At 63.6% G+C, this 457,792-nt stretch carries 417 protein-coding genes and 4 pseudogenes (1 of these 421 cut by a window edge); 225 read left to right on the forward strand and 196 right to left on the reverse strand.

The features are described from left to right. From HV753_RS00005 to HV753_RS00025, 5 genes are all read left to right on the forward strand, one after another. Window positions 1-4,289 (forward strand): hypothetical protein (locus tag HV753_RS00005; protein ID WP_343056423.1); only part of this gene is annotated, 4,289 nt, incomplete at its 5' end. Next, window positions 4,282-6,105: an HlyD family secretion protein gene (locus tag HV753_RS00010; protein WP_175172376.1), complete on the forward strand. Its 1,824-nt coding sequence runs from the start codon at window positions 4,282-4,284 to the stop codon at window positions 6,103-6,105. The genes HV753_RS00005 and HV753_RS00010, both read left to right, overlap by 8 nt. Before the next feature lie 10 nt (window positions 6,106-6,115). Beyond that, window positions 6,116-8,269, forward strand: a complete 2,154-nt coding sequence (locus HV753_RS00015; RefSeq protein ID WP_175172377.1) for an efflux RND transporter periplasmic adaptor subunit — start codon at window positions 6,116-6,118, stop codon at window positions 8,267-8,269. A 1-nt stretch (window position 8,270) separates the two neighbouring features. Further along, a complete protein-coding gene (locus HV753_RS00020; protein WP_175172378.1) occupies window positions 8,271-10,253 on the forward strand; it encodes a preprotein translocase subunit SecA in 1,983 nt (660 codons plus the stop codon). A 13-nt stretch (window positions 10,254-10,266) separates the two neighbouring features. Further along, window positions 10,267-11,067, forward strand: a complete 801-nt coding sequence (locus HV753_RS00025; protein ID WP_246288095.1) for an efflux RND transporter periplasmic adaptor subunit — start codon at window positions 10,267-10,269, stop codon at window positions 11,065-11,067. A gap of 36 nt (window positions 11,068-11,103) precedes the next feature. Here the strand turns inward: HV753_RS00025 and HV753_RS00030 are convergent, their stop codons facing one another. Continuing rightward, window positions 11,104-11,298, reverse strand: coding sequence for a hypothetical protein (locus tag HV753_RS00030; protein WP_175172379.1), 195 nt, complete (start codon window positions 11,296-11,298; stop codon window positions 11,104-11,106). A gap of 229 nt (window positions 11,299-11,527) precedes the next feature. Here HV753_RS00030 and HV753_RS00035 point away from each other — a divergent pair, with 229 nt between their 5' ends. Beyond that, window positions 11,528-11,929 carry an Imm1 family immunity protein gene (locus HV753_RS00035; RefSeq protein ID WP_175172380.1) on the forward strand — a complete coding sequence of 134 codons (402 nt, stop codon included), beginning with the start codon at window positions 11,528-11,530 and terminating at the stop codon, window positions 11,927-11,929. A 46-nt stretch (window positions 11,930-11,975) separates the two neighbouring features. Here HV753_RS00035 and HV753_RS00040 read toward each other — a convergent pair whose 3' ends face one another. The 4 genes from HV753_RS00040 to HV753_RS00055 all read right to left on the reverse strand — a co-directional run bounded on the left by HV753_RS00040 (window position 11,976) and on the right by HV753_RS00055 (window position 15,376). Then, a complete protein-coding gene (locus tag HV753_RS00040; RefSeq protein WP_175172381.1) occupies window positions 11,976-12,575 on the reverse strand; it encodes an OmpA family protein in 600 nt (199 codons plus the stop codon). 2 nt (window positions 12,576-12,577) lie between these two features. Next, on the reverse strand, window positions 12,578-13,075 hold the full coding sequence (locus HV753_RS00045; protein ID WP_246288096.1) for a hypothetical protein: 498 nt from the start codon (window positions 13,073-13,075) through the stop codon (window positions 12,578-12,580). A gap of 294 nt (window positions 13,076-13,369) precedes the next feature. Further along, window positions 13,370-14,335 carry a 2-hydroxyacid dehydrogenase gene (locus HV753_RS00050; protein WP_175172382.1) on the reverse strand — a complete coding sequence of 322 codons (966 nt, stop codon included), beginning with the start codon at window positions 14,333-14,335 and terminating at the stop codon, window positions 13,370-13,372. A gap of 45 nt (window positions 14,336-14,380) precedes the next feature. Next, the gene (locus HV753_RS00055; RefSeq protein ID WP_175172383.1) at window positions 14,381-15,376 is read right to left on the reverse strand and encodes a Bug family tripartite tricarboxylate transporter substrate binding protein; all 996 of its coding nucleotides are present in this window, start codon (window positions 15,374-15,376) and stop codon (window positions 14,381-14,383) included. A 176-nt stretch (window positions 15,377-15,552) separates the two neighbouring features. Between HV753_RS00055 and HV753_RS00060 the strand changes: the two genes are divergently transcribed. Beyond that, the gene (locus HV753_RS00060) at window positions 15,553-16,443 is read left to right on the forward strand and encodes a LysR family transcriptional regulator (protein WP_175172384.1); all 891 of its coding nucleotides are present in this window, start codon (window positions 15,553-15,555) and stop codon (window positions 16,441-16,443) included. Window positions 16,444-16,469: 26 nt separating this feature from the next. On the opposite strand, the gene HV753_RS00065 is transcribed toward HV753_RS00060, so the two are convergent. The 16 genes from HV753_RS00065 to HV753_RS00140 all read right to left on the reverse strand — a co-directional run bounded on the left by HV753_RS00065 (window position 16,470) and on the right by HV753_RS00140 (window position 28,802). After that, window positions 16,470-16,850 carry a DCC1-like thiol-disulfide oxidoreductase family protein gene (locus HV753_RS00065; protein WP_175172385.1) on the reverse strand — a complete coding sequence of 127 codons (381 nt, stop codon included), beginning with the start codon at window positions 16,848-16,850 and terminating at the stop codon, window positions 16,470-16,472. Between the two features lie 78 nt (window positions 16,851-16,928). Further along, window positions 16,929-18,308, reverse strand: a complete 1,380-nt coding sequence (locus HV753_RS00070) for an HdeD family acid-resistance protein (protein WP_175172386.1) — start codon at window positions 18,306-18,308, stop codon at window positions 16,929-16,931. A 96-nt stretch (window positions 18,309-18,404) separates the two neighbouring features. Next, window positions 18,405-19,028, reverse strand: a complete 624-nt coding sequence (locus tag HV753_RS00075) for a DUF2239 family protein (protein WP_175172387.1) — start codon at window positions 19,026-19,028, stop codon at window positions 18,405-18,407. Between the two features lie 267 nt (window positions 19,029-19,295). Continuing rightward, window positions 19,296-20,504: a tyrosine-type recombinase/integrase gene (locus tag HV753_RS00080; RefSeq protein WP_175172388.1), complete on the reverse strand. Its 1,209-nt coding sequence runs from the start codon at window positions 20,502-20,504 to the stop codon at window positions 19,296-19,298. 218 nt (window positions 20,505-20,722) lie between these two features. After that, entirely contained in the window at window positions 20,723-20,914 is a 192-nt protein-coding gene (locus tag HV753_RS00085) for a conjugal transfer protein TraR (protein WP_175172389.1), read from the reverse strand. A gap of 12 nt (window positions 20,915-20,926) precedes the next feature. Further along, complete coding sequence (locus tag HV753_RS00090) at window positions 20,927-21,106, reverse strand: hypothetical protein (protein ID WP_175172390.1); 180 nt, start codon at window positions 21,104-21,106, stop codon at window positions 20,927-20,929. After that, the gene (locus HV753_RS31170) at window positions 21,106-21,519 is read right to left on the reverse strand and encodes a DUF3310 domain-containing protein (protein WP_246288097.1); all 414 of its coding nucleotides are present in this window, start codon (window positions 21,517-21,519) and stop codon (window positions 21,106-21,108) included. Before HV753_RS31170 ends, HV753_RS00090 begins: the two co-directional genes overlap by 1 nt. 2 nt (window positions 21,520-21,521) lie before the next feature. Then, entirely contained in the window at window positions 21,522-22,919 is a 1,398-nt protein-coding gene (locus HV753_RS00100) for a DEAD/DEAH box helicase (protein ID WP_175172391.1), read from the reverse strand. After that, a complete protein-coding gene (locus tag HV753_RS00105; RefSeq protein ID WP_175172392.1) occupies window positions 22,916-23,833 on the reverse strand; it encodes a DNA cytosine methyltransferase in 918 nt (305 codons plus the stop codon). The genes HV753_RS00100 and HV753_RS00105 overlap by 4 nt, the downstream gene beginning before the upstream one ends. Next, the gene (locus HV753_RS00110) at window positions 23,833-24,594 is read right to left on the reverse strand and encodes a hypothetical protein (protein ID WP_175172393.1); all 762 of its coding nucleotides are present in this window, start codon (window positions 24,592-24,594) and stop codon (window positions 23,833-23,835) included. The genes HV753_RS00105 and HV753_RS00110 overlap by 1 nt, the downstream gene beginning before the upstream one ends. Next, complete coding sequence (locus HV753_RS00115) at window positions 24,591-24,902, reverse strand: VRR-NUC domain-containing protein (protein ID WP_175172394.1); 312 nt, start codon at window positions 24,900-24,902, stop codon at window positions 24,591-24,593. Before HV753_RS00115 ends, HV753_RS00110 begins: the two co-directional genes overlap by 4 nt. Continuing rightward, window positions 24,895-25,065: a hypothetical protein gene (locus HV753_RS00120; protein ID WP_175172395.1), complete on the reverse strand. Its 171-nt coding sequence runs from the start codon at window positions 25,063-25,065 to the stop codon at window positions 24,895-24,897. The genes HV753_RS00115 and HV753_RS00120 overlap by 8 nt, the downstream gene beginning before the upstream one ends. A 3-nt stretch (window positions 25,066-25,068) precedes the next feature. Beyond that, a complete protein-coding gene (locus tag HV753_RS00125; RefSeq protein WP_175172396.1) occupies window positions 25,069-25,479 on the reverse strand; it encodes an A1S_2505 family phage non-structural protein in 411 nt (136 codons plus the stop codon). 4 nt (window positions 25,480-25,483) lie between these two features. Continuing rightward, window positions 25,484-26,377: a DUF7666 domain-containing protein gene (locus tag HV753_RS00130; RefSeq protein ID WP_175172397.1), complete on the reverse strand. Its 894-nt coding sequence runs from the start codon at window positions 26,375-26,377 to the stop codon at window positions 25,484-25,486. Window positions 26,378-26,462: 85 nt separating this feature from the next. Beyond that, window positions 26,463-26,606 carry a hypothetical protein gene (locus tag HV753_RS00135; RefSeq protein ID WP_175172398.1) on the reverse strand — a complete coding sequence of 48 codons (144 nt, stop codon included), beginning with the start codon at window positions 26,604-26,606 and terminating at the stop codon, window positions 26,463-26,465. A gap of 78 nt (window positions 26,607-26,684) precedes the next feature. Then, a complete protein-coding gene (locus HV753_RS00140; protein ID WP_175172399.1) occupies window positions 26,685-28,802 on the reverse strand; it encodes a DNA polymerase in 2,118 nt (705 codons plus the stop codon). A gap of 35 nt (window positions 28,803-28,837) precedes the next feature. On the opposite strand from HV753_RS00140, the gene HV753_RS00145 reads away from it, so the two are divergent. Then, entirely contained in the window at window positions 28,838-29,101 is a 264-nt protein-coding gene (locus tag HV753_RS00145) for a hypothetical protein (RefSeq protein WP_175172400.1), read from the forward strand. Between the two features lie 2 nt (window positions 29,102-29,103). On the opposite strand, the gene HV753_RS00150 is transcribed toward HV753_RS00145, so the two are convergent. The 8 genes from HV753_RS00150 to HV753_RS00185 all read right to left on the reverse strand — a co-directional run bounded on the left by HV753_RS00150 (window position 29,104) and on the right by HV753_RS00185 (window position 33,502). After that, entirely contained in the window at window positions 29,104-29,451 is a 348-nt protein-coding gene (locus tag HV753_RS00150; protein ID WP_175172401.1) for an HNH endonuclease, read from the reverse strand. 23 nt (window positions 29,452-29,474) lie between these two features. Beyond that, window positions 29,475-29,852 (reverse strand): hypothetical protein, encoded by a 378-nt coding sequence (locus tag HV753_RS00155; RefSeq protein WP_175172402.1) that lies wholly within the window; start codon window positions 29,850-29,852, stop codon window positions 29,475-29,477. Between the two features lie 223 nt (window positions 29,853-30,075). Then, window positions 30,076-30,675: an ssDNA-binding protein gene (locus HV753_RS00160; protein ID WP_175172403.1), complete on the reverse strand. Its 600-nt coding sequence runs from the start codon at window positions 30,673-30,675 to the stop codon at window positions 30,076-30,078. 37 nt (window positions 30,676-30,712) lie between these two features. Continuing rightward, entirely contained in the window at window positions 30,713-30,919 is a 207-nt protein-coding gene (locus tag HV753_RS00165; RefSeq protein WP_175172404.1) for a hypothetical protein, read from the reverse strand. Beyond that, window positions 30,916-32,151, reverse strand: coding sequence for a DUF2800 domain-containing protein (locus HV753_RS00170; protein ID WP_175172405.1), 1,236 nt, complete (start codon window positions 32,149-32,151; stop codon window positions 30,916-30,918). Before HV753_RS00170 ends, HV753_RS00165 begins: the two co-directional genes overlap by 4 nt. Continuing rightward, a complete protein-coding gene (locus tag HV753_RS00175; protein WP_175172406.1) occupies window positions 32,148-32,402 on the reverse strand; it encodes a hypothetical protein in 255 nt (84 codons plus the stop codon). Before HV753_RS00175 ends, HV753_RS00170 begins: the two co-directional genes overlap by 4 nt. Further along, window positions 32,399-32,911, reverse strand: coding sequence for a hypothetical protein (locus HV753_RS00180; protein WP_175172407.1), 513 nt, complete (start codon window positions 32,909-32,911; stop codon window positions 32,399-32,401). The genes HV753_RS00175 and HV753_RS00180 overlap by 4 nt, the downstream gene beginning before the upstream one ends. Window positions 32,912-33,064: 153 nt before the next feature. Then, entirely contained in the window at window positions 33,065-33,502 is a 438-nt protein-coding gene (locus HV753_RS00185) for a hypothetical protein (protein ID WP_175172408.1), read from the reverse strand. 149 nt (window positions 33,503-33,651) lie between these two features. On the opposite strand from HV753_RS00185, the gene HV753_RS00190 reads away from it, so the two are divergent. The 26 genes from HV753_RS00190 to HV753_RS31340 all read left to right on the forward strand — a co-directional run bounded on the left by HV753_RS00190 (window position 33,652) and on the right by HV753_RS31340 (window position 60,242). After that, entirely contained in the window at window positions 33,652-33,891 is a 240-nt protein-coding gene (locus HV753_RS00190) for a hypothetical protein (protein WP_175172409.1), read from the forward strand. Between the two features lie 103 nt (window positions 33,892-33,994). Next, window positions 33,995-36,292 (forward strand): VapE domain-containing protein, encoded by a 2,298-nt coding sequence (locus HV753_RS00195; protein ID WP_175172410.1) that lies wholly within the window; start codon window positions 33,995-33,997, stop codon window positions 36,290-36,292. A gap of 283 nt (window positions 36,293-36,575) precedes the next feature. Continuing rightward, entirely contained in the window at window positions 36,576-36,809 is a 234-nt protein-coding gene (locus HV753_RS00200) for a hypothetical protein (protein ID WP_175172411.1), read from the forward strand. 40 nt (window positions 36,810-36,849) lie between these two features. After that, on the forward strand, window positions 36,850-37,368 hold the full coding sequence (locus HV753_RS00205) for a terminase small subunit-like protein (protein ID WP_175172412.1): 519 nt from the start codon (window positions 36,850-36,852) through the stop codon (window positions 37,366-37,368). Window positions 37,369-37,377: 9 nt separating this feature from the next. Beyond that, a complete protein-coding gene (locus HV753_RS00210) occupies window positions 37,378-38,898 on the forward strand; it encodes a terminase (RefSeq protein ID WP_175172413.1) in 1,521 nt (506 codons plus the stop codon). 13 nt (window positions 38,899-38,911) lie between these two features. Continuing rightward, window positions 38,912-39,202 carry a hypothetical protein gene (locus tag HV753_RS00215; protein WP_175172414.1) on the forward strand — a complete coding sequence of 97 codons (291 nt, stop codon included), beginning with the start codon at window positions 38,912-38,914 and terminating at the stop codon, window positions 39,200-39,202. Window positions 39,203-39,267: 65 nt separating this feature from the next. Further along, window positions 39,268-39,615: a hypothetical protein gene (locus HV753_RS00220; RefSeq protein WP_175172415.1), complete on the forward strand. Its 348-nt coding sequence runs from the start codon at window positions 39,268-39,270 to the stop codon at window positions 39,613-39,615. A gap of 2 nt (window positions 39,616-39,617) precedes the next feature. After that, a complete protein-coding gene (locus HV753_RS00225) occupies window positions 39,618-41,294 on the forward strand; it encodes a portal protein (RefSeq protein ID WP_175172416.1) in 1,677 nt (558 codons plus the stop codon). Window positions 41,295-41,302: 8 nt separating this feature from the next. Beyond that, window positions 41,303-41,617 carry a capsid staple protein gene (gene gp10, locus HV753_RS00230; protein WP_175172417.1) on the forward strand — a complete coding sequence of 105 codons (315 nt, stop codon included), beginning with the start codon at window positions 41,303-41,305 and terminating at the stop codon, window positions 41,615-41,617. 42 nt (window positions 41,618-41,659) lie between these two features. Continuing rightward, window positions 41,660-42,016 carry a Bbp19 family protein gene (locus tag HV753_RS00235; protein WP_175172418.1) on the forward strand — a complete coding sequence of 119 codons (357 nt, stop codon included), beginning with the start codon at window positions 41,660-41,662 and terminating at the stop codon, window positions 42,014-42,016. Beyond that, entirely contained in the window at window positions 41,973-42,689 is a 717-nt protein-coding gene (locus HV753_RS00240; protein WP_175172419.1) for a peptidase, read from the forward strand. Before HV753_RS00235 ends, HV753_RS00240 begins: the two co-directional genes overlap by 44 nt. A gap of 12 nt (window positions 42,690-42,701) precedes the next feature. Then, entirely contained in the window at window positions 42,702-43,751 is a 1,050-nt protein-coding gene (locus tag HV753_RS00245) for a major capsid protein (protein WP_175172420.1), read from the forward strand. Window positions 43,752-43,778: 27 nt separating this feature from the next. Then, on the forward strand, window positions 43,779-44,213 hold the full coding sequence (locus HV753_RS00250; protein WP_175172421.1) for a Bbp16 family capsid cement protein: 435 nt from the start codon (window positions 43,779-43,781) through the stop codon (window positions 44,211-44,213). An 11-nt stretch (window positions 44,214-44,224) separates the two neighbouring features. Next, window positions 44,225-44,425, forward strand: coding sequence for a hypothetical protein (locus HV753_RS00255; RefSeq protein WP_175172422.1), 201 nt, complete (start codon window positions 44,225-44,227; stop codon window positions 44,423-44,425). A 70-nt stretch (window positions 44,426-44,495) separates the two neighbouring features. Then, window positions 44,496-45,194, forward strand: coding sequence for a phage connector family protein (locus HV753_RS00260; protein ID WP_175172423.1), 699 nt, complete (start codon window positions 44,496-44,498; stop codon window positions 45,192-45,194). 3 nt (window positions 45,195-45,197) lie between these two features. Next, window positions 45,198-47,282, forward strand: coding sequence for a phage tail protein (locus HV753_RS00265; RefSeq protein WP_175172424.1), 2,085 nt, complete (start codon window positions 45,198-45,200; stop codon window positions 47,280-47,282). Beyond that, window positions 47,275-47,754, forward strand: coding sequence for a hypothetical protein (locus HV753_RS00270; protein ID WP_175172425.1), 480 nt, complete (start codon window positions 47,275-47,277; stop codon window positions 47,752-47,754). The genes HV753_RS00265 and HV753_RS00270 overlap by 8 nt, the downstream gene beginning before the upstream one ends. A 1-nt stretch (window position 47,755) precedes the next feature. After that, window positions 47,756-48,268 carry a virion core protein, T7 gp14 family gene (locus tag HV753_RS00275; protein WP_175172426.1) on the forward strand — a complete coding sequence of 171 codons (513 nt, stop codon included), beginning with the start codon at window positions 47,756-47,758 and terminating at the stop codon, window positions 48,266-48,268. A 10-nt stretch (window positions 48,269-48,278) separates the two neighbouring features. Beyond that, window positions 48,279-50,489: a transglycosylase SLT domain-containing protein gene (locus HV753_RS00280; RefSeq protein WP_217481420.1), complete on the forward strand. Its 2,211-nt coding sequence runs from the start codon at window positions 48,279-48,281 to the stop codon at window positions 50,487-50,489. Continuing rightward, on the forward strand, window positions 50,489-56,389 hold the full coding sequence (locus HV753_RS00285) for a GNAT family N-acetyltransferase (protein ID WP_175172427.1): 5,901 nt from the start codon (window positions 50,489-50,491) through the stop codon (window positions 56,387-56,389). The genes HV753_RS00280 and HV753_RS00285 overlap by 1 nt, the downstream gene beginning before the upstream one ends. Window positions 56,390-56,451: 62 nt before the next feature. Then, complete coding sequence (locus tag HV753_RS00290) at window positions 56,452-58,704, forward strand: glycosyl hydrolase family 28-related protein (RefSeq protein WP_175172428.1); 2,253 nt, start codon at window positions 56,452-56,454, stop codon at window positions 58,702-58,704. Next, window positions 58,701-59,042, forward strand: coding sequence for a hypothetical protein (locus tag HV753_RS00295; protein WP_175172429.1), 342 nt, complete (start codon window positions 58,701-58,703; stop codon window positions 59,040-59,042). Before HV753_RS00290 ends, HV753_RS00295 begins: the two co-directional genes overlap by 4 nt. Next, window positions 59,039-59,257 (forward strand): DUF7940 domain-containing protein, encoded by a 219-nt coding sequence (locus HV753_RS00300; protein ID WP_175172430.1) that lies wholly within the window; start codon window positions 59,039-59,041, stop codon window positions 59,255-59,257. The genes HV753_RS00295 and HV753_RS00300 overlap by 4 nt, the downstream gene beginning before the upstream one ends. Further along, on the forward strand, window positions 59,241-59,744 hold the full coding sequence (locus HV753_RS00305; RefSeq protein ID WP_175172431.1) for a lysozyme: 504 nt from the start codon (window positions 59,241-59,243) through the stop codon (window positions 59,742-59,744). Before HV753_RS00300 ends, HV753_RS00305 begins: the two co-directional genes overlap by 17 nt. Next, window positions 59,741-60,133, forward strand: coding sequence for a hypothetical protein (locus HV753_RS00310; protein WP_175172432.1), 393 nt, complete (start codon window positions 59,741-59,743; stop codon window positions 60,131-60,133). The genes HV753_RS00305 and HV753_RS00310 overlap by 4 nt, the downstream gene beginning before the upstream one ends. Beyond that, window positions 60,087-60,242: a hypothetical protein gene (locus tag HV753_RS31340; RefSeq protein WP_425485878.1), complete on the forward strand. Its 156-nt coding sequence runs from the start codon at window positions 60,087-60,089 to the stop codon at window positions 60,240-60,242. The genes HV753_RS00310 and HV753_RS31340 overlap by 47 nt, the downstream gene beginning before the upstream one ends. A 35-nt stretch (window positions 60,243-60,277) precedes the next feature. Here the strand turns inward: HV753_RS31340 and HV753_RS00315 are convergent, their stop codons facing one another. Together HV753_RS00315 and HV753_RS00320 are read right to left on the reverse strand one after the other, a co-directional pair. Then, window positions 60,278-60,544, reverse strand: a complete 267-nt coding sequence (locus HV753_RS00315) for a hypothetical protein (protein ID WP_175172433.1) — start codon at window positions 60,542-60,544, stop codon at window positions 60,278-60,280. 48 nt (window positions 60,545-60,592) lie between these two features. Continuing rightward, window positions 60,593-61,735 (reverse strand): glycosyltransferase family 61 protein, encoded by a 1,143-nt coding sequence (locus tag HV753_RS00320; protein WP_175172434.1) that lies wholly within the window; start codon window positions 61,733-61,735, stop codon window positions 60,593-60,595. Window positions 61,736-62,355: 620 nt separating this feature from the next. Here HV753_RS00320 and guaB point away from each other — a divergent pair. Both guaB and guaA read left to right on the forward strand, forming a co-directional pair. Continuing rightward, window positions 62,356-63,816, forward strand: a complete 1,461-nt coding sequence (gene guaB, locus HV753_RS00325; protein ID WP_175172435.1) for an IMP dehydrogenase — start codon at window positions 62,356-62,358, stop codon at window positions 63,814-63,816. Between the two features lie 186 nt (window positions 63,817-64,002). Further along, window positions 64,003-65,595, forward strand: a complete 1,593-nt coding sequence (gene guaA / locus HV753_RS00330; RefSeq protein WP_175172436.1) for a glutamine-hydrolyzing GMP synthase — start codon at window positions 64,003-64,005, stop codon at window positions 65,593-65,595. Between the two features lie 482 nt (window positions 65,596-66,077). Here guaA and HV753_RS00335 read toward each other — a convergent pair whose 3' ends face one another. After that, entirely contained in the window at window positions 66,078-70,430 is a 4,353-nt protein-coding gene (locus HV753_RS00335; protein WP_217481421.1) for an NACHT domain-containing protein, read from the reverse strand. 348 nt (window positions 70,431-70,778) lie between these two features. Here HV753_RS00335 and HV753_RS31175 point away from each other — a divergent pair. The 3 genes and pseudogenes from HV753_RS31175 to HV753_RS31180 all read left to right on the forward strand — a co-directional run. Next, window positions 70,779-71,515: pseudogene (locus HV753_RS31175) on the forward strand (transposase family protein); the annotation flags it as partial. Between the two features lie 180 nt (window positions 71,516-71,695). Continuing rightward, entirely contained in the window at window positions 71,696-73,843 is a 2,148-nt protein-coding gene (locus HV753_RS00340; RefSeq protein WP_175172437.1) for a hypothetical protein, read from the forward strand. 231 nt (window positions 73,844-74,074) lie between these two features. Continuing rightward, a pseudogene (locus HV753_RS31180) lies at window positions 74,075-74,158 on the forward strand (DUF3363 domain-containing protein); the annotation flags it as partial. Between the two features lie 28 nt (window positions 74,159-74,186). Here HV753_RS31180 and HV753_RS00345 read toward each other — a convergent pair. After that, window positions 74,187-75,086: a LysR family transcriptional regulator gene (locus HV753_RS00345; protein WP_175172438.1), complete on the reverse strand. Its 900-nt coding sequence runs from the start codon at window positions 75,084-75,086 to the stop codon at window positions 74,187-74,189. Between the two features lie 190 nt (window positions 75,087-75,276). Here HV753_RS00345 and HV753_RS00350 point away from each other — a divergent pair, with 190 nt between their 5' ends. Together HV753_RS00350 and HV753_RS00355 are read left to right on the forward strand one after the other, a co-directional pair. Further along, window positions 75,277-76,812 carry an MFS transporter gene (locus tag HV753_RS00350; RefSeq protein WP_175172439.1) on the forward strand — a complete coding sequence of 512 codons (1,536 nt, stop codon included), beginning with the start codon at window positions 75,277-75,279 and terminating at the stop codon, window positions 76,810-76,812. A gap of 342 nt (window positions 76,813-77,154) precedes the next feature. Then, the gene (locus tag HV753_RS00355) at window positions 77,155-78,138 is read left to right on the forward strand and encodes a Bug family tripartite tricarboxylate transporter substrate binding protein (RefSeq protein WP_175172440.1); all 984 of its coding nucleotides are present in this window, start codon (window positions 77,155-77,157) and stop codon (window positions 78,136-78,138) included. Window positions 78,139-78,359: 221 nt separating this feature from the next. On the opposite strand, the gene HV753_RS00360 is transcribed toward HV753_RS00355, so the two are convergent. The 3 genes from HV753_RS00360 to msuE all read right to left on the reverse strand — a co-directional run bounded on the left by HV753_RS00360 (window position 78,360) and on the right by msuE (window position 81,102). Then, window positions 78,360-79,388, reverse strand: a complete 1,029-nt coding sequence (locus tag HV753_RS00360) for a methionine synthase (protein ID WP_175172441.1) — start codon at window positions 79,386-79,388, stop codon at window positions 78,360-78,362. 28 nt (window positions 79,389-79,416) lie between these two features. After that, window positions 79,417-80,400, reverse strand: a complete 984-nt coding sequence (locus HV753_RS00365) for a DUF1852 domain-containing protein (protein WP_175172442.1) — start codon at window positions 80,398-80,400, stop codon at window positions 79,417-79,419. A gap of 120 nt (window positions 80,401-80,520) precedes the next feature. Continuing rightward, a complete protein-coding gene (gene msuE / locus HV753_RS00370; protein ID WP_175172443.1) occupies window positions 80,521-81,102 on the reverse strand; it encodes an FMN reductase in 582 nt (193 codons plus the stop codon). A gap of 143 nt (window positions 81,103-81,245) precedes the next feature. Here msuE and HV753_RS00375 point away from each other — a divergent pair, with 143 nt between their 5' ends. From HV753_RS00375 to HV753_RS31185, 4 genes and pseudogenes are all read left to right on the forward strand, one after another. Further along, the gene (locus tag HV753_RS00375; RefSeq protein WP_175172444.1) at window positions 81,246-82,169 is read left to right on the forward strand and encodes a LysR family transcriptional regulator; all 924 of its coding nucleotides are present in this window, start codon (window positions 81,246-81,248) and stop codon (window positions 82,167-82,169) included. Further along, a complete protein-coding gene (locus tag HV753_RS00380) occupies window positions 82,162-83,070 on the forward strand; it encodes a methylenetetrahydrofolate reductase (RefSeq protein ID WP_217481422.1) in 909 nt (302 codons plus the stop codon). The genes HV753_RS00375 and HV753_RS00380 overlap by 8 nt, the downstream gene beginning before the upstream one ends. A gap of 178 nt (window positions 83,071-83,248) precedes the next feature. Continuing rightward, window positions 83,249-84,385 (forward strand): hypothetical protein, encoded by a 1,137-nt coding sequence (locus HV753_RS00385; protein ID WP_175172445.1) that lies wholly within the window; start codon window positions 83,249-83,251, stop codon window positions 84,383-84,385. A 112-nt stretch (window positions 84,386-84,497) separates the two neighbouring features. Further along, window positions 84,498-84,641 (forward strand): annotated as a pseudogene (locus HV753_RS31185) (DUF1801 domain-containing protein); the annotation flags it as partial. A gap of 45 nt (window positions 84,642-84,686) precedes the next feature. On the opposite strand, the gene HV753_RS00390 reads toward HV753_RS31185, so the two are convergent. After that, window positions 84,687-85,604, reverse strand: coding sequence for a LysR family transcriptional regulator (locus HV753_RS00390; RefSeq protein ID WP_175172446.1), 918 nt, complete (start codon window positions 85,602-85,604; stop codon window positions 84,687-84,689). Between the two features lie 132 nt (window positions 85,605-85,736). On the opposite strand from HV753_RS00390, the gene HV753_RS00395 reads away from it, so the two are divergent. Both HV753_RS00395 and yghU read left to right on the forward strand, forming a co-directional pair. Next, window positions 85,737-87,155 (forward strand): aldehyde dehydrogenase family protein, encoded by a 1,419-nt coding sequence (locus tag HV753_RS00395; protein WP_175172447.1) that lies wholly within the window; start codon window positions 85,737-85,739, stop codon window positions 87,153-87,155. A gap of 99 nt (window positions 87,156-87,254) precedes the next feature. Then, window positions 87,255-88,133 carry a glutathione-dependent disulfide-bond oxidoreductase gene (gene yghU / locus HV753_RS00400; RefSeq protein ID WP_175172448.1) on the forward strand — a complete coding sequence of 293 codons (879 nt, stop codon included), beginning with the start codon at window positions 87,255-87,257 and terminating at the stop codon, window positions 88,131-88,133. Window positions 88,134-88,224: 91 nt separating this feature from the next. Here yghU and HV753_RS00405 read toward each other — a convergent pair whose 3' ends face one another. Next, window positions 88,225-89,838: an NAD(P)/FAD-dependent oxidoreductase gene (locus tag HV753_RS00405; RefSeq protein WP_175172449.1), complete on the reverse strand. Its 1,614-nt coding sequence runs from the start codon at window positions 89,836-89,838 to the stop codon at window positions 88,225-88,227. Window positions 89,839-90,105: 267 nt separating this feature from the next. On the opposite strand from HV753_RS00405, the gene HV753_RS00410 reads away from it, so the two are divergent. Next, complete coding sequence (locus HV753_RS00410; protein ID WP_175172450.1) at window positions 90,106-90,522, forward strand: YccF domain-containing protein; 417 nt, start codon at window positions 90,106-90,108, stop codon at window positions 90,520-90,522. An 86-nt stretch (window positions 90,523-90,608) separates the two neighbouring features. On the opposite strand, the gene HV753_RS00415 is transcribed toward HV753_RS00410, so the two are convergent. Beyond that, the gene (locus HV753_RS00415) at window positions 90,609-91,505 is read right to left on the reverse strand and encodes an AraC family transcriptional regulator (RefSeq protein WP_175172451.1); all 897 of its coding nucleotides are present in this window, start codon (window positions 91,503-91,505) and stop codon (window positions 90,609-90,611) included. Window positions 91,506-91,606: 101 nt separating this feature from the next. Here HV753_RS00415 and HV753_RS00420 point away from each other — a divergent pair, with 101 nt between their 5' ends. From HV753_RS00420 to HV753_RS00445, 6 genes are all read left to right on the forward strand, one after another. Further along, window positions 91,607-92,356 (forward strand): SDR family oxidoreductase, encoded by a 750-nt coding sequence (locus HV753_RS00420; RefSeq protein ID WP_175173612.1) that lies wholly within the window; start codon window positions 91,607-91,609, stop codon window positions 92,354-92,356. Window positions 92,357-92,658: 302 nt separating this feature from the next. Beyond that, window positions 92,659-93,237, forward strand: a complete 579-nt coding sequence (locus HV753_RS00425; protein WP_175172452.1) for a fimbrial protein — start codon at window positions 92,659-92,661, stop codon at window positions 93,235-93,237. A 30-nt stretch (window positions 93,238-93,267) separates the two neighbouring features. Next, complete coding sequence (locus HV753_RS00430; RefSeq protein ID WP_246288098.1) at window positions 93,268-94,008, forward strand: fimbria/pilus periplasmic chaperone; 741 nt, start codon at window positions 93,268-93,270, stop codon at window positions 94,006-94,008. A gap of 168 nt (window positions 94,009-94,176) precedes the next feature. After that, window positions 94,177-96,729 (forward strand): fimbria/pilus outer membrane usher protein, encoded by a 2,553-nt coding sequence (locus HV753_RS00435; protein WP_246288099.1) that lies wholly within the window; start codon window positions 94,177-94,179, stop codon window positions 96,727-96,729. Between the two features lie 68 nt (window positions 96,730-96,797). Then, complete coding sequence (locus HV753_RS00440) at window positions 96,798-97,493, forward strand: fimbrial biogenesis chaperone (protein ID WP_175172454.1); 696 nt, start codon at window positions 96,798-96,800, stop codon at window positions 97,491-97,493. Between the two features lie 57 nt (window positions 97,494-97,550). Next, the gene (locus HV753_RS00445; protein WP_175172455.1) at window positions 97,551-98,819 is read left to right on the forward strand and encodes a fimbrial protein; all 1,269 of its coding nucleotides are present in this window, start codon (window positions 97,551-97,553) and stop codon (window positions 98,817-98,819) included. A 129-nt stretch (window positions 98,820-98,948) separates the two neighbouring features. On the opposite strand, the gene HV753_RS00450 is transcribed toward HV753_RS00445, so the two are convergent. Together HV753_RS00450 and HV753_RS00455 are read right to left on the reverse strand one after the other, a co-directional pair. After that, the gene (locus HV753_RS00450) at window positions 98,949-102,164 is read right to left on the reverse strand and encodes a two-partner secretion domain-containing protein (RefSeq protein ID WP_175173614.1); all 3,216 of its coding nucleotides are present in this window, start codon (window positions 102,162-102,164) and stop codon (window positions 98,949-98,951) included. Between the two features lie 70 nt (window positions 102,165-102,234). Next, window positions 102,235-103,794, reverse strand: coding sequence for a ShlB/FhaC/HecB family hemolysin secretion/activation protein (locus tag HV753_RS00455; protein ID WP_246288100.1), 1,560 nt, complete (start codon window positions 103,792-103,794; stop codon window positions 102,235-102,237). A 636-nt stretch (window positions 103,795-104,430) separates the two neighbouring features. Here HV753_RS00455 and HV753_RS00460 point away from each other — a divergent pair. Further along, the gene (locus HV753_RS00460) at window positions 104,431-105,114 is read left to right on the forward strand and encodes a response regulator (protein ID WP_175172456.1); all 684 of its coding nucleotides are present in this window, start codon (window positions 104,431-104,433) and stop codon (window positions 105,112-105,114) included. 44 nt (window positions 105,115-105,158) lie between these two features. Here HV753_RS00460 and HV753_RS00465 read toward each other — a convergent pair whose 3' ends face one another. Genes HV753_RS00465 through HV753_RS00485 form a run of 5 tightly spaced genes read right to left on the reverse strand, consistent with a single transcriptional unit; the run spans window position 105,159 to window position 110,599 of the window. Next, on the reverse strand, window positions 105,159-106,007 hold the full coding sequence (locus tag HV753_RS00465; RefSeq protein ID WP_175172457.1) for a class I fructose-bisphosphate aldolase: 849 nt from the start codon (window positions 106,005-106,007) through the stop codon (window positions 105,159-105,161). A 17-nt stretch (window positions 106,008-106,024) separates the two neighbouring features. Next, entirely contained in the window at window positions 106,025-107,005 is a 981-nt protein-coding gene (locus HV753_RS00470) for an aldo/keto reductase (RefSeq protein WP_175172458.1), read from the reverse strand. Then, a complete protein-coding gene (locus tag HV753_RS00475; protein WP_175172459.1) occupies window positions 107,002-108,042 on the reverse strand; it encodes an ABC transporter permease in 1,041 nt (346 codons plus the stop codon). Before HV753_RS00475 ends, HV753_RS00470 begins: the two co-directional genes overlap by 4 nt. Then, entirely contained in the window at window positions 108,042-109,562 is a 1,521-nt protein-coding gene (locus HV753_RS00480; RefSeq protein WP_175172460.1) for a sugar ABC transporter ATP-binding protein, read from the reverse strand. The genes HV753_RS00475 and HV753_RS00480 overlap by 1 nt, the downstream gene beginning before the upstream one ends. Further along, complete coding sequence (locus HV753_RS00485) at window positions 109,559-110,599, reverse strand: substrate-binding domain-containing protein (RefSeq protein ID WP_175172461.1); 1,041 nt, start codon at window positions 110,597-110,599, stop codon at window positions 109,559-109,561. Before HV753_RS00485 ends, HV753_RS00480 begins: the two co-directional genes overlap by 4 nt. A 178-nt stretch (window positions 110,600-110,777) precedes the next feature. Here HV753_RS00485 and HV753_RS00490 point away from each other — a divergent pair, with 178 nt between their 5' ends. From HV753_RS00490 to HV753_RS00500, 3 genes are read left to right on the forward strand one after another with little or no spacing between them, the layout of a single operon-like run. After that, window positions 110,778-112,268, forward strand: a complete 1,491-nt coding sequence (locus tag HV753_RS00490; RefSeq protein WP_175172462.1) for an FGGY family carbohydrate kinase — start codon at window positions 110,778-110,780, stop codon at window positions 112,266-112,268. Then, window positions 112,265-113,983: a glycerol-3-phosphate dehydrogenase/oxidase gene (locus HV753_RS00495; RefSeq protein WP_175172463.1), complete on the forward strand. Its 1,719-nt coding sequence runs from the start codon at window positions 112,265-112,267 to the stop codon at window positions 113,981-113,983. Before HV753_RS00490 ends, HV753_RS00495 begins: the two co-directional genes overlap by 4 nt. After that, on the forward strand, window positions 113,980-114,735 hold the full coding sequence (locus HV753_RS00500; RefSeq protein WP_175172464.1) for a GntR family transcriptional regulator: 756 nt from the start codon (window positions 113,980-113,982) through the stop codon (window positions 114,733-114,735). Before HV753_RS00495 ends, HV753_RS00500 begins: the two co-directional genes overlap by 4 nt. A 28-nt stretch (window positions 114,736-114,763) precedes the next feature. Here the strand turns inward: HV753_RS00500 and HV753_RS00505 are convergent, their stop codons facing one another. Continuing rightward, window positions 114,764-115,324 (reverse strand): hypothetical protein, encoded by a 561-nt coding sequence (locus HV753_RS00505; protein ID WP_175172465.1) that lies wholly within the window; start codon window positions 115,322-115,324, stop codon window positions 114,764-114,766. A 326-nt stretch (window positions 115,325-115,650) separates the two neighbouring features. Between HV753_RS00505 and HV753_RS00510 the strand changes: the two genes are divergently transcribed. The 6 genes from HV753_RS00510 (at window position 115,651) to HV753_RS00535 (ending at window position 124,326) form a co-directional block, all read left to right on the forward strand. Then, complete coding sequence (locus HV753_RS00510) at window positions 115,651-116,364, forward strand: gluconate 2-dehydrogenase subunit 3 family protein (protein ID WP_175172466.1); 714 nt, start codon at window positions 115,651-115,653, stop codon at window positions 116,362-116,364. Window positions 116,365-116,366: 2 nt separating this feature from the next. Further along, the gene (locus tag HV753_RS00515; RefSeq protein ID WP_175172467.1) at window positions 116,367-118,142 is read left to right on the forward strand and encodes a GMC family oxidoreductase; all 1,776 of its coding nucleotides are present in this window, start codon (window positions 116,367-116,369) and stop codon (window positions 118,140-118,142) included. A 12-nt stretch (window positions 118,143-118,154) separates the two neighbouring features. Further along, window positions 118,155-119,477 carry a c-type cytochrome gene (locus tag HV753_RS00520; RefSeq protein ID WP_175172468.1) on the forward strand — a complete coding sequence of 441 codons (1,323 nt, stop codon included), beginning with the start codon at window positions 118,155-118,157 and terminating at the stop codon, window positions 119,475-119,477. A 350-nt stretch (window positions 119,478-119,827) separates the two neighbouring features. Beyond that, window positions 119,828-120,346, forward strand: a complete 519-nt coding sequence (locus HV753_RS00525) for a P-loop nucleotide/nucleoside kinase family protein (RefSeq protein WP_175172469.1) — start codon at window positions 119,828-119,830, stop codon at window positions 120,344-120,346. 69 nt (window positions 120,347-120,415) lie between these two features. Then, the gene (locus tag HV753_RS00530) at window positions 120,416-122,059 is read left to right on the forward strand and encodes a VRR-NUC domain-containing protein (protein WP_175172470.1); all 1,644 of its coding nucleotides are present in this window, start codon (window positions 120,416-120,418) and stop codon (window positions 122,057-122,059) included. Then, on the forward strand, window positions 122,056-124,326 hold the full coding sequence (locus tag HV753_RS00535) for an ATP-dependent DNA helicase (protein WP_175172471.1): 2,271 nt from the start codon (window positions 122,056-122,058) through the stop codon (window positions 124,324-124,326). The genes HV753_RS00530 and HV753_RS00535 overlap by 4 nt, the downstream gene beginning before the upstream one ends. A gap of 3 nt (window positions 124,327-124,329) precedes the next feature. On the opposite strand, the gene HV753_RS00540 is transcribed toward HV753_RS00535, so the two are convergent. Then, complete coding sequence (locus tag HV753_RS00540; protein WP_175172472.1) at window positions 124,330-125,844, reverse strand: MFS transporter; 1,515 nt, start codon at window positions 125,842-125,844, stop codon at window positions 124,330-124,332. Window positions 125,845-126,002: 158 nt separating this feature from the next. Between HV753_RS00540 and HV753_RS00545 the strand changes: the two genes are divergently transcribed. The 10 genes from HV753_RS00545 to HV753_RS00595 all read left to right on the forward strand — a co-directional run bounded on the left by HV753_RS00545 (window position 126,003) and on the right by HV753_RS00595 (window position 138,330). Continuing rightward, window positions 126,003-126,887 (forward strand): LysR family transcriptional regulator, encoded by an 885-nt coding sequence (locus HV753_RS00545; RefSeq protein WP_175172473.1) that lies wholly within the window; start codon window positions 126,003-126,005, stop codon window positions 126,885-126,887. A 120-nt stretch (window positions 126,888-127,007) separates the two neighbouring features. Further along, on the forward strand, window positions 127,008-127,553 hold the full coding sequence (locus HV753_RS00550; RefSeq protein WP_246288101.1) for a TetR/AcrR family transcriptional regulator: 546 nt from the start codon (window positions 127,008-127,010) through the stop codon (window positions 127,551-127,553). After that, window positions 127,553-128,032: a PaaI family thioesterase gene (locus HV753_RS00555; protein ID WP_246288102.1), complete on the forward strand. Its 480-nt coding sequence runs from the start codon at window positions 127,553-127,555 to the stop codon at window positions 128,030-128,032. Before HV753_RS00550 ends, HV753_RS00555 begins: the two co-directional genes overlap by 1 nt. Before the next feature lie 74 nt (window positions 128,033-128,106). Beyond that, the gene (locus HV753_RS00560; RefSeq protein ID WP_175172476.1) at window positions 128,107-129,579 is read left to right on the forward strand and encodes an amidase; all 1,473 of its coding nucleotides are present in this window, start codon (window positions 128,107-128,109) and stop codon (window positions 129,577-129,579) included. A 261-nt stretch (window positions 129,580-129,840) separates the two neighbouring features. Then, window positions 129,841-131,460, forward strand: a complete 1,620-nt coding sequence (locus tag HV753_RS00565) for a methyl-accepting chemotaxis protein (RefSeq protein WP_175172477.1) — start codon at window positions 129,841-129,843, stop codon at window positions 131,458-131,460. An 8-nt stretch (window positions 131,461-131,468) separates the two neighbouring features. Beyond that, on the forward strand, window positions 131,469-132,011 hold the full coding sequence (locus HV753_RS00570; protein ID WP_175172478.1) for a chemotaxis protein CheW: 543 nt from the start codon (window positions 131,469-131,471) through the stop codon (window positions 132,009-132,011). After that, window positions 132,008-133,954 carry a CheR family methyltransferase gene (locus tag HV753_RS00575; protein WP_425485863.1) on the forward strand — a complete coding sequence of 649 codons (1,947 nt, stop codon included), beginning with the start codon at window positions 132,008-132,010 and terminating at the stop codon, window positions 133,952-133,954. Before HV753_RS00570 ends, HV753_RS00575 begins: the two co-directional genes overlap by 4 nt. Beyond that, the gene (locus HV753_RS00585; RefSeq protein ID WP_175172479.1) at window positions 133,951-136,260 is read left to right on the forward strand and encodes a hybrid sensor histidine kinase/response regulator; all 2,310 of its coding nucleotides are present in this window, start codon (window positions 133,951-133,953) and stop codon (window positions 136,258-136,260) included. Before HV753_RS00575 ends, HV753_RS00585 begins: the two co-directional genes overlap by 4 nt. Further along, entirely contained in the window at window positions 136,257-137,267 is a 1,011-nt protein-coding gene (gene cheB / locus HV753_RS00590; RefSeq protein ID WP_175172480.1) for a chemotaxis response regulator protein-glutamate methylesterase, read from the forward strand. The genes HV753_RS00585 and cheB overlap by 4 nt, the downstream gene beginning before the upstream one ends. Window positions 137,268-137,301: 34 nt before the next feature. After that, on the forward strand, window positions 137,302-138,330 hold the full coding sequence (locus HV753_RS00595; protein WP_175172481.1) for a response regulator: 1,029 nt from the start codon (window positions 137,302-137,304) through the stop codon (window positions 138,328-138,330). Between the two features lie 65 nt (window positions 138,331-138,395). Here HV753_RS00595 and HV753_RS00600 read toward each other — a convergent pair whose 3' ends face one another. The 5 genes from HV753_RS00600 to HV753_RS00620 all read right to left on the reverse strand — a co-directional run bounded on the left by HV753_RS00600 (window position 138,396) and on the right by HV753_RS00620 (window position 143,463). Continuing rightward, on the reverse strand, window positions 138,396-140,051 hold the full coding sequence (locus tag HV753_RS00600; RefSeq protein WP_175172482.1) for an ABC transporter permease: 1,656 nt from the start codon (window positions 140,049-140,051) through the stop codon (window positions 138,396-138,398). 41 nt (window positions 140,052-140,092) lie between these two features. Next, window positions 140,093-141,028 (reverse strand): ABC transporter substrate-binding protein, encoded by a 936-nt coding sequence (locus HV753_RS00605; RefSeq protein ID WP_217481423.1) that lies wholly within the window; start codon window positions 141,026-141,028, stop codon window positions 140,093-140,095. Window positions 141,029-141,071: 43 nt separating this feature from the next. Further along, window positions 141,072-141,782 (reverse strand): ABC transporter ATP-binding protein, encoded by a 711-nt coding sequence (locus tag HV753_RS00610; protein ID WP_175172484.1) that lies wholly within the window; start codon window positions 141,780-141,782, stop codon window positions 141,072-141,074. Next, window positions 141,779-142,900 carry a porin gene (locus tag HV753_RS00615; protein WP_175172485.1) on the reverse strand — a complete coding sequence of 374 codons (1,122 nt, stop codon included), beginning with the start codon at window positions 142,898-142,900 and terminating at the stop codon, window positions 141,779-141,781. The genes HV753_RS00610 and HV753_RS00615 overlap by 4 nt, the downstream gene beginning before the upstream one ends. Before the next feature lie 83 nt (window positions 142,901-142,983). Then, the gene (locus HV753_RS00620; protein WP_175172486.1) at window positions 142,984-143,463 is read right to left on the reverse strand and encodes an Lrp/AsnC family transcriptional regulator; all 480 of its coding nucleotides are present in this window, start codon (window positions 143,461-143,463) and stop codon (window positions 142,984-142,986) included. Between the two features lie 178 nt (window positions 143,464-143,641). Here HV753_RS00620 and HV753_RS00625 point away from each other — a divergent pair, with 178 nt between their 5' ends. Then, a complete protein-coding gene (locus HV753_RS00625) occupies window positions 143,642-144,925 on the forward strand; it encodes a cystathionine gamma-synthase family protein (RefSeq protein ID WP_175172487.1) in 1,284 nt (427 codons plus the stop codon). Window positions 144,926-144,977: 52 nt separating this feature from the next. Here the strand turns inward: HV753_RS00625 and HV753_RS00630 are convergent, their stop codons facing one another. Next, window positions 144,978-146,489: an MFS transporter gene (locus tag HV753_RS00630; RefSeq protein WP_175172488.1), complete on the reverse strand. Its 1,512-nt coding sequence runs from the start codon at window positions 146,487-146,489 to the stop codon at window positions 144,978-144,980. Between the two features lie 144 nt (window positions 146,490-146,633). On the opposite strand from HV753_RS00630, the gene HV753_RS00635 reads away from it, so the two are divergent. Further along, window positions 146,634-147,509 carry a LysR family transcriptional regulator gene (locus HV753_RS00635; RefSeq protein WP_175172489.1) on the forward strand — a complete coding sequence of 292 codons (876 nt, stop codon included), beginning with the start codon at window positions 146,634-146,636 and terminating at the stop codon, window positions 147,507-147,509. 10 nt (window positions 147,510-147,519) lie between these two features. On the opposite strand, the gene HV753_RS00640 is transcribed toward HV753_RS00635, so the two are convergent. The 3 genes from HV753_RS00640 to HV753_RS00650 form a co-directional block, all read right to left on the reverse strand. Next, on the reverse strand, window positions 147,520-148,206 hold the full coding sequence (locus HV753_RS00640) for a GntR family transcriptional regulator (protein WP_175172490.1): 687 nt from the start codon (window positions 148,204-148,206) through the stop codon (window positions 147,520-147,522). Between the two features lie 151 nt (window positions 148,207-148,357). Next, window positions 148,358-149,761, reverse strand: coding sequence for a dipeptidase (locus HV753_RS00645; protein WP_175172491.1), 1,404 nt, complete (start codon window positions 149,759-149,761; stop codon window positions 148,358-148,360). 68 nt (window positions 149,762-149,829) lie between these two features. Then, window positions 149,830-150,810 carry a Bug family tripartite tricarboxylate transporter substrate binding protein gene (locus HV753_RS00650; RefSeq protein WP_175172492.1) on the reverse strand — a complete coding sequence of 327 codons (981 nt, stop codon included), beginning with the start codon at window positions 150,808-150,810 and terminating at the stop codon, window positions 149,830-149,832. A gap of 135 nt (window positions 150,811-150,945) precedes the next feature. Here HV753_RS00650 and HV753_RS00655 point away from each other — a divergent pair, with 135 nt between their 5' ends. Further along, window positions 150,946-151,899 carry a LysR family transcriptional regulator gene (locus HV753_RS00655; protein WP_175172493.1) on the forward strand — a complete coding sequence of 318 codons (954 nt, stop codon included), beginning with the start codon at window positions 150,946-150,948 and terminating at the stop codon, window positions 151,897-151,899. On the opposite strand, the gene HV753_RS00660 is transcribed toward HV753_RS00655, so the two are convergent. Genes HV753_RS00660 through HV753_RS00685 form a run of 6 tightly spaced genes read right to left on the reverse strand, consistent with a single transcriptional unit; the run spans window position 151,850 to window position 160,553 of the window. Beyond that, entirely contained in the window at window positions 151,850-152,836 is a 987-nt protein-coding gene (locus tag HV753_RS00660; protein ID WP_175172494.1) for a tripartite tricarboxylate transporter substrate binding protein, read from the reverse strand. The two genes, HV753_RS00655 and HV753_RS00660, sit on opposite strands and share 50 nt — an antisense overlap. Before the next feature lie 58 nt (window positions 152,837-152,894). Continuing rightward, window positions 152,895-154,826, reverse strand: coding sequence for an acyl-CoA synthetase (locus HV753_RS00665; RefSeq protein ID WP_175172495.1), 1,932 nt, complete (start codon window positions 154,824-154,826; stop codon window positions 152,895-152,897). Between the two features lie 17 nt (window positions 154,827-154,843). Beyond that, window positions 154,844-155,977: an acyl-CoA dehydrogenase family protein gene (locus tag HV753_RS00670; protein WP_175172496.1), complete on the reverse strand. Its 1,134-nt coding sequence runs from the start codon at window positions 155,975-155,977 to the stop codon at window positions 154,844-154,846. 9 nt (window positions 155,978-155,986) lie between these two features. Then, entirely contained in the window at window positions 155,987-157,183 is a 1,197-nt protein-coding gene (locus HV753_RS00675) for an acyl-CoA dehydrogenase family protein (protein WP_175172497.1), read from the reverse strand. Between the two features lie 8 nt (window positions 157,184-157,191). Further along, window positions 157,192-158,373 carry an acetyl-CoA C-acyltransferase gene (locus HV753_RS00680; protein WP_175172498.1) on the reverse strand — a complete coding sequence of 394 codons (1,182 nt, stop codon included), beginning with the start codon at window positions 158,371-158,373 and terminating at the stop codon, window positions 157,192-157,194. A 56-nt stretch (window positions 158,374-158,429) separates the two neighbouring features. Next, window positions 158,430-160,553 carry a 3-hydroxyacyl-CoA dehydrogenase NAD-binding domain-containing protein gene (locus HV753_RS00685; protein ID WP_175172499.1) on the reverse strand — a complete coding sequence of 708 codons (2,124 nt, stop codon included), beginning with the start codon at window positions 160,551-160,553 and terminating at the stop codon, window positions 158,430-158,432. A gap of 165 nt (window positions 160,554-160,718) precedes the next feature. Here HV753_RS00685 and HV753_RS00690 point away from each other — a divergent pair, with 165 nt between their 5' ends. Beyond that, window positions 160,719-161,648: a LysR family transcriptional regulator gene (locus HV753_RS00690; RefSeq protein WP_175172500.1), complete on the forward strand. Its 930-nt coding sequence runs from the start codon at window positions 160,719-160,721 to the stop codon at window positions 161,646-161,648. Between the two features lie 30 nt (window positions 161,649-161,678). Here the strand turns inward: HV753_RS00690 and eno are convergent, their stop codons facing one another. Next, window positions 161,679-162,959: a phosphopyruvate hydratase gene (gene eno / locus HV753_RS00695; RefSeq protein WP_175172501.1), complete on the reverse strand. Its 1,281-nt coding sequence runs from the start codon at window positions 162,957-162,959 to the stop codon at window positions 161,679-161,681. A 178-nt stretch (window positions 162,960-163,137) separates the two neighbouring features. Between eno and HV753_RS00700 the strand changes: the two genes are divergently transcribed. The 3 genes from HV753_RS00700 to sodC all read left to right on the forward strand — a co-directional run bounded on the left by HV753_RS00700 (window position 163,138) and on the right by sodC (window position 166,060). After that, complete coding sequence (locus HV753_RS00700; RefSeq protein ID WP_175172502.1) at window positions 163,138-164,007, forward strand: LysR substrate-binding domain-containing protein; 870 nt, start codon at window positions 163,138-163,140, stop codon at window positions 164,005-164,007. A 63-nt stretch (window positions 164,008-164,070) separates the two neighbouring features. Continuing rightward, window positions 164,071-165,387, forward strand: coding sequence for a DUF445 domain-containing protein (locus HV753_RS00705; RefSeq protein ID WP_175172503.1), 1,317 nt, complete (start codon window positions 164,071-164,073; stop codon window positions 165,385-165,387). A 148-nt stretch (window positions 165,388-165,535) separates the two neighbouring features. Further along, window positions 165,536-166,060, forward strand: coding sequence for a superoxide dismutase family protein (gene sodC, locus HV753_RS00710; RefSeq protein WP_175172504.1), 525 nt, complete (start codon window positions 165,536-165,538; stop codon window positions 166,058-166,060). Between the two features lie 36 nt (window positions 166,061-166,096). Here the strand turns inward: sodC and HV753_RS00715 are convergent, their stop codons facing one another. From HV753_RS00715 to HV753_RS00750, 8 genes are all read right to left on the reverse strand, one after another. Further along, entirely contained in the window at window positions 166,097-166,720 is a 624-nt protein-coding gene (locus HV753_RS00715; protein WP_175172505.1) for a glutathione S-transferase family protein, read from the reverse strand. A gap of 137 nt (window positions 166,721-166,857) precedes the next feature. Continuing rightward, window positions 166,858-168,078, reverse strand: coding sequence for an MFS transporter (locus HV753_RS00720; protein WP_175172506.1), 1,221 nt, complete (start codon window positions 168,076-168,078; stop codon window positions 166,858-166,860). Window positions 168,079-168,180: 102 nt separating this feature from the next. Then, window positions 168,181-168,972, reverse strand: a complete 792-nt coding sequence (gene map / locus HV753_RS00725) for a type I methionyl aminopeptidase (RefSeq protein ID WP_175172507.1) — start codon at window positions 168,970-168,972, stop codon at window positions 168,181-168,183. Beyond that, on the reverse strand, window positions 168,973-169,218 hold the full coding sequence (locus HV753_RS00730; RefSeq protein ID WP_175172508.1) for a ParD-like family protein: 246 nt from the start codon (window positions 169,216-169,218) through the stop codon (window positions 168,973-168,975). Between the two features lie 115 nt (window positions 169,219-169,333). Beyond that, a complete protein-coding gene (locus HV753_RS00735) occupies window positions 169,334-169,981 on the reverse strand; it encodes a DUF2894 domain-containing protein (protein WP_175172509.1) in 648 nt (215 codons plus the stop codon). Next, window positions 169,971-170,621, reverse strand: a complete 651-nt coding sequence (locus tag HV753_RS00740; protein ID WP_175172510.1) for an OmpA family protein — start codon at window positions 170,619-170,621, stop codon at window positions 169,971-169,973. The genes HV753_RS00735 and HV753_RS00740 overlap by 11 nt, the downstream gene beginning before the upstream one ends. Then, on the reverse strand, window positions 170,618-174,307 hold the full coding sequence (locus HV753_RS00745; protein ID WP_175172511.1) for a DUF802 domain-containing protein: 3,690 nt from the start codon (window positions 174,305-174,307) through the stop codon (window positions 170,618-170,620). Before HV753_RS00745 ends, HV753_RS00740 begins: the two co-directional genes overlap by 4 nt. 10 nt (window positions 174,308-174,317) lie before the next feature. After that, a complete protein-coding gene (locus HV753_RS00750) occupies window positions 174,318-175,127 on the reverse strand; it encodes a DUF3348 domain-containing protein (protein WP_175172512.1) in 810 nt (269 codons plus the stop codon). Between the two features lie 186 nt (window positions 175,128-175,313). On the opposite strand from HV753_RS00750, the gene HV753_RS00755 reads away from it, so the two are divergent. The 4 genes from HV753_RS00755 to HV753_RS00770 all read left to right on the forward strand — a co-directional run bounded on the left by HV753_RS00755 (window position 175,314) and on the right by HV753_RS00770 (window position 178,506). Next, complete coding sequence (locus HV753_RS00755) at window positions 175,314-176,543, forward strand: helix-turn-helix domain-containing protein (protein ID WP_175172513.1); 1,230 nt, start codon at window positions 175,314-175,316, stop codon at window positions 176,541-176,543. A gap of 31 nt (window positions 176,544-176,574) precedes the next feature. After that, window positions 176,575-177,207 carry a Vgb family protein gene (locus HV753_RS00760; protein WP_175172514.1) on the forward strand — a complete coding sequence of 211 codons (633 nt, stop codon included), beginning with the start codon at window positions 176,575-176,577 and terminating at the stop codon, window positions 177,205-177,207. Between the two features lie 45 nt (window positions 177,208-177,252). Further along, window positions 177,253-177,624, forward strand: coding sequence for a hypothetical protein (locus HV753_RS00765; RefSeq protein ID WP_175172515.1), 372 nt, complete (start codon window positions 177,253-177,255; stop codon window positions 177,622-177,624). A 195-nt stretch (window positions 177,625-177,819) separates the two neighbouring features. Next, window positions 177,820-178,506: a dienelactone hydrolase family protein gene (locus tag HV753_RS00770; RefSeq protein ID WP_175172516.1), complete on the forward strand. Its 687-nt coding sequence runs from the start codon at window positions 177,820-177,822 to the stop codon at window positions 178,504-178,506. Here the strand turns inward: HV753_RS00770 and HV753_RS00775 are convergent. Continuing rightward, window positions 178,496-180,205 (reverse strand): NAD(P)H dependent flavin oxidoreductase family protein, encoded by a 1,710-nt coding sequence (locus tag HV753_RS00775; protein WP_175172517.1) that lies wholly within the window; start codon window positions 180,203-180,205, stop codon window positions 178,496-178,498. The two genes, HV753_RS00770 and HV753_RS00775, sit on opposite strands and share 11 nt — an antisense overlap. A gap of 89 nt (window positions 180,206-180,294) precedes the next feature. Between HV753_RS00775 and pdxR the strand changes: the two genes are divergently transcribed. The 5 genes from pdxR (at window position 180,295) to HV753_RS00800 (ending at window position 186,444) form a co-directional block, all read left to right on the forward strand. Continuing rightward, window positions 180,295-181,791 (forward strand): MocR-like pyridoxine biosynthesis transcription factor PdxR, encoded by a 1,497-nt coding sequence (pdxR, locus tag HV753_RS00780; protein ID WP_175172518.1) that lies wholly within the window; start codon window positions 180,295-180,297, stop codon window positions 181,789-181,791. 192 nt (window positions 181,792-181,983) lie between these two features. Next, the gene (locus HV753_RS00785) at window positions 181,984-183,108 is read left to right on the forward strand and encodes a TRAP transporter substrate-binding protein (RefSeq protein WP_175172519.1); all 1,125 of its coding nucleotides are present in this window, start codon (window positions 181,984-181,986) and stop codon (window positions 183,106-183,108) included. 103 nt (window positions 183,109-183,211) lie between these two features. Continuing rightward, window positions 183,212-183,835, forward strand: coding sequence for a TRAP transporter small permease subunit (locus HV753_RS00790; protein WP_175172520.1), 624 nt, complete (start codon window positions 183,212-183,214; stop codon window positions 183,833-183,835). Beyond that, window positions 183,835-185,793 (forward strand): TRAP transporter large permease, encoded by a 1,959-nt coding sequence (locus HV753_RS00795; protein WP_175172521.1) that lies wholly within the window; start codon window positions 183,835-183,837, stop codon window positions 185,791-185,793. Before HV753_RS00790 ends, HV753_RS00795 begins: the two co-directional genes overlap by 1 nt. A 156-nt stretch (window positions 185,794-185,949) precedes the next feature. After that, window positions 185,950-186,444: a hypothetical protein gene (locus HV753_RS00800; RefSeq protein WP_175172522.1), complete on the forward strand. Its 495-nt coding sequence runs from the start codon at window positions 185,950-185,952 to the stop codon at window positions 186,442-186,444. A 24-nt stretch (window positions 186,445-186,468) separates the two neighbouring features. Here the strand turns inward: HV753_RS00800 and HV753_RS00805 are convergent, their stop codons facing one another. The 3 genes from HV753_RS00805 to HV753_RS00815 are packed head-to-tail and all read right to left on the reverse strand — an operon-like array spanning window position 186,469 to window position 188,839. Then, window positions 186,469-187,743, reverse strand: coding sequence for a hypothetical protein (locus HV753_RS00805; protein WP_175172523.1), 1,275 nt, complete (start codon window positions 187,741-187,743; stop codon window positions 186,469-186,471). Between the two features lie 58 nt (window positions 187,744-187,801). Beyond that, window positions 187,802-188,299, reverse strand: coding sequence for a DUF6882 domain-containing protein (locus HV753_RS00810; protein WP_175172524.1), 498 nt, complete (start codon window positions 188,297-188,299; stop codon window positions 187,802-187,804). Between the two features lie 27 nt (window positions 188,300-188,326). Beyond that, window positions 188,327-188,839, reverse strand: a complete 513-nt coding sequence (locus HV753_RS00815) for a GNAT family N-acetyltransferase (RefSeq protein WP_175172525.1) — start codon at window positions 188,837-188,839, stop codon at window positions 188,327-188,329. 120 nt (window positions 188,840-188,959) lie between these two features. Between HV753_RS00815 and HV753_RS00820 the strand changes: the two genes are divergently transcribed. Together HV753_RS00820 and HV753_RS00825 are read left to right on the forward strand one after the other, a co-directional pair. Continuing rightward, window positions 188,960-189,490: a MarR family winged helix-turn-helix transcriptional regulator gene (locus tag HV753_RS00820; RefSeq protein WP_246288105.1), complete on the forward strand. Its 531-nt coding sequence runs from the start codon at window positions 188,960-188,962 to the stop codon at window positions 189,488-189,490. Beyond that, window positions 189,487-190,275, forward strand: a complete 789-nt coding sequence (locus HV753_RS00825) for a HEAT repeat domain-containing protein (protein ID WP_175172526.1) — start codon at window positions 189,487-189,489, stop codon at window positions 190,273-190,275. The genes HV753_RS00820 and HV753_RS00825 overlap by 4 nt, the downstream gene beginning before the upstream one ends. Before the next feature lie 22 nt (window positions 190,276-190,297). Here HV753_RS00825 and HV753_RS00830 read toward each other — a convergent pair whose 3' ends face one another. Continuing rightward, window positions 190,298-191,047, reverse strand: coding sequence for an SDR family oxidoreductase (locus tag HV753_RS00830; RefSeq protein WP_175172527.1), 750 nt, complete (start codon window positions 191,045-191,047; stop codon window positions 190,298-190,300). Window positions 191,048-191,150: 103 nt separating this feature from the next. Between HV753_RS00830 and HV753_RS00835 the strand changes: the two genes are divergently transcribed. Then, complete coding sequence (locus HV753_RS00835) at window positions 191,151-192,068, forward strand: LysR substrate-binding domain-containing protein (RefSeq protein WP_175172528.1); 918 nt, start codon at window positions 191,151-191,153, stop codon at window positions 192,066-192,068. Window positions 192,069-192,141: 73 nt separating this feature from the next. On the opposite strand, the gene gstA is transcribed toward HV753_RS00835, so the two are convergent. Then, entirely contained in the window at window positions 192,142-192,747 is a 606-nt protein-coding gene (gstA, locus tag HV753_RS00840) for a glutathione transferase GstA (RefSeq protein ID WP_175172529.1), read from the reverse strand. 97 nt (window positions 192,748-192,844) lie between these two features. Here gstA and HV753_RS00845 point away from each other — a divergent pair, with 97 nt between their 5' ends. The 3 genes from HV753_RS00845 to HV753_RS00855 all read left to right on the forward strand — a co-directional run bounded on the left by HV753_RS00845 (window position 192,845) and on the right by HV753_RS00855 (window position 195,139). Next, window positions 192,845-193,723: a LysR family transcriptional regulator gene (locus HV753_RS00845; protein WP_175172530.1), complete on the forward strand. Its 879-nt coding sequence runs from the start codon at window positions 192,845-192,847 to the stop codon at window positions 193,721-193,723. A 94-nt stretch (window positions 193,724-193,817) separates the two neighbouring features. Beyond that, entirely contained in the window at window positions 193,818-194,255 is a 438-nt protein-coding gene (locus tag HV753_RS00850) for a GNAT family N-acetyltransferase (RefSeq protein ID WP_175172531.1), read from the forward strand. Between the two features lie 89 nt (window positions 194,256-194,344). Then, the gene (locus HV753_RS00855) at window positions 194,345-195,139 is read left to right on the forward strand and encodes a DUF169 domain-containing protein (RefSeq protein WP_175172532.1); all 795 of its coding nucleotides are present in this window, start codon (window positions 194,345-194,347) and stop codon (window positions 195,137-195,139) included. Here HV753_RS00855 and HV753_RS00860 read toward each other — a convergent pair. Then, the gene (locus tag HV753_RS00860; RefSeq protein ID WP_175172533.1) at window positions 195,136-196,041 is read right to left on the reverse strand and encodes a LysR family transcriptional regulator; all 906 of its coding nucleotides are present in this window, start codon (window positions 196,039-196,041) and stop codon (window positions 195,136-195,138) included. The two genes, HV753_RS00855 and HV753_RS00860, sit on opposite strands and share 4 nt — an antisense overlap. A gap of 116 nt (window positions 196,042-196,157) precedes the next feature. Here HV753_RS00860 and HV753_RS00865 point away from each other — a divergent pair, with 116 nt between their 5' ends. Then, window positions 196,158-197,336, forward strand: coding sequence for an MFS transporter (locus HV753_RS00865; RefSeq protein WP_175172534.1), 1,179 nt, complete (start codon window positions 196,158-196,160; stop codon window positions 197,334-197,336). An 86-nt stretch (window positions 197,337-197,422) separates the two neighbouring features. Next, entirely contained in the window at window positions 197,423-198,091 is a 669-nt protein-coding gene (locus tag HV753_RS00870; RefSeq protein WP_175172535.1) for an HAD family hydrolase, read from the forward strand. Here HV753_RS00870 and HV753_RS00875 read toward each other — a convergent pair whose 3' ends face one another. The 10 genes from HV753_RS00875 to HV753_RS00920 form a co-directional block, all read right to left on the reverse strand. Continuing rightward, window positions 198,092-199,051 carry a DMT family transporter gene (locus tag HV753_RS00875; protein ID WP_175172536.1) on the reverse strand — a complete coding sequence of 320 codons (960 nt, stop codon included), beginning with the start codon at window positions 199,049-199,051 and terminating at the stop codon, window positions 198,092-198,094. It abuts the gene before it with no gap. Window positions 199,052-199,133: 82 nt separating this feature from the next. Further along, complete coding sequence (locus tag HV753_RS00880) at window positions 199,134-200,003, reverse strand: AraC family transcriptional regulator (RefSeq protein ID WP_175172537.1); 870 nt, start codon at window positions 200,001-200,003, stop codon at window positions 199,134-199,136. A 9-nt stretch (window positions 200,004-200,012) separates the two neighbouring features. Next, window positions 200,013-201,308, reverse strand: a complete 1,296-nt coding sequence (locus tag HV753_RS00885; protein ID WP_175172538.1) for an RNA polymerase sigma factor — start codon at window positions 201,306-201,308, stop codon at window positions 200,013-200,015. Beyond that, window positions 201,305-201,712, reverse strand: coding sequence for a VOC family protein (locus tag HV753_RS00890; RefSeq protein ID WP_175172539.1), 408 nt, complete (start codon window positions 201,710-201,712; stop codon window positions 201,305-201,307). Before HV753_RS00890 ends, HV753_RS00885 begins: the two co-directional genes overlap by 4 nt. A gap of 21 nt (window positions 201,713-201,733) precedes the next feature. After that, window positions 201,734-202,261: an SRPBCC family protein gene (locus tag HV753_RS00895; RefSeq protein WP_175172540.1), complete on the reverse strand. Its 528-nt coding sequence runs from the start codon at window positions 202,259-202,261 to the stop codon at window positions 201,734-201,736. 21 nt (window positions 202,262-202,282) lie between these two features. After that, entirely contained in the window at window positions 202,283-202,693 is a 411-nt protein-coding gene (locus HV753_RS00900) for a YciI family protein (protein WP_175172541.1), read from the reverse strand. Window positions 202,694-202,837: 144 nt separating this feature from the next. Beyond that, window positions 202,838-203,191: a YciI family protein gene (locus tag HV753_RS00905; protein ID WP_175172542.1), complete on the reverse strand. Its 354-nt coding sequence runs from the start codon at window positions 203,189-203,191 to the stop codon at window positions 202,838-202,840. A gap of 156 nt (window positions 203,192-203,347) precedes the next feature. Next, window positions 203,348-204,352, reverse strand: coding sequence for an OmpA/MotB family protein (locus HV753_RS00910; RefSeq protein WP_175172543.1), 1,005 nt, complete (start codon window positions 204,350-204,352; stop codon window positions 203,348-203,350). After that, complete coding sequence (locus HV753_RS00915) at window positions 204,349-205,227, reverse strand: motility protein A (RefSeq protein ID WP_175172544.1); 879 nt, start codon at window positions 205,225-205,227, stop codon at window positions 204,349-204,351. The genes HV753_RS00910 and HV753_RS00915 overlap by 4 nt, the downstream gene beginning before the upstream one ends. A gap of 180 nt (window positions 205,228-205,407) precedes the next feature. Beyond that, window positions 205,408-205,977: a GNAT family N-acetyltransferase gene (locus HV753_RS00920; protein WP_175172545.1), complete on the reverse strand. Its 570-nt coding sequence runs from the start codon at window positions 205,975-205,977 to the stop codon at window positions 205,408-205,410. Between the two features lie 102 nt (window positions 205,978-206,079). Here HV753_RS00920 and HV753_RS00925 point away from each other — a divergent pair, with 102 nt between their 5' ends. After that, window positions 206,080-207,843, forward strand: coding sequence for an NYN domain-containing protein (locus HV753_RS00925; protein WP_175172546.1), 1,764 nt, complete (start codon window positions 206,080-206,082; stop codon window positions 207,841-207,843). 12 nt (window positions 207,844-207,855) lie between these two features. On the opposite strand, the gene HV753_RS00930 is transcribed toward HV753_RS00925, so the two are convergent. Then, a complete protein-coding gene (locus HV753_RS00930) occupies window positions 207,856-208,650 on the reverse strand; it encodes an AraC family transcriptional regulator (protein WP_175172547.1) in 795 nt (264 codons plus the stop codon). A gap of 96 nt (window positions 208,651-208,746) precedes the next feature. Between HV753_RS00930 and HV753_RS00935 the strand changes: the two genes are divergently transcribed. The 3 genes from HV753_RS00935 (at window position 208,747) to HV753_RS00945 (ending at window position 209,912) form a co-directional block, all read left to right on the forward strand. Then, window positions 208,747-209,022: a hypothetical protein gene (locus HV753_RS00935; protein WP_175172548.1), complete on the forward strand. Its 276-nt coding sequence runs from the start codon at window positions 208,747-208,749 to the stop codon at window positions 209,020-209,022. 67 nt (window positions 209,023-209,089) lie between these two features. After that, window positions 209,090-209,596, forward strand: coding sequence for a 2-thiouracil desulfurase family protein (locus HV753_RS00940; protein WP_175172549.1), 507 nt, complete (start codon window positions 209,090-209,092; stop codon window positions 209,594-209,596). Further along, a complete protein-coding gene (locus HV753_RS00945) occupies window positions 209,586-209,912 on the forward strand; it encodes a hypothetical protein (RefSeq protein ID WP_175172550.1) in 327 nt (108 codons plus the stop codon). Before HV753_RS00940 ends, HV753_RS00945 begins: the two co-directional genes overlap by 11 nt. A 21-nt stretch (window positions 209,913-209,933) precedes the next feature. On the opposite strand, the gene HV753_RS00950 is transcribed toward HV753_RS00945, so the two are convergent. From HV753_RS00950 to HV753_RS00960, 3 genes are all read right to left on the reverse strand, one after another. Then, the gene (locus tag HV753_RS00950; RefSeq protein ID WP_175172551.1) at window positions 209,934-210,911 is read right to left on the reverse strand and encodes a Bug family tripartite tricarboxylate transporter substrate binding protein; all 978 of its coding nucleotides are present in this window, start codon (window positions 210,909-210,911) and stop codon (window positions 209,934-209,936) included. 127 nt (window positions 210,912-211,038) lie between these two features. Beyond that, window positions 211,039-211,623, reverse strand: coding sequence for a hypothetical protein (locus tag HV753_RS00955; RefSeq protein WP_175172552.1), 585 nt, complete (start codon window positions 211,621-211,623; stop codon window positions 211,039-211,041). A gap of 119 nt (window positions 211,624-211,742) precedes the next feature. Continuing rightward, a complete protein-coding gene (locus tag HV753_RS00960) occupies window positions 211,743-212,174 on the reverse strand; it encodes a carboxypeptidase regulatory-like domain-containing protein (protein WP_175172553.1) in 432 nt (143 codons plus the stop codon). Between the two features lie 64 nt (window positions 212,175-212,238). Between HV753_RS00960 and HV753_RS00965 the strand changes: the two genes are divergently transcribed. Further along, a complete protein-coding gene (locus tag HV753_RS00965; RefSeq protein WP_175172554.1) occupies window positions 212,239-212,880 on the forward strand; it encodes a TetR/AcrR family transcriptional regulator in 642 nt (213 codons plus the stop codon). Between the two features lie 46 nt (window positions 212,881-212,926). Here the strand turns inward: HV753_RS00965 and HV753_RS00970 are convergent, their stop codons facing one another. Together HV753_RS00970 and HV753_RS00975 are read right to left on the reverse strand one after the other, a co-directional pair. Next, a complete protein-coding gene (locus HV753_RS00970) occupies window positions 212,927-213,904 on the reverse strand; it encodes a Bug family tripartite tricarboxylate transporter substrate binding protein (protein ID WP_175172555.1) in 978 nt (325 codons plus the stop codon). A 149-nt stretch (window positions 213,905-214,053) separates the two neighbouring features. Continuing rightward, complete coding sequence (locus tag HV753_RS00975; protein ID WP_246288106.1) at window positions 214,054-214,479, reverse strand: hypothetical protein; 426 nt, start codon at window positions 214,477-214,479, stop codon at window positions 214,054-214,056. Between the two features lie 80 nt (window positions 214,480-214,559). On the opposite strand from HV753_RS00975, the gene HV753_RS00980 reads away from it, so the two are divergent. Then, complete coding sequence (locus HV753_RS00980; RefSeq protein WP_175172556.1) at window positions 214,560-215,432, forward strand: LysR family transcriptional regulator; 873 nt, start codon at window positions 214,560-214,562, stop codon at window positions 215,430-215,432. Here the strand turns inward: HV753_RS00980 and HV753_RS00985 are convergent. From HV753_RS00985 to HV753_RS01015, 7 genes are all read right to left on the reverse strand, one after another. Then, window positions 215,429-216,823 (reverse strand): M20 family metallopeptidase, encoded by a 1,395-nt coding sequence (locus tag HV753_RS00985; protein WP_175172557.1) that lies wholly within the window; start codon window positions 216,821-216,823, stop codon window positions 215,429-215,431. The genes HV753_RS00980 and HV753_RS00985 overlap by 4 nt on opposite strands. Next, entirely contained in the window at window positions 216,820-217,800 is a 981-nt protein-coding gene (locus tag HV753_RS00990) for an ABC transporter ATP-binding protein (protein WP_175172558.1), read from the reverse strand. Before HV753_RS00990 ends, HV753_RS00985 begins: the two co-directional genes overlap by 4 nt. Continuing rightward, the gene (locus HV753_RS00995; protein ID WP_175172559.1) at window positions 217,797-218,786 is read right to left on the reverse strand and encodes an ABC transporter ATP-binding protein; all 990 of its coding nucleotides are present in this window, start codon (window positions 218,784-218,786) and stop codon (window positions 217,797-217,799) included. The genes HV753_RS00990 and HV753_RS00995 overlap by 4 nt, the downstream gene beginning before the upstream one ends. Before the next feature lie 2 nt (window positions 218,787-218,788). Then, window positions 218,789-219,706: an ABC transporter permease gene (locus HV753_RS01000; RefSeq protein WP_175172560.1), complete on the reverse strand. Its 918-nt coding sequence runs from the start codon at window positions 219,704-219,706 to the stop codon at window positions 218,789-218,791. A gap of 1 nt (window position 219,707) precedes the next feature. Beyond that, window positions 219,708-220,625, reverse strand: a complete 918-nt coding sequence (locus HV753_RS01005) for an ABC transporter permease (RefSeq protein WP_175172561.1) — start codon at window positions 220,623-220,625, stop codon at window positions 219,708-219,710. A 66-nt stretch (window positions 220,626-220,691) separates the two neighbouring features. Next, complete coding sequence (locus HV753_RS01010; protein WP_175172562.1) at window positions 220,692-222,263, reverse strand: ABC transporter substrate-binding protein; 1,572 nt, start codon at window positions 222,261-222,263, stop codon at window positions 220,692-220,694. 107 nt (window positions 222,264-222,370) lie between these two features. Beyond that, complete coding sequence (locus HV753_RS01015) at window positions 222,371-223,150, reverse strand: GntR family transcriptional regulator (protein WP_175172563.1); 780 nt, start codon at window positions 223,148-223,150, stop codon at window positions 222,371-222,373. Window positions 223,151-223,352: 202 nt separating this feature from the next. Here HV753_RS01015 and HV753_RS01020 point away from each other — a divergent pair, with 202 nt between their 5' ends. The 3 genes from HV753_RS01020 to HV753_RS01030 all read left to right on the forward strand — a co-directional run bounded on the left by HV753_RS01020 (window position 223,353) and on the right by HV753_RS01030 (window position 227,028). Beyond that, window positions 223,353-224,549, forward strand: coding sequence for a pyridoxal-phosphate-dependent aminotransferase family protein (locus HV753_RS01020; protein WP_175172564.1), 1,197 nt, complete (start codon window positions 223,353-223,355; stop codon window positions 224,547-224,549). A gap of 24 nt (window positions 224,550-224,573) precedes the next feature. Continuing rightward, window positions 224,574-225,620 carry a serine hydrolase domain-containing protein gene (locus HV753_RS01025; RefSeq protein WP_175172565.1) on the forward strand — a complete coding sequence of 349 codons (1,047 nt, stop codon included), beginning with the start codon at window positions 224,574-224,576 and terminating at the stop codon, window positions 225,618-225,620. Window positions 225,621-226,017: 397 nt separating this feature from the next. After that, window positions 226,018-227,028: an aldo/keto reductase gene (locus tag HV753_RS01030; protein WP_175172566.1), complete on the forward strand. Its 1,011-nt coding sequence runs from the start codon at window positions 226,018-226,020 to the stop codon at window positions 227,026-227,028. Window positions 227,029-227,049: 21 nt separating this feature from the next. Here HV753_RS01030 and HV753_RS01035 read toward each other — a convergent pair whose 3' ends face one another. Next, on the reverse strand, window positions 227,050-227,619 hold the full coding sequence (locus tag HV753_RS01035) for a TetR/AcrR family transcriptional regulator (protein ID WP_175172567.1): 570 nt from the start codon (window positions 227,617-227,619) through the stop codon (window positions 227,050-227,052). Between the two features lie 215 nt (window positions 227,620-227,834). Between HV753_RS01035 and HV753_RS01040 the strand changes: the two genes are divergently transcribed. From HV753_RS01040 to HV753_RS01050, 3 genes are read left to right on the forward strand one after another with little or no spacing between them, the layout of a single operon-like run. Continuing rightward, a complete protein-coding gene (locus tag HV753_RS01040; RefSeq protein WP_425485864.1) occupies window positions 227,835-229,016 on the forward strand; it encodes an efflux RND transporter periplasmic adaptor subunit in 1,182 nt (393 codons plus the stop codon). A 40-nt stretch (window positions 229,017-229,056) separates the two neighbouring features. Further along, window positions 229,057-232,206, forward strand: coding sequence for an efflux RND transporter permease subunit (locus tag HV753_RS01045; RefSeq protein ID WP_175172569.1), 3,150 nt, complete (start codon window positions 229,057-229,059; stop codon window positions 232,204-232,206). A gap of 5 nt (window positions 232,207-232,211) precedes the next feature. Then, window positions 232,212-233,660 carry an efflux transporter outer membrane subunit gene (locus tag HV753_RS01050; protein WP_175172570.1) on the forward strand — a complete coding sequence of 483 codons (1,449 nt, stop codon included), beginning with the start codon at window positions 232,212-232,214 and terminating at the stop codon, window positions 233,658-233,660. Here the strand turns inward: HV753_RS01050 and HV753_RS01055 are convergent. Together HV753_RS01055 and HV753_RS01060 are read right to left on the reverse strand one after the other, a co-directional pair. Continuing rightward, window positions 233,657-234,997 carry an MFS transporter gene (locus tag HV753_RS01055; RefSeq protein ID WP_175172571.1) on the reverse strand — a complete coding sequence of 447 codons (1,341 nt, stop codon included), beginning with the start codon at window positions 234,995-234,997 and terminating at the stop codon, window positions 233,657-233,659. The genes HV753_RS01050 and HV753_RS01055 overlap by 4 nt on opposite strands. Before the next feature lie 76 nt (window positions 234,998-235,073). Further along, entirely contained in the window at window positions 235,074-236,711 is a 1,638-nt protein-coding gene (locus tag HV753_RS01060) for a GMC family oxidoreductase (RefSeq protein ID WP_175172572.1), read from the reverse strand. 199 nt (window positions 236,712-236,910) lie between these two features. Between HV753_RS01060 and HV753_RS01065 the strand changes: the two genes are divergently transcribed. Beyond that, window positions 236,911-237,756, forward strand: coding sequence for an IclR family transcriptional regulator (locus tag HV753_RS01065; RefSeq protein WP_175172573.1), 846 nt, complete (start codon window positions 236,911-236,913; stop codon window positions 237,754-237,756). Window positions 237,757-237,823: 67 nt separating this feature from the next. Here the strand turns inward: HV753_RS01065 and HV753_RS01070 are convergent, their stop codons facing one another. Further along, complete coding sequence (locus HV753_RS01070; protein ID WP_175172574.1) at window positions 237,824-239,008, reverse strand: low temperature requirement protein A; 1,185 nt, start codon at window positions 239,006-239,008, stop codon at window positions 237,824-237,826. A 134-nt stretch (window positions 239,009-239,142) separates the two neighbouring features. Continuing rightward, entirely contained in the window at window positions 239,143-239,574 is a 432-nt protein-coding gene (locus HV753_RS01075; RefSeq protein ID WP_175172575.1) for a VOC family protein, read from the reverse strand. Between the two features lie 93 nt (window positions 239,575-239,667). Here HV753_RS01075 and HV753_RS01080 point away from each other — a divergent pair, with 93 nt between their 5' ends. The 11 genes from HV753_RS01080 (at window position 239,668) to HV753_RS01130 (ending at window position 248,194) form a co-directional block, all read left to right on the forward strand. Next, window positions 239,668-240,012 (forward strand): GFA family protein, encoded by a 345-nt coding sequence (locus HV753_RS01080; RefSeq protein WP_175172576.1) that lies wholly within the window; start codon window positions 239,668-239,670, stop codon window positions 240,010-240,012. 33 nt (window positions 240,013-240,045) lie between these two features. Then, window positions 240,046-240,453: a carboxymuconolactone decarboxylase family protein gene (locus tag HV753_RS01085; RefSeq protein ID WP_175172577.1), complete on the forward strand. Its 408-nt coding sequence runs from the start codon at window positions 240,046-240,048 to the stop codon at window positions 240,451-240,453. 9 nt (window positions 240,454-240,462) lie between these two features. Next, the gene (locus HV753_RS01090) at window positions 240,463-241,074 is read left to right on the forward strand and encodes an LON peptidase substrate-binding domain-containing protein (RefSeq protein ID WP_175172578.1); all 612 of its coding nucleotides are present in this window, start codon (window positions 240,463-240,465) and stop codon (window positions 241,072-241,074) included. A gap of 53 nt (window positions 241,075-241,127) precedes the next feature. Beyond that, on the forward strand, window positions 241,128-242,021 hold the full coding sequence (locus tag HV753_RS01095; RefSeq protein WP_175172579.1) for a hypothetical protein: 894 nt from the start codon (window positions 241,128-241,130) through the stop codon (window positions 242,019-242,021). Between the two features lie 156 nt (window positions 242,022-242,177). Next, window positions 242,178-242,858 (forward strand): RraA family protein, encoded by a 681-nt coding sequence (locus HV753_RS01100; protein ID WP_175172580.1) that lies wholly within the window; start codon window positions 242,178-242,180, stop codon window positions 242,856-242,858. Beyond that, window positions 242,855-244,057, forward strand: coding sequence for an aminotransferase class I/II-fold pyridoxal phosphate-dependent enzyme (locus HV753_RS01105; protein ID WP_175172581.1), 1,203 nt, complete (start codon window positions 242,855-242,857; stop codon window positions 244,055-244,057). The genes HV753_RS01100 and HV753_RS01105 overlap by 4 nt, the downstream gene beginning before the upstream one ends. A 61-nt stretch (window positions 244,058-244,118) precedes the next feature. Then, entirely contained in the window at window positions 244,119-244,940 is an 822-nt protein-coding gene (locus HV753_RS01110; RefSeq protein ID WP_175172582.1) for an ABC transporter substrate-binding protein, read from the forward strand. 124 nt (window positions 244,941-245,064) lie between these two features. Beyond that, the gene (locus tag HV753_RS01115; RefSeq protein ID WP_175172583.1) at window positions 245,065-245,754 is read left to right on the forward strand and encodes an amino acid ABC transporter permease; all 690 of its coding nucleotides are present in this window, start codon (window positions 245,065-245,067) and stop codon (window positions 245,752-245,754) included. Then, window positions 245,747-246,436 carry an amino acid ABC transporter permease gene (locus HV753_RS01120; protein WP_175172584.1) on the forward strand — a complete coding sequence of 230 codons (690 nt, stop codon included), beginning with the start codon at window positions 245,747-245,749 and terminating at the stop codon, window positions 246,434-246,436. Before HV753_RS01115 ends, HV753_RS01120 begins: the two co-directional genes overlap by 8 nt. A 12-nt stretch (window positions 246,437-246,448) precedes the next feature. Beyond that, complete coding sequence (locus HV753_RS01125; RefSeq protein ID WP_175172585.1) at window positions 246,449-247,183, forward strand: amino acid ABC transporter ATP-binding protein; 735 nt, start codon at window positions 246,449-246,451, stop codon at window positions 247,181-247,183. 45 nt (window positions 247,184-247,228) lie between these two features. After that, window positions 247,229-248,194: a LysR family transcriptional regulator gene (locus HV753_RS01130; RefSeq protein WP_246288107.1), complete on the forward strand. Its 966-nt coding sequence runs from the start codon at window positions 247,229-247,231 to the stop codon at window positions 248,192-248,194. Between the two features lie 49 nt (window positions 248,195-248,243). On the opposite strand, the gene HV753_RS01135 is transcribed toward HV753_RS01130, so the two are convergent. Then, window positions 248,244-248,630: an I78 family peptidase inhibitor gene (locus tag HV753_RS01135; RefSeq protein WP_175172586.1), complete on the reverse strand. Its 387-nt coding sequence runs from the start codon at window positions 248,628-248,630 to the stop codon at window positions 248,244-248,246. A 63-nt stretch (window positions 248,631-248,693) separates the two neighbouring features. Beyond that, entirely contained in the window at window positions 248,694-249,608 is a 915-nt protein-coding gene (locus tag HV753_RS01140) for a LysR family transcriptional regulator (RefSeq protein ID WP_175172587.1), read from the reverse strand. A gap of 132 nt (window positions 249,609-249,740) precedes the next feature. Between HV753_RS01140 and HV753_RS01145 the strand changes: the two genes are divergently transcribed. Next, a complete protein-coding gene (locus HV753_RS01145) occupies window positions 249,741-251,003 on the forward strand; it encodes an SGNH/GDSL hydrolase family protein (RefSeq protein WP_175172588.1) in 1,263 nt (420 codons plus the stop codon). A gap of 25 nt (window positions 251,004-251,028) precedes the next feature. Here the strand turns inward: HV753_RS01145 and HV753_RS01150 are convergent, their stop codons facing one another. The 4 genes from HV753_RS01150 to HV753_RS01165 form a co-directional block, all read right to left on the reverse strand. Further along, window positions 251,029-254,262: an error-prone DNA polymerase gene (locus HV753_RS01150; protein ID WP_175172589.1), complete on the reverse strand. Its 3,234-nt coding sequence runs from the start codon at window positions 254,260-254,262 to the stop codon at window positions 251,029-251,031. Between the two features lie 13 nt (window positions 254,263-254,275). Continuing rightward, a complete protein-coding gene (locus tag HV753_RS01155; protein WP_175172590.1) occupies window positions 254,276-255,745 on the reverse strand; it encodes a Y-family DNA polymerase in 1,470 nt (489 codons plus the stop codon). Then, window positions 255,675-256,379 carry a translesion DNA synthesis-associated protein ImuA gene (gene imuA / locus HV753_RS01160; RefSeq protein ID WP_175172591.1) on the reverse strand — a complete coding sequence of 235 codons (705 nt, stop codon included), beginning with the start codon at window positions 256,377-256,379 and terminating at the stop codon, window positions 255,675-255,677. The genes HV753_RS01155 and imuA overlap by 71 nt, the downstream gene beginning before the upstream one ends. 183 nt (window positions 256,380-256,562) lie before the next feature. Next, window positions 256,563-258,113, reverse strand: coding sequence for an amino acid permease (locus HV753_RS01165; RefSeq protein WP_217481424.1), 1,551 nt, complete (start codon window positions 258,111-258,113; stop codon window positions 256,563-256,565). Window positions 258,114-258,247: 134 nt separating this feature from the next. Here HV753_RS01165 and ypfH point away from each other — a divergent pair, with 134 nt between their 5' ends. Together ypfH and HV753_RS01175 are read left to right on the forward strand one after the other, a co-directional pair. Beyond that, window positions 258,248-258,952: an esterase gene (gene ypfH / locus HV753_RS01170; protein ID WP_175172592.1), complete on the forward strand. Its 705-nt coding sequence runs from the start codon at window positions 258,248-258,250 to the stop codon at window positions 258,950-258,952. A gap of 10 nt (window positions 258,953-258,962) precedes the next feature. Next, window positions 258,963-259,811, forward strand: a complete 849-nt coding sequence (locus HV753_RS01175; protein ID WP_246288108.1) for an IclR family transcriptional regulator — start codon at window positions 258,963-258,965, stop codon at window positions 259,809-259,811. A gap of 13 nt (window positions 259,812-259,824) precedes the next feature. Here HV753_RS01175 and HV753_RS01180 read toward each other — a convergent pair whose 3' ends face one another. From HV753_RS01180 to queE, 11 genes are all read right to left on the reverse strand, one after another. Then, entirely contained in the window at window positions 259,825-260,619 is a 795-nt protein-coding gene (locus HV753_RS01180; RefSeq protein ID WP_175172593.1) for an SDR family NAD(P)-dependent oxidoreductase, read from the reverse strand. A gap of 1 nt (window position 260,620) precedes the next feature. Further along, on the reverse strand, window positions 260,621-261,598 hold the full coding sequence (locus HV753_RS01185) for a Bug family tripartite tricarboxylate transporter substrate binding protein (RefSeq protein ID WP_175172594.1): 978 nt from the start codon (window positions 261,596-261,598) through the stop codon (window positions 260,621-260,623). 69 nt (window positions 261,599-261,667) lie between these two features. Beyond that, complete coding sequence (locus HV753_RS01190; protein WP_175172595.1) at window positions 261,668-263,401, reverse strand: thiamine pyrophosphate-binding protein; 1,734 nt, start codon at window positions 263,399-263,401, stop codon at window positions 261,668-261,670. A 13-nt stretch (window positions 263,402-263,414) separates the two neighbouring features. Further along, complete coding sequence (locus HV753_RS01195) at window positions 263,415-264,248, reverse strand: hypothetical protein (protein WP_175172596.1); 834 nt, start codon at window positions 264,246-264,248, stop codon at window positions 263,415-263,417. Window positions 264,249-264,579: 331 nt separating this feature from the next. After that, window positions 264,580-266,001 (reverse strand): efflux transporter outer membrane subunit, encoded by a 1,422-nt coding sequence (locus tag HV753_RS01200; RefSeq protein ID WP_175172597.1) that lies wholly within the window; start codon window positions 265,999-266,001, stop codon window positions 264,580-264,582. 76 nt (window positions 266,002-266,077) lie between these two features. Next, window positions 266,078-266,983 (reverse strand): efflux RND transporter periplasmic adaptor subunit, encoded by a 906-nt coding sequence (locus tag HV753_RS01205; protein ID WP_175172598.1) that lies wholly within the window; start codon window positions 266,981-266,983, stop codon window positions 266,078-266,080. A 2-nt stretch (window positions 266,984-266,985) separates the two neighbouring features. Then, window positions 266,986-267,198, reverse strand: a complete 213-nt coding sequence (locus HV753_RS01210) for a DUF1656 domain-containing protein (protein WP_175172599.1) — start codon at window positions 267,196-267,198, stop codon at window positions 266,986-266,988. Continuing rightward, complete coding sequence (locus HV753_RS01215; RefSeq protein WP_175172600.1) at window positions 267,195-269,258, reverse strand: FUSC family protein; 2,064 nt, start codon at window positions 269,256-269,258, stop codon at window positions 267,195-267,197. Before HV753_RS01215 ends, HV753_RS01210 begins: the two co-directional genes overlap by 4 nt. Beyond that, window positions 269,255-269,731, reverse strand: coding sequence for a MarR family winged helix-turn-helix transcriptional regulator (locus HV753_RS01220; RefSeq protein WP_175172601.1), 477 nt, complete (start codon window positions 269,729-269,731; stop codon window positions 269,255-269,257). The genes HV753_RS01215 and HV753_RS01220 overlap by 4 nt, the downstream gene beginning before the upstream one ends. Window positions 269,732-270,393: 662 nt before the next feature. Then, entirely contained in the window at window positions 270,394-270,837 is a 444-nt protein-coding gene (queD, locus tag HV753_RS01225) for a 6-carboxytetrahydropterin synthase QueD (RefSeq protein ID WP_057282957.1), read from the reverse strand. 28 nt (window positions 270,838-270,865) lie between these two features. Further along, entirely contained in the window at window positions 270,866-271,498 is a 633-nt protein-coding gene (queE, locus tag HV753_RS01230) for a 7-carboxy-7-deazaguanine synthase (protein WP_175172602.1), read from the reverse strand. A gap of 144 nt (window positions 271,499-271,642) precedes the next feature. Here queE and arfB point away from each other — a divergent pair, with 144 nt between their 5' ends. The 3 genes from arfB to HV753_RS01245 all read left to right on the forward strand — a co-directional run bounded on the left by arfB (window position 271,643) and on the right by HV753_RS01245 (window position 273,599). Next, on the forward strand, window positions 271,643-272,059 hold the full coding sequence (gene arfB / locus HV753_RS01235; protein WP_175172603.1) for an alternative ribosome rescue aminoacyl-tRNA hydrolase ArfB: 417 nt from the start codon (window positions 271,643-271,645) through the stop codon (window positions 272,057-272,059). A 92-nt stretch (window positions 272,060-272,151) separates the two neighbouring features. Continuing rightward, entirely contained in the window at window positions 272,152-272,499 is a 348-nt protein-coding gene (locus HV753_RS01240; RefSeq protein ID WP_175172604.1) for an ArsR/SmtB family transcription factor, read from the forward strand. A gap of 47 nt (window positions 272,500-272,546) precedes the next feature. After that, entirely contained in the window at window positions 272,547-273,599 is a 1,053-nt protein-coding gene (locus HV753_RS01245; RefSeq protein ID WP_175172605.1) for an alkene reductase, read from the forward strand. A gap of 51 nt (window positions 273,600-273,650) precedes the next feature. On the opposite strand, the gene HV753_RS01250 is transcribed toward HV753_RS01245, so the two are convergent. Then, the gene (locus HV753_RS01250; RefSeq protein ID WP_175172606.1) at window positions 273,651-274,499 is read right to left on the reverse strand and encodes a CPBP family intramembrane glutamic endopeptidase; all 849 of its coding nucleotides are present in this window, start codon (window positions 274,497-274,499) and stop codon (window positions 273,651-273,653) included. A gap of 147 nt (window positions 274,500-274,646) precedes the next feature. Here HV753_RS01250 and HV753_RS01255 point away from each other — a divergent pair, with 147 nt between their 5' ends. Further along, entirely contained in the window at window positions 274,647-275,021 is a 375-nt protein-coding gene (locus HV753_RS01255; RefSeq protein WP_175172607.1) for an MAPEG family protein, read from the forward strand. A gap of 76 nt (window positions 275,022-275,097) precedes the next feature. Here HV753_RS01255 and HV753_RS01260 read toward each other — a convergent pair whose 3' ends face one another. The 10 genes from HV753_RS01260 to HV753_RS01305 form a co-directional block, all read right to left on the reverse strand. Further along, window positions 275,098-275,532, reverse strand: a complete 435-nt coding sequence (locus tag HV753_RS01260) for a flagellar hook assembly protein FlgD (RefSeq protein WP_175172608.1) — start codon at window positions 275,530-275,532, stop codon at window positions 275,098-275,100. Beyond that, complete coding sequence (locus tag HV753_RS01265) at window positions 275,516-276,367, reverse strand: NRDE family protein (RefSeq protein ID WP_175172609.1); 852 nt, start codon at window positions 276,365-276,367, stop codon at window positions 275,516-275,518. Before HV753_RS01265 ends, HV753_RS01260 begins: the two co-directional genes overlap by 17 nt. Window positions 276,368-276,370: 3 nt before the next feature. Beyond that, complete coding sequence (locus HV753_RS01270; protein WP_246288109.1) at window positions 276,371-278,350, reverse strand: FUSC family protein; 1,980 nt, start codon at window positions 278,348-278,350, stop codon at window positions 276,371-276,373. Between the two features lie 24 nt (window positions 278,351-278,374). Next, complete coding sequence (locus HV753_RS01275; RefSeq protein WP_175172610.1) at window positions 278,375-278,857, reverse strand: YbaK/prolyl-tRNA synthetase associated domain-containing protein; 483 nt, start codon at window positions 278,855-278,857, stop codon at window positions 278,375-278,377. An 80-nt stretch (window positions 278,858-278,937) separates the two neighbouring features. Further along, the gene (locus HV753_RS01280) at window positions 278,938-279,669 is read right to left on the reverse strand and encodes a response regulator transcription factor (RefSeq protein ID WP_175172611.1); all 732 of its coding nucleotides are present in this window, start codon (window positions 279,667-279,669) and stop codon (window positions 278,938-278,940) included. A gap of 190 nt (window positions 279,670-279,859) precedes the next feature. Next, the gene (locus HV753_RS01285) at window positions 279,860-281,368 is read right to left on the reverse strand and encodes an efflux transporter outer membrane subunit (RefSeq protein ID WP_246288110.1); all 1,509 of its coding nucleotides are present in this window, start codon (window positions 281,366-281,368) and stop codon (window positions 279,860-279,862) included. Window positions 281,369-281,374: 6 nt separating this feature from the next. Then, window positions 281,375-282,520 (reverse strand): ABC transporter permease, encoded by a 1,146-nt coding sequence (locus HV753_RS01290; RefSeq protein WP_175172612.1) that lies wholly within the window; start codon window positions 282,518-282,520, stop codon window positions 281,375-281,377. Continuing rightward, window positions 282,517-283,500, reverse strand: a complete 984-nt coding sequence (locus HV753_RS01295) for an ABC transporter ATP-binding protein (protein WP_246288111.1) — start codon at window positions 283,498-283,500, stop codon at window positions 282,517-282,519. The genes HV753_RS01290 and HV753_RS01295 overlap by 4 nt, the downstream gene beginning before the upstream one ends. Beyond that, window positions 283,497-284,465, reverse strand: coding sequence for an HlyD family secretion protein (locus tag HV753_RS01300; RefSeq protein ID WP_175172613.1), 969 nt, complete (start codon window positions 284,463-284,465; stop codon window positions 283,497-283,499). Before HV753_RS01300 ends, HV753_RS01295 begins: the two co-directional genes overlap by 4 nt. 11 nt (window positions 284,466-284,476) lie before the next feature. Next, entirely contained in the window at window positions 284,477-285,142 is a 666-nt protein-coding gene (locus HV753_RS01305; RefSeq protein ID WP_246288112.1) for a TetR/AcrR family transcriptional regulator, read from the reverse strand. Between the two features lie 229 nt (window positions 285,143-285,371). Here HV753_RS01305 and HV753_RS01310 point away from each other — a divergent pair, with 229 nt between their 5' ends. From HV753_RS01310 to HV753_RS01320, 3 genes are all read left to right on the forward strand, one after another. After that, complete coding sequence (locus HV753_RS01310; RefSeq protein ID WP_175172615.1) at window positions 285,372-286,409, forward strand: NADP-dependent oxidoreductase; 1,038 nt, start codon at window positions 285,372-285,374, stop codon at window positions 286,407-286,409. A gap of 23 nt (window positions 286,410-286,432) precedes the next feature. Then, entirely contained in the window at window positions 286,433-287,113 is a 681-nt protein-coding gene (locus HV753_RS01315) for a type 1 glutamine amidotransferase domain-containing protein (protein ID WP_175172616.1), read from the forward strand. 95 nt (window positions 287,114-287,208) lie between these two features. After that, the gene (locus HV753_RS01320) at window positions 287,209-287,808 is read left to right on the forward strand and encodes an HD-GYP domain-containing protein (RefSeq protein ID WP_175172617.1); all 600 of its coding nucleotides are present in this window, start codon (window positions 287,209-287,211) and stop codon (window positions 287,806-287,808) included. Between the two features lie 24 nt (window positions 287,809-287,832). Here HV753_RS01320 and HV753_RS01325 read toward each other — a convergent pair whose 3' ends face one another. Next, window positions 287,833-289,434, reverse strand: coding sequence for a glycerol-3-phosphate dehydrogenase/oxidase (locus tag HV753_RS01325; RefSeq protein ID WP_175172618.1), 1,602 nt, complete (start codon window positions 289,432-289,434; stop codon window positions 287,833-287,835). Between the two features lie 91 nt (window positions 289,435-289,525). Next, complete coding sequence (locus tag HV753_RS01330; protein ID WP_217481425.1) at window positions 289,526-290,320, reverse strand: DeoR/GlpR family DNA-binding transcription regulator; 795 nt, start codon at window positions 290,318-290,320, stop codon at window positions 289,526-289,528. A gap of 211 nt (window positions 290,321-290,531) precedes the next feature. On the opposite strand from HV753_RS01330, the gene HV753_RS01335 reads away from it, so the two are divergent. The 7 genes from HV753_RS01335 to HV753_RS01365 all read left to right on the forward strand — a co-directional run bounded on the left by HV753_RS01335 (window position 290,532) and on the right by HV753_RS01365 (window position 297,664). Next, window positions 290,532-291,617 (forward strand): ABC transporter ATP-binding protein, encoded by a 1,086-nt coding sequence (locus HV753_RS01335; protein WP_175172620.1) that lies wholly within the window; start codon window positions 290,532-290,534, stop codon window positions 291,615-291,617. Next, window positions 291,617-292,705 (forward strand): ABC transporter ATP-binding protein, encoded by a 1,089-nt coding sequence (locus tag HV753_RS01340; protein WP_175172621.1) that lies wholly within the window; start codon window positions 291,617-291,619, stop codon window positions 292,703-292,705. Before HV753_RS01335 ends, HV753_RS01340 begins: the two co-directional genes overlap by 1 nt. Beyond that, on the forward strand, window positions 292,702-293,592 hold the full coding sequence (locus HV753_RS01345) for a carbohydrate ABC transporter permease (RefSeq protein ID WP_169269342.1): 891 nt from the start codon (window positions 292,702-292,704) through the stop codon (window positions 293,590-293,592). Before HV753_RS01340 ends, HV753_RS01345 begins: the two co-directional genes overlap by 4 nt. Further along, window positions 293,585-294,397, forward strand: coding sequence for a carbohydrate ABC transporter permease (locus HV753_RS01350; RefSeq protein ID WP_175172622.1), 813 nt, complete (start codon window positions 293,585-293,587; stop codon window positions 294,395-294,397). The genes HV753_RS01345 and HV753_RS01350 overlap by 8 nt, the downstream gene beginning before the upstream one ends. A 14-nt stretch (window positions 294,398-294,411) precedes the next feature. Next, complete coding sequence (locus tag HV753_RS01355; protein ID WP_175172623.1) at window positions 294,412-294,720, forward strand: DUF2160 domain-containing protein; 309 nt, start codon at window positions 294,412-294,414, stop codon at window positions 294,718-294,720. A 104-nt stretch (window positions 294,721-294,824) separates the two neighbouring features. Further along, complete coding sequence (locus tag HV753_RS01360) at window positions 294,825-296,555, forward strand: ABC transporter substrate-binding protein (protein ID WP_175172624.1); 1,731 nt, start codon at window positions 294,825-294,827, stop codon at window positions 296,553-296,555. 140 nt (window positions 296,556-296,695) lie between these two features. Then, a complete protein-coding gene (locus tag HV753_RS01365; RefSeq protein ID WP_246288113.1) occupies window positions 296,696-297,664 on the forward strand; it encodes an alpha/beta hydrolase family protein in 969 nt (322 codons plus the stop codon). Window positions 297,665-297,692: 28 nt separating this feature from the next. Here HV753_RS01365 and HV753_RS01370 read toward each other — a convergent pair whose 3' ends face one another. Beyond that, complete coding sequence (locus HV753_RS01370; RefSeq protein WP_175172625.1) at window positions 297,693-298,589, reverse strand: NAD(P)/FAD-dependent oxidoreductase; 897 nt, start codon at window positions 298,587-298,589, stop codon at window positions 297,693-297,695. Between the two features lie 240 nt (window positions 298,590-298,829). On the opposite strand from HV753_RS01370, the gene HV753_RS01375 reads away from it, so the two are divergent. Continuing rightward, on the forward strand, window positions 298,830-299,957 hold the full coding sequence (locus HV753_RS01375) for an acyl-CoA dehydrogenase family protein (RefSeq protein WP_175172626.1): 1,128 nt from the start codon (window positions 298,830-298,832) through the stop codon (window positions 299,955-299,957). On the opposite strand, the gene HV753_RS01380 is transcribed toward HV753_RS01375, so the two are convergent. Both HV753_RS01380 and HV753_RS01385 read right to left on the reverse strand, forming a co-directional pair. Beyond that, window positions 299,934-300,857, reverse strand: a complete 924-nt coding sequence (locus tag HV753_RS01380) for a tetratricopeptide repeat protein (RefSeq protein WP_175172627.1) — start codon at window positions 300,855-300,857, stop codon at window positions 299,934-299,936. The genes HV753_RS01375 and HV753_RS01380 overlap by 24 nt on opposite strands. 123 nt (window positions 300,858-300,980) lie before the next feature. Continuing rightward, window positions 300,981-301,361 carry a DUF2784 domain-containing protein gene (locus HV753_RS01385; RefSeq protein WP_175172628.1) on the reverse strand — a complete coding sequence of 127 codons (381 nt, stop codon included), beginning with the start codon at window positions 301,359-301,361 and terminating at the stop codon, window positions 300,981-300,983. Between the two features lie 158 nt (window positions 301,362-301,519). Here HV753_RS01385 and HV753_RS01390 point away from each other — a divergent pair, with 158 nt between their 5' ends. Further along, on the forward strand, window positions 301,520-301,900 hold the full coding sequence (locus HV753_RS01390) for a nuclear transport factor 2 family protein (protein WP_175172629.1): 381 nt from the start codon (window positions 301,520-301,522) through the stop codon (window positions 301,898-301,900). Between the two features lie 17 nt (window positions 301,901-301,917). Here HV753_RS01390 and HV753_RS01395 read toward each other — a convergent pair whose 3' ends face one another. The 4 genes from HV753_RS01395 to HV753_RS01410 form a co-directional block, all read right to left on the reverse strand. Further along, window positions 301,918-302,493: a restriction endonuclease gene (locus HV753_RS01395; protein WP_175172630.1), complete on the reverse strand. Its 576-nt coding sequence runs from the start codon at window positions 302,491-302,493 to the stop codon at window positions 301,918-301,920. 45 nt (window positions 302,494-302,538) lie between these two features. Further along, window positions 302,539-302,784 carry an RNA-binding S4 domain-containing protein gene (locus tag HV753_RS01400; protein WP_175172631.1) on the reverse strand — a complete coding sequence of 82 codons (246 nt, stop codon included), beginning with the start codon at window positions 302,782-302,784 and terminating at the stop codon, window positions 302,539-302,541. A 33-nt stretch (window positions 302,785-302,817) separates the two neighbouring features. Continuing rightward, the gene (locus HV753_RS01405) at window positions 302,818-303,483 is read right to left on the reverse strand and encodes a DUF502 domain-containing protein (RefSeq protein WP_175172632.1); all 666 of its coding nucleotides are present in this window, start codon (window positions 303,481-303,483) and stop codon (window positions 302,818-302,820) included. A 145-nt stretch (window positions 303,484-303,628) separates the two neighbouring features. Further along, complete coding sequence (locus tag HV753_RS01410; RefSeq protein WP_054422406.1) at window positions 303,629-304,096, reverse strand: winged helix-turn-helix transcriptional regulator; 468 nt, start codon at window positions 304,094-304,096, stop codon at window positions 303,629-303,631. A gap of 134 nt (window positions 304,097-304,230) precedes the next feature. Here HV753_RS01410 and HV753_RS01415 point away from each other — a divergent pair, with 134 nt between their 5' ends. The 5 genes from HV753_RS01415 (at window position 304,231) to HV753_RS01435 (ending at window position 310,767) form a co-directional block, all read left to right on the forward strand. Then, on the forward strand, window positions 304,231-305,532 hold the full coding sequence (locus tag HV753_RS01415) for a D-amino acid dehydrogenase (RefSeq protein WP_175172633.1): 1,302 nt from the start codon (window positions 304,231-304,233) through the stop codon (window positions 305,530-305,532). Window positions 305,533-305,667: 135 nt separating this feature from the next. Further along, the gene (locus HV753_RS01420) at window positions 305,668-306,795 is read left to right on the forward strand and encodes a metallophosphoesterase family protein (RefSeq protein WP_175172634.1); all 1,128 of its coding nucleotides are present in this window, start codon (window positions 305,668-305,670) and stop codon (window positions 306,793-306,795) included. Then, on the forward strand, window positions 306,792-309,434 hold the full coding sequence (locus HV753_RS01425) for an AAA family ATPase (protein ID WP_175172635.1): 2,643 nt from the start codon (window positions 306,792-306,794) through the stop codon (window positions 309,432-309,434). The genes HV753_RS01420 and HV753_RS01425 overlap by 4 nt, the downstream gene beginning before the upstream one ends. A 45-nt stretch (window positions 309,435-309,479) precedes the next feature. Continuing rightward, window positions 309,480-309,686, forward strand: coding sequence for a hypothetical protein (locus HV753_RS01430; RefSeq protein ID WP_175172636.1), 207 nt, complete (start codon window positions 309,480-309,482; stop codon window positions 309,684-309,686). Window positions 309,687-309,861: 175 nt separating this feature from the next. Further along, window positions 309,862-310,767, forward strand: a complete 906-nt coding sequence (locus HV753_RS01435) for a DMT family transporter (protein WP_175172637.1) — start codon at window positions 309,862-309,864, stop codon at window positions 310,765-310,767. On the opposite strand, the gene HV753_RS01440 is transcribed toward HV753_RS01435, so the two are convergent. Beyond that, the gene (locus tag HV753_RS01440) at window positions 310,721-311,662 is read right to left on the reverse strand and encodes a hypothetical protein (RefSeq protein WP_175172638.1); all 942 of its coding nucleotides are present in this window, start codon (window positions 311,660-311,662) and stop codon (window positions 310,721-310,723) included. The two genes, HV753_RS01435 and HV753_RS01440, sit on opposite strands and share 47 nt — an antisense overlap. 398 nt (window positions 311,663-312,060) lie before the next feature. Then, window positions 312,061-313,047 (reverse strand): tripartite tricarboxylate transporter substrate binding protein BugE, encoded by a 987-nt coding sequence (locus HV753_RS01445; protein WP_175172639.1) that lies wholly within the window; start codon window positions 313,045-313,047, stop codon window positions 312,061-312,063. A 558-nt stretch (window positions 313,048-313,605) separates the two neighbouring features. On the opposite strand from HV753_RS01445, the gene HV753_RS01450 reads away from it, so the two are divergent. The 11 genes from HV753_RS01450 (at window position 313,606) to HV753_RS01500 (ending at window position 324,688) form a co-directional block, all read left to right on the forward strand. Beyond that, a complete protein-coding gene (locus HV753_RS01450; protein ID WP_175172640.1) occupies window positions 313,606-316,521 on the forward strand; it encodes a monovalent cation/H+ antiporter subunit A in 2,916 nt (971 codons plus the stop codon). Then, the gene (locus HV753_RS01455) at window positions 316,521-316,865 is read left to right on the forward strand and encodes a Na+/H+ antiporter subunit C (RefSeq protein WP_006227452.1); all 345 of its coding nucleotides are present in this window, start codon (window positions 316,521-316,523) and stop codon (window positions 316,863-316,865) included. The genes HV753_RS01450 and HV753_RS01455 overlap by 1 nt, the downstream gene beginning before the upstream one ends. Then, a complete protein-coding gene (locus HV753_RS01460; protein WP_175172641.1) occupies window positions 316,862-318,493 on the forward strand; it encodes a monovalent cation/H+ antiporter subunit D in 1,632 nt (543 codons plus the stop codon). Before HV753_RS01455 ends, HV753_RS01460 begins: the two co-directional genes overlap by 4 nt. Continuing rightward, window positions 318,493-318,975: a Na+/H+ antiporter subunit E gene (locus HV753_RS01465; protein WP_175172642.1), complete on the forward strand. Its 483-nt coding sequence runs from the start codon at window positions 318,493-318,495 to the stop codon at window positions 318,973-318,975. Before HV753_RS01460 ends, HV753_RS01465 begins: the two co-directional genes overlap by 1 nt. Window positions 318,976-318,977: 2 nt before the next feature. Then, window positions 318,978-319,259: a K+/H+ antiporter subunit F gene (locus tag HV753_RS01470; protein ID WP_175173626.1), complete on the forward strand. Its 282-nt coding sequence runs from the start codon at window positions 318,978-318,980 to the stop codon at window positions 319,257-319,259. Beyond that, window positions 319,256-319,597 (forward strand): monovalent cation/H(+) antiporter subunit G, encoded by a 342-nt coding sequence (mnhG, locus tag HV753_RS01475; protein ID WP_175172643.1) that lies wholly within the window; start codon window positions 319,256-319,258, stop codon window positions 319,595-319,597. The genes HV753_RS01470 and mnhG overlap by 4 nt, the downstream gene beginning before the upstream one ends. Before the next feature lie 258 nt (window positions 319,598-319,855). Next, window positions 319,856-320,362: a hypothetical protein gene (locus HV753_RS01480; RefSeq protein ID WP_246288114.1), complete on the forward strand. Its 507-nt coding sequence runs from the start codon at window positions 319,856-319,858 to the stop codon at window positions 320,360-320,362. Window positions 320,363-320,478: 116 nt separating this feature from the next. After that, a complete protein-coding gene (locus tag HV753_RS01485; protein WP_175172644.1) occupies window positions 320,479-321,327 on the forward strand; it encodes an HAD family hydrolase in 849 nt (282 codons plus the stop codon). Between the two features lie 10 nt (window positions 321,328-321,337). Beyond that, the gene (gene tadA / locus HV753_RS01490; RefSeq protein WP_175173628.1) at window positions 321,338-321,829 is read left to right on the forward strand and encodes a tRNA adenosine(34) deaminase TadA; all 492 of its coding nucleotides are present in this window, start codon (window positions 321,338-321,340) and stop codon (window positions 321,827-321,829) included. After that, window positions 321,826-322,890, forward strand: coding sequence for an LD-carboxypeptidase (locus tag HV753_RS01495; protein ID WP_175172645.1), 1,065 nt, complete (start codon window positions 321,826-321,828; stop codon window positions 322,888-322,890). The genes tadA and HV753_RS01495 overlap by 4 nt, the downstream gene beginning before the upstream one ends. 193 nt (window positions 322,891-323,083) lie before the next feature. After that, on the forward strand, window positions 323,084-324,688 hold the full coding sequence (locus tag HV753_RS01500) for an ABC-F family ATPase (RefSeq protein WP_175172646.1): 1,605 nt from the start codon (window positions 323,084-323,086) through the stop codon (window positions 324,686-324,688). Between the two features lie 50 nt (window positions 324,689-324,738). Here HV753_RS01500 and HV753_RS01505 read toward each other — a convergent pair whose 3' ends face one another. From HV753_RS01505 to HV753_RS01520, 4 genes are read right to left on the reverse strand one after another with little or no spacing between them, the layout of a single operon-like run. Beyond that, window positions 324,739-325,521, reverse strand: a complete 783-nt coding sequence (locus HV753_RS01505) for an SDR family NAD(P)-dependent oxidoreductase (protein ID WP_175172647.1) — start codon at window positions 325,519-325,521, stop codon at window positions 324,739-324,741. A gap of 48 nt (window positions 325,522-325,569) precedes the next feature. Continuing rightward, complete coding sequence (locus tag HV753_RS01510; protein WP_175172648.1) at window positions 325,570-326,349, reverse strand: enoyl-CoA hydratase/isomerase family protein; 780 nt, start codon at window positions 326,347-326,349, stop codon at window positions 325,570-325,572. Between the two features lie 43 nt (window positions 326,350-326,392). Further along, the gene (locus HV753_RS01515; protein ID WP_175172649.1) at window positions 326,393-327,358 is read right to left on the reverse strand and encodes a Bug family tripartite tricarboxylate transporter substrate binding protein; all 966 of its coding nucleotides are present in this window, start codon (window positions 327,356-327,358) and stop codon (window positions 326,393-326,395) included. Window positions 327,359-327,385: 27 nt separating this feature from the next. Next, window positions 327,386-328,627: a CaiB/BaiF CoA transferase family protein gene (locus HV753_RS01520; RefSeq protein WP_175172650.1), complete on the reverse strand. Its 1,242-nt coding sequence runs from the start codon at window positions 328,625-328,627 to the stop codon at window positions 327,386-327,388. A 228-nt stretch (window positions 328,628-328,855) separates the two neighbouring features. On the opposite strand from HV753_RS01520, the gene HV753_RS01525 reads away from it, so the two are divergent. The 6 genes from HV753_RS01525 (at window position 328,856) to HV753_RS01550 (ending at window position 334,241) form a co-directional block, all read left to right on the forward strand. Beyond that, the gene (locus HV753_RS01525) at window positions 328,856-330,085 is read left to right on the forward strand and encodes an MFS transporter (RefSeq protein WP_175172651.1); all 1,230 of its coding nucleotides are present in this window, start codon (window positions 328,856-328,858) and stop codon (window positions 330,083-330,085) included. Window positions 330,086-330,195: 110 nt separating this feature from the next. After that, window positions 330,196-330,966, forward strand: coding sequence for an ABC transporter ATP-binding protein (locus tag HV753_RS01530; protein ID WP_175172652.1), 771 nt, complete (start codon window positions 330,196-330,198; stop codon window positions 330,964-330,966). 66 nt (window positions 330,967-331,032) lie between these two features. Further along, window positions 331,033-332,031, forward strand: coding sequence for an ABC transporter substrate-binding protein (locus HV753_RS01535; protein ID WP_175172653.1), 999 nt, complete (start codon window positions 331,033-331,035; stop codon window positions 332,029-332,031). Then, the gene (locus tag HV753_RS01540) at window positions 332,028-332,801 is read left to right on the forward strand and encodes an ABC transporter permease (RefSeq protein ID WP_175172654.1); all 774 of its coding nucleotides are present in this window, start codon (window positions 332,028-332,030) and stop codon (window positions 332,799-332,801) included. Before HV753_RS01535 ends, HV753_RS01540 begins: the two co-directional genes overlap by 4 nt. 14 nt (window positions 332,802-332,815) lie before the next feature. Further along, window positions 332,816-333,622 (forward strand): type 2 periplasmic-binding domain-containing protein, encoded by an 807-nt coding sequence (locus HV753_RS01545; RefSeq protein WP_175172655.1) that lies wholly within the window; start codon window positions 332,816-332,818, stop codon window positions 333,620-333,622. A 31-nt stretch (window positions 333,623-333,653) separates the two neighbouring features. Next, a complete protein-coding gene (locus HV753_RS01550) occupies window positions 333,654-334,241 on the forward strand; it encodes an IMPACT family protein (protein ID WP_175172656.1) in 588 nt (195 codons plus the stop codon). 61 nt (window positions 334,242-334,302) lie between these two features. Here HV753_RS01550 and HV753_RS01555 read toward each other — a convergent pair whose 3' ends face one another. From HV753_RS01555 to HV753_RS01565, 3 genes are all read right to left on the reverse strand, one after another. Next, the gene (locus tag HV753_RS01555; RefSeq protein ID WP_175172657.1) at window positions 334,303-334,677 is read right to left on the reverse strand and encodes a thioredoxin family protein; all 375 of its coding nucleotides are present in this window, start codon (window positions 334,675-334,677) and stop codon (window positions 334,303-334,305) included. A 174-nt stretch (window positions 334,678-334,851) separates the two neighbouring features. Next, complete coding sequence (locus HV753_RS01560; protein ID WP_175172658.1) at window positions 334,852-335,874, reverse strand: LLM class flavin-dependent oxidoreductase; 1,023 nt, start codon at window positions 335,872-335,874, stop codon at window positions 334,852-334,854. 246 nt (window positions 335,875-336,120) lie between these two features. Next, entirely contained in the window at window positions 336,121-337,413 is a 1,293-nt protein-coding gene (locus tag HV753_RS01565; RefSeq protein WP_175172659.1) for an NCS2 family permease, read from the reverse strand. A gap of 111 nt (window positions 337,414-337,524) precedes the next feature. On the opposite strand from HV753_RS01565, the gene tsaD reads away from it, so the two are divergent. Beyond that, entirely contained in the window at window positions 337,525-338,556 is a 1,032-nt protein-coding gene (tsaD, locus tag HV753_RS01570) for a tRNA (adenosine(37)-N6)-threonylcarbamoyltransferase complex transferase subunit TsaD (protein ID WP_175172660.1), read from the forward strand. Window positions 338,557-338,627: 71 nt separating this feature from the next. Here the strand turns inward: tsaD and plsY are convergent, their stop codons facing one another. Beyond that, complete coding sequence (gene plsY, locus HV753_RS01575) at window positions 338,628-339,269, reverse strand: glycerol-3-phosphate 1-O-acyltransferase PlsY (protein ID WP_175172661.1); 642 nt, start codon at window positions 339,267-339,269, stop codon at window positions 338,628-338,630. Window positions 339,270-339,468: 199 nt separating this feature from the next. On the opposite strand from plsY, the gene surE reads away from it, so the two are divergent. The 6 genes from surE (at window position 339,469) to HV753_RS01605 (ending at window position 344,620) form a co-directional block, all read left to right on the forward strand. Continuing rightward, the gene (gene surE / locus HV753_RS01580) at window positions 339,469-340,227 is read left to right on the forward strand and encodes a 5'/3'-nucleotidase SurE (RefSeq protein WP_175172662.1); all 759 of its coding nucleotides are present in this window, start codon (window positions 339,469-339,471) and stop codon (window positions 340,225-340,227) included. Next, a complete protein-coding gene (locus HV753_RS01585) occupies window positions 340,212-341,036 on the forward strand; it encodes a protein-L-isoaspartate(D-aspartate) O-methyltransferase (RefSeq protein ID WP_175172663.1) in 825 nt (274 codons plus the stop codon). Before surE ends, HV753_RS01585 begins: the two co-directional genes overlap by 16 nt. A 17-nt stretch (window positions 341,037-341,053) precedes the next feature. Next, window positions 341,054-341,914, forward strand: coding sequence for a peptidoglycan DD-metalloendopeptidase family protein (locus HV753_RS01590; protein ID WP_175172664.1), 861 nt, complete (start codon window positions 341,054-341,056; stop codon window positions 341,912-341,914). Further along, complete coding sequence (locus tag HV753_RS01595; protein WP_175172665.1) at window positions 341,911-342,690, forward strand: 3'-5' exonuclease; 780 nt, start codon at window positions 341,911-341,913, stop codon at window positions 342,688-342,690. Before HV753_RS01590 ends, HV753_RS01595 begins: the two co-directional genes overlap by 4 nt. Window positions 342,691-342,855: 165 nt before the next feature. Next, a complete protein-coding gene (locus tag HV753_RS01600; RefSeq protein ID WP_175172666.1) occupies window positions 342,856-343,479 on the forward strand; it encodes a hypothetical protein in 624 nt (207 codons plus the stop codon). A gap of 388 nt (window positions 343,480-343,867) precedes the next feature. Beyond that, window positions 343,868-344,620 (forward strand): TorF family putative porin, encoded by a 753-nt coding sequence (locus HV753_RS01605; protein WP_175172667.1) that lies wholly within the window; start codon window positions 343,868-343,870, stop codon window positions 344,618-344,620. Between the two features lie 129 nt (window positions 344,621-344,749). On the opposite strand, the gene HV753_RS01610 is transcribed toward HV753_RS01605, so the two are convergent. Then, window positions 344,750-345,625 carry a LysR family transcriptional regulator gene (locus tag HV753_RS01610; RefSeq protein ID WP_175172668.1) on the reverse strand — a complete coding sequence of 292 codons (876 nt, stop codon included), beginning with the start codon at window positions 345,623-345,625 and terminating at the stop codon, window positions 344,750-344,752. Window positions 345,626-345,755: 130 nt separating this feature from the next. Here HV753_RS01610 and HV753_RS01615 point away from each other — a divergent pair, with 130 nt between their 5' ends. The 5 genes from HV753_RS01615 (at window position 345,756) to rlmD (ending at window position 351,667) form a co-directional block, all read left to right on the forward strand. Next, window positions 345,756-347,321 carry an MFS transporter gene (locus tag HV753_RS01615; protein ID WP_175172669.1) on the forward strand — a complete coding sequence of 522 codons (1,566 nt, stop codon included), beginning with the start codon at window positions 345,756-345,758 and terminating at the stop codon, window positions 347,319-347,321. Between the two features lie 63 nt (window positions 347,322-347,384). Further along, a complete protein-coding gene (locus HV753_RS01620) occupies window positions 347,385-347,747 on the forward strand; it encodes an Imm51 family immunity protein (RefSeq protein ID WP_246288115.1) in 363 nt (120 codons plus the stop codon). An 87-nt stretch (window positions 347,748-347,834) separates the two neighbouring features. Further along, a complete protein-coding gene (locus HV753_RS01625; RefSeq protein ID WP_175172670.1) occupies window positions 347,835-348,731 on the forward strand; it encodes a LysR substrate-binding domain-containing protein in 897 nt (298 codons plus the stop codon). Window positions 348,732-348,874: 143 nt separating this feature from the next. After that, complete coding sequence (locus tag HV753_RS01630) at window positions 348,875-350,047, forward strand: MFS transporter (protein ID WP_175172671.1); 1,173 nt, start codon at window positions 348,875-348,877, stop codon at window positions 350,045-350,047. 105 nt (window positions 350,048-350,152) lie between these two features. Then, a complete protein-coding gene (gene rlmD / locus HV753_RS01635) occupies window positions 350,153-351,667 on the forward strand; it encodes a 23S rRNA (uracil(1939)-C(5))-methyltransferase RlmD (RefSeq protein ID WP_175172672.1) in 1,515 nt (504 codons plus the stop codon). Window positions 351,668-351,757: 90 nt separating this feature from the next. Here rlmD and cueR read toward each other — a convergent pair whose 3' ends face one another. Together cueR and HV753_RS01645 are read right to left on the reverse strand one after the other, a co-directional pair. Continuing rightward, window positions 351,758-352,150, reverse strand: coding sequence for a Cu(I)-responsive transcriptional regulator (gene cueR, locus HV753_RS01640; RefSeq protein WP_175172673.1), 393 nt, complete (start codon window positions 352,148-352,150; stop codon window positions 351,758-351,760). A 15-nt stretch (window positions 352,151-352,165) separates the two neighbouring features. Then, window positions 352,166-354,445: a heavy metal translocating P-type ATPase gene (locus HV753_RS01645; protein ID WP_175172674.1), complete on the reverse strand. Its 2,280-nt coding sequence runs from the start codon at window positions 354,443-354,445 to the stop codon at window positions 352,166-352,168. Window positions 354,446-354,607: 162 nt separating this feature from the next. Here HV753_RS01645 and HV753_RS01650 point away from each other — a divergent pair, with 162 nt between their 5' ends. The 3 genes from HV753_RS01650 to HV753_RS01660 all read left to right on the forward strand — a co-directional run bounded on the left by HV753_RS01650 (window position 354,608) and on the right by HV753_RS01660 (window position 357,391). Continuing rightward, window positions 354,608-354,808, forward strand: a complete 201-nt coding sequence (locus HV753_RS01650; RefSeq protein WP_175172675.1) for a heavy-metal-associated domain-containing protein — start codon at window positions 354,608-354,610, stop codon at window positions 354,806-354,808. A gap of 179 nt (window positions 354,809-354,987) precedes the next feature. Beyond that, window positions 354,988-355,716 carry a glutathione peroxidase gene (locus HV753_RS01655; RefSeq protein ID WP_175172676.1) on the forward strand — a complete coding sequence of 243 codons (729 nt, stop codon included), beginning with the start codon at window positions 354,988-354,990 and terminating at the stop codon, window positions 355,714-355,716. A gap of 238 nt (window positions 355,717-355,954) precedes the next feature. Further along, window positions 355,955-357,391 (forward strand): dihydrolipoyl dehydrogenase, encoded by a 1,437-nt coding sequence (locus tag HV753_RS01660; RefSeq protein ID WP_175172677.1) that lies wholly within the window; start codon window positions 355,955-355,957, stop codon window positions 357,389-357,391. A gap of 113 nt (window positions 357,392-357,504) precedes the next feature. Here the strand turns inward: HV753_RS01660 and HV753_RS01665 are convergent, their stop codons facing one another. The 3 genes from HV753_RS01665 to HV753_RS01675 form a co-directional block, all read right to left on the reverse strand. After that, a complete protein-coding gene (locus HV753_RS01665; RefSeq protein WP_175172678.1) occupies window positions 357,505-358,395 on the reverse strand; it encodes a 23S rRNA (adenine(2030)-N(6))-methyltransferase RlmJ in 891 nt (296 codons plus the stop codon). Between the two features lie 13 nt (window positions 358,396-358,408). Continuing rightward, window positions 358,409-359,158 (reverse strand): glycerophosphodiester phosphodiesterase, encoded by a 750-nt coding sequence (ugpQ, locus tag HV753_RS01670; RefSeq protein ID WP_175172679.1) that lies wholly within the window; start codon window positions 359,156-359,158, stop codon window positions 358,409-358,411. A 100-nt stretch (window positions 359,159-359,258) separates the two neighbouring features. Beyond that, window positions 359,259-360,548, reverse strand: coding sequence for a M20/M25/M40 family metallo-hydrolase (locus tag HV753_RS01675; protein WP_175172680.1), 1,290 nt, complete (start codon window positions 360,546-360,548; stop codon window positions 359,259-359,261). A gap of 352 nt (window positions 360,549-360,900) precedes the next feature. On the opposite strand from HV753_RS01675, the gene HV753_RS01680 reads away from it, so the two are divergent. Beyond that, window positions 360,901-362,865: a SurA N-terminal domain-containing protein gene (locus HV753_RS01680; protein WP_175172681.1), complete on the forward strand. Its 1,965-nt coding sequence runs from the start codon at window positions 360,901-360,903 to the stop codon at window positions 362,863-362,865. Between the two features lie 31 nt (window positions 362,866-362,896). On the opposite strand, the gene HV753_RS01685 is transcribed toward HV753_RS01680, so the two are convergent. Then, window positions 362,897-363,562, reverse strand: a complete 666-nt coding sequence (locus HV753_RS01685) for an arylesterase (protein ID WP_175172682.1) — start codon at window positions 363,560-363,562, stop codon at window positions 362,897-362,899. On the opposite strand from HV753_RS01685, the gene HV753_RS01690 reads away from it, so the two are divergent. Then, complete coding sequence (locus HV753_RS01690) at window positions 363,561-364,238, forward strand: ABC transporter ATP-binding protein (protein ID WP_175172683.1); 678 nt, start codon at window positions 363,561-363,563, stop codon at window positions 364,236-364,238. The two genes, HV753_RS01685 and HV753_RS01690, sit on opposite strands and share 2 nt — an antisense overlap. Before the next feature lie 25 nt (window positions 364,239-364,263). Here the strand turns inward: HV753_RS01690 and HV753_RS01695 are convergent, their stop codons facing one another. From HV753_RS01695 to HV753_RS01705, 3 genes are read right to left on the reverse strand one after another with little or no spacing between them, the layout of a single operon-like run. Continuing rightward, window positions 364,264-365,247, reverse strand: a complete 984-nt coding sequence (locus HV753_RS01695) for an ABC transporter substrate-binding protein (protein WP_175172684.1) — start codon at window positions 365,245-365,247, stop codon at window positions 364,264-364,266. A 23-nt stretch (window positions 365,248-365,270) separates the two neighbouring features. Continuing rightward, window positions 365,271-366,917, reverse strand: a complete 1,647-nt coding sequence (locus tag HV753_RS01700; protein WP_175172685.1) for an ABC transporter permease — start codon at window positions 366,915-366,917, stop codon at window positions 365,271-365,273. A gap of 13 nt (window positions 366,918-366,930) precedes the next feature. Next, complete coding sequence (locus tag HV753_RS01705) at window positions 366,931-368,007, reverse strand: ABC transporter ATP-binding protein (protein ID WP_175172686.1); 1,077 nt, start codon at window positions 368,005-368,007, stop codon at window positions 366,931-366,933. Between the two features lie 244 nt (window positions 368,008-368,251). Between HV753_RS01705 and HV753_RS01710 the strand changes: the two genes are divergently transcribed. The 3 genes from HV753_RS01710 (at window position 368,252) to HV753_RS01720 (ending at window position 370,426) form a co-directional block, all read left to right on the forward strand. Beyond that, on the forward strand, window positions 368,252-369,160 hold the full coding sequence (locus HV753_RS01710) for a LysR substrate-binding domain-containing protein (RefSeq protein ID WP_175172688.1): 909 nt from the start codon (window positions 368,252-368,254) through the stop codon (window positions 369,158-369,160). A gap of 12 nt (window positions 369,161-369,172) precedes the next feature. Next, the gene (gene serB / locus HV753_RS01715) at window positions 369,173-369,898 is read left to right on the forward strand and encodes a phosphoserine phosphatase SerB (protein ID WP_175172690.1); all 726 of its coding nucleotides are present in this window, start codon (window positions 369,173-369,175) and stop codon (window positions 369,896-369,898) included. 219 nt (window positions 369,899-370,117) lie between these two features. Further along, the gene (locus HV753_RS01720) at window positions 370,118-370,426 is read left to right on the forward strand and encodes a hypothetical protein (RefSeq protein WP_175172691.1); all 309 of its coding nucleotides are present in this window, start codon (window positions 370,118-370,120) and stop codon (window positions 370,424-370,426) included. A gap of 10 nt (window positions 370,427-370,436) precedes the next feature. Here HV753_RS01720 and fabV read toward each other — a convergent pair whose 3' ends face one another. Continuing rightward, window positions 370,437-371,627, reverse strand: a complete 1,191-nt coding sequence (gene fabV / locus HV753_RS01725) for an enoyl-ACP reductase FabV (protein WP_175172693.1) — start codon at window positions 371,625-371,627, stop codon at window positions 370,437-370,439. A 145-nt stretch (window positions 371,628-371,772) separates the two neighbouring features. After that, the gene (locus HV753_RS01730; protein ID WP_175172694.1) at window positions 371,773-372,732 is read right to left on the reverse strand and encodes a DMT family transporter; all 960 of its coding nucleotides are present in this window, start codon (window positions 372,730-372,732) and stop codon (window positions 371,773-371,775) included. Window positions 372,733-372,800: 68 nt separating this feature from the next. Here HV753_RS01730 and HV753_RS01735 point away from each other — a divergent pair, with 68 nt between their 5' ends. The 7 genes from HV753_RS01735 to HV753_RS01765 all read left to right on the forward strand — a co-directional run bounded on the left by HV753_RS01735 (window position 372,801) and on the right by HV753_RS01765 (window position 380,192). Further along, window positions 372,801-373,706: a LysR family transcriptional regulator gene (locus tag HV753_RS01735; protein ID WP_175172696.1), complete on the forward strand. Its 906-nt coding sequence runs from the start codon at window positions 372,801-372,803 to the stop codon at window positions 373,704-373,706. A gap of 411 nt (window positions 373,707-374,117) precedes the next feature. Beyond that, window positions 374,118-375,164, forward strand: coding sequence for a TRAP transporter substrate-binding protein (locus HV753_RS01740; RefSeq protein ID WP_175172698.1), 1,047 nt, complete (start codon window positions 374,118-374,120; stop codon window positions 375,162-375,164). Between the two features lie 83 nt (window positions 375,165-375,247). Further along, entirely contained in the window at window positions 375,248-375,868 is a 621-nt protein-coding gene (locus tag HV753_RS01745) for a TRAP transporter small permease subunit (protein WP_175172700.1), read from the forward strand. Beyond that, window positions 375,865-377,148, forward strand: a complete 1,284-nt coding sequence (locus HV753_RS01750; RefSeq protein ID WP_175172701.1) for a TRAP transporter large permease — start codon at window positions 375,865-375,867, stop codon at window positions 377,146-377,148. Before HV753_RS01745 ends, HV753_RS01750 begins: the two co-directional genes overlap by 4 nt. 72 nt (window positions 377,149-377,220) lie before the next feature. Further along, window positions 377,221-377,904, forward strand: a complete 684-nt coding sequence (locus HV753_RS01755; RefSeq protein WP_175172703.1) for a DUF2848 domain-containing protein — start codon at window positions 377,221-377,223, stop codon at window positions 377,902-377,904. A 91-nt stretch (window positions 377,905-377,995) separates the two neighbouring features. Next, window positions 377,996-379,345, forward strand: coding sequence for an amidase (locus HV753_RS01760; protein WP_175173630.1), 1,350 nt, complete (start codon window positions 377,996-377,998; stop codon window positions 379,343-379,345). A gap of 40 nt (window positions 379,346-379,385) precedes the next feature. Continuing rightward, window positions 379,386-380,192, forward strand: coding sequence for a putative hydro-lyase (locus tag HV753_RS01765; protein ID WP_175173631.1), 807 nt, complete (start codon window positions 379,386-379,388; stop codon window positions 380,190-380,192). Window positions 380,193-380,277: 85 nt separating this feature from the next. On the opposite strand, the gene HV753_RS01770 is transcribed toward HV753_RS01765, so the two are convergent. From HV753_RS01770 to HV753_RS01785, 4 genes are all read right to left on the reverse strand, one after another. Beyond that, window positions 380,278-381,348, reverse strand: coding sequence for a porin (locus tag HV753_RS01770; protein WP_175172705.1), 1,071 nt, complete (start codon window positions 381,346-381,348; stop codon window positions 380,278-380,280). A gap of 334 nt (window positions 381,349-381,682) precedes the next feature. Beyond that, window positions 381,683-382,984, reverse strand: a complete 1,302-nt coding sequence (locus HV753_RS01775; protein ID WP_175172706.1) for a TRAP transporter large permease — start codon at window positions 382,982-382,984, stop codon at window positions 381,683-381,685. Then, window positions 382,977-383,477: a TRAP transporter small permease gene (locus HV753_RS01780; RefSeq protein WP_175172707.1), complete on the reverse strand. Its 501-nt coding sequence runs from the start codon at window positions 383,475-383,477 to the stop codon at window positions 382,977-382,979. Before HV753_RS01780 ends, HV753_RS01775 begins: the two co-directional genes overlap by 8 nt. 7 nt (window positions 383,478-383,484) lie before the next feature. After that, a complete protein-coding gene (locus HV753_RS01785; RefSeq protein ID WP_175172709.1) occupies window positions 383,485-384,459 on the reverse strand; it encodes a TRAP transporter substrate-binding protein in 975 nt (324 codons plus the stop codon). Between the two features lie 279 nt (window positions 384,460-384,738). On the opposite strand from HV753_RS01785, the gene nudC reads away from it, so the two are divergent. The 3 genes from nudC to HV753_RS01800 all read left to right on the forward strand — a co-directional run bounded on the left by nudC (window position 384,739) and on the right by HV753_RS01800 (window position 389,864). Beyond that, window positions 384,739-385,509 (forward strand): NAD(+) diphosphatase, encoded by a 771-nt coding sequence (gene nudC / locus HV753_RS01790; protein WP_175172711.1) that lies wholly within the window; start codon window positions 384,739-384,741, stop codon window positions 385,507-385,509. A gap of 138 nt (window positions 385,510-385,647) precedes the next feature. Beyond that, window positions 385,648-386,157: a winged helix DNA-binding protein gene (locus HV753_RS01795; protein ID WP_175172713.1), complete on the forward strand. Its 510-nt coding sequence runs from the start codon at window positions 385,648-385,650 to the stop codon at window positions 386,155-386,157. Between the two features lie 80 nt (window positions 386,158-386,237). After that, a complete protein-coding gene (locus HV753_RS01800) occupies window positions 386,238-389,864 on the forward strand; it encodes a hydantoinase B/oxoprolinase family protein (RefSeq protein ID WP_175172714.1) in 3,627 nt (1,208 codons plus the stop codon). A gap of 24 nt (window positions 389,865-389,888) precedes the next feature. Here HV753_RS01800 and HV753_RS01805 read toward each other — a convergent pair whose 3' ends face one another. Next, complete coding sequence (locus HV753_RS01805; protein WP_175172715.1) at window positions 389,889-390,923, reverse strand: C45 family autoproteolytic acyltransferase/hydrolase; 1,035 nt, start codon at window positions 390,921-390,923, stop codon at window positions 389,889-389,891. 166 nt (window positions 390,924-391,089) lie between these two features. Between HV753_RS01805 and glnH the strand changes: the two genes are divergently transcribed. The 3 genes from glnH (at window position 391,090) to glnQ (ending at window position 393,383) form a co-directional block, all read left to right on the forward strand. Next, entirely contained in the window at window positions 391,090-391,842 is a 753-nt protein-coding gene (gene glnH, locus HV753_RS01810; RefSeq protein WP_175172716.1) for a glutamine ABC transporter substrate-binding protein GlnH, read from the forward strand. Window positions 391,843-392,001: 159 nt separating this feature from the next. After that, window positions 392,002-392,658, forward strand: a complete 657-nt coding sequence (gene glnP, locus HV753_RS01815) for a glutamine ABC transporter permease GlnP (RefSeq protein WP_175172717.1) — start codon at window positions 392,002-392,004, stop codon at window positions 392,656-392,658. Beyond that, window positions 392,655-393,383, forward strand: a complete 729-nt coding sequence (glnQ, locus tag HV753_RS01820; protein ID WP_175172718.1) for a glutamine ABC transporter ATP-binding protein GlnQ — start codon at window positions 392,655-392,657, stop codon at window positions 393,381-393,383. Before glnP ends, glnQ begins: the two co-directional genes overlap by 4 nt. Window positions 393,384-393,461: 78 nt before the next feature. On the opposite strand, the gene HV753_RS01825 is transcribed toward glnQ, so the two are convergent. From HV753_RS01825 to HV753_RS01845, 5 genes are all read right to left on the reverse strand, one after another. After that, a complete protein-coding gene (locus HV753_RS01825) occupies window positions 393,462-395,759 on the reverse strand; it encodes a RelA/SpoT family protein (protein ID WP_175172719.1) in 2,298 nt (765 codons plus the stop codon). 22 nt (window positions 395,760-395,781) lie between these two features. Then, the gene (gene rpoZ / locus HV753_RS01830) at window positions 395,782-395,985 is read right to left on the reverse strand and encodes a DNA-directed RNA polymerase subunit omega (protein WP_006219679.1); all 204 of its coding nucleotides are present in this window, start codon (window positions 395,983-395,985) and stop codon (window positions 395,782-395,784) included. A gap of 44 nt (window positions 395,986-396,029) precedes the next feature. Continuing rightward, window positions 396,030-396,662, reverse strand: coding sequence for a guanylate kinase (gene gmk / locus HV753_RS01835; protein ID WP_175172720.1), 633 nt, complete (start codon window positions 396,660-396,662; stop codon window positions 396,030-396,032). A gap of 97 nt (window positions 396,663-396,759) precedes the next feature. Then, a complete protein-coding gene (locus HV753_RS01840; RefSeq protein ID WP_175172721.1) occupies window positions 396,760-397,683 on the reverse strand; it encodes a c-type cytochrome in 924 nt (307 codons plus the stop codon). Next, window positions 397,680-398,384 (reverse strand): c-type cytochrome, encoded by a 705-nt coding sequence (locus HV753_RS01845; protein WP_175172722.1) that lies wholly within the window; start codon window positions 398,382-398,384, stop codon window positions 397,680-397,682. The genes HV753_RS01840 and HV753_RS01845 overlap by 4 nt, the downstream gene beginning before the upstream one ends. 231 nt (window positions 398,385-398,615) lie before the next feature. Between HV753_RS01845 and HV753_RS01850 the strand changes: the two genes are divergently transcribed. Next, window positions 398,616-399,386 (forward strand): SDR family oxidoreductase, encoded by a 771-nt coding sequence (locus HV753_RS01850; RefSeq protein ID WP_175172723.1) that lies wholly within the window; start codon window positions 398,616-398,618, stop codon window positions 399,384-399,386. Between the two features lie 107 nt (window positions 399,387-399,493). Here the strand turns inward: HV753_RS01850 and HV753_RS01855 are convergent, their stop codons facing one another. The 3 genes from HV753_RS01855 to HV753_RS01865 all read right to left on the reverse strand — a co-directional run bounded on the left by HV753_RS01855 (window position 399,494) and on the right by HV753_RS01865 (window position 402,824). Beyond that, a complete protein-coding gene (locus HV753_RS01855; RefSeq protein WP_175172724.1) occupies window positions 399,494-400,090 on the reverse strand; it encodes a C40 family peptidase in 597 nt (198 codons plus the stop codon). 213 nt (window positions 400,091-400,303) lie between these two features. Next, complete coding sequence (locus HV753_RS01860) at window positions 400,304-402,403, reverse strand: TonB-dependent receptor (protein WP_175172725.1); 2,100 nt, start codon at window positions 402,401-402,403, stop codon at window positions 400,304-400,306. Window positions 402,404-402,470: 67 nt separating this feature from the next. Further along, window positions 402,471-402,824, reverse strand: a complete 354-nt coding sequence (locus HV753_RS01865) for a hypothetical protein (RefSeq protein WP_175172726.1) — start codon at window positions 402,822-402,824, stop codon at window positions 402,471-402,473. A gap of 148 nt (window positions 402,825-402,972) precedes the next feature. Between HV753_RS01865 and HV753_RS01870 the strand changes: the two genes are divergently transcribed. Together HV753_RS01870 and HV753_RS01875 are read left to right on the forward strand one after the other, a co-directional pair. Continuing rightward, entirely contained in the window at window positions 402,973-404,472 is a 1,500-nt protein-coding gene (locus HV753_RS01870; protein WP_425485866.1) for an AMP nucleosidase, read from the forward strand. Between the two features lie 203 nt (window positions 404,473-404,675). Next, window positions 404,676-406,163, forward strand: a complete 1,488-nt coding sequence (locus HV753_RS01875; protein WP_175173633.1) for an amino acid permease — start codon at window positions 404,676-404,678, stop codon at window positions 406,161-406,163. 30 nt (window positions 406,164-406,193) lie between these two features. On the opposite strand, the gene HV753_RS01880 is transcribed toward HV753_RS01875, so the two are convergent. Next, window positions 406,194-407,360: an NAD(P)/FAD-dependent oxidoreductase gene (locus HV753_RS01880; RefSeq protein ID WP_175172727.1), complete on the reverse strand. Its 1,167-nt coding sequence runs from the start codon at window positions 407,358-407,360 to the stop codon at window positions 406,194-406,196. Between the two features lie 45 nt (window positions 407,361-407,405). After that, entirely contained in the window at window positions 407,406-408,338 is a 933-nt protein-coding gene (locus HV753_RS01885; protein ID WP_175172728.1) for a YicC/YloC family endoribonuclease, read from the reverse strand. A gap of 73 nt (window positions 408,339-408,411) precedes the next feature. On the opposite strand from HV753_RS01885, the gene rph reads away from it, so the two are divergent. After that, window positions 408,412-409,182 (forward strand): ribonuclease PH, encoded by a 771-nt coding sequence (gene rph / locus HV753_RS01890; RefSeq protein WP_246288116.1) that lies wholly within the window; start codon window positions 408,412-408,414, stop codon window positions 409,180-409,182. Window positions 409,183-409,483: 301 nt separating this feature from the next. Here rph and HV753_RS01895 read toward each other — a convergent pair whose 3' ends face one another. Continuing rightward, window positions 409,484-410,860, reverse strand: coding sequence for an MmgE/PrpD family protein (locus HV753_RS01895; RefSeq protein ID WP_175172729.1), 1,377 nt, complete (start codon window positions 410,858-410,860; stop codon window positions 409,484-409,486). Between the two features lie 13 nt (window positions 410,861-410,873). Then, complete coding sequence (locus HV753_RS01900) at window positions 410,874-412,034, reverse strand: acyl-CoA dehydrogenase family protein (protein ID WP_175172730.1); 1,161 nt, start codon at window positions 412,032-412,034, stop codon at window positions 410,874-410,876. A 227-nt stretch (window positions 412,035-412,261) separates the two neighbouring features. Between HV753_RS01900 and HV753_RS01905 the strand changes: the two are divergent. Next, a pseudogene (locus HV753_RS01905) lies at window positions 412,262-413,695 on the forward strand (methyl-accepting chemotaxis protein); the annotation flags it as partial. Window positions 413,696-413,848: 153 nt separating this feature from the next. On the opposite strand, the gene HV753_RS01910 reads toward HV753_RS01905, so the two are convergent. Then, window positions 413,849-415,645, reverse strand: coding sequence for an EAL domain-containing protein (locus tag HV753_RS01910; protein ID WP_175172731.1), 1,797 nt, complete (start codon window positions 415,643-415,645; stop codon window positions 413,849-413,851). A gap of 252 nt (window positions 415,646-415,897) precedes the next feature. On the opposite strand from HV753_RS01910, the gene rdgB reads away from it, so the two are divergent. The 5 genes from rdgB to ntrC all read left to right on the forward strand — a co-directional run bounded on the left by rdgB (window position 415,898) and on the right by ntrC (window position 422,131). Beyond that, window positions 415,898-416,521, forward strand: a complete 624-nt coding sequence (rdgB, locus tag HV753_RS01915; RefSeq protein ID WP_175172732.1) for an RdgB/HAM1 family non-canonical purine NTP pyrophosphatase — start codon at window positions 415,898-415,900, stop codon at window positions 416,519-416,521. A 41-nt stretch (window positions 416,522-416,562) separates the two neighbouring features. After that, complete coding sequence (hemW, locus tag HV753_RS01920) at window positions 416,563-417,783, forward strand: radical SAM family heme chaperone HemW (protein ID WP_175172733.1); 1,221 nt, start codon at window positions 416,563-416,565, stop codon at window positions 417,781-417,783. A gap of 184 nt (window positions 417,784-417,967) precedes the next feature. Next, window positions 417,968-419,380 carry a type I glutamate--ammonia ligase gene (glnA, locus tag HV753_RS01925; RefSeq protein ID WP_175172734.1) on the forward strand — a complete coding sequence of 471 codons (1,413 nt, stop codon included), beginning with the start codon at window positions 417,968-417,970 and terminating at the stop codon, window positions 419,378-419,380. 193 nt (window positions 419,381-419,573) lie between these two features. After that, entirely contained in the window at window positions 419,574-420,638 is a 1,065-nt protein-coding gene (glnL, locus tag HV753_RS01930; RefSeq protein WP_175172735.1) for a nitrogen regulation protein NR(II), read from the forward strand. Further along, on the forward strand, window positions 420,638-422,131 hold the full coding sequence (gene ntrC / locus HV753_RS01935; RefSeq protein WP_175172736.1) for a nitrogen regulation protein NR(I): 1,494 nt from the start codon (window positions 420,638-420,640) through the stop codon (window positions 422,129-422,131). The genes glnL and ntrC overlap by 1 nt, the downstream gene beginning before the upstream one ends. 347 nt (window positions 422,132-422,478) lie before the next feature. Here the strand turns inward: ntrC and HV753_RS01940 are convergent, their stop codons facing one another. Next, entirely contained in the window at window positions 422,479-423,393 is a 915-nt protein-coding gene (locus HV753_RS01940; RefSeq protein WP_175172737.1) for a LysR family transcriptional regulator, read from the reverse strand. A 183-nt stretch (window positions 423,394-423,576) separates the two neighbouring features. On the opposite strand from HV753_RS01940, the gene HV753_RS01945 reads away from it, so the two are divergent. The 3 genes from HV753_RS01945 to HV753_RS01955 all read left to right on the forward strand — a co-directional run bounded on the left by HV753_RS01945 (window position 423,577) and on the right by HV753_RS01955 (window position 426,350). Further along, on the forward strand, window positions 423,577-424,275 hold the full coding sequence (locus HV753_RS01945) for a pirin family protein (RefSeq protein ID WP_175172738.1): 699 nt from the start codon (window positions 423,577-423,579) through the stop codon (window positions 424,273-424,275). 100 nt (window positions 424,276-424,375) lie between these two features. Next, the gene (locus HV753_RS01950; RefSeq protein WP_175172739.1) at window positions 424,376-425,281 is read left to right on the forward strand and encodes a pirin family protein; all 906 of its coding nucleotides are present in this window, start codon (window positions 424,376-424,378) and stop codon (window positions 425,279-425,281) included. A 91-nt stretch (window positions 425,282-425,372) separates the two neighbouring features. Beyond that, on the forward strand, window positions 425,373-426,350 hold the full coding sequence (locus HV753_RS01955; protein WP_175172740.1) for a Bug family tripartite tricarboxylate transporter substrate binding protein: 978 nt from the start codon (window positions 425,373-425,375) through the stop codon (window positions 426,348-426,350). Window positions 426,351-426,369: 19 nt separating this feature from the next. Here HV753_RS01955 and HV753_RS01960 read toward each other — a convergent pair whose 3' ends face one another. The 3 genes from HV753_RS01960 to HV753_RS01970 form a co-directional block, all read right to left on the reverse strand. Further along, window positions 426,370-427,146, reverse strand: a complete 777-nt coding sequence (locus tag HV753_RS01960) for an ABC transporter ATP-binding protein (RefSeq protein WP_175172741.1) — start codon at window positions 427,144-427,146, stop codon at window positions 426,370-426,372. Between the two features lie 5 nt (window positions 427,147-427,151). Further along, on the reverse strand, window positions 427,152-428,822 hold the full coding sequence (locus HV753_RS01965; RefSeq protein WP_175172742.1) for an ABC transporter permease: 1,671 nt from the start codon (window positions 428,820-428,822) through the stop codon (window positions 427,152-427,154). Between the two features lie 113 nt (window positions 428,823-428,935). Next, the gene (locus tag HV753_RS01970; protein ID WP_175172743.1) at window positions 428,936-429,979 is read right to left on the reverse strand and encodes a Fe(3+) ABC transporter substrate-binding protein; all 1,044 of its coding nucleotides are present in this window, start codon (window positions 429,977-429,979) and stop codon (window positions 428,936-428,938) included. Window positions 429,980-430,238: 259 nt separating this feature from the next. Between HV753_RS01970 and HV753_RS01975 the strand changes: the two genes are divergently transcribed. Continuing rightward, a complete protein-coding gene (locus HV753_RS01975) occupies window positions 430,239-431,015 on the forward strand; it encodes a ferredoxin--NADP reductase (protein WP_175172744.1) in 777 nt (258 codons plus the stop codon). 74 nt (window positions 431,016-431,089) lie between these two features. Here the strand turns inward: HV753_RS01975 and HV753_RS01980 are convergent, their stop codons facing one another. The 3 genes from HV753_RS01980 to HV753_RS01990 are packed head-to-tail and all read right to left on the reverse strand — an operon-like array spanning window position 431,090 to window position 433,844. Continuing rightward, window positions 431,090-432,055 (reverse strand): Bug family tripartite tricarboxylate transporter substrate binding protein, encoded by a 966-nt coding sequence (locus HV753_RS01980; protein WP_175172745.1) that lies wholly within the window; start codon window positions 432,053-432,055, stop codon window positions 431,090-431,092. A 44-nt stretch (window positions 432,056-432,099) separates the two neighbouring features. Next, window positions 432,100-432,489, reverse strand: a complete 390-nt coding sequence (locus tag HV753_RS01985) for an AtuA-related protein (protein ID WP_175172746.1) — start codon at window positions 432,487-432,489, stop codon at window positions 432,100-432,102. Further along, window positions 432,486-433,844 carry an acyclic terpene utilization AtuA family protein gene (locus tag HV753_RS01990; RefSeq protein WP_175172747.1) on the reverse strand — a complete coding sequence of 453 codons (1,359 nt, stop codon included), beginning with the start codon at window positions 433,842-433,844 and terminating at the stop codon, window positions 432,486-432,488. Before HV753_RS01990 ends, HV753_RS01985 begins: the two co-directional genes overlap by 4 nt. Before the next feature lie 99 nt (window positions 433,845-433,943). Between HV753_RS01990 and HV753_RS01995 the strand changes: the two genes are divergently transcribed. The 15 genes from HV753_RS01995 to HV753_RS02065 all read left to right on the forward strand — a co-directional run bounded on the left by HV753_RS01995 (window position 433,944) and on the right by HV753_RS02065 (window position 451,191). Then, window positions 433,944-434,858, forward strand: coding sequence for a LysR family transcriptional regulator (locus HV753_RS01995; RefSeq protein ID WP_175172748.1), 915 nt, complete (start codon window positions 433,944-433,946; stop codon window positions 434,856-434,858). A 110-nt stretch (window positions 434,859-434,968) separates the two neighbouring features. Further along, window positions 434,969-435,355 carry a Rid family detoxifying hydrolase gene (locus HV753_RS02000; RefSeq protein ID WP_175172749.1) on the forward strand — a complete coding sequence of 129 codons (387 nt, stop codon included), beginning with the start codon at window positions 434,969-434,971 and terminating at the stop codon, window positions 435,353-435,355. A gap of 39 nt (window positions 435,356-435,394) precedes the next feature. After that, on the forward strand, window positions 435,395-437,485 hold the full coding sequence (recG, locus tag HV753_RS02005) for an ATP-dependent DNA helicase RecG (RefSeq protein WP_175172750.1): 2,091 nt from the start codon (window positions 435,395-435,397) through the stop codon (window positions 437,483-437,485). Window positions 437,486-437,569: 84 nt separating this feature from the next. Then, window positions 437,570-438,520 (forward strand): LysR substrate-binding domain-containing protein, encoded by a 951-nt coding sequence (locus HV753_RS02010; RefSeq protein ID WP_088587325.1) that lies wholly within the window; start codon window positions 437,570-437,572, stop codon window positions 438,518-438,520. Window positions 438,521-438,669: 149 nt separating this feature from the next. Then, on the forward strand, window positions 438,670-439,170 hold the full coding sequence (locus tag HV753_RS02015) for a Dps family protein (protein ID WP_175172751.1): 501 nt from the start codon (window positions 438,670-438,672) through the stop codon (window positions 439,168-439,170). A 191-nt stretch (window positions 439,171-439,361) separates the two neighbouring features. Next, a complete protein-coding gene (locus HV753_RS02020) occupies window positions 439,362-440,381 on the forward strand; it encodes a phytanoyl-CoA dioxygenase family protein (RefSeq protein WP_246288117.1) in 1,020 nt (339 codons plus the stop codon). After that, window positions 440,374-441,168, forward strand: a complete 795-nt coding sequence (locus HV753_RS02025; protein ID WP_175172753.1) for an SDR family NAD(P)-dependent oxidoreductase — start codon at window positions 440,374-440,376, stop codon at window positions 441,166-441,168. The genes HV753_RS02020 and HV753_RS02025 overlap by 8 nt, the downstream gene beginning before the upstream one ends. After that, window positions 441,161-442,750 carry an LTA synthase family protein gene (locus HV753_RS02030; protein ID WP_175172754.1) on the forward strand — a complete coding sequence of 530 codons (1,590 nt, stop codon included), beginning with the start codon at window positions 441,161-441,163 and terminating at the stop codon, window positions 442,748-442,750. Before HV753_RS02025 ends, HV753_RS02030 begins: the two co-directional genes overlap by 8 nt. A gap of 241 nt (window positions 442,751-442,991) precedes the next feature. Further along, window positions 442,992-444,095 carry a KpsE/RkpR family capsule polysaccharide export protein gene (locus HV753_RS02035; RefSeq protein WP_175172755.1) on the forward strand — a complete coding sequence of 368 codons (1,104 nt, stop codon included), beginning with the start codon at window positions 442,992-442,994 and terminating at the stop codon, window positions 444,093-444,095. A 134-nt stretch (window positions 444,096-444,229) separates the two neighbouring features. Continuing rightward, entirely contained in the window at window positions 444,230-445,219 is a 990-nt protein-coding gene (locus HV753_RS02040) for a polysaccharide biosynthesis/export family protein (protein WP_246288118.1), read from the forward strand. A 10-nt stretch (window positions 445,220-445,229) separates the two neighbouring features. Next, window positions 445,230-446,021: an ABC transporter permease gene (locus tag HV753_RS02045; protein WP_175172757.1), complete on the forward strand. Its 792-nt coding sequence runs from the start codon at window positions 445,230-445,232 to the stop codon at window positions 446,019-446,021. A gap of 6 nt (window positions 446,022-446,027) precedes the next feature. After that, on the forward strand, window positions 446,028-446,684 hold the full coding sequence (locus HV753_RS02050; RefSeq protein ID WP_175172758.1) for an ABC transporter ATP-binding protein: 657 nt from the start codon (window positions 446,028-446,030) through the stop codon (window positions 446,682-446,684). A gap of 27 nt (window positions 446,685-446,711) precedes the next feature. Beyond that, a complete protein-coding gene (wecB, locus tag HV753_RS02055) occupies window positions 446,712-447,848 on the forward strand; it encodes a non-hydrolyzing UDP-N-acetylglucosamine 2-epimerase (RefSeq protein WP_175172759.1) in 1,137 nt (378 codons plus the stop codon). Beyond that, the gene (locus tag HV753_RS02060) at window positions 447,845-449,359 is read left to right on the forward strand and encodes a capsular polysaccharide export protein, LipB/KpsS family (RefSeq protein ID WP_175172760.1); all 1,515 of its coding nucleotides are present in this window, start codon (window positions 447,845-447,847) and stop codon (window positions 449,357-449,359) included. The genes wecB and HV753_RS02060 overlap by 4 nt, the downstream gene beginning before the upstream one ends. Further along, window positions 449,359-451,191 carry a glycosyltransferase gene (locus tag HV753_RS02065; protein WP_175172761.1) on the forward strand — a complete coding sequence of 611 codons (1,833 nt, stop codon included), beginning with the start codon at window positions 449,359-449,361 and terminating at the stop codon, window positions 451,189-451,191. Before HV753_RS02060 ends, HV753_RS02065 begins: the two co-directional genes overlap by 1 nt. A gap of 118 nt (window positions 451,192-451,309) precedes the next feature. Here HV753_RS02065 and HV753_RS02070 read toward each other — a convergent pair whose 3' ends face one another. From HV753_RS02070 to kdsB, 5 genes are all read right to left on the reverse strand, one after another. After that, the gene (locus tag HV753_RS02070; protein ID WP_175172762.1) at window positions 451,310-452,836 is read right to left on the reverse strand and encodes a hypothetical protein; all 1,527 of its coding nucleotides are present in this window, start codon (window positions 452,834-452,836) and stop codon (window positions 451,310-451,312) included. A 72-nt stretch (window positions 452,837-452,908) separates the two neighbouring features. Then, on the reverse strand, window positions 452,909-454,042 hold the full coding sequence (locus HV753_RS02075; RefSeq protein ID WP_246288119.1) for a capsule biosynthesis protein: 1,134 nt from the start codon (window positions 454,040-454,042) through the stop codon (window positions 452,909-452,911). Between the two features lie 185 nt (window positions 454,043-454,227). Continuing rightward, window positions 454,228-456,294, reverse strand: a complete 2,067-nt coding sequence (locus HV753_RS02080) for a capsular polysaccharide biosynthesis protein (protein WP_246288120.1) — start codon at window positions 456,292-456,294, stop codon at window positions 454,228-454,230. A gap of 19 nt (window positions 456,295-456,313) precedes the next feature. Then, window positions 456,314-457,273, reverse strand: a complete 960-nt coding sequence (locus tag HV753_RS02085) for a KpsF/GutQ family sugar-phosphate isomerase (RefSeq protein ID WP_175172763.1) — start codon at window positions 457,271-457,273, stop codon at window positions 456,314-456,316. Between the two features lie 48 nt (window positions 457,274-457,321). Further along, on the reverse strand, window positions 457,322-457,792 hold the 3' end of the coding sequence (gene kdsB, locus HV753_RS02090; RefSeq protein WP_175172764.1) for a 3-deoxy-manno-octulosonate cytidylyltransferase. Its footprint extends 825 nt past the window's final position; only the last 471 of its 1,296 coding nucleotides appear in the window; its start codon lies off the right edge, out of view — the gene reads right to left on this strand; the stop codon is at window positions 457,322-457,324.

The following is a 457,792-nucleotide window of genomic DNA, read 5'->3' on the forward strand; positions in this document are numbered from 1 at the left end:
TGGACGCTGGTAACGGCGACAACACGATCCTGCTGGACACGGTGACGGTCGGTGGCGACACCACGATCACAACCGGCTCCGGCGTGGATCAGATCAGGTTGGCGGATTCCGACTTCTTGGGGCATCTGTCCGTGGACTCGGGTGCGGGCGACGACAAGATCTGGATGACGCAGATTCTGTTGGCCAGCGGTGCGACGGTGCTGGCCGGCGAAGGCGACGACTATGTCTACCTGTCGGCGCGCGCATTGGCTGGCGGCATTGCGCTGCATGGCAATGATGGCAATGATCTGATCGTCTTGGATCAACTGCCGTCCTTGACCAGCCAGCAGGGAACGCCGGGCGTGACGGATCGTATTGATGTGGACGGTGGCCGTGGCGCCGATCACGTTATCGTGAACCTGAGCGAAGCGCTGACGTCGATTCTGATCAACGTCCACGACTCCAACGACAACGGCGTGGAAAACCTGTCGGACGTCAATAAATTGACGATCAACGGCACCACCCAGGACGAGAGTTTCCTGGTGCGCGCGAACTATGTGGCAAAGATCACGCCGCAGGGCGCGGGCTATGCCGACCAGGTTCAACGGGTGAATTACGACCGAACCATGACGGGCGGGTTGCGCCTGAACGCCGTGGATGGCGGCAACCGCTTCTATATCGATGACACCAGCACGTATGTGGTGATCGACGGCGGCCTGGGTAGCGATGCGTCCAAGCACAACGAATATCAGGTCGGCCAGCTTTATGCGTTGGACAGACAGTTCCCCAATGTGGCGGCCGGCGACGACATCGATACGGTGCTGACCACGCAAGGCTATCTGTCGCGAGGCAACAGCTTTGGCATGACGCTGTACGGTGCGGAAAACAGCAGCAACGTGTTCCGCATCTACAGCAATGCCGCGCCGTTGGCGCTCTATGGCGGCAAGCGCGACGACGAATTCATGGTCTACGCCTTCAAGGAGGCATCACGCGATGCGCGCGGTGAGCGCGGCTATGTCATCAACGGCCCGGTGTCGATCGAGGGCGGCGAAGGGCTCAATACCTTCACCATGCTGGGCTCGGAAGACGACGATGCGTTCGTGCTGACGCAGGAAGGCATCCGCGGAGCAGGGCTGAACACCAGCTACCAGAACATTCAGCGGGTGAACCTGGACGCACGTGAAGGCAACGACCATATCTACGTGCTGTCCACCCGCAGCAATGTCATCACGACGCTGATTGGCGGCCGTGACAACGACACCTTCGATCTGTCTGGTGACGTGGCAGGCAACACCATCGTGACCGGCCGCAGTGGCTCGCGCGACGTGTTCGATGGCGCTCAGCCGGTCAATATCACGGCCCAACCCGGCCAATTGGACGCGAACGGCGGCAATACCCTGTCGCTGTCGGTGAACCTGGACGCGGCGGTGTTGCCGCGCCCGGCTAGCGGCCAGGCCTATGTGTCGTTGAGCAGCGCCATGGTGGCCTCGGCCCTGTACGGTTCGCTGTCGCAAGGCACGGGGCTTTCCCCCGCTGACTCGCTGGCAACTGCCATGCAAAGCTTGCAAGGACGCGGCCTGCTGCTGTCCACCGACGGCGGCCTGACCTGGCACCAAAGCGTGGTGGTGGCGTTTGACGCCAACGGGGTTGGCGCACAGGCGTGGGGCGCGACCCAACAGGTGTTGGTCAAGATCGAAGACGGCGCGGGCGTCGGCTTGCCGCCGCTGAGCTTGGCGGGCCGCGATCTGCACCTGTCGGCGTCGCTGTTCACGACGTTGCCTGGTCTGCACGACGTGGCGTTGCCGCCCATCCTGGTTCAAGTGGCTGACCCGGCCTATGCCGGCCCGCCGAACGAACCCGGCAAGGTGCGCAACCCCCGCGCCACGGATCAGCCGATCATCACGGTGGATCCGGTCACTGGCGTCAGCTACGCGAACTACGGCGACCAGCCGCATGATGTCTCGGGCATTCAAGGTACGTTGCTGATTGAGGGCGGCACCCTGGACCGCCCCGACTACGACAACACGCTGCACGCAGGCGTGGGCTTGCCCGATGAAACGGACGGCGTGCTGGGTGCGCGTTATGACGGCGTGGCGTCGACCGCGCCGGTCAATGACCGCATCCGGGTCTTCAATGACGGCACCACGACCGGCCAGAGCGGCATGCAGGACCAAGTCGACAACATGGGCGGTCTGGATCGCGTGTACGACGGCAAGCAGGCATCGGACTTTGGCCGCATCACCGGCCTGGGCATGACGCCGGGCGTCGGCAGCGCAGGCGGTACGGTTCAGCAGTCCGGGCAGGGCGGCACGCACGTGTACGACCGAGGCGTCATCTTCCACGGAGTGCAGTCTGTGAACACCATGCTCGGCCAGGGCGACGACACCTACACGGTGCGTCACGCCACGGTGGGCACGGTCACGCTGGTGCAAGGCGGTGGAGGCAACAACCTGCTGGTGGCAGAAGGCAATACGGTTGGCGGCACGGATCGCCCGGTGTTGCTGTTCGGTTCGACCAGCCAGGACGATGCCTACTACACCGCGTTGCCTGGACAACGCCAGGCGGGTCAGGCGCTGCACTTCGGCGCGGCGGGCAACAACGTGCTGGACGCGCGCGGCACGACGCAGGGCGTGATCCTGTACGGTGGCGCGGGCAATGACCTGATTCTTGGCGGCTCGGGCAACGACCTGATCGCGGGCGGCGGCGGCAACAACGTCATCCATGCGGGCCAGGGCAACAATATCGTGTTCGGCAACGCCGGCATGAATATCGACCTGTCCACGCCGATGAACATGAGCACGGCCGCACGCGCCGATCAGCAATCGCTGGCGGCGTTGACCCTGGTCCTGACGCCCGAACAGGCGGCGGGGCTGGCGGTGGGCGCTTCGGCCGATCAACTGGCGGCCGGCGGCAATACGATCACGGCGGGCGACGGCAACAACATTGTGTTCGCCAACTTCGGCCGTATCGTGACCGTGGAACCCGTGAACTACCTGCGCAACCGTGGCGATTTCATCGATGCGGCGGCGCCGGGCACGGACGCGCGTTACCTGGCAGGTACTGGGCTGCTGGTGCTGGAGAACATCAATCTGCCGTCCGGGGGCGTCAATGCCATTACGGTGGGCGCTGGCCGCAACGTGTTGTTCGGCGGCATGGGGGATGACGTCATCCGCGCCGTGGGTGCGGGCGGCTTCAACTTGATCGCTGGCGACGGCGCCCGGGCGTTGTTCACGGCCGGCGGCCGGATCGCCATGTTCGAGTCGACCCACCCCTCGGTGGGCGGTGCCGACAATCTTTACAACAACGGCGAAGGCGTGATGATCGGCGGCATGGGCGCGGACCAGCTGGAAAGCGGCCTGGGCAACAACGTGATGTTTGGCGACAACGGCCGGGTCGCACTGGTCAATGATCGCATGCGCCTGATCGAGACCATCGACATTGCCTTCGGCGGCAACGACATCCTGTTGGCTGGCCCGGGTAGCAACACCATGCTGGGCGGGATCGGCGCGGACAACTTCCGTGGCAATCTGTCCAAGGATGTGATGGTGGGCGACTTCGCGGCGATCTACATCGAACCGGAAAGCGGCCGCATCATCAACCTGACCCGCTTCGGCCAGGGCGGAAACACGCCCGACCTGATCACCCGGGCGATGGAAGATCTGTTCTCGTGGAACGGCAATTTCGGCGATTGGCAGCGTCCGGTGTTCGGCGCATTGTCGACGCGCTGGGGGGCCGACGCCTATCTGAACGCCAACGGTCAGGATGCGGTAGACCAGATCCGCCTTGGCGCCACGCGGCCGGATATCGTGATTGACGGCGTGGGTGGCGGGCTTTCCGACTATGCGTCGTCGGGCGCGGCGGACGAGGTGATGGTCCGGTCGGATCAGACGGTGCAGGACGGCGGACAAGGCTATCCCGCCCAGCCGAAGCCGGCTGCCAAGAAAGCACCCGAAACGAAGGCGCCGGACGCCAATCCGTCTGACGCGACGCCGGCTGAGCAACCTGCCCAAGCAGGCCAGGACGATCAGAAGACAACGATGCTGGACGCCGATGCGGCAATCGAACAAACTGGCGACCAGCCAGCGATGCAAGCGGACGCAGACCGGGCAGACACTCACGCCGAACGGGTGGCGATGGCGGCAGGGGTCGGGCTGCTGGGCTTGAGCGGCGTACTGGGCACGGCGGGCAGCGCCACGGTCGTGTTCAATTCAAAAACCAATACCTGGGAACCGAAGGCCGCGCGCAAACGTGGACTGAGCGTCCGGCGCGAGGCGCCCCAGCTTACGGAGATTGGAAGCGAGGATGAATGATGCAGTTGTGCCCGCGCAGGTAAAACGCGCGGATCTGGCCTGGTGGTCGGCGCTGTCGGCCACCAGTGACCGCCAATCCTTCCTGGATGCCTGGCTTGCCTTGCAGGCTGGTCAGCTGGCGGGCGTGCGTCATGCGGCGCTGATCCTGGGCGAGCCGGACACCGGCCCCTTTGAAGCGGTGTCGCAGTATCCGGCGGGCAGCCGCGCCGGTGCCGCGTTCTATGGCGCGGTGGACGAATCCTTGCAAGGCCGCGAAGTGGCGGTAGCGGCAGACGGGAATGCGCTGGTGGTTGCGTATCCCATCGTGCTGGCCGGACGCATCCATGGCGTGGCTGCCTTTGAGACGTCCATGCAGGCCCCCGAACCGCTGGTGCAAGCCTTGCGGTGGGGCGCGGGCGTGCTGGAGTTCTGGCTGTTGCAGCATCAGGAAACCGATAGCGCGCAGACGGTCGAACGGCTGATGGTCGTCATCAATAGTGTGGCGCGCGCCTTGAAGGAAGGGCAATTCAAGGATGTCGCCCTGACCTTGGTCACTGACCTGGCGACCCGGCTGGAATGCGATCGCGTCAGCATCGGCTTTCGCCAGGATGGCCGCTCCAAGGTGTATGCGTTGTCGCACAGCAGCCGGTTGGTGCAGAACATGAACCTGATGCGCAGCGTCGCCGAAGCCATGGACGAAGCCATCGACCAGAACACGACGCTGTGCCTGCCGCAGGACGAAGCGCGCACCATTCAACTGCGCGCGCATCAGAAGTTGGCGCGTGAGTTCGGCAACCGGAATGTGCTGACGGTGCCATTTTCGCCCGAGGACGAGGCGCGCGGCGCACTCGTGTTTGAACGGCCTGACAATCAACCTTTCGACCGGCCAAGCATCGAGCTTTGCCAAAGCGTGGTGTTGCTGGCAGGGCGCGTGTTGTATCAGCGTCTGCAACAAGAGCGCCCCTTCTGGCGTAAATGGCGTGATGGCTTGCTGCGAGAATCGGGCCGGCTGCTAGGCCCGCGCCACATTGGCCGCAAGCTGGGCGCCGTGGCATTGGTGGCGCTGGTGGCATTTGCCGTGTTCGCGCACGGCCCATACCGTATTAGTGCGACCGCTACCGTGCAAGGCGTGGTGCAGCGTGTGCTGGCGGCCCCGTTTGACGGCTATATCAGCGAGGCGACCCGCCGGGCGGGGGATGACGTCAAGCAGGGGGATGCGCTGGCCGCGCTGGACACGCGCGAGACGGAACTGGAATTGTTGCGCGCGGGCAATCTTGAGGTGCAGTACCGCCGCCAGGCCGAAGAGGCCTCGGCGCGCGGTGACAGTGCGGCCGCTGCCATTGCCCAAGCGCAGGCCCGCCAGGCGATGGCGCAGATCCAGTTCTATCGTGAACAGATCCAGCGGTCGACCCTGCGCGCGCCGTTCGACGGCGTGATTGTCAGCGGTGATCTGAGCCAGCAACTCGGCGAAGCCGTCAAACGCGGGCAGGAACTCTTCAAACTATCGCCACCGGACGGTTACCGGCTGTGGCTGGACGTGGAAGACCGCCTGATCGACGACGTGTCGGTGGGCCAGACCGGCCGGGTCGCGCTGGCCGCCATGCCGGACAAGCAGATCCCGTTCACGGTCACACGCATCGTGCCGTTGGCTCAGGTCCAGGAAGGCAAGACGGTATTCCGGCTGGAAGCCAGCCTGGACCCTGCGTCGGCACCGGCTTTGCGTCCAGGAATGGAAGGCGTGGGCCGGATCGACATCAACGACCGCCGCTACGTCTGGATCTGGACGCACGGATTTTTTGATTGGCTTCGCCTGAAATGGTGGGGCTGGTTCGGCTGACGAGCAAAAGATGTCTGGTACCGCGCTCTATAGCAATTCCTGGCACCGGGTGAGCACGCTGCGCCCGCGGCTGCGTTCGCATATCCATATCCATCGTCACGTCTACCGTGGCGAGGTCTGGTATGTGATGCAGGATCAAAGCAACGGCGAATTCCACCGCTACACGCCCGAGGCCAACCTGCTCATCAGCCTGATGGACGGGCGCCGAACGGTGCAGGAGATCTGGGAGATCGCCTGCGGCCAGCTGGACGACGACGCCATGCCGCAGGACGAAGTCATCCGCCTGATGGCGCAGTTGCATCGCGCCGACGTGCTGACGACCGACCGCGCGCCCGACGTGCGCGATCTGGTTGAACGCCGCAAGCGTCAGCGCATGCAGAAGATCAAGCAATACATCGGCAACCCCAGCGCGCTGAAGCTGCCGCTCCTGGACCCCGACCGCTGGCTGACGTCCGCCTTGCCGTACTACCGCTGGTTGTTCACATGGGTGGGTGCGCTGTTGTGGCTGGGGGTGGTGATTGCGGGCGCGGCATTGGGGGCCATGCATTGGCAGACATTGACGCACAACATCTGGGATCAGGTCTTCTCCACCGGCAACGTGCTGGCGATGGCGCTGGTGTATCCCATCGTCAAGGCCATTCATGAACTGGGCCACGCCTGCGCCGTCAAGGCGCGCGGGGGCGAGGTGCACGAGATCGGACTGATGTTCCTGCTGCTGGTGCCCATCCCGTATGTGGACGCTTCCGCTGCCTCGGCCTTCGCCGACAAGCGCTGGCGCATGTTGGCGGGCGGCGCGGGGATTCTGGTCGAATTGTTCCTGGCGGCGGTCGCGATGATCGCCTGGACGCAATTGGAACCGGGGCTCGGGCGGTCGCTGGCTTATACGGTCATCATCTTGTGCGGGGTGTCGACGCTGTTCATGAACGGCAATCCGCTGCTGCGCTACGACGGCTACTACGTGCTGTCGGACGCCATCGAGATCCCCAACCTGGGCCAGCGGGCCAATAGTTACCTGGGCTATCTGTTCAAGCGCTATGTGATGGGCCTGCGCGGTGTGGAAGCGCCCCGTGCCACGCCGGGCGAACGTGTCTGGTTCGTGGGCTACGCGCTGCTGTCCTTCGTCTACCGCATGTTCATCATGTTCCTGGCCATCTTCATCATGGCCGGTCAGTTCTTTTTCTTCGGCGTGCTGCTGGCAATGTGGGCGCTGTTCAACACGATCGTGATGCCGTTGTGGCGGTTGGGGCGGCAGTTCTACGCCGACCCGCAGATCCAGGCGCATCGCTTCCGGTCATACGTGATTTGCGGGTTGTGCGTGTTGGGCGTCTTGGGGCTGGTGGGCGCCGTGCCGATGCCGTCGTCGACAGATACCGAAGGCGTGGTCTGGGTGCCGCCCACGGCGCAGGTCAGGGCGCCTGTGGCCGGATTCGTGCGGGCGCGGCAGGCAGCCGACGACGCGCCCGTGGGGGCGGGGGCGCCGCTGATGGCGCTGGAAAACGATGAATTGATCCGCCGCGACGCCATGCTCGCTGCCCAGGTGGATGAATACCAGGCCCGCTATGTGCAGGCCTATGCGCAGAACCAGGTGCAGGCGGCGATCATGCGCCATCAATGGACCAGCTTGCAGACCGAGCGGCGCGCGATTCAGGAGCAAGTGCAAGGGCAGCAGGTGCGTAGCCCGCACGCTGGACGTTATGTGTCCGCGCAGCCCGAGGACATGACGGGCCGTTACGTGCAGCGCGGCGAGCTGTTGGGTTATGTGTTGACCGATGCCGAAACGGTGCGAGTGGTGGTGCCGCAGTCCAGCCTGGAGCGCATACATCGGTCGCTCAAGAGTGTGCGCGTGCGGCTGGTGCAGGATAGCGGCCAGGAGTTCGTGGCGCGGATTGCCCGCGAGGTGCCGGCCGCCACCGATGAACTGCCCAGTCTGGCGCTTAGCTTGCAGGGCGGCGGCAGTATCGGCGTAGACCCGCGCAAATCGCAGGAAGGGCGGGCCAAGTCGTCCGAAAACCTGTTTGTGATGGATCTGGCCTTGCCCGATGACGCGCCGCGCGCCTATCTGGGCGCGCGTGTTTACGTGAAGTTCTCGCACGAACCCCGGCCGATCGCGCTGCAAGCATACGACGCCGTCCGGCAGATGGTGCTGCGGCAGTTCCGGTTCTGACATGCACGCCTTCGCCGCCCTGAACCCAGACCCGCTTTATCCCGAAAAGGAAAGCGAGCGCCACGCCAACAAACTCGAAGCCTGGGGCACGGGCGCGTTGCGCTGGCTTGGCCGCAAGCGGCGCGAGCCTCTGTGGCGCACTCGCCGCATCTTGAGCCGGGTGCACGCGGAAACCCAAGCGCTGGGCGACATCGACCTGGCGCAGGTGCGCCAGCGGGCGGATGAGATCGCCTTCGATCTGCGCCGCAATGGCATTACCCAAGCCAGTGCGGCGCGCGCGTTTGCCCTGATCCGGCAAGCCAGCCGGCTGACCTTGGGCAAGGCGCATTTCGATGTGCAGCTTCTGGGCGGCTGGGCCATGCTGCAAGGCATGGTGGCCGAAATGCACACCGGCGAGGGCAAGACGCTGACGGCGACGCTGCCGGCCGCCACGGTGGCCATGGCCGGCCTGCCGGTGCACGTCATCACCACCAACGACTATCTGGTCGAGCGCGATGCGCAGATCATGGGGCCCATCTACGAGGCGCTGGGCCTGTCGGTGGCCTGGGTCAGCATGGAAATGGATATTCCGACGCGGCGCAAGGCCTATCAGGCGGACGTGGTCTATTGCTCGAACAAGACGCTGGTGTTTGACTACCTGCGCGACCTGATCGTGCTGGACAGCGACAAGGACGAAGACGCGCTGCGGCTGGAGCGGCTGCGGGGCGAGCGTGGCAGGCTGGGGCAGCTGTATCTGCGCGGCCTGTGCTTTGCGATCGTTGATGAGGCGGATAGCGTGCTGGTGGACGAGGCACGCACTCCGCTGATCATCTCGGGCGTGCAGGAAGACGACACCACCCAGGTGACGCGGCAGGCGATGACGCTGGCCCATGGCATGGACCCCGCCCATTACCGCCTGCTGCGCGGTGAACGCAGGGTGACGTTGACCGAGCTGGGCCGTGAACATCTGCGCGCCGAATGCGCCGCGTTGCCGGCACCGTGGAGCATCCCCTTCCGGCGCGAGGAACTGGCGCTTAGCGCGTTGACCGTGCTGCATCTTTACAACCTGGACGAGCAATACATCATCCGCGACGAGAAAATCATGGTCGTGGACGAGTTCACCGGCCGCGTCATGCCTGACCGGTCGTGGGGGCAGGGCTTGCACCAGATGCTGGAACACAAGGAAGGGCTGGAACTGAGCGAACCGCGCGCCACGCTCAAGAGCATCAGCTATCAGCGCTTCTTCAAGCACTATCTGCTGCTGTCTGGCATGACGGGCACCGCGGCGGAAATTCGCGCTGAATTGGGCCGGGTCTATGACCTGCCCGTGGTGCGCATTCCCACGCATCGCAAGTCGCGCCGCCGTCATGCACCCGATACCGTCTTGCGCAGCGTGGACGAAAAATGGGCGGCGGTGCGCGACCGGACCCGCATCCTGCATCAGCAAGGCGTGCCGATCCTGATCGGCACGCGCTCGGTCGCCGCCTCGGAGCAGATTGCCGAGGTACTGATCCAGGCTGGCTTGCCCGCCGTGGTGCTGAACGCCAAACAGGATGCTGACGAAGCCGACATGATTGCGCGGGCCGGTGAAATCGGCAGCATCATGATCGCCACCAACATGGCGGGACGCGGCACCGATATTCCGCTGTCCGACGCCGCCCGCGAGGCGGGCGGCCTGCATGTCATCCTGACCGAGCGTCATGAGTCTGCCCGCATCGACCGGCAACTGGAAGGGCGCTGCGGCCGTCAGGGCGACCCGGGACATGTAGAGGCCATTCTGTCGCTGGAAGATGCCGTGTTGGACAGCGTCAACGGCAGCGCCTGGGCCGAGCCCATGCAGGCGTTGTGCGCCGCCCGCGCCAATGGGCGCAATGGCCTGGCCGCGCGTTGGTTGCGTTTCGCTCAGGCCCGCACCGAAAAAAAACTGGCCCGCGAGCGCCGCCACATGGTGGCCGCGGATGAAGAACTTGAAAACTCCCTGTCCTTTTCCGGGCAAGGGGACTGATACGCAAAATCCCATGCCTATGACACTACGCTTTCGACTTCTCTGCCCGGCGCTGCTGGGCGGCCTGCTTGCTGCCGCCGCCAATGCTCAGGGCCTGCCGCCCGATGCGCGCCTGCCCGTGCTGGCGGAGCCAGCATTGTCCACGCAGGGTGACAATTTGCAGGCGCCGATGGCCTGCCTGATCGAACCATTCCAGGTGTCGGAATTGGGCAGCGCCTCTGCTGGCGTGTTGAGCAACGTGCTGGTGCAGCGCGGCGATGTGGTCAAGAAAGGCCAGGTGGTGGCTGAATTGAACACCAGCGTCGACGAAGCCACGCTGGGCTTGCGGCGTGCCGAAGCGGCCTATCTGGGGCGCGTCGTCGACCGCAACGCCGACTTGTTCAAGCGGCAATTGCTACCGGCGGGCGATTACGACGAGATGACCTCGCGCAGCCGTCAGGCGCAGTTGCAGGTGGCGCTTCAGCAGGCCATTCTGGCAGAGCGCAGCATCAAGAGCCCGTTTGACGGCGTTGTTGCCGAGCGGTTCGCGGGGCCGGGCGATCGCGTCAACGACAACAAGATCGTCAAATTGGCGCAGATCAATCCGCTGTTGGTGAAGGTGGTGGTGCCGGAAAGCCTGTATGGCCAGATCAAGGCGGACGCCGCTGCGCAAGTCACCGTCAATCAGGCCATCAGCGACAAGCCGCTGCAAGCGAAAGTATGGCGGATCGATCGCGTCATGGACGCCGCCAGCGGCACCTTCACGGTGCTGCTGCGCGTACCGAACGACGGCAACGTGATCCCGTCGGGCATCCGCTGCTCGATCAAATTCTAAGCGGGCGCGCTGGCGGGCAATCATTGCCCGGGGCGGCTAGCCGCCCCGGTGGCCGCCGTGATAACGCGGCGCCGACATCGTGCGAGGGCTGTCCTTGTGTTGCGCGCTGGCCAGCGCCTTGCGCCGGGCTTCTTCTTGCTGGTGATCGGCCCGGGTCCGGTCTTTCTCGGCGTGGGCAGGGGTGTCGGCGGCGGGGGCAGCCTGGGGCGTGCGGGGAGTGTGTGACGTCATGATGCGTACCTGTACAGGTGACGCGGCATATGCCGTCTTTCCACCTTACGCCTGGGGCGCCGCGGATTCCAGCGGGCAATTGCAACAACACGCGCGTGGCCTGCAAGCTTGAATCACGCTTAATCGGTAGACTGACAGCCGTTGTTGACCGGATTCACCGGAAAACAGCCGCTTTTCGGTGTCGGCGCAATTGGGGGCGCTGACGCGAATCATCAGAGGTCCACAAGTTATGAAAATAAGAAAACTCATCGAAGAACGACGTCAGGGCGAGCGCGCCGCCGTCAGGGAGCGCGCCGATCCCACGAATACCGAATTGCTGGCCGCCCTGGATCAGTTGAATGGCGCCGACTTCAGTTCGATTGCCTTCGTGACGGAAGATGAGACCGTCATGGCCGTCGGTGGCGGCGATGGCGCGTACGTGGTGTCCATCACGCTGGATGACGACGCGCGCATCTATACGCTGGTCGACCCGTCCAAATCCGAAGACCACGACCAGGAACTGGTGGTGGGTGGCCAGTCGGGCAGCTATCAGCAGTATCAGTGCGTGTGCCGCGAGCTGGCTTCGGCGGCCATCCTGTACTTCCAGCAAGAGGGCACGCCCTCACCCGATCTGCGGTGGGTCAGCGAATAGGGGCTGTGCGCGGCAAGCGGCAGGAATGTCTGCCGCCGCGCACGCTTCATTGCTTGGGCAACACAAATTCCACCCGGCGGTTCTGCGCGCGCCCCTTTGGATTGTCGGCGCCGTTGGCTTGAACGTTGGGTTGCACGGGCCGCGTATCTCCGTAGCCTTTGGCCGTCAGGCGAGCTTTATCCACGCCATGATTCGCCAGCCATTGCGATACGGCGGTCGCCCGTTTCAGGGACAGCGCCTGGTTGTATGAGGCTTTGCCCTTGGAATCCGTATGGCCTTCAATCGTGACGCGGCCGGCAGGGCTGGCCTGGATCGCTCGCGCGATATCTTGCAGAGCGGATTCGGCTGCCGGCCGAATACTGGCCTTGTCGAAATCAAACAGCACGTCTCCCAACATCGACACCGTGACGGCGTCCTTGTCCTGACGCACGGACAGGCCTTCATGGCGGCCGGCCAGGTCAGTTATTTGTCCAGACAAGCCGGAGACGCCGCCGCCGGTGTCGGACGGGAATCCCTTCAGGTCCAATATCGTGGCGCGCAGGTCCAGGACTTCGGCTTTGTACGGCGGCTCTTGCGCCTGAACGTCAGCGGCCGCGATCAGTAGTAGCGTGGCCAACGCAGCCGGAATATGCCGGGCGGCTGCCATGGCTAGCGGTCAGTGATCTTGATGGCGTCAAAGGTCTCGACGCCCGGGATCGTCAATGACACCTCGGTGATGTCTTTGGGAGGCGCGGGAAATTTCCCTTGCCAGGCGCCGGCGATGGGAGCGTCCTTGGATGCCCGGAGCATCAGCTTGGGATTCGTCAGCGGTTTGTCGTTGCTGTCTTTCAGCAGCAAGTGCTTTTTGTTGCCGGCGATCACGTAGAAGCTGTTTTCGTAGTCTTCCTGGGTGATCTGCGAATAGACCATTTCGGTCTTGTTGGGCACGAGAGGCTTGAATCGGATCTTGAGCGTCAGAATATCGCCGCTGCGCACGGCTTCGACGACTTGGCCTTCAGCGGACCCCGTTTCGGTCAGGCCCGTCGCCAGGGGTTTGGCGGCGCTTGCGTCGTTGGCAGTCTGGGCCCAGGCTGGGGAGGCGACACTGGCAAGTGTCAACATCGCGCCCAGTGCACAGGCCGCCATTGCGGGTCTGATCGAATTCACGGTAAGCCTCCTTGAACGTCTCGTTTTTAGATGTAGTGATCCGGCGCGAAGCACCCCAAAGGAATGCCAGCCGGATCAAACTCATTCTTTCTGTCCAATCCAATGGGCGATGGTCCGTCTTCGCGCCGCATATTTCAACGCGATTATTTGCCAAATCGTTACCGGGATCAGAGACGGAGGGAGGCCGCCACGGAGGGCGGTTTCAAGGGGGAAGGGGCGGGCACGCAGGGCAATTCCTGCCGCCCGATTGCCGATGGCGCAAGAAACAAGTGGTTGTATTCTTTCGACGCCGGATCACACGACCCGCGTCAACACCTTTTCATTCTGGAACCAGCGGTCCAGGTTCGCGACCATCAGATCCGCCATGGCGCGGCGGGTTTCATGCGTGCCGCTGGCGATATGCGGCAGCAGCACCACGTTGTCCATGGCGTGCAACGCGGCGGGTGTCTCCGGTTCGTGCTCGAACACATCCAGGCCCGCGCCCGCGATGCGCTTGCCTTGCAAGGCGTTGACCAGCGCGGCTTCGTCAACGACGGTGCCGCGCGCGATGTTGATCAGCCAGCCCTGGGGGCCCAGCGCATCCAGCACCTCCGCATTCACCAGGTGCCGCGTGGCGCTGCCGCCCGGCACCGCCAGCACCAGAAAATCGCATTCGGCGGCCAGGGACTTGATGTCCGGGCAATAGCGGTAGCCGGCGGGCGCGTCGGCGCGCGGTTTGCGGCTGGTATAGAGGATTTCCATGTCGAAGGCCGCGGCGCGGCGGGCGATCTGCAAGCCGATATTGCCCAAGCCGGCAATACCGCAGCGCTTGCCGCTCATGCGGGTGCCCAGCGGGAAGCCTTCGTTCGGCCAGCGTCCGGCCCGCACGAAGCGATCCGCCTCCACGACGCGGCGCGGCGCGGCCAGCATCAAGGCCAGCGCCGTGTCGGCCACGCAGGCATCCAGCACGCCGGGCGTATTCGTCACGACGACGCCGTGTTCCTGGGCGGCGGCCAGGTCGATGGTGTCGTAACCGACGCCAAAGCTGAAGATGCCTTCCAGTGCAGGCAGAGCACTGATCAATTCGCGGGTGGCGCCGAAGCGCCCGCTGGTGGCGATGCCGCGAATGGACGGCCCATGCTCGCGCAGCAAGGCGGCGGGATCCGCGGCTTCCCACAAGCGATGGACGTGGTAGCGGGACGCCAGGTCCGCGACCAGATCGGGCAACAGCGGGCCGACCATCAATACGTGGGGGGCGGAGGCGGGGAGGTAAGGATTCATGGATACGGCTTTAAAGAATGGCCCGTCATCCGGGCCGGTTGAGCATCAGTTGGTCTGGATATTGCGGGTCTTGATGATCTGCCCGTAGCGGGCGCGTTCGCTGGCCGCCAGCTCTTGCAGCTGTTGCGGGGTAGAACCGTGCGCCACCGCGCCCTGGGATTCCAGCTTGGTCTTCATGACGGGGTCGGCGGCAATGTCGCGAATAGCCTGCGACAGCTTGTCGATCACGGCGGGTGGCGTGCCCGCCGGCGCCAGAACCGCCGTCCAGGAACCGGATTGCGCGTTCTTCACGCCTGCCTCATCAATGGTCGGCACGTCCGGCATGGCCGGTGACCGCGTGGCGCCCGTCACGGCCAGTGCGCGCAGCTTGCCGCCCGTGACGTAGGGCATGGTTTCCAGCACTGACGCGAACAACATGTCCACGCGGCCTGCCATCAGGTCGGTCATGGCCGGGCCGCCACCCTTGTAGGGCACATGCATCAGGTCCACGCCGGTCGCTTGTTGGAAGATCTCGCCGGACAGGTGCGGTGCGCCGCCGGTGCCAGAGCTGGCAAACGTGTGCTTGCCCGGCTCGGCACGCGCCAACGTCACCAGTTCCGCCACGTTCTTGGCCGCCAGCCCGGTGGGCACGACCAGGACGAATGGCAGGTCCGAAAACAGCGACACCGGCGCGAACGCGGTTGCCGGGTCCGAATGCAGTTTGTAGATCCAGGGGTTGATGGCCAGCATGCCGGAATTGGCGAACAGCAGGGTGTAGCCGTCGGCCGGCGAGCGCGCCACCAGATCGGCGGCAATCTGTCCGCCCGCGCCCGGGCGGTTGTCCACCACCACGGATGACGCCAGCTTGTCGCCCAGCGCCGCAGCCAGCAGCCGGGCGGAGATATCGGTGCCGCCGCCCGGCGAAAAGGGAACGATCAGGTTGATCGGGCGCTCGGGATATCCGGCGGCGCTGGCGTTCCAGGGCAAGGCGGCGGTGGCGGCCAGGGCCAGCGCCGCCGCGATAAGCCGGACGCGCTGTCGGGCGATGAGGGTTGTCTCCATGTCTCTTTTCTCTTCTTGGGGGTGAGGCGGTCTTTGCCGCGAAAAATCGGTTGGGTGAAGCAGCTCCTTTGGGTCCTGCGGGCCGACGCGCGACCTTGTTGCCGAGTATAAAAACGGCTATCGATGGATAGCCGTTCGAGCTATAAATAGCATTGATCAATTCAAGGATTGAATCGATGGAATTCCGTCAACTGGAATGCTTCATCGCCGTCGCCGAAGAACTGCACTTTGGCCGGGCGGCGGAACGCCTTTGCATGACGCAACCGCCCTTGTCCCGGCAGATTCAGCTGCTGGAGCAGGATCTGGGTGTCACCCTGTTTGAACGCAATAGCCGTCAGGTGCTGCTGAGTGCGGCGGGCAGGCGGTTTCTGCGCGACGCGCGGCACCTGCTGGAGTTTTCGGCGCGCGCGGCGGCGACCGCGCGGCGCACCTCTGGCGGCGAGGCCGGACATATCACACTGGGTTTCACCGCCGTCGCGTCTTACCGGCTGATGCCGTCCATGATCGTGCGGGCGCGCAAGCTGCTGGCCGGTGTTGAGATCCAGCTTCGGGAAACCGTCAGCACGGATCTGGTGCGCTTGCTGCTGGCGCGTGAACTGGATGCCATTCTGGCGCGCAGCGTGCCGCAACAGGCTGGGATTGAATCGCGGCTGATCGAACGCGAACCCCTGGTGCTGGCCTTGCCCGCAGGCTCTCCCTTGTGCGAACACGACACGGTGCCGTTGCGCTTGCTGCAAGGCCAGCCCTTCGTGCTGTATTCGCCGCGTGAAGGCAAGTATTTCTATGACCGCATCGTGGGTGCGTTCGGCTTGGCGGATGTGCAGCCCGATTATGTGCAGCGCGCGGGGCAAACCCATACGCTGTTGGCGCTGGTGCGGGCAGGGCTAGGCGTGGGCATCGTGCCGGATTCCGCGCGTGAGCTGCGGTTTGAAGGCGTGGAATTCAGGCCCATCGGCCAGCGCAATCTATATGCGGATATGTACCTGGCCTGGCATGCGCAACACGACAATCCGGCGTTGGACGCTTTTTTGCAGCGCGTGGTGGCCCCAAGCGGCGCAGCGGGATAAGGGGTGGCGAGGTTGTCGCCACCGCCTTACATCTGCATTTTCTTCTTGCCCAGCAAGGTCAACGCCAGGCTTCTGCCTGTCCGCATGAAAGGATAGAGCGCGGTGGACAGGCAAGGGTTGCGAAAGACCGCCGCATTGACGCTATTGAACAAGTCATTGCCGGTGCTGATCAGCGCCAGCCGGTTGATGCAGTCAGCGCCCCAGTAATCCTGGCCTTCCAGATGCAGCAGCATGCCCTGATTCAAGTCATAGCCCTGGGCCTTGTAGGCCACGGCCAAGTCCGGGTGGTCGCGCATATTCAGCATGTCGATCGGCCCGACGGCCTTCTGCAATTGCAGCATCCGCACGTAGTTCGAGCAGAAGGGGCAGTCCCCGTCGTAGAGCAGGAAATTCTTCGCGATGGTCATGTTGCCCCCTCAATGAAAAGTGCACCGTTCCATTACATCTCAATTCGTGCCGATGCACTGAAAGCAAGCGTGTCGGTGTCAGGCTGGAGGGCGGCGCAGGGGCGCGTCCCTATCCTGGGCACGCCACCGCGCACGCAGCGCGGTGATCTGCCGCAACGCCTGTTGTGACATCTTCCACCAGCCAAACGGCCGCGGATCGGCCAGCATGCTCATGGCGCGGGCGTAGTCCAGCGTCAGCCCCGGCGTCCACGCCATGGTGAGGGCCCGTTTGCGAATCTGCGAAGCCACCCAAAGCTCGGGCGTCAGCAGCAGCCGGAACAGGACGCGCCAGCCGGCCTCGTCGCCATGCAGCCGGCCGACAACGCCGTCCAGCGCCGCGTCCAGGGCGTGGGCCACGGAACTTGAACAGTTGCGATGCGTCAGGTTGTAGGTGCTGTTGCGCCGGTAGATTTCCCAGAAAGCGGCCAGCTTTGCCGCGTCGTAGTTGCGGATGCGCACGCGCATCGTCGACGGACACCACGCCTTGGATTCCGTGGCGTAGTCGGGCTGATACACGCCAGGAATGTCGTTCTCGGCGGTGGCCCGCAACAGGGACCCGAATTCGTCGGGCGACCGGTCGATCTCGTCCTTGGGGTACAGGCTGATATAGATGCCCTCGGGGGACTCCAGCGCCGCGTGTCCCGTCGAGATGACCCCGTTGACGTCCACCGCGGCGATGTAGCGGTCAACGACGGGGTAGTTGCGGGTTTCCGCCTTGGCGGAGCCGGACGGCGTCCAGACATGGACCGTCAGCGCGCGTTCGGAATCGGCGGGCGGACCATCCCATACGGTTGGATTGGGGGCGGCGGCCGGCGGGGTGGTGGGCAGGAACTCGGGCGAATCGGTCGCGGAAAACGCCGGGTTCGAGGACAGTCGTTTCACGCGCCGGGCCAGCCATAGCAGTTTCAAACCCGCGATGGCCAGAAACAGGCCCAGGAAATACGGCACCGTGCCCACATAGTGGGTGGGGTAAGGTTGAAAGAAGAAAATGGCCAGCAGGATTTCGGCCACGCCCGCCGCAAAGGCATAGCGCCAGCGGTTGTAGCGCACCACATAACCGGCCAGGCATTGCAGCACGCCGTCCATCAGGAACAGCGCGCCAAAAATCATCGACAACACAAAATGCCCGTGATGCTGTCCGGCCAGGATCAGGCTGCCAGCCAGCAGCACGAACAGCCCTTTGGCATAACGCAAGACACGCTGGCCGCCTACGCCGGTGGACGCGATCATCAGCGTGCCCAATCCCTCTATCAGCAAGAGAACGGCGAAAGCGTTCAGGGGGAAGTACAGGGCGTTGTCCAGCGCATCAATAAAGACGAAGGCGCCGGCCACCAGAAATACGAGGCCTGTCGCGAACAGGCCGCGCGAGCGTTTGCGTAGATAAGGGACTCCCAGCAGCAGCAAGACAAGTTGTGGCATGCCAGTGATCCGAAAAAAGGGCGGTTGGAGGATGAGTTAAAGCAGCATCGTACAGAAGCCCGCCGATTTTCGGTGCAAGTGCGCCGACGAACTTCGTCAGCCCGCTTGCGTCGTGTCCGCCGCCGCCCATGCCAGGCTCATCGCGTACGCACGTACGTCGTCTGGCCATGTCGCAACGCATTGGCCAAAACGTTCGCGGTCGTTGGCATAGAGCGCTCGCGTGGCTTCCTCGAAACCGGGCAGGTCGCCCGCCATGCTGGACATGAAGCGGTACGCCGCTTCTTGTTGCTGGCGCTGCTGATCCTGTGCCTCGTTGTCGCGGCGTGCCTGCTCTACCAATTTGCGCAGGGCAACGGACGCGCCGCCCGGCTGCGCTCCCAGCCATTCCCAGTGCCGGGGCAGCAGGGTGACTTCGCGCGGCACCACGCCCAGCTTGGGCCGGCCACGCCCGCGCGGTGCGGCGTCAGGCGCGTCAGCGGCCTCTGCGCTGGCACTGGCCGCGACCGCAGCCGGTGGCGGCGCGTGGCGTTCGATGATCTGCGCGTCGTTGCCGCGCAAGTCCAGATCGGTCTGCTGGCCGGTGCCGTCCATGAATACCAACAGCGTGTCATTGCTGCGTGCGTTCAACGCCCGCTTCACCGCTAGCGCCACATCCGCCAACGAACCTGTGGCAAGAATGCGGTGACCTTCAAAGGCGGTATAGGAAGGATGGGGGTTCATCACGGGGGTCCTGGTCGATAGTCTGTTTCACGTTGATGGCGATTATGATCCGGGTAAAAATAAAAGTCAATATGATCCGGGTAAAAATAAACTAACTAGAATCCCGGTGTGGCTTGATGAATGGGGACAGGTTGACACGCAGGCGCGTACCGGCCGAGGCGCGTCAGACCGCAAATATTCCGTACAAACCTAGGGTCAACACCTAGAAACACCGCCGACCACTCCCGCTAAATTCCCCTGTCGATTCAACTGCTTACCCCGACAAAATCACGCCGCCAGTTTTTCGCTGGGGGAGTTTTGGGGTAATGCCCTGAGCCTCATCTTGCGCATCAGCGCCCACAGGTTCAGCGATTCACCCATGTCGTGCTGCTGATTCATGAGTTCCAGGGCGTCGTAGATCTCGCGCAGCTGGGCCACCGCATAGTGGTGCGTCATGTTGCTGTTGCCCTGGGTGTGCCACAGGATCTCGTTCTGCGTGCGCTCGGAAACGCCGGCCGCACGCAGGCGCATCCCTACGGTGTGCCGTAGATCGTGCACATGCAGGTCGTCCAGGCCGGCCGCCGTGCGGGCCGCCACCCAGGCCGGACTCCACATGGTCGCCACCGGTCGGTAAACCTGGGCTACCCCTTTGCGCGTGCGCCGCGGGTACACGAACACCCGTTCGGGGTGCAGGCCCCGCTGCGCGTCGACGAGACGCTGGGCCACGGAATTGCAGACGATCAGCCTTTCCGACTTGCGACCCTTCACGAACTCCCGGGGGACCACAAAAACGGAGACTTCCAGGCCGGGCCGCAACGTGAGACGGACCTCCCAATCCCAACTGAGCATGCAGACGACACGCCGGCGTGCGCCGGTGTTCAAGTCGAATTCGGCCATGGCCGCCAGATACGGCGGTAGGGCGCCCAGCAACTTGAACTGCTCGACCCAAGTAATGGGTCGGGGCGGCCGCTGGTCCGTCAGAGGCAGCATGGTGATTGACGGGGCATGCGGTAGCCAGGTGGCACCGTTGGGGAATTGCCACTTTGTAACGGCGCGCTTTAGGATAGTGCGCACGCACTCGAGCGCATTATTGATGGTCTTGTTTTTCCAGTTAGCCCGCCGGCGGTCCTCAATGAAGTCTTTGAGGGTGGCGTCGCACAACTTGTCGATTGTTAAAGAGCCGTTCCAAGCTACCAGCGGCTCCAGCATGTAGGCGTCGGTCACGGCTGACGGCATACCTTGCTTGTCGGCCAGCAACTGCGTGGCCGCGTCTTCCAGCGTGACCGGTATCCGCTTTTTCGGATCCGCCAGAAACTGGAGGGAGACGCGGATTTCCTCGCGCTGCGCCGTCAGGTAGTCGGCGGCCTCTGCTTGGCTTTCAAAGCCGCGCTTGCGAATGCGCTGCTTTTTGTATCGGGCGTCGACCTCGAAGGTACCGTCACCAGTCGCGTAGACGCCGTTCGTCTTTGAACGTCCCATTTCTTCACCTCGTTGCATGAAGCGGGACACTCATTACCCGCGGGCAGTTTAACCGCTTCCTTGTAGGCGTCCCAGGCGGCGTCCAGGTCGGTGCGCTCGTAGATCGTGGATGGGCCGGCGGGCGTGCCCTTGCCCGCCAGCAGCGGGGCTATGTTGCTGTCGAAGAAACGGCGCCGCACGCCCAGGTAGGTCTGGGCCTCTTGCGTGGTGAATCCGCGCTTTTCCATGGTCGACCCCTACGGCAGCTTGTAGCGGTCGCGGCAGGGAGCGCACGCCGCGCCGACCAGGCGGGCCGACCATTCGCCGCACAGGTCACAGTCGCCAGGCTCGCCCTTGGGCATGCCGGCGGCGCGGGCGCTGGCGGCCGCCTGGCGCGCGGCGGCTTCGCGCTCGATGTGGTCGCCGGCTTCGTCGATGATGTCAGCCATGACTGCCCTCCTTTAAGTTTTGCCGTTCCACTTCGGGCGGCGTTGATCGGCGCGCAATTCGCGGCGGAGCCGCTTGATCTCGTCGCGAGCCTCACGCATTACCGGGGCAAGCCAGCCCGTGTCCTCATCGTGCGCGCAGTTGATGGCCGATTGGAGGCGGGCCAGTAGGGGCGCTTTCTTCGTCTCGCCCATCAGTTCTCTCCCAGCAGATGGTTGATGTACCAGCGCGCCTTGCGCAGGTCCTCCGGCCCGTTCTTGCGCTTCCAGCGCCACAGGTACTTGATGGCGTTGGCGGTGCACGCCGCCTCGATGCCTTCCAGGCCGGTCGTCGCCGCAGCGATCGCATCGATGCACTCGACGCCGCCGGCGGTGTAGTGGGCCGGGTGGTTGACGACGTCAGCGTTCGGGTACGCGGCGTCGAGCGCTTTCAGATCGGCCCTGGCCTCGGTGAGCTCTGGTTGCTTCGCCAGAATCTCGGTCAGGCACTTGCGAAGACCGTGTACCTCCGGAGGCTGCAAGGGCTGGGAGGCTAGGAGCTTATGCAGAGCGTGCTGTGCCGGCGAGTTATCTTCTACGAACGGGGCGAAAGATGCGGGTTCTCTCATGGTCACGCTCTCCTTTTAAGGGCGTCCAGCAGGAGGTCTTGCACCTCGCGCTTGGTCTCGATGCGCGCCAGCACGATCTCGTCGACCGTGTCGCGCGCCAGGATGTAGTGGATGAAGACGGGCCGGTCGTGGCCGGCCTGCATCTGGCGCGTGGGCCCGATGCGCTCGATGATCTGTTGGTGCTCTTCCAGGTTCCAATTCACGCTGAAGAACACCAGGATGTTGCCGCCGTCCTGGAGGTTCAGGCCGTGGCCGGCGCTGGCGGGGTGGGCGAACAGCACGGGGATCTTGCCGGCGTTCCAGTCGCGCAGCGTCTGCGGGTCTTTGTCCAGCTGGCGGCCTTTCGGAAAAGCTTTGAGCAAGCGCGCCAGATCGGACTTGAAGTGGTAGGCCACCAGCACCGGCATGCCGGCCGCCTCTTCGATGACCTCGTCCAGGGCCTGCAGCTTCACGTCGTGCACCTCTGCCCACTGCGTGCCGTCCTCGCCCACGTAGGCGGCGCCGTTGGCCAGCTGCAGACACTTCATGGTCTTGGCGGCGGCGTTGAACGCCTCGACTTCGTGTTCGCCGATCTGGGCGAACATAGCCTTTTCCATGTCGTCATACAGTGCACGCGCTTTGGCCGGCAGATCCACCTGGATATGGTTAGTGATCGGCGCGCGCAGGTCGAACCAGTCGCGGGCGTCCAGCGACAGGCACAGCCCGCGCATTGCGTCCTCTATCTGCTCTTGGGCGAATGGGAGCGGCTCGATACCGTAGCCGTCAAAGGACGGGCGAAACCAGCGTTGGCGGAACGCGTCGAACGTTCGGCCCAGGCGCTGGCCCTGATCCAGGTACCATGCCTGGCCCCACAGATCCTGCAGGCCGTTGGGCGACGGCGTGCCGGTCAGCTCAATGAAGTGCGCCGCATGCTTGTGCGCCACCCGACCCAGGGCGCGGGCACGCTGCGTGCCCTGGCGCAGCCGAAACCCTTTCAGCTTGGTGGACTCGTCGGCCACGATCTTGCGGAATGGCCAGGGCTTTTTCCAGCGGTCCAGCAGGTCCACCAGCCAGGGCAGGTTCTCGTAATTGATCGTGAAGACGCCGCCGGAGAATTGGAAGGCGCGCAGCAGGGCGCGCTCGCGCGCCTTCACGTCGCCCACGATAGGGGTCACGTCCAGATTGCGCAGGTGCCTCCACTTGGCGGCCTCGTCCGGCCAGGTCGATTGCGCCACGCGCAATGGCGCGCACACCAGCGTCGGGCCAGGCTCGACCAGCTCCAGCAGGTCCAGCGCGTTCAGCGTGGACACGGTCTTGCCCATACCCATGCCGGCCCAAATGCCACAGCGCGCGACGTCCAGTACATGGTTTGTGATCAGCGCGCCGTAGGGGCGCGCGGTGAACGAGCGCCGTCCGGTCATGCTGCTTTCCTTATGGCTTCGATCGCATAGGCGGCAAGGGGCGGCGGGTTGGCGTTGCCGAGCATGTGCAGCGCCAGGGCATGGTTGTCGGGCAGGCGGTAGTCGGCGGGGAAGCCCATGCCGACGCAGTTCTCCGCCTTGGTGAGCATTCGCATGCGGTCACCGTCAACAAGTGCCCAGCGCGCGCGAGTGGTGATCGTACCGATGGGGCGGTCCAAGGATCGGCCCGTAAGCCCGGAGCCGGACCCGTAGTAGGGCATCACGAAGCGATCGCCGTACTGGCGACGCCCAGCGCGCACGCGCGCCAACGTCTTCGGCGAACGGCCGGGGCGTTCAATCAAGGACCAACTGCCGGCGGTGAAGTCGATCACGCCCCGGATTGGACGGTGCTCGGCGGTCGGTGCGGCGAGTTGAATGGGCTTCTTAGTGCGCGTCGCCGCGATCAGAATGCGCTGCCGATGCTGCGGCACGCCGCAGTCCGCCGCGTCCCAGATGACAGGCGACAAGACATATCCCAGCGCATTCATCGCCGCGCACCATGCTGGGTAGAGCTGCCACCGTGCGAAGGCCGGCACGTTCTCCACTAGGACGAATGGCGGCCGGTGGTATTCAGCTGCAGAGACGACGGCCCATGCCGTGGCGCGCGCGGCGTCATGGTGAGGCTGCTCCTTGCCGCGGGCCGGCGTGTGGCCGGTGCAGGCCGGAGAGGCGATAAGCAGGTCGTGCGCCGGTACGCGGGTCCAGTCGGCTTGGTGCAGGTCCTGGCACACATGCAGCGCTTCTGGGTGGTTCGCGGCGTGCGTATCCACGGCCGAGCGCCAGTGATTTGCTGCCCATACAACTTGAACTCCCACGCGGCGCGCGCCTTCGGAATTGCCGCCCAGGCCCGCGAACAGGTCGATGGCCGTTTTCATCACGCCTCCTTCCGCTGGGACTGCTGGGCAATGGCGGCGTCGATGGCGTCTCGCGCCGTGTACGCTGCTGCTTGAGCAGATTCGCCCCAGCCCATGAACGGCTCAATGTTGCCGTCCTCGTCGCGGTGGAACACGCGGCAAAGTTCGCGGTCCTTAGACCAAGTTATCCAGGCGCCATGCGTCACGAGGAATTCCAGCCGTTCGCTGTCCAGCGCATCGCCAGCAGCGGGAGCGGACGCTACAGCGCGCAGCCGGCCGATTTCCTGCAACAGCTCCTTGAAGGCGACATCGCGGTCCAAGCGTTTGGCAGGAACACTCACGCTCCACTCGCTCGGCGACCATTCGCACGAGACGGTGAATCCGTCTGAAAGCTTGAACGACACGGAGCCGAAGCCGTTCTTGTGCACGCCTCTGTCCTTCTCCCCCTCAGTCGCTACCGTGGAGGCGGGGGAACCAGGGGAGCAATCAGGGCACGGCTCGGCGGTCAGGATGTTGCCGACAGCGCCCTGGTCATTGCAGGTCGGGCAATGAGGGGCGGGCAGCGATCCGTCCTCACGCGCCAGCGCCACAGCGTCTGCGCCTCCGTCCAGCCACGATGGGCGCGGCGCGTCCTGCTTGCTGGCTGGCGCACCGAACAGGCCGCTCAGCATGCGTTCGTGCTCTTGTTCGGTGTCGCAGGTGCTGCACACGCCGGGTCCGCCGCAGCGGGCGCGGGCGCCGTCGGCGCGCGGAGTCACCCAGCCGTGTTTTGTATCGCTCATGGTGCCACCTCGGAATTGGCGGCCAGCGCGGTCACGCCGGCCATGCTGTCGACCACCTCGACGCGAAAGCCCAGCTTGCGCAGGCGTGCGTGCTCACGCTCCTGCGCCGCGGTGGGCGCCTCGCCGGTGGCCTTAAATTCGATGAATTGGACGTAGCGCGCGACGATGGCCTGGTGCTCGGGCGGGATCGCGCGCAGGCGCAGCCGGTCGGGCACGTTGCGCCGGCCGGGGCTGGTGAACTTGTAGGGGAGGTCGCCTTGCGCCTTGAACATGGCGACGCCGTACTGCTCGATGGGGGCCTCACGCATAGCAAACGCTCCACACGTCACAGAGGGCCAGGGTCACCAGGTCGAAGACCAGGTAACCCAGGACGCCCAGGCACACCAGCGCGCAGAAGACCGCGCACGCCGTGTCTAGGCGCCCCAGCGGGGGCAGGAGGGGGAACTCGTCGTCATCGTGGCGCTGGTGCATGGTTCACTCCTTGGGATTCGTGGCCAGGATCGCGGCCCAGGTATCGGGCAACGAGCAGTTGGAAGGGGCGGTCGCAAACATCGGCGCGATATCCGCATTGCGGTGGCCGGCAATTCCGCAGCCGATGCGCGTGACGAAAAAGCGCAAATGCGGATGTGCAGCGGCGTACTCGATAAACCGCGCGACGGCTGCGCCGATGGCGTCCAACGGCAGCGCTCCTGCCACGAGGCCGGACGCCACGGTGGGGATGGCGTAGGAGTGGCCGGTACGGCCTTCGGCCACTGCCCAGGCGGCGCCGTACTGCTCAAACGCAGCGCGGGCCGCGCCGCCCAGATGGGCGCCGTCTTCATTGCTGCCAAAGACGAACACCTGCCCGATCGCCGGCTGACCGCCGTCAGAATGAAATTGGCGCATGGCTTTACTCCTCGTCGGCCGGGACTTCGACGAACGCGCCGTCGGCCGCCAGGCGGTACCAGGTGTCGGGCTTGACGCCGTCCCTGCCGGCGATGGCCGAGCGGATGTGCACGAGCTTGAAATTATTGTCGCGGTAGCAGAGGACGATGGCGCTGCCAGCGCAGGCCCGGGCCTTGCCCTGGTAGCCCGAAGCCATCGCAACCGAATCCTTGCCCTCTACGCTGGCGGCGGAGCGGGCGCCCGTGTTGCTGGCGGCGGAGTAGTCGCCCGTGTTGCTGGCGGCGGAGTAGTCGCCCGTGTTGCTGGCGGCGGAGCGGGCGCCCGTGTTGCTGGCGGCGGAGCCGTAGCCCGTGTTGCTGGCGGCGGAGTAGTCGCCCGTGTTGCTGGCGGCGGAGTAGTCGCCCGTGTTGCTGGCGGCGGAGTAGTCGCCCGTGTTGCTGGCGGCGGAGCGGGCGCCCGTGTTGCTGGCGGCGGAGTAGTCGCCCGTGTTGCTGGCGGCGGAGCGGGCGCCCGTGTTGCTGGCGTGCGAACGCTCTTCGCTCGCCGTCGCGCCGTTCGCCTTGTCCACGCGCGCCATGATCCAGTCAATGGCGCGGGTGATCAGCTGAGGCACATTGATTTCCGCCTCGATAGTGATCTTGCCGCTGGCGAGCTTGCTGTCTTCGCCATCCTTTTTGTCAATGGCGCCGTGGGCGACAACCACCGCATAGCGGCTGGTGGCGGGCGCGTAATAGTTGAAGACGTCCAGCGGGTATTCGCAGCTGTGGAAGCCGCCCGACGCGCAGCGCACGACCTTGCCTTCGTGCTCGTAGGTCTTGCCCAGCTCGTACTGGTAGCCGCGGCAGACGAGCTTGCTATCGAAGCCCTTGAACGCGGTGATGCGGGTGTCGTTGCTCATGTTGCGATCCTTTTTGCGATTGGTTGGTTGCTTTTTGCTAAACGTTCAGGCGAAAGAAAACCCCGGCGCACGGGGCGGGTGGGGGTCAGGCAGAAACAAGAATTAAGTGGGCTTCTTGCTCAGGGAGCATGCGCGCGGCAAATGCCTCGGCAGCAGCACGTTCCATCTTTTCCGACTGGCGCGCATTGCCGCGTGCGTCCCACCAAACGACGATGTGCTTCCGTACCATGCTGTTCTCCCTATTTCTCGCCGAGTGGCAAGTTGATGAGCAAATATTAGCAAACGCTAAATTAAAAGGTCAACAAATTTATTCTTTGCGATAGCGCAACGCCTCGAAGCCGGCCGCCGCCAGGGGGATGTCGGGCGCCCACTCGGGCGGCGTGGCCATGATGCTGGCCAGGTGCGTCGCGTTGAATTCGGGGCTGTCCGGGGCTTCTGTGATGATTTCGTCGTGCACGGTCAGCACGATCTGATAGCCGGCCGCCTCGACCGCTGGCATGTTGTGCGCCAGGATGTCGCGCGCAAACGACTGGCAGGCGTTCTCAAACAGCTTGCCGCCGTAGCTGTGCAGCCGCGCCCACTTGCGGCTGTACTGGTTCACGCCCATGTAGGAGAACTTGCCGTTCTCATCGACCTGGGGGGAGGGGTAGCAGAGGAAACGGCCAGACGGCATGCGGATGCGCAGCCAGGCGCCGTCGCGGCGCACGCGGAACCGGCCGCAGTCGATGGTGGTGCCCGGGTTGATTGTGGCGCGCTTGGCCGATTCTTCCAGCATGCCCCAAAGGCCCTCAATGCCTTGGTGCCCGCGGCGCCATGCGCGCTTGAACGCATCGCAAACGACGAAGGCGCGCTCGGACAGGCCGAAGGTGCTGCGGCGCTTGCGCGCCGTCCAGTCGAACATACCTTTGGCTTCGTCGCGGATGTCGCCGGGCAGGCCGGGGTATGCGTCCTCGGCCATCTGCTCAATGTCGAAACCGTAGGTCAGCGCCCCGGTCAGGAACGCGCCTACGCCGCCCTGGTAGGCCAGCATCAGTTCCATCACCTTGCCGATCTGGCGCATGGTCTTGTCCACTTCTTCGGGGCGGACGCCGAACGCCTTGGCGTAGGCCACCTTGTACAGGTCCGCGCCGATCCCAGCGTCGAAGTCGCGGAACGCCTGCAGCTTCCAGGACTCGCCCGCCAGCCAGGCCGCGACCCGACCTTCGATGTTGGCCAGGTCGGCCACCACCAGCTTTTTGCCGCGCGGCGCGACGATGCAGCCGCGGATCGCGGCGCTGGCCACTTCCATGACGTTGTCATAGATGAGGTCCGCTGCGCCCGCCTTGATGGCGTCGATACCGAAATCGATCTCTTCCTGCAGGGCCTCGTCGCGCAGGTCGCCGATCTTGGGGCGCGGCAGGTTTTGCGGCTGCCACAGGCGGCCGGCCCAGCGGCGCGTGCGCCCGGCGCCGGCGAACTGCAGCAGCCCGCGCAGGCGGCCGTCGGCGCTGGCGCCGTTGATGAGCCGCTTGTACTTGCTGGTGCTGGACGTGCTGGCCTGCAAACGGATCGCCAGCAACTCGCGCAGCGCCCAGGGCAGCGACTGGTCATCGATGCGGCGCTCAAGCGTGGACGCCTGCAGGTCGGGCAGCTCGACGCCGTATTCGGCCAGCAGGTGCGCCAGCAGCTTGTCGCGCTTGGTGGCCGACTCGACCGCGCCGTCGGTCAGCTCCAGGGTGCGCGCGGCCAGCGTCTTCTTCGCGCGCTCCACAGCCGTGACGGCCGCCTGCGCCAGTTCGGTGTCCACCAGCACGCCGCGCTGGTTGATGCGTTGGTCCAACAGCCACAGGTCGAACTCTTCGCCGCTGTAGTTCCACGTGGGCATCTTGCGGTGGATGATCCGCATGGGCTCGATATCGAACTTGGCGTACTCGACGAACTCGGCCCACTCGGCCGGGTGTGTGTGGCGCGTCGCGCGGCGCAGCGCCTGGTTCTTCGGGCGCGGCTTGCAGAACAGCTGGATCAGGGCCTTGCCGGTCTTCAGCTTGCGCTTGTCCAGCGGCACGCCCATGACGTCGCCCAGCGTTTCCAGCGCGCCGGGCAGGGCGTGCGCATACGCCTGCACCATCGTGTCCCACCACGCCGCCTCGGGGATCATGTCGTGCAAGTCGGGCCGGGCGTGCTTGAGGATCGTGCGATCAAACATGCCGCCGTTGTGCCAGACGTGGCGGGTGTCCGGTCGTTGCAAAATCGCAACCAGATCCGCCGGCGCGCGGCTGTCGGCGGTGGCGTCCCAGACGCGGATCTCGCCATCGTCTAGCGCGTAGGTCCAGAGCATGACCTCGGCCTTTTCGGCATAGGCATGTGTGCCGTAGGTCTTCAGGTCGCGCTCGCTGAACGTCTCCAGGTCATGGTAGGCGGTAGCAGTAAATTCTAGGGCTGTCATATACTGAATGCTCAATAATTGATCGGGACGCCACCATGAGCGCGCTGCACATCGCTTACCTGGCCGTCGGCCTCGTCGCCGCGGTGTTGCTGTACCCGTGGCTGGTTCGCCAATTCGGCGAACAGGTCCAGTCGCGCTTGGCGCGAGCCGCCTATTTCGGGGTGGGCGTGGCGCTGGGCTGGCCGGTGTTCATCGTGCTGCCGATAGGGGTGTGGTTTGAGCGGCGCGCGCAAGCCAAAAAATACGCCCGGGAACGGGCGTACCGGGCGCAGCTTGATGCGATGAATCGCGCGAGCTGAGGTCATGCTGCTTTCTTGAATGGGGTGAAGTGCCGGCCCTCGGCCACGCACTGCTGGACGTTTTTGCGCTGCGTGCCTCCCTTCAGGTGGGCCGGGTTGCAGCAAAGCCGGTTGTTGCATAGGTGCATCACGACGCTCTTGCTGTTCAGGCGGCAACCGCCCATCTCAACCAGCGCCACTCGGTGCGCCAGCGCCGATTTGACCTTGCCCTTGCGCGGGCCTTTCTTGAATCGCATGCTCATCTTTCCGTAGCCGGACGCGTTGCGCGCGCCGATCCACAGCCAGCAAGGCGTGCCGTTGTGGGTCAGCTCGTCAGAGATCATGGTGTTGGCCAGAATGCGCTCGGCCAAGTTTGCATAGCGCCTGACCATGGTCATGCCGCGGCGCTGTGGGGGATTAGGTCCACCAGTGTGGCAAACCATTCCTCGGCCTGTCGCACGGCGTCGAGCTCGTCGATAGCCTTCACGCGCAGCGTGTGGAGAATGAGGCCGTGGCGCACCGAATAGCAGCCGGGCGGCTGGATCTCGGTCACCGCAAGCAGGCCAAACCGAACGGTTGGGATGCGCCAAACGCGCGGCGCTGGCGTCGAGGCGCGCGGCCATGCCTTGTGCGATGTGTAGTCGTGCAAGCGTAAGGATAGTCGGCTGTAGCCGGTGAGCACCATAAATGGATGCGCGACCAAGTCGTGCAGAATTGCCCAGCCCAGCAGCTCTTTCTCGTTGGCGCATCCCTTGCGCGGATCAGTACGCATATCAGTCCTCCTTAAGTGGGTGGACCATGCCCCGGATTGCCGCCATTTATATTGCCGGCTTCCAACGGATTGCGCGTACTCACCAGCGCCGTAAACAACATGTGCGGGCGGAGCTGGGTAGCGATCCGGGGCGTGGGCGCCGTGTGGTCCTGGGCACGGCTGAGGATGGGAAGCCCCCGCTATCGCACGGCGCCGGGGAGGGCGGCGCCGTGAGGGTGTGGGGTTATGCCAGGTCGTCGCCAGCGTCGGAGCCGCTGCCCAGGTCGTCGAAGTCGTCGGCGTCGCCCTTGCTGGTGCCGCCGAACGAATCGCCATCCTTGGAGAACTGCACGCCATTGACCGTGCAGCGAATGGTCTTGCCGTACTTGTTGTCCTGGGCCCAGAGGTCGACCGTGGCGTTCACGTAGCAGCCGGAGTAGATGCGGCCTTCCTTGCCCGGGTAGGCGATACCCTTGGCCGCGTCGATGATCGGGGACTTGTCGGCGTCGAGCAGCAGCGGCATGCCGTCCTTCTTCTGGCGCACGGCGCCCAGCGCCATGTTCCCTTCGAAGCCGTCATACGCCTTGCGCTTGCCCGGGTAGTAGCAGACCTCTTTCGGGTTGCCCGTTTCCAGCAGGTTGTCGACGATGGCCTTGCCCTTGGCGCCCCACTTCTCGGCGGCCGCGGCGTACATGCCGTCTTCGATGGTCTTGCGACCCGGGTGGCCTTGCTCGGGGATCAGGAAGGTGCAGCCGTAGCGCTCTTCCTGGCCGGTTTCAAATGCTTTGGCTTCGGTCAGGCTTTGGGCGAAGGCGACACGGACATTGCTCAGTTTGACTTTCATTTTCAGGTTCCTTATAGGGCTGTCTACTTGCTACGGTTCAACGGAAAAATTCGGGGTGCGCACGCTTGGCGCGCGCGGTGGCCTTGGCGATCGCCTTGGCCCGTTCGTGGGGGTTGCGGACTCGGGCGGCCGATTGCAGCGCCAGCCGGAACTCGATCGGCAAGACGTTGCTGTCTTTGCTGACGCTTTCCCGTGGCGCGGATGCGGCCGTAGGGTTGGTGGGCTGCAAAAGGTGCGTGCTCATACGAGATCGGCTCCGTCCTGGCTGGTGGTGCTGACGTCGTCGAAGTCATCGGCCGCCGGTTGGATGACCAGGGCGGGGCGCTTGTCGGACGCCGGGGCGACGCTGGGCGAGCCGTCGGATTTAGTGATCAAGGCTTGCGCCTTCACCCAGCGGCGCGGCGTGTCCTTGAGCAGCTTTTCGGCGCTGGTGGGGCTGATCAGCTTCTTGTCGTACATCTCGTCCGACTTCAGGCGCATGCCCTTCAAAAGCTCTTCGGCGTCCGTCTCGCTCGACCACTTGCGCGGACCGGCGCGGCCTTGCACGAGTTTCCAGCCGTCGACCGATTCGCCCAGCAGCAGGCGACGCTCAGTCTCGGCGCGCACGGCCTTACACCACGCTTCAACCTCGTCCACGCGGCCCATGAGCACGCCCAGATCGGGCGCGGCCATGTCGCCTTGCGGCGCGACGACCTCGAAATCGTCCGGCGTTGCCTTCACGTTGCGCGACACCGTCACCACGACTTCGGTGGCCTTGGCCGGGCATGCCGCATGCGCTTTGCAGAAGCGGCACGCCTTTTCGGACGGGCTGTAGTCGGACGGTACGGGCGGCGTCTCGCTGTCCACGTAGAGGTAGGCGCGATCCGCGGCCTCCTTCAGGCGGGCGCCACGCTCGCGCAGCTCGTCGACCGTGAGGGCCCACTCGCTGACGTGGTTGAGCCGCGGTTGATGGATCGTCATGCGCACGCGCTCGAAGTCCATCAGCACTGCAAACTGATCCAGCGCGCCCAGCGCGTAGAGGATCATTTGCTTGTTCTCATCGGCGTCGACCCGCACCCCGCGCCCGAACTTCAGGTCGCAGACATGCAGCTCGTCGTCAGTGCGCAGGATGACCGCGTCAGACGTGCCGAAGGCTTCCGGCACCCAGCGGCTGATATCGAGACGCTGCTCGAGCAACAGCTCGTGGCCCTCGGACACTTGGCGCACGTAGTCCACGTACTTCTGAACTTCCGTGGCCATGTCCGTCGTAACTTCCACGGTTTTGCCCGCGCGCATCGGGATGCGCCGGCCCTTGTAGGCCATGGCGTCCTTGCCTTCGCGCAGCGCCATTTCAGCGACGGCGTGCGCTGCTGTGCCCTCGTCGGCGTAATCGCTGCTGGTGTCCGGGTAGCCGGACTCCAGCTGCACGCTGGCCGGGCACGTCGACCACCGTTCAGCGCCGGAGGGCGAGAGGGTGGCGTGTGCGGGTTCGGTCATTTCAAGGCCCCGAGGTCGGTGTGGCCGTATACCTTTTTCAGCTTCTGGTACACAGCGCGGGTGCTGGTGGGCGAGTGGCGGCTCGTACCGGTGACCGGGGCCTGGCGCATGATGGGCTTGCCCATCGCGTCGAGCTTGCCGGTGTGCACCGGCACGAGATACCCCTGTTCGGTCCGCAGCTGACGGGCCGGCATGCCGGCCGTCATCCGAGAAGCGGCGCGGCGCAAAGCGCGTGCTTTGCGGCCGTTCATGCAAGCGCCCCTTCGTCCGAGGCGACCGGGTCGTACTTGCCGTCGATGACCAGCTCAGCCTTTTCCTTGAACTCGGCGAACTGATCCGCCTTCAGGTTCTTGGCGGACGTCACGCCGAAGCGCTGGAGCAGGGCCTCGGCCTTCTCGCGGCTGATCTTGGCGATCGTCAGCACGAGCGGCTTGATGTCCTTCTCGTAGTCCAGCGCCGGCGCGGCGTCAGCCTGCTTGTCCTTGGCGCCGGCGTCGTCCTTCGACGATTCGGTCGAGGAACTGGCCGAGCTGTCGGACGCAGTCGGGGTCTGCTTTTCCGTGGAAACCTTGGCGGTGTTGTCCGCCGACTTCACGTTTTTTTCCGTGGCGACCTTTTCCTGCTTGGCGGTGGGCGCCGGCGCATCGCCGGTGGCGAGCAGCGTGGCGATGGAAAGGGCCTCTTCTGCCGTGTTCACATTGGCGTTGAAAGTGACCTGCGCGTCCTTGATGGCGCGGCTGACGATGATCCCGAAAGACATTGCGTATGCTCCTGGTGGGTTATGTTCTGCACTGCGATTGCAGATTAGCAAACGCGATACTTTCGGGCAATTGCTATTTACTGTTTGCTAATTTGACGGGCGCAAAAAAGCCCGCATAAAGCGGGCTGCGGGGATGGGCCACATGGCACGCTCCTACATGGTCAGCTTGACCAATCTCATAGAGAAATCAGCGTCCACCTCGCCGGTACGCTGGGCGTTCTCGTAGACCAGATTGACGATTTCCGCGTACTTTTCCGGGCTCAGCGAGATCTTCATCTGTTGTTGTATCTCTGCAACCATCTTGACCGCAGCACCCACAAAGCTCGGGTCCACCCGAACCGTTGCGGCGGGCGCGATGCCTTCTATGGAGCTGTGGGGCTGATCCATCCAGTATTCGGGTTTACCGGCAAGTTTCTCAATGCGGCGGCTGGTTTTCTCCGTGATCACGCGATGGCCGTTAGCCATTTGCGACAAAAAGGACGGGCCCGCTTGCCCAAGCTTTTTAGCAAAGCTGGCAGGGCCACCTTGCTCGATCAATACTTGGCGCAAGTTCTCACGGCGTTGCTGGTTGAGCTTTTCGCCTTGCTTCATGGTCATTTCCTCGGAAAGTGGTTGAGGGGGTTTTCCCTAGGCCGCGAAAGTAACATCTGCCGAAAAGATAAGCAATACGTAATGTTTCATTGCCTATAAGAATAGCTAATTGCTAAACTCGGTTAGCAAACAGTAAAGTGAGGCAATGAATGAACCAAGATCCTATGGTGGCGCTGTACACGGCGCGCCTATGTAATGTCCGCGCTTTGGCTGCCAAAGAGGGCGGCCCGGTCGCTCTGGCCGACAAGCTGGGCTTTGACCAAGCATGGATGTCGCAGCTGATCGGCAAGAACCCCTCGCGCAACATCACCGAGCGCACCGCGCGCAAGATCGAGACGACCATGGCGCTGCCGATCGGTAGCCTTGATCTTATTCGGGCCAGCGTATGACGTGGGCACTTGTTGGCGTAGGCGCTTTGGCCGCTATCCTGCTGGGTGCAGTTTGGGGTAGGGCCGCCGCCTTCCGACGCGAACGGAACGAGTGGGGCGAGGAATGACCGATAACGAAAAACAAGCGCTGGTTGCAGCGCTCGGCCCCATCGTCGACCGCGTGCGGCGTGATGTGTGCTGGAAGAAGACGGACGACGGTCCGCGCCGCGTGGACGAAGCGCTGACCGATTCGCGCCTGATGCAGCACGTGAACGGCGGCCCGGCATATGGCGCCGCGCCCATCCGGCCGGGCGAGGCTGTCACGCTGCTGGGGGTGCTGGACTTTGATAGCCACAAGGGCGAGACGCCGTGGTCGGACATGCAGGCAGCGGCCGGCCGCGTGGCGGCGGCGCTGCAGGCGCAGGGCGGCCAGCCGGTCGCGTTTCGCTCGTCGGGCGGCAACGGCATCCACCTGTACTGCCTTTGGGCCGAGGCCCAGGACGCCTACAGCGTGCGCATGTGGTTGCGCGCGGCGCTCGCCGCGGCGGGGTTTGCCCCGGGCACGAAGGGCGTGGCCGACGGCCAGGTCGAAGTGTTCCCCAAGCAAGACGCTGTGGGCACCGAAAAGAAGCGCTTCGGCAACATGTTCATCCTGCCGCTGGCCGGCGCCAGCGTCCCGCTGGATCCGTTCGACTTGGACGACCTGCCGCGCGATTACCTGGTGGGCATGGACTGGCCCATGTCGGCGCCCGTGCCGGTGCTGGAGAAGCCCGAGCGCGGCTCGGCGCTGGTGGCTGCCGGCGGTGCGGATGACGCGCTGCTGGAATCGCTGCTGGGCGCGATCCCGAATAGCGGTGCGGCTGAACTGGATTACGACGCCTGGCGCAACGTGGTGTTTGCCATCCACCATGCGACCTATGGGTCGGACGTGGGCCTGACGCTTGCGCACACCTTTTCGGCGTCGTCGTCCAAGTACGACCCCGATTTCCTGGATAACCGCGTCTGGCCGTACATCGACAGCGCGCGGGCGGACGCGGTCACGATCGGTACGCTGCACACGATGGCGCGCGCTGCTGGCTGGCAGGAGCCGGCCGAGCTGATCGCGCAAGACTTCGACGTGGTGGAGACGCCGCGCGCGCCGGACGGCACGCCCGCCAAGCCGCTGCCCAACTTCGAGCGCAACGACCACGGCCGCATCTTGGCCACCATTGGTAACCTGGTGCTTGCCGCGCGCGATGCGCGTTGCAGCGGCGCAACGGTGCGCTACGACGACTTTCGCGCCGAGATCCTGACCGCGAGCCCGGCCGATCCCGAAGGTTGGCGCCCCTTCGAGGACGCCGACTACACCCGCATGCAGATCTATATGGAGGCCGGTGGCTTTCAGAAGATCGCCCGCGAGTCGCTGCGCGACGCGGTGTGGCTGGTGGCGGTCGAGAATCGATTCGACACCGCCATCAAATGGCTGTCCGGCCTTGCCTGGGATGGCGTGGCGCGCATCGGCACGTTCCTGCCGCGCTACTTCGGCACGGCCGACACGCCGTACACGCGGGCGGTGTCGCGCTACACCTGGACGGCGCTGGCCGGGCGCGTGATGGTGCCCGGCGTGCAGGCCGACATGGTGCCGGTCCTGATCGGCACCCAGGGTCTACGCAAGTCGTCGGGCGTTGCGGCGATGGCGCCGGCCGATGAGTTTTTCACTGAAATGGATCTTGCCAGCCGCGATGCGGAGGCCAGCCGGCGCATGCGCGGGCGCCTGGTGATCGAGCTTGCCGAGCTCAAGGGGCTGTTCTCCAAGGACGATGAGGCCATCAAGGCGTTCATCACGCGGCGCGAGGAAGAGTGGCGTGTGCTTTACAAGGAGTTCAACACCACTTTCAAGCGGCGCCACCTCTTCATGGGCACGGCCAATCGCAAGGAATTTCTGTCCGACGACACGGGGCACCGGCGCTGGCTTCCGGCCGAGGTGCTGCGCCAGGTGGACGTGGCGGCCATCGAGCGCGACAGGCTGCAGCTCTGGGCCGAGGCGCGCGAAGCATTCGGCCGGGGCGGTGTGGATTGGAAGGAGGCCGAAGACCTCGCCAAGGATGTCCACGCTCAGCACGAGATCCATGAGCCGTGGACGCCGGTTGTTGAGAACTGGCTCACGTCGGGCGATTTTGAGCCGCTGGGCGGGGCCGAAGAGGTGCGCCGGTTGGTGGCCACGTCGCATGAAGTGCTGGTCGGGGCGCTCGGATTTGAGCCGCGCCATATCAAGGTGGGGGACGAGCGTCGCGTGGCAGGAGTCATGAAAAGGCTGGGTTACTTGCAATCCAGGCCGTATGTGGACGGAAAACAGGTGAGGGCGTGGGTTTTTACGGATTCGCAAGAAATTGCGAGTACGCAAGAAGCTGCGAATTCGTCTGATTTTGCGGATTTGATGTGATGCCGCGCCAATTTCAACACAGGAGCAAGACGGATAAGCCGGATCAAGACGGATCGAATTTTTTCTATCTGTCTTGCTGGAGAGCCTTTGTTTATGCGGTTCTAGGGGGTGGTAAGACAGATAAGACAGATAAATTCTCTTTATTTCATGTGCGATTAATTAGGGGGCCAGGGGAGTTTCCCAAAACGAGGGGTCTTATCTGTCTTATCCGTCTTGTGGTGAACGCGCAGATTTTTGCAAGTTCGGGCTGGCGCGAGTGGCCGCCGAGTCAAGGGGGTGGAACATGTCCCGAATAACGGTAGGTGTGAACGAGAAGGGCGTGCGGGTGGGTGAAGACCACCAGCGCGCCACGCTCACGGATCACGATGTGGAGCTGATGCGGCAGCTTCGCGAGGAAGGGCTGGGCTACAAGCGGTTGGCCAAGATGTTCGACACCAGCGTGCGCAACGTGCGCGACATCGTGAACTACAAGCGGCGCGTCACAACGCCGACGGCCTGGAAGACGATCACGGGGTAGGGTGCGCATAGCTGCGGCGGTGGAATCTACCGTTGGCGGCATGACCACGACAGGCCGCCCCTCCGTTTACACGCAAAAAATTGCAGATGAGATTTGCGAACGACTCGCCACTGGCGAATCGCTGAATTCCATCTGCAAGAGCGATCACATGCCCGCCGAATCCACGGTTCGATGGTGGGTGATTGAGGACCGCAACGGTCTTTCCGCGAGATACACGCAGGCGAGGGACATCGGCCTGGATGTGATGGCGGACCAGTGCATCCAGATCGCCGACGATGGGCAGAATGATTCATACACCGACGACGAGGGGCGAAAGCGCACCGACTTCGACGTGATCGCGCGTTCCAAACTGCGATTCGATGCCCGGCGTTGGTACCTGTCAAAGCTCGCACCCAAGCGGTACGGCGAGCGCATTGCGCAGGAGATTACGAACCCGGACGGCTCGCTCAAAGCTATGAGCGATTCGCAAGTCGCGGGCCGCCTGGCCGCTCTCATCGCGGTGGCGCAGGCCCGCCAGGCGCAGGAAGCGAGCGACGAGCCGGGCGCCGATCTGGTGTAGGGCGCCGGCATGAACGCGTCCGAGATTCTGAAGCTGCTGCGCTACCTGACGCCAGCCGAGCGCGCCGAGGTCGAGGCCATACTCGCGCAGGACACGACCGTGTGGCGGCCGCTGCCTGGGCCGCAAATGATGGCCTACGACAGCACGGCCACCATCATCGGTTACGGCGGCGCGGCGGGCGGCGGCAAGACAGACCTTGCATGCGGCAAATCGCTGACGCGCCACCAGAAGATCCTGGTGCTGCGGCGCGAGGCCACGCAGCTGACCGGCATTGTGGATCGCTTCACGGAGCTACTGGGCAGCCGCGACGGCTACAACGGCGCCGAGCGCATATGGCGCCTGCCAGGCCGCCAGATCGAATTCGGCTCGACGCCGAATCCCGACGACTGGAACAAGTATCAAGGCCGCCCGCACGACCTGCTGGTGTTCGACGAGGCCGCGAACTTCCTGGAAGGGCAGGTGCGCGCGCTGCTGGGCTGGCTGCGATCGGTAGACCCGACGCAGCGCTGCCAGGCCCTGCTCACATTCAACCCGCCCACCAGCGCCGAGGGGCGATGGATCGTCGATTTCTTCACGCCCTGGCTCGACCCCAAGCACCCGAACCCCGCCCAGCCGGGCGAGCTGCGCTGGTTCGCCACCGTGGACGGCAAGGACGTCGAATGCGCGGACGGCACGCCATTCGAGCACGGCGGCGACCTGATCACGCCCCTGTCGCGCACCTTCATTCCGTCGCGTGTGAGCGACAACCCGTACCTGATGGGGACCGGATACATGGCAACCCTTCAATCCCTGCCCGAGCCGCTGCGCTCGCAGATGCTCTATGGCGACTTCCAGGCCGGCATGGAAGACGATGCAATGCAGGTCATACCGACGGCCTGGGTTGAGGCTGCGCAGGCGCGCTGGGCACCGCGGCACAACAAGCCGCGCATGGACAGCGTGGGCGTGGACGTGGCGCGCGGCGGACGCGACAACACGATCATCGCGCGCCGGCACGGCTGGTGGTTCGACGAGGCCCTGGCCTACGCGGGCAAGTCCACGCCGGACGGCCCGACCGTGGCGGGCGTCACCATCGCCGCCGTGCGCGACAAGGCGCCTATCCACATCGACGTGGTGGGCGTGGGCGCGAGCCCTTACGACTTCCTTGTGCACGCTGGCCAGCACGTGCTGGGCATCAACGGCGCCGAGGGCGCGCCAGGTACGGACAAGTCCGGCCGCCTGACCTTCGCCAATGTCCGCAGCCACGACTGGTGGCGGATGCGCGAGGCGCTGGACCCGACCGCCGACAACGGCATCGCGCTGCCGCCCGACCGCCAGCTGCTGGTCGACCTGTGCGCGCCGGTCTGGCGCCTGCAGGGCCGCACGATCTACGTGGAAAGCCGCGAAGACATCATCAAACGCATTGGCCGGTCCCCCGACTGGGCCAGCGCATACATCCTCGCGCTGCACGACACCGCTCGAATCGAAGATATACCGGGTGCGCATACCCGCAAACGTGGCTCCTACGATCCGTACGCAAACCTGAATCGATAGGACCAAGGCCCTCATGTGCGAACCCGCGACCATTGCGTACAGCGTCGCTGCCATTGCAGGCGGCGCAATTGCCGCATCTGCAATGGCGCCCAGCACGCCGAGCGTGGCGCCGACCGCACCCGTGCAAGCGCCCACCAAGCAGAGCGAAAAGACGGCGGACGTGGATCAGCTCAAGCGCAGCAACAGCGGAAACCTCATCGATACGGGACCTGGCGCATCGTCGGGCAGCACGCTGCTTACCGGCCCTGGCGGCATCGACTCCAGCGGGTTGTCGTTGAACAAGAACACCCTTCTGGGAGGCTGACCATGTGCATGGCAGCGAGCGCGCCGAACCCCAACCCCGGCTACTGGCAAACCGCAGTCCCCGGCATGACCGCTGAGGAAAGCAACCTGCTGCCGAATTGGACATCTCCCGCAGCGGCGGTAGATGGCGTCGTGGACTTGGCGCTGCTCAAGCAGCAGCGAGACGCCGCGATGGAGAAATGGAAGACCGACAACCCTGAGCGGTATCAGCAAGGGCTGCGTGCTCAGGAGCGTGCGGCCTCTGGGCAGCAGACGCGCACACAGGCCGCCACCAATGCGCGGCAAGGCGCCGGCGGCTCAGGCGGCGGTAGCGGGGCCTCGTCGGCCAATACGCTGCTGACAGGGGCGGGCGCCTCGCAGGGCGTGGACCCTGGCGCCTTGGATCTGTCGAAGAACACGCTGCTGGGCCTGTGACCATGGCCGCACCGATCGTCAAGCGCGACAAATACCTTTCCCGCTACTCGGCTTTGCAGAGTGAGCGCTCCAGCTGGAATTCCTTCTGGCAGGAACTCACGGAGTTCATCCTGCCGTATAGCGGGCGGTTCTTCACGTCCGACCGCAACCGCGGCACCAAGCGCTTCAACAACATTTACGACCCAACCGGCACGCTGTCGGCAAACACGCTGTCTGCGGGCCTGATGGCCGGCATGACCAGCCCGGCCCGGCCGTGGTTCCGCCTCGCTACCCCCGACCCTGCGCTGATGCAGTACCACTCCGTGAAGGTGTGGCTGTCGGACGTGACGAAGCTTATGCTGGACGTGTTCGCGCGCTCCAACACCTACAACAGCCTGCAGAGCATGTACCAGGATCTGGGCGTGTTCGGCACGGCCGTGAGCTTCGTGCACCCGGATTTCAACGATGTGCTGCACCATTCCCCTCTGCCGGTGGGCGAGTTCTATCTCGCGACCAACGACAGGGGCAACGTGGACACGCTGTACCGCGAGTTCGACATGACTGTCGGGCAGCTCGTGAAGAAATTCGGTATCGACAAGGTCAGCACCGCCGTGAAGTCGATGTATGACAACGGCACACTCGACTCTTGGGTGACGGTGGTGCAGTGCGTCGAGCCGAACGTTGACCGCGACCCGCGCATGCGCGACGCACGCAACATGCAGTTCACGTCGGTTTACTTCGAATACGGCCAGTCGCCTGAAAAGTACTTGCGCCGCTCCGGGTTCGAAGAGTTCCCGGCGCTGGCGCCGCGCTGGCAGGTCTGGGGCGGTGACGTCTATGGCGTCGGGCCCGGCGGCCTGGCCCTTGGGTCCGTGAAAGGTCTTCAACACCGCCAGCTTCGCCTGGCCGAGGGCTTGGACTACACCACCAAACCCCCCGTGCAGGCGCCGACCTCGCTCAAGAATCACGACATCGACATGCTGCCCGGCGGCGTGACGTTCGTCGATGGCGCCAACCCGAATGCCGCGATTCGCCCGGCCTGGCAGGTGCAGCTTGATCTCGGCGGCATGCAGGCCAACATCCAGGACACGCGCGAAATCCTGCGTTCGACGTTCTACGCCGACCTGTTCTTGATGCTCGCGAACGTCGACGTGCGTATGACGGCGACCGAAGTGGCTGAACGGCACGAGGAAAAGCTGCTCATGCTAGGCCCGGTGCTGCAACGGCTGCACAACGAAATGCTCGACCCCATGGTCGAGATGGCATTTCACCGCCTGGCAGCTGCCGGCGCACTGCCGCCGCCGCCGCCCGAGCTGGAAGGCGTCGATCTGAATATCGAGTTTGTCTCGATGCTGGCGCAGGCGCAGCGCGCGATCGGCGTCAACAGCACGGATCGCTACGTTATGACCTTGGGCCAGGTCGCAACTATCAAGCCCGAAGTGCTGGACCGACTGGACGCCGACGCCTTGGCCGACAGCTACGCCGATCAGCTCGGGGTCGATCCTCGTCTGGTCGTGCCGCTGGACCAGGCCGTGCTCGTGCGCCAGCAGCGCGCCCAGCAGCAGGCCGTTATGCAGGCCGCCGCCACGGCGGAACAAGCCGCTACCGCCGCGCAGCGCCTCGGAGCAGTCCAAACCGGCGAGCGTAACGCCGCGTCCGACCTCATCAACCAGTTTCAGGGATACAGCATCCCGCAATAGGTGCCGCCATGAACCTGACCGACATGAAGCTATCGCCTGAACAGGCGAAGGAAATGGACTGCTGCGTGTCGAGCGACCCCGACGGCGGGCCCAAGTACCCCTACGGGCTGACGCTATCGCTCGACGACGACACGCTGCAGAAGCTGGGTATGTTCAACCTGCCGGCTGTGGGCCAGACGATGCGGCTCATGGCCGTGGTCGAAGTGTGCAGCACCAGCCAGCACGCCAGCCAGCAGGGCACGGACAAGTACGTGTCGCTGCAGATCACGCAGATGGCCCTGGAAGGCGACGCGCCCGATCCTGCGCAAGTCCTCTACGGCTAGGGGTGCGCATACCGAACGCCCCGAATACCAGAATCCATGCGCATGAGTTCCACGACATACGACCCTCTCAATCCGTCGGTTACGGACACGGACCGCGAAGCCAAGCGTGAAGACGCCAAGCAGGAATCACGGCTTGAGTCGGACGATTTGAAGTGGCTCATGGGAAACCGTCGCGGCCGCCGCATTGTGTGGCGTCTGCTTTCCCGGGCGGGTGTGTATCGGTCGTCGTTCAGTACGAACGCCATGCAGATGGCATTCAACGAAGGCAACCGGAACGAAGGGCTACGGCTCATCGCGTCACTGCACCAACTATGCCCGGAACGGTACGCCGAAATGCTCCAGGAGCAGAAAAAGCATGACCACCGAAACCCAAGCGACGACCGGAACAACGCCAACTGATCCCGGCACGCAAGCGCCCGCGGCTACGCCGGCTGCTCAGGACAACACGGTCCTGACCGCCGAAGCGCCCGCAGGCGAGCAACAAGCGCAACCCACGCAGCAGGGCGAGCCCCCGGCCGGCGATAAGCCGAGCTTGGAAGCCAAACCCGATGGCGAAAAGTCGAAGGCCGAGGGTGACAAGCCCAGCGACGCCGAAGGCGACAAGGGCGCGCCCGAGCAGTACGAGGACTTCGCAGCACCCGAAGGGGTGCAACTGGACGCCGAGCTGGTTGGCGACCTGAAGACCATCGCCAAAGAGTTGAACCTCTCGCAGAAGGATGCACAGCGCGTGGCCGACCTCGGCCCCAAGTTGCTGCAGAAGCTGCAGGGGCACCAAGCCGAAGCGTTCGCGCAGGTCCGCCAGACCTGGGCAGATGACGCGAAGGCCGACAAGGAAATCGGCGGCGAAGCATTCGACGAGAACCTTGGCGTGGCGAAGAAGGCCCTTGAATCGTTCGGCACCCCGGAATTGCGCACGTTGCTCAACGAGTCCGGCATCGGCAACCACCCGGAAGTTATCCGGTTCATGGTCCGGGCCGGCAAAGCGATCAGTAGCGACACGTTCGTCGCAGGGGAACGCCGCGGCGCGAGCGCGCAGCGTGACCTGGCGAGCAACCTTTACCGCAAGCAATAAGGAGCCTTCACCATGGCCACCCTCCCGTCCCGTCCCGGCGCTGTCACGCTGACCGACTTCGCCAAGTCCATCGACCCGAACGGCTCCACCGCTTCGGTGATCGAGCTGCTGAACCAATCGAACGAAGTGCTGCAGGACATGCGCTGGATTGAGGGCAACTTGCCCACGGGCCACCGCACCACCGTGCGCACCGGCCTGCCCACCCCGACGTGGCGCAAGCTGTACCAGGGCGTGCAGCCGACCAAGTCGCTGCGTGCGCAAGTCGACGACGCGACGGGCATGCTGGAAGCCCGCAACGAGGTTGACGTGGATCTGGCCACGCTGAACGGCAACAGCGCCGCGTTCCGCCTGTCGGAAGCACAGGCTGAAGTCGAAGGCATGAACCAGGCTTTCACCCAAGCCCTGTTCTACAACGACACGGCCGCCAATCCCGAACGCTTCATGGGCCTGGCGCCGCGCTACTCGTCCTTGTCCGCGCCCAATGGCGTGAACATCGTCGACGGCGGCGGTACTGGCAGCGACAACACGTCGGTGTGGCTCGTGCTGTGGGGCGAAAACACCGTCACGGGCATCTACCCCAAGGGGTCCGAAGCCGGCTTGACGCACCAAGACCTGGGCGAAATCGACGCTTTCGACACCCAGACCCCGCCGGCGCGCTTCCGTGCCCTGGCCGATCTGTGGAAGTGGAAGTGCGGCTTGACCGTCCGCGACTGGCGCTATGCCGTGCGCATCGCCAACGTGGACATTTCCGACCTGGTCGGCCAGACCGGCTCGCAAGCCCCGACCGCCGCCACCGCTCTGATCAAGCTGATGGTCCGCGCCATGGCTCGCATCCCGCAGATGGGCATGGGCTCCGCTGCCTTCTACGCCAACCGCACCGTGAAGGAATACTTGTCGATCGCGGCTCTGGATAAGTCGAATGCGGCCCTGGCCATCCAGCCGGCGATCAACCAGTTTGGCGCCGTGTCGCCTGGCAGCGTCGGTAATGGCACCACCACCTTCCTGGGCGTGCCGGTGCGCACGGTGGACGCGCTGCTGTCCACCGAAGCCCGCGTCGTCTAAGCGACCCCAGAGAATCGGAGAACCATCATGATCCTGGACACCCAAGAAACCTTCTCGGAAGGCCAATCCATCGCCGCAGCAGCGGGCGACGTCGTGTCGACGAACGTGTACGACACCGGCGCGGCCCATGACGTCGGCATCGGCGAGCCGTTGTATCTGACTGGCCGAATCGGCACGGCGGTGGCCGGCGTCGGCGCCACGGTGCAGGCCGTGCTGCAGACGGACGACAACGTGGGCTTCTCGTCGCCGCGCGAGTTTCCCATCACCGGTGCGGTGGGCGTTGCCTCCCTGGGCGCCAATGCCGGCTTTTTCAACTACCGCCTGCCGGTGGGCTTGGAGCGTTATCTGCGCATCGTGTATCGCGTCGCTGGCGCGACCACGACCGCCGGTACGGTCAGCGCGTACATCGTCAAGGACGTGCAGGCCAACGTCTCTTACGCCAGCGGCTTCACCGTCGCATAAGGAGCTATCCCATGAAAGTTATCGCTACCGCAGTGGGCTACGCCGGCAAGGATGGCCACCAGTTGCGCCAGCCTGGTGATGTGTTCGAAGTGCCGGACGGCTCCAAGGCCACTTGGTTCAACCCCGTTGACGATGACGCGGGCGGGCAGGAAAGCCATCCGCGCGGGAATCAGCGCGGACGGGGCCGCCAGGCCGATTCGGACTTGGCTTAAGCAGGTCGCGCCCTCAGGCCGGCAATGAAAGCGGGGGCCGTGTGCCCCCGCTTACTTTTGGAGCACCTTCATGGCGTCTGTCGTCGACATCTGCAACCTGGCGCTTGCCCATTTGGGCGATGAAGCGACCGTATCAAGCATCGACCCGCCGGAGGGGAGCGCCCAGGCCGAACATTGCGCCCGCTTCTACCCGATGGCGCGCGACACTGTGTTGGAGGCCCACGACTGGAACTTTGCGACCACGCGGGGCGTTTTGGCTCTGGTGGGGTCTGCGTGGCCCAGTTGGGCTTTCTGCTATGAGCTTCCGGCAACGTGTGTGCGGGCTATCAGTGTGCTGCCGCCAGGAGCTTTGGACGACTACAGCACGGCTTACCCTCGGACTGCTGGGGCGCTGGGGTACCCGGGTGCGACATTCGTGCCACATGGTGCGGTGTATACGCCCCAAGAATTCAGCATCGAGACGGGTGAGAGTGACGGCAGCGAGGCCGACGACCGGCGCCTGCTCTACACCAACCAGGAAGGCGCGGTGCTGCGCTACACGCGCCGAGTGGAGGACACCACGCGCTTTCCGCCATTATTCGTTGATGCACTGACGCGGCTGCTCGCCTCCTACTTGGCGGGTCCGGTCGTCAAAGGCACCGATGGCGTCAGTGTCGCGCAGGCGCAATTGCAGGCGTACAGAGGCATTATTTCGCAGGCGACCGTATCGGACAGCAACCAACGCAGCATCAAGCCCCGGCAAAGCGTGCCGTGGATCGCGGGGCGATAAGACATGGCAAACGTGCGCTCCCTGTCGCGGTCCTTCGCGCGCGGCGAAATTAGCCCGGAGCTGTTCGGCCGGGTTGATCTGCCGCAGTACCAAACTGGCTTGGCCACGTGCCTCAATTTCGTGACGCTGCCTCACGGGCCGGCGCAGAACCGCGCGGGCTTTGGCTTCGTGCGGGCGACGAAATACAGCAATCAACGGTCGCGCCTCATCCCGTTCTCGTTCAATACCGAGCAGACCTTCGCTCTGGAGTTCGGCAACGGGTACGTGCGGTTCCATACCATGGGCGCGACGCTTGTGGATGGCGGCGGCGTGCCGTATGAGGTGGCCACGCCTTATGTTGAGGCGGATATTTTCGACTTGCATTATGTCCAGTCGGCTGATGTCCTGACCATCGTTCACCCCAACTACGCGCCGCGCGAGCTACGCCGGCTCGGTGCGCTCAACTGGACGCTGACGACTATCCAATTCACGCCGAGCATCGCCGCGCCATCCAGCGTCACTGCGACGGCGCACGCTGGTACCGGGACGCCGGACGATATCGACCACACCTACGCCGTGACGTCGCTAGCGGTTGATACGCTCGAAGAGTCCTTGGTCTCCGCGGCGTCAAATACGGTGAGCAATGATCTTTTCTTGCAGGGCGCATACAACGATGTGACCTGGCCGGCCGTGGCGGGCGCAACCCGGTACAACGTCTATAAGCTGAGCAATGGTCTTTGGGGCTACGTCGGCCAGTCCGGTGACGTTACATTCCGCGACAACAACATCACGCCGGATATCTCACAGACCGCGCCGACGCTGGCGGACCCTTTCAGCGGCGCTAATAATTACCCTGCGGCAGTGTCCTACTACGAGCAGCGCCGCTGGTTCGCGGGCACGCGCAACAAGCCGCAGAATGTTTGGGGCACGCGCTCGGGGACCGAATCAAATCTGGCCTCGTCGATCCCCACGCGCGACGATGACGCCATTGCCTTTAGAATCGCGGCGCGCGAGGTCAACACGATTCGCCATATCGTTCCACTGTCCAACCTGGTGGTGCTGACTGCCAGCGCGGAATGGCGTATCTCCCCCGCAAACTCGGACGTGCTGACTCCTGCCACGGCGTCGCCCCGGCCGCAGTCCTACAACGGCGCAAACAATGCCCAGCCCGCCGTTGTAAACAACAACCTGTTGTATGCGGCAGCGCGTGGCGGCCACCTGCGTGAGATGTCCTACAACTGGCAGGCCAACGGCTATATCACGGCCGACGTGTCCATCCTGGCACCGCACCTGTTCGACTATCGGACCATACAGGACATGGCATTCTCGCGCGCGCCGCATCCGATCCTATGGTGCGTGTCTTCCTCTGGCGAGCTGCTGGGCCTGACTTACGTGCCTGAGCAACAGGTTCAAGGCTGGCATCGCCACTCGACGAAGGGGGGCCGCTTTGAATCTGTGTGCACCGTATCCGAGGGCGACGAGGACGCGCTCTATACCATCGTGCAGCGCACTATTAACGGGGCGCAGGTCCGGTATGTCGAACGTTTGCACACCCGGATGATGCCAACGCAGGCTGACGCGTTCTTCGTGGACAGCGGCCTGACCTACGAAGGGCCGCCCGCCACGACGTTTTCGAACCTCAACCACCTGGAGGGCGAAACCGTCAACATCCTGGCTGACGGCGCCGTGATGCCGCCTCAGGTGGTCGCTGGCGGCGCTGTCACGATTGAGCACGCGTCGAGCAAAGTGCACATCGGCCTGCCTATTCAGGCGGATCTGATCACCTTGCCGCTCGCCTTCGACGCGCAGGCAATGGGCCAGGGCCGGGTCAAGAATGTGAACTTCGTGTGGCTTCGCCTCAATGACTCGTCGGGCGTGTTCGCTGGGCCGTCTTTCGACAAACTGGAGGCGGCAAACCCGGACAAGCTGACGCAGGTCAAGCAGCGTACCAATGAGTCCTACGGCACTCCGCCTCGGTGGATATCCGGGGAGTTCAAGCACATGGTCAAGGCGGCTTGGACCGACGGCGGCCAAGTGTTCGTGCGCCAGAGTGATCCGCTGCCTGTCACGCTCGTCTCGATGACGATTGAGGCGGCAATCGGTGGCTGACCTGATCATCCGCGCAGCAGCACCTGCGGACGCCTTCGAGCTGGCGGCGGACCTGCGGCCGCAGGACGCGGAAGAGATCCGCGCCATGCATGGCACTCACGCCGATCTCGCTGAAGCGATCCGCCACAGTATCGCGCTTTCGACGCATGCGTGGACAGCGCATGTTGAGGGGCGCATCGCCATGGTTGGTGGCGTCTCCAACCTAGGGACGTTGCTCGGCGACAACATAGGCAGTCCGTGGTTGCTCGGCTCTTCGCAGATGTTCCGACGGCCGGGTGCGCTTACCCGTACTGGCCGCCGATATGTTGCTTTTATGCACACGATTTACCCTGAGCTGCGCAATTTCATCGATCACCGCAACGCGGTGAGTATTGCGTGGTTGCAACGTTTGGGCTTCACCGTGCAGACCGATCAGTCCGTGCTTTGCGGACCGGATCGGGTGCCTTTCTACCCATTCCAAAAGAAGGCTTGATATGTGTGTCGCAGCCGCGCCCTACATGATGCTGGCAGCATCCGCTGCCTCCGCCGTTGGTTCAGCCAACAGCGCAAGCGCGCAGCAGGCCGGGATCAACTATCAGGCCGACGTCGCGGCCAACAACGCGCAGATTGCGGAATGGCAAGCCCAAGACGCCATCCGCCAGGGGCAAGAGCAGGAGCAACAGAGCCGCCTGCAATACGCGACGACCAAGTCGACGCAGCGCGCCGCCCTGGCGGCCAATGGCGTCGCCCTGGACGAAGGAAGCGCCGTCGATATTCTGACGTCCACCGATTACACGAACGAGCTGGATGCGTCGACGATTCAGGCGAACGCGGCGCGTTCGGCCTGGGGCTACCGCACCCAAGGGACCAACTACAGCGACAACGCGGCAGCGTTGCGAGCCGGTGCCGGCGCCATCAGTCCGGGATCTGCCGCCGGTCTGAGCCTGTTGGGCAACGCTGGCCAGGTATCGCAAAGCTGGTACCAGTATTCCAAAGTTTCAAAGTGAGGGCTGACCTGTGCCGCGCGTTCCTATCGTAGACGCTCCGCGCGTCGCATCCTCGGGGTTGCCAGGCGTTCGGCAGCAGGCTGGCGCCGGCGCGCTTGCGCAGGAGATCGGCGCACGTCAGACGGTGCAGCTCGGCCAAAACTTGATGTCGGCAGCGGGGACCGCTACCAATATCGCGATCGACATGCAGCAGCAGGCCAATCAGCTGCGCGTCGACGACGCGGTCAATCAAGCGAAAGAGGCGTCGCTCAAGCTGACTTTCGACCCGCAGACTGGATACACGAACATCAAGGGCATCCAGGCGCTGCAACGCGATAGCGGGCAGCCGCTCGCTACCGAGTACGGCGATCTGCTCAACCAGCAGATGCAGACCATCGCCGAAGGGCTCGGCAACGATGCGCAGCGTCTGGCATTTCGTCGAGCGTCGCAGGCGATCGGCATGCAGTTCCAGACGCAGGCCACGCAGTACGAGGGTGAGCAGTTCCGCACCTATGCGGCGTCCGTGCGCGAAGGGACGATCGCCAACAGCACCAACGAGATCGCCCTTTACTACAACGACCCCCAGAAGATCGACCAGAACATCTTATCGATCCAGGCCGCCGTTGCCGACCTCGGGCGCATGAAGGGGCTGTCTGCCACGATGATCGAAGCGCAAACGCGCAAGGTCACCAGCAACGCGCACCTGACGGCGTTGTCTTCTGCGTTGCAGAAAAACGACGTGGCCTACGCGGACGCCTACATGCGCAAGTACGCGCCGCAGATGGACGCCGACGACATGCTGCGCGTCAACGGCTTGATTACCAAGCAAATGGACGCCCGCCTGGGCGCGGCTGCTGCCACTTCCGTCGTCAACAAGGCTATGCCGCGGCTGATGCCGACGCCCGGGGATCGGCTGGTCAACCTAGTGACGGGCAGCGGAACGCAACTGCCCCCCGATCTGGTTACGACGGTGGCCACAGCAGAGAGCGACAACCGCGACCTGAACCCCGACGGTTCCGTTGTCACGTCCCCCAAGGGCGCTAAGGGGCGCATGCAGGTCATGGACACCACGAACACCGACCCTGGCTTCGGCGTGCAGCCGGCGCAGGACGACAGCCTGGAAGAGCGCGCGCGGGTTGGCCGCGATTATCTCCAGGCGATGCTGCAAAACTATGGCGGCAACCTGACGCAGGCCCTGGCCGCCTACAACGCGGGGCCCGGTAACGTGGACAAGGCCCTGGCCGCATCCGACAAGGCGAGCGATCGGGCCAACTGGATGAATTATCTGCCCAAGCCATCCGAAACAATCCCGTACGTGCGGGGCATTCTGGCCAAGTACGAAGCGGGGCAGGGCGCGCCGGCCAGGCCTACGCTGCAAGACCTGCAGCGGAATGTCCGGGACGAAATGCAGGGGCAGAATCCCGAGCGCGTCCGTATCGCTCTCGAAGAAACCACGCGCCAGTATGAGGTTGCCAACAAGGCCATCAAGCAACGCGACGACGAGGCGGTGGCCGGCGCCATGCGCGAGCTGGTGGCGAACGGTGGGCGGTACTCCGACTTGCCGCTGGCCGTGCGCGCCAACATCCCGGCCGGCAACGTCGCTGAGGTGATGGGTTTCGCGGGCAAGGTCGCAAAGGGGGAGGACCGGACCAACGAGGCGGTCTATCAGAAGCTGGCCGGCGATCCGTCGTACCTGCGGAGCCTAAGTGACAACGAGTTCTATCGCCTGCGCGGTGAACTGAGCGAATCGGATTTCAAGACGTTCTCGAACCAGCGCGGCGCTGCGGCAGGCCGGGGGGTTGACAAGGTCGACGAGCTGAACACGTCGGCCATCAATAGCACGCTGAACAACCGCCTCGCCACCTTGAAGATTGACCCCAGTCCTAAGGACGGCACCAGCGACGCCATGCGCGTTGGCGCCATTCGCAAGTTCGTCAATGACGCTGTGCTGGACCAACAGAAGGTGGTCGGCAAACAGATGACGGACCGGGACACGGAAGAGTTCATCGACGGGCTGTTCGCCAAGTCCGTACAGTTCCGCAGCTTCTGGTTCGGATCGTCGAACGAGCGGCTGCTGACGTTGAAGGTGGGGGACATCCCCGGCGAGGTCAAGACCGCGCTGAAGGCGGACTTCAAGAAAAACGGCATTGATGACCCGACCGAGGCCGACATGCTAGGGGCCTATTGGCGGATGCAAACCGCGCTGCAGCGCCAGCGCGCAACCGGAGTGGTTACGGACTGATGGCCGAAGAACTGGACACCTCAAGCGCCGTTGCGGCCTATCTGAACGACCCGAATCCGCCGACGTCGGACCCGGTGGGCGCCACCCGTGTGTCGGTGGCGGCGGCACTGGGCAGCAACCCCGACCTGGAGGCCGAACTGCGCCAAGTCGCGTCACGCACGGGCATTCCTATCGATTCCGTGCGCCGCCATCCTGAGGAAGTGAAGCGCGAGGCCGCGCTCACGTCCTTTAATTTCGAGCGCTTGGCACGCGATTTTCCGTCGACCGCCGGCTACCTAGCAGGCGTCGAGAACGCACGCATCGCGCACGACGACGTCGATAACATGGGCGTCATCGAAAAGGGCATTCGCGGTCTGTCCAACCTGGGCAGCGCTGCGGCGTCGGCGTTTCCCCAGGCGGGCGGTGCGCTGTGGCGCGTCGGCCAAGCCGGGGCGGAAAACCTCGCGCCGCTGCTGGACCCTCTGGCGGGCACGCTGCTGCCGGAGAACCCGCTGCGCCGCCTGGCGGCCGGCATGGCCGGTATGGGGCGCGCGGGGGAGGCTTCTGCAAAGGGCCTCATGCCGCAAGCAACGGGCAACATCGAGGCGGGCGTCTATTCGGGCGTGCAGTCCCTGGTGACGATGGGCCTGACGCTGCCGGCCAGCATCGTGACGGGCAACCCTGCTCCAACGCTCTACGGCATGTCGGGTATCACGGGCGGTCAGGCCTACGGTCAAGCGCGCGAGGCTGGCCTTGATCCATACCGCGCGTTGATGTTTGGCACGTCACAGGCCGCGATCGAGTACGCCACCGAGCGCATCCCGGTCGGGCGCTTCCTGCACGACATGAAGGCGGGCACGCCGTTCTGGAACATGCTGCTGCGCCAAGTGTCTGCCGAGATCCCCGGCGAACAGGTGGCGACCGTGTTGCAGGATCTGAACGAATGGGCCGTGATCAACCCGGCGAAGCCATTCTCTGAATACCTGGCGGAGCGCCCCAGCGCCGCTGCGCAGACTCTGGTGGCCACGATTGTGGCGTCGGGCGGCGCGGTGGGCACCGCGCAACTGGCGAACACCGCCGCCGACCGGCTGGCCGGGCGCACTGTCCAGGCGGAGCGCGCGCAATTGGACGGCCAGGTGCTGTCCGAACTCGATGCTACCGCAGCCGCGTCCAAGCTGCGTGCGCGCTCCCCGGATGACTTCCAGGCTTTCGTCAAGGAGGCCATGGGCGACGGGCCTGTGCAGGACGTCTACATCCGCGCCGAAGACCTGGCGCAGTCCGGCGTTGACGTGGCGCAGCTGGCCCAGGTGTCGCCGGCCGTGGCCGCGCAATACGAACAGGCGCTGGCCACTGGCGGTGACGTGCGCATCCCGGTGGACGAGTACGCGACGCGCGTCGCGGGTACGGACCTGTCGCAGTCCATGCTGCCGTTCCTGAAAACCGAGCCCGCCGGCATGACACAGGCCGAGGCCCAGGAGTTTATGCAGAACCGCAGCGGGTTGCTGCGCGCCGAGGTCGAGAAGGTCATGGCCGAGCGCGAGGCAGACGCGCCGTTCAAGGAGTCCAAGGATCTTGTCGAGTCGGAGTTGATGACCCAGCTGGAGCAGGCCGCCCGCTTCACGTCGGACGTGAACCGCGCGTACGCCGGCATGATGTCCAATTTCTACGCCGTGCAGGCCGCGCGCCTGGGCCTGACGCCGCAGGAAATGTACCAGCGCTACCCGGTGCAGATCCGCGCCGAAGGCTTTGGCCAGCTCGACCAGGGTATGGCTGCGCCGGCAATTGGCGACGTTCGCCAGGCGTGGGAAGACGTTGGCGTTGACGGGTTCATTTCGGAGAAGGGTGACACGATCACGGTTTCCAAGATTGTCGTGCCTGAAGCGCGGCGGGGGCAGGGCGCGGGCACGCGCGCAATGCAGCAGCTTGTGGAATACGCCGACGCTACGGGCAAGAACATCGTCTTGACACCTTCCCCGGACTTTGGCGGCGATGTGGCGCGGCTCAAGGCTTTCTACAAGCAATTCGGCTTTGTGGAGAACAAAGGCCGCAACCGCGCATTTAGCACGTCGGAAGGGATGTACCGTGAGGCGCCAGGCAAGACGCTCTATCAAGCCAATCAGCCTAACGCGCGGGGCGCCTACAACATCGACACGCGCACGATCTCGCTGTTGCAGAACGCGGACCTGTCGACGTTTCTGCACGAGTCCGGGCACTTCTATCTGGAAGTGCTCACGGACATCGCCAGCCAGGCCGACGCGCCGGCGGCTGTGCGCGATGACGTTCAAAAGCTTATGGCTTGGTTCGGCGTGCCGGACCTGGCCGCCTGGAATGCGCTGGACCTTGAGGCGAAACGACCGCACCACGAACAGCTGGCCCGAGGGTTTGAGGCGTATCTGTTCGAAGGGAAGGCGCCGACGCCCGAGCTGCAGGGGTTGTTTCAGCGCTTCCGCGCGTGGATGCTGGCCGTCTACCGGTCAATGACCGCGCTCAACGTCGAGCTCTCGGACGAGGTGCGCGGCGTATTCAGCCGGATGCTGGCGTCAACCGAGCAGATTCGCGAAACCGAAACCTTGCTCGACTACAAGCCCGCCTTCACGTCGGCCGAGCAGGCCGGCATGACCGCCGAGGAATGGGCGCAGTACCAAGCTCTTGGCCTGGAGGCGACACAGGACGCCGTGCAGCAGTTGGAGGCGCGCAGCATCCGCGACATGAAATGGCTGTCCGGTGCCCGGAGCCGCGTGATCGCTCAGATGCAGCGCGAGGCTGCGGACAAGCGCAAGACGGTGCGTAAGGAGGTCGAGGCGGAAGTGATGGCCGAGCCGGTTAATCAGGCCAAGACCTTCATGAAGCGCGGGATTGATCCTGTCACCGGCGATACGGTGGAAGGCCCGACCAAGCTGCAAATCAGTGCCCTGGAAGAAATGTACGGCGGGGAGGGCAACCGCTATGCGCTGCTGGATTGGTCGCAGCTCGGGTATGGCCGCTATGGCATGCTCGCCGAAGACGGTCTCAACCCCGACATTGTGGCCGACCGGTTCGGCTTTGCCTCGGGCGACGGCTTGGTGCGATCGGTGCTGGCCGCCGAAGACCCCCGCGCCAAGATCGAGGCATTGACGGACCAGCGCATGCTGGAGCGGTATGGCGACCTGACCGACGCGCAGAGCATCGCGCGCGCGGCTGATGAAGCCGTGCACAACGAAGCGCGTGGCCGATTCATCGCCACGGAGGTGAACGCTTTGCAGCGCGCGCTCGGGCAGCGCCAGGTACTGGCCCGCGCTGCGCGCCAGTTCGCCGAAGCGACCATTGCCCGCCTGCGCATCCGGGACGTGCGGCCCAGCCAATGGGCCGTGGCCGAGGCCCGCGCCGCGCGCGCCGCTGAGCAGGCCCTGCGCAAGAACGATCTGCAGGGCGCAGCTGTCGAGAAAAAGCGCCAGCTCGTGAACAACTACGCGACGCGCGCGGCACAAGCGGCGCAGGCCGAGATCGATAAAGACCTGAACTACATGAAGCGGCTGTCGAACTCGACCGCTCAATCAGGGATGCGCGGTGAATCCCTGGTGCAGCTGAACGCGCTGCTGGCGCGCTTCGACCTGCGCAGCAGTTTGTCGTTGCGCCAAATCGACGCCGCCAAGACGCAAAGCCTGGCCGAGTTTATCGCCAGCGAATCCGAACGATTGGACGCCGTCATGCCGGATCTGCCGGCCTACATTCTCGACGAGGGGTTCCGCCGGCACTACAAGGACATGTCGGTCGAAGAGTTCCGGGGGCTGGTGGACAGCGTCCGCCAACTGGCCAACCTGGCGCGTCGCGAACAGAAGATGTACACCGCGCTGCGCGATATGTCTTTCGACGAAGAGCGCAGCGCCGTGCTGGCGCGTATGCGCGAATTCAATCCCAAGGCGTTCGACGAGGCCGGCGACCCGCTGGCACGCGAACCTGAGTTCGTCCCCAATATCCGCAAATCGGTGGCGAAGCTTGGGGACGGCTTCGCCGGTGAGTTCCTGAGCGCGGAAACCATCCTTGATATCCTGGAGGGCGGCAAGTTCGGGCAGGTGCATGAATCCCTCTTTGGGCGGATGAGCTCGCGCGCCAACTGGAAGGCGACGCGAATGGAGAAGGTCTATCGCGACCTCAAGCCGCTTTTCAAGCAGTGGAACCTGAAGGAGCGCCGGGACTACGGCCGCAAGGGCATTGTCGTGCCCAGCATCGGCACCAGCATCACCCGGGAAAATGCGCTCGTTGCCGCCCTGTTGTACGGCAACGCGGACGGACGCAAGCGCTTAGAGAACTACGGTTGGAACGAGAACCGCATGCAGGGCGTGCTGGACGTGCTGGACGAACGCGACTGGAAACTGGCGAACGCTATCTGGGATCAATTCGACAACAAGCTGTGGCCTGAGCTCGAAGCGCTGAACAAGCGCACACGCGGTAAAGCGCCGCCGAAGGTGGAGGCGCTGCCGTTCCCCACGAAGTTCGGCGAGGCCCGGGGTGGATACTTCCGTTTGAAGTACGACACGGACCTGGACGAGCGTGCGCACCGGTTCGATGAAGGGGCTGCCGTCAAGGAACTATTGGGCGGCGGTATGGGCATGTCGGCCAAGACCAATCAGGGAACCAGCACGCAGCGCAAGGACGGTGTCGTCATGCGCCCACGGCTGGATCTGGGCGTCTTTGTCGAGGCCGTCAACGAGACGGTACACGACCTGGCGCTGCGTGAGGCCGTGGCCGACACGATGCGCCTCTTGAACGACAAGGGTGTGCAGACCGCGATCAAGTCGTCCGTCGGCGTGCCGGCATACCGCGCGCTGGTAAACCGTGTTCGCGAAATCGCTGCGCCGCCGCGCAATCCGTCGGGCTTTATCGAGAAGATCCTGGCCAGCGCCCGCCGGAATACCATCGTGGTCCTGATGTCTGGTGTCAAGACGGCGCTGCAAAACGTGGTTGGCCTGGTGCCGGCGCTGACGCGGGTGAATCCCGGCAATATCGGCCTTGAAATGGCGCGCTTCTACAGCCCGGCCATGGCCGAGCGGTATCGGTTTGCGATGGACAATTCGGAATACATGCGCCATCGGTACCAGAATTTTGATCGCGATCTGAACGACATGGCCGCCAAGCTCACCGTGAAGGGCCGCCTTCTGCCCGACACGGCGACGATGCTCGCGCTGATGGGCATGGTTGATCGTGGCGTGTCGGTCCCGGTGTGGAATGCGGCATTCAAGGACGGGATGGCGCAGTTCGACAATGACAATGCGAAGGCGGCGGACTATGCCGATCACATCGTGCGCCAAACTCAGGGTAGCGGCCGCGACGTGGACCTGCCCAAGATCATGTCCGGGCACGGCGGCTATGGCCAACTCAAGCGCCTTTTCACTATGTTCTACAGCTATTTCAACAGCCAGCTGCAGATGCTTGTGCGCGCCGGTGCTATCGCAAAGCGCGAAGCCAGCACAAACCCGGGCGCCGCCGTTGGTAAGTTCACGCTGCAATTCGTGATGATAGCGGTGCTGCCGGCCGTTCTTACCGAAATGATGATGGGCCACGGTGGGGACGACGAAGACGAGGATAAGCTCGCCAAGCGATATGCCCGAGCGCTCGCTATGTACGGCGCCGGTATGTTCCCCATCGTGCGCGATATTTCGTCGTATACCTGGTCTGTGTTCGACACCGACACCTACAACTTCGGCTACAAGATCAGCCCTGTCCAGTCGGCAGGGGAAGGTGTGGTGAAGGGCATCCAGTCGCTCGCCGATATCGTGGCGGGAGAGGGGGATATTGTGGACACCAAGAACGCAATAATGGGGACGAGCTTTGCATTCGGCCTGCCGGGCAAGTTGATCTCCGATTTCGTGGTCGGGGCCAATGCTTGGATGAGCGGCGACGCCGGCCCGGAGGCGCTTCTTTTTGGGGCGCCGCGGCGGTAGGGCGGGTGCGCATACCCGAAGCGTAGCCTCTGAGAATTGGCGCGTACCGCGAGGACGCGCCAATGACTATCAGTTCGACCACCCGCAAGGCGGGGCCGTTCTTCGGCAACGATGCAACGATCGACTTCCCGTTCACCTTTAAGGTGTTCAAGAAGCAAGACCTTAGTGTCACCTTGACCGATCTAAACGGCGCCGACTCGGCGCCTTTGATCCTTGATTCGGCCTACACGGTCACCCTCAACGCCAACCAGGATAGCAATCCTGGTGGAACCGTGCGCTATCCCCGTGCGGGCCTCCCATTGCCCACCGGCTACCGACTGACAATCACCGGGGGACTGGCGAACACGCAACCCACCGACATCCAGAACAGCGGGGGCTTCTACCCGCAGGTTGTCGAGGATATGGGTGATCGCAGCACCATTCAGATTCAGCAGCTTCAGGAGCAGGTCGATCGATCGTTGAAGTTCTCGGTGTCCGACACCGGTGCCGGCGCAGTACTACCGCCGGCGGATATTCGTGCAAACAAGATACTGGCCTTTGATGGTGACGGTAAGCCGTCCGTGCTTGTGCCGGTGAGCGGCAGCGCCGCGGACGTGCTAATCCAGCTCGCTGGTGGCGGCGGGTCGTCGCTTGTGGGTTTCCGGCAGGTCGGTGTCGGCGCAGTCGCGCGGACGGTTCAAGACCGGCTACGCGATAGCATCAACGTTCGCGACTTTGGAGCGAAAGGCGATGCTGTCACGGACGACCGTACAGCCATCATCGCGGCAGACGTTGTAGCCACGATGCTCGGCAAGTCCCTTGAGTTTCCCGATGGCGTTTATCGGTCTTCCAACGGAATCGACAAAACAGCGAAGTGGCGAGGGGTTGGGGCGCCCGTTATTGGCGTTTTTCCGGTCGTGGACGATAAGCGATTCCTGCGGCCGGGGCAGAAGAGCCTCATTCCGGGTACCAGTCTTCTTTTCACGGGCACCGGTACCCTGACAAAGACGACGCCGCGGGCAGACATGTTTTCCAGCTTCACGTATTGCGTGCGTGATGTGGACCGTGGAAGTTCGATGGAAGGCATGGCGATCATCTTGGACTGTGATGTCTATGACGCCGGTGGCAACCTGACACTGCCGGCTAACGACAACCGCGCCAGCTACGATGTGGGCCGGTTTATCGATGACGCTTCGCAATGCTATTCCCGCGACGTGGCCGTCTTCGGGTACTTCGCCAAGGCGGGCACAGTGGTCTACAGCCAAATCGGCAATGACGACCCGGATTACAACATCTTTGATGAATGCTCGACCATGGGCATGTACGGACTGGCACTCATCGGGGGTGACACGGCGACGCCGATTCCGAATGGGTTGTCGGGCACGCAGGGGTACGGGTTCGATATCTGGTCGATGGACCACCACAGCCGCGCGCCGGACAACGCCGCGGCGCAGTACGCGGGCGCCGACGCTTGGCGTTGCCTGTACATCGACGTCAATACGACGGTGTCGACCAAGGGGAACGGCCATGCGTTCTACGGAGGCTGCATTCGCACCTACGCAGACCACCCGCTGGGCCTGGACCACTGCAACAACGTCCGGTTCTATGGCACGGTGTTTGAGGAAACGAGCTGGGGCGTGACGGGTTCGACCACCACCACGCACCTTGCCACCGTCAGCACCACCGACGTCTCCTTCATCGATACCCGGCATTCCAAGGATTCGCTGTTCCATGCGGGGTTCGCCGGCGCTATGACGGGCCAGTTGATCGCCATCGGTAGCCCGCTGAATGCGTCGGCCGGCATGGTGGTGTCCGTGCGGGACCCGGCGAACAACGGGCAATTCAACTGGACGCGGGTAAGCGCCGACGGCATCAGCGGCGATCCGTATATTCAGTTGGGCACGGGCTCGGTAGCATCCGCGACCACCGGGTGGTCGATGCGCCGCGACATTGACGCAAGCAACATTTTTGACCTTCGCTACAACGCTGCCAGCGTGGCGCAACTGTCCACGGCTGGCCTGTGGGTCCCCGAAGTTGGGAACGCCAAGAAGATTCGGCACCAGCGCGCACCGTCTGTTATTGCTTCTGGCTCCATCGCATTCACGCGAACTTGGGCAATTGTCACAACCGGGACCGGAAGCGGTGGCACGCTCCAGACGATTACCGGGGGGACGCAAGGCGACGAGATCATCATTACGGCCGGCCTGACCGCTGAACCGATCACCGTCGACACCGCGGCGGGAAACATCCGTATCGGTGCGAATACCGTTGTCTCCGGGTTCGTGAACCTTTGCCTTGTTTACAACGGTAGCTTCTGGGTGAGGAAGAGTGGATGAGCGCGGCGCCGAATGATTTGCAGGCGCTTCAGTCGCAAATCCAGCAGTGGCGGCAGGAAGAGCGTTTGGATACCGCTGCGAATCATGCCGAGAGCAAGAACGAAATGGAAGCACTGCGCCGGGAAATGCTGGCCTTGTCGTCAGCTGTCAAGACGGCATTCCCGGGCGGAGACTTTGACGGGCACCGCCGCTATCACGAACTGCTGATCGCGCGGGAAGAGCAGCGCCAGCAGATCCGCCGCGAGGTGATCACGCATCTGCTCAAGGGCAGTACATGGGCGATGCTGCTTGGCCTGTTCTGGATGGTGATCAAGCATGGTAAGGACTACCTGAAATGAACATGATCCAAGACTGGCGCCGCAAGTTTCCCCGCCTCTGGAGCGTGCGCCTGGCGCTGCTGGCCGCGCTGCTGTCCGCCATCGAGGTTTGCATGAATCTATGGCTGACCGGCAAGCCGCCGCTGATCGTGATCGGTGCCGGTCTTTTCTCTCTATGCGCGGCGATCGCGCGCGTTATCTCCCAGCCGAGGCTGAACAATGAAGACCGGAACTAAGCGCACCCTCCAGGGGACTGTAGGGGCGGGGGCCGCGGCGATTCTGCTGTCCATCGTCCCGAAGTTCGAAGGAGTGATCTTGCGTGGCTACAAGGACCCAATCGGTATCGTGACGGCCTGCGCCGGGCATACCAAGACGGCGGTGCTGGGCAGGCCCTACACGCCCGAAGAGTGCACCGTGCTGCTGGATCAGGATCTGGTCGAGCATGCGCAAGGGGTGCTGGCCTGCACGCCCGGGCTCGCTGGGCACACTAACCAGACGGCCGCCGCCGTGAGCTTCGCCTATAACGTCGGGGTGGGTGCGTATTGCCGATCGATGACCGCGCGCCGGTTCAACGCTGGGCAGTGGGCTGGCGCGTGCAAGGCCATGAACCAGGCCGACAGCGGCAAACCGCAATGGGTATGGGCTGACGGCAAGATGCTGCCCGGCCTGGTGACACGCCGTGCCGCCGAGCGGGCGCTGTGTGAAACGGACATGCCGAAATGAACCCGTTACTGCGCGCCGCGCTGCCGTACCTGGCCGGTGCTGCTCTGGTGGTGGGCGCGGGCCTGGCGGTTGGCTGGTACGGGCATAGCCAACGGGCCGCTGGCCGCGCTGAATGCCAGCTGGGCCACCGCATCGCCGGCCTGGAGGAATTCAAAACGGAGGCTGAGCGCCTGACGGGCCTGTCGCAGAACCTGGCCGACACTGCCGACAAGCTCGCCAACGCAGAGCCCAAGGTCATCGAGAGGTATACCCGTGAAATCGTTCAGCGCCCTTTGCCTGCTGACTGCGTGCGCGACCCTGGCCGGGTGCGCGCAACCAACGAAGCCATCGACGCGGCCAACACTGCCCGTCAATCTAAGCGCGTCGTGCCCGCCGGTCCCGCGCGTTGATTCGTCGTCCTGGGATGATCTGGCGCAGGCGCATATGGCGCTGGCCTTCCAGTACGCGGAATGCGCCGCCCGGCACCAGGCCGTGGTCGACGCTTGGGCCAAGCCCTAGACCATCCCCGCGCGCTGTTCCTGTCAAGCTAGACGTTATGCTTGCCCGGCCGAGCTCTTGCGGATAAGCGTCGTACTTTTCAGGATTGCTTTTGCCGCTGAATCTAGCAAGCTGGCCGCCTCTTCCATAGAGCCGGCCGTCGATGAGACATTAGGAACATTAGCCACTTGGTTCGGCACATGCTCGATTTTGACAAGCGCGAATTCAACCAGATCACACGCATGATCGAATTCATGAGAATCCATTTGTTTGCCGCGAGCCGCAAGATACTCGTAGACGATATTCGATGACGTCCGTTGCATAATTATTCCGAGATCAGTTAGTTAGAGATGTGGTGCTCACGGACCAATTCATAGGAATTTGTCCAGGAAGGTCAAGAACTCGGTGCGATCTAATGCCACGTCGCCGAACTTGTCACCAGGTTGGGCATACTTCAAGTCCATGGGCTCGACGTAGTAGACGCCGTGCTGACCGCCTAGGTGCTGGGCAGTTCGGAAATAGCTCACGCGATTCAAATTGGTGTGCATGATCTCCACAATCTTGCACCCGGGCTTGGCATAAATGGCGTTGGCAATACCCATGCCGTGCTGGCCCACCACTACTTCGGCTTCGCTGAAATAGTTGGCTTGTTCTAGCTTGCTCATCGATCCAGGATCAATGACATCGAAACCGCGCTTTACGAAATCCGCTTGAACGTACCGCTCATTTATCAGGCGCCGCATTCCGGCGCGCTCGCGGGAGACGAAGATCCGCTTCGGCCGCTTGGTGTTCACCTTGGCGTCTCGGGCGGCCTTCTTTACCCTTTCGCCCGTTGCGGGGTAGAAAGACGAAGGCGTGTGCAAGTGGCCGAAGCTAAAGAACGAGGGGATGTATACCTCGCTGAACTTCATCCATTGCCGCTCGACCTGCACGATATTCTTGGCAGGGATGCCGAAGGCTACGAGCATTTCAAAAATGCTTGTTCCGTTTAGGTTCGGCACGATGAACTTGAGATTTTTGAAATCCAAGCCGATCTGTTCCAGGGCGACCAACGAAGGCAGCGACTCACGCAACAGGTGATCGATGTTGTAGAAGGTGTAAAGCCATACACAAGGGCCCGAGAACTCGAGAGGCTCGACGCTCGATTCATCGAACTCTATGACGTCGTCTTGCTCCCATCCGAATACGCGTTGCTTGACGTACGCTTCCTTGGACAGGTTGTTCAGGAAGTTGTAGGCGTAGTTCTCGCCGAAAAAGATTGGCCAGTAGCGGCTGATGCCCTCGGGCCGCGGCCCGATGAGGCAATCCTTAATCTTCGTTGTGTAACAAATCGGCGATACGAAATTCTTCGTGAAAATATCGGACAGTCGTTTCTCGTCGCTATCGACTCTGTCATTTTGCGTGACTGTTTCGATAGGGAACTCTAGGGACTTGTGGTGCTGGTGCAAAAAGAACTCACAGGAATCGTGAGTCTCTTTAGTCAGCAGGCGTAGGTCAAATGGGCGGTATTGCACGCTGCCTATCTTCCGGTTGAAGTGCCTATGGCCGAGCGCGCAATATGCGCGGCACTCCGTAACGCCATAAGACAGAATCTAGGCATTCTACGACAAAGCTGACGTGTTTCTTAATAACAACTGACCTAGCGCTTAACGATTGCTTATTTGAAGCTGAATATCGTCAACTTTTGGTGGCATCTTCCTGCGGCCCGCGCTCCTTTGATAGCTTGATCTCGTCGTCCGCGCCAATTTCCCGTAGCCATGCGCCGCAACCCTCGTCCGGGAAGGTGGCCGCTATCGTGTGCTCTGGATCCCGGCGGCAGTACGGCCTGCGTCCCTGGTCAGTTGTTTCACCGTGCCAGTGGGTACAGGTCCAGCACCCGCCGAGATTTGTGGGCATGGGCTTGAAGTAGGACATAACTGTATAAATATACAGCATGGTGTCCGGGCTGCGCGCGGGCGCTTGGGGGACTTTTGGGGGACTTCTGTAGTCAGTACGGTACAAAACAGTGCAAAATGGGTAATGAGCGCCTGCCGTAAGTTGTTGATAAATAACGAACTACAAAAAATTCCTAGGGTCAACACCTAGGCAAATCATGTGGGCGGCGTATAATCTTGCTTTGCGCCCGGAGTTACCCATGCGTCTCGTTCAAAAAGCGCTCACCTTCGACGATGTGTTGTTGGTGCCTGCGTATTCCGAGGTGTTGCCGCGCGACACCTCCCTGGCCACGCGCCTGACTCGCAATATCAGCCTGAATATCCCCCTTGTGTCCGCCGCCATGGACACCGTCACCGAATCGCGTCTGGCCATCGCCATGGCGCAAGAGGGCGGCATCGGGATCATTCACAAGAATTTGACCGCCGACCAGCAAGCCCGTGAAGTGGCTCGCGTGAAGCGCCACGAATTCGGCATCGTGATCGATCCGGTCACCGTCACCCCCCAAATGAAAGTGCGCGACGCCGTTGCGTTGCAGCGCCAGCATGGCATCTCGGGCCTGCCGGTCGTTGAAGGCCGCAAACTGGTCGGCATCGTCACCAATCGCGATCTGCGTTTTGAAGAAAACCTGGATCAGCCCCTGCGCAACATCATGACGCCGCAGGAACGCCTGGTCACGATGAAGGAAGGCACCACGCTCGACGAAGCGCAGGCGCTGATGCACAAGCACCGTCTGGAACGTGTGCTGATCGTGAACGACGCCTTTGAACTGCGTGGCTTGGCCACCGTCAAGGACATCGTCAAGAACACCGAACATCCGATGGCCAGCAAGGATGCCCAAGGCCAGTTGCGCGTTGGCGCAGCGGTCGGCGTGGGCGCCGGCACCGAAGAGCGCGTGGAAAAGCTGGTTGCGGCTGGCGTTGACGTCCTGATCGTCGACACCGCCCACGGCCACTCCAAGGGCGTGCTGGAAGGTGTGCGCTGGGTCAAGCAGAACTACCCCAAGGTTGAAGTCATCGGCGGCAACATCGCCACCGCCGCCGCTGCGCGCGCGCTGGTCGAGTACGGCGCCGACGGCGTCAAGGTCGGTATCGGCCCCGGCTCGATCTGCACCACCCGCATCGTGGCCGGTGTGGGCGTACCGCAAATCCATGCCATCTCCGAAGTCGCCAAGGCGCTGGAAGGCACGGGCGTGCCGCTCATCGCCGACGGCGGCATCCGCTACTCGGGCGACGTCGCCAAGGCGCTGGCCGCCGGCGCGTTCTCGTGCATGATGGGCGGCATGTTCGCCGGCACGGAAGAAGCGCCGGGCGAAGTCGTGCTGTTCCAAGGCCGTTCGTACAAGTCGTACCGCGGCATGGGCAGTCTGGGCGCCATGACGGACGGCTCGGCCGACCGCTACTTCCAGGACTCGTCGAACAACGCCGACAAGCTGGTCCCGGAAGGCATCGAAGGCCGCGTCCCCTACAAGGGCAGTGTGCTGGCCATCATTTACCAACTGGTCGGCGGCATCCGCGCCTCGATGGGCTACTGCGGCGCCGCCACCATTGACGACATGCGCACCAAGGCCGAATTCGTGGAGATCACCTCCGCGGGCGTGCGCGAGTCCCACGTACACGACGTGCAGATCACCAAGGAAGCGCCCAACTACCGCGCCGACTGATCCAGTACAGTCAACCTCCATGCCACGCATTACGCACCGGCAGAATCGCGAAATCAGTGCGCGGTTCTGCCGGTGCGGTTTTGTCGACGGGCCGCCCCGAGACAAAACAGCCCCCTCGGGGGGCAGCAAGCCCGCGTAGCGGGTGCGGCGTGGGGGCATTTTTTATTTTCAACGGGTAGAGTTCTCATGCACCAGCGCATCCTCATTCTTGACTACGGTTCGCAAGTCACCCAGCTGATCGCCCGCCGCGTGCGCGAAGCCGGCGTCTATTCTGAAGTTCACCCGGGCGACGTCGACGACGCCTTCGTGCGTGACCAGATGGCGCAAGGCTTGAAGGGCATCATCCTGTCCGGCAGCCACGCCTCGGCCTACGAAGAAGGCTCCATGCGCGTGCCGCACGCCGTGTTCGAGCTGGGCGTGCCTGTCCTGGGCATCTGCTACGGCATGCAGTCCATGGCGCAGCAACTGGGCGGCGTGGTCAGCTTCTCGGACCATCGCGAATTCGGCTACGCCGAAGTCCGCGCCCACGGCCACACCAAGCTGCTGGACGGCCTGGCTGACTTCACCACGCCTGAAGGCCACGGCATGCTGAAGGTCTGGATGAGCCACGGCGACAAGGTCACCGAGCTGCCCCCCGGCTTCAAGCTGATGGCATCCACCCCGTCGTGTCCGATCGCCGGCATGGCCGACGAAGACCGCCGTTTCTACGCTGTCCAGTTCCACCCTGAAGTCACGCACACCGTTCAAGGCAAGGCCATGCTGGCCCGCTTCGTGAACGAGATCTGCGAATGCCAGGGCGACTGGAACATGCCCGACTACGTCGCCGAAGCCGTTGCCCGCATCCGCGAGCAAGTGGGTACCGACGAAGTCATCCTGGGCCTGTCCGGCGGCGTGGACTCGTCCGTTGCCGCTGCGCTGATCCACAAGGCCATCGGCGACCAGCTCACCTGCGTGTTCGTCGACCACGGCCTCTTGCGCCTGGACGAAGGCAAGCAGGTCATGCAGACCTTCGCCGAAAACATGGGCGTGAAGATCATTCACGTCGATGCCACCGCGCAATTCATGGGCAAGCTGGCCGGCGTCGCCGACCCGGAAGCCAAGCGCAAGATCATCGGCCGCGAATTCGTCGAAGTGTTCCAGGACCAAGCCGGCAAGCAGCAAAGCGCCAAGTGGCTGGCCCAGGGCACGATCTACCCCGACGTCATCGAATCCGCTGGCGCCAAGACGGGCAAGGCCACCTCCATCAAGTCGCACCACAACGTGGGCGGCTTGCCGGACACGCTGAACCTGCAACTGCTGGAACCCCTGCGCGAACTGTTCAAGGACGAAGTCCGCGAACTGGGCGTGGCCTTGGGCCTGCCCCCGCAGATGGTCTACCGCCACCCGTTCCCCGGCCCCGGCCTGGGCGTGCGGATCCTGGGCGAAGTGAAGCATGAATATGCCGAACTGCTGCGCCGAGCGGACGCGATCTTCATTGAAGAATTGCGGAACACCAAGGATGAAGCCAGTGGCCTGACTTGGTACGAGCTGACGTCGCAAGCGTTTGCGGTTTTCCTGCCGGTCAAGTCGGTGGGCGTGATGGGTGACGGGCGTACTTATGAGTACGTCGTGGCCTTGCGTGCCGTGCAGACGTTTGACTTCATGACGGCCGATTGGGCACCGCTGCCGCACCCGTTGCTGGCTCGGGTTTCTTCGCGGATTATTAATGAAGTGCGCGGGATCAACCGCGTGGTTTATGACGTGTCGAGCAAGCCGCCGGCGACGATTGAGTGGGAGTGATCCTGCGGGTCGATTAAGGTAAATGAAAAGGGCGCTTCGGCGCTCTTTTCATTTGGCGTCGTGTCGATTGTGCGGTTTGAGACACGAGCTACTATTCGAGCCTGGTTTGGTGGCCGATGTGCTGTGCTCGCAGGTGGGATATATGTAGTCTGACACTGCAGGCTGACCCCGTTCCGTTCCTGCGTCGGGGCTGGTGATTATCTGCACCCAGGGCGCTATGACCGTGATCAACCATCAGTAACGCCACGCGGAATCGCATAATCGACGCGGCGGTGGCGCAAATTCGGAAAGACAGTTCCACTCGAAGAACGTTGAGCTCTTCAAGCTGATGCGGGAGACAAGGTTGTCATCCGACCTTCAGGGGCGACTGGGCGACAGTACGAAAGACGGTATTCGCATCGGTGAGGCTGCTACTAGCGGCATCCGGATCCTGCGAGGCGCCGCGCCGAGCCATCGGGATAGCGATCACGTGTTCTAGCCGTTTAGCCGTCCGCTGTGGCGCCCGGGTCTGGCTGCATGATCGGCCAAGGCTTGCCGGACGCTAAATCGGGGTGACGCGGCTCTGCTTCCGGCATTCCGCATTCGTCCCAAATCCAGTCGATTTGACGCAGCAATCGCGCTGCGGCGTCAGCGGGACCGCCATCCGTAGTCATACTAAGCAGCCTTTTGCGCAAGCTGTCGGCAGGAACCGGAATAACGTTATACGCGCCTGCCCAATCGCTGGCGGGCTCATGCTCTGTAACAAGCCGCTCAATGGTCCGCCAACTCACAAAGGTCATTTTCAGTGTCGGCTCGAGTTTTATAAGTAACAGCACGCCGTCCTCGTCGGGAGCTTCTGCGACTGCGCGGGCTAGAATCGGGAGCCCTGGGACGGGTGGGCTGTCCAGTAGGTTATACACATGGGAGCGCAAATCCGGGTGAGTCGCGATCAGACCTGCGAGCTCCGGTGCCAGATGCCGGGCGTCACTTGTTTGGTCCAAGACCCCGCTCGCCGTTAAGTTAACGATCTGACGAGCCGAAGATGGCGTGCCGAACTGCACAGCTGTCGTGCGCCACCGCTTGTTCAAGTAGAAGCGTGGATCTTCCTCCGCGAGACGGAACAAGACCTCTTCGGTTTCACCCGAGGGACTATGGGCAAGTGCTCCGACCATTTCCTCCAAGAAGCGCGGCTCGCGTTGCGCGGGCGGCATATCGCGCACGATAGCGAGGGCCTCAATTGGACGGTTCACGAATGGAAGCAGGCGCAGCCAATGCGTCAATTCGTAACCATCGCTCTGAGTCAATATCCATGGCTCGGTTTTCGCCGCCTCGAGGGTTTCTGAGATCCCGCCGGCGACGATCTTGATGTCGAGCTCCTCGCCAGAGAGCACGAGGCTCAGGAGAAGATCCGAACGCGCGCGCCTCGGCGCAAGGGCAATGAGCTTCTGGATCGTGTTGTTACGCTGACCGTGAGGGAGCCGTGATGCGACAATGCCGAGCCCGACCGCGAGCCTATTCTGTTCATCCGTGGCGCCATCCACAATGAGGGACTCGATCGCCGCGAAGATCGTTTCAGCTTCTGCCGACGTTGCGTCGGGATCGGCGGCTCGTGCCGCGCGCTTTCCTTCGACGACCGAGAAGTCCAAGCCGAACAGAAAACGCTTATCTTTCGCCGGCTCGTTTGCAGTCCGCCATTGGTCGGCGAGCACCTGCGCAGCGAGTTCGCCGAAATGTTCGTCCTTCAGGTATTCCTGCATCATGGCGGCGGTCGCCGGCGATTTAATTGCCAGGAACGCTCGCTGATACTCGTGCGTCATGGGCTGGCGAGCTCCGTTCGAAGCGTCGCCTTGGCGCCAGCCAGCAGCCTTTGCCTCCTCGCGGAGGGCGCGGAAGCGCCGCAGATTGTCGTCCAGTAGCTGTTTCAAGACAGGCAACAGGTCCGCGGACGGAGCGTGGCTAGCAAGAGTCCCTATTCTGGCCTTTTGCCGGCGCGTCGCGTCGCCCGAAGCAAGCATTCTGCTGCCCCAGTCTTCGACGAGACCCTGTATGGCAGCGAGCGCCGCAGCGTCGAATGGCCTACCGTGTTCGGTATCGCCATCTGGATATCGCGAGAGAAGCTCGGCCAACCGTGTCATCTCCTCGTTGTTCGCCTGCGCCGAGCGCGCAAGCACGGCGGCAACGAGACTCGTGCCCGGCACGTGCGTGATGCGGTTTTGTAGCCCGAAGTAAATCTCTCTGGCAGCTTGGTCGAACTTGCCACCGACGCGCACCCGCGCTCCTGTGTCGAGGAATTTGTCAACCATGCGGCCCACGGCGATCGGCCCGAGCACCGACGCGGCAGCATCTGCGCGGCCATCATGGCTGCCGGAGTGGGAAAGCGCCAATTCGAGGAGGAGACCTTCTTCCAGAGCATATCCGGCGGACGCCAGAATGTCGTCCGCGCCATAGAACAGAGTGCGGCTAGCACGTATGCGTGCCAGTAAGCCTTCCGCGACTGCGCTCAAATAGCGGTGGCGCGCTTCATAGATCAATTGCACCTTCGCATCCTGGCGCTGTTCGATCTTCATCGTGCTGATGATCTCCGTCAGCTCGGCGGATCGGTCCTCGCTGCCCTGAGCGTACACGATCGCGCGCAAGCGATCATCGTCCGACGTGCCATCTGCCGCCTGCCGCTTGCGCGCCGCAAGGACGCCTTTCTTGACCTGTTCATCGTCCACTTCGTCGATCGGGCCTTTGCGGACAATCAGGTCGAATGTCTTGTCGCTCGCGCTCTGCAGCACTGCTGCCATGTGGCGGTCCGCGCGCCGAAACAAGAGCGCGTCGACGACGGATGCCTGTACCCCAGGATCGGGATCATTCTTCGCAATGGAGCTGGCGAGATCGAGGCCGTCCATCCCGCTGTGCGAGGCCATTTCGCTCAGCAGCACTGTCCGGACATGTGGCGACAGGACCCTGATTTTCATCTCAGCGTCTTTTCCGAGGATCGAGGGTCTAAAACGCCTGCAATTGCGTAACGCTTTGAGGCTGATCTGCTCGTTTTCGTCGGTAACGAGCGGCCAGACCACATCGAGGAATTCAGAGCGACCCGACGTGAGCATGAAGCGGACGGCGCGATCAACTTTTCCGGGTGCGTGCCAGCGTGCCACGAGTCCTTGAATGGCCGCGATCTGCGACCACACCTCTGCCGTGGAGCGGAAGATCATCTCGGCGGCCAGGATCGGATCGACCTCAAATGCGGCGACGATCGCCTTGCCACACGCGGCCTGCTGGTGTTCATCGCCGCGCGCTAAACGCTCGACTGCAAAGAGGATGGGCTCCTCCCATGCGGGGAGATTGAAGATATCGGCCTTCAACCTCTCGCGCCCTTTGGGATCGTCGACTTCGGCAATGATCCGGCGCTCGACCGAATGAGAAGCGTACCACTCCTGAAACTGCTGATGCTGAAATGAATAGCCCGGTGTGTCGCCCGCGCGCATCAGCATGTGGTTGTCTACAAGCACATTGAGTACAGCGTCGGGCTGCGCCTTGATCGTGATCTGTCCGTCCTCGGCCAGTATGTTCGCCGTCTCAGAAATCGATCGCCGTGCGTCTTTATCGGCGATGGTGCTGGCCGTTCGGGTGGCGAAGACGGCGAGGCCGTCGAGGTAATCCTGCTGAAATCCTTGCGCGACCGCGTATAGGGCTTCCGCGTGGCTAGCCTCTTCCTCATGCGCGGCCACGAAGTGCCGTAGCACTTCCTCCTTGGTCGTCGGGAATGGCGCGTTTTCCGGAAGCGAGAGCAGGGTGGTGAGATAGAGGGGGATTGTCACGAGCTCTCGTACGCCGGCGGTCCGCCATGCCTGATCGACGATCTTGGCGCCTGCGTCACCGCGCATCGCGACTGCGATCTGCATTTGCTGTCCTTCGTTGAGGGGCAGCAAATCGACGCGAGTTCCATCGAAAGGAACGTCGAGCGCTTGTCGGCGCGTCGAGATGATCAGGCCGAGTTTTGGCAATTCAGCCTTGAGGGTTGCGACTTGCACGCGTGCGCGAGTCCGCGCTTGTATGTCGAGTTCGTTCCATCCGTCGAGAAGCAGCACAATGCCGGACTGCGCAGCGGCGGCGCGGAAGTCGTCTTCCGTGATCCCACGGAACGCTGGGCGTTTGAGAATAGAGCCCAGAATCGTTTCGTCTTCCGTAGCCCAATCGCCGAGCGGCACAACGAGAGGCATCCCCTTGCCGTTCGCTAGTAGTACACCTTCGGCGATCTGAAAGAGTGTGGTGGTTTTTCCCATTCCGGGCGGTGCGACAAGAATCAGATCGTCCAGCGACGTGACCGCGCCAGCAAGCGCGCTTGTCGTCGCGGGCTGGTCGAAACCCTCCACCTCCAGCGTGAGCACGACCGACGTGGACGGCCATTTTGCGGTTTTCCGGAAGACATTGAGATCAGCTTCAGCGGCGATGCGAATGCGCTCCGCCAATTGCGGGTTGGTGGTATCCGCTTGCCCGGCCGCCGCTTCGTTACGTAGCACTCGTCGCCACGATTCGTTTTCCGCTTGCTTCTTCCACTCGCGCAGCCGCCCGACGGTGAATTCCGGATCGGTGGAATCGATCGCCTTACCGTGATCGCGGCACATCCAGATGCCGTTCTTTACAGAAGAGCGCTCCTCTGGCGACATCGTTTCATCATAGCGAGGGCCACCAGGAGCCGCCGCGCAAATGTGGGCCGCCGTGCCGATGTTGATTTCGCCTTCGTCGTCAGACGTTGCTCCAACCGTTGGCTTGTGGCAGGTTGGAAACGAGCACAGCCAGCCCGCACGCTTCGCGATCTGCAGCACCGTACCCTTTTTGAAGTCGTCTCGATTTCTCTTTGCCACCAGAAAGACACTCGATTTTCGGCCTACCAATCAGACCGGCTGCGCCGGAGGTTACATAGTTTAACCGCCCTCTATGCTGCAAAGCTTGCCCTTGTGCCATGTCTGCGCTGGGCCTGCGTCCGTGGCCAAAGTTAGTGCTATTTTTGGGAATTCTCGTATATCAACACAATGCAAGCGCTATAGGTTATTGATTTATAAGAAGTGTTTTGAATGTTGGGGCGTTGGGAGTTGGAGCGACAACAAAATAAAAAAGCACCAAAACCCACCGACCGGCTCATACTTTTTTTATTAGGTATGACCCGTCTTGGAATTGGTTGACACCTTTTTGAGACAAAAAAGGAGAGTCAATTGGAATCAGTGATCAAGCGAATGCAGCGGGACTACAGCCTGGCTTTTAAACTGTCAATGATCGAGCAGGTGTGAAAAGGCGAACTGACGTACAAGGAGGCGCAGCGGCACTAAGGGATTCAAGGTCGATCGACGGTGCTGATGTGGCTGCGCAAGCATGGTCGCCCGGGGCTGAGTGGCTGGAGCCTGCCGACGGTCAGAGGGGGGGACATGGATCGTCAAGGCAAGGTGCTTACGCCTGAGCAGCGGATCAAGGAGCTGTAGGTACAGCTCATGGGAGCACGCGCGAAGGCGCAGTTGTTCGAGGCCGTTGTCAACGTGCTGGAGTAGGACTACGGGGTGCGTGTCGCAAAAGGAGCCTTTGGGCAAGTCCTCACGCAAAAGCTCGTCCAAGGGTTGAGCGTGGCAAGGGCTTGCCGTCATATGGGCCACAGCCGCCAGGCGTATTACAAGAGCAGGCATAGAGAGCGCGAGCGCCAGCAGCAGACATGCCAGGTGGTATGAATGGTCACCGCACTGCGGGTACGTCAGCCGAGGTTGGGTACGCGCGAGCTGCACACGTGCTGGGCCAGCCGCTGCGGGAGGCGGGGATCAAAGCCGGGCGCGAAGCGCTGTTCGACATCCTGCGCAGCGCCCGCCCGCTGGTGCGGCCGCGCCGGGCGTATAACAAGACCACAGACAGCCATCACCGCTGCCTGCGCCACCCGAACCTGCTCAAAGCAGGCGAAGGCCAAATTGGCGACGCACACCGAGCTCCTGGCCAATTTAGCGGCGGCAAGTGCGGAGACGAGTTGTGGACGACGGCGCGCCGAGCGGAAGACGGTCAGATTTGGCCGGCTAAGTCGGGTTCGTACAATGGGGTAGACTGCCCACTGCCAAAGAGGCTTAGACTAGGACGTAGCGATACGGAGGCATGAGTGTCCGGGGCCAATCAACACCACCTTCCGCAGATGTTGCAGCGCGGCTTTCAGGCCAAAGGCGTACGAAACCATACTTGGGTATTCAAAGTTGGTGGCTCTCCAGCGTTGGAACGGATCGACAGCATTGGTGCCGACGAATTCTTCTATTCGGAGCCATCCGCCAACGGGGAAGACACGCTCGATGACCGGATCACTACCTATGAGAGCGAGCGCCTCGGCGTGTTGCTTCACAATCTGAAGAAGGCAGCTGCAGCGCCTTCCCCGCAGGAAGCCGCCGAGATCGTCGCGCATTTTGCGGTTCGTTCTGGGCATTTTCGGAGGGTCATGACTGGGGGTGTGACGGCGTTGGGCCAGGGCGCGGCCGCTCTTTTGGCGGAGCCGGGGGTAATGTTTCGCTTCATTGGTTTCGACCAAGAGAAGCCAACAGAGCAGTTCACCAATGTTGCCCAGGATATATGGGACGATCATCCTCAATTGGAGGAAATCGGCATCCCGAAAGCTGTAATTACTCGTATGATGTTCGCCTTAGGCAGGGAGTCATTCGGGGCAAACTCGCTGCAGGTGGCTGCGTCCCTTAAGGCCTTGGGTGATCACGTGGCGGCACAGGCGGGGCATGTGGTCCGAAACGCCCACAACAAAGCGCTTGCCGAAGATTTTCTGGGCGGAGCTAGGAAGAAGGTACTAGAAACTTTCGTTTGGGATCTAACAGATGTTCCTCAGCCCGGCGTAATTCTTCCGGATTGCGGTGTGATAGCTATCACCTCTACTGGCGAGCCACTGCCTCTGATGCTGGCAGACCCAGACAAGTTGGTGGGTGTGGTCGCCCCGATTTCATCCCGGCGGCTGCTGTTGGGACGGACGCATAGCGAGAATCCATTCGATATGGAGGCCATTAACCGGCAACTCGCAGCGTGTAGTGACGAGTTCTTCATTGCGGCATCGGACGCGCGGGAATTCGTCGCCCTTTTGGACCTGATCAGTAGACGATCCCGCGTCGTGATCGACGAGGCGCTGGTTGATGCCTTCAAGGACTATGAGCCGGCCCCTTCCAGGGAGGCTAGTGAACTGCAGCCCCCTAAGGAAGTTTCCTCGATCCAAACTAAGCAGGAGAACTTTGGTGGCTTCGGCTATCAAATAACCTTTTCCGGCTGTGGAGACGAGGAGTCAATCCAGCCGGTTTCCACGAAAGTCCAATATCTCGTCAGCACTCTCAGTTCGTTGATTCCGCTTTCCCGGTTAGACGGAATTACATTCGCGGCAGACTACCCGGCTGCGCTTATGGAACTTGACCGAGGTATACCGGGTATCAGACCGCCAACCACCGTTCCACCAAGTGAGGGTGTGGGCATTGCGCAAGCACCCCTTGTGATGCGTGGCGGTATCGTCAAAGCACGCGTTATCGCTCAGGCCTCGGTCGGGCTTGGCCTAGTGAGTCAGGATGCCGAGCAAATTACTTCTGCAGTTTATACCCTCGCACACCAGTTGGCTCTCGTTGCCATGGTGCACTACACAGACTCGGCTCTGCCGGGCACATTGCTTCAACCCGTCACTGGCGCTTTGAATCAATTGCTCTACGGTGCCGTTAGCGCTGCGCCGGACAGCTATTTTGCGGGGCGTTTTTCCGCTCCCTATGCTCCGGACTATACGACCCAAATCTATCGGGAACTGGTGCTTGAGGCGCATCGACGCTTGCAGGAGGCCATTCCATCCCAGCGCTTAGCTTATCGGTTCCACGGCGACATGGGCCGCTTGCTCGAAGCTATCTTGCCGTTGGTGAGATCGTTCTTACATCATGCCGCCACCATGGCTGGGCATTGCGCAGGTCTTGATCCACCGCTTGCTGTGGCCGGAACCGAGTGGGCACAGGAATTGGAACGCGGGGGGCTCGGGGCCTGGCTCGTTACTTTTCAGAACGATCTGGAAAAATTTGCCGGCCGCGTTGGAGAATGGCAGTCGTTCAATGAGTTTTACGATTTCACCAAGCACGCAGAACGGATTCTCTGGCAGTTCCAAATCATCCCTTGGGAAAAGGAGAATGGTGAGGTCTACGTGACTATTCCGTTGGCAGTGGATGCTCATGCACTCCAGCTTATCGAGGCTACGACGGCGAAAGATGCTAAACCCCAAAGCGATTTGCCAGATTAGCATCGAGATAAGGTATTCCCGGCCGTTACGGTATCAATGACGGGTTGAGACTGACTCATCCTCCGGAAAGTCTTGTTTTATGCGGGTTTACGCCGCTTGTTGACAATTGAGTGGGAGTGATCCCGCGGGTCCGTTGAGGTAAACGAAAAGGGCGCTTTGGCGCTCTTTTCATTTGGCAGCCGATGTCCCGCGCTCTCATGTGCGATAAATGTAGCCTGACACGTGTGGTGCTCGCTGGTGCCGTGGCGGCCGGTGATCGAACCGCGTCTGGGGCAGCAGGTCGCCGCGACGGTGCGTGGCGACGGCGTGTCGTGAGAGATCAGGCGGCAACGCGGTCTTTCAATTATCTGACCGATCCCACCGGAAACAGATGTTCAGCCATGAAATCAACGAACGCCCGGACTCTGGGCAACAGTTGCCGATTGGACGGCCACAATAGCCAAAAGGTGCTGGACGAACCGGCCCATTCGTCTAGCACCGTCACCAGTTCTCCGCGATCCAGGGCCGGCCTGACCGAGAAGTCCGGCAGGTAGGCAATGCCGTGGCCCTGGATCGCCATATGCCGCAGGGTCTCAAGGTGATTGCTCGTCATGCTTGGCGCGGGGCGCATGTCGGCGTCCTCGTCACCACGCAGCAGGCTCCATTTTTCCAGCAGGCCGGTGCTTGGGATGCGATGCAGCAGGCAAGCGTGCCGGGCGATGTCCTCGGGCCGTTCAGGCGTGCCATGCCGCTCAAAATAGTCTGGTGCGCCCACGCAGACAAAGCGGCTGACCCCCAGGCGCTTGCTCATCAGGCGGGAATCGCTCAAGTCTCCGGTGCGCACTACCGCATCGAAACCTTCGTCCACGACGTCCACCAGCCGATCGCTGAAATCCAGGTCGAGTTCGATCTGCGGATAGTGGTTGGCAAAGGCCGACAACACCGGCCACATCAATCCGCTGACCAGCGGCAGGCTCACCCTTAGTCGGCCTTGCGGGCTTGCCGTCGTGCTGGCCAGTTCATTCTCGGCCGCCGCGATCTCGGCAAGGATACGCTGGCAACGGTCGAGAAACAGCGCGCCTTCCGCTGTGAGGCTCACGCTGCGGGTACTGCGCTGGAACAGGCGCACGCCCAGCTTCTGCTCCAGCCGCGCCACGCCCTTGCTGACCGCCGACGCGGATATACCCAACCGCTGTCCCGCTGCCGCGAAGCTGCGCAATTCAGCCACCTGCACAAAGATCGTCATGCCGCTGTGGCTATCCATCTCACCCTCCAATTGATGACCAATCAGTCATGTTAGTCATGATAGTTGGCCTATTTTTCCATGAATAGTTCCTTCGTATCATCAGTCATTCAATAGGGCCGTCGCGGCATTGCCGCTACAGCCCTGAATCCGATGGCGAGTCACTCTCAGCGGAAGCCGGGAGCGACTCGCCATCTTTAAGGGATACCCGATGAGTACCACCACCACCGCATCTGCGTCGGACGCGAGGGATCATAAGACCCCGCTGATCGTGACAGGCTGCCTGACCGCTGCGGTCATTCCGTTGAGCATCGCCGGCCCCGCCGTCGTCGTACCCTCGATCAACCAGGCGCTTGGCGGCAGCGCGGTCGAGCTGACCTGGATCATCAACGCCTACATCCTGACCTACGGCAGTGCGACACTGGCCGCAGGCAGCCTGGCCGACACCTATGGGCGCAAGCGGGTCTGGCTGTCGGGCATGCTGTTGTTCGCCTTGATAACAGCGGCGATTCCCTTCATGCCGTCCGTGCTCTGGATCGACATCTTGCGACTCATCCAGGGACTGGGCGCGGCAGCTGCCTTTGCGGGCGCGATGGCTGCGCTGACGCAGGAGTTCGACGGGCACGCCCGCACGCGCGTATTCAGCCTGATCGGTACGACTTTTGGCGCTGGGGCGGCATTCGGCCCATTCCTGGCCGGACTGCTCATTGACACGCTGGGATGGCAATGGGTGTTCTTTCTACCGGCGCTGGTCGCCTTGCTGGCATCCGCACTCATTGCAGCATTTGCCTGCGAGACACGCGATCCCGACGCCACGAGACTGGACTGGCCCGGCGCCATCAGCTTCACCACCGGTCTGGCCGTGCTGACCTACGGCATCATCCTTGCCCCCGAGCGGGGCTGGAGCCATGCCTGGGTATTGGCTTGCCTGGCGAGCGCCGCCATGTTGCTGGCCGCCTTTGTCGTCATCGAACGGCGGCAGGCCAAGCCCATGCTCGACCTGTCTCTGTTCGCCAATGCCCGGTTCGTCGGAGTGCAGGTGCTGGCGATTGCGCCAGCCTATGCGTACATCGTGCTGTTGGTCATGCTGCCAGCCCGATTCATCGGGGTCGAAGGGTACAGCGCACTGGCTGCCGGGCAGATGATGATTGCATTGTCCGCGCCGTTGCTAGTGGTGCCCTTCATTGCCGGCCTGCTGGCGCGCTGGATCAACGTTGGCGTGCTGTCTGGCATTGGCCTCGCCATTGCGGCAGCCGGACTTGCCTGGTTGGGTTTGACGCTTTCCGGCGATGCGCAAAGTGCGCGTTTGCTGGCGATGCTGGTGATTGGCATCGGCATCGGCCTGCCTTGGGGGTTGATGGATGGTTTGGCCGTGAGCGTTGTTCCCAAGGAACGGGCGGGCATGGCCGCCGGAATCTTCAATGCGGTACGCCTGGCCGGCGACGGAATGGCCATCGCCGTTGTGGGGGCCATGATGTCCGCCAACATTCTTTCTGGACTGGTGGCTTCAGTGCCGAATGGCACATCAGGGCAAGTGGCGAATGCCGACCTGGTCGAAGCATCGAGCCGGTTGGCGATGAGCGATCTACAGAATGCCCTGGTGCATTTGCCGACGGCTGGACGGTCGCTGCTATTGCAAGCATACGAAGGCGCATTCCGTTTTCAGCTTCTTGTCCTGGCGGGTGCTGCGGCAGCGACGGCGATCCTGGTGCTTGTGCTGTTGGGCAGGGTAAGACGGCATGACTGATCGCAATGGAGAACAGGGTGTCAAACTGCATTTGCGCCGATGCCAGCGCATAAATGCAGTCTGACACGATGGTGCTGGCGGTAGACCTTGCAATAAGAACGGGAGGCTCGAATTCGAGCCTCCCGTTTTTTTGTTCGGACTAAAGCGCTCTCGCCAAGCCGCACTCGCTCATCACCAGCAAACTAGGGTTATCCGGGATTCTTTATGCTTAAAGTTTTGTGAAGAATGAGCGGCAGATGCAGGGCTGCCGCCGCGATGAGGCATCAAGGCGGTTCACCGGGGGTGCGGCACCTGACGCACCGTACGCAGGATCGCGCGGTGGCGCCCTACAAGGAGAATCGCATGCTGCTGCGTAGACATTGCCTGGCCATGATGATGCTGGCGCTGACTGGCTGGGCGACGGGCAGCCATGCGCAAACGCCGTCTCAGGCCTGGCCCGTCAAGCCGGTGCGCCTGGTTGTGGGGCTGGCCCCTGGCGGGCTGGTCGACATGCTGGCGCGCACGGTGCAGCCGCATTTGGCCGAGGCCTTGAAGCAGACCGTTATCGTGGAGAATCGGGGCGGCGCGGGCGGCAACGTGGCGGGGGCCGAGGTCGTGCGAAACGGCGGAGACAACCATACCTTCTTGCTCAATCCCTCGACGACGGAGTCGGTCAACCCGCTGATGTTCGCCAGCATGCCGTTCGATCCGCAGCGGGACCTGCGGCCGGTCGCCTTGTTGGCCAACAGCCAGTTGTTCCTGTTCGTCCGGTCCTCGCTGGGCGTCGATACGCTCGAAGCGTTCGTCGAATACGCGCGCAAACAGTCCAATCCGCTCAACTACGGGTCGGCCGGCAACGGCACGACGCCGCATCTGGCTGGCGAGCTGCTCAAGCAGGCTACCGGCATGCAGGCGACCCATGCGCCGTATCGCGGCGTGGCGCCGGCGATACAAGACCTGGCCGCGGGCCAGATCGACTTTGCGTTTGGACCGGCCACGGTCTTTCCCATGGTGCAAGCGGGCAAGCTGAAGGTGCTGGCGGTGGCGAGCCGCCAACGGGCTGCCGTGGCGCCCGACATACGAACCTTTTCCGAGGCGGGCATTGACGGCGTTTTCGCGGACAGCCTGTTTGGCGTGTATGCCGCCGCCGGCACCCGCGATGATGTGGTCGATCGCATGAACGGCGAAATCAACAAGGTGCTGGCACGGCCGGAGATCAAAGCGCGGTTCCTGGATGCCGGCGCCGAGGCGCTACCTCTGAGCGCGGCCGACTATGCCGCGCGGGTGCAGGACGAGAAGAAATTGTTCGCGCCGTTGATGAAGTCGTTGGGGTTGAAGGAACAGTAGATAGAACAACGATAAGACGGCCGCCTGGACGCCGCTGCCGCAGCCGTAGCTTGCGACGGATGCCGTTCCGTAGGTGGCAACCTACGTTAGGACGGGTCACATAAGTGAAAAAAGGCGCCGAGGCGCCTTTTTCATGGGTGAGGGGGCTGCGGTGGGTGAAACCGTAGTCTTGCTTCTTATCGCTTTAACCTCTTCGCACCCCTTACCGCTTTAGCTCAGCATCAGCCCAGCAGTTCCTTGCGAACAATCTCCGCGCCTTCGCTCAGCGCCAGCAACTTGCCTTTCGCAATGGCGCGGGACAACGGCGCCATGCCGCAGTTCGTGCACGGATACAGCTTGTCGGCGTCCACAAACTTCAGCGCCTTCCTCAGCGTATTGGCCACTTCTTCCGGCGTTTCAATCTTGTCGCTGGCCACGTCGATGGCGCCGACCATCACTTTCTTGCCGCGAACCAGTTCGAGCAGATCGATTGGCACATGCGAGTTGTGGCATTCCAGCGAGATGATGTCGATATTGGATTTTTGCAGCTTGGGGAACGATTCCTCGTACTGACGCCATTCCGAACCCAGCGTCTTCTTCCAGTCGGTGTTGGCCTTGATGCCGTAGCCGTAGCAGATGTGCACGGCGGTTTCGCACTTCAACCCTTCGATGGCGCGTTCCAGGGTGGCGATGCCCCAGTCGTTGACTTCGTCGAAGAAGACGTTGAAGGCCGGCTCGTCGAACTGGATGATGTCGACGCCGGCGGCTTCCAGTTCGCGGGCTTCCTGGTTCAGGATCTTGGCGAATTCCCAGGCCAGCTTTTCGCGGCTCTTGTAGTGGGCGTCGTACAGCGTGTCGATCATCGTCATGGGGCCGGGCAGGGCCCATTTGATGGGCTGCTTGGTCTGCTGGCGCAGGAACTTGGCGTCCTCGACGAAAACGGGCTTCTGGCGGCTCACGGCGCCCACGACGGTCGGCACGCTCGCGTCATAGCGATCGCGAATCCTGACGGTCTCGCGTTTCTCGAAATCGACGCCATCGAGATGCTCGATGAACGTGGTGACGAAGTGCTGACGGGTTTGCTCGCCGTCGCTGACGATATCAATGCCGGCATGTTGTTGTTCTTGCAGCGCCAAGCGCAGGGCGTCTTGCTTGCCTTCGACCAGCTCCTGATCTTCCAATTTCCACGGGGACCACAGCTTTTCGGGCTGGGCAAGCCAGGAGGGCTTGGGCAAGCTGCCGGCGGTCGAGGTGGGCAGTAGTTTTTTCATGATCTGTAATCTTGTCTGTTTTGAGTGATTAGAGGGCGTAGTTGGCAGCCCAGCTTTCCAGCGTCTTTGCGTAAGGCTTGATGAAGTGCTCTTCGGTGAACTTCCCTTGCTTGACGGCCAGCTGGCTGCGTTCTTCGCGGTCATAGACAATCTGCGTCACCGAGTAATCCTGGTTCTTCAGGCTCGGTTGATAGAGCTTGCCTGCTGCGGAATTGGCGTTGTAGATCTCGGGGCGGTAGATCTTCTGGAACGTCTCCATCGTGCTGATGATGCTGATCAGCTCAAGATTGGTGTAGTGGCCAAGCAAATCGCCTTGGAAATAAAAGGCCAAGGGCGCGGCACTACCCGAGGGCATGAAATAGCGGACCTGCAAGCCCATTTTTTCGAAGTACTGATCCGTCGGGGAAAATTCATTTTGCTGATATTCCACGCCCAGGATGGGGTGCTGGTTTTCAGTCCGGTGGTAGGTCTTGCTGCTCGACGCGCTGATGCAGATGACAGGCGGCTTGCTGAAGTGCGCTTTGTAAGTACTTGAATTGACAAAGTGCTTGAACAGCTTGCCGTGCAATTCGCCGAAATTGTCGGGCGTGCTGAAGGTGGATTTATTGTTGTTGTGTTCTGACAGCAGCACGCTGAAGTCGTAGTCGCGCACGTAGGACGAGAAGTTGTTCCCCGTAATGCCCTCGATGCGTTCGTTGTTTGTCCGGTCGACAATATTGGTTTTCAATATCTCGATCAGCGGGAAAACGTCACTGCCGCTTTCGGCGCCAATGTGCATTTCAACGGAAATGATGTCGAGTTCGACCGCGTAGCGATCGCCCTTGGGATTGTCCCAATGCGCCAAGCTATTGAAGCGCCGGTCAATCATCCGCAGGGTGTTGCGCAAATTCTCTTGGCGACTCGTTCCCCTGGCCAAATTGGCGAAGTTGGTCGTTATGCGCGTACTGTCAGATGGCTGATAGTTTTCATCAAAAGAAATGCTCTTGATGCTGAATGTGAAATCTTGGCTCATGGTGATTGGGTACGCTGAATATTGCGAAAAAAATGCGGGGAATTGAAATTGGTTTGCCGCTTCGCGAACGTTATCGCCCTGCAAACGGCAATCGGACTGGCCTTGACTCAGGGCCTTGGCTCAGGCTGCGACCGCTTCCTCTGTGACGGCAGATCGCGGCTGGCGTATCAATTCGATCAGGGGCAATGCCCGTTCGACAGCCAGTCTGGCCCGCTCGATCAGGGCCTCGTCTTGCAGGCGGTAGCCGGCGAAATCCTTGTCGGTCGCGTAAACGCCCAGCGGCAATGTGCGCGCCTGGAAGAAGCTGAACAGCGGCCGTAATTGGTGATCGATCATCAGGGCATGGCGTTCGCTGCCGCCGGTGGCGGCCAACAAGACGGGCGTGTCGATCAAGGCGTCCTGATGAAGAAAGTCGAAGAAGTGCTTGAACAGTCCCGTGTAGGAGCCCCGGTAGACCGGGGTTGTCACCACCAGGATGTCGGCTTGCTCGACCACGCCAAGTTCCCGTTCCACCGTGTGGGGCAGTTGCGAGCGCCAGACCGCGCCAGCCAGTTGCGGGGCGAGTTGGCCAAGTTCGACCAAGTGTTGTTCGCAGGGGACCGCGTCGGCGATCAGGTCCAACAGGTGCTCGGCCAGGGCCGCAGACTTGGAGGGGCGTTGCAGTCCGCCGGAAACGGCAACTAGACGGAGGGGACGAGTCATTTTTGCTTCACATGAATGGATCGACGCGGTGGCGCATCTGCTTTTGTGCAGGTGCAGCAACAAGCCGGCATCGCATACTAGGTGAGGGGATTGATGAAGTAAAATGGTTTTATTTCACGAATCCATGAGCGGAAATCATCTGAATGCTTGAACGCATCCACCTCAGCATCGTCCAGCAGGTCGAAAGGCAAGGGTCTTTGACGGCCGCCGCGGGCGTGCTGAACCTGACCCAGTCGGCCCTGAGCCACAGCATGAAGAAACTGGAGCAGCAACTGGGCACCGACGTCTGGCTGCGTGAGGGTCGAAGCCTGCGCCTGACGCAGGCTGGCCAATACCTGCTTGCGGTGGCGAACCGCGTGTTGCCGCAACTGGACCTGGCCGAAGAGCGCCTGGGCCAGTTCGCGCAGGGCGAGCGCGGCGCGCTGCGCATCGGCATGGAATGCCACCCTTGCTACCAGTGGCTGCTCAAGGTGGTTTCACCTTATCTGGCCGCATGGCCCGACGTGGATGTGGATGTCAAGCAGAAGTTCCAGTTCGGCGGGATCGGCGCGCTCTTCGGTTACGAGATCGATCTGCTGGTCACGCCCGACCCGCTGTTCAAGCCGGGGCTGAAGTTCGAACCTGTGTTCGACTACGAGCAGGTGCTGGTCGTGGCCAAGGGCCATGCCCTGGCGTCGGCAGCCTACGTGAAGCCTCAGCAGTTGAATCAGGAAGTGCTCATCAGCTACCCCGTGGACATTGAGCGCCTGGACATCTACAACCAGTTCCTGTTGCCGGCCGGTGTCACGCCCAAGCGCCACAAAGCCATTGAAACCACCGACATCATGGTGCAGATGGTGGCCAGCGGGCGTGGCGTGGCCGCTCTGCCGCGCTGGCTGGTCGAGGAGTACGCGGCAAGGATGGACGTGGTGCCCGTGCGGCTGGGTGCGCGCGGCATTGCCAAGCAGATCTTTCTTGGGGCACGCGAGGCAGACACCGCCATCGACTACGTGCGGGCCTTCATCGAACTGGCCCGCCAGTCCGTGACCGCCACCAACACTGCCATTGCGCAAGACGCCAATGGATGAACACCCCCCCTTGATGCATTCCAGTAGGCCCACGTTCCCCGGCAACATCACCGACGCCTATTCGTTGGAGGTCAGTGTGAAGGACATCGCAGCGCTGACCGCAGTGGCGCCGCGAATATTGCCGGGGTCGACCATTTCCATTCCCTACCTGCCAGGCCAGGACAACGACGCGCGATTGGCTACGGCGCAGGCCGTGCGCGGACTGGGCCTCGTGCCCATGCCGCACCTTTCTGCACGCCGTATCGCGTCGCTTGCCGAGCTTGATTCCTTCGTCAAGCGCGCGGTCGCAGAAGCTGGCGTTGAGCGCTGCTTCGTGATCGCGGGAGATCCGTCGACGCCGGTGGGACCGTTTTCCGACAGTTCCTCGTTGATCGAAACAGGCGTTTTCGAGCGCTGGGGCATCCAGGTTGTCGGCGTGGGGGGGCATCCGGAAGGCCATCCGGTCATGAGCACGGCCGATCGGTGGGATGTGCTCGAACGCAAGTGCGACAGCATCGGCAGGCGCGGCATGACGCCATTGATCGTCACGCAGTTTGGATTCAATGCAGACATCGTGTTGATGTGGTTGAAAACGCTGCGCGAGCGTGGCATTGAACACCCGGTGCGTGTGGGTGTGCCGGGTCCCGCGGGCATCGCGGTGCTTGCGCGGTATGCGTCCTTGTGCGGCGTCAGCGCATGCGCGTCAATGTGGTCCAAGTACGGCATCTCTCTCGGCAAGCTGTTCGGCACGGCGGGGCCGGATGTTTTTGTGGATCGTTTGGCCGCCGGACTGACAGAAGAACATGGAAAGGTAAGTCTGCATTTCTTTCCATTCGGAGGCATCGCCCAGTCTGTGAGGTGGATAGAGCAGTACCGCTCTCGCGCCGAGCAACTGCGCTACGCCAGTGCATCCCTATCGTGATATTTGATGGCGGCACGACAGGACGATGTCCATCATGGGGCATGGCCTGCACGCCGCGTAGGGCCACCCCCCCGCATCGGATTGATCCTGAAGCCTTGAGGTACCATCTTTCAGCGATCGACTTGCCACACAGGGATCGCGCCCACGCCAAACGACTCAAGAAAAGGAAAATAATCTGATGCGCTTAAAGGCTCTTGCCCTCTGCTTGCTGGCCGGATTTGCCGCTTCGGCCGCCGCTCAAGACAGCACCCAATCTTTGACTCGGGCCTTGAAGCAGATACCGCAGGTGGTGCTTACCGCGCCTGAAGCGATGCAGATATTCTTCGTGGACACGCAAGCCTGGCGAGGCTTGGAGAAAGCCGGCCCATCAGCGGATGGCATGCGCAGACTGAGCATGGCGCAATGGATCAACCCGCTTCAATCCATTGGATACGGTCTGGATCAATGGTCGGCCAACGCGAGAATCCCGTTCGATGAACTCTCCTATTTCGCCGCTTTCGGCCAGGCGCCGGGCAATATCACCTATTGGGGGATGAAGGACGGAAAATCCGTTGGGGGGCTGGTGGACCGCCTCAAGCAGGCTGATTTTTCTCCGGTTGGTGGTGACGTCCCTGGCGTCCTCGCAAATGGCGAGGCCAATAAGATGGATATGACAAAGGCCAATCCCAAAGATCCGTGGAGGGGGGCGATGGGCAAGGCAAGCTTTGTCGTGCCTCTGGATACCGCATTGGTTCAAGCGTCTGACGCAACGGGCATGAAAGTCCTGGCCAAGCCCACGCCGTCGGTCGCCGACAGTGCAGTCGTTGCCGCGTCGGTTGCAGGCGTGAAGGAGGCCGTCCCTTCGGACTCAGGCCAAATTGTGCAGGCCGCGGTCATATCCCCTGTTTTTGGCCTTCAAGGCGTTGACCCGGCGAAGGTACTGCCCGCGTCGCCCGGAGATATTGAAACGGCAAAGCGGAATCTTCAGGCGGCTGTTGACTCTAGCCGACGCGGTATTCCTCCTTACTTCTCAGGCATCATCGCGGACGCCCAGATCAACAGCGTGCCGGCTGTGGTGATTTCCCTGGCTTACGCAGATTGCGCCACCGCCAAGCAGGCCGCCGACGGCATTGGCGCTGCATGGAATGAAAGCATGGCGGGCGCGGTGCAAGCCAAGGTGGCCGGGCGTACTGTCCAGGCCGGTAGCCTATGCGCTGCGGTGGTCAGCGTGGTTGCCCCCAAGGCAGAGAATGCGGGCAACCCGATTCTGTCGCAGCTGATGAACCGCTATATGCAGCGCGATTTGACGGTGTTGCAGATTGGCACGTCGCGTTAATCGCGAGCGCAGGTTTTCCAATCCGTGGTGGCGATGATTGAGTGATTCACGTCTCGCGAGGCGCCAGCATGGAAGGAAAAAAGTCCGAAATACAGCGGTCAGGCCCGATTCCCTGCCGCAAGCGGACACACCGATCCTGCTGTCTGGCGGCAATCCGCAAGTTGCCAAGGCGTACGGAGACGAGCCGGTGCAGCAGTACATCGCGGCGGTGCCGGGCTGGAAAAGCGAGGTGGGCGGCCGTCTGGACCGCCTGATCCTCGATATTTACGAGGGGGATGCCATCGACGCCGCCGCTGCGCCATCACGCCCGTACGGCCAAGGTTCCCGCCCGCCGCATTTCATGCACCAGTTCCACCAGCGCCCGTAACCGTGCCGGCACATACCGGTGGCCCGCGTAGTACAGGCGCAGGCCGCCAAATGTCGGACACCAGTCTTGCAGCAGCGCAACCAGTTTGCCGGTGGCCAGATCCTCCTGGACAAACCATTCCGACAGAAACCCCACGCCCATACCGTTCAGCACCGCATCCCGCATGGCCTGGGTTTCGGTGAATGACATGCGGGTGGGCATGTCAATTTGAAGCTTCTGGCCGTCGCGCTCCAATTCCCAGTGGTACAGGCCGCCGTGGGACATGCGCATGCCGATCCCATGGTGCCGCATCAAGTCGCCAGGCGCTTGTGGCGTGCCGTGGCGTGCCAGATAGTCGGGGCTGGCGACGACCAGCATGCGCATGTTGGCGATGAGCGGCACCGCGATCATGTCTTGCGGGACGGATTCCTCCAGGCGGATGCCTGCGTCGAAGCCGTCGGCCACGATGTCGATCAAGCGCCGTTCGGTGACGACGTCGACGCGCATTTGGGGGTAGCGCCGCAGGTATTCGTAGAGCAGCGGTTGCAGCAGCATCAGGGTCGTCTCGGGCGGGGCGTTGATGCGTAATGTGCCGCTGGGGGCGTCGGGTTCGGTGCCAGCTTCTTCGCTGGCGCGCTGGATTTCGGTGACGGCGGGCGTGATGCGGTCGACGAAGCGCTGGCCGGCGTCGGTCAGGGCCACGCTGCGGGTGGATCGGTTGAACAGCCGCACCTTGAGCCGCGCTTCCAGCCCGGCGACGGCGTTGCTGATGGCGGTGGCGGACATGCCCAGCTCAAGCGCCGCCGCCCGAAAGCTCTGGTGGCGGGCCACACCCAGCACGGCTTCCAGTTCCGTGATGCCGGTTCGATGCATGGATTATCCTGATTTTCGGGATTAGTAATGAAGTATAAGGCGGCTTATCAGGATGGTGATGGCTCCCTACACTGCCTGGAACGAATGACTTCCGGCCCGGATCGCCGGCAGCGGCGTCTACGGAGATTGACCATGCAACGTATCGAGCAGATCTATATCAACGGTGAATTTGTCACGCCTCATGGGCGTGAATGGTTCGACCTGTACAACCCCAGCACGGAGCAGAAGATCGGCCAGGTGCGGCTGGGCGACGAAGAGGATGTGCGGCTGGCGGTGGCGGCCGCCAAGGCGGCATTTCCGGCGTGGTCGCGGACGACGAGGCAGGAGCGTCTGGCGGCATTGCATCGCATGCACAAGGAGGTTTCCGCGCGTGAGGATGCGCTGCTGGAGGCGATTGTGACTGAGTACGGTGCGCCGGCGGTGCGTTCGCGCTGGATGGCGACGTACCCGGCCGACACGATTGCGCAGGCAATCGCGGTGCTGGAATCGTTCCAGTTTGAAGAGCAGGCGGGCGCGGCTCAGGTGATTCTGACCCCGGTGGGCGTGGCGGCGTTGATCACGCCCTGGAACAGCGATGCGGGGTTTATCTGCAACAAGCTGGCGACCGCGTTGGCGGCGGGCTGCACGGCGGTCATCAAGCCCAGCGAGATGAGCGCGATGCAAACGCAGATCGTGGCCGAGGCGCTGCATGCGGCGGACCTGCCCGCAGGCGTGTTCAACATCGTCAATGGTTCCGGCGCGGAGGCCGGCGAGGCATTGGCACGCCACCCCGATGTGGCCAAGATCTCGTTTACCGGTTCGTCCGCCGTGGGCCAGCATCTGGTGGCGGCGGGCGCGGCCACCTTGAAGCGGGTGACGCTGGAGCTGGGCGGCAAGTCGCCCACGCTGGTGCTGGACGATGCGGATTTTTCCGCCGTGATGCCCTTGGTCTTGCAGGCCGGTTTCATGAACAGCGGGCAGGCGTGCGTGGCGGGCACACGCATCCTGGTGCCCCGGCATCGCCTGGCCGAATTTGAACAAGCGGCCGTGGAGGCCCTGGCGCATATCAAGTCGGGCGACCCCCGCGACGCGGATACGGATGTCGGCCCGATGGTCAGCGCCAAGCAATGGGAGCGTGTGCAGGGCTATATCCGATTGGGTACGGAAGAGGGCGCGCGGTTGCTCGCGGGCGGAGCAGGGCGTCCGGATGGGCTGTCCGCCGGCTGGTTCGTGAAACCGACGATTTTCACGGATGCGCGCAACGACATGCGCATCGCGCAGGAAGAGATTTTTGGACCGGTGCTGACGCTGATTGCGTATGACGACGAGGCGCAAGCCATCGCGATCGCCAATGACACGAGCTACGGCTTGAGCGCCATGGTATTGGGCAAGGACGTGGACCGCTGCCAGCGGTTGGCGCGTCAGATCGATGCGGGCCGGGTGTTGGTCAACACGCTGGCGCACGAGCCCCGGGCGCCTTTCGGCGGCTTCAAGCGTTCCGGCCTGGGCCGGGAGATGGGCAAGTGGGGCATCAGCGCATATCTGGAACCGAAGACGTTGATGGTGGGCTGATCGACCATTTTCGGCTTCTGGTCTTTACTCGGGGCGATTGGCCGATTTGCTACTCTCAAGCCGGAAACCCTAACGGCCAACCGGCCAGGAGCCCTGAACATGAGCGATCCCACCGGCGATTACGTGCCCCCGAAAGTCTGGACGTGGAACAAGGCCAGCGGCGGCCGCTTCGCGAACATCAATCGTCCGGTGTCCGGGCCCACGCATGACAAGGAACTGCCGGTGGGCCGGCATCCCTTGCAGTTATATTCGCTGGGGACGCCAAACGGTGTGAAGGTGACGGTGATGCTGGAAGAGCTGCTGGCCTTGGGGCATGGCGGCGCGGAGTATGACGCCTGGCTGATCAGGATTGGCGAGGGCGACCAGTTTGGCAGCGGCTTTGTCGATGTGAATCCCAACTCCAAGATTCCCGCGCTGTTGGATCGCAGCGGCCCCAAGCCGATCCGGGTGTTTGAATCCGGGGCGATCCTGCTTTACCTGGCCGAGAAATTTGGCGCCTTGTTGCCGAAGGATCCCGCTACGCGCGCGGAATGCCTGTCCTGGCTGTTCTGGCAAATGGGCAGCGCGCCTTATCTGGGCGGCGGCTTCGGCCATTTTTACGCCTATGCGCCAACCAAGATCGAATATGCGATTGATCGTTTCACCATGGAGGTCAAGCGCCAATTGGATGTGCTGGATAAGCGCCTGGCGGACAACGAGTACCTGGCGGGTAGCGACTACACCATCGCCGATATAGCCGTGTGGCCCTGGTATGGCGGCTTGGCGAAGGGTTGGCTTTATGGCGCCGCGGAATTCCTGTCGGTGCAGGATTACAAGCATGTGCAGCGTTGGGCGGACACCATCGGCGCGCGCCCCGCCGCGCGGCGCGGCCGCATGGTCAACCGTGAGTCGGGTGACTTATCCAGCCAACTGCACGAGCGCCATGACGCCTCGGATTTCGACACGCGCACGCAGGACAAGCTCGCGCACCAGGACTAGGTTGGCAGAAGGGCCAAAACGCGCTGAGCGCGGCGGCGTTTGCGGTGTTGCTGCCGCTGCGCCGCCTGAGGCCTCAAGGGGCGGGGCGGGCTTACGCCTGCCGGCTCATGATGCTCAACGCTACCGCTTCCGCAATCTTGATCCCGTCCACGCCCGCCGACAGAATCCCGCCCGCGTAGCCCGCGCCTTCACCCGCCGGGAACAGCCCCCGGGTATTGATGCTCTGCAACGTCTCGTTGTCCCGCTTGATGCGAACAGGCGATGACGTGCGCGTTTCCACGCCCGTCAGCACGGCATCGTGCATGCCAAAACCCTTGATGTTCTTATCGAAGGCCGGCAGCGCTTCGCGGATCGCCGTGATGGCAAATTCAGGCAGTGCGGTCGCCAGATCGGTCAGATGGACGCCCGGCGTGTATGACGGCAGAACAGAGCCAAACTCGGTGGAGGCCTTGCCGGCGAGGAAATCCCCCACCAACTGACCCGGCGCGCTATAGGTTTCACCGCCCAGCAAAAACGCCTGTGATTCCCACTTGCGCTGAAAATCCACGCCAGCCAGCACGTGTTCCGGGTAGTCGACCTCGGGCGAAATCCCCACCACGATGCCCGCGTTGGCGTTGCGTTCATTGCGCGAGTACTGGCTCATGCCGTTGGTGACCACGCGGTTGGGTTCGGACGTGGCGGCCACGACCGTGCCGCCGGGGCACATACAGAAGCTGTAGACCGACCGCCCGTTGCTGGCGTGGTGCACCAGCTTGTAGTCCGCGGCGCCCAGGATGGGGTGACCGGCGTTGGGACCAAAGCGGGCGTTGTCGATCAGCGACTGCGGATGTTCGATCCGGAAACCGATGGAGAACGGCTTGGCTTCCATGTACACGCCCTGGTCGTGCAGCATCTGGAAGGTGTCGCGCGCGCTGTGGCCAATGGCCAGCACCACATGGTCGGCTTCGATGTGTTCGCCGCTGGCCAGCGTGACGCCGGTGACCTGGCCGTTTTCGCGCTGCAACGTTTCGACTCTGCTGGAGAAGCGCACTTCGCCGCCCAGCTTGGTGATGGTGTCGCGCATGATTTCCACCATGCCGACCAGGCGGAACGTGCCGATGTGCGGCTTGGCGACGTACAGGATTTCTTCCGGGGCGCCGGCCAGCACGAATTCCTTGAGCACCTTTTCGCCGTAATGCTTGGGGTCCTTGATCTGGCTGTACAGCTTGCCGTCCGAGAACGTGCCCGCGCCGCCTTCGCCAAATTGCACGTTCGACTCCGGGTTCAGCACACGCTTGCGCCACAGGCCCCAGGTGTCCTTGGTGCGTTCACGCACCGCCTTGCCGCGTTCCAGGATGATGGGCTTGAAGCCCATCTGCGCCAGGATCAGCCCGGCAAACAGGCCACAGGGGCCGGTGCCGATGACGATGGGGCGCTTTTGCAGGTCAGCAGGCGCCTGGGCGATGTATTTGTATTCGGTGTCGGGGGTGGGCTTTACGTGACGATCATCATGAAAGCGCTTGAGCAACGCGGCTTCATTGTCGATGTCGACATCCAGCGTGTAAGTCAGCAGGATGTTGTGTTTCTTGCGCGCGTCGTAGCTGCGCAAGAAGATGGTGAAGCCATGCAGGTCGCCGGCCGGAACGCCCAGTTTTTTCAGAATCGCGGCGGGCAATTCTTCTGGCGTGTGGTTCAACGGCAGTTTGATTTCAGACAGTCGCAACATGCTTTGGTCCAGAACTATGGGCGATCACAACGTCGCCAAACCGCGCATTGTACTGGATGACGAGGTGGGTCTGCGCCGCAGATAGATGTGGTGGATCAAGCGCTTAGGGGTGTACGGTAGGGGTGTCCAAGGTCCTTTTCATCAGCCTGTAGCGCAGCCGAAGGCCGGATTTTCGGGACGCACCAGGGCCAGGCATTCGGGGGACAATCCCCGCTATGATGCGGGTCCATTAATTCAGTAGTCGTAAGCAGCAAAGGAATACGGGTCATGCGCCTTATCGGAAACGTCTTGTGGTTTGTGTTGGGCGGCCTTTGGATGGGCTTGGGATGGTGGTTGGCAGGTATCGTTGCCTGCATCACCATTGTTGGCATTCCTTGGGGCCGATCCTGCTTTGTGATCGGCAACTTCGCCTTCTGGCCGTTCGGCAAGGAAGCCGTGAACCGTCGGCATGTGAATGGCCGTGGCGATATCGGCACCGGGCCGTTTGGGCTGATCGGCAATGTGGTCTGGTTCCTGTTGTTTGGCTGGTGGCTGGCCATCGGCCACGTCGCGTCGGCGCTGGTTAATTTCATCACCATCATTGGCATTCCGTTTGGTATCCAACATTTGAAGCTGGCGGTGATTGCGCTGGCGCCCATCGGGCAGACCGTGGTGCCGATCGGGCATCGTGCAACGATTCGCTAGTCGAAAGCACGCCATCGCCGTACGCACATGCGCTTGGGCAGTGTTGTCCGGCATGGCATCCGCGCAGAATTGGGATCTGGCGGCGATCAGCCCGTTCGCGCATAGCGGCCGGGCGGCTGTCCTACGTGCTTGTTGAAGGCCACGCTAAACGCACTGGCTGATCCGTAGCCGACCCGTTCGGCGACTTCCGACGCTGCCAGCTTTCCGCTGCGCAACAACTCCTTTGCGATTTCCATGCGCCATGCCAGCAGATATTCCATCGGCGCCACGCCGACTCTGCGCGTGAAGCGTTCAAAGAACGCGGATCGCGATAGGGCCGAGATCCTCGCCAACTGGTCGACGGTCCACGCATGATCGATGCGCGCGTGCATCTGCTGCAACGCGCGGGCCAATCGCTCATCGGCCAAGCCTTGCAGCAGCCCGGGAGGGGCATTGCCGACAGCGGCTGCACGCATGGCTTCAATCAGCAGCAAATCGACCAAGCGGGAAAGCACGAATTCACCGCCGGGCTTTGGATCGGCAGTTTCCTCGCCGACCATCCGCACCAGGTGCGACAGCCGTGCGGAATCACGCACATGCACGACCGCAGGTAACAGGGACGCCAGCAATGCCGGGTCCGCGCAATCGAACTGGAACGAACCGCCCAACGAACGCATGTCGGGCTGGCCGTGCTGTTCGCCATAACGCAGTTCGGCCACGCCGCCCGCGATTTGGTTCGGATCCAGATGGACGGGTGGGGCTGGGCCAAAGCTTGAAATCGTGAACGCTGGCGTGGCGGGCAGCATGACGAAGTCGCCCGCGTTGATGGTGAATGGTTCGTGCCCGTCCACCGCCAGCTGGCAGCTTCCGTCGAGCACGATGCAGAAACTGGGTTGGCCGAATTCGGAATAGCGGACGGCCCAGTTGCCCTTGCCACTGATCAGGTTGGCGAAGACGGCATGGGGGCGCAGAAGCCGAACGACTTGGGATAGGGGATCGCTCATGAATGGACGATTGATAAATAAATATGGACTATTAATTATCGTTGGTCCTGAAATCCTCCTCTATCGTTGGCTCCTCGTCAATTTGCACCTTGGAGGTTGCAATGCATACCGTACTGATCACAGGTTGTTCTTCTGGCTATGGCTTGGAAACCGCACGCCATTTTCTTGCGCAGGGTTGGAAAGTCATCGCCACGATGCGGACGCCTCGGGAGGGAGTGATTCCGCCCGCTGAGAACCTGCGTGTCCTGGCGCTGGATGTGACCCGCCCCGACAGCATTGCCGAGGCGTTGGCCCAGGCCGGCCCCATCGACGTGCTGGTGAACAATGCCGGGGTAGGGCTGTTCGGGGCGTTTGAGGCGACTCCCATGGCGACCGTGCGCGATATCTTCGAGACCAATACGTTCGGCGTGATGGCCATGTGTCAGGCGGTTATTCCGCAACTGCGCGCAAGGCGGTCCGGCACGATCATTAACGTGACTTCCAGTGCCACGCTTGCGCCATTCCCGTTGGTCGCCGCATACACGGCCAGCAAAACGGCCATTGAAGGGTTTACGGCGTCGCTTGAGTCAGAGCTTCAGGCGTTCGGTGTTGGCGTCAAACTGGTGGAGCCGGGTTATGGTCCGTCGACCCGCTTTACCGCCAATGGCCAAAGTCGCATGCAGGGACTGATTCCCGAAGCGTATGAAGCCTTCGCCAGGCAGGTTTTTTCAGGGTTCGCCGGGATCAAGGACGTGACGCGGGAATCCGATGTTGCCCAGGCAATCTGGCAAGCGGCGAATGACGTGACGGGGCAGCTTCACTTTCCGGCTGGCGCGGATGCGGTGGCGTTGGCGGTCGGGCGGCGGGCCTGATTCAGGAACGTCATGTGCCGCTCTTGCGCGGTACATGACCGCACTGCGTTGAATCGATTTCTCCCATTCTTTTAAGTGCTGGAATATAGAAAAACTACGAACCCGTTTTGATCGGTTTACTAGGGACAGAAGAAGAGGCCAACTACTAAAGTAGTGCCTGTCAATCGCATTGGTTGCGGTGGCATAAGCCTCGACGGTGACATACGCACGCATTGGAATATTCCATGCATGCGTTGCCGCACTTGTCGGCTGCAAACGCCTTAACGGCGGTGGCAGTTAATTCTCTTGTCTCAGGAACAAAAATGAAACGTAGTACTTTCGCATCCTTCTCCGCAGCGGGCGCGTTGATCGTGGCGCTTGCGCCTGGCGTCTCGCATGCGCAATGGGACGGTCAAGTCAAATTTGTTGGCAAGGTCAGCGAAGTGACTTGCTTGATCAACGGCAAGGCTCCGGGCATGGACAACATTCTGGAAGTGCCGCTTAAGGAGCACAAGCCGGGCTTCTTCACCGCCATTGGTACGACGACCGCACCCGTGGAATTCCAAATCAGACTGACCGACACTACTGGGGGCGAGTGCACTACTGGCAAGCACGCCAAGTTGGCGTTTGACAACGACGCACCCAGCGTCGACAAGGCCACGGGCAACCTGAAAATCACCAGCACGTCGCCTGCCACGGGCGTTCAGATTCAGATCAACGACGCAGGGAACAATAAGGACACCAAGATTTTCCTGGGTACCGCGCAGGTGGACCCCCAGAGCGTGCAGCTGAGCGCAGCGGGCGGAACCCTGACGTACTCGGCACGGTACATCGCCACGGAGAGCTCGGTGTCGGCGGGCACGGCCAATTCGATTATCCCGTTCATGGTCGCGTACGACTAAGCGCAGGCTTCGTCAGTAGGAGTAATGATCATGACGCCAGTAGTGCGTAGGGTTTTTGTTGCTGTAATGGCTGGCGTCATGACCTGGGCTGCTTGCGCCAGTTTGGCGCAGGCAGCTCTGGTGCTGGTGGGAACACGGGTGGTGTATCCCTCTGATGCCAAGGACGTCACGATTCGGGCCATGAACGAAGGTTCCGAACCCTTGCTTGCGCAGATATGGGTAGACGACGGCAGCGCGGGCGTTGCACCCGCCAATATGATCGTTCCGTTCACGGTGTCTCCCGTGATTACGCGCATCGATCCCAATTCCAGCGCCATCATCCGGTTGATGTACACCAAGGACCCCTTGCCCGATGACCGCGAATCCCTGTTTTATCTCAATGTGTTGGAGGCGCCGCCGCGCAGCGCTTCCGATACGTCGGCGACGTTCAGCTTCAGGACGCGGATAAAACTATTCTTCCGGCCCGCATCGTTGCGCGATGGTATCGAGGATGCGCGAGAAAAACTCGAATGGAAGTTGGTTAAGCCGAGTACGTATACGGCGGTAGAGGTCAAGAACCCCACTCCGTATCACGTCTCTTTCGGGTCGATTGGGATAACCGTCGGCGGAAAGCGGACCAGGCTCGGCAGCGGAATGGTTGCCCCCTATGGCACCGAACATTTCAGACTGCCCAAGGGCATGGCGATCGGGGCCGGCAAGATAGGCGTCGAGTACGAAGTGATCAACGATCACGGCGGGCGGCACCCGGTGGAGCGCGCGCTGTCACGCTAGGCGCATTCGGCCGCCGATCAACTCAGCATTTGCATTTGGATGATAGGAATGTACGCTTCATTGCGGGGAAAGACACGCTTGGCGAATGGCCAGCGTAAGTGCGAACGGCGTCGCGAATTGGTACGGGTTTTTTGGATTCCAAGGACTCTTATCGTTGCGTTGGCGGCCGTGTTTAGCTCCGGTACGCAAGCGGGTGAACCCAAGCGCCAGGTGCAGTTCGATCCGCAGGTTCTGATGCCGGGAGTGGGAGGCGATACCGTGGATCTTTCCCGTTTTGAACGTAGCGGCTACATCGCACCCGGCCGTTATCGGCTCGAGCTCTACGTCAACGGGAAGTGGCGCGGTACGCAAGATATTGAGTTTCGGGGCTCGCAGTCGGCAGGCGGACAGGCTTGCTATAACGTCGAATTCTTGCGCAACGCGGGTATCGATATTCAGAAAAGTGCGCGCTACACCGCAGAGCAAGGCAGGGTTCCCTTGGGTGACGGCCTGGTCTGCGAGGATCTGGAACGGTTCGTGCCGGGCGCGCTCGTCAAGCCAGATCTGGGCGAGCAGCGCTTGTACCTGACCGTACCCAAGCTGTACATGCATAGCGAGTCGGCCGACAACTACGTCGACCCCCGCTATTGGGACAGTGGCATCACTGCGGGCAGGCTGAACTACAACGCCAGCGTCAATACGATGGAGAGCTATGGGCGCACTTATACGCGGGCCTATGCCGGCCTGAACGCCGGGCTGAATCTGGGCTCTTGGCGCTTGCGCCATTATGGTTCATTGACCTGGGGCTCCAACGGAATGGGCGCCGACTATCAGCGCGGACAGACGTACATCAGTACCGATCTGCCGGCGTGGCGTTCGCAGTTGCTGATCGGGGAATCTTCCACCAATGGAGACTTCTTCGACGCAGTGTCGTTTCGCGGCTTGAGCGTGAGCAGTGATGAACGCATGTTGCCGCAAAGCTTGCGCAATTACGCGCCGGTGATCCGTGGCACGGCCTCCACCAATGCGTCTGTTTCGGTCTATCAGCGTGGATACTTGATCTATGAGACGACGGTCCCGCCTGGTCCCTTTGCCATCGACAGCTTGCAGGCTGCGGGGTTTGGAGGAGACCTTGATGTCAAAATCGTTGAAGCCAATGGCGAAGAGCGAACCTTTGTTGTGCCGTTTGCCACCGGCGTGGAGCTATTGCGCCCAGGTACCACGCGCTATTCGATTTCGTTTGGGCGCGCGATGTCTTCAGCCAACCGAAGCAGCGGGTTGAATATATTCGAAGGGGTCATCAGGCGTGGATTGAGCGACATGGTAACGGGCTATGGCGGTTTGGCGCTTAGCGACTATTACGGGTCGGCCATGGGCGGGGTGGCGGTCAATACTTCCTTGGGTGCCATTGGCGGCGACGTGACGTTGGCCAGCGCCAACCTGCCGCAGCAGGGCACGATCTCCGGTTCCAGCTATCGCCTTTCCTATAGCAAGAACTTGCCAAACAGCGGCACCAACTTTTCACTGCTGGCGTATCGGTATTCCACCAGCGGGTTCGTGGGCTTCAATGAAGCGATCGCCCTGCGCGACGCCGGCGGCGTCCGAAACTATGGCGATCTAGGCAGGCCACGCACTCGCTTCGACCTTAACGTCAGCCAGAATCTGGGAACCTCCGGCGGCGCGATCTATGCCAGCGGATCGGCCACGCAATACTGGAAGCGGTCTGACAGCGCGGTCAGCTACAGCATGGGCTATTCCAATCAATGGCGTGGCATGACGTACGCGCTTAGCGTGCAGCGCTTGCAGAGCGCATGGCCTGGCAGCACCGTTTATTCGGCCGGACGTGAGAAAAGTACCGCGGTCACGTTCAATATTTCAATTCCATTGGGCCGCGCTGCGGGTACGCCCGTGATGAACACCTTTGTCAATCACGACAGTCGTAGTGGAACGAACGTTTCCAGCGGGGTAAGCGGCTCATTGACTCAAGGAGGCGACATGTCCTACTCCTTGGCTGTATCGCGGGATACCCGTAGCAACAGAAATACGGCCAGCGGCAACCTGGATTACCAAGCGTCCGCGGCCAGTGTGGGTCTTAGCGTGTCGCAAGGCACGGGATACCGCCAAGGTGGCATGCGAGCCAGCGGTAGTGTGTTGGCGCATCAGGGTGGCCTGACCTTTGCACCGATGCTGGGTGAGACGGTGGGGTTGTTGCACGCGCCGGACGCGGAGGATGCCGGTGTGGGCGCGGGGCATGGCAGGATCGACAGCCGTGGTTTTGGTCTGGTCACCAGCTTGTCTCCTTATCAACACAATACCGTGGAGCTCAATCCCGGCGATATGTCCGACGACGTGGAGCTGCTGAACAGTTCGCGCAGCGTGGCGCCACGGGCAGGCGCTGTCGTGCTGTTGTCCTATCCCACCCGCAGGGCGCGGCCGGTCTTGATTGACAGCCTGCGGCCGGACGGCAGCACATTGCCATTTGGTGCCGAGGTGTTTGATGTCGCCAGCGGGGAGTCCGTGGGCGGCGTGGGGCAGGGTAGCCGGATCGTCATGCGGGCGCAGCAGGACCTGGGTTCGGTGCGCGTGGAATGGGGCGGTAAACCAGAGCAGCAGTGTCTGATCGACTATCAATTGCCGCAACGTGCGGCAGGAGAAAAGCAGGACGGGTATGACACGCTGCGCCTGCCTTGCAATCCGCTGCCTGCCCGGGTGCCGTCGAGCTCTCCGTTGGCGCGCCGATGACAGAGGCCTTGCCTCGGCGCCGCAGGCGTCCTTCAGCGAAATGGCTATGGCTGCTGCTATGGATGCCCATGGCGGCAGCTTGGGCTGATTTGGCCGTGACGGGTACCCGCTTTGTCTATCCGGAGGGCGAAAAGAGAATAGTCATTTCGCTGAGTAATACCGGAGCCGATCCCATCTTGGTGCAGACCTGGCTGGATCACGGCGGTGCGGAAGTGGATCTTAGCCAGTTACAGGTGCCGTTCGTGCTGATGCCGTCCCTGTTCAGACTGGATCCCGGCGAACGCAAGACCCTGCAACTCCGGTACACCGGCGAACCGTTGCCCGACGATCGGGAGACTGTTTTGTGGATAAATCTGCGACACGCGCCATCCAGACAAGTCTCGGAAAACAAGTTGGAGGTGGTGCTGAGCTATGTGATGAAGGTGCTGTACCGGCCCGCGGGTTTGGAGGGCGATGCCAAGGATGCGCCAGCAACGGTGCGTTGGACTTACCACGAGCGTGGTGCAGGCGACGCACCCTATCTCGAGGCAGAGAATCCCTCGCCTTTCAGCGTGTCCCTACCGGTGCTGCGTCTGGGCGGGGGGCGGGCACCCACCGAATTGAAGGGACTGACCATCATGCCCAAGTCAACAGCGCGTTTTGCGCTGCCTGTTGGAACGATTGGGCCGCCGGCCAGTGGGGAACACCTGGAGTTTGAGGCGATTGATGATTTGGGGCTTGTCATGCCAGGGGTGACGACACTGTGGGTCGCGCCCCGGTCCTGACGAACATATCTATCCCTCGCCCAATGACGCGGGGGCTAATCTTGGAGAAATTCAGCTATGCGTGCAGTATCGATTATTCGTCGCATCGGACGGGGTGATTGGCGGCTGACTTTGGGGGGGGCGCTGTTGCTATGCGCGGCGGGCCAAACCCAGGCCCAGACCCATTATTACTATTCGAATGAATGCAGTCTTTTTCAGTTCCAGAACAGTCCGGTCGGCGGCTCGACGCCGTGGGAGAAGACGGGCTTGGGCACGTCGACCATCAACAACGTCGTGGCATCCCGCACGCTGACGCTGAGCGGTTTAGCCAAGTTTCGCAAGGTTGACGTCAACAATGCCACCAAGCCAAAAATGGTCATCGGTGGACGTTGGGTGGGGGCGCCATATACTGCCAATAACTTGATCCCTACGAATATTGAGGGATTGAGTATTCGGGTGAGCAGCGGGCGTAACTCGGCAGCGGTGGTAAAGCCGCAAAGCTTTGACAGTTTCACCGCGATCTACGTAAAGGACACTGCCACGAGCAGGCCGCCACTGAGCGTGATAGACCAAACCGAGAACTACGGCGACACGATCAAGGTTGAGTTGATTGTGACCGGGCAGGTGCCGCCGGGCACCCATACCGTGAACGGCCTGAAGCCATCCTGGGGCGACACCTGGTTCGAGGCCGTGATGGTGCAAAGGCCGGAAGCCAATTCGCCCGCTATGGGCGCAATCATGGAGTCGCCTCAGAGCGACGGATGGAGCCCGGGCGATCTGCCGGTGCAATGCAACAATCGCGCCCGCTATGTGGTGGCGGACATGTTGACGTTGGGCGGCGGCGGCCCGGTGATCGAGTCCAAATGCACCGTGGACGCGAAGTTCACCGGCGCCGGATTCTCATTGCAGATGGAAGGCCATAAAGTTGCCGATTTTCCCAGAAACGGGGATGTGAGCCGGGAAATTCCATTCGCGATATCGGTTAATAGTTGTGATCAGGGCGCCTGGCCTCGCATTGCGTTCAACGCGCAGTATGGCTTGGTTCCGGGGGCGGACAATGTGTTGCAGCTGAAGAACAGCACGGCGTCCGGTAGCGCGAAGAATCTGGGGGTTGTTCTGACCAGGCAGGGTGGCAATCCAGCGAATCCGTTGGACATTGGTCAAGGTGGCGCGGTGGGGAAGAAATATGATTTTGACAATATTCCCGCTGAGGGAGTGGGGGCGAATGCAACGGCTGAAATCAAGCTGGGCGCGCGCTACAAGCGGGTGGATCAGACCATGCCGGACGTCGGCGTGAAGCCCGGCGTCGCCGACAGTCAAGTGAACTTCAAGATTTACTACGACTGAGGTCAATGCCGCGAATCTGCACAAGGTTTGCGGCAGCCCTGGCAAAGATAAAAAACGGCCACCGCAAATTTGCGGTGGCCGTTGGTCATTCTGGCAGGATCAAGTCCGCCGGAATGTGGATTGACGGACTCAGTTCGACATATCGATCATCCCATAGTTGGTGCCAGCCAGTGGCACCAGGCCAGCGTGTCCGAATACCGCGTTGCCTCGCATCCCACCGTAGTTGATGCCGACCAGGCCGCCGAAGGTCTGGTTCAGGCCGTTGCGGAAGTTCACCTCACTACTGCTGCTAGAGTAGTTGACCTGGCCCTGGTTCACCGCGACCAGGCCACCCAAGGTCATGCCCGTGCCGTAGTAATAGTTGGAGCCGGGCAGTTGCCCGCCTATCCGGCCTGAGGCGGTGGAAAACTCGATCTTCCCGCCCATCTGGTTTTGAGCGACCAGACCGCCGATGGTTGCATAGTGGTTGCCGGTGACGGCGCCGGTAGCAACGCCTGCGGAGATCGTGCCGGCATTGACTCCCGCCAAGCCGCCCGCGATGCTGTATTGGCCGCCTTGTGTCTGGCTGGTCGTGCTGGACGCCAGAATGCCCCCGGTGTTTTGGCCCACCAGGCCGCCGACAGTCGCATAGTTGCCGGCATGAACCTTGCCCACGCGCGAGGCGCTATAGGCTATGGTGCCGTTATTGGAGCCCACCAGACCACCCATCCGGGTGCCCGAGGTGGCGTAGACGGAGACTACCGTCGCGCCGCTGGCTTCGCCGTCCTCGATCAGGCTACCCATGCCGTTAGAGCCAACCAGGCCGCCAATATTGGCCGAGTACGCCCTATCTTCAACCGCGCCGCTGGCCTTGACGTTCTTGATCTTGCCATTGTTGTTGGCTCCAATCAGTCCCCCAGTGTTTGCGCCGCTGTAGTTCGAGACATTGCCTGACGCGGCGGATTCCGAGATGGCGCCGCCGTTGTTCACGCCCACCAGCCCGCCGATGCTGCCGCCGGTGGAAGACCTGACCTGGCCGCTGCTAGCGCCTTGAACGATCTCGCCATTGGTGTTGGTGCCAACCAGTCCGCCCGCGTTGGTGTACTTGGAGGTGGACAAGGCGCCTGTGCTGCTGACGTTGCGGAGCTCGCCGTTGTAGTTCAACCCAACCAGACCGCCAGCGTTCAAATAGCCGCTGGAAGCAGTCACGGCAGACGCGCTGCGCGCGTCACGAATGGTGCCGCCGTTGTTGGCGCCGACAAGTCCACCGATGCCTCCCAAGTCATTGCGCTGGAGTGCGCCACTGACCGTGCCGCTGGTTTTGCTGTTGAGGATCTGTCCGTCGGTCAGGTTTGCGCCCACCAGGCCGCCCATGGTGTTGGTGTAGGAGCCGCTGCGGACGGCGCCGGAGAACGAGGAATTGCTGACGGTGCCTCTCAGGTTGGTGCCCACCAAGCCGCCCGTGACGTTGGCGCGGAAATTGTTGCCGTTGACGGTACTCTTGGTGACGTTGACGTTGTCGATCATCCCGGTGTTATAGCCGGCCAGCGCGCCGATGGACATCGTCGCGAAGTTGACGTTGGGTGACGTGACGTTCATGCCCGTCAGGTTCAGGTTGCGGATGACGCCCGCAGACGAAGAGAACAAGCCGACATTGCTGCCGCCGCTGGAAACGGCGAAGCCCGTCAGCGTATGGCCAAGGCCGTCGAACAGGCCATCGAAGGTGCCATACGCGCCGCCGATAGACCGGAATGTTCCGGTTCCTCGCAGGTCTGCGCCTAGTACGTAGAAGCCACTAAGGTTTTTGTTGACGGCTTGCAGGCCTGCCTGATTCTGGATGATGTTGTGGTAGATGTTGTTGGAGAGGAAGGTGGCGCCGACGCCGCTTTGCGTGATGTTTGCATTGGGGTTCTTCAGCACATAGTTGGCGGTGGCGGGCTTGCCGGTGGAGCCCCCTGTGCCGGGAGCGGCGGTTGTGGTCTCTAGCGACACGCGCGAGTTATGTCCGCTAAGCAGGATCCGATCACCGATTTCCAGGTGTTCATCGGCCTTGAGGCTCAGTGTCGCACCGCTGCCCGTCGCGGTGAGGGCGCCATTGAGAACGGTCTTGCCTTGGCCGCCATGCTGCGCGTTCAAGATCAGGTCGTTGCCGCTGCTCCATTTCACCGGCGCATTCACCACCACGTCGCCAAGGGTGCTGGCAAGTTCGACGTTGGTGTTGCCCAGATTGCGATTCAGGGTGTCGGCATGGATGGTCGGATTCGCGACGACTGCCGTGTCTTCCACATTCACGCGGTTGCTGGTGACTTTGAACGTGCCGGTCTGGCCGTTGATGGCGCGCGTATCGATATTGGTGCCCAGACGCACGATCACGTTCTCGCCGGAGGCTTCGACGGCGCCGCCGTTGCCATAGCTGGTCAAGGCGGTGGCACTCAGTCGGCCCCCGACTTCCACCGCGCCGCTTGTTCCGCCTTCCAGCACGATCTTGCCAGGCACGTTGTTCAACGTCTTGGCTTCGATCACCCCGCTGTTGTTGATGACGGTCGTCAGCGGCGACGAGGCGTTGGCGTGCTTGGCCTGCAACATCACCTGACCGCCGTCGGCCCGGATTGTGCCGGTGTTTTGGACCAGGGCATGGGCCGCAGCGGCGTTGATTTGCAGATTGACCAGCCCACTACCCATGCGAACGGTGATGTTGTCTCCGGCGCCCAGGGCGACCGTGCCGCCGTTGGCCTGAATGACGCCTCGGTTGATGACTTGATTGCCAAGCAACACCACGCTGCCACTATGGGATGAGATCAACGCGCCGTTGTTTTCGACCCTATTCGTATTGACGTCTTGGAAGACAAATTCGCCGCTGGTGTTTTTGGAGAAACTCTCGCGATCGGTCCTGCGGGTCGACGCCACCAATCCGCCCACATTTACATTCGCGCCCGCATTGAAGACGATGCCCCGCGGGTTGACGATAAAGATCTTGCCTGCTGCGTTGATGCTGCCATTGATGGCGGTCTGATTGTCACCCTTGACGTAGTTCAGGAGCATGTCGCTGGCCCCTTGGTTGAATGTCAGGCGTTCTCTGTGTTCGACGCCAAAGTTCTCCCACTCGATGACGGTCTTGGGTTTGGTTTGATTGATGACCATTTCGGATCCGGCTGTCCAGATATCGGCCCCGCCATGCGTGACGCTCCCGAATTCGGGCAGTGCGTGCGCGGTCGGCATCAATGCCGACAGGCCAAGCACGACCGCCGCCATGGCTCCGGCGCGGACTCCCGAGCAACTGGACTTCCCGCGTCGCTTTGCGGTTTCGCCAGCGACGATCCAGCATCCCTTGGATTCGTTCCATACGACTGCATAGGATTTGTTCATTGTTCCCTTCTGGTAAGTCGCGCACCGGGGGGATCCCGGCGCGGCGTTGAAAAACTCTTGAAATGGCGGGCTAGAAAAGCCTGGTGGCCTGGAACCACAAGCGCGGTTCGCGTTTAGGGCCTTCTTGCTGGTAATTGTTTTGTTCCAACGGCCAGGCGGCTGTCAGCGTGATTTGGTGGCTTTTTCCGGTTTGGATGAGGCTTGCGCCCATGGCGGAAAGCTGTTGGCTGTTGCGGCCGCCGATCCAAGGTCGCTTGTTCAAGCGCACCGCGCCTTTGTCGACGAAGGCGGCGAACTGCCAGCCCGGTGCAGGCAGGTAGCGCAAGTCCAGGCTGCCTTGCCAGCCTTCGTCGCCACTGGCGGCTCCGTTTGGAAAAGCGCGCACGCCGAACGGCCCCCCTAGGCTGAATTTCTCGGAGCTATCCAGGTTCTTCGATGCCAACTGCGCGTTGAATTGCGCGTACACCATGAACGGCCCGGGCAGGTTCTGCAGGCGCAGCAGCGTGATGTTGGTTTTGCCGAACGTGCCGGCGGAGCGGTTGTACAGGCGGTCGCGGTGGCGGCTGTAGGCATCTTGAAGGCGCAATGAACCCAGGCCGTAGGACAGATGCACCGCCGTACGGCCTCCCCCGAAGAATCCATCTTCGCTATTGCCTCCCAGGGATGCCGTCCATAGACCGACCCGCTTGCGGTTGACGACGTCAAACAAGTCCATGGCGTCACGCATGGATTTGTCTTCATATTGCAGTTGCGCTTGCAGACTGAAGTTTCGGCTGCGCAGGATCGGCTGTTGCAGGAAAACGCTGGCGATGGAGGCATTGCCATGCGCTTCCAGCAGCGTGAAATCCCTGCCCAGCCTGTAGCTCATGTTGGATGCACTGGCGCCCACGCGGGTCAGGCTGGATCCGATAGGCACTTGATATGCAAGGCGGTAATAACGCTGCTTCTTGTCACTGGTCAGGAGCCGTAGGTTCAACTGATCGCCCAGGCGCAGCGGATTGTTCACGTCCAGGGTGCCAGCCAGGCGATATTCCCCGGTGTAGTAGCCGCCGAAGTTGTCGGTATCCACGCTGCCCGCCACAATAGGGCCGGGTTCCGCATCGATGAATAGCTCGGTCGAGCCTGGGGATTTGCCGGGGCGCAGGGTGCCCTGGATTTGGACGCCAGGCAGGTCGCTGATCAGCATCAGGCGGTTGTCCAGCGCTTCCAGGTGTACGGCTTCGCCCGGGCGCAATGGCGCTAGCGCTCTTCGTAGAACCGTGTCGCGCACACGGGTCTGGTTGTTCAGGGTCACCTGGTCATAGACGCCTTCCTGAATGGCGATCTGGACCACGCCGTCAACGATGTCCTGCGGTGGCAGATAGGCGCGGGCCAACAGGTAGCCGTGGTCTTGATAGAACTTGGTAATGCGATCCGTGGCGGCGCGCAGGCCGTCAAGATCTTGTTCGGTGCCGATCAGGTTCGCCAGTAAGTCCAGTAGTTCGGCGTCCTGGTAGACCTCATTGCCGTTCAGGCGAAAGCCGCTGATGGAGACGCCGGGGCCTTCGGATTTTCCGGTGGACGAGGGCGCGGCGGAAGGGGTGGTGACGTCCAGGTCGGGTTGCGATGCCGGGGGCGTGAACGCAGGCAAGGTTGATTCAAGCTCACGCAAGGCTCGGCCAGCATCGGGTATTTGGGCAGGAGCCGCCGCGTGGAGTAGCACCAGAAGCATTCCCGGGATCACACGCCAAGGCCTGCCTGTGGCGGTTGAGGGAAATGGGGCAAGGTTGGGTTTGCCAGGAGATTTCTTGCGGCACGGTGCCGTAAATGCGTCACGCAATATCACTGCTATCTAACCGTTCTTCGTACGGCCCTTTTTTGTCTAATCAATCCCAGAGTCAATACGCGATGGCGTTTTCTCCAGGGGGCTCGGCGCGTGCTGGGAAAAGGTTCATCCAGACGTCGTTGCGATGATGATGACTATAAGTATTTGTAGGACGAAGAGAGTTAGGAAAACTACGAAATTTATAGGGGCATAATTTCTAAATTTGAACGATATAAATATTAGGGAGCCAAATAGTTTTTCTGGAAATTGGCAAATCTATCGAATTAAATCGCGCGAGGGCCCATAAATATCTGCTTTGCGACAAATCATGCAGCAATTGAGGCCTTCACTCAGGGGTGTTTTCGGCGAAAAAACCGAACGAGAATATTCTTGAAGCACCGCGTTCCTCTACAATTAATTCGATGACGTTGATTCCCGCCCTTGACATAGGAGAGTGCGCTGGTGTCTGAGACCGATATACATGTAGCGCTCGTCGATGACCATCCCGCAGTGTCTTTGGGGGTGCTCTCTGTTCTGCGGGAAAATCCGGCATTCGTGGTGGTTGGGCAAGCAAGGAATTCGACAGAATTGATCGATATGCTCAACGAAAATCCCTGCGATGTGCTGATCTCGGATTTTTCGATGCCGGGTGGAAAGTACGGCGACGGTTTGGCGCTTGTGTCTTATCTGGAGCGCAATTATCCGACTCTGCGAACCGTTATCTATACCATGTTGGATAATCCGATATTGATATGGGCAATGGTGCGGAAAAATATAATGGGCATTATCAGCAAAGCCGATTCGCCGAGCTATTTGATTGGCGCGGTATGTTCGGCGTATGCGGAGCGCCGATATTATTCACCGACGATTAAAGACCTGCTGCTGGATAATATGAAAATGGGCGGCGCCGAGAGATTGACGCCTCGGGAAATTGAGGTTGTCCGGCTGTTTTGCGCAGGTGGCACTATCACCGACATCGCGGGGTTGGTGCATCGCAGTGTTCAGACAATCAGCACTCAGAAGCGCAGCGCGATGAGAAAGCTGGGAGTGAAGTCTGATGCGGATTTGATCAGGCACGTGCTGTACAACGGCGTGATCACCCCGGGGGATCAGGTGGGCGCCCTGGAGCTCGGATCAAAATGGTAGTGGCCCGTTGGGCGACGCACTTGTCCGGGTCTGATGAACGTCCCTTATTTTCCCCCGTCTTCATACATTGCCCATGCCTCGCGGGCACTGGCGCCTTGGTGGATCATGGCCATCAGCGCCTGGACCACCGCTTGCGGGTTGGCATGTTGATAGACGTTGCGACCGTAGACGAGGCCCACCGCGCCTTGATCCAGTAGTTCCCAGGATCGGCCGAATACCCGCTGCAAGTCTTCGCGGCCACCGCCACGCACCAGCACGGGGCAGCGTGCCGCTTGGACCACGCGGTGGAAGTCGCGTGTTTCGGTGGTGGGGTCGGCCTTGATGATGTCCGCGCCAATTTCGCGGGCAAGGCGCACCAGCGTCACGATCTTGTCGGCGTCGCCGTCGACCATATAGCCGCCGCGCGCGGAGTGGGGCGCCATGACCAGGGGTTCGATCATCAGCGGCATGCCATAGCGGTCGCAGTCTGCGCGGACCCGTGCGATGTTGGACACGCACTGGCGGAACAGGTCGGGTTCGTCAGGCAGCATGAACAGGTTCACGACGACGCAGGCCGCGTCCATCTGCACGGCGGGCAGGACCGGGTCTTGCGTGTTTTGCAACACGGCCCACATCACGCGGTGCGCGGTGGCGTTGTAGGGGTTGCCCATGTCCAGCCGCATCACCAGTGCGGGCTTGTCGCGGCCGGGGCGCTGTTGCAGCAGATCGGCCTGGCCGTAGTTCAGCTGGATGGCGTCGGGCCGGGCGGCCACCAATTGGTCCATGACGGCGGGCATGTCTTCCAATCCGTCCAGAAAGGTGGGCTCGTTGCAAACGCCGTGGTCGACCGCGATGTCCAGGCAGCGCCCATGGGTCAGGAGGCGGTTCAGCCGTGCTTCTTTGTGTTGCGTCATGTCGGGTTCCTTGGGCGTCAGTCCAGGCTTGCAAGATGGTGGCGGGCTGCCGCGTCGATGGCGGCCAGCGCGGCGGGGTCCAGCGTCACACGCGCCGCGCCCGCATTCTGGATCGCCTGCGCCGGAGTGCGGGCGCCGCACAGGGCCGTGCTGACACCGCCCGCTCGGGTGGTCCAGGCGATCATCAGTTGCGCGTAGGAGCAATCCAGGCGTTGCCGCACGGGCGTCAACGCTTCAAAAAAGGCGCTCAGCCGCAGGCGGTTGGCCGTCGAAAAGCGCGGATTGCCGGCGCGCTGGTCGTCTCCCTGGAATTGCCGGTCAGGGTCGATCGGGCCGGCCAGCAGGCCAAGCGCCAGTGAGGAATAGCCTAGCGAGGCCACGCCATGCTCCTGGCACAAAGGCAGCAGGGTGGATTCGATGTCGCGGTCGATCAGGCTGTAGCGTTCCTGGATGGCGTCCACCGGGCCGTGCCGCAGGTATTCGGCCAAGGTGTCGGGCGCGGCATTGCTGACGCCAATGGCGCGGATCTTGCCCTGGCGCTTCAATTCCAGCAGCGCATCCATGGTTTCGGCGACGGGCGTGGTGCTGTCCTGCCAGTGGGTGATGTAGAGGTCGATGTAATCCGTTTGCAGGCGGGCCAGGCTTTGTTCGGCTTCATGGAAGATCGAGGCCCGACCCAAATAGCGGTGCACGGGTTTGCCGTCTTCGTCAAAGAAGTGCGCGCCTTGCTGCGTGTGCCAGACCAGTCCGCATTTGGTGGCGATGACAGCGTCGTGCCGGCGGCCCTTCAGCGCCGTGCCGACCAGGGTTTCGGCGTGCCCCAGGCCATACGCGGGGGCGGTATCGATCAGGCGCACGCCGGCGTCCACGGAGGCGCGGATGGCGGCGATGGCGGCGGCGTCATCGCCGCCGCCCCACATCCAGCCGCCCATGGCCCAGGTGCCCAGGCCGACGGATTCGCATTCGATGCCGGATGCGCCCAGTGTCGTGAGGTTCATTGGTGTCCTTTCTTGACGTTCATCAGATGGTCGATGGTGACGGCGGCCAGCAGGATCAGGCCCTTGACTACGTCCTGCCAGTAGGGCGATACATCCAGCAGGATCAGCGAGCTGGTCACGACCGACAGCAGGGCCAGGCCCAGCACCGCGCCCAGCACCGTGCCGGAGCCGCCTTTCAAACTGGCGCCGCCGATCACCACGGCCGCGATGACGTTCAGTTCCATGCCCATGCCGAAGGTGGGCGTGGCGGCCCCGAAGCGCGCGGTATAGACGACGCCCGCCAGTCCCGCCAGCGTTGAGCACAGCACGGTGACCCAGAACTTCACGCGGCCGGTGCGGATGCCGGAATACAGCGCGGCTTTTTCATTGCTGCCGGTGTAGAACACCTTGCGCAGCAAGGCGGCGCGTCGCAAGGCGAAGTCGCTGACGATGACGATGGCGGCAAAGATCAGGATCACGGCGGGAATGCCACCGATGACGCCCTGGCCGATGAACTTGAACTGCGCGGGCAACGAGAACAAGGATTGCGGCGTGCCCTGCGTGATGGCCAGCGACAAGCCGCGCACGATCACCATGAAGGCCAGCGACGCGATGAAATGACTGAGCCCGATGCGCGTGACGCACAGGCCGATCAGCGCGCCGACGACGCCGCTTGCGGCGATGGCGGCCAGGCTGGCGGTCCAGGGGTCCACCCCCATCAGGAACAGCTTGCCCGTGATCACCATGGCCATGCAGACGACGGACCCCACCGACAAGTCGATGCCGCCCACGATCACCAGCAAGGTCATGCCGACGACGACGATGCCTTCGATGGAGAACGACAGCAGCATCGCGCGGATGTTTTCCCAGGTCAGGAAATGCGGCGATGCAAAGCTCATGCCGATGGCAAGCAGGGCAATGATCAGCAGCAGGCCGGCTTCGCGCATGCTTGTCAGCCGGTGTCGCAACTTGGTGGGCGAGGCGGGCCGTGCAGATGCCAGGCTGGCGTCGGGCAGCAGGACCGCATCGGCCCCGGCGGAGGGTTTGAATTCGGGCATCAGATCGTCTCCTGGGCGCTGAGGCCCGAGGCCAGCCTCAACAACCTTTCTTCTGTCATCTCGCTTGCGGCCAGTTCACCGGCAAGGCGGCCGTCCCGGATCACCAGTGCGCGGTCGCACAGGCCAATGATTTCAGGCAGTTCGGACGAGATCACGACCACTCCCACGCCCTGGTTGGCCAGGGCGCGCAGGATGTGGTGGATCTCGGATTTGGCGCCGACGTCCACGCCGCGCGTGGGTTCGTCCATCAGCAGCACGGCGGGGTGGGTTGCCAGCAGCTTGGCGATGGCTACCTTCTGCTGGTTGCCGCCTGACAGGCTGGCAGCGTCAATGGCCACACCGTCAGACTTGAGCTTGAGCTGCGCGCCCAGTTCCGTGGCCAAACGCCGTTCTGCGCGCCGGCGCAGCAGGCCGAAGCGCGAACTGATGCGGGCCAGCGCCATGGACGATATGTTCTGTTCGATGGGCAGGTCCAGGAACAGGCCAGCGGCCTTGCGGTCTTCGCTAAGGTAGGCGATGCCATGGCGCAGGGCATCGCCATAGCGGCGCAGCCGTAGCGGCTTGCCGCGCAGGCGGACGGTGCCGCGCCGTGCGCGCCGCAAACCGCACAGGGTCTCGGCCAATTCGCTGCGCCCGGCGCCCATCAGGCCGGAGATGCCCAGGATCTCGCCGCGCCGGAGCGTGAACGAGATGCCATGCACGCTAGTGCCATCGGCGATGCCGTCCACCTCCAGCAAGGGGGCGGCGTCTACGCTTGCTGCCTGTTTCGGGGGGTAGTAGCAGCCCAGGTCGCGCCCCACCATGCTGCGTACCAGCGCATCGGGCGTCAGGTCGGACAGGGGGGCGCACAACACGTCGCGGCCGTCGCGCAGCACGGTGACGCGGTCGCAGTGCTGGAAGATCTCGGCCATGCGGTGGCTGATGTAGATGATGCCAATGCCCTGCGCCTTCAGGTCATGCAGCACGTGGAAGAGGGCGGCCGATTCCACTTCGGTCAGCGCTGCCGTGGGTTCGTCCAGGATCAGGACTTTGCAGTCCAGGGTCAATGCCTTGGCGATTTCAACCAGTTGTTGGCTGGATATGCCAAGTTCGTCCACGCGCAGGCCCGGGTCGATGCGCTGCCCCAGCCGCGCCAGCACCTGAGCCGCTCGCGCATTCAGGCTGGCGAAGTCCATCCATGCACGCGGCCGGGTGGTGATCTCGGGCATGAAGATGTTCTCGGCCACGGTGGCATCGCCGCACAGCGCGATTTCCTGGTGGACCAGTCCGATGCCCAGCCGCATGGCATGGGCTGGCCCGCTGATGACGACGGGGGCGCCATTCAGCCGGATGTCGCCCTCGTCGGGCGCGTGGATGCCGTCGATGATCTTCATCAGCGTCGACTTGCCCGCGCCGTTCTCGCCGCACAGGGCATGGATTTCACCCGCTTGCAGCGAGAAGTCCACGCAGGCCAGCGCCCGCGAAGCGCCGAAACGCTTGGCGATGCCACGCAGTTCCAACAAGGGCGGTTGCGCGGTCATTCGTTGATGCCCTTGGTGCCACGGCGGGCCAGGTACTTGTCCCAATAGAAGTCGTCGGCGTTGGCCTTGCTGACAATGGACAGGCCGTTGTCCAGGAAGGGCACGGCCATCGGGTTGGTGCCGTTGCGCTTGGCGTCGTTCATCGGGTCGATCAGTTGCTGGTTGCGCGCCAGGAACAGCAGCATCATGCCCATGTAGCCCTGCACGCCCTGGTTCGGATTGACGGAACCGTAGACTTCACCCGACTTGATCATGTCCAGGATCTTGGCGTTGACGTCGCAGCAGAGCACCTTGATGTTCTTCTTGGTTTCGATGCTGGCCTGCGCCGCGCCCAGTGCGGAATTGGCTTCGGGCATGAACAATGCCGCCAGGCCGGGGTTGGCCTGCGCCAAGCTCAAGGTGGCTTGGTACGCTTTGTTCGGGTCTTGGTTGCTGGCTGCGCGGCCGACCAGTTTCATGCCGGGGTGCTGGGTCTTCATGCGGTTGATGAAGGCGGCGATGCGGCGGTCGTGGTTGTCCTGGCCGGGGTTTTCCAGCACGGCGTAATCGCCTTTGCCATTCAGCGATGCGGCGATCGCGTCGGCCGCTTGCGCGCCTTCGCGGTCATTGTCGGACGTGACAAACGACACGCGCTTGGAATTGGGAGAATCGGCCGCGAACGTGACGACCGGGATCCCCATCGCGGCGGCGCGGTTGATGGGCTCGATGAACGGATCGGGGTTCATCGGGTGCAGCAGGATGCCGGCGGGCTTGCGGGCCAGCTCCTGTTCAAAAGAGGCCAGCTGTTTATTGACGTCGTACTCGGGCGTGCCCGAATAGCGGGTCTTGACGCCCAGCGTCTGGCCCAGCTGTTTCATCATTTCATACACCGGGAACCAGTACTCCACCCCGGACACCATGACGTTCATGACATAGACGTCGCTGTTGGCGCCTTTGAGTCCGGCACCCGGCGAGGCCGGCGCGCTTTGTGCAAAGGCATTGGCTCCTGCCAGGCTGGCGCCCGCAGCAGCTACGGTCTTCAAGAATTCTCTTCTCATGTTGCGCTCCTTTTCCTCGCATTGATCCGTTGCCTGTTGGCGTGGATATCGGGTGGTGGGCCTGATTGGCTCAACTAGTTGTTATGACATCGACTGAACTATATGGCAGCGGAATTATTTCTTTTACTAGGGGAAACACTGCTATCCTGCGGAAAATATCTGTATACGATGTTATGACATGAAAACAGACATCTTCCTGGGTATCGACATGGGGTCCACGGGCCTGAAGGCAGTCGCCTTCGAGGCCGGGACGGGAGCCACGCTGGCTGCCTCAGGCGGCGGCTTGCCTTATCGGCACCTGCCGGTTGGCGGCTGCGAGTTAAGCGCGGAGGCCATCGATACCGCCTTGATGCAGGCGTTGCGCGGCGTGGCGGAACAGTTGGGTTCGCGTGTGGCCGAGGTGCGCGCGCTGTGCTGCACGGGACATGGCGCCGGCCTCTATGCGCTGGACGAACAGGGAGCCTTGTTGGCCGGACGCGCGGTGGCATCGACCGACCAGCGCGCCGCGACTCGTGCCCGGGTACTGGAGCAACGGGTCGGAGACGCGCTGTATCAGGACGTGGGTTGCCGGCCATGGTCGGGCCAGCCCAGCCTGGTGGCGGCGGAGTTGTTCGATGCGCAAGGCGGTGGCCATCGCGCGATCCGCCGCTTGCTGTTTGCCAAGGATTACTTGGGTTTCCTGCTAAGCGGAGAGATCGCCACCGATGCCAGTGACGTCAGCACGGCAGGCTTGTTGAACCTGGAGTCCGGCACGTGGTCCGCACTGGCGTTCGAGGCGGCCGGCCTGGCGGATCTGATGCCGCACGCCTTGCCGCCCATCGTGCCCACGGGCACGGTGATTGGCCATCTGTTGCCGGCGCGCGCAGCGGCCTGCGGCCTGCCTGCCGGGATGCCGGTGGTCATGGGCGCGATTGATTTGCTGGCTTCCCTGTCTGCCGTTGGCGCCGTGAAAAGCGGCCATGCGGTCGCGGTGTTCGGGACTTGGTGCGTGAATGCCGTGGTGGCTCCCGTGCGCGAACCAAAGCCCGAGGTTGGAGCCATCGTGCGCCACGGCCCCGGTGCTTTGCGGCTGTATCTGGAGAACAGTCCTTCATCGATGGCGAATGTGGCTTGGGCGGCACGCACCCTGCAATTCGAGGATGCGGCGGCCGTGGTGAAGAGCGCGATGTCGGTGCCGTTGGGGGCAGAGGGTTTGCGGTTTCTGCCGTTCATCAACGGGGGCGGGGTGGCTGCGGGTGCCACCGCAGGGTTCGTGGGTTTGAAGGGGCATCATGGGCGCGCGCACATGGCGCGGGCGGTGATTGATGGGGTGGTGGCGTTGCATGCGTGGCACCTGAAGCGTCTGGCCGCGCATGGCCTGGGCGTGCCTGGGCGGGTGGCCGCCCTGGGCGGCGGGGCGCGCGATTCCAGGCTGGTGCGCTTGTTGGCGGATTTTCTGGGGCATTCGGTGGAGCGCTGCGGCGACGATGAAACAGGCGCGCGTGGCGCGGCCGGTTATGCGGCGTTGTCACAGGGGGCGTGCGCGGATGAGGTGCTGCCGGTGCGCTGCGTGACCGAGGCGCCCGAGGCGGCTGCCGCACAAGCCCATGCCGCTTACTTCATGGGTTTTGAAGCCTTGATCGGCAATATGGCGCCCGCGTTTGAACAATTGGCGAGGCCCGCGCAATGACGACGCCCGGCTTGCCCTATGTACGCCCCGCCGCCTTGGCGGGCCGGCACTTTTCAACGGTGATCGTGGGGGCCGGCATCAATGGCGTCGGCGTGTTCCGCGACCTGTCCTTGCAAGGCGTGGACTGCCTGATCGTCGACAAGAGCGACTTCGCCGCCGGCGCCAGCAGCGCGCCGTCGCGCATGATCCATGGCGGGCTGCGGTATCTGGAAAGCGGTGCGTTCGCGCTGGTGGCCGAGGCCACGCGCGAGCGCAATCTGTTGCTGCGCAACGCGCCGCATCTGGTGCGTCCGCTGGAAACGGTGGTGCCTTTGTCCAGCCGTTTCGGCGGTTTGCTGGGCAGCGTGCTGCGTTTTGCGGGCTTTACGGCGTCGCCCGGCGCGCGGGGGGTGTTTGTGGTGGCGCTGGGTCTGCGGCTCTATGACCGGCTGGGCCGCCGCCAGCGGGTCATGCCGGAGCATCGCATTGCCAGGGCATCGGCTGCGGACGAGGCGCTGTTCCGGGACACGGTGGGCTGGACGGCGACGTATTTCGACGCCTGGATCACGCATCCCGAATGGCTGATTCTGGAATTGATGGCAGATGCGCATGCCGACCAGCCGGCGTCGTTGGCCGCCAACTATTGCAACGTGACGGCTTGCCGGGGCAAGACGCTTTACCTCCGCGACGAACTCACTGGCGAAACCGTCGAGGTCACCGCGGACACCGTGGTCAATGCCACGGGCGCGTGGCTGGACCGGTCAGCCGACGTGTTGGAAGGCGAGGGCGCGCGCGTCATGGGCACAAAGGGCTCGCACCTGATCCTGGATCATCCCGCGTTGCGCGCGGCGCTGGATGGGCGCATGGTGTACTTCGAGGCGTCGGACGGCCGCGTCTGCATCGTTTATCCCTTCATGGACCGCGTGCTGGTCGGGTCCACCGATATTCCGGTCGACGATCCCGACCAGGCAGCCACCGAACCCGCCGAGATCGACTACCTGCTGAGCGTGCTGGGTGAGGTCTTTCCACGGCTGAGTTTCGGGCGTGGCGACGTCGTCTACACTTATGTCGGTGTGCGCCCGCTAGCGCATTCCCAGGCCGACAAGCCTGGCCAGATATCACGCGATCATGCGGTGGTGATCGATCCCCCGAACGCGGTGCGTGATGTGCCGTTGATCTGCCTGGTGGGCGGTAAATGGACCACGTTCCGGTCGTTGGCGGAACTGGCGGCCAATCAGGTGCTGGCGCAGCTTGGCCGGTCCCGCCTGCGTCTGACCGAGGCGCTGGCCATCGGTGGCGGCGCCGGCATGCCGACGGATAGCCAGGACAGGGAGCTCATGGCCGATGCGATCCAACGCCAGTCCGGGTTGACGCGCGAACGTATCGATATCCTGGTGAGCCGCTATGGTTCGCGTGCCGGCCGGCTGGCGCAGGTGTTTGCCGGCGCGGGCGATGTCCCGCTGCGGCACGCTCGGGACTATTCCGAAGCCGAGATCCGCACGCTATGCCAGGAAACTGGCGTGCAGCATCTGGCCGACCTGGTGATCCGCCGGACCCTGTTGGCGATACGCGGCTGTGTCACCAACGGCTTGCTGGCTGAATTGGCCGATCTGGCAGCAGCGGCGTTGGGTTGGACGGCCACGCGCCGTCGCGAAGAGTGGCTGGCCTGCACCGCCATTCTGCGCGACCGGCATTTTGTAGATATTGATTTGATTCCTAGCCTTATCACGACATGAGCAGCCCCCTTCCGAACCAAGACGTACTGGACCGCAACGCCAGCGCCCCGCTTTGGACGCAGTTTCGCGATGTGGTGCGCGGCAAGATTCTTCAAGGCGAACTGGCCGTGGGCGCCAAGCTTTCCACCGAGGCCGAGTTCGGCGAGCAGTACGGTATTTCGCGCATCGTGGTGCGCGAGGCCCTGGCGGACTTGGTGCGCAATGGCCTGATCTACAAGATTCGCGGGCAGGGCGCGTTTGTGTCGGCGCGTGAACGCGACGAGGATTTCGTGTCGACGGTGCTGGGTTTTTCGGACGAAATGGCGCGCAAGGGCCGAACCGTCCGCACGCAGGTGCTGGTGCAGGAACTGCGGGCGCCGACGGCACAAGAAGCCGCGTCGCTTGCGCTGACCGACACGGACATGGTGGTTGCGCTCAAGCGGTTGCGCAGCGTGGATGGCGAATTGCAGTTGCTGGTGGAAACGGCCGTGCCCGCGGATCTGGCACCGGGCCTGCATCGCGCGCGGCTGGAAAACCGGTCGCTGTATGACGTGCTGCGCCGCCAATATGGCCTGCGCATCGTGCGGGCCGAGCGCTGGATCGATGCGGTGGCGCCAGACGCGCAGACTTGCGAATTGCTGGGGATGGCCGGGGCCGAGCCGCTGCTGCGCATCGAGTCCATTGCCTATGGTTCAAATGGCCGGCCGCTGGAGTATTACCGCGCGTTGCACCGCTGCAAATCGAGCCGGCTGCACGTTCAGACCACGACCTGATGCTGACGCGGCCTTGCGGCCCAAATGCCTACAGCACGTTCAACGCCCGCGCGACCCATAGCGCAAGTCCGATCGCAATGCCGATCAGCAGCATGCGGCGCAAGCCGCCACCTGCGGGAACCGCGCCGGGCGCCAAGGGCCGGTCGGCGTTGACGCTGGCCGGCTGTGCCGGAGTGGCGGTTGGCTGGTCCGGCGCGTCGGTTTCAATGGTGAATGCAGGCTTGCCCTGATTGCCTGCCGGGTCGCCGGCCAAGTCCTTGATGTCGACCCCTGCATTTTTCAACATGTCCCACAGGCCGCCCAGGCCTTCGCCGCTGCGCAGCGCTTCGATGCGTTCGCGTTCGGCGCGCGGGACGTCGTCCAGGCTGTCGTAGTGACGGCCGTTCACCGTGACCGCGCCGTCCTTGATCTCGACCTTGAACGCCTCACCGTTTTCAAACCCTGCGTAGCTCCACTGTTCGCTGACGCTGCCCATTTTCCGGTCGAGCAGGTCTTCGATGTTGACGCGCTGCTCCGGCGTGAGGTCTGTGTCCGCGGTCCAACTGCGCGTGGTCGTCGAACTGCGCCAGGTTTTCGTGTTGTCGTTCATGAGCGATCCGTTGCTGTTCCTGTCGCGAAATATACAGAATCCGTTAACCCGGCTGTCAGAAAAGCCCAAATTCTTGCAGTTCTTACATTGTCCTTAATGCAAAAGATAATCCCATGTCAAGAAAATCGATCTGATATGGTCGATAGAGCGGATCAGATGGCCTAAAAGGCGCATAATGCCTGCACCTTCTCTTACGTCCCTTTTCAAGAGCAGGTTCGATTTTCTGTAAGCAAAGAGCGTGTTGTCACTAGCTCGGCAGTTCGTGTTTCCAGGTCTCATGTTCGGTCGCGCGATAGGACAACTTGGAGTATTCACGGAGATTGTCTATGACAGACGATGCAAAGCCGCGTCGGCGGTTTCTGCAAGCGCTGGCGATTGTGCCGGCCTCGACGCTGGCGGTAGGTGCCCTAACCACCGCCTGTACCAACGCCAGTGACGGCAAGACCGCACAGGCGGCCAAACCCTACGAACCCGCCTATTTCACCAAGCCCGAATGGGCCTTCATCGTGGCTGCCGTGGATCATCTGATCCCCGCCGACGAGTACGGCCCTGGCGCGATCGAGGCCGGCGTGCCCGAGTTCATCGACCGTCAGATGGAAACGCCATTCGGCCACGGCAAGCTTTGGTACATGCAAGGGCCGTTCCATACCGATCAGGTGCCGGAGCTGGGCTATCAGCTGAACCAGAATCCGCGCGAGGTCTACCGCCACGGCATCGAGTCCTGTGACGCCTGGTGCGTGAAGACGCACGGCAAGGTGTATGCCGAACTGGACAAGCCCTTGCAGGAACAGATCCTGAAGGATCTGCAAGGCGGCAAGATCGAATTCGAGGCGGTGCCTGCCCGGACATTCTTCAGCTTCCTGCTTTCCAACACCAAGGAAGGGTTCTTTGCCGATCCGATCTACGGCGGCAACAAGAACATGGTGGGTTGGAAGATGGTGGGCTTTCCCGGTGCGCGCGCCGACTATATGGACTGGGTTGACCAGCCCAACGTGAAGTACCCCTATGGCCCGGTGTCTATCTCTGGGGAGAAGGGTTAATCATGGCGATCAAGAAAGATAAAGTGGATGCGGTATTGGTCGGGTTCGGCTGGACCGGGGCGATTCTGGGCCAGGAACTGACCGAGGCCGGTTTGCAGGTGCTGGCGCTGGAGCGCGGCGGCATGCAGGACACGCCGAAGGACGCCGAATACCCGAAGGTGATCGACGAGCTGGCGTATTCCGTGCGCGGCAAACTGTTCCAGGACTTGTCCAAGGAAACCGTGACGATCCGCCATGGCGTGGACGACGTGGCCGTGCCGTACCGCCAGAACGGATCGTTCCTGCTGGGCACGGGCGTGGGCGGCGCGGGCTTTCACTGGAACGGCATGCACTACCGCGTATTGCCCGAAGAGCTGGAACTGCGCACCCGCTACGAAACACGCTACGGCAAGAAGTTCATCCCGGAAGGCATGACCATCCAGGATTTTGGCGTGACCTACGACGAACTGGAGCCGTACTTCTCCAAGTTTGAATACGTCTGCGGCACGTCCGGCAAGGCGGGCAACCTGAACGGCAAGATCGTTGAAGGCGGCAACCCGCTGGAAGGCAAGCGCAGCAAGGAATATCCCTTGGCGCCGCTGGCCAACACCTATGGCGCGCAACTGTTCGAGAAGGCCGCGCGCGAGGTCGGGTTCAATCCGTATCCGGCGCCTGCCGCCAATGCGTCCGGTCCCTACACCAACCCCTACGGCGTGCGGCTGGGACCCTGTAATTTCTGCGGCTTCTGCGAGAACTACGGGTGCTACATGTACTCGAAGGCCTCGCCGCAGACGACCATCCTGCCGGTGTTGCTGAAGAAGCCCAACTTTGAGCTGCGCACGCATTCGCAGGTCATCAAGGTCAACCTGGATTCGACCGGCAAGAAAGCCATTGGCGTGACGTATATCGACGCGCAGGGCCGCGAGATCGATCAGCCGGCCGACCTGGTGATCCTGTCGGCCTACCAGATGCACAACGTCCGCCTGCTGCTGCTGTCGGGCATTGGCAAACCGTATGACCCCAAGACCAACGAAGGCGTGGTCGGCAAGAATTACGCCTATCAGATGAACGGCGCGGTCAATGTGCTGTTGCCCAAGGGCACCCAGCTGAACCCCTTCGTGGGCACCGGCGCGGGCGGCGTGGGCATGGACGACTTGAACGGCGACCAATTCGACCACGGCCCGCTGGGCTTTGTGGGTGGCGCCAGCATCCGCCACGTGCGCTACGGCGGCCGTCCGATCAAGCAGACGCCCACGACGCCGGGCACCCCCAGCTGGGGCACGGCCTGGAAGGCCGGCGTGCAGGATGCGTATCAACGCTTCATGACCATCGGGATTTCCGGTTCGGTGATGTCGTATCGCGACGCCTACCTGTCGCTGGACCCGACCTACAAGGACGCTTTCGGCCAGCCGCTGTTGCGCATGACGTTCGACTGGCATGACAACGAATTCGACATGCTGGGCTACATGGGCAAGCGCATGGAGACCGTGGCAAAGGCCATGAATCCGGAAAAGCACTTCGTGGCGGTGCGCAAGAAGGGTGCGCGCTATGACACGCGGGTCTACCAAAGCACGCACAACACGGGCGGCGCGATCATGGGCTCGAATCCCAAGGAAAGCGTGGTCAACAAGTACCTGCAAAGCTGGGACGTGCCCAACGTGTTCGTGATGGGCGCCTGCGTGTTCCCGCAGAACATGGGCTACAACCCGACCGGGCTGGTGGGCGCATTGGCCTATTGGGCCGCCCAGGCGATCCGCGACCAGTATCTGAAGAACCCCGGCCCGCTGGTCCAGGCTTAAGGAGACGGAACAATGATGAAGCAAACCATTGTTGCGGCCTTTTCGGCGTTGTCGGCCCTCGCGGCCAGCGCCGCCTTCGCCGCCGACGGCACGCCGGCCGCGGCGGATGCGCAGATGATCAAGCAAGGCGAATATCTGTCGCGCGCCGGTGACTGTATTGCTTGCCACACGGCGGGGGGCGGCAAGCCCTTCGCGGGTGGTCTGGGCATTGAGTCGCCGCTGGGCACGATCTATTCGACCAACATCACCCCCGACAAAGAGACGGGCATCGGCAACTACACGTACGAGGACTTTGACCTGGCCGTGCGCCACGGCAAGGCGCGCGACGGGCATTCGCTGTATCCGGCCATGCCGTATACCGCGTATGCCAAGGTCACACCCGATGACGTGAAGGCGCTCTACGCCTATTTCATGCATGGCGTCGAGCCCGTCAAGCAGGAAAACAAGGACACCGACATCACGTGGCCCTTGTCGATGCGTTGGCCGTTGACCGTGTGGCGCTGGGTGTTCGCACCGGAGGTCGTCAGCGGCCCGGCCGCCTCCGACTTGAAGGGCGCCGACCGCGACGCATTGCTGCGCGGCCAGTACCTGGTGGAAGGGCTGGGGCATTGCAGCACCTGCCACACGCCGCGCGGATTCGCCTTGCAGGAAAAGGCGTTGAGCGACAAGGACGGCTCGGCCTTCCTGTCGGGCGGCGTGGTGGAAGGCTGGCTGGCCAAGAACCTGCGCGGCGACACCACCGACGGCCTGGGTAGCTGGAGCAAGGAAGACATTGCGGCCTTCCTGAAGTCCGGCCGCAATGGCCATTCGGCGGCGTTCGGCGGCATGGCGCAAGTGGTCCAGGACAGCACGCAACACCTGTCCGACGCCGATCTGAACGCCATTGCGGTGTATCTGAAGAGCTTGCCGCCCGTCAACAAGGACGCGACCCAGCCGTTGGCCTATGACGAGACGGTGGCGCAGGCGCTGCGTACCGGCAAGGACAAGGGCGACGGCGCGATGGCGTTCCTGAACAACTGCGCCGCGTGCCACCGCAGCACCGGCAAGGGCTATGCGGAAACGTTCCCGCAACTGGCGCTGAGCTCGACGGTGAACTCCGCCGATCCCTCGTCGTTGATTCACATCGTGTTGAAGGGCGCGCAGATGCCGGGCACGGCCGCCGCGCCGACCGCTTACGCGATGCCGGGTTTCGACTGGCGCATGACCGATAAGGAAGTTGCCGACGTGGTGACCTTCGTGCGGTCCAGCTGGGGCAACAAGGGCGCGGCGGTCAGCGCGTCGGATGTGGCCAAGGTGCGCAAGGACGTGGCGGCGGCGCCGCAGCCGGTGCGCTAGCCCCGGCGTGTCCACTTGATGTGTCCGCATCACGGCGGCGCCGGAAAACTCAGGTTTTCCGGCGCCGTTTTTCTTGGGCGGAATTGACAAGCGCCGCCGCGAGGCGCAAGCTTCATTGCATGCACCGACCCCCGACCCCGTTTGCTTTGATGATTACCACCATTAGGCCAATGGTGGGTTAGCGCGCGTCGGAACATCGCTACACAAACCCGCCAAGAGGCGGGTTTTTTGTTGCCCCGCCCAAGGTAAAAATGCTCCCCCCGGGGGCAGCATGCATGCGAAACATGCGCAGCGAGGGGACTTCGTATGGGCCCGCCTGCGGCATGTCTCGCTCACCAGGAGCGCTTTACATGACGTCTTTGAACCCATCCGCCACGACCGCAGCCATGCCGGCGCTTCACTTCCTGTGCGGCAAGATCGGCGCGGGGAAATCCACCTTGGCTGCGTCCCTGGCCTTGCGGCCGGGCACCATCCTGCTTAGCGAGGACCATTGGCTGGCTGCGCTGTATCCCGGCGAGATCGTGGATGTATCGGACTATGCTCGCTGCGCCAGCCGTTTGCGCAACGCGATGGGTCGCCATGTCGCGGCACTGGTCGGGGCAGGGCTGTCGGTCGTGCTGGATTTTCCGACCAATACCCGGCGGAGCCGCGAGTGGTTGCGCCAGGTGGCGGAATTGGCCGGTTGCCCGCATCAATTGCACTATCTTGAAGCTTCCGACGCGGTGTGCAAGGCCAGGCTGCGCCTGCGCAATGCATCGGGGGCGCATCCTTTCACCACCAGCGATGAACAGTACGACGCGATCACGGCGTATTTTGTTGAACCCGAGGATGCCGAAGGGTTCAACATCGTGCGCCATGGGCAAGGATGACCGCGCTAGGCGCGGGCGGGGCCGCCTGCTATGATTACTGGATAAATACCCAGTTATCTGGCCTGGCCGATGTTTCCCCCGCACCGTTACTACTACCTTCACAATTTCCAGCGCGCGCTGGCGTGGGTCTCAGACCGTTACGCCGACCTGCTGGATGCCTCTGAACGCCGCTTCCTGGCTGATTTTTCGGCCTTGCCGCAGGCTTCCCAGGCGTTGATGGTGCGGATGCTGATGCGGCGCGGGCCCTGGTTCCGGGCCAGCCGGCTGGTGTATGAGGAAATCTCCAGTACCGATCTCGCAGCCCAGCCCTTGGTGGCGCTGGGCTGGCTGGACCCGCGCGCGCCAATGACGGTCGACGAGTTGTTTGGCCTGCACACCAAGCCCGAACTTTGCCGGATGTTCGCGGGCGTGCCGATCAAGCCTGCGGCGCGCAAGGCAGACGTCTTGGAGGCCGTGCGCGCCCTGCATGGCGGCCCGCAGCCTTACGACGCCTGGAACCCGGGCGCGGACGAACCGGTTTGGCGCGTGATGGCAGGCGAGGTCTGCGAACGCTTCCGCCTGATGTTCTTCGGTAATCTCTATCAGGATTGGTCCGAGTTCGTGTTGGCGGACCTGGGCGTGTTCCAGTACGAGGCGGTGCCGTTCGATGCGTCGTCGCGGGCGTTCCAGACGCGCGCGGACGTGGACGGCTATCTGGCCCTGCATGCCTGCCGGATGGCGCTGGACGAAGGGGCCGAGTTCGACACCTTGTTGCAGGCGGTGGAAGACTGCGCCAGCCAGAACCCGTGGCTGGAGAAGCGCCGGGCCAAGGTGTTGCTGCGGATCGGACAAGCGTGCGAGCGGTCGCAGGACTGGCAGGCCGCCGAACACGTCTATGCGCGCTGCGCCTATCCCGGCGCGCGGCATCGCCGCATTCGGGTGCTTGAACGCATGGCTCGCTTTGATGGCGCGTTGGCGCTGGCCCTGCAAGCGCAAGAGGCGCCCGAAAGCGAGGAAGAAAGCCAACGCCTGGCGCGGATGTTGCCACGTCTGTATCGGGGCGCGGGCCAGGGCATGCCGGCGCGGGCGGCGGCGCCTGCCTTGTTGCGCACGGACCTGATCTTGCCGCGGCCGGTCGAGCCCATGGCGGTGGAATATGTCACCCGCGATCATCTGCATCAGGACGATGCGCCGGTGCATTATGTCGAGAACGCACTGATCAATTCCCTGTTTGGCTTGTTGTGCTGGCCCGCCATCTTCGCGCCCTTGCCGGGCGCATTCTTTCATCCGTTCCAGCGCGGCCCGGCGGATCTGGACGCGCCGGACTTCCATGCGCGCCGCGAAGCGCTGTTCGCGGACTGCCTGGCGCAACTGGAGACCCCGGCGTATCGCGACGTGATCCTGCAACGCTATGCCGAAAAGTCGGGCGTGCAGTCGCCATTTGTGTTTTGGGGCGCCTTGTCCGACACGCTGATGACGCAGGCGCTGGATTGCCTGCCGGCCGCGCATCTGAAGCTGTACTTCACCCGGCTGCTGACGGATGTCAAGACCAACCGCTCCGGCTTGCCGGACCTGATCCGTTTCTGGCCGGCGGAGCGCCGCTATGAACTGATCGAGGTCAAAGGGCCGGGCGACAAACTCCAGGACAACCAGATCCGCTGGTTGCAGTACTGCGTGGCGCATGGGATGCCAGTGCGGGTGTGCCACGTCAGTTGGCAGGAGGGCGCGGCATGAGCTACGCCGTGGCGGTGCGCGCATTGTGCGAATTCACGGCGCGCGCGGGTGACCTGGACTCGCGCTTCACGCCCGCGCCGACGGGGCAAGAAGGGATGGCGGGCCACGTCGTGGTGACAGGGCGGCGCGGGCCCGCCTACGAGACCGAAGTCGCGCTGTCCGGCCAGCATGAGAACTTGTTGGTGCGGGGGCGAGCCGATGGCTACGATCCCGTGAGCCATCAGTTGGAAGAGATCAAGACATACCGCGGCCAATTGGACAGCGTGCGCGAGAATCATCGCGTGGTGCATTGGGCGCAGGCGCGCGTCTACGGCCATTTGCTGTGCCAGGCACGCGGACTGGACCGGTTGCGCGTGGCGCTGGTGTATTTCAACGTGGTCACCGAAGAAGAGACGGTGCTGGTCGAAACACACGAGGCGTCGGCGTTGGCGGCTTTTTTCCAGGAACAATGCGGCCGATTCCTGGCCTGGGCCAAGACCGAGCTTGCCCATCGGCAGGCGCGTGACGGTGCCCTGGAAAAGCTGGCGTTTCCGCATGGAGAGTTTCGCGCCGGGCAGCGCGACCTGGCCGTGGCGGTGTATCGCACGGCCCGTGACGGCCGCAGCTTGATGGCCCAGGCGCCTACCGGCATTGGCAAGACGCTGGGCACGCTTTTTCCGCTGCTCAAGGCCACCCCTGGCACGGGCCTGGACAAGGTCTTCTTCCTGGCGGCCAAAGGGTCGGGGCGCGGGCTGGCGGTCGAAGCCCTGGATACCATCAATGCGCAGCCCGCCGCGCCTGCGTTGCGCGTGCTGGACTTGCAGTCGCGCGACAAGACCTGCGAGCATCCGGACCTGGCTTGCCATGGGGATTCCTGCCCGTTGGCCCGGGGCTTTTACGACCGCTTGCCGCAGGCGCGCGAGGCCGCGCTGACGCATGTCAGGCTGGATGCACCTACGGTGCGTGCCACGGCCCGCGCGCATCAGGTGTGTCCGTATTATCTGTCGCAGGAACTGATCCGCTGGAGCGATGTGGTGGTGGGCGACTACAACTACTACTACGACGCCACCGCGATGCTCTATGCCATGACGCAGGCCTACCAATGGAAGGTGGCCGTGTTGGTGGACGAGGCTCACAATCTGGTGGACCGGGCACGCCGCATGTATACCGGCGAATTGGATCAGACATCGCTGGCCGCCGCGCGCCAGGCCGCGCCCAAGGCGCTGAAGAAGTCGTTGGACGGCTTGCAGCGGTCATGGAATGCGATGAACAAGAAACAGGCGGAACGATATCAAGCCTATGACATGGTGGCGCCCGGCGTGCTGACGGCCGTGCAGAAAGCGGTGGACGCGATCATGGAGTACATGGGCGAGGCGCCATTGCCACAAGACGATCCCGTGCTGGCGTTCTACTTTGAAGCGCTGCAATTCATGCGTCTGGCCGAGCAATTTGGGTCGCATGCGCTGTTTGATGTCACGCTGTCGGATGTGGGCGTGGCCAGCGCCAAGACCCGCCCGTCGGTCTTGTGCGTGCGCAATGTGATCCCGGCGCAGTATTTGGCGGCACGCCACGCGGCGGCCCATGCGACGGTGCTGTTTTCGGGTACGCTCAGTCCGCAGCAGTTCTATCGCGACACGCTGGGTTTGCCCGCGGACACGCCCTGGATCGATGTGGCCGCGCCGTTCCAGGCCGAGCAATTGGCGGTGCGGGTCGTGGGCAACGTGTCCACGCGATTTCGCGACCGAGAACGCTCGCTGGCGCCCATCGTCGATCTGATCGCTTCCCAATACACCGAGCGGCCGGGCAACTATCTGGGCTTTCTGAGCAGCTTTGATTATTTGCGCCAGGTGGCCGACCTGATGCGCCAGCGCCATCCTGCCGTGCCGATCTGGTTGCAGACGCCGGGCATGGACGAGCCGGGCCGGGCCGCGTTTCTGGCCCGATTCACCGAGACCGGCCAAGGCGTCGGGTTCGCGGTGCTGGGCGGCGCGTTTTCGGAAGGAGTGGATCTACCGGGCAAGCGGCTGATCGGGGCCTTCATCGCCACGCTAGGGTTGCCGCAGGTGAACCCGGTGAATGAAAACATGAAGCGGGCCATGGACTTGCGCTATGGGGAAGAGAATGGCTACGACTACACCTACCTGTATCCGGGCATGCAGAAAGTGGTGCAGGCGGCCGGCCGGGTGATCCGTACCGAGCAAGACGTGGGCACGGTACACCTGATCGACGACCGCTACCGCCGTGCCAAGGTGCGCGGCCTGTTGCCCAGTTGGTGGCGGGTGGACTGATGCTCAAGCGGGGGCGGCTACCGGATGCCGCCGCCCCAACAACGCATAGATGGCCAACGCGGTCAGCACCGCGATGCCCGACAAGGCGTACAGCACATGACGGAAGGCGTCGTCATAGCTTTGTTGCAGCAACGCGGACGCCCCTGGCAGCAGCGCGGCCGCCTCGCTTAATTGGCCCAGCGCTGCCCGGTTGGCGGCCATCAAGATCGCCTGGCCGTCAGTGGCCACCGGCAAGGCCGCCGTCAAGGGCACCTGGATCAGCAGCGCCAGCAAGGCGCTGACCACGGCGATCGCTACGCCGTCCGCCGACACGCGCACCGTATTGAAAATGCCGGTGGCCATGCCGACATTGCGCGGGTCGGCCACGCTGACGGCCATGGCGTCCATCAGGCCCCACGGGACGCCAATGCCGATGCCGATCAGGCTCATGGGCAGCCACAGGCCGGTGGCACCCGTCGCCATGACATTGGCCAACCAGACCAGGCCCACTGCCACGGCCAATAGACCGGACGCCGACAGCACACCGGGGTGGAACCAGCGCGTCAGCAACGCGGCCAGGAATGGCACGATCAGCAGCGGCGCGGCCAGGCCGATCATCAACTGTCCGGCGGCCAGGGCGCTGTAGCCGTCGATGCCGATGAAACGCCCCGGCAGCACGGCGATCAGCACGATGAACAGAAAGGCGGGCGAGGCGGCCAGCACCTGCACGCCCACAAAACGCGGGTCGCGGAACAGGCTCAGGTCCAGCATGGGCCGGGCAGTGCGGCGCTCCACGCGCACGAACACCACGGATAACAGGGCGGACGCCAGCAGGGCGCCGATGACTTGGGCGTTCGTCCAGCCGGCTTCCGGCGCCAGCAACATGCCGTAGGTGAACAGGCCCAGCGCGCCGGTGAAGCTGATGGCGCCTGGCCAGTCCAGCCGGCCGTGGGCGGCGCCCACGGCCGGCGGCACGCTCACGGCCACCATCGCGGCCCCCAGCACGCCGACGCCGCCCGTCGCCAGGAATACCCATTCCCAGCTTGCAGCCTGCACCATCCAGCCCGAGGCCAGGGGGCCGAACGACAGGCCGATGCCGAATGTCGTGCCCAGCAGACTGAAGGCGCGGGTACGTGCCACGCCGTGAAACAGCGGCGCCAATGACGACATGGCAGCAGCAAATGCGGCCGCGCCGCCCATGCCCTGCATCAGGCGCAGGAAGTCGATCCAGCCGGTGCTGGGCGCAAAGGGAATCACGAACGTCGCGGCGCAGAACCAGATCAGGCCCGCCAGCCAGACCCGGCGCGGGCCGTACAGATCGGTCAGGCTGCCCGACACCATGATGACGCTGCCGTACGCCAGGATGTAGCCGTTCAGGATCCAGTTCAGTTCCACCGGCGTCCCACCCAGCGCGTCGCTGATGGCCTGCAGGACCACGGCGGGGCCGGTAAAGCACAGCGGAATGAGTAGCGCCGTCAGACAGGCGGACAGGAGTTGCAGCCAGCGATGGCGTGGCGCAGCAGAGTGGAAGATAGGCATGGTGCTTGTCGGTAGATCCAAGAAGGAAGCGTCGCCGTGGTGCGAAAAATCGCGGCATGGCGACGGGATGACGGCAAGCTTAGGGGCCACTACATAAAAGAAAAATAGGCTAGGATTCCGAATATTCCGGATATTCATGTCCGCATTGGGAAAGAGCGATGGACAGTCTTGGCGGCATCGGCGTGTTCGTGCTGGTCGCGGAAACGCGCAGCTTTTCCGAAGCGGGAAGGGTGCTGGGCGTGTCGTCGTCCGCGGTTGGAAAAAGCGTGGCCCGGATGGAAGAGCGGCTGAAGGTGCGGCTATTCCATCGCAGCACGCGCCATATCGCGCTGACGCCAGAGGGGGAGAAATTCCTGGAACGTTGCCGCCGCATCCTGTGCGAAGTCGAAGCCGCCGAGCTGGAACTATCCGAAGCGACAGACGCCCCGCACGGCAAGTTGCGGGTCAGCCTGCCGCGCTACAGCGGGCTGTTTGATGCCGCCATCGCCAGCTTCATGCGCCAGTATCCCGACGTGGAACTGGATCTGGATTTCACGGATCGCATGGTGGATGTGATCGGCGAAGGCTTTGATGCCGTGGTCCGGACTGGCGAGATGGATGACTCCGGTCTGAAGCGCCGCCGCCTGGGTCCGTTTCGGCGGGTGCTGGCCGCATCGCCGGATTACCTGCGGCTGCACGGCACGCCCAAGCGCGCCACCGACCTGTTGCGCCACGCTTGCCTGCACTATCGCTATCCGGCGACGGGCCGGCTGGAGAAGTGGCCCTTGAGACTGGGGCCGGACGCGCCATCGCCGGACTTGCCGCTGACGCTGGTCTGCAACAGCGTCGAAATGCGGATATCGCTGGCGGTGGGCGGGCAGGGCATTGTCTGCCTGCCGGACTTCACGATCCGCCGTGAACTGGCGGCGGGTCAGTTGCAGATCGTGATGGAAGACCGCACGCGCGGCAGCGGCACGATGTGGGTGCTTTGGCCTGCCAGCCGCCATGCGTCGCCCAAGTTGCGGGTATTCGTCGACCATCTGGCGCAGCATCTGTTTCCCTGAATCCCGGGCGCCTGTCTTGTTGGATGATGATCGTCATATTAATATGACGACCATCATCCAATGGCAGGGCCAGCCATGCGCTACGACAACGGACATAAGCGGCAAACGCGGATACGCATCTTGAAGACGGCAGCGGATGCCGTGCGCGCCGAAGGCCCCGACAGAGTGGGCGTGGCCACGATCATGCGGCAGGCCGGTTTGACGCATGGCGGCTTCTACGCGCATTTCGATTCCAAGGACGCGCTGGTCGAGGCCTCGATCGAACATATGTTCGACGAGACATTGGCGCGCGCGCAGCGTCGGATGGAAAGGCGCACGCCGGTCGAAGGCCTGGCGGCCTACATCGACAGCTATCTCTCGCCGGCCCATTGTGAGGCGCGCGCCCACGGCTGCCCGCTGGTGGCGCTGGCCGCTGATCTGCCACGCCAGTCCGACACGTGCCGCGAGGCCTATGCCATCGGCGCGCGCCGCTTGATGCAGGCCCTGGCGGACAGGCTGGCCGAGGCCGGCTATCCCGAATCCGAACCGCTGGCCCGCTCGGTCCTGGCTGAACTGGTTGGCTCGGTTTCCCTGGCCCGTTGCGAAACCGATGCGCAACGGGCGAATGCCATGCTGGCGGACGCCCGCCGGCTCTTGAAGGCCCGGCTGGGCCTGGAGCAATGCTGATGACCTCTCCCTCGACTCCCCAACGTGAACCCAGTCTGGTCGACGAGACCGGCGCGGGCCTGGACGGCCTGGCGCAGTTGCGCGCCTTGCTGGCGTCCGGGCGCAAGCCGGGCATCATGGTGACCCTGGATTTTGACTTTGTTGAAGTAGAAGTCGGCCGCGCGGTCTTCGCGGGCACCCCGGGGCCGCAGGCCTACAACCCCATCGGCACCGTGCATGGCGGATATGCCGCCACGTTGCTGGATTCCGCTTGCGGCTGCGCCGCGCATTCGCAATTGTCGGCCGAGCAGGCCTACACCACGCTAGAGTTGAAAGTGGCCTATCACAAGGCCATCACGCGCCATAGCGGCCTGCTGCGAGCGGAAGGCCGGGTCTTGTCGATGGGCCAGCGGGTGGCCTACGCCGAAGCCAAATTGACGGACGCGCAGGGTCGGTTGCTGGCATCGGCCACGTCCACCTTGCTGGTGTTCGCACGGTGAGTCGGGTTTGCGTAGTATGTCGGTGGCGCTGGCGGTTGATCGCGAGCGTCCATAACGACAACTAGGAGACCTGCATGACCCTCGCCGCTTCCGCCAGCCTGAATCCCATCGTCGCCATGCCAGCGCATGCCTTGTCGGATGCGATCCGGCAACGTCAGCTGTCTTGTGTCGAGGTCATGAGCGCCTATCTGGCGCATATCGATGGCACGAATCCCAAGATCAACGCCATCGTTGCGCGACGCGAACCTGAGGCGTTGTTGGCCGAGGCCGCTGAACGCGATGCGCAACTGGCGGCGGGGCAATGGCTGGGCTGGATGCACGGCATGCCGCAGGCTCCGAAAGACCTGACCGCGGTGCGCGGCATGGTCACGTCGATGGGGTCGCTGGTCTATAAGGATGTTGTCACGCCGCATGATTCCATCATCGTCGAGCGCATGCGGGCGTCTGGCGCCATCTTCATCGGCCGCAGCAACGTGCCGGAATTCGGCTTGGGTTCGCATACCTATAACCGGGTCTATGGCACCACGGGCAACCCCTATGATCCCTCCAAGACCGCCGGCGGCAGCAGCGGCGGCGCGGCCGCCGCGCTGGCAGCCCGCATGCTGCCCGTGGCCGACGGCAGTGATTTCGGCGGGTCGCTGCGTAACCCGGCGGCCTTCTGCAACGTCTACGGCATGCGTCCATCGGCAGGCCGCGTGCCTTTCGGCCCGTCGCCGGAAGTGTTCCTGAAGCAACTGTCCTACGAAGGGCCGATGGGCCGGACGCCGCGCGACGTGGCGTTGCTGATGTCGGTGATGGCAGGGCACGACAAGCGCTCGCCGTTGTCGTTGCGGGACGATCCGGCCCAGTTCGCCGCCCCGTTGGACGCCGACATGCGCGGCAAGCGCATCGGCTGGCTGGGCGACTGGAACGGCTACCTGGCGATGGAACCGGGCATTCTGGACTTGTGCTCCCAGGGCCTCGCTGCGCTGGAATCCACGGGTTGCGATGTGGTCGATTACCAGGTGCCGTTCGCCGGTGACCGGCTGTGGCGCATCTGGCTGGCGCATCGCCATCTGATGGTGGGCGGCCAGTTCCACGCCTTGGTTCAGAATCCTGAAACGCGCAAGCTGCTCAAACCGGCGCTGATCTGGGAAGTAGAGGGGCTGGATGGCATGACGGCACGACAGGTCTATCAGGCCACTGAAGAGCGTAGCGCCTGGTATCAGACCGTGTTGCGCATGTTCGATGACGTGGATTTCCTAGCCGTGCCTTCGGCTCAGGTCTTCCCGTTTGACGCGGCGTTGGACTGGCCCAAGCAGATTGCCGGACGCCCCATGGACACCTATCACCGCTGGATGGAGACGGTAACGCCCTGGACGCTGGCGGGCTGCCCGGTGATCAGCGTGCCCGTGGGGTTCAACGCGCAGGGCTTGCCAATGGGGATGCAACTGGTGGGGCCACCGCAGGCCGACCGGGACGTCCTGTGTTTGGCGCAGGCCTATGAACAGGCCAATGACTGGGTAGGGGCCCGGCCGCCGGAAGCCCTGTGGCGGGATCCGGCCTGATAGCCACACTGGTACGCTCTGTCACCGCAAAATACAAGGGCTTGTAAGCATGCTTTGCTTTTTTAAGACGAACCTAGCCCTTTCCCAAGGGTTTCCCTTGTATTTTCGTGGCTGACAGGCCAAGCCTTTGCAATAATTAGAGAATATCTCCACATCCCGTCATCTACGGGGTGGATACGCGCGGTAGCGCGTCCGATCGGATCGTTCAGGGGCGTCCCGTTGGGGCGTTGAAGCGTTGAACCAGCACAAAGGTCTCCCGGCATGAAGAATCTGACACTCCGCCAGCGCATCCTGGCCAGCTTCCTGGTCATCCTGGCCATCATGGCGTTGATGGTGGTGGTGGATTACCGGCGCCTGCTGCATATCGAGGCCGAAGTGGCCACGATCAATACCGATGCCGTGCCCGGCATTTATCACAGCACCACCATCCGCGCGTCATGGTTTGCGGGCTTCGTGGTGGTGCAGGATGCCTACAACTCGGATACGGAGCAGGAACGCCGCGCGGCCCTGGATACCTTGCCGGCCAACGATCAGCTGTTGGCAGAGAGCATCGAGCTGTACCGTCGCACGATTTCGCGCGCCGAAGACCAGAAGATGTTCGGTGACTTTGAAGCGGAATTGAAGGAGTACAAACGCATCCGCGCAAACATCTTGTCGCTAGCCGCGGCGGGTGACTTGCAGCAGGTGCAGGCGCGCATCAAGACTGAACTGCGGCCCGCCTTCTACAAGGGGCGCGACATCCTGGCCAAGATGGTGGCCGAAAACAAGCAGCAGGCCGACGAATCCGCCATCAACATTCAGAAGTCCGTGGATACGGCCGAAGCCGGCATGCTGGTTTCGCTGGCCCTGGCCATTGCCGCCGCCATCGTGTGCGGCTTCCTGTTGATGCGGGCCATCGCCAATCCGATGCGTGACATCGTGAAGACGCTGGAAGCCACTGGCGGCGGCGATCTGACGCGCCGTCTGTCGCTGGCGCGCAAGGATGAATTCAACGCCATCGAATTGGGCTTCAACGGCATGGTTGATGAATTGACCGGACTGGTCGGCAAGACCCAGCGTTCGGCCGTGCAGGTCGCCACCTCGGTGACCGAGATCGCGGCAACGTCCAAGCAGCAGCAGGCCACCGCGTCGGAAGTGGCGGCCACCACGACCGAGATCGGCGCGACCTCGCGTGAGATTTCGGCGACCTCGCGCGAATTGGTGCGCACCATGACTGAAGTGTCCAGCGCCGCCGAGCAGACCGCATCGCTGGCGGGCAGTGGGCAGGTCGGGTTGGCGCGCATGGAAGACACGATGCGCAATGTGGTCGGCGCGGCAGGGTCGGTCAATGCCAAGCTGGCTATCCTGAACGAGAAAGCCGGCAATATCACGCAAGTGGTCACGACCATCACGAAGGTGGCTGACCAGACCAACCTGTTGTCGCTGAACGCGGCGATCGAGGCCGAGAAGGCCGGCGAGTATGGGCGCGGTTTCGTGGTGGTGGCGACAGAGATCCGCCGTCTGGCCGACCAGACCGCCGTGGCCACCTATGACATCGAGCAGATGGTGCGCGAGATCCAGTCATCGGTATCGGCCGGTGTGATGGGCATGGACAAGTTCTCGGAAGAGGTGCGTCGCGGCATGGCCGACATGCAGCAGGTGGGCGACCAGCTGTCGCAGATCATCCAGCAGGTGCAGACGCTGGCGCCGCGCGTGCAGATGGTCAATGAAGGCATGCAGGCGCAGGCGACCGGCGCCGAACAGATCAACCAGGCGTTGCAGCAATTGAGCGACGCCGCCCAGCAGACGGTGGAGTCCTTGCGCCAGTCCAGCTTGGCGATTGAAGAGCTGACGCTGGTTGCCAACGACTTGCGCAGCGGCGTGTCGCGCTTCAAGGTGTGATGCCCGTCATGGCGGAACTAGCCGCTTCTTCGTCCCAGCCAAGCGCCGCTCTTGCTGCGGCGCGGCGGCTGTACCTGCTGTTTCGCATCGGCGAAGACCGCTATGCGCTGGACGCGGGCGATGTCGTCGAGGTTCTGGGGCTGCGCGCCTTGAAGCAGGTGCCCGGCACCCCTCCTTGGGTGGCCGGGATGATGGACCGGCGCGGCGAGCCCGTGCCCGTGATCGACATGAGCGCGTTGGCGGGCAATGGGGCGGCGGTTGCCGTGACCAGCACGCGATTGGCGTTGGTGCGCTACCGGCCGGATGCCCTTGCGGATGGACGCTTGCTGGGTCTGATTCTGGAGCAGGCGACCGAGACGGTGCATTACGACCCGGCGGCTTTCCGGCCATATGGCCTGGACAACCCTGATGCCCGCTATCTGGGGCCGGTGCTGAGCGACGCGCGCGGCATGGTGCAGGCCGTCAAGGTTGAGGACCTGCTGCCCGCGTCGGTGCGGGCGCTGCTGTTCCCGGCAACGAGCGACAGCGGTGCAGACGGGGGCGGGACATGACCTTGGTCGACGAATTCAGTGCCTTGCTTAAGCGCAAGATGGGATTGGACAGCGGGTCCATCGGCAAGGCCGCCGTCGAACGTGCGGTGCGGCATCGCATGGGCGCCGTGAACGCCACGGACGAATACGATTATCTGATCCGGGTGCAGACATCGCCCACGGAAATGCAGCAGCTGATCGAGGCCGTGATCGTGCCGGAAACCTGGTTCTTCCGGTATCCGGAGTCGCAGACGGCGATGGCGGGGTTGGCCTGCGAACGTTTGTTTGCGGCAGGCGTCGCCGAAGACCGCGTGCTGCGCGTATTGAGCGTGCCGTGCTCCAGCGGCGAAGAGCCTTATTCCATCGCCATGGCTTTGCTGGACGCGGGGGTTCCCGCCGCGCGCTTCCAGGTGGATGCCGTGGACATCAGCCAACGCATGGTTGAATTCGCGCAACGCGCCGTGTACGGCCGCAATTCCTTCCGTGGCGACGACCTGGCTTATCGTGACCGGCACTTCACTGAGACGGCCGATGGCTATCAGTTGTCGGCGATGGTCAGGGAAGGGGTCCGCTTCCAGCAGGGCAATCTGTTTGACGCCAATCTGTTGCTGGGTGCGGCGCCCTATGACTTCGTGTTCTGTCGCAACCTGCTGATCTACTTCGACACGGCGACGCAAGAACGGGCAGTGCAGGTATTGCGGCGCTTTACGCGCGGTGACGGCATCATCTTCGTGGGGCCGGCTGAAACCAGCCTGCTGACCGCACGCCGCCTGCCCATCGTGCCGGCGGCGCGGTCTTTCGCCTTCCTGGCGCAGGCCATGCCGCCACCCGTTGAGGTGTTCACGCCGGCCAAGCCTATCGTCCATGCCTGGACGCCGCCCCGCAGGCCGGTGGCGCCGCCGCCGCCGGCACGCCTGCCTTTGCCGCATGCCGCGATCCCGCCCGTGCCCGCCGCTCCCGTGGAGGCGCCCGGCGCTTCCCGTGCCGACGTTTCCTTGCGCCAGATCGAGGCAATGGCCGATCAAGGCCGCTTGCAGGAGGCCCTGGTGCAGTGCCGGGTGCACCTTGAAGTGCATGGCGCCAGCGCAGATGCTTTGCATCTGCTGGGCTTGCTGCAAGACGCGGCGGGCGACGCGCGCGAGGCGCAGGCGGCCTACCGCAAGGCGTTGTACCTGGACCCCACCCATCGCGAAGCACTGCTGCACCTGGCTGCGCTGATCGCGTCGGCAGGTGACGTTGAAGGCGCCCGCCGACTTCAGGCGCCCGCCGACTTCAGGCGCGCGCAGCGCGAGAGGAGGCTCGACGTGAGTGAATCCATCGCGCTGTTGTCCGAGGTGGACGACTGCTGGAACCGCATCGGCATACGCGGCGACAAAAGCTGCGGGCAACTGTCCGGCTATGTGCATTGCCGCAATTGCCCGGTGTACGCAACCGCCGCCAAGCGAATCCTGGACCGCTTGCCGCCGCAAATGGATGTGCAAGACCACGAACCGGTAACGAGCGAAAGCCGCAGGCTGTCGTCGTTGCTGGTGTTCCGCCTGAGCCGGGAATGGCTGGGACTGCCCACGCGCGCGTTGGACGAAGTGGCCAGCACGCGCATGATCCTGACGCTGCCGCATCGGCGCGACCCGGCCGTGCTGGGCGTGACCAACGTGCGCGGCACCCTGACTGTCTGTGTGTCGTTGGCGCGTCTGCTTGGCCTGGATTCGCCGCCAGTGGATACGCGCGAACGCGCTGCCGCGCGCATGTTGATTTTCGGCGGCGCGGGCCGGGCGGTGGTGTTGCCGGTCGATGAAGTGGAAGGGATTCATGCCGTGGACCTGGACGTACTTGAGCCGCTGCCGGCGACCGTGGAAGGCGCAAGCCTGAAATATTCGCGCGGCGTGGTGCGCTGCGCAGACCGCAGCGTGGGCGTATTGGACGAGAGTCTGCTGATGCAAGCTTTGGAACGGAGCCTGGCGTGAACCCGGACCAGATGCGCGACGCTTCGCTCCTTGAGCTTTTCCAGCTTGAGACCCGCACGCAGGTGCAGGTGCTGAACAACGGCCTGCTGGCGCTGGAGCACGACCCGACGTCGGCGGCCCAGCTTGAAGCCTGCATGCGCGCGGCCCATTCACTGAAGGGCGCGGCCCGCATTGTGGACCTGCACCCGGCAGTGCGCATCGCGCACGCCATGGAAGACTGTCTGGTGGCCGCGCAGGAAGGGCGTCTGCGCTTGCAGGCGACCGACATCGATGCCTTGCTGTTGGGCACGGACCTTTTGCAGCGCGTGGCCACGCCCGGGGTTGAGCTGGGCGCCGAAATCGACGACCTGGTTACCCGCCTGAGCAATGCGCCCAATGCGCCGCCCGCGCCACCGGCCAAACCGCCAGCGCCGCCCCGGCCTTCGGATTTCTTGCCGCCCATTCAACGGTTCGACGACCCGCCGCCTGCCGCGCCTACGCCGCCAACTCCGCCTGCGGCCACGGCCGCCTCTGCGCAGGCGCTGGTGCGCCGAAGCTCCGATCAGGGGCTCTCCGATGGCGAGCGCGTGTTGCGCGTTACCGCGGACACGCTGAACAAACTGCTGGGCCTGTCCAGCGAGACGTTGGTGGAGTCGCATTGGATCGGGCCGTTCAGCGCGTCCATGCTGCGCCTGCGGCGCATGCAGTCCGGCGCGGCGCAGGCGCTGGACGGCGTGCGTGCGGCGTTGATGGGTCAGCACGTGGATGCGCGGGTCCAGGCTGCGTTGGACGATGCGCAACGCATCGTCGAGCAATGCCAACAAGAAATGACGCAACGTACCAGCGAGGTCGACGAATTCGGCTGGCGCATGAGCCATCTGACGCAGCGGCTGTACGACACGGCGCTGGCTTGCCGGATGCGGCCTTTCGGCGACGGGTTGGGCGGCATGGCCCGCATGGTGCGCGACCTTGGGCGTTCGCTGGGCAAGCAGGTGCGCCTGGAGATCGAGGGCGACGCCACTCAGGTGGACCGCGACATCCTGGAAAAGCTGGATGCGCCGCTGATGCATCTGCTGCGCAATGCGGTGGACCACGGCATCGAAATGCCGATGGACCGCATGGACGCGGGCAAGTCGCCGGAAGGCCTGATCAAGCTGTCGGCGCGGCATGCGGCCGGCATGCTGCTGATCGAACTCAGCGACGACGGTTCGGGTATTTCGCTGGACCGGCTGCGGGTTGAAGTGGTGCAGCGCAAGCTGACGAACGCCGAGACGGCGGCGCGGCTGAGCGAGGCAGAACTGCTGGAATTCCTGTTCCTGTCGGGCTTCAGCACTCGCGGCGAAGTGACTGAAATCTCGGGGCGCGGCGTGGGTCTGGATGTGGTGCAGACCATGGTGCGGCAACTGCGTGGGGCCGTGCGGATTCATCAGACGACGGGGCAGGGCACGCGCTTCGTGCTGGAAATGCCCTTGTCTCTGTCAGTCGTGCGCAGCCTGCTGGTGGAAGTGCAGGACGAGATCTACGCCTTCCCGCTGGCGTATGTCAGCCACGCCCTTCAGGTGCGCTCGGAAGACATCGAACAATTGGAAGGCCATCAGCATTTCCGTTTCATGGGCAAGCAGATCGGCTTGGTGTCGGCCCGCCAGATTCTGCGGGCGGGAGAGCCGGCGGCCTCCGTGGAGTCGGTGGCCGTCGTGGTCGTGGGGGATCACGACAAGCTGTACGGCATCGCCGTGGACCGCTATGTAGGCGAGCGCACGCTGGTGGTGCAGCCGCTGGACCCGCGGTTGGGCAAGGTGCAGGATGTCATGGCCGGGTCCTTGATGGACGACGGCACGCCGTTGCTGATCCTGGACGTCGAAGACATGCTGTTGTCGGTTCAGAAATTGATCGAAGGCGGGCGCCTGACGCGCGTGGATGGTGGCGGCCCCGTGATTCAGGCTCGCCGCCGCAAGCGCGTGCTGGTGGTGGACGATTCCCTGACGGTGCGCGAACTGGAACGCAAGCTGCTGCTGAACCGGGGGTTTGAAGTGGCCGTGGCGGTGGACGGCATGGACGGCTGGAATATGCTGCGCAGCGAGGATTTCGACCTGGTCGTGACCGACGTCGACATGCCGCGCATGGACGGCATTGAACTCGTGTCGCGCATCAAGGCGGACCCCAGGTTGAAAAGCCTGCCGGTAATGGTAGTGTCATACAAAGACCGCGAAGAAGACAGGCGGCGCGGGCTGGATGCCGGCGCCGACTACTATTTGGCCAAGGGCAGCTTCCACGACGATGCGCTGCTTGATGCCGTCGAAGACTTGATCGGAAAGGCACTGACGTGAGAATCGGGATCGTCAACGATCTGCAAATGGCGGTGGAAACCCTGAGGCGCGCGATTGCGCTGGAACCGGGGCTGGAAGTCGCTTGGGTGGCCGCCAACGGTGAACAGGCCGTGGCGCAGTGCGCGCGCGACCGCCCTGACGTGGTGCTGATGGACTTGATCATGCCGGTGATGGACGGCGTGGAAGCCACGCGCCGCATCATGGCGGAATCGCCTTGCGCCATTGTCGTGGTGACGGCCGATGTGGCCCGGCACACCTCGCGCGTCTTCGATGCCATGGGATACGGCGCGCTGGATGCCGTGGATACCCCAGTGGTGGGCGGCGCCGACATGCGCAGCGCCGCCGGGCCGCTGCTGCGCAAGATCCGCAATATCGGCTGGTTGATTGGCCGCTACGGCAACCGCCCGGCGTTGACGCCGGTGGACAAGATGGCGCCCCGGCAGACCTCGCAACGTTTGCTCGTCATCGGGGCATCGGCCGGCGGTCCCGCGACCCTGGCGCAGTTGCTGCGCGATGTGCCGCTGGACTTTCCCGCAGGCATTGTGCTGGTGCAGCATGTGGACGCCTCGTTTGCGGCGGGCATGGCGGATTGGCTGAACGATCAGGTGTTGTTGCCCGTTCGGCTGGTACGGGAAGGCGAACGGCCGTTACCCGGCCAGATTCTGCTGGCCGGCACCGACGACCATCTGCATTTGTTGGCCGATGGCACACTGCGGTATACGGAAGACCCCAAGGAAAGCCTGTACCGGCCCTCCATCGACGTGTTCTTCCATAGCGTGGCGCAGCACTGGCGCGGCATGGCGGTGGGGGTGCTGTTGACCGGCATGGGGCAGGATGGCGCGCGCGGGCTGAAAGCCCTGCGCGAACGCGGATGCCTTACCATCGCCCAGGACCAGGCCACCAGCGCCGTGTATGGCATGCCCAAAGCGGCGGCGGCCATACAGGCGGCGGTGGAAATCAGACCATTGGACCAAATCGCTTTCCGCTTGATCCAGGCATTTGCCTGAGCGGCCCGATATTGCTAGACATCAAGGAATTACTATGCACCCTCCCATTGACAGCTCGGCCTCCGCGGATCTCAATTCGCACGCGGCCATGGTGCTGCTCGTCGACGACCAGGTCATGGTCGGCGAGGCGATCAGACGGGCTCTGGCGACGGAGGGCAACATTGATTTCCACTATTGCTCGGATCCCTACAAGGCGTTGACGGTAGCGATCCAGACACGGCCTACCGTCATCTTGCAGGACTTGGTGCTGCCGGGCGTGGATGGCTTGAGCCTGGTCCAGGAATACCGCAACCATCCCGTCACGCGCGACATCCCGATCATTGTGTTGTCCACCAAGGAAGATCCCGCCATCAAGAGCGCGGCCTTTGCGGCGGGCGCCAACGACTACCTGGTGAAACTGCCCGATTCCATCGAGCTGGTGGCGCGCATCCGCTACCACTCGCGTTCGTATCTGGCGCTGGTGCAGCGCGACGAGGCCTATCAAGCCCTGCGCCAAAGCCAGCAGCAGTTGCTGGAAAGCAATATGGAACTGCGCCGCCTGACCAATTCAGACGGGCTGACCGGCCTGGGCAACCGCCGCTATTTTGACGAATACCTCAACGCGGAATGGCAGCGCGCGCGCCGCGACGGCCGTGAGATCAGTATGTTGATGATCGACGTGGACCACTTCAAGTCCTACAACGACACCTACGGCCACATCGCGGGCGACGAAGCGTTGAAGCGCGTGGCCAACACGATTTTTGCCAGTTGCGACCGATCCACTGACCTCGCGGCCCGTTTTGGCGGCGAGGAATTCGCGCTGGTGCTGCCGGGCACGCCTGCGGGTAGCGCACGGCTGGCGGCGGAAAAACTGCGCCGCGCCGTCGAGGCCATGCAGATTCCGCAAAAGGACACGGGGTCCGGGCCTTGGCTGACGGTCAGCATCGGCACGGCCACGGCCGTGCCCACCCAAGACCAGCCATGCACCGACCTGATCCAGGTGGCCGATCGGGGGCTGTATCAAGCCAAGCGCCAGGGGCGCAACCGTGTCGTGCCTGGCCAGATGCAGCCCGTGGCGGAATAGGCAACGGGCTGGCCCTGCTTGGCGCCAGCCCGCCGTCACCTGCCTTGCCGCGGCGTTTGCCGCGATCAGGCCGGTTGCCGCCGACGGATCAACGTGGCGGCCAGCATCAGCGTCAAGCTGACGCCCACGGCCACGGCGGCCATCGCCATGCCTTCACCCACCGACCCTTGCTCGAACTGGCGCCAGACGTAGATGGACACCGTCTGCACGCCGGCGGGCGCCAGCAGCAGCGACGTGACCAGTTCCCGCGAGGCCACCGCAAACACCATCAGCATCGACGCGGCCAGGCCTGGCAGCACCAACGGCAACACGATGCGCCGCAGGGCCTGCGCGGCGTTGGCGCCATGCACGCGCGCGGCGGCTTCCAGGTTGGCGCCGATCTGCGATAGCGCCGCGCTGACATAGCGCACCGGATAGGGCAGCAGCAGGCAGGTGTAGGACAGCAGCAGAATGCCCCAGGTGCCGTAAGGCGTGGCGGGCCAGAACGGCTGGTTCCATGCCAGGATCAACCCCACGCCCACCACCACGCCCGGCAGCGCGGCGGGCAGCAACGCCAAGCCGTCGATGATGGCGGCACCCGGCACGTGCTTGCCGGCCACGCACCAGGCAGCCAGCAGACCCACGGCGCCCGCAAGCAAAGCGGTGCCGGTTGCCAGTGACAGACTGGTCGACAGCGCTTCCCAGGCTTCGCCGCGTGCGTCGAACAAGGCGGCGAAGTTGGCCAGTGTCAGATTGCCAGGAGACAAGCCGGCCGACACGTGGCGGGTGAACGCCGCGGCCAGCATGGAGGCCAGCGGGGCCGCCACCGCGATCAGGGCGACCGCAGCAAACAGCAGCGCGACCGGTACGCGCCAGGCGCCCAGGTGTCCTGGCGCCAGCGGCGCGGGTTTGCCCGTCATGGTTTCAAAGCCGCGCCCGGCGATGACCGCGCGCTGGATGGCATAGGCGGTCAGCGCCAGCGCCACCAGCACCAGCGATAGCAACGCCGCCCCGGGCAGGTCGATGGGCCAATCGGCCAACCGCCGTTCGATGGCGGTCGTCAGCACGGCCACGCCAGCTTGCGAGCCCAGCGCGGCGGGCACGCCGTATTCCTCGATGGCCAAGGTGAATGCCAGCAGCAGGCTGGCCGCGATGGCGGGTAGCGCCAGTGGCAATGTCACGCGCATGAATGCGCGCCAGGGGCTGGCGCCGAAGACGCGAGCCACGTCCGCCAGTCTTGCTCCGGTGGCGGCCATGCTGCGCGACACGGCGAAATACACCACCGGGAAGATGGCCAGTCCCATGGCCAGCGTCACGCCTGACGGCGAAAACAGCAGCGGGCCCAGGTTGAAGCCCGCCACTTGCTCCAGGTAACCGCGCGGTTGCAGCGCCATGGTCCAGGACAGCGCGGCGATATAGGGCGGCAGCAGGAAGGGCACCAGGAACACGGCGTCCCAGAACCGCGCCAGCGGCACCTGGAACAGCCCGCGCAGCGCACCCAGCGGGATGCCGATCAAGGCGCTGACGGCGGCAACGCCCAGGCCCAGTTTCAACGTGCCCGCCACCAAGGTCAGCGTGGCCGTATTGGCCAAGGTGGCGGACCAGGCGCCAAAGGGATTCCGCAGGGAGCCTTCGGCCAGGTGCGGGAAGATGGCCTGTAGACCGACAAAGGACATGGGCAGCGCGACGAGCACGCCCAGGGCGGCCAGGGTGGCGGCCGCCAGCAGGTATAGGCTTTTCATGTGAGGGGGAGGGATGCCGGGCAGGCCGGCATCCTGGCCTGTCAGTGTTGGCCGAACACGCGGCTGAATCGCGCCAGCACGTCGGCGCGGTTCGCGGGCGATGCCGCGCTGGCGTCAGGCAGCAGCGCCAGGTCCTTGAATACCGGGCGTTTGGCAGCCACGTCCTGGCGGGCGGGCATCAACCAGGCATCGGCGACGGCGCGCTGGCCATCTTCGGACAACACGTAATCGATGAACTGGCGGGCCTCGTCGGCGCGGCGGGCGGTCTTCAGGATCATCATGGGGCGCGGCGCGATGGCGGTGCCGCTGGAGGGGAAGATGACCTTGATGGATTCGCCCTTTTCGACGCTGGCGTAGGACACGTAGTCCACCGCGCCGAACACGGCGGCCTTGGCGCCTTGCAGCACCGGCGTCAGCGCTTGCGCATTGGGGCCGGAGATCGTCATGCCGTTGTCGCGCAGCGTTTCAAAGAGCTTCCAGGCGGCGTCGCCTTGGGCATTTTGCAGGCCCAGCAGCAAGTCCAGCGAGGCGCCCGACAGCGCGGGGTCCGGCATGGTCACCGCTTGCTTGAACTTGGGACCGGTCAGGTCGGCCCAGTCGCGCGGTTCCGGGGTGTCGCTGCTGGTGTTCCAGACGATGCCCAGCGCCGAAATACCTTGCGCCACATAAGTCGGCGCTTTGAAACGCGCGGGCACCTGGGCGGCATTGGGGCTTTCATAGGCCATCAGCCAGCCGCGCTTGTCCAGGTCTTGCGCGGTGTCCCAGGACGCCGAAATCAGGACGTCGGCACGGGGGTTGGCGGCCTCGGCCTCCAGGCGTGCCATGACCTTGCCGGTGGTTGCCTGGAAGACGTCCACCTTGATGCCGGTCTTCTCCTGGAAGCCGGCAGCCAGTTGTTTGATCAGGCCGCCCGGGCCGGCGGTGTAGACAGTCAGCGCCTTGGCCTGGCCAGCGGCCAATCCGAATGAAAGCGTCATAAAGAGCGTTGCGAGGAGTTTGGAAAAGGGTGCGTGTGACATTTTAGGCAGTGTCCTTGTGATTGGCCACGAGATCGGCGATGCGGCCGTGCGCCATGCGGGCAATGGTGTGCGCCAGGGCATGGGCTTCTTCGTGGTCGTGCGTGACATAGACGGCGGTCGTGCCCAGACGGCGCAGCAGCGCGCCAATCTCGGTGCACAGCGATTCGCGCAGGGTGCGGTCCAGATTGGAAAGCGGCTCATCGAACAACAGCACGCGGGGGCGGGCAACGATGGCGCGGGCCAGCGCCACGCGCTGTTGCTGCCCGCCCGACAGTTCGCTGGGCCGGCGGGCAGCGTGTTCGTGCAAGCCCACCAGCGCCAGTGCTTCCTGCACCAGCGCGGGACGGGCACGCCGTGCCACGCCCCGCATTTCCAGCGGAAAACCCACGTTCTGCGCCACGGTCATGTGCGGCCATAGCGCGTAGTCCTGGAACACCATGCCCAGGCCTCGGCGTTCGGGCGGTTCATGGACGCGGGTGTCGCAGACGGCGGCGTCGCCGAACCGGATCCGGCCCTGTTGGGGGCGCAGCAGGCCGGCCAGCGATTTCAACAGCGTGCTCTTGCCGCAGCCCGAAGGCCCAAGCAAGGCCAGGACGGTGCCCGCGGGCACGTCCAGGTCTACGCCGTCCAGCACCGTGTGGCCGTTGAAGGCATGGCGCAGGCCGCGCACGGCGATGGCCGTGCCGCCGTTGCTGGAAGCGTGCGCGTTCAAAACCGATGCCGCATGCCGAGGTTCACGCCGAACTGGTTCTTGCCCGGTTCGACGTTGGCGCCGTACTTGCCGCCCAGCAGGCTCAAGGACGATTTGTCGTCGTTGATCGCGTAAGCCGCGACGGCATACAAGGTGGTGCGCTTGGACAGGTCGTATTCGTTGCCCAGCACGATCATGGTCGACTTCTGGCCCGAGCCGGCGGCTTGCACTGCCGGGCACACGCTGTTGTTCATGTCATCGCAGACGGCATCGTCCAAGTGATAGACGGCCGCTGACAGCCGCACATTGCCTTGCGGCTTGTAGGTGGCGCCCAGCCAGGTCATGTTGTTCTTGTAGTTGCGCTGCGTCAGCTTCTGCTCCAGCCAGCGGTAGCCGGCGTAGAGCTTGAAACCGTCAAAGTCGTAGGACAGGCCGGCGACGATGCGGTCCTCGCGGTTGTCGCTATTGGCGCCGGCCTTGGGTTTGTCCGCGTTCTTCGAGTGATACAGCAGGCCGGCGTCCAGGCCGCCCGACTGATAGCGCAGGCCGCCGCCCACCATGCGTCCCAGCGTCTTGTCGCTGAAGGACTGCTCGTTGTTCCAGCCAAAACTGTAGTAGCCGCCGATCGAAACGGGGCCCAGCTTGCCCACGTACATGACGGCGTTGTCGGTGCGATCCGAGAACGCGGCATCCGGGCGCTTGATCGAGAAGTTGGCGTTGTCGAACGGGTTGTACTTGCTCATCCATTCGATCATCAGCGTGTTGTGGCGGCCCAGCGTCAGGCGGCCCAGGCTGTTGCTGGAGAGGCCGACGTAGGCTTGGCGGCCGAAGAGGCGGCCGCCTTGCAAGGTGTTGCCGTTGTCGGAGTCAAAGCCATTTTCAAGAACGAAGATGGCAGAGGCGCCATCGCCCAGGTCTTCGGAGCCCTTGAGGCCCCAGCGCGATCCGCTCAGGTTGCCGGTGCTCAGGCTGGTTTTGCTATTGCCGCCGGGTCCGTTGCTGACGTATTGCAGGCCGGTGTCGATCAGCCCATACAGCTGGACCGACGTGGTGGCGGGGGCGGCCTGCACAAGGGCGGGGGCCAGTTGGAAGACGGACAGGCAGGCGCCAGCCGCCGCGATGCGGAGAGTCGATTTCATAAACGAAGTCCTCTTTGGGATTCAATCGGAATCGACACTCTAGGGACGTGTTGCTACACGTCGATGACACGCGCGGCAGCGATCTACAGATGCAGTTTGGTCGACGACTTCACTTCATGCATCGACAGCGTGCTAAGCAATTCCTTCACGCCGGGCAGGGTGCGCAGGCGGTTGCGCACGAATTCGGAGTAGGCGTCGAAATCGCGCGCCACGATGTGCAGCAGGTAGTCGTGCTGACCGGTGGTGTTGTGGCAGGCCAGCACTTCGGGCATGGCGGCCACGGCGGCTTCAAAGGCATGGCACAGCTTTTCGGTGTGGTTTTCAAGCGAAATGCTGACGAACGCCACCACGCCCATGCCCAGCGCGCGGCGGTCCAGAATGGCTTGGTAGCCACGAATGACGCCGGTCGTCTCCAGCCGCTTCAATCGCTTCCAGCAGGGCGATGCCGACAGCGAGACGCGCTCGGCCAACTCCGCGTTGCTTAGCCGGCCATCTTCTTGAAGGATTTTCATGATTTTCCAATCGATCGCGTCAAGTTGATGTAACAAGGAAGTGTCTTTCATGAATCTGTTCTATTGAGAAACAATATTTCCCATTATCCAGGTCTTGTGACTGAAATGGAAAGAATATTGGGTTGGTCCACGCCCATACTGCAAGACATCCCAAGGCGGCCGGCGCTATCGTCATTGAATGCGGAACGCGCCTGCCCGGTTGGCTGGAACCCAGAGAAAGAGGCACACCATGACGTATTCGACGTATCACAAGAAAGAGTTTTTTGGCCGTCCCCTGCATGCCGAGACGCAGATGATGTCGTATGGCTACGACCCCTTCCTGTCGGAAGGCGCGGTCAAGCCGCCGGTGTTCCTGACCTCGACATTCGCCTTCCGTTCGGCCGAGGACGGCGCCGCCTTTTTCGATCTGGTGTCCGGGCGCAAACCCTTGCCCCAGGGCGAGTCGGCCGGCTTGGTGTACAGCCGTTTCAACCATCCCAACCTGGAGATCGTGGAAGACCGGCTGTCCTTGCTGGACGGCTCGGAGGATGCCGCCGTGACGGCGAGCGGCATGGCCGCCATCAGTGCGGTGTTGATGGCTTTTCTGCGCCCCGGCGACCAACTGGTGCAATCGCTGCCGCTGTATGGCGGCACCGAGACCCTGATCGCGAAGATCTTTCCGGAATGGGGTATTGGTTCGCATCCGATCCAGGACGGGCTGTCGGCTCAGAACATGCGCGCGGCGCTGGAAGCGGCTGCGACCAAGGGCCCGGTGCGCGTGTTCTATGTCGAGACGCCAGCCAATCCCACCAATTCACTGATCGATTTTGAAGCCATGAAGAACGAGCTGGATGCGTTTGAAACGCGCCATGGCTACCGGCCGATTTCGGTGTGTGACAACACGCTGCTGGGCCCCATCTTCCAGAAGCCCGCCGAACACGGGGTGGACCTCTGCGTGTATTCGCTGACGAAGTACGTGGGCGGCCACAGCGATCTGGTGGCGGGCGCCGTCACCGGCACCAAGGATCTCATCAAGAAGGTGCGCTCGATCCGCAGCGCCTTCGGTTCACAGCTGGATCCGCATTCATGCTGGATGATCACGCGGTCAATGGAGACCGTGGTGCTGCGCATGAAGCAGGCGGCGCGCACGGCCACCAAGGTCGCGCAATGGCTGGCGGGCAACCCCTACGAAAAAGTGCGGATATTCCATCCGGAGATGATCGCAGACCGCACCTACCAAGAGGTCTACAAGCGCCAGTGCACGGGACCAGGCTCCACCTTCGCCTTTGTGCTGGAAGGCGGGCGCGAACGGGCCTTCCGCTTTATCAACGCGCTGCACCTGTTCAAGTCCGCCGTCAGCCTGGGGGGCACGGAATCGCTGGTTTGCCATCCCGCGTCCACCACGCATTCGGGCGTGCCCGCGGCGGAACGTGATGCGGCGGGCGTGTCGGAAGGGCTGATCCGTATTTCGATCGGACTGGAGCATGAAGAGGATCTGATCGCGGACATGGACAACGCTTTTCGCAAGCGCTGACCAGCGCGGCGCGGCGATGCCGAGACGGCGCCGCGCCGCCGCGCCAGCCGCGTTACGCCGGACGGCGCGTACGGTTCAGCAGCACGAAGATGGCGGTGGCCAGCAGCATGACCGTGGCCGTGGCGATCACGGCCGCGTAGCCCGTGTCGAATGCCGACTTGGCCACGTGCGTCAGCGTGGCCGCCAGATCGGCCGGCAGACGCTCCGCCACGATCAACGCTTCGTCCAGGCTGTCGCGCGCCATCGCAGCCTGGGAAACGCCCGTGGGCACGTCCAGCGTTTGCGCATAGACGCCGGTCAGGATCGACCCCATCAGCGTTACGCCCAAGGCGCCGCCCAGCTCATAGGACACCTCTTCGATCGAGGCGGCCATGCCGGCGCGTTCGGGCGTGGCGCTTTGCATGATGGAGCTGGACGCCGCCGTCATGGTGGCGCCGATGCCCACGCCCAGCACGCTCAGGCTGGCCATCTGCGCCATGAACGACCCGTCATAGCTCAGCAGGTAGCCGCCCATGCCGGCAGCGGATGTCGCCAGCGCCAGGAACATCAGGCGGGTGCCGGCCATGTATCCCAGCAGCCAGCCCGCCAGCGGGCCGGCGATGAAGGCAGCCACTGGCAAGGGCAGGATGAAGAGCGCGGCCTGGATGGGCGACATGCCCAGCACCAGTTGCAGGCGCTGGCTGAACACCAGTTCCATGCCGAACAAGGCAGCGCCTGCGAACAACGCGGCGGCGACACCTGAACTGAACGTGGCGTTGCGGAAGATGGCGAAGTCGATCAGCGGATACGGACGGCGGCGCTGACGCCGCACGAACACGGTCAGCACCGCCACGCCTGCCACGCAGGCCAGGCCGGCATGCAGCCACGATGTGGTGGCCTTGCCCAGTTCCTTCAATGCATAGGCGCAAAGGATCAGCCCGGCCATGACTTGCAGCGACCCGGCCAGATCCCAGGGCCGTGCGGCGCTGGGGTGGCTGGCCGGGATGTAGCGCCAGGCCAGCGGCAGCGCCAGCAGCACGATCGGCACGTTGATGAGGAATACCGAGCCCCACCAGAAATGCTCCAGCAGCACGCCGCCCACGACGGGGCCCAGCGCCGCGCCGCCGGACGCCACCGAGGCCCAGATGCCGATGGCGACGGCGCGCTCGCGCTCGTTCGCGAAGGTCAGGCGGATGATGGACAGCGTGGCCGGCATCATCATGGCGGCGCCCACCGCCAGCAGCACGCGCGCGGCGATCAAGGCGGCCGCGCCCGGCGAGTAGGCAGCGGCCAGCGAGGCCACGCCGAAGACGGCCAGGCCCATCATGAACAGGCGCTTGTGCCCAAGCCGGTCGCCCAGCGTGCCCATGCCCAGCAGCAGGCCCGACACGACCAGCGCGTACACGTTCACGATCCACAACTTGGCGGACGCGGTGACGCCGAGGTCATGCGTGAGCCGGGGCAGGGCGGTGTACAGCACCGTCATGTCCACAACGATCAATAGCAAGGCGATGGACACGATGGCCAGCACCAGCCAGCGGCGCGGGTCGGCCGTGGCGACAGCGTTCGTATAGGTCCGCTGCATAGTTCTACTCCTGTAAGGCGCTTGACACCCGGACGGCCGCCAACGTCGGAGGCGTCTGGTATCAAGGCCTGGCATTATCCATCTGATTATTTGCCTGAAAAAGTTTGATCCCATCTATAAAATAGATGGATAAAAGGAGGCGTCATGCAATGGACCCTGGATCAACTTCGCCAATTCGTCGCGGCGGCGGAGGCTGGCTCGTTTTCAGCCGCGGCACGTGGGCTGGGCCGCGCGCAGTCCGCCGTCAGCACCTCGGTCGGCCTGCTGGAAGCGGACCTGGGGGTGGAACTGTTCGACCGGTCGCGGCGCAATGCCACGCTGACGCCCGTGGGCGAAGTGATGCTGCAAGAGGCGCGCGAACTGCTGCGTCAGGCGGGCGGCCTGGATCAGCGGGCGCTGTCGTTCAGTGGCGGGCAGGACGCGCGGCTGGCCATTGCCTTGGATGAGGCCTTGCCCTATCAAGTGTTGGGCGCGCTGGTGATCGAATTGGCCGACCGTTTCCCGGCGTTGGAATTGACGCAATTGAACGGCACGGCGACCGAGGTGGCCGACTACGTGCAGCAAGGCCGTGCCAGCATCGCCTTTCACTTTGACCGGGGTGATCCAGGCAGCGCCTTCGCGCATCGCTATCTGGGCCATGTGGCGCAAGCCATTTTCGTGGCGTCCGGGCATCCGCTGGCGGCGTTGGCCGACGTGACGCGCAGCGATCTGGCGCGCTATCGGCAACTGGTCATGCAGATGGAGGGCGTGGCCGACGTGGTGCTGAGCCCGACGGTGTGGCGCACCGATAGCTTCTACAGCATCGCGGGCATGGTGGCGGATGGCTTGGGCTGGGCGATCCTGCCGTTGAACATCGCGGAATACGAGAGCTTTCGCACCACGCTGACACGGGTGCCCTGCGCGGGCCTGTCGTTGCCGATGCTGTCGGTGCGGACCTTATGGCTGCAAGGCGCGTCGCTGAGCCCGACGGAAATCTGGTTGCAGCAGCGCATGGGGCAACTGCTGGGAGCCGGCGACTAGCCTGCGCGGTTCAACTGAGCAGGGCAGTGACCAAGTCGCCGCCGGCGTGATTGGCATCCGTGAAGTTCAGCGCCGTCTGGACGTGTTCCAGGTGTTCATCCATCAATGCGCAGGCGCGTTTGGTGTCGCCCGCACGGGCCGCTTCGATAAAGGCGTGATGTTCTTGCGATGAACAACTAGCATCGTGCGAGCTTTGATACAGCACGGTGATCACGGCGCTGCGCGCCGAGAGTTCGCGCAGCATGCCGGTCAGCACCGAATTGCCCACGGCTTCCGCCAGCAGAATATGGAAATGGCCCAGCAGGTGGTTGCGTCTCTGCACGTCGCCGCTTTCCAGCGCGCGGCGCTCTTCGGCCAGATGGGCGTCAATGCGGCGGTAGTCGGCGGCGGTGGCGTTTGCCACGAATTCCTTGGCCAGCGCGGCCTCCAGGATACGGCGCACGGCATAGACTTCGCGGGCTTCGTTCGCGTCCGGCTTGCTGACGAAGGCGCCCTTGTCGGGCACGATATTGATCAGCTTGTCCTTGGACAGCATCAACAGCGCGGCCCGGATCTTGGTGCGGCTGACCTTGTAGACGCGCGCCAACGCCTCTTCGCGTAATCGGGTGCCAGGCGGAAGCTTATGCGCCACGATGGCGGCGGCCACTTCCTTGGCGATATCGTCGGCGCTGGGGTCTAGCTGAACTTCCTGGGTCATTGGGGCGCGGCAGCGGCTGCCGGGTGGGGCAAAAATGTCATCGGATAACCAGTCTATCAAAAAGCCGAACAGGAAAGGCAGACATTTTTTGCATACAAGAATGCGGTGCAAATCAAGATGCGGTGCAAATCCCGCTCGGCTTTCCGGGCCGTTAGCGCGGGTGAAAGGCCGTCGGCTCGCAATGGCCCAGCGCGTCCAGCATCTGCGTCCATGCCCGCAGCCCCTGCGTGATCGACGACAGGCGGAAGAATTCATTGGGCGCGTGGACGTCTTCGTCGGGAAGATTGAAGCCAAACATCAAGGTATCGATGCCCAGCATGTCCTTGAAGACCGAGGTGATGGGGACGCTGGCGCCCAGCCGCACATGGATCGGCTTGGGGCCGCCGGGCGCCTGGAGCACCGTTTCCGCCGCCGTCACCAGCGGATGGTCGGGAGCGAGCGTGGCGGCGGGCGATCCCGAGTTCGATGCCACAACGTCCAGGGTGCAGCCTGCGGGGCAGCGGGATTGCAGGTGCGTCAGCACCGACTGGATCACTTGCTCGGGATCTTGGCCTTCCACGATACGCACGGTCAGTTTGGCCTGGGCTTCGCAGGGGATGATGGTCTTCACGCCCACGCCGGTGTAGCCGCCCCACATGCCGTTCACGTCCAGCGCGGGCCGCAGGGTGATTCGTTCGCGCGGGCTGTAGCCCGGCTCGCCGTGCGAGGTGCCCGCCACGTCGGTGAAGAAGGCCGCTTCGTCGTAGGGAAACGCGGCGGTGTCCTGGCGCTGACGCGGCGTGGGGATCTCGGCGCCGTTGTGGAAACCCGGGACGGCGACGCTGCCGTCCTCGGCGTGCAGTGACGCCAGCAGGGTGGCCATCTCGTGCAGGGCGTTCCTGACGCCGCCGCCGTAGCGGCCGGAATGCAGGTCCTTCGATGCCGTGCGCAGCTTGACCTCCAACGCGGCATTGCCGCGCGCGCCGGTGTTGATCGTGGGTGTCGTGGCGCTGGCGCGGCCGCCGTCGGCCGACAGCACCGCGTCCGCGGCCAGCAGGTCCTGGTAGCGCTGGATCAGCGGGCGCAAGGTGGGGCTGCCCGTTTCCTCTTCGCCTTCGATGAACACCTTGATGTTCACCGGGCAGGCGCGCAACGTGGCCAGGTAGGCGAACACGACTTCGAGTGCGATGGTCGTCGACCCTTTGACGTCGGACGTGCCGCGCGCATAGAGGCGGTCGCCATCCTGTGTGGGTTCAAACGGCGGGGTGTGCCACAGTTCGATCGGATCAGCTGGCTGGACATCGTAGTGGCCATAGATCAGCAAGGTCGGACGGCCCGGCGCACCCATCCATTCGCCATACACCGCTGGCTCGCCGCCGCCGTCCAGCAATTGCACCTGCTGCAAGCCTTCCGCGCGCAGCCGTTCGCATAGAAAGCGGCGCGCTTCGTCCATGGATGACGCATAGGCGGGGTCGGCGCTGACGCTGGGGATGCGCAGGAACGTCTTGAGCCAGGCTTCGATCTGTGGCTGGCGGGATGCCAGATGGTTCAGGACAGGCTGGAGGGAATCGGTCATGGAGGGGGTTCCTGATGGGACGGAAACCGGCGCGCGTGGAGCCGCGCGCCGTGATCGGGGCGTGCCGGCTATTCGCCGCGGAAGCCGCTGCGCCGCACCAGGTCGGCCAGACCGGCGGTCTGTTCGGCGTAGAAGGCATCGCCTTCAGCCAGCGTTTGGGGCGCGAACAAGATCTTGCCCTGTGCTTCCAGCGTCTTGCGGGCAGCAGGGTCGCGGAGAGAAGCCTGTACCGCGGCATGCAGTTTCTGGACCGCCGCGGCCGGGGTGCCTTTCTTCACCAGGTAGGCCGTCCAGATGGTGTAGTTGAAGTCCTTCAAGGTGGCGCTTTCCTGCACGCTGGGCACGTCGGGCAGCGCCGCCAGGCGCTCCCGGTTCAGCGTGCCGATGATCTTCAAGCGGCCCTCGCGGCGCAGATCGTCGTAGTTCGCCTGGTACGGCATGATGGCGAAATCAATCTGGCCGCCAGCCATGTCGGTGATCAACGGTGCGCCGCCGCGATACGGGATATGGGTCAGCGCGATGCCGGTGCGCTCGGCAAGCGCCGCGGTAATCAGGTGGATCATCGAACCCGCGCCGCCCGACCCATAGGTCAGCGGCACGCTGCGCTGGCGGGCCAGCGCAATCAGTTCATCGACGTTGGCCGCGCCCAGGTCCGCGCGCGTCACCACCACATAGGGCGAGGTGGCGACCGGCGCCACGAACTGGAAGTCTTCCGGCTTGTAGGTGACGGACTTGTTCGTCAACCCGGCCAGGATCAATTCGTTGGGCGACCCCTGGAACAGGGTGTAGCCGTCGGCCTTGGCATTCAGGACGCGATTGGCGCCCAGCGCGCCATTGGCGCCGCCCAGATTCTCCACCACGACCTGCGCGCCTAGCGATTTCGATATTGGCCCTTGCACGGCGCGGGCCGTGATGTCGCTGGCCGCGCCCGCCGGATAGGGCACCAGCAGGGACACGGGACGGACGGGATAGTCCTGCGCCTGCGCCGGGGCGCCTACGCTCAGGCCGGTCAGCAGCGCAACGGCGGTAATCATCAGATTCTTTTTCATGGCATTCCCCTTGTGATGGATCCGAGTGCTGGATGGGATGCTAGAAGCCGTCATTTCATCTGTCCAATCGATTGATTGGCTGATTACAATGCGTTTTATGCATGATTCATGCAGGCAATCCATCAGGCCGGGACGATGAACCTTTCACAGCTTGCTCATCTGGTAGCGCTTCTGGAAACCGGCTCGTTCACGCGCGCGGCCGAAGCCCTGCACTTGTCGCAACCCGCGTTCAGCCGCAGCATCCAGCTGCTGGAAGGGGAATTGGGCCCGCTGGTGGACCGCATCGGCAAGCGCAACGAACCCACCCCGCTGGGCCGGCTGGTCGGGCAACGCGCGCGGCGCGTGCTGGCCGAGGTGGAGGAAATCCGCCGCGAAGCCGAAATGCTGGCGCAAGGCGAAACGGGGGCCATCCGCCTGGGCCTGGGGGCGGCGCCCAGCGCCTTGCTAAGCGTGCCGCTGATGCAGCACTTGCTGGACCGCTATCCGAAGTTGCGCGTCAAGCTGTCGCGCGGCCCGACGGAATCGTTGCTGGTCAGCTTGCGTGAGCGCGTGCTGGACGCGCTGATCGTGCATATCCGCACGCTGGACAACGAAGAGGATCTGGACGTGGCGCCGATGCCCGCGCTGGCGTCGGGCTTCATCTGCCGGCCGGGCCATCCGTTGCTGGCGTTGCGTCAGGCGGCGTTGGCCGATGTCTTGCGCTATCCCGTCGTGTCGACGGGATTGAGCCCCGAGATCAGGCGGCGGCTGGCGGGCGCGGCGGCGCCGGCGGGTTTTGAATTGCACATGGAGTGCGAAGACATCTCCTACCTGTTCGACATCGTGGAACGGTCGGAGGCGGTCTTCCTGGGGGTGTTGGCGTCGGCGCGGACGCTGACGGAAGCGGACAGGCTCGTCCGCTTGCCGCCACCGCCGGATTTCGACATCCAGGCGCATTTCGCGTTTGTGACCTTGCGTGGCCGCAGCATCAGCCCGGCCACGCGGATCACGCGGGAACACTGCTTCCAGATCATCCGGGAAGCGGCGGGCGGCCAGGGCCTTAGTCCTTCGCCATCAGCCCCAGGTATTCGATCAGCCCCTTTTCCTTGATGTAGGTGGCCTGGGCCCATTCCTTGTAGTCCTGGCTATCGCGGTAGGCCGGTTCCTGGTTCAGCTGCTTCATGACGTCCATGCTGGCCGGGTCGAACAGCGCTTTCTTGAACGCATCATGCAACGTCTTCACGACGGCCGGGTCCATGCCTTTGGGGCCGGCCAGGCCATAGGGCGACGTGGATACGACCTTGTAGCCGAGTTCTTGGGCGGTGGGCACATCGGGCCAGCGGGTGGTGCGCTTGTCCCCGAACGTCACCAGCAGGCGCATCTTGCCGGCGTCCACGAATTGGTCCCAGCCCGTGGCATCGCTTTGCGCCATGACGTGGCCGCCCAATAGCGCCTGCTGCATGTCCGCATTGCCCTTGAATGGCACGTGGTTCAGCTTGACCTTGGCATTGATGGCGATTTCCTCGATCAGCAGATGCGGAGAAGATCCGATGCCCGTGGAGCCGTAATCAATGGTGCCGGGCGCCTTGCGCGCAGCCTCGATGTATTCGTTGAACGTCTTGTAAGGCGAGTCCGAGCGCACGGTGAAACCGAAGGTATAGCCCGACAGGCCCAGAATGAAGGAAAAGTCGTTGATGGGGTCCCAATTGCTTTTTTGCATGTAGGGCATGCGCAGCATCGCCAGCGTGTACAGGCTGATCGTGTAGCCGTCGGGCTTGGCGGTGCGCGCCATCGTCGCGGGGCCCAATGTGCCGCCCGCGCCGGGGCGGTTTTCAACGATGACGGGCTGGCCCAGATACTTGGATGCGTCCTGCGCCACGATGCGCATGTGGCGGTCGGTGGAGCCGCCGGCCGGGAAGGGCACGATCAGGGTGACGGGCTTACTGGGGAAAACGGCTTGTGCGCTGGCGGACAGCGGTAGCGCGGCAGCAGTGGCGGCAAGCAGCAGGGCGCCCAGGCAGGCACGGCGCAAAGGCATCTTAAGCATTTTTCGGAGTCTCCAGTGGTGTTGTTATGGTCTGTTGTCGGGGTGGGAACGAGGCCGCTCAGTCGCGTAGCACGACCTTGACCGGTAACCGCGCCAAGGCCTCGCGCAACCGTTCCTTTAGTGGCGTCGGCGTATCCGGTTGCGCCTGGACGGCGACATCCGGTTGTGCATCGGCCAGCACGCGGAAGCATTCGTTGTCTTCCGTCAGTCCAGCCGCTTGCAAGGTGCGCGCCACCACGGCCTGGACCGAAACAGCGGTCGCCAGGCGGCGCAAATCGGGCTTGTAGATCTTGCCCACGTTGGTCATGGGCATGGCATCCAGCACGATGACGCACTTCGGGCAGGCCGGGCCTTCGTCCACGTGGCTGGCGGCGTACGCGACCAGTTCCGCTTCCGTGACCTGTGCGCCTTGGGTCAGCGTCACGAAGGCCACGGGCAGTTCTCCCGCATAGGCATCCGGAGCCCCGACCGCGGCACACAGGTGCACGGCGGGGTGCGTGGCCAGCGCGTCTTCAATGATCTTCGGATCGATGTTGTGGCCGCCGCGAATGATCAGGTCCTTGGCGCGGCCTTGCAGGTGCAGCCGGCCCTCGGCATCCAGAAAGCCCACATCGCCGCTGATCAGCCAGCCGTCTTCGGTGAAGGCTCGCGCGGTGTCCTCGGGATCGAGAAAACCGGGGATCACGTTGGGCGCCTTGAACAGCACCATGCCGGCCGTGCCCGTGGGCAGGTCGCGCGCCGCTTGGCCGGACGGGGTGTCCAGGCCCACGATTCGCAGCTGCACATAGGGCAGGGGGAAACCCACGCAATTCACGGGGAATTCCGATCCGGGCGGGGTGATGGACGAGATGCCGGCCATTTCCGTCATGCCCAGGCTTTCGTTCACATGCAGTCCGAACAGGCGCTTGAAGCGCGCGGCAAGTTCCGCGGGCAGCGGCGCCGCACCGGTGCGGCAATAGCGCAGCGACGAAATGTCGGCGCCGTCCAGCGGTACGTCCGCCAGCGCAGCCAGGATGGTGGGCACGCCCTGCAAGGAGGTGGCGCGGTGTTTCTCGACCAGGCGCCAGTAGTTGCGCAGCACATCGCGGTTGCGCAGCAGCAGGGTCGTGGGGATGACGGTCTCCACCCCTGCGGACAACGCGGCAAGCGATGCCGGCAGCACGCCCGCCACGTGGAACAGCGGATAGCCGTTGATGACCACGTCGCTAGGCCCCGCGTTCTGCAATTGCACGGCGGCCCAGGCGGAAAAGACCTGGTTGGCATGCGTGTGGATCGCCAGCTTGGGTGCGCCGGTGGTGCCGCCCGTATGGAAGTACGCCGCGACGTCGCTGGCGCGGATCATGCGTTCGCTGATCAGCCGGTCGGCGGGTTGGGCCGAGCGGTTGGCGTTGAAATCCAGTGCGTAATCGGGCAGGGCGGGGCGGGCCGACAGGGGCTCGTCCAGGGGGGCTACCCGCAGCAGCGTCTGCAAGGTAGGCACACGCTCACGCAGCCGCAGGGCCTTGGACCAGGTGCCGCATTCCGCATCCGAGCCGTACGCGATCAGCACCTTGGCGCGCGCCGTCGTCATCAAGGATGCCAGCTTGTCTTCGGTCAGCAGCGGGTTCAGCGGCTGGACGATGCCGGCGGCCTCGCCGCCCCACAATGCCAGGTGGTATTCCAGGCAGCCGGGCAAGATCACGCCCACTGCGTCGCCCGCGCGCACGCCCAGGTCATGCAGCAGGTTGGCGGTCTGGTGGATGCCGGCCAGCAATTCACGGTAGCTCCAGCGCACCGCGTCGTCGTCCGGGTCGGCCGTGCGCAGGAAAGTCAGCGCGGTCTTGTCGCCGAACGCCGCGGCGGAATTGCGGAAGATCTCGTAGGTGCTTTGCACCGTCAGCGTTTCGGCCAGCGGGCGGGATTGCAGCCGTTGCACGTCGGCGGCGGTGCGCACCGGGAAGGGCGCCGCGAACGGGCGTGACAACGGCGGAGCGGTGTAGACCTGAGTCATGTCCTGAGAGCCTCCGTTCAAGCCTGCCCCAGCGCGATGTAGCGGCGCAGGTGATGGTCTTCGTCGCCTAGCTGGTGGTCGATCATCACCAGGCGCTTGGCGTAGTGGGCCAGCGGCAGTTCCCAGGTCATGCCGATGCCGCCATGCAGCTGGATGCTTTCCTCGGCCACCAGCGTACCGATGCGGCCGATGGTGAACTTGGCGGCGGACAGCGCGCGTTCGCGGGTGTTGCGGTCGGGGTGATCCAGGGCGGCGGCGGCGTTGATCACGGCCGAGCGCGCCTGTTCGATTTCCAGCAGCACGTCGGCCATGCGGTGCTGCAAGGCCTGGAAGCTGCCGATGGGCGTGCCGAACTGGCGGCGCGTGCGCAGGTATTCCAGCGTGGCGTCGCGGGCGCAGTCCATGGCGCCCACAGCTTCCGCGCATAGCGCCAGGATGCCCCGGCCCGTGGCGCGTTCCAGCAATGCGTAGCCGGCGCCGGCCTCGCCCAGCAGGGCGTCGGAGCCAAGCTTGACGTTGTTGAATTCCACTTCGGCGGCACGCCCGCCATCGATCAGGCCGTAGCCGCGCAAGGTCAGGCCCGGCGTGCCGGCGCTGACCAGGAACAGGCTGATGCCGGCTTCGTCGTCTTCGGCGCCTGCCGTGCGCGCCGACACCAGGAACAGGTCCGCATGTTCGCCTGCGGCCACCACGGACTTGGCGCCGTTGAGCACCCAGCCGTCGCCCGTGCGCTCGGCGCGGGTGCGCACTTGCGCCAAGTCATAACCCGATTCCGGTTCGCCTTGGGCCAGCGCGGCGGTGATGGCGCCTGAGATCAGGCCATCCAGCGCTTCGCGTTGCGCGGGCGAGCCGGCCGCGGCGATGGCGCTGCCGACCATCAAGGCGTCAAGAAAGGGTTCGACGACCAGTCCACGGCCCAGCGCTTCAAAGACCACCGAGATATCGAACCCCGCGCCGCCCAGACCGCCATCGGCTTCGGTGAACAAGGCGCCGATGGTGCCCAGTTCGGCATAGCGACGCCAGAAGTCCGGGCTGTAACCCTGCGCGGATTGTGCGTGGCGTTCACGGGTGGCGAAGTCGTACTGCTCGGTGACAAAGCGGCGCAGCATGTCGGAAAGCATGCGCCGGTCTTCGGTATGTTCAAAATTCATGGCCGGCCCTTACAGTCCCAGGATCATCTTCGAGATGATGTTCTTCTGGATTTCATTGGAGCCGCCGAAGATCGACAGCTTGCGGTTGTTGAAGTACTGCGCCGCGGCGCTTTCGGCGCCCTCGGGGCCGATGGGCGGCGCGTCATACCCATCGTGCAACGCTTCGGGCACGAAGGGGCGCGCGTAGGGACCCATGGCGCGGCGGTTCAGCGCCGTGATTTCCTGGCGGATCTGCGTGCCCCGGATCTTCAGCATCGAGCTTTCCGCGCCCGGTGCACCGCCGCCAGCCACCGCGGCCACCACGCGCAGGTTGGTGGTGCGCATATTGGCCAGTTCGATTTCCACGTGCGCCAGGCGGGCGGCGAAGTCCGGGTCTTCGGCCAGCGGACGGCCATTCTTTTTCTGCTTGGCGGCCACGGCCTTCAGGCGTTCCAGCGCAGCCGTGGATTGGCCCACGCCGGCGATGTTGGTCCGTTCGTAGGTCAGCAGGTATTTGGCGCAGGTCCAGCCGCGATTCTCTTCGCCCACCAGGTTTTCGACCGGCACGCGCACATCCGAGAAGAACACTTCGTTCACCTCGTGTTCGCCGTCCAGCGTGATGATGGGGCGCACTTCCACGCCGGGGCTTTGCATGTCGATCAGCAGAAAGCTGATGCCCTCTTGGCGGCGGCCTTCTTGCGACGTGCGCACCAGGCAGAAAATCATGTTGGCGTACTGGCCCAGCGTGGTCCAGGTTTTCTGGCCGTTGACGATGTAGCTGTCGCCGTCACGCACGGCGGTCGTCTTGACAGATGCCAGGTCCGAGCCCGCGCCGGGTTCGGAATAGCCCTGGCACCACCAGTCGCTGCCGTCCAGGATGCGCGGCAGCCAATGCTGGCGCTGCGCGTCGTTGCCGTACTTGATCAGCACGGGGCCAAGCATGCTCAGGCCGAAGGGCACGATGCGCGGCGCGGCGGCCAGCGCGCACTCGTTGTCGAAGATGTACTTCTGCGTGGCGCTCCAGCCGGTGCCACCGTATTCTTCGGGCCAGTGGCTGGCCAGCCAGCCTTGCTGGTTCAGGATGGCGTGCCATTCGACCATGTCGGCGCGCGCCAGCAGCTTGCCCTGGCTGACTTTGTCAGACAGGCGCTGGGGCAGCTTGGCTGCCAGGAACGCGCGCACGTCGTCGCGGAAAGCGTTTTCTTCAGGGGTGAATTCCAGGTCCATGTCGGTCCTTAGTAAATTTCAAACAGGCCGGCTGCGCCCATGCCGCCGCCAATGCACATCGTGACGACGGCATAGCGAGCGCCACGGCGGCGGCCTTCGATCAGCACATGGCCTGCCAGCCGCGCGCCGGTGACGCCGAACGGATGGCCCAGAGCGATGGACCCGCCGTCCACGTTCAGGCGGTCCATCGGGATGCCCAGCTTTTCCTGGCAGTACAGCGCTTGCGAGGCAAACGCTTCGTTCAGTTCCCACAAGTCGATGTCCTGCACCTTCAAGCCGTGGCGTGCCAGCAGCTTCGGCACGGCGTAGACGGGGCCGATGCCCATTTCGTCGGGTTCGCAGCCGGCGATGGCCAGGCCACGGAACGCGCCCAGCGGACGGATGCCGGCGCGCTGCGCGTCGCCTGCTTCCATCAGCACGCAGGCCGCCGCGCCATCGGACAATTGCGAGGCGTTGCCGGCCGTGACGAACTGGCCTTCGCCGCGCACCGGGGCCAGTCCGGCCAGCGCTTCGTAGGTGGTGCCGGGGCGGTTGCAGGTGTCCTTGTCCACCGTGACTTCACGTTCGCTGGTGACGCCAGTGGCGCGGTCGGTGACGGACATGGTGGTGGTGACGGCGATGATTTCTTCGCGGTAGCGGCCGGCGGCCTGGGCGGCTTCGGTGCGCGCCTGGCTTTGCGCGGAGAAGCGGTCCTGGGCTTCACGGCTGATGCCGTAGCGGGCGGCCACGATGTCGGCGGTTTCGATCATGGGCAGGTAGAGCTCGGGCTTGTTGGCCAGGATCCAGGGGTCCATGCCGCTGACACCGTCGTCGCGGGTGCGGATTTGCGATACCAACTCGACACCGCCTGCGATCGCGGCGGGGACGCCGTCCATCACGATGCGGCCCGCGGCCGAGGCGATGGCTTGCAGGCCGGATGCGCAGTAGCGATTGACCGTGGCGCCGCCGACGCTGACGGGCAGGCCGGCGCGGATCACCGCCTGACGGCCGATGTTGCGGCCGGTGGCGCCTTCCGGGTAGCCGCAGCCGATGAAGGCGTCTTCAATCAGCGCGGGGTCGATGCCGGCGCGGTCAACCGCGGCGCGCACGGCGTGCGCGGCAAGCGTGGGGCCGGCGATCAGGTTGAATTCACCGCGCCCTGCCTTGGTGATGGGGGTGCGGGCGGTAGAGACGATGACGGCTTCGCGCATGAGAGGTTCCAGTGGAAGAGGGTCGGATCGAAAAGGGGAGATCGAAACGCAGCGGGTCAGGCTGCCTGGTTCAGGCTGGCGAAGTCGCGGCCGGATTCGGCCAGTTGCACGAGCAGCGGCGAGGGCTTCCAGAATGCGGCGTCTTCCTTGGCATAACCACGGATATCGGCCAGCACGCGGTCCAGCCCGACGCTATCGGCGTAGTGCATGGGGCCGCCGCGATAACGCGGGAAGCCGTAGCCCGACAGGAACACCACGTCCACGTCGGACGGGCGCAGCGCAATGCCCTCGTGCAGCACGTTGGCGGCTTCGTTGATCATGGCGGCCAGATAGCGGCGCTGGATGTCTTCGTGCGTGAAGGGGCGCGGCGCGACGCCTGCGCGCTGGCGCTCGGCGTCGATGATGGCCAGCACTTCCGGGTCGGGGGTGCCTTGGCGCGCGCCGTCGGGATACAGGTAGAAGCCACGGCCCGTCTTCTGGCCGAACCAGCCGCGTTCGCACAGGCGGTCGGGAATCTGCACGTAGCGCAACGCCGGGTCGCGCGTGGCGGCGCGGCGCTTGCGCGTGGCCCAGCCGATATCGCCGCCGGCCAGATCCGCCATCTGGTAAGGCCCCATCGGATAGCCGAACTCGCGCACGGCGGCGTCGATGTCATAGGGCGAAGCGCCGTCTTCCATCATCATGTCCGCCGCCTGGCGATGGACGGCCAGGATGCGGTTGCCGATGAATCCATCGCACACGCCAGCGCGCACCGCCGTCTTGCGCAGCCGCCGCGCCAGTTCAAAACCGGTGGCGACCGTTTCCGGGGCGGTGTGGTTGCCCACCACCACTTCCAGCAGTTTCATGATGTTGGCGGGCGAGAAAAAGTGCAGGCCCAGCACATCGGCGGGTCCGCGCGTGGCGGAAGCAATGCGGTTCACGTCCAGATAGGAGGTGTTCGTGGCCAGCACGGCGCCCGGCTTGGCCACGCGGTCCAACTGCGCGAATACGGCCAGCTTGACGTCCATGTCCTCGAACACGGCCTCGATGATCAGGTCGGCGTCGTCCAGCGCGTCATAGGTGGTGGCGCCGGTAAAGCGCGCCATCCGGCCGTCGCGTTCGTCAACGGTGATCCGGCCTTTCTTGACCAGCAGGTCGTACACCTGCGCCACGCGCGCCCGGCCGCGCTCCAGCGCGGCGTCGTCTTGTTCGACCATCACGACCGGCAGGCCGGCATCCAGCACCGACACGGCAATGCCCGCGCCCATGGTGCCCCCGCCCACCACGCCGATCTTCTCCAGCCGGCGGGGCCGTGCCTCTTTCAGTTCCGGAATCTTGGTGGTTTCGCGCTCTGCGAAAAAGGCGTGCACCAGGCCAGCCCGCTGCGGGCTGTCCAGGCATTGCAGGAACAGGGCGCGTTCGGTGCGCAGGCCTTCGTCAAAAGGTTGTTCGATGGCCGCGCGCACGGCTTCGACGATCTTCGCGGGCGAATACAGACCGCGCAAGGTCTTGGCGACCTGTGCGCCGGCTGCCGCGGCTTCCGCCAAGGCGGCGGCTTTGTCGGCCAGCGCGGCGGTGGCATCGCGACTGCGACGCGGGCCGGCGCCTTGCGCCAGCAACTGGCGGGTATAGGCCAGCCCGGCGGTCAGCGCATCATCGCCTTCGGCGATGGCATCGACCAGTCCGGCCTTCAACGCGGCATCGGCGGACAGGTGCTTGCCCGACAGCATCAGATCCAGCGCCGCGCGGGCGCCGATCAGGCGGGGCGTGCGCTGCGTGCCGCCGGCGCCGGGCAGCAGGCCCAGATTCACTTCCGGCAACCCCAGCTTGGCGCTGGCCAAGGCCACGCGGTAGTGGGCGGCCAGCGCCACTTCCAAACCACCGCCCAAGGCCGCGCCATGCAGCACGGCCACGACCGGCTTGCTGCTGGCTTCGATCTGGTTGCACACGTCGGGCAGGGCGGGCGGCTTGGGCGGCTTGCCGAATTCGCGGATGTCCGCGCCTGCGATGAAATTCTTGCCCGCGCCGACCATCAGGATGGCGCGCGTTTGCGGGTCGGATTGAGCGGCGTCGATGGCGGCCGCCAGATCGCGGCGCACGTCGGCGCTCAGCGCATTGACGGGAGGGTGATCTAGCGTGATGACCAGGATGTCTTCGTCGCGGCGTGCGTGAGCGCCGCCGGCAGGGCTCTTGTCGGTCATGGGACCTTGTCTCCAGTTGGGCGTCCGCCTTGGGCGGCGCCTGGCGGGCCAGGAACGGCTCGTCTCTTATTTCTTTATTCTTTCCTAGTAAAGATGTCTTGACAATGGCATCCAGAATTGACACGGCGGTCAATAAAATTTGACAATGGCCGTGGAGGAGCCCAAATGGACACCAAATCCCTGACATTGCTGGTTGAAATCCTGGACGCCGGCAATCTAAGCGAGGCCGCGCGCCGCTTGAAGATGACGCGCGCCAACGTCAGCTATCACCTGAATCAGCTGGAGCGTTCGGTGGGCATGCAGTTGGTGCGGCGGACGACCCGCCGCGTCGAGGCCACCGAGATCGGGCTGAAGCTGTATCAGCATGGCCGTAGCATTCAGGATGAACTGGTGGCAGCCCGCGAGTCCGTTGAGACGTTGGGTAAAACGCCCCAGGGCAAGGTCCGCCTGAGCGTGCCCAGCGGTTATGGGCAGTTTGTGATGACGCCGTGGCTGCTGGAGTTCAAGCAGACCTATCCGGACATCGTGCTGGACGTGCTGTTTGAAAACAGCGTGGACGACTTGCTTCGTGACGAAGTGGACATCGCCGTGCGCATCATGTCCGAACCGCCGCAGAACCTGGTGGCGCGCGAACTGGGCCAGGTTCGCTACATGGCCTGCGCGTCCAAGGCTTATGCCGACGCGCGCGGCTTGCCGCAGCGCCCCGAAGACCTGGCGGGCACGCCCGTCATCAGTGCCGCCGTCATTGGCCGGCCGTTGCGGCTGTCGGCCTACTATGGGGGGCAGCCGCGCCAGCACGTGGTGCTGGAACCCACTGTGATCTCGCGCAATTACGCCTTCCTGCGGGATGCGATTCGCGCGGGTCTTGGGGTGGGCGTCGTGCCGGACTACGTGGTGCACGACGACATCGCCCGAGGCGACCTGTTGGCCGCCTTGACCGATTGGCGCTTGAGCATCTTCGGCCGGGGCATGTACATGCTGTACATGCCGAACCGCCACCATCCGCGCGCGATCTCCATGCTGATCGAATTCATCCTGGAGCGGGCGCAACGCGGCCATGAGGGTCAGGCGGGCCTGCTGGCGGTGGCGGGCTGAAAAATCCGGCCGCCGCCCGCACGGCCCCGCTCAGCCCCGGCGCACCAAGGCGGTGGCGCCCGCATAGACTGCCGCGCCACCCAGATCCCGTTCGATGCGCAGCAGCTGGTTGTACTTGGCGGTGCGGTCGGCGCGCGACAGCGATCCGGTCTTGATCATGCCGCAGTTGGCGGCCACGGCCAGGTCGGCAATGCTGGTGTCTTCCGTTTCGCCAGACCGGTGCGACATGACGACGCCGTAGGCTGCGCCGCGCGCCATCCGCAGCACATGCAGCGTTTCGCTCAAGGTGCCAATCTGGTTGACCTTGACCAGGATGGCGTTGGCGATGCCGGCGTCGATGCCGGCGGCAAACAACGCCGGGTTGGTGCAGAACACGTCATCGCCCACCAATTGGCAGGCGGCGCCCAGTCGCGCGCCCAATGCCTGCCAGCCCGCATGATCGTCTTCCGCCATGCCGTCCTCGATGGACACGATGGGGTAGGCCTGCGCCAGCTCAGCCAGATAGTCCACTTGTTGACCGGCGCTGCGCAGCAGATCTTCCCCTTGGTAGCGATAGCCCTTGGCCGAATGGAATTCGCTGGCGGCGGGGTCGATCGCCAGCGCGATATCCGTGCCTGGGCGCAGGCCGGCTTGTTCGATGGCGGCCATGATGAAGTCCAGGGCTTCCGGGGCGGTGCGCAGTGCTGGGGCAAAGCCGCCTTCGTCGCCCACATTGACACTATGGCCCGCGGCCCGAAGCGCGTCGCGCAAGGTATGGAAGACTTCGGCGCCCATGCGGATCGCTTCGGTGAAGCTGCTGGCCCCCGTCGGCAGGATCATGAATTCCTGGAAATCCAAGGGGTTGTCGGCGTGCGCGCCGCCATTGATGATGTTGATCAAGGGAACGGGCAGCACCTGCGCCTGCACGCCGCCCAGGTGGCGCCATAGCGGCAGCCCGCTGCTGGCCGCCGCCGCATGCGCCACCGCCAGCGAGACGCCCAGCAGCGCGTTGGCACCCAGCCGGCGTTTGTCGGGCGTTCCGTCCAGTTCAATCATGGTCTGGTCGATGTCGGCTTGCTGCGCTGCATTCGCGCCCAGCAGGGCGTCGCGCAGTTCGGTGTTCACGGCGCGCACCGCGTCCAGCACGCCACGGCCAAGATAGCGGCGCGCATCGCCGTCGCGCCGTTCCAACGCCTCGTGGCGGCCGGTGGACGCGCCCGATGGCACCAAGGCGTGGCCTTGTGCGCCATCGGCCAGACGGACCCGCACCTCGACGGTGGGGTTGCCGCGGCTATCCAGCGCTTCGTGTGCGTCGATGTCGATAATCGTCATGAAGAAGACTCCTGATTGTCAGATAATTGAAACTTCGTGGAAGGGAAAGGCGTCGCGACGGCACGCTGCTGGGAATCGACTGTCGTCGCTGATTTCTCGTCATCCTAGGAAATCTGGCCATCCCGGAAAATGCAGTTTTTCTATTCATGCGTCAGTTTTTCTGACCTAAGGAACCGCCGTGCGCCAGTTGCCGCCGCTATCCGCCGTCCGCGCGTTTGAAGCCATCGCCCGCACGGGCTCGGTCACTCGTGCAGCCGAAGAGCTGTGCCGTAGCCATGGCGCGGTCAGCCGGCACTTGAAGCTGCTGCAAGCGCACGCGGGCGTGCCGCTGTTTGACAAGGAGGGCACGGGGCTGAAGCTGACGCAGGCGGGTGCGACGTTCTACGCGGCGGTGCGGTCGTCGTTTGATCAGTTGGAGAATGCATATGAGCGGCTGGCCCGCGAGGCGCAGGGTCCGGGCCTGCATGTGGCGTGCAGCGCCACCTTTGCGATGCGATGGCTGGTGCCGCAATTGGCGGTGTTCTATCGCGACCATCCCGATATTCGCATCCGGCTGTCCATGACTTCGGCTCGCGAAATGCGCAACGAAGGGGCTGACTTGCTGTTGGCGTGGGATCTTTCCGGCTATACCGATGCTGATCAGCGGCGGGCGCTGATGCTGGCGCCGGTGCGGTTCGGCGCGGTTTGCACGCCAGACTATGCCCGCCGCAAACCGGCCGACCGCGTGCGGATCGCGCATGAGTACACGTCCAGCGCATGGAATCAATGGGAAGCGATCACAGGCGAACCCGTGGCCCAGGGCGGGCCGTTGGCGTTTCCGCATACGCATCTTTGCATCGAGGCCGCGTTGTCAGGGCTGGGCGTGGCGCTGGTGGAACGCCGCCTGATCACCCGCGAACTGCAAGACGGCGCGCTGACGGCGCCATTCGGGTTCGTGCCGTTCGCGGGGGGCTTGCGCGCCTTGCCCGCCACGGGCCGAGGCGGCTCGGCGCAGGCCGATGCCTTCGTTGCCTGGCTGCGGGCCGCGCTGGCGGTGTCCGCCGCGTAGCCAAAAGTCGTTGGCATGGCGCGGCCAGTTGGTATGCTGATGCATCGCTTTGCCGGAGTCTTCATGCCAGATACCTTGCAGTCCGCCACCCGCTCCGCGCTGGCGTCCGACGCGCGCCGCACGCAGTTGCGGCGCATGAAGATCGCTGCGCTGGCTTTGCTGGTGGCGATGGTCAGCGGCTTTATCACCAGCCACGCCATGGGCGGGCAGGGCGCATGGGCGTGGGTGCGGGCATTTTGCGAAGCGGCAACGGTGGGGGCATTGGCCGATTGGTTCGCCGTGGTGGCGCTGTTTCGCCGGCCGATGGGCCTGCCGATCCCGCACACCGCCATCATCCCCAGCAACAAGGACCGCATCGGCGACAACCTGGCCGTCTTCGTCCGCGACCACTTCCTGGACCCCGACACCCTGATGGAAAAGCTGCGGGTATTCGACCCCGCCGCGCGCCTGTCCCGCTGGCTGATCCGGCCGCGTCAGGCCCATGCCTTGAGCGACGGCGCGCGCCGGGTCGCCTTGCAGACGCTGGACTTGCTGGACGACCAGGCGGTGCGCGGCGTGATCCAGGAATTCGTGGTGAAGAACCTGCGGCGCTGGGACGCGGCAGGAACGGTGGGTGAGATCCTGGGGCTATTGACGCGCGACGGGCGCCATCAGGAGCTGCTGGATGCGGCCATGGAGCGTTTGGGCGGCTATCTGGGGGAAGACGATGTGAAGGAACGCGCATCGGCCTTGCTGGTGAAGTTCGCCCGGAAGGAATGGCCGCGCATCATCGCTGCCGTGGACGTGATCAAGTCGGTGGACGGCATCGCGGACAATCTGGCCGACAGGCTGGCGTTGGCGCTGGTGCAGGAAGTGCGTGACGTGTTGTCCGAACCCGATCATCCGGTCAGGCGCGATTACGAGGCCTGGGTGCTGAACTACATCGAACGGCTGAAGACCGACCCGGCCTTGTCGGCGCAGGTCGAGGACCTGAAGCAGCGGGCCATCGACCATCCCAAGGTGCAGGAATACGTGCAGGGGCTGTGGGACGACATCCATGCGGCATTGCGGCGCGATCTGTCTGACGAGGATTCGGCGCTGGCGCGTCATCTGGAAGGCGCCTTGCTGGCGCTGGGCCGCAAGCTGGGCGAAGACCCGGGCTTGCGCGACGCCATCAACAACCATGTGCTGGGCAGCGCCCGCCGCCTGACCGGCCGCCTGCGCATCGGCGTCACGGAACATATTTCACGCACCGTGAAAAATTGGGACGAACGCCATCTGGTCGATGAATTGGAACTCAGCGTGGGGCGCGACCTGCAATACATCCGTTTCAACGGCACGCTGGTGGGCGGGTTGATCGGCGTGGCGCTGCACGCGCTGGTGCTGCTGGTCAATCGTTAACAAGCCTGATCGCTTGTATCAGGAACGAAGATTGCTGGCTCACCGGGCCGCGCCGGTGCTATTGTCATCTGCGCTCAGGGCCTGGGCAGGGCAGTTCGCGCCAGGTCGGGCATCCGCACTTCGCGTGCATGATTCCAGGAGGCACTTCATGAAGAAAATCTCGATGCTTGTGGCGGCGCTGGCACTGGCGGGCGCTTCGGGCGCCGCGGCGGCCGAAAACGTCACGATGTCATTCCTGACCGCCGACGGCATAGGCAAGAGCGCCGGCACGATTTCGCTGAAGGACACCAAGGGCGGCTTGCAGATCACGCCGAACCTGAAGGGCCTGCCTCCGGGTGAGCACGGCTTCCATGTGCACGAGAAGGGGTCGTGCATGCCGGGCATGGTCAACGGCCAGCCGGCGCCCGGTGGCGCGGCTGGCGGCCACCTGGATCCTCACGGCACCAAGGCGCACAAGGGGCCGATGGCGACCGATGGCCACCAGGGCGATCTGCCCTTCATCGTGGTGGGCGCCGATGGCACTGCCAAGAAGGCCGTGGTGGCGCCGCACCTGAAGCTGGCCGACGTGAAGACGCACGCGGTGATGGTGCACGTGGGGGGCGACAACTACAGCGATACGCCCGCGCCGTTGGGTGGCGGAGGCGGCCGCCTGGTCTGCGGCGTCGTCAAGTAAGCGCCAGCATTGCACGGGCATGCTGCGGCGGCACGGTCAGGCCGTGCCGTTGCGGCCGTGCAGCCGAAAGCCTTCGCGGCCGGCAAGCCGGTCGTAGTAGGCGGCTACCGCGGGCAGGGCGGGTTTGTCGAAGGGCGTGGCGAACCACCGATTCACCGATAGCCCGACGGGAATGTCCGCCAGCGAAAATGCGTCGCCCGCGACATAAGCGTCCGTCAGCGCGAGGCGCTGTTCCAGTATGCCCATGAAGTGCGTCCAGCCCTGACAGGACGCCTGGATGCTGGCCGCGTCGCGATGTGCCGGCGATTGCCGCGCAAGCGCCATGAAGGCGTAGCTCCAGGACCGGTTCAGGTCGGTTGCCTGCCAATCCATCCATTGATCCACGCGCGCGCGCCGTTTTGGCTCGGCCGGATAGAGCCCTTGGCCGCCGTATTGCGCGGCCAGGTAGCGGATGATGCTGTTGGATTCCCACAGCACGAAGTCGCCATCCTGGATGACGGGCACCATGGCGTTGGGGTTCAGCGCCAGGAAACGCGGGTCGTCGGTGGCCTGAAAGCCCGCGCCCCATTCTTCACGGGTGTACGGCAGATTCAGTTCGTGGCAGGTCCAAAGCACCTTGCGCACGTTGATGGATGAGGCCTTGCCCAGAATGTTCAGCATCTTGCGGTGGGCCGGAAGGCCGGAGGAATAGCGCGTGGCGTGGGGATGCAGGCAGTCTAGCGGCCGGCCGAGCCGGCCGCCAGATACAGATTCGCGTTCCGGCGTGCGGAACAGCGTGGCTGGCGCCGGGTTGCCCTTCAGGCTCCCACCGCGTCGGGTTGACGGTCAAGCCGCAGCACGGGCGAGGCGAACAGCACCAGGAACTGCACCAGGAATCCGGCCGTGGAGACCCATAGGCAGGCATCCAGGCTGACGCGGGCCGCCAGCACCGCGCCGATCAGCGCACCGATGGGCCGGGCGCCGAACGTTGCCGTCAGGATCACGGCGGACACGCGCCCCAGCAGCGCATTGGGCGTGATGGCCTGGCGCAGCGTGGTCGTGGTGATGGTCCAAAGGATGGGGCCGGCGCCGAACAGGAAGAAGCCAACCCCCGCCCAGATGCCCGAGGGCCATGCGAGCGTCGACAGCAGGATGACGCTGGCAGCCAGTGCCGACAGCGGCCCCAGGGCGATCATCGCGCCAAAGGGCAGACGGCGTGCCAGCCAAGGCGCGGCCAGCGCGCCTGCCAGCATGCCGCCACCGTAGATGCCCAGCGTGATGCCCACGCCGGCGGCGGACAATCCCAGGCGTTCGATGGCGTAGACGACATACACGGCTTGCAGCACGAACCAGGCGGTATTGAAGAACACGGCGGTGATCAGCACGGGACGCAGTAGCGGATGCGTGACGACAAAGGCTGCGCCGGCGCGCAGTTCGGCCAGCACATGGCGGCGAACCGCCGGCTTGGGCGCATCAGGGGGCAGCCCCGCCAGCAGCACTGCGGCCAGAAGCGACAGCGTGGTGGCAATCACATAAGCCATGGACGCGCCCATCCAGCCGACCAGTGCGCCGCCCGCCGCAGGCCCTGCGGAAAATGCGCTGCTGCGTGCCAACTCCAGCCAGCGGTTGGCGGCGGCCAGATCCGTTGCCGGCACCAGCCTGGGCACCAGTGCCGGGGCCGCCACGTTATAGGCGACCGTGCCGACCGCGCCCAGGAATCCCAGCGCCGCCAGCCAGCCCAGCCCAAGCCCGCCCAGCCACAGCAGGGCCAGCAGGCCCAACAGACTGGCGGCCCGCACGCATTCCGCTGCGGTCATCAGGATCCGGCGCGACATCCGATCCGCCAGCACCCCGGCAGGCAGGGACAGCAGCAGGAACGGCAGCGTTTGCGCGGTTTGCAGGTAGCCCGTCTGCGCGGCCGTGGCGCCCAGCGCCAGCACGGCAACCAGTGGCGCCGCCGCCAAGGCCATTTGTTCAGAGAACTGGGCGGCCAGATTCGAGGCGGCCAGGCGGCGGAAGGCAGAGGGCAGGGCAGGCATGGTCGACGCCATCAGGCGCTGGAAACGACAAGGGCACGATCATGATCGTGCCCTTGCGGGTTCGCACTCCGGTCCTTGCGGCCCCGGGGCGTATTCAGGCCATCAGGGGATCGACGGGTAATCGCCGTAGCCGTCCGGCCAGGGCGTCAGCACCTCATACCCCGTTTCGGTCACGACAACCATGTGTTCCCATTGCGCCGACAGCGAACGGTCTTTGGTGACCACCGTCCAGCCATCCGGCATTTGCTTGGTTGCCGGTTTACCGGCATTGATCATGGGTTCAATCGTGAACATCATGCCGGGTTGCAGCACCATGCCCTCGCCGGGACGGCCGTAGTGCAGCACTTGCGGGTCGTCGTGGTAGATCTGGCCGATGCCGTGGCCACAGTATTCGCGCACGATGCTGAAATGTTCACGGTGCGCGACGGTCTGGATGGCATGGCCGATGTCGCCCAGGGTGGCGCCGGGCTTGACTGCCATGATGCCTGCGCGGGTGGCTTCGTAGGTGGTGTTGACCAGGCGGCGGGCCAGCGGGCTGGGCTGCCCCACGTAGTACATGCGGCTGGTGTCGCCAAACCAGCCGTCCTTGATGACGGCCACGTCGATGTTCAGGATGTCGCCGTTCTTCAGTACCTTGGCCGACGGAATGCCATGGCAGATCACATGGTTGACCGACGCGCAGATGGTCTTCGGAAAGCCGTGATACCCCACGTTCGCGGGAATCGCCTTCAGCACGTTCACGATGTACTCGTTGCAGATGCGGTCCAGATCATCGGTGGTGACGCCTGCGCGCACGTGTTCGCCGATCATGTGCAGCACTTCCGCCGCCATCGCGCCGGCCTTGCGGGCCATTTCGATATCGGCGGCGGACTTGATGGAAACCTTCTTCGCCATTTACGCGGCCTCCTGCTGGGCACCGTCCGGTAAGCGCCGGGACAGGGACGCGATGGTGAAGCCTTCGCTTTGTTCAATGCGGATCAGCAATTGGCAGATGTCCGCGTGGCGCAATTCGGGATAGAGCTCGGACAGCATGCCGATGCGCATCCAGTGTTCGGCCTGGGAATTGATCGAGCGGCTGAGGGCGCCGCTGGCGACGCGCAGATTCTCATGCATCTGCTCGGAGATTTTGACGAGACCCATGGTGCAGGTGATCCATATATGGTTTGTATATGAAACGTATGGTACTGCGGTCAAAGGGGTTGCGCAAATCGTCGCGGCTTATGTCCGGCTATACCGGAGATTCGTGGTGGGCTGATCAGCGCGCTTTGGGGCGCGACGCTTTCTTCGGGGTTGCAGCCTTGGGCGCGGGCGCCGTGGCAATGTTGATTTGCTCCATCCACATCAGCGCGTCCGTGTACGACAGGAATTGCTGCAAATAGCCGGGCGACAGTTCGCGCATCAGGGACAGCGCGCGGTGCACCAGCTGGTTGGAATTGAGCGGGCCGGCGTTCTTGTGGACTTGCTCTTGGGATTGGCGCACCTGCCGGTCGGCGCTGACCCGCGACCAAACGCCTCGGAAATACTCCAGCATCTGCACGTCGGGGTAGGCTGCGCGCAGGCCCAAGGCGTCGCGGGTCCAGGCGGGGGCGCCATCGGGCGCGTCCGGGTGGGCCAGGTAATCGATCAGGGCGGCCAACGCGCCGGGGGCGATTTCGTCGGCGCTGTTGGCTTCGTCCGCGACGGCGGGGCGGGTATCCAGCGCGGCTTCGTATGCGCGCAGCAGCCCAGCCAGCTTGTCATCCAGCAATTGACGGGCTGGGCCCTCCAGCCCGGCAGTTCGCCGCGCCATCGCGTCCAGGAAGCGGAAGCGCACCGGGTCGGCGCGGTCGGCTCCGCTGTCGCGCCAGGCGTCCAGCGTGGCTTGCGCGTCCCAGGCGCCGACGTGGCTGCCGTCACTGCCCATGCGGTTTTTCCGGCTCGTTGGAGGGCTTGGGAATCGGCGTGATCTCCACGCGGCGGTTCTTGGCGCGGCCGGCTTCGTCGGCGTTGGACGCCACGGGTTGTTCCGAGCCGAAGGCAGCCGCGAACACGGAAGGCGAGGGCACGCCTTCGTCGATCAACGCGCGAGTGACCGTCAAGGCGCGCTGCGCCGACAGATCCCAGTTGTCCGCAAAGCGGCGGTTGCCTTCCCGCACTTGCTGGTCATCGGTATAGCCGCTGACCATCAGGATTTCATCGTGCGTCTTCAGATACGCGGACAGGGGCTCGATCAGGCTTTTCAGGACTTCGCGGCCTTCGGGCTGCAATTGGTCGGAGTTCAGCGCGAACAGCACGCTGCCGCTGATGCCGATGCGGCCGTTGATCAGCGTGACGCGGCCTGCCGCCAGCGGACCCGCCAACGCCTGCTCCAGCGTTTCGCGCCGCTGCGTTTCTTCCTGTCGTTGCTTGACCTCTTCTTCCAGTTGAGTCGACAGTTGCAGTTGCACGCCGATCACGCTGACCAGGATCAGCACGAAGGCGCCCAGCAGTACCGACATCAAGTCGCCGAAGACGGCCCAGACCGGCGCGGTCGCCTCTACGCCGCCGTCGATGTCGTCGCTCATGCGGCTTCCGCTCCGGCGGTGGCGCGCTGGATGGCCAGCTGTTGCAGGTTTTCGATGATCTGCTTCTGCGACATCAGGCTCAGGTCAACCACTTCCCGGGCCTGCGCCACGTAGTAGGACAACTGCTCATCACCGCGTGCGATGGACTTGTCCAGCGCGGCTTCGATGCGTTGCAGATGGGCCACCAGCTTGTCATTGAAATCGCCGAACAGCTGAACCGCAGCGCCGAAGGATTCGCCCAGGCTGGCGACTTCCACGGCGCTGCTGGTCATTTGCGCGGCGACGTCGGTCAGCTTGCCGGTTTCGGCTTCTACGCGGTCGGTGAACTGCGTGCCCACGCGCTCCAGCAATTCGGCCGACGAGGCCACCAGCGCGTCTACGGCGGTGCGTTGCTCGGCGGCGGTGTGGTTGACGGCGTTCAAGAGCGTGTCCAAGGTGCCCAGCAAGCGGCTGCGTTCTTCCAGCATGTCGTTGTCGCGCACCATGCTGTCGGACAGCTTCTGGCGCAGTTCGCCGATGACCTCGGCGGCGGCCTTCGGCGCTTCCGAGGCGGCTTGCACCAGACGGCCGATTTCGGCGATGGTGTCACTGGCATGTGCCTGCGTTTGCGTGGTGATGTCGTTGGCCGTCTGGGCCAGCGTGTCGCAGATCTGTTGCTGCTGGCTGGCGGTGGCGGCGCCGGCCTGTTGCCATTCCTGGCGCAGCGCGTCGGCCATGCCGGCAAGCTGGGTGGTCCAGGCGGCCAGGCGTTCGTCGTCCTGTGACGCCAGGGTCGTTTGCAGGTCGGCGTGTGATTGATCCAGCGTCCGCAGGAGCGACGCCGCATGTTGCTCGAATGCGGCTGCGGCGGTTTCCAGCGCCTGCCGGTTGCCGGCGGCCAGCTGTTCGCCGACTTGCTCCTGGCGGGATTGCGCGTCGGTCCAGGCCTGCGTGACGTGGCTTGCGGCCGCTTCCAGGCGTGCCGACACGTTTTCCAGCGCGCTGGCTTGCGCCACGGTCTGGGCGGTGACATCGCGCGTGGCCTGGGCCAACGTGTTGCTGATGGCCTGTTGACGGTCGGCGGCCTGAACGCCCGCCAGTTCCCATTCCTGCCCCAGCGCATCGGCCATCGCGGCCAATTTTGCAGTCCAGGCGGCCAAGCGTGTTTCGTCTTTCGCGGCCAGCGCGGCTTGCAGGTCTGCCTGCGACTGGTCCAGCGTGTGCAACAACGCGGCCGAGTGTTGCTCGAACGCAGCGGCCGCGGTGGTCAGGGCTTGCTGATTGTCGGCGGCCAGTTTTTCGCCAACCTGTTCCTGGCGAGCTTGCGCGTCGGTCCAGGCTTGCGTGACTTCGCGTGCGGCCGTCTCCAGACGGGCCGCGACGCTGTCCAGCAAGCGGGCTTGCGCGTCGGTCTGGGCGGTGACGTCACGGGTGGTCAAGGCCAGCGTGTCGCTGATTTCTTGTTGGCGGGTCACGGTGTGATCGCCCGCGGCCTTCCATTCCTGGCCCAGCGTGGCGGCCATCGCGGCAAGCGTGCCGGTCCAGGCGGTCAGGCGTTCGTGGTCCTTGGCGGCCAGTGCGGCATGCAGATCCGCGTGCGATTGCTCCAGGGTGTGCAGCAGCGCGGCCGAGTGCTGCTCGAAGGCAGCGGCCGCGGTCGTCAAGGCTTGTTGATTGTCGGCGGCCAGCTTTTCGCCGACCTGTTCCTGGCGAGCCTGAGCGTCGGTCCAGGCTTGCGTCACTTCGCGCGCGGCCGTCTCCAGACGGGCCGAGACGCTGTCCAGCAAGCGGGCTTGTGCTTCGGTCTGAGCGGCGACGTCACGGGTGGTCAAGGCCAGCGTATCGCTGATGGCTTGCTGGCGGGTCACGGTGTGATCGCCTGCGGCCTTCCATTCCTGGCCCAGCGCGGCGGCCATTGTGCCAAGCGTGCCGGTCCAGGCCGTCAGGCGTTCGTGGTCCTTGGCGGCCAGCGCGGCGTGCAGGTCCGCGTGCGATTGTTCCAGCGTGCGCAACAGCGCGGCCGAGTGCTGCTCGAAGGCGGCAGCGGCGGTGGTCAGCGCCTGCTGATTGTCCGCGGCCAGTTTTTCGCTGACCTCTTCCTGGCGGGACAGTGCGGCATTCCAGCGCTCGGACACACCATTCGCGGCGTTTTCCATGCGCGTCGACACGCCTTCCAGCAAGCTGGCTTGTGCCGCCGCCTGGGCGTTGATGTCGCGCACGGTCTGGGCCAGCGTGTCGCCGATGGCTTGTTGGCGGTCGGCGGCTTGCGCGCCGGCCTGCTGCCATTCCTGGCGCAAGGTGGCGCCCATGGCGCCCAGCGTTTCGGTCCACGCGGCCAGGCGTTGCTGGTCGCGCGATGCCAGATCGGATTGCAGCAGCGTGTGCGATTGGTTCAGCGTGCGCAGCAGCGACGCGGAGTGCTGTTCAAAGCTGGCGGCGGCCGCGGTCAAGGCTTGCAGGTTGTCGCCGGCCAGTTTTTCGCTTGCGCGCTCTTGCTGTGACAACGCGGAAGTCCAGGCATCGGACATATTGCCCGATGAGGCTTCCAGTCGTGCGGCCACGCCGTCCAGCAGGGCGGACGAACGTTGCTCAAAGGTTTCGGCAAATCGGTCCAGTGACGCGCGCAGATCCTGCGCCAGCGTTTCGCTGGTGCGTTGCTGGCCGGCCAGGGCCTGGTTCCAGATATCGGCCACGTTGGCGGTGGACGCCTGGAAGCCCGACGTCAGGCTGCTCAACTGTTGTTGCACGGCTTGCGTCACCGTGTCTTGCAGGCTGGCGGTTTCGCGCGACAGGCTGGCCATCGTGGCTTCCACCACGGGCTGCAAGGCCACGCCCGCCGAACGCGCGCTTTCCGCCACGCCGTCTTTCATGGACTGTTCCATCACGGACGCCAGCCGGGCGTAGGCCGCCTCGGCCTTGCCCTGGAACGCATCCTGGCTGGCCAACTGCCGGTCGTTAATGGACTGCGTCTGCTTCTCCATGTTTTGCATCATGGCTTGCAGGCGGTCCACCAGCGTGGGCATGGCGTCGGCTTGCCGCTGCATCACTTCAGCCTGCCGTTGCAGCAGCTTGAAGGATTCCTCGCGCTGATAGCTTTGCGAATAGACCCGCAGGGTCGTCGCGATCTTGGTGTCCAGCAGTTGCGCGGCCTGCACCCGTTCGCGGCGGCACAGCGCGGCCAGCAGGCCCAGCATGGCGGACGTGGCCACGCCAGCGATTGACGTGCCGAACGCGAAGCCCAGACCCTTGACCGGCGCGGCCAGCGATGCACGGATGGCGCCCAGGTCGGTCGCGCTTTCCAGCGCCATGCCCGTGCCGCGCAAGGTCACGACCATGCCCAGGAACGTGCCCAGCATGCCCAGCAACACCAGCAGACCGACGAGGTAGGGCGTGAGTGCCGGGCCGGGCAGGCCGACCCGTTCGCCTTCAACCCGCAGCCGCGCCGCATTGCGCAGGCTGGGATGCAACTGGTCCAGCCAGGAACCCAGGCTGGCTGGCGCCTCGGATAGGCCGCCGGCCGATCGCGTCAGGCTGGAGGTGGCTTGCTGATAGCGCAGCAACTCTAGCGTGCCGGCCAGGTAACAGACGCCAATCAGCAGCGTCACGGCCAGCGCCAGCGGGTTGGTGCCCGCATAGCCTGCGCCAATCCAGCCCACGACGGCCAGACCGGCCAGGAAAACCACGAAATTGATCAGATACTTGGACATAGTGTCCCGGTTAGCTGGCGCGAAGGGCGGCAAGCAGCCCTTCGACCGGTTGTAAACGAACATCCAATTCGGCTAGCAGGACGCTCCGCATATCCTTGCGGAACACGTCCAGCCATGCGCCGGGTGTAATCGGTGCGGCCGCGGGCGCCGGGGCAGGCGTCGCGGCGGTTGCGGACTCGGCATCCGCGTCTGCGTGGACTGGCGTATCGGCGTCGGCCGGGGCCAACGCTGCTGCCTCGGCCAGACGCAGACGGTCGAAATGCCCGCCAAGCAACTTCGGGATGGCGCCCAACAAGGCGCGTTCCTTCGGCAGCAGGGCGCGGTCCATGATGGCATCCACCACCGCCAGGCGCGTCATTTCGCCATTTCTGGCTGCGACCATGCCGCGCAGACGGCTGCGCAGATTGCCCACGCTGGTTTCCATCGTGTGCTGCAACGATAAATACCGCTGCCGGAAATTCGAGTAGTCGGCCTCGGCTTCCGCAACGGCCGCCGACTTCTTGGCCGGCGCCTGTCCTGGAACGAGCCGCTTGGCGACGGTCGCCGCCGTATCGCTGGCGATCGCGTCCGCCAATGTGGTCCGGACACGCACGCACTCGCGTTCCTCGGCACTGCTGAAGGTTCGCGCGCCGGGAGCAATCACGGGCGGACTGGTATTCAGGGCCGCGGATAGCGCGATCGCATCCGTCCAGCCGAGCCACTGGCTCAGATGGTCTGAAAGCGACTGCCTGGATTCCGGAACGTCGACATCCGTCAGGCGAGTCAGCAAGCGAATGAGCGTCGGGCCGCTTAAACCTGTGCGCTGTGGGGCTTGCAACATACCACCAGAGTCAAAAAGGGGGGAGTTTACACGCTGGCGGCAGGGGAAAGGGGGCAGGGGCGGGGCCGCCCGCATAAAAATGGGGCCGCATCATTGCGGGGGCGCAACAGTGTGACGGCGAATGGGGGTGGTAGATTAGTTTCCAGGGCCTTCCCCTCCCAGGAGCGACAGCGTGACGGCAGTCCCATGGATTTCATGATTTCAACCGCCTCGCGGGCGTTGGCGGCGGGTGATCCGCTTGGCGCGCTGAACGTCGTTGCGTTGCGCGAGGACGCACCGGCCTTGGCGTTGCGTGGCATCGCGATGGCGCAGTTGGGTGACTTCGTGCGGGCGAAATCGCTGCTGCGCCGTGCCGCGAACGCCTTCGGCGCCACCCATGCCATCGCTCGCGCCCGATGCGTGGTGGCCGAGGCCGAGGTGGCGCTGGCCTCGCGCGATCTGGCGTGGCCGGAAAAATCGTTGGCCAGCGCGCGCGCCACGTTGCACGCGCAGGGCGACACGGCCAATGCCGTGCATGCGGCTCACCTTCAGGCCCGCCGGCAATTGTTGACCAGCCGTCTGGAGGACGCCGACCAGTCACTGGCTGGCGTGGAGGTGGCGGGACTGCCGCCCGCGTCGCGCGCGATCCACGAATTGATCTTGGGCGGCATTGCGCTGCGCCGTGTGCAGGCCGAGGCCGCCAGCGCGGCATTGTCCCGCGCCAGGCAAGCGGCGCGGCAAGCGGCGATTCCGGCCCTGTTGGCGGAAGTGGACCATGCATTCCAGGCGCTGCAAGCCCCGGCCGGCCGCTTGATCGGGCAGGGCGGATCGCGCGACGTGTTGCTGGGCGAAGTGGAAGCGTTGTTGGCATCCCCGTCGTTGATCGTGGATGCGTGCCGCAATGTCTTGCGCCGCCAGGGCCAGACGGTGTCGCTGGCCAGTCGTCCCATCCTGTTCGCGCTGGCTCGGTTGTTGGCGCAGGCGTGGCCGCAAGAGGTGTCCCGTGAACGTTTGATTGCCGAGGTCTTCCGGACGGGCTTTCAGGACGATTCGCACCGGGTGAGACTACGGGTGGAAATCGGGCGGCTGCGCGCGGCGATGCGTCCGCTGGCAGGCGTCAGCGCCACGAAGCACGGTTTTGTCCTGAAGCCGGCCGACGCCGTGGAGGCCGTGGTGCTGGCCCGCCCCGTCGAGGTCGCCGACCGGGATCAGGCCGCGGTGCTTGCCTGTCTGGCCGACGGCCAGGCGTGGTCCAGTTCCGCCCTGGCGTTGGCGCTGGGCGCCAATCAGCGTTCGATGCAGCGGGCGCTGGATGCGTTGGCGGCGGCGGACCACGCGCAGCCGTTGGGGCATGGCCGCGCCCGCCGGTGGATGACGCCGCCGGTGCGGGGATTCACGACAAGCTTGTTACTCCCGGTGCTGTTGCCCGGTCAGTAGCATGAAGGCTCCTACTGAAAAGGATGCGACCATGAAACGAACCCAAGCCCAAATCCTCCGTGAATACGGCCCTTTCCCTGGTGTCGAGAAGGTGCACGGCGTCACCTATGACGGCAAGCAGGTCTGGTTTGCCGTGGGAGAAAAACTCGTCTCGCTGGACCCCGATAGCGGCGACACCGCACGCACGCTGGAGGTGCCCGCCAGCGCCGGCACGGCCTTCGACGGCAAGCACTTCTACCAGATTGCCGACGGGCGCATTCAGAAATTGGACCCCAAGAGCGGCAAGGTGCTGGCCACGATACCCGCGCCCGGGGGCGGTGGGGACTCAGGCATGGCCTGGGCCGACGGCGCCTTGTGGGTTGGCCAATATCAGCAGCGCAAGATCTATCAGGTCGACCCTGATACGGGACGTGTGCTGCGCACGATCGATTCCGACCGCTATGTCACCGGCGTCACCTGGGTGGAAGGCCAGCTTTGGCACGGCACCTGGGAGAACGATGCCAGTGAACTGCGCCGCCTGGAGCCCGAGACCGGCAAGGTCTTGGAAAGCATTGAGATGCCAGCGGGCGTCGGAGTGTCGGGCCTGGAGTCCGATGGCGCGGACTGCTTTTATTGCGGCGGCGGCAACAGCGGCAAGGTCCGGGCGGTGCGGCGCCCCGGGTAGAATCGGGCCAAGGAGCCGGATGTCGGCTCCACCATTGGGAAACGCATGAAGCTTGCTCCGCTAGGCATTTTGGGAATGGCCGTGATCGGCTTTGGCGCGCACGCCGAACCCCTCACCATTCCGACACCGGACGAGGCGCATGCCGCCGTGCTGACCTTGTTGGGTGATGACCTGCCGGGCATGAAGGGGTCTCAACTGGCCATCGGCACTTGCCTGCCTGCACCCAAGCCGTCGCACAAAGGGCGGGTGTCGTGCACCACCATGTTGCTGATGCCCGCAGGCACGTCGGAGGCGCCCATGGATTTCTATCAGGACGGCGGCAAGTGGGTGGCATCACCCCCGACGAACCTGGAATTGCCCTTTCCGGACCCCAAGCTAGCAGGCAAGCGCTGGGTGGAAGGCAAGGGCAAGCCGTAGCCGGCGGGAGCCGCCTGATGCTTACCCTGCCTCCGGCCCCGGCACTGTCTGCGTGGGTGCAAGGCTATTGGTTCATTGAGGATCTGGCCGGCATGCATGCGGGGCGGCCCATCCACACCAGTCCGATTCCGTTGGCGGTGCTGTCCGTCAACATGGGCCGGCCCAACGCGGCCGAAGACGGTTCACTGGTTCCGCATGTGTCGCTGTTGGGCTTGCAGTCGCGCGCCCGCCGATCTTTCCCCACGGTTGCCGTGTGTTGTGCTGGCGCACGATTGGAGCGGGCTGACCGAACCCACGATGCGTTTGGCCGAACGCTATGCCCGGCTGGGCTACGTCTGCTTCGCGCTGGATGCTTACGGCAAGGGCGTGCGCGGTGATCCGCTGGGTGATAACGCCGCGCTGATGGATCCGCTGATGCGGGACAGACGCTTGTTGCGCCAGCGCTTGCTGGCGGGGTTCGAAGCGGCAAGTGGATTCCCGGGCGTTGACCCGGCGCGGATGGCCGCCGTGGGATATTGCTTCGGCGGATTGTGCGCGTTGGATCTGGCGCGAGCCGCGCCACCGAACCTGTTGGCGGCGGTGAGTTTCCACGGCGCGCTGCAAGCGCCGGGCGCCGTCCCGCCACGCCGCATCGATGCCAGCGTGCTGTTGCTGCACGGCTGGGAAGATCCGGTCGCGCCGCCGGCCGACGTGTTGGCGATTGCCCGCGAATTGACCGACGCTGGCGCGGACTGGCAATTGCATGCCTACGGCCATGCCTTGCACGCCTTCACGTTTGACGGCGCGGTGTTTCCCGAGCGCGGCATCGTCTACGACCGCCGCGCCGATGTCCGTTCCTGGGCGGCCATGCGCGCGCATCTTGACGGGGTGTTCAGGCAGTAGGGGGGCGCAGCAGCACGTCCTCATAGAACGCGCCGATGGGCAGGTCCAGGTCGCGGACCTGAATTTCCAGCACCCAGATGCCATCGCCGGGAATGAAGTCGGCGTTGGCCAGCCGATGCTTTCCGTACAGCGCATGCGGAAAGTCCGACACCCGATGCCCGGCGATATCGTGCACCAGCGCACAGCCGTATTCGTGCGCATAGGTATCGGCCAGGTCATACAGCGCTTGCCCCGTCAGCCCATCCAGCCAGGCCAGCCGTGTGCGCCGGAAGACGTCGCGGGCAGCTTGCGCGCATCGCTGTTGGTCGGCGTCGGCGCCGGTCAGGAAGGTATCGCCATAATCGCCTTCGTAGCCGTCCCAGACCGGGCCGATATCGACGACGAAGATATCGTTGTCGCCCAGAAGGCGGCTCCGGTCGGTGGGTTGGACCGCCGGAGACTGCGAGTCGGCGCCGAATCGGACATAGGTGGGGTGCCAGTTGTGCGAGGCGCCCATGCTGCGCAAGTGTTGGTCGGCCAGAGCGATGGCGTCGCCGGTGGTGATGCCGGGCGTCATCAGGGCGGCAATCTCCCGCACGGCGTCCATCGAACGCCGGCGCGCTTGCAGGATGCCGTCCAGCGTGAAGCGTTCGCTGACGCGCTCCCACGGGTGCGGCGCGGGGGGCGGTGATGCAGGGCCTGCGCCAGCAGGGTCGGCCGGCAAGAAGGCCTCGGATTGGAATTGCCCTTCTGGCAGGCCAGCCGCGCGCAAGCGGGCTTGCGCCTGGCGAACCATCGCGCCGTTGCCGCAGGCGTAGACCCGGGTGCGGCTCCAGTCGTGGTTCGCGTCCGCGGCCACGTCCTGCACATAGTGGCCGCCGTTCGGCTGGGCGGGTGCGTCACCCGACACCACGGGATGCCAGCGGAAGATGCCATCCTTGCCTTGAAGCGCGTTCAACAGGCCGCTGGCATAGCAGTCCTGCGATTCCCGAGCGCCCCAGTAGAGGGTGACGCTTTGCACGCTGCGGCTGTCGATGGCGGCCATCAGAATGGGGAAGACGCCGGCGAACCCGGTGCCTGTTGCCAGCAGCACCAGGTGGTCTATTCCTTCGGGGCATGTCGCGGGCCAGATGCAGGCGCCATGCGGGCCATCCAGCGACAGGGCGTCGCCCGGCCTCAGCGCCGTTAGCAGGTGGTTCGTGAACGTGCCGGTGGGCGTGCGGCGGATGTGGAATTCCAACCGCTGCGGCCCCGTCGCGCGGGGCATGTTGGCAATCGAAAAGCAGCGGTGGCTGCCATCTTCCAGCAGCCATCGCACGTGCTGCCCTGGCTGATAGTCAAAAGCGTCGGCCCCCTGGACCTCGACGATCAGTTCGGTCACGTCCGCCGTCAACGGCCGCCGCGAGATCACACTGGCCAGCCGGCGTTGGGGCGCCTTGGCGGGTGCGTCCCAGTGCGTGAACCGCAGCGTCAGGTCGCTGGTGGCGCGGCATTGGCACATCAGCAATTCGTCTTCCGCTGGCACGTACGAGCGCTCGTTTGGCGGCGTGATGCGTGCGTAGTTCCCCTCCAGCACCTGTGCCCGGCAAGACCCGCACTCGCCTCGCTGACAGGTAAACGGAACGGGCGTGCCATCGGCCAGCGCGGCGTCCAGGATGGACGCCTCGCCGTCCGTGGCAAACACGCCAGAGGGCAGGGTGATGGTGTAGGACGGTGTCATGGCGGGTTCCAGGTGGCTGATGGGCGGCAAGCATCCGAAACGAAATCTACCGCTAGAATGGCTTATTCAATAGGGCCATATTGTTAATAATGAGCAAGCCACTTTCTGTTCGGAAAAAGCAGGAATCCAGTCTGGATCTGCCACAGGATTCCCCGCGTGCTGGCGAATCCAAGCAGTCCTGGGTGTATCGGCAGATTCAGGAACGGATCCTGAAAGGGGTATTGGCATCGGGCGCGCGCCTGCCTTCCACACGCAGCCTGTCGCAACGGTGGCATGTCTCGCGCTCGACGGTCGAGGCGGCCTATGACCAGTTGCGTGGTGAAGGCTATACGACGGGCGCCGTGGGGTCGGGGACTTACGTGTCGGCCGTCATCCCGGACAATTTCTTTCGCCGGGGCCTGCCGGGTGATGCCGGTTCCGGCGCTGTGTCTGGCCCGTCCACCCTGCGCGCGATGCCGTTGCCCCCCGCCAGGCTTGAACCGCTGTTCGCCGCTAGAACCGCCGACGCGGCGCTGTTCCCCATGGCAACCTGGCGCAAGGGCCTGATGGTCAGCGCGCAGCGCGTCACCCCCGACCAGTTGGCCAACGAGGAATCACAAGGCTGGCTGGCGCTGCGCGAGCAGATCGCGCGCTATCTGGGCGCGGCCCGTGGGATTTCCTGCGATGCGGATCAGGTCGTGATCCTGACCGGCATCCGTGACGGGCTGGACCTGAGCGCCCGCATCCTGCTGTCTCGGCAGGACAAAGTGCTGGTGGAGGATCCGGGGTATCTGAACGCCATGCCCTTGTTCAGCCAGTTCACGTCACGGGTGGTTCCCATTGCTATCGACGAACACGGCTTCTCGGTAGCCCGCGCCCGCCGGCAGCGCGGCGTGAAGCTGGTACATGTCACCCCCGCGCACCAATCGCCCACTGGCGTCACGATGCCGGTGTCGCGCCGACTGGAACTGTTGGCGTGGGCCGAGCAGGCGGACTGCTGGATCATCGAAGATGATTACGACAGCGAATTCAACTACGACAGCGCCCCGTTGGCAGCGCTGAAAAGCCTGGACACGGCGGATCGGGTCATCCACTGCGGCAGCTTCAACAAGACGATGTTCAACGCGCTGCGCATCGGCTACGCGGTGGTGCCGAAGCGATGGGTGGCGGCCTTCGCGCGGGCACGGCACACGACCGGGCGGTCCAACAGCATGATCGAGCAGATGACGCTGGCCGGCTTCCTGGAAGACGGCAGCTTTGCGCGCCACGTTCGCAAGGCCCGGGCCGTGTATGCGCAACGGCGCGATCTGGTGCTGGACCTGTTGGCGCAGGCGGCGGGCGGCGAAGCGTTGCGTGTCAGCGGGGACCAGGCCGGATTTCATCTGGTGTGGTGGCTGCCAGCGGGGGTGGACATCGCGGCCTTGCTGGACAAGGCGCGGGCAAAAGGACTGGCGTTGCAGTCGGTCGCGGACTATTGCCGGCGCGTCGTATTGCCACCGGGGCTGGTGATCGGCTACAGCGGGCAGGATGAGCCAGCGCTTCGGCGGCAGGGGGCGCTGCTGCGCGGATTGCTGGCGGACGCGCAGGCATTCCCGCCAATGCCGTAGTCCCTCTGTCTAGGGTAATTCCTGACAACAAGCTGATTGTCAGCGGATAGTCAGAAAGGTTTAATCAACAAAAAGTTGCAAAGCGGTCGCAGTCCCGGCACCGGGAAGCTCGCAGCAGGCGTTTCTCTCGTGTCCATGCAGGTGCAGTCACTACAAGCTGTTCCGTGTAGTCCACCAAGGAGACAACAAGCCATGCAACACGTCACCAAGCCCCGCCGTAAATTCATTTCCGGCGCTGCCGCCGCGGGCGCCGCCGCATTGGGATTCCCCGCCGTCACCCGCGCGCAGAACGCGCCCATTACCCTCAGATTTCAGAGCACCTGGCCCGCGAACGACATCTTCCACGAGTTCGCGCGCGATTACGCGCAGAAGGTCAACGACATGGCCAGTGGCCAGTTGAAGATAGAGGTCTTGCCGGCGGGGGCGGTCGTGAAAGCCTTCGACCTGCTGGACGCAGTGTCGGCCGGCACGTTGGACGGCGGCCATGGCGTGGTGGCCTATTGGTACGGCAAAAACACCGCCGTGGCGCTGTGGGGCTCGGGACCCTCCTTTGGCATGGACGCCAATATGCTGCTGGCCTGGCACGAGTACGGCGGTGGCAAGGAATTGCTGACGGAAATCCAGAAGGCGATGGGCGTGAACGTGGTGTCCTTGATGTACGGGCCGATGCCCACGCAACCCTTCGGTTGGTTCAAGCGCCCCGTGACCAAGGTCGAAGACGTGAAGGGCGTGAAGTTCCGCACCGTGGGGCTGGCCATCGACATGTACACGGCGATGGGGGCGGCAGTGAACGCCTTGCCTGGCGGCGAGATCGTGCCGGCGCTGGACCGCGGCCTGCTGGACGGGGCCGAGTTCAACAATGCGTCGTCGGATCTGGCGCTGGGCTTCCAGGACGTGTCGAAGATCTGCATGCTGCAAAGCTTCCACCAAAGCGCAGAGCAGTTCGAGGTGCTGTTCAACAAGGCGAAGTACGACTCCTTGCCCGCGCACTTGAAGCATGTGTTGAGTTATGCGGCCCAGGCCAGCAGCGCGGACATGTCCTGGAAATCGGCCAACCGTTATTCGCAAGATTACGTCAAATTGCAGAAGGACCACAACGTCAAGTTCTACAAGACGCCTGACGCGATCCTGCAAGCGCAGTTGAAGATCTGGGACGAGATGATCGCCAAGCGCTCGGCCGAAAACCCCTTGTTCAAGAAGGTGCTGGATTCGCAGCGGGCATTCGCTGAACGGGTGGGGCGCTGGCATGGAGACGTGTCGGTGAATTACCGGATGGCCTACAACCACTACTTCTCGCGCAGCGCCAAGCCGGCCTGACGCCTCTCTGCCTTGCCGGCCGCGCCGCTGGCTAGCCGTCCCAACTGGGGCAGGCTGGCGGCGCGTGCGCGCAGGGCACCCTGCGGCTTGTCCAGGACGCCTGATGATCCGACTCATACGTTTGATTGACCGTATCTCCACTTTTGTCGGGCAGGCTTTTGCCTGGTTGATCGTCGTGCTGGCCCTGCATGTGTGCTGGGAAGTGGCGGCGCGCTATCTGCTGAACCGGCCCAGCGCCTGGGCGTTCGACATGCAGATGATGTATTACGGCATTCTCTTCATGATGGCGGGCGCCTACACGCTGGCCAAGAACGGCCACGTGCGGGGTGACATCCTTTACGGCTTCCTGTCGCCTCGGGTACAGGCCGGACTGGACCTGATCCTGTTCATCGTCTTCTTTTTCCCCGGGGTGATCGCACTGGTCTGGGCCGGCTGGTATTACGCCGGCTATTCGATCGCCATTGGCGAGCACTCGTCGCTGATGGCCGACGGGCCGCCGATCTATCCCTTCAAGGCGTTCATTCCGGTGGCCGGCGCCTTCCTATTGCTGCAAGGCGTGGCCGAGGTGCTGCGCTGCGTGCTGTGCCTGCGGCGCGGCACGTGGCCATCGCGCGAAGAAGACGTCGAGGAAGTGGACGTGGACAAGCTCAAGCAGATGGTGCACGTGAAGGACGAAGACATCGCCCGATTGGACCGCTATGTGACGACCCCCAGGGAGCCCCGCTGATGAAGATCCACAAAGCGTTGTGGTTCGGCCTGTCGTGCATCGCGGTGGTGTTGCTGATGATCGCGTTCCTGACGCCGTGGGGCGAGTTGACCACGGGACACATCGGCTTGCTGATGCTGGCGCTGATCGTCGTGGCGATCATGCTGGGGTTTCCGACGGCATTCACGCTGATGGGCATGGGTGTGCTGTTTACCTTCATGGCGTACTACATGCAGAGCGCGGACGCGGGGCGCTCCATCGGGCAGACGCTGGACCTGATGGTGCAGCGTACCTACGCCACGATGACCAACGATTCCCTGATCTCGATTCCGCTGTTCGTGTTCATGGGGTATCTGGTCGAACGGGCCAACCTGATCGAAAAACTGTTTCGATCCATGCACTTGGCGCTGGCGCGCTTGCCGGGCGCATTGGCGGTGGCCACGCTAGCGACGTGTGCGATCTTCGCCACGGCGACGGGCATCGTCGGCGCCGTGGTGACGCTGATGGGGTTGCTGGCGATGCCGGCGATGTTGAAGGCGGGCTACAGCGTGCGCTTGACGGCCGGGGCCATCACGGCGGGCGGTTGCCTGGGCATCTTGCTGCCACCATCGGTGATGCTGATCGTCTATGGCGCGACGACCGGGGTGTCGGTGGTGCAACTGTACGCCGGCGCACTGTTTCCCGGCATCATGCTGGCGGGGCTGTACATGCTCTATGTGATCCTGGTGGCCAAACTGCGCCCGGACATGGCGCCGCCGCTGCCCGCGAGCGAGCGCGGCGTGCCGCTGCCGCCCGAAACCCAGGCCTTGGCAGCCACGGGATACACGCGGGCCATGACGGGCATGGTGGCCGCGTTGTTCAAGGGCCGGCGCAACCACGATGTGCCGTTCGGTTTTCTGCTGCGCAATATGGCGACAGCGCTGGCACCGCTTGCGCTGACGGTGTTGCTGGTGGCGGTGGTGCACCACGGGGTGACGCGGCCGCCGGTCGTCTACGACATCCCGGCGGAACTGCAACTGGGGGCGGGCGGCTTCGATTCCGGTCTGAGCGAACCGCTTGCGGATGGCCTGGCGGAACCGCCTTCGGACGAATTGGCCGAGCCTCCTGGCTCGGACGGCGGGGCCGCAAGTCTGGCTGAACCGCCGGGCACGCCTATGGCGCCAGTTGCCGCCGGGGCGGCCACGGCCGCCGCACCCGCCGTGCCGGGGGGGAACGCCGAGTCCTTGCCCGCGCCCAGAGGGTTCTGGATATTCGCCGCCGTGTGCGCGGTGATGTTAGTGGTGTTCTACGCGGCGTTGACGTGGGCGCGGCTGGAAATCTTCAAGATGCTGATGTCGTCGTTCTTTCCGCTGGCCGTGATGATCGCGGCGGTGTTGGGCTCGATCGCCTTCGGCTTGGCCACACCCAGCGAAGCCGCAGCCATGGGGGCGATGGGAGGCGCCTTGCTGGCGCTGGCCTATCGGCGGCTGAACCTGCCGGTGCTGCGCGAATCGGTGTACCTGACGGCCAAGACCACCGCGATGGTGTGCTGGCTGTTCGTGGGGTCGTCCATCTTTTCCGCAGCGTTCGCGCTGCTGGGCGGCCAGCGCATCATCGAAGACTGGGTGCTGTCGCTGGGCCTGACGCCCATTCAGTTCCTGTTGCTGGCGCAGGCCATCATCTTCCTGCTGGGCTGGCCGTTGGAGTGGACCGAGATCATCGTGATCTTCATGCCTATCTTCGTGCCGCTGCTGAATGCCTTTGGCATCGACCCGCTGTTCTTCGGCCTGCTGGTGGCGCTGAATCTACAGACCGCGTTCCTGTCACCGCCCGTGGCCATGTCCGCGTTCTACCTGAAAGGCGTGTCGCCGCCCCATGTGACGTTGAACCAGATCTTCCTGGGCATGATGCCCTTCATGGGAATCCAGGTGGTGGCGATCTTCCTGTTGTACATGTTCCCGGGAATCGGGATGTGGTTGCCGACGGTGCTGTATCGCTAGCGCTGGCGTGATGTAACGGCTGTACGCAAATGCACATGGTTTGAGACGATGAGCCCGGGTTTTGGCGGTGCCAAACCCGGCCGGCCGCCGTATCATGTCGCCGTTGCTCCGAGCCGGATATTCATCAGGCAAACCTGTCATAGCGAACCACAAAACATGATCGCGAAAATCCAGAACGTGCCGAAATGGCTGTTTTCCCAACTGGGCCAGCTGGTGATCGCCGTTGGCCTGCTGTCGCTGGTGTTCAACTATGCCTATCGTTTCACCGTGGACCGGGAGATCAATTCCACGCCTTTCTACGTGACCACGGTGGTGCTTGGCCTGATCGCCTTCCTGATCTTGCGCAAGGACTATGTGTTTGTGAATCGCTATGAATTCAGCGATGCCGAGATCACGGTGCAAACGTTGTTGGGGGTGAAGAAACGCTATGCGACATCCGACTACGAGTTCGTTCCGTCGCTGCACAAGGCGCTGAATCTGCCGGAACAGCGCGCGTCCTTGTCGTTCTATATCCGCGACGCAAAAACCAAGAAGAACATCAGGAACTACTCGTGGACGGGGTTTTCGCCCGAGGACTTCCAGGCCGCCTCGCGGCTATACGGATATCGCGGCGAGACGGATTTCAGCCAGAAGGACTTCGGCAAGCGCTAAGCCTGTGCCGATGCACCCGCGGATTCACTCCGTGACCAGATAGGCCGCGCCGCCCGGTTTCAGATAGGGCGTCAAGTCCTTGAACGGCACGGTGGCGTGGGTGCCCAGGCATACCCCAAGCGCGTGGCCGATGCCCGATATCGACAGGCTGATCTCGCCCGGCGTGGTGACGCCCAAGGCCAGGTAGTCGGGCCAGAAGTCCGAGCAGCTTTGCATCGAATCGTCGTCTGCCAGCGCTGAATCGGCGCTGGCGGGAAGCTTCTTGCGCGCGTCGTCCATCAGTTTGATCAAGGTGGGGCTTTCGGTGGCAAAGCCATATTCGCCCGGTACGTAGGCCGCGAAGATGCGGTTCCAGTCCAGGTATTCGCCGCGCAGCAGATCGAACGTGTAGGGGTCGAAATGATTGTCAGGGTGCGCGCCGCCGCAATACAGGCTGCCAGCTTCGGTCACGGTCAAAAGGGCCGTGGACAACCAATCGACCTGGACGGCTTCGTCGTCATAGCTGCCTAGCGTGCCCGCCGCCGGATTGCCGTCGGTATAGGCCGATGCCATGCACTGCAAGGCGGCCAGGCTTTTCTGCCAGTGGCGTTGTTCAAGCAGGTGGTTGACGCGCGTGATGACCTTCGGGTCTGGGTGGCGGCTGAGTCGGGGATAGGCGAACTTGGTGCGCGGGTCGACCCACATGCGGTAGGCGACGGAGGCGGTGCCGATGTCTTGCCCGACAGGCTGGGCATGGCCGGCCAGCTTCAAGGTTTCATAAGGCGCGCTGGCGGTATTGATGTCGGCCTGGGCGTCGATGCCGCTGCCCATGCCGCCGCTGATGGCGTCGGTCACGGCCTGAACGCTGCCCGGCGCCACGTTGTCGGGGTCATATTCCGCAACCCGGCGCAGGGTGAAGCGGCGCGTCTTGCCGGTGCGGATGTCGGTCCATTGCCCTTGATAGCCATCGGCGTCGCGCGTGCCTTGCCAGGCTGCCGCGGCGGTAGCTTGAGGCGAATCGGATTCCGGGTCCAACTTGGCTTGCGCCAGGTCCTGGAATAGCCGGGGTTCGTATAGCGCCTTCGCCAAGCCCTTTAGCGGAATATCCACGCCATGCTTCGGATAGAAGTAGCGGCCCGTCAGTGTGCCGTCGGCGGTTGCCTGGGTGTCCAGTTCCATCACGATGTCGCCCGCGCCTTGCAGCGTGCCGGTATAGACCGTGCGTGGCGCCGCCAGGGCGGGCGAGCCGATGTGCGACAGCGCGATCAGCGTCGCGGTCACGGGTAGGGCGCGGCGCAGGCGGGCGAGTAAATGGAACATGTAGGAAGGATCCCAGGGCCTGGACGGCCGGATAGTCATGTCGGCAAAGGGCTGGCGCTCAGTCCTGCGTGGCGCCCGGCGTGGCGGACAGGGTGACTTGCCCGAACGTCATCCAGACATAAGCGGTGTCGGATGCTTGCGCGCGGTACGTGCCGGACGCTTCACCCAGGCGCATGGCCACGGCCGTGAATTCCCAAGCCAGGGCGTCGTCGCACTGGACTTTGCGATGCGTGTAGGCCGACAAGCCGTGCGCGCGCCCGAATGCCAGCGCCAGTTGCGCGTGCTCGGACAGTTCTGCGGGAACGGACGGGTGGTCCCAACCCCACAGGAAGCTGCCGTCGGCGCTGTTGGACGTGCCGACGATCTGCACGGGCGCGGTCGCGGTGATGCCGCCCGGCAGTTGGAAGACGATGCTCTCCTGATCCATGTCGACGGACCAGTGCTCGGCTTCGTCCAGATGCCAAGTCGCGCAATGCGCGCTGGTGGCCGCCTGCATGCCTTCCAGGCTTTGGGCGATGAAGGCTTGAACGTCGAAGGGGGCGGCGGTGTCGGACATGGTGAATCTGTTCCAGGAAAAGGGTGGTCAGGATGATAGGGCAGATTGGCCGGCGGGGCGCGGCAGAACGTAGACGGCGGTTTGCCGGCCGTAGTGCGGTTCAAGCACCCGGAATGCAAATCCCAGCTTTTCCAGCACGCGCTTGGATGCATGATTGTCGGGCCACACCACCGCGACCAATTCTGGCACGTCCAGCGTGCGCCAGACGTAGCCGCAAAGTTGGCGGCCGGCCTGAGTGGCATATCCCTGGCCCCAGGCAGCGCGGCAGAAGCGATAGGCGATCTGGATGCGGCCGTCTTCCCCCAACGGCACCAGGCTGATCCAGCCGACCGCCAGATCATCGGCCAACACGGTCCAATGGCCAAGCTCAGTACGGGGTTCTTGCAGCCAGGTCAGCAGTTCCTGGTGCCGCGCCTCGGTCGCGGGCTTGACGCCGGTACTGTGTTGCATGACGGCCGGATCGGCCTCCATGGCAAGAATCATGGGCACGTCTTCGGCCTGGATTCGGCGCAAGGTCACGCGGGCGGTAAGGGCGGGCATGGTCTCTGGCAGGAGGGAAGGGGCAGCCCCGATGATAGCGGTTGCTGCCGCGCCGTCGAACTTGCGCATTAGTAGTTAGGCGCCTTATTATATTCGCCTTGCACCCATCAGGAAGCCGTCATGCAGGATTCTTCACCCATGCTTGAACGCAAGCATCACGCCTTGCTGGATGAGGCCACGCGACGTGGCTTGTCGTCTGCCGACGATATCGGCCTGTGCTTCCAACTGCTGTCGCTGGCCAACGCCATCGACCGCGATTGCGCGGCCCGACTGGCGCCGCGGCAATTGTCGGAAGGCAAGTTCGTGCTGCTGTTCCTGCTGCATGAGCAGGCAGACGGCTTGTCGCCGCACCAGCTGGCTGACGGGGCGGGGGTCACGCGGGCAACCATCACCGGATTGCTGGACGGGCTGGAGCGCGACGGCTTTGTGCTGCGGCAGGCTGCCAAAGGCGACGGCCGCAAGGTATCGGTGATGTTGACGGCCAAGGGCAAGACGGCGGCGGCCAGGCTATTCAAGGAACACACGGATTGGATCGGCTCGCTGTTCGCGGGGCTGAACAAGCCGGACAAGGCGCGGCTTGGCGATCTGTTGTCGCGCGTGTGGCGCGGCACCGACACGGGTCGCGCCGCCATGCAGGAGAGCAAGCCATGACTCCACGGAAGACAGCGCCGGCCAAGCCGTCGGGGCGCGGCGTGAAGGACATCAGCGCGGCGCGCTTGGCTGAACTGAATGCGGGGGCGCCCGCCTTGACGCTGACGGAGTGCCTGGCGGTGGACTTCGCGGCGTTGATGCAGACGGTGGTGCCGCAACGGGATGGCGACGCCATTGATGCCATGCGTGCGCAGGCCGCAACAGGTATTTCCAAACGCATGGCCTTGGCGGCAAGACTGCTGACTGAACAACAGCCGGGCCAGCATTTTGAGGCGCGCTTGACGTCGCACCCGTCCGACACGGTGCGCGGTTGGGCCTGCTTCATGATTGGCGCGCAGCCGGATGTATCGGTAGCGGCGCGGCTGGAGCGCATCCGCCCCTTGGCCGACGATCCGCATTTTGGCGTGCGTGAATGGGCTTGGCTGGCGGTACGCCCGGCGCTGGCGGCCGAACTGGATGCGTCGATCGCATGCTTGCGTCCGTGGACAGCGGACCCGTCCGAGCGCATCAGGCGCTTTGCCAGCGAAGTCCTGCGTCCGCGCGGTGTGTGGTGCACGCATATCGCGGCGCTGAAGGCCAACCCGGCGATGGCCTTGCCGCTGTTGGAACCGCTGCGCGCCGATCCGGCGGTCTATGTGCAGGATTCCGTGGCGAACTGGCTGAACGATGCCAGCAAGGACCAGCCAGACTGGGTGCGCGCATTGTGTGCCAAGTGGCTGGCCGGTGAGCCATCAGCAGCGACCGAACGCATCTGCAAACGCGCGCTGCGTTCGATCGGCGCCTAGCTCGGCGTCTGATCACCGCGTCTTACAACTGGCTCATGCCGCCGTCCACAATGATCTCTGTGCCCACGATAAAGGCAGACTCCGGAGCGGCCAGGTGCAGCACGGTGGACGCCAATTCTTGCGGCGTGCCGAAACGGCCCAACGGGATTTGGGCCTGGATGCCCGCCGCCGTCTTTTCCAACACCTCGGCGTCCAGGCCCAATTTGCCGTAGATGGGCGTGGATATCGGCCCCGGGCTGACCACATTCACCCGGATGCCGCGCGGCAGCAGCTCAGCCGACAACGTTTTGGCCAGCGAGATCAGCGCGGCCTTGCTGGCGGCGTAGATGGACGAGGCAGGCATGCCGATATGGGCGTTGATGGAACCGTTCAGCACGATGGACGCGCCAGGGTTCAACAGCGGGTCCAGCGCTTGCAGCTGAAAGAACACGCCTTTGATGTTCGTGTTGAAGGTCTGGTCCCAGAGGTCTTCCGTGGCCTCGGCCAAGGTCGCGAATTTGGCGATGCCGGCATTGACGAAAATGGCGTCCAGGCGGATGCCGGCGGCCTTCAGTGCGTCCGCCAAGGCGGTCGCCGCGCCGGGGGCGCCAGCGATGTTCTGGATGGCCAATGCGTTGCCACCCAGGCTGGCGCGGGTGGATTCCAGCGCGGCCGCGTCGCGGCCGGTGATGATGACGCGAGCCCCTTCGGCGGCAAACGCCTGGGCGGTGGCCAGGCCGATGCCGCTGGTGCCGCCGGTGACCAATACAGTCTTCTGTTCAAAACGGGTCATGGTGATCTCCTAGGGAGTCATTCGATAAGGTGTAGCCATGATGCGCCTGGGTTGGCGCCGTGTTGTACGATCTTTCCGACGAACACGTTCGGAGAAGTTGCACATGTTGACGGCCAATGAACTGGCATTGCTGGAGGCCATCCGCGACAGCGGCAGCCTGTCGCGCGCGGCGGTCAAATTGGGCAGGGCGCCATCCTCGGTGTCGCACGCGGCCCGCCAACTGGAGGAACGATTCGACGCGCTGCTGTTTGACCGTCGCCGCTATCGGCTGCAACTGACGCCGGCCGGCCAATTGCTGGCCGAAGAGGCCGCCCGGCTGATGCTGGACGTGTCGCGCCTGACGCAGCGCGTCAAACAGGTGGCCAGTGGCTGGGAAGACCGGCTGCATATCGTCAGTGACGAGATCCTGGAATTTGAATTGATGTCGCCGCTGATCCAGGCATTCGACCGGCTGGATTCCGGCGTCAGCCTGCGTTTCACGCACGAAGTGCTGGGCGGCACCTGGGAGGCGTTGCGCGAGGGCCGGGCTGATCTGATCGTGGGGGCAACGAACGAACCCCAGTCTATGCCGAATCTGCAATGGGCGGAGCTGGGCGCGATGGAATGGTTGTTCGCCGTGTCCCCGCGCCATCCACTGGCCAAGATGAAGGCGCCGATCAGGCAGGACCAGTTGCAGCAGCATCGGGCGGTGGTGGTGGCGGATACCTCACGCGGCGCGGCGGCGCGAGGGTACGGCCGGGTAGGCGGTCAGGCGGTGCTGGCCGTGCCCAGCATGCGCGCCAAGATCCTGGCGCAGCGCGATGGGCTGGGCGTGGGCTGGGTGCCGCGTCACCGCGTGGCCTCGTTGCTGGCGCGCGGAGAACTCGTGGAAAAAGCCACCGAGACGCCGCGCGAACCCAATCTGCTGTATCTGGCCTGGCGCGGCGGCCACGAGGGGCGTGCGCTGCAATGGTGGCTGGACCAACTGCGCCAGCCCCGGATGGCGCAGACCTTGATGCGCGGAATTGATGCGTTCGCCTAGAGGCCGGTAGCCACGTATCGCCGATCCACGGGGGGCCGATGCAGGTCTTCGTTTTAGCGCGGCCCATCGCGGATCAGGCGCCAGCCTCGGCCGCCAGCGCGGCTTGCACGCTGGGCCGCGCCTCGATCCGGGTCATATAGGCCGGGATGGCAGGCCAGCGTGCCAGGTCCATGTCGAATAGCGCGGCCCAGCGCAGGACGGTGTATAGGTAGGCATCCGCCACGCCGAACTGGTCTGCGATCAGGTACGGATGCGCGGCCAGTGCGCGCGCGGTGTAGTCCAGCCGCTTTTCCAGCCGCGCTTGCCACCATTGCCGGGCGGCGGCAGGCAGGTCCCGATTGAACAGCGGGCCAAAGCCGCCGTGGATTTCGGCGCTGATGAAGTTCAACCATTCCTGCAAGCGGCTGCGGTCCCAGCTGCCGTTCGCGGGCGCCAGCCCGGCGTGCGGTTTCAGGTCGGCCAGATACTGAACGATGGCCGGGCCTTCCGTCAGCACCTGCCCGTCGTCGCGTTCCAGCGCTGCAACATACCCCTTGGGGTTGATGGCCAGAAAGTCCTGGCCGTCAGCGGTGCGCTTGGTCTGGTTGTTCACGCGGACAAGGGAGAAGGGCAGGTCCAGTTCGCGCAGCACGATATGCGGCGACAGCGAACACGTGTTGGGGGCGTAGTACAGCTTCATGGGTTCATCCTTGGGGCAATGAAACCCCAGCTTGAGGCCGCCCAAGGCATCTGTAAAATTACTTTTCCAGAAATATGACATAAGGGTAGCTAATGCCATGATGAACCTGATGCATTGGCGGCTGGTGCTGGCGGTTGTTGATGCGGGCAACATCACGCTCGCCGCCGCCCAGGTCGGCATGACCCAGTCCGGCGCCAGCCAGGCCATCGCGCAGTTGGAAGACACGCTGGGGGCGCCGCTTTTCACACGAGAGCATCGCCAGACCGTTCCGACCGCGCTGGGGCTGCGCGTGGCGGATGAGGCCCGTGTCATGCTGGAGGCGCTGCGCCGCATCCAGTCCTTGTCCGGCGAGGCGCGGGGCGAGGCGGGCGGCACGCTGCGGCTGGCCAGTTTTCCGATGGTGTTCTCGACCGTGCTGCCGCCGGTGCTGCGGCGCTTCCGGCAACTGCACCCTGCGATCGACGTGGTGTCGTTGGAAGCGAGCGACGACGAAGTTGAAACGCTGCTGGCGGCCGGCACCGTGGACGTGGGCGTGGTGCTGAACCCGGCGCCGAACCGACGGGCCTGCCCGCTGGGACAGGACGAATGGATGGCGGTGCTACCGGCAGCCCATCCGCTGGCGCGTTCCGGCAGCGCCATCGCGCTGGCCGATCTGGTCGCGCAGCCCTTCGTGCTGGCAACGGGCGGATGCAGCGTGCATGCGCAAAGCCTGGCGGCAAGCGCCGGCTTGGCCATTGCGGACTTGCGCGCCACGGTTCGCGACTGGACCAGCGCGTTCGCCTTGGTCCGGGAAGGCCTGGGTGTGACGCTGGTGCCCGCACTGACCTTGCCGGAAAATCGCCGTGGCCTGCGGGTCATGCGGCTGGCGTCGCCGTTGTACCGATCATTTGGGCTGGCGGCGTCGGCGGGGGCGGCGGGCCGCGGCCCGGTCCAGGCGCTGTTCGGCATGTTGCAACAAGATGACCAGGCGGGGTAGTTCAGGCATGCGGACCCGTTGCGCCTGTCATGGCTTGGACATGGCGCTGTCATACGCTTCTGCGCTTTCGCCCTGACATTGCAGGAACTCCCGCATGCTTATCCGCACCGCCACCCTGGACGACAGCGCCGCCATTTCGGCGTTGCTGAGTCAATTGGATTACCCAGGCACCGAACGTTTCCTGCTGGGAAAAATCGCGCAGCTGGCATCCCACCCTGATGCGCGGCTGCTGGTCGCCCAGGATGAGGCGGGCCAGTTGCTGGGCTTCATTGGATTGCACTTCATGATCCAACTGGCGCTACCCGGCGATTTCTGCCGCATCACGTATTTCTGCGTAAGCGATGCGGCGCGTAGCGCGGGGGTGGGACGACAACTGGAAGCCGCGGCCGAGGCAGAAGCCCGCGCGCGCGGCTGCGACCGCATCGAAGTGCATTGCCACGAACGCCGGACGGACGCGCACCGGTTCTACTACCGGCAAGGGTACGAGGAATCGCCGAAATATTTGATGAAGCGGGTGTCGCACACGCGATAAAAATCTGGCTTGCCTCCTTGCCGTCCGTAAAATCCAGCCACTAGCATCCAACGCGGCTTGTCCGCGTACAACAAGTCCAAAGGACGGATATGGAAGAGACAAGGCAAGACGCGCCCCTGGATTGGGCGTCGCTGGTGGACGACCTGAACAAGCTGCTGCGCTTGAAGACCACTGTCATCGGCATGAAGCTGTTCGAGGACGAAGCCGCCATGGCGGGCGTGAAGGGGTTGCGGCGGCCGCAGGCCACGCATACGACCGATCAGATTGTTGGCATGGCGGCACGGCTGGGCTGGACGGTGGGGATTACCGGCGATGACCTGGTCGGGTCGCAATGCCGCGCCGTGGTGGGGTTGGGGCCGCAGGACGAGGCGTGGAAAAGCGGCAAGGACTACGTGGGCGTCTGGCATGCCACCGAAGCCGATGCCCGGGCACGCCAGGAGGCTTTGTCCTGTGTGCCTGCCGGCAAGTACCGGGGGCTGGTGGTGTCACCGTTGGCCTCGGGCCGCCTGAATCCGCCCGACATATGCCTGGTGTACGCCACCCCTGGCCAGATGATCATTCTGATCAATGGCCTGCAATGGAAGAACTACCGGCGTTTTGACTGGAGCGTGGTGGGCGAGACGGCCTGTGCGGACTCCTGGGGCCGCGCGCTGGCCACGGGCGAGCCCAGCTTGTCCTTGCCCTGTTTCGCCGAACGCCGGTACGGCGGCGTGCCTGACGAAGAAATGCTGATGGCATTGCCGCCCCGTTATCTGCCGGTGGCGATCGCGGGCATGAAGGCGTTGGCCGCCAACGGGCTGCGCTATCCGATCGCGCCTTACGGCATTCAGAACGATGTGCGCGCGGGCATGGGCGTGAGCTATGCGCAAGCGCCCAAGGCCTAGCTGGCGTCTCGCAATGCAGCCGCCAGTGCGCGGGCCGCAGGCCCCAGGGGCAGGTCGATGCGATGCGCCAGATAGGTTTCGGTGGCGACCTGGCTTGCGCGGCCCAGGCTGTCCGTGGGCAGGCGTCGCAGCCGGCCTTCGGCCAGATCCCGTTCCACCTGCCATAGCGGCAGGCGGCCCCAGCCCACGCCCGCCAGGATCAGCGCATGTTTGGTGTCCTGGCCGCTGACGCGGCACGTCTGGGGCGACAGCACCGCAAAGTCGCGTCCTTCGGTCAAGGGCGACGGGTCGGCTTGCACGATCTGCAAGTGGTCCGCCAGTTCCGGGGTGCCCAACGCGGCACCCGCATGCGGGTGGTGGGCCAGGGGATGGGCGGCGCTGACGACGGCCACCATCTGCACCGACGACAGCGCCTGCACGGCGATGCGCGGGTGGCGGAAGTGTTCGCCCGCGATGATGCCCAGCGTGTGGCTGCCGGTCAGCAAGGCATCCAGGGGACCGCCCAGCGGCAGCACGGTTACGCGGGTGGCGACGGTCGGATAGGCGGCACGCATGATGTTCAGCGCGGCGCCCACCTGGGTGATCGGAAACAGCGTGTCGACGACCACCGACAACGCCAATTCCACCCCTTCGCCCAGGCCCTGCGCACGGGCGCGCAGGGCATCCACGCGCAGCAGGATGTCGCGGGCGTTGGCCAGCAAGGCCTGGCCTTGTGGCGTCATGACGGGCCGATGGCCGCTGCGGTCGAACAGCGTCACGCCCAGTTGCGCTTCCATGTTGGCGATGGCGTGGCTGACCGCGGACTGCACGCGGGACAGGCGGCGCGCGGCGGCGCGGAAGCTGCCGGTATCGGCCACGGCGGCGAACACGCGCAACTGATCCAGGGTAAGGGCGTCTATCATCGTCCGCTTGATCTCGCTTGATCTATTGAATCGATCAGTTTCATCAAAAGATTATCACTTATCAGAATCAGTCCCGGCTGGCATGCTGCCGGGATCATGGGGAAAGAGAGGGTGGCATGAACCAGAGTGAAACGCGGTGGGCCGGGGTGCTGGCCATTGTGGGCGCGGGCGTGGTGGCGTCGTTGCAGGTGGGCAAGGTCATCATTGCCGCGCCGCTGTTGCGCCAGGACATGGGGCTGGACCTGGCCTCGATCGGCACGTTGACCGCGGTTTTTTCGATACTTGGCGTGATCGGCGGAATTGCCGCTGGCGGCGTGATCGCCCGTTTTGGCGCGCGGCGCATGATGCTGTTGGGCCTGATGGCAACCGCTCTGGGCACGGCGCTGGGCGCCCTTGCGCCAGGCTATGGCGTATTGCTGGCTTCCCGCGTGATCGAAGGCCTCGGGTTCCTGATGATCACGGTGGCCGGGCCTGCGGCCTTGCAGCGCATGGTGTCGGCGTCCAACCGCGATTTCGCCTTTGCGCTCTGGAGCTGCTACATGCCGACGGGCATGGCCATCGCGATGCTGGCGTCGCAGGCCTTTGACCACTGGCAGGCGTACTGGTGGTGCGCGGGTGTAGCGGTGGTGGTGGCGCTGGCCTGCGTGGCGGCGTTGGCGCCGGCCACCCCCGGCGGCGCCAGTCTGTCCTGGCGCGGCATGCGGCAAGACACCGCGGATACGCTGGGCGCGGCGGGGCCGGTGCTGCTGGCGCTGTCGTTCACGCTATACAGCCTGATGTTCTTTGCGCTGTTCACGTTCCTGCCGGTGCTGCTGATGGAAAAGCTGAGCCTGTCGCTGGCGCAAGCGGGCTTGTACAGCGCGATTGCCAGCGCCGCCAACATCATCGGAAACCTGGGCGCGGGCATGTTGCTGGCGCGCGGCTGGCGGCGGTCGACCTTGATCGCTTGCGCCAGCGTCACGATGGGCGTGGTGGCGCTGTTGATTTTCCGATCCGTGCTGCCGGCGATGCCGACGTTCCTGCTGTGCGTGCTGTTTTCCGCGGCGGGCGGCCTGATCCCCGCCACGCTGCTGGGCACCGCGCCGCTGGTGGCGCCGCGCCCCGCGTTGACGGCGGCATCAGTGGGGCTGGTGATGCAAGGCAGCAACCTGGGGCAGGTCATCGGCCCGGTCACGGTGGGCGGGGTGATCGACCGCTTTGGCTGGGCGTCGGCGTCCTATGTGGTGCTGGCGGCCGGCTTGGCTGGGCTGGTGATCGCGGCCTGCCTGCGGCGCGTGCGCGCGGCGGGCCTGTAGTGGCCCGGAGGACCCTGCGCCGGGAGGCTGTTGGCGAAGGGTCATGAAGCAGGCCTATCATGGAGACCGATTCTGTTGGAGCCGCCATGCATACGCCTGCCACCCGCCTCGTCATCTTTGATTGCGACGGCGTTTTGATCGATAGCGAAATCATTGCGGCGCGCGCCCAGTCGCGCGCGCTGGCCGAACACGGCATCACCATTACCCCCGAAGAAGCCGCCCACCGGTTCGCGGGCATTCCGGACGCCGATATGTGGCAGACGCTGCAAGCGGAGAACGCCTGCGCCTTGCCCGAGGGCTTTGCGCGGCAGTATGCCGACCGCTTGGAAACCACGTTCAGGCAGGAACTCAGGGCATTGCCCCACGTCCACGAGACCTTGGCCACGCTGCGCGAACGCGGGCTGGAAATCTGCGTGGCCTCCAGCAGCACGCCGCCCAAGCTGGAAGCGGCGTTGCGGCTGGTGGGCCTGTGGGACGCCTTTGCGCCGAATGTGTTCAGTACGGCGCAGGTGGCCAAGGGCAAGCCCGCGCCGGACGTCTTCCTGTTTGCCGCGCGTCAGATGCGCACTGCCATCCTGGACTGCGTGGTGGTGGAAGACAGCGTGCCGGGTGTGCGGGCGGCTCGCGCTGCGCGCATGCGGGCCGTGGGGTTCGTGGGCGCGTCGCACAACGGGCCGGATCAGCGGCAGCGCCTGCTGGACGAAGGCGCCTCGGACGTTATCGACGACCTGAGCCTGCTGCCGGACCTGCTGTAGTCACGCCGCCAGGGGAACCGGTTCAGGCTTGATGCGCACGGCGCGCAGCACGCCGATCACCAGGCAGACGATGCCCGCCATCGTCAACGGCTCGGGCATCGTGCCGCGAAGGATGAAGGCATAGGCCAACGCGGCCAGCGTTTCAAACACGATCAATTGGCCAGCCAGCGCCGTGGGCAGCCGTTGGCTGGCCTCGTTCCAGCACAGCGTGCCCAGCCAGGATGCGAACAAGCCGATGATGATCATCAATCCCAGGAATACCTCGGGGCGCGGCCCCAGCGGCATGGCGAACGCGCTGCCCGTGGCAGCCATGCCGCCCCATAGCACCGCATAGCCAGCCAGGGCCAGGGGCAGGGTGGCCACGCCCTGCGCGGTGGCCCAGGTGCGGGGGCTGCGATCGGGATGGGCGCGCAGCCAGTCGGCGTTGCGCAGTGGGTACCAGGTCCAGCAGGCCACGGCGCCCAGCGCCAGCAACGCGCCGATGGCGTAGCGCGACAGGTCGGCATCGGCTTCCTGGCGCAGCGCTTGCAGCTCCACCTGATTGACGCAGCCGATGCCCAGCGCGATCAGCGCCAGCGACGGCGCCAGCCGCTTCCAGGGCAGTTTGCCGTCGCGGCGGGCATTGCGCAGATTGGCGCAGATGGCGATCACCACCGGCAGCGTGCCGATGATCATGGTCGGGACCGGCCCGCCCGCACGCTGGATGGCGCTGGCCAGGCACAGGTAGTACAGCAGGTTGCCAATGGCAGCCAGCTTCAGGGCTTCCATCCAATCGGCGCGGCTCAAGAGGCGCAGGCGATGGCGGTCCAGCCAGGCAAGCGGTAACGCGATCAGGCCGAACGCCAGATAGCGCGCCACCGATTGCAGCGCGGCGGGGTATTCCGGCAGCAGCAGCGGTCCCACGAATACCAGCCCCCACATCAGGCCGGCGGCCAGGGCATACAGGGTTCCCGCCCACATACGGTGCTCCAGGTGATCAATGCGCGCAGTCTAGCCAGCGGCGGGCGGGCCGGTCTTGTACCAGATTGCGGTGGCGGGACGCCTAGGCGCGGACCTGCTTCTGGTAGCGGGCGGGCGTGACGCCGTAGCGGCGGGAAAACGCACGGGTCAGATGGGCCTGATCGGTCAGGCCGGCGGCCAGCGCCACCTGGGCAGGTTCGATGCCGGCGGCCAGCAGGCGCTTGGCTTCAAACAAGCGTAGCGCCATCAGCATCTGTTGCGGGGTGGCGTGATATTGCGCCTGGAAGCGGCGCAGGAAGTGGAAGGGGCTCAGCCCCGCCACGGCCGCCAGTTCTTCCAGCGTCAGGCGGCGCGACAGATGGGCGCGCAGGTAATCGACGACCGGCGCAAAGCGCAGCGCGCCTTCGGCCGGCGTGCGGCGGGGCACTTGGGCGTGGCGGCGGAATTCATTCAACAGCGTGTGCAGGGCACTGTCGAAGGCCAGCGGTTCACGCGCTTGCCACAAGGTATCCAGCAACGCCGTCACGCGCTGCGCGCCGGCCCGATCGTGGCCGACGGCCGTGTCGAACCACCATCCCGCTTCGCCAGTCACGCGAGCCACGACGTCCGGGTCGATGTAGACCATGCGGTAGCGCCAGCCGGATGCGGTTTCAGCGCGGCCGGTGTGCAATTCATCCGGATTCATCAGCACGACCGACCCGGAGGGCGCCAGGTGTTCCGTGCCCCGGTAGCGAAAGCGCTCAACCCCGGATTCGATGGCGCCCAGACCATAGGCTTCATGCGTGTGGGGTTCAAAAGCGTGGCGCACGATGTGGGCGCGGTACAGCTCCACGCCGGGCTGGTGCGTCGCGCGCCGAAATTCGGCGCGGTCATTGGGATGGTCGAACGCGGCCGGCACGCCCGTCAGGACGGGCGCACCCGGCTCTTGCAAGACGGCGGGGGCGGGACGCATGCCTGGGATTTAAGCACGGCGGGCCGGGTCTTGCGCTTGCATGTCGCGGGCGCGTGTCAACAGCAGTTCGCGCTCGCGGGCGTTGCGGGTCATGCCTGCGGCGCGCTCGAATTCGGCATGGGCCTCGGCATGGCGGCCCAGTTTGGCCAGCAGGTCGCCGCGCACGCTAGGCAGCCAGTGGTAGTTGGCCAGCACGGGGTCCAAGGACAAGGCGTCAACCAGTTCCAGCCCGGCTTGCGGGCCGAAGGCCATGCCAACGGCCACCGCGCGGTTCAAGGCCACCACGGGCGAAGGCATCACCTGCGCCAGCACGTCATACAGCGCCACGATGCGGGGCCAATCGGTGTCCTGCGGCGTGCGGGCGCGGGCGTGGCAGGCGGCCAGCTCGGCTTGCAGCGCGTAGGGTCCCAGCACGCCGCCTTGGGCGGCAGAGCGCGTCAACGCAGCCAGCCCGCGCCGGATCAGCAGCGAGTCCCAGCGGGTGCGGTCCTGGTCCATCAGCAGCACGGGGCGGCCTTGCGCATCCGTGCGGGCGTGCAGGCGGGACGCTTGCAGCTCCATCAAGGCCACCAATCCGTGCACCTCGCTTTCGCCCGGGGTCAGCTCGGCCAGGATGCGGCCCAGGCGCAGGGCTTCGTCGCAGAGCGCCGGGCGCATCCAGTCATCGCCCGACGTTGCCGAATAGCCTTCGTTGAAAATCAGATAGACGACTTCCAGCACCGAGGCCAACCGGGGGCCGCGGTCTTGCTCGCGCGGCACTTCAAACGGCACCTTGGCCGCAGTCAGGCTGCGCTTGGCGCGCACGATGCGCTGGGCGATCGTGGACTCCGAAGCCAGGAAGGCGCGGGCGATCTCGGCGGTGGACAGGCCGCCCAGCAGCCGCAGCGTCAGCGCCACGCGCGCTTCGGTCGTCAGGACGGGATGGCAGGCGGTAAACACCAGGCGCAGCAGGTCGTCGCCAATATCGTCCTGGCGGGCGGCGTCCAGCGCATCGACGAAATCGGGTTCCACGTCAGCCTGCAAGGCCTCCAGCTCGTGGCTGATCTGGTCATGCTTGCGGGTGTGCAAGGCGTCCAGGCGCAAGCGGTCGCGGGCGCGGTTTTTTGCAGTGGTCATCAGCCACGCTCCCGGGTTGTCCGGCACGCCGGTATCGGGCCAGCGTTCCAGGGCGGCCACCAGCGCATCCTGCGCCAGCTCTTCAGCCAGGCCGACGTCGCGCACCAGGCGCGCAACGCCGGCGATGACGCTGGCGGCCTCGATCCGCCAGACCGCCTCGATGGCCCGGTGCGTGGCCGTCTGGCTCATGCGCCGGCAGCTTCGCCGGGAACCATGTACACCAATTCCCAGATGTGGCCGTCCAGGTCTTCAAAGCCGTGGGCGTACATGAAACCGTGGTCTTGCGGCGTGCGCGGCGCCGTGCCGCCAGCGGCAATCGCGCGGGCGACCAGATCGTCGACTTCGGCGCGGCTGTCGCATGACAGGGCGATCAGTACCTCGGTGGCCTTGGTGGCGTCGACCAGCGGCTTGCCGGTGAATCCCTGGAAAAAGTCCTTGGTCAGCAGCATGGCGTAGATGTCGTCGCTGATGACCATGCAGGCGCCTTGGTCGTTGGTGAATTGCGGGTTGAACGTGAAGCCCAGGGCCTTGAAAAACGCCTGCGACTTTTGCATGTCGCCGATGGGCAGATTGACGAAGATTTGCTTGTGCATGTTCGTGCTCCAGGGGGTGGGTTAACGCTTTTCGGCCAGGGTTTTCAGGTTGGTCAGTCCATCTTCAAAGTCCTGCCCGACCATGCGGTCCATATTGAAGAAGATGTGCATCAGTTTGGCGATGTAATTCAGCCGGCCTTCCATCAGCCACGTGACGCGGGTGCCGTCGTCTTGCGGGGTCAGGCTGAACGTGACCTGGTTGACGGCCGAGAACGGCTTGACGAAGGTCAGGCGCATCGTCACGGTCGAGTTCGGCTGTGCGGTCTCGATGCGCATGTCGCCCACGCCGACCTTGTCGCTTTCCCAGGCGTACGTCGCGCCCGGGCCGACGGTGGTTTCACCATAGCGGCCTTTGATGGCAGGGTCTTTTTTCTCGTACGGATTCCAGGTATTGAACGCGCGCAGGTCGTTGATAAGGGGGAACAGGCGTTCAGGCGGAGCCTGGATCTGCGCGCTGCGTTCGACGCGGAACGTGTCGGGTCGCGTGGCCGCATACGCCAGCAGGACAAGGATGGCGGCCAGGACAATCAACAATACGGTTTTCAGCATGATGAATGAGGTCCTGGCGGATTAGTGGCCAACGCCCGGAATGTCGCGGTAGCGCTCCACCGCCGGGCTGGGCCCGAAGTCTTCCAGTTCAAACAACTGGCGCACCTCGACCGCGCAGGATTGGCCAGGGAAGGGCTGGGGAAAGCGCAAGGCCCATTGCATCGCTTCCTCGCGGGAGCGCACCTGGATCAGGGTGTAGCCGGCGATCAATTCCTTGGTCTCGGCAAACGGGCCGTCCACCACCTTGCGCTGGCCGCCGTCGTATTCCACGCGCCACCCTTTGGACGACGGGTGCAGGCCGTTGGCATCCAGCAGCACGCCGGCCTTGGCCAGCGCCTCGTGGTAAGTCGTCATCGAGGCAAGCAGGCTTTCTTCCGGCATCACGCCGGCTTCGCTGTCGGGCGTGGCCCGGACGATGATCATGAATCGCATCTGAGTCTCTCCTTGGTCTGGAAATGACAACCCGGGTTGGTGTTTGATTTTCCGGGCTTGTACAGGCACGACGAACGGCGAGACATCAGATCGACAAAGAATTTTCAAACCTAGGGTAAGTACTAGGTCTGAGCGAGCCTGCACCTACATGAAGCAGGGACCCAGCTCGCGGACTTCGATGGTTGCCCATTGGGCAGCCGGACATTCGGCGGCCAGCGCCAGCGCTTCCTCGCGCGTGTCGCATGTCAGCAGGAAGAATCCGCCGATCATTTCCTTGGCTTCGGCAAAGGGGCCATCCACCAGCGAGCGGTCGCCTTCGCGAATCTGCAAGCGCACGCCTTCGGTTTCCGATTTCAGGGATTCGGCGGCGGCCAGCAGGCCGCGCGCCTTCAGGTCTTCGGCGTAGCGCAGCATCTGCGCATAGACCTCGCGGCCTTCTTCCGGCGTGCGTTGGGCGCGCTGGCCCACGGGTTCAACAATCAGCAGCAGATAGGACATGGGAATTCCCGGTTCGGGTTCGCGATGACGAGTTCGGGAAGCTTACGTCAGTCTTCCCGGAAAATCGATTCCATGCGGGCGCTGCATGCCCAGGCAATCGCTACGGCCAGCGGCAGGATGGGGGCATCCCTGCCGGTTTTTCCGAACGGGCAGGAATCAGGTCGGCGCGGGGGCCGCTGCCGTGGTGGGCGATGGCGCGGCGGAGGGCGCCTGGGCGGACGACGCCGCAGGCTTGGCGGGCGCCGTGGCTTCCTTGACCGGCGTCTGTTTCGGCGCGATGTCCATGATCAGTTCGACGCGGCGGTTGGCCGCCCGGCCGGCGGGCGTGTCATTGGATTCGATGGGCCGCGTTTCGGCGTAGCCCACGGCGCGCAGGCGCGGGGCGGCCACGCCGTCACGCACCAGTTCCCGCAGCACGCTGGTGGCGCGGCTGCTGGACAATTCCCAATTGGACGCGAATTGCCGGGTCTGGATCGGCACGGGATCGCTGTGGCCTTCCACCGAGACCTGGTATTCGTTCTTGGTCAGGATGGTGGCCAGACGCTTGATCACGTCCAGGCCGGCGGGGCTGAGCGTGGCTTGACCCGAGGGGAACAGCAGTTCGTTACTGATGCGGAAGCTGACCGACTGTTCGTTGATGATCACGTCCACTGATTTGCCCAGATCGCCCAGGCCCAGGGATTCCTTGGAAGGCGCCATCAGCGGCGGTGCGGCATCCGCCACCTTCACGCCGTCATCGGCCGGCGGCGCGTCGGCGGCGGCGGCAGCGGCCACGACGGGCGGTTCCGCCCAACTGGCGGGGATCGGCGTCGTGTCGAATTCGGAATATTCGCCGTCGTACTTCGGCAGGCCGCTGGTGGCCAGCGTGCCGACCAGGTCCACCGGCGCATCGGACGCCTCGGGGGCCTGGCCGTGCAGGCGTGTCACGGCCAGCATCACCACCAGCATGGCCAGCAGCAAGGTGATCAGGTCCAGGTAGCTCAGCAGCCAGTTCTCGGAGTCCTGTTCCACGGTCTCTTCGACGTGCCAGCGCGCGTAGCGGTCCTTGCGGTCTGCCTGGCTAGGGCGCCAGCCGCTGGTGTCCGCCGCTTTCTGGGCGCGCAGTTGAGCCTGGCGGGCCTTTTCGATCCGCTGCGCCAGGGAAGGGGAAATCAGGCTCATTGGCGCGCAGGGGTCGGGCGGGTAATGGAAACAGGCTGGACGGCGGGCTTGACCTGGCCTTCCGTCTTGGCCTTGGGTTTGGGCTGGGGCGTGGCGGCGGCGCCGCCATCGAAGATTTCGTCTTCGACATGCATGACGAAGGAATTCAGGGTTTCACGCACGACGGCCGGGCCGCGCTTCTCGCACATCATCGAGATGCCTTGCAGCACCATGTTCATCGACTCGACGCGGCGCGCAGTGCGGCGTTCCAGCTTCAAGGCGATCGGCTTGCAGATCAGGTTGGCCAGCAAGATGCCGTAGAACGTCGTCATCAGGCCAACGGCCAGATGCTGGCCGATCATCGTCATGCTGCCGTCGCCCAACACCGCCATCAGATTGATCAAGGCGACAAGCGTGCCCAGCATGCCGAAGGCCGGCGCAAACGTGGCCATCACGCGGAACATCTGCGCTTCTGCCTGTTCGCGGGCACGCAGGCGGGCAACACGCCATTGCAGGACTTCAATGATCTGGTCTTCGGGGGTGTTGTCGATGATCAGCTGCACGCCCGTGCGCAGGAACGGATTCGCGACCTTTTTCAGTTCTTGCTCGACCTTGTGGACGTCGGTGTTCATCCACAACTGGGCCATCCCCACCAGTTCTTCGATGTCGCGCTGCTGGTCATGCTGGTCGTTGCGGAACACCGTGCGTACCAGGCTGAAGATGCGCAGTACTTCCGGAAGCGGGTAGGCAATGAACAGGGCGGCGCAGGTGCCGCCCAGAACGATGGCCAGGCCAGGCAGGTTGAAGTACATGCTGGCGTCGGTGGCGGACAGCGCCACGACGATAAGCAGGGTAAGCAGGCCGACGACGGCGCCGATGACGGAAGACGGATTCATGGATCTTGCCCGAAGGGGAAGGCATTCCATGCGCGGAATGCCGGATTTTCGGGAAATTCTAGCCAGGACTCGCAAGAGTCAATCCGCCGGAAAGCAGGGCGAAAGGGCCGGTAAGCGCCGGCTTAACCCATGGGTCGGCCCGCGTTGCTTCAGACGAAAAATGGGGCCGGATTCTGCGCGTCAGGTCAGCCGCGCGCGCCGCTCAAGCCATTCGTCTCGCGTGATTTCCCAGATCTCGGCAGGCTGCCGGCCACTGACGAAACCCCGTTCTTCGATGCCCACGACGCGCATTCCGCCGCGTTCGGAAATCTTGCGCGACCCGGTGTTCGCGATGGCTTTGGGGGCGCGCAGCAGGGGCTTGTTCAGCACGTCGAACCAATAGGCAGTGACGGCCTCGCTGGCCTCGGTCATGTAGCCCAGGCCGTGGTGGTCGGGGTCCAGCCAGAAGCCGCGATTGTTGCGGGAGTCGTTGTCCATCAGGCTGACGACGCCGATCAGGTGGTCGGGGGCGGCCAGGGTGCGCACCGTCCAATGCCATTCCTCGCCCCGGCCTATGGCGGGCAGCGCCACGTGTTGCAGGTACTGGCGGGCGCCATCTGCCGGATACGGCCAAGGCACCTGATCCGCCAGGAAACGCACCACTTCCCATTGCGGAAAAATGTGCTGGATGGCCTCGGCGTCTTGCAGGGCAAGCGGCTGTAGCGTCAAGCGGGCGGTCGTCAGGGCGGGGTAGGGGATGGCGTCTGGCATGGCTGGCGCACTAGGGGTTGCGGGGGGTGAGGCCGGATATGTATATCATGGGCGATATTCTGGCGGCCCGTCGCCCCAGCCGCCGCAGCATTGGAGAACCACATGAATACCCCCACCGAAAACGTCAGCATGGCGCTTTTCTGCGACTTCGAGAACGTAGCGCTGGGTGTGCGCGACACCAAATACCAGAAATTCGACATCCGGCCCGTGCTGGAACGCCTGTTGCTCAAGGGCAGCATCGTCGTCAAGAAAGCCTACTGCGATTGGGAACGCTACAAGGAATTCAAGGCTCCCATGCACGAGGCCAATTTCGAGCTGATCGAAATTCCGCACGTGCGCCAATCGGGCAAGAATTCGGCCGATATCCGGCTGGTCGTGGATGCGCTGGACTTTTGCTATACCAAGTCGCACGTCAACACGTTCGTGATCATCAGCGGTGATTCCGATTTTTCGCCGCTGGTGTCCAAGCTGCGCGAGAACAATAAGAAGGTGATCGGCGTGGGCGTGAAGCAGTCCACGTCCGACCTGCTGATCGCCAACTGCGATGAATTCATTTTCTACGACGATCTGGCGCGCGAAGGCCAGCGCACCGCCGATGCACGTCGCGACAACCGGGGCGGCGCCAGTACCGGCCAGCGCCGGACGCCGGACGAAGAGCGTCGCCGCAAGGAAGAGCTTGACGCCCGCAAGACCCAGGCCGTGGAAATGGTGGCTGAGACGTTCGAGGCGCTGATGGCCGAACGCGGCGACAGCGGCAAGGTGTGGGCGTCGGCCCTGAAGGACGCGCTCAAGCGCCGCAGGCCTGATTTCAACGAGTCGTACTACGGCTTCCGGGCGTTTGGCAACTTGCTGGAAGAAGCGCAGTCGCGCGGCTTCCTGGAAGTGGGCCGCGAGGAGAACGCGGGCACCTACGTGTACCGCGACAGCACCAGCGGCGTGCCGGCGGTCACCAGTGGCGCCGGCAACAACGGCGGCAACAGCGGTGGCAACAGCGGGTCGCGTTCGGCGTCGTCGCGCCAACCCGCCGTGGCGGAATCGACTGATGCGCAAGCCGGTGCGGCGCAAGAGGAATCCAGTTCCAGGTCTTCTCGCAAGTCGCGTGGCGGCCGCAAGTCGTCCGGTTCGGGCCGTGGGTCCGCCCCGCGCGCCGAGCAGGCGGCAAGCGAAGAGACCGCCTCGGCCGCGCCGGTAACGCCGTCGGAGACCGTTTCCGACGTGCCGTCCGTGGCAGCGGCGGTTGCCCCGGTCGTTGCCCCGTCTGAAGCGCCTCGGGCGACGCCGGCAGCAAAACAGCCGGATGGCCCCTCGCAAGAAGAAAAGCAGGCAGAAGCCGCCAAGATCGCCACGATGCAGGCAGACGCCCTGGCGCGCGCGCAAGAGTCCAAGCCGGTGCAAGCTTCCCGGTTGCCGCCCATGCCCAAGCCGTTCCAACCGACGCGCCAGGCCACGGTCGTCGCCGGGCCGCCGCCCACGGTGAATATCGCTGAATGGACCTTTGCCGAGCCCGCGCCGGATGCGCGCCGCGAGTCCGCCAGCAAGACGCCCGCCAAGGTGTCCGATCCGTTTGCGGGCGGTTCGCCCAGCCCTGCGGTGGAAGCGCCGGCCGTTCCGGTCACCAAGCGCGCCCCGGCCCGCAGCCGCACGGCTGCCAAGACCGCCACGCCCAAGGCGGGCGACACGGGCAAGACGTCGCATGCTGCCGCTAAGACTGCCTCTGCCCCGCAGGCTGACGCAGCCGCTGATACGACGGCTAAACCGGCCACCAAATCGGCCACCAAATCGGCAACCAAGCCTGCCACCAAAGCCGCCAGCAAGACCGCCACCGGCGCACGCCGGCCGCGCAAGACAGCCGCCTCGGAAACCTGAGGCAGCGCGGGTTCAGATCGCCGGGACGCGGTAGCGGCCCGGCGTGACGCCCAACTCGCGTTTGAACATCGCGATGAACGCACTGACGTTGTCATAGCCCAGGTCCAGCGCCACGGTAGTGACCGGCACATTGGCGGCCAGCATTTCCTGCGCCCGCATCAGCCGGGCGTGCTGGCGCCAAGCGCCCAGGGTCATGCCCGTTTCGGCCTGGAAGCGGCGAGCCAGCGTGCGCGGCGCCATCCCGATCATCTTTGCCCAGGCGTCCAGTTGCCGCGTATCGGACGGCTGGTCCGACAGCGCCAGCGCCAAGCGTCGTAGCCGGGGTTCTTGCGGCAGTATCAACGCCGCTCCGGTTCGGGGCAGGGTGCGAACTTCGTCCCGGATCAACGCCTCGATGTGGCGGCGAGCCGTCTCGGGCGCCCCGTCTTCCCAAGAGGCGGCCCGATCCACGGCCGCCACCAGCAGCGCCGATGCGTGCAGCAGGCAGGGGGCGGTCGGCAAGCCGGCGCAGGCGGCGGGGCTCAGGTACGCGCTATAGCCGGAGTAGGGGCCATGGGAGTGCAGCCCGTGTGGTTGATTGGGCGGTATCCAGACGGCATGCATGGATGGCACCACCCATTGCTGGTCGCCCGCATAGACCGTCAACAAACCCTGATAGGCGCCCAGCAGTTGTCCTCGCGCGTGCTGGTGCATGGCGGTGTCACGCCGAGCACCGTCTGCGCGGCGCACGGCGATCAGCCGCTGGCCGTGCCGTGACCGGGCGCGCTCAGGCGTCAGCAAAGGCGAGGGGGAGGCCGAAGGTTCCATATGGCTGAAATACCGTATTGATTGTCTGAAAAACCGCAGAACTGCCAAGCCGGCCAGCCTATCGTAACGCTTGGGTTCAACAATCGGGAATGAAAAATGCAAGCACAGGATGTGTTGCCGGATGGCATTGAGCAGGGGACTTTCAACGGCGTATCCGTACGCAAAGGGACGGTGGGCGCGTTTCTGGCCAATGCCCGGGTATGGCTGGATCCCCTGGCGGCCCCGCAGGCGATCGAAGCCGCCAAGCAGGATATCCAGGCCGCGCTGCCCGCCTTGCATGCGCTTGGCCTGTTCGAGATCCTGGCGGTCAAGGACGCCGGCTTGCGCGCCTGGCTGCAAGCCGCAGGCCAAAGCCAGGACGGTGAACTATGATTCCACCTTTTGGGCCTGAGCTGCGCCATGCCGTCGGTGCCGCAGCGTCCCCGCCGCCGGATTTTCCATGCAATACGTATTGATCAGTTCCTGCCTGCTGGGCAATCCCGTGCGCTATGACGGGCGCGGCGTGCCCAACGGGGACGCGGTGCTGGCCCGTTGGCTGGACGAAGGCCGGGTCGTGCCTGTCTGCCCCGAGGTGGCGGGCGGCATGCCGATTCCCCGGCCGCCGGCCGAGATCGAACCCGGGAAATCGGCGGCCGCCGTGCTGGACTCGGGCGCCCGGGTCGTGGCGGTGACGGGCGAAGACGTGACGCTGCCGTTCGTGCAAGGCGCGCAAGCGGCGCTGGCCGCGGCGCGGCAGCACGGCATCCATATCGCGGTGCTGAAAGAAGGCAGTCCTTCCTGTGGCAGCGGCTATGTCTATGACGGCCATTTCGCGGGTCGCCGCCAGCCCGGCGTCGGCGTGACGGCGGAACTGTTGGCGCGAGCGGGCGTGCGGGTCTTCAGCGAAAAACAATGGGGCGAAGCCCAGGCCTGTCTGGCCGAGTGGGAGGCAAAGCGTGTGGATTAGCGCAGGCGCCCTGATCCTGGTGTTGCTGGCGGTCGCCGTGGGCGGCGGGTGGTGGGGGCGGAATCCTGCCGGGCAGCGCGCCGCCGGAACCGCCGCGCGCCGTGGGTTTGCCCGCTTTGCCGCCATTCCGTGCCTGGCGCTATCCGCCTTCTTCTATTACGCCTGGTATGCGTTCTACTGGAAGTGGGATTTCAACGAACTGGGGCGTTACTACGACCCCATAGACCAGGTGGTCTACACGTCGTCCGGCTTCGTCTGGGTGATCCCGGCGACCGCGTTGCTGGTCGCCGGATTGTGGTGCGGCTGGCGGCGCTGAAGGATTCCCGCGCCCCGGCAATCATTCGCTGCGGATGTTCGCGGCCTTCACGATTTTGCCGTTGTCGGCGTATTCGCGCCGCACCTGTTCCACGAACTGTTCCACGGTGCCCGGCGACATGATGTTCAGCGCGTCGGTCAAGGGCTTGCTGATGTCGGGCATGGCGGCGACCTTGTTGATGACTGCATTCATGCGCTGGCGAAAATCGGGGCTGGACGTGGCCGGGGCGAAGAAGCCGAACGTGGACGTCATGTTGGCCATTGGATAGCCCAGTTCCGCAAAGGTCGGCGCATCCGGCCGGCCGGGCAGACGGGCCGGGGATCCCACCGCCAGGAGCTTGAGCTTGCCTTCGTCGATCAGCGTGTTGACGGGGGCGGACGCATTGACCAGCATCAACGTGAACTGGCCGCCCAGCGCGTCGGGCACCATCTGAGCCATGCCCTTGTATGGCACGTGCGTGATGCGCACGTTTGCCTGGCCATTGATCTGCTCCAGCATCAGATGCCCCAGCGACCCGACGCCGGCCGTTGCCAGCGACAGCCCGTTGGGGTCCGCCTTGGCCTGATCCAGCATGTCTTTGAAATTCTTTCCCGTGAATTTCGGGCCACCCACCAGGTACACCGGCGAATACATGACGGCTGCCACCGGCGCCAGATCCTTCAGCGGGTCGTACAGGGTCTTCATCACATGGGGCGACAGCGTCACCGGGCTGACGGCCGTGAAACCCAGGGTGTTTTCGTCGTGCGCGCGCGCCACCGTGTTCATGCCGATCATGCCGCCCGCGCCGCCCCGGTTTTCAACGATGACGGGCCGGTCCAATTCGGTTGCCAGCTTTTGCGCGAAGGCGCGCGCGGTGTTGTCGACGATGCCGCCCGCGCCATACGGCACCACGATCGTCAGGGTTTGCGGCTTGGCGCCCGTCTGGGCGTGGCTCGCGAAAGAGACCACGCAAGCCGCGCTGACAGCGCACAGCGTCGCGATCCGTTTGAAGTTGAACATGGCTTCCCCTTGCTGCCCGGCGTCTTGGCCGCGCGTTCGTTGTGACGGCGGCCCAAAGCAGCGCGCCGGCTTGCAGTGTGTGCAGGCCGGCGCGTCGGGGCAATGGGGAATATCCGGGGTTGCGGGGTCAGTTGGCGCGGTAGCCGCGGCTGGTCATGCAGGAATCCAGCGACCGGTTGTACGTGTCCACCATGATTTGCGTGGTCCATTGCGAGATGGTGGCCGGGTCGTAGCCGCTTTGGTTCATGGCCCAGCGTTGGCAATCGGTTGTGGCGTTTGCCTGTGCCTGGTTGACCTTGGGCGCGGCGTCGTACTGAACCGGTGCATATTGCGGTTGCGGCTGCGCGTAGGCGACAGGGGGCGCGGCGTACACCGGCGGGGCGTCATAGACCGGCGCCGCATACACGGGCGGGCTGCTGTAGACGACCCCGGGCGCGTACACCCCGGTCTGCGCGTAGGTCGGGCCGGAATCCGCCGCCAGCAGCAAACCTACCGCCGCCAGCGCAAAGGCGCCGCCCACCCACCATCCGGCCGAGCTGCTGCCGCCACCGCCATGGTGGTGGTATCCGCCGCCACCGTGATAGCCATTGTTATAGCCGCCGTGATAGCCGCCGCCACCGCCCCAGCCGCCGCGTCCGCCAGCCATCACGGGCGCGCTTGCCACGGCAAGCGCCAGTGCCACGACAACCATCCGGCCTGTAAACCGTTTCATGATCTTGCTCCTGATTCGCCTGGAACCGGCCCGTTGCAAGGGCCCAAGGCGATAGCGTTACTTTACTGCTGCGCGAGCACCAAAGGTTGTTGCAAAAGCTACGGGTATTTCAACTGACTTCAGGGTTTGTCGCAGGAGCGCGACAGACCCGGTTGCAGCCGCACGACAAGATTGTCGTCAAATCGCGACGCCACGGTGTGCAGGGTTTCGTAAGTCTCGTAACCCGGCTTCTCGACGCACCAGTTCCAGAAATACGATTCGGATCCGTGCAGCATCATCGATTCGACGCGCCATTCCGATTGCGAGGCGAAGCTGGCAACCCCGTTGACCGCCGTCTGTGTTTCTTGACGCGAGCGCTCTCTGCCATAGGGATAAGAGCTGGAAATGAGGACGACACGCGCATCCGCCAACGGCTGTGATTGCGGGTCCTGGACGGTGGCGCGCGCCGACGGTTGTAGCGTCTTATAAACGGGATAGGGCACGCAACCGTTAAGGCTGAAGGCCAGCGCGGCGGGCAGCACAAACTGCAATAAGCGTAACGAAGCTGACATCTGGTGTGGAACAAGTCCCTTTGAAGTAGTGGCGAAAAGCCTTGAACGGTAGTACTTTCTCGCGATGATTACGGCACGACCCACTTCTTTATCGCAAGATAAGCGGCTCACGAAAGGTGAACGCACACGGTTACAGCTTTTGGAGGTCGCCGCAGCGGAGTTCGCCGAACGCGGATTCCAGCACACCCGGATTAGCGACATCGTCGCCCGGGCCGGCGTGACCCAACCTGTCTTTTATCAATACTTCTCAAGCAAGCAGGCGGCCTACGACGAACTGGTCGGCATGTTTGCGCAGCGCTTGCGGCAGGCCATCAGTCAGGCGCGCTTGCCTTCTGGCCTGGACAGCGCGAAGGCGTTGGCGGAGCGCGTACGCCGTGGCGTCCGGGGCCTGTTGGCCATCCTACAAGAAGATCCCAATCTGACGCGCATCGGTTTTTTCCAGGTCGCCGCAGCCGAAGCGCTGAAGGATGAGCTGGTGGCGATGATGTCTGACAACGTTAGCGCCGCGCAGCAGGCGGGCTTGTTCCGGGCGGAGATGTCGGCGGATTGGTTCGCCCAGTCGCTGATGGGCATCATTGAACGCTTTACACGCCAGACGCCGGATGCCGAGCAACAGCAGGCGCTGGCGGAATTCATTACCGAGCTGTTATTGGATGGGATACGGGACCGCGACCGGGACCGGCAACCGCCACGCAAAGCCTCCTAGCCGGAGGCTTTTTTTTGGGCGGCCGCCGTGAACGGGGATGGCCGCGTTATTCGACCCGGGCCCCGGACGCCGCGACCAGCTTGCCGGCGGCCTCCCAATCCGCCTTCAGCAGATCCTGGAACTGTTCCGGGGTCTTGACGTCGGTTTCGACGCCCAGCGATGCCAGGCGCGCTTGCACCTTGGGGTCGGCCAGCACCTTGTTCACCGCCGCATTGATCTTGCCGCGTTCGGCCGCCGGCAGTCCGGCGGGCGCCAGCAAGCCCAGCCAGGAGTCGAACGCATAGCCTGGCAGGCCGCTTTCGGCGGCAGTGGGCAGGTCGGGCGCGAAACGCGAGCGTGTTTTTCCCGTGTAGGCCAGGAAGGTCACGCGCGGATCGTTGCGGTATGCCGTCACGCCAATGGTGGCGGCGGTGACGGCCTGGACCCGGCCGGCCAGCAGTTCGGTAACGGCCTCGCCTGTGGACTTCATGGGGATGTGCTGCATTTGCGCGCCGGCGGCCGTCAGGAACGAGGCCATGCCCAAGTGGGATGCGCTGCCGTTGCCGGCTGACGCATAGTCATAGGCGCCGGGCTTGGTTTTGACGGCCTGGATGAACTCGCTGGTGTTCTTCACGTTCAGGCCGGCAGAGGCCAGGATGATGTAGCCCGTGTTGCCCAGGTAGGCCACGCCGGTGAAGTCTTTGTAGGGGTCGTAACTGAGGTTCTTGTACAGGTAGCCGGCAATGTGGTGGCTGGCGGCCGCCAGCACCAAGGTGTTGCCGTCCGGCGCGGCGCGGGCGACTTGCGCCGTGCCCACGGTGCCGCCCGCGCCGGCGCGGTTTTCCACCACGATGGCGGCGTTCAGCGCCTGGCCCAGCTCATCGCCGATGGCGCGGGCGATGGTGTCCTGGACGGCGCCCGTCCCGTAGGGGACGACGATGCGGATGACGCGCTGCTCGGCGTGGGCGGTGGCGCCCAGACCGGCAATGGCCAGCGTCAGGGCAAGCAGGGTGGTGCGGCGTACAGCTTGGTATGGAAAAGACATGAAGGCGGCTCGTATTGGGGCGCACGCTCACGGAGTGTGGGCGTGACGGGACGGCGTTGGACTCTAATGATTCACGCCGCGCCCGCCAACGATTTATTCCCTGCTTGCATATAGCTGGAGGGGATATGGGCCGGAAATGGTCTCAGCCGTCACGCCCAGGTTTCATGCAGATGCGCCCATTGCGGCGGGCTATCGGCAGCGGCGGTGAACAGCACGGTGGCGCGGCGTTGGGTCGCGCCGTGGGTCCACGCATGCCGCTCGCGGTAGCTCAGCAGCGCCGAGGCGGAGTCGGCATGGTGCAAGGTCATCTCGTCGATATCGATCTTCAAGCCCGGTCGCGCACCGCGCAGGCTGCCGAACAGCGCGGGCAGCGTATTTCGGGGCAGGCGTTGGCCGTCGGTGGTGATCATGGTGAAGTCCGGGGCAAACCCGGACAGCAACGCCGCCAGCACGGTGTCGGGCGCGTCGGGTTGGCCGATCCATTGTTCGATCAGGGCGTGAGCGTCCAGGGTCAGGCGCAGGCAGGTGGAAGGCAGGTCCGTCATGGCGGTGTTGTTGGCGATAGGGAGCGCCATTCTAGGGATACGGCTGTGCTGAAAAAACACCCTGCGGATGGATATACTGTTCGTGAATTTTTGACAATGGATTGGCCATCATGATTAACCTGAATCGTCTGGCGATGTTCGTGGCGGTGGTGGAGGCCGGTTCGTTCACGGCGGCGGCGGACACCCTGGGCACCACCAAAGCCGTGGTCAGCTTCAATCTCAAGCAGTTGGAGCAAGAGCTGGGAGTCGCGTTGTTGACGCGCAGCACCCGGCGGCTGGCGCTGACGGAAGCGGGCGAAGGCTTCTACGCGGAATGCGCGCGTCTGTTGCGCGAGGCGGATGCCGCCGTGGACGTGGCGCGTTCCGGGCAGGCCACCTTGTCGGGCAGCCTGCGCGTGACGGCGACGGTGGACTACGGAAACCGGATCGTGGCGCCGGCCTTGGCTGCGTTCGCGCGCCTGCATCCGGCGTTGCGGGTCAGCTATCAAGCCAGTTCGGCGCATGCGGATCTGATCGGCGACCGGTTGGATCTGGCCATTCGCGTGGGCGCGCTGGCGGATTCCAGCTATCGCGCCACGGCGATCGGCCAGTTCAAGCTGCTGTTGGTGGCCAGCCCGGCATTGCTGGACGAGCAAGGCGCACCCCGCACGCCGCAGGCCTTGGCCGCCATGCCGTGGCTGGCGAACCGGCCGGGGCGTAGCGATCATTGGCGCTTGAACGACAGCAAGGGACGCGAGCACGCGCTGCGCGTGGCGCCGGTGGCGCACGCCGACACGGCATCGGCGCTGCTGTCGTTTGCCGAAGCCGGTTGTGGGGTGGCCGCGCTGCCCGATTGGCTGTTGGAAGAGCCCCTGGCGCGGGGGACGCTGCTGCGGGTATTGCCGTCGTACTCGCTACCGTCGCAGCAGGTGTATGCCGTCTACCCCGATACCCGCCATGTCAGCGCGAAAGTGCGGCGCTTCATCGACTTGCTGCGGGCTTAGCGCGTGACCGCCGGTGTGCCGCCGGCTCCCAAGTCCCAATACAGCCCCGTCATCAAGCCCAGCGCCTGGCGCAGCAATTCCGGCGGCAAATGTTCATTGGGCGCGTGCTGCGAGCAACCCGGATACGAGTGCGGGACCCAGATCGTGCGCAGGCCCAGCACGTCGGTGAAGATGTCGTTGGGTAGCGAACCGCCCAGATTGGGCAGCAGCGCGGTCTTTTCGCCTGACGTGCGCGCCAGCGAATCCACCGCCCATTGCACCCAGGCATCGTCGGGATCGATGCGGGTCGCGCGGAACATGGACTCGCGGGTCAGCGCGATCTTCACCATCGGAAAGCCCTGGCTATCCAGGTGTCGGCGCAGCGCCGGGATCAGGTCGTCCGGGTTCACACCGACCACGAACCGCAATTGGCAGCGGGCCCAGGCACGGGGCGGGATGGCGTTGACGGGGGTGTCGGGGTTGCCTGTCTTGTAGGCCAGCACTTCGAACGAGCACCAACCGAAGACCCGTTCGGCCGGTGACAGGCCGGGTTCGCCCCAGTCCGGTTCAATCTCAGGCCCGTCCGAGCCACCGTCGACTTGGCAGTCCGCCAACGCACGGCGCACGGCGGCCGGCAATTCGGCCGGCACCCATTCGGGGATGCGGATCTGGCCGGTGGGTGAGACGATGGTGGCAATGGCATGCGCCAGTTGGATGCCGGGATTGGAGATCAGGCCGCCCCAGTTGCCGGAATGATGGCCGCCCGCACGCGCCTCGATGCTCAGGTCGAAGTTCAGGCTGCCGCGCGCACCCAGGAAAATGGTGGGGCGCTTGGCAGCCAGGCGCGGGCCGTCGGAGGCTATCAGCAAGTCGGCCGTCAGCATCTCCCGATGTTCGGCGCACAGTTCGCGCAGGCCCATCGAGCCCGTCTCTTCGCCCATTTCGATCAGGTACTTGGCGTTGAAGCCAAGCTTGCCGCGCGTCTCCAGCACCAACCGCAGCGCTTCCATGTTGATGGTGTGCTGGCCCTTGTTGTCGGCGATGCCGCGGCCGTACCAACGGCCTTCGGCCTCGGTCAATGCCCAGGGCGACAAGCCAGCCTTCCATTCCGGCTCCAGTCCACGGATGACGTCGCCATGGCCGTAGCCCAGCACGGTCGGCAAGGCCGGATCTTCGATGCGTTCGGCATACAGGAAGGGCGCCAATGCCTTCGGGTGTGTCAGCGTGCGGCACGTGAAGCCCAGGGCCTCGAACGCGGGGCGGATCTCGGATTCCAGGTAGTCGGCCAAGACCGCGGCCCGCTCTGGGTTCTGGCTTTCCGTGGGCAGCGCCAGCCGGCGTGCCAGTAGCGCACGGAAGGCGCCCGAATCAAAACACTGTTCCGCTTGAGAGATGGCTTGCTCACGGGTCATGATGGTCGGGCTCCGTTGGGATGAAGGGTCGCGGTCGGGTACAGGTGGCAGGCCACCACGGATTCGTTGCGCAGGGTCAGCGCCGGTCGGTCGGTCTTGCATTGCGCCATCGCGTATTGGCAACGCGGATGGAAGGGGCAGCCGGGCGGCGGATGCAGCGGGTCGGGAAACGACAGCCCCAGCCCCATGTCGGGAATGCCCAGGCCCGGTTCGGGCGTCAGCACGGACGCCAGCAGCGCCTGGGTGTAGGGATGATGCGGGTCATGGAACAGTTGCGCGGTGGGAGACGATTCCACGACGCGGCCCAGATACATCACCGCAACGTGGGTGGCGATGTGCTCCACCACCGCCAGGTTGTGGCTGATGAAGACGTAAGTCAGGTTGAATTCACGCCGCAGGTCCATCAGCAGATTCATGATCTGCGCCTGCACCGAGACGTCCAGCGCGGACGTGGGTTCGTCGCAAATCACGATTTCGGGGTGCATGACCAAGGCCCGGGCGATGGCGACGCGCTGCCGCTGGCCGCCGGACAACTGCCCGGGCGTGTTGTGCGCCAGCCGGGCAGGCAGGCCAACGCGCTCCAGCATCTCTATCGCCTTGTGCAGCTTGGGGTTGGGGATGCCGTGCACCTCCAGCGGCAGCGACACGATTGATGCGATGGAGCGGCGTGGGTTCAGGGACGAGTAGGGGTCCTGGAAGATCGGCTGCACCCGGCGGGCGAGCGCGCGCCGGTCCATCTGCCGGATGTCCTGACCATCCAGTTTGATGCTGCCTTCGGTGGGGGGCGTCAGGCCGAGCAGCATGCGGGCCAGGGTGGACTTGCCGCAGCCGGATTCGCCCACGATGCCCAGCACCGCGCCGCGTTCGACCGCCAGGTCAACGCCATTGACCGCATGCAGCGTGCTGCGCGGCCGGAACATGCCGGAGCGGATCGAGAACTGCCGGCTGACCGATTCGGTTTGCAGGAGCGCGCTCATGCCGGGACTCCTTCCTCTTGGCGGATGCAGCGCCATTGCTGCTCGGGCGGATGGCCGTATACGGGAATGGCGTCGCGGCATTGTGGCTGCACGTAGCGGCAGCGGTCGGCGAAGGCGCAGCCGCGCAGATCACCCACCAGCGAGGGCACGACGCCAGGAATGGTGCCCAGGGATTCACCCGGCGGTGTGCGGCCGGGCACGGGGATACAGCCCAGCAGCCCCTGCGTGTAGGGATGGCGCGGCGTGGCGAAGATGCTCTCGACAGGACCTTCCTCGACGATCTGGCCGGCATACATCACGGCGACTTGCCGCGCAATGCGCGCCACCACGCCCAGGTCATGGGTGATCAGCACCATGGCAATGCCCAGTTCGGCTTGAAGGTCGGCCAGCAAGCGCAGGATCTGCGCCTGGATGGTGACGTCCAGCGCGGTGCTGGGTTCGTCGGCGATGAGCAGTTCGGGGCCACACATCAGCGCCATTGCGATCATCACGCGCTGGCGCAAGCCGCCCGACAACTGATGCGGGTATTGCGACAGCCGATGGCCGGCCGAGGCAATGCCGACCTTCTCCAGCAGTTCGATGGCACGGTCCCGCGCCTGCTGCTTGGTGGCGTGACGGTGATGGATGTAGTGCTCGGTCAGCTGTTCGCCGATGGGGTAGGCGGGATTCAGCGCCGTCATCGGCTCTTGGAAGATCATCGCCATCTTGTTGCCGCGCAGGGCGTTGATGCGCCGGCCGCGAGCCGTGGCCAGGTCTTCGCCCAGCACCGCCAGCCGGCGCGTGCTGCGGCGTGCGGCCTTGGGCAGCAGCCCCATGATGGCCAGCGAGGTCATCGATTTTCCGCATCCCGATTCGCCTACCAGGCATAGCGTTTCGCCGCGCCGCACCTGGAAGGACACATCGCGCACCGCATGCAGCGGGCCGCGCGGCGTGGCGATATCCACGGTCAGTCCTTGTACGTCCAGGACAATATCCGTACCGGTCATGGTCAGGCCCTCTCTTCAGGCGTCAAGAGTTGATGCAGTCCGTCGCCTGCCAGGTTGATCGCGAAGATCAGCAGCGCAAGCGCCGAACCGGGAATGGCGATCAGCCAGAACGAGAAGAACATGTAGGCCTTGGCCTCGGAAATCATCAGGCCCCAGGACGGCAACGGGGGCTGCACGCCCAGGCCCAGGAAGGACAGTGAGGCTTCCAGCAGGATGGCGCTGGCGGCTTCCAGGGTGGCGATGACGATCAGTTGCGGCACCACGTTGGGCAGCACTTCTCCCCAGACGATGCGCCAGGTGGATGCACCCGCCGCTTGCGCGGCGGCCACGTATTCCAGCGACCGCACTTGCTGCGTGGCGCTGCGCATCACCACGGCGTAGCGGTCCCACTTGAGCAGGCCCAGCACCAGGATGACCACCCACAGCGATCCGCCGACGATGGCCACGGTGGCCAGCGCCACCAGGATGACGGGCATCGACAGCCGGGTCGTGATCAGGAACGACACCGTCATGTCGACCTTGCCGCCGAAGTAGCCGGCGGCCATGCCCATGGCGGTGCCGATCAGCCCCGAGATCAGCGCGACGCTGATGCCGATCAACAACGAGATGCGCGCGCCGTAGAACAGGCGCGACAAGTAGTCGCGGCCCAGCTGGTCGGTGCCCAGGGGATGCAGCCACGTGCCTTTTTCATACCAGACGGGCGGCGCGGTGCGGTAGGCCAGGTCTTGGAAGTAGGGGTCGTGGGGCGAGATCCAGGGCGCCAGCAGCGCGATCAGCACGATCAGCAGCAGAATGCCGCCGCCGGCCAGCAGCGCCTTGTTGCGGCGCAGGCGGCGCCAGCGCAGGGTCGAGGCGGATAGTTCCAGCGGGGCCGGCGCCGGGGCGCCCGGCGCGGCAGGAGTCAGGATAGGCGTGTTCATGTCAGGACACCCGGATGCGCGGATCCAGCCACGCGTTGGCGATATCGGCGGCAAGCGTCAGCAGCACGTACAGCACGGACAGCAGCAGCACGATCAGCTGCATGACGGGGTAGTCCTTGTACGTGATGCTCTGGTAGGCCAGGTAGCCCAGCCCGTCCAGCGCGTAGATGGTTTCGATGACGACGGAGCCGCCCAGCAGGTAGCCCAGTTGCACGGCCGCCAGGGCCACCACCGGCACGATGGCGTTGCGCAATGCATGCTTGAAGATGATCTTGCGTGCGGGCAGGCCCTTGGCGCGCGCGGTGCGGATGTAGTCCGCGCCCAGCACTTCGATCATGCCGGCGCGGATCAGCCGCATGAAGGCGGGCGCCACGTAATAGCCCAGTGCGATGGCAGGCATCACGAAGTGCTGCCAGGTGCCGCTGCCCGACACGGGCAGGATGCGCAGCGAGATCGAAAACAGCATGATCAGGATCAACGCGAAGAAGAAGTTGGGCAACGCCTGGCCCAGCACCGCGATCGCCAGGCAAACGCGGTCGATCAAACTGCCCTTGTACAAGGCGGCCAGCACGCCCAGCGGAACGGAGATCAGCAGCGCGAAGCCCAGCGCGCCCATGCCCAGCAGCAGCGTGGTCTTGAGCTTGGACAGGATCAACGGGCCCGCTTCGGTCTTGAAGTACACCGAGGTGCCGAAATCGCCTTGCAGGATGTGCCAGAGCCAGTCGGCGTACTGCACCACCAGCGGCCGGTCCAGCCCGTAGGTCTTGCGGATCATGTCGATGTCCGCTTGGCGCGCGCCTTCACCCGCCAGGGCAAGGGCCGGATCGCCAGACAAATGCAGCAGCAGGAACGCCAGGATGGAAACGGTCAGCGCCACCAGCGCCGCCAGGCCCAGGCGCCTGATCGTGAAATAAAGCATAGGACTTCCTCGTTCGTTTCGCGGCGCCGGGCAGGCGCGATGCCAGCCCGGCGCGACCCTGGCGACTTACTTCCAGCTCATGTCCCAGAAGCGCACCAGCTCGTCCGAGTAGGGCTTGAAGTTCACGTCCTTGGTGGTGACGTAATAGGCGGGCAGTGTCCACAGCGGCACGGCGTAGGCCTTTTGCGCGATCAGGTCCAGCGCTTGCTTGTAGGCCGCGTTGCGCGGGGCGCTGTCGATCGTGTGGTCGCCCTTGTTGAGCAAGTCCCGGACTTGGGCGTCGCGCGTCACGTCGTCGTTGCCGAAGGCGAAGTACACGGGCGTGGATGCCGAGACGTCGTTGACCAGGTTGGAGCCCCAGGTCTGGTGGGTCAACGATGCTTTGTTGGCACGGATCATGTCGCGCATGGCGGCGTATTGCAGGTAGTTCAGCTTGGCGCGGATGCCCACTGCCTGTAGGTAATTGATGATGGCTTCGGTCTGGTTGCGTTCGCGGTAGGCCACGATGTCGATGTCGAAGCCGTTGGCGTAGCCGGCCTCGGCCAGCAGTTTCTTGGACAGTGCGGGGTCGTACTTGTAGGTCGGGGCGCCGTCCTGGGTGCAACCCGCCTGCGACGGGGTGCAGATGGTGTTGATGAGCCCGCCTCCTTCGCCCACGATGTTCTTCAGCATGGCGTCGCGGTCGATTGCGTGGATGATCGCCTTGCGGACACGTTCGTCCTTCAGCTGGGGCGCGGGAGTGCCCTCCTGGATGTTCATCTGCATGAACACGATGCGCATCGTGTTGCCAGTGACCATTTGCAGGTTCGGCATCTGGCCCAGTTGTTCGGCCTGGTCCTTGGGCACGCTCATGATCAGGTCTTCGCCGCCGGAGATCACCTCGGCCATCTGCGTCTGGCGGTCAGGGATGAAGCGGATGATGACCTTGCCGATCTTGGGCTGCGCCTTGGGCGAATCCTTGAAGTAATCGGTATTGCGTTCCAGCGTGATGGATTTGCCGGGCTGGTAGTCGGTGACTTTGTAGGGGCCTGATCCCACGGGCTTGGCATTCATGCCCTTGGGGCCGACTTCCTGGTAGTACTTGGCCGGGTGGATGGCGGCGGTGGTGGACAGGTATTCCTTGGCGCCAGGGAAGGGCTCCTTCGTGGTCAGGCGCACCTTGTACTTGTCGATTTTTTCTACCTTGTCGATCCAGGCCACGTTCTGCTGCGTGACGGCCTTGTTCTTCGGATCGGCCACGTAGTTCAGCGTGTACACCACGGAGTCGGCGTCGAATTCCTCGCCGTTGTGGAATTTGACGCCTTCGCGCAGTTCAAATTCCATCGTCTTGTCGTCGACCTGCTTCCAGCTTTTGGCCAGTTGCCCCTTGTATTCGTTCGTGACGGGATCGCGGTACAGCAGCGTGTCCCAGACGTTGGCGGCAATGATGACGCCAATGCGCACGTTGTTGAAATATGGGTCCACGCTTTCCGGCGCCTGGTCATACGCCATGCGCAAGGTGTCGTCCTTCTTGCCGGCCAGCGCGGGCTGAGAGGCAAGCGTGGCGCAGGCCAGCAGGGCGGCGGCAAGCGCGCGCAGGGGAGTGGTGCAGCGGGAGGGCAAGGCGGGTGAGACGGGTGTGAAGCGACAATCAGCCATGGTGAAGGCTCCTCTGGAAGGCACTACAAGTACTGCGTATCCATCATCTCGCTCCGGGCCGCGCCACCCTTGTTCTTATCGTTATCGTCCGTGCGCTGGGAATGGCTTCAACCAGAGCCGGACGATTGCGCGGTCGCGGGGTCCAGCCCTGCGTTCAGACTCTTCAGCGCGGCCTCGCACTTGCGTTGCAGGTGCTGCCGCATGATGCTCGCCAGCCGGTCTGCGTCGCGCGCGTCCAGGGCCTCGGCCATCTCGATGTGCTCGCGCATGGCCAGATCCCATTTCTGGCGGTTTTCGTTCGACACGAAACGCAGGTTCTGGATGCGCGCGTTCTGGGCGTCATACAGCTGCTTGAGCAGGCTGTTGTGCGAGGCCAGGCTGATGCGTTCGTGGATTTCACGATTGGTGCGGAAATACGTGGGCAGGTCGTGGCGCGCGTGGCTGGCCATCATTTCGTAAGTCAGCGCGCGGATCTCGGCAATCTCCACGTTCGACGCCCGTTCGCACGCCAGTCGGCAAGACATGGCTTCCAGCCCGCCGATCACCTCGAAGGCTTCGCGGATGTTGGCTTCCGACAGGGCCACCACCTGCGCGCCGCGATTCGGTTCGATCTGCACCAACCCTTCGGCGGCCAGCACGCGGAACGCTTCGCGCATCGGGGTGCGCGACACGCCCAGCAGGTCGCACAACGCACGTTCGTTCAGGCGGGAGCCGGGGGGGAATTCACCCTGGATGATGCGTTCACGCAATTGGCCGGCAACCGCGCCGGGCAGCGTGCGGCCGTTGCCAGCGGCGCGGGGCGCCGCGTTGGGCGTCGCGTCGAGAGGGGCCGCGCCGGCAGGTGCCGACCCGGCCAGATCCGGCATCAGGCTAGGATTGCTGCTCATTGGTATACCAATATTTCCCCGTATTTTTCTAGACTATAAACCCGCTTCCAGACCTTCAATCATGGGTGTATACCCTAGGTTATCGACGTAAAAACAATGGGATAGAGTGGCGCATGCCGCAGGTCCACATGCGCGGCATACAACGTTTTATTCGTGATGCTTCTTTCGTTGGTATACAAAAGATTCCACTCTGGGGCTACGCATGCTTACCCTGAATTCTCATCCGTCCGGCCGGCATTTCCTGCAAATTCCTGGGCCGACGAATGTGCCTGACCGCGTGCTGCGCGCCATCGATCAGCCCACCATCGACCATCGGGGGCCGGAGTTCGGCGCGTTGGGTCTGGCGGTGCTGGCGGGCGTGAAACAGGTTTTTCAGACGCAGGCTCCCGTGATCATTTTCCCGTCCTCGGGCACGGGGGCGTGGGAGGCCGCGCTGGTCAACACGCTGTCGCCGGGCGACCGCGTGCTGATGGTGGAAACGGGCCACTTCGCCAGCCTGTGGAAGAAGCTTGCCGGGCGTCTGGGGCTGGACGTGGATTACGTGGAAGGCGACTGGCGGCATCCGGTGGATGCCGCGGTGATCGGCGCGCGTCTGGCCGAAGACACGCAGCACCGCATCAAGGCCGTGTGCGTGGTGCACAACGAGACGTCGACGGGTGTCACCAGCGATATCGCCGCCGTGCGCGCCGCGATCGACGGCGCGCGGCATCCCGCGCTGCTGATGGTGGATACGATTTCGTCGCTGGGATCCATCGATTACCGCCACGACGAGTGGGGCGTGGATGTGACGGTGGCGGGCTCGCAAAAGGGCTTGATGCTGCCTCCGGGCCTGGCCTTCAACGCCGTCAGCGACCGCGCGCTGGCCGCCGCCGACACCGCGCGTCTGCCGCGTTCGTATTGGGATTGGCGCGAGATGCTGACCGCCAACGCCAAGGGTTATTTTCCATACACGCCCTCCACCAACTTGCTGTACGGCCTGCACGAGGCGTTGGCCATGCTTCAGGCCGAGGGTCTGCCGCGCGTGTTTGCGCGCCATGAACGGCATGCGCGCGCCACGCGCCTGGCCGTGGCGGGATGGGGACTGGAACTGCTTAGCCTGGATCCTGCCGCGCACAGCCCGGCGCTGACCGCGGTGTTGATGCCCGAAGGCAGCAGCGCGGACACGTTGCGCAAGGTCATCCTGGACCGCTTCGACATGTCGTTGGGGCAGGGCTTGGGCAAGCTGACCGACCGCGTTTTCCGCATTGGCCATCTGGGCCACTTCAATGATCTGACTCTGTGCGGCACCCTGGCGGGCGTCGAGATGGGGCTGGCCGTGGCCGGCGTGCCGCATCGCAAGGGCGGCGTGCAAGCCGCGATGGAATTCCTGGCCTCCACGCCCGAAGGCGCCGTGGCCTGAAACACCCCAATAACGAGGGAAGCAATGAATACGCTCATGCAGCAGGCGATCCAATTCGCCAATGAACACGAATCCACCTGGGACCGCAGCGTCAAGGGCAATTTCGGCGTGCACCTGAATGACCCGCCGCCTTGGAACCGCCTGCTGGGGCCGATCCACGACCGTGGTCCGGTATCGGGCGTGGTCGTGGTGGACGGCAAGACCGTGGCGTCCTGGGGCGAACCCGAGCGCGCCGACCTGACCTTCAGCGTCGCCAAGCTGTACCTGGCGATTCTGGCGGGCGTGGCGCATGATCGCGGCCTGCTGCCCGATGTGGACGAACCCGTGGGCAAGCGGGTGCCGGGGATTGGATTCGACGAAGGCCAGAATGCCGACATTACCTGGCGGCATCTGTTGCAGCAGACCAGCGAATGGGAAGGCGAACGCTTTGGTGTGTCGGACCAGGCGGATCGCTACCGCGCCGTGACGTTCGGTGTGCCGCCCGATGGCAAGAAGGGCGATGCCCGTCCCTTGCAGCCGCCCGGCACGTACTGGGAATACAACGACGTGCGCATCAACCAGTTGTCGTATGCGTTGCTGCACCTGTTTCGCAAGCCGCTGCCGGAAGTCTTCCGCGAAGCCGTCACGCGCCCCATCGGCGCCAGTGAAGACTGGCAATGGGTGGGCTACGACACCGCCTGGGTCGAGATCGACGGCCAGCGGATGCCCTCGGTTCCAGGCGGTTCGCACTGGGGCGGCGGCATGTCGATCAGCGCGCGCGATCAGGCGCTGATCGGCCAGATGCTGCTGAACGATGGGCAAGCCAATGGCCGTCAGATCTTGTCGCGCGAATGGATCCAGGCGATGCGCACGCCGTGCGCGATTGCACCGTACTACGGCTACCTGATCTGGCTGAACCACGAAGGCCGCGTATTTCCCAGCGTGCCAGCCTCCAGCTTCTTCGGCGTGGGCGCGGGCAGCTCGTTCACCTGGGTGGAGCCCGAGCGCAAGATGGTGGTGATCGTGCGCTGGCTGAATTCGGCCCATGCCGATGCGCTGTTCGGGAAGATACTGGCGGCGGTGGATGCGTAGTTAGGGATGTTGGGCTGCACTCGTCGTGTGGCCGTCGCTTGATGGGTTGCGTTCGTCTTGTCGCCGCCGCTTGATGGGTTGCGCGCGTTGGGCATCCGCGTTTTTGTCGAAGTATTCTCGCGCTACACCCATCCTACATACGACGCGCCGCACCGTCCCAACACACGACAATCCACACCGGACGTAGGATGGGTGTAGCGCGAGACCATCCTGACAAGGACGCAACCGTCGAACGCGCGCAACCCATCAAACGGTGCTCCGTTCCAAAGCGCCATCACCAGATGGGTTACGCGCGTTTGGCATCGGTGTTTTTGTCGGAGTATTCTCGCGCTACACCCATCCTACCTGGCCCCTTGAGGGTGCCAGCTGGACTTTCACGCTGCAAAGGGAATGATTCATGAACTATCGCCGACTGGGAACCAGCAATCTTCGCGTTTCGCCGCTATGTCTGGGCACCATGATGTTCGGAGAACAGACGCCCGATGACGAGGCGGCGCGCATTGTCGCGTCGGCGCGGGATCATGGCTTGAATTTTATCGACACGGCCGATGTCTACAACGAAGGCCGTTCGGAAGAGGTGGTGGGCAAGCTGCTGCAAGGCCAACGCCATGACTGGGTGCTGGCCAGCAAGATCGGCAACCCGGTCGGCAAGGGGCCGAACCAGGCGCACTATTCCCGCCAATGGCTGATGCGCGGCGTTGAGCAAAGCCTGTCGCGCCTGGGTACGGATTTCATGGATATCCTCTACCTGCATCGTGACTATCACGAAGAAAACCTGGAAGAGGCCTTATGGGCGCTGGGCGACCTGATCCGCTCGGGCAAGCTGCGCAGCTTCGGCTTGTCGAACTTCCGGGGATGGCGCATTGCCGAGGTCATGCGCCTGTGCGAAAAAATGGGCGTGCCGCAACCCGTGGTGTGCCAGCCGTACTACAACATGCTGAATCGCGGGCCGGAAGTCGAAATCCTGCCGGCCTGCAAGCACTACGGCCTGGGCGTCGTGCCGTACAGCCCGATTGCGCGCGGTGTGCTGACGGGCAAGTACCTGCCCGGCCAGGCGCCTGCCGCCGATACTCGCGCAGGACGCGGTGACCGCCGGATCCTGGCGACCGAGTTCCGTGGGGAATCCTTGCAGATCGCGCAGCAGCTGGTGCAGCACAGCGCGGCCCGTGGTGTGCAGGCTGGCCATTTCGCCACCGCCTGGGTGTTGGCGAACCCGGTCATCACGAGCGTCATCGCGGGTCCGCGCACCTTGGCGCAGATGGACGACTACTACGCGGCGCTGGATGTGAAGATCACCGCCGAGGACGAAGCCGTGGTGGACGGCTGGGTGACGCCGGGCCATGCGTCCACGCATGGCTACAACGATCCCAACTATCCCTTCTTCGGGCGTCCCGTCGCGGCCGCCTGAATGGCCGCCCGCGCCCGGGTTCTAGGCGCGGGCCGGCTCCGCGGCGATGCCGTGCAGCATCACTTGTTCAACCACGGACGCGATGCCCAGCCGGGCGACGCGCCCGCGCCGTTCTGCGTCCACCATACAGGTGAGCACGGAGATGAATAGTTCGGTCAGCGCCGCCGCCGTGATGTCCACCCGGAAGGCGCCTTCGCGCTGGCCGCGCAGAAAGAAAGCATCCATCGATTCCTGATAGCCCGACCAGCTGTTCATGATGTCGGGTTGCTGCTCATTGTCCGGCTTCCAGTGGTAGATCAGGAAGGCCGTCAATTCCTTGTGCGCCAGGTTCTGTTCGATCAGGTTGCGCAGCGCTTCCCGAGGGGCGGCGGTATCCAGGTGCGAGTCCGCCAGCGCCTGCTTCATGACCAGGGCGCAATGGCTCATCAAACGCAGGACCAACTGGTCCCGGGTCTGGCAGAACCGGTACAGCGTGGCCTTGCTGACGCCCACGGCCTTTGCCAATTCCTGCAAGGTGGCTCGCGGGTGGTCCACCATGGCCAATGCCAGAGCCACCAACAATTTCTCGTGCCCCGCCTCGTCAGACGACATCCTTTGCCTCTTTTTCGTATTGGACTTTGATCAGGCGCCATTGAATCATGACAGATTCAACTTGCGCAAATTTTCGCCAAACTGGCAAGTAAAAACTTGTGAAGTTCCATATTTTCTACTTTACAGAATCATATGAATCATTATTGATTCAAATTAATCCGTAAGGTAGCATCAGCGTCTTGTTGAATTCAAGACGCCGTGGGCGGGGATTGCAAATGTTGATGAGTCAAACAAGGCGGCTATGGCCTGCCACGGCGTTGTTGGTGGCTGTTTTTGTGGCGGGGTGCGGCGGGGATCAGGATGCGCAGTCCCAAGCGTCCGAGCCGCGCCCGGTTCAAGTGCTGGCGGTGAAACCTGAGCGCTACGCCCTGACCAGTGCGTTGCCGGGCCGGGTGGAACCCATGCGGGTCGCCGAAGTGCGCGCCCGCGTCGCGGGTATCGTGCTCAGCCGAAATTTCGAGGAAGGCGCGGATGTGAAGGCGGGCGATGTGCTGTTCCGCATTGATCCGGCCCCGTTCAAGGCGGCCTTGTCGCGCGCCCAGGGCGAATTGGCGAAGGCGGATGCCGCGGTGTCCGACGCCCAGGCGATTCTGAAGCGCTACACGCCGCTGGTGAAGATCGAAGCCGTCAGCCAGCAAGATTTCGACACCGCCGCCACCACGCTCAAGAGCGCCCAGGCGGCGCGCCGCTCGGCGCAGGCCGACGTGGAAACGGCGCAGTTGAATCTGGATTACGCCACGGTCAAGGCGCCCATTTCCGGCCGCATCGGCCGCGCCCAAGTCACCGAGGGCGCGCTGGTGGGCCAGAACGAGGCCACCGTCATGGCCAAGATCCAGCAACTGGACCCGATCTACGTGGACTTCACCCAACCCGTGGCGGACATGCTGCGCATGCGCGCTGCGCTGCAAGACGGCAGCTTGGGGCAGGGCGAGGGCGCAAGCATCTCGATCACCATCGATGGCACGGACCAAAAGCGCAACGGCCGCTTGCTGTTCTCGGATATCGCGGTGGATAGAACCACCGGCCAGGTGTCGGTGCGCGGTGAATTCTCCAACCCCGATGTGCTGCTGCTGCCCGGCATGTATGTGCGCGTGCAGACGCGGCAAGGCGTGGACCCCGAAGCCATCCTGGTGCCGCAGCGCGCCGTGACGCGCAGCACCGACGGCAAGCCGCAGGTGATGCTGGTGGGCCAGGACGATGTGGTGGAGTCCCGCGCCGTGCAGACCGGCACGATGCGCGGCGGTGATTGGCACATCGTCGAGGGGCTGAGCGCCGGTGACCGCGTCATCGTGGGCGGTGTGAACGCCGCCGTGCCGGGCCAGAAGGTCAGCGTGGCGCCCGCGGCGCAGGCCAAGGTCGCCGCCGCCGGCGAGGCTCCTGCCCCTGCCGCGAACTAAGCAGCCGCCCACGCATCGCGTGTATTCCCAAGGATAGATCATGTCCAAGTTTTTCATTGGCCGCCCCAATTTTGCGTGGGTGGTGGCCATCTTCATTTCGCTGGCGGGCTTGCTGGCGATCCCGTCGCTGCCGGTATCGCAGTTTCCGGTCGTGGCGCCGCCCCAGGTGACCATCGCCGCCGTCTACCCGGGCGCGTCCGCGTCGGTGCTGGTGGATTCGGTGACGAGCGTCATCGAGGAAGAGCTGAACGGCGCCAAGCACATGCTGTACTACGAGTCGTCCAGCAGCTCCAGCGGCAGCGCGGAAATCACGGTCACGTTCGAGCCTGGCACGGATCCCGATCTGGCTCAGGTCGACGTGCAGAACCGCATCAAGAAGGCGGAAGCGCGCTTGCCTTCCGCCGTGACGCAGCAAGGCTTGCAGGTGGAGCAGGCCAGCTCGAACTTCCTGATGATCTACGCCTTGACGTACAAGGGCGATGACGCGCACAAGGACGTGGTGGGCCTGTCGGACTACGCCGCGCGCCATATCAACAACGAGATCCGCCGCGTCGACGGCGTGGGCAAGGTGCAGTTCTTTGGCGCCGAAGCCGCCATGCGCGTGTGGATCGATCCGCAAAAGCTGCTGGGCCTGGGCCTGTCGGTGGCCGACGTCAATGCGGCCATCGCCGCGCAGAACGTGCAGGTGCCGGCCGGCAGCTTCGGCAGCCGTCCGGGGTCGGCCGAGCAGGAATTGACGGCCACCCTGGCCGTGAAGGGCATGCTGGATTCGCCCGAAGAATTCGGCAGGATCGTGCTGCGCGCCAATGACGACGGTTCGTCCGTGCGCCTGGCCGACGTGGCGCGGCTGGAAGTCGGCCGCCAAAGCTACGACTTTGAAACCCGCCTGAACGGCAAGAAGTCCGTGGGCGCGGCCGTGCAACTGGCGCCGGGCGCCAATGCGATCGACACGGTCAAGTCGGTGAAGGCGCGCTTGCAGGAACTGTCGGCCTCATTCCCCGAAGACGTTGAATTCTCGGTGCCGTTTGATACGTCGCGCTTTGTCAGCGTGGCCATCGAGAAGGTCGTGCACACGCTGCTTGAGGCGATGGTGCTGGTCTTCCTGGTGATGTTCCTGTTCTTGCAGAACTTCCGCTACACGCTGATCCCGACGATCGTGGTGCCGGTGTGCTTGCTGGGCACCTTTGCCGTGATGTCCGTGCTGGGCTTCTCGGTGAACATGATGACGATGTTCGGCATGGTGCTGGCCATCGGCATTCTGGTGGATGACGCCATCGTGGTGGTCGAGAACGTGGAACGCATCATGGCCGAAGAAGGCCTGCCGCCGCGTGAAGCCACGATCAAGGCGATGGAACAGGTGTCGGGCGCCATCGTCGGCATCACACTGGTGCTGGCCGCCGTGTTCCTGCCGCTGGCGTTCATGAGCGGCTCGGTAGGCGTCATTTACCAGCAGTTCTCGTTGTCGTTGGCGGTGTCCATTCTGTTCTCGGGCTTCCTGGCGCTGACCTTCACGCCGGCCCTGTGCGCAACCTTCCTCAAACCCATCCCCAAGGGCCATCACGATGAAAAGAAGGGTTTCTTCGGCTGGTTCAACCGCACGTTCAACCGTCTGACGGGACGTTTCGAGGCCTTGAACACGCGGCTGGTCAAGCGCACCGGCCGCTACATGGTGATCTACGTGGCGATCGTGGCGGTGCTTGGCGTGCTGTACGTGCGCGTGCCCGAATCCTTCGTGCCGCCTGAAGACCAAGGCTATGTCATTGTCGACATGCAATTGCCGCCGGGCGCGACCCACAACCGCACGGACAAGGTGGTGGCAGACGTCGAGCAGCACCTGATGTCGCTGGATGCCATGGGCGACGCTTTCACGGTGATGGGCTTCAGCTTCTCGGGTACCGGCCAGAACGCGGGCATTGCATTTCCCACGTTGAAGGACTGGTCCGAACGTGGCAAGGGGCAGGCCGCCAGCGATGTGGCCGATAGCGTGAACGCGCGTTTCGCGGCGATCGACGACGGCTCGATCATGGCGGTGAACCCGCCGCCCATCGATGGCTTGGGCAATTCGGGCGGCTTCGCGCTGCGCTTGCAAGACCGTGCCGGCCTGGGCCGCGCGGCCTTGACGGACGCCCGCAATCAGTTGCTGGCCAAGGCCAATAGCTCGCCTGTCATCGCCTACGCCATGATGGAAGGCTTGGCCGACGCGCCGCAGCTGCGCCTGGATATCGATCGCCAGAAGGCGGAAGCGCTGGGCATCGGGTTCGACACGATCAGTACCGCGATTTCGTCGGCCTACGGTTCGGCCACGATCAATGACTTTGCCAACGCCGGGCGCTTGCAGCGCGTGGTGGTGCAGGCCGACGTGCGCGACCGCATGACGCCCGAGAGCATCCTGATGCTGAACGTGCGCAACAAGTCGGGCGGCATGGTGCCGCTGAGCGCCTTCGTGCAGACCGATTGGGAGATCGGCCCGGTGCAGATCTCGCGCTACAACGGCTATCCGGCGTTCAAGATCGCGGGCGACGCGATGCCCGGACGCAGCACCGGCGAAGCCATGGCTGAGATTGAACGCATCGTGTCTGAGCTGCCCAGCGGCATCGGCTACGAGTGGACGGGCTTGTCCTTCCAGGAGAAGTTCGCGGGAGCCCAGGCGCCCATGCTGTTCGCGCTGGCCTTCCTGGTGGTGTTCCTGCTGATGGTTGCCTTGTACGAAAGCTGGGCCATCCCTGCATCCGTCATGCTGATCGTGCCGATCGGCGCGTTGGGTTCGGTGCTGGCCGTGACGGTGCTGGGCATGTCGAACGATGTGTACTTCAAGGTGGGTCTGATCACCATCATCGGTCTGGCGGCCAAGAACGCGATCCTGATCGTGGAGTTCGCCAAGAGCCTGCGCGAGCAAGGCCATTCGTTGATGGATTCCGCCATCCAGGCCGCCAAGCTGCGCTTCCGACCGATCGTGATGACGTCATTGGCGTTCATCCTGGGCGTGGTGCCGCTGGCATTGGCGAGCGGCGCCGGCGCCGCCAGCCAGCGTGCATTGGGCGTGGGCGTGATCGGCGGCATGCTGTCTGCCACCTTGCTGGGCGTGATCTTCGTGCCTATCTTCTTTGTGTGGGTGTTGTCGCTGGTGTCGAAGAAACGCGGCCAGCCTGCATCCGATGCCTTGCCGGCCCCGCGCACGGCCGAGGAGTAAGACTCATGATGCAAACTTTCTTTCCGATGCGCCTGAGCGCTCTGGCCCTGACTGCGTTGTTGGCGGGTTGCTCGCTGGCGCCCATCCATCAGCGTCCGGACGCGCCAATTCCCGCGCAGTATCCGGCGTCGTTCAACCAGCCGGCCGCGCCTGCCTCGCCATCGGCGGCGGCCACGCTGGATTGGCAGTCGTTCGTGACCGATGAGCCCTTGCGCCAGCTGGTGGCGCTGGCGCTTGAGAACAACCGCGATTTGCGCCAGGCCGTGCTGAATATCGAAGTGGCGCGGGCGCAGTATCGGGTTGAACGCGCAGACCGCGTGCCGGGATTCAACGCCCAAGGCACCGGCACGCGCCAGCGGGTGCCCGGTGACTTGAGCAGCACCGGCAGCGCGGGCGTGCAAAGCAACTACCAGGCCGGCATCGGGCTGACTTCGTTCGAGATCGACCTGTTCGGCCGCGTGCGCAGCCTGTCGGATGCCGCGTTGCAGGAGTACCTGGCGACCGAGGAAACCGCGCGCAGCACGCGGATCAGCCTGGTGGCGGAAGTGATCCAGGCCTATCTGACCCGCGACAGCGCTCAGCGTCGCCTGCTGGTGACGCGCCAGACGCTGGCCAGCCGTGAAGCGTCGCTGGATCTGACGTCCAAGCGGCGTCAGGCCGGATCGGCCACGGCGCTGGACTACCAAGAGGCGCTGGGTCTGACCGAGCAGGCGCGGGCCGAGCTGGAACGCATGGATCGTGAAGTGCGCCAAGCCGGCAATGCACTGGCCTTGCTGGTGGGCGTCAACGATCTGAGGCCGTATCTGCCGCAGCAGCTGGCGACGTCGCCGGTGCTGGTGCAGGAGATCGCGGCGGGAGCGCCGTCCGAGCTGTTGGAACGCCGGCCAGACATCCTGGCGGCCGAGCATCAACTGCAATCGCGCAATGCCAGCATCGGCGCGGCGCGGGCGGCGTTCTTTCCCAGCATTTCGCTGACCGGCCTGTTCGGCTCGTCCAGCGCCGATCTGTCCAATCTGTTCGACGGCGGCCAGCGGGCCTGGTCGTTCACGCCGCAGATCACCTTGCCGATCTTCTCGGGCGGGCGCAACACGGCCAATCTGGACTTGTCCCAGGCGCGCAAGGACATCGCGGTGGCCCAGTATGAAAAGACCATCCAGACCGCGTTCAAGGAGGTTGCTGACGCGCTGGCGGCGACGGACACCCTGCGGCGCGAGGAAGCCTCGCGCCGGGCGCTGGCGGAATCCAGCCTGGAGGCCATGCGTCTGTCGGAAGCGCGCTACCGCGGCGGCGTGGACAGCCACCTGCGTTATTTGGACGCTCAGCGCAGCGCGTTCACTGACCAGCTGAGCTATATCGAGGTCAGCACCCAGCGTCAGGTGGCGCTGGCGACCTTGTTCAAGGCACTGGGCGGTGGATGGCCGGATGAACGTCCACCCACCGCGGCAGCCAACTAGGCCTTGCGCAGTCCTGCGCGGGGCAGGGGAGGCGCGGATTGGCTGGCGAGTTCTTCGGCCGGCCTGCCACGCCCGATCGACCACGCGCACAGTGCCGACACCACCCCGGCGAACAGGACGTACAGGCAGATCAGCCAAGGCTGGCCGTTGCCGGTCTTGAGCAGCGCGGTGGCGATGATGGGCGTGATGCCCGAGGCGAAGATGCCCGAAAACTGGTAGACGAACGAGATGCCGGTGTAGCGCACCTTGGCGTCGAACAGTTCGCAGAACAGCGCGGCTTCGGGACCATACACGGCGGCGTAGAAGATGCCGAAGGGAATGATGATCGCCAGCCAGACCAGCATCACATTGCCTTCGCTGTGCATCATCAGCCAAAAGCCCGGGAACGATGCGACCGCTGTAATCAACGATCCCCAGAAATAGACGCGGGTGCGGCCGATGCGGTCGGATAGGCGGCCAAAGAAGGGGATGAAGAAGCACATCACCAGGGCGGCGGCCATCACCCCGGTCAGCGCCTCGGTTCGCGTGATCTGGACGGTCTGTGTCAGGTACGAGATCGAGAACACGCCGAACACGTTGAAGAACACGCCATCGATATAGCGGGCTCCCATGCCTTTGAGGACGTTGCCGGGGTAGCGCTTGATCATGTCAAGGAAGGGAATGCGGCTTTCGGCGTTGCTTTCCTTGACGGCGGTGAACTCGGGCGTCTCCTTGATGTTCAGGCGGATGTACATGCCCACCATCACCATGGCCGCCGAGGCCAGGAAGGCGATGCGCCAACCCCAGGCCATGAATTGCTCGTCCGTCAGCAAGGTGGACAGCAGCGCCACCGTGCCCGAGGCCAGGCACAGGCCGATGGCCAGCCCGATCTGCGGCAACGAAGCGTAGAAGCCTTTCTTGCCGGGCGGGGCGTACTCGTAGGCCATCAACACGGCGCCGCCCCATTCGCCGCCCAGGCCAATGCCCTGGAACACGCGCAGCAGCAAAAGCAGGATGGGTGCCCAGACGCCGATGCTGTCATAGGTCGGCACCAGGCCAATCAGGAACGTGGAGACGCCCATGATCATCAGCGTCATCACCAGCATGCTCTTCCTGCCGATGCGGTCGCCGAAGTGGCCGAAGATCAGGCCGCCCAATGGCCGGGTGACGAAACCCACCGCGAACGTGGTGTAGGCCAGCATGGTGGAGACAAGCGGATCGCCGGTGGGGAAGTACAGCTTGTTGAAGACGATGCCTGCCACGACACCGTAGAGGAAAAAGTCGTACCACTCGATCGTGGCGCCGATCAGCGACGCCGTGACGACACGGCGTACCGCGGCTTCGTTTTGCTTGGCCATTCCAGTCTCCTTTGGTGGGGCGGGGCACTCTGCGTTGCCGCGCGCCGTACTTGCCTATGTGGGATGTTGCCCGTTGTCAGGCGGCGACCAGATCGGTCTGCTGCCGTGTTGTCTTCAGATCGTCCAGCATGAAGCCGGCCGCGCGTTCCGCCAGCATCACCACGGGGACATTGGTATTGCCCGACACCAGCGTGGGCATGATGGAACAGTCCACCACCCGCAGGCCGGCCACGCCGTGCACACGCAGGCGTTCGTCCACCACGGCCATGGGGTCGCTGCGCGGGCCCATCTTCGCCGTGCCGGAAGGATGGAAGATCGTGGCGCCGTATTCACGGCAGAAGTGCAGGATCTCGTCGTCCGAGCGCACGTCAGGCCCCGGGCGGAATTCGCGCTTCATCAATCCCGCCAGCGGTTCGGTCGCGGCCAGCCGGCGCGCGTATTTGACGGCGGCGACCGTCATGCGGCGGTCCAGTTCGGTGGACAGATAGTTGGGCTGCATCGAGGGCGCCTCGAACGGGTCGGCGCTGCGCAACCGGACCTGGCCGCGTGACGACGGACGCAATTGGCAGACCGAATACGTGCACCCTGAAAACGGATGCACCTTGCCGCCCGCCATGTCGGCGGACAAGGTGGCAAAGTGGAACTGCGTGTCGGGCGTGCGGCTGGCCGGATCCACCCGGCAGAACAAGCCGCCCTGGTTGATGCCGACGGCCAGCGGCCCCCCACGAAAAAGCAGCCATTGCAGCCCCATGCCGATGCGGCCGCTCAGCGAGCGCAACTGGTCGTTGGTGGTGATGGGCTGGGTGGTTTCATGGATCAACCGGATCTGCAAGTGATCTTGCAGGTTCTCGCCAACGCCGGGCAGATCGCGCACGACGCCGATGCCGAACTCGCGCAGCAGTGCCGCCGGGCCGACGCCGGACAATTGCAGCAGTTGCGGCGATTGCAACGCACCCGCGCACAGCACCACCTCGCGCCGCGCGCGCAACGTTCTCACCTGGCCATCTTGCCGATAGCGCACGCCGCAGGCGCGGGTGCCTTCAAACAGCACGGCCATTGCGTGCGCGCCGGTCTCCACGCGCAGATTGGGGCGGTCCTCGGCCGGGCGCAAATAGGCAACCGCCGTCGAACAGCGCCGCCCGTTGCGGGTGGTCAACTGGTAGTAGCCGACGCCTTCCTGGTCGCCGGTGTTGAAGTCCTGGACATGCGGCACACCCAGGGCGCCGGCGGACGCGATCAGGGCTTCCACCAGCGGGTGCGGCGTCTTGATGGACGTGGCGTTCAGGGGGCCGTCCACGCCGCGCGTCGGCCCCGCGCCCAAGTCGTTGTTTTCCAGCGCGCGGAAGTAGGGCAGGCAATCGTCCCAGCGCCAGCCCGGATTGCCGGCGTCGCCCCATGCGTCGTAGTCCTGTCGCTGGCCCCGGATGTAGATCAGTCCGTTGATGGCGCTGGAGCCCCCCAGCGTGCGGCCGCGCGGCCAGTAGATGCGCCGGCCCAGCATGTTGGGATCGGGGTCGGTGTAGTAGCCCCAATTCAACACCTTGTGGAACATCGTCTTGCCGTAGCCGATGGGGATGTGTATCCACGGGTTGCGGTCCCTGGGGCCGGCTTCCAGCAGGCAGACGGACAGCGCGCCATCCGCGCTCAGCCGGTTGGCCATCACGCAGCCGGCGGAGCCGGCGCCCACCACGATGACATCCACGGTGTCGGACATATTGCCTTGTCTCCTTGTTGTTTTCCGCCAGCGCCGACCCAACGGGACGGCGCGTTTTCCCTGCTTGTCGCGGCGCAGCGCACTTATATACTGGGCCGACTCCCGTTGCGTCCGCGATGCGGTGCGCGGCCCGGGGATCTGTGGCGATTCTAGAAAGCAGGCGGGTAGAACAAAGCAAAACGCGCGTGGGGGCGGACAAATGGAACGGAACATGCAACTTCAGTTTCAAAATCGCAGTGCAACATCGGTGCCGGCGGCGGCCGACCCGCCGGACGGACAGCAGGAGGCCGCCCGTTCACTGCGCGCCCTGGTGGTGCTGGAGCATCTGGCGCGGGCCCAGCACCCGCCCACGTTGGCGCAACTGGCGCAGCGGCTGGACATGCCGAAGACGACACTGATGCGTTTGCTGGCCGCGATGCAGCGCGCCGGCTTTGTCGCCGCGACGCCGACTGAAAATGGCTTCGTGCCGGGGCCGCAGGCCACGTCGCTGGCGCTGTCCACCTTGCGCGCCTCGGCATTCACGCGGGCTTGCCGTGCCGTCCTGGCGCAACTGGCTGGCACCCTGGGCGAAACCTGCAACCTGACCGCGCCGGACGGCGATCGCGTGGTCTATATGGAGCGCGTGGAAACGACCGAGCCGCTGCGCCTGTTCTTCGCCGTGGGCAGCCATGTGCCGATGCACTGCACGGCCAGCGGAAAATTGTTCCTGGCATCCATGAACCGGCTGGAGCGTGGCCGCGTGCTGGCGCGCTTGCCCTTGACGCGCAACACACCGCGCACGCTGACGGATCCGGTGCAATTGGAAGAAGAGCTGGAACGCCTGGCGGTGCGCGGCATTGGCATCGACAACGAGGAATTCGTGCGCGGCATGAGCGCGGTGGCGGTACCCGTCAAGGACGGGGAAGACCGCGTGGTGGCGGCGGTGGCCTGCCACGCGCCGACCGCGCGCGTCATGTTGGACGACCTGCTGCGCGCCGTGCCGGTGTTACAGCGCGCCGCGCACTCCTTGCATGAGGTGCTGGCCCAGCATCGGCCGGGAAGCTGATGCCGGGCGTCGTCCCGCATCGGAGGCTGGCCGAGCCGCGCAAGCGTCTTGCTTGAATCGGCAGGGCTCAATGTGCTGCGCGCGCGCGTGCCGTAGAGCGCCGGGACCGGCTTTCCCAGACCGCCACCACGATCATGATGACCGTCGTCAGGCCGCCCACCATCAGGTTGTCGGTGACATAGGACACGGGCGCCAGCACGGCCAGCATCACCAGCCCGACCACGTGCGACAGGGGAAAGCGTGCGTACACCACCGTTTTGTAGATGCCATTGCCCAGCAGGTAGAGCGCGGGACCGCCGATCAAGGCGGCCGCGGCCGGCGTGGTGATGCGGCCGTCGGGGTGCAGGATGACCAACTCATTGGCGACTGCCGACACGATCACGCCCGCGATCAGGATCACATGCACGTAATGAAAGCGAGCGCCGATCCTGCCCGGGTCCGAGGCATGCACGATGGCTTCGCTGCCGTCCTTGCTGCTGGTGTCGAAGTACACCCACCACATGGCCGCCGTACCCAGGAACGCCACCAGCAACGCAATCAGCGTGGGGATGTCCCAGTGCGGGTGCTCGCCCAGCGTGGCGCCGGTGATCAGCAACGTTTCGCCCAGCGCCACGATGACAAACAATTGGCAGCGTTCGGCCAGATGGCCGCCTTCGATCGTCCAGTCGCTGGTGCGGGAACTTCCCATGCCGGGCAGGCGAAAGCCGATCATCGGTGAAATGTACTCGCAGGCCACGGCCAGTATCCACAGCGCCAGCCGCGCGTCGCCAGAAGCCAGGCCGCCGCTTATCCAGAGCACGGCGGAAATGCACAACCAGCCCAGCATGCGCCGGAAATTGGCCGCCAGCGGATGCTGGGGGCCCAGGTGCAGCACGATGAAGAGCGTGCGGCCGACCTGGATGAGCGCATAGCAGACGGCGAAGATCAGCCCGCTGCCGCCGAAGGCGTCAGGCAGGACGGCTGCGGCGATCAGACCCACCAGCATCACCATGAACAACATGATCCGCATGGGAATGGCGTCGGGATTGAACCAGTTGGTGACCCAGCAGGTGTATTGCCAGCCTAGCCAAACGGCGAACCACAGCACCAGGGCATGCACGGCGCCCATCAGCGTCAGGTCGTGCAACAGGCTGTGCGACAGCTGCGTGACGGCGAAGACATACACCAGGTCGAAGAACAGCTCGACGTAGGTGACGCGGGCCTCGTGGCCGTCCCGCGGGCGAAGCAGATTGGCGCTTGCTAGGAAAGTCATGCTGGCCGCGTCCTCAAGGTGTGGGGCGCTGCCAGATTACTGCAAGGGCCAGGCGGCCCATTGCAAATTATTCAAAAGCCGCGAAGAGCGTCGCGCCTGCGCGACGGCCGGGCTTGCCGCAAGGGCGGCCCGGGCTACTGGAGCAAGCGTCCCCCGCTGACCATCCACCGCGTCTCGAACCGGTCGATCAGTGCGCCGTAGGCCTCGGCCCAGAAGGTCTTTTGCAATGGCATCGTCACGGTGCCGCCGTCGGCGGCCAGTTGCTCGAATACCCGCTGCGCGTCGGAAACAGTGGGGTACGCCAGCGATAGCGCCACGCCTTTTTTTCCCAGATAGGGGTGTCCCGTGGTGGCGTCGCTGCCCATCAGCGTCTGCTCGTCCAGCGCCAGCCGGGCATACATGACGCGCGCCGCCTCTTCGTCGGACAGCGTGGGCATGGCGGCATCGGCCGGCGCTTCCGCGTAGCGGACCAGGGCTTCGATGCGGCCGCCCAGCACGCGCTGGTAAAAGTGCATGGCGTCGGCGCAGTTGCCGTCAAAACTGAGATAAGCCGAGAGGTGGGGCATGATGTCTTCCTGGAGGGCATGGGACGGGTGCCCGAGGGCGGCCGCCGCGATCTATGATGGAAGCCCGACGCACGGTACCGAAGGAGCCCGGCCATGCAACAAGGTAGCTGCCATTGTGGACAAATCAAGTTTGAAGTCGACGCCGAGGTGTCGCAGGTTCTGGAATGCAACTGTAGCCACTGTAGCCGTAAAGGCTATTTGCTGTGGTTCGTGCCGCGCGCGCAGTTGCGCATCACGTCCTCCACCGAGCGCCTGTCGACGTATAAATTCAACAAGCATGTGATTGCACACCATTTTTGTGCCCAATGCGGTTGCGCGCCGTTCGGCTTTGGCGCCAGCCCGAAGGGCGAGGAAACCGCAGCGGTCAATGTGCGCTGTCTGGAAGCGGTGGACTTGAAAGCGCTGACGCGCATTCCGTATGACGGGCGCAATACCTGATCCGTCCCAGCATCACCAAAAGGAACCCTAGGCATGAGCACGGTCAAACTGTTGTCGGACGACGAGGTCCGCAAAAGCCCCGAGGCGTGGGCGGTGTTCGAGGACATCCGCACCACGCGCAAATCCGATTTCGTGAACAATTTCTGGCGGGCGCTGGCCAATGACCCCGCGCAGCTGCAACGGGTCTGGGCGCAGCTCAAGCAGGTGATGATGGCTGAAGGCGAGTTGTCTCCGCTGGTGCGCGAGATGATCTATATCGCCGTGTCCACGGCCAATGGCTGCTCGTACTGCGTGCATTCGCACACGGCGGCGGCCAAGGCAAAGGGCATGACCGACGGCCAGCATGCCGAACTGCTGTCGGTGATCGGCATGGCGGCACAAACCAATGCGATGGTGACGGCCATGCAGGTTCCCGTGGACGCCGCCTTCGACGTCAAGTAAGAGGCAGTCATGGCGCTGATTCCGCTGTTTCCATTGTCCAACGCGCTGTTTCCCGCAGGAGTGCTGCACCTGCGGATTTTCGAGGTGCGCTATCTGGATATGATCCGCCGGTGCATCGCGGAAGGCAGCGAGTTTGGCGTGGTGGGCCTGCTGGCGGGCAACGAGGTCCGTTCGCCCGAGGGCATTGAGACTTTGGCTCCGGTTGGCACGATGGCGCGCATCGCCTCGTGGGAGGCGCCGATGCCGGCGCTGCTACAGGTGCGTTGCATCGGCACGGGCCGTTTCCGGCTGCTATCCAGCGAGGTGGCAAAATACGGTCTTTGGATGGGCCAGGCCGAGCCCATTCCCGACGATCCGCCCATGCCCGTGCCCGATGCCATGCAGCCCAGCGCCGATGCGCTGGGCCGGCTGGTGGCGCAATGGCAGCAGGACGGCGTGCCTGCCGACAAGCTGCCGCTGGCGGCGCCATACCGGCTGGACGATTGCGGCTGGGTGGCAGACCGCTGGTGTGAATTGCTGCCCTTGCCGCCGGACGATAAAGCGAGCCTGTTGGGCTTGACCGACCCGGTGGCGCGGCTGGCGGCCGTTCAGGACTTGCTGCGCGGCCAAGGGCTGGCGTAGCGGGTCGCGTGCTGAAGTGCTGAAACATCAGGCGAAAACCTTTTTTGGACATCATGGATATCAGGATTGACGAGGGCCTGCGCGCCTATATAGACCCCTTGACCGAAGACGAGCACGCTGCGCTGGAACGCAGCCTGCTGGCTGAAGGGTGCCGCGATGCGCTGGTGCTGTGGGGCGATCTGCTGGTGGACGGCCACAACCGCTACGCCATCTGCCAGAAGCACGGGATCGAATTCCAGACCCGTCAGAACACCACATTCAAGTCGGTGGAAGACGTGTATCTGTGGATGATCGAAAACCACTTGGGCCGACGCAGCGTGTCGGACTTCCAGCGGGGCGTGCTGGCCCTGCGCAAGAAAGAGATCCTGCTGGCACGCACGCCGCCCGAAGGCAGCGCGGCGTCCGACAGCGCATCGCCAGACGCCGCGCCGGCCGACGGTTCGCCGCCTTGGGACGAGGACGCGCCAGGGGCCGAAGGGGCGCCGCGCCTGCCGCCGAACATTTCCTGGACACCGCCCGTGCCCAGCCGCCAGGCGCTGGCGCGTGCGGCGCGCATCAGCAGCAGTACCCTGGGTCAGATCGAAAAGATCCAGAAAGACGCGGCGCCAGAACTGGTGCGCGCGGTGAAAGAGGGGGCGATCTCGATCAACGCGGCGGCGGCGGTGGCGTCTTTGCCCGTCGAACGCCAGGCAGCAGCCGTGGCCGGCGGCAAGAAAGAACTGCAACTCGCGGCGCGCGAAGTGCGTCAGGCCAAGGCGCCTGCGCCGCGCGAGGCCCCGCCCGAGGTGCCGATCGAAAGCATCGAGGACCTGCCTGCCGAGATCGCGCGGTTGCGGGGCGTGCTGGCGCGCTTGACCGACGAACGCGATCAGCTGAAAAAGAAGGTCATGCATCTGACGGTGGCGCTGTCGGAAGCCCGCAGCGCCGGCAATGGCGGCGATGATTGAGCGGAGATCCACGAATAAGGGATAACCCTTATTCGTCTTATGTACGAAAAAAATTCCTGAATCGCCGGGAATTTATATCGTTTTGAGGAAAGGCAGGTCGGGCCTTGTAATGCATGTTCGCTTAATTGCCTCACGCATTCATCTTCCGACTTCCTTATGAATCCCATCGGTTACCGCATTCTTTCCCGGCCCGCCGCGGCCGTCCCCGCCGACGTGCTGGCGGGCTTTGCCGGCATTGGCTCGGCCCAGATCAGCGACTGCATGAATCGCCTGTACGGCGTGTCGGGCCTGCGCCCGATGCATGGCGGCACCCGCCGCACGGTCGGCCTGGCGTTGACGGTCAAGACGCGCCCCGGCGATAACCTGATGATCCACAAGGCGATTTCGCTGGGCGGCGCGGGCGACGTGATCGTCGTCGATGGCGCGGGCGACACCAGCAATGCGCTGGTTGGCGAACTGATGATGATGGATGCGCAATCGCGAGGCATCGAAGGCTTTGTGATCGACGGCGCCGTGCGCGACCTGGACGTGTTTGCCCAGGGCGAATTCGGCTGCTTTGCGCGCGCCGTGTCGCACAAGGGCCCCTACAAGGACGGCCCCGGCGAAATCAATGTGCCGGTATCCGTGGGCGGCCAGGTGGTCAACCCGGGCGATGTCGTCGTGGGCGACGCCGACGGCGTGGTGGTGATTCCTGCGGAGCATGCCGCCGCCGTCCTGGCGCTGGCGCTGAAGAAGGAAGCCGACGAGGCCGTGGCCAAGGAGAAGTTGCGGGCGGGTACCTATACCAAGCCGTGGCTGGAAAAGACCCTTGCCGAGAAGACCGGAGCCGCCAAATGAGCATCGTCGCCGACCGCATCAAGCGCATCAAGCTGTCGCCCAGCGTCGCTGCGCGCGCCATCATCGCCGAATTGCGCGAGCAAGGCCGCCGCATCATCGACCTGACGATCGGCGAACCGGATTTCTCGACGCCCGTGCATATCCGCGAGGCCGCAACCGCCGCCATGAACCGTGGTGAAACCAAGTACCCGCCCGCTCAGGGCACGGTGGCGTTGCGCCGTGCCGCGCGCGGCCATCTGCTGGAGGCGACCGGGATTGATTATCCGGTGGGGCAGATCATCGTCAGCACCGGCGCCAAGCAGGTGATCTTCAACGGTCTGGCCGCCACGCTGAATGACGGCGACGAGGTGCTGATTCCGGCGCCGTTCTGGGTGTCGTACCCGGACATGGTGCTGGTCAACGGGGGCGTGCCGGTGTCGGTCGAAACGTCGCCGGCCACGGATTACAAAGTCACGCCAGAAGCCCTGGAACGCGCCATCACGCCGCGCACCAAGTGGCTGATGATGAACGCACCCAGCAACCCGACGGGTTCGGTCTACACCGCCGACGAATTGCGCGGGTTGACCAATGTGCTGAAGCGCCATCCGCATGTCTGGCTGATGACCGATGACATCTATGCCCGCCTGAATTTCACTGGCGAACCCACGGTGCATCCCTTGCAGGTCGCGCCTGAACTGGCGGCACGCACGCTGGTGGTCAACGGGGTGTCCAAGGCTTATGCCATGACGGGCTGGCGCATCGGTTATGGTGCCGGTCCCGATGAATTGATCAAGGCGATGGCGATCCTGCAATCGCAAAGCACGTCGGGCGCGTCGTCCGTCAGCCAGGCGGCAGCGCTGGAAGCGCTGTCGGGCCCGCAGGATTGCGTGGCCGAATTCGCCCGCATCTTCCGTGAACGCCGTGATCTGGCCGTGGCTGAATTGTCCGGCGCAACGGGTCTGACGATCGTCGTGCCGCAAGGCGCGTTCTACGTGTTTCCGGATTGCTCGGGCCTGCTGGGCAAGAAGACACCTGCCGGCGACGTGATCGCCACCGATACCGACCTGACGCACTATCTGCTGCGCGAGGCCGGCGTGGCCGTCATCGATGGCCATGCCTACGGTGCGCCGGGCACGTTCCGGCTGTCGTTCGCGGCGTCGCTCGACGATATCAAGCAAGGCTGCTCCGCCATTCGCGAAGCTTGCGCCAAGCTGGCCTGAGGCCACGCCGCGCATTTCAGTACCGTACGACCACCACACAAACAGACAAGGGGAATCAAGCATGAAACGCCACTCACTCTTCGCGGCCTGCCTGGGCCTGGCCACCTTGGCGCTGGGCACTGCCGCCCAGGCCGATCAGATCGACGACATCAAGGCGCGCGGCGAACTGATCTGCGGCACGCTGGGCACTTCGCAGCCATTCAGCTTCCAGGACGGCGCCACGCGCCAGCTGGTGGGCTATGACGTCGACGTGTGCAAGCTGGTCGCCGACAAGCTGGGCGTCAAGATCAGCTACAAGCTGTTGTCGGTGGCGGCGCGCGTGCCCGAATTGAACGAAGGGCGCGTGGACATCCTGGCGGCCAACCTGGGCTATTCGCCCGACCGCGCCGAACAGATCGCCTTCAGCCATGCGTACTACGTCAGCCCGCAAAAGCTGCTGGTGCGCAAGGACTCCGGGCTGGACACGGTGGAAGCGCTGAATGGCCGCCGGATCGGCGCCACCAAGGGTTCTAGTTCGGAACGCGAGATCAAGCGCATCCTGAACAAGTCCCAGGTCATTGGCTACGGCGATAGCTCGGCCACCTACCTGGCCTTGCAGCAAAAGAAGGTGGACGCGCAGTTTGCCTCGGAGCTGGTGCTGGTGCGCCTGGTGCTGCAAAGCCCGCCGACCGCACCCGTCAGCGTGGTCGCCAAGTCGGTCTTCGACGAACCCTGGGGCCTGGGCGTGCGCAAGTCTGAACCGCGTTTCCTGCAAACGGTGAATCAGGCGCTGGACGAAGCGGAAAGCGCGGGCGCGGCCGCCAAGCTGTTTGATAAGTGGTTCGGCCCCGAAACGCCGTACAAGCTGGAGCGTGGTTTCAAGATCGGCCCCATCGCGGGCTGAGAAACCCGCGGACCCCAGCGCGGCCTGCATGCCCTCGTCACGGTTTCCGCTGCCTTCCCAGGCGGGCGGTCGGAACCCGTGACGTTTGGCGTGGGCCGTGCGATTGCCGGAGATTGACTGCTTTATGAGCCTACTTGATGCTTCCCAATACCAGCTGCTGTTCAGCGGCATGGTCGTTACCGTGCAACTGTTCCTGGTTGCCTGGGTCATGGCGTTTGCCATCGCGGTGACGCTGGTGGTGGTGCGCGCCACCAATCTGGCGCCATGCCGCTGGGTGGTCGACGCCTATGTGGAATACCACCGCAACGTGCCGCTGCTGGTGCAGGTGCTGTTCTGGTATTTCGGCATGCCCGAGTTGTTGCCAGAGGGCTTTCGCATGTGGCTGTACGAACACAATGCCGAGATGTCGCTGGCGGCGATCGCGCTGGCGCTGGGTTCGGCCGCGTATATCGCCGAGGACATCCGCAGCGGTCTGCGCGCCATCCCCGGGACGCAGTTCGAGGCCGCCCGGGCGTTGGGCGCGAGCTATCTGCAATGCATGCGCTTTGTGATCGTGCCGCAGGCGGTGCGCATCTCTATCCCACCCTTGGTTGGCCGTGCGTTGCTGCTGTTCAAGAACACCAGCGTCGCCATGGCGATCGGCGTGATGGAACTGACCTACCAGGCGCGCGAGATCGAAAACGAAACCTATCGCACCTTCGCCACTTTCGGCGCGGCGACGATCATGTATCTGCTGGGGTCGTTCCTGATCATGGCGCTGGGATCGCGCATCTACGCCCGTTATCGTCTGAATCGCGGAGGCCACGGTGCTTGATCTGCTGATGCAATACTGGCCGACGCTGCTGGTCGGCCAATACCCCAACGGCCCGCTGGGGGGATTGGCGCTGACGCTGATCCTGGCGGCCCTTGGCCTGGCAATGTCGCTGCCGCTGGCGTTGATGATCGCGCTGGCGCGCGTCAGTCCATTCGGTTGGCTGCGTGTGGCCAGCAAGGCGTTGGTCAATGTCGTGCGCGGCATGCCGCTGCTGATGTTGATCTTCTGGGCCTATTTCGTGGTGCCCAAACTGACCGGACAGGTCATCAGCGGCTTCTGGACGCTGATCTTCGCGTTGGTGGTCTACGAAAGCGCCTATCTGTCGGAAGTGATCCGTTCGGGTATCGAGGCGGTGCCGCGCGGGCAGGTCGAGGCGTCGCGTTCGCTGGGCGTGGGCTACTGGACGACGATGCGCAAGGTGGTGCTGCCTCAGGCGCTGTTCAACGTGCTGCCCAGCATGACGAGCCAGTTCGTGTCGACCATCAAGGAAACGTCGCTGGGCTACGTCATCAGCGTCAACGAGCTGACCTTCGCGGCCAATCAGGTCAACAACCTGGTGCTGACCCAGCCGCTACAGGTATTCGGCATCCTGGCCATCATCTATTTCCTGGTGTGCTTCAGCCTGAGCCGCAGCTTGAGCTGGCTGGACCTGCGTATCCGCCGCTCGCGCGCCATGGTTTAAAGGAACAAAACAATGATCAAGCTTGAAAAAGTGAACAAGTGGTACGGCGCGCATCACGTGCTGAAAGACGTGGACCTGTCGGTGTCGCGGGGCGAAGTGCTGGTGGTGTGCGGGCCGTCGGGCTCGGGCAAGTCCACCATGATCCGCACCATCAACCGGCTGGAACCCATCGAAAAAGGCCGCATCCTGATCGATGGCGCCGACATCTATGCCAAGGGCGCCAACCTGAATGCGCTGCGCCAGAAGATTGGCTTTGTCTTTCAGCAGTTCAATCTGTTCCCGCACATGAGCGTGCTGGAGAACGTGATCTTCGCACCCGTCAACATCCGCAAGCAGCCGCGCAAGCAATCGGTGGAACTGGCGCGCACGCTGCTGGAACGGGTGGGCCTGGAGCAAAAGATCGATGCGTATCCCGGCGCGCTGTCCGGCGGCCAGCAGCAGCGCGTGGCGATTGCCCGGGCGTTGGCGCTGCAACCGCCGGTGATGCTGTTTGACGAGCCCACCAGCGCGCTGGATCCGGAAATGGTCGGCGAGGTGCTGCAAGTGATGAAGGGCTTGGCCAAGGATGGCATGACGATGGTGTGCGTCACCCACGAAATGGGGTTTGCGCGCGACGTCTGCGACCGGGTTGTCTTCATGGATGGCGGCGAAATCCTGGAAGTGGATACGCCCGAGCGCTTCTTCAGCACGCCGTCCCATCCGCGCGCGCAGCGCTTCCTGGCCGACATCCTGCATCCGCGCGGCTAAGGCGGCCGCGGGTGGCGCGGCGGCGATGTTAATGTGAGGGTTTCCATGCGTTTCGCATCGACTGCCGCGATGTATACCCTTAAACAGCTAGAGGCCTTTTACTGGAGCTCCGAATTGGGCAGCTTCAGCGCGTCGTCCCGCAAACTGCACACCACGCAGTCGGCGGTGGCCAAGCGGGTAGGCGAGCTTGAAGTCTTTGCCGGTTCGCCCTTGTTCGAGCGCCGCGCCAAGAAGCTTGTCATGACGCCACAGGGGCGCAAGCTGTTCGAGCTGGCGCGCGAGATGCTCGACCTGAATAGCCGCATTGTTCAGAACATGGCGGATCCGGCCAGCTTTGAAGGCGTGCTGCGGCTGGGCGTGACCGAACTGGTGGGCATGACGTGGCTGGCGCGGCTGATCAACCAGATCAGCCAACGCTACCCCCGTGTGCAACTGATGCCCGAGATCGATGGCGGCATCACCCTTTACGAAAGGCTGGAACAAGACCAGCTGGACCTGGCCATCATGCCCGGGCCGTTCTGGAGTTATCAATACGATTGCACCCATCTGGGCGCCGTCACCAATGTCTGGATGGCCAGCCCCGCGTTGGATATTGATTTTTCCGCCCGCCTGACGCCGCAGGACCTGGCGCCTTATCCGGTGATTTCCCAGCCCACGAATTCGGCCTTGTCGCATCTGTATGACGCTTGGTTTGCCGAGCAGGGCTTGCCGGTCAAGCGCGTGCTGACCTGCAACAGCCTGGGAATGATGGCGCAGCTGACGATGCTGGGCCTGGGCATCAGCTATCTGCCTGGCGCCTATTTTTCGCCGCTGGTCGAACGGGGCGCGCTGTGCCAGCTGGATGTGCGGCCGGACTTGCCCACCATCAATTACTACGCCGTACACAAGAAGAACATCGTCAACCCGATCGTGTCGCGGGTGATCGATATTGCGCGCGAGGAATGCGCGTTCGAGGTGGCGGGGGCCTTCCTGCCCCATGTGCCGCCCGCGGCATTGCGCCGCGAAGCGTAAAAGGGCGGACGGGCCAGCGGCAGCCGGCCCCTGGCGTTTGGCGGGGCGTTTAGCCGCAGCGGATCGCCGTCATCACGTCCTTGTCATCCACGATCAGGTTCAGGCGGGTTGCGTTGTATTCCATGGTGACAAGCTGGCCCGGTCGCAGGATGCGGGCCGTGGTGCTGCCGCTGCGCGTGCGCAGGTCTTCCATGACCGATTGGGTGGCCTTCTGGCCGATCTGCGATTGCAGGTCGGCGGCGTCGCACGTCTTGCCGCGGCTGGACGTGTTGGGCGAGCCGCCATAGGAGGCGCCGCCGCCAGAGGAATCCGATGAGCTTGGCGCGCTGGCGGAGCTGTCGGTTGCGGGGGCGCTGCGGGACGAAGACGACGTACCCGTATTGGCGCACGCGGTCAGGCCGGCAACCAGGAGGAAAGGGATCAGCTTGCGGATCATGTAAAGCTCCTTACAACTACGCGACGAAAAAAGCCATGATAGACCAGCCGTGGCGGACTGTAATCAGGGGCCATCGGGCGGCTGCATGCCGGGTAGCGCAGGCAGCCTGTCCGCCAGGAACTGGATCAGCAACCGGGCCCGCAACGCCTGATAGCGACGCGAGGGGTAGATCAGGAAAGCCTCTTGCGGCGCACCGCTCCATTTGGGCAGGACGCGCAGCAATTGCCCGTCGGCCAACAGGTCCTGCACCAGCCAGGCGGGGCACAGCCCCAGCCCGGCCCCCAGCGCCAGCGTTTCGCGGATAGCCAGGGCGTTGTTGACGCGGTAGCGGCCCCGGGTCTGGACGCTGGCGCGCGAGGCGCCCTGGTGCAGTTCCAGGGTGTCGCCACCCGGCAGCCACGCGAACCGGACGTAGTCGTGGCTGGTCAGGTCATCGGGCGTGCGGGGCTTGCCGTGCCGAGCCAGATAGGACGGCGCCGCCACCAGGTAGCGCGGCGACAGGGCCGCCTTGCGGGCGATGGCATTGGGCGGCAGATCGCCGCCCAGGCGCAGGGCCACGTCCACGCTTTCTTCCACCAGGTCGACGAAGCGGTCGTTCAGGATCAATTCGACCTGGATATCGGGATAGGCATCCAGGAATTCCCGGATCAACGCATTCAGCCGGAACTGCCCCAGCGCGACCGGCGCGTTGACCCGCAGGAAGCCTGCGGGCTGCTCGGTCTGGCCGCGGGCGTCGGCCACGGCTTCGGCATATTCCTCCAGCACCCGGTTGGCGCGTTCGTAGAAGCGTTTGCCTTGTTCGGTGGGCACGACACGTGTCGTGCTGCGTTCCAGCAACCGCACGTTCAGGTCTTTCTCCAGTGCGGCCACGATCTTGCTCAGCGCGGGTTGGCTCAAGGCCAGTTCACGGGCGGAGGCCGACAAGGTGCCGAGTTCCACGGCGCGGACAAAGGCCCGCATGGCGCGCAGGGTATCCATGGCAAGCATTCCATTTTGGAAGAAGTCGTATGCATTTTATGCGTCTATCGGCACAGTTTAGAAGAACCTATCGTGGGGGCATCGCTGTTGAAACCGATTTTCTGCTTCCAAGGAGCCGCTATGCACCCCGCCATGAACCGCCGTTCTTTCTTCCGCATCGCCGGCCTGGCCGCCACGGGCCTGGTCTGGAGCCCGTCCGCCACGCACGCGGCCGTGCCCACGCCGCAATCGTCCTGGGTCAGCTCCTGGTTCGCCAGCCCGCAGCCGTTATGGGACGCCGCTTTCGTGCTGCCTACCGGCATGCCGGCGCAGGTGGCGGATCAGACGCTGCGCGAGACCGTCAAGATCAGCCTTGGCGGCAAGCGCCTGCGGGTGGTGCTGTCCAACCGGTATGGCACGCAGCCGCTGGTGGTTGGCGCTGCCCACGTGGCGCGGGCCCGGGCGGGGGCGGCTATCGACCCCCTGTCGGATCGCACCTTGGTTTTTGGCGGGCAACCTGGCGTCACGATCGCGCCCGGCGCGCAGGCGATCAGCGATCCGGTGGATTTGCCCGTCGCCGCGCTGAGCGAGCTGGCCGTCAGCACCTATTTTCCGCAGCCGACGCCGGTGGCGACGTTCCATTGGGGCGCCCAGCAAACCGCCGCGCTGGCGCCAGGCGACGTCAGTGGTGCGCCGGACCTGCCGGACGCCGCCGCGTTGCAGGGCCGTGCCTTCCTGGCGGGGGTCTGGGTGGACAGCGCGGGCGAGTCCCCGGTTGTCGTCGCGTTCGGGGACTCGTTGACCGACGGCAACGGGTCGACGCCCGGCGCCAACCGCCGCTGGCCGGACTTCCTGGCCCGCCGGCTGGCGCCGCAGGGCGTGGGCGTGGTCAATGCGGGCATTTCCGGCGCCCGGGTGTGGGGTGACAAGATGGGCGTGAACGCGATGGCGCGCTTTGAGGCCGACGTGCTGTCGCAACCGGGCGTGCGGACTGTCGTTGTGCTGATGGGCATCAACGATATCGGCTGGCCCGACAGCGGGTTTGCGCCCGCAGACGCGCCGATGACCGCGGCGCGGCTGGTCGAGGGCTACCGGCAATTGGCCGAGGCCGCCCGCGCCCGCAACGTACGCATCGTCGGGGCCACCATCGCGCCCTACGAGGGCTCGCTGCACGGCACGCCGTTGGCAGGCCATTACAGCTTGGCCAAGGACGCGGTACGCCGCGAGGTGAACCAGTGGATCCGCAGCAGCGGTGTGTTCGACGCCGTGCTGGATGTGGACGCCGTGCTGCGGGACCCGTCGCATCCCGCGCGCCTGTTGCCGGCCTACGACTCGGGCGATCATCTGCATCCCGGAGACGCGGGATATCAGGCGATGGCGCAGGCGCTGAACGACGACATTCTGTTCGGCCGCTAGCCGGCCTGCGCGGAGGGGGCGCCCGTCAGTGGAAGTTGCGGCTTTGCGTGGCCAGCCCGCCCAGCAGGTCGGTCAGGTCCACCAGCCGCTGCGCGATCAGGTGGCGCACCCCGTCCACGTTCTGCCACGCGCCGTAGACGCCCAACAGCTTGGCGCCCAGCAGTTCGCGACGCTGGCGTTCGATCAGTTCCGGGCGCACGACCACGTTGACCGGGCCGGTTTCGTCTTCCAGCGTCACGAAGATCACGCCTTTGGAGGTTTGCGGGCGCTGGCGCACGGTGACGATGCCGCAGGCGCGTGCCACCCGCTTGTCGGGGTAACGGTTCAGGACGTCGGCGGGCTGGAAATTGCGGGCCGCCAATTGGTCGCGCAGCAGCGCCACCGGGTGGCTATGCAAGGTCAGGCCCACGCTGCGGTAGTCGGCCGCCACCGCCTGGCCTTCGGACGGGGCCGGCAATTGCGGCGCCTGGGTTTCAACAATGGCGGCGTCGCGCAGCAGGTCGTGGCTATGTACGCTGGCGGCGGCTTCCCAACTGGCTTGGCGTCGGTGGCCGGCCAGGGTGCGCAGGGCATCGCCCGCGGCCAGTGCATTCAGGTCATGCCGGTTGAGCGAGGCCCGCCGGGACAGGTCGCCGGTGTTGGCAAAGGGGGATTGCGCGCGTGCGTCCTCGATGCGCCGGGCGGCGTCTTCCCGCATGCCCTGGATCAGGCTCAAGCCCAGCCGGACGGCGGGGCGCGGGGCGTCGGGGCCGGGGGCGTGCGGGCGGGCGCCGCGTTGGGAGCCAGGGTGGCCGTCCGGCAGGGTTTCCAGGGCAGAATCCCAGCCGCTGACGGTGACGTCCACGGGCAGCACGCAGACGCCATGGCGGCGGGCGTCCTGCACCAGTTGGGCCGGGGCGTAGAAACCCATGGGCTGGGAATTGAGCAAGGCGGCCAGAAAGGCTTCCGGCTCGTGGCGTTTCAACCATGAACTGGAATAGGCCAGCAGCGCGAAACTGGCGGCGTGGCTTTCCGGAAAACCGTATTCGCCAAAGCCTTCCACCTGGCGGAACAGTGCTTCGGCAAAGTCCAGCGTATAGCCGTGCGCCAGCAGGCCGCCCACCAGCTTGACGCGGAATTTGTCCACGCCGCCTTTGCGTTTCCAGGCGGCCATCGAGCGGCGTAACTGGTCGGCCTCGCCCGGGGTGAAGCCCGCGGCCACCACGGCGATCTGCATCACCTGTTCCTGGAAGATCGGCACGCCCATGGTCCGGCTGAGCACGCCGCGCACTTTTTCGCTGGGATAGGTTTCTTTTTCCTTGCCCTGGCGGCGGCGCAGGTAGGGATGGACCATGCCGCCCTGGATCGGGCCGGGCCGCACGATGGCCACCTGCACAACCAGGTCATAGTATTTGCGGGGCCGCAGGCGCGGCAGCATCGTCATCTGCGCGCGGGATTCGATCTGGAACACGCCTACCGTATCGGCGTCGCAGATCATGTCGTAGGTCGCGTCGTCGCCTTCGGGAATGTCTTGCAACGTCAGGGGGCGGCCGCGGCGCTGACCCGCCAGTTCCAGGGTGCGGCGCAGCGCCGACAGCATGCCGAGTGCCAGCACGTCCACCTTCAGCAACTTCAGCGCATCCAGATCGTCCTTGTCCCACTGCACGACGCTGCGCTCTTCCATGGCGGCGTTCTCGATCGGGACCAGGCGGGACAGCTTTCCGCGTGAAATCACAAAACCGCCCGGGTGCTGGGACAGGTGGCGCGGGAAGCCCATCATGGTCTGCGCCAGCGACGCCCATTGCCGCGCGACTTGGGATTCCGGGTCCAGCCCGCAAGCGCCCAGCGTGCGCAACATTTCCTTCTTGCCGTCCCACCATTGATGGGCCCGCGCCACGGCATCGATGACGCCCAAGTCCACGCCCAATGCGCGGCCGGTATCGCGCAGCACGCTGCGTGGCCGATATGAGATGACCACGGCGGTCAGCGCGGCTCGTTGGCGGCCGTACTTGCGGTAGATGTATTGAATGACTTCTTCGCGGCGCTGGTGTTCAAAGTCCACGTCGATGTCGGGCGGTTCGTTGCGTTCCTTGCTGATGAAGCGCTCGAACAGATTGTTGCCGCGCACCGGGTCCACCGCGGTGATGCCCAGGCAGTAGCAGACGGCGGAGTTCGCGGCCGAGCCGCGACCCTGGCACAGGATGCCCGCGTTGCGGGCGTATTGCACGATGTCGTAGACGGTCAGGAAATAGGCTTCGTAGTGCAGGTCGGCAATCAGGCCGAGTTCTTTTTCGATCTGTTCGGCCACGCTGGCGGGCATGCCCGCAGGAAAGCGGCGGGCGGCGCCGGCCAGGGTTTCCTGACGCAGATAAGTGGCCGGCGTGTGGCCGCGCGGCACGATCTCATCGGGATATTCGTAATGCAGTTCGTCCAGCGAAAACGCGCAACGGCGTGCCACTACCAGCGTTTGTGCCAGTGCGTCGGGCGGATACAGATTGGCCAGCCGCATGCGCGTGCGCAGGTGCTGTTCGGCATTGCCGGACAGTTCGTACCCGCATTGGGACACCGGCTGGCGGGTGCGGATGCCGGTCAGCGTGTCGTGCAGCGGCTTGCGCGAACGCACATGCATCTGTACCTGTCCCACGGCAACGATGGGCAGTTCCGCCGTGTTCGCGGCGTATTCGACGGCGGCGCGGTGCAGGTCATCGCGGGATCGGTACAGCAGGTTCAGGCCGACCCAGGCACGATGGGGAAAGACGCGCGCCAGCCAACGGGCCTGTTCGGCCATGCGGTCAGCGTCGGTGCCGTAGATGGGAGTCAGGATAGCCAGGCATTCGGGCAACTGGCGCAGGTGCGAATAGCCGTCGGGTGGATCGGTGAAGTCTTCCGGGGCCAGCCGGTATTCGCCTTTGGGCGCGCGGGTGCGGGCCAGCGTGATGAGTTCGGACAGGTTGCCGTAACCCTCGCGGGTCTGCGCCAGCAGCGTCAGCCCCAGCGGGGCGGCGTCGGGGGCGGCGCGTAGCTGGAAGGTGGCGCCGATGATCAGCGGCAGCTTCAGGGCCTTGGCTTCCACATGGGCGCGCACCACGCCCGCCAGCGAGCACTCGTCGGTCAGTGCCAGCGCGGCGTAGCCCAGTTCGGCAGCGCGCACGGCCAGTTCTTCCGGGTGCGAGGCGCCTTGCAGGAAGGAGAAGTTCGACTGGCATTGCAGTTCGGCGTAGCCGGGCAGCGCCGGGGGCAGGTCGGACGGGGCGGGCGCGTCGTGGGAATCGTCGTGCATGATGCGAACGGCTTCAGGCGTACAGCCCGTGCAGGAACCAGCGCGCGTGTTCCGCGTCGCGCTCGCGGTAGATCCAGTAGCGCGCGGCGGCGGCGTCTTCGGCCACGAAGTAGTCACGCACCGTCAGGGCGGGATCCCACCAGCCGCTTTCGATGCGTTCGGGGCCGCGCATCAGCCGCAGCGCCTGGCCGCCGTATTGGGGACGATGGCCCGATAGTTTCAAGGGCAGTGGCGTTTCCAGCAGCCAGAACGGCCGGTCCAGCAGCGTGGGCAGCGGCCCGGGAACTTGAGGGGCCGCCAGTGCATCGCCCCAGGAATTGGCGGCTTCGGGGCGGTGGTCGGGGGTGGGCTGGGCGTGGCGCACCTGATCGCGGCCCAGCCGCGCCACCAGCAGGTCCAGCAAGCGGGCGTGGTCGGCCGCCGTGCCGCCGGGTTCAGGAAACAGGGTGGTGCTGGCGGCGGGCTGTTCCACCGTGTCGGGCGCCAGCAACGCCACGGCGATGACGGGGGCTTCCAGGGTGAAGTGGTTCAGCTTTTCGCGTAGCAGATGCAAGAGCTGAGGCGCCTGCCAGACAGGTTGCGCCAGCGCCAGTTCCAGTTCAGTGGGCGGGCGGGCATGGCGGCCTCGCTCGTGTTCCATGCTGAGCACCACGCGCCGCACGGCCAGTTGCCGGGCGGTCAGCCAGCCGCCCAGTTGTTCGGCCAGCCGGCGTGCGACCGCCAGCACGGCGTCAGTGTGTTCAACATAGTCCGTGAGTTCGATGCGGCGCGAAAACTGGTGGGGCGGTTCAATCCAGGGATAGAGCTCGGGGGCCACGCCATAGGCGGCATCCAGGGCTTGCAGCAGTTCGGGCGTGCTGCGCCGTTGCAGGCCGGCGCGCGGCAGGGCGCGCAGGTCTGCCAGCGTGTGGCAGCCGATGTCGTCCAGCCAGTCGCGGCGAGCCTGCGCCTGGGGCAGCAACGCCAGCGGCAGGGCGTTCAGCCGGCGGGTCAGGGTGGGCAGCGTCAAGGTGCGCCGGGGCATGCGGCGGCCGGGACAGTGCGCCAGCAGCCAGGCGCCGGTGGCGGTAGGGGCCATGCCCAGCGTCACGCGCAGGTCCAGTGCGCGCAAGGTGGCGCGGACTCGCTGGCTGAGCGCACGCGGGCCGCGAAAGAACATCAGGCTGGCGCCCACGTTCAGCAGCACGGTGTCGCCGCCGGACAGGGCGACTTCGGGGGTGTATTGCAAGAGGGCCAGCGCCGCGCCCAGCAAGGCATCGGCTTCGGCTTGGGGCTGGCGCGGCAGCAGTTCCACGTCGGGGGCGATCGCGGCCGCGCCGGCGCGGCGCATGCCCGGCTTGACGCCGGCCTGGCGGGCGGCGGGGGTAAGGGCGGCGACGCTTTCCTGGTCCAGGACGGCGAACGCCTGTCCCTCATGCGGCCAGTGCGGGCGTAGTGCGTCCAGCGGCAGGCAGCGCAGGAAGACGGCGATCCAGAGGCGCATGGCGGGGGGAAGAAGGCGTAAGGGTGCCGGGCTCCAGGGCCACGTACAGCGGCGTGTCGCAGACCGGCCCCCGGCGTTTCAAAAGATGGACGGACAAGCCGCCCGGCGCGGGAGCAAGCGCCAGCCGCAATGGCGCGGGCGTGGCGTGTTGCGCGGCGCTGGCCGGGCGCACGGCGATGAACAGCAAGTCGCTGGCTTGGGCCGCCAGGTGCAGGCGGCGCAGGGATTCGGGGCGGACATGGGGCAGCCAGCAGATCAGGGCGCCGCAGCTGCCGTTTTTCAGGATCTGTTCCGTGGCCCAGAGCGTATCGATGGGTTTTTGCGGCGCAACCCACAGCAACTGCCGGGGATCCAGCCGCCAGCCCATCCAACTGGCGATGTGGGGGGCGTGCGGGGGGTGCACCAGGGCGATGGGGCGGCGCGTTTCCAGTTGGGCCAGCGCCGGGCGCAGCAGGCGGATTTCACCGACGCCGGGGTGCGGAGTCAGCAGTTCAATCAGCGAACCCAGCGGCCAGCCGCCGTCCGGCAGCTCGGCGGAAAGCAAAGCGTGCCCGGTGGGCAGGTTGCGGGCGGCGCCTTTGGCCAACTGCGTGGCACGCCACAACGCGGGATGGATATGTTCAGGGGACTGCATGGCGGGGGCTACCCGGTTCAACAAGCACGTGGAGGGGTGTTTGGAAAACCTGGAAAACAATAATACCTGTATGAATATACAGTATTGTAGCGCCGTTTAATGCCCCCGCGCGTCCCTCTAAGTCTGTCTTTTACGCACCAAGGTGGTGCGTTTTTGGCCGTCCGGCACGACCGCCAGGGGGGGCTAGACCCCGGCGGTGCTTCCGGACGCCGGCGCCGCTTGGGCGTCCTGCGCGCCGTGCTCCAGGTCCAGCCCATAGAAGCGCATGTCCTGGTATTTCACCCAGCGCGACTGCTTCACCACGCGATGGCCGATCCACAGCGCCAGGAACAGCGGGATGGCCAGATAGGTGGAGATCACCCCGATCCAGTCGATGCGCTCTTCCAGGAACGCCTGGTAGTTCTGCCCCAGCGTCACCACCAGGCACAGCACGAAGGCCAGCAACGGGCCGAACGGGAACAGGCCGGCCTTGTACGGCAGGTCGGCCGTGTCGTAGCCGTGCTTCACGTAGCCCTGGCGGAAACGGTAATGGCTGATCGCAATGCTCAGCCAAACAATGAACTCCGTCATGCCGGCAAAATTCAATAGCCAGATATAGACCGCCTTGGGGCTGTACACCACGCTGAACAGGCACAGGCAGGCAAGCGCCGTGGTGGCCAGCAGCGCATATAGCGGCACGCCGTTGCGGGTCAATCGCTTGAACATGGCCGGCGCCTGGCCTTCGGCCGCCATGTTGAACAGCATCCGCGTGGCGGCGTACATGCCCGAGTTGCCGGCCGACAGCACGGACGTCAGGATGACGGCGTTCATGACCGTGGCGGCCGACAGCAATCCCGCATGCTGGAATACCAGCGTGAAGGGGCTGACGGCAATGTCCTCGACTTCATTGCGCAGCAATTGCGGGTCGGTGTAGGGCACCAGCAAACCGATGATCAGGATGGCCAGTACGTAGAAGAGCAGGATGCGCCAGAACACGTTGTTGATGGCGCGCGGCACGTTACGGCGGGGGTTTTCGGATTCGCCCGCGGCCACGCCCACCAGTTCGGTGCCCTGGAAGGAGTAGGCCACCACCATCGCCACGCCGACCCACGTGGCCGCGTTGCCCACGAAAGGCGCGTCGCCCACTTTCCAATTGACCAGACCCACTTGATCGCCGCTATGGATGATGCCCACCAGCATGCCCAGCCCCACCGCGATGAAGCACAGGACGGCAACCACCTTGATGATGGCGAACCAGTATTCGGCTTCACCGAAGCTGCGAGCGGAAAAAGCGTTCAACCCGAAGGTCAGCGCCAGGAAGGCGACGCTCCATATCCAGCCCGGCGTATCTGGCAGCCAGTACGCCATGACCAATTGGGCGGCCACTACATCCACGGCAACCACCGTGGCCCAGCTGATCCAGAAATTCCAGCCCAGGGCAAAGCCGAAGCCGGGGTCCACATAGCGCGAGGCATAGGTGCAGAACGAGCCGGACACGGGCATGAAGGTGGCCAGTTCGCCCAGGCTGGTCATGATGAAATAGACCATCAGACCGATCACCAGGTAGACCATCAGTGCGCCGCCCGGACCCGCCTGGGCAATGGCTGCGCCGGATGCGACGAACAGGCCGGTGCCGATGGCTCCGCCCAGCGCTATCATCGTGAGGTGGCGTGCCTTGAGCACGCGGTGCAGCTGATTCTGGCTCGCTGGCGTAGCGCCCGAGTGGGTGTTCGGGTCGGTTGTCGGTGTTTGCATTACAGAGGTAAAAGAGGGCCGTTGCGGCGGTAGTCCGGCTTGTGGCCTGCGGGTCGTCCGCTTTAAGCCGCGCATTTTACAATGCTGTCATCAGGGCGTAGTCCAACGGCCTTATGCCAGCACGGAGCAGTCTCATGGCATTTTCCAGTTCTCTTGAATTTCTTCCCGATCCTGGCGTCGATGTGCGCCAGTTGTTCATTCTGTTGCACGGTGTGGGCGGTTCGCCCGACAACCTGCGGCCCATGGCCGAAGCCGTGCGCGCGGCGTTTCCGACGGCGGCGGTGCTGGTGCCCGAAGGATTCGAATCCTTTGATGGCGGTGAAACGGGGCGACAGTGGTTTTCGGTGCGTGGCGTGACCGAAGAAAACCGCGCCGAGCGCGTGGCCCGGGCCATGCCTCCCCTGGAAGCCTACGTGCGCCAAGCGCAGGCCCGGTTCGGCTTGCTGCAATCGGACACGGCGCTGGCCGGGTTCTCGCAGGGCGCCATCATGGCGTTGGAACTGGTGCAGGCCCACGACGGCATGGCGGGGCGCGTGATCGCCTTTTCCGGCCGGTATGCGCAACTGCCCAAGACCGCGCCCCAATACACCACCATTCATTTGCTGCACGGCGCCGACGACCGGGTGATGAGCGTGACGCACATCCAGGCCGCGCAGGCCCGGCTGGAAGAACTGCATGGCGATTCCACCATCGACATCGCCACGCAGGTTGGCCACGAGCTGCACCCCGCGTTGATCCAGCGCGCCATTGTGCGTTTGCAGACCTGCGTGCCGCTGCGCAGCTGGGAAGCAGCCCTGGGGCTGAACCAGACGCCGCCCGACGGCACCACGGTGCATTGATGCAAACTTGTTGCCCGCGTTTGCCGATGCCCGTCGTACCGTCCGTCCGATGAGCACCGCCCGGTCTTCAGTGCCTGCCCCGCCGCGCGTCGTGGACTCGGTCGGCGGCGCGCAGAGCATCTTTCGCGTACTGCGCATTCTGAAATACGTGGGGGCGGCGCCCGCGCGCGGTGTCGGCTTGACCGACGTGGTGCGCGATATCGGCCTGACGCCGCCCACCGCGCACCGCATGCTGTCCGCCTTGCTGCAAGAGGGCTTCCTGTCGTTGAACTCGAAGCTCAAGACGTACAGCCTGGGGCGAGAATCCTATATCTTGGGCTTGGCGGCGGAAAGCCGGCACGGCATCAAGGCCATCGCCGAATCTGCGGTGCTGCGGTTGGCTGAATTCACCGGTGACACGAGCTTCCTGTCGGTGCGCTCGGGTCACGAGGCCGTTTGCGTGGATCGCAAGACGGGCGACTTTCCGATCAAGATCCTGACCTTGGAAGTCGGCCACCGCAGGCCGCTGGGCGTGGGCGCGGGCAGCTTGGCGTTGCTGGCCTTTTTGCCGAACGACGATATTGAACGGGTGCTGGCGCGCTACGACGCCACCACGGCACCGGATTTGCCGTCCACCGATATGCTGCGGGACGACATTGCCGCAGCGCGCAAGCTGGGCTATGCGTTGAACCCCGGCCGCATCATTCCCGACATGGCGGGCGTGGGGGTGCCGGTGTTCGACCGCGAACAGCATGTGGTCGCCGCGCTGAGCGTCGCCGCGATCCGATCACGCTTGTCCGGCCCCCGTCTGCAAGAGGTGGTGGTCGCCTTGCAACGCGCCGCGGCTGAACTGTCGGCGGATCTGCTGCCGCGCACCTGAGCGCGCGGCCGGCCTAGCGGCCCGCGCAGGCCTTGCCGCCGTCCACCGGCAAGCAGACGCCGGTGATGTACCGGGCTTCGTCGCTGGCCAGGAACAGGGCGGCGTGGGCGACATCCCACGCATCCCCCATGCGGCCCATCGGACTGGCGGCATTGCGGCGGCGGCGCATCTCTTCCACATCCTCGAACTGGCCTGCAATCTGCTGGTAGATCAGGGGCGTGTCGATCACGCCGGGCAGCACCGCGTTGACGCGGATATTGTCCGGCGCGTAGCGCACGGCCAGCGAGCGGGTCAGGTGGTTCAACCCCGCCTTGGCCGCGTAATAGGACGTGTAGGGATAGGTGTTGACCTGAATCGAGGCCAGCGACGAAATGTTGACGATGCTGCCGCCTCCTTGCGCCAACATGGCGGGCAGCACGTGTTTGCAGGTCAGGAACACGCCGGTCAGGTTGGTGTCGATCACGCGGTGCCAGCTTTCCTCGCTGGCTTCGATGGGATCGCCCATTTCAGTGATGCCCACGTTGTTGTGCAGCACGTCGATGCGGCCGGCCATCGCCAGCACCTCCTCGACCACGGCCTGGATTTGCGCGGATTGGGTCACATCGGCGGTCAAGGCCGCGCACAGCCCGCCCTCGGCCTCAATGACGCGCCGCGTTTCCTCGGCGGCCTCTGCCCGCAGATCCACGGCGAAGACCCGGGCGCCTTCACGCGCGTAAAGCGTGGCTGCCGCTTTGCCGTTGCCCCAACCCGGGCCCGACGATCCCGCGCCAAACACCAGCGCCACCTTGTCCTTCAAGCGCTGTCCCATGTCATTCCGCCGAAATATGCGCGAAATCGGCGACCTTCTTCCACTTGGCCACGTCGTCCCGGATCATTGCCGCAAAGGCATCGGGCTTGTCGGCGACGACATAGGCGCCCACCCCGGCGTACTTGGCCTGCACCGCCGGGTCTGCCAGCGCCTTGCGCGAGGCGTCGTTCAGCTTGGCCAGTACATCCTTGGGCAGGCCAGCGGGCGCCAGCAGGCCGTTCCACATTTCGGCGTCGTAGTCGGGCAATCCGACTTCGGCGAATGTCGGGATGTCGGGCAGCTGAGGCAGGCGCGTCTTGGCCGCGACCACAATCGCCCTGACGCTGCCGGACTGGATGTGGGCCATCGACGAGGCCGCCGTGTCCCACAGGATCGGCACCTGTCCGGCAATGACGTCGTTCAACGCCGGGCCGGTGCCGCGATACGGTACGTGCATCATGTCCAGCCCGGACAAGGATTTGTAGTATTCCATGGCCATGTGGGTGGCGCCGCCGTTGCCCGACGACGCATACGAATACTTGCCTGGCGCGCTCTTGATCAGCGCGACAAAGGACGCATAGTCCTTGGCCGGGAAGTTCTTGTTGACGACGATCACGCCCGGCACCCGGATGATCTGCGTCACGGGCGTGAAATCCTTCACGGCATCGTAGGGCAGGTTCTTGTAGACGGCGGGGTTGGTGCCGTTGGTGCTGGATGTGCCCAGCAGCAGCGTATAGCCGTCGGGCGGGGACGAGGCCACGGCGCGGGAGCCGACCGTGCCACCGGCGCCGCCTCGATTCTCCACCACCACGGTCTGGCCGATCTGCTTGCCCAGCGCTTCGGCGAAGATGCGGCCCACGACGTCCGACGTGCCGCCGGGCGGGAAGGGCACGATCAGGCGGATGGGGCGGTCAGGGTAGGTGCCCTGCGCCGCCGCGGCGCCCGTCAGCGACACGGCCAGGGTGGCGGCCGCCAGCGTAATCCAGGTTCTTCTCTTCATGGTGATGGTCTCCTCGCTTCGGTATTGTTGTGCGTCGTGCTGTTTTTGTTATGCCTTTCAGGGCCGGGCTCAGGCGATGCGGTCACCCGGCTTGATCTTGGCCGCGCGGCTGTCCACGCCGGGCAGCATGTACGCCGGGTCACGGGTCACCACGACGTCCAGGATGGTGGGACGGTCCTTGCAGGCGTAGGCGCTGGCCAGCGCGGCCCGGATGTCGGCCGGATCCTCGACACGGATGCCGTTGCAGCCCAGCGCGCGCGCCACATTGGCGTAGTTGGTCTCCACCAGGTCGGACGATTGGTAGCTGCCGCTGCCATACATCAGGTGTTGCAAGGCCTTGATGTACCCCGATGCGGCGTTGTTGACGACGACCAGCGTGAATGCCAGGCCCATGCGCACTGCGGTCTCAAGCTCACCCAGCGACATATTGCAACCCCCGTCGCCGGTCAGGCTGACGACTTGCCGCCCAGGTGCTGCTGCGGCGGCGCCGATGGCGCCCGGGATGCCATAGCCGATGGACGCGAAGCCGCGATCCGGCACGAAGCCGCGGCCAGCGCGCTTGGTGTCGAACAACAAACCGCCCCAGTGCGCGGCGAAGCCACCGTCGGCCACCAAGATGCCGTCTTCCGGCAGCGTCGCGTTGATTTCATGCATCAGGCGAGCCATGCCGATCGGGCTGTCGGCAGAGGTGAGTTTGGCCTGCACGGATTCGCGCCAGGCGTGCATGGCCTGTCCGACTTCGTCCACATAGTCCTGGCGATCCGCGCGCTGGGATGTGGGTTGGGCGGCCATGCGTTCGTCCAGTTCTTCCAGCGTTGCCCGCACGTCGCCCCACAGCCGCAACGCGGGGGTGGTGGTGCGGTCGAATTCCTCGGCCACGATATCCAGATGGATGATGGGCGTGCCGGCAGTCAGCAGGTCATAGCGTCGAGTGGCGACTTCGCCCAGTTTGCAGCCGACGACGAACAGGCAATCCGCCTTGGCGATCAGATCGTTGGCGATGCGGCTGTAGCGGCCGAACAGGCCAGCGTTCAGCGGGTCGCTGCACGCGATGGCGCCTTTTCCGCTCATGGTGTGCGCAACCGGGATGCCGAAGCGGCGCGCAAAGGCCTCGACGGCGAGGGCGGCGTCGCTGATGTGGACGCCGCCGCCGCACAGCATCAGCGGGCGGGCGGCGCCTGCCAGCATGCTGGCGGCCTGGGCCAGGTCGTCGGCGGCGGGCCGGCAGCGCAGGGCCGGCGCACGGCGGTAGTTGGCGCTGGAATAAAAGGCATCGGCGTCGAAGACGTGGACCTCATGCGCGATGTCTTCGGGAACATCCAGCACCACGGGCCCGGGGCGGCCGCTGGTGGCCACCGCGAAGGCGCGGCGCACCAGTTCGGGAATGCGTTCGATTTTTTCCACGCGCAGCACATCCTTGACCACCGGCCGCAGCACTTCCAGCTGACGGGCCTCTTGCGTCATGTTCTTCCACGAGTGCATGCGGTGGGAATCGCCCACCAGCGCAACCAGCGCGGTGCCGGCGTTATAGGCTTCGGCCAGGCCGGTGACCAGATTGGTGGCGCCGGGCCCCAATGTGGCGTCGCACACGCCCGGGCGTCCGCTGACCTTCGTATAGGCGTCGGCCGCGAACACGGCGCAGCGCTCGTCGTTGATCAGGTTGTGGTTCAGCTTCAAGCGCCGCACGGCGTCATAGAAGGGCAGCAGTTGAAAGCCGCCCATGCCGAACATCAAGCCGACGTCGTGCGCGGCGAACATGCGGGCGATGGCTTCGCCGCCGGTGATTTCCAGTTTTTCCGACATGCGGGTAGTGCTCCTAGTAAGTGCCGCGCCCGTTCAACAGGGCATCGATAAAGGCTTTCAATGGGGTGCCGACGCGGCAGCCGAGTTCTCGGGCGCGGGCGTTCGCGCAGGAAATGATCCCGTCTTCGTAGCAGGACCGGGCGTCGCCAATGCGTGCGCTATCGGCCGATACGGTCAATGCCGCGATGCCCCTTTGCTGTAGCAAGGGCAGTCGGCCGATTCCCGCGCTGTCCTTGCCGATGCCGGCATCGTTGAAGGTGATCAGGCGGGGCGATGCCTTCACACCGTCAACCTGCAAGCCGGCCAGCCGTTCTCCATGCGAAGCCGTGACGGCAATCAAGCCATCGTCCCGCGAGTCCAGCAGCGATACGGAGTCGGCGCCAATCACCCGTGGGGCGCCGTTGGCGGCGGTTTGAAGGACGACGCGGGATTCCCGCAATGGCGCAGGCAACGCAGGAAGGGGGGAAGAATGAGCCAACCGGGCGGCGGCTTGCGCCACCGTCATGCCGGGCCGGCAACCCAGCGCTTGCGCCAGGGCATTGGCGTGGCTGATGACGCCATGGCGGGCCATGTCCGCCCCATCGCCGATTCGGCAACTGCGGTAGTCGGCCGTTGCCGCGGGCACGCCCCATTGCTGCAAATCTTGCAGGCCGGCGATGCCGGCTTGCTGGCGGCCGACACCGGCGTCGTTCAGCACCACGGCGCGAACCTTGCCGCGTGCGGCGCAATAGGCCGCATAACTGCCACCATGCGATCCGGCGATGACCACCCGGCCGGCATCCGCATCGCCCAGCTTGGTGATGCTGTCGAGCACGCAAGCATCGATAGCGATCGATTGATATTCCATATTATGGATTTGTCTCTATTCTCAAAGCCCTGGTCCGCGCATTTCGACGCATCCAGCGGTGTCTTTGTTTGTTCTGATTGATGCTGCCGATTGATTCTACGAGCGCGCATTCACATGCCGCAATGCAATCTCCATATTATGGAAATTGATTTGCATGGGGGTGGGAAGCATGGGCGTGGGAAGAATGGGCGCGCGCATCCCGCGAGACATCGGGGGATGGGGGAGGGAACGGCAAGGTTGCGCGGAAGGCGCGGGTGTCGCGGCCCCGCCGCGTGGACGCGCGCGGGGGCCGGAATAGGCAGGGGGGGCCGAGCAGGCCCCCGTCAGGCGCTTACTTTTCCCAGCCGCCGCCAAGCGCCAGGAAGACGGCGATCTGGTCGCTGCTAAGGTCGGCCTGGGACGCGGCGAGCGCGCTTTCATTGCTGGCCAGCGTGCGTTCGGCGTCCAGCACCGTCAGATAATCGGTCTTGCCGTACTGGAACAGCTGGCGGGCTTGGGATGCGGCTTCGGCGCTTTGGTCGCGTGCGGCGCGCAAGGCGGTATCGCGGTCCAGTTGCCGTGCATAAACGACTAGTGCGCTTTCCGTTTCGCGCAGTGCGTTCAGCACCGTGGCGTCAAAGCGCGCGACGGCGGCCTTTGTGTTGGCTTCGGCTTCGGCGATGCGGGCCTGCACGGCGCCGGTGTTCGGAAGGGTCCAAGAGATCAGCGGACCCACGCTCCAACTGAAGGTGCCGCGGTCGCCGAACAGGGTGGCCGGGCCACCGGAGGCCGCGGACAGCCCCAGCGTGATCTTCGGATAAAGGTCGGCGGTGGCCACGCCGATGCGTGCCGTGTTGGCGGCCAGCGTGCGTTCGGCTTGCCGAATGTCGGGACGGCGGCGCAGCAGCGCGGCGCCGTCACCCACGGGGATGGTCTCGGTCAGGCGTGGCGCCGTCGCGCATCGCAGCAGCGTGGGCGAGATCTCGTTTGGCGTCTGGCCCGTCAAGGCCGCCAGACGATACAGCGCTGTGCGCTGCTGCGACTGGAAGGGCGGCAGATTGGCCTGCAATTGTTCAAGCTGGCTGCGGGCGCGGGTCACGTCCAGGGTGGTGCCTCGGCCGGCGCGTTGCAGCCGGCTGACGGCGTCCACGGATTCTTTCTGCACCTGCACCGAATGCTGGGCCGAGGCCAGCTGCATGCCCGCCGCGCACATGTTGGCATAGGCACGCGCGGTTTCGGCCGCGACCGTGACGCGGGTGGCGTCGTAGGCGGCCTGGGCGGCTTGCTCATCGCCGCTGGCGGCTTCGATGGCGCGGCGGATCTGGCCGAACAGGTCCAGCTGATAGGACACGCTGGCGCCCGTGGAATACGACCACCGGTTGGGCGGATTGATGCCGGGTTGCAGCTCTTGCAGACCGGACACGTGGCCAAAGGTGGGCGATGCGTTCACGCCGACGGTGGGTTGCTGCTGCGCCTGCGTTTCCCGCACGGCGGCTTGCGCGCGTTCCAGGTTGGCGCTGGCGACGCGCAGGTCCGTGTTGGCGGACAGGGCTTTTTCGACCAGGCCGTCCAGCACCGGGTCGTTGTACAAGCGCCACCAGTGCCCAGTCACCGCTTCCTGCTGGAATACCCCTTCCTGCGCTTCGATGAAGGCGGCTTGCGCCGTCTGCCGTTGCGACACCGACCCGGCAGGCACCTGATAGTCAGGGCCCACGGCGGAGCATCCGGCCAGCGCAAGGGCCAGCATCAGCGGCAGGAGGTGTTTGGTGTTCATGGCAAGTACGGCTTGGCGTCGAGGGAATGGGTTGAAAGGAAAGGGTTGAAAGGCAAGGGTGGCGAGTGCCGTGTGCTCAAGACGGCTGGCGCGTGGCCTGAGCTGGCATCGGGTCCACCGAAACGGTGGCTGTTTGGCCGGCGACCAGGCGCACGCCGTCGGGTACGGCGTCGATCTTCACGCGCACCGGAATGCGTTGCGCCAGACGGACCCAGTTGAACGTGGGGTTCACGTTGGGCAGCAGGTTGGCGCTGATGCTGCGGTCGCGGTCGGCAATGCCCATGGCGATGCTCTCCACGTGGCCGCTGATGCGGCGCGAATCACCCATCAGCGTCACGGTGACGGGGTCGCCTTCGTGGATGCCCGGCAGCTTGGTCTCTTCAAAATAGCCTTCCACGTAGAACGAGCCTGCGTCCACCAGCGCCATCACGCCACGGCCGGCAGAGGCGTAGGAGCCCGCGCGCAGGTCCAGGTTGGTGACACGCCCGTCGCTGGCGGCCACCACGCGGCTGCGCTCCAGATTCAGGCGGGCTGTGTTCAGTTGCACTTCGGCCTGGGCAAGCGCGGCTTCGGTTTGCTGCATCTTGGTCTGGCTTTGTTCAACGGCTTCGGCCGCCACCAGCTGGCCCAGCGAGCGGTTGCGCTTGGCGTCGCGCTGCGCCTGATCGTGCGCCACCTGCTGTGAACGCACCGAGGCCTGGGCCTGGTCGAACGCCAGCTGGAAGCGCGCACGGTCAATTTCAAACAGCACGTCGCCGGCCTTCACGTCCTGGTTGTCGTGCACGGGCACGCTGGTCACCAGGCCGGAGACGTCGGGCGCGACCTGCACCACATAGGCCTTGACGCGGCCATCCCGCGTCCAGGGTTCAACTTCATAGTGGACCCAGAGCTGCCAGCCGGCGTAAGCGGCGGCCACGACGACGACGGCCGTTACCGCGAACTTGCCGATGGCGGCAGGGCGAAGGGCATTGGGGAGTTTCATACCTATCTCTGGAGAAAATAAGGGGAAATCAGGGAGACGCCATACAGCAGCACCACGAACAGCGCCAGATCGAACAGCGCGGGGTGCCACACCAGGCGGTACAGGCCGGCGCGGGCAAGCACGCGCCGCAACGCCCAGGCCACACCCAGCGTCAGCACGCCCAGCACCAGCAGCCAGGGGAAGTAAATGCCGTAGAGATTGAATTCGCCGATCATGATGCTTGGCCCTCCAGCGTGGGATGGGCGGGTTGGTAGTCGGGCGCGTCAGGGAAGAAGGCGCGGCGGATGCCCACCAGGGCCACCACGGCGCGGTCTCTTGCGGCCAAGCCTTGCGGCGTGGCTGCGACGCTGGACAGCGCGCGGTCGATCTGAGCCAGGAAGGCCGGTGTTTTTTCTTCCACGCGCCACGCTGAGCGGGCACGGAAGAATTGCGCCAGGCTGTTGAGCACCGGCTGGATGGTGGGCTCGGCCATCGGCAGATGGCGGCGCGCGCGTTGCAGTTCGGTGATGTCGCGGCCCACGCGCAGGTCTTTCAGCGCGTCGGAGGCGACCAGATCGTCCGGGCGTTTGGCCAAGGCCAGGCGCGGTTGCAGCAGGCCGATGCGGTCCAGCATGCGGGCGGCATAGGTATGGCGCGAGGGCGCGCGGGGCGAGCTTGCCAGCGTCGCCAGCTCCTTCCAATTGGCAGCCTGGATGCGGCGCGCGCTCCAGTCGGCACTGACCGTGCGGAAGATGGCGGCGATGATCGCCGCCGTGGCCACGCCCATGCACTGCGCGACTTGCGTGTCGATGAAGGACACGACGTCGGCGGTGTTGGTGTCTTGCAATGCCATGGTGCCGAGAAAGCCGAACAGCATGGCCATTGCCTTGCCGGCGCTGGCGGGCCGGGCGATGAAGACGCCCAAGATGAACGCCGTCGGCAGCATGGACAGGGCCAGCATTTCAAACGAATGGATGGCGGGCATGATGCCCAGCAGGTACAGCGCCGACAGCGGGATCGAATACACCGTATAGGTCAGGAACTGCATGATGCCCGGCACGGGATTGTCCTGCGAAGCGAAGAAGCAGCTGAAGATCGCGGCCATCAGGGCGGCGGTGGCGCCGTTGCTCCATGCCGTGCCGATCCAGAAGGCGCAGCACACCGAAATGGCCACGCCTGCGGCCAGTGCCGATAACAGCGCCATGCCATGATCGCGGTGCAGCGCCGTGTTGGGGTCGCGGTTGGGGCGCGAGGCGCGCATCGGTGCCCGCAGCGGAGCGCCGTTCAGGCCTGCACGGATCTCGCGGCGCAACGCCAGGCATTCGTCATAGGTGTCGATCAGTTCGCGCAGCCGCGCCATCAGGCTGGCCAGCAAGGCGTCGCGCCAGGTGGAATGGCTATCGATGCTGGGCGCCAACTGGGAGACGGCGGCGCGCAGGCGCACGGCGGTCTCGTGCGAGGCCTGGGCGCCGGCATTGATCCATTCAGAGATGTCATGCAGCAGCGCGGACACGGGTTCGGGTAGCGGCTGATCATTGGCCTGCAAGGCGCGCAGCCGGTCTTCCACCGCCGAGACGGCCGGTGTCAGCGCCGAGATCTGGTCCTGCATGGCGCGCACGGCGCCGGACGTCCAGCGCAGGTTGCTGGTATCGAAAGGCACATGCGTGGACAGGAGGCGCAACTGCGTGATGTCGTTGGCCAGCTCGCGACGATCGCGGTCGCGTTGTTCGGCATTCTGTCCGCTGAGCGTGTCGTGCATCCAGTTGCGGGCATCGCGCACGGCTTTGTCCAACTGCAAGGTCAAGGCGGGCGCCAGGCCGCGCGGCAGCACGATGCTGTGGATCAGCGTGGCGCAGACGATGCCCAAACTGATTTCCTCGACGCGAGCGAGCGCCGTGTCGAACACCAGCGACGGGTCCGACACGCTGGGAAAACCGATCATTGCGGCGGTGTAGCCAGCCAGCATGAACAGGTATGACCGTGGCGTGCGGTCCAGCACCGACATATACAGGCAGGCGCCCACCCACAGCACCATCGCACCCGTCATGACGACGGGCGAATTCGACAGCCGGGGCACCATGTAAACGGTGGCGGCCGACCCGACAAAGGTGCCAACCAGGCGGTACAGCGCTTTCGAGCGCACCGCGCCCGACCAGGGCTGCGCCACGACGTACGCGGTGGTCATCGCCCAGAACGGACGCGGCAAACCCATGCTGTAGGACAGATAAAGCGCCATGATGGCGCTTAGGTAGCTCTTCAGCGAAAAGAGGGATTCGCGGACGTTCGGCAATTTCACGATTGATTGTCCTGAGGATGCGAACCGGCCGCGCCGCGGCCCAACGACACCGCCAAGGTGTCGAAGACGCGCAGGCAGGCTTCCAGGTCCGCTTCGCTGACGCCGTGGAACAAGCGGCGGCGCAGTTCCACCAAGACGTCCTCGACCTGCGCGCGCAGCGCATGGCCGGCGGGGGTCAGGTGCAAGGTCTTGGCGCGGCGGTCGTGGGGGTCTTCACGCCGTTCCATCAGGCCGGCAGCGACCAGTTGGTCCAGCACGCGCACCAGCGACGGCCCTTCGACGCCCAGCGCCTCGGCCAGCGCGCCTTGACGCACGCCGTCGCCCAGGCGGCCCGCCAGGATGACAGGCCAGGCCGTGGCTTGCGACAAGCCATAGTCGACCAACGCCTTGTCGGCAGCGCCACGATAGGCGCGCGACAGCACCATCAAATTTGCGGTGGTAGCCATGAGTTGGGAGTCGGTGGGAGAGTTCATGGAATAGATTGTATCCTATCTATTAGCTTACTAATAATTGAAAATGGCGAATATCTCCATTGATTTTTTCAATTGGTTAGATAGGAGGAGGGGGTTTCATGGGTGGGGAAATGGGGGGCAGTGATGGGTTGCGCGCGTTCGAGGGCCGTTTTCTTGGCCGGGGCGTCCGCGCGCTACACCCATCCTACGGGTCAAGCGGCATGCGGGTGATGGGTGGGAACGGGGCGCGGGTCAAGCGGCATGCGGGCGATGGGCGGCGACGGGGCGCGAGTCACGCGGTGTTGGGGCGATGGGCGACGATGGGGCGTGGGTCATGCGGCATGTGGGTCATGGACGACGATGCGTCATGGGGCATGCACGCGGTGGTGCATGATGCGCCGTGGGTCTCGAGGCGCGCGATGGCTGTTGCCGTCCGTAGGATGGGTGTAGCGCGCGGATGCCAGGGGCAAGAAAGCATGCGCTTATCGCGCGCAACCCATCGGGCAGCCGTCATGCTGTGGCCAAATCTGTTCTGGAACCAGCGCTGCTTGATGGGTTGCGCGCGTTGGAGGGCCGTTTTCCTGGCCCCGCATCCGCGCGCTACACCCATCCTACGAACCATCCATCCGTGGCAATCAGCCGTAGCAGTCCGGTGGCAATCAGCCGTTGCAGTCCCGTGGCAATCAGCCGTTGCAGTCGGCCCAGCAATTGGGCGTTTCGTACAGGCGCACGCGGGTCAGGCGCAGGTCGGCGCCGTAGTGGCCGTGATAGTGCGGCGCCAGGGTCTCGAAGACGATGGCGGCCAGGTTCTCGGCGGTGGGAATGCGGTCCAGCACCACGGTCTTGTGGTCGGGCAGGCTGTCCAGGAAGCCGCGTACGGCCGCATCGCCTTCAAAAACCAGGAAGGCATGGTCCCAGACGTCCACGATGTGGGTCTTGGCGATGTGCTTGATTTCAGAGAAATCCATCAGCATGCCGTTGTCGGACTCGCCAGGGGCTTGCACGACATCGCCGGTCAGGGTGATTTCCAGCACATAGCGGTGGCCATGCAAATTGCGGCACTGGCTGCGGTGATCGGGAATGCGATGGCCGGCGTCGAATTCCAGCCTGCGGGTCACGGAAATCATGGTGTGCTCCGCAAGGCGTCGGGGTAAATCATGGAATGCCTATGTATTTGTGAGTCTGCAAACTGAGCCGCCATTGCGGGTGCTGCATACAGTACTGGACGGCTTTTTCGGTATTGGCCACGCGCGCCGGGCCGTCCATGGGTTGTAGGAAAAAATGCTCAAAATCCAGATGCGCGAACGTTTCGGGCAGCGCATTGGACTGCGGGTAGACCAGCTTCAGCTCGTCACCGCGTTCGATGACGATGGGCGCGGTGCCTTTGGGGCTGACGCAGATCCAGTCGATGCCGGCCGGAGGCTTGACGGTGCCGTTGGTCTCGATGGCCACGGTGAAGCCGCGGGCATGGATGGCCGTGAGCAGCGCCGCGTCCAATTGCAGCAGGGGTTCGCCGCCGGTGAAGACCACGTAGCGGTCTTCCGTTCCGGGGCCCCACGAGGCAGCGATGGCGTCGGCCAGCAGGTCTGCGGTCGTGAACTTGCCGCCGCCTTCGCCGTCGGTGCCGATGAAGTCGGTGTCGCAGAAGGTGCAGGCGGCGCTGGCGCGGTCGCTTTCGCGGCCGGTCCAGAGGTTACAGCCGGCAAACCGGCAAAATACCGCCGCGCGGCCTGCATGGGCGCCTTCGCCTTGCAGGGTCTTGAAGATTTCTTTGGCGGAATAGGTCATAAGGGGGTATTGGCGAGCTGCGGGTAGCCGTGCGCCGTAAAGATTCGAGCAAAAGCGCACTATTTTACTGGTAGCGAGGCCGGTACGGCGAAAGACCTTGCGCGGCGTCGTCCGTGCCCGCCTGATCTTGTAGACTCCCGGCCTATGTTCCACATCCAAGATTCCCTATATCTGGACGAGCGCGACCTGACGTTCACCATGATCCGCGCCCAGGGCTCGGGCGGGCAGAACGTCAACAAGGTTTCCAGCGCCGTTCATTTGCGCTTTGACGTTCGCGCGTCCAGCCTGCCGCCCGAGGTTCAGGATGCGCTGTGCGCCGTCAGCGACCACCGCATCTCGAAAGAGGGCGTGATCGTGATCAAGTCGCAATCGTTCCGTAGCCAGGAAAAAAACCGGGCCGAAGCCATCGAACGGCTGATCGCCATGGTGCGTTCGGCCATCCAGGTGGAAAAGCCGCGTCGCGCGACCAAGCCCACCCGGTCGTCGCAGCGCCGGCGGGTCCAGCGCAAGGTCTTGCACGGCGAGGTCAAGCGTTTGCGGGGCCGGGTGCAGGGCGACTGAACCCGGCTGGCCAATAGCCCCATGCGGCACAGGGGCATGACTATATATCGAACAACAACGATATAAGATTCGATAAATTGCGATATACAAATATGACGGCATCCCCTTCACCCTTCGATCAGACCGACGCGCCACCCCGTATCGACGCCGACGCCATCCTCAAGGCGCTGGCGAATCCGGTACGGCGCGACATTCTTGTGTGGCTGAAGACACCGCAAGCGCATTTCGAAGAGCGCCCGGGCCACTCCTTTGAACATGGCGTGTGCGCGGGCCACATCGATGACCGCTGCGGCTTGTCGCAGTCCACCGTGTCCTCGCACCTGGCCGTCTTGCAGCGTGCGGGCCTGATCCTGGGAACGAAGGTGGGGCAGTGGGTATTTTTCCGTCGCAATGAACCCGTCATTGCCGCGTTCCTGCGGCAGTTGAATCAGGATATGTAGTCAGCCGCTACAAGAAACGCCCCCTTGCCCGGGCGGAAGGATTTTGCATGAGCTCCCTGTTTGAACCCCTGCGCGCCGGCGACCTCACGCTGCGCAACCGCATTGTCATGGCCCCGTTGACCCGCCAGCGCGCAAGCGAAGGCCGCGTGCCCAGCGATCTGATGGTCGAGTACTACACCCAGCGTGCCGACGCCGGCATGATCCTGACCGAAGCCACGTCCGTCACGCCCCAGGGCGTGGGCTATGCCGATACCCCGGGCCTGTGGTCCACCGAGCAGGTGAAGGGCTGGCGCAAGGTCACGTCCGCCGTGCATGACAAGGGCGGCCTGATCGTGGCCCAGCTCTGGCACGTGGGCCGCATTTCCGACCCGGTTTTCCTGAATGGCGAATTGCCCGTTGCGCCCAGCGCCATCGCCGCCGGCGGTCACGTCAGCCTGGTGCGTCCGAAGCGCCCCTATGTCACCCCTCGCGCGCTGGAAACGGCCGAAATTCCGGGGGTGGTGGAAGCCTATCGTCACGGTGCCAAGATGGCGCAGGAATCCGGTTTTGATGGGGTGGAAGTGCACGCCGCCAACGGTTACTTGCTGGATCAGTTCCTGCAAGACAGCACCAATCACCGCACGGATCAGTACGGCGGATCGCTGGAAAACCGCGCCCGCCTGTTGCTGGAAATCGTGGATGCGTGCATCGAGGTCTGGGGCGCCGGGCGTGTGGGCGTGCATTTGTCGCCGCGCGCCGATTCGCACACGATGGGCGATTCGGACCTGGCGGCCACATTCACTTATGTCGCCACCGAACTGGGCAAGCGCGGCATCGCGTTCATCTGCGCGCGCGAACATGAAGGCGAAGACAGCCTGGGCCCGAAGCTGAAGGCGGCGTTTGGCGGTGTCTATATCGGCAACGAAGGCTACACGCGGCAGTCAGCCGACGCGGCCATTGCCGCAGGCCGCGCCGATGCCGTGGCGTTTGGCGTGCAGTACATCGCCAACCCCGACCTGAAGCGGCGCTTTGAACTGGATGCTCCGCTGAATGCGCCGGAATCGTCCACGTTCTATTCGCAGGGCGCCACCGGCTACACGGATTATCCGGCGCTGCCGTAAGCGGCAATCACCCGGCGGCGTCTCAAGCGGCATGGCGACCCCGGTTCAGACCTAGAACACCGCGCGCATCGGATACGTGAACAAGCCGAAGTGCGCGGCGTTCAGGCCCAAGTGCGCCACGACGGCGGCGGCCAGTCCGCCATACCGATAAGCCGTGCCATAGGCCACGCCCGCCAGGCCGGCCAGCAGCATCCACTGCCAGCCACCGGCGTAATGCGCCAGTCCAAACAGCACGGCGGCCACGGCCACGGCAGCTTGGGCCCCCCAGGCATGGCGGCGCCAACGCGACATCAATTGCTGCTGCACATAGCCGCGGAACAACGCTTCTTCGGCCAGCGTGACCAGCAGCGCGTTATTGATCAGCCAGATCCAGGCGCTGTCCGGCCATTTGGGTTCCCAGCCCACCACCCCCAACGCCAACGCCACTCCCAGGCACACCAGCACCGCCAAGGCGCAGGCCCCCAAGGCCGACGCCACCGTGGTGCGCGCCTGGGCGCCAGCCATGGGCGGCGCCAACGCCAGGATCACCCAGAAGGCCACCAGCGGCTTGTCCAGATTCAAGTACATGTCGAACGGCACCGCGTCCGGGCTGAGGGGCGCGGGGGCGATGACCTGCGGATTATGAAAACCGGGCAGCAGATGCAGGAAGAGGGCCGCGGCCACGGCCACGAACAAGACATGGCCCGTCAGGCGTGCGGTGCTGCCAGAAGTGGGCCGCACGCCAATCGCTGCCAGCAGGAGCAATGCAGGCCCGGCCAGCGCGATTGGTTCAATCAGGCCGTCCGCCCAACCCCAGGCCCAGGCGGCGGCCAGGGGGGCCAGCGCCCAGCGGCGCGTGGCGGGCGGCCACAGCAGGGCGGCGGCAAGAAACAGGGCGGACCAGGGGGATAGCAACGGCATCGGAACACACGGGCTGCGGTGAAGCGCAAAGTGTAAGCGTGCCGGCTTGCTCAAAGCAGCGCTTTCGGGCGACGATGCCGCAGCAGCGGAGCAACGCTGCCATTTCCCCAGCGGACTGACCGGTTCGTCCCCACTTGGAGCAAAAAAATGAAAATGATCGCGTGGTTGATGTTGGCGGCGGCGATTCTGCCGTTCGTGTCAACGATAGTCGCCAAGGCGGGGGGCGCGAAGTTCGACAACAATGAACCGCGAACCTGGCTGGCGCGTCAGGAAGGTTGGCGCGCGCGTGCCAACGCGGCGCAAATCAATACCTTTGAGTCCCTGCCGTTCTTCTTCGCGGCCGTGTTGTTTGCCTTGTACATGCAGGCGCCGCCCGCGCATGTGGCAACGCTGATGGCGTGCTGGCTGGGCGTTCGGCTGGGCTATCTGGCCATGTATCTGGCCGGTTGGGGCGCATTGCGTTCGCTGGTCTGGGCGATTGGCATGGGCTTTGTGATCGCCATCCTGTTCTCGGGCGTCTAAACCGCCGAAACGTAGCGCGGCCCGGGCGGGAACGCATTGCCGCCCGGGCCGCGCGCAAGCGGCGCAATCGCGCTGCTTACTTCCATTCAAAGACGGCGCGGGCAGTTCCGGTGTTCTGCACGGTGACGTCGCGCGCTTGCGCCTTGCCTTCATACGTGGCCGAAATCTTATAGGCGCCTGCCGGCAGCTTCACCAGCATGTACGGGCCTTCGGCTGTGGTCTTCAACACTTCCTTGCCGTGCGCGTCATGGATGGTGACGCCCACGCTGGCGACATAGTCCGCCTTGCCGTCACGCTGGGCGGCAAAGGTCAGCGCCAGAGGATAGTCGCGGGCGGCGGCTTTCATGGCTTCGGATTCATCAATGCCGATTCCGCCGCTGACATACTGCACCGTGCCTTGATGCTTGACCGGGGGCAGCTCCGCGTGGGCGGTCGACAGGACGCCAGCAAGGGCCATGCTGCCCACCGCCATCATGGCGGCCAGGGTGCAGCGTTCAATGCGCTTGTTCATCAGGTTCTCCTGGAGAGGAACACAAGGGTTTCGACCGGAGCGCGGGCAGGGAGTTCGCATCGGCAGGTGGGTGCCACGAAAATGCCAGCCGACTTTCGCCGCTGATGGACCCGTCTGGGGCGAAACGCCGTTCCTCCAGCGTGCCCGCGCCGTCGTCGTGCAACGCCAGCACGCTGGAACTGCGGGTGCCATAGTTTGGACTGACGATGAAGGGGCTGCTCAATAGCTTTTCACGATCCAGCGGCAGGCCGGTGGCGGGAAGCTCGTTGTCTTCCGCGCCTTGGCGGTCTGCCAGCGCCTCGAACAGCGCGGGCAGATCCGGCTGCGGTGCATGGTCCAGCACGGCCGTGAAGGCGGCCTTGGTGCGGGCGAGCTTCGGCCACGGGGTGTCCAGCAGATGGTTGGACAAAGCATAAATCCCAGGCGGCAGCGCGCACGGGGCGCCATTGCGGTTGCTCAGATACCAGGCCTGGCGCACGTCGCCCACGATCAGATTGAAGCCGTTGTAAGCCTGATCCGTTTCATGGACGCGGGCCAGGTATTCGTCGGGTGATGCCGTGCCCCGCAGGAAGTCCTCGACCAGCGCGCCGCGCGAGGGAGCGGGGTCCAGGTGCCTGCCCGGTTCGCGGAAATTCGTCACCAGCGCGAAGCGGCCACCGGTGGTGACTCCCATCCAGGTGCCGCCGGCCAGGCCGTCGCGGCCCGCATAGACCTCGGGTGCATCGGCCCATCGGGTGGCGGGCTGCGTCGGGCGCGCGTGGAATTCGTCGCGGTTGGCGGCAATCAGGACAGGGACGCCTGGCAAGGCATGCAAGGCCAATACGGCAAGACACATGGTTCAAACCTGGTGGACGGGGTGTTTGGGCGAGGCGGCCCCTGGCGTGTGGGCAAATTCCGGGCCCGCCAGGGTGGCACGCAACGATTCGATTTCGGCGGCGACGTCGGCCAGACCGGGCGACGGAGCCGTAATGGGAGCGGCGGGCGGTGGCGTGCCCTGGTCGACCGCCGCGCTCATGGCGTGCAAGGCCTCGGCCAATTGCGCCACCTGGGCGGCGCTGGGCGGGGCCTGGTCGGCGGGCAGCGACCATGCGGTGTCGGAAATGGCGTTGGCGATCCGTTCCAGCGCCACCTCGACCGGCCACCAGGCCAGCGCACGGCGGCTGACCAGGCGCGGCTCGGACAGGCCGCGTTGCAGCGCAATGCGCAGATCGGACAAGCGTGCGTAGGCGCTGGCGCGCAGGCTATGGCGGTTGCCGGGCGCCGTCTGGAAGACCGTGTTCAGATAGGCGGCCAGGGTATCCATAGCGGCCGACACGGCGTGATCCAGATTGTGGCGTTCGATGCGTATCCAGGGCAGGTAACCCACCAGTAGCACGATGGCGGCGGCCACGCCCACGTCGACCAGCCGGGCCAGCGCGATGGTCCAGGTGCCGGGTTGCAAGGCGCCGATCAGCAGCATCAGGATGGGCACCAGAATGGCCGAGAACAAGCCGTAATTGCGGCGGATGGACCAGGGCAGCAGGGAGGCCAGCAGCGCCAGCGTCAGCAGGCTGGCGACGCCGCTGTGGTCCACGGCCAGCACCGTGGCGCTGATGGCCACGCCCACCAGGCTGCCCGCGCAGCTTTGCAAGGCGCGCGCAAACACCGAGCCGAAGTTGGGCTTGAAGATCACGACCACGATCAGCGGCACCCAATATGACCGGGGCAACGCTGCGGCCAGCGCCACGGCTTCGGCGGCGATCAGGCACAAGGCCAGCCGGATCAGGTAGCGCACGGTGGTGGGTCCGGGCCGGTAGGTGCGAGCCAGAACGCGCCACGGCGTGCGGGGCCGGACTGGCGTCAGCGTGGCCAGCGGGTCCGCATCGGACGGCTTGGCGCCATCCAGCAACGGCAATGCCTGCGCCAGCGCATCCGCCAGTTGCGGCATGTTCGCCAATCGCAAGGCGGCAATGTCGTCGCCGGCATCGGGATCGGCGTCGTTCTCCACGCGATCCGCCAGCCGGTTCATGACGCGCGCGCAGTCGTGCGGCAGGACGCGGCCAACGCGCGCCAGCGACAGCGCGGCATTGGTCAGCGGCGTGCAGGCCTGCAACTGCGCGGCCAGCCGGGCCAGCCGGGGTGAGGGGCCGGCGGCGCGGCCCCGGGCGGCCAGCACGGTGTCGTAGGCGGTGGTCATGGCCGCTTCCATGTCGCGCCGCGCGGTCATGGTGCGCGACGTGCCGATGGCGGCGAACATGGCGGCCAGCTTGCGGTAGGCCTGGGCGACGGCGGCGCGTTCGGGAGCGATGGGGTTCACGACCCAGCCCGACAAGGTCAGCGCCAGTCCGAACAAGCCGCCCGCGCCCACCAGCACCGACGGCATCCAGGGAGGCAGGGTGGAGGTCAGGCTGGAGCCGACGATGACATACACCGCGAATTGCAGCGTGGCGACCGCGGCGATGTTGTTGAAGGTACCGACCAGGCTGGCGATCAGCACCAGCACGGTCATCGCGGCCGACGTCAGCAGGCCGTGTCCGGCCACCAGATTGCCCAGCAGATAGCCCAGTGCGCCGCCGAAGACGGTGGACCCGATGGACAGCGCCCGGTTCCGGTAAGGACCGCCGTTGTCGCCGGTGATGGCAGGCAGTGCGCCCAGCGCCACCAACGCGGCGGCCGCGCTTTGATCCAGCACAAGCCCCACGGCCGAGGGCAGGCCGATGGCCAGCGCCGCGCGCAACGCGACCCAGCGGCTGACGGGCGACGGTTCCATATGCGCCAGGCTCATCAGCCACCGCATATTGGAGGTGCGCGCGCCTTGGCTTTTCAGGGGGCGGGACACGGTGGTCTCATGGCGTGGGCGGGATCAGGCCTTGATCAGCGGGGCGACTTCCGGTGCGGCCAGGCGGAAGTAGTCTTCCGTGTTCAGCAGGATGGAGGCGTCCAGGCGTCCGGCGTTGAACACGATTTCGTCATGGCGGTCGCGCAGGCTGGGATCCACCAGCAGATGCAGGTCGGGGTTGAAGGAAAACGGGGGAATGGCCCCGATCTCGCAGCCCGTCAACTCGCGCGCCAGATCCTGCGAGGCGAGCGACGCCTTCTTGCCTCCGGCCGCGCGGGCAATGGCGTCCAGGTCGGCCTGCTTGTCGGCCGGGAACACGGCCAGCACGTTCTTGCGCAGGTTGGACGAGATCTTCACGCGGCAGACCAGCGCCTTGGCGCCCTGGCTGACCGCGGTGCCGCGGATGGCGGCGACTTCAACCGAGCGGCCGGCAGCGGGATGTTCGATCAGGCGGTGGCGGGCCTGGTTCTGGGCAAGTAGCGCTTGCAGGCGTTCAAAGACTTCCATAGGGGGGGCAGCGGGGCAATAGAACGGGCGGGCGCCGGGAGTCGGCCCCGCACATCGCATGATACGCCCGCAAGACGCGCTCAGATTTCGCCGGTGAAGGCGTAGCCCCAACCCCAGACAGTGCGAATAGGCAGCTCCAGGTTCATGTCCTGCGCCTTGCGGCGCAAGCGGCTGACCACCACGTCGGTGCGCCGGATGGACTCGCGGCCCGCTTGCGGATCGATGCCGGGCGGATCGCTGCGAGGCAGCCGCTTGTCGGCCGATGTCGTCAGCTTCAGCAGGAACTCGCGTTCCGCCAAGGTCAGCGCCAGACGTGCGCCTTGCGGGCTGACGAGCGTCCAGGCGGCGTCATGGAATTGCCACTTTCCGGTGGAGTCGCCAGGCGCCGCCACGCCGCCGGCGCGTGGTTCAGCCTCTGGCGAGGCCTGGCGGCGGCTGACCGTGGCGGGCACCCGGCGGACCAGGGCTTGCAGCGCCGCGGCGATTTCCGCAGTGGCCACGTCTGGCTGGAAGCAGGCGTCGGCGCCGCAATGCAAGCCCAGGATGCGGTTTTCGGGGGAATCGAAGGTAGAGACGGCAATGATGCCGGCGGTGGTGTCCATGGCGCGCAGACCTGCGACGGCCATGCAGAGATCGGATAATTCGGCTTCCATCACCAGCAAAGGCGTGCGGTGCGCCTGGAACAGGCGGAACAGGCCATTGGAATCCTCGCAACGGCGGGGCGAAAAACCCATGCCAGCCAGCGCGTCGCTGCGGCGCACTCGTTGGTCGGGATCGGGAGAGAAGACGATCAGGTCTAGTAGGTCATTCATGAATCGTAGTGATCTGTGCAGCTTGAGCGCATGCATGATGCTACGGATACATCGAATTCCTAAACCTCGCACAACGCCCGTTTCGTACCCGAATTCTCAGACATGATTGCGCGGAGCCTGTTACGCGCACGCCCGAACGTGCGGGGGCGGGCGCTTTTACCACGGCGGACGCACGCGGCTGACCAGCGGCTTAAAGACTGGGCACGGCAGCCGGCGGCGCGACGGGTTCGTTCCACCAGCCGCCGCCCAGCGCTTGCAGCAGGGCGGCGGTATCCGCGTAGCGTGCCGCATCGGCTTCGGTACGCGCAATGCGCGTCTGCAAGAGCTGGCGCTGGCTGTCCAGCAAGTTCAGATGGCTGATGCCGCCCGCCTGGTAGCGGCCTTGCGCGATGCGTTCGGCGTCCGCGGCGCGGCGCCAGGCATCGTCATAGGCTTGATAGGCCTCGCCGTCGGTCTGCACGGCGCGCAAGGCGTCGGCCACTTGGCGCAAGCCTTCCAACACCGTTTGCCGGTACGCCGCCGCGGCAGCCTCGTAGGCGGCTTCGGCCGACCGCTTGCGAGCGCGCAGTTCACCGCCGTGGAACAGCGGTTGCACCAGCCCAAGCCCCAGGCTCCACACGTTCAGCCCATCGGACAGATCGCCCGCGTGGGTGCGCTGCGACCCGAAACTGGCGGTCAGCGTGAACTGCGGATACTGGTTGGCGGTGGCCACGCCCACATCGGCCGACGCCTTGTGCCATAGCGCCTCGGCGGCCAGGATGTCCGGCCGCTGGCGTGTCAACGCGGACGGCACGCCGGTGGGAACCTGGGCGGGCAGGCTCAGGTCGGCCAGCCGCAGCGGCGCCATGGCAAGCGCGGCAGGCGGTTGGCCCAGGTAGATGGCCAACTGATGCGTCACCTGCGCCAGTTGCTTGTCCAGCGGGGGCAGCGTGGCACGGGTCTGGGCGACCAGCAGTTCCTGGTTGCTCAGATCGGCTTGCGCGATGCCGCCAGCGTCCAGCCGCTGCCGCATGATGTCCTGCTGACGCACCTGCGCCGCCAGCAATTCGCGCGTGGCAGCGGCGCGTTCGGACAGGTCGGCTTGCCGGATGGCGGCCGTCACCACGTTCGCGGCCAGCGACATGCGCGCGGCCTGCAATTCGTGCGTCTGGTAGTCCACCTGCGCCGCCATGCCTTCCAGCACCCGGCGGTTGCCGCCAAATACGTCCAGCGTGTAGGACACATCGATCGAGGCGTTGTACAGCGTGAACGGCGGCGGCAATTCGGCCACGGGCACGCCATAGGCAGAGGGATCGACCTTTTGGCGCGCAACCGACAGCTTGCCGTCCACTGACGGCAGCATCCGGCCGCCGGTTTCGGCATTCAGGTCTTCGGTGGCCTGGCGCAGACTGGCGCGCGCCTGTTCCAGCGTGGGGTTGGCATCCAGCGCCTGACGCACCAGTCCGTCAAGCACATCGGAGTGAAACAGCTTCCACCATTCTCCGGGGATATCCGCGCCCGCTTGCAGTTGCTGCGCGCCAGAGACGGGCGCGGCGTCGTGCGTGGCGGTATAGGACGCAACTTCCGGCGCCGCGGGCGTCTTGAAGTCAGGCCCGACCGCGCAGCCCGAGACCAGCGCAAGCAGGCTCAGGGTGGCCAGCGTCGGGTAGCGGCGCGGCAGCGGACGGAGTATGAAGGGCGGGCGGGCTAGGCGAGGCATGGCGCGTCAATCCAGGGTTCGGCGATAGAACTTCACGGCGGCGGTCATGACGACCAAGGTGAACAGCAACAGCGGCCAGATGCTGGGCCACAGGTCCCACCAGCCGTTGCCCTTGAGCAGAATGCCGCGGATCAGCCGGTTGAAGTGCGTCAGCGGCAGCAGGTTGCCCAGGTACTGCGCCCACAGGGGCATGCCCTTGAACGGAAACATGAAGCCGGACAGCAGCATGTTGGGCAGGAAATAGAACATCGTCAGCTGCATGGCCTGCAACTGGTTTTGCGCGATTGACGACAGCGTGATGCCTACCGTCAGGTTGGCCGCCACGAACAGCAGCGCCGCCAGATACACGGACAGCAGGCTGCCCTGGATCGGCACATGGAAGACGTAGTGCGCGGCCAGCAAGATGATCGTGGCCTGAATCAGCCCGATGGCGATGTAGGGCACGATCTTGCCTGTCATGACCTCGATCGGCCGCACCGGCATCGCCAGCAGGTTCTCCATCGTGCCGCGCTCGCGTTCGCGCGTCATGGCCAGCCCCGTCATCATCACGAGCGTCATCGTCAGGATCACGCCCATCAGTCCGGGCACCGTGTTGTATTGCGAGATCTGCTCTTCGTTGTAGAGCTGATGCACGCGCACGTCGAACGCCGGTTGCCCGCCCGCCAGTGCGGCCAGTGGACCGGTCAGGTCTTTTTGCGCCACGGCCTGGGTCAGCTGGGTTGCCGCCCCAATCGCCATGCCCGTGGCCATGGGGTCGGTGGCGTCGGCTTCGATCAACAGGGCGGGGCGTTCACCGCGCAGCAGCCGGCGCGAGAAATCCGGCGGGATCGTCACCACGAACAGCACGCGGCCCTGGGCCAGCGCGGCACGCCCGGCTTCCTCGTTGTCCAGTTCTTCGGTGATGTGGAAGTAGTCGGACGATTTCATCGCCGCGATGAAGCTGCGCGTGAACGGGCTGTGATCCGCCGTGATGACGGCGGTGGGCAGCTGTTTGGGGTCGGTGTTGATGGCGTAGCCGAACAGTGCCAGCTGCATGATGGGCAGGCCCACGATCATGCCGAAGGTGATGCGGTCGCGGCGCAGTTGCAGGAATTCCTTCAGCACCATGCTCCACCAGCGCGACCACGAGAAGCCTTGCAGATGGCGCATCATGGGGGGCTCGCGAAGTTGTCGGTGGAACGGTTCATCAGGAAGATGAAAACGTCTTCCAGGCTGGTGTCAATGCGTTCCAGCCGCAGGTCCTGGCCCTCGATGGCGCTGCGCAGCGTACGTTCCAGCAACGGGGCGTCCTGGCCGCTGACGTGCAGCGCGGACCCGAAGGCCACGGTCTGGTCCACGCCTGGCGCGCCGCGCAGGCGCTGGCCCAGCGGCACCAGGTTGTGGCCGTGAATGGCCCAGGTGGTCAGACGCTGCTCGGCGATCACTTCGTCAGCCGTGCCTTGGGTCAGCAACCGGCCATAAGAGATGTAGGCCAGCTTGTGGCAGCGTTCGGCTTCGTCCATGTAATGCGTGCTGACCAGCACCGAAATGCCGCGCGCAGCCAGTTCATGCAATTGTTCCCAGAAGTCCCGTCGCGCCGTTGGGTCCACGCCGGCCGTCGGTTCGTCCAGCAGCAGCAGCCGGGGCTCGTGCAGCAGGCAGGCCGCCAGCGCCAGCCGTTGCTTCCACCCTCCGGACAACGACCCCGTCAACTGATTGGCGCGGCTATGCAGACCCAGGTCTTCCAGCGCGCGATCCACGGTTTCCTTGCGGCCCGGCATGTCGTACATCCGCGCCACGAAATCCAGGTTCTCGCGGATCGTCAGGTCATCCCAGTACGAGAATTTCTGCGTCATGTAGCCCACGTGCCGCTTGATCTGGGCGCTTTCTTGCAGGATGTCGTAGCCCAGGCACGTCCCGCTGCCCGAATCCGGCGTCAGCAGGCCGCACATCAGCCGGATGCACGTGGTCTTGCCGCTGCCGTTGGGCCCCAGGAAGCCGAAGATCTCGCCTTCGCGCACGCGCAGCGATACGTCGTTGACGACATGCTTGTCGCCAAAGTGCTTGTTCAGGCCGCGCACATCGATGACGGCTCGGTCAGTGTCGACGGCTGGCGTGTCCGGGGCCGCGGCCGGGGATTCCTGTGCGGTCATTGCAGCGTCGCCTCGACGGGTTGGCCGGGATGCAAGCGCGCCGCCACGTCCGGCGATGGCCGGGCTTCCACCATATAGACCAGCTTGCTGCGGTTTTCCCGGCTGTAAATGACGGGGGGCGTGTATTCGGCCTGGTTCGATACGTAGTCGATATGCACCGGTATCGGGTCGCCGCAGCCGTCGCAGCGCAGGCTGGCCTGCTGCCCGACCTTCAGCGATCCCACCACGGTTTCCGGCACGAAGAAGCGCACCTTGATATTGCCGGGCGGCAGCAGGCTGACGACGGGGCTGCCCGCCGGCACCCATTCCCCCACTCGGTACATCGTGTCGAAGACGGCTCCGGCGGCCGGGGCGCCAAGCTGCTTTTGCGCCAAGGTCCATTCGGCCTGGGCCAGCGTTGCGCGGGCCGCTTCCACCTGGGCGGCCTGGGCACGCCGCTGGTCGTCGCGGCCGGGCAGGGCGGCCACTTCCAATTGTGCGCGGAGCTCGCGCACGCGGGCGGCGTCCGACTGTGCCTGCTCGCGGCTGTCATCCAACTGCGCCCGCGCAATGCCGCCGATGCGAAACTGCGCGTTGTCGCGTTGCAGTTGCGCGGCTGACCGGCGGCTGGCGGCCTCGGCCTGGGCCAACTGGGCGCGGCTGACGTCCACTTCGGGCGGACGTTTGCCGGTGGCGATGTCTTCCAACTGTGCGGTGGCCGCCGCCAATTGCGCGCTGGCCTGATCGCGGGCGGCGCGTTCGCGCGTGGCTTCAAGCGTGAAGAGGGCCGCGTCGGCCGTTACCTGTTGCCCGCGTTTCACCGCCAGCACATCCAGCCGGCCCGCTTCGGACGACGCTACATAAACGTAGTCGCCTTCCACATAGCCTTGGTAGAAAGGGGTTTGATCGTTGCCGCAGCCTGCCAGCAGCAAGGCAAGCAAGGGCAAGGCGGGCAGGCAACGAAGCGGAACAGGGCGGGTGCGCATGGTCAGCGTCCTTAAGGGGCGGCCGGGGCGGTAGAAACAGCAGGGGACGGCGAGAACAGCCCGCCGGTCAGCATGGCGATGGCGTGGGCGGCGATCGCGTCGGTGTCGATGGCTTGCGCTGCGGCGTCGCCTTGCCAGATGCGGCGCCACAGGTTGGAGGTGGCCAGCGGCAGCAGGGTCAGACCCAGAATGGACAGGAACACCAGGCGGGGCTCGACGCCCGGCGTGATGGCGCCTTGGCGCTGGGCTTGTCCGATCATGCCGGCAAAGACCTGCAAACGTTCAGAGGGCAGGTGCGGCAGGATGCGTTCGCGTAGTTGCCCGCCTTCATTGACCACTTCGTGCATCCACAGGGCGGGCAGCCAGGGTTTGTCCGTGGCGCTACGCACGATCCGGTTCACAATTTCCGCCAGATAGCCGCGCGCCGTCGTGGCCGGGTCCGGGGCGCTGATGTGGGCCGGGTCCGACGGCAGCGTCACCGGCGCCCAGACGTATCCGATCACGGGCAAGACCTGTTCCAGAACGACCGCGTCAATCAATTGATCCCGGCTCTTGAAGTAGTAATGGACCATCGCCGGCGTCACGGCGGCGCGCTGGGCAATGTGGGCGATCGTGGTGGCCGCCACGCCTTGCAAGGCGAACAGGCCGGTGGCGATGTCCAGCAGCTTGGCGCGCATGGCGGCCGTATCGGGGCGCGCGGGGCGTCCGGGGCGGCGCGGCGCAGGTGGGGGTACAGGGCACATGGCGCTGAGTTTAATTAATTATTTAATTAATTAAAAGAGGGGTGGGTGTCAGGGTTGCAAGGCCGGGCGGCGGGCAAGGATGGTGTAATGGGCCGGTTCCCCAACTCGCCACCCGGGTATTGCCCGCAAGGCCCGGGCGGCTTCCTGTAGGAGGCTGGATTTCATGCCGCAATCATCTTCGATCAACCGCCGCGTCGTGCTTGCCGCGCGTCCGCACGGTGAACCCGCAGACAGCGATTTCCGCTTGGAGACGGGCGAAGTCCCGCAACCTGGCCCCGGCCAGGTGCTGCTGCGCACGGTGTATTTGTCGCTGGATCCCTACATGCGCGGCCGCATGAGCGATGCGCCGTCCTACGCCGAACCCGTTCAGGTTGGCCAGCCGATGGTGGGCGGCACGGTGACACGGGTGCAGGCGTCCAATCATCCTGATTTTCAGCCTGGCGACTGGGTGCTGGCGCAATCCGGCTGGCAGGACTACGCCTTGTCCGATGGCACGGGCCTGCTGCGCCTGGGCGCCAACCCGCAGCATCCTTCCTATTCCCTGGGCGTGCTGGGCATGCCCGGTTTCACGGGTTACATGGGCCTGCTGGACATCGGCCAGCCCAAGGCGGGCGAAACCGTGGTGGTGGCCGCGGCCAGCGGCGCGGTGGGCGCGGTGGTGGGACAGATCGCGAAGATCCACGGCTGCAAGGTCGTGGGCATCGCGGGCGGCGCGGACAAGTGCCGCTACGTGATCGACGAACTGGGTTTTGACGATTGCCTGGACCACAAGTCGCCCGATCTGGCCGGCCGCCTGGCGCGCGCCGTGCCGCAGGGCATCGACGTGTACTTTGAAAACGTGGGCGGCGCGGTGTTCGACGCGGTGCTGCCGCTGCTGAACGCGCGTGCCCGCGTGCCGGTCTGCGGGCTGATCTCGGCGTATAACGCCACCAGCCTGCCTGAAGGCCCGGATCGCTTGGCGTTGCTGATGCGCACGATTCTGACCAAGCGCCTGAAGGTGCAGGGCTTCATCATCTTCAACGAATACGCGCATCGCTATGGCGAATTCCGTGAGGCAATGGAAGGCTTGATCCAGCAAGGCCGCATCAAGTACCGCGAGGACGTGGTCGATGGCCTTGAAAACGCGCCCCGGGGCCTGATGGGTCTGCTGAAGGGCGAAAACGCCGGCAAGCGCATTGTGCGCGTTGGCCCGGACCAATAGCGCGCAACACAACGGAGTGCAACATGAAAATCCTGATCGTGCTGACATCCCATGACACACTGGGCAACACCGGCCGCAAGACGGGCTTCTGGCTGGAGGAGTTCGCCGCGCCTTATTACGCCTTCGTGGACGCGGGCGCCGTGGTGACGCTGGCTTCACCCAAGGGCGGCCAGCCGCCGCTGGATCCCAAAAGCGATGACCCGGACGCGCAGACCGAGGCCACGCACCGCTTCCGCCAGGATGCCGAGGCGCAGCGTTTGTTGGCGTCCACCCGTCGGCTGGCCGATGTGCAGGCCGCCGACTACGATGCCGTGTTCTATCCCGGCGGCCATGGACCGCTATGGGATCTGGCGGAAGACACGCATTCCGTTGGTTTGATCGAAACCATGCTGGCGGCCGGCAAGCCGGTTTCGGCCGTGTGCCATGCGCCTGGCGTGCTGCGCCATGCCAAGACCGCTGACGGCAAGCCCCTGGTGCAAGGGCGGCAAGTCACCGGCTTTTCCAATGCGGAAGAGGCCGCGGTGCAATTGACTGATGTCGTGCCGTTCCTGGTCGAAGACGAGCTGATCCGGCTGGGCGGCGTGTACAGCAGCGGGCCCGATTGGCAGCCCCATGTGGTGAGCGACGGACTGTTGGTGACGGGGCAGAACCCGGCGTCCTCCGTCGGCGTGGCACAAGCGTTGCTGGACCGCTTGAAGAACTGAGATCTGTTTGGTCGGCATTGCTGCGCAGTGTGTCAGAATTGCTACTTTCTGACACACGCGCGCCGTTCCGTTGCAACGCCGCGCTTCATTGCCTGATGCCCCCAGACGTACCCGAATACCCCGATGGTTCCTGTGAGGCCGCGCTGTTCGCTGCCATGCAGGCGCGTGACCCGGCCACTGGCCGTCATTGCGACCGAGTCGTCGCGCTGAGCGTCGCACTGGCCCAGGCCTGCGGCCTGCCCAAACCCGAACAAGAGGCCGTGGCCGTTGCGGCAAGGCTGCACGACGTGGGCAAGATCGGCACGCCCGATCGCGTGCTGTTTTCGCCGAAGCGGCTGGAAAGCGAAGATTGGGAAATCATGAAGTCGCACGCCGCGGTCGGCGCCGACATCATCATGCAAAGCGCGATGCCGCAGCGTGATCTGATCGCCCACGCGGTGCGCCATCACCATGAACACTTTGATGGTTCGGGCTACCCGGCCGGCTTGGCGGGGCATGATATCCCGCTGCATTCGCGCATCATTTCGCTGGCGGATTCCTACGATGCGCTGGGCGACACGCGGCCCTATCACCCGGCGCGTTCGCACGCCGAGATCATGCGCATCCTGCATCGCGAGGCCGGATCCAAGTGTGATCCCGACTTGCTGCGCCTGTTTGACGCCATGATCCAGAAAAGCCCGCTGCGCGTGCCGTAACGGCACGCGCGGGCGTCGACGGCCTTACTTCTTCAGGCGGTAATGGGCGGCAACCACCGCCAATTCCTGTAGCGTGCGTTGCTGCCAGGCGGCGTCGTGGCCCAGTTCCTCAGCCAGGATGCGCGCCACTTCGGGGGCGGCCAGCATGGCGGCCTCGCTGTCCAGGAACAGCGCGCGGTTGCGCCGCGCCAGCACGTCTTCGGCGCTGCGCGCCAATTCAAAACGCGCGGCGAAGCGAACATGGGCTTCGGATAGGCCGCTGGCATTGACCAGCATGTGATCCGCGCCGGGCAGGGCCTTCAAGGTGGCAAGGTCGCTGCCGTAATAGCTGTCCGGCGTGCCGGCGTGTTCCTGCGACGGCGTCAGTCCCGACGCGCCATGCAGGGGCAGGGATTCGGTGCGGCAGGTGGCTTGTGTCAGCAGTTGGTGCTGGATCGCCGTGTCCACGACGTCCTGCGCCATGCGGCGATACGTGGTCCATTTGCCGCCCGTCACCGTCACCAGTCCGGCGTTGGACACCAGGATGGTGTGCTCGCGTGACAGTTGCTTGGTGGACGCTTCGCCCGTGGCCTTGACCAGCGGACGCAGGCCCGCCCAGACGCTGGTGACGTCGTCGCGCGTGGGCTTGCGGCTAAGGTAGCGTGCGGCGGTGCTCAGGATGAAGTCCACGTCCTGGGCGCCGGCTTCCGGGTCCAGCGGCAGGTCATCGCGCGGTGTGTCGGTCGTGCCCACGATCGTGTGGCCGTTCCATGGCACCACGAACAGCACGCGGCCGTCGTCCGTCTTGGGGATCAGGATGGCGCGGTTGCCCGGCAGGAATTCACGCGGCAAGGTCAGGTGCACACCCTGGCTGGGCGCGACCATGGTTGGCGCGTTCTTGTCTTCCATGCGGCGCACGGCATCCACCCACACGCCTGTGGCGTTGATCACGCAACGCGCGCGCAGCGAGAAACTGGCGCCGCTGATCACGTCTTGCGCCGTCACGCCGTCGACCTTGCCATTGCCGGTGGTCAGGCCCGTGGCGCGCACGTAGTTCACCGCCGTGCCGCCCAGGTCGAACAGGGTGCGCATCAGGCTCATGGCCAGGCGCGCGTCGTCGAACTGGCCGTCGTAATAGAGCACGCCACCCTTCAGGCGGCGGCCATTGACCTCCTCGGCCAGCGTGGGGGCGTTGGCCAGCGTATTGCGGCGCGACAGCCAGCGGCTGGGCGCCAGATTCAGCTTGCCGGCCAGCATGTCGTACATCTTCAGGCCGACGCCGTAGAAGGGCTGGTCCAACAGGTTGTAGGCCGGCACCACAAAGCCCAGCGGCCACACCAGGTGCGGGGCATTGCGGTTAAGCAGGCCGCGCTCGTGCAGCGCTTCGCGGACCAGGCTGACGTTGCCTTGCGCCAGATAGCGCACGCCGCCGTGTACCAGCTTGGTGGCCTTGCTGGATGTGCCCTTGGCAAAGTCGGCGCCTTCGATCAACAGCGTGCGGTAGCCGCGCGAGGCGGCATCGACGGCGGTGCCCAAGCCTGTCGCGCCACCGCCGATGACGATGACGTCCCAGGACGGCGTGTTGTCCAGCGTGGACAACAGGCGGTTGCGGTCGGGAGGGGTGACGTTGGCAAGCGGTTGGTTCATAAGTCGTTGCGGCGGGGCCGCCAGGTAATAGCGTGGTTATTGTGTGCCGGGGGCCGCAGGCAGGTGCGTGGCGTGGCTGCGGCCTGCCCGTTCAAGCGTTGGATGCCGAAGTATTCGTGGGGGACGCCGCGACCTCGCAGCGCACGCCGGAATCCAGCAGCACTTGCGCCAACGGCTCTTGAGGATGCGCGTCGGTAAAGAAGCGGTCGATCTGCGAGATATGCGCCAGTTCCACCATGGCCTGGCGTTTGAACTTGCTGCTGTCGGCCGCCAGCCAGACCTCGCGCGATTGCTCGATGATGGTTCGCGCCACGCGCACTTCTCGGAAGTCGTAGTCGCGCAGCGTGCCGTCGGCTTCAATGCCCGAAATGCCGATCAGTCCGATATCCACTTTGAACTGGCGGATGAAATCCATCGTGGCTTCGCCCACGATGCCGCGGTCGCGCGAACGCACCACGCCGCCGGCCACGATGACTTCGCAGTCGGGGTTGTCGGACAGGATGTCCGCCACGTGCAGATTGTTCGTAATGACGCGCAGGCCGCGATGGCGCAGCAGGGCGCGGGCGATGGCCTCGGTGGTGGTGCCGATGTTCAGGATCAGCGAACAGCCGTCGGGCACGGCGCGCGCCACCGCTTCGGCGATGCGCTGCTTGCCGGCCGCATGCAGCCCTTGGCGCTTGCGATAGGCGATGTTCTCGATGGTGGACGCTTCGATGCGCACGCCACCGTGGAAGCGCGACAGCAGGCCGGCTTCGGAAAGGATATTCACGTCGCGCCGCACGGTTTGCAGCGTGACGTCAAAGCGTTTGGCCAGCTCTTCGATGGATGCCGAGCCCTGGGCCCGCACCATTTCGATCAAGGCGCTTTGTCGTGGATTCAATGTCATGTGTGAATGATAAAACAACAAAAGCGAAAAATAATGCCGCACTGCAAGATTGTTTTTTGTTCGCTTCTTGGGTAAAACGCACAAAAAACGAAAGCTACCTGAAAGAGTATGCTCATCCTGTTGCGCGCGTTCGCGCATAGGCTGGCCGCTGTACCGAATACCGAAGTCCGTTTGAAAAAATAGGGACGTATAAGTAGGTTGAGGAGACTAGATGCAGCTGACCCTGGACAGGATTGGTTTGCGAGCCGGCTCGCAAACGCACCTGACTCCCATGAGCCTTGCGCCCGTTCCGGGTGCGATGACGGTGCTGCTGGGGGTGACCCTGGCTGGCAAGACCTCCTTGATGCGGATCATGGCCGGGCTGGACCGGCCCACTGAAGGCCGAGTGCTGGTCGACGGCGTGGATGTCACGGGCGTGCCCGTGCGCCAGCGCAATGTCGCCATGGTGTATCAGCAGTTCATCAACTACCCGTCCATGTCGGTCTACGACAACATCGCGTCGCCGCTGAAGCTGCGCGGCGAACGGGACATCCGCGAAAAAGTCCGCGCCATGGCTGCGCGCCTCCATATCGATCACCTGCTTGAACGCTATCCCTCTGAACTGTCGGGCGGGCAGCAGCAGCGCGTGGCGCTGGCACGGGCGTTGGCCAAGGACGCGCCGCTGATCCTGCTGGATGAGCCGTTGGTCAACCTGGACTACAAGCTGCGCGAGGAACTGCGCGACGAACTGTCGGAATTGTTCGCGGAAGGGCGGTCAACGGTGGTCTACGCCACCACCGAACCGGGCGAAGCACTGTTGCTTGGAGGCCACACCGCGGTGCTCGACGCGGGCGAACTGCTGCAATACGGTCCCACGGCCGAGGTCTTTCACCGGCCGAATTCCATCCGGGTGGCGCGTGCATTCAGCGACCCGCCCATGAATCTGTTCAGCGCGCGTCGCACCGCCACAGGCTTCGTCCTGCAAGGCGACGTGGCCGTGGACCGCAGCCTGCCGCCAGAGACCGGCGCGGACGTGACTGCCGGCTTGCGCGCTGGCGCGCTGGATGTGGAGCCCCGCCCCGGCCATATCGGCTTGCCCGGCGTGGTGAAGCTGGCCGAGATCTCGGGGTCGGACACCTTCGTGCATGCCGAAACGGCGGCGGGCGACGTGGTCGCGCAACTGCCGGGCGTGCACCGGTACACGCTGGACCAGCGCGTACAGCTGTATTTCGACCCGGCCCAGACCTATGCCTTCGGCGCCAACGGCGCGCTGCTGGCCGCGCCCCGGCAGCCTGCCGGCGCCGGGGAGGCAGCCTGATGGCGAAGATCGAGCTGGACCTCTCCCATTCCTACGTGGCCGACCCGAAGACCGACGAGGACTACGCGCTGCTGCCGCTGAAGTTCACCTTTCGCGATGGCGGCGCCTATGCCTTGCTGGGACCGTCGGGCTGCGGTAAGACCACGCTGCTGAATTGCGTATCGGGCCTGCTGCATCCTTCGCATGGCCGCATCCTGTTTGACGGTCAGGACGTCACCGCCAAGACGCCGCAGGCGCGCAATATCGCGCAGGTGTTCCAGTTTCCCGTTGTGTACGACACGATGACGGTGGCCCAGAACCTGGCGTTCCCGCTGCGCAACCGGGGCATCGCGCCCGACCGCATCCGTGAACGAGTGGGCCGCATCGCCGAAATGCTGGAAATGTCCTCGGTGCTGGACCGCCGCGCCAGCGGCCTGACGGCTGACGCCAAGCAGAAGATCTCACTGGGCCGCGGCTTGGTGCGCAGCGACGTGTCGGCCATCCTGTTCGACGAACCGCTGACCGTCATCGACCCGCAGCTGAAATGGGAGCTGCGGCGCAAGCTCAAAGAGATTCACCACGAATTCAAGCTGACGTTGATCTACGTGACCCATGACCAGACCGAAGCGCTGACCTTCGCGGACCAGGTGATGGTCATGGCGCGGGGCCGCGCCGTGCAGGTAGGCAGCGCGGATGACCTGTTTGAACGGCCCGCCCACACCTTCGTGGGCCACTTCATCGGGTCGCCCGGCATGAACTTCCTGCCCGCGCAATGGCGCGATGGCGCGCTGATGGTGGGGCAAAGCCGCGTCGACGGCGTGGAGGAATCGCTGGTTGCCAGACTGGCCGGAGCCGGCCCGGTCAAGCTGGGCGTGCGCCCGGAATACCTGCGCGTGACCGAACCTGGCGCGGCGGGCGCGGTACCCATGCGCGTGGATCGGGTGCAGGACGTGGGCACCTATACGCTGCTGGTGGCTGACTTTGAAGGCACGCCCGTGCGCGCCCGGCTGGGCGGCAACGTCGTGCCGGTGGCGGCCGGCGGCACGGTCTGGCTGTCGGTGTTGAACCCGCACACCTGCTTCTATCGCGACGAGGTGCTGATCTCATGAAACCCATCGATCACCGGGCCTGGTTCCTGGTCTTGCCCGTTGTGCTGTGCGTGGCGTTTTCGGCCATCTTGCCGCTGATGACCATCGTCAACTATTCGGTGCAGGACATCATTTCCCCTGACCGCCGCGTCTTCGTCGGCACGGAATGGTTTGCCGCCGTCCTCCAGGACGAGGAACTGCACGGGGCCTTGTTCCGGCAGATCGGTTTTTCGCTGGCGGTGCTGGCCATCGAAATTCCGCTGGGTATCCTGCTGGCGTTGTCGATGCCGGCCAGCGGCTGGCGCGCGTCCGCCGTGCTGGTGATCATCGCGCTGTCGTTGCTGATCCCATGGAACGTCGTCGGCACCATCTGGCAGGTGTTCGGCCGCACCGACATCGGTCTGCTGGGTGCTACCTTGTCGTGGCTGGGCGTGGACTACAACTACACCGGCAACGACGTGGACGCCTGGGTGACGGTGCTGGTGATGGACGTCTGGCACTGGACGCCGCTGGTCGCGCTGCTGTGCTATGCGGGCCTGCGCGCCATTCCCGACGCCTACTACCAGGCCGCCCGCATCGACGGCGCCTCGCGCCTGGCCGTGTTCCGCTACATCCAGCTGCCCAAGATGCGCGGGGTGCTGATGATCGCCGTGCTGCTGCGGTTCATGGACAGCTTCATGATCTATACGGAACCCTTCGTGCTGACGGGGGGCGGGCCGGGCAACGCCACCACCTTCCTGTCGCAGTACCTGACGCAGAAAGCCGTGGGCCAGTTCGACCTGGGTCCGGCCGCGGCATTTTCGATCATCTACTTCCTGATCATCCTGCTGCTGTGCTTCATCCTCTACAACTGGATGCAGCGCGCGGGCACCGCGGGCGGCGTCGACGAGGAGCGTGCCAATGCGTGACCACTCCACCTGGTGGCGTTCCGCCTTCCTGCTCCTGTACCTGGCGTTCGCCATCCTGCCGCTGTACTGGATGCTGAACATGTCGTTCAAGACGAACACCGAGATCGTCAGCACCCTGACGCTTTGGCCGCGCGACTTCACCTTCGAGCATTACCGCACGATCTTCACCGATCCTGCCTGGTATTCGGGCTACATCAACTCGCTGATCTATGTCGTCATCAACACGGTGATTTCGCTGGCCGTGGCGCTGCCGGCAGCCTATGCGTTTTCGCGTTACCGCTTCATCGGCGACAAGCACGTGTTCTTCTGGCTGCTGACCAACCGCATGACGCCGCCCGCCGTGTTCCTGCTGCCGTTCTTCCAGCTGTACAGCTCGTTCGGGCTGATGGACACGCATCTGGCGGTGGCGCTGGCGCACTTGGTCTTCAATGTGCCGCTGGCGGTCTGGATCTTGGAAGGCTTCATGTCCGGCGTGCCCCGCGAGATCGACGAAACCGCGTATGTCGACGGCTATTCCTTCCCCCGTTTCTTCGTGACGATCTTCCTGCCGCTGATCAAATCGGGCGTGGGCGTGGCGGCCTTTTTCTGCTTCATGTTCAGTTGGGTGGAGCTGCTGCTGGCGCGCACGCTGACGTCGGTCAACGCCAAGCCCATCGTGGCCACCATGACACGCACGGTATCGGCCTCCGGCATGGATTGGGGCGTACTGGCGGCCGCCGGCGTATTGACCATCGTGCCGGGCGGCATCGTCATCTGGTTCGTGCGCCACTACATCGCGAAGGGCTTCGCGATGGGCCGGGTCTAGGGGGAGGGCGCGACATGTTCAGTTGGATGGTGTGGACCACCCCCGTTGCCGTGTTCTTTTCTTGCATCGTACTGATGCTGATCGGCATGACGGTCTGGGAATTGAAGTCGCCCACGGTCGAGCGCAAGGGCTTTTTGCCCCTGCGCACCACCCGCGGCGACCGGCTGTTCATCGGCCTGATGGCCGCGGCCTGGCTCAACCTGGCGTATCTGGGGTTTGGGCAGAAGGCGGTGGAGTGGTTTTCGCTGGATGAGCCGCCATCGGTGTGGATCAGCTTCGTGCTGTCCATGCTGTTGCTGGCGTTCATCATGAGGAAAGGCTGAAGGGGCGTTTCGATCCCTTGAGGATAGAAGGACTACGGGCCCGCATCTTCCCCGGCCAGAGGTCCGCAGCACAAGATGGGGAAGGCCATTCGAGGAGACAGGTCATGAAATTGCGCATGCACGCCATGGCGGCTGCTATCGCCCTGATCGGAACGACAGGGGCATGGGCCGGCGAGCCAGAAGCGAAGAAGTGGGTGGATTCCGAGTTCCAGCCATCAACGCTGTCCAAGGACCAGCAGATGGCGGAAATGAAATGGTTCATGGATGCCGCCGCCAAGCTCAAGGCCAAAGGCGTCACTGAAATCAGCGTGGTGTCCGAAACCATCACCACGCACGAATACGAATCCAAGACGCTGGCCAAGGCCTTCAGTGAAATCACCGGCATCAAGGTCAACCACGATCTCATCCAGGAAGGCGACGTCGTCGAGAAACTGCAAACGTCGATGCAGTCCGGCAAATCCATCTACGACGGCTGGATCTCGGACTCCGACCTGATCGGCACCCACTACCGCTACGGCGCCATCCTGCCGTTGTCGGACTACATGGCCGGGGCAGGCAAGGAGTGGACCAACCCCAACCTGGACATCAAGGATTTCATCGGCACCAAATTCACCACCGCGCCCGATGGCAAGTTGTACCAGTTGCCCGACCAGCAGTTCGCCAACGTCTACTGGTTCCGCGCCGACTGGTTTGCCCGCCAAGACCTGAAAGACAAGTTCAAGGCGAAGTACGGGTACGACCTGGGCGTGCCCACGAACTGGTCCGCCTACGAGGACATCGCCGACTTCTTCTCCAACGACGTCAAGGAAATCGATGGCAAGAAGGTCTATGGCCACATGGACTACGGCAAGAAAGACCCGTCGCTGGGCTGGCGTTTCACCGACGCATGGCTGTCCATGGCGGGCGCCGCCGACAAGGGCCTGCCCAACGGCATGCCGGTGGACGAATGGGGCATCCGCGTCGCCGACGACAAATGCACTCCTGTGGGCGCCTCGGTGTCACGGGGCGGCGCCACCAACAGCCCGGCAGCCGTCTATGCGCTGACGAAATACATCGACTGGATGAAGAAGTATGCCCCGCAGCAGGCCATGGGCATGACGTTCTCGGAATCCGGCCCGGTGCCGGCCCAAGGACAGATCGCGCAGCAAATCTTCTGGTACACGGCCTTCACCGCCGACATGACCAAGAAGGGCCTGCCGGTCGTCAACGAGGACGGCACGCCGAAGTGGCGCATGGCGCCTTCGCCCTATGGCCCGTACTGGAAGGACGGCATGCAGAACGGCTATCAGGACGTGGGCTCATGGACCTTCTTCAAGTCCACGAACCCCGACAAGATGGCCGCGGCCTGGCTGTACGCCCAGTTCGTCACGTCGAAATCCGTGTCGCTGAAGAAATCCATCACCGGCCTGACCTTCATCCGCGACAGCGACATCCATAGCGATTTCTTCACGAAGAATGCGGCGAACTACGGCGGCCTGATCGAGTTCTACCGCAGCCCCGCGCGCGTGGCCTGGACCCCCACGGGCAACAACGTGCCGGATTATCCGAAGCTGGCGCAACTGTGGTGGAAGAACGTCGCCACCGCCGTCACGGCCGAAAAGACCCCGCAGGCCGCGATGGACAACCTGGCCAATGAAATGGATCAGGTGATGGCTCGCTTGGAGCGGGCAGGCATGGCGCAATGCGCGCCGAAGCTCAACGCCAAGAGCGACCCCAGCAAGTGGCTGTCCGACCAGCACGCGCCGTGGAAGAAGCTGGCGAACGAAAAGCCCAAGGGCGAGACCATTCCGTATGAAAACCTGCTGGCCGCCTGGAAGGAGGGCAAGGTGCGGTAGTCGGTCAATCATGTGGCAAGCAAGGCGCTGCGGAGACGCAGCGCCTTTTTTTGTTGCTGCCCGATAGCGTCCGGGGGGCGATGGGATAATGGCCGCCAGCCCCGTTTTCCCACGCATCCTTACAGGTCTTTCAACCCAGCATGTCCGCGCATCTTCTTGGCCGCTTGTGCCTGTTCGCCGCCATCAGCTTTGCCTCTGCCTCCCCCCACGCTGCCGGTTTTCAGCGACTGAACCTGCCCATGGACATGAATGGCCCCGGCTTGGCCGGCGCCATCTGGTATCCCTGCGCCGCGCCCACGGCAGACATCAAGATTGGCCGCGCCACGATCCCTGGCGTGCTGAACTGCCCGGTGCCGCCGGGCCAGCATCCGCTCATCGTCATGTCGCACGGTTCCGGGGGTTCCTTCCTGAGCCACCACGACACGGCTGCGGCCTTGGCCAATGCCGGCTTCGTCGTCGCCGCGATCAACCACGTGGGTGACAACGCGCAGGCCCCGTCCCGGCAGGGGTATCTGTCGATCTTTTCCACGCGCCCACGGGAAATGCGTCGGTTGATCGACTACATGACGAGCGCGTGGCCGCAGAAGGCGCAATTGGATCCCGCCAGGATCGGCGTATTCGGCTTCTCGCGGGGTGGCTATACCGGGCTGGTCCTGGCAGGCGCCGTGCCGGATTTCAAGGGTGGCCTTGCCATCTGCCAGGACGCGCCGTCGCTGCCGATGTGCCGCGATATCGCCGGTGGAAAGATCCCGCAGCAGCCCTACGTGCAGGATGCCCGCATCAAGGCCGCCGTCATCGCCGATCCCTTGAACGCCTTTCCGGGTGACGCGCTGAAGTCGGTGCGGATTCCCATACAGCTCTGGGCGTCGGAGCAGGGCGGGGATGGCGTCAGCCCCGCCAGCGTGGAAGCGGTGCGGCAGGGCTTGCCTGTTGCGCCGGATTATCACGTGGCGAAGGGCGCCGGGCATTTTGCCTTTTTGGCCCCTTGCTCGGCGGAGCAGGCCGACGCCTTGCCTGCGGTCTGTCAGGACGCAGCAGGGTTTGACCGGGCGGGCTTCCATCAGGACTTGAACGCCCAGGTCGTGGAGTTCTTCAAGCACCGCCTGTAAGAGCAGGCCTTGCCGCCCACTCCTTCATTTATTCCATCACCAGCGAGCGGTGCACGCACACCCCCGCCATCACGCCGGACGCGCTGGCGAGCGTCGCGTTGCTCATGGGAATGGCCGCATCCCCCGCGGCATAGACCCCAGGCACCGTCGTCTGCCGGAATTCGTCCGTGCGGATCACCGGGCCAAGCGGGCCGTCATCAAATGCGCAGCCCAACTGCATGGCCAGGGGGCTGGCCATATGCGTCTTGCTAGCCACGAATAGCGCGTGAATCGCCATGCGTCGTCCGTCGGCTAGTTTGACGGCATCCAGCGCGGGGGCTGCTCCCATGAGTTCGACAATGGGTGTCCGTTCGATGCGCACACCGCGTTTTTCCAGCAGGGCGGCCTGCTCCGCATTCGGCTCGAATTCGCCTTGCGTGAAATAGGTGGTGGGCCCCCAATCCGGCAGCAGCATCGCCTGATGCGCTGACAGCGGATGCGCGGCCATCACGCCCAACGGCCGGCCGGCCACCTCATAGCCGTGGCAATAGGGGCAATGCAGCACGGTTTGGCCCCAGCGTTCCGACATGCCGGCCAGTTCCGGCAATTGATCGCGCAACCCAGTGGCCAGGATCAGCCGCTTGCCCTGAACGTCTTGCCCGGCTGCCGTCGTTACACGGAGCCGGCCAGCCTGTACGCGCGCCTCCACTGCCTGGCCATCCAGGAACTTGACCGAGGGGTATTGGGCGAGTTGGTCGCGCGCCAGCTGCACGATTTCATGAGGCGCTTTGCCGTCCTGGCCCAGAAAACCATGCGAATGCGGTGCGAATCGGTTGCGCGGCTGGCCGCCGTCGATCAGCAGAATCGGGCGTCGGGCGCGTGCCAGCTGCATGGCGGCGGACAGGCCGGCGAAGCTGCCGCCCACGATGATGGCGTCGTAAGTCATTAGCGAGATTCCTGTTCAATCGTTATCAAGATACTTTATAAGTTGCATGATAGGGTGAAATCCGGAAATCATGCAACATTAAATGTGCCGTATGTCTTGAACAGGACGCCGGTCTGGTACCCGTGGTCGGTGTATTCTCGACTCCGTGCCGCGCCTGTAAATCAGGCTCGCCCATGCAGAACAAAGCGGGCAGCGCCCACCCGGCGCTCGTCCGCACCCGCATATTCAGGAGACAGGACCATGTTGTTGACGGAAGAACAGCTCAGCATTCAAGAAATGGCACGCCGCTTCGCCGCCGAGCGTCTGGCGCCCAACGCCGAACGCTGGGATCGTGACCATGAGTACCCCGCCGAGGCCATCCAGGAGATGGCGCAACTGGGTTTTTTCGGCATGCTGGTGCCCGAAGAGTGGGACGGCAATGCCAGCGGCTATATCTCATATGCCGTCGCGCTGGAAGAAATTGCCGCAGGAAACGGTGCGTGCTCCACGATCATGAGCGTGCACAACTCGGTCGCCTGCATGCCGATCCTGAAATTCGGCACCGACGCGCAGAAGGAACAGTTTCTACGGCCGCTGGCCAGCGGCGAACACATCGGCGGTTTCGCGCTGACCGAACCGCAAGCAGGTTCCGATGCCAGCAGCCTGCGCACGCGGGCCCGCCGCGATGGCGACGATTACATCCTGAACGGCGCCAAGCAGTTCATCACGTCGGGCAAAAGCGGCCAGACCGTGATCGTGTTCGCCGTCACCGATCCCGACGCCGGCAAGCGCGGCATATCAGCGTTCATCGTGCCGACCGACACCCCGGGGTATCAGGTGCTGCGCGTGGAAGACAAGCTGGGCCAGCATGCGTCGGACACCTGCCAGATCGCCTTTGAGGACATGCGCATTCCCGCTGCCTACCGGCTGGGCGCCGAGGGCGAGGGCTACAAGATCGCGCTCTCCAACCTGGAAGGCGGGCGCATAGGCATTGCCTCGCAATCCGTCGGCATGGCGCGCGCAGCGTATGAATGCGCACGCGATTACGCGCGGGAGCGGCAGGCATTCGGCAAGCCCATCATGGAGCATCAGGCGGTCTCGTTCCGCCTGGCCGACATGGCGACGCAAATCCATGCGGCGCGGCAGATGGTGCTGCACGCCGCCGCGCTGCGCGAGGCGGGCAGGCCGGCGCTGATGGAAGCCTCGATGGCCAAGCTCTTTGCCTCCGAGATGGCCGAAAAGGTCTGCTCCGCCGCCATCCAGACGCTGGGCGGCTACGGCTATCTGAAGGATTTCCCGGTGGAACGCATCTACCGGGACGTTCGCGTGTGCCAGATCTACGAGGGCACCAGCGATATTCAGCGGCTAGTGATCGCGCGCGGCCTGTAGCCGCCGCGCCTGGGCCAATTCCTTGTGCCAAAACGCCAGATGCTCTTTCCAGTCTGGCCGATTCAGGGCGGACAAGGGGTCCAGGATGCGCTGGGCCTCGTCCAGCAGACCCAGGTGCAGGTTCGCCTTGATCAGGTTGTTGCCCACTGGCAGCCCATGGGCCTCGATCTGGAAATGCGGACCCGCCAGTTGCAGGATGTCCGCGATGCGGCCGGCATTGCCCAGGTCGCCGCTCATCTGCATCAGCAGGTCGGCAGGCACGGGTTGGCCCGCACGCGACAGCGCTTCCTGGTATAGGGCGATCGCGCCAGCGTAGTTGTGCGAACCCAGTTCGCCGCGCGCCAGCCAAAGCTGTGCGCGCCAACTCTGGGGCAGCGCGGCCACTTTGCGCATGGCGGCGATGCCGGCCGCGTCGCCGCCGTGGTCATGATGGATGGCTTCGTACCAGCCCAGTCCATTGTCCTGGTTGGGGTCCAGTTCCAGCGCCCGCCACAGGATTTCGACGGTCTTTGTTTCGTCGTCGCGTTCGGCGTGGATCTTGGCAAGATTGGTCAGGACGATGCCGGTCTCGCCATGCTGCGTGCAGAAGGCTTGCAGCACCTGTTCGCTGTCGTCCAGGCGGCCAACCTTCAAGTAGACGATGGCTTGCAGCACTGCGGCGCGTTCGGCGTTGTGGTCGAATTCCACCAGCCGTTCAGCGGGGCGCACCATCTCGTCGATGAAGCCGTCATTGAGCGATTGGATGATCAGGCCGGACAGGGCATCGGCATCATGCCAGTGCTGCTTGATGGCGCCCAACAGCACGTTGTCGCGCCATTGGTCGCGGGTGACATGGATTTCGCGGCCGTCGGCGTCGTAGGCACGGATCAGGTCGGGGGCGTCAGTCTTCAGGTCGCTCATGCGTCGGGCCCAGGGGGCAGGCGGTTCAACAGAAGGGAATCATCATAAAGCAGGGAATGCCGCGTGGCGGGGCGCAGGCCGAGCGAGCCAGGCGCTACGCAGGACGTCGCGCGGGCGCGGGCATCAACCGGCCCGGACGGCTTCGCGGCGGCGGCGCCGTGCCCACAAGGCATACACCACGACATTGCCCGCGATCAGCAGCGCTGCCAGCACGATCTGCGTGGTCCGCGTGATGCCCGCCGGGTAGATGATGCCCAGCACATAGTGTTCGATGAATCCGCCTGCATATCCTTGCTGCCCCGCCTGTTGGCGCAGCGATACCTCAAGAGGAGTCAGCGGGCAGATCCAGCCCATGCCGATCACCATTGCGCCCCAGGCCAGGGCGGGCAGATGCCAGTACGCCATGCGAGGCTTCCATAGCGTCAGCAAGCCGCCAAACACCACGAAGGCCACAAAGAGACCATGTGCCACCAGCACCAGGTCGGCAAGAATGCGGTAAATCATCGTCAATACTCGGCAGAGTCAGGAAAAGGCCCCGTGGCGGGGCGTAGCCCGGTATTTAATCGTAAGCCTGCGCGCGCCGGGCGGGGCTTTGGCAACAAAGCAAGACGCTTGGTGTCGGAATAGAATGCCGGCGTCAACATACCGCTTAGGCAAGGACGATGAGCCAGACAATCGAAGGGCGGATTCAAGCCGCTGAAGAACAATTGCGCCAAGCGATGCTGGCCTCTGACATTCCGGCCCTGGAACGCTTGCTGGACCCGGAACTCCTGTTCACGAACCACATGGGTTGGAGCTTTACCCGCGAAGACGATCTGGACGCGCATCGCTCAGGCATGCTGAAGATTCACGGGCTGGACTTGTCTGAGCTGTGCATCTTGCCGCGCGCCGAATGCGCCGTGGTGTCGGTGCAGGCCCGTATTGTCGGCAGCTATAACGGGGTGCCAGCCAACGGCACGTTCCGGTTCATGCGTACCTGGGCGCCGGACGCGGCATCGGGCCAGTGGCGCGTGATCGCAGCCAGTTCGGTGATGGTGGTGTGACGCCCGCCTGGCGGCGCCTAGACCTTCAGGTCGCGTAGCAGCTTGGTCAGTTCCGGCGCCGTCATCAGCGACACGCCTTGCGATTTGGCGTAGCTCCATGCGTTGTCGGAGACATCGCCCAGGGCGATATAGATGGCTTCACGGGCGCCGCGCTTTTCGCGCGCCGCTTGCAGTTCGCGCAGCGGTTCGACCCCCACGCGGGCAGCCTTCCAGCGCTTGGCGCTGACGATGGCCACGTGGCCGTCCTTGCTTAGCGCAAAGTCAGCGCCCGGCGTTTGCAGGCGCTGAACCTCACAGCCGTCGCGCTTGAAGCCGGCTTCGACCGTGTTGGCGAAGTCGGCCCAGGACATGGCGGCAGCAGCTTCGGCCACGGCCTGCACGCGCGTTTCCGAGGGCGCGCGCAGTTGCTTGTACGCGGCCATGATGGAAATGACCGCGAATGGCACCGCCGCAAAGACGCCCATTGCCGCGTAGTCCAGCGGCAGGGCGGCGAATCCGCCCACGCACAGCAGCACGGCCACGCCTGCGCTCATCCACCACGGCGAGCGCAGCAGGACGGCGAAGATGGAATTCTGGGACATCTTTAATTTCATGGCGGCTCGCGGCGTTGCGGGGTCGGACGGATCAGAGGGGAGGGGTCAGGCGTTGTCGGCTGGCGTGTCGGCGGCGCGCACGACGATGCGCACGTCGCCACAGGTCACGATCTGGCCGCCGCGGATCTTGGCGGTCTTGCGGGTTTCAACAACGCCGCCCACGCTGACGTAGCCGTCAGCCACCAGCATTTTGCCCGCGCCGCCGCTGTCGCAGACGCCGGTGGCTTTAAGCAGCTGGTTCACTTCGATATAAGGGCTGCCGTCGGCAAGCGTGAATTCAATGAGAGGCATGGAGGGATAGGACGGTATCAGGGAGGAAAGCGGTCAGGCCGGGCCGCCGCTGTTGGTATTGTCGGGGGCGGCGGACGTTTCCGGCACGGTGGGGGCTGCCGCGGGCCGAACGGGGCTTTCGGAGCGCGCCATCCAGGCGATCAGGGACGAACGCATCGCCTCTTCGACCGACATTTGAATCGGTTGCACCCATTCCAGCGGCACGAAGACGGTGTAGCCACCGATCATGTAGCCCATCGGCAGGTAGACGGCCACGCGCTCGCCCTGCGTGAAACCTTCGGGCAAGCCGTCCATGTTGCGGCGGGTAATCAAGCCCACCATTTCCAGCTGCTGGCCGGGCACGCGCAGGATCACGACCTGTTGCGCGGTGTTCTTGGAACTGGGCGAAAAGTAGTCGGCGAAGCTTTTCAGGGACGAATAGATGCTCTTGACCACCGGCAGGTTGGTGAAGGGCATTTCCACCACCGTCAAGATACGCTGCACGCGCTCTTTGGACATCAGGTAGCCGATGGCCAGAATGCCCAGGATGCCCAGCGCCAGCCCCATGCCAGGCACGTAGAAGGCGCCAATGAAGGGACGCAGGAAGGTCAGCGCCACGGCTTCCGTCCAGACCAGGAAGATATAGAGCAGATAGACAGTCAGGGCCAGCGGCAGAACAGCGATCAGGCCGCGGAAGAAGTATTTATAGAGACGATTCATAGAGACGGTGTATGGAATTAGGGTCGGACCAAGGCTTGCCGGCGCGGGTCGCAGGGCCGCAGCATAGCAGCCAGCGCACGCCGATTCGGTAATAAACCGCATCGTCCCGGGGCTATCAGGGCCCGGGCGGCCCCGTGCGCGCGGCTTACCGGTCCACGGGCAGGTACAGGGTTTCCTTGATTTCCTCCATGACCACGTAGCTACGCGATTCCGCGGAAGCCGGCAGTCGTTTGAGGATTTCGCCCAGCAGGCGGCGGTATTCATTCATTTCCGTCAGGCGGGCCTTCACCAGGTAGTCGAAATCACCGGACACCAGGTGGCACTCCATCACTTCGGGCACATACAGCAGCTCTTTCTTCACTTTGTCGAAGACATCGCCAGACTTGGCGGACAGCTTGATCTCCAGGAAGACGAGCAGGTTCTTGCCCAGCGCAGCCGGGTTGACGCGCGCATGGTAACCGGTGATGACGCCTTCGCGCTCCATGCGCTTGACGCGATCCGAGCAAGGCGTGGCTGACAGGCTCACCCGTTCGGCCAATTCGGTGACCGAAATGCGGCCTTCGCGTTGCAGGATATCCAGGATTTTCAGGTCGATTCGATCTAAGTCGCGCATTTCACTTTTGCCGATCGGAAAACAGGGGGCGCCCGAGAAAAAGCACTAGTAAAACAAAATAATCAGTGTTTTTCACTGCGATCAGGCCCATAGACTATCGAAATTACTGAGCAAATCCAAATACGGAAAGAATCATGCATGTGATCGTCCTCGGAAGTGGCGTTATCGGCACCACGACGGCGTACTACTTGGCCCGCCAGGGCGCCAAAGTCACGGTCCTGGACCGCCAGCCCGCCGCGGCCCAGGAAACCAGCCATGCCAACGCCGGCCAGGTCTCGCCGGGCTATTCCACGCCCTGGGCCGCGCCCGGCATTCCGTTGAAGGCCATCAAGTGGCTGTTCCAAAAGCATGCCCCCTTGGCGATTCGCCTGGACGGCAGCCTGTATCAGCTGAAGTGGATGGCGGCCATGCTGGCCAATTGCTCGGCCGACCGCTATTCGGTCAACAAGGAGCGCATGCTGCGTCTGGCCGAATACAGCCGCGACTGCCTGCGTGAGCTGCGCGCGTCCACCGGCATCCATTATGAAGAGCGCATGCGCGGCACCTTGCAGCTGTTCCGCACGGAAGCGCAACTGGAAGCGGCCCGCCGCGATATCGCCGTGCTGGAAGAAGTGGGCGTGCCCTACGAATTGTTGGATCGCAACCGGTTGGTGACGGCCGAGCCTGCCCTGGCGCGCTCGATCCACAAGCTGGCGGGCGGCCTGCGCCTGCCCAACGACGAAACGGGCGATTGTCACCTGTTCACGACGCGGCTGGCCGAGAAGGCCGCCGCCCTGGGCGTGGATTTCCGATACAACCAGACCGTTGCCGGCCTGAACACCGCTGGCGGCCAGATCACCGGCGTGCGCGTGGGCGGGCAAGTGCTGACGGCCGACCGTTATGTGGCCGCGTTCGGCAGCTATACCCGCGACTTCCTGGAACCGCTGGGCCTGGACCTGCCGGTCTACCCGGTCAAGGGCTATTCGCTGACCATTCCGCTGAAGGACGAGGCCGCCGCGCCCGTGTCGACCATCCTGGACGAGACCTACAAGATCGCCGTGACCCGTTTTGACCAGCGCATCCGCGTGGGCGGCATGGCCGAGCTTTCCGGCTTTGACCTGCGCCTGAAGGACGCGCGCCGCAAGACGCTGGAACTGGTGGTCAACGATCTGTTCCCGGATAGCGGCCACGTGGCCCAGGCCGAGTTCTGGACGGGCCTGCGCCCGATGACGCCGGACAGCACGCCCATTGTTGGCGAGACCCGCTACGGCAATCTGTACCTGAACACCGGGCACGGCACCTTGGGGTGGACCATGGCTTGCGGCTCCGGCAAGCTTGTCGCCGACCAGGTGATGGGCCAACGCCCGGCGATCCGCACCGACGGGCTGAGCCTGTCGCGCTATGACCGCCGCGCGGCCTCCAACCAGGCGTTGGTGCTGGGCAGCAAAGGCGCCTGATCCGGCGTTACGGCAACCACGACATCGTTTATCGGGCATCGGCCAAAAGCCGCGCCCACAACGGCCCGGCTCGCGCAAAATGCGAGTCGGGCCGTTGTTTGTTTTGAATCCGGTGGCTTGTGCCAAAATCGGCCCATGACCCATTTCCTTCATACCGCCGATTGGCAGATCGGCCGTCAGTACGGCCAGTTTGAAACCGATGACGCCGCCTTGTTGGCCGAGGCGCGCTTTGACGTCGTGGCGCGCATTGCCGCATTGGCGGCAGAACGCCGCGTGGACGCCGTGCTGGTGGCTGGCGACGTATTCGATACCCAAGGCGTGTCCGACCGCACGATCCGCCGGCTATTCGCCGCGATGGCGACTTACGCCGGCCCGTGGGTGATGATCGCCGGCAACCATGACGCGGCGTTGGCCGATAGCGTCTGGAGCCGCGCGATGCAGCTAGGCTGCATTCCTCCGAACGTGCACGTGCCGTTGCGCCCGGGCGTCGTGGATCTACCCGCCATCAATCTGGCCGTGCTGGCCGCGCCGTTGACGCAACGCCATACCTATGACGACGTGACACAAGCCTTCGATACGCTTGAAACCGAAGCGGGCCGCGTGCGCGTGGGGTTGGCGCACGGTAGCGTCGCGGGCCGGTTGCCCGACACGATCGACGCCACCAATCCCATCGCGCCCGATCGCGTCGCCCGTGCGCGGCTGGACTATCTGGCGCTGGGCGATTGGCACGGCTGCCTGTCGATAGACGCGCGCACCTGGTATGCCGGCACGCCGGAACAGGACCGCTTCCGAGGCAATGAGCCCGGTTATGTGCTGGACGTGCGCATTGACGCGGTGGGGGCCGAACCCGTGGTGGAGCGTGTGGCCACGGGCAAGTACCGCTGGTCGGCCTGGTCGGAAACCGTCAACGTGCCAACGGATGCGCAGGCGCTGGCGGAACGGTTGGCGGCGCTACGGGCGGACGATGTGCTGCGTCTGGAGGTAAGCGGCCACGTCAATATGGAAATCTGGGACGCGCTGCAACGCGCCGTGGATCAGGCCGCCGCGCAAGTGCGGGCCTTGTTGCCGGACTGGTCCGGCCTGCGGCTGGAACCTGATCAAGCTGACCTGGCGGAGCTTGGGGCCAGTGGATATGTCGGCGAAGTGGCGGCGCAATTACAGGCCTTGCAAGCCGATGCGGCCCAATCCGCCGTGGCGGGCGAGGCCTTGCGGCTGCTGTTGCGGTTCCAGCGCGAAAGCGCCACGCAGGGGGCCGCCAAATGAAGCTCTCCCGGATCGCACTTGAAGAGTTCCGCAAGTTCCGCCAGCCGATGGTGCTGGATGGCCTGCAAGACGGTTTGAATCTGTTCGTCGGCGCCAACGAGGCCGGCAAGAGCACGGTTGCCACGGCCATCCGCGCCGCGTTTCTGGAACGCTACAGCACCAGCAAGGTCGCCGATCTGGCGCCGCGCGGCGAATCCGGCGCGCGTCCCAGTGTCGAACTGGCGTTTACGCATGCCGGCCGTTCCTATGTGCTGAAAAAACAGTTCCTGTCGCGCGCCCGCTGCGAGCTACTGATAGACGACGGCGCCCAACGCCTGGACGGCGAGGAAGCCGAGAACGCGCTGGCGGTCTTGCTGGGCTTTGAATTGCCCGGCCGGGGCCAAAGCAAGCCCGACTTGGCTGGTATTCCCGGCCTGCTATGGATTCAGCAGGGCGATGGCCACAATCTGCAAGAGGCCGCCAGCCACGCCGGCACCCATCTGCGCGACGCGCTGACGCAACTGTCCGGCGAACTCGCGGCAAGCGACGGCGACCGCTTGTTCGAGCGCGTTTCGTCTGAACGCGCCGTCTTGCTGGACGCGCGCAATGCACGTCCCAAGGGCGCCTACAAGGACGCCGAGGATGCGCTGGCGCGTGCCATCGCCGAACGGGACGACTGCGCGCAAGCGATGGCGCAATTGAATGCTGACGTGGACCGCTTGGCTGAATTGCGTCGTGACCACGAACGCGCGCAAGCCAGCCAACCCTGGAAGGATTTCGAGGCCAAGGCCGCCGAGGCCCGCGCCCGGCTGGCCGCGTTGGCGAAAGAGCGTGAAGCGTTCGATGGCCTGCGCCGCGAGCAGGCGCAGGCCGTGCAAACGCTGGCCTTGTTGCAGGACCAGGTGCGGCGCGACCAACAGGACGAAACCGACTACCAGGCGCTGGCCAAGGATGCGCAAGCCGCTCGCGCGCGGGTGGACGCGGCGCAGGAACCCTTGGTCCGGGCGCACCAGCAGCGTCAATCGCATGCAGCCGCGGTGGATGCCGCCCGCTTGCGCGTGGCGGCGGTTCAAGCCTTGGCAGACCGCCGCGACCTTGAACATCAGTTGGCGCAACTGACTGCTGAAGTCGAGCGCCTGGACGATGCGTTGAAGGCGGTCACCACGTTGATCGAACAAGGCTCTGCGTTGAAGGCCGAGGCCGTCCGCATCGAAATCGCGGATGGCGATATCGACGCCTTGCGCAAGACGGAACGCGAACTGGCCAATCTGCAACTACGCCAGCAGGCCATCGCGACACGGCTGTCGTATCAACTGGACGCCGGGCGCGAGGCAAGGCTGGACGGCAAGCCGCTGGCCGGCGACGGCCAGGTGCTGCTGACGTCCGCCGCCGACCTGGATCTGCCGGGCGTGGGACGGCTGCGCATCGAACCGGGCGGCCAGGACTTGCCGGCCTTGCAGCGCGAGCTTGCCAGCTTGCAGGCGGCCTGGGCCGCGTTGTTGCAACGGCTGGGCGTGGCGACGCTGGCCGATGCCGAGCAGCGTCATGCGCGCTATACGGCGTTGCAGCGTGAATTGGACGGCATGCGCAAGACATTGGCCATCCATGCGCCCAAGGGCGTGGATGTGCTGCGTGGTCAACGCGACGATGCGCTGGCCCGCCGCGTGCCGTTGCAGGATCGTCTGGCCAAGCTGCCCGCCATGGAAGAGACGGGCCACGTTCCCGATCAGACAGGCTTGCCGGCCGCGGTTCAAGCCTTGCGCGAAGCCGAAGCGGTCGCGGCCCAGGCCGAGGCCTCGCTGGCAACGGCGCAGCGTGCGCTGGATGCGGACAGCGCCCGTGCGCAGTTGCTGGAAGGGCAGGTGGCGGCGCGGGGCGCGGAGCTGCAATCCAGCGAGCGCATCGCGAATCGGCAGGCCCGCGCCGGCCGGCTGGCCGAAGTGCGCAGCGGCCATGATGAGCTGGAGCGCCGCGTGCGCGAGGCGCAGTCGGCCTTGGCCGACCATCGGCCGGAATTGGTCGAGCAAGATGTGCAGCGCTACGAAAAATCGGCGGCCATCGAACGCGACACACAGCACAAGCGCCATGGCGAAATCCTGCAATTGCAGGGCAAACTGGATCAGGCCGGGGCCCAAGGCTTGGGCGAACGCTTGTCCGAATCTTCCGCGGCCTGCGAACGGCTGGCTCGCCGACGCGACGAATTCGCGCAGCGTGCGGCGGCGTTGGAGTTGCTGCTGACCTTGTTGACGGACAAGCGCGCCGCCGCCACGCAACGGTTGCAGGCGCCCTTGGCTCGCCGCTTGAACCACTACCTGGCCTTGCTGTTTCCCGATTCAGCGCTGCGCCTGGACGATGCGTTGCTGCCCACCGCGCTGCGTCGCGGCGACGGTGAAGATCTGCTGGACGCGCTAAGTTTCGGCACCCGTGAGCAACTGGGCATCCTGGCGCGGTTTGCCTATGCCGATCTGTTGCAGGAAGCGGGGCGGCCCACGTTGCTTGTGCTGGATGACGCGCTGGTCCACACCGACGACGCGCGGCGCGACTTCATGAAGCGGGCGCTGTTCGACGCGGCCACGCGCCACCAGATCCTGATGTTCACCTGCCATGGCGAGGCCTGGCGGGACATGGGGGTGGAGCAGCGGCGGATAGGCGCGTCCTGACCTGATCCGCTTGACGGCGAACGGGCCAAAAGATAGGCTACGCAAATGCCTGACTTCACGCCCTTCGCCGATTTCGCCTCCGCTGCTTTTGCAGCCGGTCGCCGCGCGCGCGGGCTGTCCCGGCATGCCGGTTTTTCTGTTGTTTCACCTGTCGTCTCCGCGGTCGTATCGCCGCCGGTGTCGCCGCCTGCCTCGCCGCCTTCCGGCGTGGTCTCGGGCGCATACCCGCCTTCGGCGGTCGTGTTCGGCTGACCGCCCAACCGCTACTCCAGCTTCTTCTCGTTTTCAGTGCGCTTGATGCGTCGACGCCTATGGCGTCCACCATGCGTTGCTGATTCGTGCGTGATTGCGCCGTGCGTCAATGCATGTGCGTGCCACACGCAGGTGCGGGGCTGGAGCCTGTTCTTACCCTGACAGGTGAAACCTTATGTCTTTTGATCGATCCTCGTGGGCCGCGCATGGCTCCACCACTCTGTTCGTGCTGCTGTGGAGCGGCGGCGCGATTTTCGCCAAATGGGGGCTGTCGCACGCCTCGGCGTTTGGCTTCTTGCTGTGGCGCTTCTTGCTGGCCCTGGCTGTGTTGTCGTTGATCTGCCTGTGGCGCAAGCGTTGGCTGCCCGAACGCGGCACGCGCATGACCGTGGCGCTGACCGGACTGCTGCTGATCGGCGGCTATTCCATCTGCTATCTGCTCGCGCTGGACCACGGCATCACCCCGGGCGTGTTGGCCACATTGCTGGGCGCCCAACCCATTCTGACGCTTGCCGTAATGGAGCGCAGCTATTCGCCTGCCAGGCTGGCAGGGCTGTGCCTGGCGCTGTGCGGCTTGGTGATGGTGGTGGTTCAAAGCATCGCCATGGCGCGGTTTTCCGTGGCGGGCATGGCGTTCGCCTTTGCCGCGCTGGCCTGCATGACGGCCGGCGCCATCCTGCAAAAGCGCATCAAGCAGGTGCCCATGGACGTGATGCCGTTGCAGTATGCCGTCAGCCTGGCGCTGTGCCTGTTGTTCGTGCCGTTCCAGCCCATCCAGGCATCATTCAGCGTCGGGTTCATCGTGCCGCTGATCTGGATGGGACTGGTCATTTCCGTGGGCGCGACCTTGCTGTTCTATCGCATGATCCAGGCCGGCAACCTCGTCAACGTGACCAGCCTGTTCTACCTGGTGCCCGGGGGTACCGCCGTGCTGGATTACCTGATTCTTGGCAACCGCTTGTCCGCGATGAGTCTGGCGGGCATGGCGGCGATCTTGCTGGGCCTGATGCTGGTGCTGCGCCATCCCGCCGCGGTCAAGCCAATGCGGGATAAGCGCCCAACGGCCAGGACGCGCGCGTAGCGTCAGGCGCCGCGTTGTCATCGTCGGCCGCGTCCTGGCCCACCCAATGACCGCTGACGAGTTGGGTGGGGCGCGTCTGAGCGGCAACGCGCGCGCAGACGGACCACGCATCCAGCCGGACGCTCAGTCCGGCGTAGACGCCGTGGCCGTCGCCGGCCTGGATCTCGCCTTCGGCCTGCACGCCTTCGCCCGAACGGATCGATCCATCCGCGCGGATGTCGCCGCCTGCGATCATGCCCCAGCCGGAAGCCAGATGGTCGCCGCAGTGGATCGAGCCGCCGGCCTGGATGCCGCAGGCCGCGTTGATTTCTTTTGCTGCGCGGAGATCTCCGCCGGTCTTGATGCCTTGGCCGCACTTGATGGCGCCTTGCGTCTGCACGTCCTGGCCCGCGTGCAGATGGCCCGTCACCGCCAGGTCCTGGCCGGCGCAGATGTCCCATTTGGCGCGCACATTGCCGCCGCAATCCAGGCCGGTCGCTGTTTCGATGCCCCAATCGGCCATGACGTCTCCGCCTGCCCGCAGGTTGCCCCCGCTGGCGATGTTGGCGGCCGCGGTGATGTTTTCCCCCGCCATGATGGTTTCGCCCGCGCGGATGCCGCCGCCCGTGATGATGCTGCGGCCGGCGCGCACGACGCTGTCCACGTTGATGCCCATGCGGACTTCAAGCGTGCCCGCGAAGACGATGGCGTTGGCGTCCACGGCGTCCAGTTTCAACACGGCGTCGGTCGGACCAAATTGGTCCAGCAACCAGCAGGCGTCGCTGATGCGGCCATCCGCGACCAAGGCGTCAAGCACGGCCTGGTAATCCCCTTGCCCGTTGTGGTCGCGGAGGAACCATTTGTAGCCGCCCGCGCAGGGGTTCTTGGCTTTGACGAATTTCTTGGTAAGTTGCATGGCGCGTAGGTGGGATCAGTGCGTGGCCGGGCCGCCAACGATCGTGGCGGGCAGGCTAGAAGTCAGACGTGGACATCCAGCCACAAGGCAGGGCGTCCGCCAGCCAGGGGCAGGTGGCAAGGCGCACGGATGTGCTCAGGCCACCGGCAGCAGGCCGGAATAGGGGGGAAGCGGGGAGAGCCGGGCGATTAGCCGGGCTTGGAGCGCGCGTAAGCGGAACGCGCGGCGACTTCCTGCGAGCTCAACAGAGTCGAGCGCAGGGCGCAAAGGACGCAAGCAGCGGGGGGGATGGGAGAAAAATCGGATCGCACGGGGGCAGATGCTACCACCCGCTCCGCGCGAGTCAAGTCGCAAGACTGTCCCTATTTAAGCGAACAGCCTTGCGCGGCGTGCTGCGATCAGTTCGTCGACACGATGTTGCGTTCCTTGGCGATGCGCTGGCGCAGCTCCAGTTCACGCTTGATCTGCGCGGCGTACTCGGCCGGCGTATTGCCGTCCACCAGCGACCCGCCATCGGCCAGGCGCTGGACGATCTTCGGGTCTTTCAGTGCCTTGACGGCGGCGTCGTGAATGCGGTCGACCACGGCTTGCGGCGTGCCGGCGGGTGCGACCAGGCCGTACCAGGCCATGTTGTCCATTTCGGGCAGGCCGCCTTCCTTGAACGTCGGGACGTCCGGCAGGGCAGGCAGGCGCTTCGGGGCAGCCACGGCCAGGGCGCGCAGCTTGCCGGCCTGGATGTGGGGCATGGACGACGGCAGGTTGTCGAACTGGGCATTGACCTGGCCGGCGATCACGTCGTTCAGGGCCGGGCCCGAACCGCGGTAGGGAACGTGGACCATATCGGTCTTGGTCAGCGATTTGAACAGTTCGCCGTCCAGGTGGCCGATGCCGCCCGCGCCCGACGAGGCGTAGGCGTACTTGCCGGGGTTGGCCTTCAGCAGCGTGATGAATTCCGCCAGCGACTTGGCGGGCACGGTGGGGTTCACCGTCAGCACGTTCGGCACGTTCACCAGGTTGGTGATCGGCGTGAAGTCCTTGATCGGGTCATACGGGTTCTTCGGGTTGGTGGCCGGATTCGTGGCCATGGTGCTGACGGTGGCCACACCCAGGGTGTAGCCATCCGGCGTGGACCGGGCCAGCGCGTCGGCGCCGATCGAGCCCCCGCCGCCGCCACGGTTTTCCACCACGACGGCCTGGCCCAGTTCACGGCCCAGGCCTTCGGCCACGATGCGGGCGACGATATCGGTCGTGCCGCCAGCGGCAAAGGGAACGATCAGGCGGATGGGCTTGTTCGGGTAGGGGTCGGCGGCCTGAACGGCGGAACTAAAGCAGACGCCTGCAATGGCGGCGGCCAGGACGGCCTTGGCATGAGACAGCACGGTCAAGAGTCTTCTCCATATTGTTTATTCCGAGCCGGCCGGCTTCTTGGGCCGGCGTCGGTGAAGCGTGCGTTGCCGGGATGCTGGCGTCGCCAACGCTTCGTGGGCGCAATTCCACACAGGAATCCCCCTACGGTCAACTCAGGATTCTCCCTGCCCCCTCGATGAAAAATATTTTTAGTGACGGATCGTTGTCCGAAATTAGCGTCAGATCGCCGAAAAACCCAAGCCTGACAACAAGATGAACAAATCCGGAAACCCTGTCATTGCGCAATCATTGCGCAGTCATCATGCTGTCATTAGACGGGTTCACGCATAAATCCCTGCATAACTTACAAGAATCTGATATTTTTCGGATGAGATTCTTGCCCGGTCTTGCAAGAAAGCTATTGCGTTTGTTTCTGTCTGCGCCGTTCAATGGGGCGTTGGTTGATATCCCCGCGGGGCAACGTGTAGTGCAGCGACGCACCGGGCCAGGGTTCCGTCCGTTTTTCAATCCCCGGTCTGTTTCGTCTTTCGCTGCCACGTGCTGGCGGGAGGGGGCCCGGACATTCTCGGAACGCCATGTCGCTGATCCTGATCCTCGCTCTGCCGTTTGCCGGCAGCCTGTGCGCCGCGCTGCTGCCCTCCAACGCCCGCAATGCCGAAGCGTGGTTGGCCGGCCTGATCGCCATGGCCTGTGTGGTTCTGACTGCCAGTCTGTACCCGGAAGTCGCCAATGGCGGCGTGATCCGGGCGGATATACCTTGGGCGCCCGCCCTGGGCCTGCAATTCACCCTGCGCATGGACGGCTACGCCTGGCTGTTTGCGCTGATCGTGTCCGGCATGGGCGCGCTGGTCGTCCTGTATGCGCGTTACTACATGTCACCGGAAGATCCGGTGCCGCGCTTCTTCTCGTTCTTCCAGGCCTTCATGGCCGCCATGCTGGGCGTGGTGCTGTCGGGCAACCTGATCCAGCTGGTGATGTTCTGGGAAATGACCAGTCTGGCCTCGTTCATGTTGATCGCCTATTGGCATCACCGTCTGGACGCCCGCCGTGGCGCGCGCATGGCCTTGACGGTGACGGGCGGGGGCGGGCTGTGCCTGCTGGCCGGGGTGCTCATCCTGGGCCATATCGTGGGCAGCTACGACATGGACCGCGTGCTGGCCTCGGGCGATCTGGTGCGCGCCGACCCCTGGTACCCGGCGGTATTGGTGTTGGTGGCGCTGGGCGCCCTGACCAAAAGCGCGCAATTCCCGTTCCATTTCTGGTTGCCCAACGCCATGGCGGCGCCGACGCCGGTGTCCGCCTACCTGCATTCGGCCACGATGGTGAAGGCGGGGGTCTTTCTGCTGGCGCGTTTCTGGCCGGTGCTTGCCGGCACCGACCAGTGGTTCTGGATCATTGGCGGGGCGGGGCTGATCACGCTGGTGCTGGGCGCCTACGCCGCGATCTTCCAGCAGGACATGAAAGGGGTGCTGGCGTATTCGACGATCAGCCACCTTGGCTTGATTACGTTGCTGCTGGGGCTGAACAGCGAATTGGCGCTGGTGGCCGCCATCTTCCACATGATCAACCACGCTACCTTCAAAGCATCGCTATTCATGGCGGCGGGGGTGGTCGACCACGAAACCGGCACGCGCGACCTCAGCCGGCTTTCCGGGCTGTACAAGGCCATGCCCATCACCGCCACGTTGGCGATGGTGGCGGCGGCGTCGATGGCGGGGGTGCCGCTGCTGAACGGCTTCCTGTCCAAGGAAATGTTCTTCGCCGAGACCACATTCGTCAGCGGCGACCGGATCACCCAGATCGGCCTGCCGCTGATGGCCACCATTGCCGGCGCGTTCAGCGTGGCCTATTCGCTGCGTTTCATCCTTCAGGTGTTCTTCGGCCCGCCGGCGACCGACCTGCCGCGCGCGCCGCATGAGCCGCCGCGCTGGATGCTGTTCCCCAGCGCATTGCTGGTGTTCATGTGCCTGCTGGTGGGGGTGTTGCCCGGCCTGACGGTCGGCCCGTTCCTGGCGACCGCGGCGCAGAGCATCCTGGGCAGCAACATGCCCGAATACAGCCTGGCCGTCTGGCACGGCTTGAATCTGCCGCTGGTGATGAGCCTGGTGGCCACCGCGGCCGGCGTGTTGCTGTACCTGGCGCTGCGCGCGCACCAACGCGCCAATCCGGGACGAGTGCCATTCATCTATCGCCTGGACGGTCGTCGCACCTTTGAAACGCTGCTGGATGGTTCCAGCGTCGCGGCGGCCTGGCTGCTGCGCTGGGTGGCGTCGTCGCGCCTGCAAGTGCAAATGCTGCTGATCGTGCTGGGCACCTTGTTCGTGGCGTGGCTGCCGCTGCGCGCGGGCGGTTGGCTGGAAGGCACCGGCCGCATGACGCCGATCGATCCGGCGTTTGCGCTGCTGTGGCTAGTGGGCGGAGCCTGCGCCGTGGCGGCGGCCTATCAGGCCAAGTACCACCGCCTGGCGTCGTTGGCGCTGGCGGGCGGCGCGGGCCTGATCACCTGCCTGACGTTCGTGTGGTTTTCCGCGCCCGACCTGGCACTGACCCAGCTTTCGGTTGAAGTGGTCACCGTGGTGTTGCTGTTGTTGGGCTTGCGCTGGCTGCCTCGCCGGATCGAGCAGGACGACGAGGAAACCCTCAAGGCCACGCTGCGCGCCCGAGGCCGCCGTTTCCGTGACTTGCTGATGGCCACGGCCGCCGGCACCGGCATGGCGGCGCTGGCTTACGCGGTGCTGGTGCGGCCCCAAGGCGAGACCATCTCCTCCTACTTCGTGGATCGCGCGCTGCCCGACGGCGGCGGCACCAACGTGGTGAACGTGATCCTGGTGGACTTCCGTGGCTTTGATACGTTCGGCGAGATCACGGTGCTGGGCATCGTCGCGCTGACCGTCTACGCGCTGTTGCGTCGTTTCCGGCCGGCGGCCGAAAGCGCGGATTTGCCGCGTCAGCAGAAGGATCAGGACGGCGGCGTACCGGCCGCGCCCGACATCAAGTCGCAGGTGCCCGAGGGCTCGATGATGGTGCCCACGATCCTGGTGCGCCTGTTGTTGCCCACCGCTGCCTTGATATCGGTGTATTTCCTGCTGCGCGGCCATAACCAGCCGGGTGGCGGTTTTGTCGGCGGACTGATTTTCGCCACCTCCGTCATCCTGCAATACATGGTGGGTGGCGTGTATTGGGTGGAGTCGCGCAGCCGGCTCAACCCGCAGAATTGGATCGGCATCGGCCTTTTGGCCGCCGGCGTCGCGGCAGTGACCGCGTGGCTGGCCTACAAGCCGTTCCTGGCCGCGCTGGCCTGGGATGTTGCGCTGCCGATCATCGGTCACGTGCATCTGTCCAGTGTGCTGCTGTTCGACCTGGGCGTGTACATGCTGGTCGTGGGCTCCACCGTGCTGGTGCTGGTGGCGCTGGCTCACCAATCGCTGCGCGCGCAACGCAAGGCCGCCGCCGAGATCCAGGCGGCCGCCACACAAACAGGGGAAGCCTGATGGAATTGATCTATGCCGTCGCGATCGGCGTGTTGGCGGGCTCGGGGGTCTGGCTGCTGCTGCGGCCGCGCACCTTCCAGTTCATCATGGGCCTGTCGCTGGTTTCCTATGCGGTGAATCTCTTCATCTTCGGCATGGGCCGGCTGACCTCCGGCCGCCCGCCGGTGGTGGACCCCGCCATGGCGCATGATCCTTCCTGGTACGCCGACCCGCTGCCGCAGGCGCTGGTCCTGACGGCCATTGTGATTGGTTTTGCCACCACGGCGCTGTTCCTGGTCGTGCTGCTGGCCTCGCGCGGCTTGACGGGTACCGACCACGTTGATGGAAGGGAGTCCCAATCTTGAGTTTCTGGCTTCAACACCTTCCTGTATTACCGATCATCACGCCGCTGCTCGCGGGCGCGGCGATGTTGCTGCTTGCCGATACCAGCCGCTACACGCGAGGCGCGATTTCGGTGGTCGCCACCTTGGCCCAACTGACTGCGGCCATTGCGCTGCTGGTGGTGGCGGGCGGCGGCGTGCCCGGCGTCTGGCCCGATGGGGTAGGGGTCTACCTGGTGGGCGACTGGCCCGCGCCGTTTGGCATCGTGCTGGTCGTGGACCGGTTGGCCGCCGTCATGCTGACGCTGACTGCCGTGCTGGGCTTGTCGACGCTGATCTATGCGTTGGCTCGCTGGGACCGCGCGGGCGTCCATTTCCATTCCTTGTTCCAGTTCTTGCTGATGGGCTTGAACGGCGCCTTCCTGACGGGCGACCTGTTCAATCTGTTCGTCTTCTTTGAAGTGCTGCTGGCCGCATCCTATGGCTTGCTCTTGCATGGCTCGGGCGTGGCGCGCGTCAGCGCGGGTCTGCAATATATCGCCGTGAACCTGGTGGCCTCGTTCCTGCTGCTAATCAGCATTGCGTTGATCTACGGCGTGACGGGTACGCTGAACATGGCGGATCTGGCCTTGCGCGCCGGCAACCTGACGGGCGCCGATCGCATGCTGTTTGAAGCCGGTGCCGCCATCCTTGGGGTGGCCTTCCTGGTGAAGGCCGGCGCCTGGCCGCTGAACTTCTGGCTGGTGAAAGGCTATGGCTCGGCCGGAGCGCCGATCGCAGCCATGTTTTCCATCATGACCAAGGTCGGTATCTATGCGTTGCTGCGCATCGGGTCGCTGTTGCTGCCGTCCGGTGCGCCGGCGGCCTTCAGCCTGGACTGGATGTTTGCCGCCGGCCTGGCCACCTTGTTGTTCGGGGCGCTTGGCCTGTTGGCGACCCAGCAATTGGAAAAAATGGTGGGGTACTGCGTCATTGTGTCGGCCGGCACATTGCTGACGGCGCTGGGCATGCCCGGGGTCACGCTGACCGGCCCCGCGCTGTTCTACCTGATCAGCTCGGTGCTGACGACGGGCGCGTTCTTCATGCTGGCTGAACTGATCGAGCGCACGCGCAGCTTCGGCGCCAACGTGCTGGCCGTGACGCTGGATGCGTTCGACCTGGACGACCCGGCCTCGGTTAATCGTTCCGATGACGTCGTGGGCGTGGCGATTCCGGCGGCGATGGCTTTCCTGGGGCTGGCCTTCATCTGCTGCGCCTTGCTGGTGACGGGCCTGCCGCCCTTGTCCGGCTTCGTGGCCAAGTTCTCGCTGCTGTCGGCGGCCGTGTCCGCCGCCACGGAGTCCGCGCCGCCGCTGGATGCATGGATTCTGGTGGCAGCCGTGCTGGTGTCGGGTCTGGCCGGACTGGTGGGTCTGGGCCGTACGGGCATCCGCGTCTTCTGGGCCAGCGACGACCGCAGCACGCCACGTCTGCGCGTGATCGAAGCAGGGCCGGTGGCCGTGTTGCTGCTGTTGTGCGTGGGCCTGGCTGCCGGCGCGGGTCCGGTGTCGGCCTATCTGGATGACGCCGCGCGCTCGCTGGATCAACCCAAGTCCTACATTGACGCCGTCATGTCCGCGCAGACCGTGCGCGGCGCCCAGGGAGGAAGCTGATGCGCCGCCTTTACTTCCTGTTCCTGCCATTGTTCCTGTTCGTCCTGTGGCTGGTGCTGAACGAAAGCCTGTCCGCGGGCCAGATTGCGCTGGGCGTGGCGTTGGCGCTGTGGTTTACATGGGCCGCCTCGCGCTTGCGTCCGCTGCGTGCGCGGCCGCACCGCTTGTGGAAGGCGGTGCCGCTGTTTCTGCACGTCACGATGGACATCATCAAGTCCAATGTGGCGGTGGCCAAACTGATCCTGAATCCGCGCCGCAATGACTTTTCGCCCGGGTTCATCATGATCCCGCTCACCATGCGTGATCCGCACGGACTGGCGATGCTGGCTTGCATCGTTACCTATACGCCGGGCACGGTCTGGGTGGACCTGACCCCCGATCACCGCCTGAAATTGCATGTGCTGGATCTTCAGAATGAAGACGACTGGATCAAGCTCGTGCAGGAGCGCTACGAGCGCCCGTTGATGGAGATGTTTGAATGACGATGAATACCGCACTGTATTGGGCAGCGTCCTTTGCCCTGGTGTGCTTTGCGCTGGGCATGGTGTTTGCCGCCGTCCGCCTGCTGCGCGGCCCCACCGCGCAGGACCGCGTCCTGGCGCTGGACACGCTGTACATCAACGGCATGCTGACCATGCTGGTTTTCGGCATCCGTTCAGGGTCGTCGCTGTACTTTGATATTGCGCTGCTGATCGCGCTGTTCGGGTTTGTCGGGTCCACCGCGATGGCCCGCTTCCTGTTGCGCGGCGAGGTGATCGAGCCATGATCGAAACCACCATCCCCTTGTGGGCCGGCATTCCCGCCTGCATCTTGCTGGTGCTGGGCGGACTGCTGGCACTGACGGGTTCTGCCGGCTTGCTGCGTTTTCGCACGTTCTATGCCCGCATTCATGCGCCCACGCTGGGCAACACCCTGGGGTGCGGTTGCGTGCTGACGTCATCCATCCTGGTGTTCTCGGCCTTGTCGGCCCGTCCGGTGTTCCATGAAGTCATCATCACGCTGCTGCTGGTTGTGTCGTCGCCGGTCACGGCCATGTTGCTGATGCGCGCCGCGACCTACCGCAACCGGCTGACCAAGGCCGACGCGGATTTCGACGCCCGCTAGGCTGGTAACAAGCGACACGGCATGTGAACGGGCAAGCGCATGCTGCGGCGCGGCATGCGCCAGGACAGGGGCTGACCGCCCCTGTTTTTTCGTCCCTACGCACTTCCTCGCAGATTTGGCGCTTGATACGTAACCTTACGAATTCAAGTTGCTGGACATGTCCCCGACGCCGCATCGTGGGATAGTGGTTGCAAGCAAGCGGCAGGACGGACGAGTGGTCTTGACCGCTTACGGTTCAATTCTCTCAAGGAGCTGGCCATGAACGTACGACCCATGCATACCAAACGCCTAGCGGCTACCCTCTGCGCGGCGGGCTTGATGTTGGCCGCGGGCGCGGTCCACGCGGCAGATGCGATCGGCCGCGCCGCCATCCAGTCCCAGTACGAACAGGACGTGGCGAAGTGCAAGAGCGGCAACACCAACCAGGACCGCGCGACTTGCATGCGCGAAGCCGGTGCCGCGCGCGATGAGTCCAATCGCCAGAATCTGAAGGAAGGCACCATGGATCAGCATCAGCAGAACATGGTCGACCGCTGCAATCGCCTGCCCGCGACGTCACGGCAGGATTGCGTGACCCAGATGACATCGCCCACCAATGTGCGCGGCAGCGTGCAGGGCGGCGGGGTGCTGCGTGAAACGGTGATCCAGGTGCCCGCGGATAGCGTCCCGCCGGCCAACACCGCACCCGCGCCGGGCATGGCGCCTGCTCCCGGCATGGCGCCCGCGCCGGGGACGGGCGGCATGAACGCTCCGATGCGCCAATAACGGCCGGATAGGGCACAACAGCGCGCACAGCCGCCGCCACATTCAGGCAAAATGGCGGCTGTTGCGCTTTTCCGCTCTTGTTTTCCGCCCTTGTTCCGTCATTATTCACGCATCCCATGTCCGACGTCATCGCCCTGATTTTCGATTTCGACGACACGCTGGCCTCGGACAGCACGTCCGGCTTCCTGGAAAGCATCGGCGTGGACACGGCCTCGTTCTGGAAGGACGAGGTTGACCCGCTGCTGTCCCGGCAGGACTGGGACCCCGTGCCTGCTTATCTGTACAAGATGATCCAGCTGTCCCAGGCGGGCACGCATGGCCTGATCACGCAACAGCGCTTGCAGGAATGGGGCTCGCGGCTGGAACTGCACGACGGCGTGCCGACGCTGTTCCAACGCCTGCGGGCGGCCGTGCGGGCCGAACAGCCGCAAGTCCAGCTGGAGTTCTACCTGATCTCCAGCGGTATCGGCGATGTGGTGCGTTCCACGCCGATCGCACATGAATTCACCGAGATCTGGGCGTCTGAGTTTGTCTATGGCGATGATGGCGGCATCACGTTCCCGCGCCGTATCGTCAGCTTCACCGACAAGACACGCTATCTGTTCCACATCCAGAAGGGCATCATCGGGCGCGACTTCCGCAATAAACCCTTCGAGGTGAACCGCAAGGTGCCCGAAGACCGCTTGCGCGTGCCGTTCGATCAAATGGTGTTCGTCGGCGACGGCTACACCGACATTCCCTGCTTTTCGCTTATCCGCAAGGCGGGGGGCTTTGCCTTCGGTGTGTGGGACCCGAAACATCGCGACAAGCGCAGCCGCGCCTGGGGTTTCATCGAAGAAGGGCGCGTGTCGAACCTGAACCAGGCCCGCTATGACGAACAGGCCGAGCTGTACCAGTGGCTGGAAGAAGCCGTGACCAGCCTGGCCGGCCGCATCGCGTTGAAGTCCCGGGTGTACCGTGGTTGAGGCTGACGCCTTGGCGGCGGTTCCCGCCTGGACCGAAGAAGACGCCCGCTACATTCGCCTGGCGCTGGAAGAAGCCCAAGCCGCCTACGACATCGGCGAGGTGCCCGTGGGCGCGCTGGTCGTGTCGGCCAGGGGTGAAATCCTGGGCCGCGGCTATAACCGCACCATCATCGACCACGATCCCACGGCCCACGCCGAGATCGTCGCCTTGCGCAGCGCCGCCCGCCAGTTGGAAAACTACCGGCTGCCCGGCATCACCGTGTACGTCACGCTGGAGCCTTGCGTCATGTGCATTGGCGCCATGCTGCATGCACGGCTGGCGCGCGTCGTGTTCGGCGCCTACGACCCGAAGACCGGTGCCTGCGGCAGCGTGCTGGACGTCGGATCGGTCCCGAAACTCAATCATCACACTTCAGTCACCGGCGGCGTGCTGGCGGAACCCTGCGGCGACCTGCTGCGCCGGTTCTTCCGTGAACGCCGCGCCAAGGAATCCCTAGCATGAGCACCCCCAAAGCCGCCAAGGCGCGCACCAAGGCCGCTACCGGCAAGAAGGCCGCCAACGCCTCCACCGCCGCCGCCGCGCACAACCACGATGACCATGGCCACGGTCCTGCCTGCGATGACAATTGCGGCCACGATCACACCCATGACCATGGTCACACGCTGCCCGACGCGCGTGGCATCTACCTGATCTCGCCGTCGTCCGCCGTGCGCGACCCGGCCACGGTGGAACTGGCGCGCGAACGCCTTCAGCAGCAGGGGTTCAAGACCGCGCTGGACCGCACCGCCTACGCCGAGCACCAGCGCTTTGCGGGCACGGACGCGCAGCGTCTGGCCAGTCTGACCCGCGCCACCAAACAGAAGCTGCCGATTGTCATGGTGACGCGCGGCGGCTACGGAATGGGCCGCCTGCTGCATCAGATCGACTGGAAGGCGATGGCCGACAGCGGCAAGCGCTTTGTGGGCATGAGCGACTTCACGGCCTTCAACCTGGGCCTGTTGGCACAGACCGGCGCCGTCAGCTACACCGGCGCCACCGCCGTGGCGGATTTTGGCGGCAAGAAAGTCGATGACCTGACCGAAGCGCTATTCGGCGAAGTCATGCGCGGTGAACTTGAAATTCTCAGCTTTGAGACCCCGGATGCGGATCCGGTCGATGCTCGCGGCATTCTTTGGGGCGGCAATCTGGCCATGCTGACCTCGCTGCTCGGCACGCCGTACCTGCCCAAGATCCGGGGCGGAATCCTGTTCCTGGAAGACGTGGCGGAACATCCCTACCGCGTCGAACGCATGCTGATCCAACTGTGGCAGGCCGGTATCCTGGCCAAGCAGAAGGCGATCGTGCTGGGCCGTTTCTCGGATTACAAGCTGGCCCCTCACGACAAGGGCTACGACTTGCATGAAGTCGTGGCGTGGCTGCGCCGCACGGTCAAGGTGCCGGTGATCACCGGGCTGCCATACGGCCACGTGGCCACCAAGGCCACGCTGCCCATTGGCCAGAAGGTGGGCATCGCCACGGAAGACGGCCTGGCGCATCTGGTGCTGGACGAACATCACCACTGATCCGGCCACCGCTGGCAAAGCGCCCTCGAGCCCAGGCTTCGGCCCACGGCCCGAGGGCTTTTTTACGCCGAGAGGGCCAGCTAAGGCGTTCTGCTGGCGGCCCGTCCATTGAAATAGGGGCCGCAGCCCCCATTTGGTACACTATCGGGTTTCCTCGCATGCGTCTTCGGACGCCCTCAGACTCAAATACACCGTGATATCCACAGCCAATCTCACCATCCAGTTCGGTCCCAAGCCCCTTTTCGAGAATGTCAGCGTCAAGTTCGGGGAAGGCAACCGGTACGGGCTGATCGGGGCCAATGGGTCCGGTAAGTCTACGTTCATGAAGATCATCGGCGGCGACCTGGAGTCGTCCGGCGGTAACGTATCGCTTGAGCCGGGCGTGCGGTTGGGCAAACTGCGCCAGGACCAGTTCGCGTTTGAAGACCTGCGCGTGCTGGACGTCGTCATGATGGGCCACACCGAGATGTGGGCCGCCATGTCCGAGCGTGACGCGATCTACGCGAACCCGGAAGCGACGGAAGACGACTACATGCGCGCCGCCGACCTGGAAGCCAAGTTCGCCGAGTACGACGGCTATACGGCCGAAGCGCGCGCCGGTGAATTGCTGCTGGGCCTGGAAATCGCCGTTGACCTGCACAACCTGCCGATGCGCGAAGTGGCGCCGGGTTGGAAGCTGCGCGTGCTGCTGGCACAGGCGCTGTTCTCGAACCCCGACGTCCTGCTGCTGGACGAGCCGACCAACAACCTGGACATCAACACGATCCGCTGGTTGGAAAACGTGCTCAACGGCTACCAGAGCACGATGATCATCATCAGCCACGATCGTCACTTCCTGAACCAGGTGTGCACGCACATGGCTGACGTGGACTACGGTGAAATCCGCATCTACGCCGGCAACTACGACGACTACATGCTGGCCTCCACCCAGGCCCGCGAGCGCCTGGTGTCCAACAACGCCAAGGCCAAAGAGCGTGTTGCCGAACTGCAAGACTTTGTCCGCCGCTTTGCGGCCAACAAGTCCAAGTCGCGCCAGGCCACGTCGCGTCTGAAGCAGATCGATCGCATCAAGGCCGATCAGGTCGTGGTGAAGCCGTCGTCGCGTCAGAACCCGTACATCCGCTTCGAGCAGAACAAGGTCATGCACCGCCTGGCCGTCACCGTCGAAAACCTGACCAAGGCCTACGACGCGCCCGTGATCACCAAGTTCTCGGCCATGGTCGATGCCGGCGAAAAGATCGCCATCATCGGCGCCAACGGCGTCGGCAAGACGACCTTGCTGCGCCTCCTGGCCACCCAGCTGCAACCGGATTCGGGATCGGTGAAATGGTCCGATAACGCCGATCTGGGCTATATGGCGCAGGACGTGTCCGACCAGTTCCTGCAAACCGACATCAACCTGCTGGACTGGATGGGCGACCATCGCCAGCCTGGCGACGACGACCAGTCGATCCGCTCGGTGCTGGGCCGCCTGCTGTTCTCGGCCGATGACCTGCCCAAGGCCCCCAAAGTCCTGTCGGGTGGCGAAAAGAATCGCATGACCTTCGGCCGCCTGATGCTGCGCCGGCACAACGTCATGCTGCTGGACGAGCCCACCAACCACTTGGACATGGAATCGATCGAATCGCTGCAATTCGCGCTGGAAAAGTACGAAGGCACGCTGATCTTCGTGTCGCACGACCGTGAATTCGTGTCTGGTCTGGCTACCCGCGTGATCGAAATCCTGCCCACGGGCGAGATCATCGACTACCGCGGCGGCTACGAAGACTACCTGGAATCGCGCGGCATCGAGGCCTGAGCCTGGTAGTGCGCCCGACTGCCCCGCCGCGAACATGGCGGGGCAGTGGTTCAGCTTCCGATCGTCATGCCGCCGTTGGCATACAGGTGTTGGCCCGTCATGTATGACGCTGCGTCCGACAACAGGAAGCACACCGGCCACGCCACTTCAGCCGGTTGGCCGAAGCGGCCCAACGGAATCTGCGACAAGTAGGTGTCGCGGAATTTGTCACCGCGTATCGTCTCGGTCATGGGGGTTTCCACCACGCCGAAACCGATCGTGTTCACGCGGATCCCGTATTTGCCCCATTCGCGGGCGGCGCTCATCGTCATTCCCAACACCCCGGATTTTGCCGCGGCGTAATTGATCTGCCCGATCGTGCCCCGGCGTCCAGCGTCGGACGTGATGTTCACGACCGAACCGCCAGGCCGCCCGGTTTCCCGAGCGACGGCCAGCATGTGGCGGCCAGCGGCTTGCAGGAAATGGAACGACCCCGTCAGGTGCACATTGAGGACCTGGTTCCATGCGTCCACCGACATCTTTTCGATCATGGCCGTGCGCGTGATGCCGGCATTGTTCACCAGACCATCGACGCCGCCGAAGTGCGCCGCGGCGCGTTCGACCACGGACGGTGCGAAATCCGGATCAGACACATCGCCCGCCATCGTCAGCAAGGCGTCGCCTGCCGCGCGCTGAAAATCGGCCAATGCGTCCGCGTTCATGTCGACGGCGGTGACGCGAGCCCCCAACTGCAAGGCCAGTTCGCTGATGGCACGCCCGATGCCTTGGGCGGCGCCCGTCACGATGATGCTGCGCTGGGTTAGCAGGCAGGGGGCGGAGGATGGCAAGTTCATGGTGTCTCCAGGAAGGTCATTCAGGACATGGGGGGCAGACATCGCGCGTCAGTCCCATTGAAACAGGGCGGGCTGCTTGTCCATGAAGCGGCGCGCGGCCTCGCGGTGGAAGGCGCTATCGCGGCAGAGGGCCTGGGCCATCGCCTCTTGGGCGTAAACGGCCTCGCGCGTGGATTCAAAGCTGCGGTTCATGACCGTCTTGGCCAGGCCCAGGGCCTGCGTCGGGGCGGCATGAAAGCGTGCCGCCATCTCGATGGCCCGATTCAGCGCGTTGTCGCTCACTTCCTGCACCATGCCCAGGCGCAAGGCTTCGTCCGCGTCGCACACGCGGGCCGTGAAGACCAGTTCCTTGGCTCGCGGCAATCCCACCGCGCGTGGCAGCAGGTACATGCCCAGCAGATCGGGCACATAACCGATGCGTGCGAACACCGCGCAGAACGTCGCGCTGCGTTCCGCGATCACGTAGTCCGTGCACAGCGCCAGCGACAAGCCGGCCCCGAACGCGGCGCCGTCCACGGCGCAGATGACGGGTTTTTCCAGATCCACCAGCATGTCGAACCACCGCTGGATATGGCGGATGCGGTCGCGGCCTTCAAATGCGCCCCGGCCTTCCGCGTGTGCCTGCGAGAGCGACTTGATGTCGCCACCGGCGCAGAAATGGCCGCCTGAACCGGTCAGCACGACCGCCTTGATGGTGTCGTCGTCGCGCACTTCCCGCAGGGCGCGGTCGAATGCCTCGCGCATTTCCATGGTCAGTGCATTGCGCTGGCTTGGACGGTCCATGCTCAGGACTGCGGTGGCGCCGTGGCGCGTGATGTTCAATGCCATGTGGATGACTCCAGAGGGTTGCGATAGAGGAGCGTGCGCGGCCTTATTGGGCTTTCAAGCCAAGGTCGCGGGCAACGGGCAGCCAGCGGTCCCGTTCGGCTTGCACGAAGGTGGCGAAGACCTTGGCGTTGCCCGGCATCGAGACCGCGCCGATCGCGGTCAGCTTGCGTTGCAAGTCCGGCTGGCCCAGGGCGTGGTTGACCTCCTGATTCACGCGCTCGACCACGGCGGCAGGCGTGCCGGCGGGCGCCACCAGGCCGAACCAGGCGCTGGCGTCGATGCCGGTGTATCCCAGTTCAGCCGCCGTCGGCACGTCGGGAAGGCCAGCGAAGCGCTTGTCGTCCAGCAAGGCGAACGGGCGGATCTTGCCGGCCTGGGCCTGCGTCATGCAGGATGGCAGGGCGTCGAACATCATGTCGGTGCTGCTGCCCATCAAGCCGACGATGGCCGGTGCGCTGCCCTGGTACGGCACGTGGGTGACTTGGAATCCGAGTTTGCTGACGGCGTATTCACCGGCCAGATACGTGATGTTGCCGGTGCCGGCCGAGCCCATCGTCAGCTTGCCCGGCGCCTGTTTGCCCAACGCGATCAGGGCCTTGATGTCGGGCGCCGGTAAATCATGGCGCACCACCAGCAGCAATGGCGATTTCGCCATGCCCGATACCGGCACGAAGTCACGAGCCGGGTCGTAGGTCATCTTGGCGTACAGCGCCTGGTTGACCACCAGTGGCGCGTTCGAGCCCACGAAGAACGTCTTGCCGTCCGGCTTGGCGCGGGCGACATGATCGGCGGCGATCATGCCCGCCGCACCTGGTTTGTTTTCGACGATGATGGGAGCGCCGCCGGCCTTGCTCATTTCCTGGGCGACCAGCCGCGCGATCTGATCGGCAGCGCCTCCCGGCGGATAGGGCACGACGAAGCGGACAGGGGCGTCCTGGGCGAAGCCTGGCGCCGACAGCAACGCGGCAAGGACCAGGGCGCCGCGCGCGGCTACGGTGAAAATCGGCATGATGTTGTCTCCTTTGGGGCGGGGCGTTCAGACGACGCCCTTGGCTTTCAATTCGGCAATGCGGGATGCGCTCAGGCCCAGCCTGTCGCGCAGCACGTCATCGGTGTGCTGGCCGAGGTCTGGCGCCGCGTGTTCGTAGCGCATGGGCGTGGCGCTCATGCGGATGGGGTTGGCGACCGCCGGCGTCGGCACGCCCGAGGCGTGCGGCAATGACAGTTGCATGCCGCGATGGCGTACCTGCGGGTCCTGGAATACCTGTTCGATGTTGTAGATGGGGCCACAAGGCACCCCCGCCTCTTGCAGCACGTCCACCCATTCCAGCATCGGCCGGGCCAACATCGCCTGGGCGATGGGCGGAATCAGCGTGGCCCGGTTCCGGTTGCGTTGGGCTGCCGAGGCGTAGCGCTCGTCGGCCGCGAGTTCCAGGCATCCAATCGCCGCGCAGAATGCGCGGTACTGGCCGTCATTGCCCACCGCGACGATCACTGAACCTTCCTGGCAGGCAAACACCTGATACGGGACCATGTTGGAATGGGCGTTGCCCATGCGTTGCGGCACCTTGCCCGACAAAAAGTAGTTGATCGCCTGGTAGGACGAAATCGTGACCACGCAATCCAGCAAGGCCATGTCGATATGCTGGCCTTCACCGCTGACGTGCCGGTGTTCCAGCGCGGCCAGGATGGCGGTGCTGGTGTATACGCCGGTCAGCAGATCGGTGATGGCGATACCGGACTTCATCGGTTCGCCGTCGGGTTCGCCGGTGATGCTCATCAAGCCGCCCATGCCCTGGAACACGAAGTCGTAGCCGGGCAGGGGGGCATAGGGGCCATCCTGGCCGAATCCCGTGACCGAACAGTAGATCAGCCGGGGATTGATCTCGCGCAGGCTGTCGTAGTCCAGGCCGTAGCGGGCCAGCGTACCGACCTTGTAGTTCTCGACCAGCACGTCGGAATCGCGAGCCAGATCGCGGATCAGCGCTTGGCCTTCGGGGGCGGCAAGGTCCACGGTGACGGACCTTTTGCCCCGGTTGGCGCTCAGGAAATAGGACGAGTCCCGGGTTTCCTCGCCGTTTGCGCCAACCAGGAAGGGCGGTCCCCAGCCCCGCGTATCGTCACCCGCCCGCGGCCGTTCGATCTTGATGACGTCTGCGCCCATATCGGCCAACGTTTGCGTGGCCCAAGGTCCCGCCAGCACGCGAGTCAGATCCAGGACCTTCAAATGGGACAGCGCGCCGCGCGTGGGCGCGGCGGTGTTTTTGTCTCGTTTCATGTCGCTCCGATCGGGGTGGCCCCGTTATGCGTGGCTTCACGGTAATAAGCCGCCCGGAGCAAGTCCAATATCGTTTTCCGTGCTTGCGATTCGAGTTACGTATCGCAAGCCGCAGGGTCCAGCCCTTTGGGCGGCGGGCCGTGCGGTATTCAGCCCGCCGCAATCTACGCTGGGCTATCATCCGGGTAAACCCTGGCATTCCCCGTGCCGGGCTCCATACCGGTAGTCATGTCTCCCACACCCCACACCACGCCCGACGGCGCTCCCATCGGGACGTTCGCGTTGACGACGCGCATTGTCGCGATCGCGTTTTTCACCTTCATCTGCTATCTGGCCATTGGCTTGCCCCTGGCGGTATTGCCGGGCTACGTGCACGGTAATCTGGGCTATGGCTCGGTACTGGCCGGGCTGGCCATCAGCGTGCAGTACGTGGCGACGCTGCTCAGCCGCTCGCATGCTGGCCGCATGGCCGACACGGTGGGGCCGAAGCAAACGGTGGTGATCGGCATGGTCGCGTGCGCGGCCAGTGGCGTTTTCCTGCTGCTAGCCTACGCATTCGAGCGCAGTGCCTGGCTCAGCCTGACCGCAATCCTCATCAGTCGCTTGGCGCTGGGTTTCGGTGAAAGCTGGGTCGGCACGGGTTCGGCTACCTGGGCAATCGCCCGCGTCGGTCCCTTGCACACCGCCCGCGTCATTTCGTGGAACGGCATCTGCACCTATGGCGGCCTGGCGCTCGGTGCGCCCTTGGGCGTTCATCTGGAAACCAAATGGAGCATGGGTGCGCTGGGCGGCATGGTCTTGCTGCTGGGGCTTCTCGGGCTGGGCCTGGCCATCACGCGCGCCGCGGTGGCGATCGTGGGCGGCCACCGCATGGCGTTCAAGAGCGTGGTGTTGCGCGTCTTCCCGCACGGCATGGCATTGGGGTTGGGGTCCGTGGGTTTTGGCACCTTGGCGGCCTTCGTGGCGCTGTACTACGCCAGCTTCTCCTGGGAAGGGGCGGCGAATGCGCTGAGTGCGTTCGGCTGCGCGTTCATTGGCGTGCGCTTGCTGTTTGCCGGCACCATCACGCGCTATGGCGGCTTCCGGGTGGCGCAGGTGTCGTTCCTGGTGGAAGCGGCAGGGCTGTTGCTGTTGTGGTTGGCGCCCAATCCCACCGCTGCGCTGCTCGGCGCGGCGCTGACCGGGTGTGGCTTTGCGCTGGTGTTCCCCGCGATTGGCGTGGAAGCGGTGGCGCGCGTGCCGGCGGGCAGCCGGGGGGCGGCACTGGGCGCGTATTCGGCCTTCCTGGACCTGGCACTAGGCGTGACGGGGCCCATCGCCGGCTACATCTCAAGCGGTTATGGCTACCCATCCATCTTCCTGGCCGCTGCCGCCGCCGTGCTGGTGGGCTTCATGATCGCGTTTGGCTTGCAGCGCCATGCCAACCGCGCACTGGCCGCCGGTCAACCGGTGCGGTAGGGTCTCTTTAATTACTAAAAGAAGTTAAGACATTCAATATTGATCGTTTGAATTCATATAACGAATTGTTAGATTAGGCCTCGTTCCCACGCGCGCCCACGATTCGTTCCATGAACCTGACCTTCGATCACGTCCACAAGCACTTCGGCGATCTGCCCGTTGTGGAGGGCTTTACCAGCGAAATCAAGACCGGCGAGCTGGTCGCCCTGGTCGGCCCGTCGGGCTGCGGAAAATCCACGTTGCTGCATCTGGCGGCCGGGCTGGAAAAGCCCACGCAAGGCAGCGTGCTGGCCGACGGCCAGGCCGTGCCCGGCCCGCATCCCAGCCGCACGCTGGTGTTCCAGGAACATGCCTTGTACCCGTGGCTGACCCTGGAAGACAACGTGGCGCTGGCGCTGGAATTCCAGAACACGCCCAAGAAGCGCGCTCGTGAAGCGGCTCGCCACTGGCTGGCGCGCGTCAGCCTGGGTGGTTTTGAACACTATTACCCGCATCAGGTGTCGGGCGGCATGCGCCAACGCGCCGCGTTGGCGCGCGCGTTCATCGCGCAACCCAAGACCATGTTGATGGACGAGCCCTTCGGTGCCCTGGACGCGCTGACCCGCCTGAGCCTGCAAGATGTCCTGCGCCAGTTGATCGCGCAGGAAAAGCCCACGGTGCTGCTGGTCACGCACGATGTGGACGAAGCGCTGTTCCTGGCCGACCGCATTGTCGTCTTCAGCCCGCGTCCGGCGCGCGTGTTGCGCGAATTCAATCTGGCGCATCGCGAGAAAACCCACGACCTGTCGGATCTGGCCGCCGAAAAGCGCGAGATCCTGCGCTTGCTCGGCATTGCGGTGGACGGCGCTGCGGCGCATGCCGACCTGGCTCTGGCCGCCTGACCCCCGAATTTGTATTCCAGGCGGCACCACGGCGCCGCCCATCTTGAATTCCCTGGAGCTCTTCTCATGAAATTGAAGCAATGGCTGACCTTGCCGCTGGCTGCGGTACTGCTGGCGGTGGCCCCCGCGATGGCCGCCGAGAAATTCCGCGTGGGCTATCTGCGCGTGATGGATGACGCGCAAGCGATCGTGGCGCAAGAGGGCGGCTACTACAAGAACGCAGGCCTGGATACCGAGCTGATCGAATTCAAGTCGGGCACCGATCTGATCAAGGCGATCGTGGGTGGCCAACTGGATATCGGCGTGCTGGGGTTCACCAATGCGGTGGCCTGGGCCTCGAAGGGCGCCGACTTGAAGGTCGTGGGCGGCGCGCAGCAAGGCTATCACTCGCTGGTCGTGCGTGATGACTCCGGCATCAAGGACATCGCGGGCCTGAAGGGCAAGACGCTGGCATCGCAAGCCGAAGGCAGCACCGCCGACGTGGTGCTCAAGGGCGTCGTGCTCAAGCAAGGCAACCTGAGCGCTGACGACGTCAACGTCATGGGCGTCAGCCCGGCCGTGGCCGTGCAGTCGCTGGTGGGCAAGCGCGTGGATGCTGCCTTCCTGTTTGAACCCTACGATCGCATTGCGCAGTTGGTGGCCCCCGTCAAGCAGATCTACGAAGTGGGCCAGGCCTGGCCGTTCCCGTGCATGGTCGTCATCACCTCCGGTGAAACGCTGGCCAAGCGCAAGGACGACGTGTGGAAGGCGCTGGACGCACAGAATCAGGCCATCGCGTTGCTACAGAAGGAACCGGCGCAGGCATCCAAGCTGATCGCCTCGTACTTCATCGCTGAACCCACGCTCAAGACGCTCAATCGGGGCGAGCTGCCGCGTGAAACCGTGATTGCCGAAGCAATCAGCACGCAGGTGTTCACCCCCAAGCTGACCAGCAAGGACACGGCCCGCATGCAGGAAATCGCCGACATCCTGCAAGCCCAGGGATCGCTGAAGACGCGCGACGGCAAGCCGTATGACGTGTCCAGCATCGTCGACCTGTCCTGGCAAGAGGCGCGCAAACTTTGAGCTCGTCTACCCGAGTGACCGGCGCCCGCAAGCATCTTGCGGGCGTTTTGGGCGTCCTGTTCATCCTTGCGCTGTGGCAGTTGGCGGCGTTCGCCTTGCCTGATTTTCTGATGCCGGGCGTGCCCGCCGTCGTCGAACGCCTGTTCGAGGACCTGGGCAAGCAATCGTTCCACCAAAGCCTGTTGGGCACGCTGGGGCGCCTGGGTGCGGGCTATGGCCTGGCGCTGACAGCGGGCATCGGCTTTGGCCTGGTGGCCGCGGTGCTGTTCTTCTTCCGTGAGGTGCTGCGCAGCGCGATCGTCATCTTGCAGTCGATCCCGTCCATCGCCTGGGTGCCGCTGTTCCTGATCGTGATGGGTTTCGGCAATACGCCGATCATCGTGGTGGTGGCGCTGTCGGCCTTCTTCCCGGCCGCGCTCAGCGTGATGAACGCCACTGAATCCGTGCAGCGCGTGCATGTGTCCGCGGCGCGTGTGATGGGCGCCACGCGCTGGGGACTGGTCAAGCGTGTTTATCTGCCCGCCGTGATGCCCGAACTGATCACCGGCGCGCAACTTGCGTTCGGCAACGCCTGGCGCGCGCTGATCTCGGCCGAAATGCTGATCGGTTTCGGCAAGGGCCTGGGCCGATCGCTGGCGTATTCGGGCGAGATCGCCGACATGACCGGCGTCATGACCAACATCCTCGTGATTGCCGTGCTGGCCGCGTTGATCGATCAGTTCGTGCTTGAAAACCTCAAGCATCGCCTGCTGCGCTATCAATACGTCTAGGCGCTGGAGCTTTCATGATTCCGCGTTTCCGCTTGGCTGCCCTGACTGTCTGCATGCTGCTTGCAGGCATGGCGCAGGCACAAACCTCCGGCTTCGCCGCAGCTCAGGCGCGTGGCGAACTGGTGGTGGGCGTGCCGTACCTGGCGCCGCCGCCGGTGGCAGGGGCCAAGATCCGAACCCCCGACGGCCTGGATGCGTTGATGGCTGAAAAGCTGGGTCAGCGGCTGGGCCTGCCGGTGCGTTTGCAGCAGGTGCCTGCCGGGCAGGCAGCGGCCGCGCTGTCGGCGGGTCAGGTGGATGTGGTGCTGGCCGATGAGGCTGGCGCGCAGCCCCCCACGGTCGCCGTGCAGTCCACGGGATACGGTGCGCGTCCCAAGGCCGTGATCCGTAGCGATACGCGGCTGCGCACGCCGGCCGATGTGCGTGGGCGCAGCGTCTGCATGGCCGAAGCCGCGACGCAGGCCCGGGCATTGGCTGAAAGTTGGGGCGCCGTGGTGCGCACGTACCGCGTGCCCTCCGACGCACTGGTGGCGGTGCGCGAAGGCAGCTGCGATATCGGCCTGGTGGACGATGCCGTCTGGGAACCCCTGGTGCGGTTTCCAGAATGGAAGAAATTCTCGTCCACCTTGACGGGCGACGGTGCCCGGCGCGAGCGGGTGTGGTTGCTGTCGGCGAATGACACGCCCGGCCGCGCCTTGCTGGCGAACGAGATGCGCGCGTGGGACCGTGGCGGAGCCTGGAAAGCGATGACGGCAAAATGGGCGCGCGACGTCGCTTTTGACGTCTATCTGGATCAGGAAGTGGCCGACTGCCACGGCTAGCCCTGCGCCCCCAGCACTTACAATGCCGGGCATGACGCACACGTTGACCGCTCCTTGCTCGTATCAGGAAGACATCAAGAAAAGCCGCTTTGTCGCTTACGCCACGCCGGTTTCAACGGTGGACGAGGCGATGCGTTTCTTCGCCGAGCGCGGTGATCCCGAAGCGACCCACAATTGCTGGGCCTACCGCATCGGACAGGAGTACCGGTTCAACGACGACGGCGAACCCGGCGGCACGGCGGGCCGTCCCATCCTTCAAGCAATAGAAGGGCAGGACATGGACCGCGTGGCGGTGCTGGTGGTGCGCTGGTATGGCGGCATCAAGCTGGGTGCGGGCGGATTGGTGCGGGCATATGGCGGGTGCGCGGCCAATTGTCTGCGTTTGGGCGAGCGCACTGAAATCGTCGATCTGGCCACCATTACCTGCGCGTGCGGTTTTGCCGAACTGGCATTGCTGAAATCGCGTCTGGCGCAAGCGGGCGCCGTGATTCAACAGGAAGATTTCAATCAGGATGGGGTGGCGCTGTGCTTCACGGTGCCTAGCATCGCCGTGGGTGACCTGGAGGTCACCGTCGCCAATATCACGCGGGGACGCTCTGCCTGGGAGAGGGTGTCGTGACCCAGGCCTGATTTGCCGATGCGCGCAAAACAAAGGGGCGCTGAGAGGCCCCTTTGCTTGGTTATGCGCTCTGGCTGTCTTGCGCCGCGGCGATTTCCTGGTGGACCTTTTCCATGTCCACTTCCTTGATCTTGGCGAGCAGTTCGTTCAACTGGCCGCCCGACAGTGCGCCGGGTTGCGAGAACAGCAGAACCTTCTCACGGAAGACCATCAGCGTGGGGATCGAACGGATGCCCAGGGCGCCGGCCAATTCCTGCTCTACGTCGGTGTTCACCTTGGCGAACGTGACGTCGGTGTGCTCGGTCGAGGCTTGCTCAAAAACGGGAGCAAAACCACGGCAGGGGCCGCACCAGGGAGCCCAGAAGTCGACGATCAGGGTGCCGTCCGGAGTGATGGCGTCCTGGAAGCTGTCTTTGGTGAGTTCAACAATACTCATTTTGGATCCTTGCCGCGTAGCGCGGCGCAAAAAAGGCGGTGTCAGAGACCCGGGGGGCGTGTCCCGGACCTGATTCGGCGACGCTTCAGGTGCCACGCGCTCTACCTGCAATAGTAGAGCCGGCAATGGCGGCGTCGCAATGGTTGGCGCTATGACGAGCGCAGTCGGCGGTGCTCAGACCGCGGTTTTGGTGGAGACGCCGGCGTCGTTCTTCAACGACGCAACAATCTCGAACGACCGCAGACGGTCGGCGATGTCGAAGAAGTCAGACACGATCATCACTTCGTCGGCCTCTGTTTCGGCCACCAGCGCTTCCAGCCGGCGCTTGACGGTATCGGGTCCGCCCACGATGGAAGCCCCGAGTCTTTGATTGACCGCTTCACGCTCCCATTCGTTCCACAAACCGTCCATGCTGTCCACGGGCGGCTGCAATTGCAGGCGATTGCCTCGCACCAGCGACAGGAACTTCAATTGCTGGGTCGTGGCCTGGCGCTGGGCGGCCTCATCGGATTCGGCCGCCACGACCGGCACGCCGATCATGGCGTAGGGGCGTGACAACGTGGCCGACGGTTTGAACAGATGCCGGTACAAGCGCATGGCTGCCATGCCTTCGGGCGAGAAATGGCCCGCGAACGAGAACGGCAGGCCCAGTTCTGCGGCCAGGCGGGCGCTGAAATCGCTTGAGCCCAGCAGCCAGATGGGCACGTCCAGCCCTTCGCCGGGGATGGCGCGCACCGGTTGATTGGGGCGCGAGTTAGCCAGAAAGCCGCGCAATTCCTCGACCAGCGCCGGAAATTCCAGCCCGCTGCGAGGCCCGCGACGCAAGGCATGTTGCGTTGCGCCATCGCTGCCTGGCGCGCGGCCCAGGCCCAGATCGATCCGGCCGGGATACAGCGTTTCCAGCGTGCCAAACTGTTCCGCGATGATCAGCGGAGCATGATTGGGCAGCATGATGCCGCCCGAGCCGACACGCAGCGTGCGGGTGTGGCCGGCCACATGGCCGATCAGCACGGCTGTCGCACTGGAAGCCACGCCGTTGATGTTGTGGTGTTCGGCCAGCCAAAAGCGCTTGTAGCCCAGGCGCTCAACGTGCTGGGCCACCGCCACGGTGTTGCGGAAGGCATCCGCCGCATCGCGGCCCTGCACAATAGGGGCCAGGTCCAGGACCGAGAAGGGGATGCGCGCAAGGGTGCTCATGCGGACATCTCCGGACGGAAGGCGGGACAGGGGGGCAACGCGGTGGCAAAGCGGGTAAGGCGCAAGGTGGACTCCATATACCGTGATACATGGGGAGTGTATCGATGAATTCAAGCCGCAATGGCAGCAACCTTATGGCCGGGCGGGTTGTATTGCCAAGGACTATCGCGGCGATTGGCTTGCACGACAAAAAGCCGCCACGGCGACGTGCCGGGCGGCTTTTTGGTGGATGCGGCCAGGAACGGCTTATTCAGGGAAGAATGCGTAGCGGATCACAAACAGCACCGCTACCAGCCAGGTTGCCGGGTGCACATCGCGCACCTTGCCCGTGGCCGTCTTCAGTACGACATAGCTGATGAAACCGAAGGCAATGCCGTTGGCGATGGAATACGTGAACGGCATGACCAGCGCGGTCAGGGCGGCCGGCGTGGCTTCCGTGACTTCGTTCCAGTCGATGTCGATCAGTTCGCGCATCATCAGGCCGGCCACGTAGAGCAGGGCGGGCGCGGTGGCGTAGGCGGGCACGGCGCCGGCCAGCGGCGAAATGAACAGCGCAGCCAGGAACAGCAGGGCGACGACCAGTGCGGTCATGCCGGTGCGGCCGCCGGCCTGCACGCCCGAGGCGCTTTCGACGAAGGCAGTGGTGCTGCTGGTGCCCAAGGCGGAGCCGGCGACGATGGCCGTGCTGTCGGCGAACAGTGCGCGGCCCAGGCGGTTGGGGCGGCCTTCCGGCACCAGGCCGGCGCGTTTGGCCACACCCACCAGCGTGCCGGTGGCGTCAAACACTTCAACCAGCACGAACACCAGGATCACATGCACGAAGCCGCTATGCAGCGCGCCCAGGATGTCCAGCTTCATGAACGTGGGCGCCAGGCTTGGCGGTGCCGAGAAGATGCCCTTGAATTCGTTGTAGCCCAGGGCCATCGACAGCACGGTGACGACGATGATGCCGATCAGGATCGCGCCGCGCACGCGCAAGGCGTCAAGCGAAGCGATGATGAAGAAGCCCAGGATGGCGAACAGCGGGCCGTGGGTCGTCAGGTTGCCCAGAGAGACCTTGGTGGCCGGATGGGCGACGACGATGCCCGCGCTGGATAGCGCGATAATGGCAAGGAATAGCCCGATGCCCGCGGCGATAGCGCTGCGCAGGGAATGCGGGATGCCCTTCACCAGCCACACCCGGATGCCGGATATCGTCAGGATCAGGAAGATCACGCCCGAGATGAACACGGCGCCCAGCGCCTGTTCCCAGGAATAGCCCATCGTCTTGACGACGGTGAACGCGAAGAAGGCGTTCAGGCCCATGCCGGGCGCCATGCCGATGGGCCAGTTGGCGATCAGGGCCATCACCAGCGATCCCAGCGCGGCGGCCAGGCAGGTGGCGACAAAGACGGCGTCCCGGTCCATGCCTGTCGAGGACAGGATATCGGGGTTGACGAAGATGATGTATGACATCGTCAGGAAGGTCGTCAGACCCGCCACGATCTCGGTACGCGCGGTGGTCCCGTGTTCGCGCAGCTTGAATAGCTTCTCCAGCATTCGAGTCCCCAGTGTTTTTTCAGGCTTGTAGGTGATGGTGGGCGAGGGTCGGATGGCCCTCGCTATTTCAGAAACAAGCGTATTTTCGCATCAGTTGTAAACTCTGCCGCCATGATTATTCTCGGCTTTGAAAGCTCCTGCGACGAAACCGGCGTCGCAGCCGTCTGTACGGAACGAGGTCTGCTTGCGCATGCGCTGCATACCCAGATCGCCATGCACCAGGAATATGGTGGCGTGGTGCCGGAACTCGCCTCGCGTGACCACATCCGCCGCGTCGTGCCCTTGACCCGCCAGGTGCTGGAAGAGGCCGGCCTGCAAATGTCGGACATCGGCGCCGTGGCCTACACGGCCGGGCCCGGTCTGGCGGGCGCCTTGCTGGTTGGCGCCAGCGTGGCGCAGTCGTTCGCCTGGTCGCGCCACTTGCCGGCCATCGGCATCCATCACTTGGAAGGGCATCTGCTGTCGCCGATGCTGGCCGATCCACGCCCCGACTTTCCGTTTGTGGCGCTGTTGGTGTCCGGAGGCCATACGCAACTGATGCGGGTGGATGGCGTGGGCCGCTACGAACTGCTGGGCGAAACGCTGGACGACGCCGCAGGCGAAGCCTTCGACAAATCGGCCAAGCTGATGGGGCTGGGCTATCCCGGCGGCCCGGCCTTGGCCAAGCTGGCAGGCCAGGGCGATGCCTCGCGCTTTGATCTGCCCAGGCCGATGTTGCATAGCGGTGATCTGGATTTCAGCTTCAGCGGCTTGAAGACGGCGGTGCTGACGCGGGTCAAGGCGGCCGAAAAAGACGGCGGCCTGAACGATCAGACCCGTGCGGACCTGGCGGCGGCAACGCAAGGCGCGATCGTGGACGTGCTGGCGGCCAAAGCCATCAAGGCCTTGAAGCAGACCGGCCTGCGCCGGCTGGTCGTGGCCGGCGGAGTTGGCGCCAATCAGTTGCTGCGCGCCAAACTGGCGGCGGCGCTGAAACCGATGAAGGCGCAAGCGTATTTCCCGCCGCTGGAATTGTGCACCGACAACGGCGCGATGATCGCTTTCGCGGCGGCCGAGCGGGTCAAGGCGGGCCTTGCGACGCTGGACCCGGATGCGCACAGCTTCACGGTCAAGCCGCGCTGGGATCTGGCCGACATTGCCTGATCCCGCCTTTGCGGGGCCTAGAATGAACAGGGCGGCCCCAGGCCGCCCTTGTTGTCCATGGCCCGTGCGGGCTATTTCTTCTTGTTGCCGCCGATGCGGCTTTCCGTGCCCCGCACCAGACGCGCGATGTTGGCGCGGTGTCGATAGAACAACAACACCCCGATGACGACCAGCGCCACGCCCATGGCCGGCTGCGCGTACCAGGCCATTCCCGAGCCGAAGACGTAATACACGGGAGCGAAGAAGGCGGCCACCAGCGAGGCCAGCGAGGAATAGCGGAAGAAAACCGCAATGATCAGCCAGGTCGCGGCGGTGGCCACGGCCAGCCAGGGCTGGATTGCCACCAGCACGCCCAGCGCCGTCGCCACGCCCTTGCCGCCCTTGAAACCCAGGAAGACCGGGTACAGATGGCCGACGAAGGCGGCCAGCGCCACCAGGGCCAAGGCGGTGGGGGCAATGCCAGGGGCCAGTTTTTCCGCCAGCCAGATCGCGAACCATCCCTTGGCGGCGTCGCCCAGCAACGTCAGCGCGGCGGCCGTCTTGTTGCCGGTACGCAGCACGTTGGTGGCGCCCGGGTTCTTGGACCCGTAGCTGCGGGGGTCTTGCAGCCCCATCAGCTTGCTGACGACCACGGCGAACGGGACCGAGCCGATCAGGTAGGCCAGCAGGATGAGCGCAGCGGTGAACACCAGGGAAGGTTCGGTAATCGCCATGGAAAGGGAGTCCGTTGTTGTCGTAATGGCTGCGGATTCTACCGCGCCCGGCGCCGCCCCTGGGTACGGGTTATCGAGCGTGGCGCCAGCACGCCGGGGCAGGGGGCTGGCAGGGGGCGCAGACAAGACATACAGGGTACGGCTGCGGACGGTACAATCCGACACGTCCACGGGCGTTTCATTTTCTTTCGGATGCACAATGCGAATTCTGGTTTCCAACGACGATGGTTACTCGGCCCCTGGGCTCGAAGCGCTGGTAGCGGCGCTGCAAGGCTTGGGCGACCTCACCGTCGTTGCGCCCGAGACCAACCATAGCGGCGCCTCCAACTCCCTGACGCTGAACCGGCCCTTGTCGGTGCGCACGGCGTCCAATGGCTTCATCGCCGTCAATGGCACGCCCTCGGACTGCGTTCACGTGGCGCTGACCGGGCTGATGGACGCGCGCCCGGATCTGGTCGTGTCGGGCATCAACAACGGCGCCAACATGGGCGACGACACGCTGTATTCGGGCACGGTCGCCGCTGCTAGCGAAGGCTATCTGTTTGGCATCCCGTCCATCGCATTCTCGCTGGCCGAAAAGGGCTGGGAACACATCGATTCCGCCGCGCGTGCCGCCCGGTTGGTCGTCGAACGGCATCTGGCCCAGCCCTTGGCGGCGCCGGTGTTGCTCAACGTCAACATTCCCAACCGGCGTTTTGACGACCTGCACGGCTTCGCGGTCACGCGCCTGGGCAAGCGGCACCCGTCGCAGCCCGTGGTGCGTACCACCACGCCCTATGGCGACACGGTCTATTGGATCGGTCCCGTGGGCTTAGCCGCCGATGCCGCCCCGGGCACGGATTTTCATGCAGTGGAGCAGGGCATGGTGTCCGTCACGCCGTTGCGGCTGGACCTGACCCAGCACAGCCAATTGGATGAAATCCGCACCTGGGCAGAGCCGCTATGCGCAAACGTGTAAGCCAACCCGACGTGTCGCAGGCGGTGCCTGGCCGGCCCAGCCCCGTCCGCTACGACTCCGGCCGCCTCAGCCCGGGCGTGACCCCCGCCAACAGCAATACCCGCATTTCGGCTGCCACCTTGCCGCGCCAGACCCAGGCACCCGTGCCCGCCGCGGGCAACAATCTGGGCTTGAATTCCGATCGTCTGCGCCAAGCAATGGTGCAACGCCTGCGTACCCAGGGTGTCAGCGACGAGCGCGTACTGAACGCCATGTCGGCCGTGCCACGCCATCTTTTCGTGGATGAGGCGTTGGCCAGCCGTGCCTATGAGGACGCGGCGTTGCCCATCGGCCATTCGCAAACCATTTCGCAGCCTTGGGTGGTGGCGCGCATGATCGCCGCCGTGTGCGAAGACCGCACGCCGACCCGCGTGCTGGAAGTGGGCGCGGGTTGTGGCTATCAGGCAGCAGTCCTTGCGCAGTTCGTGCGCGAGGTCCATTCAATCGAACGCATCCGCGGACTCTACGATCTGGCGCGCGTGCATCTGCGCGCCTTGCGGCTGACCACGCGGATCCGGCTGATCTATGGCGATGGCACCCTGGGCCTGCCCGGCGTGGCCCCGTTCGATGCTATCGTTGTGGCTGCCGCTGGCCTGGCCATTCCGCAAGCGCTGCTTACGCAGCTTGCGCCGGGTGGCCGCCTGATTGCCCCCGAAGGGGGCTCGAACCAGCGCCTGGTGCTGATCGAACGCACAGGTGCCGCCAGCTGGAAACGTACTGAATTAGAGGCCGTGCGCTTTGTGCCGCTACGCGCCGGAATACAATCTTGAGCAAACAGGAGAAACGTATGCTCAACGGGCAGTCGCAACTGACCGATATGACTATGGGCGCGTCCATGACGCGCCTGCGCCGCCCGCTCTTCATCGCGGGGGCACTCAGCCTGGCCATTTTGGCCGGCTGCGCATCGAAAGGTACTCGTGCCCCGGTGGTCGACATGACCGGCGGGCAACCCGCGCCGTCGGCTCAGCCCGGCGGCAGCTATGTGGTCAAGCCGGGCGACACGCTCTACAAGATCGCTCGTGCCAACAATGTGGATATCGAAAGCGTCAAACGCTGGAACAACCTCAGCGACCCTAACCAGATCTCGGTCGGCCAGGTGCTGAAGATGTCGGGCGGGTCGGGTGGTGGCGCGCAAACCGCGCCCATCGCCAGCGCCAAGCCGCAGCCGCGGCCGCTGGATCAGCCCGACGCCCCGGTCGCGTCGCTGCCTCCGCCTGACAGTTCCGCCACGCCGGCGCCCGCGCCGGCTGAGGTCAAGCCCACACCACGCGCGGCGGATGCCAGCGTGATCAACTGGGCCTGGCCTGCCAATGGCTCCATCGTGCAGACCTTCAACGCCAGCAGCAAGGGCATTGACATCTCCGGCGCGCTGGGCGACCCGATCACTGCAGCGGCGGATGGCTTGGTCAAGTACAGCGGCAACGGGGTGCGCGGTCTGGGCAACCTGATCATCGTTGAACACCAGAACGGTTTCATCACGGCGTACGCGCACAATCGCGCGCTGCTGGTGAAGACGGGGCAGAACGTCAAGCGCGGCGCCAAGATCGCCGAGCTCGGCCAGACTGACACCACGTCGCCGCGTCTGCATTTCGAGATCCGTCGCCAAGGCACGCCGGTCGACCCGATGCAGTACCTGCCCGCCAAATGACGCCAACCCTGGTATTCGACCTTGAAACCATCCCCGATGCCGATGGGCTGCGCAAGCTCAACGGCTGGGGTGCCGATGTCCCGGACCAGGAAGTCGTCGAACGCGCGCTGACCGCGCGCCGTGAAGCCGTCGGCCACGACTTCCTGCCGCTGCATCTGCACAAGGTCGCGGTGGTGGGATGCGTGTTCCGCGATGACCAGGGTTTCCGCGTCAAGACGCTAGGTCAGCCCGATGATCCCGAAGCCGCCTTGTTGGCGGGCTTTTTCAAGACCATCGAACGCTATACGCCCAAGCTGGTGAGCTGGAACGGATCGGGTTTCGACCTGCCTGTCCTGCATTACCGCAGCCTGATTTGCGGCGTACCCGCGCCGCGCTATTGGGACATGGGCGAAGAAGATCGCGACTTCAAGTTCAACAACTACATCGCCCGCTATCACACGCGCCATCTTGACTTGATGGACGTGCTGGCCAAGTACAACGGCCGCGCCAATGCGCCGCTGGACGACCTGGCCAAGCTGTGCGGCTTTCCCGGCAAGCTCGGGATGGACGGCAGCAAGGTCTGGGAGGCCTGGAGCACGGGTCGCGCCGACGAAGTGCGCGCCTATTGCGAAACCGACGTCGTCAACACCTGGCTGGTGTATTGCCGCTTCCGCTTCTTGCGGGGCGAACTGGACCGCACCGGCTATGACGCTGAAGTCGCTCTGGTGCGCGACACGCTGGCCGCCAGCGACGCGCCGCACTGGAAGGAATACATGGCGGCCTGGGACGCGGTCTGACGCGCCACCCAGGACAGGCATGGACAAAGCACGGGACCCACACGGGTCCCGTCTTCACGTCTGGAGCACGCAATCGACTGAAACATGGACAGCGGGGACGAAACCCGGTTGAAACGGGGCCGAACGCACAATGGTCTCGCTTTCTTCACTTTCAGGAGACACAACATGTCCCGATTCGCTATTCGCTCCAATTTGGCCGCTCTTGCATTTGTCGCCGCGACGGGCGGTCTGGTGGCCGGTACCGTCATGGCTGCGCCGCCCCCTCCCGCTGATGGTGGCCCGGCCGCCATGCACCACGGCCAACGTGGCGAGTTCCACAAGGGCATGCGCGATGGCTTGTTCATCCCTGGCATCGGCCCCGTGTCCAAGGCGCAAGTCGATCAGCTGAAACTCGACGACAAGCAGCAAGCCCTGTTCAAGACCGCGCAGGACGGCCAGCGCAGCCTGCACGAAGCCATGCGCGCCTCTGGTGGCAAGCGCCATGAGCTGCTGAAGGCTCAGTTGGACAGCGGCAAGCTCGATCCCCGCGCCCTGATGGCCCAGTCGGACCAGACGCGCGACCAGTTCCGTACGCAGGCCCAGCAGGTGCGTGACCAATGGTTGGCCGTTTGGGACAGCATGAACGATACCCAGCGTGGTCAAGTCACCAAGCTGGTCAAGGATCGCGAAGCCAAGATGCAGGAACGCCACGCCAAGATGGAAGGCCGCCACGGTGGCAAGGGCCGCGGCGCCATGCCTCCGCCTCCGGCTGGCGACGTTCCCCCGCCGCCCGCACCGCAGGCCAACTAAGCCGGCAGTGGCCACGGCGCCGGCTGGCACCGTGGCTTGACGCTAGACCCACCCCGGACGCGCACATGCGCGGGCCGGGGTTTTTCGTCGTGCGTCGCGGCGAGTGCCGCGGGACGCGAGGGCGCTCCGCGCGGCTGCCGCATGACCCAGTTTGGCGCAAATTCCCCACTTTGAAGCAGAGGCGGCAAGCCGCGGCAGTGTTCCTGCACGCTTGTGGTGCGTTGCAACAGTGATTCAACGGCCAGACAGCCGTTTGTCACCGGGATGAAACCTGGCACGGACATTGCTTAATGGAAAGGGAGCCGGTAACCAATCGCAGCAAAACCGGTCTGATGGATGCGCCACTGGCCGTCCTCCTCCTCGTTAAATCCGATCAGGACTCCGCACCATGAAGAAGACGTTGCTAGCCTTGCCTTTTGCGCTTGCCGCTTGTTTCGCCTCGACGGCTCAGGCCGAACCCACCGATCTCGGGGGCGGTTTTTCTCTTAGCGGTAACGCCACCATTGCCAGCGACTACCGCTTCCGCGGCTATTCGCAGACCGACTTTCGGCCTGCGGTGCAGGTGGGTATCGACCTGACCCACAGCTCTGGCTTCTATCTGGGCAACTGGAACTCCAACGTGTCCGACTTCGTGTTCACCGACGGCAACCTGGAAATGGATTTCTACGGCGGCTGGAAGGGTGACGTCGGCGGCGGCTTCACGCTGGATGCCGGTGTGCTGCATTACTACTACCCGGGCTCCAGCTCCCCCAAGGGCGGCAACTACAACAACACCGACCTTTACCTGGGCGCGTCTTACGGCAACTACTCGTTGAAGTACTCCTACACGCCTAGCGACTTCTTCAGCACGCCGGACAGCAAAGGCACCTGGTATCTGGACGGCACGGCCACGTTCGATCTGGGCGATGGCTGGGGCTTGCTGGGCCACCTGGGCTATCAGAAGTTGAAGAACCAATCGAACATGGACGGCGATTCGATTGGCCATTACGTCGACTACAAGGTCGGCGTGACCAAGGATTTGAAGGGTTGGGTGCTGGGCCTGGCGGCGGTGGGCGCTACCAAGGACAACTGGCTGCCCACCAAATATGGCCATCCGTCGGGCCGTCTGGGCGCGGTGTTCTCGGTCTCGCGTTCGTTCTAAATGCAATCCGTGGCGGCGCCTTGAACGGCGTCGACCTTTGGGGGGCTTGATGGAGACTGCCTTTAACCGGGCAGCCTCCGGCAAGCCCCTTTTTTTATGCCTGGTCAGACGCCTGCCGGGTCGGACGCATCAGTCGGGCTTGATGGCTTGCCGGGTCGTGCGGTGTTCCCGATAGGCGGCGGCCAAGGTCAACAAGGCTTCGCGGGTGCGCCGGTCGGACAGCGTGGAATGCAGCATGATGCGCGAAGGCGGCAACGGCGGAAGTCCGAATCGTTGGCTGACTTCGATGCTGTCGGGCGGCGCCAGCCGGCAGGACAGGGCGCCCACGGCCAGGCCGGCAGAGACAGCGGCCGTGACGGCGTGGCTGCTGCCGACAAATACTTCGGTCCAGGCAATGTTCGCTCGGTCCAGCGCTTGCGCCGCGATGTCGCGGACATGGCAGCACGGGGCCAAGGCGGCGAGCCTGAGCGGTTCGCCGGGGCGGTGCTCAAAGCCGGGAGCGGCAAACCAGCCGAAGTGTTCAGGGCCCAGGTCTTCGCCATCGCCCCGGCCATCTTCCAGCCGCACAATGACCGCGTCCAGCGCGGCGCAGTCGAATGCTTCCAGTAGTTGGCGGGAATCATCCATGTGGACTTCGATCGTCAGCGCGGGGTCTCTTTCATTCAGGCGCGCAAGCAACGTCGGCACTTCCGGGCCGGCGACGTGCATGGCGATGCCCAGCCTGAATTGGCGGCGCTCGGCCGACAGGGCAGCAATGGCACGATGGTGCGCCGCCAGGAACTCCCGGGCGGGCTCGACGAACAGGGCGCCATGCGCCGACAGCCGCACCAGACGCGGGGTACGTTCAATCAGTTGATGGCCCAGCCGTGCTTCCAGGCGTTTTAGCTTGACGCTGATGGCGCCTTGGGTCGACCCCAGGATATTGGCCGCTTTGGTGAAGCTCTGAACATCCGCGATGGTCACAAAAGCCAGAACGGCATCCACATCCAGATTGGGGCTGCTCATGATCTATCCAAAATTGCTATTACTGAAATACCCAAGCATATCATTGTGAAATGATGGCGCCTTTCTTACGATGCGGCATGCGCTAGAACCGTTGAGCGGAATGCGTTAACCGTTGTTGGGAAGCTTGTTCATGAATGCGATGCATCAACGCCGAGGCAGGCTCGCCTTGGCCGCTATTTGCTTGTCCGCCCTGATGTTGGGGCTTGAAATATCCAGCGTGCCGCCGATCCTGGCCGCCATCGAGCAAGTGATGGGCGCGAGTTTCCGACAACTGCAATGGGTGATGGCGGCCTACACCATCGCCATGACGACGATCCTGATGGCGACGGGAACCCTGGCCGACCGCTATGGCCGCAAACGAGTCTTCACGATTGGCATCGTGGCGTTCGGAGTGACCTCGCTGATCTGCGGGTTGACGCTGAGTATCCAGGTATTGATCGTCGCGCGGTTCTTGCAAGGGCTAAGCGCCGCCATCATGTTGATCTGCCAGGTGGCGATTCTATCCAGTCAGTTCCGCGATGGGCGCGAGCGTGGCGCGGCGTTCGCGTGGTGGGGCAGCATCTTCGGCATCGGGCTGGGGTTTGGACCGATCGTTGGCGGCGCGATTCTTGCGCTGGCCAGTTGGGAATGGGTTTTCCTGATCCATGTGCTGTTCGCGGCCATCACGTTGTGGCTCAGCCATCTAGGGGTCGAAGAATCGCGGGATCCGCACGCGCAGCGCCTGGATATCGCAGGCATCCTGACCCTGTCGGTAGCGGTGTTTTGCCTGGTGCTGTTTGTCACGCAAGGACCGGTGCTGGGATTCACCAGCCCGGCCGCGCTGGGAATCATCGGTCTGTCGGTGGCCAGTTTTGTCGGATTTGTGATCGCCGAGAAAATGCATGTCCGGCCCATGATCGATTTTTCGGTATTCAAGGTTCGCAACTTCTCCGGCGCGTTGCTGGGGTCGATGGGCATGAATTTCAGTTTCTGGCCGTTCATCATCTATCTACCCATCTACTTTCACGTGGGGCTCGGCTACGGCAGCGTGCAGACGGGGTTTGCGTTGTTGGCTTACACGTTGCCCACTCTATTCATGCCGTCGCTGGCCGAACGCCTGTCGCTGCGATTTCATCCGGGGTTTGTCATTCCGGCTGGTGTATCGATCATCGGCGTGGGCTTTGTGCTGATGCATTTGGGCACGCTGTTCCCGCAATCGGGTTGGCTTGTCCTGCCGGGCTGTGTGGTGGCAGGTGTCGGTCTGGGGCTGACCAACACGCCCGTTGCCAACACCATTACGGCCTCGATTGCGCGCGAGCGGGTGGGGATGGCGTCGGGCGCGGACATGAGCGCAAGAATGATCTCGTTGGCATTCAGTATTGCAGTCATGGGTTTTGTGCTGGTCGAAGGCACAATCGCGTCTCTGGCGGCCGTCCTGAGTTCGGCGGATCATCCCGGATTGCGCGTGCTCGCCGAGCAAGTCGCGGCAGGGGACATTCAGGTGCTGGATCAGTATGCGGGGTTGCTGTCGGTGTCTGAGAACCCAGCCGCCATGCTCCGCGACGCGCTGGTGGCTGGGTTCCGCTGGGTCATGGTCTATGGCGCTGCCAGCGCCTTCATCCTGGCCCTGATGAGTTGGCTGGTGTTCTCGCCCGCGCGGGCCCGCGCGGCGTCGGAAAAGGAAAAATCGCCTGTCGCGTTGCGCGAAACGCAATAATTGCCTCTAATGACCGCCGAGCCGTTGCTTTGACGGCGGGTTTTCCAAGGAGCTTTGAGCGCAGTGACTATTGACGCAGCGACTATTGATTTTGAAACAGCAATCAAGCCTTTTTCCTGGTCGGAATATGAAGGAAGCTATTCGCTTCTTCTTGTCCCGGGAGAATACAAGGCAGAAGTCTTTCGCCGCAGGCGTGAAGAAGGCTTTTTGGGTTCAGGCTACGACTGGGTCTCTTTGGCGCTGGTGTTTCTGAACGAAAAAATGCCAGAACTCTCCGAACAGATCGATTTCGATCCGGAAGCGGACATGTTCTGCGCCTATTCTTCGGATAGTGAAGGCCTCAAGGCGTTCGCGCTGGCGTTCAAGGCGGCATGTGAAGACAGAAAGCTGATTCAGGATCTGTTTTCCCGCGCAGAACTGGACTGACAGAAAAATCATGAATCACCGCAAGATCCTGCTCGCCGCACCCGGGCCCCGGGGGCTGCCGGGTATTGGGATTGATGCGGTGACGCTATGATAGAAACCCGGTTATTGCGGCAGTTCGTCGCCGTGGCGGAGACGCTGCATTTCAACCGGGCTGCCGAACGGCTGCACATGGCGCAGCCGCCGCTCAGCCAGGCAATCCGCCGGCTGGAAGGCGAGATTGGCGCAACGCTGTTTGAGCGCACCAACCGCAGTGTGGCACTGACGCCCGCGGGCGCCGCGTTTCTTGAGACCGCCAGGGGCATCCTGGCGTCACTTGAAGACGGCGTGGCGCACACGCGGCGCGTCGCGCAGGGCATGGACGGGCATTTGACGCTGACGTTCATCAACATCACGCCCTACGCCTCGCTGTTGCGTGCGCTGCGTGATTTCCGAGAAGCCCATCCTGCCGTCGCGTTCACCCTGCAAGAAGCGACGACGCATGAGCAGGTCCGGGCGCTGGAAGGCGGCACGGCGGATGTGGGTTTTCTGCGTACGCCGGGCGCCACGGCCCCCGCTCTGCAATTTGAAACCTTGCTGCGCGAACCCATCCATGTCGCCTTGCCGGCAGGGCATCCTCTGGCGGCGCACGATGTGGTCGATCTGGCAGCGTTGAAGGACGAGCCCTTTGTCGCCTCGCCACGGCCGTTGGGGCAGGGGTTTCATGATCAATTGATCCTGCTTTGCCAGACGGCCGGGTTTGTGCCCAGGGTGGTGCAGGAAGCCCGCCAATTGCAGACGCTTGTCGCGCTGGTGGCGGCGGGTTTCGGCGTGGCGCTGCTGCCGGCCTCGCTTGCGCATCCCGGGCGGGACGACATCGTGTTCCGGCCGCTTGAGGCCGACGCGCCGACGTCCTTGCTGCATCTGGATCTGCTGATGGCCTGGAACCCGGGCAGGGTGTCACCGGTGCGTGACCGCCTGCTGGCCGCCATGCGCGCGGTCAAATAAGACGTTAGATGTCTTATTTCTTAATGAATAAGATATTTTACGGATACACGGAAGCTTCCTAAGCTCCACGACAGTCCTCCCGCCAAGACAATGTCGATGTGCGGTGCCGGACCTTGCCCCTTGTCGTCGAGTTCGGGAGTTTCATGCCTGTCGCCGTTTACATATTTTCCATTTGCACGTTTGCCTTCGGGTTGTCGGAGTTCGTGGTCGCCGGACTGGTGTCGGCGATGGCCCTCGGCCTGCACGCCAGGATCGAGGCAGTCGGCGCGGCGATCGCCGTCTATGCCTTTGGTGCGGCCATTGGCGCACCCTTCATCACCGCGCTGGTGTCGCACTGGCAAGACCGCCGCATTCTTGCGTGGGCGATGGCGGTGTTGGCGGCCGGCAGCGTCTTGATGAGTCTGTCGGCCACCTTGCCGATGCTGCTTGGCATTCGCTTCGTGGCGGGGCTGGCCCATGGCGTGTTCATGGCGGTGGCTTCGGACGCCGCGACGCGGCTGGCAGGCAACGAACGGGCCGGCCGCGCCGTGTCCGTCGTCTGGATCGGACTGACCCTGGCGCTGGCATTGGGCGTGCCCCTGGGCACCTTGCTGGGCAGCATCTGGTCCTGGCGGGCCATCTTTGCGTCGATTGGCGTCCTGGCGCTGGCGGGTCTGGCCGGCCTGCTGTATTGCATGCCGGCCAAAGCCGCGCGGGCCGAGAGCGGTGTCGGGGTGGGGGCGGGGTTGCGCGCCATCGCGCATCCGCAGATGCTGATGACGGCAGGCGTGGGCGTGCTGGTGAGTGTCGCCACGTTCTGCTTCTTTACCTTCATTTCGCCGTATCTGTTGCAGGTGGCGGGGGGCGACGTGCAACGGCTCAGCACGGCCATGCTGTTGTTCGGGCTGTTTTCGATTGCCGGGAATCTTCTGGGTGGTTATTTGGCCGACAAGATGGCGACCGATCGTTCGGCGTTGTTGGCGCTGTCGGGTCTGGTGGCAAATCTGTTGGGGCTGTATCTGTTCCGGCACACCAGCTGGGTGGTGGTGGCGCTGGCCGGCACGCTGGGCCTCGTGTTCTTCTGCATTGTGACGGTACTGACCCTGCGCTTGCTGAAGCAGGCACATCGCTATGTGCCGGCCTCCACGGCGGTTGCGGCCGGCCTGAACATCGCCTCTTTCAATTTGGGGACGGCACTGGGCGGGGGCCTGGGCAGCCTGACGATCGCCGGGGCCGGCTTGGCCGCGCTGCCCATGGTGGGGGCTGCGGCCGCCTTGGCGGCAATGGCGGCGTTATGGCTGCAATCGGCTCGGACGCGGGCGCGGCAGACTGTTTGATCGCGATCGAATGGCGGGGCGCTCCGGCTCCGCCAAAGACCATTTTCACGAATGGCCAGAGTCCTTCTACAATATTGGGTTGCGTGTAATTCTGGACTGCGTGAGATGTCAGACGTTTTGAGTATCGAGTCCCTGGATCTGGAAGCCAGGGGTATCGCCCGTCGCGACGGGAAAGTGGTGTTCGTGGAAGGGGCCCTGCCGGGCGAACGGGTCACCACCGTCACGGTGCGCCGCAAGCCGTCCTATGAGATCGCGCGCGTGGACCAGGTGATGCGGCCGTCGTCGCAACGGGTCGTGCCGCGCTGCCCGCACTTTGGCGTCTGTGGCGGCTGTGCCATGCAGCATCTGGAGCCCAGCACGCAAGTGGCCATCAAGCAACGTTCGCTGGAAGACACCTTCTGGCATGTCGGCAAGCTGCGCCCCGCGCTGATCCTGCCGCCGCTGCAAGGGCCGACCTGGGGCTACCGTTACCGCGCGCGCTTGTCGGTGCGGGTCGTGCCGAAGAAGGGCGGCGTGCTGGTGGGTTTTCACGAGCGCAAGAGCAGCTTTGTGGCCGACATGCGCGAATGCCATGTGTTGCCGCGCCACGTCAGCGACCTGCTGGTGCCGCTACGCGGGATGATCGCGTCGATGTCCGCGCCAGACCGCATGCCGCAGATCGAAGTATCGCTGGGTGAAGGCGTGACGGCACTGGTGCTGCGCCACCTGCTGCCGCTGACCGATGGTGACATCGCCATCCTGCGCGCGTTCGCGGCCGAGCACAACGTGCAATGGTGGCTGCAATCCAAGGGCCCCGAGACGGTGCATCCGCTGGAGCGCGAGCACGACGACACGCTGGCCTACACCATGCCGGAATTCGGCTTGCGCATGCCGTACCGTCCGACCGATTTCACGCAGGTCAACCACGCCATCAACCGCGCGATGGTGTCGCGCGCGCTGAAGCTGCTGGACGTGCAGCCCACCGACCGCGTCGCTGACCTGTTCTGTGGTTTGGGCAATTTCACGCTGCCGCTGGCGACGCAGGGCCGCGAGGCCGTGGGCGTGGAAGGCAGCAAGGCGCTGACCGACCGCGCGTTCGACGCCGCATCGCGCCACGGACTGGGCGACCGCACCAGCTTCGCCACGCTGAACCTGTTTGAAGTGGACGCGCATTGGCTGCGCAGCCTGGGGTTCTTCGACCGCATGCTGATCGACCCGCCGCGCGAAGGGGCGCATGCCGTGTCGCAAGCCTTGGCGGAACTGTCGGCCGAAGAGCGTCCGCGCCGCATCGTCTACGTGTCCTGTAATCCGGCCACGCTGGCGCGCGATGCCGCGATCCTGGTACATGAAGGCGGCTACGTGTTGAAGAGCGCTGGCGTGATCAACATGTTCCCGCATACGGGCCATGTGGAATCGATCGCGGTGTTTGAATCGCTGGACGCGGCGGGCGTGCTGGAAGTGAAGGAACGTGCCCGCCAGCGCGCCATCCAGGCTGCTGCGGATGCGGTGGCGGCGGAAGAGGCCCGGGCGGCAGCGGCGGCAGAGAAGGCGGCTGCCAAGCAGGCGGCGACCGATGCCTATCACGCGCGCGTGGCGGCCGATGCCGAAACGGCAGAGGCTGGGGAAGCAGCTCAGGGCTGATCCCCAGCGTAGTGCAGACGTGAAACTGGCCGGGCTTGTCGCCCGGCCAGTTTCGTTTTGGCCAGTGAGGCGGGTTCGGCGCGTTCTGCTTTAGTGCGACCGCCCCAGATTCTCCAGGATCGGGCAATTGGGCCGGTCGTCGCCGTGACAGTGGTGCGCCAGGTGCTTCAGCGTGGCGGCCATGTCGTGCAGGGCTTCGGCCTTGCGCTCCAATTCCTGCACGTGCTCCAGCGCGATGCGCTTGACGTCGGCACTGGCGCGACTGCGATCCTTCCACAGCGCCAGCAGCTCATTCATCTGCTCCACCGAGAAACCCAGATCCCGCGCGCGGCGCACGAAGCGCAGGGTGTGCAGGTCTTGATCGCTGTAGACCCGGTAGCCCGAGTCCGTCCGCACGGCAGGGCCGATCAGGCCAATGCTCTCGTAGTAGCGGATCATCTTGGCGGAAATGCCCGAGCTTTTGGCTGCTTCTCCGATATTCATGATGGTCTCCTTGGATTAGGCCTGCACGGCGCGCGGCCGGAACGCCTTCAGGCGCAGGGCGTTGCCCAGCACGAAGACGCTGGACAGGGCCATCGCGCCGGCGGCGAAGATGGGCGAAAGGGACAGGCCGAACGCCGGGTACAAAGCGCCTGCCGCCAGCGGAATCAGGGCGGCGTTGTAGGCGAACGCCCAGAACAGGTTCTGCCGGATATTGGCCAGCGTGGCGCGGCTAAGCGCGATGGCGTTGGGCACGCCGTGCAGGTCGTCGGCCATCAGCACCACCGAGGCGGCTTCGATGGCGACGTCGGTGCCCGTGCCGATGGCGATGCCGGTGTCGGCAGCGGCCAGTGCCGGCGCGTCGTTGATGCCGTCGCCCACGAAGGCCACCTTGCGGCCACCTTCGCGCAGCGTGCCGATGGCTTCCACCTTGCCATCGGGCAGCACTTCGGCGCGCACTTCGTCGATGCCCAGCTGGCGTGCGACGGCCTGTGCCGTGTACCGGTTGTCGCCCGTGATCATCGCGGTCTTCAAGCCCTGTGCATGCAGCGCGGCGATGGCCGATACGGCGGACGGCTTGATCGGGTCGGTCACGGCCATCATGGCGGCGGCCTGGCCGTCGATGGCCACGTAGATAGGCGTCTTGCCTTCGTTGCCCCAATCGGTGGCGCGCTGGCCAAACGCGCTGACGTCCACGCCGTGTTCAGCCATCAGACGCGCGGCGCCTGCCAACACCTGGCGGCCGGCGACCGTGGCTTGCACGCCCGCGCCGGTAATGGCGGCAAAGCCTTCAGCCGGCAGCAGGTCCATCTTGCGTTCCACCGCGGCGGCCACGATGGCCAGCGCGATGGGGTGTTCCGAACGCGCCTGCACCGACGCCACCCATTGCAGCACTTGCTGGCCGTCGTGGCCGGCGGCCGGTTCCAGTTCGGTCAGCGTAGGCTTGCCCAGCGTCAGCGTGCCGGTCTTGTCAAACGCCACGACATTGACGTCCCGAAGCGTCTGCAAGGCGTCGCCCTGGCGGAACAGCACACCCATTTCGGCGGCGCGGCCCGTGCCGACCATGATGGAGGTCGGGGTGGCCAGACCCATGGCGCAAGGGCAGGCGATGATCAGCACCGCCACGGCATTGACCAGCGCGTGCGACAGCGCCGGTGACGGGCCGAAGAAGAACCAGGCCAGGAAGGTGAGCAGGGCGGTCGCCATCACGGCGGGCACGAACCAGGCCGTGACCTGATCGACCAGCGCCTGGATGGGCAGGCGCGCGCCCTGGGCGGCTTCCACCATGCGGATGATGCGGGCCAACATGGTGTCGGCGCCGGTGTGCGTGACGCGCAGCGTGAAGCTGCCCGACGTGTTCAGGGTGCCGCCGGTGGCTTGCATGCCAGGCTGCTTTTCAACGGGTACGGGCTCGCCCGTCAGCATGGACTCATCCACATAGGACGTGCCTTCGATGATGTCGCCGTCCAGCGGGATCTTCTCGCCGGGGCGCACGACCACGAGGTCGCCTGTCTTCACGTTTTCGATTTCAACATCCACCGCCTGGCCATCGCGCATGACGCGGGCCGTGCGCGGTTGCAGGCCGATCAGGCGCTTGATGGCTGCGCCCGTCTTGCCCTTGGCGCGCGCTTCCAGCATGCGGCCCAGCAGGATCAGGGTCACGATGACGGCGGCGGCTTCAAAATAGACATTGCGCGAGGCTTCGGGCAGCAGGCTTGGGGCGAAGGTGGCCACCACCGAATAGCCCCAGGCCGCGCCGGCGCCCAGCGCCACCAGCGAATTCATTTCAGGCGCACGGCGCCACAGCGCGGTCAGGCCCTTGGAGAAGAAGTGCCGGCCCGGCCAGACCAGTACCGCGGTCGTCAACACGAACTGAAGCAGCCAGTTGTTCTGCTGGCCGATCGTGGCTTGCACCCAGTGGTGCATGGCGGGAATCAGGTGCGAACCCATTTCCAAGGCGAACACGGGCAGGGTCAGCACCAGCGCCACGGTGAAGGCGCGCTGCAAGCGCTGGGCTTCGGCGTCGCGGGCTTGAGACTGCCGCTCGGCGTGGTCGTCCTGGGCGGCAATGGGGCGGGCCTCGTAGCCCATCTTGACGACGGCATCGACCAAGGCTTGCGGCTGGGCGGTGGACGGGTCATAGGACACCAAGGCGCGCTCGGTGGCCAGGTTCACCTGGGCCTGGGCAACGCCGGGGACATGGGTCAGGGCCTTTTCCACGCGCTTGACGCATGACGCGCACGTCATGCCTTCAATGGCAAGTTCCAACTGGGTGGCAGAGGGGGTGGCAACGCTCATGGCGGTTCTCGTTTTGGAGTGGAGCCTGTAGTTTCATCCTTCCCATGATGGGAAGGTCAAGGTGCATTTTACGCTTGACCTTGACACGATGGGAATGTTTAAGCTTCATTCCATGGCTGGCAAAATCGTTGCCCGCCGCCTTGAACCATCAGGAGAAAAACAATGAGCATCGAATTCCAAGTGCCCGACATGACCTGCGGCCATTGCGTGAAGACCATCACCGGCGCGGTGAGCCAAGTGGCCCCGGGCGCCACGGTGTCGGTGGACTTGCCGACGCACCGCGTCACCATTACGGGCACGGACCAAGCCGACAAGGTAGAAGCCGCCATCCGTGACGCCGGCTACGAGCCGTCGCGCCTGTAAGCGGGTCACGCCGGCCGCCGGAAGATCGGGCTATGATAGTTCGATATTTCCGGCGGCTATTTCTTGATTGCCAAAACCTATCGATCAATTTAATTTATTAAATTTGATTTATTGATAGCTGAGATTTATCATTCTTTCCATGGTGGTTAAACAAACCCCGCTACCCAAGGAGAGATTGAATGCTGCAACACCGCGAAGGCCAACGTGTTCCGAACGTAACGTTCCCCGTCCGTGAGGACAACACGTGGAAGAAGGTCACGACCGACGATTTGTTCAAGAACAAGACGGTTGTCGTCTTCTCGCTTCCCGGCGCTTTCACGCCGACCTGCTCGTCGACCCACCTGCCGCGCTACAACGAACTGGCCCCCGCGTTCTTCAACGCTGGCGTGGACAGCATCGTCTGCGTGTCGGTCAACGACACCTTCGTCATGAACGAATGGGCCAAGGACCAGGAATCGGCCAACATCACGCTGCTGCCCGACGGCAACGGTGCCTTCACCGAAGGCATGGGCATGCTGGTCGACAAGAGCGACCTGGGCTTCGGCAAGCGCAGCTGGCGCTATTCGATGCTGGTGAAGGACGGCGTTGTCCAGAAGATGTTCATCGAACCTGAAAAGGAAGGCGATCCGTTTGAAGTGTCGGATGCCGATACGATGCTGGCGCATATCGCCCCGTCGGCCAAGAAGCCCGACCAGGTGGTCGTGTTCTCCAAGCCGGGCTGCCCGTTCTGCGTGGAAGCCAAGGCGCTGCTGGATGAAAAGGGCTACGCCCCGATCGAAATCCCGCTGGAAAACAAGGTCCGCAGCCGTGTGATTGGCGCCGTGTCCGGCAAGGGCACCGCTCCCCAGGTGTTCATCAACGGTTCGTTGATCGGCGGCCTGGAAGACCTGAAGGCGCACTTCGCCTAAGCGTCCATCAAGCCATCGGGCCGGGATCTGATCCTGGCCCGACAGGGCGGGGCCACCGGGGCCGCCATCACGCGGTTCCGGCCCCTCTGCCCGACGAGTTTCCCTTCTTACGCACCCTTAACGCATTTCCTGCGCGGCCGTCACGGGCGCCGCCGGACGGCGTTCGTCCAGAGGATGCGCAACAAGGCGGAATTCGCCTTTGAATCCTTGCTACCCGAAACATGGGGGATACCTGATCATGAAAACTCTGCATACCGATATCGCTGTCATCGGCGCCGGCACCGCCGGTCTGGCCGCCTATCGTGCCGCGAAGGCGGCCGGCAAGCGCGCGCTGCTGATTGAAGGTGGCCCCTATGGCACCACCTGCGCTCGGGTTGGCTGCATGCCGTCCAAGCTGCTGATCGCCGCCGCCGAAGCCGCTCACAATGCGGCCCATGCGGATGCCTTTGGCGTTCACATCAGCGGTGAAATATCGGTGGATGGGGCCGCAGTGATGGACCGCGTCAAGCGTGAGCGCGATCGCTTCGTGGGGTTCGTGCTGGAAGGCGTGGAGAACATTCCTGCGGAAGACAAGTTGCGCGGCTATGCACGTTTCGTCTCCGACACGGTGCTGCGGGTGGACGACCATACCGAGGTGCATGCGACTCGCGTGGTCATTGCCACCGGTTCACGCCCGTCGGTGCCGCCGCCGTTCCGCGCGCTGGGCGACCGCCTGGTGGTGAACGATGACGTCTTTGCGTGGGACGACCTGCCGCGCCGCGTGGCTGTGTTCGGCCCGGGCGTGATCGGGCTGGAGTTGGGCCAGGCGCTGGCGCGGCTCGGAGTCGAGGTGCGCGTGTTTGGTGTCAGTGGCAGCCTGGGCGGTATCAGTGATCCCCAGGTGCGTTTGAATGCCCGCAAGATCTTCCAGCGCGAGTTCTATTTGGACCCGGATGCCCGCGTGCTGGAAACCACCCGCGTCGGCGACGAAGTGGAAGTGCGCTATGTGACGCTGGACAACAGTGAGCGCACCGAACGCTTTGACTTTGCGCTGGTTGCGACCGGCCGTCGCGCCAATGTCGACGGACTGGGCTTGGAAAACACCTCGCTTGAACTGAATGCTCAGGGCGTGCCGCTGTTTGACCGCGAAACGATGCAGGCGGGCGATTTGCCGATCTTCATCGCCGGTGATGCGAATGCCGACGCGCCCTTGTTGCACGAAGCTGCCGACGAAGGCCGCATCGCAGGCGAAAACGCCGCGCGCTTCCCCGACGTGCGCCAGGGTTTGCGCCGTGCGCCGCTGGCGGTGGTGTTCTCGGACCCGCAAATCGCATTGGCGGGGCAGGGTTACGGCCGCTTGGTGCCGGGCACCTTCGTCATCGGTGAAGTGGACTTCAGCGACCAGGGCCGTTCGCGGGTGATGGGAAAGAACAAGGGCATGTTGCACGTGTATGCCGATATCGCGACGGGTCGCTTCCTGGGCGCGGAAATGGTCGGTCCCAGCGCCGAGCATATCGGTCACCTGCTGGCCTGGGCGGTGCAGCAGGAACTGACGGTTGCGCGCATGCTGGAAATGCCGTTCTACCATCCCGTGATCGAAGAGGGCCTGCGCACCGCGCTGCGCGACGCCGCCGCCAAGCTGGCCCGTGCGCAGGAAGCGTTGCGCCGCGAGGAATCCGAAAACGAAATGGCGTGATATCGCCCGCCAGGCAGAAAATGCTGGCAACACCTAGCCGGGCCTAGCCTTGGCTGTCATGCAAGAAAATGGGGCCGCGAAAATCGCGGCCCCATTTTCATGAATCGAACGCCTTAGTCGTCCGACTGCTTCTTCGGAACGGGGAACGGATTCTCGCGATATTGCAGCGTGAAGCCGGCGCGTTCGTCCTGGCCGAGTTCGCGGGCCAGATAGGGCATGGCCTGCTTGAGTCCTTCGTGCAGCGTCCACGGCGGGTTGATCAGGAACATGCCGCTGCCATGCAGGCCGTAGCCGTCGATGGTGGATTTCTTGACGGTCAGGGTGGCGTGCAGCCAGCTCTTGACCTTCAGGTTTTCAAAGTGGCGGGCCATTTCGCTGGCTTCGCGGCGCTGCACCAGCGGATACCAGACGGCGATGGTGCCGGTGGCGAAGCGCTTGATGCATTCCTTCACCGTGATCAGCGTGCGGCGATAGTCGTGCTTGTCTTCATAAGACGGGTCGATCAGCACCATGCCACGGCGCGTGGGCGGCGGCAGCAAGGCCTTGACGCCCTCGAAGCCGTCATCACCGTAGATCGTGGTCTGGCGCTGCGCTGCGCGGCCCTGGTGTTCCAGGTTGACGACCAGCGTGTCGATTTCGGTCGGGTGCATCTCGAACAGGCGCAACCGGTCTGACGGGCGCATCACGTCCAGCGCCAACCAGGGCGAACCGGGGTAGCGCTTCAGGCGGCCATTGGTGTTGTAGTCGCGGATGCGGGCAACGTAGTCGGCCAGCAGCGGCGGCAAGTCCTTGGCTTCCCACAGACGGCCGATGCCATCCACGAATTCCGAGGTCTTGTTGGCCCAGTCGCTTTCCAAGTTGTACAGGCCGGCACCCGCGTGGGTGTCCACGACCCAATAGGGCGCGTCTTTCTTGTTGAAGTAATCCAGGGTGTGAACCAGGATGGCGTGCTTGAGCACGTCGGCATGGTTGCCGGCGTGAAAGGCGTGGCGGTAACTGAACACGGGGCGTTCTGCCTCAGGCGGCCGGCCGGATCGCGGCCAGCTCGTCGGTGAAAATGCCGTCGATGCCCCAGTCCAGCAGCAAGCGGGCGCGTTCGGGGTCATTGACGGTCCAGGCCGCGATCCGATAGCCGGCGGCGTGCACGGCGTCGATCAGTTCGCGGGTTGCGTCCTTCTGATTGATGTTCAGGGCAACGCAGTCGTACTTGACCAGGCGTTCACGCCAGTCAGCGGGCACTTTTTCCACCAGCAGCGCGCGCGGCAGCTCGGGCGCCACGTCCAGGGCGGCTTGCAGCGCGGCTTCGGCAAACGAAGACAGCAGCGGGGGCGTGCCGGCGTCTTTCCACAATTCGCGGGCGGCCAGGGCCACTGCGGCGCCCGTTTCGGCTTCGCGGCCGGGGCAGGGCTTGATTTCGACGTTGCTGGCGATGTGGTTGGCCACCGTGTAGCGGGCCACTGCGGCGAAGGTCGGCAGGGGTTCGCCGGCATAGGCTGCCGAGTGCCAGCTGCCGAAGTCCAGTTGCGCCAGTTCCGAATAGGTCTTGCTGGCGGCCGGGCCGTGTCCGTTGGACGTGCGATCGACGTCATCGTCGTGCATCAGCACCAGAACGTTGTCTTGGCTCAGTTTCACGTCGTATTCAAACATCGTGAAACCGTGCTCGGCGCCGACGCGCATGGCGGCCAGCGTGTTCTCCGGCGCCAAACGGCCGCCGCCGCGATGCGCGATGTAACGGGAATAGGGCCAGGAGGGCAATTTTGCGGTCATTTGGGTGTTGCTTGTGGTTCTTATGGACAGGGTTGCAAGGATACTCCTTCTTGAGCGCCGCCCCCTCGCGGGGGCGGCAGGCGACTGCGGCGCGGGGGTGTTACTTTTTCGTCTTGTCCTGGGACACGTCCATGATCATCCGGGTCGCCAGATACAGGCGCGGCACGATGCTGTTGATCTGGATGTATTCGGCATCGTTGGAATGGGCGCCGAAGCCGCTCAGCCCCATGCCTTCGATGACGGGCCCACGGGCTTTCAGGGCTGCGAACGCCGCATCGGTGCCGCCGCCGCTGGCGCGATCGACGACTTTCAGCGGCAAATCCAATTCCTGATAGACCTGCACGCCATGTTGGGCCAGGGCGCGCGACGCGGCCGTGGCTTCCAGCGGCGGGCGGCGCACTTCAAATTTCACGCTGACCTTAGATTCGGGCAGCAGCTTCTTCTGGACGCGCTCTTCCAGCGTGCGCGCCAGCGCGTCGAAGTCCGACACCTTTAGCGCGCGGGCATCGGCCTGGGCCGTTGCCTGGCCCGGGATCACGTTGCGGTTGGTGCCGGCCTGGGCCACGGTCCAATTCAGTTTCAGGCCTTCCTCGGGCTTGGACAGCTTGTCCAGTTGCAGCAGTTGATGCGCCAGTTCATACAGTGCATTGACGCCCCCTTCGGGGCGGGCGCCGGCATGCGAGGTCTTGCCCTGCACCGTCAGGTATGCCGCGCCGATGCCGCTGGTGGCCAATGTCAGGCGGGCTTCGGCGCCGCCGCCTTCAAACGAGAAGATGGCGTCCTGGTCGGCACCCAGGCGCGTGATGGTGCTGCGGGCGCCCGGCGAACTGATCTCTTCATCGCCATTGATCAGCACCGTGATGGTGCCGAAGTCGCGAAAGCCCAGCTTCTGCAACAGGGTCAGGGTATGGATGATGGTCGCGACGCCGTGCTTGTCATCGGCGATGCCCAGGCCGTAGGCCTTGTCGCCGTCCACCCGGAAGGGCTGATCTTTCAGCATGCCGTTGCGGTAGACGGTATCCATGTGGGCGATCAGCATGATCTTCTTGGAACCGGTTCCCTTGAATTCGGCGTGGACCATCGGGCCGACCTTCCCCGGGGTGTCGTCCAGGCGGAAGACATCGGTGGCGGGCACGATTTCCACCGTGCCGCCCAGCGCCTTCAGGCGGTCGCGGATGAGCTCGGCGATGCGTTCGACGCCTTCGACGTCCTTGCTGCCGGATTCGATGTTGACCAGATCCCGCATGGTGTCCAGCATGGCCTGCTGCTGGCCTTGCGCGGCTTCGTGCACGGCAGCCACGGGCGCGGCAAGCGCCGCGTGCGCGCCGCCCAAAAAGGCCAGGGCGATACAAGTGCGCAGGACATGCAGGCGGGGAGAGGTAAGCGGCATTGATGGAACCCTTTATGTGGCCATGGAAAGGGGCGCCGGCGGATGCGCGCGGCGTCGGGGTGCCGCGCCGGTGGCGGGCTGACCCTGAAGGCCACGATACGAGCGTGTGACAGGCGCGAAAATGGTAATTTCCCGGGTTGACGGCCAGGGGCTTCCATGCGGCGGGGACAGATTGGACGGCCTTGGATGGGTGCCAAGAGATTCTCAAGCTCCCAGGCGGGCGGGAAATGCTAAAATCCGCCCGCTGACCCGGTAATGACCGGTATGGGAATAGGGCGAATCGAGTTCGCCTTTTTTTATGCGTTTTCGTGCGGCTCTGGTGATACCCCCGGAGTGCGGCAACAGGGATTCCATGTTCGAATTTATTCGCAGCCATCGGCGCTGGATGCAGTTGATCCTGCTGCTTCTGATTGTGCCGTCCTTTTTTCTGGTCGGGATTTCTGGCTATGACAGCTTCATGCGCCAAGAGCCTGAGTTGGCAACGGTCGCTGGCCAGCCTATTTCGCGAGCCGAGTTTGATCAGGCGCACCGCAACCAGCTGGAGCAGTTCCGCCAGCGGATGGGCGCGCAGTTCGACCCGGCCGTGGTCGACACGCCGGCCATGCGCGAAAGCCTGCTGAACCAGCTGATCAATCAGCGCCTGCTGGCTAACGTAGCCGTCGACAACCGTTTCACGGTGTCCGACGAAACGCTGCGCAACACCATCGCCGCCATTCCCGAAGTGCAGGACAACGGCCGTTTCTCGCCCGAGCGCTATCGCCAGGTGTTGGCGGCGCAGGGCCTGTCGCCGACCTCCTTTGAAGCCGGTCTGCGCCGCGACTTGGCGGTTGCCCGCGTGCTGGAACCCATCGGCCAATCCTCCCGCGCACCCGCGGAAGTGGTGACGGCGCTGGAAACCGCGTTGACGCAACAGCGTACGGTGCAACTGCGCCACTTCGCCGCTGCCGACTACCGTTCGCAAATCACCATTACCCCGGCTGATATCCAGGCCTGGTACGACGCGAACAAGCAGCAGCTTCAGATCCCCGAGCAGGTCCAGGTGCAGTACCTGGTGTTGGACGAGGCCGCGGCCACGCAAGGCATCCAGGTCAAGGATGAAGACCTGGCGTCCTACTACGAGCAGAACAAGAACCGCTTCGGCCAGCCCGAACGCCGCCGTGCCAGCCACATCATGATCGAGTTGGCGCCGGGCGCCACGGAAGACGCGAAGAAGGCTGCCCGTGCCAAGGCTGAAGACCTGGCCAAGCAGGCTGCCGCCGATCCGGCGCAGTTCGCCGAACTGGCTCGCAAGAATTCGCAGGACGCCGGTTCGGCCGCCAATGGCGGTGATCTGGGCTGGCTGGCGCCGGGTATGTTGACCGGCCCGCTGGAAAAGGCGATTTTCGGCCAAGCCAAGGACCAGGTGTCCGGCGTGGTGGAAAGCCCGTCTGGCCTGCATATCGTCAAGGTCACCGAAATCCAGCCCGCGGCCATCAAGCCATTGGCCGAGGTCAAGGACCAGATCACGGGCGAAGTTCGCAAGCAGCTTGCCGCCGTGCATTTCTCGGAAATGGCCAGCCAACTGAACAAGCAGGTCTATGACCAGCGCGACAGCCTGCAACCCGCCGCTGACGCCGTGGGCTTGAAGCTGCGCACGGCCTCGGGCGTGACCCGCGAAGGTCTGCTGCCGGCCGACAAGGCTGGCCCGGGTGCCGCCGTTGATAGCCCCGATGCTGAACTTCTGGACAATCCGCGCGTGCGCCAAGTGTTGTTTTCGCCTGACGTGCTGCGTGAAAAGCAGAACTCGGGCGTGATCGAGCTGTCGCCGGCCACCATGCTGGCTGTGCGTGTTGCCGCCGTGGAACCGGCGCACGTGCCGGCACTGGACAAGGTCAGCGACTCCATCAAGGCCAAATTGCTGGACGAGCGCTCGGCCGAAGCCGCCAAGAAGGCTGGCGAAGCCGCGCTGGCGGCCGACAAGGCCAACCCCTCGGCTGCACCCGAAGGATTCCAGCCTGCCGTGACGGTATCGCGTCAAGATCCGAAGGGCCTGCCGCAGCCGGTGGTGGACGCAGCGATGCGTCTGCCTGCCACGCAACTGCCCGGCTATGCCGGCGTGCAAGCGGGCATGGACTACACGCTGGTTCGCCTGGAAAAGGTCGAGGCTGGCACGGTGGAAGCGTCCGCCAAGGACCGCTTGGCGCAACAACTGTCGGGTGGCCTGGGTCAGGCCGAAATCGAAGCGATGCTGAAGATGCTGCGCGAACAGTACAAAGTGCAGGTACTGCCCAGCGCCACCGAAATCATCCGCGGTGAACAACCGCAGGCGGCGGGCTGAACAAGCCCGCACCCAGGGGGCACGACAGCCCCTAGTTCAACAGTGGCCGCAGCGTCGGCCACACGTTGTCCAGCAATTGGGGCTGGGCATCCTCGTTCGGATGGATGCCGTCAGCCTGAAACAGCGCCCGGTTCGTTGCGATACCTTCCATCAGGAAGGGCACGAGCCGGGCGTTTTCGTCTTTGGCGACCGTGGGAAACAGCTGGGCGAAGCGTTGTGTGTAATCGCGGCCGTAATTTGGCGGAATCTGCATGCCCACGATCAGCACTTGGGCATCGGCCTTGCGGGCAGCTTGCGCCATCGCGCGCAGGTTCTGCTCGGTCATGGCCAGTGACAGGCCGCGCAGGGCGTCGTTGGAACCCAGTTCCAATACCACCACGGCCGGCGCGTGCTGGCGCAGCAGCGCCGGCAGGCGAGCCACGCCGCCACTGGTCGTGTCGCCGCTGATACTGGCGTTGACGACCTGGTACTTGGGGTATTGTTCTGAAACTCTGGCCGACAACAGCGGCACCCAGCCCGTGCCGCGCTTGATGCCGTATTCGGCGGATAGGCTGTCGCCCACCACCAATACGGTGCGCGCTGCGGAACCCTGGGCGGCGGCAGCGGTCTGAGCGTGGGCAGGGGACGCCATCACGGCGGCTGCCAGGGCGGTGGTCGCCAGGGCGGAAGTAAGACGCAGACGGGAAAATAGGCGCATGGATAGCAAGAATTCGATCGAGGTGAAAGGGCTGGGCAAGCGGGTGGCCGATGCCGGCGGGACGCTGTCTATCCTGGAAGGTATTGATTTTACGGTCGAGGCTGGCAGCGCCGTTGCCATCACCGGAAGCTCCGGGTCGGGCAAGTCCACCTTATTGGGACTGTTGGCCGGGCTGGATGTTCCCAGCATGGGAAGCGTACACCTGGCGGGGCAGGATCTGTTTGCGCTGGACGAAGACGGACGCGCCCGCTTGCGCGCCAATCACGTGGGGTTTGTATTTCAGTCGTTTCAGCTGCTGCCGAACCTGACCGCGCTGGAAAACGTCATGCTGCCGCTGGAGCTGGCCGGGCAATCCGCCCGCGAGGCCGCGCAAGCCATGCTGGAGCGCGTGGGGCTGGGCGCGCGGCTGCATCATTACCCGCGCACACTGTCTGGCGGCGAGCAACAACGGGTGTCGCTGGCGCGCGCCTTCGTGGTGCAGCCTGACTTGCTGTTCGCCGATGAACCCACCGGCAGCCTGGACGCCGCGACAGGGGTCACCGTCATTGACTTGATGTTCGATCTGCATCGCGAGCACGGCACGACGCTGGTGCTGGTCACGCACGATCCCCAACTGGCCGCCCGTTGCGGGCGTCAGTTGGTGTTGGCTGCGGGCCGGGTGGTGCAGGGCGCCTGAGGCGCCCTGGCCGGCCTTGCTCAGATCACTTGGCTTTGGCGACGGCCTGGTTCCAGGCGGCGACCACGGCTTCGTAGTCGGTGGCGGCCGCGTCCTGGCTGATCGGGAAAATCTTGATCGTCGACAGGTCGGGCAGGGTGGTCAGGCTGGCCACCGCCACGTCGGTGCGGGTCGGGCGGCGGAAGTTCTTCACCAACTGCGCCTCTTGCGAGGCCTTGCTCAGCAGGCCGTCATACAGGGCCTTGGCCGCATCCAGGTTCTTCGCGCCCTTGATGATGAACATGCCTTCCGGCGCCAGGTAGCTGCCTTCGCTGGGGTAGACGAGCTTGATCTCTTTCTGCCCGCCCGCCACGTACTCCTGCGCGGCATATTCCAACGTCATGCCCACGGCGTATTCGCCCGCCGCCACGCCCTTGTAGGTGGTACCGGACGATGCGGTAATGACCGCGTTGGCGGCAATCTTGTCCAGCCCGGCCTGGCCAAACTGCTTGTACAGGCCGTACACCAGCATGTAAGCCGTGCCGCTCTTGGACGGATCGGTGATGGCGAACTTGTTCTTCCACTGGGGCTGCATCAGGTCCGACCAGGTGGCAGGCGCGGGCAGGCCTTTTAACTGGCGTTCGTTGACCATCATCACCATGACGTGCACGTTCGTGCCCACCCATAGATCATCGGGGCCGCGGAATTCCGCCGGGATCTTGTCCAGGTCGGCCGGGCGATAGGCTTGCAGATGTTGGCGGTAGGCGCCCAGGGTGCCAAAACCGCCGCTCCAGAACAGGTCGCCGCGCGGATTCTGCGATTCGGCTTCGATGCGCTTCATCATCGTCCCGGTACCGCCGGTGACGGGCTGCACGTTCAGCTTGGGGCTTGTCTTCTTCACCGCGTCCAGCGCGGTCTCGATGGTTTCCGTGTTGTTGGACGAGTACAGCACGACGTTCTGGGCCTGCGCGGCGCCCGTCGCCAGGGCGGCGGCCAGAACGCTGGTGTGAATCAGGTGCTTGAGTTGCATGGTGAGCCTTTGGATCGAGGGGGTTATTTGCCGGAGAAAAGCTTGATGCGGAATGCCTTGACCGACACGATGATGGGCAAGACGATCACCGAGACCAGCGCGGCGCCGTAGGCCGACGCCATGCCGAGCCGGCCGCCATCAACCTGCCGGAAGATGGCGATAGGCATGGTTTCCAGGCCGCCGCTGTAGGCCACGATGGACGCCGACAGTTCCGAGATCGTCGTCAGCCACATCAGGATGGCGGCCGAGATGATCGACGCCTTCATGGCGGGCAGGATCACTTTGAAGAAGGTCATCAGCGGCGACACACCCAGGCTGATCGAGGCTTCCTCGATGGAGTCCGGAATATTGAACAGCACCGACGATGCGTTGCGCACGGCGAATGGCAGGCGGCGCACGGTATAGCACAACACCATGATGCCGGAGGTGCCTGCCAGCACCAGCCAGCCCGTGTTGAAGGTCTGCACCAGCGCAATGCCCAGCACCGTGCCGGAGATCGTCAGCGGCAGCACCACGATGTAGTCCAGCACTTGCGTGAAGGCACTGCGCTTCTTGATGGTCAGATAGCTGACCAGCACGGCGAAGGCCACGCCCAGTACCGTCGCCAGCGATGCAAACTTCAACGAGTTCAGGATGGGTTCGGGTGCGCCGTGCACGGCGCGCTGCATGCTGGCCAGCGACCATTGGCCCCATTGCATGACCGGCCCGCTGGTCTTGGTGAAGGCGGCGACGAACACAATGATGAGCGGCAGCATGGACAGCAGGATCACGAAGCCGACGCCGCCCGTGTACAGCGCGGCAGTCCAGGAGCGCACGCGCACGGCGGCCGGCGCGCGGCCCTGGGTCATGGTGTAGACCTTGCGTTCGACCACGCGCTTCTGGAAGAACAACACAATGGCGACAATGGCGATCGACACGACCGACATGGCACTTTGCAGGGTGGGGCTGCCGCCCATTTCGCTGACGAAGGTGTTGTACGTCATGACCGACAGCAGCGGCACGCGGCTGCCCAGCAGCATCGCCAGGGCGAAGTTGCCCACCACCAGCGTGAACACCACCAGCGCGTTGACCAGCACTGCGGGCAGCAGCACCGGCACCAGAACCCGCAGCTTGGTCAGGAAGGGCGGCGTGCCCAGGCTCAAGCCCGCTTCTTCCAACTGGCCGTCAAACCCGCGCAGCGCGGCCAGCACGCCCAGGTAGATATACGTGTAATAGACGAGCGTCATGGAAAACACCATGCCCGTCCAGCCGTAGAACGAGGGCAGCGATATGCCCGCGTCGCCCAGAAGATTGGTCAACAGGCCGTTGTTGCCCAGGATCAGCAGCCACGACTGGCCCACGATGATCTCGGGGATCACGATGGTCAGCACCGGCAGGATCGCCACCAGATTCTTCAGCGGGAAGTCGTAGCGCGCCACCATGTAGGCGAATGGCACGCCCACCAGCACCGTGCAGGTGGTGACCGCCAGCCCCAGGATCAGCGTGTTGCCGAACGCCTCCAGGTATTGCGAGTCCGCCAGCAAGGCCTTGAAGCCTTCCATCGAAAAGCCGCCGTCTTGTCCGGTGACGCTGTTGCCGAACAGCACGCCCAGCGGATACAGCACGAAGAACAGCAACAGGACCAGACTGATCGCGGTCAGGATGCCCCAGGGCCACCATTTGATTTTCATGGCGTGCCTGCCCTTAAGCGTTGACGACGCGGCTGTCTGCGGGGATCAGCACCTGCACGGCTTCGCCGGGCTGGAACTGCGCGACCATATTGCCCGCATGCAATTCAACGCGGATCTCGGACCCGTTGTCCAAGGCGATGCGATAGGCCGTCTTGAACCCCAGATACTGACGGCGCAGCACCTTGCCGGGCAATGTGTTGGGCACATAGGGCGCGGGGGCCATCAGCGCCAGTTCCTCGGGCCGGGCAATCAGCACACCATTGGCGTCCAGTTTGGCGCTGCCTTGCATGCCATCGAAGTCCAAGCCGCAAAGCTCGTAACGGACGTGGCCGTCAGGTGCGCCCGCCAACCCGTTTCGGGCCGGCACCGGAATCACGTTGGCCGACCCGATGAAGTCCGCCACATAGGCGTTGACCGGCGTGCCGTAAAGTTCTTCGGGTGTTCCCAGCTGCGCGATGTTGCCATGATCCATGATGGCGATGCGGTCGGACATGGCCAGCGCCTCTTCCTGGTCGTGGGTGACGAACACGGTGGTGATGCCCGCTTCGCGCACCAGGTCCAGGATGACGTCTCGCATCTGCAAGCGCATCTTGGCGTCCAGGTTGGACAAGGGTTCGTCCATCAACAGCACACGCGGGCGGATCACCAGCGCGCGCGCCAGGGCCACGCGCTGGCGTTGTCCCCCGCTCATTTGCGCGGGATAGCGATCGGCCAGCGCCAGCAAGCCCACGTTGTCCAGGGCTTCGTTGACGCGCCGCGTGACTTCAGCGCGTGCCACGCCGCGCGCACGCAAGCCGTAGGCCACGTTGTCGAAAGCGGTCTTGTCGGGAAACAGGGCGTAGTCCTGAAACACCATGCCGATGTCGCGGCGGTGCGCCGATACATGGGTCACGTCGTCCTGGTCGAACAGCAGGCGCCCGCCGTCGGGCGCATAGAAGCCGGCAATGCAGCGCAACAAGGTGGTCTTGCCGCAGCCGCTGGGTCCCAGCAGCGTGTAGAACTCGCCGTCTGGAATATGCAGCGACAGATTGCGCAGCACTTGCTGCCCGCCGAAAGTTTTGACGATGCCGTCTACCGTGATCGATGCCATGTTGAGTTCCTGCTTAGGTTCCCGGCATCATAGGAATGGGTTCCGTGGGCGACCAGCAGTGTTTTTTAAGGCATGGCGTTAGATTTTCTAAGAGGTCGGTGTCGCCGCTATCCCCTAGAATGCGGCTGAACAGGGCAGGTGACAGGCCAAGGCCGCGCCGCCGATAAGTACATAACAAGGGAAAACGTGGGAAAGAGCAGCACAGACTTGTGCCTGGCCAGCGCCCGGGCGGGCGTCCGCTGACATGGCGGGGCAGAGCCTGCCGCCATTGAAGGCCTTGCGCGTCTTTGAAGCCGCCGCGCGTTTGCGCAGTTTCACGGCGGCAGCCGACGAACTCAGCATCACGCATAGCGCCGTCAGCCAACAGATCCGCATACTTGAAGAGTATGTGGGCCAGCCGCTATTCGCCCGCGAAGCGCGCGGCGTGGCCCTGTTGCCTTGTGCCCAAGCCTATTTTCCGGAAGTACAGGCCAGCCTGGAACGCATCGCCGCCGCGACGGCCAAGCTGAAGTCGCCCGCTTACGGCGGCGTGCTGCGCGTGTGCGCGACCCCGTCGCTGACCATGAAATGGCTGATCCCGCGGCTGTCGACCTTTCAGGCGCAGCATCCGGGGATCGACGTGCAATTGAGCACGCAGGCTCGCCCGTTCCTGGACCGGGGCGGCGACTCCGGCAGCGATGTGTTGATCCGGCATGGTTTCATGGCGCAGTCGGACTTGGCTTGCGTGCATTGCCTGGATGATTTTCATGTGCCCGTGGCGTCGCCGCGTTTCATCGAGCGCAATCGCCTGAGCACGCCGGCGGATTGCCTGGGCCATCCGTTGCTGAAGATATCGGGAGGCATGGACCACTGGCCGCGCTGGTTCGCGCTGGCCAAGGTGGACGTGCCCGCCCAACTGCCGGGGCCGGTGTTCGATCACCAGTTCCTGTGCATGCAAGCCGCCATGAACGACCTGGGCATTGCCCTGGCGCCATGGAGCCTGCTGGAAGACGATATCCGCGCCGACCGTTTGCGGCCGCTGTTCGCGCAGCCACAACTACCCAATGCCGGCATCCATGCGCTGTATCGGCAGGACGGCCCAGCGGCGGCGTCGGCGCAACGATTCATCGCCTGGCTGTGCGCGCAGCAGCACGGCTTGCCCCATCCCGAATAGACAAGGACTCTTATGCTTCACACTTCAACGGCCGCCGGCTTGCAATGGCAGGGCGTCGCGCCTCCGCTGGCGCTGTCCGATTACCGGGTCATTGCGTTCGACATGGATTCCACGCTTATCTCGATCGAGACGCTGGATGAAATGGCTGATCTGATGGGCAAGAAGGCCGAGGTAGCGGCATTGACCGAAGCCGCCATGCGCGGCGATATCGTCGATTACAAGCAGAGCTTGCGCGACCGCGTGGCGTTGCTGGCCGGCATGCCCGAGCCGCTGCTGGATGAGGTCTACACGCAGCGCGTACGAATCAATCCAGGCGCCGAGACGTTGATTGCGGCCTGCAAGGCAGCTGGGCTGACCTGCCTGCTGGTGACGGGCGGATTCACCTGCTTCACCGACCGTCTGCGTGTGCGTCTGGGGCTGGACGATGTGCGTGCCAACGTACTGGAAACAGTGGATGGCCGTTTGACCGGCCGCTTGCTGCCGCAGGCGTGGGGCGATATCTGCGACGGCGAGGAAAAGCGTCGCAAATTAGTGGAAGTGTGCGCGGCACGCGGTGTGGGACCAGAGCGCGCGATTGCCGTGGGAGATGGGGCGAATGATCTGCCGATGATGCGTGCGGCAGGCCTGTCGGTGGGCTATCACGCCAAGCCGGCGGTGCGGCGTGAAGTGAACGTGGCGATCGACGACGGGGGCCTGGATCGGCTATTGGAATTGTTTAAGACCGTCCACGCAAGCTGAGTCCGTCTTATATACATAAATCGGATTGATCCTATATATAAATAAGCGTAGTCTGATTGACAACATAGATACATGCTCTTATGGCGGCGAATCGCACGGACGACGGCCGAATAGTGGCGTAGTTGGCTGTCAAAGGTAAAGTTCTGCGCGGCGACGTCGTAATGAAGGATAAGGAAGGCACGCCCGCCTTCCGCGCCTTGCCTACGCTCTGGAGTCGTCATGACTATTCGCAGATTGGTGCGTGCGTTGTCTGTTATTTCGTTGCTGGCCCCTGCGGTGGCCAGTGCCAATGGCGGGATGATCCGCTTTTCAGGCGCTATCGTGGAATCGGCGCAGTGCAAAGTCGACGCGCAGGGCAGTACGCCGCGTGCGGTGACCCCTCGGGTCAGTTGCCCCGCTCCGGCCGGCCGGCCGGGCGCGCGCACAGAGAACATCGTCAAAGTCACGACAACCGCCTTGCCGCCAGTGGCAGGCCAGAATGGCGGCCCACCACGGCAGCACCGCATCGTGACGCTGGAATACCTTTGACGCGAGCGGGTCAGATCAGGCCGCGGATCTCCACGGCCGGGTCCACATCAGCTTCGTAGTCCACCCCTTCGATCTCGAAGCCGAACAAGCGCAGGAAGTCCTGCTTGTAGCCCGCGAAATCGGTCAGCTGATAGATGTTGTCGCTGGTGACCTGGGTCCAGAGTGCTTGCACCTGCGCTTGCACTTGCGGATCCAGTTCCTTGTAGTCGGCGCGCAGACGGCCGTCGGTGTCCAGGATGGGGGTATCGCTGCACAGGCTGTCACGGTACAGGCCGTAGACCTGTTCAATGCAGCCTTCGTGCGTGCCCGCTTCTTTCATGATCTTGAACAGCAGCGACAGATACAAGGGCATCATCGGAATGGCCGAGCTGGCTTGCGTGACCACGGCCTTCAGCACCGAGACGCGGGCGTCCCCGCCGCGCGCGGCCAGTTTGGCGCGAATATCCAGCACCTTCTGGTCCAGATCCTTCTTGGCGGCGCCGATCGAGCCGTTCCAATAGATGTCGTGCGTGATCTTTTCACCCAGGTACGTGAAGGCGGTGGTCGTGGCGCCTTCGGCCAGCACGCCCGCTTCCAGCAGCGCGTCGATCCACATCTGCCAGTCCTCACCCCCCATCACGGCGACGGTGGCATCGATTTCGGCTTGCGTGGCCGGTTCCAGCACGGATTCCTTGACCACTTCGCGGTCGGTATCCAGGCCACGCAGATTCACGGCGTGCCCGATCGGCTTCAGCGTGGAATTGAAGACCTGGCCCGTCTTGGGGTGGGTGCGGCGCGGGGCGGCCAGGCTGTAGATCACCTGATCGATCTGGCCCAGATCCGCCTTGATCGCGGCAATGGTCTTTTGCTTGATCTCATCCGAGAAAGCGTCGCCGTTGATGCTCTTGGCATACAGCCCCTCGGCTTCTGCGGCCCGGTGGAACGCGGCCGAGTTGTACCAGCCTGGCGTGCCCGCCTTGGCCGCGTCGGCGGGACGCTCGAAGAATACGCCGAGCGTCTGCGCGCCACAGCCGAATGCCGCACTGATGCGGGCAGCCAGGCCATATCCGGTCGATGCGCCCAGCACCAGCACCCGCTTCGGGCCGCCAGCGATCGGGCCTTGCGCCTTGACGTAGTCGATCTGGTGCTTCACGTTGGCTTCGCAGCCGACGGGATGGGTGGTGACGCAGATGAAACCGCGCACGCGGGGCTTGATGACCATAAGGACCTCACTGGGGGAAGTGCGAAATGCTGGGGAAATGCCGGATATCGGGCGGCGGCGCGTGAAAGCGCAAAAAGCGACCAGCATTGTACGGGAGCCGGCTCGCGAGCGCTGCCGAGCCGGCTTTTCGTTACCGGTTTGCCGCTTAGCGGACGCTGGCTTTCGCCGGTGTCGCGCGCACGGCTTGCCCGCGCCGCCATTCGACCAGGCCGATGCCAATGCCGCTGGCGCAGATGATCGCGATGCCCAGCCAGGTCAGCGGGTCGGGGAAATGGCCCCAGACCAGCCAACCCACCGATGTTGCGCTGATGATTTGCAGGTAGATGAAGGGCGCCAGCGTGGAGGCGGGCGCGCGGCGGTAGGCCGCGATCTGGAACAGATGGCCGACGCCGCCCGTGACGCCGGTGGAGATCAGCAGGAACCAGTCGAACGCCGACAGCGATTGCAGCACGGGCAGGGCGGCAGGCAGGACAAAGGGCAGGGACAACGTCAGGCAGGCGGTGCCCACCGCGCCGCTCCAGATCAGGGAGGTGAACGGATCGTCGCCCGCGACGCGCCGCGTGGCGATGAACTGGGCCGCAAAGCAACAGGCCGTCAGCAAGCCGAAGATCGTGCCGATGGGGTGCAGGCCGCCGCCAGGACGGATCACGATGATCACGCCGATAAAGGCGATGCCCGCGGCGACGAAGCGCGACAGGCGGGCGGGTTCCTTCAGCACCCAGGGCGCCAGCGACAAAACCAGCAAGGGCGCCAGGAAGTTGATGGCGGTGGCTTCGGCCTGTGGAATGTAGCTGAGCGTGGTGAAGAACATCAGCGTGGCCAGAAACATCGAGCCGCCGCGAATCAGTTGTTCACGCGGGCGGTTGCTGCGCAGCACCGCCGTGCCCTTTGTCGGCAGCACCAGGGCCAGCACCAGGATCAGATGCACGACGTAGCGGAACCAGGACAGCACCAGCAAGGGCACGCCCGCGTTCATGACCCACTTTCCGCTGGCGTCCAGACAGGATAGCGTCCACATCGATAGCACCAGCAGCACGATACCGACGAGCGGCCCGCGAGAGGCGGGCGCGGCGGCTGGCGGGCGACCGTGATCGGCCGGGGGCATGGACAGGCTCCTAATGGGGGAAACAGGCGGCTGCCATGATACGCTCATCCCGCCGGGGGAACAGGCCAATGATAGAACTACGCAACATCGAAACTTTTTTCTGGGTCGCCACGCTGGGCAGCTTTCGCGCCGCGTCGGACAAACTCAACACCACGCAACCCGCCGTCTCGCAGCGCATCGCCTCGCTTGAGGCCGATCTGGGCGTGCGGCTTTTCGAGCGCGACGCGCGAGGCGTCAAGCTGACCGCCAAAGGGCATGAGCTACTGTCGCACGCCGAGCGCATGCTACAGGTGCGCCGCGACATGTTTGAAGCCGCGCGTGAGCAGAACGTGATGACGGGCACGGTGCGCATCGGCGTGGCCGAGACCATTGTCCAGACCTGGCTGCCCACGCTGATTGAACTGATCCATACGACCTATCCGGCGCTGGTGCTGGAGATCGAGGTCGATACGACCTACGTGCTGCGCTCGCACCTGATGTCGCGGCAGATCGATCTGGCCTTCCTGATGGGGCCGGTGCTGGAGGCGCGAGTGGAAAATCTGCCGCTATGCACCTATCCGCTGGCCTGGGTGGCCAGCCCGACGCTGGATCTGGGGCCAGAGCCCTTGACGCTGGAACGCATCGGCAAGCTTCCCATCATCACCTACCCGTCCAACAGCGCACCGTATCGCGTCGTGCGCGACATGCTGACGCGCGCGGGCGTGTCCTCGCCACGCATGTATGGCAGCGCGTCAATGTCGATGGTGGTGCGCATGACGCAGGATGCGATCGGCACCAGCGTGATCGCGCCCGTCTTCCTGGGCAAGGAACTGGCGCGCGGAGAACTGCGTATCCTGCGCGTCGAGGCCGATCCCTTGCCGGAACTGAGTTTCACCGCGACCTGGGTGCAGGGGCCGGACAGCCATGCCGTCCGCGTGATCGCGCAGATGGCGCAAAAGGTCGCGGCGCAGGCTGAGGGCGGCGTTCTGGTCTAGGTGTTTTCCCCTGGTCGTTGTGCGCCGACTGGGACTGGAAGGCAATTGGCGGGGCCAAGCAAGGCGAACAATGTCGCCCGCAAACCCGCGCCAGGCCGTCATCTTGGAAAAATTCCGCTAGCGATTCGAGCGAGACCCAAGAAATATTTATACCCCCACATCGCAACATACGATTGGACGCTGCCGGTCCCTGACGATGCAATGGCGGCACATCAATATGCAACGCCTGGATACACAGCGCGGGGGAAAAGCATGAATAGGCATCTGATTCAACATTGGACGCAGGCGGCGGCTGTTTGGCCGTGCCGCGCGCTCGACTCCCGACCCTGATTCCCGATTCCTAACCGCGTGCGACCAGGGTAACGGGATCCCGCGCGCGACAGACCATCCCGCCAGCCAGGAGTTTTGTCCATGAAGAAGTCTCTTGTTTTCGCCGCCGTTGCCGCCAGTTTGCTGGCCGGCACTGTCCAGGCGCAAGATCTGCCCAAAACCCAGTTGAAGGTCGTGGGAGGCCTGTCCAACCTGACCGCTTACAACGACTACGAAAAGCCGTTCTGGACCAAGACCATTCCCGAGTTGTCGAAGGGGCAGGTCACGGCCGATATCAAGGGTTTCAACGAAATGGGCCTGAAGGGTCCTGAGTTGCTGCGCCTGATGTCGCAGGGCGTGGTCGAATTCGGTACCGCCACCTTGTCGTACTTCGCCAGCGACAATCCGATCAACGAAGCAATCGACCTGGCTGGCCTGGCGCCTGACGTCAAGACCGCGCGCGCCGTCACCGATGCGTTCGAGCCCGTCTACGCCAAGCTGTACGGCGAAGGCAGCAACGTCAAGCTGTTGGGCATCTCGACCTACCCCGCGCAAGTGCTGTTCTGCAATGCCGAGATCAAGAGCCTGGCCGACATCAAGGGCAAGAAGGTTCGCACCAGCAGCCGCACGACCGCTGAGTTCGTCGAAGCGTTGGGCGGTTCCAGCGTCACGATGGCCTTCGGTGAAGTGGTTCCTGCCTTGCAGAACAAGGTTGTTGATTGCGCCATCACGGGTTCGCTGTCGGGTTATTCGGCCAAGTGGTACGAGGTGTCGACCCACCTGGTCGCGTTGCCGATCAACTGGAACCAGCAGATCCATGCCGTCAACCAGAAGGCCTGGGACAAGCTGGATCCCGCCGTGCGCACCTTCCTGCAAGCCAACGTGAAGACGTTGGTCGACAACATCTGGGAAGGCGCCGCGCGCCAGACGCAAGAAGGCTATGACTGCAATACGGGTGCCGCCGCTTGCCCGTTCCCCGTCAAGGGCAAGATGGTTCTGGTGGAACCCTCCGAGGCTGACCGTGCCTTGCTGAAGAAGGTTGCCCAGGAAGCCGTGCTGCCCAAGTGGGCCGCGCGTTGCTCGGCGCAGTGCGTCAAGGACTTCAACGCCACCATTGGCAAGACGTTGGGCCTGACCGCCAGCAAGTAAACGCCGCAGAGCACGCCGCCGCCCAGTGCGGCGGCGCGTTCACCGGCTTGTGATACCGGGCCTTGCCCGTAAAGGTTTTATCCATGACCCAAACCGAACACTTCCGCCTGCTGGGCGGCCTGTTGCGGCGTGCCGAGAGTTTTTCTCGCGTGGCCGTATGGGCCGGCGGCGCTCTGACCGTGGCCAGCGTGCTGCTGATCTCCTTTGATGTCCTGGCACGCAAGTTCCTGGGCTTCACGACGGGTGGCGCGGACGAATTGTCCAGCTACGCCTTTGCCATCAGCACTTCCTGGGCGCTGGCGTTCGCCACGTTGCAGCGCGCCAATGTGCGCGTTGACGTGCTCTATCAATACCTGCCGGTGCGACTGTCCGCCGTGCTGGACTGGATTTCCATGGTGGCGATGGCCGTCTTCATGGTGTTCCTGACGTACTACGCCTATGACGTGGTGCAGACATCATGGGCACAGAAGTCCGCGGCCAATACGCCGCTTGCGACGCCACTGTGGATCCCGCAAGGATTGTGGCTGCTGGGCCTGGCCTGGATGTGCATTACGGTCGCCTTGATGCTGGCGCGTGCTTCCGCCGCGTTGGTCACGGGTGACATCGAATTGGTCAAGCAGATCTGCGGCGTGCGTTCGGCGCAGGAAGAAGCTGACGAAGAAGCCGCCGCGGGCGAGCGCATGGTGAAGGGAGAGGCCGCATGATTTCCACCGCATTGACCTTATTGCTGGTGCTGATCGGCCTGTCCATTCCGGTGGGCGCGGCGCTCGGCGTGCTGGGCCTGATCCTGGATCCGCTGTTTTCGATGCTGCCGCTGTCACGTGCCATCGGCGAGATTTCGTGGAGCTCGAACAATGAGTTCCTGCTGGTGGCGATTCCGCTGTTCATCATGCTGGGTGAAGTGCTGCTGCGCGCAGGCTTCGCCGAACGCATGTACGGCGCGATGAGCCTGTGGCTGTCTTGGCTGCCGGGTGGCTTGATGCACGCCAACATCGGCGCATCCACCCTGTTCTCGGCCACTTCGGGTTCCAGCGTGGCCACCGCGGCCACGGTGGGCACGGTCGCCATTCCGCAGATCCGCAAGTATGGCTACAACGAACCGCTGTTCCTGGGCAGTCTGGCCGCGGGCGGAACGTTGGGCATCCTGATTCCGCCGTCGATCAACCTGGTCATCTATGGCGTGCTGACGAATTCGTCCGTGCCCAAGCTGTACCTGGCCGGCATCATCCCGGGCTTTGCGATGGCGGCGTTGTTCATGCTGACCGTCGTGATCGCTTGCGTGGTCAAGCCCTCGTGGGGCGGCAAGAAGATTCAGGCATCGTGGGGCCAGCGCCTCGCCAGCCTGGTGCATCTGGCACCGCCGATGGGCATCTTCTTCCTGGTCGTGGGCTCCATCTATGCTGGCTTGGCCACGCCGACGGAAGCCGCCGCGCTGGGCGTGCTGGGCGCCTTCATCCTGGCGGCCTGGTTCCGCCGCCTGACCTGGACCATGCTGCGCGAGGTTCTGGAAGGCACGATGCGTTCGACGGCGATGATCATGCTGATCGTCCTGGCGGCCAGCTTCCTGAACTTTGTCATGTCCGCCACGGGCTTGACGGACGCGCTGACCAAGTCGATCACCGGCCTGGGGCTGTCTCCCGGTTGGATGTTGCTGATCGTGGTGATCTTCTATCTGGTGCTGGGCTGCTTCATGGAAACGCTGTCCATGATGATCACGACGATCCCCATCGTCGCGCCCATCATGATCGCGCTGGGCTATGACCCGATCTGGCTGGGTATCGTGATCATCATCCTGGTCGAGGCCGCGCTGATCACGCCGCCTGTCGGGCTGAACCTGTTCGTGGTGCAAAGCCTGCGCAAGAGCGGCTCCATGAGCGCGGTCATCGTCGGCAGCCTGCCGTTTGTCGGCGCCATGTTCGTGATGCTTGCCTTGCTGGCGTTCTGGCCCGACGTGGCGTTGTGGCTGCCGCGCGTGTTTGGCTGATTCTTTTATCCGAAACGGCAGCGGCCCGCTGCGGCCGCACCGTTGCCCACTCGTTATTTCCGCAGGACTGATATGAAAGCCGTATTCAACATCGACGACGCCAATCCCCGCCAGGTGGAAGTGGACTTCAACACCCTGATCGTGGCCGGCTGGGCCGGGCGCGACATCGCCGCCATCGAGCACCACATCGAAGAGCTGGCCGCCATCGGCGTGCCGCGCCCGACCAGCGTGCCCCTGTACTACCGCATCGCCGATAACCAGCTTACCCAAGCCGAAAGCGTGCAAGCCGTGGGCGAGGAATCGTCGGGCGAGGTCGAGACTTTCGTGTTCGCCGTGGACGGTGAAATGTACGTCAGCATTGCGTCCGACCATACCGATCGCAAGCTGGAAACGGTCAGCGTGGCCATGTCCAAGCAAGTCTGCGTCAAGCCCGTGGCCACCTCGGCCTGGCGCTTGGCTGACGTGGCTGAGTATTGGGATGAACTGGTCATCCGTTCCTACATCGTTGAAAACGGCGAAAAGGTGCTGTACCAGGAAGGCCCGTTGTCCACGCTGCGCACGCCGCAGGACCTGATCGCCGGCTACACCGGCGGCGCGGCTGTGTTGCCGCAAGGCGCGGGCATGACCTGCGGCACGGTGGGCGCCATTGGCGGCATTCGCGCCGCGGCGGACTTCACCATGGAACTGTTCGATCCGCGCCGTCAACGCACGCTCAGCCACCGCTATCATGTTGAATCGCTGCCCGTGGTGGCCTGATTCCGCTAGCGCGCAGCATTGATCGTCAGGCGCACCTTTTGCGGGTGCGCCTGTCCGCACTTTTACGCCGCAAGACGGCACTAGGACAATGATGGCTTCGACCTTGAATGAACTGACTCTGGCCCTGAGCGAAGGCCGTACCAGCGCTGTGCAACTGACCGAAGCCGCCTTGGCGCGCGCTCAGGATCAGGCGGGCGAGGGCGCTCGCGTGTTCACCAAGTTGTATGCGGAATCGGCGTTGGCTCAGGCGCGCGCGTCCGATACCCTGCGCGCGGCCGGCATCGTCCGCTCGGCGGTGGAAGGTTTGCCCATCAGCATCAAAGACTTGTTCGACATCGAAGGCGAAACCACGATGGCCGGCTCGGTGGCCCGCGAAGGGGAGCCGGCGGCTGAAGAGAATGCTGAAGTCGTGCAACGTCTGATCGCGGCGGGCGCCGTCATCATTGGCCGTACCAACATGACCGAATTCGCGTATTCGGGCCTGGGCATCAACCCCCACTACGGCACGCCGCTGAACCCGTATGACCGCGCCACGGGCCGCATCCCGGGAGGCTCGTCCTCGGGCGCCGCCGTGTCGGTGGCCGATGGCATGGCCGTGGCTGGCATCGGTTCGGACACCGGTGGTTCCGTGCGCATCCCGGCCGCGCTGTGCGGTCTGACGGGCTTCAAGCCCAGCGCGTGGCGCGTATCCATGACGGGCGTGCTGCCGCTGTCCGCCAATCTGGATTCCATCGGCCCCATCGCCGCCAGCGTGCGCTGCTGCGCCGAACTGGACGCCATCCTGTCGGGTGACGGTGGCCCGGTGCCGGAAGCGCTGCCGCTGCGTGGCCTGCGTCTGGCGGTGCCGACCACATTGGCGTTGGACGCCATGGAAAAGCACGTGGCCGACAGTTTTGCCGCCACCGTGTCGCGCCTGAAGGACGCCGGCGCGCTGGTCGATGAAATCGCCATCCCCGAATTCGCTGAACTGGGCGCCATCAACAGCAAGGGCGGTTTCACCGCCGCGGAAGCCTGGGCCTGGCACCGCGACCTGATTGCGCGCGCCGGAAAGCGCTACGACCAGCGCGTGGTGTCGCGCATCATGCGCGGACAGGACATGAGCGCGGCTGACTATCTGGACCTGCTGGATGCCCGCGAAGCCTGGGTGGCCGCCGTGGACCACCGCATCGCGGGATACGACGCCTTGATCATGCCGACCACGCCCATCGTGGCGCCGGCAGTGGCAGACCTGACGGCATCGGACGACGCTTATTACGCGGCCAACGGCCTGATCCTGCGCAACCCCACGCTGATCAACTTCCTGGATGGTTGCGCATTGTCGCTGCCGTGCCATGCCGAAGGCACGGCGCCGGTGGGTCTGATGATCGCCGGCAGCAACGGCGCGGATCGCCGCATTCTGGCGATCGGCCTGTCGGTTGAAGATCTGCTTGCCGGACGTTGATCGTCCGGGCTTTCCACCACCCTGTAATGAGAGGATTTCCATCGTGTCGGCCGACGTAGTACGCAATAGTGTCGAGCTTGCCCGCCAAGCGCGTTTGGACGCGCGCAGCGGGCGGCTGACCGGACCCACCGCGAATCTTGCACCGGGGCATGTGCAGGCCAATCTGGCCATTCTGCCGCGTTCGCTCGCGGCGGAATTCCTGCATTTCTGCCAGCGCAATCCCAAGCCATGTCCGTTGTTGGCGATGTCCGAACCCGGGAACCCGGCCTTGCCGGAACTGGGCCAGGATATCGATATCCGCACCGACGTTCCGCGCTACCGGGTCTGGCAGAACGGCGAATTGGTGGCGGAACCCACGGATGTGCGCGATATCTGGCGCGATGACCTGGTGTCATTCCTGATCGGCTGCTCGTTCTCATTTGAAGAGGCGATGCTGGACAACGGCCTGCCCGTGCGTCATATCGAGCAGGGTTGCAACGTGCCGATGTACCGCACCAATATCCCGACGCAACCTGCTGGCGCGTTCAGCGGGCCGTTGGTGGTCTCGATGCGGCCCTTGAAGGCTGCCGATGCGATCCGCGCCATCCAGGTCACGTCGCGCTTCCCATCGGTGCATGGCGCCCCTGTGCATATCGGTGATCCGGCGTTGATCGGCATTGCGGATATCAACCGCCCGGATTACGGCGACGCCGTGGACATCCGGCCGGGAGAAATGCCGGTGTTCTGGGCCTGCGGCGTGACGCCGCAGTCCGTCGTGGCATCGGTACGGCCCGAGTTCTGCATCACGCATGCGCCTGGGCACATGCTGGTGACCGACCTCATCAATAGTCGGATGGCAATGCTGTAGAAAAGCCGGCCGTGCCAAGAAAAAGCCCATCGCTTGCGATGGGCTTTTTCATGCGGCCGGGGGTAGGCCTTGATACGGGCGGAGCTTAGAAGATGTGGCGGAAGCCCACGGCTGCGCCGACCTGATTGCTCTTGCCGGCGATTTCGCCGCTGGCGGCATCGCTGACCTTGTTCCAGTCCACGGTGCCATAGACTTGCGAACGCTTGGACAGCGCGTATTCGGCCACGGCAACCAGCGCGTAGCGCTTGCCCTTGTCACCGTCCGAGACCACGTTCTTGCTCTGGTCGTAGTAGCCGGCGCCGGTGATGGCCCAACGCGGGGTGGCTTGCCAGGTCACGCCGGCAAAGTAGCCGTTGTCCTTGCGGTCCAGGGAGGCGGTGGTCGTGCCGCCCATGACGGCATTGACCCAGCCCGTTTCGTCGCGGCCGTTGTAGTAGCCGGCAAACACCTTGGCGCCGTCGAATTGATACGAGGCGTTCAAGTTCCAGACGCGCTGGCGCAGATCCGAATTCGAGGCGTCGTACGTTTGCTGATATGCCGCGCCCAGGCCAAGTTGGCCGACCATGTAGCGCAAGCTGGCGCCGTACTGCGAACCGGCCTTGTGGTCGCCGTAGTCATCGCCATTGGCCCACGACAACGCCAGGGACAGGTCGCCAATCGTGTTGGCGTACTTGGTCATGTTGTTGGTGCGCACGCGGCCCATGGCCGCAGGCATCCAGGCGTTCTGGTCGTAGTTGCCGATGGTCAGCGGGTCGAAGTAGTCGGCCAGCAGATCGTGCATCGGGGTGTTCTGCAAGCCCAGGGTCAGCGTACCGATGCTGCCGCCGTCCAGGCCGATGTAGGCCAGGCGGCCAAACGTCTTGCCAGAGGCAGCCGAGTTGCCGTTCTGCATGTTGAAGCCGTTTTCCAGGCGGAAGAAGGCGCGATTGCCGTTGCCCAGGTCTTCCGAGCCACGCAGGCCCCAACGGCTGTTGGAGATGGCGCCGTTTTCCATTGAGACACGGCTGCCGTCTTGACCGACGCTGCCGGCGCTGGTGCTCAGGTAGCGGATGCTGACGTCGGCGATGCCGTACAGGGTGACGCTGGTTTCTGCCGAAGCCGTGCCGGCGGCCAAGCCGAGGCCTGCGAGGGCGAGGGATAGGGTGATGCGTTTCACTGAGGACTCCTCCTGTGTAGCTGTTTTTTTGATTGCACCGGGCTTGTGGCCTGGTCTGTTGCGCCTGGCGGATCGTCTGGCGCCGGGCCGCTGCACCGACGCTTTGGATAAGCGCGGGTCCGGAGCATTGGCCCAAAAGGTACGACTGCGCCACATTGGTGCAACTTGTTAGCGCCAAGGGATTCTAAAAAAGTTACGGGTTGTATAGGGCCAATTTGGTTTTGGCGTTTTCCCTGGTTTACAGAAGTGGAAAACAGGCGAATATCGGGACAATCGCTGGATTGTTCCAAAAAAAACCCCGTTCAGAGAACGGGGTTCTTGGCGCCGCATGACACTAAAGCGTCATGTGCAGGGGTAGCCAGGTCGCAATGCCGGGCACCAGATACAGCAGCAGCACTGCCAGGATCATCAGGAAGAACATCGGCAGCGAGGCTCGGGCGATATAGGGCAATTCACGTCCGCTCATGCCGGAAAGCACGAACAGATTGAAGCCGACGGGCGGCGTGATCTGTGCCATTTCCACCACGAATACGATGAAGATGCCAAACCAGATCAGGTCGATGCCGGCGGCCTGCACGGTCGGCAACAGCACGCCCATGGTCAGCACCACGATCGAAATGCCGTCCAGGAAGCAGCCCAGAACAATGAAGAACACCATCAGCGCCATGATCAGGCCGAACTGCGGCAGGCCCAGGCCGCCGATCCATTCCGCCAGCGCGCGCGGCAGGCCGATGTAGCCCATCGCCAGGGTCAGGAACTGCGCGCCCGCCAGAATCAGCGCAATCATGCAATACAGCCGGGTGGCGCCCAGCAGCGACCGCATGAAGGCCGAGCGACTCAGAGAACCTTGAAGCGCCGACAGGAGCAATGCCCCCACCACGCCCACGGCCGCTGCCTCGGTGGCGGTGGCGATGCCGGTGTAGATCGAACCCAGCACGGCGCCGATCAGCAGCATCACCGGGATCAAGTGGCGTGAGCGCGACAGTTTCTGCATGAACGACAGGCCAGGATCCGCTGCCGGGACCTGACCGGGATTGCGGATTGCCCACCAGGCGATGTAGCCCATGAACAGCAGGGCCAGCAACATGCCTGGCACGATGCCGGCGATGAACAGCTTCGCGATGGAGACGTCCGCCGCCACCCCGTACACGATCATGATGATCGAAGGGGGAATCAACAGGCCCAGGGTGCCGGCACCTGACAAGGTGCCCAGGATTTTGTCCTCGGGGTAGCCACGGCGAGTCAACTCGGGGATCGTCATCTTGCCGACGGTGGCGCAAGTTGCCGCCGACGAGCCCGATACGGCGGCAAAGATGGCGCAGCCGATCACGTTCGTGTGCAACAGCCGGCCGGGCAGCCGGTTCAGCCACGGAGCCAGACCCTTGAACAAGTCTTCGGACAACCGCGTGCGGAACAGGATTTCACCCATCCACAGGAACAGGGGCAGGGCGGTCAGCGTCCAGCTGGACGAGGCGCCCCAGATCGTGACCGCCATGGCGTCGCCCGCAGGACGGCTGGAGAAGATCTCCATGCCGATCCAGGCCGTGCCAGCCAGCGTCAGGCCGACCCAGACTCCGCAGCCCAACAGCGCGAAGATCGAGACGACCAATAGGGTAATGACAAGAAGTTCATTCATGAGTTTGCTGCGAAGTAGCGGCGGCCAGGCCGCGTGAACGCCGGACCAGTTCGTCGACGAGAGCGATCAGGAACAAGACCGTACCCACTGCCATGCTGATCTGCGGAATCCAGAGCGGCGTGGCGTCGTTGGACGTGGAGATGTCGTTGAACTGCCAGGAGTCGAACGTCAGCTTGATGCTGAAGAACGCGAAAGCGGCGGCCAGCAGGCTGCCAACGGCCAAGGCGAAAATGTCCAGCCTGCGGCTGCCGGCGGGCGCCAGCGAGTTCAAGAGCAGCGTCACGCGGATATGCTCGCCGTGCTTGAACGTGCTGGACAGCGCCAGGAAACCTGCTGCCGCCATGAAATAACCGGCGTACGCATCGGTGCCAGGAATGTTGAAGCTGAGCTGGCGGGCGATGATCGCCGCCAGCACCGACACGAGCACGCCGATCGTGCACAAGCCGGCCAAAAGGCCGGCTGCGCCGTAAAGACCATCTAGAAAGCGGCGCATGAGGCTATCACTGCTTCTTGTAGGCGTCGATCATGGCTTGGCCGTCGGCACCCGCCTTCTTCAGCCAGTCATCCAGCATGCGCTTGCCGATCACTGACAGGCCTTCCTTCAGCTCAACCGTGGGCTTGATGGTTTCCATGCCGTTCTTGGCCAACTCTTCCTGGTACCACTTGTTCTTTTCCTGCGACAGTTTCCAGCCGCGTTCCTCGGCCTGCGCACCGGCCTTCTTCAAGGCGTCCTGCGTGGCGGGGTCCAGTGCATCGAAGGCCTTCTTGTTCACGATGATGGCGTTCTTGGGCAACCAGGCCTGCGTGTCATAGAACTTCTTGATGTACTCGTAGGTCTTCGTGTCGTAGCCGGTGGAAGCCGACGACATGTACGAGTCGATCACGCCAGTGGCCAAGGCTTGGGCCAGTTCGGCTTGCTGCACCGTCACGGGTTGGGCGCCGACCAGTTCAGCGATCTTGGCCGTCACCGGGCTGTAGGCACGCCACTTCAGGCCCTTCATGTCGCTGATCTGCTTGATGTCGCGATTGGCGAAGATGCCCTGGGGCGGCCATGCCACGGCGTACAGCAGGGTCATGCCTTGCGAGGCCAGCTTCTTTTCCAGGAAAGGCTTTTGTGCCTGGTACAGCTTGAACGAGGCGTCGTAGCCGGTCGCCAGGAAAGGCAGGCCGTCCAATTCGTAGATCGGATCTTCGTTGGCGAAGTTGGTCAGCAGGATTTCGCCGATCTGCGCCTGGTTGCCTTGCACCGCGCGCTTGATTTCCGGCGCCTTGTACAGCGACGCATTGTTGTGCAGCTGGATCTTGAGCTTGCCCTGCGACAGCGTGTCCACGTCCTTGATGAAGGTCGTCAGGTTTTCGACATGGAAGTTGCTGGCGGGGTAGGCGCTGGGCAGATCCCATTTGGTCTGGGCCTGTGCGCCCGCGCTGAATGCCAGGATGATGCTGCCAGCCAGCAGCGAGATTTTCTTGTACATGGGTGGTCCTTCTTTGCGAATGGTGAAGACGGGTTGTGCCCGATAGGCATTGCGAAAGAGACGGTCGCGCCACGGGTGCGCGGCTTGAAAACCGTGCCATTCTAGGGTGTTGCGGGGCAACAACGCGCACAAAAAACGTGGTTTTACGGGTTAATCCTAGGCTGACTGACACTTGATCGTTGAAGGTTCAATCTTTGTGGAAAAGGGACGCACCGGCACATTCAAGCGCTGGTTTTTCTTCTAAGATTGCGGGATCGAAAACGCAGTGCAGAGGCCCGTGTGAATTTCGTTTTCCGCCGTGATGAGTTGCTGGTCGAAGAGACGTCCAGCGTGTTGCCGGATACGGCGTTGTGTGTACGCATTGGCTTGGCGCCCGCCGCCTTGCAGCCGGTGTGGATCGAGCCCGAGTCTCCGTATCGCACGGTGCATGTCGACCCTGGCCTGGAAGCGCCGGAAGGCTATGCCTTCAGGAAGTTGCGATCGTTGTTCGGTGTGTTGGACGACGAACGCATGGCCGTGGCGGGCCGGGCGTATCAGATTGCCGAATGGGCGCGCACCCACCGGTTCTGTGGCGTTTGCGGCACGCCGGCCGAGCGTGTCGCGCATGAGTTCTGCCTGCGTTGCCCGTCCTGTGGCTTCTCGGCGTATCCGCGCATCTCGCCCGCGATGATGGTGTTGATCCGAAAGGGCGACAGCATTCTGCTGGCCCGGCACACCACCACCGCCACGTCCCGCTATACGGCGCTGGCTGGCTTCGTCGAACCCGGCGAGAGTATCGAGCAGACCGTGCACCGCGAGGTTTTCGAGGAAGTGGGCCTGAAGGTGGGCAATTTGCAGTACTTCGGCAGCCAGCCCTGGCCATTTCCGCATTCGTTGATGGTCGCGTTCACGGCCGACTACGTATCGGGCGACATCCGGGTGCAGGAAGACGAGATCGCGGATGCCCGCTGGTTCGGCCCAGGCGACCCGATGCCGGATATCGCGCCTCGGATTTCGATCGCGGGTTGGCTGATCCGCGCCAATCTGCCAATAGGCTGGTCCGCGCCCTAAACCCCGCATTCCTTCCCGAAAATCCTAGGGGATTTCCCTTGAAACGGGGGTTTCAGGCCGTCTGGTGTCTATTTTTTATGGATGAACTATCCATAAATTATTAGTATTTCGCTCAAATCCACTTGGTTTGAGCCTTCCATGAGCCCCACTCTGATCGCATCGTCGTCCCATCTGGCCGGCGGCAGCGCGCCCGACCTGTCTGAAGTCGAGTTCGGGCTGATGATCGCCAGCCATGCGTTTGACCGCTGGACGGTGCGTTGCATGGCGGCGGCCGGCTTGCCCGACCTGACTCCCACGGACGTCATGGTCTTCCATCACGTCTATCACCGTCAGCGCCCCAAGAAACTGGCCGATATCTGCTTCACGCTCAACGTCGAAGACACGCACATCGTCAGTTACGCGCTGAAGAAGCTGGAGCGCTTGGGCGTGGTCCAGGGCGAACGCAGCAGCAAGGAAGTCTTCTATAGCGTCACGCCCGACGGCGCGGTGATCCTGAAGCGCTATGGCGACATTCGCGAGCAATGCCTGACCGCCGGCCTGGATGCGCCAGGCGGAGGCGGACTGGAATTCAGCCGGCAACTGGCGCACACCCTGCGGGCGCTGTCCGGCTTGTACGACCAGGCGGCCCGCGCGGCAACCTCTCTCTGATTCCCATTCGGGCGCGTTCCCGTCATTTGCAATCCGACCGCGGCGGTACGCGCCGCGGCCGTTCGTTTTCAAGGATAGGTATGAAGAAGTGGCAATTCTGGATTGATCGTGGGGGCACCTTTACCGACATCGTGGCGCGGCGCCCTGATGGCACGACGACCACCGCGAAAATGCTGTCGGAGAACCCCGAGCAGTACCGCGACGCCGCCGTGGCGGGCATCCGCAAGCTGCTGGGTGTCGCACCCGGCCAGCCCGTGCCGGTCGAGCAGGTGGAATGCGTGAAGATGGGGACGACGGTTGCGACCAACGCCTTGCTGGAACGCAAGGGCGAGCGCACCTTGCTCGTCACGACGCGGGGGTTCCGCGATGGCCTGCGCATCGCCTATCAGAACCGGCCGCGCCTGTTCGACCGCAACGTCGCGCTGCCCGAGATGCTGTACGAGTCGGTCGTCGAGGCCGATGAGCGCGTGGCGGCGGACGGCGAAGTCATTCGCGACCTGGACGACGCCAGCCTGCGCCAGAGCATGCAGGCTGCCTTTGACAGCGGCATCCGCGCGGTCGCCATCGTGTTCATGCATGCGTGGCACGCGCCTGGACACGAACAACGTGCGGCCCGCATCGCGCACGAGATCGGCTTTACGCAGGTTTCAGCCTCGCACGAAGTCAGTCCGCTGATCAAGTTTGTCTCGCGTGGCGACACCACGGTGGTGGACGCCTATCTGTCTCCGATCCTGAAGCGCTACGTGGATCAGGTGGCGGGCGAACTGCCGGGCATCCGCCTGATGTTCATGCAATCCAGCGGTGGCCTGACGGACGCGCATCGCTTCCGCGGCAAGGATGCCATTCTGTCTGGCCCCGCTGGCGGCATCGTCGGCATGGTGCGCACCAGCGAAATCGCCGGCTTCCCGAAAGTGATCGGTTTCGACATGGGCGGCACGTCCACTGACGTATCGCACTACGCGGGCGAGTTTGAACGCGAATTTGAAACGCAGGTCGCGGGCGTGCGCATGCGCGCGCCGATGATGAGCATCCACACCGTGGCCGCGGGTGGCGGGTCGATCCTGCATTTCGACGGCGCCCGCTTGCGCGTGGGGCCCGATTCCGCAGGCGCCAACCCGGGCCCAGCCTGCTATCGCCGGGGCGGCCCGTTGGCCGTGACGGACTGCAATGTGTTGCTGGGCAAGATTCAGCCGGATTTCTTCCCCAAGGTGTTCGGCCCGGACGCCAATGAGGCGCTGGACCGGGACGCCGTGGTGGAACGCTTCACCGCCATGTCCGACGAGGTGCGCGCCGCAACCGGCCGCGAGATGACGCCGGAGCAACTGGCCGAGGGCTTTCTGGAAATCGCCGTGGGCAACATGGCGGAAGCCATCAAGCGCATCTCGGTGCAGCGCGGCCACGACGTGACGGAGTACGCCCTGACCGTGTTTGGCGGCGCAGGGGGGCAACATGCCTGCCTGGTGGCGGATGCCTTGGGCATGACGACGGTCTTCGCGCACCCGCTGGGCGGCGTGCTGTCGGCCTATGGCATGGGGCTGGCCGACCAGACCGACATGCGCCAGAAGACCGTTGAGAAAGTGCTGGATGCGGGCCTGATGGGTCTGTTGAGAGAAGAACTGGATGAGCTGGCCGGGCAGGCGGTGGGCGAGTTGCGCCGCCAGCATGTGCCGGACGGCGACATCAGCGTCCAGCGCCGACTGCACCTGAAATACCGGGGCACGGACACGGCGCTGGAAGTGGCTTTCTCTGATCTGGAGCAGGCACGCCGCGACTTTGAAGCCGCGTATCGCCAGCGCTATTCCTTCCTGATGCCCAACCGCGAGCTGGTGGTGGAAACCATCTCGGTGGAAGCGACGGGCGGCGGCGAACGGGTTACCGAAACGCCGGTCCCGCGTACCCGCGTGGGTGCTCTGGCGCCGCGTCGCGTCGTCGGGATGTATAGCGGCGGCGAATGGCGCGACACGCCGTTGTTCGTGCGCGAGGACATGGCGGGCGGCGATGTGGTGGCAGGGCCCGCCATCATCTCGGAACCCAATCAGACCACCGTGGTGGAACCCGGCTGGCAGGCCGAACTGACGGCGCAGGACCACTTCGTGATCCGCCGCGTTGAAGTACAAAAGGAACGTCGCGTGGTGGGCACGCAGGCTGACCCGGTCATGCTTGAGGTGTTCAACAACCTGTTCATGTCGATCGCCGAGCAGATGGGCTACCGGCTACAGAACACCGCCTATTCGGTCAACATCAAAGAGCGCCTGGATTTCTCCTGCGCCATCTTCGATGCGCAGGCCCGCCTGATCGCCAACGCGCCCCACATGCCGGTCCACTTGGGGTCGATGGGTGAATCGGTGCGCACGGTCATGAATGCGAATGCTGGCCGCATGATGCCGGGCGACGCCTATGTGGTGAATGACCCGTACCATGGTGGCACGCACCTGCCGGACGTGACGGTCATCACGCCTGTGTTCGATCACGACGGCCGCCAGATTCTGTTCTATGTGGGATCGCGCGGGCATCACGCCGACATCGGCGGCACTACCCCTGGCTCGATGCCGCCGGATTCCAAGACAGTGGAAGACGAAGGCGTGCTGTTCACCAACTTCCAGTTGGTAAAGAACGGTGAATTCCGCGAGCAGGCCGCGCGCGAGATCCTGGGCTCGGGCCGTTGGCCCGCGCGCAATCCGGATCAGAACATTGCCGACATGCACGCGCAGATCGCCGCCAACGAAAAGGGCGTGCAAGAGTTGCTGCGCATGTGCGACCACTTCGGCCTGGATGTCGTGCGCGCCTATATGGGCCACGTGCAGGACAACGCCGAGGAAGCGGTGCGCCGCGTGATTTCCGTGCTGAAGGACGGCAGCTACGAGTATCCGCTGGACAACGGCGCGGTCATTCGCGTGGCGGTGACGGTGGATACCCAGGCGCGTAGCGCGGTGGTGGATTTCACGGGCACCTCGCCGCAGCTGGACAATAACTTCAACGCGCCCGGGGCGATTGCCGTGGCGGCCGTGCTGTATGTGTTCCGCACCATGGTCAACGACGACATCCCGCTGAACGATGGCTGCCTGGTGCCGCTATCGATCATCGTGCCGGAAGGGTCGATGCTGCGCCCCCATTCGCCGGCATCCGTGGTGGCGGGCAACGTCGAGACGTCCATGTGCATCGTCAACGCGCTGTATGGCGCGCTGGGCGTGCTGGCGGCCAGCCAGGGCACGATGAACAACTTCACGTTCGGCAACGCGCGCCATCAGTACTACGAGACCATCTCGGGCGGCACCGGAGCCGGGCCCGTGCGTATTGATGCCGCGGGTCCGCACGACGAAGGTTTCGCGGGTACCTCGGTCGTGCAGGCACACATGACCAATTCGCGCTTGACGGACCCGGAAGTGCTGGAATTCCGGTTCCCCGTGCGGCTGGAGTCCTACGAGATCCGCAAGGGGTCGGGTGGCGCAGGGCGCTATCCGGGCGGCGAGGGCGGTGTGCGCCGCATCCGCTTCCTGGAAGCCATGACGGCGGCCATTCTGTCCAACAACCGCCGGTTCGCGCCGTTCGGTCTGGCGGGCGGGCAGCCTGGCGCGATGGGCCGCAACACGATCGAACGGGTTGATGGCTCCATCGAGGAACTGGGCCCCCAGGACAGCGCTCAACTGCAACCTGGTGATGTGTTCGTCGTGGAAACCCCTGGCGGCGGTGGTTACGGCGCGCAGTAAGGCGTCAACGGTCTCCGGTCCCGCTCAATCGGGATCGGACATCACATCCAGCGCGATATCCGCCTTGTTGCGGCGGTCATATACCCGCAACGTCACGTCCTCGTCCCGGATCTCGAACACGGCGGTTGCCAGCGTGTTCTCGCCATCGGGATCGCCGGGTTCCGTGCGCAGGATGGGCAGGGCGCCCAGGGTGTCGTGCAGGGCGGCAAGCATGTCCGCGCTGCCGGTTTCCGGCGACCAGCCGTCCACGATCCCGTCGATCCGGTTCTGCCGCTCGCGCGACGATTCAGTGATCACTTGCTGCTGACCGCGAGTTTCCCGGTGCACCATGTGATTCGCATGGCCGTAGCGCGTGCCGATGTCCAGGATCGACACGGCGCCAGGCGTGACTTCGGCGCTGATCAAGCGCGGGTCCGACACGCTGCCCAGCGTGTGGTGGAAGCCGCCAGAATGCGGCAGGTCGCGCAGCAGCGTCGTGGCCTGGTCCAGCGTCGTGCAATCCAGCACCGCGCGCGCCAGGAACATGCGGGGCACCCCAGCGTGCCGCTGGCGGGTGCGCAGATTGTTGATGGTCTGCACCAGCCCGGCCCGGTTGGCTCCGAAGGTATGGCCCGGCAGGGAGCCGGGGTAATAGAAACTGAGGTAGCCCGGCGCATCGTCCAGCGCCACATCCACCAGATGGCAGCGGCCATATAGATAAGGATCGCCATCTTCGTTGTGGCCGATCCAGCGGGTGCCGTCCGCTGCCTTCAGCGCGACGGACGTGCAGCCGTCCATGGTGCTGTGCAGCAGGTCGCCTCGGCAATTCCAGAGCAGCACGTCTTCAACCGGCATGCGCAGGCCGTCGGCCAAGCCTTCAAGTTCTTCCCAAATCTCTGGCAGCGCCGCTTGCGCCTGCTGGCCAAGCTCGGTGACATAGGGGTGGCCGCGCCAGGGGCGCAGGGCTTCCCAAGTGGCGCTTTGACTCAAATACACCGACATGATCGGGCGGGCCAGCTTGCCCAGCGCCTGACCAACCTGGCGCCGATTTCCGGCAATGCGGACATATTTGTAGGGCATGGGGATTCTCCGGGTGTCATGGGGATTGTAATTTTTCTAAGCTCTCTCCGGTGGGGACGGATGCGTTAAGATCCCCAATAAGTTGCACCGGTGACCCCGGAGTAGCCTAGGAATCATGCCCCTACAACAACCCCGGGGTGCCGACGGTCCCCAAGAGGAGAGTTTCATGATCAAACGTAAAGTCGCCGCCGCCTTGGTCGGCCTGTCCGTGGCCATGTTCGGCGCCGTCTCCGGCGCGCAGGCCCAAGGCAAGGAATTGGTGGTGGCCACCGATACCGCTTTCGTGCCGTTCGAATTCAAGCAGGGTAATACCTATGTGGGTTTCGACATTGATCTTTGGGCGGCAGTCGCCAAGGAACTCAACCTGAAGTACAAGCTTCAGCCGATGGACTTCAACGGCATCATTCCCGGCCTGCAAACGAAGAACATCGACGCGGCGCTGGCGGGCATCACGATCCGTGACGACCGCAAGAAGGTCATCGACTTCTCGGATCCCTATTACGAAAGCGGCCTGGCCATCCTGGTCAGCGACAAGAATACCGACATCAAGGACGCCAAGTCCCTGGCCGGCAAGACGGTCGCGGTCAAGACCGGCACCGCCACGGTGGACTTCCTGAAGGCTCAGGTGCCGGACGCCAAGCTCAAGCTGTTCCCGAACATCGACAACGCCTACCTGGAACTGGCTACCGGCCGCGTGGATGCCGCCGTGCATGACACGCCCAACGTCCAGTACTACGCCAACTCGGCCGGCAAGGGCCGCGTGAAGGTGGTGGGCACGGTCAAGAGCGGTGACTTCTACGGCATCGCCTTCCCCAAGGGCAGCGAACTGGTCCCGCAGGTGAACAAGGCGCTGGCCACGTTGAAGGCCAACGGCCAGTACGACGCCATCTATGAAAAGTGGTTTGGCAAGAAGCCGTAATTGATGCGGATAGGCTTTGCATTCGGGGCTGCCCACGGGTAATGGCTTCCGGACGTTCCCTCCCGGAACGCCGGGCACCGGCGGACGGCCCCGAGCCGTTTCCGCCACCAGGTGGTCCCACCATGATGCGGCGCTTGATGGCGCCATAGGGGGAATATCGTGGAGTTTGACTGGGGTGTAATTCAAAGCGCGCTACCCAATTTGCTTGAGGGTACGCTGATGACCATCAAAATCACCTTCTGGGGCTTGTTCGGCGGTTTTCTGCTGGGTGCGCTGTCGGGGGTGACGCGGGCCTATGGGCATCCGATCCTGTCGGGCATTGCGCAGGTCTATGTGGCGCTGATCCGCGGCACGCCGATTGTCGTGCAGGTGATGTTCATCTACTTCGCCTTGCCGCTGCTGGCCAATATCCGCGTGGATGCGGAGTGGGCGGCCATCGTCACGCTCATCATCAATTCAGGCGCCTATATTTCCGAGATCGTGCGCGGCGCGCTGCTGTCCGTCCACAAGGGCTTGAAGGAAGCAGGGCAGGCGATGGGCCTGCCGTTTCACAAGATTCTGTTCCATATCATCGGGCCGGTGGCGTTTCGCCGCATGATTCCGCCGTTGGGCAATCAGTGCATCATCAGCTTGAAGGACTCTTCGCTGTTCATCGTGATCGGCGTGGCTGAGCTGACGCGCCAAGGCCAGGAAATCATGGCCAGCAACTTCCGCGCCGTTGAAATCTGGTCTGCCGTCGCGGTCGTCTACCTGATCCTGACCGGCTTGATGGCGCTGAGCCTGCACTTGGTGGAAAAGAGGATGCGCATACTATGAGCATGGTTGAATTTCATAACGTCACCAAGAACTTCGGCGAATCCATGGTGTTGAATGGCATCTCGCTGAACATCGACGCGGGCGAGGTCGTGGTGGTGGTCGGCCCTTCGGGGTCGGGCAAGTCCACGTTCCTGCGCTGTATCAACGTGCTGGAAACCATCAACGGCGGCGACCTGCTGGTCGACGGACTCAGCGTGAAAGGCGATGCTGCCCAGGTGCGCGAGATCCGCCGCGAGGCCGGCATGGTGTTCCAGCAGTTCAACTTGTTCCCGCAGATGACCGCGCTGGAGAACGTCATGTTCGGCCCGGTGCACACGCGCGGCCAGAATCGGGGCGAAGCGCGCAAGCTGGCGGAGGGACTGCTGGACAAGGTTGGGCTGGGCGAACGCATGAACCACTATCCGTCGGAGTTGTCCGGCGGCCAGCAGCAGCGCGTGGCGATTGCGCGGGCACTGGCGATCAAGCCCAAGTTGATGTTGTTCGATGAGCCGACCTCCGCGCTGGATCCGGAACTGCGCCACGAAGTGCTGAAGGTGATGCGCGATCTGGCGGAAGAGGGCATGACGATGGTGGTTGTCACGCACGAAATGGAATTTGCCCGCAAGGTGGGCAGCCGCCTGATTTTCATCGATGCCGGCAAGATCGCGCATGATGGCCCGCCGACCGAATTGCTGACCAACCCGCCCAGCCAACGGCTGAAGGATTTTCTCCAGCACGTGACGTGAGAAACGTGCTGCGGCAATGAAAAAAACCGGCGCTGGCGCCGGTTTTTTATTGCCTGGACACGGATCAATTCCGAGGGACTATCCCTTTACCCGGACGATCTTCTGCACCTGCGGCACGTGCCGGATGGCACGGATGACCTGGGCCAGGTGCTTGCGGCTGTCCACCTGGATTGTCAGGTGCAAGGACACCGTGGATACGGCGTCGTCATGCATCGTGACGTGCATGATGTTGGCATCGGCAGCGGTGACTTCCGCCGCCAGCCGACCCAGCACGCCGCGTTCATTGCGCGTGATGATATCCAGGCGCGTGGCCAGGTGCTTGGCTGTGTGCGCATCCCAGCCCACATTGATCCAGCGTTCCGGTTCGCGCAGGCGTTGACGCATGGCAACCGGGCAGTCGGCCGTATGCACCACCAGCCCATGACCCATGCGCATGCCGGCCACGATCGGGTCGCCAGGAAGCGGGCCGCAGCAAGGCGCCAGCTGTACGGCCTGGCCTTCGTTGCCCTGGATCAGGATGGGGGCGCTGCGCGCCGAGGTCAGTTCATCCACCGCTGCGGCGGTGGTGGCGACCAGTTGATGTTCGGGAGCGAAGCGGCGCGCAACCACGGCGGCCAGACGCTTGCCCAATCCAATGTCAGCCAGAATTTCTTCGCGCGAGCTGGCGCCAGTGCTGCGCGCCAGTTTCTGCCAAGCCGGATCATCGGTGGCCGGCATGGGCATGTGCAGTTCTTGCATCGCCTGGCTAAGCAGCCGTTCACCGAACGCCACCGATTCTTCGTACTTGACGGTGCGCAGGTAGTGGCGGATCTCGGAACGGGCCCGGCCCGTGCGCACATAATTGAGCCATTGCGCGTTGGGACGCGAAGCGGGCGAGGTCACGATTTCCACCGTGTCGCCGCTGTTGAGCTCGGTGCGCAATGGCACGAATTCGCCGTTGATCTTGGCGGCCACGGCCTGGTTGCCGATGTCGGTGTGGATCGCGTAGGCGAAGTCCACCGGCGTGGCGCCACGGGGTAGCGAGATGATCTTGCCGCGCGGCGTGAACACATACACGGCGTCCGGGAACAGGTCGACCTTGACGTGCTCCAGGAATTCGCCGGAATCACCTGTCTGGCTCTGGATGTCCAGCAGCGATTGCAGCCATTGGTGCGTGCGCTTTTGCAGGTCGTTCAGGGTCAGGTCGGCGCCCTTGTAGAGCCAATGCGACGCCACGCCTTCCTCGGCCACATGATGCATGTCGCGCGTGCGGAACTGGAATTCCACCGGCGTGCCGTAAGGGCCGACCAGCGTGGTGTGCAGGGACTGGTAGCCGTTCACCTTGGGAATGGCGATGTAGTCCTTGAACTTGCCGGGCACCGGGCGATACAGCTGGTGCAGCGTGCCCAGTGCCAGATAGCACTCAGGCAGGGTGTGGACGATGACGCGAAAGCCATAGATGTCCAGCACATCGGAAAACGACTTCTTCTGGTCGACCATCTTGCGATAGATACCATAAAGCGTTTTCTCGCGGCCGGTGACTTCCGCTTCGATGCCGGCCGCCGGCAACGAGGCCCGCACGGAATCGGCGATCTTGGTGATGACTTCACGGCGGTTGCCGCGCGCCGCCAGCACTGCCTTGTACAGCACCTGATAACGGTTCGGGTGCATGGCCGCGAAGCACAGGTCCTGCAACTCGCGGAACAGCAAGTTCAGGCCCAGGCGATGCGCGATGGGGGCGTAGATATCCAGTGTTTCGCGGGCGATGCGCCGACGCTTTTCCGGATTCACCGCGTCCAGCGTGCGCATGTTGTGCAGGCGATCGGCCAGCTTGATCAGGATGACGCGGACATCGCGCGCCATCGCCAGCAACATCTTGCGGAAGCTCTCTGCCTGCTGTTCGGCCTTGGTGGCAAAGTCCAGCCGGTCCAGCTTGGACAGGCCATCCACCAGTTCAGCGACTTCAGGGCCGAATTTCTCGGCCAATTCGTGCTTGGCAATGCCCTGGTCTTCCATCACGTCGTGCAGCAGCGCGGCCGACAATGCGTTGACGTCGAGCTTCCAGCCTGCGCAGATTTCCGTGACGGCGATGGGGTGCGAGATGTAGGGCGAACCGCTGGCGCGGAACTGGCCCAGATGCGCCTGATCCGCGAAGCGATAGGCTTCGCGCACGCGCTCTACATCTTTCTTGTCGAGATAGCTGCCGATGATTTCGGTCAGCGGCGCCAGCGAAGCAACCGGCGAAGAAGCGGTTGCGTCCGCCGCTTCTTGTGCGGCGACGGACAGTGGCGCAGAGAGATTTTTATCTTTCTTGCCCGTGCGGCGCCCAAGACGGGAGCCGGCACGTAGTGCGGCAAGCAGACCTGATGAAGCGTACTTCAGCCCCGGAAAAGCCATGCTTGCCGCCCCCCCGAGAGTATCAGGTGGGAACTTTACGCAGCATTTCCACGCCGGTTAGGCCGCCCGCGATTTCGCGCAGTGCAGTGACCGTGGGCTTGTCTTTGCTGTCCAGGCGCGGGGCATGGCCTTGCGCCAACTCGCGGGCACGATAAGTCGCGGCCAGCGTGAGCTTGAAACGGTTGGGGATTTGGTTCAGACAGTCTTCGACGGTAATGCGAGCCATTAGGACACCTGGTGCTGATGGATGATAGGGAGAATGCGTTCGGCTTAGTGCTCGGCCGGGATGCCAAGTTGCGAGAACAACTGGGCATGACGGGCGGCCTGAGACGAAAAGCGCAGCCGCGCGGCACTGACGATTTGTATCAGTTCCGACAAGGCCACGCTAAATTCTTGATTAATAATAACATATTCGCATTCAGGCGCATGGGCGATTTCGCCGCCCGCGGCCATGAGCCGGCGGGCAATGACTTGGGGCGCATCCTGGCCCCGGGCCTTGAGCCGGCTTTCAAGTTCTTCGATGGACGGCGGCAGCACGAAGATGCCAATTGCGCTGGGGAAACGCTGCCGGACCTGGCGGGCGCCTTGCCAGTCGATTTCCAGCAGGACGTCACGGCCTTCGCGCGTGGCGGCGTCGATGCGATCGCGCGGCGTGCCGTAGAAATTGCCGTGCACTTCCGCCCATTCCAGCAGGTTCTGCTCATCGCGCATGTGCTTGAAGTCGTCGGACGTCACAAAGCGGTATTCACGGCCGTCGGCTTCGCCCGGACGGGGCGCGCGCGTGGTGCAGGAGATCGAGAGTTCGATGGAAGGGTCTTGCTGGAGCAAGGCCTTGACCAGGCTGGACTTGCCCGCGCCGCTGGGCGCGACGACCATGAAGACGTTTCCGGAGTTGGCGTGCATGAATATGACTGGCGTGTGATGCTAAGACTCGAAGTCTAGCAAATCGCACGGCGCGGCAGGGGGAAAACCCGCTGTCCGGCCGTGCGATTTGTCATCCTTAGCCGGCCGGCTTGGCCGCAGCCTGGATCAGCTTGCCGCCGGGGGCGGGGGAATCGCTGCCCAACAGATGACCGTTGACCTCGATGCCGTACAGCGAATCGTCCGAGTCATGATATTTGGCCCGTGTCGCCGCGACGGATCCGGCGTAGCGCGGGTCTTGCGGCCGTTCGTGGGCGTTCATGAAATAGGCCACGTCCCAAGCTTCCTGGTCGTTCAGCATGCCGGCCTGGCCTAGCGGCATGTTGGCCTTGATGAAGCCGGCGGCGTTGCCGATCTGATGCATGCCGGCTCCCCAGTTGAAGGAGTCGGGGCCCCACAGCGCCGGGAACACCCAGTGCTTGCCTTGCTTCTGGCCCTGGCCTTCTGCACCGTGGCAGACCGCGCAATATTGGGCATAGACCTCGCTGCCACGCACGTAATCGGCCTTTTGAGCCGGGGCGGGCAGTTTGCGATAGCCCTGACCCTCCAGCACCACGCCGGTGGGCGCCTTGCTGGCCAGCCAGAACATATAGGTTTGCAGCGCCGTCAGCGTGGGGTCGTCCGCGGCAGGCGCCTTGCCGTTCATGCTGAACCGGAAACAGCCTTGCAGCCGTTCGGCCAGCGTATTGACGTGTTGGTTCTTGGCGCGATACGCGGGATACAGCACATAGGCTGCCCACATGGGGGCGGAATCCGGGCGGCGTCCGGCGTCCAGATGGCAACTGGCGCAGTTCAGGTCGTTGCCGACGAATTTACCGGCCATTTGCGGCGTATGCAGGAAGATCTGCTCTCCCTGACGCACGATCTTACCGAACTCGGTGTCGGGCAGAGAGGCGGCCGACGGCGGCGTGAAGGCGGGGCGCGGGTCTGCGGCAAGCGCCGTCATGGCGAAGGTCAGGCCGACGGCGGCGAGTCCCAAGCGGGACAGTGAAAATTGGGTCATTGCTTGGTCCCCTCGGCAGGGCTGCCTTGCGCGGCAAGCAGGTCGGCGGCTTTGGGCAGGCCGGCGTAATAAGCGGACACGGCGTCGATCTCGGCGTCGGTCAGGCGGGTGGCGACGGCGGGCATCAGGCCCAGCGGACCAGGCGGTCGCTGGCCTTGCCGCCAGGCGCGCAATTGACCGGCGATGTAGGCGGCGGGCTGGCCGGCCAGGCCGGGGAAATTGTCGCCGACACCGATGCCGCCTGGGCCGTGGCACTGATTACAGGCGGGCACGTTCTTGTCCCAGGCGCCTCGGGTCGCCAGCCAGGCGCCGGTATCGGCGGGCTTGACCGGATGCATCGCGGTGGCGGCCAGGCGATCGATGTTCAGCGGGGACGGCAGGCCGGCGTAGTAGGCGGCCACGGCTTGCTGTTGCGCCGGGTCCAGCGCCTTGGCGGTGGCGGCCATGACGGGGCTGACACGAGAGCCATTGGCCATGGCTTCGAGTTGCTCTGTCAGGTATTTGGCACCGATGCCCGCCAATTGGGGAAAGCCGGCGGCGGGGTTGCCTTCACCGCGGGCGCCATGACAGGTGATACAGGCGGGTGCGCCATTGGCGCCCTGAGTGCTGATCTGCTTGCCGTCAGGCGCGGCTTGCGCGCTGGCCGCCGTGGCGAATAGCGCTCCAAGCACCAGTGCGCCGGGGAGGGACCGTGGGGTCATGGTTGCCTGCTCCGAGGAATGTTATTGGATTTCGGGTAATAAGCTAATTTCCATAAATTATATAAAGACTTGTGACAGATCAACGCGAAATCGTCCACTTGATTGTGCGCCGCGCCGTTTCTTTTGCTTGCGCGCCATGGCCGGAAAGTGTGTCTTGGCTGCTAACTTTGCTTGCAGCATCGGCGGATTGATTGGGGTAGCATCTCGCCGATTGATAACAAGGAGAATCCGATGCATGCGAACGAGATCGAGCCGCCCCGCGTTGCCTTAGTGACCGGTGCCGGCACCGGAATTGGACGCGCGGTAGCGCTGGAATTGCTGGCCCAGGGCTATCGCGTGGTGTTGGCCGGCCGCCGCCGCGAGCCGCTGGAAGCCACCCGCACCGCAGCGGGAGAAGACGGCGTGCGGGCGCTGGTGGTGCCTACCGACGTGACTGATGAAAACGCGGTGCGCGATTTGTTCGACACGGCGCAGCGTGAATATGGACGGCTGGATGTGCTGTTCAACAACGCAGGGCGTGGTGCGCCCGCGATGCCCATCGAAGAATTGCCGGTGGCAGTCTGGCGCGAAGTCGTCGATACCAATCTGACCGGCATGTTCCTGTGCGCGCAAGCGGCCATCCGCATCATGAAGGCGCAGACGCCGCAAGGTGGCCGGATCATCAACAACGGATCGATTTCGTCGCACGCGCCGCGGCCATTCTCCATTGCCTACACCGCCACCAAGCACGCGGTGACCGGGCTGACCAAGTCAATTTCATTGGATTGCCGGCCCTACGGGATCGCCTGCGGCCAGATCGATATCGGCAATGCCGCTACCGACATGACCGAGCGCATGGCGGCCGGCATCCTGCAAGCGGACGGCAGCACGAAGGTCGAACCGCGGATGGATGTGGCGCATGTGGCGCAGGCGGTTGCCGCCATGGCGCGCTTGCCGTTGGAAGCCAACGTGCAGTTCATGACCATCATGGCCACCAACATGCCCTTCGTGGGCCGAGGTTGAATGCGCGAACAGCCTGCGGCGGGATGCTCCCGTGGCAGGCTGTTTCGTCCCTCAAGAAGGCGCCCGGCAGGCGCCTTTTTTTCGCCCCGATCTTGCCGGAACGACGCTTAGCGTGAAGCTTGAGCCAGCATCTGGCCCTGCGTCGTATCCAGGTAGCGCCGCGCGCCGACGTAGCGCTTGGTCCAGTAGGGATTCTTCATTTCGTCGACCCGCACCTTGGTGCCGCGGCGCGGCGCGTGGACGAACTTGTTCTGGCCGATGTAGATGCCGACGTGCGAGGTCACACCGCGTCCGCGCGTGGCGAAGAACACCAGGTCGCCGGGACGCAGCGCATTCTTGCTGGCCACGGATTGCCCTGCGGTGCGTTGCGCGCGCGCGGTGCGGGGGAGTTCGAGTCCGGCGATTTCGCGGAAGACATACAGGACCAAGCCGCTGCAATCGAAACCCTCGGCGTCGTCGCCGCCCCAGCTGTAGGGAGTGCCGATCGCGTCCAGGCCGGCTTGCACCACGCGGTCACGCAGAGTGGGAACCGTGGGCTCTTGCGCCAGGCGCAGACCACTGAGCGTCGGGCGGGCTTGCTCGGACGGAATGGACGCCTGGGCGGCGCCGGGTATCCAGGAAAGGGTCAGGGCCAGGAGGGGCGCTGATAGGAAAACGGGAATGCTGAAATTGGCAATTCGGACTTTTCGCGTGGGCGGAGTCATTACGTCACTTCAAAAATCGGAGTGGGCGGCATGGCTTTGCCATCAGGGGCAAGCCGGCGGAAAGGGGGGGCAACCGGCGTGCGCAAGCCCGGAATGCTTGCAAATTATAGTGTAATAAAGTTTCATTACATTTGTAGTGCAATGCAGCATTATTTGGCCGGAATCGTTACGCCGCGCCCTGGGCGAGACGTAACGATCGCAAGAGTCCAGCCGTCAGAAGCTGCCGCGCAGGCCAACCATGACGGCACGTCCGCCTTCGGGTGCAACATCACGCAGCACTGATGTCGCGTAGCGGATGTCCTGGTTCGTCAGGTTGATGCCGCGCACGTAGGCCTGCCATTGCACGCCGACGGTCTTGAAGCGGTAGCCGGCGTTGGCATCCAGGCTGTAATAGCCCGGCGTCGAGGTGTCGTTGGCGGGGTGGTCGTGTTGTGCAAAGGCTTTGGATACGCTGATGCCTGCGCTGTACGGGCCATAGCCGTAATCCAAGGCCACGCGAAGACGCAGGGGCGGGATCCGGGGCAAGGAACGGCCCGTGTCGCGATTGCGAGACACCGTGTAGTCCCCCGACAAGCCCAGATCCAGTGCATGGCCGTCGCGTTGCAGCACGCGGGTCACGTTTTCGGCTTCCAGTCCGTACAGACGCGCAGGCACGCCCTGGTAGCGCGCCTCGGGCAACGCGCCATCGCTGCCGGCGGCCAGCAGATCGCCATCGTCGTTGCGGTAGCGGCCGGTATTCGTCTCGGCCAGGTAGTTGGCGAAGCTGCTGTAGAACAGGCCCACGCTGCCGTGATCGGCGCCATCCTTGTAACGCAAGGACAAATCACCCGACCAGGCGCGTTCCTTGCCCAGGTTCTGATCGCCGACCAGATATTGGCCCGTCGCGGCATGCGGGCCGTTGGCATATAGCTCATAGAAAGTGGGCGCGCGTTCGGTATAGGCGCCGTTGGCGGCGAGCGACCAGATCGGGGTCAGCTTGTAGACACCGCCCAGCGAAAAGCTGCCCGCCGTGAAGCTGCGGCGGGCCGAATCGTCAAAGCGTTCATTGCCGCCCGCGGCGGGGCTGAGCCGCGTGTAGTCCATGCGGGCGCCTGCCGACAGGGTCAGGCGGTCGGTCAGATTCCATTCCTCGACAGCGAAGAGCGCCGCGGAGTCGGTGTCGGTGGTCGGCACCAGGGCTTCGTCGCCCAGCGCGGAAAAGCGCGTCTGCCCCAATTGCAGTCCGACCACGCCATGCAGGGGGCCGATATCGGCGTGCCGGGCCTCGATGCGGGCCTCATAGCCGCGGTTCTTGAAGATCGTACCGGTTTCCCCGCCTTCGATTTCCTTATGTTGATAGTCGGTGTAGGCGAAGTTCAACTTGATGCTTTGGAACGGGCCGGTCAGATCGCGCAGCTCCCCCGCGAAGCCGAAGCGTTCCTGGTGCATGTCGATGCGCACGTCCTCTTCGGCCACGGAACCGTAGTTGGCGTCGTAGCCGCTGTAGGACAGGCCGGCATAGCCGTGTTCGCCGGTCCAGGACATGCCCAGGGCGCCGCCGCTGGCCTCGCCGTCACTGTTGGGCAGGCGGTTTTGGGGCTGTTCGGCGTCGGGGCCGTCTGCCGCGCGCTGTTGCGCGGTGCGGGCGTAACCGGGGATACGCAGGGTGCCGGTCTTGCGGCCGAATACGTCGGCGTGGATGGCGAAGGTGCCGTCGCCGCCTTCCAGTTGCACGGCGCCATTGCGGTCGTTGTTGGCGCCGCCGTAGCTGCCGCCCACGTCGCCGTGCATCCCGTCAATCGGTTCAGTCGGAATGCGGTTGTCCAGCGTGTTGACGACGCCGCCGATGGCATTGCCGCCATACAGCAGCGCGGCCGGGCCGCGCAGGATCTCGACGCGATTGGTCGATAGCGGGTCTTGGGGCACGGCATGGTCGAACGACAGTGATGACGCATCCAGCGTGCCGACGCCGTTGTTCAGCAAGCGGATGCGGTCGCCATCCAGCCCACGGATGATCGGGCGGCCCACCATGGGGCCGTAGCTGGTGGTGGATACGCCAGGCAGTCCGTTCAACGTTTCGCCCAGGTTCGAGCCCCGGCGCAGGTCCAGTTCCTGGCCTTGCAGGATGGTGGAGGGCGAGGCAAGCGCGTCGCTGCCCAACGGGTTCGCGGTGATGATGACAGGCGACAGCGTGGCCGTGTCGGGGGCGGCCTGGGCGCGGGCAGCGGCAGGCAAGGCCAGGGGCAGGGCATAGAGGCAGGCAAGGGCCAGCGGACGCAGGGCGAAGGCGCGCAAGGGCGCACGAGCCCCGGCGGCGAAAGTCGGGAAGTTCATGGTGGCAATCCAGGGAGCCAGCAGAGGCGCTGGCGGGGGAAATCGGGAAACGCAGGAGCGGCGGATTTCAGCCCTGGAGAGGCGGGGCGCGAGTTTGGAACCAGGTGCCGCCGATGGCGGCGGCGCCGGCGGGCAGATGGGTGGCGGGGGCCGAATCGGCAAGGGGCTCGCCCATCCACTCGAATGACGACGGTAGCGTCGCATCCAGCAGGTCCCACAATTGGCAAAGGTCGCAATGCGCCAGCTTTTCGTGGGGATGGGCGTCGTCCTGGCTGGTGGCGGGGACATCGCCCAGATGGGTCAGCGCGTGGCGCAGACTGCCCATGGGCGCCAGCAACAAGCAGGCTGACAGCCAGGCAAGCACGATCCAGCGCGCAAGCAGCGGCGGGGTGGCGTGACGATGGCCTGGCAGGGGCGGCATGGGAGGGGGGAAAACTTAAAGAATCGGAATGATATATTGTTTCTTTATCGTTGGCGATGGCGGCGCAGTGCCGGCGTGCCTGAATATGACGCTTCATCTGCCCTACGCTCGGGCATAATCGGCAGACAAGAAAGCGGAGTAAAGCTCAATGATGAACGCAGTACACCCTTTGTCGTCGATGAACCGGCCCGATGCCTTGCCCTTTGAACCCTTCCTGGACGCTCAGGCCGCGGTGGACCGGCTGGCCGAAATCTACGCGCGCAACACGGCTTTCCTGCGCGCTGCTTTCCGCGAGGTCCTGAAGGGCAGCGGCAATGGCCGCGAACGCGCCCGCGCCTATTACCCCGCCATCCGCATCGTGGTGGAAACGTATGACCCGATCGACACGCGCTTGTCCTACGGCCACGTGGCCGAGCCCGGCATCTACCAGACCACCATTACGCAACCCGAGCTGTTCCGCGATTACCTGATCGAGCAGGTCGGCCAACTGTTGCAAAACCACCGCGTCGCGGTGGAGGTCGGCGAATCCGATTCCCCCATTCCGCTGCATTTCGCGTTTCCGGAAGGCGCGTATGTCGAAGGCGAACACCTGGAGGCGTTGAAGCGCCCCTTGCGTGATCTGTTCGACGTGCCTGACCTGGCCGTGACCGACGACGCCATCGTCAACGGTTCCTGGCGCGGCAAGGAGGGCGAACCCAAGCCGCTGGCTCCGTTCACCGCGCAGCGCGTGGACTATTCGCTGCACCGCTTGCAGCACTACACGTCGACCGCGCCTGCGCACTTCCAGAATTTCGTGCTGTTCACCAACTACCAGTTCTATGTGGACGAGTTCTGCGCCCGCGCGCGCGCCTTGATGGCCAGCGGCAACGAGGACTACGACATGCTGGTCGAACCGGGCAACCGCATCACGCGCCGAGGTGAAAGCGGTCCCGGCGATGAAGAGCAGGCGACCCGGTTGCCGCAGATGCCCGCCTACCACTTGGTACGTGGCGATCATTCGGGCATTACGCTGGTGAATATCGGCGTGGGGCCGTCCAACGCAAAGACAATCACCGATCACATCGCCGTATTGCGTCCGCATGCCTGGCTGATGCTGGGCCATTGCGCCGGATTGCGGGATTCGCAACGCTTGGGCGACTACGTGCTGGCCCACGGCTATGTCCGCGAGGACCACGTCCTTGACGCCGACTTGCCGACTTGGGTGCCGGTGCCAGCGCTGGCGGAAGTGCAGGTCGCGCTGGAGCAGGCCGTGGAGGAAGTGGCTGGCCTGTCCGGTTGGGACTTGAAGCGCATCATGCGCACCGGCACGGTCGCCACGATCGACAACCGCAACTGGGAACTGCGCGATCATCTGGAACTGGTCGAGCGTTTTGCGCAGTCGCGGGCCATCGCGTTGGATATGGAATCGGCCACCATCGCCGCCAATGGTTTCCGCTTCCGGGTGCCGTACGGCACATTGCTGTGCGTGTCGGACAAGCCCTTGCACGGCGAACTGAAGCTGCCCGGCATGGCCAGCGTGTTCTATCGCCGGCAGGTCAATCAGCATCTGGAGATCGGTATTCGCGCCCTGGAACGGCTGCGTGACATGCCGCCAGAGCGGCTGCATTCGCGCAAACTGCGTACCTTCATGGAAACGGCTTTCCAATAACTGGATCCGTCCCCCAGGCCCCGCCATTTTTCGTGGCGGGGCTGTTTGCGCTATCCTCGCGCGTTGCTCGGTAATCCCAAGGCACCCGCAGCGCATCGCGTGGGTGCCTTCATGACGTGAAGGAAAGCATTTTGGCACCATCGGAACACGATGACCGCCGCGTAGGCGGCACGGGCGCGGCAGGGGCGGAACAGCCGTCCGAACTGCGCCGTACCCTGTCCGCGCGCCACCTGACGATGATCGCGGTAGGCGGGTCCATCGGGACCGGCCTGTTCGTGGCCTCGGGGGCGACCATCGCGAAGGCGGGACCTGGCGGCGCGCTGCTGGGCTACGTGCTGATCGGGGTGATGGTCTATTTCCTGATGACCAGCCTGGGTGAATTGGCTGCCGCGATGCCGGTTTCGGGCTCCTTTTCCACTTACGGCGCCCGCTACGTCGAAGACGGATTTGGCTTCGCGCTGGGTTGGAACTATTGGTACAACTGGGCGGTTACCGTGGCGGTGGACCTGGTGGCCGCGCAGCTTGTCATGGCGTACTGGTTTCCCGACGTGCCCGGCTTCTACTGGAGCGCCTTGTTCCTGGCGATCACCTTCGGCCTGAACGCGATGTCGGCACGGGGCTTCGGGGAGGCGGAGTTCTGGTTCGCCCTGATCAAGGTGCTGGCCGTGCTGGGATTCGTTGCCATGGGGGTGATGATGTTGCTGGGCATCATCCGCGGCGGCGAAGCCGGCGGCGTGGCCAACTGGACCATCGGCGACGCGCCATTCGCAGGCGGCTTCGCGGCGCTGATCGGCGTGGCCATGGTGGTGGGCTTTTCGTTCCAGGGCACCGAATTGATCGGCATCGCCGCTGGTGAATCGAAAGACCCGGCGCGTAACCTGCCGCGCGCGGTGCGTCAGGTGTTCTGGCGCATTCTGCTGTTCTATGTGATGGCCATCCTGGTGATCGGCCTGCTGATTCCCTATACCGATCCGCATCTGCTGCGCAACGAGGTCGAAGACATCAGCGTCAGCCCATTTGCATTGATTTTTGAACGCGCTGGTCTGTTGGGGGCGGCGTCCGTCATGAATGCCGTGGTGCTGACGTCGGTGCTGTCCGCGGGCAACTCGGGCATGTACGCCGCTACGCGCATGTTGTACAGCCTGGCGCGTGAAGGCAAGGCACCACGCATTTTCGGCCGCATTTCGCGCAGCGGCGTGCCGCTGTGGGCGCTGCTGGCCACGACGGTCGTGGCAGCCTTGTGCTTCTTCACGTTTATCTTTAGCCCCAACGCCGTTTACATCTGGCTGTTGAATACGTCGGGCATGACGGGGTTCATCGCGTGGCTGGGCATTGCGATCAGCCACTACCGATTCCGCCGCGGTTACGTCAAACAGGGCCATAACCTGGCGGACCTGCCTTACGTGTCGCCATTCTTCCCGTTTGGCCCGATCTTCGCGTTTGTGCTGTGCCTGGTCATCACGCTGGGTCAGAACTATCAGGCCTTCCTGCAAGACCGGATCGATTGGGGCGGCGTGGTGGCGACTTATGTGGGTATTCCGCTATTCCTGCTGATCTGGCTGGGATACCGGCTGGCGCGCGGTTCGCGCTTCATCAGCTACCGGGACATGCGGTTTCCCGATGCGCGTGCGCGCAGCCAGTATCTGGATTCGGCGTTGCGCGGTGAACCTGCCGCCGGCGAGGTCCGGTAAGAAGCGCCTGCTCGCCGGGCAAGGACATCGTCAGATGATGTTCTTCTCGCGCAGCGGGCGGTTTTCCAGAATGCGCTGAAACGACAGGGGCGACAGGTCCAGGCTTTGGTATTCCCCATGGGCCAGCAGTTCTGCGATGCCGCGTCCCGCGGCGGGCGCCTGTTGCAGGCCATGGCCTGAAAAACCGTTGACGAAGTACAGGTTGGGGCAATCGGGGTGGGCACCGATGATGGCGTTCTGGTCGAACAGATTCATCTCGTAGTAGCCCGCCCAGGCGCTTTGGACCCGCACGGCTTCAAATGCGGGCACGCGCCGGGCGAGAAGCGGCCAGACATGGGCGTCGAACGCCTCGTGTTGCGCGTCCAGCGGCAGATCGTCGGCGTCGTCGGCGGGATCGGGGGCGAAGCCGCACAGGAATTTTCCGCCTTCAGGGCGGAACCAGATGCCGGATGGGTCGATCAATAGCGGACACCTCGGCAGCGTTTCGGGGCAACTGAAGCTGAATACGGTGCGGCGCCGGGCGCGCACTGGGAGATCGATGCCCGCCCAGCGAGCCACTCGGGCAGCCCAGGGGCCGGCGGCATTGACGACAGCGTCACAGGCCAACGCCGCGCCATTGTTCAACCAGACGCCGTTGATTCTGCTGCCTTCACGCAATAAACCAACCGCTTCGGCACGCACGTAGCGCACGCCTTGTGCGATGGCCTTTTTGCGCAGGGCCTGCATCAGGCCATAGCCATCGAACCAACCTTCGCCAGATAGCCCCAGCGCACCCAACGACAGGTCGCCGGTATGCAGCCACGGAAAGCGCGTGCCCAACTCGGCGGGTTGCAGCAGCGCGACGTCCACGCCGTGCGCGATCTGGGTTGCATGGTTTTCTCGCAGGGCGGCACTGCCTGCGGCGCTGGCCAGATATAGATAGCCGGGCTCGGTCAGACCGACGTCTGGCGCCGGATCGTCGACATACAGCGTGGAATGCAGCGAGCGAAGAAACGCGAGGCCCGCTTGTGACATGCCGATGTTGACCGGGCTGGAGAACTGCTGGCGGATCGAACTGGCCGACAGCGCAGAAGACGCCTGCGCATAGGTCGGGTCGCGTTCAATCACGGTGACATCGAAGGCGCCGGGCTTCTGGCTAAGAAAATAAGCAACGGAGCTGCCCACAGCCCCTCCGCCTATGACGACGACACGTTGCATGGAATGGGGTCCGGTTCAGCCGTTGACGCGCCACACGCAGCGCGTTTACTCGATGTTCTGCGCCTGTTCGCGCATTTGCTCAATCAGCAGTTTCAAATCCATGGCGGCGCGCGTGACTTCCATGCTGCCTGCCTTGGAACCCAGCGTATTGGCTTCGCGGTTCATTTCCTGGAACAGGAAGTCCAGCCGCTTGCCGGCGCTGCCCGCATTCTTCTTGCCAGAGGCAGACTTGCCGCCGCCGTCGGTCAACAGGTGGCGCAGCTCTTCCAGATGCGAGCGCAGGCGCGACAGTTCTTCCGCCACGTCGATGCGCAGCGCGAACAAATTCGCTTCCTGCGACAAGCGTTCGGACAACTCGGCGCCCGAGATATGGGTAAAACCACCCGGGAAAGCCGATTCCACGCTTTCGCGCAGCTTGGCTGCCAGTTTGTCACGGTGGTCGGCCAGCAACTGGGGCAGGTGAGCCTGCACGATGTCCACGACGCGCGCCACGCCGTCGGCGCATTCACGCATCATGCCAGCCAGGCGTTCGCCTTCGCGGGCGCGGCCTTCCTGTAATTGGGTCAGCGCTTGCTGGCCGGCTTGCAGGCATGCGGCGCCCCAGAGTTGCGGATCCAGCGCATCGTTGCCGCGCTGGCCAGGCCAGTTGAAAAGCTCCACCAGGCGGGGCGGGGCGATGTCGGGGACGATGCGGCGGGCAGCTTGCAACTGCTCGGCCAGGCTTTCCAGCCACGCCGGGTCAAGCTTGGACAGGTCGGTGCTGGCGGTGCGCGTGAACGAGACCCGGATTTCGACTTTGCCGCGCGCCAGATTGGCGGTCAGCAGTTCACGCAGGGGTGTTTCCACATGCCGCAGTTCATCAGGCAGGCGGAAATACAGGTCAAGAAAGCGGCTGTTGACGCTGCGCAGTTCGATGGCAAGCGTGCCTTGTTCCAAATCTGCTCGGGCGTTGCCGAAGGCGGTCATGCTGCGAATCATGGTGGGCGTTTCCAGGTGATATATCGCGGCAGGATACTCCAACCCGCGATTTCCTGCGGCGCCAGCCCTTACAATGCGGCGAATCAATATTCATGCCTGGAGTCTGCCTGTGACCACTACGCCCACCATCGCTCGTCCGTCCGGCCGTGCCGTTGACGAATTGCGGCCGTTCAGCCTGGAGCGCGGGTTCACGCGCTACGCCGAGGGGTCGGTGCTGGTGAAAGCCGGCGATACCCATGTGCTGTGCACGGCCAGCGTGCTGGAGAAGGTGCCGCCGTTCCTGAAAGGCAAGGGCGAAGGTTGGGTGACGGCGGAATACGGCATGCTTCCGCGCGCCACGCATACGCGCGGCGACCGCGAAGCGGCGCGCGGCAAGCAAAGCGGCCGCACGCAAGAGATCCAACGCCTGATCGGCCGAAGCCTGCGCGCGGTATTCGATATGAAAGCGCTGGGCGAACGCACGCTGCATCTGGATTGCGACGTGTTGCAGGCCGACGGCGGCACGCGATGCGCCAGCATCACGGGCGCCTGGGTGGCGGCGGCCGACGCCGTGGCCCTGCTGATGAAGCGCGGCGACCTGACGGCAAACCCGATCCGCGACACGGTCGCGGCCGTGTCTGTCGGCTTGGTGCAAGGCCGCTCGGTGCTGGATCTGGACTACATGGAAGATTCGGCCTGCGACGCCGACGTCAACGTCATCATGACCGGCAGCGGCGCATTCGTTGAAGTGCAGGGCACGGGCGAAGGCGCAACCTTCACCCGCGCCGAACTGGACACCATGCTGGTGCTGGCCGAAGGCGGCATCGCCAGCCTGGTCCGGGCGCAACGCGCGGCGCTAGCCTGAGGCACCACGTTCTCAAGATGAAATTGGGCGTAGGATGGGTGTAGCGCGAGAAATCGGCGCCAAGAACGCCGATTCCCAGCGCGCGCAACCCATCAAGCAGCGGTGATTTCGTGGCAGAGTTAGCCACAACGCAACGGTCGTTTGATGGGTTGCGCGCGTTGGATGGCCGCCTTCTTGTTCAGGATATCTCGCGCTACACCCATCCTACGGTAACGCGCCTGGTTATGGACGCGAGAGGCAGCGAGGCCGGGTGATAGAAGCCAGAAGCAACCGTTATCCGTGCCGTCGTTGCGATTTGCCGTTATCCGCGTGCTAGCAGCGCGCCGACCTTTTCCACCTTTTCCAGCCCCCAGATCGTGTCGATCAAGCCGCGCAATTCCTTTTCGGATGCCGCGTCGGCATAACGGCCCAAACTGAGGGTCTTGTCTTCGATCTCGGGACGGCTCAAGGTGTTGCCGGGGTCGCCCTTGGGTTCGTCCACGCGGCCATGCACGGTGCGGCCATCGCGGGTGGTGACGGTGACTTTGCCGATCCAGCGTTGCGGATAGGCGCTGTCGACTTCCGGGTCCAGCGCCATTTCAACTTTGCCACGGAAGGCGGCGACCGCCGGGTCATCCAATCCCGCGTCGAATTCCGCCAGCCCCGCACGGCCCTGGCGGGCGATCAAGGCCAGCACGGTGCCCATCGAGAACTTGGACTGGTGAACCGTCTGCGGATTCACGACCGGGCCCAGCACGTCGATGGCGCCTTGGTGAACATGGGCCACCACGTGTTCGACATCGGCTTCGGTCAGGTTGTTGTCGCGCAGCGCTTGTTGCAGCGCATCGGCAGCCGGGTGGGTATGGCGGCACGACGCATGGAATTTGAATGACGTTTCGATCAGGGCCCAGCGTTCGCCCAGGCGGTCGCAGAGCTTTGACGGGTCGGCATCGGTGGACATGCCGGCCGCCATGCCTTGCGGGCCTTCCAGGATGTGACGGGCGCCGGTGAAGCCTTCACGCGCCAGATAGGCGGCGGTGATGCCGTCGGCGGCAGCCTTGGCCGTGTGCAATTGCTTGGAGTCGGCCGCATCACGCAGGAATTCCCATAGGCCTGCGGCCTGTGTGCCGGCCGAGCCCAGCGCGTGCAGCATTTGTTCGGGCGTCAGTTTCAAAAGACGTCCGACCGTGACCGCCGCGGCCAACGTGCCCGCAGTGCCGGTCGTGTGGAAGATCTTGTAGTGCGAGCGGCCCAGGAATTCGCCGACGCGGATGCCGACTTCGTAGCCGGCCACGGCGGCAACAAGCAGATCGCGGCCCGAGCTGCCCAGCGCTTGCGCGACTGCCAGCGCGGGCGGGAAGACGACGGCGGCCGGGTGGAACACTGACCCGTTATGCACATCGTCCTGCTCAACCACGTGGGCCGCGGCTGCGTTGACCATGGCGGCGAACAGGGGCGACGTGCGGCGGCGGGTGATCAGCACTTCGCTGGGGCCGTCGGCGGGTCCCATGGCGGCGGCGTAGCGGTCGATGGCTTGCACGGCGCGGGCGGATGCACCGGCCAGGATCGAGGCCAGGCAATCCAGCAACAGGTCTTCGGCGCGGCGCAGGACCGGCGCGGGGATGTCCTCGTAGCGCAGGTTGGCGGCAAAGGCCGCGAGTTCGGCACTGAGATGGGGGGTATCTTTGGCGGCGTTCATCGGCATGGTCGGGTCAGAAAGAGCGGGGCAGGCCCAGGATGTGTTCGGCGACGTAGGACAGGATCAAATTGGTGGAAATAGGCGCCACCTGATACAGCCGCGTCTCGCGGAACTTGCGCTCGACGTCGTACTCCGTCGCAAAACCAAAGCCGCCATGGAATTGCAGGCAGGCGTTGGCGGCCTCCCAGGACGCATCGGCGGCAAGCAGCTTGGCCATGTTGGCCTGGGCGCCGCAGGGCTGGTGCGCGTCAAACAGCCGGCAGGCTTCATAGCGCATCAGGCTGGCCGCTTCCACGTTGATGTGGGCGCGGGCGATGGGGAACTGCACGCCCTGGTTCTGGCCGATGGGGCGGCCGAACACCATGCGTTCCTTGGCGTAGGCCGTCACCTTGTCCACGAACCAGTAGCCGTCGCCAATGCACTCGGCGGCGATCAGCGTGCGTTCGGCGTTCAGGCCGTCCAGGATGTACTTGAAGCCTTTGCCTTCTTCGCCGATCAGGTTTTCGACGGGGATTTCCAAATTGTCGAAGAACAGTTCGTTGGTCTCGTGGTTGACCATGTTGGGGATCGGGCGAATCGCCATGCCGTGTTTCACGGCGTGATGCAGGTCCACCAGGAAGATCGACATGCCTTCGGACTTGCGCGTGACCTGGTCCAGCGGCGTCGTGCGCGCCAGCAGAATCATCAGGTCGGAATGCTGCACGCGCGAAATCCAGACCTTTTGGCCGTTGATGACGTAGCGGTCGCCGCGGCGCACGGCGGTGGTCTTGATCTTGGTCGTGTCCGTGCCGGTGGTGGGTTCGGTGACGCCCATGGATTGCAGGCGCAGTTCGCCGGCGGCGATACGGGGCAGATATTCGCGCTTCTGGGCCTCGGAGCCGTGGCGCAGCAGTGTGCCCATGTTGTACATCTGGCCGTGGCAGGCGCCGGAGTTGCCGCCGCTGCGGTTGATCTCTTCCATGATGACCGATGCTTCGGTCAGGCCCAGGCCCGAACCGCCATATTCCTGCGGAATCAATGCGGCCAGCCAGCCAGCTTCGGTCAACGCGCGGACAAAGTCATCGGGATAGCCGCGTTCTTCGTCGATCTTGCGGAAATACTCGGAGGGGAACTGGGCGCAAAGGTCGCGCACGGCTTCGCGGATGTCCTGATAGTCGTGAGAGGCGTGGGGCATAGGGCTGCTGGTTGATGGTGGGAATGGTTCGGTACAGCATCGAATGTGCCGCAAGGGGACGCTGCTGCCAATTCACAATTCCTTAATACGGGGTTCCTGTTCGCAAAAGCGCGGTTTCATGACGAGCGTTCGTCATGCGCCTGGCCAGGTTGTGTCAAGAAATTGCCAAACTGGATGTCCATAATCCGTTGCACTGCGTCTAGGCGCCAGGCTATTTACGGATGGATATGCGGAAAAATCTCAGGGTCACCACGGCGGTATCGGCCATTCTGGCGTTGTTTGTGGTGCTGTTCGCCGTGGCGGCGGCGGCGGGCATCGCGGTGCTGCGCGACAACCGCGCCGATATCGAGGCCTTGGGCCGCGGCAGTATCGAGCGGGCCAGCGATCTGGCCAACATGACGAGCCGCCTGTTCCAGGCGCGAGCCGCGCTGACCGATGCCAAGACGGGCATGGAAGGCGGCCTGGAAGCCGCCCGCGATGAATCCCTGGCGCAAGCGGACGTACTGCTCAAGCAGGCAGGCGCCAGCCTGGCACGCCTGCGAGACAATCCCGACGTCAGTGCGCAAGGCGGGCCGTTGTTCGAGCAGGTGTTGAAGGCTTACGGCACGTTCGCCGAGCAGACGCTTCTACCCATGCAGAAAGCCATTCAGGGATGGAACGGCATCGAGGTCAATCGCCTGGTGGACAAAGTGCTGCCCGCCAGCGGCGCCGCCTACGTCAAGCAGGCGGATGCCTATCAGACCTATTCGCGCGATCAGGGGCAGGCCGCGGTGGCCGGCGCCAGCCAGACGCTGGAGCGCGTGATCGGGGTGGCGGCGGGCGTGCTGGGCGTGGTGCTGTTGCTGGCCGTGCTGATCCGGCTGGCGTTCCGCCGCAGCATCCTGCGGCCGTTGAACGAAGCCGGCGCCCACTTTGACCGCATCGCCGACGGCGACTTGACCGGGGCCATCGCCGTCCGTGGCGATAACGAGATTGGCGTGCTGTATTCAGCCATGCGCCGCATGCAGACCGGCCTGTCGGCGGCCGTGGCTTCAGTGCGCCACGGTGTCGAGGAAATCCATACCGGTTCAGGCGAGATCGCAGCAGGCGGGGCCGACATGTCCGACCGCACCGCGCGACAGGCCGGTTCGCTGCAAGAGGCGGCCGCCAACATGACGCAGTTGGCGCATACCGTTCAGATGACGGCGGGCAACGCCGATCAGGCCAGCCGGCAGGCCGAAAGCGCCACCCGGCTGGCGCAACGCGGCGGTCAAGCGGTGGATGAAGTCGTGCAGAGCATGCGGGGCATTGCCGATAGCGCACGTCGTATCGGCGAGATCGTGGGCGTAGTGGACAGCATCGCCTTCCAGACGAACATCCTGGCGCTGAACGCCGCGGTGGAAGCGGCACGGGCGGGCGAACAGGGCAAGGGCTTTGCCGTGGTCGCGGGCGAAGTGCGTTCGTTGGCACAGCGCAGCGCGCAAGCCGCCAAGGAAATCAAGGGCTTGATCGAGGATTCCGCCTCGCGGGTCGAGGCGGGCGTGCGCCAGGTGAATCTGGCTGGCGACACGATGCGCGATATGGTGGTGTCGGTTGACCGGGTGACGCAGATCGTGGCCGAGATTTCCAGCGCCACGGCCGAGCAGGCTGCGGGCATCGCGTCGGTGAACGATGCGGTGGCCGATATCGAACGCTCCACGCAAGAGAATGCGGCGATGGTCGAACAGACCGCGGCGGCCGCAGCGGCTTTGGAGATTCAGGCGCAAGGCCTGCGCCGCGCGGTGGCGGTATTCCAGATTGCGCAGGCGGCGCAGAACGCCGCCGCCGTGCAGACCTCAGTCGGCCAATTGCGGCAGGGCGCCACCGGTGTAGCGCTCGATCACCAGCGACAGGTTCCCATGCTTGACCTTGTGCTTGACATGGGCAGCGGCCGACGCGATGTCCTCCGGGCGGATGCGCTCGCATAGGGAAGGCGTGACGGTGAGCGCGCCCACGCCCAGCGTCACGAAGGGGAAGAAGCGCGGCACGCCATAACGGTCTTCGGCTTCAATGCCGCCGTTATGGCGGCCTTGATCGTCATACAGATCAATGGCTTGTTCGTTGAATTCGACAATGATGCGCTGTACGCGCTGCATCCAGTCCAGGCTGCGAAACAGCACCACGAAGTCGTCGCCGCCCACGTGCCCAACGAAGTCTCGCAGCGGATCGCAATGCCGTTTGACGACTTCGGCGGTCAACATGATCATGTCGTCGCCTCGCCAATAGCCGTATACGTCGTTGAATGGCTTGAAATTGTTCAGGTCGCCGTAGCAGATCGTGAAGTCGGCGGCATCCTCCAGCAAGGTGGCGATGTGGCGGCTGATGGGGATGTTGCCTGGCAAGGACGTCAGCGGGTTGGCATAGCGTGCCGCTTCGATCCGCATCTCGGTCACTGAACGCACCAGTGTCTCGCCCGTGGCCAGGCCGTCGTAGCGGCCATCTCGCGTGATGATCAAGCCGTCCATCAGGTAGCGCTGGTCTTCCGAGATCAGCACGTGGCTGAGCTGGTCGATGGAAACGTTCAGATCCACCAGCACGGGCTCCGCGTTCATGAACGTTGAGCAGGCATCGCGGCCGAACAATTCCCGCGTATAGCGCTGAGCGTAGTGCTCCGAGAAATCACGGCGGTTGATGATGCCCACCGGACGGTTGTCGGCATCGACGACCGCGACGGCGTGCATGTTCTTGTGTTCGATGAACAGCCGGTGCACGTCGTCATTGGTGTGCTTGTTCAGCAACGCCGCAGGCGCTTCCACGCGCAGGCTGGCGGCGGTGCCGCCCGTGGCGCGCTGGGACAAGGGCGTCGGGCTGCGCACCCGTAGCGAATCGCGCAGAGGCGGCGTCAATTCGGTCAGCAGCGTTTCTTCGGGCCGGCCGAGGAACCAGCCTTGCGCGTATCGGATGTCCAGATCGCGCACCACGGCCAGGTCTTCCGCGGTTTCGATGCCTTCGGCGACGATGGCCGTGCCCAGGTGCTGCGCCACTTTCAGGATGGCGCGCACCATGTTCTGCTTGCGATCGCTCTGGCCAATGCCGTCAAAAAAATAGCGGTCGATCTTCACCAGGTCAGGCTGCATCTCGGACCACAGTTGCAGATTGGAGTTGCCCACGCCGTAATCGTCCAGCGCAATGCGCATGCCACGTTCACGCAGGCATGCGAAGGCGTTGCCCAATTCGTTCATGTGATCGGACAGCGGGTCTTGTTCGGTCAGTTCGACGATGATGCTGGACGGCTCCAAGGCGCAATCCTTCAGCAGGCGCAGGGGCATGTCATCGCCCCACAGCGTCCAGTAGTGGATCAGCGCCGAACCCGACAGGTTGAGGAACAGCTTGCCGGCCGCTTCATTGTCCTGAAAGCCTTGCGCGCCCGCGCGGAAGCTGGCCAGTTCAAGCTGTGGATGCAGTCCTTGGCGGCGTGCTTCGGCAAACAAGGCGTCGGGAAAGTGCAGGGCGGTGTTGGCCGGACCCCGGATCAGGCTTTCATGGCCGTAGATGCGGCTGTGCGACAGGTCGACAACGGGCTGGTAGCGGGGCCGCAGCAGTCGTTCCCGCAGAATGCCGGCAAGGCCGGCGGGGGCAGGCGAGGCGCCCATTGAGGAATGGGGCGCGCGGGCCGCGGCCGGCCGAGACATAGCGTGAAGGGAGGTCATCGCCGAGGGCGTCAGATACGATCAGTGACAAGATTTATGATCTTGACGACAGATTATGTCTGCGTTGTTGCCACGGCGCGCAATCTTCATGTGCCGTTGCATCGCCGTCAATCTCGATTCCGATGTCCATCCGGCGCGCAGGGGCATCGGGAACACCGGCGGCGCGCGCAGGCTGCGCCCTATACAATTTGCCTTATGACTTCCCCCAAAATCCCCGATTCTCTGCGCCGCGTTGTGCTCGCGTCCAATAATGCAGGCAAGTTGCGCGAGTTTTCCGCCTTGTTTGCCCCCCTGGGCATCGAATTGGTCCCCCAAGGCGAATTGGGCGTGCCCGAGGCTGAAGAACCGCATGTCACGTTTGTCGAGAACGCGCTGACCAAGGCACGCCACGCCAGCCGTCTGACCGGGCTGCCGGCGCTGGCCGATGATTCCGGCCTGTGCGTGGCCGCGCTGGACGGTGCGCCGGGCGTCTATTCGGCCCGCTACGCGAAGATGCATGGCGGCGAAAAGTCCGATCAGGCCAACAATGCGTTGTTGGTGCAGAAGCTGGCGGGCCAGGCCGACCGGCGCGCTTGGTATGTCGCGGTGCTGGCGCTGGTGCGGTCGGAGAATGACCCGTGCCCCCTGATCGGTGAAGGCCTGTGGCATGGCGAGATCATCGATCAGCCCGAAGGCGCGAACGGCTTTGGCTACGATCCCCATTTCTACTTGCCCGACATGGCGCTGACCGCCGCGACGCTCGATCCCGAGGAAAAGAACCGCGTCAGCCATCGCGCCCGCGCCCTGCGCGAACTGTTGAGCAAGCTGAGCCAAGCTTAAGGATAAGGAGCGTGGCCGCCACGCCCGCTCCAGGAAACCGCATGTCCATCACCATTCCCATCCGCAATGACATGGGCGCATCGCCGTCGCGCCTGCGCTTGCCTGCCGGCGCCACGCTGTCCAGCCTGCCGCCGTTGTCCATCTACGTCCACGTGCCCTGGTGCGTGCGCAAATGCCCGTATTGCGACTTCAATTCCCACGCTGCACCGGGTGAAATCCCCGAGCGCGCCTATCTGGACGCCTTGCGTTCCGACCTGGAACAGGCGCTGCCGTCCATCTGGGGCCGGCAGGTCGTGTCCGTCTTCATTGGCGGCGGCACACCCAGCCTGCTGTCGTCGGCCGGACTGGACGAATTGCTGGCCATGTTGCGGGCCTGTCTGAACCTTTGGCCGGACGCCGAAATCACCATGGAGGCCAACCCCGGCACCGCCGAGGCCAGCCGCTTCCGTGACTATGCCGCCAGCGGTGTGACGCGCTTCTCGCTGGGCATCCAGAGTTTTGATGATGCCCAATTGAAAAAGCTGGGGCGCATCCATGATGCCGAACAGGCCCGGGCGGCCATCGGCATGGCGCAGCGTGCCGTCTCTCGCGTGAACCTGGACATGATGTTCGCGTTGCCGGGCCAAACGCTTGCCGCCTGTGTGGACGATCTGCGCGAGGCCATTTCATTCGGCACCGAGCATCTGTCGCTGTATCACCTGACGATGGAACCCAACACCGTCTTCGCCAAATTCCCACCCGAGGAGTTGCCCGATGATGACACCAGTGCCGCCATGCAGGACGCGGTGGAAGCGGAACTGGCCGCCGCTGGCTTGGCCCGTTACGAGGTGTCCGCCTACGCCAAGCCGGGCGCCCGCTGCCGCCACAATCTGAACTACTGGGAGTTTGGCGACTATCTGGGCATAGGCCCCGGTGCGCACGGCAAGCTGTCATTCCACGACCGTATCGTGCGGGAGGCACGGCTGCGCAGCCCTGACTCCTGGATGCACGCCGCGATGGCCCGAGACGGCAGTCATCTGGCGGAAAGCCGCCAGGTTGGCCCGGACGAACTGCCTTTTGAATTCATGCTCAATGCGCTGCGGCTGAAGGACGGGGTGCCCAGCACGGCGTTCAACGAACGCACTGGCCTGTCGCTGGCCGCCATTGCGCACCAATTGGAGGCAGCCACCAAACGGGGCCTCCTGGATGGCGATCCGACCCGCTTGCGGGCGACGCCCTTGGGCTGGCGGTTCTTGAATGATCTCCAGGAAATGTTCCTGTAGCAGCCAGGCACCAACTTGGGGCAATCATGCCCCACTATTTGCACCAAAGTGGTGCTACATTTTTTTGTGACTGCGATGCCTTCCCCGGGGAATCCCGGGGGTAAAAGCTGGCACGCTTATTGCTTCCCTCTTTTATGCCAGTCGAGAGGCAAAGCCCTCGACCCTTTTATCTAATGGAGATGACATGGCAAGCCCGAAAGACGTCCTGAAACAGATCGCCGATAACGAAGTCAAATTCGTGGATTTCCGCTTTACCGACACGGTTGGCCGTGAGCACCACGTTTCCGTGCCCACCAGCCAGATCGACGAAGACAAGCTGGAAAGCGGCCAGGCTTTCGACGGTTCGTCGATCCCGGGTTGGAAGGGCATCGAAGCTTCCGACATGCTGCTCATCCCCGACTGCTCCACGGGCAACCTGGATCCGTTCCGCGAAGAGCCGACGCTGATCCTGTCGTGCGACGTCGTTGAACCGTCGGACCTGAAGGGCTATGACCGCGACCCGCGTTCGCTGGCCAAGCGCGCCGAAGCCTACCTGAAGTCCTCCGGCCTGGGCGACACCGCCTACTTTGGTCCGGAACCCGAATTCTTCGTGTTCGACGGCGTGACCTGGAACACCGACATGTCGGGCACGTTCGTCAAGATCAAGTCCGAAGAAGCTTCGTGGTCCAGCGGCCAGGAATTCGAAGGCGGCAACACCGGCCATCGTCCGCTCGTCAAGGGCGGCTACTTCCCCGTTCCGCCGGTTGATTCGTTCCAGGACATGCGCTCGGAAATGTGCCTGCTGATGGAACAAATGGGCGTGCCGGTTGAAGTGCACCACCACGAAGTGGCCGGCGCCGGCCAGCTGGAAATCGGCACCAAGTTCAGCACGCTGGTTCAGCGCGCCGACTGGACGCAGATCGTCAAGTACGTGGTGCACAACGTGGCCCACGCCTACGGCAAGACCGCGACCTTCATGCCCAAGCCCATCGTTGGCGACAACGGCTCTGGCATGCACGTGCACCAATCCATCTGGAAGGATGGCCAGAACCTGTTCGCGGGCAACGGCTACGCCGGCCTGTCGGAATTCGCGCTGTACTACATCGGCGGCATCATCAAGCACGCTCGCGCGCTGAACGCCATCACCAACCCGGGCACGAACTCGTACAAGCGTTTGGTTCCGCACTACGAAGCGCCGGTCAAGCTGGCTTACTCGGCTCGCAACCGTTCGGCATCGATCCGCATTCCGTACGTCGGCAACCCGAAGGGCCGCCGTGTTGAAGCGCGTTTCCCGGACCCGCTGGCCAACCCGTACCTGGCTTTCTCGGCCCTGATGATGGCCGGCCTGGACGGCGTCCAGAACAAGATCCACCCGGGCGATCCGGCCGACAAGAACCTGTACGACCTGCCGCCGGAAGAAGACGCGAAGATCCCGACCGTGTGCTCCTCGCTGGAGCAGGCGCTGGAAGCCCTGGACCAGGACCGCGAGTTCCTGACCCGTGGCGGCGTCTTCAGCAACGACATGCTCAACGCCTACATCGATTTGAAGATGAACGATGTGAATCGTCTGCGCATGACGACCCACCCGGTCGAATTCGACATGTACTACAGCCTCTGATTCGTTAGAGGCTGTGGCGGGGGGGAGCGCGATGATGTAGGCAGAAACCAGGGCCCACACCACGCGCACCACCCGGTCGCGGCTCGACGGTTTGTCCGTCAGGCGTCATGCCTGGCGGGCAGGGCGCCGGGTTCCGGCGCCGCCGACGCGGGCGCGTTCCGCTTTCCCCCCTGTCATTCGGGTACGTTGAAAAATGAATGTAGAAGCTCTCGATCTGCTTGCCACGTCCGTTTTCCTGGTCAACGAACGCGGCCACATTGAATACGCCAACGCGGCCGCCGAAGATCTGTTCGGCCGTTCGCGCAAGCAACTCAGCGGGCACTCCGCCGCCACGCTGTTCGACACCCCAGAAAATATCCAGTCTTCCATCGACCGCGCTGCGGGCGGACGGTATGCCGACGTCAGGCAATTGGCCTCGTTGCGCCGCGCTGCCGCCTCCGTGGAAGTCGCCGTCACGACGGTGGGACTGTCGGGCCAACGCTGGCCGGTGTTGATAGAAACCCGCGAGATCGAACAGCGCGTGCTGGCCGACCGCAATCATCGCCTGGTTGATGAAATTGAAGCTCACCGTGAGCTGCTGCGCAATCTGGCGCACGAAGTGAAGAATCCCCTGGGCGGGTTGCGCGGCGCCGCGCAATTGCTCGAGGCCGAGCTGCCCAGTGCGGCACTGGCTGAATACACCCAAGTCATTATTTCCGAAGCCGACCGCTTGCAGGCGCTGGTGGACCGCTTGAGCGGCCCGCAACGTGTGCCGCTGAATGCGCGGCCGGTGAACATCCATGAGATCTGCGAGCGTGTTTGCGCGCTGATCCAGGCCGAATTCCGCAATGACGTCACGATTCTGCGTGACTACGATGCGTCGGTTCCCGATTTGAAGGGCGATGCCGCCCGTCTGATGCAGGCCGTCCTGAATGTGGCGCGCAACGCCGCGCAGGAACTGGTCGCGCGGCCCGTGGGGCCCAAGACGGAGCCGGGCGTGGTGACGCTGCGTACCCGCGTGGCGCGTCAGGTCATGCTGGCGCATCGCCAACACCGGCTGGCGCTGGTGTTGTCCATCATCGATAACGGTCCCGGCGTGCCGGACCACATCCGCGACCGCATTTTCCATCCGCTGGTCACGGCCAGGGCGGGAGGCACGGGCTTGGGCCTGAGCCTGGCCCAGGACTTCGTGCAGCAGCACGGCGGCATCATCGAATTTGAATCCCGACCCGGGCGTACCGAGTTTCGCCTGGTCCTACCGATGGAGCCCGCACACTGATGAAACCCGTATGGATCGTCGACGACGACCAGGCCATCCGCTGGGTCCTCGAAAAGGCCCTGGCCCGCGCTGGTGTCCCCACCCGCAGTTTTTCCCAATCGGCCGACGTGCTGGAAGCGCTGTCGCGCGAAACGCCCGTTGCCTTGGTGTCCGATATCCGCATGCCCGGCGGCAACGGCCTGGAGCTGTTGCGCCAGCTTAAAGAGCGGCATCCCGGTTTGCCGGTCATCGTGATGACCGCCTTTGCCGATCTGGACAGCACTGTTTCCGCTTTTCAGGGCGGCGCGTTCGACTACCTGGCCAAACCGTTCGATGTGAACGAAGCCGTCGCGCTGATTCAGCGCGCCATGCAGGAATCCACGCAGCCGGAAAGTCCCGAAGGGCAGGGCGAGTCCGCGCAGAACAACGAACGTTGGATGATGACGCAGTCATCCTCCACCGCCATGCAGGAAGTGTTTCGCGCCATTGGCCGGCTGGCTCAGTCGAAGGTGACCGTGCTGATCACCGGTGAATCCGGTACCGGCAAGGAACTGGTGGCCCGTGCGCTGCACGGCCACGGCGTGCGCGCCAGCGGCCCCTTTGTGGCACTGAACGCGGCGGCCATTCCGCGTGATCTGCTTGAGGCCGAACTGTTCGGCCATGAACGCGGCGCGTTCACGGGCGCCAACAACCTGCGCCGTGGCCGCTTCGAGGAAGCGCACGGTGGCACGTTGTTCCTGGACGAAATCGGCGATATGCCGATTGAATTGCAGACGCGCCTGTTGCGTGTGCTGGCTGAAGGCAGCTTCTACCGTGTCGGTGGCGCACAGCCGGTGCGCGTGGATGTACGCATCGTCGCCGCCACGCACCAGCCGCTGGAACAGCGCGTGGAACAAGGCTTGTTCCGCGAGGACTTGTTCCATCGCCTGAACGTGATCCGCCTGCGCCTGCCGCCCTTGCGCGAACGGGTGGAAGACATTCCTGCGCTGGCTCAACATTTCCTGACCGCCAGCGCCCGCACGCTGGGCGTGCCGGTCAAGCGCCTGACTCCTGACGCGCTGGCCGTGCTGACCAAGTTCGACTTTCCGGGCAATGTCCGGCAACTGGAGAACTTCTGCCACTGGCTGACGGTGATGGCACCCGGCCAGACGGTCGACCGCCAGGATCTCCCGCCGGAGATCCGTGCGTTGGAACATCAGCAGCAGGCGGGGCCGGCCTCGTCTCGCCTGGCGCCCTCGGTGCCCGGCATCGGTACGGTAGTGCAAGCCTCGGCATCCCAGGAGGACGGGGCACCGCGCAACTGGCAGGATTCTTTGCTGCGTGACGCGCAATATCGACTGGAACGCGGCGAACCGGCAGTGATGGCCACGCTGACGCGCCAGTTTGAGAAGATCCTGCTGCAAAGCGCCCTGGATGCCAGCCGTGGCCGTCGCGTCGAAGCCGCATCCCGCTTGGGAATCGGCCGGAATACGATCACGCGCAAGCTGCGGGAATTGGGGATTGAGGACGAGTGATTTTGGGGTGGGGGGGTGATGGGTTGCGCGCGTTTGGGAGCTGCATTTTTGGCTGATGCTTGGCGCGCTACACCCATCCTACGGCGCGGCTGCTTGCTGATGGGTTGCGCGCGTTGGGGGTCTGCATTCTTGGCCGATGCTCGGCGCGCTACACCCATCCTACGATTCGGCGGCTTGCAGATGGGTTGCGCGCGTTTGGGAGCTGCATTCTTGGTTGATGCTTGGCGCGCTACACCCATCCTACGAAGCTAGGCCTTCGCCCGTAGGATGGGTGTAGCGCGAGAATCTGTTCGCAAGACATCCCATCTTCAGCGCGCGCAACCCATCACCCCATCCCCAGCAACCCATCACCCCATCCCCAGCAAGCTCTCACACAACCGCGGTGATTTCAGCTTTTGCAGCCACCACTTCAACGCTTCCCCCGGCGGCTCGGCCCGCCAGGCATAGGCCACATGTTCCGTCAGGGACATGCCTTCATCCGTCTCGCACACCACCAATAATCCCTGCGACAAGTACGGTGCGGCCAATGTCATCGGCAAATAGCCGCAGCCCAGGCCGCGAACCTGCGCTTCCACCTTGGCCTGCATGGTCGCCATCACCAGCGTTGGCTGGTCCGCCAGAATGCCGCGCGATTGGGGCGGCAGATTGCGTGACGTATCGGCCACCACCACCGCGCAATAACGGGTGATATCCGCCCGGCTGAGCGGCTGCGGCAGCGACGCCAGCGGATGGTGTGCAGCCACGCAGAAGGCGAATTGCGTCAGCCCGATGGCCTGTGAACGATAGGGTCCTGTCGGCTCGCCCGCCGCGCCCGCGCCAATGACAAGGTCCGCGCGACCCGAGGTCAGCGCATCCCAATTACCACTTAGCACTTCGCTGGAAAACCGCAGCGTCGTGGCGCTGCCGACCGCCTGAAACTCATCGATCAGGTCGTACAGCGGCCGCCAGGGCAGCACCGCACTGACGGCGATGCGTAGCTCGACCTCCCAGCCGGTTGCGATGCGTTTGACCCGGCAGGCCAGATCGTCCAACGATTGCAGGACATGGCGCCCATCCTTGAGCAGGGCTTCGCCCGCCGGGGTCAACAGCGCACGGTGCCCCGATCGGTCGAATAGCAGCACGTCCAGCCCGTCCTCCAGCTTGCGGATCGAGTAAGTCACGGCGGACGGCACCTTGCCGAGTTCGCGGGCTGCCTTGGCGAAGCTGCCGTGGCGCGCGATGGCGTCCACCAGGATGAGCAATTCAGGAGTAATGGGCTGCATGGGCGGGGGCCGAAAAATAGACGTTCAAAATATTTGAATGATTTCGTCAAAATATAGCGCCAAAACGCGGGCCAGACACGCGCAGAATATCACTCATGCCAAGGGTGTAGCGAAGACGGCAAGGAAGAAGAGCCAGGCGCCATACCCTTTAACTCATTCATATTATTGAAACAGGAGTCCACAATGCTTACGATTCGCCGTGCTGCCGAACGAGGTCACGCCAACCATGGGTGGCTCGATTCGTTTCACACCTTTTCCTTCGCCAACTACTACGACCCGACTCATATGGGCTTTGGCGCGCTGCGGGTGATCAATGATGACCGCATCGCCGCCGGCCGCGGCTTCGGCACGCACGGCCACCGGGATATGGAGATCATCACCTATGTGCTGGACGGTGCGATTGCACACAAGGACAGCATGGGCAGTGGCTCGACCATCCGGCCGGGCAACGTGCAGCGGATGAGCGCCGGCCGTGGTGTCATGCACTCCGAGTTCAACCCGTTGCCGGATACGGAAACGCACATGCTGCAAATCTGGATCGAGCCTGACGTGACCGGCATTGCGCCGGAATACGAAGAGCGTGATTTCAGCGATGCGCAAAAGCGTGGCCGTCTGCAAGCCCTGGTGTCGCCTGACGGCGACGATGGCTCGATGAAGATCCATCAGGATGCGCGGCTGTATGGCGGCCTGTTCGATGGTGACGAATCCGCCACCCTGAACCTGGCGGCTGGACGTCGGGCCTGGGTTCACGTGGCACGTGGCAGCCTGACCGTGAATGGCGTCGAACTCTCTGGCGGCGACGCCGTCGCCATCACGGACGACACCCGTGTCGAGCTGTCGGGTGGCAAGAACGCCGAAGTGCTGGTGTTTGACTTGGCGTAATGCCTGAGGCCGGGCGGACAGACGTTCCGTCCGGCTTGTTTTTGATCCGGCCGTTGGGCCTTAACATGGCCGTTGGCCTATTCATGCGGAGCGTTACATCATGTCTACTTTGTCCGATGCAGGCGAAAGCCAGATTGAAACCATCGTGGTGCCGCGCACCAGCGACTTGGGCGGCTTTTCCGTCCGCCGCGCGATACCGTCGGCGCAACGCCGCACCGTGGGGCCGTTCGTGTTTCTAGACCACATGGGCCCGGTGGAATTTGATGCCGGCTCTGGCATCGATGTGCGCCCGCACCCCCATATCGGCTTGTCCACCGTCACCTACCTGTATGAAGGGTCAATGGTGCACCGCGACGGCGCGGGCAATACGCAGACCATCTTGCCTGGCGAAGTGAACTGGATGACCGCAGGACGTGGCATTGTCCATTCTGAACGTTCATCGCCTGAAAGCCGCCAGGCCGCGCAGCGGCTCTGTGGCCTACAGATCTGGGTGGGCTTGCCGAAGGCGCATGAAGAAACGGACCCCGGCTTTACCCATTACGGGCTGGATGCTCAGCCAGTGGTGGAAGGCGAGGGCGTGCGTGCCCAGGTGGTGGCGGGTTCGCTGTTCGGCAAGACCTCATCCGTCAAGACGCTGTCGCCGCTGTTTTACGGGGATCTGCAATTGCAGGCGGGCGCCACCACGGTGCTGCCGGCCGAACACGAAGAGCGCGCCGCCTATCTGGCCCAAGGCTCAGTTGAAATCGACGGACAAGTTTTTGAAAGCGGCCGCTTGGTGGTGTTTGCCCCTGGCCGGCCCGTGCAGATCCGTGCCGTCACCGCCGCGCGTTTCGCGGTGCTGGGTGGCGAGCCCCTGGATGGTCCGCGTTTTGTCTGGTGGAACTTTGTGTCCAGCAACAAGGACCGCATCGAACAGGCCAAGCAAGATTGGCAACGCACCCGTTTCGACCAGATCGTGCCGGGCGATGAAACGGAATTCATTCCCTTGCCCGAGCCGCGTGCCTGATAGCCACTGATGTGATCTTCCCGCTGCCGCGCAAGCCCTGCGCGGCAGTATGATGCGCCTCCAAACCTTGATAACAACAGGATGGAGACACATGCATCGCTACACACTCAACGTTGCTCGCGGCCTGGCTGCGCTGGCACTCGTCAACGGCGCATCCGTTGCGCTGGCCGCCGGATATCCGGCGAAGCCCATCACCTTCATCGTGCCTTATACGGCGGGCGGCACCACGGATCTGGTGGCACGCACCGCAGGGCAAAAAGTGGCCGAGAAACTGGGGCAACCGGTGATCGTCGAGAACCGCCCGGGCGCGGGCGGCAATATCGGGATGGACGCCGTGGCCAAAGCGGCGCCCGACGGCTACACGATTGGCTTCGGGGCCATCTCCACAAACGCATTGAACCCCTTCGTCTACCCGTCGATGCCGTTCGATCCCACCAAGGATTTCACGGGCGTCAGCATGTTGGGCACGTCCACCGTGGTGCTTGAAGTCGGGCCCGCGTTGAAAGTGGACAGCGTGAAGGATCTGGTGGCTTATGCCAAGCAGCATCCTGGCACGGCCTTTGGCACGCCCGGCACCGGCACCTCCATGCATTTGGCGGGCGTGATGTTTGACCAGTTGACGGGCGCCGGCATGCAGCACATTCCGTACAAGGGCAGCGCGCAAGGGCTGAACGACTTGCTGGGCGGACACCTGCCCGTGATGTTCGACAACCTGCCTGCGTCGTTGCCCCACATCAAGGCAGGCAAGGTCCATGCGCTGGCAGTCACGGGCAGCAAGCGTGCTCCCACGTTGCCAGACGTGCCGACACTGGCTGAGTTGGGCTACGCCGGGGCGGTGGTGGATCCGTGGTTCGCGGTATACGGCCCCGCCAATATGTCGCCTGAAGCCACCCGCGCGCTGAGCGAAGCGTTCCAGTGGGCGCTGGCGCTGCCGGAAGTGAAGGACAAACTGGAGCAAGCGGGCTTCATGCCTTACGGCTCGACCCCGCAAGAGGTCGAACGCCTGACTCAAAGCCAGCACGAGGCCTTCAAGGCCTTGTCGCAAAAGGTCAAGCTGTCGGCGGATTGACCGCCGACGGATGCCGAGCTCAGCGCCCGCGGGCGAAAGCCTGCTCGCGCTGCGCCTCCAACGCCTCGCGGCGGATGAAGTCGCGCACGAAGTTGTTGCTGGGGTGGTGGTGCAGGTTATAGGGGGTGTCCCACTGCGCAATGCTGCCCTGGCTCATCACGCCGATGCGATCGGCGATGGCAAAGGCTTCGGCCTGGTTGTGCGTCACCAGAATCGCCGTGTGGCCAGTTGTCTTCAGGATGTCACGCACCTCGAAGGCCAACCGTTCGCGGGTGTCCACGTCCAGGTTCGAAAATGGCTCGTCCAGCAGCAGCAGGTCGGGCGAGGGCGCTAGCGCCCGGGCCAATGCCACGCGCTGTTGCTGCCCGCCCGAGATCTCGTGCGGGTAGCTATTGGCCGCGTGCGCAAGGCCCACCAATTCCAGCATTTCTTCCACCCGGCGGGCACGATCCGGGCGTGCCAGCTTGCGCAGGCCGAACGCCACGTTCAGCGCAACCGACAGATGCGGAAACAGGGCGTAGTCCTGGAACATCATGCCCACGCGGCGCAGTTCCGGGGCCACCTGTTCGGTGGCGGACGAAATCACGGTGCCGTCCAACAGGATGCGGCCCGCGCGCACGGGTTCAAAGCCGGCAATGGCGCGCAATACCGTGGTCTTGCCGCAGCCGGATTCGCCCAGCAGGCAGCCGATGTGTCCGGCTGGCAGGCCCAGCGTCAAGTCTTGCACCACCGGCTTCAAGCCAGCGGGTGTGTCATACGCAAGGGAAAGGTGATCGATTTCTAACAGATCGGGCACGATGATCAATGTCCCATTTTCAGATTGGTGCGCGCCAGCAGGATGACGGGCAAAAGGCCGGCCAGCACGATCGCCAGCGCCGCGACGGCGCCTTCCTCGTACGTGCCGCGGGCGGCTTCGGCGTACAGCCAGGTGGCCAGCGTGTCGAAATTCATGGGCCGCAGCAGCAGCGTCGCGGGCAGTTCCTTCATGGCGTCCACGAAGACCAGCAGCGCGCTGGCGGCCAATGCGGGGCGCAGCAGCGGCAGGTGGACGCGGCGCAACGTGCCGGCAGATGTCTCGCCCAACAAGCGGGAAGCCTGTTCCAGCGATGGCGGAATGCGCGCCAGGCCGGCTTCCAGCGCGCCGGTGGAAATCGCCAGGAAGCGGATCACATACGCGCAGACCAGCGCGGCCATGGAGCCCATCAGGAACAGACCCGTGCCGCCGAATACGGTGGCGACGGCCGTGTCGATCCAGACAAACGGCGTCAACAGGCCAATGGCCAGCACGGTGCCCGGCACGGCATAGCCCAGGCTGGCGATGCGCGCAAAGGCACGGCCGGGGTTGAAGCTGGCACTTTCGCGCAGCGTGCGTCCGGCCCAGGCAACGATCAGGCCGCACAGAATGGTGACGATGGTGGCGCTGAAGGCCACGATCAAGGTGTTGCTCAAACCGTTGATCAACTGGTCTGACACGCCGCCTACCAGGTGCAGGCGCTTATAGGTTTCAACGATCAGGTACAGCGCGGGCGCGACAAAGCCCAGCACCACCGGAATCCAGCCCAGCAACGCGGCGATGCCCGCGGCGGGGCCGCGCAAACGACGGGCTTGCATGGGACGCATGCGCTGGGTATTGGCGTAACGCTGGCGCTTGCGGCCATGGCGTTCCAACATGATCAGGCCGATAACGATCGCCAGCATGGTCAGCGCGATTTGCGCGGCGCCCGCCAGGTCTGAGCGCGTGACCCAGGTGGTGTAGACCGATACCGTCAGTGTCTGCACGCCCAGGAATTCAGACGCGCCGATATCGTTCAGCGTTTCCAGCAGCGCCAGGCTGACGCCGACGACGATGGCGGGCCGGGCAAGCGGCAGCGCAACGCGGAAAAACACCGCGATCCGTCCCGCTCCCAGCGTGCGCGCGGCTTCCAGCAGGCTGGCCGCTTGCGTCATGAACATGACGCGCGTACTCAGATAGACATAGGGGTACAGCACGAAGCCCAGCACGAAGATCGCGCCGTAGATGGAGCGCAGGTCAGGCAGGCGGAATTGGCGCGGGCTGTCATACCCCAGCAGCGCGCGGATCGCCGTCTGGATCGGCCCGATCGGATGCAGCAGGTCCAGATAGGCGAACGCGATGATGTAGGTAGGCACTGCCAGCGGCAGCAGCAGTGCCCAGGTCAGGATGCGGCGCGTGGGGAAGTCATAGGCGGTGACCAGCCATGCAGCCCCTGTTCCCAGCAACGTGACGACGATGCCGACACCTGCCAGCAGTATCGCGGTGTTGGCCAGTGCTTGCGGCAAGACGTAGCTGGCCAGGTGCTGCCAGTGGGACAGCTCGCCGCCCAGCGCCCACCAGGCCAGCGTCAATACGGGCGCCAGCACGGCCAGCGCGATCAGCGCCGCGCCTGCGAGCCAACCGGCGCCGCGTTCAGTCCAGCGCAAACGCAGCGGCCGGGGCAAGGATTCAGTGTGCATGCTTCAAAGTCGATTGCATCAATGGCAAGGCCTGTTTCCTCCAAAAAAGGAAACAGGCCCAATACTGCCGCATGGCGACGTCACGCCAGCAGGCGTGACCGTCCATGGGTCGATCAGTTGTCGAAGCCGACCTTGTCCACCAGTTCGCTGGCTTGCTTGCGGTGCTTGGCGATTTCAGTCAGGGGCAGCGGATCAACCTTCAGCTCGCCAAAGCTGGCGATCACGGGGTCCAGCTTCACGCCCTTGCGGACGGGGTATTCGTAGTTGGCCTGGGCGTACAGCGCCTGGGCGGGTTCGGACACCAGGAAATCCAGCAGCTTGATGGCGTTGGCCTTGTGCGGTGCGTGGGCGGCAACGGCGGCGCCGCTGACGTTCACGTGGGTGCCGCCGCTCTTTTCATTGGCGAACGTCGGGCGGATGACCTTGATGGCATCGCCCCATTTGCGGGCGTCGGTGCCGGCTTCGGCGTTCTTCATGTGACCCACGTAGTAGGCGTTGGCCAGGCCGATATCGCAGATGCCGCCCAGAATGTCGCGAGCCACGTCGCGGTCGCCGCCAGCGGCCTTGCGGGCCAGGTTGGCCTTGACGCCGCGCAGCCACTTTTCGGTCGCTTCTGCGCCGTCATGCGCAATCATCGATGCAACCATGGCGGTGTTGTAGGGGTGTTGGCCCGAACGGATGCAGACTTTGCCCTTCCATTTCGGATCGGCCAGGTCTTCGTAGCGGAAGGATTCCAGCTTCAGATCCTTTTCCACATACAGCACACGGTCGCGCAGCGACAGTGCAAACCACTTGCCATCGGCGCCGCGCAGGTTCGCGGGGATCACGGATTCCAGGGTCTGGGACTTGACCGCCTGGGTCACGCCACCGTCCACCAGATCCAGCAGATTGCCGATATCCACGGTCATCAACACGTCTGCGGGCGACTTGGCGCCTTCCGCCTTGACGCGCTCCAGCAATCCGTCCTTGACGAAGACCGTATTGACCTTGATGCCGCTTTCCTTCGTGAAGGCATCCAGCAGCGGTTGAATCAGCTTGGGTTCCCGGGTGGTGTACAGGCTGACTTCTTCGGCGGCATTGGCCGAGACGGTGAAGGCGGCGGCGCCAGCCAGCGCCAGGGCGCGAAGCAGCGAATTTAATTGGGGACGCTTGGTCATGTCGGGAGGCTCCGGCTAGGGCAGCAACGGGGGAAGCCGAAAAAAGGGCTTTCCGTTGCTTAAAACGGTCTGCTAACGAAAACGATTATCAACTGAGAACGCGACGATAACAGGAAGCAATAGACCGTTCAACTGTCCGTAAGCCATTGAGCGTTGCGCTTGATCCCCATCAATACGGCATAAGGGTATTACGGAATAATGAGAGCAATTCCTATCAAGACCCTGTAGAATAGGGTCAACCCTAATGAACTAATACGACATGGCTGCTTTCAACACTGAGCGCGTACTTAGCGTGCACCACTGGAACGACACCCTGTTTTCCTTTACCACGACTCGTGATGCGGCCTTGCGGTTCCACAACGGCCACTTCGTCATGATCGGCCTGGAAGTTGAAGGCAAGCCGCTACTGCGGGCCTACAGCATCGCCAGTGCGAACTACGAAGAGAACCTCGAGTTCCTCAGCATCAAGGTGCAGAATGGCCCGCTGACCTCGCGCCTGCAACACCTGAAAGAAGGCGACACCATCCTGGTCAGCCGCAAGCCCGTGGGTACGCTGATCGTTGACGATCTGAAGCCGGGCAAGCATCTGTTCCTGTTTGGCACCGGCACTGGCCTGGCGCCCTTCATGAGCATCATCAAAGACCCGGATATCTACGAACGCTTCGACAAGGTCATCCTGGTGCACGGCGTGCGTTGGGTCAGCGAACTGGCCTATGCGGACTTCATCGAAAAAGAACTGCCGAACAACGAGTTCTTCGGCGACATCGTGCGCGAAAAGCTCGTGTATTACCCGACGGTCACGCGCGAGCCGTTCCGCAACCAGGGCCGCATCACGGAACTGATGGAAAACGGCAAGCTCTGCGAAGACATCGGCATTCCGCAGATCAACCCCGAAACTGATCGCGCCATGATCTGCGGCAGTCCGCACATGCTGGCTGACATCAGCGCCATGCTGGACAAGCGCGGCTTCACGGTTTCGCCGGGCGTGGGCCAGCCGGGCGACTACGTGGTTGAACGCGCCTTCGTGGACAAATAAAGCCACGGCGGTTCGTTCGAAAAAAAACCCATCGCTAGCGATGGGTTTTTTGCATTTCAGGGCGGTCTGTCTGACTACTCCGGCTGAATCCCCGCTTGCTTGATGATGGTGCCCCACTTCTTCGATTCGGCTTGCTGGAATGTGGCAAGTTCGTCCGGTGTCGACGTCGCCGGGTCAGTGCCGGTTTGCGCGTAGAACTGTTGGGCCGGCTTGGTCTTGGTGGCGTTCACCAGCAGTTCGTTCAGGCGTTTGATCACATCGGGCGGCGTGCCGGCGGGCGCATAGGCCGCGAACCAGTAGCCCATCTCATAGCCCGGTACGCCGGCTTCGGCGATCGTCGGGACGTCCGGCGCCAATGGCGAACGCGCCAGGCCCGTCACGCCCAGTGCGCGCAGTTTGCCAGACTTGACCTGGGGCAGGCCGGTCGCCGTATCGGTGATCATCATGTCGATCTGCCCGCCCAGCAAGTCTGTCACCGCCAGCGGATTGCTCTTGTACGGGACATGCAACAGCTGCACGCCAGCCATCTGTTGCAGCAATTCGCCCGCGATGCGGCTACTGGAACTGCCGCTGCCGAAACTCAGCTTGCCCGGCGATTGCTTGGCCTGAGCCAGAAAGTCGCCCACTGTCTTGGCGGACGAGTTGGGATTGACCACCATGATCTGGCCGCCCTTGCCCAAGAGCGAGATCGGCGCGAAGTCCTTCACGGGTTGGTACGTCAGCGTCTTGTAGAGATGCTCGTTGGCGGCATGGGTCGTGTTGGTGGTGATCAGGACGGTATAGCCATCTGGCGCCGCACGGGCGCCGGCGGCGGCGCCGATCATGGCGCTGGCACCGGGTTTGTTCTCGATCACCACCGCTTGCCCGGTCTGTTCGGTGACGCCCTGGCCGATGGCGCGACCAATCTGGTCCGTCGCGCTACCGGCCGCGAACGGGACGATGAAGGTGATGGGTTTGGCCGGGAAGTTCTGGGCCAGCGCGGTCAGAGGCAAGGCTGCCGCCAGCAGCAGGGCCAGGCGGCCCTTGGAGGAAATGCGCATGTTGTGTCTCCTGTGGTGTTTTTTTATAGGGGTGATGCGGGGGATCAGACGGCCGCAGGGCGGTCGCCGGGTATGTCTGGCAGCCGTCGGGCCAGTTCGGGGCTGACCTCCACGGTCAGGTCCAGCAATCGGAACGACAGGCTTTTGCCGTGCGTGTCCAGATTCAAGGCGTCGTTCACGCCGCCATCCAGCACGGCTTCCAGCACGAAATTCATGGCATGCAACGTCGGCAGCAGGTAACGGACGACACGTGCGGGATGCCGGTACGCGAACCAGGCAGCGACGCGAGCCTCGGTGACTTGTTCGGCTAGCACCGCGTAGCACTCCGGGTCCCAGGCAATCAGGCTCAGGTTCGAGATATCGCCTTTGTCGCCGGAGCGGCTGTGTCCCAATCGGTACAGCGGCACGGCCAGTGTGTCAGGGTTGCGGGTCATGGCGCGATTGCCTCAAGGAAGTTCCAGCCGCTTTGCACGGCCTCGCGGGGGATGGTGCAAGACACCATGTTCAAACGTGGGCGCAATGCGGTGCGAACGCCGCCGCCGCCCGCAGGGCCGCAGGTGTACAGCGCGGTCACTTCGCGCAGGATGCGTTCGGCCTGGGTGCGGTCAGCGTGTTCGCCGGCCAGCCGCAAGCGCAGGTCCCGGGCATGGGAGTCGGGCAGGGCGCGGCGCATTTCGCCAGCGTCATCGCCCAGGATGCTGATGGCGCCGATCAGGTCGGCCCGCAGCTTGAAGGCGGACCCCAGGCGCTTCTGGACGATATCCGCGGCCAGTCGCGCGCGGGCTTCCGCCTGCACGCCCGCGTATGAGATCTCGGCTTCGGCCAGCCAACCACCGCGATAGCACACGTTGACTTTCAATTCGGCCGGACGGGCGTGGCCGGTGATGCCATGCACGGCGACGCGGTTCGCGCCCAATTCGACGACATGCGCCTGGCTCAGATCCGCCACCACATCGGGCGTCAGGTAGCGGGCGGGGTCATGAACTTCGTACAACAATTGTTCCTTGACGGTGCGGGCATCCACCGCGCCGCCCGTATCGTCGGCCTTGCCGACAACGAACTCACCGTCGGCCTGAATCTCGGCGATGGGAAAGCCTGCCGCGTGAACGTCCGGCACGTCCTTCAAACCCGGCACGCAGAAGTAGCCGCCCGTGACTTGCAATCCGCATTCCAGCATATGGCCGGCCATGGTGGCGCGGCCCAGACGGGGCCAGTCGTTGGCGTCCCAGCCGAAGTGCGCCAAGGCAGGGCCCAGCGTCAGCGACGGATCCGCGACGCGGCCCGCCACGACGATTTGCGCGCCAGCGGCCAGCGCCTGAGCGATTTCCGTGGCGCCCAGATAGGCGGTGGCGCTGACCACATCCTGGCCGGCCAGAGACGCACCCAGGCGCTCCTGAAGCAGGGCGCGTTGGGCGGGCGTGCTCAGGGCATCGCCGTGCACTACCGCAATGCGGGGCACGGGCAATCCCTGCTGCTGCGCGATGGCCGCAATCCGCCGGGCGGCGGCTTCGGGGTTGGCGGCGCCGAAATTACTGACGATGTTGATGCCGTGGCGCAGGCAGTCCGCCAGCACGGGCGATATCAATTCATCCAGCAGGGGCTCATAGCCCCGGGCGGGATCGTCGTTGCGCGCCAGTTGCGCCAATGCCAGTGTGCGTTCGGCCAGGGTCTCGAAGATCAGCGTGCCGCCGCCTCGGGCGGCGAGAGTGCGCACCACGGCGGCGGCGCCGTCGCTGCGATCGCCAGAGAATCCTGACGCACAGCCGATAAGCAGGGGAGATTGAGGCATATGGGGTCCAGTCGGCCCTGGTGGGCTGTCGAGGCCACTATAGGCACAGGCGGTTCATCAGTAAAATAGAAAAATCAGATGAATTGATAGAGAATTTCCATGAATCTGTCTGCACGGCAATTGCGTGCCTTCGTCGCATTGGCCGATGAACGGCATTTCACACGCGCCGCCCAGCGCTGCCATCTGACGCAGCCGGCGTTCAGCGCATTGATCCGGTCGTTGGAGGAAAGTGCGGGGTTGCGTCTGTTCGATCGCAACACGCGGCATGTGGAACTGACGGCCGAAGGCAAAGTGCTGGACGCTTCGGCACGCCGCCTGCTGGCGGACATGGATTTGGTGATGGAAGACCTGCGCGACCACGCCGCCCGCCGTCGCGGGCGCGTGGCGCTGGCGGCGCTGCCTTCGCTGGCGGCTGGCTGGCTGCCCGGCTTGTTGGCGCGCTTCAGGCAAGAGCACCCGGGCATCGCACTGGACTTGCGCGACGCCCTGCTGGATCCCTGCCTGGACATGGTGCAAAGCGGGCAGGTCGATTTTGCCGTGGCGTCGCGCCGGCCAGACATGACCGACCTGGACAGCGAATTCCTTCATGCCGATCGCTATTTCCTGGTGTGCCGGGCGGATCATCCCCTGGCAGCGCAGCGTCAGGTGCGGCTGCGCGATATCGTCCGGCACCCCGTCATTCAACTTGCGCGCGGCAGCAGTGTGCGCAAACATCTGGACGAGGCTTTCGGCGCCGATGCGCCCCTGCCGGTGTTTGAAGTGGAACATCTGGCCACGGTAACGGGGCTGGTTCGGGCGGGTCTGGGGGTGTCTGTCGTGCCCGCCATGACGCTCTTTCACTTCGGTAGCGATGACCTGCGCGTGGTGCCGCTGGCCGGGCGCCCGCTGACACGTCCGCTTTATCTGGTGCAGCGCAAGGGCCGCAGCTTGTCGGTCGCCGCCCAGGCGCTATACGAATTGCTGATCGAGCACCGGGGCGACATCGGTGGCGCCGGCCATCACGCAGATGGCTGACATCCTCACGGCGAGACATTCCTGCGTCATCTGGCCACTTTCGCAAATGTCTATTGCTGTTTAAACTTCGATAGTTGTAGCTTCTATCCGTCACCTGAAGGATTCCGCCCATGAGCAAGCAAATCATCCATACCGACGCCGCGCCCGCCGCCGTTGGCCCTTACTCGCAAGCGGTTGCCGTAAGCGGCACCAAGACTGTCTATCTCTCGGGCCAGATCGGCCTGGAGCCGGGCACCGGCGATCTGGTCTCCGAGAACTTCGACGCCCAAGTGCGTCAGGCTTTCGCCAACATGCAGGCCGTGATCACCGCGGCCGGCGGCACGCTGGACAACATCGTCAAGCTGACCCTGTTCCTGACCGACCTGGGCAAATTCACGGCTGCCAACTCCATCATGGCCGAGATCATTCCGCAGCCGTTCCCGGCGCGGTCGACCATTGGCGTGGCTAGCCTGCCGAAGGGCGCGCAGTTTGAAGTTGAAGCCATTCTGGTTCTGTAAGGCGTACCCGGACGTTTGATTTCAGGGGTTCGTTCCTTCATGCCGGCCGCGGCCGTGGCTTCCAAGCGACCCGGCGCCAATAACAAAGGCGCCGGGAAACCCATGACGGATACAGAGCGCAAGCTCCGTAATCTGGGTTTGGTGCTGCCCGAGGACTTCGTGCTGCATCTGCCGCTGCGCTACGAGGACGAAACCCGCGTCATCCCGATCAGTTCCCTGCGGCCCGGTTTTTCTGGCCAGGTCGAAGGCGAGATCACCAAATCCGAGGTGCTGTACCGGCCTCGGCGCCAACTCACCGCCACGCTGGCGGATGAAACCGGTGAACTCCAATTGCGCTGGTTGAATTTCTACCCCAGCCAGCAGAAGCAGGTCAGCGTGGGCAAGCGCCTGCGCGCCCGCGGCGAAGTCCGGGGCGGGATGTTCGGCCGTCAGATGGTGCATCCCCGCATGACCAATGCGGATGCCCCGTTGCCCACCGCGCTGACCCCGGTCTATCCCACCACTGAAGGGCTGCCGCAACTGACCTTGCGCCGCGCCATCGCGCAAGCGCTGGACCACGCCGACCTGTCCGACACCTTGCCGGACGAGGCCCGCCAACGTTACGACCTGTCTCCTTTCGAGCCCGCCATCCGTGCATTGCACACGCCGGCCCAGGGGGAGTCCGAACAAGCGTTGCTGGACCGCGTGCATCCAGCCTGGCGCCGCATCAAATTCGACGAACTGCTGGCGCAGCAACTCTCACTAGCCGCGGCGCGGGCCGCGCGCCGCGTCAAAGAATCCGAATCGCTGCCCGTGCGCACGGAGTCAGGCGGCCTGGTCGCCAAGCTCTATGCCAACCTGCCGTTCAAGCTGACCGCCGCGCAAGAGCGTGTGGTCCAGGAAATCTCGGCCGACCTGGCCAAGCCGTATCCCATGCATCGCCTGCTTCAAGGTGACGTGGGTAGCGGCAAGACCGTCGTGGCGGCCATTGCCGCGGCGCAGGCGATTGCGGGCGGTACGCAGGTGGCCTTGATGGCGCCCACGGAAATCCTGGCCGAACAGCACTTCCATAAATTGGTGTCCTGGTTGCAGCCACTGGGCGTCAACGTGGCCTGGCTTAGCGGCAGCCTGACGGCCAAAGCGCGCCGCGAAGCCGTTGCCGCCGCCGCGGATGGCAGTGTGCAACTGGTCGTCGGCACGCAGGCGCTGATCCAGGACCATGTCGAATTTCACCGGCTGGGTTTGTCGATCGTTGACGAACAGCACCGCTTTGGCGTCGGCCAGCGTCTGGCCCTGACGAAAAAGGGCGAAACCGTGCGTGGACGCTTCGTGCCGCACCAGCTGAACATGAGTGCCACGCCTATTCCTCGCACGTTGGCCATGACGTTCTTCGCCGACCTGGACGTGTCCGTCATCGACGAATTGCCGCCCGGCCGCACGCCGGTATTGACCAAGCTGGTTTCTGACGCGCGACGCGAAGAGGTCATCGCGCATGTCGCGCAAGCCGCGCGCGGCGGGCAGCAGGTGTATTGGGTCTGTCCGCTGGTCGAAGAAAGCGAAGCGCTGGAATTGCAAACGGCGGTCGATACCTATGAAGGCATGCGGGTCGATCTCCCGGACTTGCGCATTGGTCTCGTGCATGGACGCCTGCCTCAAGCGGAAAAAGCGGCCGTCATGCAGGCCTTTCGCGAAGGGGAAGTCGATCTGCTGGTGGCCACGACCGTCATCGAAGTCGGCGTGGACGTGCCCAACGCATCGCTGATGGTCATCGAACACGCCGAACGCTTTGGCCTGGCCCAATTGCATCAGCTGCGCGGGCGGGTAGGGCGCGGCACCGCCGAATCGGTTTGCGTGCTGCTGTATCAGACACCGTTGTCCCAGGTCGCACGCGAACGCCTGCGCGCCATGTTTGAAACATCGGATGGATTTGAAATCGCCAGGCGTGACCTGGAACAGCGAGGCCCCGGTGAATTCCTGGGCACGCGCCAATCGGGCATGGCGCTATTGCGCTTCGCCGACCTGGAAACCGACGCCGCGATCGCGGAAGACGCGCGCGACGCCGCCGTGTGGCTGCGGGCAGAACATCCCGCCGCCGTCCAGGCACACCTGGCGCGCTGGATGCGCGGTCGTGAAGACTTCCTGCGGACTTGATGCCACATGCGGCCCGTCCTTCATCTGAATCTCTCAAGCGCCGGCTTCAAGGCCTGCGCGCAACCCCCGGGGGCGTAGTCCACCATGACTCTCACCGAACTCAAGTACATCGTCGCCGTCGCGCGTGAACGGCATTTCGGCCGGGCGGCCGAGGCCTGTTTCGTCAGCCAGCCCACGCTATCGGTCGCGATACGCAAGCTGGAAGACGAACTGGGCGTGACGCTGTTTGAACGCGGCGGCGCCGAGGTCGGCGTCACCCCGATCGGCCAACGCATCGTCGCGCAGGCGCAAAAAGTGCTGGAAGAAAGCGCCAGCATCAAGGAAATCGCGCGGCAGGGGCACGACCCCTTGGCCGGCCCGTTGCGCGTGGGCGTCATTCACACCATCGGCCCGTACCTGCTGCCCAAGCTGGTGCCCGTGCAGATCGGCCGCACGCCGCAGATGCCGCTATTGCTTCAAGAGAACTTCACCGTACGGCTGGTGGAGCTGCTGCGCCAGGGCGAAATCGATTGCGCCATCATGGCGCTGCCCCTGCCCGAAGCCGGCCTGGTCATGCAACCGCTTTACGATGAGCCCTTCATCGTCGCCGTGCCCAATGACCATGAACTGGCTCAACGCAAATCCATCGACGCCCAGGACTTGAAGCAACAGACCATGCTGCTCTTGGGTAGCGGGCACTGCTTCCGCGACCAGGTACTGGAAGTCTGCCCCGAACTGTCCCGCTTCTCGGCAGCCAGCGACGGCATCCAGCGCACCTTTGAAGGGTCTTCGCTGGAGACCATCCGCCATATGGTCGCGGCCGGCATCGGCGTCACCGTGCTGCCGATCACCGCCGTGCCCGAACACCCACCCAGCAATAGTCTGCTGCGCTATCTACCGTTCGATGGCCACGTGCCCGAACGCCGGGTGGTGCTGGCCTGGCGCCGCAGCTTTCCCCGTTTGGCTGCCATCGAAGCATTGGCCCAGGCCGTCTACGAATGCGAGCTGCCCGGCGTGAAGATGCTGACCGACGAGGCGGCTGCGATCCAGGACTGATATTTCAAGGGTTGGCGCGACGTGGCGTGAACGCATGTTGAGCCGCGTCAACCCGACATGGCGCAGCCCTGGTTTCTTGCCCAGGTTGCGTCAATTCGTCGTATTTGCAGTGGTATCCTTAATTCGTACATTTCCAATAGGAGCTAGCAATGGCCAAGTCCACCAAGAAGACCCCGAGCGTCCCGCGCATCAACATCGGCATTTCGGACAAGGACCGCGCCGCCGTCGCCGGTGAATTGTCCAAGCTGCTGGCCGACTCGTACACGCTGTACCTGATGACGCACAACTTCCACTGGAACGTCACGGGGCCCATGTTCAACACGCTGCACCTGATGTTCATGACGCAGTACACGGAAGAGTGGAACGCGCTGGACAGCATCGCTGAACGCATCCGCGCGCTCGGCCACTACGCGCCGGGCACCTACCGCGAATTCGGCAAGCTGTCGTCCATCGCCGAGCCGGAATCGGTGCCGGAAGCCCTGGAAATGGTGCGCTTGCTGGTGACCGCCAACGAATCCGTCGCCAAGACCGCGCGCGCCGCCTTTGAAAAGGCCGATGCCGCCAACGATCAGCCCACGGCCGACCTGCTGACGCAGCGTTTGGACGTGCATGAGAAGAACGCCTGGATGCTGCGCAGCTTGCTGCAATAGCACCCCTGCCATCAGCGTTCCTTTAACCTTGGCATTACAATGCCCGGTCTCTCCCTTTTGGGTGGGGCGTGATCGGATCATTGAGAATCCAGACAATGGCCGCCTACGGGCGGCCGTGTCCGTTATGCACCGTGCCAAAGATAAAACGACAGACACAACCTTCTGCAACCCTGTGCTCCTGCGCTGCCTACGTGCTGCGTTGGTTCTTGGTGCCAATCTGGCTCTTGGCCTTGGCGACGGGAGCTAAGTCGTTTAAAGACAATCCTATTATTGGCAGCTCCTTCCTTAACAAGAAAGGGCTATATGTTGCGCGTGTGAAACTCGCGCATCGTATGGCGCACTTCCGTCGTAGGCGTTTGGCGCATCTGATAAGCCATCAAGATCGTGAGAATTTTGATCGGAACGGATTTGTCCTCAAACGGGATTTTCTCGCGCCCTCGATGTTCGCTGCCATCGAGCGAGAAGTGAGCTTTCTGCAGGGAGACAGCCGAGAGATGATGCAAGGCGATACCCGTACTCGCCGCGTTTCGCTGGATGTAGATACGCTTCGAGTCATGCCGGCCACGCGTGCGCTCCTTTATGGAGAACAGTGGTTGGGATTACTTAGCTATGCAAGTTCATTCCGATGTCATCCTATGAACTATCTGCAGACGATCATGACGCATATAGGCGGAAGGGCTTCCCCTGATCCGCAGACGAATCTGCATTCAGATACGTTTCATCCTACTGTTAAGGCATGGCTATTTTTAAGCGATGTGACGCTATCAGATAGTGCATTCGTGTATGTGCCCGGTTCTCATCGCATCAACCGGCGCCGTTTGGCATGGCTACGCCGGCAATCGATGCAGGTGCATTCGCTGGATCGTTTAAGTGCCCGAGGGTCGCTGCGAGTGTCAGAGTCTAAAGCTCGGAGCATGGGTTACGAGAAGCCTCGAGTCTTCTCTGTTAGAAAAAATACGCTGGTCGTTGCTGACACGTCGGGGTTTCACGCTCGTGGCCAGACGAGTCATCCGGCGACGCGCATTGAAATTTGGGGCTATGGTCGGCGGAACCCCTTCCTGCCCTGGGCCGGTTGGGGTGTTCAGGGGCTGCCTGGCTTGAAAGGCAGGGTTGTTCCGCTGTACTGGTGCATTCGAGACCTGGCGGAGGCCTTAGGCATGCGGCGCAATCCATGGCGGCGGGTTTCGACGAAAAAGATAAAAGATGAATAGTATTGAAAGTAGTGATTCTGGATTTCCACGATGTGTGATTATCACTGGCGCGACTGGAGGGATTGGTGGCGCGTTGGCGCTGGAGTATGCAGCTGCTGGCACCAAAGTGCTGATTTTGCATGGACGCAACGCGAAACGTTTGGCTGAACTCGCTGAAGCTTGCCAAGCACTGGGGGCGCGTGTGGAGACGCATGTGCTTGACGTGCGTGATCACGATTCTCTCGTCACCTGGTTGGGGGCAATTTGCGAGGCTGAGATGCCCGAGCTGGTTATTGCCAATGCGGGCATCAATATAAATACCGGTCCCCACCGACAGGGTGAGCTGTGGCAAGACGTTCAACGTCTGCTAGACGTAAATATTAAAGGGGTCTTTGCCACTGTACATGGTGTTTTGCCGGCAATGCGCGAGCGCGGGTATGGACAGATCGCCCTTATCAGCTCTTTGGCAGCATGGCGCGGACTGCCCGAAACTCCAAGTTATAGCGCCAGCAAAGCTGCAGTGAAGGTGTATGGCGAAGCAATGCGGGATGCGCTGAGCGAGGAGGGCATAAAGTTCAATGTCATCATGCCTGGTTATGTGGAATCGCAGATGTGTTCGGATATGCCTGGACCGAAGCCATTCCTCTGGAAATCAGGAAAGGCCGCCCGTGTCATTCGCCGCGGACTACAGGCCAATCGGGCTCGCATCAGTTTCCCGTTTCCTCTAAATTTTGGGTGCTTCTTGTTGTCGGTGATCCATCCGAATGTGTCGGGTTGGATTCTGAAGAGGTTGGGTTACGGTGATTGATACGTTTTGGATTCCACTGCTTCCGCCGTATTCTCTCGGATTAGTACTGTCTTTGGGCGTCGAAGCTCTGCTAGTGCCTCGTCCAATCGCACCTTGGAGGCGTCAAGTAGCGGCTATTTTTGTGCATTTGGGAGTTTGGTCTGTTGCGTTTGCTGTGGAGTTAGCTTTATTTAGAAGGCCCTACTTTGGAGTCGTTAATGTACTCGCACTCCAACTATTAGTGGTGTTGGTAAGCAATGCAAAATTCCGAGCATTGCGTGAGCCATTTGTGTATCCGGATTTTGAGTATTTTTTGGATGCATTCAGGCATCCGAGATTATATCTACCTTTCTTTGGAGTGGGACGCGCGCTTGCGGCTGGAGGTGGATATGGTGCGGCGCTCTGGGCTGGCCTTGCATTGGAAGACTCTGTCACTGCCGGCGCAGGAGTATGGTTGGTGTCGTTTGTTGAGCTGCCGCAGGAGCATATGTTTGACGCAATTGCCCCGGTTATTCCTTTTTTTGGGCACACGTTAATTCTGGCAGTGTTTGGGCTTGGGCTAGCGATGGTGGCTGGCCGCAAAATCAAGGTGGAATTCGATGCATCAACCGATCTCCAACGTTTAGGGATGATTGCCGCTTTATGGGCGTATGGGCGCAGTGAACGATTGCCGACGGGGGTTGTTAGCGACAATGCACCGTTTGGCATGAAAGATGTCTTGGTCGATATTCACCGTAATCTTCCGGATTTGTTAGTTGTTCAGAGTGAATCATTTTTCGATATTAGGCGAACGTATCCAAACTTAGTACGGCAGGAGATTCTTGCGAACTTTGATGGGCTGAAAGTCGAAGCCGTGGCTCATGGAGGGTTAAAGGTGGCAGCCTGGGGGGCAAATACGGTTCGCACGGAGTTCGCATTTCTCTCTGGGATGAAAGCCGGTGAGCTTGGAGTCCATCAATACAATCCTTATCGGAGACTAGTTGCTGATGGGTTTCCAACTGTGGTTTCGTACTTGAAGTCACTAGGCTATCGCACGATATGCGTACATCCATATCATCGGAGCTTTTATGGACGAGATCGAGTGTTGCCACTGCTGGGATTCGACGAATTTATCGGTATCGAAGCGTTCGAGAAATCTAAGCGAGATGGAGCATATGTTGGTGACCGTGCGCTTGCCGATCATATTATCGAATTAATGCGTCAAGAGTCTACGGCTGCATTGTATGTGCACGTAATTACGATGGAGAACCATGGTCCCCTACATTGGGAAAGTGTGGACGAGCATGATGCGGCTGCCGTATTAAAAGTACCGTTGCCGCCAGGTTGTCAAGATCTTGTGGCTTACGCTCGCCACTTAAACAACGCAGACGCAATGTTTGGCGCGTTGCGCAAGTCCTTGTTAGATCGTAATCGGCCTAGCGCATTGTGCATTTTTGGAGATCATGTGCCGATCATGCCCCATGTGTACGCCAAATTGGGCGATGTGGACGGGTTGACAGACTATGTGCTATGGCGGTCTGACATGCAAAGCTCGCCCATTGAACAATCGCGAGACATCTCGACTCTTGCTGATGCTCTTTTGACCGCTGCTGATGTCAAATAGCGATCACGGTTGCCGCAATTGTCACAACAATATTGGCACAAAGTGCCAAAAAAGATTGAGGACAGTACATATTGAAATACATTTGTCTGTTTTATCGTAACGCGAATATGTCCTCGTCACGGATCAGGCCCGAAATAACAGTACAATGCCTCCGCTCGTCGGAATGCCGCGCAATTAGTGTTACCAACTGCAAGAACGATGCGAAATTGACGCATTTTGTAAAATTTACTATAAATAGATTATGAATTTTGACCGAATAAAGTCGAAGCGCCTGTTCGTATGGCTAGTTGGTATTCCACTTTTGTTGGCTGTTATCTACTACTGTTTTTTTGCTTTGGACAGATATGTAAGTACGGCGCAGGTGGCCGTTAGGCAAGTCGGAAACAACGAGACTCCGCAAATGCCAGGGTTAGCTGTCATGCTAAGTGGCTTGAATCCAACTTCCAGGGAAGAAACGTTGTATTTGCGCGTTTTTTTAACATCCCCGGATATGTTGAAGGTGCTACAGCAGAAACTTAACTGGTCTGAACATTATGAGGGCCGTTGGCAAGATCCGCTTTACTATCTTTCACCTGATGCAGCACAGGAAGATTTGCTTGAGTATTATCAGCGAGTCGTAACGACGCATTTTGATGATCAAACAGGGTTGCTGAACGTAAATGTTCAGGCATTCGATCCAAAATTCGCAGAGCAGACATTAAGAGTCATGCTAGGAGAAAGCGAACGTTTCGTAAATGAGCTCTCTCATCGCATGGCGCGGGAACAGATGACCTTCGCTCAGGGCGAATTAGCCAAAGCTCGCGCCGCGTACGAAGAGCGGCGAGAAGATATGTTGGCGTTCCAAAGCACCAATAACCTTCTAGATGCCGAGGCAACTGCGAAAGCTCGTGCTGAGATTATTGCCGAGCTAGAGTCAAGTCTGACGAAAGAGCGGACTGCATTGAAGAGCCTTACAGGCACGCTCAACGCAGATACACCGCAAGTGCGGCAGCAGCGGAATCGCATTCGCGCTATAGAACAACAACTTAATGCCGAGATACAACGCCTGGTGTCGCAGACGGGCGGGGATAAACTGAATGTGGTCGCGTCTCGATATCGGAATCTCACGATTGACGCGGCAATTGCTGAAGAAGCATACAAATTTGCCGTCAGCTCTGTCGAATCTTCCCGGATAGAGGCCAGCAAGAAGTTGCGCAGTCTCGTTACGGTGGTATCGCCGAACATGCCAGACAAGGCTACCTATCCTGATCGACTGTACAACCTATTTACGCTGCTACTTCTACTCATGCTGTTTTATGGGATCGCTCGCTTTGTGATTGCTACGATTGAAGATCACCAAGATTAACTATCGACGCACCTAAAATAATGACTGCTCTATCTATTCGTTACGTCTTGCGCGCATCAATAATTTGTGTGCCAATATTCCTTGCAGGGTGCGGCAGCCTGTTGTCGTCCGCAGGTCCATCTCGTTTTTCCGTCATGAATGATGACGAATCACAGAATTACACGCTGATTGACTTAAGTGCAGCAACGATTTCTCCATATATGCGCCCGCCTGAGCCTGAGCTTAATAGCACTGTAGCTCTTCCCGTAGTTCCTGAAATCCACTTAGTCCCAGGTGACGTGTTGCGCGTGATGATTTCAGAATCTGCGACTGATGGTGCGATATTTGCGTCACTCGCTGCTGGGGGTACCGTGTTTGACAACTTACGGGTTGATAGCAAGGGAACGATATCTCTGCCTTATGTGGGACGAGAGAAAGTTGCGGGTAGCACCCTAAATGAAGTTCAGTCCGCAGTATTAAAGAAACTTCGAGGAGTTACAAGTGACGCACAAGTCCAAGTTTCTATGACAGGTGACCTCTCGGGTTCAGTTCTTGTTGTAGGTGCCGTGAAGTCTCCTGGCAGATTTTCCGCACTTCAGGGGCCGTTGACCCTGCTGGATGCGATCAATCGTGCAGGGGGGCCGGTGCTCGAGCCGCATCTGATAAGAGTGGTTGTTCGTACGGGCGATAAGTCTTACCAGTTCAATTACGAGGACTTACTATCCGGAAAAAATCAAGTTCTTCCCCCGGGGGCTGAGGTCGTATTGGAGCGAGCGAGAAAGCGCTTTGTCGCGATGGGGGCTATTGGCGATCCAGGCTTGCATGACCTGCCGTCAAATAATCCAAGTCTCCTTGAAGTGCTTGGGAGCGTTAAGGGCCTAAACGAAGCAAAGGCGGACGCTGCGGGTGTATTCGTTTTTCGATTGATCGACCAAAAAGATGAAATTAGTGGCCAGATAAAGCCACTCGCTCAAGTATTTCGCTTGAATATGAAGCAGCCTGCAGCCATGTTTCTGGCAAGGCAATTCCTCGTGCAGCCTGAAGATGCCGTGTACGTGACAAACGCCGCTGTCTATGAATGGCAAAAAATTATCTCTCCTATAGTGCAGGTGCTGGTGCTAGGCCGGACTATCGAAAACTTTTGAATGATCCTGTATGTTTGCCAAGCGTTCATCTATTGCAATTATTCGTGCAGTATTGTTCGCTCTTGTACTGCGCGAAGTACGAGGGCGATTTGGAGTAAATCGACTGGGTGCCTTTTGGTTTGTATTTGAACCTCTAGCTCATATTAGTGTGCTGCTAACAGTTTTTTCGGTGCTTCGAGGGGCTCGAGTGAATTACGGGCCAGATCTACTTGTTTTTTTAGTCTCGGGAATTATTCCGTTCTTGCTGTTCAAGAATATTGCCTTGAAGGGTATGGAGGCGGTTAGTGCCAATAAAGCTCTGTTTGCTTATCGCCAAATAAAACCGGTAGACACTGTGCTGGCACGTGCGATCTCGGAGACAGCATTGATGTCTTGCGTGTACATATTGGTCGTGTTTGCATTGGGGTTTTGGGGCGACCACGAGGTTCTTATTGCCAGGCCCGTCTTGTTCATGTCCATGGTTTTGCTCGGGATACTCCTGTCGCTTGGTCTTGCATTGATATTTTGCGTGGTGGGTGAAGCAATGCCGGAGATAAAGAATCTTATAAAGTTGGCCTACATGCCTCTGTATTTTTTGTCAGGTGTGATTATGCCTCTATGGATTGTTCCGCCGACGTTTCGTGATTATCTGTTATGGAATCCATATGTTCACATAATAGACGGAATTCGTGAGGCTACGTTCGCGTACTATCCGCAAGTTCCGGGCATTGATTTTCAATATGCGGCATCTGTCACGCTCGGAGTTTTATTTATCGGTGTGATGCTATATCGCTCACGCCGCCAACAACTATTAGCGATATAGATTCACATGATTAGACTTCAATCGGTGACGAAATCTTATCGCACGAATGGCGGTCGAAAATTTGTCTTTCGCGATCTGACAATAGATATTCCATCCAATAAGAATGTAGCGATAATTGGAAAGAATGGGGCTGGAAAATCCACCTTGATGAGATTACTGGGCGGCCAAGATGCGCCAGATAAAGGGCGGATCATTACCGATAAGTCTATTTCTTGGCCGGTCGGCCTGAGCGGGGGATTTCAGGGCTCTCTCACCGGTCGCCAGAACGTAAAATTTGTCGCCCGCGTCCATGGTGCAGTAGGAGATCGAATGACCGATGTCGTTCGATACGTTCAGGAATTTGCCGATATAGGCGATTATTTTGATCAGCCGGTCAATACTTACTCATCAGGAATGCGGGGTAGGGTAGCGTTCGGGTTGAGCCTTGCTTTTGATTTTGATTATTACTTGGTGGACGAGGCGATGTCCGTAGGGGATGCTCATTTCAAAAGAAAAGCGGCAGATGCTTTTAAGGAGAGAGTGGACCGCGCACATATTCTGCTGGTGACTCATGGAATGAGTCAGGTGAGATCCATGTGCGATATGGTACTACTTTTGAAGGATGGCCAATTGATTCCATACGAAGATATAGAGAAGGGCATTGCTGCATATTCTGCAGAATAAAGTGCTAATTTAATTGTATTTATTGGGATGATCAAAGTGAAGGTTCTTGTGGTGTTTGGTACGCGACCGGAAGCCATTAAAATGGCTCCCCTTGTTCATGAGTTTCGGAAGATGTCTCATCGCATTGAGTTGCGTGTGTGCGTTACCGCGCAACACCGAGAGATGTTGGACCAGGTGCTGTCAATATTTGATATCTCGCCGGACTATGATTTAGACCTTATGAAGGCAGGTCAGACACTTACTGACATCACGACCTCCATTTTGCATTCGATGCCAGCAGTCCTGGATGATTACAAGCCCGATTGGGTCCTCGTTCATGGGGATACTACTACGACGTTTGCAACTGCTCTTGCATGCTTCTATAAGCATGTGAAGGTTGGTCATGTTGAAGCAGGTCTTCGCACAAATGATATCTATTCGCCGTGGCCTGAGGAGGCCAATCGCAAGTTGGCGTCGGTCCTTACGGCAAGACATTTTGCGCCTACGCTAGAGTCGGAGCGGAATCTCTTGTCGGAAGCAGTTCCTGAACGAAACATTGTAGTTACTGGTAATACAGTGATTGACGCTTTACTGCTTACAGTAGACCGTATCAAGAATGACAAGAGTCTTGAGCAGACGTTGCAGAAGAAATTCTCCTTTTTGGAAAATTCAGAGAAAAATATACTGGTCACTGTCCATCGTAGAGAGAACTTGGGCAGGAATATTGCCAATATTTGCGAAGCTATAGGCAGAATTGCAAAGGCTCGGAAGGATGTGGCGTTTGTTTGTCCGGTGCATTTGAATCCTTCCGTTCAGCAAGCTTTCAAGGGCCGGCTTGGTGCAACAAAGAATGTGCATCTTATTGCGCCACAAGATTATCTGGATTTTGTTTATTTAATGCAGAGATCAACTTTCATTCTATCGGACTCAGGAGGCGTTCAAGAGGAAGCTCCTTCTCTGGGTAAGCCTGTCCTGGTTTTGCGGGATGCGACCGAGCGCCCGGAAGCTGTCGAAGCTGGAACGGTGCGACTAATAGGATGTGAGATCCGACAAGTTACAAATGCGGTGAACGAGCTTCTTGATGATGCTGAGATTTATAAAGCCATGGCAATGGCTAAGAATCCATACGGCGACGGTACGGCAGCCATGGCAATTGTTAATAGCTTTGTGAGAGATTTGACGTGATTATTTTTTCGGATAAAGCGAACTTCAAAAGAGACAATTTTCCTGCCCTTTTTGACTTTTTGGACGGGCACTCCATTGAGTATGGATATGATGAATCTAATGATGATCTGAAGAAGGCGTGGGGTGTTTACGATTATGCCAGATTCTCACAGGAGCATCGTGCTATTGCTGAGTCTGACGTCGGCTCCTATCTTGGCGTAGACCTTCACGAATGCTTGAAGGACGAAATTTTCAGTAGGTACGCTCTGCATAACGACTGGAGTCTTTCCAAGAAGCAGTCTGAAAGCGAATTGTTGGAATTTCTGAAAGAGTATTTTCCTGATGAGTTTCGAAATTGTCGTGCTGTCGCATGCTTTTGGATTGACTATTGGGATCAACTATTTTCGAAGCTTAAGCCGGTTGCTGCTATGTCGTTTGGCGGCAACCTGATCTATTCAAAGATATTTCTTGCTGTCGCAAAGAAAAGGGCCGTGCCAGGATTTGTCTTGGAGCATTTCTTTACGGGGCACGATTTTTATTTAGAGCCAAGGTATTCGTCCCTGCCGAATTCAAGTTTCCTGCGTAGCAAGAAATTTACCGAGGCTTTAAATATAAAGCGGTCAACGCCTGATTCAGAAGTATGGAAGAAGATATACTCTCAAAGCAATAAAAATGTATCGCAACCCGCGTTTACTTCTTGCAAGCTCCGAAATTATGCCTTAGTGTTGGCTCAGGTTCCGAATGATTTTTCTATTTTTTCCAAAACAAATAAATGGAAAAATTCTATAGGTTTTTACAAAGAGGTGATTTCTGAGATATTGGATTTCACCGAAGATCCTGTGGTCATCAAGGTTCATCCCTACGAGAGAATGAAGAATAAGGGTGCTTCCATAAGTACCTTTGATGCTATTAAGGACTATCGTGAGCAGCTAACGCATGCAAAACGCGAGCGATTACACATAGTTGAAGATTATTCGCTCTCCGGATTGATATCAGGCTGCAAATATGCAGTTACGCTCAATTCTCAATCTGGTTTAGAGGTCGCGGGTCATGCGAAGCCGTTGATTTGCTTCGGCGGGGCATTCTACGGTGATCGAGGCTTCACGATCGATTTGACTGAGATTTCTCAGATTCGAGAGGTTGTTCCGAATCTTAAATTCTCTGAAGAACTGCTTCGCTCCTATTCAAAATTCCTTAGTGCTGCATTTTCTCATCTTGTCGGATCAGGCGAGGTTGAGAAAGTAAGGCTAATTTTCTCGAATATAAATTTGAGAAAGCGGAAGATTGGCGGTGCCGCCCCGGCCAAGCTCGGAAATGCGAGCGGCCCCATTGTTCTGGCCAAGCCTCAAAGCTCTCTAACGCCATCTGTGGCGCCGAAGGTGGCGAGCAAAGGTGGAAATAGTGGGGCAATGCAAAAAGGCGCGACCGATAGGCAAGGAAAGCTGTGGAAGAAATTCAAGAAGGATCCGCGGGGGTATTGCCTGGACAGCAAACATGCGGTTTTGAGATTCATTGGTAGGAAGATTCTATAATGCTTGGTACGATATTTGTCGATAACTCCTATGCGGCGGATTATGAGTCGCCATTGTTTCCGTTGTTTTTTTCGGAGATTGCTGATCGGTTTAAGGTTACAAGCACATTTTCCGAACTAGACTCCGCTAAATTTCCTATTTTAACCAACATTACAGAGTATGTTGCCAAGCGCCTAGCGAAGAGTGCAAAGAGCAGATATGGCTTGATTCTTGATGGTCGAAAGAACTGGAGTGATTGGTTCCGGGTTGTGGCGGGTGCTGAGTTTGTCCTTTTGATTGGTGGAAATGGCGGGATCGAGAAACTCAATCATGTCAGGCAGCTGGGATGGATTGTTCCGTCTATAGGGCAAACGCAGAATCGTTGGCCTGTAACTGATCTCGTCTCTCTTGATGATTTGTATTCTGACCTACTGGACGGTGCATCAATCCCCTCTCGCTTGTATGTTTTCTACGGCAACATCATGGCCGCGGTGCAGTCGTATGCAGAGCGCTTTGCACAGATTGACGTAGAGCTGCGCTTTTTGAAAGCAAATGCGGATATGTTCTCGGCTATATGTAGAGACGGTGTCGACGTCTATCATCCGTCGTCGGACATGCTTACCGCGATTTCGGCGCAGGATGCTTATGATGGGAAGGATGGTACCGGTCTGATCAATGCTCAGGCATTTGCAGAGCTTCTTGATGAGCAGATCGGGCAGGCTACTGTTATTGACGTTGAGCGGGAGATTGTTAATATTATTTGCTTCCGGCCCACCTATCTCTTTTTGGATTTAGTTCGTCGTTTTGAGGCGGTCGGTTGTGTCGTATCAGATTTTCCGCTAGAGAACGCAAAATCTTATATCTGGATGCGACCGCAAGAGATTTGGCACTACGAAGCGTTAATTGAAGGAAAGACGCATAAAGAGATTTCTGCGACTTATCTGCGAGGATTCCAAGACGAACCTTCGAAGAATATTAATGTTGAAGACTTGCTGCGCCGTTCAGTAGCTATTCACCATGGGACGTGTTACGAACCGTTATATCAGTTTGACTACGAGCGATTGGCGCGCAGCCTCCGGTTGGTGAATCGTGTGGTCGGTGTGTGTGAGTTCGAAGAGTGCTATGGGCCAAGTCACGAAATAGCGAATCGGACCAATTTTGAGTTCGTACCGATTGGGTATGATCACAAGCTTTTCAATGAGACTCACCGAAAAACTGAAGCACTGGAGCCTGCTACAAAACTGAAGCTTGGCTTCGTCGGTAGGGCATACGGGACCTTTGACAAGGAACAGCTTGGTAGAAGCCGATTGGCAGAGCCTAAAGGTTATCGAAAAGGCGGAGATCTACTATTAGATGTTGCGCTTCGGTTGAAGAGTCGTGGTGTTCCATTCGAATTGCATATAGTAGGCCAAAATTGGGAGCATTTAGTAGATTTGCTAGACCGGTATGCCATTGAGTATGTGTACTATGCGAGAGATAGAAACATCACATACGAAGACTATCCCTCGGTATATGCAAAGATGGATGCGCTAATGATCACGGCACGATGCGAAGGTGGGCCTGTGAGTGCAATCGAGGCATTGTCACTTGGGGTGAAGATCATCAGTACTAATGTTGGTGTCGTTCAGTTCCTAGAAAAGCACATGCAAGGGACTGATGGGTGCTCGGTTTTCGATTATGACAAAAAATGGCACATTGCTGAAAGCGAGTTGGCGGTGATCGCTGTGGAAGAATTGTATAAGAACGGTCGTTCCAAAGAAGATATAGCGAAGACCCATGGCCGGATTGCAGATTTTACAACGGATGATTGGGTGAGAAGAATTAGTAAATTGGCTCATCTTGTAGATGCGTAGTTTCCGGAAATATTAATTCTTTATTTCGCTGGAAATTTTATAGCCACTTTACCCATAAAAATAAATGAGGCACCATTTTAGGTGCCTCATTTATTTTGATCAATATAAATATTAAGTCTTAAGGAAGGCCCATTGGGAAATATCCAATGACTAATTGCAAATTTGTTATCTTTACTCTTTTTGGCTTTGAGTCTATACCAACATTTATACGAACAAATAATCGATCTGGATGCTGTTCATCGACAGAAGGAAAGAGTTCCAGAGCGGATAGCGTTCGCCATCGTTGAGGTGTGGCTTTGGCAGAGTTTGTATGATGATAACCGCCGGAGCTAAAGCCCCCAAGGGATATTAAGGCGTCACCCGCTGAGGTATACACGTCAGCGGAGAGCGTTAGGTATTTGCCCTTCATACTAATACATGTTTCTACTGTCGGCAGTAATGAGAAATTTAGGAACGTATTGTTGGTTTCGGTTTTTCTAAGTTGAATATCAAGAAAGTCTATCGATCCCGAAACATCAATTTCTGTTGTTTCTTGAGCGCGAATTTTCCAATTGTTATTTATGAATTGATCGTTTTTGAGATTTTTCTGAGGGCAGTCTATCAAGCAACTGTCGATAGAAATAAGGTTATCCTCTGCCGAGGGGATGGGGGAAAGTAGGCGCCAGCGCTTACCATCGAATGTGCAGTGTGCACCCGAAAGGCGGTCGCCTATATACAAACCAATATTAGAAAAGAATACGGTCGCGCCTGGACTCTCATATTGATGACGCAGTTGCCAGAGTGCCTGATGAGTCATTTCGAATGTCAGCATTGGGTGTTGCACACGATTACGTTGCTGCTCTTTTCTACGCTTGTTCTCGAGATGTCCATCTCTTTGAATAAACTGTTCTTCTATGTGATTTACATTCAGGACTTGACGATAATTACTGACGAGCGCAGTTGCTGCATAGACGTTCTCAATCTCGCGGCCAAACGGAAATGCGTGGCTATCTATGTCAAGTGTCTGAATTATAAGTTTCTTTTTTGACAATCTTGAGTTTGTTAGCAAGTTAAGATTTAAGACATCCATTTCAAGATGTCCGTGCACAATATAGATTACTGAGTCTTGCCAGAGTTCTTCGGCAAGCTCGTCTATATTGATATGCTTCCCTTTCAAATCGGAGATGTGTGCCTTTAGCTCCGGCCAAGAATGTTCCCGTGTCATGTCCAGGTTGATCTGCGGATTGGCGACAATCGCATTAGCATTTAACCGAAGCGCGTGCAGTACTGCCCCGTATCCGGACATTGATGAGCCAAAAAAGAAAACATTTTCGGGCGAGTACTCTTCCGTATATTTTCGAAATATGCTGCTGAATACTTCGCCGTAATCGTGATCGAGGTACCAAGTATTAAAAGGATCCGCTATAAAGAGAAGGTCATACTTCTGGTCCTCAAGAAATGACCGCATGGCAAGATAGTTTGTGCCTTGATTGTGCGTACTCATTACAATCAGAAGCTGATTTTTCGTACTCTCTTTGAGTGGAACATATAGAATTTTTTTTCCGAGGATTGTTATCTCGTTCTTAGCTATGATCTCCGCTAGGTCCAAGCCTCTGGGGCGAACGCTGGCCGCTATAGGGAGAGGTTGTGTATCTGCTGTTGTCATTTGTCTAATTGTGATTTGTGTTGCTGGACAGATGATATTGCTAGATTATGCTGATCAATGCAACGAAGTGCATTAATTTATGTGGCTAATTTCTGATGAGAGTTCTTTCGGGCGTATAGTGAGGCGGTGTATGCTATTGGCAACAGCCAAATCTATACCCGCTCTCGAATAGAATCCGCCATTTATTTGAGATTTATTTACAACTACGTCTCGGAAATTTCGGAAAAGCCCAGCGTCTGGCTTGGACTTTTTAGTCCAGAAATGATCAATGCCATCTTGAAATGTGAGCCCCGGTAGATTGTAGATGGCTTTTCCGAGAGCAATGGTCGGGCGGCCATGGACTAGTGCGGAGCCTCCCACTGTACTATTGACGGTGATCACGCCAGCAGTATGAGAAAGTAGGGCGGGGAGGTTTCCGCTTTCCAAGTAAAAGACGCGATTTTTTATTTTTAGGTCTTTTGCTAAGGCTTTCAGTATCGATTTATAGTTGATCAGTCCTGGATCAAGCGGATGGATCTTTACGGCGAGAAAGGAGTTCTTTGGTGCAAACATGGAGAATGAATTTATGACCTGAATCATCACATCACTCATGTTCCTATACGGAGAATGGTGCACGATCTGCGCGTCATTGGCTAGTTGTAATGGCAACAAATAGAACGGATTTGTTTCGCTTTCAGCGATTAATTTTGTTTCTATCTGCCTAGAGTTGCGATCTTGCCATTTAACTCGAACTCCCCGTCTCAGATAACCGATATACTCAGTTAGAGGCGAATATGGTACGTGGCTTTCCACCCCATGATGCAGAATTGCATTTAGCCCCGCCCAGAAGTTATATCCGACATCGTACGCTGCACGCTTCCAAAATGGCGAAGAAAATGCGATCCCGTTGTCGTAGTGCGGGATATTTCGCGCTTCTGTGCGATACCAATCTGGATCGCGCGAAAGTCTTGAGTTTGCGTTTACGCCATCTCGTTCTAGTGTTATCCAGTACGGACGAAAATATCCTTCCTCGAATACGTGCACACGTATTTTGTGCAGCTTTGCTTGTTCAATGGCAGGCCGATGTACAGGCCTACAGTCTCCGAAGAGTACAACATCGGTGATGCCGTGGTCGCGGAACTGGCAAAAGTAGAATTCGGACAACTGCGCCATCGGTCCGCGATAGGAAACAGCCTCGCCGTTGTTCCAGTAGACACGATCTCCCACCGTGAAGTTGACTTTCCTTACACTATGGCCACACTCTCGCAATTTGGTTGCTAGGCGGGAAAAAAATGGCGAGCACACCCCTTGCAAGAATAGAAAGCGTTGCGTGATATGTGCGGCTCGAAGGGAAGGTGGCATGCCTGTCACGGGTGAGTTGCGTTCTCGTAAGTTGCGTTGTTTTGAATTTTTCAGCGTCTTAACAGGAAGCCTGCTTTTGCCCAAAGTCTCATTTTGTGCAACTGGCGCTGAAGGTAAGTTCTACGAACAGATGCGAGGCGCTTCTCTGCAATTAATTTGTCGCGTGTTCGGATGACCTGCATAATTGCTGCTTCACAGGTAGTATATCCGTTCAATTTCCAATCCCAATAAATGGGGTAGTGCAGCATGGCGCCAGCGACGAGTTCGTCAAGCGAGAGAGAGCGGCTGCGGCGCGCTATCGACATACGGTCTTGGGTGAGCCCCCAACCCGCGTAAAAGGGATTGCCATATACGACGACAACCTTCTCTCGCAATAATGCATCGAATCCGCTTAGCGAGGTCATCGTGTGGATTTCGTCCGACGCCTCGATACAGCTCACGATGGACACGTCTGTCTCAATTGCATCCGCGTATTGCAGCGCATGTGTGCGATGAATACGGCCAGTTCGATTACGAACCATGACGTCTGGATGCGGTTTGTAGACAATGAAGGCGTTGGGGTTTGATTCCCTTACTGCCTTTAATAGTGCGAGGTTGTCGCGGATGGTGCCACAGCCATACCTGATTGACGCATCGTCTTCAACCTGGCCTGGCACTAGTATGACGGTGCGTTTGGCCTGATGCCAGGTAGGTCGTTCGATAGGTTCGATGTTGTACTTTGTCAGTCGATGCTCGACGATCAAGCTTCGCACTGTCGCAGCGCGTTGTCGATCTTTGTCGCTGAATCGACGAGAATTCAGTAATTGTTCCAGATCGTTAGGCTGCCTTGCGTCGAAATATAGGCCTTGAGTATCGAGCACAAGGGAATGTGGTGGAATAAAGTCAGAACCCAAACCTACAGAGCGTATGAAGCCGTCCTCCATACGCATAAGCGAGGCACCTGATTCTGTGGCAAGGGATTCAATGCTGTTCGTTCGCGTTGCACCCCAGACAATTAAACGGTCTTCTGGGGTCGGGTGTAGTTTCGCAGCAGCTTCGGCATGGGGTACAAAATGGACGTGATGATTGGATTGCCCAAGGAAGGGCTTTACATTCTCCGCCTTCCAACGTCGATAGCCTATGGCGATGGCTCGGCCGGTTAGCGCGCTGTGCGTGCGCCGTTGAAGGCTTAGCCAGTCGATAACGTCGAAGATCGTGCCGCGTTCATGCGTCTCTGGATTCAGGTAACGGGAGTAGTGGAGATAGGCCGCTGCAAATAGCTCGTCCACCGAACGTGTGCGTGTACGCCTTGAACAGCTGAGCCTATCATCTGTACTTCCCCAGCCTGCGTACCATGGCATGCCGAAGCAGGACACCGGAATACCATGAAGGAGCGCCTCAAAACCCATGTGCGAAGTTACGACATACACTCTGTCCATGTGGCGTAACACGCTTGCTGGATTTGCGGGCTCCCTCAGCACGATTGTGCGCGCATCTGGTGCGATATCCGATAGGTAACCGCGTTTGGTGCCGCGACTAACTTCGGGATGGGTCTTTATATATATGGTTGCCCTAGGATTTTCCTGTCGAGCGGACGTCAACATGGTGTTGAAGGTCTGGGAGTTGGCCAATCCATGTTCCACGCTAGCATCACCAAAGGTCTGGTCGACGATTAATATGCGTGGTCCTTCGCTCTGGAACACATCTGGATCCAGATCGGGGGCCAAGTTGTACTTACTCAGCCCTTCCGACACGATGCGTTCGCGGGCTTCTAAATAGTCCGCCCCGTCACCAGAGAGAAGGTCCATGTTCGACGTTAGAATTTTCTCCAAGTATGAGGAGTGCCCCGCAGCATAGTAAATGCCTTCCGGGTCAACGACCAGAGATAAGGTAGGATGTTCCCGCCCTGTTCCGTAGGAACGTAGGAAACCGTCTTCCAGCCCAATGAATGGCAGTCCGTGTTTGGCTGCAAGCGCTCTGGGCCTTATCGTCGATGGTCGGAAACCCCATCCCACTAGTCCGTTCAGCTGACTTGTTGAGAGTTGGACGCCTGCTCGCAACAATACGAGAGACTCGCCTAACAGGGCAGTCAATCCGGGTAGTTCAGCTATGGGGCGAGAAAAGGTTCCGAGCGGCACGGTTCAGGGGTCGTATTGATTACTGATCGGATTCAGATTGATCGACATCGAATATTTGTAGTACTCCAGTTACTAACTGATTTTTGTCGACTACGATAAGTTCTTTGATTTTTTCTTCGTGCATTAACTCTTCAGCGACGACGAGCCGCTCGGCTTGATTGATCGTTTTCGGAGTCTTCGTCATTATATCGGAGGCAGTCAAGGCGGTGCTGGCATCCTCCTTTTCAAAGGCACGGCGTATATCTCCATCGGTTATGACTCCGCGCAATTGGCCTGCATCCATGACAATGGCTAATCCAAGGCGGCCACGCGTGATTGTTTGAATGACATCTCGGAAACTCGCGTCGTGTGCGCAGAAAGGCAGCGCTCGCGAGTGCATTACGTCGGAAATGCGGGTCAGCAATTTGCGCCCTAAGCTGCCTCCGGGGTGGAAACGGGCAAAGTCCTCGGGCTGGAAACCTCGTGCGGTAGACAGGACAACAGCCAGCGCGTCGCCCATGGCGATCGTGGCGGTCGTTGAGCTCGTCGGCGCCAGGTTGTTGTTGCAGGCTTCGTGCGGCACCGAGATGTCCAGCGTGACATCAGCATGGCGTGCCAACGTCGAATTGACGTTGCCGGTCATAGCAATGACCAGATTTTTCTGATATTGCATGAACGGCAGTAGCCGTACCAATTCTTCTGTTTCACCGCTGTTGGAAATCATGAGTGCAACGTCGATAGGGCGGATCATGCCGAGGTCGCCGTGAAAGGCCTCGCCAGGATGGACAGAGAAAGACGGCGTGCCAGTTGATGCCAGCGTAGCGGCAATCTTCTTGCCGACAATGCCAGATTTTCCCATCCCGACAACTACAACTCGACCTTGCATCTTTAGGATGCTGTCGATTGCCTTCTTGAAGTCCCCATTCAAACGATTGCTCATTTGCTGAAGCGCTTCGATTTCGGTGGCGATCACGCCTCGTGCGGTATCAAGATAGTCCATGTTCAGTTCTTTCCGTTCTGCATTCTTAAATTGAGGTGCGTATACGTCTTATTGGCGCATATCGGCCATTACCTCTTGGTACCCATTGGCTTCTCGAAATACCGATCCCTTCCCTTGAGCGTCCAGAATGCTATCTGCGAGTTCACGGAAAGCACCGAGGCCGCCAGCAGTTCGCAGGACGTGTGTGGCCTTAGATTTGATATAGCTAGGCGCGTCGGCTACCGCAAAAGATCGGGAGCACGCAGCAAAGGCCGGGAGATCAATGCTGTCATCGCCTATGCAAACAGTTTGTGCAGCCGATACGCCAGCACGCTCCATCAATTGAAGGCTTGCGGCATATTTATCCTTGACGCCAAATGCACTCAGTGAAATTCCCAAATCCTGCACACGCTTGGTCAGCGCGGCGGAAGTTCGCCCTGACAGCACTGCAACGCGGATACCGGATTCCTCTAGTAGGCGCATGCCCAAGCCATCGCGCACATGAAAGGTCTTTAGGGCTTCGCCTTGCGAGTCATAGTG

This window comes from Achromobacter pestifer, from assembly GCF_902859625.1.
GTDB classification, from domain to species: domain Bacteria; phylum Pseudomonadota; class Gammaproteobacteria; order Burkholderiales; family Burkholderiaceae_B; genus Achromobacter; species Achromobacter pestifer.

Bases quoted from the DNA above. Each gene is read 5' to 3' on its own strand.
- HV753_RS01955 (WP_175172740.1), top strand. From the start codon at position 425,373: ATGCATCGCTACACACTCAACGTTGCTCGCGGCCTGGCTGCGCTGGCA.
- HV753_RS01185 (WP_175172594.1), bottom strand. From the start codon at position 261,598: ATGAAGAGAAGAACCTGGATTACGCTGGCGGCCGCCACCCTGGCCGTG.
- HV753_RS01345 (WP_169269342.1), top strand. From the start codon at position 292,702: ATGAAACCCATCGATCACCGGGCCTGGTTCCTGGTCTTGCCCGTTGTG.
- HV753_RS01315 (WP_175172616.1), top strand. From the start codon at position 286,433: ATGAAAATCCTGATCGTGCTGACATCCCATGACACACTGGGCAACACC.
- HV753_RS01980 (WP_175172745.1), bottom strand. From the start codon at position 432,055: ATGCGCATTTCCTCCAAGGGCCGCCTGGCCCTGCTGCTGGCGGCAGCC.
- HV753_RS00680 (WP_175172498.1), bottom strand. From the start codon at position 158,373: ATGCGCGAAGCCGTCATCGTCTCTACCGCCCGCACCCCCATCACCAAG.
- HV753_RS00385 (WP_175172445.1), top strand. From the start codon at position 83,249: ATGCGCTTAAAGGCTCTTGCCCTCTGCTTGCTGGCCGGATTTGCCGCT.
- HV753_RS00820 (WP_246288105.1), top strand. From the start codon at position 188,960: ATGCAGGATTCTTCACCCATGCTTGAACGCAAGCATCACGCCTTGCTG.
- HV753_RS00010 (WP_175172376.1), top strand. From the start codon at position 4,282: ATGAATGATGCAGTTGTGCCCGCGCAGGTAAAACGCGCGGATCTGGCC.
- HV753_RS01290 (WP_175172612.1), bottom strand. From the start codon at position 282,520: ATGATGCGCCATCTGCAAGGCTTCTCGTGGTCGCGCTGGTGGAGCATG.
- HV753_RS00395 (WP_175172447.1), top strand. From the start codon at position 85,737: ATGCAACGTATCGAGCAGATCTATATCAACGGTGAATTTGTCACGCCT.
- HV753_RS00115 (WP_175172394.1), bottom strand. From the start codon at position 24,902: ATGCGTGAGGCCCCCATCGAGCAGTACGGCGTCGCCATGTTCAAGGCG.
- HV753_RS00600 (WP_175172482.1), bottom strand. From the start codon at position 140,051: ATGAAAAGCCTATACCTGCTGGCGGCCGCCACCCTGGCCGCCCTGGGC.
- HV753_RS00355 (WP_175172440.1), top strand. From the start codon at position 77,155: ATGCTGCTGCGTAGACATTGCCTGGCCATGATGATGCTGGCGCTGACT.
- HV753_RS01385 (WP_175172628.1), bottom strand. From the start codon at position 301,361: ATGATTTACCGCATTCTTGCCGACCTGGTGCTGGTGGCACATGGTCTC.
- plsY (WP_175172661.1), bottom strand. From the start codon at position 339,269: ATGGCGATTACCGAACCTTCCCTGGTGTTCACCGCTGCGCTCATCCTG.
- HV753_RS01650 (WP_175172675.1), top strand. From the start codon at position 354,608: ATGAGCATCGAATTCCAAGTGCCCGACATGACCTGCGGCCATTGCGTG.
- HV753_RS01030 (WP_175172566.1), top strand. From the start codon at position 226,018: ATGAACTATCGCCGACTGGGAACCAGCAATCTTCGCGTTTCGCCGCTA.
- HV753_RS01295 (WP_246288111.1), bottom strand. From the start codon at position 283,500: ATGACCGCACAGGAATCCCCGGCCGCGGCCCCGGACACGCCAGCCGTC.
- HV753_RS00730 (WP_175172508.1), bottom strand. From the start codon at position 169,218: ATGGGTCTCGTCAAAATCTCCGAGCAGATGCATGAGAATCTGCGCGTC.
- HV753_RS00285 (WP_175172427.1), top strand. From the start codon at position 50,489: ATGGCCGAAGAACTGGACACCTCAAGCGCCGTTGCGGCCTATCTGAAC.
- HV753_RS00085 (WP_175172389.1), bottom strand. From the start codon at position 20,914: ATGGCTGACATCATCGACGAAGCCGGCGACCACATCGAGCGCGAAGCC.
- HV753_RS00830 (WP_175172527.1), bottom strand. From the start codon at position 191,047: ATGACCCGTTTTGAACAGAAGACTGTATTGGTCACCGGCGGCACCAGC.
- HV753_RS00240 (WP_175172419.1), top strand. From the start codon at position 41,973: ATGACCACCGAAACCCAAGCGACGACCGGAACAACGCCAACTGATCCC.
- recG (WP_175172750.1), top strand. From the start codon at position 435,395: ATGCCGGCCGCGGCCGTGGCTTCCAAGCGACCCGGCGCCAATAACAAA.
- HV753_RS01850 (WP_175172723.1), top strand. From the start codon at position 398,616: ATGCATGCGAACGAGATCGAGCCGCCCCGCGTTGCCTTAGTGACCGGT.
- HV753_RS00950 (WP_175172551.1), bottom strand. From the start codon at position 210,911: ATGTTCAACTTCAAACGGATCGCGACGCTGTGCGCTGTCAGCGCGGCT.
- ntrC (WP_175172736.1), top strand. From the start codon at position 420,638: ATGAAACCCGTATGGATCGTCGACGACGACCAGGCCATCCGCTGGGTC.
- arfB (WP_175172603.1), top strand. From the start codon at position 271,643: ATGTTCCACATCCAAGATTCCCTATATCTGGACGAGCGCGACCTGACG.
- HV753_RS00350 (WP_175172439.1), top strand. From the start codon at position 75,277: ATGAGTACCACCACCACCGCATCTGCGTCGGACGCGAGGGATCATAAG.
- HV753_RS01300 (WP_175172613.1), bottom strand. From the start codon at position 284,465: ATGCGCACCCGCCCTGTTCCGCTTCGTTGCCTGCCCGCCTTGCCCTTG.
- HV753_RS00090 (WP_175172390.1), bottom strand. From the start codon at position 21,106: ATGGGCGAGACGAAGAAAGCGCCCCTACTGGCCCGCCTCCAATCGGCC.
- HV753_RS01730 (WP_175172694.1), bottom strand. From the start codon at position 372,732: ATGCCCCCGGCCGATCACGGTCGCCCGCCAGCCGCCGCGCCCGCCTCT.
- HV753_RS00055 (WP_175172383.1), bottom strand. From the start codon at position 15,376: ATGGAGACAACCCTCATCGCCCGACAGCGCGTCCGGCTTATCGCGGCG.
- HV753_RS00190 (WP_175172409.1), top strand. From the start codon at position 33,652: ATGAACCAAGATCCTATGGTGGCGCTGTACACGGCGCGCCTATGTAAT.
- HV753_RS01005 (WP_175172561.1), bottom strand. From the start codon at position 220,625: ATGCTTTATTTCACGATCAGGCGCCTGGGCCTGGCGGCGCTGGTGGCG.
- HV753_RS01130 (WP_246288107.1), top strand. From the start codon at position 247,229: ATGCGTTTCGCATCGACTGCCGCGATGTATACCCTTAAACAGCTAGAG.
- HV753_RS00345 (WP_175172438.1), bottom strand. From the start codon at position 75,086: ATGGATAGCCACAGCGGCATGACGATCTTTGTGCAGGTGGCTGAATTG.
- HV753_RS01305 (WP_246288112.1), bottom strand. From the start codon at position 285,142: ATGCGCGCCAAGCTGCTGGACATCGCCACCGGCCTGTTCGCCTTGCAA.
- HV753_RS00250 (WP_175172421.1), top strand. From the start codon at position 43,779: ATGATCCTGGACACCCAAGAAACCTTCTCGGAAGGCCAATCCATCGCC.
- HV753_RS01350 (WP_175172622.1), top strand. From the start codon at position 293,585: ATGCGTGACCACTCCACCTGGTGGCGTTCCGCCTTCCTGCTCCTGTAC.
- HV753_RS00390 (WP_175172446.1), bottom strand. From the start codon at position 85,604: ATGCATCGAACCGGCATCACGGAACTGGAAGCCGTGCTGGGTGTGGCC.
- HV753_RS01430 (WP_175172636.1), top strand. From the start codon at position 309,480: ATGCCTGACTTCACGCCCTTCGCCGATTTCGCCTCCGCTGCTTTTGCA.
- HV753_RS01140 (WP_175172587.1), bottom strand. From the start codon at position 249,608: ATGGATACCCTGCGCGCCATGCGGGCCTTTGTCCGCGCCGTGGAACTC.
- cueR (WP_175172673.1), bottom strand. From the start codon at position 352,150: ATGAATATCGGAGAAGCAGCCAAAAGCTCGGGCATTTCCGCCAAGATG.
- surE (WP_175172662.1), top strand. From the start codon at position 339,469: ATGCGAATTCTGGTTTCCAACGACGATGGTTACTCGGCCCCTGGGCTC.
- HV753_RS00500 (WP_175172464.1), top strand. From the start codon at position 113,980: ATGAGCAGCCCCCTTCCGAACCAAGACGTACTGGACCGCAACGCCAGC.
- HV753_RS00210 (WP_175172413.1), top strand. From the start codon at position 37,378: ATGAACGCGTCCGAGATTCTGAAGCTGCTGCGCTACCTGACGCCAGCC.
- HV753_RS01370 (WP_175172625.1), bottom strand. From the start codon at position 298,589: ATGACTTACGACGCCATCATCGTGGGCGGCAGCTTCGCCGGCCTGTCC.
- HV753_RS01085 (WP_175172577.1), top strand. From the start codon at position 240,046: ATGAGCACGGTCAAACTGTTGTCGGACGACGAGGTCCGCAAAAGCCCC.
- HV753_RS00575 (WP_425485863.1), top strand. From the start codon at position 132,008: ATGACCTTGGTCGACGAATTCAGTGCCTTGCTTAAGCGCAAGATGGGA.
- HV753_RS00785 (WP_175172519.1), top strand. From the start codon at position 181,984: ATGCAACACGTCACCAAGCCCCGCCGTAAATTCATTTCCGGCGCTGCC.
- HV753_RS01560 (WP_175172658.1), bottom strand. From the start codon at position 335,874: ATGAGCACCCTTGCGCGCATCCCCTTCTCGGTCCTGGACCTGGCCCCT.
- HV753_RS00105 (WP_175172392.1), bottom strand. From the start codon at position 23,833: ATGAAAACGGCCATCGACCTGTTCGCGGGCCTGGGCGGCAATTCCGAA.
- HV753_RS01695 (WP_175172684.1), bottom strand. From the start codon at position 365,247: ATGCAACTCAAGCACCTGATTCACACCAGCGTTCTGGCCGCCGCCCTG.
- HV753_RS01740 (WP_175172698.1), top strand. From the start codon at position 374,118: ATGAAGAAGTCTCTTGTTTTCGCCGCCGTTGCCGCCAGTTTGCTGGCC.
- HV753_RS01420 (WP_175172634.1), top strand. From the start codon at position 305,668: ATGACCCATTTCCTTCATACCGCCGATTGGCAGATCGGCCGTCAGTAC.
- HV753_RS00195 (WP_175172410.1), top strand. From the start codon at position 33,995: ATGACCGATAACGAAAAACAAGCGCTGGTTGCAGCGCTCGGCCCCATC.
- HV753_RS00365 (WP_175172442.1), bottom strand. From the start codon at position 80,400: ATGAGCCAAGATTTCACATTCAGCATCAAGAGCATTTCTTTTGATGAA.
- HV753_RS00275 (WP_175172426.1), top strand. From the start codon at position 47,756: ATGTGTGTCGCAGCCGCGCCCTACATGATGCTGGCAGCATCCGCTGCC.
- HV753_RS01690 (WP_175172683.1), top strand. From the start codon at position 363,561: ATGGATAGCAAGAATTCGATCGAGGTGAAAGGGCTGGGCAAGCGGGTG.
- HV753_RS01195 (WP_175172596.1), bottom strand. From the start codon at position 264,248: ATGGAATATCAATCGATCGCTATCGATGCTTGCGTGCTCGACAGCATC.
- HV753_RS00955 (WP_175172552.1), bottom strand. From the start codon at position 211,623: ATGAAACGGTTTACAGGCCGGATGGTTGTCGTGGCACTGGCGCTTGCC.
- HV753_RS00535 (WP_175172471.1), top strand. From the start codon at position 122,056: ATGAGCTACGCCGTGGCGGTGCGCGCATTGTGCGAATTCACGGCGCGC.
- gstA (WP_175172529.1), bottom strand. From the start codon at position 192,747: ATGAAGCTGTACTACGCCCCCAACACGTGTTCGCTGTCGCCGCATATC.
- HV753_RS01825 (WP_175172719.1), bottom strand. From the start codon at position 395,759: ATGGCTTTTCCGGGGCTGAAGTACGCTTCATCAGGTCTGCTTGCCGCA.
- HV753_RS01645 (WP_175172674.1), bottom strand. From the start codon at position 354,445: ATGAGCGTTGCCACCCCCTCTGCCACCCAGTTGGAACTTGCCATTGAA.
- HV753_RS01145 (WP_175172588.1), top strand. From the start codon at position 249,741: ATGAACCGCCGTTCTTTCTTCCGCATCGCCGGCCTGGCCGCCACGGGC.
- HV753_RS01545 (WP_175172655.1), top strand. From the start codon at position 332,816: ATGATTCCGCGTTTCCGCTTGGCTGCCCTGACTGTCTGCATGCTGCTT.
- HV753_RS31170 (WP_246288097.1), bottom strand. From the start codon at position 21,519: ATGAGAGAACCCGCATCTTTCGCCCCGTTCGTAGAAGATAACTCGCCG.
- HV753_RS01035 (WP_175172567.1), bottom strand. From the start codon at position 227,619: ATGTCGTCTGACGAGGCGGGGCACGAGAAATTGTTGGTGGCTCTGGCA.
- HV753_RS00865 (WP_175172534.1), top strand. From the start codon at position 196,158: ATGAACCAGAGTGAAACGCGGTGGGCCGGGGTGCTGGCCATTGTGGGC.
- HV753_RS01655 (WP_175172676.1), top strand. From the start codon at position 354,988: ATGCTGCAACACCGCGAAGGCCAACGTGTTCCGAACGTAACGTTCCCC.
- pdxR (WP_175172518.1), top strand. From the start codon at position 180,295: ATGAGCAAGCCACTTTCTGTTCGGAAAAAGCAGGAATCCAGTCTGGAT.
- HV753_RS02025 (WP_175172753.1), top strand. From the start codon at position 440,374: ATGAATAGTATTGAAAGTAGTGATTCTGGATTTCCACGATGTGTGATT.
- HV753_RS00855 (WP_175172532.1), top strand. From the start codon at position 194,345: ATGGAAGAGACAAGGCAAGACGCGCCCCTGGATTGGGCGTCGCTGGTG.
- HV753_RS00290 (WP_175172428.1), top strand. From the start codon at position 56,452: ATGACTATCAGTTCGACCACCCGCAAGGCGGGGCCGTTCTTCGGCAAC.
- HV753_RS00425 (WP_175172452.1), top strand. From the start codon at position 92,659: ATGAAACGTAGTACTTTCGCATCCTTCTCCGCAGCGGGCGCGTTGATC.
- HV753_RS01900 (WP_175172730.1), bottom strand. From the start codon at position 412,034: ATGCCCCACGCCTCTCACGACTATCAGGACATCCGCGAAGCCGTGCGC.
- HV753_RS00140 (WP_175172399.1), bottom strand. From the start codon at position 28,802: ATGACAGCCCTAGAATTTACTGCTACCGCCTACCATGACCTGGAGACG.
- HV753_RS00755 (WP_175172513.1), top strand. From the start codon at position 175,314: ATGGATTTCATGATTTCAACCGCCTCGCGGGCGTTGGCGGCGGGTGAT.
- HV753_RS01180 (WP_175172593.1), bottom strand. From the start codon at position 260,619: ATGGGACAGCGCTTGAAGGACAAGGTGGCGCTGGTGTTTGGCGCGGGA.
- HV753_RS01260 (WP_175172608.1), bottom strand. From the start codon at position 275,532: ATGAACAAGCGCATTGAACGCTGCACCCTGGCCGCCATGATGGCGGTG.
- HV753_RS01055 (WP_175172571.1), bottom strand. From the start codon at position 234,997: ATGGCCAAGCAAAACGAAGCCGCGGTACGCCGTGTCGTCACGGCGTCG.
- HV753_RS00470 (WP_175172458.1), bottom strand. From the start codon at position 107,005: ATGAACCTCACGACACTGGGCGCATCCGGCATCGAATGCGAATCCGTC.
- HV753_RS00960 (WP_175172553.1), bottom strand. From the start codon at position 212,174: ATGTCAGCTTCGTTACGCTTATTGCAGTTTGTGCTGCCCGCCGCGCTG.
- HV753_RS00685 (WP_175172499.1), bottom strand. From the start codon at position 160,553: ATGACCGACAAGAGCCCTGCCGGCGGCGCTCACGCACGCCGCGACGAA.
- HV753_RS01395 (WP_175172630.1), bottom strand. From the start codon at position 302,493: ATGAAATTAAAGATGTCCCAGAATTCCATCTTCGCCGTCCTGCTGCGC.
- HV753_RS01505 (WP_175172647.1), bottom strand. From the start codon at position 325,521: ATGAACTTGCCATCCTCCGCCCCCTGCCTGCTAACCCAGCGCAGCATC.
- HV753_RS02050 (WP_175172758.1), top strand. From the start codon at position 446,028: ATGATTAGACTTCAATCGGTGACGAAATCTTATCGCACGAATGGCGGT.
- HV753_RS01000 (WP_175172560.1), bottom strand. From the start codon at position 219,706: ATGAACACGCCTATCCTGACTCCTGCCGCGCCGGGCGCCCCGGCGCCG.
- HV753_RS00880 (WP_175172537.1), bottom strand. From the start codon at position 200,003: ATGCGTCCCGCCCCCGCCGTCTTGCAAGAGCCGGGTGCGCCCGTCCTG.
- HV753_RS01965 (WP_175172742.1), bottom strand. From the start codon at position 428,822: ATGCACACTGAATCCTTGCCCCGGCCGCTGCGTTTGCGCTGGACTGAA.
- HV753_RS00315 (WP_175172433.1), bottom strand. From the start codon at position 60,544: ATGCAACGGACGTCATCGAATATCGTCTACGAGTATCTTGCGGCTCGC.
- HV753_RS02040 (WP_246288118.1), top strand. From the start codon at position 444,230: ATGAATGATGACGAATCACAGAATTACACGCTGATTGACTTAAGTGCA.
- HV753_RS00625 (WP_175172487.1), top strand. From the start codon at position 143,642: ATGACGTATTCGACGTATCACAAGAAAGAGTTTTTTGGCCGTCCCCTG.
- HV753_RS02000 (WP_175172749.1), top strand. From the start codon at position 434,969: ATGAGCAAGCAAATCATCCATACCGACGCCGCGCCCGCCGCCGTTGGC.
- yghU (WP_175172448.1), top strand. From the start codon at position 87,255: ATGAGCGATCCCACCGGCGATTACGTGCCCCCGAAAGTCTGGACGTGG.
- HV753_RS01480 (WP_246288114.1), top strand. From the start codon at position 319,856: ATGAACGTACGACCCATGCATACCAAACGCCTAGCGGCTACCCTCTGC.
- HV753_RS01220 (WP_175172601.1), bottom strand. From the start codon at position 269,731: ATGAACTCTCCCACCGACTCCCAACTCATGGCTACCACCGCAAATTTG.
- HV753_RS00025 (WP_246288095.1), top strand. From the start codon at position 10,267: ATGCCTATGACACTACGCTTTCGACTTCTCTGCCCGGCGCTGCTGGGC.
- HV753_RS01015 (WP_175172563.1), bottom strand. From the start codon at position 223,150: ATGAGCAGCAATCCTAGCCTGATGCCGGATCTGGCCGGGTCGGCACCT.
- HV753_RS00180 (WP_175172407.1), bottom strand. From the start codon at position 32,911: ATGTCTTTCGGGATCATCGTCAGCCGCGCCATCAAGGACGCGCAGGTC.
- HV753_RS00890 (WP_175172539.1), bottom strand. From the start codon at position 201,712: ATGCACAAGCAAATCTTCGTCAATCTGCCCATCGGCGACATGCAAAAG.
- HV753_RS00995 (WP_175172559.1), bottom strand. From the start codon at position 218,786: ATGACCGGTACGGATATTGTCCTGGACGTACAAGGACTGACCGTGGAT.
- HV753_RS01735 (WP_175172696.1), top strand. From the start codon at position 372,801: ATGATAGAACTACGCAACATCGAAACTTTTTTCTGGGTCGCCACGCTG.
- HV753_RS00430 (WP_246288098.1), top strand. From the start codon at position 93,268: ATGACGCCAGTAGTGCGTAGGGTTTTTGTTGCTGTAATGGCTGGCGTC.
- HV753_RS01775 (WP_175172706.1), bottom strand. From the start codon at position 382,984: ATGAATGAACTTCTTGTCATTACCCTATTGGTCGTCTCGATCTTCGCG.
- HV753_RS01520 (WP_175172650.1), bottom strand. From the start codon at position 328,627: ATGAAACGAGACAAAAACACCGCCGCGCCCACGCGCGGCGCGCTGTCC.
- HV753_RS01205 (WP_175172598.1), bottom strand. From the start codon at position 266,983: ATGAAACTCCCCAATGCCCTTCGCCCTGCCGCCATCGGCAAGTTCGCG.
- HV753_RS01470 (WP_175173626.1), top strand. From the start codon at position 318,978: ATGAATACCGCACTGTATTGGGCAGCGTCCTTTGCCCTGGTGTGCTTT.
- HV753_RS00415 (WP_175172451.1), bottom strand. From the start codon at position 91,505: ATGAGCGATCCCCTATCCCAAGTCGTTCGGCTTCTGCGCCCCCATGCC.
- HV753_RS00775 (WP_175172517.1), bottom strand. From the start codon at position 180,205: ATGACACCGTCCTACACCATCACCCTGCCCTCTGGCGTGTTTGCCACG.
- HV753_RS01585 (WP_175172663.1), top strand. From the start codon at position 340,212: ATGCGCAAACGTGTAAGCCAACCCGACGTGTCGCAGGCGGTGCCTGGC.
- HV753_RS01410 (WP_054422406.1), bottom strand. From the start codon at position 304,096: ATGCGCGACTTAGATCGAATCGACCTGAAAATCCTGGATATCCTGCAA.
- HV753_RS00295 (WP_175172429.1), top strand. From the start codon at position 58,701: ATGAGCGCGGCGCCGAATGATTTGCAGGCGCTTCAGTCGCAAATCCAG.
- HV753_RS01355 (WP_175172623.1), top strand. From the start codon at position 294,412: ATGTTCAGTTGGATGGTGTGGACCACCCCCGTTGCCGTGTTCTTTTCT.
- HV753_RS00805 (WP_175172523.1), bottom strand. From the start codon at position 187,743: ATGTTCCATTTACTCGCCCGCCTGCGCCGCGCCCTACCCGTGACCGCG.
- HV753_RS00565 (WP_175172477.1), top strand. From the start codon at position 129,841: ATGAAGAATCTGACACTCCGCCAGCGCATCCTGGCCAGCTTCCTGGTC.
- HV753_RS01685 (WP_175172682.1), bottom strand. From the start codon at position 363,562: ATGCGCCTATTTTCCCGTCTGCGTCTTACTTCCGCCCTGGCGACCACC.
- HV753_RS00185 (WP_175172408.1), bottom strand. From the start codon at position 33,502: ATGAAGCAAGGCGAAAAGCTCAACCAGCAACGCCGTGAGAACTTGCGC.
- HV753_RS00845 (WP_175172530.1), top strand. From the start codon at position 192,845: ATGATGAACCTGATGCATTGGCGGCTGGTGCTGGCGGTTGTTGATGCG.
- HV753_RS01590 (WP_175172664.1), top strand. From the start codon at position 341,054: ATGCTCAACGGGCAGTCGCAACTGACCGATATGACTATGGGCGCGTCC.
- HV753_RS00560 (WP_175172476.1), top strand. From the start codon at position 128,107: ATGACCCTCGCCGCTTCCGCCAGCCTGAATCCCATCGTCGCCATGCCA.
- HV753_RS01065 (WP_175172573.1), top strand. From the start codon at position 236,911: ATGGAACGGAACATGCAACTTCAGTTTCAAAATCGCAGTGCAACATCG.
- HV753_RS01450 (WP_175172640.1), top strand. From the start codon at position 313,606: ATGTCGCTGATCCTGATCCTCGCTCTGCCGTTTGCCGGCAGCCTGTGC.
- HV753_RS00705 (WP_175172503.1), top strand. From the start codon at position 164,071: ATGCCAGATACCTTGCAGTCCGCCACCCGCTCCGCGCTGGCGTCCGAC.
- guaA (WP_175172436.1), top strand. From the start codon at position 64,003: ATGCACCAGCGCATCCTCATTCTTGACTACGGTTCGCAAGTCACCCAG.
- HV753_RS01210 (WP_175172599.1), bottom strand. From the start codon at position 267,198: ATGATCGGCGAATTCAATCTCTACGGCATTTACTTCCCCTGGCTGCTG.
- HV753_RS02010 (WP_088587325.1), top strand. From the start codon at position 437,570: ATGACTCTCACCGAACTCAAGTACATCGTCGCCGTCGCGCGTGAACGG.
- HV753_RS01565 (WP_175172659.1), bottom strand. From the start codon at position 337,413: ATGCTGGAGAAGCTATTCAAGCTGCGCGAACACGGGACCACCGCGCGT.
- HV753_RS00475 (WP_175172459.1), bottom strand. From the start codon at position 108,042: ATGCCCGAATTCAAACCCTCCGCCGGGGCCGATGCGGTCCTGCTGCCC.
- HV753_RS00155 (WP_175172402.1), bottom strand. From the start codon at position 29,852: ATGCGTACTGATCCGCGCAAGGGATGCGCCAACGAGAAAGAGCTGCTG.
- HV753_RS00930 (WP_175172547.1), bottom strand. From the start codon at position 208,650: ATGGAACCTTCGGCCTCCCCCTCGCCTTTGCTGACGCCTGAGCGCGCC.
- HV753_RS01255 (WP_175172607.1), top strand. From the start codon at position 274,647: ATGAAAATGATCGCGTGGTTGATGTTGGCGGCGGCGATTCTGCCGTTC.
- HV753_RS00970 (WP_175172555.1), bottom strand. From the start codon at position 213,904: ATGTCTTTTCCATACCAAGCTGTACGCCGCACCACCCTGCTTGCCCTG.
- HV753_RS01335 (WP_175172620.1), top strand. From the start codon at position 290,532: ATGCAGCTGACCCTGGACAGGATTGGTTTGCGAGCCGGCTCGCAAACG.
- HV753_RS00885 (WP_175172538.1), bottom strand. From the start codon at position 201,308: ATGAGCCAGACGGCCACGCACCGGGCCATCGAGGCGGTCTGGCGGATC.
- HV753_RS01320 (WP_175172617.1), top strand. From the start codon at position 287,209: ATGCCCCCAGACGTACCCGAATACCCCGATGGTTCCTGTGAGGCCGCG.
- fabV (WP_175172693.1), bottom strand. From the start codon at position 371,627: ATGGTCATCAAGCCCCGCGTGCGCGGTTTCATCTGCGTCACCACCCAT.
- HV753_RS01245 (WP_175172605.1), top strand. From the start codon at position 272,547: ATGAGCTCCCTGTTTGAACCCCTGCGCGCCGGCGACCTCACGCTGCGC.
- HV753_RS01700 (WP_175172685.1), bottom strand. From the start codon at position 366,917: ATGAAAATCAAATGGTGGCCCTGGGGCATCCTGACCGCGATCAGTCTG.
- HV753_RS00555 (WP_246288102.1), top strand. From the start codon at position 127,553: ATGACCTCTCCCTCGACTCCCCAACGTGAACCCAGTCTGGTCGACGAG.
- HV753_RS00735 (WP_175172509.1), bottom strand. From the start codon at position 169,981: ATGGGCAGTGACGGCAGCCACGTCGGCGCCTGGGACGCGCAAGCCACG.
- HV753_RS00480 (WP_175172460.1), bottom strand. From the start codon at position 109,562: ATGACCGCGCAACCGCCCTTGTTGGAACTGCGTGGCATCGCCAAGCGT.
- HV753_RS01880 (WP_175172727.1), bottom strand. From the start codon at position 407,360: ATGCAACGTGTCGTCGTCATAGGCGGAGGGGCTGTGGGCAGCTCCGTT.
- HV753_RS00520 (WP_175172468.1), top strand. From the start codon at position 118,155: ATGATGAAGCAAACCATTGTTGCGGCCTTTTCGGCGTTGTCGGCCCTC.
- HV753_RS00205 (WP_175172412.1), top strand. From the start codon at position 36,850: ATGACCACGACAGGCCGCCCCTCCGTTTACACGCAAAAAATTGCAGAT.
- HV753_RS02035 (WP_175172755.1), top strand. From the start codon at position 442,992: ATGAATTTTGACCGAATAAAGTCGAAGCGCCTGTTCGTATGGCTAGTT.
- HV753_RS00645 (WP_175172491.1), bottom strand. From the start codon at position 149,761: ATGACCGATTCCCTCCAGCCTGTCCTGAACCATCTGGCATCCCGCCAG.
- ypfH (WP_175172592.1), top strand. From the start codon at position 258,248: ATGGCATTTTCCAGTTCTCTTGAATTTCTTCCCGATCCTGGCGTCGAT.
- HV753_RS01310 (WP_175172615.1), top strand. From the start codon at position 285,372: ATGCCGCAATCATCTTCGATCAACCGCCGCGTCGTGCTTGCCGCGCGT.
- HV753_RS00260 (WP_175172423.1), top strand. From the start codon at position 44,496: ATGGCGTCTGTCGTCGACATCTGCAACCTGGCGCTTGCCCATTTGGGC.
- HV753_RS01405 (WP_175172632.1), bottom strand. From the start codon at position 303,483: ATGAATCGTCTCTATAAATACTTCTTCCGCGGCCTGATCGCTGTTCTG.
- HV753_RS01885 (WP_175172728.1), bottom strand. From the start codon at position 408,338: ATGATTCGCAGCATGACCGCCTTCGGCAACGCCCGAGCAGATTTGGAA.
- HV753_RS01940 (WP_175172737.1), bottom strand. From the start codon at position 423,393: ATGCAGCCCATTACTCCTGAATTGCTCATCCTGGTGGACGCCATCGCG.
- HV753_RS01080 (WP_175172576.1), top strand. From the start codon at position 239,668: ATGCAACAAGGTAGCTGCCATTGTGGACAAATCAAGTTTGAAGTCGAC.
- HV753_RS01165 (WP_217481424.1), bottom strand. From the start codon at position 258,113: ATGCAAACACCGACAACCGACCCGAACACCCACTCGGGCGCTACGCCA.
- HV753_RS00015 (WP_175172377.1), top strand. From the start codon at position 6,116: ATGTCTGGTACCGCGCTCTATAGCAATTCCTGGCACCGGGTGAGCACG.
- HV753_RS01150 (WP_175172589.1), bottom strand. From the start codon at position 254,262: ATGCACGACGATTCCCACGACGCGCCCGCCCCGTCCGACCTGCCCCCG.
- HV753_RS01435 (WP_175172637.1), top strand. From the start codon at position 309,862: ATGTCTTTTGATCGATCCTCGTGGGCCGCGCATGGCTCCACCACTCTG.
- HV753_RS00300 (WP_175172430.1), top strand. From the start codon at position 59,039: ATGAACATGATCCAAGACTGGCGCCGCAAGTTTCCCCGCCTCTGGAGC.
- HV753_RS01710 (WP_175172688.1), top strand. From the start codon at position 368,252: ATGGCGGGGCAGAGCCTGCCGCCATTGAAGGCCTTGCGCGTCTTTGAA.
- HV753_RS00505 (WP_175172465.1), bottom strand. From the start codon at position 115,324: ATGAACGACAACACGAAAACCTGGCGCAGTTCGACGACCACGCGCAGT.
- serB (WP_175172690.1), top strand. From the start codon at position 369,173: ATGCTTCACACTTCAACGGCCGCCGGCTTGCAATGGCAGGGCGTCGCG.
- HV753_RS00920 (WP_175172545.1), bottom strand. From the start codon at position 205,977: ATGCCAGACGCCATCCCCTACCCCGCCCTGACGACCGCCCGCTTGACG.
- HV753_RS00255 (WP_175172422.1), top strand. From the start codon at position 44,225: ATGAAAGTTATCGCTACCGCAGTGGGCTACGCCGGCAAGGATGGCCAC.
- HV753_RS01625 (WP_175172670.1), top strand. From the start codon at position 347,835: ATGATAGAAACCCGGTTATTGCGGCAGTTCGTCGCCGTGGCGGAGACG.
- HV753_RS00375 (WP_175172444.1), top strand. From the start codon at position 81,246: ATGCTTGAACGCATCCACCTCAGCATCGTCCAGCAGGTCGAAAGGCAA.
- HV753_RS02065 (WP_175172761.1), top strand. From the start codon at position 449,359: ATGCTTGGTACGATATTTGTCGATAACTCCTATGCGGCGGATTATGAG.
- HV753_RS00850 (WP_175172531.1), top strand. From the start codon at position 193,818: ATGCTTATCCGCACCGCCACCCTGGACGACAGCGCCGCCATTTCGGCG.
- HV753_RS00070 (WP_175172386.1), bottom strand. From the start codon at position 18,308: ATGCCACAACTTGTCTTGCTGCTGCTGGGAGTCCCTTATCTACGCAAA.
- HV753_RS00635 (WP_175172489.1), top strand. From the start codon at position 146,634: ATGCAATGGACCCTGGATCAACTTCGCCAATTCGTCGCGGCGGCGGAG.
- HV753_RS00975 (WP_246288106.1), bottom strand. From the start codon at position 214,479: ATGGCGCTCCCTATCGCCAACAACACCGCCATGACGGACCTGCCTTCC.
- HV753_RS00640 (WP_175172490.1), bottom strand. From the start codon at position 148,206: ATGACCCAGGAAGTTCAGCTAGACCCCAGCGCCGACGATATCGCCAAG.
- HV753_RS01605 (WP_175172667.1), top strand. From the start codon at position 343,868: ATGAAGAAGACGTTGCTAGCCTTGCCTTTTGCGCTTGCCGCTTGTTTC.
- HV753_RS01075 (WP_175172575.1), bottom strand. From the start codon at position 239,574: ATGCCCCACCTCTCGGCTTATCTCAGTTTTGACGGCAACTGCGCCGAC.
- HV753_RS01115 (WP_175172583.1), top strand. From the start codon at position 245,065: ATGAGCCTACTTGATGCTTCCCAATACCAGCTGCTGTTCAGCGGCATG.
- HV753_RS02070 (WP_175172762.1), bottom strand. From the start codon at position 452,836: ATGACAACAGCAGATACACAACCTCTCCCTATAGCGGCCAGCGTTCGC.
- HV753_RS00215 (WP_175172414.1), top strand. From the start codon at position 38,912: ATGTGCGAACCCGCGACCATTGCGTACAGCGTCGCTGCCATTGCAGGC.
- HV753_RS01995 (WP_175172748.1), top strand. From the start codon at position 433,944: ATGAATCTGTCTGCACGGCAATTGCGTGCCTTCGTCGCATTGGCCGAT.
- HV753_RS01855 (WP_175172724.1), bottom strand. From the start codon at position 400,090: ATGACTCCGCCCACGCGAAAAGTCCGAATTGCCAATTTCAGCATTCCC.
- HV753_RS00120 (WP_175172395.1), bottom strand. From the start codon at position 25,065: ATGCACCAGCGCCACGATGACGACGAGTTCCCCCTCCTGCCCCCGCTG.
- HV753_RS01040 (WP_425485864.1), top strand. From the start codon at position 227,835: ATGTTGATGAGTCAAACAAGGCGGCTATGGCCTGCCACGGCGTTGTTG.
- HV753_RS01805 (WP_175172715.1), bottom strand. From the start codon at position 390,923: ATGCCCTACAAATATGTCCGCATTGCCGGAAATCGGCGCCAGGTTGGT.
- rdgB (WP_175172732.1), top strand. From the start codon at position 415,898: ATGACTTCCCCCAAAATCCCCGATTCTCTGCGCCGCGTTGTGCTCGCG.
- HV753_RS00675 (WP_175172497.1), bottom strand. From the start codon at position 157,183: ATGGACCTGGAATTCACCCCTGAAGAAAACGCTTTCCGCGACGACGTG.
- HV753_RS00445 (WP_175172455.1), top strand. From the start codon at position 97,551: ATGCGTGCAGTATCGATTATTCGTCGCATCGGACGGGGTGATTGGCGG.
- rph (WP_246288116.1), top strand. From the start codon at position 408,412: ATGCGGCGAATCAATATTCATGCCTGGAGTCTGCCTGTGACCACTACG.
- HV753_RS00690 (WP_175172500.1), top strand. From the start codon at position 160,719: ATGGACACCAAATCCCTGACATTGCTGGTTGAAATCCTGGACGCCGGC.
- HV753_RS00075 (WP_175172387.1), bottom strand. From the start codon at position 19,028: ATGAACCCCCATCCTTCCTATACCGCCTTTGAAGGTCACCGCATTCTT.
- HV753_RS00630 (WP_175172488.1), bottom strand. From the start codon at position 146,489: ATGCAGCGGACCTATACGAACGCTGTCGCCACGGCCGACCCGCGCCGC.
- HV753_RS00935 (WP_175172548.1), top strand. From the start codon at position 208,747: ATGCAAGCACAGGATGTGTTGCCGGATGGCATTGAGCAGGGGACTTTC.
- HV753_RS00740 (WP_175172510.1), bottom strand. From the start codon at position 170,621: ATGAGCGACGACATCGACGGCGGCGTAGAGGCGACCGCGCCGGTCTGG.
- HV753_RS00665 (WP_175172495.1), bottom strand. From the start codon at position 154,826: ATGACTCAGGTCTACACCGCTCCGCCGTTGTCACGCCCGTTCGCGGCG.
- HV753_RS01845 (WP_175172722.1), bottom strand. From the start codon at position 398,384: ATGACCCCACGGTCCCTCCCCGGCGCACTGGTGCTTGGAGCGCTATTC.
- HV753_RS00265 (WP_175172424.1), top strand. From the start codon at position 45,198: ATGGCAAACGTGCGCTCCCTGTCGCGGTCCTTCGCGCGCGGCGAAATT.
- HV753_RS00765 (WP_175172515.1), top strand. From the start codon at position 177,253: ATGAAGCTTGCTCCGCTAGGCATTTTGGGAATGGCCGTGATCGGCTTT.
- HV753_RS02015 (WP_175172751.1), top strand. From the start codon at position 438,670: ATGGCCAAGTCCACCAAGAAGACCCCGAGCGTCCCGCGCATCAACATC.
- HV753_RS00160 (WP_175172403.1), bottom strand. From the start codon at position 30,675: ATGAAAGTCAAACTGAGCAATGTCCGTGTCGCCTTCGCCCAAAGCCTG.
- HV753_RS01745 (WP_175172700.1), top strand. From the start codon at position 375,248: ATGACCCAAACCGAACACTTCCGCCTGCTGGGCGGCCTGTTGCGGCGT.
- HV753_RS00020 (WP_175172378.1), top strand. From the start codon at position 8,271: ATGCACGCCTTCGCCGCCCTGAACCCAGACCCGCTTTATCCCGAAAAG.
- HV753_RS00405 (WP_175172449.1), bottom strand. From the start codon at position 89,838: ATGTTGCGACTGTCTGAAATCAAACTGCCGTTGAACCACACGCCAGAA.
- HV753_RS01100 (WP_175172580.1), top strand. From the start codon at position 242,178: ATGAATCCCATCGGTTACCGCATTCTTTCCCGGCCCGCCGCGGCCGTC.
- HV753_RS01530 (WP_175172652.1), top strand. From the start codon at position 330,196: ATGAACCTGACCTTCGATCACGTCCACAAGCACTTCGGCGATCTGCCC.
- HV753_RS00595 (WP_175172481.1), top strand. From the start codon at position 137,302: ATGCACCCTCCCATTGACAGCTCGGCCTCCGCGGATCTCAATTCGCAC.
- hemW (WP_175172733.1), top strand. From the start codon at position 416,563: ATGTCCATCACCATTCCCATCCGCAATGACATGGGCGCATCGCCGTCG.
- HV753_RS00925 (WP_175172546.1), top strand. From the start codon at position 206,080: ATGAATACCCCCACCGAAAACGTCAGCATGGCGCTTTTCTGCGACTTC.
- HV753_RS00465 (WP_175172457.1), bottom strand. From the start codon at position 106,007: ATGACGCAACACAAAGAAGCACGGCTGAACCGCCTCCTGACCCATGGG.
- HV753_RS00980 (WP_175172556.1), top strand. From the start codon at position 214,560: ATGATTAACCTGAATCGTCTGGCGATGTTCGTGGCGGTGGTGGAGGCC.
- glnQ (WP_175172718.1), top strand. From the start codon at position 392,655: ATGAGCATGGTTGAATTTCATAACGTCACCAAGAACTTCGGCGAATCC.
- HV753_RS01365 (WP_246288113.1), top strand. From the start codon at position 296,696: ATGTCCGCGCATCTTCTTGGCCGCTTGTGCCTGTTCGCCGCCATCAGC.
- HV753_RS00380 (WP_217481422.1), top strand. From the start codon at position 82,162: ATGGATGAACACCCCCCCTTGATGCATTCCAGTAGGCCCACGTTCCCC.
- HV753_RS00720 (WP_175172506.1), bottom strand. From the start codon at position 168,078: ATGCCTGCCCTGCCCTCTGCCTTCCGCCGCCTGGCCGCCTCGAATCTG.
- HV753_RS01095 (WP_175172579.1), top strand. From the start codon at position 241,128: ATGGATATCAGGATTGACGAGGGCCTGCGCGCCTATATAGACCCCTTG.
- HV753_RS00660 (WP_175172494.1), bottom strand. From the start codon at position 152,836: ATGCTTAAGATGCCTTTGCGCCGTGCCTGCCTGGGCGCCCTGCTGCTT.
- HV753_RS01125 (WP_175172585.1), top strand. From the start codon at position 246,449: ATGATCAAGCTTGAAAAAGTGAACAAGTGGTACGGCGCGCATCACGTG.
- HV753_RS00360 (WP_175172441.1), bottom strand. From the start codon at position 79,388: ATGAAAAAACTACTGCCCACCTCGACCGCCGGCAGCTTGCCCAAGCCC.
- HV753_RS00990 (WP_175172558.1), bottom strand. From the start codon at position 217,800: ATGAGCGCGCTCCTGCAAACCGAATCGGTCAGCCGGCAGTTCTCGATC.
- HV753_RS01595 (WP_175172665.1), top strand. From the start codon at position 341,911: ATGACGCCAACCCTGGTATTCGACCTTGAAACCATCCCCGATGCCGAT.
- HV753_RS01615 (WP_175172669.1), top strand. From the start codon at position 345,756: ATGAATGCGATGCATCAACGCCGAGGCAGGCTCGCCTTGGCCGCTATT.
- HV753_RS01550 (WP_175172656.1), top strand. From the start codon at position 333,654: ATGACGCACACGTTGACCGCTCCTTGCTCGTATCAGGAAGACATCAAG.
- HV753_RS00130 (WP_175172397.1), bottom strand. From the start codon at position 26,377: ATGAGCAACGACACCCGCATCACCGCGTTCAAGGGCTTCGATAGCAAG.
- HV753_RS01390 (WP_175172629.1), top strand. From the start codon at position 301,520: ATGAGCCAGACAATCGAAGGGCGGATTCAAGCCGCTGAAGAACAATTG.
- HV753_RS00905 (WP_175172542.1), bottom strand. From the start codon at position 203,191: ATGTCCTATCTGCTGCTGATTGTTGAACCCGTGGGCCAGCGCGCCCAA.
- HV753_RS01750 (WP_175172701.1), top strand. From the start codon at position 375,865: ATGATTTCCACCGCATTGACCTTATTGCTGGTGCTGATCGGCCTGTCC.
- HV753_RS00910 (WP_175172543.1), bottom strand. From the start codon at position 204,352: ATGAGCCTGATTTCCCCTTCCCTGGCGCAGCGGATCGAAAAGGCCCGC.
- HV753_RS00860 (WP_175172533.1), bottom strand. From the start codon at position 196,041: ATGATAGACGCCCTTACCCTGGATCAGTTGCGCGTGTTCGCCGCCGTG.
- HV753_RS01455 (WP_006227452.1), top strand. From the start codon at position 316,521: ATGGAATTGATCTATGCCGTCGCGATCGGCGTGTTGGCGGGCTCGGGG.
- HV753_RS01240 (WP_175172604.1), top strand. From the start codon at position 272,152: ATGACGGCATCCCCTTCACCCTTCGATCAGACCGACGCGCCACCCCGT.
- msuE (WP_175172443.1), bottom strand. From the start codon at position 81,102: ATGACTCGTCCCCTCCGTCTAGTTGCCGTTTCCGGCGGACTGCAACGC.
- HV753_RS01525 (WP_175172651.1), top strand. From the start codon at position 328,856: ATGTCTCCCACACCCCACACCACGCCCGACGGCGCTCCCATCGGGACG.
- HV753_RS00040 (WP_175172381.1), bottom strand. From the start codon at position 12,575: ATGGCAGCCGCCCGGCATATTCCGGCTGCGTTGGCCACGCTACTACTG.
- HV753_RS00225 (WP_175172416.1), top strand. From the start codon at position 39,618: ATGGCCGCACCGATCGTCAAGCGCGACAAATACCTTTCCCGCTACTCG.
- HV753_RS00065 (WP_175172385.1), bottom strand. From the start codon at position 16,850: ATGACCATCGCGAAGAATTTCCTGCTCTACGACGGGGACTGCCCCTTC.
- HV753_RS01400 (WP_175172631.1), bottom strand. From the start codon at position 302,784: ATGCCTCTCATTGAATTCACGCTTGCCGACGGCAGCCCTTATATCGAA.
- HV753_RS00745 (WP_175172511.1), bottom strand. From the start codon at position 174,307: ATGTCCAAGTATCTGATCAATTTCGTGGTTTTCCTGGCCGGTCTGGCC.
- HV753_RS01110 (WP_175172582.1), top strand. From the start codon at position 244,119: ATGAAACGCCACTCACTCTTCGCGGCCTGCCTGGGCCTGGCCACCTTG.
- HV753_RS01070 (WP_175172574.1), bottom strand. From the start codon at position 239,008: ATGACTTTCCTAGCAAGCGCCAATCTGCTTCGCCCGCGGGACGGCCAC.
- HV753_RS00915 (WP_175172544.1), bottom strand. From the start codon at position 205,227: ATGAATCCGTCTTCCGTCATCGGCGCCGTCGTCGGCCTGCTTACCCTG.
- HV753_RS00410 (WP_175172450.1), top strand. From the start codon at position 90,106: ATGCGCCTTATCGGAAACGTCTTGTGGTTTGTGTTGGGCGGCCTTTGG.
- HV753_RS00810 (WP_175172524.1), bottom strand. From the start codon at position 188,299: ATGTCCGACACCGCCGCCCCCTTCGACGTTCAAGCCTTCATCGCCCAA.
- sodC (WP_175172504.1), top strand. From the start codon at position 165,536: ATGAAGAAAATCTCGATGCTTGTGGCGGCGCTGGCACTGGCGGGCGCT.
- eno (WP_175172501.1), bottom strand. From the start codon at position 162,959: ATGACGATTATCGACATCGACGCACACGAAGCGCTGGATAGCCGCGGC.
- HV753_RS00530 (WP_175172470.1), top strand. From the start codon at position 120,416: ATGTTTCCCCCGCACCGTTACTACTACCTTCACAATTTCCAGCGCGCG.
- HV753_RS01860 (WP_175172725.1), bottom strand. From the start codon at position 402,403: ATGAACTTCCCGACTTTCGCCGCCGGGGCTCGTGCGCCCTTGCGCGCC.
- ugpQ (WP_175172679.1), bottom strand. From the start codon at position 359,158: ATGACCGCAAAATTGCCCTCCTGGCCCTATTCCCGTTACATCGCGCAT.
- glnH (WP_175172716.1), top strand. From the start codon at position 391,090: ATGATCAAACGTAAAGTCGCCGCCGCCTTGGTCGGCCTGTCCGTGGCC.
- HV753_RS01190 (WP_175172595.1), bottom strand. From the start codon at position 263,401: ATGTCGGAAAAACTGGAAATCACCGGCGGCGAAGCCATCGCCCGCATG.
- tsaD (WP_175172660.1), top strand. From the start codon at position 337,525: ATGATTATTCTCGGCTTTGAAAGCTCCTGCGACGAAACCGGCGTCGCA.
- HV753_RS00540 (WP_175172472.1), bottom strand. From the start codon at position 125,844: ATGCCTATCTTCCACTCTGCTGCGCCACGCCATCGCTGGCTGCAACTC.
- HV753_RS00110 (WP_175172393.1), bottom strand. From the start codon at position 24,594: ATGAGCGATACAAAACACGGCTGGGTGACTCCGCGCGCCGACGGCGCC.
- HV753_RS01510 (WP_175172648.1), bottom strand. From the start codon at position 326,349: ATGGCATTGAACATCACGCGCCACGGCGCCACCGCAGTCCTGAGCATG.
- HV753_RS00620 (WP_175172486.1), bottom strand. From the start codon at position 143,463: ATGAAAGACACTTCCTTGTTACATCAACTTGACGCGATCGATTGGAAA.
- glnL (WP_175172735.1), top strand. From the start codon at position 419,574: ATGAATGTAGAAGCTCTCGATCTGCTTGCCACGTCCGTTTTCCTGGTC.
- HV753_RS01630 (WP_175172671.1), top strand. From the start codon at position 348,875: ATGCCTGTCGCCGTTTACATATTTTCCATTTGCACGTTTGCCTTCGGG.
- HV753_RS00650 (WP_175172492.1), bottom strand. From the start codon at position 150,810: ATGAAAAAGAATCTGATGATTACCGCCGTTGCGCTGCTGACCGGCCTG.
- HV753_RS02045 (WP_175172757.1), top strand. From the start codon at position 445,230: ATGTTTGCCAAGCGTTCATCTATTGCAATTATTCGTGCAGTATTGTTC.
- gmk (WP_175172720.1), bottom strand. From the start codon at position 396,662: ATGCACGCCAACTCCGGAAACGTCTTCATGGTCGTCGCGCCCAGCGGC.
- HV753_RS00440 (WP_175172454.1), top strand. From the start codon at position 96,798: ATGGCGGCAGCTTGGGCTGATTTGGCCGTGACGGGTACCCGCTTTGTC.
- HV753_RS00670 (WP_175172496.1), bottom strand. From the start codon at position 155,977: ATGAATTTTGAACATACCGAAGACCGGCGCATGCTTTCCGACATGCTG.
- rlmD (WP_175172672.1), top strand. From the start codon at position 350,153: ATGTCAGACGTTTTGAGTATCGAGTCCCTGGATCTGGAAGCCAGGGGT.
- HV753_RS01760 (WP_175173630.1), top strand. From the start codon at position 377,996: ATGGCTTCGACCTTGAATGAACTGACTCTGGCCCTGAGCGAAGGCCGT.
- HV753_RS00135 (WP_175172398.1), bottom strand. From the start codon at position 26,606: ATGGTACGGAAGCACATCGTCGTTTGGTGGGACGCACGCGGCAATGCG.
- HV753_RS00545 (WP_175172473.1), top strand. From the start codon at position 126,003: ATGGACAGTCTTGGCGGCATCGGCGTGTTCGTGCTGGTCGCGGAAACG.
- HV753_RS01910 (WP_175172731.1), bottom strand. From the start codon at position 415,645: ATGGGCGCCTCGCCTGCCCCCGCCGGCCTTGCCGGCATTCTGCGGGAA.
- HV753_RS00490 (WP_175172462.1), top strand. From the start codon at position 110,778: ATGAAAACAGACATCTTCCTGGGTATCGACATGGGGTCCACGGGCCTG.
- HV753_RS00495 (WP_175172463.1), top strand. From the start codon at position 112,265: ATGACGACGCCCGGCTTGCCCTATGTACGCCCCGCCGCCTTGGCGGGC.
- HV753_RS01105 (WP_175172581.1), top strand. From the start codon at position 242,855: ATGAGCATCGTCGCCGACCGCATCAAGCGCATCAAGCTGTCGCCCAGC.
- HV753_RS00815 (WP_175172525.1), bottom strand. From the start codon at position 188,839: ATGCCCGCCCTTACCGCCCGCGTGACCTTGCGCCGAATCCAGGCCGAA.
- HV753_RS00220 (WP_175172415.1), top strand. From the start codon at position 39,268: ATGACCGCTGAGGAAAGCAACCTGCTGCCGAATTGGACATCTCCCGCA.
- HV753_RS01895 (WP_175172729.1), bottom strand. From the start codon at position 410,860: ATGAACGCCGCCAAAGATACCCCCCATCTCAGTGCCGAACTCGCGGCC.
- HV753_RS00790 (WP_175172520.1), top strand. From the start codon at position 183,212: ATGATCCGACTCATACGTTTGATTGACCGTATCTCCACTTTTGTCGGG.
- gp10 (WP_175172417.1), top strand. From the start codon at position 41,303: ATGAACCTGACCGACATGAAGCTATCGCCTGAACAGGCGAAGGAAATG.
- HV753_RS00800 (WP_175172522.1), top strand. From the start codon at position 185,950: ATGATCGCGAAAATCCAGAACGTGCCGAAATGGCTGTTTTCCCAACTG.
- HV753_RS01870 (WP_425485866.1), top strand. From the start codon at position 402,973: ATGATGAACGCAGTACACCCTTTGTCGTCGATGAACCGGCCCGATGCC.
- HV753_RS01485 (WP_175172644.1), top strand. From the start codon at position 320,479: ATGTCCGACGTCATCGCCCTGATTTTCGATTTCGACGACACGCTGGCC.
- mnhG (WP_175172643.1), top strand. From the start codon at position 319,256: ATGATCGAAACCACCATCCCCTTGTGGGCCGGCATTCCCGCCTGCATC.
- HV753_RS00715 (WP_175172505.1), bottom strand. From the start codon at position 166,720: ATGCTGAACATTCTGGGCAAGGCCTCATCCATCAACGTGCGCAAGGTG.
- HV753_RS00750 (WP_175172512.1), bottom strand. From the start codon at position 175,127: ATGTTGCAAGCCCCACAGCGCACAGGTTTAAGCGGCCCGACGCTCATT.
- HV753_RS00305 (WP_175172431.1), top strand. From the start codon at position 59,241: ATGAAGACCGGAACTAAGCGCACCCTCCAGGGGACTGTAGGGGCGGGG.
- HV753_RS01865 (WP_175172726.1), bottom strand. From the start codon at position 402,824: ATGCCGCCCCTGCCAGGCCATCGTCACGCCACCCCGCCGCTGCTTGCG.
- HV753_RS00875 (WP_175172536.1), bottom strand. From the start codon at position 199,051: ATGTGGGCGGGAACCCTGTATGCCCTGGCCGCCGGCCTGATGTGGGGG.
- HV753_RS00900 (WP_175172541.1), bottom strand. From the start codon at position 202,693: ATGCGATTCATGATCATCGTCCGGGCCACGCCCGACAGCGAAGCCGGC.
- HV753_RS01325 (WP_175172618.1), bottom strand. From the start codon at position 289,434: ATGAACCAACCGCTTGCCAACGTCACCCCTCCCGACCGCAACCGCCTG.
- HV753_RS01265 (WP_175172609.1), bottom strand. From the start codon at position 276,367: ATGTGTCTTGCCGTATTGGCCTTGCATGCCTTGCCAGGCGTCCCTGTC.
- imuA (WP_175172591.1), bottom strand. From the start codon at position 256,379: ATGCAGTCCCCTGAACATATCCATCCCGCGTTGTGGCGTGCCACGCAG.
- HV753_RS00050 (WP_175172382.1), bottom strand. From the start codon at position 14,335: ATGAATCCTTACCTCCCCGCCTCCGCCCCCCACGTATTGATGGTCGGC.
- HV753_RS01155 (WP_175172590.1), bottom strand. From the start codon at position 255,745: ATGCGCCTCTGGATCGCCGTCTTCCTGCGCTGCCTGCCGCTGGACGCA.
- HV753_RS01610 (WP_175172668.1), bottom strand. From the start codon at position 345,625: ATGAGCAGCCCCAATCTGGATGTGGATGCCGTTCTGGCTTTTGTGACC.
- HV753_RS01135 (WP_175172586.1), bottom strand. From the start codon at position 248,630: ATGATCCGCAAGCTGATCCCTTTCCTCCTGGTTGCCGGCCTGACCGCG.
- HV753_RS00035 (WP_175172380.1), top strand. From the start codon at position 11,528: ATGAAAATAAGAAAACTCATCGAAGAACGACGTCAGGGCGAGCGCGCC.
- HV753_RS01440 (WP_175172638.1), bottom strand. From the start codon at position 311,662: ATGCAACTTACCAAGAAATTCGTCAAAGCCAAGAACCCCTGCGCGGGC.
- HV753_RS01535 (WP_175172653.1), top strand. From the start codon at position 331,033: ATGAAATTGAAGCAATGGCTGACCTTGCCGCTGGCTGCGGTACTGCTG.
- HV753_RS01275 (WP_175172610.1), bottom strand. From the start codon at position 278,857: ATGGAAGTCTTTGAACGCCTGCAAGCGCTACTTGCCCAGAACCAGGCC.
- HV753_RS01090 (WP_175172578.1), top strand. From the start codon at position 240,463: ATGGCGCTGATTCCGCTGTTTCCATTGTCCAACGCGCTGTTTCCCGCA.
- HV753_RS00420 (WP_175173612.1), top strand. From the start codon at position 91,607: ATGCATACCGTACTGATCACAGGTTGTTCTTCTGGCTATGGCTTGGAA.
- HV753_RS01285 (WP_246288110.1), bottom strand. From the start codon at position 281,368: ATGCCTCGCCTAGCCCGCCCGCCCTTCATACTCCGTCCGCTGCCGCGC.
- HV753_RS01675 (WP_175172680.1), bottom strand. From the start codon at position 360,548: ATGCCGCTTACCTCTCCCCGCCTGCATGTCCTGCGCACTTGTATCGCC.
- HV753_RS01495 (WP_175172645.1), top strand. From the start codon at position 321,826: ATGAGCACCCCCAAAGCCGCCAAGGCGCGCACCAAGGCCGCTACCGGC.
- HV753_RS00770 (WP_175172516.1), top strand. From the start codon at position 177,820: ATGTGTCGCTGTTGGGCTTGCAGTCGCGCGCCCGCCGATCTTTCCCCA.
- HV753_RS01720 (WP_175172691.1), top strand. From the start codon at position 370,118: ATGACTATTCGCAGATTGGTGCGTGCGTTGTCTGTTATTTCGTTGCTG.
- HV753_RS02085 (WP_175172763.1), bottom strand. From the start codon at position 457,273: ATGGACTATCTTGATACCGCACGAGGCGTGATCGCCACCGAAATCGAA.
- HV753_RS01795 (WP_175172713.1), top strand. From the start codon at position 385,648: ATGAGCCCCACTCTGATCGCATCGTCGTCCCATCTGGCCGGCGGCAGC.
- HV753_RS01755 (WP_175172703.1), top strand. From the start codon at position 377,221: ATGAAAGCCGTATTCAACATCGACGACGCCAATCCCCGCCAGGTGGAA.
- HV753_RS00100 (WP_175172391.1), bottom strand. From the start codon at position 22,919: ATGACCGGACGGCGCTCGTTCACCGCGCGCCCCTACGGCGCGCTGATC.
- HV753_RS00030 (WP_175172379.1), bottom strand. From the start codon at position 11,298: ATGACGTCACACACTCCCCGCACGCCCCAGGCTGCCCCCGCCGCCGAC.
- HV753_RS01010 (WP_175172562.1), bottom strand. From the start codon at position 222,263: ATGGCTGATTGTCGCTTCACACCCGTCTCACCCGCCTTGCCCTCCCGC.
- HV753_RS01680 (WP_175172681.1), top strand. From the start codon at position 360,901: ATGTTCGAATTTATTCGCAGCCATCGGCGCTGGATGCAGTTGATCCTG.
- HV753_RS00825 (WP_175172526.1), top strand. From the start codon at position 189,487: ATGACTCCACGGAAGACAGCGCCGGCCAAGCCGTCGGGGCGCGGCGTG.
- HV753_RS00940 (WP_175172549.1), top strand. From the start codon at position 209,090: ATGCAATACGTATTGATCAGTTCCTGCCTGCTGGGCAATCCCGTGCGC.
- HV753_RS00515 (WP_175172467.1), top strand. From the start codon at position 116,367: ATGGCGATCAAGAAAGATAAAGTGGATGCGGTATTGGTCGGGTTCGGC.
- HV753_RS01950 (WP_175172739.1), top strand. From the start codon at position 424,376: ATGTCTACTTTGTCCGATGCAGGCGAAAGCCAGATTGAAACCATCGTG.
- HV753_RS00145 (WP_175172400.1), top strand. From the start codon at position 28,838: ATGAGCGCGCTGCACATCGCTTACCTGGCCGTCGGCCTCGTCGCCGCG.
- HV753_RS00870 (WP_175172535.1), top strand. From the start codon at position 197,423: ATGCATACGCCTGCCACCCGCCTCGTCATCTTTGATTGCGACGGCGTT.
- HV753_RS00170 (WP_175172405.1), bottom strand. From the start codon at position 32,151: ATGACCGAACCCGCACACGCCACCCTCTCGCCCTCCGGCGCTGAACGG.
- HV753_RS00985 (WP_175172557.1), bottom strand. From the start codon at position 216,823: ATGACCCGTGAGCAAGCCATCTCTCAAGCGGAACAGTGTTTTGATTCG.
- HV753_RS01780 (WP_175172707.1), bottom strand. From the start codon at position 383,477: ATGCGCCGCTTTCTAGATGGTCTTTACGGCGCAGCCGGCCTTTTGGCC.
- HV753_RS00080 (WP_175172388.1), bottom strand. From the start codon at position 20,504: ATGCAACGAGGTGAAGAAATGGGACGTTCAAAGACGAACGGCGTCTAC.
- HV753_RS01045 (WP_175172569.1), top strand. From the start codon at position 229,057: ATGTCCAAGTTTTTCATTGGCCGCCCCAATTTTGCGTGGGTGGTGGCC.
- HV753_RS01020 (WP_175172564.1), top strand. From the start codon at position 223,353: ATGCTTACCCTGAATTCTCATCCGTCCGGCCGGCATTTCCTGCAAATT.
- HV753_RS01970 (WP_175172743.1), bottom strand. From the start codon at position 429,979: ATGACCAAGCGTCCCCAATTAAATTCGCTGCTTCGCGCCCTGGCGCTG.
- HV753_RS00760 (WP_175172514.1), top strand. From the start codon at position 176,575: ATGAAACGAACCCAAGCCCAAATCCTCCGTGAATACGGCCCTTTCCCT.
- HV753_RS01600 (WP_175172666.1), top strand. From the start codon at position 342,856: ATGTCCCGATTCGCTATTCGCTCCAATTTGGCCGCTCTTGCATTTGTC.
- HV753_RS00525 (WP_175172469.1), top strand. From the start codon at position 119,828: ATGACGTCTTTGAACCCATCCGCCACGACCGCAGCCATGCCGGCGCTT.
- HV753_RS01330 (WP_217481425.1), bottom strand. From the start codon at position 290,320: ATGACATTGAATCCACGACAAAGCGCCTTGATCGAAATGGTGCGGGCC.
- HV753_RS00655 (WP_175172493.1), top strand. From the start codon at position 150,946: ATGAACCTTTCACAGCTTGCTCATCTGGTAGCGCTTCTGGAAACCGGC.
- HV753_RS01250 (WP_175172606.1), bottom strand. From the start codon at position 274,499: ATGCCGTTGCTATCCCCCTGGTCCGCCCTGTTTCTTGCCGCCGCCCTG.
- HV753_RS00245 (WP_175172420.1), top strand. From the start codon at position 42,702: ATGGCCACCCTCCCGTCCCGTCCCGGCGCTGTCACGCTGACCGACTTC.
- HV753_RS00835 (WP_175172528.1), top strand. From the start codon at position 191,151: ATGTTGACGGCCAATGAACTGGCATTGCTGGAGGCCATCCGCGACAGC.
- HV753_RS00605 (WP_217481423.1), bottom strand. From the start codon at position 141,028: ATGACGCTTTCATTCGGATTGGCCGCTGGCCAGGCCAAGGCGCTGACT.
- queD (WP_057282957.1), bottom strand. From the start codon at position 270,837: ATGATTTCCGTGACCCGCAGGCTGGAATTCGACGCCGGCCATCGCATT.
- HV753_RS00060 (WP_175172384.1), top strand. From the start codon at position 15,553: ATGGAATTCCGTCAACTGGAATGCTTCATCGCCGTCGCCGAAGAACTG.
- HV753_RS00200 (WP_175172411.1), top strand. From the start codon at position 36,576: ATGTCCCGAATAACGGTAGGTGTGAACGAGAAGGGCGTGCGGGTGGGT.
- rpoZ (WP_006219679.1), bottom strand. From the start codon at position 395,985: ATGGCTCGCATTACCGTCGAAGACTGTCTGAACCAAATCCCCAACCGT.
- HV753_RS00615 (WP_175172485.1), bottom strand. From the start codon at position 142,900: ATGAAATCGACTCTCCGCATCGCGGCGGCTGGCGCCTGCCTGTCCGTC.
- HV753_RS01975 (WP_175172744.1), top strand. From the start codon at position 430,239: ATGGCTGCTTTCAACACTGAGCGCGTACTTAGCGTGCACCACTGGAAC.
- HV753_RS01660 (WP_175172677.1), top strand. From the start codon at position 355,955: ATGAAAACTCTGCATACCGATATCGCTGTCATCGGCGCCGGCACCGCC.
- HV753_RS01555 (WP_175172657.1), bottom strand. From the start codon at position 334,677: ATGAGTATTGTTGAACTCACCAAAGACAGCTTCCAGGACGCCATCACT.
- HV753_RS01415 (WP_175172633.1), top strand. From the start codon at position 304,231: ATGCATGTGATCGTCCTCGGAAGTGGCGTTATCGGCACCACGACGGCG.
- HV753_RS01280 (WP_175172611.1), bottom strand. From the start codon at position 279,669: ATGAATGACCTACTAGACCTGATCGTCTTCTCTCCCGATCCCGACCAA.
- HV753_RS00510 (WP_175172466.1), top strand. From the start codon at position 115,651: ATGACAGACGATGCAAAGCCGCGTCGGCGGTTTCTGCAAGCGCTGGCG.
- HV753_RS01985 (WP_175172746.1), bottom strand. From the start codon at position 432,489: ATGACCCGCAACCCTGACACACTGGCCGTGCCGCTGTACCGATTGGGA.
- HV753_RS00235 (WP_175172418.1), top strand. From the start codon at position 41,660: ATGAGTTCCACGACATACGACCCTCTCAATCCGTCGGTTACGGACACG.
- HV753_RS01050 (WP_175172570.1), top strand. From the start codon at position 232,212: ATGATGCAAACTTTCTTTCCGATGCGCCTGAGCGCTCTGGCCCTGACT.
- HV753_RS00125 (WP_175172396.1), bottom strand. From the start codon at position 25,479: ATGCGCCAATTTCATTCTGACGGCGGTCAGCCGGCGATCGGGCAGGTG.
- HV753_RS01360 (WP_175172624.1), top strand. From the start codon at position 294,825: ATGAAATTGCGCATGCACGCCATGGCGGCTGCTATCGCCCTGATCGGA.
- HV753_RS00450 (WP_175173614.1), bottom strand. From the start codon at position 102,164: ATGAACAAATCCTATGCAGTCGTATGGAACGAATCCAAGGGATGCTGG.
- HV753_RS00895 (WP_175172540.1), bottom strand. From the start codon at position 202,261: ATGCTGAAAACCGTATTGTTGATTGTCCTGGCCGCCATCCTTGTCCTG.
- HV753_RS01060 (WP_175172572.1), bottom strand. From the start codon at position 236,711: ATGTCCGACACCGTGGATGTCATCGTGGTGGGCGCCGGCTCCGCCGGC.
- HV753_RS01800 (WP_175172714.1), top strand. From the start codon at position 386,238: ATGAAGAAGTGGCAATTCTGGATTGATCGTGGGGGCACCTTTACCGAC.
- HV753_RS01945 (WP_175172738.1), top strand. From the start codon at position 423,577: ATGCTTACGATTCGCCGTGCTGCCGAACGAGGTCACGCCAACCATGGG.
- glnA (WP_175172734.1), top strand. From the start codon at position 417,968: ATGGCAAGCCCGAAAGACGTCCTGAAACAGATCGCCGATAACGAAGTC.
- HV753_RS01375 (WP_175172626.1), top strand. From the start codon at position 298,830: ATGTTGTTGACGGAAGAACAGCTCAGCATTCAAGAAATGGCACGCCGC.
- queE (WP_175172602.1), bottom strand. From the start codon at position 271,498: ATGACCTATTCCGCCAAAGAAATCTTCAAGACCCTGCAAGGCGAAGGC.
- HV753_RS00570 (WP_175172478.1), top strand. From the start codon at position 131,469: ATGGCGGAACTAGCCGCTTCTTCGTCCCAGCCAAGCGCCGCTCTTGCT.
- HV753_RS01990 (WP_175172747.1), bottom strand. From the start codon at position 433,844: ATGCCTCAATCTCCCCTGCTTATCGGCTGTGCGTCAGGATTCTCTGGC.
- HV753_RS00485 (WP_175172461.1), bottom strand. From the start codon at position 110,599: ATGAGAAGAGAATTCTTGAAGACCGTAGCTGCTGCGGGCGCCAGCCTG.
- HV753_RS01785 (WP_175172709.1), bottom strand. From the start codon at position 384,459: ATGTACAAGAAAATCTCGCTGCTGGCTGGCAGCATCATCCTGGCATTC.
- HV753_RS01840 (WP_175172721.1), bottom strand. From the start codon at position 397,683: ATGACCCAATTTTCACTGTCCCGCTTGGGACTCGCCGCCGTCGGCCTG.
- HV753_RS00165 (WP_175172404.1), bottom strand. From the start codon at position 30,919: ATGAGCACGCACCTTTTGCAGCCCACCAACCCTACGGCCGCATCCGCG.
- HV753_RS01515 (WP_175172649.1), bottom strand. From the start codon at position 327,358: ATGCCGATTTTCACCGTAGCCGCGCGCGGCGCCCTGGTCCTTGCCGCG.
- HV753_RS00795 (WP_175172521.1), top strand. From the start codon at position 183,835: ATGAAGATCCACAAAGCGTTGTGGTTCGGCCTGTCGTGCATCGCGGTG.
- HV753_RS00965 (WP_175172554.1), top strand. From the start codon at position 212,239: ATGATTACGGCACGACCCACTTCTTTATCGCAAGATAAGCGGCTCACG.
- HV753_RS01425 (WP_175172635.1), top strand. From the start codon at position 306,792: ATGAAGCTCTCCCGGATCGCACTTGAAGAGTTCCGCAAGTTCCGCCAG.
- HV753_RS01705 (WP_175172686.1), bottom strand. From the start codon at position 368,007: ATGGCATCGATCACGGTAGACGGCATCGTCAAAACTTTCGGCGGGCAG.
- wecB (WP_175172759.1), top strand. From the start codon at position 446,712: ATGATCAAAGTGAAGGTTCTTGTGGTGTTTGGTACGCGACCGGAAGCC.
- HV753_RS01340 (WP_175172621.1), top strand. From the start codon at position 291,617: ATGGCGAAGATCGAGCTGGACCTCTCCCATTCCTACGTGGCCGACCCG.
- HV753_RS01025 (WP_175172565.1), top strand. From the start codon at position 224,574: ATGAATACGCTCATGCAGCAGGCGATCCAATTCGCCAATGAACACGAA.
- HV753_RS00310 (WP_175172432.1), top strand. From the start codon at position 59,741: ATGAACCCGTTACTGCGCGCCGCGCTGCCGTACCTGGCCGGTGCTGCT.
- HV753_RS01200 (WP_175172597.1), bottom strand. From the start codon at position 266,001: ATGAACACCAAACACCTCCTGCCGCTGATGCTGGCCCTTGCGCTGGCC.
- HV753_RS00175 (WP_175172406.1), bottom strand. From the start codon at position 32,402: ATGAACGGCCGCAAAGCACGCGCTTTGCGCCGCGCCGCTTCTCGGATG.
- HV753_RS01380 (WP_175172627.1), bottom strand. From the start codon at position 300,857: ATGAGCGACCTGAAGACTGACGCCCCCGACCTGATCCGTGCCTACGAC.
- HV753_RS01465 (WP_175172642.1), top strand. From the start codon at position 318,493: ATGCGCCGCCTTTACTTCCTGTTCCTGCCATTGTTCCTGTTCGTCCTG.
- map (WP_175172507.1), bottom strand. From the start codon at position 168,972: ATGGCGAAGAAGGTTTCCATCAAGTCCGCCGCCGATATCGAAATGGCC.
- guaB (WP_175172435.1), top strand. From the start codon at position 62,356: ATGCGTCTCGTTCAAAAAGCGCTCACCTTCGACGATGTGTTGTTGGTG.